The following is a 448183-nucleotide window of genomic DNA, read 5'->3' on the forward strand; positions in this document are numbered from 1 at the left end:
GAGTGCTCTCCCTCGTCATCCCCGCCCGCGACGCGCCCGGACGAACGGCGGCGTTTTGGCATTAGGGCCGCGGCTCGGGTAAGCTTGACTCTCGGTGCGAGACTCCGGTTTCGCCCTTGGGGTATGGTGTAATTGGCAACACGGCGGTTTCTGGTTCCGTTGTTCTTGGTTCGAGTCCAGGTACCCCAGCAAGACAAAAACCCCCGCTCAGGCGGGGGTTTTGTCGTTACTGGATGCGTGCCTACTCGCACTCTCCGATGAACCCGAGGTAGCACACCGCTTCGTGCGTGACGGCCGGCTCGTAGTCGTCGTTCGACACCTGACGTGTATCGATCTCAGGCGTCCGGTGAAGGCTGCCATAGCTGCCGAGCGTGGCCACGAAGTAGCCGTCGCCGTCCTGCGCCTTCATCTCGTCTATCGCCGCGCTGTACTCGGCGCACAGGCGGGTCGCGCTCTCGGTGAGCTCGACATCGACGCAGGCTGCCGTGTAGGTCGCGACCATGAGGTTCGTGCAGTCCGTCCAGTCCTGGTTCACGCTGCAGGGGTTCACGTCGTCCATCGTGACGTCGTAGCGCCCGGTCTCGTACTCCTCGCTGCGGAAGGTCTCCGGCTGCTCGGGTACATCGGTCTTGGTCCAGTGTCGCGCCGTGGCGAAGGCGAAGATCACGACGATCGCGGCGATGAGAAGGAGCGCGCCCACGATCGAGAGCGCCACCCAGAGACCGACACGCCTCTTCTGACCCGGAGGGCCGTCGGGCGCGGCCGTGTATCCCGGGTACACCGGCGGGCCTGCTGGCGCCGGGGCCTGCGTGGCGTACACGGGCGCCGTGTCGTATGCGGGAGGAGGTGCGTCGTACGCCGGAGGAGGTGCGTCGTATGCGGGGCCGGTGGGCGGCGGGGGAGCGGTCGGCTGGGTCGACACCCAGTAGGCGTACCAGCTCTGAGCGGACGCGGTATCGTCGGCCACCTGTCGGGCTTCGAGGTCGGTGAGCTGCAACCCGAGTGGGGCGCGCAGATCTGCACGGGTCAGGGACGCACGGAACTCCTCGAATGACATCGCCATAGTCACGAGGATGGCAGACCATCGGGTGCCCGGACAATCGATCGGCGCGATGCCGCTGCCGACGGAGCATGCCGTCCGGAGGGAGATATCGCCTAGCAGAGCGCGCCCGTGTCGCGCCATGCCCTTCACTGCCGGCGCCGGGGCGGGCATCGTGATCGCAGATGCCCGACGCGGCATGACAGGGAGGATGCCAATGGCACTCACGAGAGTCGTCCCCGGCGAGACGCCGGGAATTCGACGCGTGCGATCGGGCTCCGGCTTCCGATACGTCGATGCCGGCAACACGCCCGTGGCCGAGGCCGATCGAGAGCGCATCCGGGACCTCGCGATACCTCCCGCGTGGAAAGACGTGTGGATCGCCGCCGACCCCCTCGCTCACATTCAGGCGGTCGGCACAGACGATGCGGGCAGACGTCAGTATCTCTACCATCCCCTCTGGCGCACCGGCAGAGATCAGCGCAAGTTCGCCCGGGCGCTCAAACTGGCCGAGGCGCTGCCCGCCGCCAGGGCGAAGGTCACCCGTGCCATCGGTGAACCGGGACTGACACGTGACCGCGCCCTCGCCGTCTCCTTCCGGCTGCTGGACGACGCTGCACTGCGCATCGGCTCGGAGCGTTACCTGGTGAAACACGGCAGTCGCGGCCTGAGCACGCTTCGGCGACGGGACGTGCGGATCGACGGGAGTACGGTCGCGCTCAGCTTCCCTGCGAAGAGCAAGCAGCTCGCCTCGATCGAGATCACCGATGCGCCGCTCGCCGAGGCGCTGTCGGAGTTCGCCGTCGGTTCGCCGAAGGCTCCGCTGCTCGCCTATCGCAAGGGCCGTCGCCGGGTGCGACTCACCTCGAGCGAGGTCAACGACTATCTACGGCAGGTGGCGGGATCGTCGTTCACCGCGAAGGACTTCCGCACGCTGCACGGTACGATCCTCGCGGCGGACGCGCTGGCGCGGATCGGCCGACTCGAGACGAAGACCGATCGACGGCGCGCCGAGCGCCTCGCTGTGCAGGCCACGGCGTCGGCGCTCGGCAACACTCTCGCGGTCGCCCGAGGGAGCTACATCGACCCGCGGGTCTTCCGGCTCTACGCGCGCGGTCGCACTCTCGACCTGTCGGTGTCGCCGGAGACTGCCATCCGCAAGCTCCTCGGGCGGTGAGGGGCGTCAGCTCTCGCGAGGGTAGGTGTAGAAACCCTCGCCCGTCGCGACCCCCAGCTTGCCGTGGTCGATGTACTGCTCCTTGAGCAGGTCTGCGAAGCGCTGCTGCTTCTCGCCGCCCATGCGCGAGATGTTGTAGGCGGTCGTCAGACCGACGATGTCGTAGATCTCGAAGGGGCCTGCCGGCGCGCCCGTGCCGATCCGCCAGGTCGCGTCGATGTCCGCGGGCTCGGCGATGCCGTCGACGAGCAGCTCGGCCCCGGCCTGGAGGAAGGGCACGAGCAGCGAGTTCAGCAGGTAGCCCGCCTTCTCCTTCTTGATCTGGATGGGGACCATCCCGATCTGCGTCGCGAACTCGACGACCGTCTCGTAGACGGTGGGGTCGGTTGCGGGGGTTCCCATGACCTCGGCGGTGTTGTGCGACCAGATCTCGTTCGCGAAGTGGAGGGCGAGGAACCGGTCGGGGCGACCCGTCGATTCCGCGAGCGCGCTCGGCAGGAGGGTCGAGGAGTTGGTCGCGAAGATCGTGGTCGCCGGTGCGGCGTCGGCGAGGGTCCGGTAGATGCTCTGCTTGAGTTCGAGGCTCTCGGGCACCGCCTCGATGATGAGGTCAGCCGCAGCGGCTGCATCCGCGAGGTCGGAGGTGAGCCGGATGCGGTCGATCGCGGCATTCGCGCCGCCGTCAGCGGCATTCTCCACGCCGTCTGCGACGTAGCGCGAGGCGAGATCTTCGAGTCGTTCGGCCGCGCGATCGAGCGCGGACTGATCGATGTCGTATGCGACGACGTCGAAACCGTGGAAGGCGGTCTGGAACGCGATCTGCGATCCGAGCACGCCGGTGCCGAGAACAGTGATGTTCTTCATTTCTCTTCTTCCTCTGGTGGCCTTGTGGGCCGTGGTCAGGCTTGTTCGTCGCCGCTGTCGAAACGCCGGAGATCATGCGCGAAGCGCTGCACCTCGTCATCCGTCCACTGCGCGAGATGGGCGTCGATGACGTCCTGCAGCGATCGCAGTGTGCCGCGGAATGCCTCTTCGCCCTCGGCGGTCAGCTCGAGCGGTCGGCCGCGTCCGGAGTTCGAAGGGGCCTCCTGCACGAGGCCGAGAGACATGAGTGCGGACAGCTGACGTGAAACGGTCGAGCGGTTCAGTCGGAACATCCGGGCGATGTCCGTCGACCGGATCCCGGGCTGGTCGGCGATCGCCATGACGATGGACTGGTCGGTCATCGAGAGCGTCGGCTCTCCCGCGCGGGCGTCGACCAGGCCGCGCCGCGTGATGGCGACGAGCGACTTCAGGACGGCGGCGCTGTCGGTTCGGCGTTCGTCTGACCCAGTCTCATGTTGCATAGCGCAACTCTACGCTCTTCTGTTGCGTGAGGCAACGTACGTAGGTTCGGCAGGGCGGGAACGCGGATGAAAGGATGGAGGCATGGACACAGCCAATCTCTCCCGAGAGGAGACCGCGGCGCGATCCGCCGCCGTCTCCGTGCGCAGCATCCGCGTAGAACTCGACCTCACGGGTGCGCCGGAGCGGGCACGCAGCGGGTTCTCCACGACCACGACCCTGGATTTCACCGCGACGGCGGACTCGACCTGGGTGGACTTCATCGGAGAGAGCGTCGAGAGGGTCGTCGTCAACGGCGTCGACCGCGATGTCGTCTACGACGGGTCGCGCATCGAGCTGAGCGGCCTCGGGACCGAGAACGTCGTCCGTGTCGAAGCTGTCGCGAGCTACAGCCGATCCGGCGAAGGCCTGCACCGGTTCCACGACCCGGTCGACGACCGCACCTACCTCTACACGCAGTACGAGCCCGCCGACGCGCGACGGGTGATGGCCTGCTTCGAGCAGCCCGACATCAAGGCGCCCTACACGTTCGTGATCGATGCTCCGGCGGGTTGGCAGGTGCTGTCGAACCAGGCGGCGGTCAGCGTCGACGCCGGCGTCGGCGTGCAACGTGTCGAGTTCGCTCCTACTCTTCCGATCTCCAGCTACATCACGTCCATCGCGGCGGGACCCTACGCTCGAGTCGACGGCGAGTGGCAGCGCGACGATCAGCGCATCGCGCTGGGCCTGTTCGCGCGACAGTCCCTCGCGCAGTACCTGGAGTCGGACGAGATCCTCGAGATCACCCGCCAGGGTCTCGATTTCTTCACCGACGCGTTCGCCTACCCCTATCCGTGGGGCAAGTACGACCAGATCTTCGTGCCCGAATACAACCTCGGCGCGATGGAGAACCCCGGCCTCGTGACATTCACAGAGTCCTACCTGTCGCGAGGGGCCGCTACGGATGCCCAGCGTGCCGCTCGCGCGAACACGATCCTGCATGAGATGGCGCACATGTGGTTCGGCGACCTGGTCACGATGAAGTGGTGGGACGATCTGTGGCTCAAGGAGTCGTTCGCCGACTACATGGGTTCGCATGCCTCGGCGGTGGCGACGCGCTTCCACGACGCCTGGGTGAAATTCGCGGCGAACCGCAAAGCGTGGGCGTACCAGCAGGACCAGTTGCCCACGACGCACCCGATCGTCGCGGACATCCCCGATCTCGAGGCGGCGAAGCTGAACTTCGACGGCATCACCTACGCCAAGGGTGCCGCCGTGCTCAAGCAGCTCGTCGCGTTCGTCGGCGACGAGGCGTTCTTCGAGGGCGCGCGGCGGTACTTCGCGGCGAACGCCTTCGGCAACACGACCCTCGAGGACTTCCTCGTGCAGTTGAGCGCGGTCTCCGGGCGGGACATGACCGATTGGTCGCGTGCCTGGTTGCAGACCACCGGGGTCTCGACGCTGTGGGTGGAGCGGGATGCCGACGGCGGCGCCGCCGTCATGCAGAGCGACCCGCGGCCGCACCGCCTGCGTATCGGTCTCTACGATCGTGTCGACGGGAGGGTCGTCCGTCGCGATCAGATCGCGCTCGACATCCACGACGAGCGGACACCGGTCATCATCCCGGCTGCGGATCTCGTGCTCCTCAATGATGACGACCTCACCTATGCCAAGGTGCGTCTCGATGACGCCTCTCTGGCGACGGTGCGGGAATCACTGTCTTCGCTCGACGATCCTCTCGCCAGGGCTGTCATCTGGTCATCGCTCTGGAACGCCACCCGCGACGGCGAGCTCGCGGTCGCTCGGTACGCCGAGATCGTTCGTGCCCACGCTCCGCGGGAGTCGAACATCGGCCTTCTCGCCGGCATCCTCGCGAATACGCTCTTCGCGATCCGCAACTACGCGAGCGATGACGCGCGACAGCGTGAGTCGACAGCATGGGTCGAGACCGCGTGGACTGCGCTCCAGGCATCCGATGCCGGCAGCGATGCACAGCTCTCCTGGGCGCGTGCGCTCGCATCGGCATCAGCTTTCGACGATGTGCGTGCAGACGACATCCGCGCGATCCTGCATGGCGATGCCCCCGACGGGCTCACGATCGACCCGGATCTGCGGTGGCAGCTCCTCACCGCCCTCGTCACCACGGGACACGCGGATGCCGATGCGGTGGCCGCGGAGCTGGAGTCCGACGACACGGGCAGCGGACGCACCGCTGCCCGCAGGGCCCTGGCCTCGCGTCCCGAACCGGACGTCCGGGCTGCCGCCTGGGACGCGGCGTGGAACGACGGATCGCTCAGCAACGATCATCTCGACGCGGTGATCGGCGGGTTCCGAGCCGGAGGACGCCGCGATCTCATCGAGAGGTTCGATGCCGAGTACTTCGGGCGGATCGGCGATGCGTGGGCGACACGGAGCATCGAGCTGGCGCAACGCCTCGTGGTCGGACTCTTCCCCGCCTCGCCCACACTCGATGCCGTGGATGCCTGGCTCGCGGACAACGACACGGCGCCCGCCGCTCTGCGCCGGATCGTCATCGAACAGCGCGACCACCTGGCGCGAGCTCTGCGCGTTCGAGCCGCGCAGAGCTAGTCCTCTTCGAGCGCGTCGGCCGTGCTCACTCCGACGGCGAAGTACTCGGGCCTGTCATCGCTCTGAGTCATCAGGACGAGGGCGATGTACGCCGCCCAGCCTCGCGCGCGGGTCCAGGTGGCGTCGTCGTAACGCTCCCTCGTCGCTCGCCGGAATGCCTCTCGGCCGCAGGCGTCGAAGAGCATCCAGGACGAGGCGAGGTCGTAGGCGGGGTCGCCGACCGTGACATCGCCGAAGTCGATGAGCGCGGTGAGCGTGCCGTCGGCGACGAGCACGTTGCCCGGGTGCAGATCGCCATGGATCCAGACCTGCTCCGATGCGGGCGGCGCTGCGAGTGCCGCCGCCCAGGCGTCGCGCAGTGCCGTCCGGCGGTCGAACGCGTCCAGACGTGGCCGAATGGCGGCGTCTCGAGTGGACAGGGCGCGTCCGCGCACCGGGTTGCGGGGAGCATCGACCGGCGCGGCCACGTGCAGCGCGCGCAGGGCGTCCGCGAGTCGGGGCGCCCAGGTCGCGTTGTCCGGGCGGGAGGAGGCGAGCGCCGTCGTTCCGGGGATCCAGGGCAGAACGGACCAGGGTCGCGGAAAGTGCGCGCTCGGCTCGCCCACGATCACGGGGACGGGCGCACGGATGCCGACGGCGGCGAGAGCCGGCCCGATCGTGCGCAGGGCACGCTGCTCGTGGGTGATGAGCGGCACCGAGAGATCGCGTCGAGGCAGCCGCACGGCGAGTTCGGAGCCGAGGCGCCACATCGAGTTGTCCCAGCCGTCGGCGAACAGCCTCAGCGGAAGCTCGGCGAGGGCGGGGTCCGTGCTTCGGAGGAGATCTCGTACGCCGCCCTCGTTGAGCGAGTACTCGGCAGAGGGGGAGTCCGCCACGTCAGATGTCGAGCGAGTCGCCCGGTTCGAGTATCGAGAACTCGCCGCCGCCCTGCTCGGTCGCCCACTGCAGCCGCTGCCGGTGCATCGTCTTGCCCGCGACGGACAGCGTCATGTCGTGAGTGCCGAACGCCCGCCGTGGTTTCACGGCCAGGACGTAGTCCATGGCCTCGCCGATCTTCAGCCACGGCGCGCCGAGCGGTGCCGCGAGAGTGCCGACCTCGACGCCCTCGGGGATCGCGTACGAGTCGCCCGGATAGTAGAAGACATCGTTGATCAGCACGCCGACGTTCTCGACCACCGGCAGTGACGAGTGGATCACCTCATGCGTGCCGCCGAAGAAGCGGAGCGTGAACGCACCGACCTCCACCGTCTCGCCCGGAGCGACCACGGAGATGTCATAGCCGTCGGCCGCGCGCGCGACGCCCGCCGGGGCGTAGATCGGGGTGCCGGGGGCTGCGCGCAGGATCCGATCCAGGTGCTCGGGGGTCCAATGGTCGGGGTGCTCGTGAGTGATCACGACAGCGACGAGACCCGAGAGATCGTTCAGGGGAGAGGTGAACGAGCCCGGGTCGAGGAGAAGGACGTCATCGCCCTGCTGGATGCGAAGAGCGGCATGTTCGAATTTGGTGACGCGCATGAGATGAGTCAACTCCTTCAGGGGCGCCGTGGCAAACCCCTCGGCAGGTGCGCCACGCCCGGGATCTGAAGACCGTCCCGCTCGATTTGGCGACGTGAGAATCGTCGTGGCATACTTGAACAGTTGTCGCGGCACGGAAACGTTCCGCCAGACGGCCCCATCGTATAGCGGCCTAGTACGCTGCCCTCTCACGGCGGTAACGCGGGTTCGAATCCCGCTGGGGTCACACAACACAATCTGGCGCTGGTCAGAATCAAGAAAACCCCCGGTTTACCGGGGGTTTTCTTCGTTTCCGGGCGGTTTCAACTCCGAATGTTGTCGCTTCACGTGTAGCGACTCGTGTAGCGACTCGCTGCGTCCGCATCTTAGGTCCGGCCTAGACTGAGCCGCATGTCGCCTGTGAAGCGCCGTTCTGACGGTACCGGAGGGGAGTGGAGCGAGCAGAAACCCGTTCGCCGCCGCGACCCCGAGACGGGGAAATGGGTGAAGACGGAAGAAACGCGCACTATCTGGAATGTGTCGCGCCGTATCCCTTGGATGCACCGTGATGACTCGGGCGTCGAACGCGAAGGCGTCAAGGTGCTCGTCGCTGAGGGCAGCACGCCGCGCATCGCCCATGCGAACTTGGAAAAGCGCATCGCGCGGTTCAAAGAGGTGAGAAACCCTGCGGCAGCGTTGAGGGAACAGCGGGCCACGGAGACGCTTAGCGAGTACTTCTGGGACACCTGGACCAAGTCGAAGCGGCACTTCGAGTACCGTCCAAACACGGCTCGCGGACACCTCACGCGGATGCGTCTGCACGTTCTGCCTGTTCTCGGAGACAAGCGCCTAGTGGACCTCAGCCGAGATGACGTCCGACGACTGTTCGAGAAGGTCATGCCCGAGAAGACCATCGAGAAGGGGAAGTCCAAGGGGCAGAAGTACGGCCCAGAACAGACACGGGATATCTGGAAGACCCTTCACATCGTCCTTCAGGACGCCGTCTACGACGGCAAGATACCCCGGAACCCCATGGATGACATTCGGGATACTGACAAGCCGAAGCGCGGCGCTGCGACCACGCTTCTCATCCCGGACGGCATCGTCATTGACCTGACGAGAACGCTGCGTCGGCCGGAGTGGGAGGTTGAACAGGTTCGGTTCAACCTCGCCCTCCAGACAGGCATCCGAGGCGGTGAAGCGCTGGGCATCACCTGGGACCGCATCTCCGGAGTGACCGATGGCGATAGCCGCCAGCCGCGCCTAGTCATCTCACAACAACTTGCCCGAAGGGACATCAAGCACGGGCCAGGCTGCAAGTCAGGCAAGGACGGGCAGTGGGCGTGCGGCGTGCAGGCCCGTTACTGCCCGCGTCACGGCGCGCCGCCGACACCGCGCATCGAAATCGTCAAGTGGACGAAATCGAAGAGGGAACGCAGTCTGCCGCTCACCCGCCGCATGCGGGAGCTACTCCGCACTCAGTTCGAACGACAGCTTGAATGGAAGCGTAAGTACCCAGGGGAGTGGGCGCAGCAAGAGGCGCTGCGAGATGACCTCTCAAAGCTTGTCTTCACGACCGAGAAGGGTAAGCCGTTCCGTCCGCAGAGTGATGGGAAGCGGTGGCACGAGCTGCTGGCTGCGGCGGGTCATGCGGATTTCGATGGCTCGGCACACAAGACCCGCCACCTCGCCGTCAGCGCACTCGCTCTGCAAGGCGTGAGCCTCGAACTTATCGGTGAGATTGTCGGTCACTCGAACGTTGAAATCACGCGCATCTACCGACACATCCAGCAGTCCGACATCGAGCGCCATCTTGAAGCGCTCGATGACCACTACGAAGCCGTCGAGGCCGCGAGGGAAGCCGCACGGGAAGAATGGGTGAGCGAGCAGCTCTGGGGTCCACGAGCCGGATAACGGAGCGCGCTGTCCCCGTCTCGTTCCGATAGGTCGGGGCGGGACCCTATGTTGACCCGTATGGTGCGTTTGGGCGAGAACATGGGGCGAAGCATGGCGAGGATGAATCTGGCTGAAAGTGGTCGCTGGAGCGGCGAGTGGTGGGTCTCTGGCGAGGACAAGCGCCACCAAGGCACGTTGACGTTCAGCCCGACTGACGGGCCGGTCCTCGTGCTGGTGCAAGGCTGGGAGTACCGCACGTATGCCGAGATTCTTCCTGGTCTCAGCGCCCAGCAGACAACAACCCGAGACTGGCCAGTCGTATACGGCCTCGCCGGGGGAGTCCGCTTCACTCTCCGGAACGTTGCCCTAGTGTCTGGCGAGCCACACTCGGGCGACAAGCTCGGAGAGATGACATACCGAGCCGAAGTCGCTCTCGTCGGAGAGTATGTGTCCGAGGAAGCAGCGGGTTACGTTTCGCGCGCGCGCTTTGAGGTCGAGAACTTGACGCAGTTCGCCTCGTTCAGCGGTATCGCTTCCAACTGGCTCTTGGACGACAACGACCGTCCGACCGGCGGCGGTAGCGTGAGCCTCGACCTGGTTCCACTTGCTGAGTTCCAGACGCGCGAGGGTGTTACCAGAATCCACCGTTGGTATGACCTGCCGTCGGCGAAAGCAACTAGACGCAGCTTCACCGGCCAACTTGCGGAGACGGTGTACCTCGACATCACGCCAGACTCTCCCGTCGCCCTCGGGTACGTGTTCGCATTGGCAACGAAGCTTTGCCAGCTCGTATCCTTGGCATCGTTGGACGCCTGCGGCGTCATCTCGATTCAAGCCGAGGTTCCTCTCGTGGACACCGAGCTGCCCGAGGGACACCCACACGAGAGCAGTCCCGCAATCGTGGATGTACTCTTCCGCCCGGTCACGATTCCCAGGCCGGATGCCCTCGCCGTGCCAGTACACGACTATGTGTTTACCGCTGCACGAGTTGCGCCGGAAATCTTCCTACCCGCTTGGTTCGACTTGGTGGCGGAGCAGGAACCGGCCGTCGGACTGTTGACCGATGTGTTCGCAGGTTCGACGAGCCGCATCGCCGACCGCGTGCTTGCTGCTGTCTCCGCAGCGGAATCCTTCCATCGCGGGACCAACCCTGAGCCGCCCATCTCGGATGAGGAGCACGAGAGGCTGTTGGCTATCGTCGAAGCCGCTGTTCCGGATGAGCACAAAGACTCTGTGGGGGCCAAGCTCTCTGACAATCGGCACACGTTGCGCCAGCGTCTTCGGGCACTATTCCGTGGACTACCGGAAGAGCTTCAGAAGGCCTTGCGCATCAAGGAGTCGGTGTGGCTTGAAGAAGCAACGAGCGCGCGGAACAAGGTGGCGCATTCCGGAACGGCAGGAAGCGCCGAAATCGAAGCCCTTGATGCAGTCGCCGAAGTCACCGCGGTCATCGTTCTGCTGCACGTCCTGCGCGCCCTGGGCGTGTCCGACGCCGACTGCCTGACGCTGTTCCACGAGAACAAAAGGTTCCGTCGGGCGGCGCAGAGTGCGCGCAAACACCTCGTCTAAGCGGGCGCTGGTTAGAGTAGGAGCGATAGCCTGATGACGTAACGACGGACCCAATACTTGCAGCCGTAGTCCTCAGCGACATCGAGTCGGTAGACGAGCTGCGTGGGTTCGCAAGCCTCTCTCGTGATGAGCGCTAACGCGGGCTGACGCCTTCGAACATTCGGCGAAGTTCGTCGTGCGACAGGACGAGCGGCTCGTCTGGGCCGAGAACCGAGTCCTTCGCTCCGGGTAGCAGGGGTGCGTACAACCCTCTGGCGATACGCTTCAAAGCAGGACGATGCTCGACAAGCAACGCTTCTACGTGCTCGAAAGCGCGCTTCTGTATCGGCTCCGATTCATCTTCCGGTATTCCGCTTGGACGACCAATGCCGAACAGCCATTGGTCCAAGTCGCCCTTCAGTCCGCTCGCCAGGTTGTCTCCGAGCAGCATCGACTCCGAACGCGAGCCAGCCGCGAAGTAGGCAAGTGCATCTTCCTCCCGCCCGGGCACCCAGGTATCCGGAAGTCCGTGCATCTGGACGCCACCGGCAACCACGATTCCTGCATCTGCAAGCTTGGCGCGCGCAATGTGCTCACGGGGAATCTTCACTTCGATGAACTCAAACCCTAGGACCAAAGCCGCTGTGGCATGACCCGCCTCGTGTGCTGCGGCATGTGCGAGCCAAGCGTGCTTTCCACAGCTATCCGTCTTGAGGAACATGCGGCTCAACTTACCGTCTGAGGTCACGGCTACGCTGCCCCTCATGACCGCCCAGACCCTCGTCCTCCGGCCCGCCAGCGACGCTCTGGAGGCCGTGGAGCTATCGTCCGACGCCGGAGGGGACGGGACACATCTTCAGGCGCTCTACGCGGCGCTGGACGTTCGACTCGTCGATGTCATCCGGCTCTCCGACGACATCGACGCGTGGCTTGACGACGAGGGCCGCGTGAACGGTTCCGAGCCGAACAGTCTGGCGACGGCAGTATTTCGCGCGTTCGGGTGGCACCTCAACCACGGTGACGACACCCGAGGCGCGGTGCTGTTCGCCGGTCATGACGGTGAAGGCGGCATGTGCTCGCTCAGCGCCCGTCAGGATGCCATCCTGCGCGACGCTTTCGCCCAGGCGCTCCGTATGTGAGCGGACTGCTCGCCGAGGTCGTGCATGCGACCCTCTGAGCGCTGCGCCTCGACACCCGAGCGGGGCGACCTGGCGGTCGAGAAGTCTGACGGTATCTTCGGGTCATGGGAACACCTGGCCCCGCAGCGAAGCGCCACCACTACGTCCCGCAGTTTCACCTGCGTGGCTTCGCTGACGGCGAGACCATCACAACTGTCGAGCTGCCTGGGGACCGTTCCTACAATCAGCCGGTGCGGAAGGCAGCCGCCGAGAACCACCTGTACTCGCTGCCTGGTCACCCCGACGGTGCGGATGTGTTCGAGAAGGCGCTCTCGCAACTCGAAGGCGAAGTCGCGGGTATCTTCGCGGATATCGCCTCAGGCACGTGGCCGCTCGATGAGGAATCGCGCGGCAGCCTTGCGTACTACGTTGCTCTTCAGATGGCCCGTGGGCCGGAACAGCGGCGGAACTCGGAGAATCTCGCGAGGCAGGCCACCCGCATGGAAATCGGGTACGGGGGCCGCGCTGGGGTGAAGGGGTGGGCCAAGATAAATCTGGGCCTCGACGTGGACGACGAAACGGCCGCGAGGCTGTGGGACGAAGGGATGCGCCCTGAAGGCCCGCGCATCAAGATTTCAACAGCCGCGCACATCGAGCAGACGCTCGAAATCGCCGAGACGCTGTTCAAGTACATGAGTGGTCGCCCCTGGTCTCTGGTCCGCTTCGACCAGCGGTCGCTCATCCTCTCGGATGTGCCTGTCGGACTGGTGCGCCAGCCGGATGATGAGGACTCGTGGATGGGCGTCGGTGTGATGACAGCGTGGGGAATCACCTTTCCGCTGACGCGCAAACTTGGGCTTCTCATGAACGACCCCAACCTGATGATGGACAACGACATCCCGGTGGAGAAGGTGAGGGCCGGGGAGTTCGACATTGCGCAGGCCGGAACGACCGCGATGGAGCGCATTTTCAACGAGCACACGGCCGTTAGCGCCAGCCTGAGGCTGTTTCACCACCCAGAGGATGCGCGCTTCGTGCCGAGCGGTCTGCCGGACCCTTCGCCGGTTACGATGTCGCTCCAGGGCACGCCGAAGGAATACACAGGCGAGCCATACATCCTGCCGCACATCCCGAAGCGCAACGTGATTGACGCTAGCTCGGGTGAGGAAGACTGACTCACCGCGTCACGCGTTGGTGGGCTGGAGGCTCCGTTCGAACGCTTCAACGGCATCGTCGCACACACGATTCACGGTCTGCGAGAACTGGAGGAGGGTGACGTGCTCTAGGTGCGCATCCGATTCTGGAACCCTCGATGTCGCCAGATGCCGCAGCATCATGAACGAGAAGTGGGAAAGGTCGCTGAGGAACTTCCAGGTGATGAACTCAACACTCTCCGAGCCATACTCCGCCTGCACTGGTGTGCTCGTGAACGTCTTCTTTAGAGCTTGGGATGCGTCGAGACCCACCGCCTCCGCGAGCTGCCGAAAATGCTCCTCAGACTCGCGCTTCTGCTCTTCCATGTGCGCGGTGAGCTTCTCTGAGTCCCCGGCGGCTTCCGGCACTCCGGATACCGCGACACCCAGCAGCCGGTTGTTCTCCGTGTAGAAGACGTTCTCACTGACGAGAGTGCGGAAGATGCGCGTCAGCCGTTCCGGGCGGCCCTCTGGAGACTGCAACCACAGGAGCGCGGCGGTGTCTTCCAACGCCGCGCGCATCAGCGGATACATGACCGTGCTGTCGATGAAGAACTCGCCGGGCCTCGTCGTGAAGACGAGGCGACGTAGGGCGCGGAGCATGCGGGCAGCGTTCCGCGCACGTTCCTGCATGTACCGCGTGACCGCCAGCGACTTCTCGCCGACCGTGACTGCCGCATTGTCCGCCACGAGACGGGAATCGGAAGAGGGCGCACTGTCGGCAAGAGCCTGAAGCCGTTCGGCTTTCTCGCCCCACGCCCCGCAGACTGCCCACAACTCCTCAGCCGTCTCAGCTTGTGAGATGTGCGCGTTCATCGACAGCGCCGCTTCATCGCTCATGCCATCGATGCTACTGGGGGCAATAGTGTCGAGTAGTGGCAGAACCTGATGACCTCGTAGACCCGACTGGCGCGCTCAACCGACGCAACCTCGACTATCTGCGAAGCGCTTTCGACCGAGCGAGCGATGCGACGCGACTTCCTGCGTTCGATTGGGAATCCCAGTGGTTCGCTGGCCAATACGCCTGCGGCGGTGAACTCGCCCCCGGCTACCCGGCAGACGAGGCGACCCACCTCGACTGGAGGCCTACTTCCGGGAGGGCTGAGCTTCAACAGCTCCGACTGCGGAATCTCCAGCTCGGCTGCTTTCGCGGGGGACATGGAGAAGTACTTGTTGTTCCCGGTGACCATGCCCAAGGTCGTATCGCCCCAAGTTTCGAGGGGCCTGAAGTCGCCGCTGGCCAGCAGCCCGCTGTAGACGTTCAGTGCGTCAGCCGAGAGTAGCGAAGGTGTCCACTTCTCGGACGGGTCCGACGGCGTCCAGGTTGTCGCAGAGAGCGTCTCCGACAGGGCTGCCGCGTTCTGTGCCTGGTAGATGGATGCGTGCTTCGCGCTACCCGTTTCGTAGCCATCGGCCAGCAGAAGGACGACTTCTTCCTGCACCTCCGGGAACACGCGTTCTGTGAACATGACGAGGTCTACGTGAGCGAAGCGGTCGAACAGGAACCGTCGAACCTCGGCGGCGTAGTTCACACTGAGCAGCTCGGCCGGAACAACGAGGGCGAGTCGTCCGCCCTTGCGCAACATCAGCGCCGAATGAACCGTGAACGCGGCCCATGACGAAGCGAGGCCGCTCATGTTCACGCCCGCCTGGAGCGCTGCCGCGCGGCTACGAGTTCGAGCTTCGCCGGAGAAGTCCTGGAACCGGATGTAGGGAGGATTGCCAATGACCGCCGTATATTTCGGCTCGGGTTCCACCAGGAAGAAGTCGCTCGTGATGATGTTCGGGTCGCCGCCCGCAGCGCGCACGAGACGGTCGGCTTCGGCCGCGCTGGCATCGTGAATCTCGACGCCATCGACGCGAGGAGGCACCGCGAAACCGCTGGTTGCTGCCTGAAGCTCCGTGAGACGGCGAACGGCTTGCGTCAGGAAGGCCGCTTCACCGCAGGAGGGTTCGAGGACGAGGTCGTCCGCTGTTCGGACCGCCCAGTTCGTTGTGAACTCTGCGATTGCATCGGGCGTGAAGAACGCACCGCCGCCTTGCGGAGCGTCGCTGTGTCGGGGACGACGGCAAGGTTCGGACGCATGTTCCCATTCTGGAGGTAGCCACCGACTCTGATGACCAACGACGCGCACGCAGGAAGCGCTACGGCATCATGATGACATGCACTTCGACTCTGTCTCGCCGACCCAAGACGCGATGTGCCTGGTGCACATTGGGGACGTTCACTTGCTTCAGCGCGTGTCGCCGTTCGCAGAGGACGGCGAATGCACGATATGCACGACAGATGACCTAGACCCGAGTGGTCAAGTGGTGAACCTGGAGCGCCTGGCTCGCGTTGTGGAGGAAGTAGCTCAGGAGAGCTATGACCACGAGGGCTGGATTTCCGATGGCGCGCAGATTCTGGAGCCGCTCACCACGGAGGAAGTGGTCATGGCACTTCTCGAAGACGCTATCGAGCCGGAAGCGCTCGACCTTGCCGTCGCGCTCACCGCCTCCCTCATCAACGAAGAACTCGACTGGTTCGAGCCGTTCGGCATGGATAGGGAGGACGGAATCGAGATTGAGTGGGACTTTTTCGAGCAGCGAGTAAAGCACGAGACGCGCCTTCTGCTCCGACCTCGGGATGGCGGTCGCGCGGCGTCAGCAGCAGAGAAGAACTACGCATTCATTGAGTCCTTGCTGTTTCTCTCGGAGGAGCGCGCCGGACTGATTAGAGAGCTTCCACGAGGAACGAAGTTGTATCGGGCGCGGTCCGAGCGCGACGCAATCGAGTTCGAGCGCACTGCGCGGGAGCGTCCGGCGCGAGAGCTTGGCCCAGCGCCGAGCGAGCGTGCGAGCGCGGGGCGCATGAACGCGCAGGGCGTGCCGATGTTCTATGTGGCGCTCGATGCAGAGACAGCATGCGCGGAGGTCGCGTCGCACAGTCCGTACGACGAAGCCGTCGTCGGGCGCTTCATCGTGCAACAGAAGCTGCGGGTGCTGGACCTCACGACGGTTCCGGAGCCACGCAGCATGTTCGACGAAACGCCTCCGGATGACATCGATGAGCGTCTGAACTCGTTGAGCGTCTACCGCGACCGCATCACGAGGCCCGTTATTCTTGACGGTAGTCACCCGGTGGACTACGCGCCCACCCAGGTGATTACGGACGCTTTCCGCTACTGGCCGGAGCAGCCGCTTGACGGCATCATGTATCCCTCGCGTGTGCGAGACGGTGGCAAGAACCTTGTCTTGTTCTACGGCGACCGTATGTGGTTCGAGTCACCTGAGGAGAAGTCTTCACGATTCGAAGGCTTCATTCGGCTGACCGACCACAACCGGAAGACATCGCTGTTTCACATCGACCCGAAGACCGTTCGCAGATACCGGGTGAAGCGAGACATCAGCGTCCAGAGGGCTTGGCCCTACGACGGGTGAGGGGCCGCAGCAGACGCTCACACGCACTCGGTATAGCGACTCGTATAGCGACTAACTGAGGTCCGTAGCTCAGAACCGGGCACGATAGTTGTCGTCGCGGGGATAAAACCCCACGACGGTGACCTCCCGCTGGGGTCACAACAAGCGAAAGCCCTCGGTTCTCCGAGGGCTTTCGTCGTCTCCGCATCCATCATGTGGATCCGACGGCTGTGCGCAGCGACATGCTCCGGAACGCGGGGTTGGCCAACGGCGCCACCATCGATGCCGTCATCGCTCCACCGAAGAGGGCGAAGGGAACCCAGAGCGCGGTGGTCGACGCGAGCAGACCGAACGCGGCCATCGCGAGCGGCATCAGGCAGTCGTCGCCCAACCGGGTGATGGAGCTCATGCGGCCGAGGTACGCGGTGTCGACGGTTGCCGAGAACGTGGCGCTGAGCAGCACCGATGCGTAGCCGGCGGTCGCACCGATGACGAAGGCAGCGACTCCGACACTCCACGCGGGACCCCAGCCGAGTGCGACGATGGCCAATCCCTGCAGCATCAGAGCACGGAATCCCGCGCGTGCCTCGCGCCGAGGCCGCCACCTGGCGACGGACACGGCGCCGATCGCCGCGCCGAGTCCCAACAGAGCTTCGAACAGCCCTACAGCCGGCGCGCCCCAGCCTTCGTCGTGTGCTCGGAGCGCGAGGCCGATCCCGACGGCCGGACCGACCGCGAGGTTGAGCCCCGAGAGGGCGACGACGAGCGTGCGGGTGGTCGGATGTGCGCCGAGGTGGGCGAATCCACCCGCGATGTCGCGAAGAGCGGACTGTCGGTCTGCCCGTGCGAGCAGGAACCGCGGTCTGAGCCAGATGGCGATGAACGCGATGACGACGGTGAAAGTCACCGCGTTCACCGCCGCGCTTCCGACGAGGCCCGCGGACGCGACGATCACACCGCCGACGGCCGCGCCGGCCATCGTTCCGAGTCGCGATGCGGTCTGCGAGAGAGCGCCGTAGGACGGCAGGTCAGCGGCTCGCACGAGCTGGCGGGCGACGGTGCCCGCCGAGGGCTCGTAGAAGGCGTCGCAGACGCCGAATGCGATGGCGGCGAGGAGGAGCACACCCACGGTGGGCGGCGCGGAGAGCACCCAGAGCGCCACCGTCACGAGAACGCCCACCCGGACGGCGTTGAACAGCATCATCACTCGGCGCGCGTCCGCGCGGTCGGCGATCATGCCGCCGAACAGCAGGACGACCGCACGAGGCAGAGTGCCGGCGGCGACGATGAGTCCTGCGACCGCAGGCGAGGCCGTCTGCACGGCGGTCCACGCCAGCGCGATCGTCCACAGGGCGTCGCCCGCGTCCGAGAGCGCCTTGACGAGGATCCACGCATGCACTCGATGGTCTCGTCGCAACGCCGGCGGCTCGACGAGCTGCACAGGGTCTGCGGCGGTCATGGTGTCGTCGGGAAGGCGTGCGCGAAGAAGAAGATCGGTGTCCGCTGCTGCCCGTCTTCGAGATCGACCGAGTCGCGCCAGTCCTTCAGCGTCGCCGACAGCCTCGAGCTGAGGTCGCGCAGCTCGTCCGGCGTCGCCCAGGCCGTGGTCTCGGTGTTCGAGGCGTCATAGCCGGCGACGGCCGGATCATCGTGCCGGCGCTGCCAGCGTTGGAGGCGCTCGATCTGCATCCGGATGCTCTGCCGTTGCGCTTCGCGCGCCAGAAGCGCGTCGGCGGGGGAGTCCGCGAAGTCTTCCGCCGACCAGGTCAGGCCGCGACGGGCGATCTTCCACCAGCTCGTGCGCCGGTCGCCCGACGGGTCCTCGGCGCGCTCGACGAGGCCCGCCCGCTCCAGCATGCGCAGATGATGGCTGATGCTGCCGACCTGCGCATCGAGCGACCGGGCGAGTGCCGTCACCTGCGATGTGCCGTACAGCAGCAGGTAGTCGTAGATGCGTCGGCGCAGCGGGTGGTGCACGGCGGTGACGACCGAGATGTCTTCCATGAACGTCACGTTAGAACCGGTTCCCGATTCTCACAAGAGTTCTTGTATACCCCGGAAATCCGAGATCTAACGGGTGATCTCAGCTGTCGGTATCCGCCGCGTCGGAGCCTCGACGACCGCGGCGTGCTCGGCGGACGCCCCATATGATCAGCACGACCAGCCCGGCCACGGCGAGCCACGGAAGCAGGAATCCGACAGAGACCACCAGGGCGTTCAGCGAGACCACGAGCCCGTTCCATCCCGCGACGAGCCCATCGGAGAATCCTGCGGGATCGGCCGTCGTCGGCGCGGCGGTGCGGGTCAGCTGCACCGAGAGACTCGACATCGCGACCTGGTCCTCGAGCGAGGCGAGCTGCTGCTCGTACGACTCGAGCTGCGCCTGACGATCGGTCAGCGCCACCTCCGCCTCGATGAGCTCCGCGACGGTGCCGGTCTGGGACATGAGCTCGCTGAGTCGCTGGACGGATGCCCTGGTCGCATCGATGCGGGCTCGCAGATCGATCGCGGTCGAGGTCACATCCTGCTGCGCGATGGAGGAGGAGAGCACCTCGCCGGATTCGGTGAGCTCATCGATGACGGCGGGAAGATCCGCCGACGGCACGCGGATGCTGATCCAGCCGTACTCCGAGTCCGCGGCGACAGGATCGGAGGAGGCGTCCACGGCAGGGGTCCCGCCGATCTCGGTGCTCTCGACGTAGCCGCCATGCGACTCTGCGAGTGTCCCGATGGCGACCGCGGCGTCCGAGACGTCCTTCACCTCCACCGTGGCGTTGGCCGTGGCGATGATCTCACGATCACCCGCTGCGACATCTCCGGCGACCGCACCCGACTCGGCTGACTCGGTCAGAGCCGAGGGCGCGCTCTGGTCGACGGCGCCCGAGCGAGCGTCCTCGACGACAGTCACGCCCCCGCCGTCGGCCGAGCTCGTCGCCGAACCGCCGACCGCGGTGAGGATGGGCGGGGTGATGAGGACGCCGATGACGAACGCCGCGGCGATGCCGGTGCCGGTGAGCCACCGACGACGACGAACGCGACCGCGCTTCTCTGCAGGCGACTGCCGCGGCAGCTCGGCGGCGATGTCCTCGAACACGGCTCTCTCGATGCGCTCCACTGCGGCATCGGTGAGCTCGGGCAGTGGCTCGGTGGAGGTGTCGTTCATGCGTCGCTCGCTTCCTTCACGGCACCACGCAGTCGGGTGCGGACTCGGGAGAGACGGTTCCGGACGATGGCGTGGCTCACGCCGAGCTCCTCGGCCGCAGCCTGGTAGGCGTAGCCTTCCGCGGCGCAGAGGCGGAAGATCGCGCGATCGAGGTCGCTGAGGGTGCCGACCTCGGCCGCGATCCGCTCTGCGAGGTCCGCGGTGATCACCTGCTCCTCCACGCTGACCGTCGAGGGGAGGGTCTCATCGACCGCATCCGCGGTGTTGGCCTGGTCGCGTCTGCGCTGGCGCAGGCGGTTCGCGGCCTGGAAGCGGCAGATCGTCGCGAGCCACGGGAGGATGGAGTCTCCCTGCAGCTCGAACCCCGGCAGCTTCCGCCACGCCGTGACGAAGGTCTCCTGAGTCACGTCCTCGGCATCCGCGGCGGCGCCGACGATCCCGTGTGCGATCCAGTAGACCGGGCGGGCGTACGCGCGGTACAGCTCGCGGAAGGCGCTCTCGTCACCTGCCGCGGCCCGCGCCGCCACTCTCTGGTCACTCGTCTGCACTGGCATCCCGATTCCGTTCGGTGTCTCTCACCCAGGAAGTGTCGGTCGACGCCCCATCGTCTCAGATCGGTGCCGGCGGCATCCGCAAGCGTCTTCGACTCCGCTACCATTGCTGAGGCGAGAGGGAGTATCCCGCAAGCGCATCCACCGTCATCACGAGCACCGACATCGCTGCTCCGGTCGTGCGACGCACTCTGTGCGTGGGAGAGACTTTCGGCGTTTTTCCGACCCTCCCGAAAGGTGCTGTACGCCCTTGGAAATCCCTGTCTGGTTCGAGATCACCTCGATGATCGTCCTCACGATCATCCTGATCGGCGACCTGCTTCTGATCCGACTTCGTCCCCACATCCCCTCGACCAAGGAGTCGACCCTGTGGGTGGTGTTCTACGTCGGACTCGCGCTGCTCTTCGCGGTTCTTCTCGGAAACGTCGCAGGCTGGCGAAACGCCGGCGACTTCATCACCGGCTGGGCGCTCGAATACAGCCTCTCGATCGACAACCTCTTCGTCTTCGTGCTGATCATGGCGCAGTTCGCGGTGCCGCGACGCTTGCAGCAGCAGGTGCTGATGGTCGGCATCATCATCGCCCTCGTCCTCCGCGGAGCGTTCATCCTCGTCGGCGTCACGATCGTCGAGCACTTCTCGCCGATCTTCTACATCTTCGGTGCCTTCCTCATCTACACCGCGATCAAGCAGGCGATGCCCGAGGGCGAGCACGAAGACGATGTGAAGAAGGAGAACTTCATCGTGCGCCTGCTGCGGCGCCGCATCGACATCAGCGAGGAGTACGACGGCTCGAAGCTGCGCACGACCGTCGACGGCAAGCGCATGTGGACGCCGATGGTCATCGTGTTCATCACGATCGGCGTCACCGACCTGATCTTCGCGATCGACTCGATCCCGGCCATCTTCGAGATCACCACCAACGGGTTCCTCGTCTTCGCCGCGAACATCTTCGCGCTCATGGGCCTGCGCCAGCTCTACTTCCTGCTCGGCGATCTGCTCGATCGTCTGCGCTACCTCCACTACGGGATCGCGGTCATCCTCGGATTCATCGGCATCAAGCTGATCCTTCATGCGCTTCACGAGAACGAGCTGCCGTTCATCAACGGCGGTCAGCATGTCGAGTGGGTTCCCGACATCGACAACATGGTGTCGCTGGGCGTCATCGTCGTGGCGATGACCGTGGCCACCGTCGCCAGCCTCATCGCCTCGTCTCGGGAGAAGCGGGCGCAGCGGGTCAGCCCGACGGTCGAGTGAGACGGTCGCTCTCCGCGGCGCCCGCGATTCCCGCGACGAGCAGGAGACGTGTCACTCCGCCGTCCAGAGCGCCTCGGCGTCGAGCGTGAGATCGATCACCTGACGCAGCAGAGCGCCCACCGTGGTGGACTGCAGCAGCGTGTACTGGTCGTATTCGCCCAGCGGCGCGATGGCGGCGAGCTGCCAGGCGGCCGCGAGCGGTTCGTCGGACAGCTCGGTGTCGGCGTCCCAAGGCGAGTCGGTGCGTGCCAGCACCCGGCGCACGATCGCCTCGGCTTCGGTGCGCAGGGGTGTGAGGGCGTCGTTCCAGGTCAGCTCGGGCAGCGGGGTCACCTCTGCGCGCGGGTAAGGAGCTTCGTCCAGCCACTGGTCGACGGTGAAGCGTGCCGTGCCGACCGCCAGGGTGTGCAGCACCTGGGCATCCGCCGCCACGCTCACCAGGCGCGCCATCGTGCCGAATCCACTGCGGCGGTCGCCACCGCCGACCTCATGTCCGCGCTCGATGAGCACGACGCCGAACTGAGGGTCGTCCTCGTCGAGCAGCTGCCCGATCATGGTGAGGTACCGCGGCTCGAACACGCGGAGCGGGAGCGGGGTGTACGGGAAGAGCACCGACCCCAGCGGGAACATCGGTATTTCTGACATGGCCCCAGTCAACACCGTGCGACGTACAGTGAACAGATGCGCAGACCCCGCCCTCTCGTGCCCTCGCCCGGTCAGGAATCCGTCTGGGACTATCCTCGACCGCCGAAGGTCGAGCCCGTGGCTGCGCGCATCACCGTTCGCCTCGGCGGCCAGCTCATCGCCGACACGCGCGACGCGGTGCGAGTCCTCGAGACGAGCCATCCTCCCGTGTACTACCTGCCGATCGCCGACTTCACGGCGGGCTCGCTCTCTGACGCGCCGGGCTCCTCGTTCTGCGAGTTCAAGGGAGCCGCACGCTACCTCGACGTGCGAGGTGGAGCGCAGACGGCGGCCGGGGCCGCCTGGAACTACCCGAATCCCTCTCGAGGTTTCGAGATGCTGGCAGACCGGGTCGCCGTCTATGCGGGTCCGATGGACGAGTGCACGGTGGGGGACGAGGTCGTCACACCGCAGCCGGGCGGGTTCTACGGCGGGTGGGTCACGTCGACGGTCGTCGGCCCCTTCAAGGGTGCACCCGGCACCCTGGGCTGGTGACCCTGCTCGCCTACGCGTCAGAACGCGCGGAGGTTCGCCTGCAGCCCTCCGTCGACGTAGTCCCGGCGAAGGATGCCCCGGCGTCGAAGAACGGGCACGAGTTCATCCAGCGTCCGATGCAGCGTGACGGGGTGGAAGTCGCCCCACAGCAGGACGCCGTCGTTGCCCCACTCGCCGAGCTCTTCGATCAGATCTGCGAACTCCTCGGCAGTGCCGACGAAACCCGAGCGATCGGAGATGCGGCCCGTCCGAGCGAGCGCGGCGAGATGGGCTCGCAGAGGAGCATCGTCTCCGCGGTCGCCGATCAGGCGCTGGATGCTCCCGCGCGAGACGTGCTCGCCGAAGATCTCGAGGTCGAGTGGTCTGTCGAGATCGAGCGAGGTCAGATCCGTCTCCAGGTCGCTGGACTGCTTGCGTGCGATCTGCACGAGGGTCGCGTCGTCGGGATGCGCGGAGGAGGCGACGATTCGGTCGGCCTCCTCGGCGGATGATGTGATCACCGGCTGGATCGCGAACAGGATCTTGATGTCGTCCGGCGAGCGTCCGGCGGCGATCGCCGCATCGTGGATCTTCGCTCGATAGGCACGCACCGAGGCCTCGTCCAGCGGCGCGAGGGCGAGCTGCACATCGGAGTTGGCGCCGGCGAATCCGAGGCCGCGGCCGGAGCCGCCGGGGGAGACGATCGACGGCTCCCCGTCGGTGAACGGCACGGCGTTCAACGGGCCGTCGAAGTCGAAGTGCGTTCCGCGGTGCTGCACGGAGCGCAGCTTCGATCCGTCGGCGAACACGTCGGTCTCGCGATCGCGGACCAGCGCACCGTCGTCCCAGCTGCGCCAGAGCGAGCGGATGCCGGCGAGCCATTCTTCGGCGCGGTCGTATGCCGCATCGTGCCCGAGCTGTTCCGCGGCGGAGAAATGTCGCGCACTGCCGGTGTCGGTCACCACGTTGAGCCCGAGGCGGTGGCCACTGAGGTGCTGAAGCGTGGAGAACTGCCGAGCCGCGGTATACGGCAGGTACGCCGCCGGGTTCACGGTGGGCACGACCCCGAGATGCCGTGTCGCCTGGAAGAGGTAGGGAGCGAGCAGCAGCGGGTCGTGCTTGGGGCCGCCGAAGGCATGGCGCACGCGGAGGTCGATCGTGTCGGGAGAGCCGAGCGACGGCGCGTCCTCGATGATGAGGAGGTCGAAGCCTGCCTGCTCGAGCGTGCGAGCCGCCTCCTGGTAGATCTCCGGACGGGTCCAGTCGTAGTCCCAGTCCAGCGACGGATAGCCCCACCCCTGCGGGCCGAAGCCGCGTGCCAGGAACCACCCGAAGTGCTGGGGCCGGGTCATGCGATGGCCTCCCGCGCGGGTTCCAGGACTCGGGCCAGATCGCCGAGGAGGTCGGCGACGTCTTCGACGCCGACCGACAGTCGCAGGGTTCCCGGCTGCACTCCGAGGACATCTCGCTCCTCGGGCGTGCGATGCGAGTGGCTGGTGGTCGCGGGGTGCAGCACCAGCGAGCGCACGTCGCCGATGTGGGTCATGTGCGTGAACACGTCGACGCTCTCGACGAAGTCGCGTGCGGCGTCGAGGCCCCCGCGGAGCGTGAAGGTGAAGATCGAGCCGTACCCTCCCGAGAGGTACCTCTCGGCGAGACCGTGGTCGGGATGCGTGTCGAGGCCGACGTAGTCGACGCTCTCGACCGCTTCCTGCGCGGCGAGCCAGCGGGCGATCTCGAGGGCGTTCCGGGACTGCCGCTCGACCCGCAGACCGAGGGTCTCGGCGCCCTGTCCGATCAGGAACGCGTTGAGCGGCGACGGGGACGCGCCGAATCGCGGAGCGACGGACTCGCGCGCGTAGGCGATGCGCGCGTTGCCGCCATGACGCGAAGCCACGCTCGGGAACCCGCCGCGCCCCGGAAGAACGAGATGCGGAGCGTTGTGCCCCGCCTTCGCCGGGTCGAAGCGACCGTCGTCGAGGATCACGCCGCCGAGCACCGACCCGTGACCGGCGAGGAACTTCGAGGCGGAGTGCACCACCATGGCGGCGCCGTGCTCGAGCGGCCGGAGCAGGAACGGCGTCGCGAGGGTGTTGTCGACGATGAGCGGGATGGCGAACTCGTCGGCGACCGCGCTCACCGCGGAGATGTCGAGGATGTCGTTGCGCGCGTTCGCGATGGATTCGCCGAACAGCGCCCGGGTGGTCGGGCGGATCGCACCCCGCCAGGCGCCGGGGTCGGCGATGTCGTCGATGAACGTCGTCTCGATGCCGAGGCGAGCGAGGTTGTCGAGCAGAAGCCCTCGCGTGCCTTCGTAGATGTGCGTCGAGGAGACGATGTGATCGCCCGCTCCGGCGACGGTCAGCAGTGCGGTGACGACCGCGGCCTGACCGCTGGCGACGAGCACGGCCTCTGCGGCGGATTCGAGTGCGGCGAGCTGGCGCTCGACGGCGTGCACCGTCGGATTCCCCGTGCGCGTGTATCCGAACCCCGCGCCGGTGCCGAAGTGGTCGGCGGCGTGGTCGAAGTCGTCGAACTCGAATCCCGCCGTCAGGTAGATCGGCGTCGCCCTCGACGATGCGGGCCCCTGATTCCGGGCCGCGTGGACCGCTCTCGTGGCGAATCCGGTGCTGTCGTCGGTCATGCGGGTGCCTCTCGAAGGTGTGGGTGACAGTAGCGTGTCACGCGGAGACTCCGGGCGCTGAAGCGGTGGTAATCTGACGTCATGCGGATCGTGCTCCTTCTTAGCGGCCGCGACGAGACCTCGTTCTGAGCCCCTCCTCGTCGCGGAGTCCATCGTGGGCCGAACCGCCAGCTTCAGGAGACACGCAATGAACACCCCCGCAGCAGACACTGCTCCCGTCCGTCCCAGGACCCTCGCCGAGAAGGTCTGGGACGACCATCTCGTCGTCAAGGGCGAGAACGGCGAGCCGGACCTCATCTACATCGATCTGCACCTGGTGCATGAGGTGACGAGCCCGCAGGCGTTCGACGGACTGCGATCGGAGGGGCGACCGTTGCGGCGCCTCGACCTGACGATCGCCACCGAGGACCACAACACGCCGACCTGGGACATCGACAAGCCCATCGCCGACCTCACGAGCCGCACGCAGATCGAGACGCTGCGCCGCAACGCCGCGGAGTTCGGCGTGCGTCTGCACTCGCTCGGCGACGCCGAACAGGGCATCGTCCACGTCGTGGGGCCGCAGCTCGGTCTCACCATGCCCGGCATCACGGTGGTCTGCGGCGACTCGCACACATCGACGCACGGCGCGTTCGGCGCCATGGCCTTCGGCATCGGCACGAGCGAGGTCGAGCATGTCATGGCGACGCAGACGTTGCCGCTGAAGCCGTTCAAGACCATGGCGATCAACGTCGAGGGCACGCTGAGGCCCGGCGTCACCGCGAAGGACATCATCCTCGCGGTGATCGCGAAGATCACCACCGGCGGCGGTCAGGGCTACGTCCTGGAGTTCCGCGGCAGCGCGATCCGGGCGTTGTCGATGGAGGGCCGGATGACGATCTGCAACATGTCGATCGAGGCCGGCGCTCGTGCCGGCATGGTCGCGCCCGACGAGACGACCTTCGAGTACCTGAAGGGTCGCCCGCACGCACCGAAGGGGCAGGACTGGGACGACGCCGTCGCGTACTGGCGAACGCTGCCGACGGATGAGGGGGCGACGTTCGACGCCGAGGTCTTCATCGATGCCGATGAGCTCGAGCCGTTCGTGACGTGGGGCACCAACCCCGGTCAGGGCAGCTCGCTGTCGGCGGCGGTTCCCGACCCGGCAGAGATCGCCGATGCCAATGAGCGTGCCGCAGCCGAGCGGGCCCTCGAGTACATGGATCTGACGCCTGGCACGCCTCTCAAGGAGGTGCCGGTCGACGCCGTCTTCATGGGGTCGTGCACGAACAGCCGCATCGAGGATCTCCGCGCGTTCGCGTCGATCGTCGAAGGCAAGAAGAAGGCCGACGGCGTCCGCGTCATGGTCGTTCCCGGCTCTGCCCGGGTGCGGCTGGAGGCGGAGGCCGAAGGGCTCGACAAGATCATCAAGGACTTCGGAGCCGAGTGGCGATTCGCGGGGTGCTCGATGTGCCTCGGGATGAACCCCGATCAGCTCGCGCCGGGGGAGCGCTGCGCGTCGACCTCCAACCGCAACTTCGAGGGCCGGCAGGGCAAGGGTGGACGCACGCACCTGGTGTCGCCGCTCGTCGCCGCCGCGACCGCGATCCGCGGCACGCTGTCGAGTCCGAGCGACCTGAACGAGATGGCGGAGGTCTGACCATGGAGAAGTTCACCACCCACACCGGCATCGCCGCCCCGCTGAAGCGCTCGAACGTCGACACGGACCAGATCATCCCCGCCGTGTTCCTCAAGCGGGTCACGAAGACCGGCTTCGAGGACGCACTGTTCCACGGCTGGCGTCAGGATCCCGAGTTCGTGCTCAACCAGCCGGCTTTCCAGGGCGCATCGGTGCTCGTCGCCGGCCCCGACTTCGGCACCGGATCCAGCCGCGAGCACGCCGTCTGGGCGCTGCGCGACTTCGGCTTCGCGGTGGTCCTGAGCCCGCGCTTCGCCGACATCTTCCGGGGCAACTCGGGCAAGCAGGGGCTCCTCGCCGCCACCATCTCCGAAGAGGATCTCGAGCGGATCTGGGCTGAGATCGACCGGAATCCCGGGGCTTCGATCACGGTCGACCTCGAGGCGCGAGTCGCATCGATCGGTGAGATCCAGGCTGACCTCGGGATCGACGATTACACTAGATGGCGGCTCCTCGAAGGGCTCGATGACATCGGGCTCACCCTGCGCAACGAAGACAAGATCGCGCAGTTCGAGGCCCGTCGCGAGTCGTGGCGGCCCCGGACCCTTCCCGTTCAGCAGTGAACGGCGGGGCGGGGGAGCCGAGGGCGACCCCGCCCCGAATTCCGTTGAATGAAGTGAGGCTCCGAATGACGACACCCGTGCGCGACGCTCTTCCGGACGGAGTCCCCCCACTCACCGGAGACGTCCTCGCCATTCGCGGAGGGCGCCCGCTGCGCGGCCGCGTCGACGTCAAGGGCGCGAAGAACCTCGCGACCAAGGCGATGGTCGCGTCCCTGCTCGGAGAGACCGTCAGCGTGCTGCGCGACGTGCCGGCCATCAGCGACGTCGCGGTCGTCCGCTCGCTTCTCGAGGTCCATGGCGTGCGGGTCTCCGACGGCGATGAGCCCGGAGCTCTCGTCTTCGACCCCAGCGACGTCGAGTCGGCCCACTTCGAGGAGATCGACGCTCACGCGGGTGCCTCGCGCATCCCGATCCTTTTCTGCGGCCCGCTGCTGCACCGTCTCGGTCAGGCCTTCATCCCCGACCTGGGCGGCTGCCGCATCGGCGACCGCCCGATCGACTTCCATCTGGACGCGCTCCGCAAGTTCGGCGCCATCGTCGAGAAGCTGCCGAGCGGCATCCGCCTGTCGACGGGTGGAGCGCGCCTGCACGGTGCGAACATCCACCTCCCGTACCCGAGTGTCGGAGCGACCGAGCAGGTGCTGCTCACGGCCGTTCGCGCCGAGGGCACCACGGAGCTTCGCAACGCCGCCATCGAGCCCGAGATCATGGATCTGATCGCGGTGCTGCAGAAGATGGGCGCGATCATCTCCTACGAGCCGAACCGCGTCATCCTCATCGAGGGTGTCGAGACGCTTCGGGGGTACGACCACCGCTCGATCTTCGACCGCAACGAAGCCGCATCCTGGGCGTCCGCCGCACTCGCCACCGACGGCGAGATCTTCGTGGGCGGCGCGAAGCAGCAGGAGATGCTCACGTTCCTCAACGTGTTCCGCAAGGCCGGCGGATGGTTCGACATCAAGGAGGACGGGATCCTGTTCCGTCGCGACGGCGAGCTCAAGCCGGTCATCGTCGAGACCGACGTGCACCCCGGATTCATGACCGACTGGCAGCAGCCTCTCGTCGTGGCGCTCACTCAGGCCAAGGGCCGCTCGGTCGTGCACGAGACGGTCTACGAGAACCGTCTGGGCTTCACCGAGGCGCTCGTCAAGATGGGCGCCGACATCGTCGTGCACCCCCGCGGACTGCAGGACGGAGCCCGTCGTGTCCCGCGCCGGGACCTCGAGCAGGCCGCCGTCATCACCGGCCCGACGCCGCTGCACGCCGCAGACATCGTCGTTCCCGACCTTCGCGGCGGATACAGCCACGTCATCGCGGCGCTGACCGCCGAAGGCGAGTCGAGGGTGTCCGGAGTGGACATCCTCAGCCGCGGCTACGAGAAGTTCCTCGCCAAGCTCGATGCCGTGGGCGCCGACTTCGACGTCATCCGGTGACCCCGATGGGTTCCCGCTCGACGGAGACCACGCGACCGAGTGCGTTCTGGCCGGTCGCGGCGATCGCCGTGCCGCTGATCTCGCTCGTCGCGAAGCTCCGCATCACGGGAAGCGAGAAGCTCCCGCGTGAGGGAGCGTACGTTCTCGCCCCGAACCACTACTCCGAGTTCGATCCGCTCGTGGTCGCACTCGCGGTGTGGCGCATCGGTCGAGCTCCGCGCTTCATGGCGAAGGAGAGTCTCTTCAAGGTTCCTGTGCTCGGAGCCGTGCTCCGCGCGACAGGAATGGTCCCCGTGGCACGCGCCTCGTCGGCATCCGCGGCGAAGCAGACGCTCAAGCAGTCGGCCGAGCTCGTCGAGCACGGTCGCGGTGTGATCGTCTATCCGGAGGGAACGCTGACGCGCGACCCCGACATGTGGCCGATGCGCGGAAAGTCCGGGGCTGTCCGGCTCGCGCTGACCGACGGCATCCCGCTCATCCCGATGGCCCACTGGGGCACCCAGCGGATCATGGGGCGCTACCAGAAGGGGCTCAGCCTCTGGCCGCTGCGCAAGCCCGTGGACGTCGTCATCGGCGATCCCGTCGATCTGTCGGACCTCCGTGGTCGTGCGGGCGAGGCATCGGCGCTGAACGAAGCCACCGAACGACTGATGCAGGCCATCACGGCGTTGCTCGAGGACCTGCGTGACGAGAAGGCTCCGGCCGAGCGCTGGAACCCGTCCGCCCATGGACAGAAGGAGACGGGTCGCCTTGACTCCTAAGCGCAACGCTCCCGCAGGACCACGCGTCGCGGTGATCGGTGCCGGAAGCTGGGGCACCACGTTCGGAAAGATCCTCGCCGACGGCGGGGCGCAGGTCACGATGTGGGCGCGCCGAGCCGAACTCGCCCACGAGATCGACGAGGCCAAGCGCAACTCCCGCTATCTGCCCGGCATCAACCTGCCGCGCACGATGTCCGCGACGCACGAGCTGGCGATCGCGCTCCGCGATGTCGACCAGGTGTACCTCTCGGTGCCGAGTCAGTCGCTGCGGGAGAATCTCAAGGCGCTTCGGCCGCTGCTCGCCGACAACGACGCCAAGATCGTCAGCCTGATGAAGGGCGTCGAGCGCACGACGGGGCTCCGGATGAGCCAGGTCATCGAGCAGGAGCTGCGCTGCGATCCCGACCGTATCGCGGTCGCCTCCGGGCCGAACCTCGCGCTCGAGATCGCTCGCGAGCAGCCCACGGCCGCCGTGATCTCCTCACGCAGTCGGGAGACCGCCGAGGAGGTCGCGCGCGCGGCACGTAACAGCTACTTCCGGACGTTCGTGAACACCGACGTGATCGGCACGGAGTTCGGGGGAGTGCTGAAGAACCTCATCGCGGTGGCCATCGGCATCGTCGACGGCGTCGGGTACGGCGAGAACACCAAGGCGTCGATCATCACCCGCGGGCTCGTGGAGATGACCGATTTCGCCGTCGCCAACGGCGCTCACCCCGAGACCCTGCAGGGACTCGCGGGCCTGGGCGACCTCATCGCGACATGTCAGTCCCCGCTGAGCCGCAACAACACGGCCGGGCGCCTGCTCGGCCAGGGATACAGCTTCCAGGACGTCGTGAAGCAGATGCAGCAGACCGCTGAGGGCCTCGCGTCCGTGGCGCCCGTGCTGCAACTCGCCCGCGAGTCCGACGTGCACATGCCCATCGTCGAGCAGGTGAAGATGGTGCTCGACGGCAAGATGAACCCCCGTGACATCGCACCCCACCTGACGACGGACGACGACACCCCGCAGGGTGAGAGGACCAACCATGGACAAGCAGACGGTGGTGGTGCTCTTCGGAGGGCGCTCCAGCGAGCATTCGATCAGTTCCGCAACGGCGGGCGGAGTGCTGGGCGCGATTGATCGCGATCGGTACGCCGTGATCCCGGTCGGGATCACCCGCGACGGCGCCTTCGTCCTCGAGGACGACGACCCGGCGAAGTTCCCGCTGGATGCCGCTCACCTGCCCGAGGTCGCCGACAACGGCACACGGGTGCTGTGGCCGGAACCCGGCGGAGACCGCAGCCTGCGCGTCGTGCGCACCGACGGCACCACCGAATCCCTCGGCGAGATCGATATCGTGCTGCCGATCCTCCACGGCCCGCACGGCGAGGACGGCACCATCCAGGGGTACTTCGACACCCTCGAGGTCCCCTACGCCGGCGGCGGGGTGCTCGACTCCGCACTGTGCATGGACAAGCACTTCATGAAGATCGCGCTGCGGGCCGCCGGTATCGCGGTGGCGGCCGGACTGACGGTGCGCGCGCGCCAGTGGGAACAGGATGCCGTCGCGATCCGCGACTCGGCGGCGGCGCTCGGCCTGCCGCTCTTCGTGAAGCCGGCTCGCGCGGGATCCAGCGTGGGCGTCTCGAAGGTCGAGAGCGCCGACGAGCTCGATGCGGCGCTGGCGATCGCGTTCGCAGAAGACGACAAGGTCCTGATCGAGGCGGGCGTGGTCGGCCGCGAGATCGAGGTCGCCGTGCTCGAAGGTGCCGACGGCGTCCGAGCGTCGCTTCCTGGCGAGATCGTGCTGACGACTCGAGGGTTCTACGACTTCGAGGGAAAGTACCTCGGCGGCGACGGCGTCGACGTCGTGTGCCCGGCGGAGCTCGAGGATTCGGAGGTCGCGGCCATTCAGGATGCGGCAGTCCGTGCGTTCGAGGCGGTGGACGGGCGAGGTCTTGCGCGCGTCGACATGTTCCTCACTCCTACGGGAGAGCTGGTGGTCAACGAGCTGAACACGATGCCGGGATTCACTCCGATCTCGATGTTCCCGAAGTGCTGGGTGGCCTCCGGACTCAGTTACGGTGACCTGATCTCCGAGTTGATCGAGGCGGGCCTGCGCCGCTGACCCTCGACGGGTCAGCCTTCGGTCGATCCGTCGTCCGGGTTCTCGTCGGTGGGCACCCGGTTGGTGCAGCGTGCCGTGGCGGGCGCGAGGCCCGACTGGATGCTCGTGGAGAGGCTCTCGACGACCGTACGGAAGTCGATCTCCTCGCCACGGCGGATGATCACCTCGATGGCGGGCTCGCGACCGTACGTCACGAGACGCTGCCGGTCTTCCTCCTGATCGAGAACGAGCCAGTCGACGCTGCCGATGGTCGTGCACACCTCTGTCGACGGCGCCGGCGGTTCGACGCCGCAGCGCAGCACGACGGTCGGGTCGCCCCAGGCTCCGGTCGCCTGAGCATCGGTCCACACCCGATCGAGATCGCCGACGGCGTCGGGGAGGAGCACGGACACCTCGGCGCAGGCCGGATCGTTGGCGTCCTCAGCGGGTGCGAGGTGGATCGTCGTCGAGCAGCCGGACAGTGCGGCGAGGAGGACCAGCGAGCCCGCGACGACGGCGAGACGGCGAGAGCGGGGCATGCATCCAGGCTACCTTTGACTGCATGTCCTCCCGACCTCGCGACGATGATCCGACCCTCGGCGAACTGTCGGAGGGGGAGATCCTCAGAGCGATCCTGGCGAGGACGGCGCGGGCCTCTCACACGCTCGTCGGACCCGGCGACGATGCGGCGGTGATAGCGGCTCCCTCGGGTTCGGTGGTCGCCACGACGGACACTCTCGTGCACGGCCCGGACTTCCGGCTCGCGTGGTCGTCGGGGTACGACCTCGGTTGGAAGGCCGCCGCCGTCAACCTCGCCGACGTGGCGGCCATGGGCGCGCGGCCGACGGCGCTCCTGGTGGCGCTGGCCGTTCCCCGAGACCTTCGACTGTCGTTCATCGAGCGCCTCGCAGACGGCTTCCGAGAAGCCTGCGCCGCACTCGCACCGGGATGCGCGGTGGTCGGCGGCGATCTCACGGTCTCGGACGTCCTGACCGTGGCCGTCACCGCGCTCGGCGATCTCGAGGGCCGGCTGCCCGTGACCCGGTCGGGCGCACGGGTCGGTGACGCGGTCGCGGTCGCAGGCGAACTGGGGCACGCCGCTCACGGACTCTCGGTGCTCTTCGGAAGGTTCCGCGAGGGGGAGGCACCGGTCCCCGTCGATGCGTCCCTGCTCGCCCCGGGTGAGAGCGCTGCTCTGGCGGCACAGCTCCGTCCATCGCCGCCGATCGGTCTCGGCCCCTTCGCTGCCACCGCGGGCGCGACCGCGATGATGGACATCTCGGACGGGCTCGCGCTCGACGCGCGACGGATGGCAGCGGCCTCCGAGGTCACCATCGCACTCGACAGCGCAGCCCTCGGCGACAGCCCCCAGCGAGCTCTCGCCGGTGGCGAGGATCACGCCCTGCTCGCCTGCTTCCCGCCGGGGATCGTGCCGGCGGGCTTCCGCGTCATCGGCACTGTCATGCCCCAGGGCGAGCACGAGCTGCTGGTCGACGGCGCACCCGCGGACGTCAGCGGCTGGGATCCCTATCGCGACTGGGACTCGGCCTCGGGCTGAGACGACTCCGTCGCGGGAGCGGGCTCGGCCCACCAGAGCGCGGTGTCGCCGTAGGCCTTCTCGCGGATCAGCTCCAGTCCGGCCGCAGCGAGGTCGGGAGGGGTCGATCGCTGGGCGCGCTCGATGATCACGAGGGCGTCGGGAGCGAGAAGCGGCGCGAGCGTGACGAGGTCCGCCGTCATCGCCTCGTCGTCGAGGTCGTACGGGGGATCCGAGAACACGAGGTCGTACGGGCCGGAGGCGCGCAGCAGGAACGATCGGACGGTGCTCTGGTGCACCCTCGCGCTCGGCGCTCCGGCCTTCGCGACGGTGGCGGCGTTGCGGCGGACCACCGACGCCGCCTCTCGGCCGTGCTCGACGAGATCCGCGCTCGTCGCGCCGCGGCTGAGGGTCTCCAGTCCCAGCGCACCCGAGCCGGCATAGAGGTCGAGCACCCGCGCGCCGACGATGGCGTCCGCCGACTCCAGCGCTCCGAAGAGCGACTCCCGCACGCGGTCGCTGGTGGGTCTCGTTCCCGCGCGGGGCACGTCGAGCCGCGCGCCGCGCGCTGTTCCGGCGATGATCCTCGTCACCCGTTCACGATACGACAGCTGCGGCGCACGTCGTGTCCGTGCGGCCTCCTAGACTCGGATCATGTCGCTCACGCTGGATTCGTCGCTCGAGGAGGCGCTGGGCGCCACGCCGGCGAAGTCTCTCGACAGAGCCTTCAGCATGAAGACGGTCGGCGATCTCGTGTCGCACTATCCCCGACGGTACGCGGATCCGGGCGAGCTGACCCCGATCCGTGAACTCCCTCTGGGCGAGACGGTGACGATCGTCGCCGAGGTGCTGTCCTCCAGCGCCAGGGCGATGCGCAACCGTCGTGGTGCGATGGTCGACGTCGTGATCGGCGACGGCATCGGCAAGATGTCTCTGACGTTCTTCGCGAAGAACCTGGGCGCGGCCAAGTGGCGCTCCGAGGACCTCGCGGTCGGACGTCGAGGTGTCTTCTCGGGCAAGGTCGGCGAGTTCAACGGCATGACGCAGTTCGCGCATCCCGAGTACGAGCTGTTCGACGATGAGGATGCGGCCAGACGCCGGGCGGACGCGCGCGCTGCCGTACTGATTCCCATCTATCCCGCGACGTCGACGCTGCAGACGTGGCAGATCGCGAAGTTCATCGCGCGGGCGCTCGACGGCCTCGGCGAGGTGCCGGAGCCTCTCGCCCCCGATGTCCGCGCGCGGGAGGAACTTCTGACCGCTCGAGAGGCGCTCGAGCAGATTCACCGCCCGAAGACCCGCAATGACATCGATCCTGCGGTCCGCACCCTGCGGATGCACGAGGCGCTCACTCTCCAGACCGCCCTCCTGCAGCAGCGGGATGCCGTGCGATCGCTGTCGGCGACCGCGCGTCCGTCGAAGCCCGGTGGGCTGCTCGAGCGCTTCGACGCCTCGCTGCCGTACGACCTCACGCCCGACCAGAAGACGGTCGGCGAGCAGGTGGCGAGCGACCTCGTCGCCGCCTGGCCGATGAATCGTCTCGTGCAGGGTGAGGTCGGGTCCGGGAAGACCCTCGTCGCGCTGCGTGCGATGCTCCAGGTGGCCGAGTCCGGCGGTCAGGCGGCGCTGATCGCCCCGACCGAGGTGCTCGCAGGGCAGCACCTGCGATCGATCGCGAAGATGCTCGGGCCGCAGATGTCACCGCTCGTGATGCCCACCCTGCTCACCGGTCAGATGCCGGCCGCCGAGCGTCGCAAGGCTGCGCTCCGCGTCGCCTCCGGACAGGCGCTGATCGTCGTGGGCACGCACGCGCTGCTCGGCGAGAAGACGACCTTCGCTGATCTCGGCCTCGTCGTCGTCGACGAGCAGCACCGGTTCGGAGTCGAGCAACGAGAGGCGCTTCGCGCGAAGGGGTCCAGCCCGCACGCGCTGGTTCTCACCGCGACCCCGATCCCGCGCACGGTCGCGATGACGGTGTTCGGCGATCTCGACACTTCCGTGATCCGCACGATGCCCAAGGGACGAGCCGGAATCGAGTCCTTCGTCGCTCCGCTCGCAGAGCATCCCGGCTGGTTCAATCGAGTCTGGGAGCGCGCCGCCGAGGAGATCTCTCAGGGCCGACAGGTGTTCGCGGTATGCGCGGCGATCGACACGACCAAGAAGACGGCGGAAGCGGGGGAGCAGCCCGTGATCCCGCCCGAGGGTGCGTCAGGTCCTCGCTGGGGCGTGGTGCAGCTCGATGAGGCCCTGGCGACGCACCCCCGGCTCGTTAACGTCCGACGGGCCGTGCTGCACGGTCGCATGCCGTCCGACGAGAAGGACGCCGTCATGCAGTCCTTCGCGCGCGGCGAGATCGACCTGCTGGTGGCGACGACCGTGATCGAGGTCGGCGTCGACGTCCCGAACGCCTCGACCATGATCGTTCTCGACGCCGATCGGTTCGGGGTGTCGCAGCTGCACCAGCTGAGGGGCCGTGTCGGTCGAGGAGGCGTTCCAGGGCTCTGCCTGTTGGTCACCGAAGCCGAAGAGGGGTCAGTGGCGCGCGAACGCGTGGACGCGGTGGCAGCGACTCTCGACGGATTCGCTCTCGCGGAGGTCGATCTCGAGCTCCGCGGTGAAGGTGACGTGCTCGGTGCCGCACAGGCTGGAGCTCGGTCCTCCCTGAAGCTGCTGCGGGTCGTCAAAGACTCGGGCCTGATCGTCCGAGCCCGGGAGCTCGCGGAGGGCATCCTCTCCGACGACCCGGATCTGCGGGCGAATCCCGGACTCCGCTCGGCGATCGAGCGACGCGTGAGCGACGACGACCGGGCGGCACTCGCGAAGAACTGACCGCGGCATCGCGTGCTTTAGGCTGGGGGCATGAGCAGCCGGATCGCCGTCGTCCCTGGATCGTTCGATCCGCCGACCCTGGGTCATCTCGACGTGATCCGTCGCGCAGCCAAGCTGTACGACGAACTCCACGTGCTCGTGGTGCACAACCCCGGCAAAGAGGCGCTGCTCCCGATCGCTCAGCGGATGTCGCTGCTCGAGCAGTCGATCGCTGAGGACGGGATCGGCGACAACGTCGTCGTGGGCTCCTGGAGCATGGGGCTGCTCGTGGACTACGCCCGCGACGTCGGTGCGGGAGTTCTCGTGAAGGGCATCCGTTCGCAGATCGACGTCGCGTACGAATCCCCGATGGCGATCGTCAACCGTCACCTCGCCGACATCGAGACGGTCTTCCTCCTGCCCGACCCCGCGCATGCCCTGGTCTCCAGCTCCCTGGTCCGCCAGGTGGCCGGCCTCGGCGGTGACGTGTCGCCGTTCGTGCCTCCGGCGGTTGCCTCCTTCCTCGACACCGGATCACGCGGGATCTGATTTCCGGAGGCGCCGTCTTCACACAGCGCGGAACCAGCCTCCATCCCGCAGGAGCCGGTACCATTGCCGGGTGCGTTCCCGAATGAATGGTCCCTTCGTCCTGCCCGTCCGTGACATCGTCCGCAAGCCGGGCGAGATGCGCGAGCACGAGTTCTCGGTGACCCTCGGCGAAGGCTGGGGAGAGGGAATCGTCGCGTATGAAGCCGGTTCTGCGCTCGACCTGGACGTGCGTCTCGAGTCGGTTCACGAGGGCATCCTGGTGTCCGGAACCGCCGATGCTGAGTACTCCGGCGTATGCGGAAGATGCCTGATCGACATCACCCGGCCCGTCGAAGTCGAGTTCCAGGAGCTTTTCGCGTATCCTGGTGAGGAAGAAACTGACTTCGAGGTTCAAGACGACCACGTGGATCTTGAAACTCTAGTCAGGGATGCGGCCGTATTGGCGCTTCCATTTCAGCCGGTGTGTCAGCCGGATTGCCCCGGGCTCGACCCGGAGACGGGCGAGAGGCTGACCGCGAGCACCGGGACGGAGCAGGTGGCTCCCATCGATCCTCGGTGGAGCGCGCTCCAGCAGATCACAGACCAAGACGGTGAGGCACAGAGCCGAGCCGCCGAGAAAGAAGAGAGCTAGTCATGGCTGGTAACCCCCCGAAGCGCAAGGTATCCCGTTCGAACACCCGCTCGCGCCGCGCGCAGTGGAAGGCGGCGCCCGTCGCACTCGTCAAGACCATCGAGAACGGTCAGGTCGTCTACAGCCGTCCTCACCAGGCCAAGGTCGTCACCGACTCGCAGGGCACCGAGCTCTTCCTCGAGTACAAGGGTCGCAAGGTCGCCGACGTCTGAGTCGCGACTTCACGATTGTGACTGAGGTCCCTGGGGGGACGAGACCGCTCCCAGAGAAGCTCCGCGTCGATATCGACGCGGAGCTTCTGGAGTTGGCGCTCACCCATCGCTCCTATGCCTACGAGCACGGCGGCATCCCCCATAACGAACGTCTCGAGTTCCTCGGCGACTCCGTCCTCGGACAAGCCGTGACGGTGATGCTCTTCACGACCCATCCGGGGCTGGATGAGGGGGAGTTGGCCAAGCGGCGCGCGAGCGTCGTCTCGACGGTCGCTCTCGCCGAGGTCGCGAGAGCGATCGATCTCGGCAGCCATCTGCTGCTGGGACGCGGTGAGGAACAGACGGGCGGTCGCGACAAGGACTCGATCCTCGCCGACACGATGGAAGCCGTGATCGGCGCGACGTATCTGTCAGCGGGTCCTGAGGCGGCGACCGAGCTCGTGCTCCGGCTGACCGCGCCGCTCCTCGCCGACCCCGAGCGCTACGGCGCGGCGATGGATCCGAAGACGAGCCTGCAGGAGCTGGCTGCGCGAGTCGGTGCGACTCCGCCCCAGTACTCGGTGGAGGCGAGCGGCCCCGACCACGATCGTCGATTCCTCGCAACCGTGGTCGTCGGCGATCTGGCGATGACCGGCAAGGGCAGCAGCAAGAAGACGGCAGAGATGGCCGCCGCGCTCAGCGCGTGGCGACTGCTCAACGAGCGTGCCTGAGCTTCCCGAGGTCGAGGTCGTCCGGGCGGGTCTCGCTCCCGCGGTGATCGGCTCGCTCATCACGGCCGTGAGCGTGTTCGATGAACGAGCTCTCACACGGCATGCGGCCGGGCCGTCCGACTTCGTCGCGCGCCTGGAGGGACGCAGAGTCACTGCAGCCGACCGACGGGGCAAGTTCCTCTGGCTGCCGCTGGACACCGCTGATTCCGCGTTGATCGCGCACCTCGGAATGAGCGGACAGATGCTGCTGCGCGCGCCGGACGCCGAGGCGGAACGCCACGAGCGCATCCGGATCAGCATCGAGCATCCTCGGCATGGCGAGCTCGCGATCGTCTTCGCCGACCAGAGGACTTTCGGGTCGTTGGCGGTCGACGGTCTGGTGCCGGACGGACCGACGTGGATCCCGACTCAGGTCGTGCACATCGCCCGTGATCCGATAGACCCGCTGTTCGACGACGATCGCTTCCTGCGTGCACTCCGCACACGCGGCAGTGCGATCAAGCGAGTGCTGCTCGATCAGCAGACGATCAGCGGCGTGGGCAACATCTATGCGGATGAGGCGCTGTGGGCGGCGCGCATCCACCCGGCGACGCTCGCGAGTGCGCTGTCGACGCAAGCGAGCAGGCGACTCCTCGCCGAGATCAGAGTGGTGCTCGTGAAGGCCCTTGCCGAGGGCGGCACGAGCTTCGATTCCCAGTACGTCAATGTGAACGGTCAGGCAGGCTACTTCGCCCACTCGCTCAACGCGTACGGTCGAGGCGGACAGCCGTGCCCGCGCTGCGGCACTCTGATCCGCCGAGAGGCGTTCATGAACCGCTCGAGTCATTACTGTCCGCGCTGCCAGCGGCGTCGCTGAGACTCACACCATCTCGAACGACCGGGCGAGCAGGGGCCGCGTCGCTCGAGTGCTCATCCAGACGATTCCGATCCCCACGGCCAGGACGAGCGCGATCGTGAGGAGAGACTCGGGTGCCGCGACCAGGGCGATCCCCAGCAGCGGGAAGACCAGCACGCCGGCACAGGTGGCCGAGCCGATCGCGGTCACGAGGAGTGGAGACATGATCGCCCGGCGGCGTGCGCTGTCGACGATCGCGAGCGGCACGCCCAGCCGGTGCAGACTCCGGTGGAGTTCCTGCTGATCGAGAGCGGCCGCGGCTTGATTGACCCCCACGGATGCCGCGACCATCAAGAATGAAGCGACGAGGGTGATGACGAGGCCGGTGCGCATGTCCGCGGCGAGGGCCGCATCCGCGGACGTCGTGTCGCCGCTGCTCATCACATTCATCAGGGAGACTCCGGTTCCTGCGAACACGGCCATGAAGCTCGCCATCGCGATGCCGCTCACCTGACGCCACGCGGCTTTGGGGGAGTCCAGCACCAGACGGGCGGCGAGCAGCCGATCTGCGTGCTCGGCCTTGCGCATATCACGGCCGGCGGCGACCTTCAGGACCCATGGTCCGATCACGTTGAGCACCGCCAGGGAGACGGCGAACAACAGGGCGAGGACGGCGATGGTCGCCGCGAGTCCTGCGACGGAAGGGAAGACCGTGACAAGGACGAACACGAGCGCAAGAACGGAGACTGCGATGATCGCGCGGAACCAGTGCGCGGTGGAGACGGTCGTCCGCAGGCGCACGCCGAGGGGCGAGATGATCACGCGCCGGAGCCCCAGCACAGCACTCGCTGCCGCCACGAGAAGGACGCCTCCCACGACGGCGAGAACGCTGAAGGGCGAGAGCATGATCGCCTCGACGCCGAGAGCCGTGCCACGGAACGGGATGAGTCCGATGAGAGGGGTGAGGGCGAGATGGACGACGACTCCGGCGACGGCACCGGCGGCCGCGACGATCATGGATTCGATGACCGTAGCGACGCCGACGCCCAGAGGCGTCACGCCGAGAAGCCGCAGGGTCGAGAGACGCTCGTCACGACGGCGGGCTGAGAGACGGGCGGCCGCCCCGCCGAGATTCATCAGCGGGACGATGAGGAGCACGAGCGCGATCGCGGCCAACGCCTGGTACACCGGCGCGTACTCATCGGTCCAGGTCCAGAACGACTGAGCCCCGCCCACGACGGTCAGCACGAGGGCTGTGACGATGCCGAAAGCGATGAGCGGAAGCGCGAGCACCGCTTTCTCTCCCGTCCCGGCGCGAAGAAGCACAGCCAGGACGCGGGCGTTCATGCCGTCACCGCCGACGAGATGATCTGGCCGTCGCGCACGGAGACGATCCGCGAGCAGCGCGCCGCCACGTCTGCATCGTGTGTCACGACGAGCAGCGTGCGCCCTTGGCCCGTCGTCGACCACAGCAGCGCATTCATCACGTCTTGCGACGTGTGCGAGTCGAGGGCGCCGGTCGGCTCGTCGGCGAACACGAGTTCCGCACCCGTCGCCTGAGCCCGTGCGATCGCGACGCGCTGCGCCTGCCCGCCGGACAGCTCGCCGATTCGGCGGTCCTCCATCCCGGCCAGCCCGAGCGCGGCGAGCCAGGACGCCGCGTGAGCGGTGGCCTGCGCTCTCTTCACTCCGTTGATCATCGATGCGAGCGCCACGTTCTCGACCGCCGTGAGCTCCGGAATGAGCAGACCCTGCTGGAAGACGAACCCGAACCGCTCTCTCCGCAGCCGGGAACGAGCGGATTCTCCGAGTCCGGCGAGTTCCACCGCCTGACCGACCGAGGGCTGGAACGACACGGTGCCCGAGTCCGGACTGATGATGCCGGCGAGGACATGGAGGAGAGTGGTCTTGCCCGACCCGGAGGCACCCATGATGGCGACCGACTCGCCGCGGTGGATGGTGAGATCCACCCCGGCGAGTGCGCGGGTCGTTCCGTAGGACTTGGTCAGAGAGCGTGCGTCGAGGACCGTCGTGTTCATGCATCCAGCCTCGCGGCCATACGGAGACCGCTGCGTCGGCCGGGCGGATGATCCGTGGCCGGCCGTGTACACCGCTCGGATGATCTCGATCAGATCCGCTTCTGCCACGCTCCCGCATAGGAGACAGGCGCGAAACCGATCGCCTCGTTGATGCTCAACATGGGACGGTTCTCCTCTGCGTTGAACGTCGAGACCGTCGGGGTGAGCGGCATGAGCTCTCTCCAACGGAGGAGATTCGCGCACTTGACGATCGTGCCGAGACGGTGCCCGCGGTGCTCGCGAGACACCAGAGTGCCGAGCTGGTGGGTCACTCCTGCGCGGTCCGCCCCGACGAGCAGCTCGTTGTAGGCCACCATGTCTCCGCTGGGCACATGCTGCACCGCGACGATCGACAGAGCCTGACCGGCCCCCGTGAGCCGTCGCTCACGTCGCACGACACGTTCCGCATCCCACTCCTCGGCGACGAAGTCCATGTCGCCGCTCGGGGCGTCGGTAGACAGGCGAGCGAGGATCGCCGCGTACCCGTCGCGGAACTCAGGCGGTGTCGGCGCCATCCACTGGAGCACCCGGTAGTCGTCGCCGGCGGCGGTCTTCGCCGATTCCAGAGCGGCGAGCAGCGGGGCGGGGTCGGAGCGCAGATCGAGCTCGCTGTTGCGTTCGACCTGTTCGAACTCGTATCCGCGGGCGACGAGAGCGTCCGACAGCGGAATCGCCGGAATGCGACCCCACCCTGTTCGCGGTGTGATCATCCGGTCCGACTCCATGGGCCTGTGCAGCGTCCAGGTCTGCACCAGGGATCGGCCGTGTGCGCGCGCCTCCGACTCGGCGAGCGACAGGAGAGCGTCTTCGACACCGCGTCCCCAGTGCTTCTCCGGCACGAGGAGGTCCGCCTCTGCGGCGTTCGCGTCCGCCTCCTGAGCGTAGGAGAGAGTGATCATGCCGACGATCTCGGTTCCGAGCCTGGCGACGAACCCGGTCTGCAGGGTATCGCTGGGATCCTGCCACGATGCGAGCATCTGCGCGGCATCGGGGGCGATGTCGGGCAGACCGACCATCTCCTCGCAGATCTGCCTGTTGAGCTCTCCGTATGCGCGGAAGTCCGCGGCATCCTCGGCGTCCAGCGCGCGGGGGACGGCCAGAGGTGTGATCGTCAGTGTGCTTGTGTTCATGACAGCTCCTTCTTCCACGCGCCTTCGTAGGCGATGGCCGTGAATCCCATCGCCTCGTTGATGGCGAGCATCGGCCGGTTCTCCTCGGCGTTGTAAGTGATCACGTCGCGTGACGCGGGAGCGATGCCTGTCCACGACAGGAACGCTTCGCACTTCACGAGCTGCCCCAGACGATGGCCGCGGTGCTCGGTGAGTACCAGAGTGTCGTGCTGGTGTGTGGTGGCGGTGGGATCCGGACCGATTCCGAGTTCGGTGAATGCGGTGAGCTCGCCTGTCGGGATGTGCTGCGCGACAGTGACCTGCATGATCTGGCCCATCTCCGCGACCCTCTTCTCCGTGGCGACCAGACGCTCTGCGTCCCAGGCCTCCTCGTCGGTCTCGAGATCGGCCGAGGGGGCGTCGGTCGACATGCGCGACTTGAGCCATGCGTAGCCGTCGACGTGCTCCGGTGGCGTCGGAAGCATCCACTGGAGCACGCGATAGTCCTGTGAGAGCGCTCGCGCGTCCTCCCGCAGCTCCTCGGCACGCTGAACCGTCTCCTGGGTGACCGCGAGGCGGCTCACCCGATAGACCTGCTCGAGGGTGAATCCATGGCGGATGAGGAATCGTGCGACGTGATCGTCCGGAACGCTGCCGAAGCCCGTCTTCGCCTGCAGCCTGGGTCCGTCGCTGGCCGGCTGCTCCGACCAGTTCTGAATGACCTCGCGGCCGTGGAGACGGGCGAAGGCCTCGACGTGCGGCAGGATCGCGGTTCCGATCCCCTGACCCCAGACACGGGGGTGGATCTCGATCGCGGCGATCGCCACACGCGACCCCTCCTCATGAGGAATGTCGATGACTGTGCGCCCGACGATCTCGCCTCCGACGCGCACCGCCCACACGGCAGTCGTGCGCTCTTTGCGAGAGCGCAGGATCGGAAGCAGCGCCTCTGGCGTCAGATCCTGCTCGGTGCGTCCGGTGAGTTCTCGGTAGACGGCGTTGCGAACACGGGCGAGCTCACGGAATTCGGCGGCGTCAGCCGCATCCGCTCGTGCCGGCAGCACGAGCGGATGCAGCGATGCATCAGGGGTGAGCGGAATGCTCATGGTGATCTCCAGGTCAGCGCAGCTGACGCTGCAGGTCGTAGGTGAGCAGGGCGTAGGTCTCGCCCGGCGTGCGATCACGTCGATCGAGACGCAGCGCATCCGCTTCGGCGGCGGCGATACGACGTACCGGGCGAGGGCGCTGTGCCCTCTGGAGCAGCCAGAGGCCGATCCGGAGAGAGAGACGATCTGCCAGCGCGAGGCGCCGCAGCTCATCGGGTGCGGGGATGTGGAGGACCTGCTGGTCCTCGGTATCCGGAGGGTGGGGGATGCTGCGGTACAGCGTGGTGTTCACGATGATTCCTTCGAGATGAATGGTGGTGATGGGTGCGGCGAACGCGGCCGCCGGGCCTTCGGTGAAGGGCGGCGGTGCGCGGTGAGAGTCGAGAGCCCGGTGCGCCCGAAGGCGAGCGCCGGGATCGGCGGAGAGCCGTGATCCGGAGAGGATCAGAGGGCGGAGCGCGGAGTAGAGCGGGCGAGAAGCCCCGTCACAGGTCGGAGACCGGTGGATGGTTCGGGGCAGAGTTCTCGGGCTGCGGTTCTACGAGAGAGCGCTTCGACGGACGCCGGCGGTTACCGAGTGCGCAGAGCGCGGCGCGAATGGCGCGGCGAGGCCAGTGGCCTGAGCAGTGAGCTGAGTGATCATCGGTAACCTCCTTTCGTGTGGCGATCCGGAGGTTACGGTAGCGAAACCCGGGCGTGTCCGTCAAGCATGACCGGCGTGGATCGGCGTGTCGCGCGGAATTCCGGTTCACTGCGAACCCGCGCGGGATGCCCGTTCTGAGCCGTCATTCCGGTAGCGTATGGGCGTGATTCACCCCCGAGACGCGGTACGCGCATGCATCTGAAGAGCCTGACCCTCAAGGGGTTCAAGTCCTTCGCGCAGCCGACCAGCTTCGTCTTCGAGCCGGGTGTCACCTGCATCGTCGGACCCAACGGGTCAGGCAAGTCCAACGTGGTGGACGCCCTCGCCTGGGTCATGGGCGAACAAGGGGCCAAGACGCTGCGCGGCGGCAAGATGGAAGACGTCATCTTCGCAGGCACCTCGACCCGGGGGCCGCTGGGCCGCGCCGAGGTGCAGCTGACGATCGACAACAGCGACGGCGCACTGCCGATCGAGTTCGCCGAGGTCACGATCAGCCGGACTCTGTTCCGCAACGGATCGAGCGAATACGCGATCAACGGAGAGAACTGCCGTCTGCTCGATCTGCAGGAGCTCCTCAGCGACTCGGGGCTGGGACGCGAGATGCACGTCATCGTCGGACAGGGCCGGCTGGACACGGTGCTCCAGGCATCGCCGGAAGACCGTCGTGGCTTCATCGAAGAGGCCGCCGGCATCCTCAAGCATCGGCGGCGCAAGGAGAAGACCCTTCGCAAGCTCGATGCGATGGAGACCAACCTCACGCGATTGAGCGACCTCGCGGGTGAGATCCGCCGTCAACTGAAGCCGCTGGGACGCCAGGCCGAGATCGCGCGAGAGGCGCAGACGATCGCCGCGGTCGTCCGCGATGCCAAGGCCCGGATCTTCGCCGACGACGTCGTGGCGCTGCGCACCGCCCTGGCCGATCACACGCGCACGGAGAACGAGAGACATACCGAACGACTGGTGCTGTCCGATCAGGCGGAGGCGGTGCGGGCGAACATCGCACGGCTCGAGCAGGATCAGAACTCGGCCGCGGTGGATCAGGCGAGAAGCGTAGCCTTCGGTCTCGAGCAGGTGCAGGAGCGGATGCGCGGGCTTTACACTCTGGCCAATCAGCGGCTCGCGCTGCTCGGCTCGGACGACGATGACGCGGCCGTGACCGCCGTCACGGTCACGCAGAGCACGATCGACGAGGCGAAGGATGAGATCACCGTGATCTCCGCTGGCCTCGGTGATGCCCAGGAAGCGGCGACCGTGGCGAGCCGCGAGGTGATGCTCGCGCGCGCCGAACTCGACACTCTCGACGTCGACATCGCCGAACAGAGCGCGCTGGTGTCGGCGTACGACATGCGCATCAGTTCGCTGCGTGGCACAGCCGATGCGGCCGCGTCCGCTCTCGCTGCCGTGCGGGGCGCGGTTCTTCGACAGGAGAACGCTCTCGAGGCGGCGAACGCGCGCCGTCGTGACGCAGCGGAAGCCCTCGAGGCGATCGCCGATGCAGAGGCGCCTGAGGGCACGGCAGCCGAGCATTCCGCAACGTACGAGAGCGCGCAGCGGGCTGTGACCGCGGCCGAAGCCGAGCGGGAGACACTCCGAGAGCGGCTGCACGCGGCGGAACGCGAGGTCGACGCGCTCACCGCGAAGTCGGCGGCGCTCGGGAGCGCGCTCGCGATCTCCGGAGGAGCCGCGGAGATCGTGAAGACCGGCGGTCCGGGGATACGCGGACTCGTGGGCGACTCGGTGCAGGTCAGGAGCGGATTCGAAGCTGCCGTCGCGGCGGTGCTGGGTCCCCTCACTGAAGGCGTCCTCGTCGACGGCGCGGACGATGCGTTCGACCTCGCCGGCGACGCGTCGGAGCAGCGACGGGGAGTGGTCGATTTCGTGATCGCCGACTCCGCGCGTCCGTCGATCGAGCTGCCCGCCATCGATGGGGTGACCCGCGCGGTCGACACGGTCACGGCGCCGGACGGCGTCCTCGGGATCCTGTCGCACGTGGTCATCGCAGACAGCCTCGACGCAGCGCGTGCCGCGCGAGTGTCACTCGATCTCGCCGGCGACACCACCACCACGATCGTGACCACCGCCGGCGACGTCGTCACCGCTCAGACTCTGCGCACGGGTTCCGGCGGCGAACGCTCGCGCCTCGAGCTCGCCGCCGAACGAGACGCGGCGAACGACCGCCTGGCCGAAGTGCAGGTCATCGTCGACTCGCTGCGGGAGGCGCGTGAGGACGCGAACGAGTCCGTCGAGACATCCCGTCGTCTGGCGAAGGACGCGCTCCGGGCGCTCCGCGAGCACGATGCCGCGCTGGCGACGCACGCCGAGCAGGTCAACCGCATCACGGTCACCCACGAGTCGGCGGTCGCCGAGTGCGAGCGACTCGAGAACGGGCTCGCGCAGGCGCAGAGCGCGGTGCAGGAGGCCGAGGCAGCGTCGGAGGCAGCAAAGGCCGAGTGGGACGCCGCTGTCGCGGCGCCGCGGCCCGTGCTCGACGCCTCAGCGCGTGACGGACTGCTCGAAGCGCTCGAGATCGCACGCGAGGGCGAGGTCAGGGCTCGACTGGAGATCGAGACGCTGCGTGAGCGCGTGCGCGCTGCCCAGTCCCGGGTCGTCGGTCTCGAGCGGCAGCGCGAGCAGGAGCGGGACGCGGCTGCCGAGGCAGCGCGCCGGGCCGTCATCCGCCGTGCGCAGCGCGAGGCGGCATCCGGCGTCGCGCTAGAGCTCCCGCGCATCCTCGATTCGATCGATCGGTCCGTCACCGAGGCACGCGTCGCGCTGGCCGAGGCGGAGTCGGCGCGATCGGCGCAGAACCAGGAGTTGACGGCTCTGCGCGCGCAGGAGACCTCGCTCCGGGAGAGGTTGGCCGGCCTCACCGAGAGCGTCCACGGTCTCGAGCTGCAGATCCATGAGAAGAAGCTGCACCTCAACAGCCTCCTGGAGCGGGTGGCGTCGGAGCTCGCGCTCGACGAAGATATTCTCGTTGCGGAATATGGTCCCGACCAGCTCGTTCTGCGGGACCCCGCTGCGGAGCCCGCCGATGACGAGCAGCTCGACACGGCGATCCCGTTCGATCGACGGATTCAGCAGCGTCGACTGGCTGATGCGGAGCGCAAGCTCGCTCAACTCGGACGCGTGAACCCGCTCGCGCTGGAGGAGTTCGCGGCACTCGAGCAGCGCCATGCATTCCTCACCGAACAGCTCGCCGACCTGACCCAGACCCGTCAGGATCTGCTCACGATCATCGCCGATCTCGACGAGCGGATGCAGACGATCTTCGCGAGCGCGTTCGAAGACACGAGGGTCGCGTTCGGAGAGGTCTTCCCGCTGCTGTTCCCCGGCGGATCCGGAAGCATCTCGCTCACAGATCCCGAGAACATGCTCACCACGGGCATCGAGGTGTCGGTGCGTCCGGTCGGCAAGAAGATCGAGCGGCTCTCCCTGCTCTCGGGAGGTGAACGCTCCCTCGCCGCGGTCGCGCTGCTCGTCGCCATCTTCAAGGCGCGCCCGAGCCCCTTCTACATCCTCGACGAGGTCGAGGCGGCGCTCGACGACGCCAATCTCGGCCGCCTGCTCACCGTGTTCGAGCAGCTTCGCGAGAGCTCGCAGCTGCTCGTCATCACCCACCAGAAGCGAACCATGGAGATCGCGGACGCTCTCTACGGTGTGTCGATGCGTCAGGACGGCGTCTCTGCGGTCGTCGGGCAGCGCGTGGGCGACCGCGCGGCCGCCGTCTGACGGCGCTACCCGTAGGCTGGAGTCATGGCGGAGAAGTCGTGGTCCCTCACTCGCGCGCTGCGCGGGATGTTCGTCAAGCCCACTATCGACGAGACGACGTGGGAGGACCTTGAGACCGCCCTCATCACGGCTGACTTCGGTCCCGACATCAGCGAGAGGGTCGTCGAGGAGCTTCGAGAGAAGGTCGAGCGCTACCGCACGACCGATCCGCAGGATCTCCAGCGGATGCTGCGCGAGACGCTCGAGGAGCACTTCGCCAAGTTCGACACCACCCTGAAGCTCACCGAGCGACCGGCGGTCGTGCTCGTCGTGGGCGTCAACGGCGTCGGCAAGACCACGACGATCGGCAAGTTCACCAAGTTCCTCCGCGGGTTCCAGCGCAGCGTGGTGGTCGGCGCAGCCGACACGTTCCGTGCGGCGGCCGTCGATCAGCTCGCCACCTGGGCGCAGCGCGGGGGAGCGGCGATCGTCCGTCCCCAGCAGGAGGGCCAGGATCCGGCATCCGTCGCCTACCAGACGATCGAGTTCGCCCAGCGTGAGGGCATCGAGATCGCGATCATCGACACGGCCGGTCGTCTGCACACCAAGGGCGGGCTGATGGATGAGCTGGGAAAGATCCGTCGCGTGATCGAGAAGCAGGCGCCGATCAGCGAGGTCCTTCTCGTGCTCGACGCCACGACCGGGCAGAACGGAGTGATGCAGGCCGAGGCCTTCCTCCAGCATGCCGGCGTCACCGGTCTCGTCCTGACCAAGCTCGACGGATCGGCGAAGGGCGGTTTCGTCCTCGCCGTGCAGGAGCGCACCGGCATCCCCGTCAAGCTCCTCGGGCAGGGCGAGGGCATCGATGATCTGACCGGATTCACCCCCCATGTCTTCGTCAAGTCGCTCGTCGGCTGACGACGGGACTACCGCCGCGAGCACGAGGCTGGTTTCATAGCGTTATGGCGATCGAACACGACTACTTCGGACTCCTGTCCTCAGGGCCCGACGGCTCGATCTTCTGGTCCGAGACGGTGGAGCTCGGTGACCAGAGCGTCACCGTCGACCTCACGGCTCCCGACCAGGACGATGTCTCTGCCGACGCGCTCGACATCGCCGCTTCGCTCATCGCGGGGATCGAGAACGTCGACGCGGTCTCGCGGCGGGGCATGCTCGCGGAGGTCGACGATCGCACGAGCGAGGTCACCGAGTACATCCTTCAGCAGCAGGAGGCGTATGGTGACGAGCTCGAAGACGTCCTCGTCGACGTGAGCGGTGACGCCGCCGTCGACATCATCCGATCGCTCCGGCTCATGAGCATGACGATCCTCGCCGACGAGCACGGTGGGTCCGAGCCCTTCGCCGTGTTGGAGTACGCGCTCGACGCCACCACCACCGACGACGTCCTGCTCGTGAACCTCGGCTCCGACGGCAGCGTGCAATCCGTGATGAGCGCGGACTGACCGTTCCCGCCTCAGTTCAGACGGCTTGGGCGAAGCCGAGGTCTGCACTCTCGGCGATGTGCGCCAGGTGCGGCGGGATCTCGCGTCCTTTCGACACCATCGACTGCGCCCACAGCCGGCCGGCGCGGTAGGACGAGCGCACGAGGGGGCCTGCGAGCACGCCGAGGAAGCCGATCCGCTCGGCCTCCTCCTTGAACTCCACGAACTCCGTCGGCTTGACCCAGCGTGCGACAGGCAGGTGACGAGGAGACGGCCGCAGATACTGAGTGATGGTGATGATGTCGCAGCCGGCGTCGTGCAGGTCGTTCAGCGCCTGGACGACCTCCTCCGGTTCCTCGCCCATTCCGAGGATGAGGTTGGACTTGGTGATCAGTCCCGCGTTGCGTGCCTGGGTGATCACATCGAGCGAGCGCTCGTACCGGAATGCAGGGCGGATGCGCTTGAAGATGCGCGGCACGGTCTCGACGTTGTGGGCGAAGACCTCGGGGCGTGCGTCGAAGATCTGGCCGAGGAAGGCCGGATCGGCGTTGTGCTCGTTGGCGAGCAGCTCTACTCCGGTGTTCGGGTTGAGCTCGTGGATCTTCCGGACGGTCTCGGCATTCAGCCAGGCTCCGGTGTCCGGGAGGTCGTCGCGGGCGACGCTGGTGACCGTCGCATAGCGGAGGTTCATCCGCACGACGCTCTCGGCGACCCGGCGCGGCTCATCCGTGTCGTAGGCGTCGGGCTTGCCGGTGTCGATCTGGCAGAAGTCGCACCGACGGGTGCACTGCGACCCGCCGATGAGGAAGGTCGCCTCTCGATCCTCCCAGCATTCGAAGATGTTCGGACACCCCGCCTCCTGGCACACGGTGTGGAGGTCCTCGCTTTTCACCAGCGAGTGGAGCGCGGTGTACTCGGGCCCCATCTTCGCCTTCGTCTTGATCCATTCCGGCTTGCGCTCGATGGGCGTCTCGGCGTTGCGGATCTCGAGGCGGAGGAGCTTGCGTCCCTCGGGTGCGGCGGTCATCTGGAGGCTCCTACACGGTCGGCGGTCGAGTAATCGGCGAGGAAGGCGGCGGACACGGAGGCGCTGATGTCGGCGGGGGAGACGTCAGCACCGACGACCTCGCTCACCGTCGTCACGCCCGCGTCGATGATCCCGCACGGGATGATGCCGCCGAAGCCCGCGAGAGTGTTGTCGCAGTTGATCGCGAAGCCGTGCATCGTGACGCCCTGCTGCACACGCACCCCGATCGCCGCGACCTTGTCCTCCGAGAGCGGGCGGCGGACCCATACGCCGCTGCGTCCCTCGACCTGGTACCCGTCGACGCCGAGCGGACGGAGCACGTCGATCAGGATGCGCTCGAGGCGGCGGACGTGAGCGACGACGTCCATCGGCTCGGGCAGTCGGACGATCGGGTATCCCACGAGCTGGCCGGGGCCATGCCAGGTGATCTTCCCGCCGCGGTCGACGTCGATCACCGGAGTGCCGTCGTGGGGGCGCTCCTGCGGCTCGGTCCGCTTGCCGGCGGTGTACACGGCCTCATGCTCGAGGAGGATGAGCGTGTCCGGACGGGTGCCGGACACGACGTCGGCATGGATGCTGCGCTGCAGATCCCAGCCCACGGTGTAGGGGACGTACGTCGGGGCGAGACCCGCCGTCAGTATCTCGAGCATGGAGACCACTCTCGTCAATAAATGGATTGCGTCTAAGAATACTCCTCCACACTGACGGCGGCGCGCCGCAGCGACGCGCGGTAGCGTGTTGACATGAGCAGCACGAGCCGAGCAGGGCGGCCGAAGGCGTCTTCGCGGGAGACTCTCGCCGAGGCTGCCTGCGAGCTGTTCCTGGAGCAGGGGTACGACGCCACCTCGGTCGCCGACATCACCCAGCGAGCCGGAGTGAGCCGCTCGAGCTTCTTCAACTACTTCTCGTCGAAGAGCGACGTGCTCTGGTCCGGTCTCGACGACCGCATCGGTCGTGCGGTCGAAGATCTGGTCGCGGTGCACGAAGATCGCGACGGCGCGCACGTCAGACGCATCCTCTCGGCTCTCGTCGACGACTTCGCACCCGACAGCCTCGCACTCGCGATCAACAACTCGTCCGCGATGGGGCTCGACGACGAACTCGAGCAGGACGCCGCACGGCGACAGGCGCGCCTGGCTGCGACCCTCGCCGATCTCGCCCGGCGCTCCGGCGTCCCCGCGCTCACCGCCGACATCGCGGCAGCGACGTGGGCCGCCGCGGTTCTCGCTGCGGTGCGAGCCTGGGCCGAGAGCGGCGCAGGTCGCGGTTCGGTCAGCGATCGATTCGCCGACGCTGTGCGCGCGATCGCGCGGTTGCCGTGGACCGCGGCAGCGAGCGCGGAGAACGGGTCAGGATTCGCGTAAACTCGGTGTCACCATGGCTACCTTTGGCACGCTCTCCGATCGGCTCACCGAGACCTTCCGCAACCTTCGCACGAAGGGAAAGCTCACTGCGGCCGACGTCGACGGCACAGTGCGCGAGATCCGGCGTGCGCTGCTCGACGCCGACGTCGCGCTCACGGTCGTCAAGGACTTCACCGCGAAGGTGCGCGAACGTGCCCTCGGCGACGAGGTCAACAAGGCACTGAACCCGGCCCAGCAGGTCGTGCAGATCGTCAACGAGGAGCTCGTGCAGATCCTCGGAGGCGAGCAGCGTCGTCTCCAGTTCGCCAAGACCGCGCCGACGGTCATCATGCTCGCAGGACTCCAGGGTTCGGGTAAGACGACGTTCGCGGGCAAGCTCGCGAAGCAGCTCGAGGGGGAGGGACACACTCCTCTGCTCGTCGCGGCGGACCTCCAGCGCCCGAACGCCGTGAACCAGCTCCAGGTGGTCGCCGAGCAGGCCGGTGCCACCGTATACGCACCCGAGCCGGGCAACGGCGTGGGCGACCCGGTCAAGGTCTCGCGCGACGGTGTCGAGCATGCGCGACGTCACCAGCACGACGTGGTCATCATCGACACCGCCGGACGCCTGGGCGTGGATGCCGAGCTCATGAAGCAGGCATCCGACATCCGCAAGGCCACCGACCCCGACGAGGTTCTCTTCGTCATCGACGCCATGATCGGCCAGGATGCGGTGAACACCGCTCGTGCGTTCCAGGAGGGTGTCGACTTCACCGGCGTCGTGCTGTCGAAGCTCGACGGAGATGCCCGCGGTGGTGCGGCGCTGTCCGTCGCCTCCGTGACCGGACGACCGATCATCTTCGCATCGACCGGTGAGCGCCTCGAAGACCTCGAGCCGTTCCACCCCGATCGCATGGCCAGCCGGATCCTGGATCTCGGCGACATCCTCACCCTCATCGAGCAGGCCCAGCAGGCCTTCGATGAGGAAGAGGCGGTCAAGATGGCCGAGAAGCTCGCGACCGAGCAGTTCACACTCGAAGACTTCCTCGACCAGCTTCAGCAGATGAAGAAGATGGGATCGATGAAGAAGATGCTGGGAATGCTTCCCGGCATGGGGCAGATGAAGCAGCAGCTCGAGGACTTCGACGAGCGCGAGATCGATCGCACCGAGGCGATCATCCGCTCCATGACTCCTGGTGAGCGCCGCAATCCGAAGGTCCTCAACGGCTCGCGTCGCCTGCGTATCGCCCGCGGTTCGGGAATGACGGTCACGGATGTCAACCAGCTCGTCCAGCGCTTCGATCAGGCCGCGAAGATGATGAAGACCGTCGCGCGCGGCGGCACCCCGAACATCCCGGGCATGGGGTCGATGCCCGGCATGGGCAAGCCCGGCGCGTCGTCGAAGCGCGGCAAGAAGGGCAAGTCCTCCGGCGGTTCGCGTTCCGGCAACCCCGCCAAGCGCGCCGCCGAGAACGCCGGCCTCGCTCCGACGTCGACTCCGACGGGTTCGGGTTTCGGTCTCGGGGGCGCGAAGGCGCCGAGCGAAGCCGACCTCGCGGAGATCCAGAAGCTCTTCGGCAAGAGCTGAGGGGTCCCTTCAGAGTCGGCGCGCGGGCAGCGCCGGTTCCGGAACACGTGACGACCGGCGGGGTCGCCGGAGCGCGGTCAGCTGTCCTCCGACGAGGGCGACCAGGACGAGAACGACACCGACGACCTTAGCCGTCGTGAACCTCTCGCCGGCGACGAGTGCGCCCAGCAGAGTCGCCACGACGGGGGAGAGCAGAGCGAGCAGCCCGGGTGCGATCACCGGCAGCTGCTGGATGCCTCGAAACCACAGTATGTAGGCGAGCAGGCCTCCCACCGATCCGAGCCAGACGTACCCGAGCGCTGCTCCGCCGTCGACGGTCGGGGGAGTGCCTTCGAACAACAGGGCGAGGGGCAGCAGGACCAGCCCGCCCGCAGTCAGCTGCCACCCCGCGTAGGCGACGGCCCCCACGCCTGCCGGGCGCCCCCAGCGCTTGGTGAGGATCATGCCCACCGAGGTCGCAGTCACCCCGCCGAGTGCCGCCAGGATGCCGAGGGCATCGAGCTGGGCTGCTGGTCCGAGCACGACGAGAGCGACGCCTCCGGCACCCACGGCGGCAGCGATTGCCGTGACAGGGCGGATGCGGTCTCCGAGCAGCAGAGCACTCAGTCCGAGGATGGTCAGCGGTTGGACACCCGCGACGGCGGCGGCGACTCCGCCGGGCAGTCTTTCCGCGGCGATGAACAGGAGCGGGAAGAATGCGCCGATGTTGAGGGTTCCGAGTGCGAGAGATCTCAGCCACCAGGCTCCGCGCGGCAGAGCGCGACCGATCGCCATGGCGACGAGTCCCGCAGGAAGCGCGCGGAGGAGTCCTGCGAAGAGGGGATGACCGGTCGGGAGCAACTCCGTCGTCACGAGGTACGTGGTGCCCCACGACAGAGGGGCCAGCGCGGTGAGCAGCAGCAGGGCGAGGCGGTTCATTCCTTCAGCCTGAATGCCCATTAGCCATGAGTCCAACGCATGGTTCTCACCTGACACATGAACTGCGATCATGAATGCATGGATCTGCAGCAGCTGAGATACGTCGTCGAAGTCGCTTCGTCCGCCAGCTTTACGCGCGCCGCCGAGCGCTGCTTCGTGACGCAGTCGGCGCTGAGCCACCAGATAGCTGCTCTTGAGCGGGAACTCGGGCAGCGGCTGTTCGTCCGATCGAGCCGCAGCGTACGCACCACCGAGGCGGGTGAGGCGTTCCTCGTCCATGCGAATCGGGCGGTCAGAGCAGCGGACGATGCGCGCGAGGCTGCGGCTGCCACGGCCGGCCGCGTCGTGGGCACCCTTCATCTCGGCGTCATCCCCACGGTCAGCGCCGTCTCTGTCCCTGAAGCGATCGCACGGTTCCGCGCCGGTCATCCGGATGCCGCGGTCGAGCTCACGGTCGGCAACAGCGACACGCTGGTGGAGGCCGTTCGGCGCGGCGACATCGATGTCGCTCTGCTGGGACTGCGAGAGGGCGCCGAGCCTCGGAGCGTGGCCTTTCGCGCACTCGCCCGCGAACGCCTTGTCGTCGCGGCATCCCCTGCTCACCGCATCTCCGGGCATGTCGGCGTCAGCCTCGCCGACCTCGCGGATGAGGTCTTCGCGGACTTTCCCGCGGGCACATCTGGCCGCGCCCAGGCGGACGCTGCCTTCGCGGCAGCCGGCATCACACGTGACGTGCCCTTCCAAGCGGACTCGTCTGAGCTGATATTGGGTCTCGTCTCCCAGGGGCTCGCGATCTCACTGCTGGCACCGGGGGTGATCGCTACGTCGTCCTTCGACGTCGCGGCGGTCGATCTCGTCGATGGTCCCGTACGGGTTCAGTACGTCGCCTGGGACGATCGCGCCCCGCGCAACGTCACGTCCGCCTTCCTCCGCGTCGTCGAGTCGATGACGTCGCGCCGGAATGATGAAGCGGGCCCGGAGGAATCCTCCGGGCCCGCCCACTCAGGTATCTGAGGTCACTTCACGTCTTCGTCGACCCAGTCCATCGACTTGCTGACGGCCTTGCGCCACAGACGCAGCTGGCGATCGCGCTCTCCGTCTTCCATGGAGGGCTCCCAACGGCGGTCCTCCTGCCAGTTGGCGGAGAGATCGTCGAGTCCGTTCCAGAATCCGACGGCGAGACCGGCCGCGTAAGCGGCGCCGAGCGCCGTCGTCTCCGCCACGACGGGGCGAACGACCGGCACACCGAGCACATCGGCCTGGAACTGCATGAGCGCGTCGTTCGCGACCATCCCGCCGTCGACCTTGAGTTCCGTGAGGTCGACTCCGGCATCCGCGTTGACGGCGTCGAGCACGTCGCGGGTCTGGAATGCGACCGCCTCGAGCGCTGCGCGAGCGATGTGATTCTTGTTCGCGTAGCGGGTGAGGCCCACGATGGCGCCGCGGGCGTCCGGACGCCAGTAGGGCGCGAACAGACCGGAGAACGCCGGGACGATGTACACGCCGCCGTTGTCGTCGACCTGCTTCGCGAGTTCTTCGACCTCGGGAGCGGAGCCGATGATGCCGAGCTGGTCGCGCAGCCACTGGATCAGGGATCCGGTGACGGCGATCGAGCCCTCGAGCGCGTAGTGCGTCGGTCCGTCGCCGAGCTTGTAGCCGACAGTGGTGAGCAGGCCGTTCTTCGAGTGGACGATCTCCTCACCCGTGTTGAAGATCAGGAAGCACCCGGTGCCGTAGGTGTTCTTGCTCTCGCCCGTGTTGAATGCGGCCTGGCCGAAGGTCGCGGCCTGCTGGTCGCCGAGGATGCCGGCGATCGGCGTCTCGCGCAGCAGTGACGAGTCCTCGGCTGCGCCGTAGACCTCGGACGAGGAGCGGATCTCGGGCATCATCGAGCGGGGAACGCCGAACGCCTCGAGGATGTCGTCGCGCCACTCGAGCGTCTCGAGATCCATGAACATCGTGCGCGAGGCGTTGGTGACGTCCGTCACGTGAACGCCGCCGTCGACACCGCCGGTGAGGTTCCAGAGCACCCAGCTGTCCGTCGTGCCGAAGACGAGGTCGCCGGCATCCGCCTTCTCGCGAGCGCCCTCGACGTTCTCGAGGATCCAGGCGATCTTGGTGCCGGAGAAGTAGGTGGCGAGGGGGAGGCCCACGATGGGCTTGAACCGCTCGACCCCGCCGTCGGCCGCGAGGCGGTCGACGATCTCCTGCGTACGGGTGTCCTGCCAGACGATTGCGTTGTAGACGGCCTTGCCGGTGGTCTTGTCCCAGACGACAGCGGTCTCGCGCTGGTTCGTGATTCCGACCGCGGCGATGTCGTGGCGCGTCAGGTCGGCGCGACTCAGTGCGAGTCCGATGACCTCCTGCACGTTGCGCCAGATCTCAGCGGGGTCGTGCTCGACCCAGCCTGCCTTGGGCAGGATCTGCTCGTGCTCCTTCTGACCGGTCGCGACGATGCTGCCCTTCTTGTCGAAGATGATCGCGCGGCTGGAGGTGGTGCCCTGATCGATGGCGATGATGTAGTCGGCCATTGTGTTCTCCTTTGAAGTCAGGTTCGGGTTCAGGCGAGGTTGAGCAGTACCGGCGCAGCGACGGCGGCGAGGACACCACCGATGAGCGGACCGACGACCGGGACCCACGAGTAGGACCAGTCGCTGGAACCCTTGCCCTTGATCGGGAGGATGGCGTGGGCGATGCGGGGGCCGAGGTCACGTGCCGGGTTGATCGCGTATCCGGTCGGTCCACCGAGCGATGCACCGATGGCGACCACGACGAGTGCGACGGGAAGGGCGCTGAGCGGGCCGAGGCCTCCGGGGACGCCGATCTCGATGTCGCCGTAGTCAGCGAACGCGAAGACCGCGAACACGAGGACGAACGTGCCGATGACCTCGGTGACGAGGTTCCAGCCGTACGAGCGGATCGCGGGACCGGTCGAGAAGACGCCGAGCTTGTTGGCGGGGTCGGGCTCCTCGTCGAAGTGCTGCTTGTAGGCCAGCCAGGTGAGGATCGCACCGACGATCGCGCCGAGCAGCTCAGCACCGGTCGCGACCGCGAACTGAGAGAAGTCGATCTTGCCTGCGACGAGAAGGCCGATGCCGACAGCAGGGTTCAGGATGGCGCCGGAGTAGGCGGAGGCGAGGACACCCACGAAGACCGCGAGACCCCATCCCCAGTTGACCATCAGGAAACCGCCGCCGAAGCCCTTGTTCTTGGCTAGCGCGACGTTGGCGACCACACCACATCCGAGGAGGATCAGCAGCGCTGTGCCGACGAACTCCGAGAGGAAGTAGAGACCGAGATTCACTTCAGTCATGTCTTCATTGACCTTTCTTGAGTGCCAGGGCCCCTTAGCCCTGGCACTTGTTGGGAATTACACCGCGTGGAGGGCGGTGTTCGGATGTCTCGTCAGCCGCGTGCGCGTGACGAGATCTGGAGTCCATGGCGTTCGTTCAGCAGCGCCCGCGTCTGCTCGAGTTCGGCATCGTGCCGTGCGCGATCCCAGTCGAGCAGAGGAGACAGCGCGTCTGCAAGCTCTTCGAGCACATCCGCATCGGCATTGCCGGTGAAAGCGATGCTCGTGCGGCGCAGAACGACGTCCTGCAGTCGCGCGACCATCTCGTTCTCGACCATCCATGCCAGCTCGCGCGTCGAGAGGTCGCCGCCGACCAGAGGCGCGTCGTCTCCCTGCTCGATGAACTCCCAGACCTGCGCGGCGCGGGTTCCGTATCGGGCGAGAAGACGCTCGGCGCGATCGCCGGCTCCGGGCAGGTTCTCCTGGATCCAGATGCGACGTGCCTTCTCGGTGCGCGGGAAGTCACGGCCTCCGCCGATGGCGCGTCCGGCGGTGGACACGGTGCGGGTGCGACCGATCAGACCGAGCACCACGTCGGAGAGCGATTCGCCGAGGGCTCGGAAGGTGGTCCACTTGCCTCCGACGAGGCTCACGAGAGGGGCGGCACCCTTCTCGTCGACTTCGATGCGATAGTCGCGAGAGACGAATCCCGGTGCGGTGTCCTCGTGCCGGGGGAGCGGACGGATCCCCGAGAAGTTGAAGACGATCTGCTCTCGGGTCACGTCGATCGTCGGGAAGACGTGGTGGATGAGGTCGAAGAAGTAGTCGATCTCCTCCTCGGTGCACACCGGGACCTCGCGGGGGTCTGCATCGATGTCGGTCGTCCCCACGAGAACGCGACCCTTGAGCGGGTAGATCAGGACGATGCGACCGTCGGAGTGCTCGAAGAAGATCTCGCGTCCGCGCGTCGCCTCGAGGAGCTCGGGGTGGTCGAGGACGATGTGGGATCCCTTGGTGCCGCCCATGAAACGCGTGTCGTTGCCCAGCGCGTCGTTGGTGAGATCGGTCCACGGACCGGATGCGTTCACGACGACATCGGCGGTGACGGTGAACTCGGTCCCGCTCTCACGATCGCGGAGGACGACCTTCTCGCCGTCCCGCGCGATCGCCTCGACGTAGTTCAGTGCGACGGCGCCGGGGTGTGCGGCGCGTCCGTCCTGCAGGACGTCGAGCGCGAGGCGCTCCGGGTCGTGCATAGACGCGTCGTAGTAGGTGGCCGTGTACTTGATGTTCGGGTCGAGCGAGGGGAGCTCGGCGAGCGAGCGCTTGCGGCCCAGGAACCGGTGACGGGGCACCATGCCGCCGTCGCGGGAGAACGTGTCGTAGATCGTCAGTCCGACCTTGATCAGGAACGCTCCACGCTCCTGGGGCTTGCCGCTCTTGTGCGTGAGGAAGCGCAGGGGAGCGGACAGGATGCCGGAGAAGGTCGAGTAGATGGGGATCGTCGTCTCGAGCGGCTTGACGTAGTGCGGGGCGATCTTCAGCAGACCGTTGCGCTCTTCGACCGATTCGCGCACGAGTCGGAACTCGCCGTTCTCGAGATAGCGGATGCCGCCGTGGATCATGTGGCTCGACGCCGCCGACGCGCCGGAGGCGAAGTCGCCTCGCTCGACGAGCAGTACGTCGACGCCCTGCAGCGCCAGATCACGGAACGCGGAGATCCCGTTGATCCCGGCTCCGATGACAAGGACGCTCGTGCGTCCGGACTCACGGACGGCGCGGACTGCCGCGCGTTCCGGTGATGAGTGTGTCGACTCGATCATCTTCGACCCTTCTCTGTGCGTGCTCCCAGCTTCGACCTGATCGCCCACCACGCGCAAGCCCGTTGCACATATGTGCAAAGATCGACTCGAGGAGGTCGTCATGCGCCAGTCTGACGCGGGATCGCGCGATTCCAAGCTGATCGCCGCGCTCACCGCGGCACAGCTCTACTACATGCAGGACAAGACCATGGAGGTGATCGCGCAGGAGCTGAAGACCTCGCGATCATCGGTGTCGCGCCTGCTCAGCTTCGCCCGCGAGAGCGGACTCGTGGACATCCGCATCAATTCCCCTCTCGAGCGACTCGGCATGCTGGAGCAGCGCATCCGGGACAGACATCGCCTCGTGGCCCACGTCGTACCGATCCCCGAGATCGTCAGCGAGGTCGAGAGGCTCGAGCGGGTGGCTCTGACCGCAGGGCGGCTGCTGTCGCAGTTCGTCGACTCGAACATGATCGTGGGTGTCGCGTGGGGATCCACGATCAGCGCGGTCAGCCGTGGTCTCACCCAGAAGGAGACGCACAACACGACGTTCGTGCAGTTGAACGGTGCCGGGAACACGCAGACCAGCGGGGTCGAGTACTCGAGCGACATCCTCCAGCGCTTCGGCAGCGCGTTCGGTGCGCAGGTGCAGCAGTTCCCCGTGCCCGCGTTCTTCGACGATCCCTCGACGCGCGAGGCGATGTGGCGAGAGCGGAGCACTCTGCGGGTGCTCGACCTGCAGTCGAAGATGGACATCGCCGTGTTCAGTCTCGGCTCTCCGGCCGCGGAAGTCCCCAGTCGCGTGTACGTCGGCGGCTATCTCGGTCGCGACGACTACCGGAGCCTCCGGGAGGACCATGCGATCGGCGACGTGGCCACGGTCTTCTTCCGCGCGGACGGGTCCTGGAGGGACATCCGTGTCAACGCACGGGCGACGGGTCCGGGTCTCGACCGGCTGCGGCGGGTGCCCCGACGCGTGTGCGTGGTGTCCGGTGTTCCGAAGCTCGCCAGCCTCCGCGCCGCCATCGCCGCCGACCTCATCACGGACGTGGTGCTCGATGAAGGACTCGCGCGCAGGCTCGTCGAGGACTGACCCTACGGCTCGTCGGTCGAGGATTCCGGGCCGGAGCGGAACTCTCGGATCAGATGCTGGACGACTGCACCGAGGTCGCCGCCCGTCGCGTTCGCGATCGTCAGCTGACGCTCGTAGCTCGCGCCGTCCGTGAGGATCGTCTCGATGCTGCCGAACTCACGCACGCAGCCGAGTTCGACCGCGACCGGGGCGAGCTCCTCGAGCACCTCCGAAAGATGCTCCCGCACGGGACGCTGGGTTCCGGCGGCGTCGACGATCACCCGCGCGTCCAAGCCGTAGCGCGCGGCGCGCCACTTGTTCTCCCGGTGGTACCAGGCGGGCATCTGCGCGAGGGGGAGTCCCTCGTCCATCTGACGCGAGAGGTGCTCGACCAGGACCTGCACGAGCGCGGCCACCGCGGCGAGCTCCGGCAGCGTGGAGAGCCCGTCGCATGCCCGCACCTCGATCGTCCCCCACCGCGGTGCGGGCCGGATGTCCCAGCGCACTTCGGTGGCGTCCGCCATCACACCGGTGCGCACCATGTCGTCGAGGTAGGCCTCGTACTCCGACCAGTCCTGCAGCGGCCACGGGAGCCCCGCAGTGGGCAGCTGCTGGAACACCAGAGCACGGTTCGAGGCGTATCCGGTGCGCTCACCGGCCCAGAACGGACTCGAGGCGGAGAGAGCCTGCAGATGCGGGAGATAAGCGGCGAGGGCGTTGATGATCGGGATGACCTTGCGCTGATCCTCCACGCCGATGTGGACGTGGATCCCCCAGATCATCATGTTCCGACCCCACCACTGGGTGCGCTCGATCAGGGTGTGGTAGCGCGTCTTGTCGGTCACTTCCTGGTGGTACCACTGCGCGAACGGGTGACTGCCGGCCGAGAGCAGCTCGATGCCGGCCGGATCCGTCGCCGCACGAACAGCGGTGATCGCGTTGGCGATGTCGTCTACGGCATGGGCCACGGAATCGCCGATGCCGCTGGTGACCTCGATCGTGTTGGTGAGCAGTTCGCCCGTCACGGTGTGCCGTTCTTCTGCACTCTCATCCTCGAGTGCGGACAGCAGCTCGGGGGCGCGGCCGACGAGATCACCACTCACCGGATCGGCGAGCATGATCTCCCACTCGAGACCGACGGTGGACCGGGCCGATGGCGCGAAATCGAGCTTCACGAGCACAGTCTGACACGCGCTGTCGGCGACACGGCAACCGTCGTGTCGCCGCGTTTCGCTCCTGGGCCGCGGATCTGGCAGAATAGAAGGTCGGACGACGTGCTCGACCCTCTATCCAGCACTCGTCCTCCCTATTTGAGCTTCCGCCGGGTGTGCACCCCACTCTCCAGGCGATCGGTTCGTTACCTTCCACACAATTCAGGAGAATCGTGGCTGTCAAGATTCGTCTCAAGCGCCTGGGCAAGATCCGTGCGCCGTACTACCGCATCGTCGTCGCCGACTCGAAGACCAAGCGCGATGGTCGCGTGATCGAGGAGATCGGCAAGTACCACCCCACCGAGGAGCCCTCGTTCATCGAGATCGACTCCGACCGTGCGCAGTACTGGCTCTCCGTCGGCGCTCAGCCGACCGAGCAGGTCGCTGCTCTGCTCAAGATCACGGGCGACTGGGGCAAGTTCAAGGGCGACAAGGACGCGAAGTCCACGCTGAAGGTCAAGGAGCCCAAGGTTCCGTTCGAGATCGACGCGTCCAAGAAGTCCGTCGTCAAGCCCAAGGCCGAGAAGAAGGTGGAGGCCCCCGCTGAGGAGGCTCCCGCCAAGGCCGACGCGGAGGCCGCAGAGGCTCCCGCCGCCGACGCAGAGTAATTCGTCGTGCTCGCCGCCGCGCTCGAACACATCGTCAAGGGGATCGTCGATCACCCTGAAGATGTCCGCATCAACGCTTCCACGACGCCGAGAGGCGACCTGCTCGAGGTGCGTGTGCACCCCGACGACCGTGGTCGAGTGATCGGGCGCGGCGGCCGCACCGCAAAAGCACTGCGCACGCTCATCGCCGCTCTCGCGGATGGGCGGCGTGTCCGGGTCGACGTCGCGGATGACTGACGTGGTGTCCAAGGACCGCAACCAGGGCAAGAACCAGCTGCGGGTGGGGCGCCTCGTCAAGGCCCACGGCCTCAAGGGCGCTCTCAAGCTCGAGCTGTACACCGACAACCCGGAACGCCGATTCACTCCGGGAGCAGAGTTCACGTTGCAGGTGCCTGAGGCATCTCCGTGGCACGGCAAGACCGTCGTCGTTCGCGAATACCGCGTGATGAACGGCAACCCCGTCGTCTTCCTCAAGGATGTCGACGATCGCGAGGGCGCAGAGACTCTCGTCCGAGCCATCCTCTGGATCGATCAGGACAACGACGAGGTCGAGGACAACGCGTGGTTCGACCATCAGCTCGTGGGTCTCGACGTCGTCCGTGACGGCGTCGTCGTGGGCAAAGTGGCTCGCGTCGAGCATTTCCCTGCGCAGGATCTGCTCATCGTCAGGTCCGGCGAGCAGGACATCATGGTGCCGTTCGTCCAGGCGATCGTTCCCACGGTCGACATCAGCGCCGGGCGCGTCATCGTCACGCCGCCTGCGGGCCTCTTCGAAGAGCTCCCTGACGCGTCCGATGCGACGGAGGCGGGGGAGTCCTCCGACTCCGACGCCACTGACTGATCCCTCGTTCGGCCCGCCAGTGCGCATCGACGTCCTCTCGATCTTCCCGTCGTACTTCGACGGTCTGACGCTCTCCCTGCTCGGGAAGGCGCAGAGTACCGGCATCCTCGACCTGCGTGTCCGAGACCTCCGCGAGTGGACGTCTGATCGTCACCGCACCGTGGACGACACCCCCTACGGGGGCGGGGCGGGGATGGTGATGAAGCCGGAGCCCTGGGGGCTCGCGCTCGACGAGCTGGCATCATCTGCTCCGTCCGAAGAGGGCAGTCGGCCCACGATCATCTTCCCCTCGCCCGCAGGCGAGGTCTTCACGCAGGCCACCGCACGCGATCTCAGCACTCGCGACCACCTCATCTTCGGATGCGGTCGATACGAGGGGATCGACGAGCGGGTGTTCGAATACGCCTCATCGCTCGGCGAGGTGCGGCTCATCAGTCTCGGCGATTACGTCCTCAACGGCGGGGAAGTGGCGACGATGGCGATGATCGAGGCCATCGGTCGCCTGATCCCCGGTGTCGTGGGAAATCCGGCGAGCCTCGTCGAGGAGTCTCACGAGGACGGACTCCTCGAGTACCCGTCTTACACGAAGCCGTCGGTGTGGCGAGAGCGACCGGTGCCGGACGTGCTGCTGAGCGGCAATCACGGCGCGATCGCTTCCTGGCGGCGGGATCAGCAGATCGAACGGACGCGACGTCGGCGCCCGGATCTGCTGCCGGACGACGACCGCTAGACGATCCGTTCGATCCCCGAGTCGATCTCGAACACCACGCCCTGCGGGTGCCGCAGTGAGAGCGCGGATGCGGGGTCCAGGCCCCGGAGCTCCGCACGCAGCAGCCGACCGATCATCTCGTGACTCACCAGCAGCGGGATCCCGGACGAAGCCCACCCGCACACCGACAGCGCCCGGCGGGCACGTCCCTTCGCCTGGGCGTAGCTCTCACCTCCGGGAAATGCCCAACCATATCGGTTCTCAGCCCGGTCCTCGCGGGCGGTGGGGAATCGTTCATCGATCTCGGACCAGGTCAGCCCGGCCATCTCACCGTGATGGAGCTCGGCGAGCTCCGGTACCTCCACGAGATCTGCGCCGATCCGATCGGCGACGACGACCGCGGTCCGGAGCGCGCGGCCGAGCGGGCTGGAGCACACGGTGGTGATGCCTCGGTCGACGAGGCGCGCGGCGACGCTCTGCGCCTGAAGGATGCCGTCCTCGGTCAGAGGCGAGTCGAGTTGTCCGTGCAGCCGATGATCGAGGTTCCAGCGGGTCTGCCCGTGCCGCACCAGGAACAGGTGTTCTGGCACATGGCGATCCTCCGGAATCATGGACTCAGGATGGCATAGCCGCGTCGCCTCCGTACCCGGCGGAATCGGCGGCTGATAGCGTCGCACCATGGTCGATGAGGTGCTGGCGAAGTCGTTCGAGACGATCGGGGCGGATTACGACCGCTACCGTCCCGGATTCCCCGTGGAGGCGGTCGAGCTCATCGCACCACAGCGCATCGGGACTGCGCTGGACCTCGGCGCGGGCACCGGGAAATTCACGGAACTGCTGTCGGCCAGAGCGGAACGCGTGATCGCTGTCGAGCCTTCCGAGCAGATGCTGTCGGTTCTGCGAGCCAAGCTTCCGGATGTGGAAGGCCTCATCGGCAGTGCCGAGCGGATTCCGTTGCCGGACGGCACGGCGGATGTCGTCGCCGTCGCGCAGGCGTTCCATTGGTTCGATCGGGAGTCGGCCTGTGCGGAGATCTCGCGCATCCTCACGCCGGGCGGAACTCTCGGGCTGGTCTGGAACCACTCGGATCCGTCGAGTTCGTGGGATCGAGCAGCGCACCGTATCGCGCACCCCGCGGTCGCTGACACGGACGGAACGACCAGCACCGCCGCGGCGGAGCTCCCCGGATTCACGTTCGTGACGAGCGAATCGATCCACTGGACGGAGCAGATCAGCCGCGAGGCGTACCTCCGTCGCTGGTCGACGGTGAGCACCTTCCTCGTGGCCGACGACGATGCGCGTTCGGTGATGACGACCGCCATCGAAGCGGTGCTCGACGGGGACCCGGACACACGCGGGCGCGAACAGCTCGAGTTGCCGATCATCACTGACGTGTTCGTCTATCGGCGCGCATGAGGATCTGGTCACTGCACCCGCAGTACCTCGATCGCCAGGGTCTGGTGGCCTGCTGGCGGGAGGCGCTGCTCGCTCAAGCGGTGCTCGCCGGGCGAACCCGTGGCTACACCGGTCACCCCCAACTGGAGCGGTTCCGTGCCTATCCCGATCCGCTCGATGCGATCGGCGCGTACCTTCGGGGCGTCGCCGTCGAGGCGGACGTGCGCAGCTATACCTTCGACCGATCGCGAATCGATCGACCGGATGCGAGAGGTGAGTCGATCCTGTCCGTGACCACCGGCCAGCTCGCGCTGGAATGGTCGCATCTCAGCGCGAAGCTCGCGGAGCGCAATCCCGACGTGCTCGGACTCTGGTCCGCGGTCTCGGTGCCCGAACCGCATCCTGCGTTCCACGTCCTCGAGGGTCCGGTCGCCGCGTGGGAACGCGCGCTGCCGCCGGCTGAGCCCCGCGGGTCAGCGAACGCCGAGGAATGACCTGTCGGTGAGGACGATCGGGCCATCGGCCGTCACGGCCACGGTGTGCTCCGAATGCGCGCCCCTGGAACCGTCCACACTCCGCAGGGTCCATCCGTCGGGATCGGTCACGAGTTCGTCCGTGGTCTCGAGCAGCCACGGTTCCAGCGCGAACACGAGGCCCTCGCGCAACGGGAATCCACGTCCGGCGCGACCGTCGTTGGGGACGTGGGGGTCGCCGTGCATGATGCGTCCGACACCGTGACCGCCGAAGTCGGTGTTGATCGAATACCCCTCGCCGTGTGAGATCGCGGCGATGGCGGCTGAGATGTCACCGATCCGGTTGCCGACCACGGCAGCGTCGATGGCCGCAGCGAGAGCGCGCTCTGTCGTCTCGATGATGCGGAGGTCCTCGTCGCGGGGAGTGCCGACGACGAAGGACACCGCGGAGTCGGCCACCCATCCGTCGACGGAGACGGCGAAGTCGAGCGACACCAGGTCGCCGTCTCGCAGCGTGTAGTCGTGGGGGAGGCCGTGCAGTACAGCGTCGTTGATCGAGGTGCAGATCACCTTGCCGAAGGGACTGGCGCCGAAGGACGGGTGGTAGTCGATGTAGCAGGACTCCGCTCCGGCCTTACGGATCATGTCGTGCGCTCGGCGATCGATCGACAGCAGGTTCGTGCCGACCTTCGTCTCGTCGCGCAGGGTTGCCAGGGTCTCGGCCACGAAGCGACCGGCGGCGCGCATCTCGTCGATCTCGGCAGGGGTGCGCAGTTCGATCATCGGGTGTCCTCTCGTCCTCTCCATTCTCCCCGATCTCCGGGTGACGGGCGTCCGCCTCGAGGCCGCGTGCTCAGAGCGAACACCTGGATCATCGGCCGCACGCCGTCGTACGATTTGTGACATGTGGTTGCGTCAGGCGTTCTTCCGGTGGCTCATTCCGGCAGCGTTCCTCCTGCCGCTCTGGTTGCTCGTGGGGTGGGGCGTATTCCAAGGCGGTTGGGCCATCCTCTGGGTCCTCTTCATCGCGGTCCCCTCCGTGTTCGTCGGCCAGCTTCTTCTCACGCTCCTGACTCGGTCTCGCCCGTCGGTGCGGGTCGAGAGGGCCGTCTCGTGGTGGGATGTCGGCGGTTTCACGCTCTGGCACGGGCTGACCATCGCTGTCGGATGCTTCATCGACGGCGCGTTCGGCTGGCTTCTCGCCGCCGCCGTCGTCGTCGGCATCGGTCTGGTCTGGCTGCAGCTCTGGCAGCTGTGGAACGAGGCGAAGGGAAGCGGAGCACGGATCCGCGAGACCATCTCGTGGTCCACCGTTCCCGGCGTCGACGAGCCCGCGCCGGAGACCCGCGTGCGAGAGGTCTTCGTCATCCGGGAGAAGGACTCGCCGGAGTGACGGAAACGCACGCGACGTTTTGGCCGTGTGCGGCATCCATGGCAGAATGAGTGTTTGTGCCGTGACCGGTTCTGCCTCAGGGGAGCCCACGGACGCTTCGGCGCCGTTCAGCACACACTTCTTCTTATTCCTACTTACAGCATGCAACCGACCTGAGGCGAGTGCAGAGAGAGACGATCATGCAGATCCTCGACGCCGTCGACGCAGCATCCCTGCGTTCAGACGTTCCCGTCTTCCACCCCGGTGACACGGTCAACGTGCACGTGAACATCACCGAGGGCACCCGCTCGCGTATCCAGGTCTTCAAGGGCGTCGTCATCGGCCGCCAGGGCGACGGCGTGCGCGAGACCTTCACCGTTCGCAAGATCAGCTTCCAGGTGGGCGTCGAGCGTACGTTCCCGGTGCACTCCCCGGTGATCGACCACATCGAGGTCGTCACCCGCGGTGACGTGCGTCGCGCGAAGCTCTACTACCTCCGTCAGCTGCGGGGCAAGAAGGCCAAGATCAAGGAGAAGCGCGACAACTGACGCGCAGGCTCTCCACAGCACCCCGGGACACGATGTCCCGGGGTGCTGTGTTCTCCCGGGGTGTGCGACCCTTGATACTGCCGTCTCCGTGCGGTGCGAGACTGTGAAGGAAACCCCATGACGACTGACTCCGCCGCCGCGTCCGCTCGACCGACGAAGCGGCGTCGTGGGTTCCTCGTGTTCCTGCGCGACGTCCTCGTGATCGTCGTCATCGCGGCGCTCGTCTCCTTCGTCGTCAAGACCTTCATCGTCCGCTCCTTCTACATCCCGTCCGCGTCGATGGAACGAACTCTCCTGGTCAACGATCGGATCCTCGTGGACGAGCTGACGCCGCGGTGGACCGCCTACGAACGCGGCGACGTCGTGGTCTTCAAGGACCCGGGCGGGTGGCTCGACGGCCAGCCGCAGACTCCTGCGCAGCCGCCTCTCGTCGAGGCTTTCGACTGGATGCTCAACGTCGTCGGGATCTCGGCCACGGATTCGCAGGATCACCTCGTCAAGCGTGTGATCGGTCTCCCGGGTGACCACGTCGTCTGCTGCAACGCGCTCGGACAGATCACGGTCAACGGAGCGCCCATCGACGAGCTCAGCTACCTCAACCTGCCAGACGGAGACACTGCAGCGTCGAACGATCCGTTCGACGTGGTCGTGCCGGATGGGTCGCTGTGGCTCCTCGGAGACAACCGCGATCGCTCGCGCGACTCGCGGGCGCATCAGGATCTTCCGAGCGGCGGCTTCGTCCCGATCGAGAACGTCGTGGGCAAGGCGTTCTTCACCACGTGGCCCTTCGACCGTCTGGGCACGATCGACGGCCACCATGACAGCTTCAACGGCGTCCCGGATCCGGAATGACCGTCGTCGCTCCGAAGCTCACTCTGGAGCGCAGGCTGCTGAGCGAGTGCGATCTGATCATCTCCCTCGATGAGGTCGGACGCGGTGCGCTTGCCGGGCCGGTGGCGGTCGGAGCTGCCGTGATGGATGCGGCAGGGGCGCGCCGCCGCGTTCCCGAAGGGCTTCGGGATTCGAAGCTGGTCACCGAGAGGCGTCGGCCCGATGTCGCTGCGCGAGCCGCGGCATGGGTGCAGGCTTCTGGAGTCGGTTGGGCCAGCGCGGCCGAGGTCGACGAGGTGGGCATCATGCGAGCGCTCGGTCTTGCGGCGTCGCGCGCCGTGCAGAGCGTCGTCGATTCGGGAGTTCGCCTCGACGGGGCTCTGGTGCTCCTCGACGGCAACCACGACTATGTCTCGCGGGTGCATCCGGTGCCTCTACGGGTGCGACCGGTCGTCAAGGGCGACCGCGACTGCGCATCGGTCTCGGCGGCATCGGTGATCGCGAAAGTGGCGAGGGACACCTACATGGCGGAGCTCCACGAGGGTCACCCCGCGTACCAGTGGGACCGGAACAAGGGATACGCGAGCCTCGAGCATCGCGATGCGATCCGCAGCCTCGGGCTCTCTCCACACCACCGATCATCCTGGGCGATCGCGGATGTCCCGACTCTGTTCTGAGCCTGCGTGCGGCATCGACGCGTCGCCGACTCTAGGATGGAGTGATCATGGATGAGGAAGCCTTCGACGACTACGACCGCGAGCTCGAGCTGGCGCTGTTCCGCGAATACCGCGATGTCGTCGCGCAGTTCCAGTACGTTGTCGAGACGGAACGCCGGTTCTACCTCGCCAACGAGGTGAACGTCGTGCGTCGTGACACCGAGCACGACTTCTACTTCGAGATCTCGATGAGTGACGTCTGGGTGTGGGACATCTATCGTGCCGACCGCTTCGTGAAGGCTGTGCGCGTGCTGACGTTCAAGGACGTCAACGTCGAAGAGCTTCAGCGCCGCGAGTTCGAGCTGCCCCAGGAGCTGTCGCTCGACGGGGAGTGACCACTTCTGCACAGTCCGGCTTTCTGATGGGCTGTCCCCGCACTCCGCAACGTCCCCACTCCTGAAGCGCGGTCGTCGATCCCGATCGACAGGCTGTCTTCATGGCAGCGAAAGATGAGCTCGGTAGATCCGGCGAAGAACATGCGGTTCGGTATCTGACCGGCATCGGATATGTGGTCCTCGACCGCAACTGGCGATGTGCGCAGGGCGAGATCGACATCGTCGCCTGTCGCGGTCACCACCTCGCCATCGTCGAGGTCAAGACACGACGGACGATCTCCCACGGACACCCGTTCGAGGCCGTGGATTCCCGCAAGATCCGACGACTGTGGCAATTGGCTCATGCGTGGGCGGCCGACCATCCCGAAAAGGCGGTCGGCCTCGTGATCCGGATCGAGGCGATCGGGATCATCGGAGCCGACCCGCAGCACAGCACTCTCGAACATCTCGTGGACGTGTCGTGAAGACGGCCCGCACGTGGGCGGTCGCGCTCACCGGGGTCGACGGGCACATGGTCGAGGTCGAAGCCGACATCTCGAACCAGACCCCCGACTTCAAGATCATCGGCCTGCCGGACAAAGCACTCGGCGAGGCGGTTCAGCGGGTTCACAACGCCTGCAAGAACACGCAACTCGATCTTCCGCGCCGGCGCCTCACGGTCAACCTCTCGCCCGCCAGCCTCCCCAAGCAGGGAGCCGGTTTCGACCTGAGCATCGCGGTCGCCGCTCTCGCGGCAGGGGGAGCGCTGTCGACGCGGTCCATCGCGGGAACGGTGCATCTCGGCGAACTCGGACTCGATGGCCGGCTCCGTCCCGTGCCCGGGGTGCTCCCGTCCGTCTTCGCCGCTGCGCGTGCGGGGTTCGACACCGTGATCGTGCCGTGGGGCAACGAGGCGGAGGCGAGGCTGGTGCCCGGAATCGAGGTTCGCGCAGCAGCGAGTCTTTCGCAGGTCGCCGTCTGGCACGGCGCAGAGATCGACGTGCTCGATGCCGATCCGGTCGCCTCGGCGACACTCGCGCCGGAGCACCGCGAGAGGCTGGACCTCGCGGACGTCGTCGGCCAGGACGAGGCGGTCGAGGCTCTGATCGTCGCGGCAGCAGGAGGCCATCACATGCTGCTCAGCGGCCCGCCAGGCGCAGGTAAGACCATGCTCGCGCGTCGACTCCCCGGCATACTTCCGAGTCTCTCCGACGACGAGGCTCTCGAAGTGGCCTCGATCCGCTCACTCACCGGCGACGCTGTGCGAGCTCTCGACGCCACGCCGCCGATGGAGTCGCCTCACCACAGCGCCTCGGTTGCGGCGCTCGTCGGAGGCGGCACGAGGTCTGTTCGTCCTGGCGCCATCTCTCGCGCGCACAGAGGTGTGCTCTTCCTCGACGAAGCAGCGGAATTCTCGAGAGTCGCGCTCGACGCACTGCGGCAGCCGCTCGAGTCCGGCGTCATCGAGGTGAGTCGATCGGGCGTCACCGCACAGTTCCCCGCACGCTTCCAACTGGTCATGGCGCTCAATCCGTGCCCGTGCGGCAATTACGGGGTGCGCGGTGCGGAATGCACATGTCCGTCGTTGGCGATCCGGAGATACTCGACCCGACTCTCCGGTCCGCTTCGCGACCGGGTCGATATCGAGCTGCATGTCTCGCGCGTGTCTGCTGCTCGGGCCATGATCGGCGACCGTACGGAGGTGACGAGCGAGCGAGCTCGAGCGAGAGTCATGCAGGCGCGTGAACGGGCGGTCTCGCGGTGGCGGGGGACACCGTGGGGCCGCAACAGCGAAGTTCCGGGCGCCCGATTGAGGCAACTCGATCTGCGGATCGCCGCAGAGGCAAGGGCGCCACTGGATAGGGCTCTCGAGCGGGGAGCTCTCACTCTTCGCGGCTATGACAGGGTTCTGCGGCTGGCTTGGACCATGGCGGACCTCGCCGAGGTCGACAGTCCAGGTCGGGAAGAAATAGGACGGGCACTGTTCTTGAAGAGGGGATACCTATCGTGATCGAGTCTCTCAGAGGCGATGCGGCGGCGCGGCGATCGCTGCGACAGGTGCGACCGGTCGATGACCTGGACGAGGCGCTGGCACGAGTGTCGTGGTCAGTCCTCACCGAGCCGGGGGACGGAGTCGCCGGCGCGCTCATCGCGGAGCGGGGCGCAGTGACATCACTGGGGCTGGCGATCGGCGGAGGGGCCGCGGCGAGTTCGGATGTCAGCGAACGGGCTCTCGCCGAGGGACGAGCCAGGTGGATGGTCCGCGCGGATGCGCGCAGCGTTCTCGATGCGATCCGTGCAGCAGCCGAGGTCGGCGCTCGGCTGCTTCTGCCGGGGGACGACCTCTGGCCGAGATCTCTCGACGACCTCGGGGTGCATGCGCCGACAGTGCTCTGGGTTCGCGGAGACCCGGCGCTGCTCACGGCTCCGAGCCGAGTCGCGATCGTGGGCGCGAGGGCGGCCAGCGGTTATGGAGAGATGCTCGCCGGTGACTTCGCCGGCGAGCTCGCAGCCGCCGGCACGGTCGTCGTATCCGGCGGAGCGTACGGCATCGACGGGGCAGCCCATCGGGCCGCCCTCGGCGTGAGCGGCAAGACCGTAGCCTTCCTCGCCGGGGGAGTCGATCGCGCGTATCCCCAAGGCCATCAGCAGCTGCTGCGGAGAATCGTGGAGACCGGAGCCGTGGTGAGCGAAGTGCCCTGCGGCACCGCGCCGACGAAGTGGCGATTCCTCTCACGGAAGCTCAGACGTGTCAAAAAGGTGTGGCCTACCCCGCCTCGGAAAACGAAGCGGGGTAGGCTGGGTGCTAGTTGAAAAGAATCCAGAAGGTGACGATGTAGGTGATCGGCTGTTCCAGCAGCCGGTTCACCTCGTACAGAATCTGGCTCGTAGCGGTTTTCTCAGGCATGGTGCCTCCAGTGTTTAGTTGTCCGTAGCCGTTTGCTGCGGTACTTACACCATGCCTGGGAGAATCCGTGGATTGCGAACTCGACACGCCATGAGTTCGTTACCGGTTGGTTAACCGGTCGTGTTACGTCGCGGGCACCCAGGCCCCGTTGCGGTAGACCAGGACCTCGGCGGATACCCACTTGCCGGAGCGGTAGACCAGGACCTCCACCGGCTTCCAGGTGGAGCCACGACGCACGTACGCGCCGCTCAGCGTCTTGAAACCGGTGTCCGTGCTCTTCGGGGCGTACCCCTGCGAGTTGTGCGCGTAGACGGTTGCGTAGTACTGCGTGCCGGGGGTGAGGCCGGTGATGGTGTGCGAGAGCGTGGAGGGTCCCAGCGGGTAGTCCGTGTAGCCGGACCCATCGGCGGGCGTCTTCTTGTTGATGCGCAGGAGGTACTGGTCAATGGCCGCGCCGTTGTTGTTCGTGTTCGCGGGCCAGGTGAGCTTCACGCTGGTGGGCGTGAGGGCGGACGCCACGGGCGCGCCGTTGGCCACGGGCGGCTTCGGGATGCGGGGGAGGTTCACCGATGCGGAGACCGTCACGTTGTCCGCAATGTCGCTGGCTCCGTCTGCGCCCTTGAATCCGGACACGCTGATGGTCGCGTAGCCGTTGCCGTCGTGACCTACCCAGGTGGAGCCGGACGCGATGAGCACGGCGCTGGTGCCTCGGAAGTCGAACGCGAACGCGCCGGAGTACCCGTTGCCCGCGATGTTCACGGACCACGGGACATTGGCGGTCAGGTTCCGGGAGACGCCGTTGTAGCAGTACAGGTACAGCGACCAGTCAACGCGCGAGGAGTTGCCGGACACGGCTCCCAGGTCCACGTTGAGCTGGAGCGTGCCCGCTCCGGCTCCGGTGTTGAAGGCAACCACGGGTCACCCCTTCAGCCACACGTCGCCCTCCTGCGGGGACGTAGGGGCGGTGGGTGATGCGGTGGACTTGCGTGGGTGGTTCTTCATGAGACGCCCGATGAAGTCGCGGGTCTCATTGATGAGGGTTTCAAGCGTGTTGGCGGGCGCGGTACCGGGTACCAGGGGTAGTCCGGCTGCTGCTGCTTCGTCTCCTGTAGCCATGGTGTTTCCTTAGAGTGAGTCGATGGACCCGGTGAGTCCGTCGATGGTGGTGTTGAGTAGGTCGATTGCGCCCACGGGTGTCTCACGCAGACCGGCAGAGCCGATGGACATAAGCCCGTTGGTGAGTTCCCACTGGACGCGGTTGATGGTTCCGAGTTGCGGCGAGGTTCCGGGAAGGTCGATCTGGACCTCCTGCCCGGGACGTACGGCGTAGTCGGTCTCCACGGTCACGTCCTGGACGCGGCCTAGACCCTGGGTCTTCTTCAGGTGGGCGGCGGCAACGCCGGGACCGGGATACTCGCGGTCGAACTCCAGGAGCTTGACCTTGCCTGCGACTCCAGCGGCGTCCACCTTCTCCCGGCTCACGCCGTTCACGTCGGTCCAGGTGAAGCGAGCGACCACGCCGGTCACGCCGTTGTCCTCGTCGTCGGCGTCCATGGTGTCGGTGCCCTCCACGGCGTTGTCAGCGCGAGCGGAGAAGCGTCCGGGTACGGACCAGTCGATGGGGTTGATGAGCCACCAGCGGCGCTGCTCATCGCAGAAGAGGCGAAGGCCGGTACCACCAGCGGATGCCACCAGCGGCTTCAGGAAGTCCCAGGCGGTCTGTCCGGCCTTCCATGTGAAGAGTTCCGGGCGGCGCTCCTGGATTGCCGTGCGCTCGCTGGTCGAGACGTGCGCCTGGTCGTTCCAGGTGTAGGTGTACAGGTCCGGGCGGACGACGGTTCCGCCGTCGAAGTAGGAGTGATCCAGCGTGCCCTCTGTGACCATGACTCCGGTTACGTCCACGGTGTTGCCAGCCGCGTAGGACGTGGTGGGAAGGAACGGGAAGACACCCATACGCACTGCGCCGGGGTATGCCTGGAAGACGTAGGACACACGGGTCCAGGTGTTCGCGGTGGTGGTGAAGTTGGGTCCGTGGAGGTTGCGTCCAGCGGTCGCGTTCGCAGAGTTGCGCTGGGTGACGATGAGTCGCGCGGTCTTCGCGACCGATGTACGGATGTACATGGATACGCGATAGAGCTGCTTCTCACGGATCGCCACGTTGAGCGACCCACCCAGGACTGTGCCGTCATCGCCACCGTTGAAGTACGGGCCTCGGTCTGCGCCCGCGTTCATCGTGGCGCGGACGGCGGAGGCTAGGGACGTGTTAGCCGGGAAGGTTCCCGTGGTCAGGCGCGAGATTGTGCCCTGCGTGTTCGACCAGCCGGAGAGGTCCAGACCAGCGGTCGGGTTGGTCATGAGGTTGGTCGCGTCCCAGGACGCCGGGATAGCGGCGTTGGTGGTTCCGGGCTGGAGGGCAGCGCCAGGGATCGCCTTATTCAGGACGTAGTTGATGAGGTTGCGCAGGTTCTCTTCGTGCGTACGCGGCGTCGAGTCATCCGCGATAGGTGCCCAGCGCTCCAGCATCCACTCATCGGACGCCAGGCTCAGGGTGATCTTCTTGGAGTCGTGCGAGACCTTGCGCGAGCGAAGCGCGAGGTCCGCCGTGATGCCGGGTGCGGGCACCCAGTCCACGCGCTCCAGGGTGCGAGTCTCCAGGACACTCGTGGAGGCGTCGGCGGTACCCAGCCAGCGGGTCTGCGTGAACTCGTCGTTAGACGTAGCGCCGTCGTAGTAGTCGCGGGCAGCGTCAGCCGCTTCGAACATGGTTCCGGTGAGGTCGAAGAAGTCACCTACCTGTGCGGAGGCGCGTCCGTACTGGATGGTGGCATATGCCGCGTTGGCGGGTGCCACGTCCGTGAAGCTCATCCGCTCGAAGGCGCTACCCAGAGTGATGTTGGGTGATGCGGCCTCGTAGATGAGGCTTCCCCCGGAGGTACGCCACTGGATGAAGAGGCGGACGGCGACACCAGCGGGCGCGCCACGCATCCACCCGGAGAGGGTGTACGGCTGACCGGGCACTACGGCGGCAGTCGTGGCGGCAGCACGGAACCAGGTTCCGGTGGTCGTGTACGTGATGCGTGCGTACCCCGGGGTCACGGCCTCGAAGTCTGGGATAGCTCCAGCCGGGAGCGTGGCGGCGCGGGTGATGGTCGCTGCTGCGCCGCCTCCAGCCGCTGCGGTCCAGGTGTTCGTGTTCGTGCGGAACGTCGGGTTCGCGATGAGGTTGCGGCGCTGCTCGACCCAGGGCGTGTACACCTTGACGTGTTCGCCTTCGGAGGTCGCGGCGAGCGTGACGCGCTGTCCGGGCTTGATGGAATCCAGGAGACCTTCAGACGTAAAGGGGACCTCGACGGACGCCTCGGCGTACGGGTAGCGCGAGGAGTCCAGCGTCAGGTCACCCTCCGAGAGCTGTAGGTCTGCGGTGGTGCTGACGATTGCGGGAGACGTGAGAGTGAAGTCATCGAACTGGACGAACCAGTCCCAGGTCTGTCCGGGGTCGAACGTGGGAGCGTCCACCTTCATGACCACTTCAAAGCTGGAGCTGGTCGGCGTGAAGGTGTTCGTGAGCTGGACCCAGGAGGTTGTCCCCATGGTCCGCGAGGACGTGTTGAGCCAGACGGTTGTGTCGGCGTCATTGCTCCACAGCCACACAGACGCCGTGTAGGTGCGTCCGGGGGTGAGCTGGGTGAAGGTGCGCTTCAGCGTGCCCTCTGCGCGTCCGTCCGCGTAGAAGCCGTAGACGCCAGAGCGGTAGGCCCACTCGACCGCTCCGGAGTATCCATCCGTGGCGGCTGTCCAGGTTGGGTCCGGGGTTTCCCAGCCGTAGCTGTACGAGTACGCGGGCGCGATGACTACAGGCTCCGTCACGGTGACGGTAGCCGTTGCGTTGGGGTTGTTCTCGAAGGCCATGCTCAGACCTCCTGGTATCCGACGCGGACGTACCAGACGGTCTGCTCTTCATCGATCGCTTCCGCCTCGATGTCCAGGGAGCCGTCCAGGACAAAGGTCATACCCAGCTCGGTCACGTCGCCGGACGTGTAGGTGAAGCTGGTCTCCTCGGCGTACAGGGCGTACGCAGCGAAGGCCTCGGCGCGGTCGGTGTAGACGGTCACCAGGTCCCCAGAGCGCGGACGGGGCGCGATGAAGGACACGCCGATAGAGCCGTCCAGAAGGTCGTGGATGACGTTCCGGGACTGACGGCTGGCGTCATATCCGGCCACGGCGAGCGGGCTGGTGGAGCCTGCGCCGTTCGATGCGGTGATGCTGTGATTAGACAAGCTGATCGCCTCCGTTTCGCTTGTAGACGGTGATGTAGAGAGGGCGGGATTCCTGGTTGCGGCGCATGGTGTTGATTGCGGAGTCAGCGCGGGATACGTCGGCGCGGACGTTGATGGTGGCGTGGCGGTCCCGCGCGAGCGCGTCCAGGTCGTTCTTGGCGTCGGCCTTGCCGGAGGTCTTGACCTTGATCTCGGCGGTACGGTCGCGGCTCACGTCCTTCAGGTCCGCCTCAGCGGCTCCTGTCTCGGCCTGAATCTCGACCTCGGCGGACGGGTTGAAGTTCTCGTCAAAGCCGACGGTGGCGTCAGCTCCAGCGGTGGAGCCTCCGTCCGAGAGGGCAACGCGGATACGCTCCTTACCCTCTTCACCGGCTGACTGGTAGGACGCGGCGATGGAGTTGCGGGCCTCTTCGGGGAGCGCCAGGAAGTTCTCCCACTCAGCGGGGGTGAGCTTCATCCCCTCCAGGTTCGACTTGTACTGGTCTGCGAGCGCGCGGGTCTCCTCGACGTAGGTAAGCCAGGTGTCCACGTTGAACGCGGCATCGTCGGCGGTGGCCTTGTCGTAGGCGGCGCTGCGCATCGAGTCGTATGCGGAGAGTGCAGACGCCTCTACGGCCTCCTGCGCGCCCTCGATCCGGGCGGCGGCTTCCTCTTCGGCGTCGGCGCGCTCTAGGGCGGCGTCTACGCCCGCTGCGGACTGACGCTGCGCGGACTCGGTGGTGGCGTCACGAAGCTTCAGCTCCTCGTCCAGCGCCTCCAGGACATCCTTGGAACCGGCAAGCTGCTCCTGTAGCGCCTCGTAGCGTGCGCGGTCGGCGTCGGTAGCTTCACCGGACGCAGCGGTGCGCTCCGTGATCGCGTCCATCTCGTCCAGGATTGAGCGGCGCGAGTCCTCGATTGCGTCTCGGTAGTCCTCGACCGCGCCCGTGGAGGACTTCAGTACGTCGCCTACCTCCTCGGCAGAGCGGCCCATCTTGTCCAGACCGTCTGTCCAGTCTTCGAGCTTGGACGGGTCCTCATCCCAGAAGGCGCGGAAGTCACTGGACTTGGCCTCTTCGAGTTCGCGGATGCGTTCGACCAGAACGCCCGCGCTGGTGATCCAGCGGTCAGTGGAGACGCCCGCCTCAACGGCGTCAGCGGCGTACTCCACAGCCTTCATGCGCAGCTCTTCAGCAGCCTCAGCCGCCTTCTGGAACTCGCCTACCGCGATACCGATTCCGGCAGCGATAGCGAGACCCGCGAGCAGACCGGCAGGACCGAAGCCCGCAAACGCGTTAGCCGCGACCTCCTGGAAGGCGTCGATGATGGACTCGGCGGAGCCGTCGAAGGATGCGGCGGACTCCTTGGCGGTGCTCTTGGCCTCGTCCCCAAACTCCTCGATGCCGTCCTCAGCGCCCTTCATGCCGCGCTTAGCATCGTCTCCGGCGTCCTTCGCTGCGAAGCCCAGCTTCTTCAGGTCCTTCCGGGCCTCGTCCAGCTCGTCGCCCAGCTCCTCGGTAGCCTTGCTCGCCTTCTCCAGGTCGCGCTTCAGGTCCGTACCGGCGTCGGTATCACCCAGCTTCTTTAGCGCCTTCTCGGCGTCCTCGATGGGTTCAACCAGGCCGTTGTTGATTTCGCGCTGAATACCGCTGGTGTCAACACCAACGGGAATCTTGATTTCACCGCGTGCCATTAGCTGACCTCCTCGATTGCTTCATGGATGGATCGGCGGGCGGTGCTCACCCAGAGCGATGCCAGCCGGGGAATGGACTCCCGCGCTGCGGGGTAGACGACGTTTCCGCCTCGGCGGTTGGGACCGAACGTGTTACCCGCCGTGCGGGTGTACGCCTTGCCCTTCTTCGACTTGGAGGCGATGGGCTTGGACGCGTTCATGCCGAACTCGGCAGAGCGCGCCAGACGGTCCACAGGGGTGCCACTGGAGAGCCGCCCCTTGCCACCGGACTTCAGGGTGACGTTGCGGGCGGTCACAGAGACATCGGCAGAGTTGACCAGGACCCGCTGCTGGACGCGCGTAGCTGCGCGACCACGGGTCTCTTCAAACCAAATGGGCTTAGCTTCAGCCTTGGTCTGCTGACCGATCTGCTTCTTGATGTCTGCTGGTACCGCCCGCATCGCCAGCGCTAGGTCACGTAGCGGACTGTCGATGAGGAGCGAGATAGACCCGGCTCCTCGTGCCACGGTCAGACCGAAACGGTAGGAACGGGCTTGCCGGATGCAACGGGCAGCACAACCGTGCTGACACCTACGGCCTTGGTAGCTCCACCGATCTTCGGTGCAACCAGGGTGACGGTCTGCGTCCAGGTCGTGGGTCCGTCAACGATCTTCAGGACAACGTTGGTGCCCTCTTCGTTGAACATCTTTCGAGCAAGTCCGGTAGCGCCGAAGTCCTGGAAGACGTTGAGCGTGACGCTCCAACCGGACTGACCAGCCAGGCGCGTGACCTTGCCGGATACGTCGGTGACCTCAGCCGTTACGGGCGTGGGGTCAATCGAGTAGTCCTGAATGTGAGCGGTGTACTCATCGGTACCGATAGAGATGGATGCTGTGATTAGCCGAATGTTGGCGGTGATTGCGGGCATGGGTTACTCCTCCTCGGGAGCGTCCGGCTCGGGGTCCGGCTCAGGTGTGGGTGGTGTGTTAGTTGCCAGGAAGGCAATGGGGATGCTGTAGCCGGACTCGCCAGCTTCGAAGCGGAGGCGGGTAGCGTCGGGACCCCACTTCAGGTCCGGTGACGCATCGAGAATCAGAAGCAGCGTGGATAGCTCCTCAGTCGCGTGGCGCAGACCCTTCACGGCGTCCGTCTCCGGGGTGGAGAGGATGAGCATGAACGCGACCCAGACCCAGCCCTCAGGGAGTTCCTGGTCATCGGTCTTGGCTGACACGTCCATTTGCTCGTAGCTCAGGACCACGCCGGAGGTCTTGGACCCCAGCGTCTCGACGTTGGCCACGCGCCAGTTAGACGGACACTCCGCCTTCAGGAACGCCTCCACGTCGGCGGAAACGGTGGCTAGCTCAGAAGACATTCGCCACCCCCGACGTAGGACGGATGATGCTGCGAATGGTCTTGTCCAGCGGGCGTGGGGTGAAGGAATATCCCTCAGACCCCACGCTGCTGTCCTGCTGTGCGCGTCCGGCGTTCCAGAGGTTTGTGGCCTGCTGAAGCTGCGCGTAGACGAACCGTGGCGCGGGGTCTAGGTCCCATGCCGCCATGTGCTCCCAGCGCTCGCTGGAGTCCAGCCCGGGGTAGGGCGGTGCGAACTCCAGGACCTGCTCACGCGCGATGTCGAGAAGGAAGCCGCAAAGCTCCTGGTTCTCGGTGGGCGCGTCAGGCCACGCCGCGAGCAGACGGTCTGCCTGCTCGGGCGTGGTGGCTGAGTACCAGGTGGTCACGGGTGCGGTCCTTACGGCTTGGTACCGATGAGGGCCAGCGACTCGGGACGAACCACGAAGGTCTCCAGGAACGCGACCAGCGCACGGTCAACACCGAACTTCGCGACCTCTAGGGCGTTGATGTCGGCGTGTACCTCGCGGAACTCGACGGCGTTCTTCGCGCCAACGATCATCTGAGGAGCGGTGGCTACCGTTCCGGTGAAGTAGGACTGATCGGCCTTGACCACGCGGACCTTGCCGGTGGATGCCTCTCCCGTGCCGACGCCAACGGCGAACTCGACGAACTCGGGAACCTTGTCCTTCGGCGTGAAGAGGAGCTGGTTCCACGCAACGGGGTTCACGATTGCGAAGGACGCATCGTCTCCGTTGTCCGAAACCAGGTCGATGCCCTGGATGAGCTGGCCCATTGCAGCGGGGTACTCAGCGGGGTACGTGCCGGGTGCAACCAGGCGCGAGAGTGCAGCGCCGCTACCGCGCGATGCAACGGTGAAGAGGTCCTTCAGTGCGGCCTCGTCAAGCTGCTTCGCTCCGGAGTCAACTACGCCCTCCCAGAACGCAGCGAGGATATCCGCGCCACCCTCCAGGTACTGCCACTCCAGTGCAACGTCAGCGGCGAAACCGAACTTGCGGAGGGTAGAGGTGTAGGTGGAAGTCGAAGCGGAACCGGTGGGAAGCTCAACCTTCTGAGCCTGGTTCGTGACCTCGGCAACCAGAGCGGTGCCCTGGTCGATCTTCCAGCCCTTGCGGCCACCCAGAGCGATGCCGCCCTGAATGTGGTTAGCCAGGCTGATGTAGCGCTGCTGGTAGCGCTTGCCCTGCCAGAGCTTGCCCGCGAACGTGGGCGGGATAGCGCCGGACGTGACGTGGGCGGGCGTGGTGATGTCAGCCAGCGCAGCCAGGAAGGACTCCTGGTCAGCCGTCTGGGTAGACGTGCTGGACTTGATCTGGGACATTGCGGAGTAGACCGCGTTGAGGTCTACGTCCTTGGCTGCGGGCGAGCTAGCCAGCAGCGTTGCCGGGACTGCCCCGGCCTCATTGGTGTCAGACACTGTGAACTCCTTACGTTCGTCTGTGTTGTCCTCAGCCGGGGTGGCTGTAGGCGTGGGTTCCGGGGCGTCGGCCTCGGAAAGCTGGTTGTTGATGAGTTCCTGAGCGGCGGCTAGATGCGCCTGGACCTCATCCAGGAAGGCGTTGTATCCGTCCGGGTCCACGTCGGGGTCCGGCACGTCTTCGCCCTCAGCGAGCGAGAAGAGACCGGCAGACGCGAACGCGCCCTCCTTGACCACGGCGGCTCCAGTGAGGCGAGCGAATGCGGCCTTGGTCTTGTCGGCGGCGTTGCGGACGATGCCCGCAACCTCGGCGCTGAGCTTGCGAACGGGGTTCGCCAGGTAGGCGTCACCCTCGTCCGTGTCGGCAATCGCGAACTCGGCTTCCACGCCGCGCTCTGTGACCTGGAGCGAGACCGCGCGTCCGATGGGGTTGAAGCGGTCGTGCTCGACGTTGAGCGTGATGACGGAGTGATCGCGGGGGAGCTTGATGGACTCGGCGGAGAACTCGATTGCCTCATTGCCGGATGCGTTCTTGCGGCTCAGCTCACCGAACGGAAGGAGAAGGCCGCGAATGTTGCGGGTGTTCTCGACGCGCTCGAAGAGTCCGGCTTCCTGTGTATCTAGCTCGGAAGCCACAAGGCTAAATTCAGCCGACACGTCGGCCTGGGTCTGGTCAGTCATAGGGGTTATTCCTCGGTTGCGGGAGGCTCAGGCGCTTCGGCGGTTACGGGTGACTCAGCAGAGAGCTGGTCAGGGGTTGGGACCATGAAGTCCGAGAGGTCGGCGCGGACCTCGGCGTTGGGTCCCACAACGTCATCCAGCGAGAGGCGCGCAAGGATCGCGTACGCGAAGCGCGAGGACCCGAAGACCCACAGCTCGGACGCCTTGCCGTTCTCGTTGGTGTAGCTCATCTGCCCGGAGCTACCGCCCTCCTTGCCCGCCTCCAGGAAGGACGCAGGGAGTCCGGCGTGCTGCGCCAGCTCTAGACGCAGGGAGTTTTTCGCGTTCTCGAAGAGGTCCACGGTCTGCCCGTTGTGATCGATGACCTGCATATAGCTCGGGGTCACGGCAACGGCATGCTTGTTGCGGTTGGCGGCGTAGGACTTCGCGAGAGCTTCACGCTCTTCGCTAGTCATCTCGTCGTACTTCACATCGGTGATGTGTAGCTCGGTCGCGGCGGGCGGAGTGTCGATGCGCTTCTGGCGTGCCAGCTCCAGCTTGCGGGCCTGACGCACGGAGTCGATGCCGTCAACCAGGAGGCCGTTGGACCCCAGTGGAATGTAAATAGCGTGCTGGCGGTAGATAGCGGGGATGACATCGGAAATGACCACGCGGCCTGTCTCGCGGTCAATCTCCCAGTGCTCGGCGGGTACGTGGATGAAGTCGCGGACGGTGGAGCCGAAGCTGTCCAGCTCTGCGCCTAGGACGGCAGCGCCGTGCAGGAAGAGGTCCTTCACCGTGCCGGTCCAGCAGATGTAACGGGGGATACCGGAGTCAGTATTAGAGACCCAGTAGGGCTGCTCGGCTGCTTCTTCGCCGTCAACGTAGACGGACATCTTCAGCGGAGCTACCAGCGCCTGGTGTGCCTGGAGTGCGCGGTTGACCTCGGGAACGCGAAGGGCAATCTCAGGAGTGACCAGCTCAACGGGGAAGTCCCACAGCTCGCCCACGATTGCGGGCATGAGGTTATTGGGTTCAGCCCAAGGAGAGGCGAGCTGCGTCGGCAGCGCCTGCACCTTTAGCGGCGTGCCCCATAGGGCATGTCCGATGGTATTGAAGAAACCCAAGTTGATATTCCTTTTGTGCCCCGCCCCGGAGCTAGGAAGGAACGTGTAAAACTTGCTCCGGGGCGGGTAGTCTATTTAATGCTTTCCCAGTAACTATTATCCCAGATATGTCATAGGGGGTGTTTTTGGCGCTATGTACTATGCGGCGTCGAAGAAGTCAATGCGCACAGGTGCGGCTGCACGCTCGTCTTCCAGCGCATAAGCCGCGAGAGCTGCGGCCTCAATGGGCGTGATATCCGTGGAATCAGGCGCGCCCTTTGGACGCCCGAAGGCCCACGAATTCGTATTACCCATCTGGCGCTTTACGGCAATCTCGACCGCAGAGTCAAGCGGGGCTTGCGAATAGTGACGCAGCTTGTCTTCTCGCAGGAGCGTCATGAAGTGCACAGAGGCGCGCTTGACGTCTGCAAAAAGCATGGGACGCTCACTCACGCGGGGGGACGCCGTGCGCAGCTCCTTCATGACGTTCTCGGTGGCGGGGCTGTACGAGTCGTACGTCACCGCGCGGCCCAGCTTGCGGGCGGTCTGAATGACCTGCTTAGCGAAGCCCTTCACGCTGTCCTGGTGGTGGAGGACGGCGACGTGAGTACGCCCGTCCTTGTCCTTCCACGCCTGCACCATAGAGGCCCAGTCCGCGTCAGGGTGCACGAAGATGCAGAGGGCAGAGACCTTGGGAGCCTCGGTCCAGTCCGGCAGCGCAGAGGCCAGCCAGAGCGGCTGCGGGATGAGCGCAGTATTAGAGCCTTCTGCGCCGAAGAGGTTGAAGTACTCGCGGGTGTACTTCTTCACGCCCAGGCGTTCGTAGCTGTTCTCGATGCGGTCCAGGGTGGTGAGGGTCCCGATACCGGGGTGCATCGCCAGCGTCAGCTCACGGGCACGGGCGCGCGGGTGGTCGGCGTCGGGTACCCACGCCTCCAGCTCCTCAGGGTCGGTGTCGTCCGCGAGCATGTACGCCACGCGTCCGGCGCGCTCATCGTGCAGCGTCTTCCAGAACTCGGAGCCGTCACGGTAGTCACCGGCTGTACCGGCAAGGATGAGCTGGCCCTCAGGGCGCGTGTCGAAGGCGGGGATGACCGCCCCAATGATGTCCTCCCAGCGCTCAGGGCTGGACTCTCCCGCCTCGTCCAGGAGGAGGGTGTCATACGCGCCGGAGCGCACGGCGTCACCGTCCGGCGAGAGCACGGAGAGGACCGAACCGTTGGGGAACTCCACGCGCTCGGAGCCGTTGGAGCGGATGAGCTTGACGGGGCGCGCGTCATCCTCGGGCCAGCGGCGCGCAATGGGTCCATACACGTCCAGGCGGTAGCGCTCTGAGGACTTCTTCTGGGTAGTGAGGAGCGTGAACGCGGCGAAGTGGACGGGACGCAGGTAGCAGCGACCCAGCAGAATGCAGAATAGGGTGGTGGTCTTTGCGCTTCGACGCGGCATAATGACCGCATTCATGAGCGCGCCACCATTGAGCATGTCCGCAATTCGCAGCATCTGCGGGTGCACGGTCGCGAGAATCCCCAGCAGCCACGCGCCTACCAGGAACTCGTCCCGGCTCTGCTGCGTGGTCGTCAGCTCGGACTGGTACAGCGGTGCAATTCCTGAGTCGCGCTTGGCTAGCCACTCAGACTCCTCGCGGAGCGGGTGATTGGTTACCTCATCCGGTAGGGCTGTCATCGTCCATCCGTTCCAGAAGGTTTGCGGACTGAAGTTCAATCGCCCGCGCGATGCGGTCCTCTGCGATTCCGGAGGGCGCGTACAGACGTACCTGTGCGGTTGCGCAGAGAGTTGCGAGGTCGGACACGTTCATGTGATTTCCATTCATGTGAATACGGGGAGAGAGACGCCTGTTAGAGCCGAAGGCGGGGATTGCTCTGCCGTGTCTTAAAAAACTCGGTCAGCGTGCGAATATCTCGGTGAAGTGTGCGAGGATCGCGTCACGGTCTAGCTGCTTGGCATCTACGTATCGCTGCTGCTCAGCCAGCTTCATGAAGAGGTCGGTTGCTTCATCGGGTGTCATGCCTTGTCCTTCGGTGCGTAGTCCATGACCTGCGCCCACGCCTCTCGCATCGCACGGCTTAGCTGCTCACGGAAGGCCAGCTCACGGTCCATCCAGCGCTGCGCCCACGCCACAACCTCGGCGTCTGCTGCGCCTCGCAGCCGGTCAGGTCCGTGCTCGGCAGCGATGTGACGGGCAAGGTCTACCTGTTCGGTGAAGTAGTCGCGGCTCACTCCTCTACCTCCTCGGGCAGGGCAGCAGCCAGCTCCTCGCGCTCTGTCTCCAGTGCGTCAAGCTGTGCAGCCGATGCGTCTAGCTGGGTCTGTAGGTTGGTGAGCTGTGACTCATAGCTGGTGAGTACCTGCGTCTCCTGCTCGATGCGTACATCTAGCTCGGTGATGCGTGCCTCAATGGCTGCGCGTACGGCGGCGTTCATGCCTGTGCCTCCACGTCTCCGACGCGCTGATACAGCACGTCACCTACCTGCACGTCTTCCCATACGCCCAGGCCCACGCCAGCCTCTAGTCCCTGCTCTGCCTCGGTGAGGTCGTCGGCGTACCGGCGAAGGCTCGCAACCTCCAGGTCGGAAGCCAGGTAGTCGTCTCCTCGTGTGAGGACAACGGCGTCTGTGCGCGTGAAGGTGCCGTGAGTCACGATGACCCCGGCGATGTTGCCGAACTTCTTCGAGCGGAAGACCTCGCGGACTTCGGCGCGTGCTGCGGTTGATGCGGTCATGGTGTTCTCCTCATACCCAGGGCGGACCCTGGAACTTGGTGCGGGTCTTTCCCGCGTTGGTGATGCGTGCACCTGAGCGGCCACCCAGGTTGCGGTTGCCCGGGCATACCCCGGTCTTGGATCGATGCTCAGGTGCCAGGTTCTCCAGGCCCTCACCACCGAACGGGTCAAGGTGTCCCACGTCGAAGGGCGTGGTCTCGAAGATGAGACGCCCACAGCGCCAGCACGCCACGTCATCGCCGTTGTCCCACGCTGCGCGTACGCGCTTGCGCAGGTGCTTGGCGTTGCGCTGGTACTCGGTGGTCGTGTGCTTCTCGGACATTTAGCTCACCACAATGTGAGTAAAGCCCAGGTCACAGGTGATAACACTTTGGGTCTGGTCAACGCTCTGGACGGGTGCAACGCTGGTCTCATGAGACACAGCAGCAGCGGCCTTCAGACGGGCACGGGCAAGGCGCGAGTTAGCCGCCCAACGGGACCGGCAGCGGGTGCAGCGACATCCCCAGTTCGTGTATGTCCCCAGGCGTCCGTGCGCCTCGTCGGGCAGCTCAGCGATACGCTCACGGCGCTTGATGGTGCCCTCTAGCTGGTAGAGCGCGTGATCGGCCTTGCAGATATCACAACGGCATCGCCCGGTGGTGTACCGGGTGTTTGAGTGCGGGACTCCCTCCCGCTCGAATAGGTCTTCGGGCATATCACTATTGTACCAACCCGGCGTAATAGTGATGAAGCATTATATAACTCGCTACAGCCACACTACTGAAAGCAACTGAACACAACTAAACAGGGCATTTGGGGTAGTTTTTTCTCAGTCGCGCTGACACACTCCTAGAACGGCTTCAACCGATTTCCTGTAGAATAACTACCCTAGCTACCCTTTCCCTTTAGAGAGTAAGGGACTACCTACCCCAAACTTCACCCCAGAACTACCCCATGAATTACCCCAAGGTGTCGGTCACTTCTGAGCTGTCAAGGGCTGGGGTAGTTTTGGGGTAGTTTTTCGGGGTAGAACTGCCCCAGCCACATGTCCTCATCTGAGGACGCATTCCATTTCTGCTAATATGGTCTTACTGGGTCGCCCACGGATGAAAGCACTCCGAAAGTCCGCCCAGCCTTTCCGTCCAGGATCACGCCAATTCTGCTACAATGGTAGAGAGGCATTTCACCTTCTTTCTTATAGAGGCCCCGCATCGCCCTGGACGGTATGCGGGGCCTCAGCGCATATAAGGAAGATTCACAATGTCAAGCTTTGCTGACCTATTCGCGCAGGGAGAGCCTGCGAACGATGTCACCCCGGAATACCACCCCTTCGGACCCAACCACTCGCTGCGTATCAACGGCGTGGCCTACTTCTACGAACCGGCAGAAGACCGCTGGCTCCGTGGCACGGTCACCCCGGCGCAGATGGACTACGCCTACAGCCTGAGCGCGGAGGACATCATGTACGGCATGGCCGATGGGTCGATGCACGTTGCCGTCTGGGTGGTGACACGATGACCGCCTACGATGCTGCGAAGATCAAGCGCAAGGACGCCTTCTCCGAAGAGGGCAAGTTCACCCCCAACGCCCTAGCCGTAGCCGTCTCGGACGGCGTGGCGGTCGGACCAGACGGCACGCTCTGGAGCTACCAGAGCGGCGTCTGGCGCTCGGACCCCGATGTCATTGACCACCGCGTAGCGCGCGTGCTGCGAGACGACTACACGATTGCGCGCGGCTCGGTCGTGGAGCGTCTGGTCCGCTACCTGCCGACGACGGACAAGCTGGAGACACCTGAGCCGAAGCAGTGGGACCCCATCATTAACTTCCGCAACTGCATGGTGGACTGGCAGCGCCCGGACGGCATCCTGGCCTTCGACCACGAGCCAACCGAACACTCGATGATCCAGCTACCTGTGATGTACGACGCGGACGCTACCTGCCCGAACTTCCTGCGCTGGCTAGATGAAGTTCTCCCGGACGATATGCACCAGTTCTTCTGGGAGGTACTGGGGTACCTGCTCATGACCGGCAACCCTCTTCAGACAGCCGTACTGCTGCTCGGTGACCCGGGCACGGGCAAGTCCACCCTCCTCCACGTCCTGGAGGAGCTGCTGGGTCGTGAGAACCTGTCTGCGGAGTCGCTGAAGTCGCTGACCGAAAACCGGTTCTCGGCCTCCAGCCTCTACGGGAAGAGTGCCAACATCGTGGGCGATATTGATACCGCCTACATGAATGACACCAGCCTCTTCCTACAGATCACGGGCGGCGACACCATGACCCATGAGCGCAAGGGTAAGGACGCCTTCCCGTTCCGCCCGTTCGCGGTCCCGGTCTTCTCCACCAATAAGGTCTGGCAGTCTGCGAACACATCGGGCGCGTACTTCCGACGCTGGACGATTCTGCCGTTTGACCGCAAGGTGGACCGGTCGAAGCCGTTCGATGAGACCACCCTGTTTGATGAAACCTCGGGTATCGCCAACCATGCCCTGCATGCCCTGCGCGAGCTGTACTACCGCACGGCTCCGGGACCGAAGGGCGAGGACATCCCCGCCCGTCATTTCGAAATCCTCGGCTCGGCACGTGAGGCGCGCGAGCGGTTTGCTCGGGAGTCTGACCCGATCCGCGAATGGCTGGATGAGGATGAGCTGGTTAACGCGGACGCGGGCAATGACCGCATGCGCGTTGCCCGGACCACGCTCTACGCGCGGTACGCGAGCTGGTGCGAGACCAACAACGTGAAGCCGAAGACGGGACCGAAGTTCTATCAGTCGATCCGTAGCCTCGGGCACAAGGAAATCAAGTCCAACGGGACGCTCCACTTCCTAGGCATTGATACGTGGACCCGGGATACGGTGGCAGCATGAAGCGTCTAGCCGCCCTCGCGCTCGCGTCCGCGCTGCTCCTCACCGGCTGCGCAGCACCCACGCCCACGGACACGGCGATGTCTCGATGCATCGCCTTTGAGGTTGAGCAGATGGGTAGCTCGCCCGATGAGGCTCGGGACAATTGCGTCAGCATCCAGGACGCGACCACCCCGGAGGAGTTCCTGGAACTCTGGAGCGAAGAGTGAGCGCCGAACTCGCGGAGCTAAAGGCGCTCCAGCTCGACGCCCTCCGCAAGCAGCTCGAAGCCGCGCAGGACCTGGTGGCGTTCTACCGGCAGCAGTACCAGGACGCGCTGCGAGAGCAGACGCGTTAACGAAAGAGGCCCGGGCATTGCGCCCGGGCCTCTTGATGTCTACGGGCGCTGCTCGACCCTCAGGCCCTGGAGGCCCGGGTGTGCCTCCGTACGACTCTCCACTCTCACGCGGTCCAGACCTCGACCCTTCGTGACGGTGATGGTCAGGCGGTTATCGACCAGGGTTCGCTGCGCGTCCAGGTCCAGCGCGTCGAAGTACTCCAGCCATGCACCCAAGTCCATCGTCACGGACCCGTCCTCTTCCTCCACCAGGTCCTTCGTGGCGTCCGCCATGTGCCGAAGCAGACGCTGGACGTGGTTGGACACCCGGGACTCTGCAAGCTGCGCCGCGACCGCCTGAATCTCCAGACCCACGCGGTTTAGCTCCTTCTCGATGAGCGGGAAGGATGCACCCGGCAGACCGGCAGCGCGGGTCCAGCGGTCCCGCTCCTCTTCCAGCTCGCGGAGCTTCCCGGCGAGCGGACCCAGCGCCGCCTCACCCGGCTTGCCCGCCTCCTGGAAGAGGTCCAGAGCCAGGTACCCCTTGACGTGCGGCTCCAGGTCGCGGCGGTAGATGGTCGCGTGCGAGGAGTCAGCCGAACACTTGTAGTAGATCGAGAGGGCGCGCATGCTCGCTCCGCACTCGCAGCGTGCGATGCCAGACAGAAGGTGCTTGCGCTGAGGACCGGGGGACACCCGGCGCGCCTCATCTGCCAGGAGGTCCTGGACCGCGTGCCAGGTGTCACGGTCTACGATGCGTGCGACCTCGGGCGCGGCCTCGAAGCGCTCGCCTCCACGGACGACCCAGCCCGCATAGGAGGGGTTGGTCAGAATCTCGCGGACCCGCACGGGAGGCCTACCCCACTCGCCCGCGATGGACCGGAGCGAACGTCCTGTGAGGATGTCCTTGTACGCCTCCCGCACCTGGTCCGCCTCCTCGGGACGCTCCTCGATGTTGCGCAGCTCGAAGCCGAAGCGCCGCTTGCCCGGAACCGGCAGACCCCGGCGCGCCACCCGGTCCGCGTTTGCACGGACGGACCGCTCACCCTTGCGCCGAACCTCGAAGCGGGCGAGGGCGGCAATCATCGTGGCGCGGAACTCACCGTCTGCGGTGGAGAGGTCAATCTCACCGTCTACGGTCACTACCCGCTTGCCCGCCTCCAGGAGCGTGAGGAGGTCGCGCTGGCTGCGGACCATGCGGTCCAGGTCCACACTCACCACGACTTCATGCGGGGACGCGAGGAGCCGCGCCCACGCGCTCTGTGCGCCTCGCGCCTTGGTGGCGCTGGTGGCGTTGTCCTCGAAGGTTTCCGCGATGGTCCAGCCTCGCGACTCGACCAGTGCGCGGCAGCGGGCAAGCTGGCGCTTGATGCCCTCCGCATGCTCGACGGACTGACGCACATAGACCGCGACCGCGTTACTTGACATAGCTGAGATTCTATTCGCGCAACAGACTCATCGCCGCTCTCGGCGACGCGACGGTCGTGGTGGAGGCAGGGTGGCGGAGCGGTTCACTGAACACCGCAGGACACGCGGCTGCGCTCGGACGGCCGCTCGGTGCGGTGCCTGGGCCTGTGACCTCCGCATCGTCGGCCGGCTGTCATCGGCTTCTTCGTGAATACGACGCGAGATGCGTCACGACCACCGCCGAGATACGCGAGTTGTGGGGTGACGCCGCACCCGGGACGACCGTTGGCGGAGCCACGGACCCGGATCGGTCTCGGGTGCTCGACGCCCTGAGCAGTCGCTCCGCACGACCCGTTCTCGAGCTGTCCCGAAGATCGGGGCTCGCTCCCGAGAGGATCGGCGCCCTCCTCGGGCTCCTGGAGCTGGATGGGATTGTCACGCGCGTCGAGAGCGGATGGCGGAAACGGCCGGACGGAGAGCGGCGCGGCTGACACCGCGCGGATTCGCGCTCCTGCACACTTGATCCATGCAGTTCCAGGCAGCAGCACACGCCTTCACCGAGCATCTCTCCCGAGTGCGTCGGCTGTCTTCAGCGACTGTGCGGGCCTACCGATCTGATCTCCGTGATCTCGCGGAGACCGTCGGCGATCGCGAGCTCGAAGACGTCACACTCGAGACACTGCGCGACTGGCTGTGGCGCGCGACTCAACGGGGGGACGCGCGGTCAACACTCGCGCGGCGCGCCGCGGCGGCGCGGTCCTTCTTCAGCTGGGCGCAGGAGCAGCAGCTCGTCGCACACGATCCGAGTCTCCGGCTGGTAGCCCCGAAGCGGGGGCGGACGCTGCCCGTCATCGCCTCTCAGGACGCGATGACGACTCTTCTCGAGGCGCAACGGCACGCCGCCGCCGCCGGTGATCCGATCGCGCTCCGCGACCATGCGATTCTCGAGCTGCTGTACGGGGCAGGCATCCGAGTCTCCGAGCTGTGCGGACTCGATGTCGACGATCTGGACCTCGACCGGGGCACGGCGCGCGTGTTGGGAAAAGGCGCGAAAGAGAGGGTGGTGCCCTACGGTGCTCCTGCACGTGATGCCACCGGTGCCTACCTGTCTCGAGGGCGGCCCTCACTGGCAGCACGAGCTACTCGGCCGTCGCCCGCTCTGCTACTCGGCAGTCGAGGCGCGCGGATCGGACCGCGCGCGGTCTATTCGCTCGTCGCCGAGGTGCTCGCACCGTTCATCGGGGCGGACACGGTCGGCCCGCATGCGCTGAGACACACTGCCGCGACCCACCTCCTGGACGGCGGCGCGGACTTGCGAGCGGTGCAGGAGATCCTCGGCCATGCGAGTCTCGGTACGACCCAGATCTACACCCACGTGTCCGCCGAACGGCTGACCGCGACGTATCGCCTCGCACACCCGCGCGCCTGAACACCCGGTCACCGATTCATGGGGTCGTGCAGCAGGGGAGCAGCACCGCCCTGGGTACGGCGCCGAAGAGGAGCATCGGGTTGATGTACGCGCCATCCATTCGCACACCGAGGTGCAGAGTGCCGGGCGCCGCGTGGCCACCGGCAGCCACGGTGCCGATCACCTGCCCCGATGAGATCGCGTCTCCCGGCGAGAGCTCGGAGGACAACGGCTCGAACGTCGACACGTAGCCACCGGGGTGCTCGATCGTGATCAGAGGCCTGTCGACGACGGTTCCGCGGAATGCGATCGTCCCGTCGGCGGGAGCGCGGATCACAGCCCCCGGCGTCGTCGCGAGGTCCATCCCTCGATGGCCGGCACCGTACTCGTGCGCGGGAGCGCGATACGGCGACGCGATCGCGCGGCGCTCATCGGTCGGCCAGAGCCAGACGGGATACCTCTCACCTTCCGCGGATGACGCGCGCGCACGCGCCGGGATCGGAGCGACGAGAATCAGGACGACCAGCAGAAGGAACGCGATGGTCGCGCGTGCGCGGGAGTTCATGAGGCAATGGTCCGTCGCTCCCGCCGGCGGAGGGACGCGTCATCGCAACCCTCGCGATCCATGTGGGGAAGACATGGCTTCGGTGCATCGTGCAGGAGGAGTGAGGCCGCCGCATCCTGTATGCTGTTGGAGCACCTCGATCTCGGGGTGACTACGCGTGCCCAGAGCGACTTCGGTCGTGGCATCCACTCCCACTGGTCCTGATTCCACTCAGGCGGGTGTGCGCCCGGGCACCAGGGAGTTCGGTCGTCCGATCGACTCGACAACCTCAAGGGCGCAGAATCGCGCCGGAACAAGGAGACGACCATGGCTGTGGTCACCATCCGCCAGCTGCTCGACAGCGGCGTGCACTTCGGACACCAGACCCGTCGGTGGAACCCGAAGGTCAAGCGCTTCATCCTCACGGAGCGCAGCGGCATCCACATCATCGACCTCCAGCAGTCGCTCGGCTACATCGACAAGGCCTACGACTTCGTCAAGGAGACCGTCGCGCACGGCGGCACGATCCTCTTCGTCGGCACGAAGAAGCAGGCGCAGGAGATCCTCGCGGAGCAGGCCACGCGCGTCGGCCAGCCCTACGTCAACCAGCGCTGGCTCGGTGGACTCCTCACCAACTTCCAGACCATCGCGAAGCGTCTCGCTCGCATGAAGGAGCTCGAGGAGCTCGACTACGAGAACCCGGCTGCCTCGGGCTTCACCAAGAAGGAACTCCTTCTCAAGAAGCGTGAGCTCGACAAGCTCCACAAGTCGCTCGGTGGTATCCGCAACCTCACCAAGACGCCGTCCGCTCTCTGGGTCGTCGACGCCAAGCGCGAGCACCTCGCCATCGACGAGGCCAAGAAGCTCGGCATCCCGGTGATCGGCATTCTCGACACCAACGCCGACCCGGACGACTTCCAGTACCCGATCCCCGGCAACGACGACGCCATCCGCTCGGTCTCGCTGCTCACCCGCATCATCGCGGACGCAGCGGCAGAGGGCCTGCAGCAGAAGCACAACCCCGAGACGGGCGACGCTGAGCCGCTCGCCGACTGGGAGAAGGAGCTCCTCGAGGCTCCCGTCCAGGAGTCGGCTGACGCCGCAGAGGTCGATGACGCCGCAGCTGACGAGGCTGCCACCGTCGAGACCCCCGCTGCCGACGAGACCGCTGCTGACGAGGCCGGCGCCGAGGCGCACGACGAGGCCATCGCTGCCGCTTCCGGCGAGGAGACCGCTGAGGTCGCCGCCGCCGAGGCAGCAGACGCCAAGTAATTCCGCGACCACCACACACATCACGAAGCAAGGAGCCACCACACATGGCCAACTTCACCATCGCCGACCTCAAGGCGCTGCGTGAGCAGCTCGGAACGGGAATGGTCGACACCAAGAAGGCGCTCGAGGAGGCCGACGGAGACGTCGAGAAGGCCACCGAGATCCTGCGTCTCAAGGGTGCCAAGGGCAACGCGAAGCGTGCCGACCGTTCGACCAGCGAGGGCCTCATCGTCGCTCGCGAGCAGGACGGCGCAGTGACGCTGATCGAGCTCGCCTGCGAGACGGACTTCGTCGCGAAGAACGAGCGCTTCATCGCACTGGCCGACAAGGTCGCCGACGCTGTCGCGGCAGTCAAGGCCGACTCGGTCGAGGCCGGACTCGCCGCCCAGGCAGGCGACAAGAGCGTCGAGCAGGTCATCTCGGAAGAGGCTGCGATCATCGGCGAGAAGGTCGAACTTCGTCGCGTTCGCACGATCACCGGCGACAACGTCGAGGTCTACCTGCACCGCACGAGCAAGGACCTCCCGCCGCAGATCGGCGTCGTCGTCGCCTACACGGGTGACAACGCCGAGACCGCTCGCAGCATCGCGCAGCACATCTCGTTCGCGAACCCGTCGTACCTGTCCCGCGAGGACGTCCCGGCTGACGCCGTGGAGAAGGAGCGCGAGATCGTCACCGAGATCTCCCGCAACGAGGGCAAGCCGGAAGCGGCTCTGCCCAAGATCGTCGAGGGCCGTGTCTCCGCGTTCATCAAGCAGGTCGCACTGCTCGAGCAGGACTACGCGAAGGACAACAAGCTCTCCGTCGCCCAGGTGGCGAAGGACGCCGGTATCACCGTGACGGACTTCGCGCGCTTCAAGGTCGGCGCGTAACACCGTCGAAGGGGTTCGGATCACATGATCCGAACCCCTTCTTCATGCCCAGAAGGCACTATCTTGAATCGGGACGAGAGGAACACCCCCATGACCGAAGGCAACGGACGCCGTCGCGTTCTCCTGAAGCTCTCCGGTGAGGCGTTCGGCGCCGGACAGCTCGGCGTCAACCCCGACGTCGTCAGCCAGATCGCCCGTGACATCGCCGCGGCCGTCGACCGCGTAGAGATCGCGATCGTCGTCGGCGGCGGCAACTTCTTCCGCGGAGCGGAACTCAGCCAGCGCGGAATGGACCGGGGGCGAGCCGACTACATGGGCATGCTCGGCACGGTGATGAACGCCCTCGCGCTGCAGGACTTCCTCGAGCAGGCCGGAGCGCCGACCCGCGTGCAGTCCGCGATCTCGATGACGCAGGTCGCCGAGCCGTACATCCCGCTGCGGGCCGAGCGGCACATGGAGAAGGGCCGCGTCGTCATCTTCGGCGCCGGAGCGGGCCTCCCGTACTTCTCCACCGACACGGTCGCCGCGCAGCGCGCGCTGGAGATCGGGGCGCAGGAGGTGCTCGTGGCCAAGAACGGCGTCGACGCCATCTACACCGCGGACCCGAACAAGCACGCCGACGCCGAGCGCATCGAGCGCGTGACCTACCGCGATGCCCTTCAGCGCGGCCTCAAGGTGGTCGACTCGACCGCGTTCAGCCTCTGCATGGACAACAACATGGACATGAGGGTGTTCGGCATGGAGCCGGCGGGCAATGTCACGCGTGCGCTCCTCGGAGAGCCGATCGGCACTCTCGTCACCGCCTGAGTCCCTGACGGTGCTCACGCGCCGCGCCAGATAGAATTTCAGAACACCCCGACGATAGGAGTCACCGTGATCGCGGATGTCCTCGCTGAAACCACCTCCCGTATGGCACGAGCGGTCGAGGCCGCCAAGGAGGACTTCTCCACGGTGCGCACGGGTCGCGCCAACCCGCAGCTCTTCCAGAAGGTGCTCGTCGACTACTACGGAACGCCGACGCCGCTCGCCCAGCTCGCCTCTCTGGCGAACCAGGAGGCGCGCACCCTCATCATCACTCCCTACGACAAGAGTGCTCTGAAGGGGATCGAGCAGGCGATCCGGGACATGCCGAACCTCGGCGCGAACCCCACGAACGACGGCAACCTCGTCCGCGTGACGATGCCCGAGCTCACGGCTGAGCGCCGCAAGGAGTACGTCAAGCTCGTCAAGACCAAGGCCGAGGACGCCAAGGTGCACGTGCGCGGCATCCGTCGCAAGGCCAAGGACGAACTCGACGGTCTCAAGAGCGAGCTCGGAGAAGACGAGATCTCTCGCGGAGAGAAGGAACTCGACGCCCTCACGCGCCAGCACGTCGACCTCATCGACGACGCACTCAAGCGCAAAGAGGCTGAGCTCCTCGAGGTGTAGGCGGCATGTCCGACGAACGCACCGATGACGGCACCGACAAGCCGCAGACGCGCCGGGAGGCGCGCGACTCGTCGACCTCGACCGGCGCCATCCCGCTGGTCGACGGCGCCTTCCCGGCGTTCGACGCGACGAGCATCCCGCCACGTCCACCTCTCCCCGCCGAGGAGCGCGCGATGACGGAGTCTCCGTTGGACACAGCTGATCACAACGCGATCAGAGAGCAGTGGCGTGCCGCACGCGACGAGTTCGGGACCCACGTCACGAATGCTCGCGGGCAGCTCGACCAGGCGAACGAGCGCATCAAGGAGCGCACAGGGCGTGACCTGATCCTCGCGACGCTGATCGGGCTGGCGTTCGGCGCCGCCCTGCTCGCCTCGCTGCTGTTCATCAAGGTCCTCTTCGTGCCGTTCGCGTTGGCAGCGGCGCTGCTCGGGGTGTACGAGCTTTCCCTGGCACTGCGCGCGTCCGGGCGGCGGATCGACGTGATCGCTCAGTTCGTGGCGGCGACGCTGCTCGTGCTGTCCGCGTTCTTCCTCGACCTGTGGTTCGTCTGGGTGATGCTGTTCTTCGCCGTCGCATTCGTGATCGTGTGGCGGTTGGTCGCCCAGATGGTCGCCAAGGACGGCAGAACCTACGGCGATGTGCTGACGGATGCCGTCATCGGAGGCTTCGTTCAGATCTACGTGCCGTTCCTCGCGGCGGTCGCCCTGATCCTGCTCAAGCAGGAGGGTGGCCAGTGGTGGGTGCTGAGCTTCATCGCCATCGCCGTCGTGGCGGACACCGGCGCGTATGCCGCCGGGCTGGCCTTCGGCCGGCATCCGATGGCCCCGCGAATCAGTCCCAAGAAGACGTGGGAAGGGTTCGGTGGAGCCGTGGTGGGTTCCATCACGGCGGGTGTCCTCCTCGCGATCTTCCTGTTGCATCTGCCCTGGTGGATCGGCGTGATCTTCGGCGTCGCCATCCTGCTGTCCGCGACCCTCGGCGACCTCGGGGAGTCCATGCTCAAGCGTGATCTCGGAATCAAGGACATGAGCTCCTGGCTGCCCGGTCACGGCGGGCTCCTCGATCGACTCGACAGCATCCTTCCGTCGACGGTGCCCGCGCTGTGCCTGTATTTCCTCTTCTCCTCCTGGGTGGTGCTGTGATGGTCTCCGACGACGTGCGAACATCGGACGGTTCGGTTCAGCCTCCGGCCGCGTTCTCTGTGACGACCGGTCGCGTGCGCGGCTATCACCGCGCAGCGGTCGACACGTTCCTGGCAGCCGCTCGGGCTGCATTCGAAGGCGACGCGGACGATCTCGGCGCAGCCGACGTACGCGTGGCGTCCTTCCCGCTGGTGAAGAACGGCTATGTCGTGGCAGAGGTCGATGCCGCGCTCGGGAGAGTCGAGGACGCGCTGGCGGCTCGCGCGCGTGACCGGGCCGTCCGGTCGCAGGGCGCGGGGGCATGGGTCGAGCAGGCACGAGACGATGCCCAGATCATCCTCGACCACCTCGCGCGTCCGAAGCGTCAGCGTTTCGCGCGGACGGGCGTCCTCACCTTCGGGTATCGCATCGACGAGGTCGACCATGTGGGCACCCGCATCGCCCGCTATCTGCGAGACGGCGAACCGCTGACGGCCGAGCAGCTGCGTTCGGCGGCGTTCCGCATGCAGCGCGGCGGGTACCGGGAAGAGCAGGTGGATGCCCTTCTCGACGCTACCGTCGATGTGATCCTGGCGGTTCGCTGAGCGTTCTGATGGCCGACTCACGCCTCACCGGGTAGACTGCCACTCATCGTGAACTCCCGAAACGACATCACACCTCATCGCAAAGACGTCACGCCGGTGCCTGCATCGGCGGCGCTTTCGGCGCGCAGCGGTAGCCGCCGACGGGGCGTCGTCGGTTTCGTCAGCGCCCTCGCGGTCGTGGGTTTCGCGGCCGCGATGGTCGCCCCGACCGGCGTCGCGCTGGCTCAGCAGCCTGAGACGGAAGGCCCCGAGTCGGCGTACTCAGCGGCGCTCACGGAGACGCAGAATCTCACGGTGACCGCAGAGGGTGCCGCTATCGCACCGGTTCAGCGTGGATCGTTCTCGGTCTACGTGACGCCCAAGCCGACTCCCACCCCGACACCGACGACCGCGTCGTCCGGGTCATCCGGGTCATCGAAACCCGGTCCCAGCGCTCCTCTGTACTACACCGGCGGGGGAGCCCCTGCGGAGTGGATGGCCGCAGCGGGCATCGCGGAGTCCGACTGGGGCTTCGTCGACTACATCGTCTCCCGCGAGAGCGGCTGGAACCCGAACGCGACGAATAAGTCCTCTGGAGCGTGTGGGCTCGTCCAGGCTCTGCCATGCAGCAAGGTTCCCGGCAATGGCTACGACCCGGTGGACAACCTGCGCTGGGCAACGGGCTACGCCACGGGTCGATACGGAAGCTGGGCGGGCGCCCACGCCTTCTGGACGAACAACCACTGGTGGTGAGTCGGCCTCATGGCCCGCTCTCGCAGACGCCGTCCGGCGCGCCCTGACACCGACGATTCGCTCGATCGACTCCTCGCGTCCTGGAAGCGCACGGAAGTCCGTCGTGGTTCCGAGTGGACCGTCCAGCCGGTGTCGGCAGCTCAGGCGCTGAAGGAGTACATCTGTCCTGGGTGCGGGCGATCGGTTGTTCCCGGAACCGCTCATCTCGTGATCTGGCGCGCGGACGGGGTGCTCGGTGACGCCGCAGACCTCGCGGCACGCAGGCATTGGCACACACACTGTTGGAGGATTGCGTGAGCATGGAGATCCGTGGACCGATCGAGCTGCCTGCGCGGCGCGAAGACATCGCACTGGAGACCGCAGACGAGCTGACACTGGTCGGAGAGCTGGCGGTTCCCGAGTCGTCGGCGCCCGTGGCCACGCTCGTCACGCTGCATCCTCTCCCGACGGCCGGCGGGTTCATGGACTCGCACATCATCCGCAAGGCTGCCGCCCGTCTGCCTGCGCTGGCGGACCTCGCTGTGCTGCGCTTCAACACGAGAGGGACGACCTCTCCGCGTGGCACCAGCGATGGCGCGTTCGATGAGGGAGAGGCGGAGCAGTTCGACGTCGCGGCGGCGATGGGCTTCGTGCGCGAGCGCGGCCTTCCGCGCCCATGGCTGCTCGGCTGGTCGTTCGGCACCGAACTCGCGCTGAAGTACGGTCGGGAACACGATGTCGAGGGGATCATCCTCCTGTCCCCGCCACTTCATCGCGCCACAGACGCCGAGGTGGCGGCGTGGGCCGACTCCGATGTTGACGTCGTCGTGCTGGTACCCGAGCTCGACGACTACCTCCGTCCGGCCGAAGCACGCGAGCGCTTCTCCGCGATTCCGCATGCGAAGCTGATCACCGTCGAGGGTGGCAAGCACCTCTGGGTGGGGGAGAGCCAGACTCGGAGAGTCCTCACTGAGATCGTCGCTGCCGTGAACCCAGCAGCTCTTCCGCTGCCGACGGAGTGGCCCGCCGACTAGAGCTCGTTCATGCGAGGGATCAGCACCTGCCGGTAGAGGATCAGGATGCTGGCTGCCACCGGAATCGCGATCAGCGCGCCGAGCAGCCCCAGGAGGCTTCCGCCCGCCAGCGCCGCGACGACGACGACCGCTCCGGGTACGGACACGGCCCGGCTCATGATGCGCGGCGAGATCACGTACGCCTCGATCTGCATGTAGATGAGGTAGTAGATGGCGGCGGCGATCGCTGTCGCCGGTGATCCCAGGCCGGGGATCAGGCACACGAGCACGATGATGGTCGACCCCGTGAGGGTGCCGACGAGTGGAATCAGTGAGAAGAAGAAGGCGACGACGGCGAGCACGGCCGGGAACGGCGCATCGATGATCGTGAGGAAGATCATGCTCAGGATGCCGTTGATGACGCCCTGGGAGACCTGGCCCATGACGTAGTAGCCGACCGAATCGGTGATCTGCTCGGCCAGGTCGATGAAGCGCTCGCGCTTGGATGCAGGAGCGAGCTGGTAGACGGCGCGCTTGAGCGACGGTGTCGAGGCCGTCAGATAGATCGTCAGGATGAGGATGATGAACGCGCCGAACAGTCCGCTCAGCAGTGCCCCGCCGGCGGCGAGCACGCCCTGCCCGATGGACCCCCCGATCTGGGCGAGGTTCGTCTCCAGCCAGTCGGTCACATAGGCGAAGACGTCATCCACCTTGAGATTGGGGAACGTGTCGACCATCCACTGGCGCAGGTCGAGGAGAAATGTCCCGCGTTGGACGATGGCCGTGATCTCGGCGATGAGCTGCGAGATCTGGTCGACCAGCACGGGGATGACGATCAGGATGATCCCGGCGAAGATCCCGAGCACCGCGAGGATCGTGATGAGCACGGCGAGCCAGCGGGGGAGACGCCTGCGCTCGAGGAAGGAGACGAGCGGGTCCAGGCCGAGACTGAGGAAGAGAGCCGTACCGACGTAGAGCAGCACGGTCGACAGGCTCTCCACGCTTCCGATCAGCAGGATTCCCAGTCCCACGCCGAGCGTCGCCACGAGGGCGGTGCGGAACGGGTTGTGGATCTTCATCGTTGCTCCTCGGAATGGGGGACTCTGCAAGCGTATCCACCGCACCACGACCGGCCGGGACGACGTGCCGCACGTGGTGCCGCATGCCCCTCGTGGGCAACACACAGGTGATTTCGCTAGTCTGAAATGTCGAGTGTTGCGACTCGGGCGTGCGTCCGGGCCGTGTGAGGAGACTATTCGTGCGTTTCGTATGGGCCGTCGTGGCCTTCGTGCTGGCTGCGGGACTGATCGCTGCGGGCATCGCGCAGCGAACCATCTTCATGGGTCCGTCGACTCAGGAGGTCTCAGTCGCTGCAGAGGAACCCGCCCCGTTTGTGCTGATGGACGGCGACGTCCTTCGTGAGCACCCGGGATCTCAGACCTTGCTGGTGCGCGGAGAGGGCGAGATCTTCGCCGCCTATGGCCGCACCGCCGACATGGAAGCGTGGCTTGCCGACTCGTCGTACAACCGCGTGACGGTCGGCGACGACGGTGACCTGGAGGTCGAGCTGGTCCCCGCCGGATCAGCACCGGAAGGTGATGGGGCCTCCGAAACCCCCGCCCCTGCCGAGACCCCGGCCGCGGCCGAGACTCCGGCACCGGCGGAGACGCCCGCCGAGGGCGATGCAGCCGCAGAGCCGGGCCGCAACCCCGCCGGCTCCGACCTCTGGCTGGACTCCTTCACCGAGACCGACACACTCATCGCAGACAACATGCAGCTGCCCGAGGGCGTGAGTCTGATCATCGCGTACGACGGCACCGCCGACGCACCGGACGACATCGTGGTGTCCTGGCCGCTGGACACGTCCACCCCTCTCGCCGGACCGCTCATGGCGGCGGGCGCGGCGATGCTTCTCGTCGGACTCGTGCTCTACGTCCTCGCGATCCGGCACCAGCGTCGCGGGCGAGGACCGCGGCGCAAGGGCCCCGGCCCCCTTCCGGCCACCGAGCCGATCGACGTGGCTCAGCTGCCGCCATCGGAACGCGCGGCGATCGACGACACCTCGACCACCGCTGCCGGGGATGAGCCCGGTCGGACCGGCGCAGACTCCGACGCGGCAGCCGCCGGTGACCCGGGGGCAGTCGACGCCGCCGGTCCGAAGAACCCAGACCCCGATCGGAAGACGGAGATGCGTGCGCGACCCGTGAACCGTCGACGGCGCCTGCTCGCGGTCCCCGCCCTCGCCGTGACCGCGTTGCTCGCGAGCGGCTGCTCGCCTGACTCATGGCCGCAGCTCGGAGAGGGAACGCCCTCGCCGTCTCCCAGCGCGACGGTGATCGCCCCGGACAATCAGAAGCCCCCGGCAGTGACGGAGGCCCAGGCGAAGCGGATCCTGCAGGAAGTGTCGACGACCCTGTCCGACGCGGACGCGTCGATGGACATCGCTCTGGCCGGCACTCGTCTGGACGGCCCGGCGCTCACGGCTCGCACCACCGAGTACGCGCTTCGGACAGCTCTTCCGGAGACCGCACCGCCCGCCGCACTCCCGACCGATGACGTCGAGGTCGTGCTTCCCGAAGCCACCGACCGGTGGCCGCGCACGGTGCTCCTGCTCTCGAAGAGCGCTGACGACGACACCGTTCCCCCCGTCATCCTGACCATGACGCAGCAGGATCCGTGGTCGAACTACAAGGTCACGAACATGGCCGAGATGTCTGCGGATGCCGTCTTCCCCGACGTGGCTGCAGCGTGGCTCGGCACCTCGCTCGTTCCCGACGATTCCGCATTCCTCAGCATCCCGCCGGGAGAGCTAGCGGAGACTTTCGCCGACGTCGTCGACGCGGGCGAGGCCAGCCCTTCGTACGGCATGTTCGACGAGATCTCGCAGAACCTCGCCCAGTCGATTCGCGACAGCCGGCAGGCGGTCGTGCAGACCCTGGCGGACAACGGAGCGGCGGAGACTTCTCAGACCGCCTTCGACATCCTCCCGGCCGATTCCGAGCCGGTCTCGATGACCACGCTGGACAGCGGTGCGATCGTGGCCGTCTCGCTCATCGACACCGAATCGGTCACCCCGACGTCACCGGACGCCGTCATCCGACTGGAAGACGCGAATCCGCAGGCGAAGGCGCTGACGGGTGTCACGGAGTCCGCGAAGGGCTTCACGACCAAGTACGAATTCCAGCTGTTCTTCTCCGTTCCCGCGCAGGGCTCGACGGAGCAGATCCGACTCATGGCGGTCCGACAGGACCTACTCTCCGTCGAGGTGATCAAATGACCGATATCTCTCCCGCCGCGCTCCGTGGAGCCGTCGACCTCTCCTCTCTGCGAAACCGGCCCGCGGCTGCTGCCGCCGGAGCGCAGAGCCCTGCTCCCGGGGCCGTGGACATCGTCGTCGATGCGACCGACGAGTCGTTCGGTCAGATCCTCGAGCTCTCCCGGACAGTGCCGGTGGTCGTCGACCTCTGGGCCGAATGGTGCGGGCCCTGCAAGCAGCTGAGCCCCATCATCGAGAAGGTGACGCGCGAACTCGGCGGCAGGGTGCTTCTCGCGAAGGTCGATGTCGACGCCAACCCGCAGCTGGCCCAGGGATTCCGCGCGCAGTCGATCCCGATGGTCGTGGCACTCATCGCCGGTCAGCCGGTTCCGATGTTCACCGGTGCAGTGCCCGAGCAACAGGTCAGAGAGGTCTTCGCGCAGCTGCTTCAGCTCGCTGCTCAGAACGGGGTGACGGGCACGTTGAACGTCGGAGAGGCGCCCGAGGGCGAGCAGACGCCGGAGGAGCCGCCGATGCCGCCGCTGCACGCGGAGGCTTTCGCCGCGATCGAGAACGGCGACTACGCCGCGGCGGTCGTGGCATACGAGAAGGCTCTCGCGGAGAACCCGCGCGATGAGGATGCGATCGCAGGCCTGGGCCAGGTCCGTCTGCTCGACCGCGTCCAGAAACTCGATCTCCAAGATGCTCGGGCCGCGGCCGCAGCCGGACCCCTGGACATCCAGGCCCAGTTCGATGTCGCCGACCTCGACCTCGCGGGAGGCCATGTCGAAGATGCGTTCGGAAGGCTTCTCGACCTGTTCGCCCAGCTGCCCTCGGATGAGCGAACGCCCGTGCGCGAGCGTCTTCTCGAGCTGTTCGGCCTGATCGGCGTCGCAGATCCACGCGTCATCACCGCGCGCAACAGACTGTCTTCCCTGCTGTTCTGAGCTGAGAGTGCAGCGAGACGGCCCAGGCTCTGTCGGGCCGGGGCCGTCTCGCTGATCGGCAGAGGCCGTCAGCCGCGGCTGATCGTGGGTACGTGCGGGTCGCTCTCGTGGCGCAGCCAGATGGTCGCCAGTGCGGGAACCGTGATCGTCGCCACGGCCGGTCCGTCGTCCTCCGAGTGCGCGACGACCATGCCGAGATTGCCGGATCCGCGACCGCCGTATTCTGCGGCGTCCGTGTTGAGGATCTCCTGCCACACGCCGGGGATCGGCAGCGCGAGGCTGTAGCCGCTGCGCTCGACGCCGGCGAAGTTGCTGATCACCACGAGACGGCCGCCATGTGCGTCGCGGCGTTCGAAGGCGATGACATTGGGATCCCAGCTCGGGGCGCCGAGGCGTGAGAACGAGGATCCGTCGTTGTCCCGCTCCCAGAGCGGGGCCTGAGCGCGATAGGTGCGGTTGAGCTGTCCGACGAAACCCTGCAGCTGCGCGTGCGACGGCTGGTCGAGGAGCCACCAGTCGAGCTGGCGGGATTCCGACCATTCGGCGAGCTGCCCGAACTCCTGCCCCATGAAGAGGAGCTTCTTCCCGGGGTGACCCCACATGTATCCGAGGTATGCGCGGACATTGGCGAGCTTGTGCCAGTGGTCGCCGGGCATCTTCGAGACGAGGCTGCCTTTTCCATGCACGACCTCATCGTGGCTGATCGGCAGCAGATAATTCTCCCCGAACGCGTAGACGAACGAGAACGTCATCTCACCTTCGTGGTGCGCGCGATACATCGGGTCTCGTTCGATGTACTGGAGGGAGTCGTTCATCCAGCCCATGTTCCACTTGAACCCGAAGCCGAGACCCGCGTGGTCGGTGGGTGCGGTCACACCGGGGAAGCTCGTCGATTCCTCAGCGATCATCAGCACGCCGGGGTGCAGGCGGTAGGCGGTCGCGTTGACCTCCTGGAGGAAGCGGATCGCTTCGAGGTTCTCCCGACCCCCGTGGATGTTCGGCTCCCACTCGCCTTCGTTACGTGAGTAGTCGAGGTACAGCATCGAGGCCACGGCATCCACTCGCAGGCCGTCGACATGGAACTCGCGCAGCCAGAACAGTGCGTTCGCGACCAGGAATCCGCGCACCTCAGGGCGACCGTAGTCGAAGATGAGCGTTCCCCAGTCCTGATGCTCACCGCGACGAGGGTCGGGGTGCTCGTACAGCGGCTGTCCGTCGAACCTCGCGAGGGCGAACGCGTCTTTGGGGAAGTGCCCGGGCACCCAGTCCATGATCACGCCGATTCCGGCCTGATGCAGTTGGTCGATGAGGTATCGCAGGTCATCCGGGCTGCCGAAGCGACTGGTCGCCGCGTAGTACCCGCTTACCTGATAGCCCCAGGAGCCGCCGAACGGATGCTCGGCGAGCGGCATGAACTCGATGTGCGTGAAACCGGCCTCGATGACGTGTGCGATCAGCGGTTCTGCGGCATCGCGGTAGCTCAGGCCTCCGCGCCAGGAGCCGAGGTGCACCTCGTAGACCGACAGCGGCTGAGCGACCGCGTGAGTCGCCGCCCGGCGGGTCATCCACGCGCCGTCTGACCATGCGTAGTCCGACCGCGTGACCACCGACGCGGTCTCGGGCGGCACCTGCGCGGCCTGCGCCATCGGGTCGGCCTTGAAGATCCAGGAGCCGCCGCGGGTGCGGATCTGATACTTGTATGTCGTTCCGACGGCGAGATCGGGGATGAACAGCTCCCAGACGCCACTCACGCCCATCGAGCGCATCGCGTGCGCTTCGCCGTTCCACCCGTTGTGATCTCCGACGACTCGCACGGCTGTGGCGTTCGGGGCCCAGACGGCGAATGCGACGCCGTCTTCGCCGTCTGCGACCGTCGCGTGCGCACCCAGCACCTGCCACAGCCGCTCGTGCCGCCCTTCGGCGATCAGATGGAGATCGACGTCGCCCAGAGTCGGGAGGTGCCGGTACGGGTCGCCGGTGATCGTCTCGTCGTCGTCGCCGTACGCGGTGGCGATGCGATACGCCACCGGGGCACCGTCGTGCTGGGCCTCCCAGATGCCGTGTGCGACGTGATCGAGCTCCAATCGGCTCCCGTCCTCGAAGACGGCTGCGACCGAGGACGCGAGAGGTCGGCGAGCGCGGATCACCGTGACAGTCCGGTCACTCGCATCCGTGAACGGGTGGGAGCCGAGCACCGCGTGCGGGTCGTGATGGGCGCCGGCTGCGACAGCCGCCCAGTCCGGCGATGTAGTGGCATCTTCGACGTAGCTCATGCTCGTCTCCTCACCTTCAGAATGTGCACCGGCTCGGCGAAGGCGTCGAGGCGCACGTAGTTGTGATCGGCCCACGTCCACACCGCACCGGTCAGGAGGTCCTCCACCTCGAACGGCTCGCCAGGTGGTACGCCCCAGATCGTGGTGTCGAGGTGCACGGTGGTCTCACGCACGGAGTGCGGATCGACGTTGGCGACGACGAGGATCGTATCGGAGTGGCCCGTGCCGGTGAACGCGGCATCGAGGTGCTTGCTGTAGACGAGCACCGAGTCGTCGTCGCTCCAGTGCACGGAGAGATTGCGAAGCTGTCGAAGAGCCGGGTGCTCACGGCGGATCTCGTTCAGTCGACGCAGGAGAGGCGCAAGCGAGTCACCCGATGCCTCCGCGCCCTCCCAGTCCCGGAACTTGAACTCGTACTTCTCGTTGTCGATGTTCTCCTCGGAACCGGGCCTCGCCACGTTCTCGAAGAGCTCGTACCCGGCGTACACGCCGTACACAGGGGCGGCGGTGGCGGCGATGCAGGCGCGGATCCGATAGGCGGCGCGGCCACCGAACTGCAGGTACTCCGTGAGGATGTCATGCGTGTTCACGAAGAGATTCGGCCGCATGTAGTCGCTCGTCTCGTGCGAGACGCTGGTGAGGAACTCCTCGAGCTCCGCCTTGGTGTTGCGCCAGGTGAAATAGCTGTAGCTCTGTTGGAACCCCACGGCCGCGAGCGCACGCATCACGGCGGGTCGGGTGAACGCCTCGGCCAGGAAGATCACGTCCGGGTCCTGGGCGTTCACCGTCGCGATGAGCCATTCCCAGAACTGCAGCGGCTTCGTGTGCGGGTTGTCGACGCGGAAGATCTTCACGCCTTCGCGAACCCAGTGCTGCACGATGCGGAGCATCTCCTGGTAGATACCGGCGGGATCGTTGTCGAAGTTCAGCGGGTAGATGTCCTGGTACTTCTTGGGCGGGTTCTCTGCGTAGGCGATGGTGCCATCCGGGAGAGTGGTGAACCACTCGGGGTGCTCATCGACCCACGGGTGGTCCGGAGAGGCCTGCAGCGCGAGATCGAGAGCGACCTCCAGCCCTTCGTTCTTCGCCGCCCTGACGAATGCACGGAAGTCGGCCGGCTTGCCGAGCTCCGGGTGGATCGCGTCGTGGCCGCCGTCTGCGGAGCCGATGGCATACGGTGAGCCCGGATCGCCTGGCTCCGTCGTCAGAGTGTTGTTGCGTCCCTTGCGGTTGGTCGTTCCGATCGGATGGATCGGCACCAGGTAGATGACGTCGAAGCCCATGGCGGCGACAGCGGGAAGACGTTTGGCGGCTGTCCTGAACGTACCGCTCTTGACAGTGCCGTCCTTCAGGCGTTTCGCGCCCTCCGAGCGGGGAAAGAACTCGTACCAGGCACCGACGCCTGCGGCGGTCCGCTCCACGAGCAGAGTGTGCGTGGCAGATGCTGAACGCAGCGTCATGAGAGGCCGCTCATGGAAGAGACCGCCCAGCTCGGCGTCGGTCGAGACCGCGGTGGTGGTCTCTGCATCGCCCCCCGCCAGTGCGGTGGCGAGTTCGCTGATGCGTCTGCGCTGAGCCGCAGGGCGATCCTTCTCTTTCGCTGCGCGCGCGAGAAGTTCGGCGCCGAGGGCTGCCATGACCGGCACATCGACGCCCGCGGCGACCTTCACCTCGGCGGCGTGCGCCCAGGTCGCGAAGTCGTCGGAGAACGCCTCGAAGCGAAACGTCCACTGTCCCTGCATGTCCACAGCGACCTCTGCTGCCCAGCGATCGCTCCCATCGAGCAAGGGCGTCAATCGGTGCAGGGACTCCTCGCCGTTCGGGGCCCCCAACCGAAGCTGCACCCCGATCAGGTCGTGCCCTTCACGGAAGGCGACGACGCTGAACGGCACCACCTCGCCGACGAACGCCTTGGGCGCGAAGCCTCCGGGGACGGACGGTGCGCCGCCCACCAGAGGAATTCGCGTCGCGACGAGTCCGTCGCCGTCCGAGACGGCGCCCAGCGGGCGCGACGGGATCTGCGCGGGGCTTCGGAGAGCCTTCGGACTGATGCTGCTCATACGTGCGGCCACCCCCCGAATGTACCGCTCGCGGCGTGAAGCGGGTAGCTCGCGGAGGGCCCCGGCGCGCCGCCGTTCATTCCACGCGGAAGAGTCGCATGGAGGTGCCGGGGATGGGAAGGACGTCGCCGGGGGCGAACACCTCGCCGCCGTCTTGCGGGCGGTCGTCGGCGCTCGACCACAGCGAGACGAAACGCGTCGCCTCCTCGAGGTCGTCGGGCAGACGCACGTCGATGGGCGACTCCGTCCCGTGCACGATGAGGAGGATCCGATTGGCCGATTCGCGATCGGGGGTCGAGGCCGCCACATACTGCAGAGTGCGGTTACCAGGGTCCGTCCACTGCTGGCTCTCCATCGTCTCGCCGTTCTGATCGAACCAGTCCATGACAGAGGCGTTGGGGATGTGCTCACCGAGTCGGGCGTACCGGCTCGGACGCAGGGCGGGATTCTCGGAACGGAGCTGGATGAGTCGAGCGACGTGTGCGCGCAGGTCCTCCTGCCACGGTTCCGCGTCCCAGCCGAGCCACGTCATCGACGAATCCTGGGCGTAGGCATTGTTGTTTCCGCGTTGCGTCCGACCGACCTCATCGCCGGCCGTGAGCATGGGGATCCCGGCGGACAGCAGCAGGGTGCCGAGCAGGTTGCGCATCGCCTTTCGCCGGGCAGCGAGGATCGCAGGGTCGTCGGTCGGCCCCTCGATACCGTGATTGAAAGCCCGATTCATGTCGGCACCATCGCGATTCTGTTCGCCGTTCGCCTCATTGTGCTTGACGTCGTACGACACGAGGTCGTGCATGGTGAAGCCGTCGTGCGCGGTGACGAAGTTGATGCTGGCCAGCGGCCCCCGAACATCGGCGAAAGTGTTCGACGAGCCGGCGAGACGCGTCGCGAAGCCCCCGATGCCGACCGGCGCGGACGCACGACGCGCATAGTCGATGTCGCTCAGCCAGAAGTTCCTGACCCGGTCGCGGTAGCGGTCGTTCCACTCCATCCAGCCGTTCGGGAAGTTGCCGGTCTGCCAGCCGCCCATGCCGACGTCCCACGGCTCGGCGATGAGCTTGGTGTCGCGGAGGATCGGATCGTTCGCGATGGCGGTGAGAAGCGGGTGCTCGGGCGTATAGGTGTGCGAGCCGTCGCGCGCGATCGCGGCCGCGAGATCGAAGCGGAATCCGTCGATCTGCATCTCCTGCGCCCAGTAGCGCAGCGAGTCGAGCACGAGGCGCGCTCCGGCATCGGTCGAGGTGTCGAGCGTGTTGCCGCAGCCTGTCGTGTCGATGTACGCGCCTGATGCGTCCTGTCGGTAGTAGCTGGCGTTGTCGATGCCGCGCAGACTGGACCGAGGTCCACCGAGGCCCTCTTCCGACGTGTGGTTGTACACGACGTCCAGGATGACTTCGAGTCCGGCTTCGTGCAGCAGTCGCACCATGCCTTTGAACTCGGCGAGAACGGCCTCGGGGCCGCCCTTGCGTGCGTCCTCCGTGGCGTAGGCGTTGTGCGGTGTGAAGAAGTTGAGGGTGTTGTAGCCCCAGTAGTTCGTGAGGCCGCGCTCGAGCAGGCGAGGCTCCGGAACGAACGCCTGAACGGGCAGGAGCTCGATCGAGGTGATCCCGAGAGAGTGGAAGTACTCGATCATCGCGGGATGCGCGAGTCCGGCGTATGTGCCGTGCAGAGCCGGGGGCACATCGGGCTGACGCTTGGTCAGCCCCTTCAGGTGCCCTTCGTAGATCACGGTGCGGTCGAGCGGTATCCGTGGCTTGACGGACTCTCCCCAGTCGAACCCGTCGACGATCACCACGGAGCGCCACTCCTCGTAGCCGTCGCCCTGCGCGAGACCGCGAGCGTAGGGGTCGAGGAGCAGAGTCTCGGGGTTGAACGTGTTCCCCGGCCCGTGTGGCCCTCCGACGCGGATCGCATACCGGGTGCCGGGCTGGAGCAGTTCTGTCGTCACCTCCCAGATGCCGCCGGGAAGGCGTGCGAGATCGACCTGGTCGATGACCCAGTCGAGGTCGGTGGCATCGAAGACGACGAGTTCGATGGAGGACGCGTTCTGCGACCAGACGCGGAGGGTTCCGACGCCGTCGTGAAGGCGCACACCGAGGTTGTCGAGTGCAGTACCGCCGGGCACGGTGATGTCTCGGATCGCGGGCATGAGTACACCATAGAGGTCTGCGCTCGGGTCTCAGGACAGCATGCACTCAGTTCGATGTGCACGCCACTGCGCGGAAAATGGGGGAGAGTGGAGGGATGCAGCACTATCTCGACCACGCCGCGACGACGCCGCTGCGTCCCGAGGCGCGGGAGGCGTGGCTCGAAGCGAGCGAGATGGTCGGGAATGCGTCATCGACGCACGGTGCCGGCCAGGACGCGCGGCGCCTGCTCGAGGAGGCACGCGAGCGCTCGGCCGCAGTGCTCGACTGCGACCCCATCGAGGTCGTGTTCACCTCCGGGGGTACGGAGTCGATCAATCTCGCGCTTCAGGGGTTGTGGCAGGCGCGGCCGGCGGAGTCGGATGCCATCGTGATGCCGGATGCCGAGCACCACGCGACGATGGACACCGTCGAGGCCCTGGTGGCGGCAGGGGCGGTGCTACGCGCTGTTCCGGTATATCGCTCGGCGGCCATCGACGTGGACGAGTTCACTGCCCAGCTTCCGGGCGCGGCGCTGGCGACCGCGCTCGTCGCCAACAACGAGGCCGGGACGATCAACGACGCCGCGATGCTGGCGTCGTCGACCGCGCAGGCCCTCGTTCCCCTCCATCTCGATGCGGTCGCGGCCCTCGGCCACCTGCCTCTGTCGTTCCGCGCGCTGAGAGGCGATGCGCCCGACTCGGTCGGTCTTGTCGCGATGAGCGTGGCCGGACACAAGATCGGCGCGCCGGTCGGCGTCGGAGCCTTGGTGGTCGCTCGCACCGCGCGGCTCTCCGCACTCCTTCGCGGCGGCGCGCAGCAGCGCGGACTTCGCGCCGGAACGCAGGACGTGGCCGGTGCCGCGGCCTTCGCCACCGCGCTCGAGCTCGCCGAGTCGGAGCGAGAGACGGAGACCGCGCGGCTGGCGACGATGCGCGATCGGCTGATCGACGGCATCCTGGCGCGGGTGCCGCAGGCCGAGCTTCTGGGAGACGGCTCGCGACGGCTCCCCGGCAACGCCCACATACTGTTTCCCGGAGCGGTGGGGGAGAGCCTGCTCTTCCTTCTCGACATGGCAGGCGTCGCCGCGTCGACCGGGTCGGCCTGCCAGGCGGGTGTGGCGGAGCCATCGCATGTCGTGATGGCGATGGGGCGCAGTGAGCAGGACGCGCGCAGCGCCCTCCGATTCACGCTGGGACGCACATCGACGGACGCCGACGTCGATGCCGTCCTCGCATCCATCGGCGAGGCCTACCTGCGGGCTTCCGGCTCCGGCTCAGCCGCACGCTCGTAGACTGGTCCCATGAGGATTCTTGCGGCCATGAGTGGCGGAGTGGACTCCGCAGTCGCGGCCGCACGGGCCGTGGACGCGGGGCACGACGTCGTCGGCGTGCATCTCGCGCTGTCCCGGGCGGGCGGCACGCTGCGCACCGGAAGCCGGGGATGCTGCACGATCGAGGATGCGCTCGATGCGCGTCGCGCGGCCGATCTCCTGGGCATCCCGTTCTACGTCTGGGACTTCTCCGAGCGCTTCCGCGACGACGTGATCGCCGATTTCGTCTCGGAGTACCAGGCAGGGCGCACCCCCAATCCCTGCATGCGCTGCAATGAGAAGATCAAGTTCGCCGCCCTTCTCGAGCGCGCCATCGAGCTCGGTTTCGACGCGGTGTGCACCGGGCACTACGCGACGCTGATCCCCACGGACGCCGGTCTCGAGCTGCACAGAGCCGCGGACAACGCCAAGGATCAGTCCTATGTGCTCGGCGTACTCACCGCCGAGCAGCTCGCGCACACCTACTTCCCGCTCGGAACGACTCCGTCCAAAGCAGTCGTGCGTGCCGAGGCGGAGGAGCGTGGGCTGAGTGTCGCGCAGAAGCCCGACAGCCACGACATCTGCTTCATTCCCGACGGTGACACGCGAGGCTGGCTGGCCGAGAAGGTCGGTACCGCCACCGGTGAGATCGTCGACCGCACGGGCTCCGTCGTCGGCTCGCACGAGGGCGCGCACGCTTTCACGGTCGGTCAGCGCCGTGGTCTGAAGCTCGGCGTCCCGGCCCCCGACGGCAAGCCCCGCTTCGTACTCGAGGTGCGGCCGGTGTCCAACACGGTGGTCGTGGGGCCGAAGGAGGCTCTCGCGACACGTGAGATCTCGGGCGATCGATTCAGCTGGGCGGGCGCAGCGCCCGTCGACTCCGAGTTCGACTGCGAGGTGCAGATCCGCGCCCACGCCGAGCCGGAAGCAGCCCGGGCATTCGTCTCGCCCGAGGGCGTGCGCGTCGTTCCCGAGCAGCCGCTCAACGGCGTCGCGCCGGGCCAGACCGCCGTGCTGTACGTCGGAACGCGTGTGCTCGGCCAGTTCACGATCGACCGCACCGTGTCCGCAGTGCCGGTCGACGCATAGCGCCTGCCTCTCGATGTCGGCGCCCGCTCGTAGACTGGCGGGGTGCCGGAGAACATCTCGCTGGAAGACGCCCGTATCGAAGCGGACGAGCTGACCACTCGAATCCTCGAAGCGAAGGACGCGTACTACGGGCGCGACACTTCACTCGTCGACGACTTCACCTACGACGGGTGGATGCACAGGCTCGAAGAGCTGGAGCGGATGCATCCCGAGCTGCAGGGTCAGGACTCGCCCACTCAGATGGTGGGGGCGGCCGAGGCCACCGGGCTCGCCACCATCGAGCACGCGGAGCGGATGCTGAGTCTCGACAACGTGTTCTCGATCGACGAGCTCAGGGATTGGGCCGCCAAGACGCGCGCCTCTGCGGGGCGAGCTGTCGACTGGCTCACCGAACTCAAGATCGACGGCCTCGCGATCAATCTCCGCTACGAGAACGGGCGGCTGACGTCGGCGGCGACGCGGGGAGATGGGCGCGTCGGTGAGATCGTCACCGAGAACGCGCTGCGCCTTCCCGAGATCCCCCTCGAGCTCAGCGGCAAAGGTCACCCTCCCATCGTCGAGGTGCGCGGCGAGGTGTTCATTCCCGTGGCCGCCTTCGAGCGCCTGAATGCCGCACAGGCGGAGTTCCGCGACCGGGCCTACGCCGATGCTCTCGCCCGCTGGGAGGCTCGGAGCGGAGCAAAGAAGCCGTTCGACGAAGAGAAGGCGCGAACTGCTGCGGCTCGGCGGTTCCCCTCGTTCGCGAATCCGCGCAACGCGGCGAGTGGTGGCCTGCGTCAGCAGATCGACAAGAAGGAGGGGCTCGAACTCGAGGCGGGGATGCTGCGCATCGAGTCGCTCGCGCTGTACGTGCACGGCATCGGGGCCTGGGAGAATCCGCCGGTCGCCGCACAGAGTCAGGTCTACGACAAGCTGTCGGACTGGGGGCTGCCGACCAGCCCGCACACCAGGGTGTGCACGAGCATCGACGACGTGGTTGCGTTCGTCGAGTACTTCGGCGAGCACCGGCACGATATCGAGCACGAGCTGGACGGGATCGTCGTCAAGGTCGACGAGCTGTCCCTCCACGACGAGCTCGGCGCCACCAGTCGGGCGCCTCGCTGGGCGATCGCGTACAAGTACCCGCCCGAAGAGGTGCAGACGAAGCTGCTCGACATCGTCGTGTCTGTGGGTCGAACCGGCAGGGCGACGCCGTTCGCGGTGATGGCTCCCGCCCAGGTCGCGGGGAGCGTCGTCAGGCAGGCGACGCTGCACAACAAGGACGTTGTGAAAGCCAAGGGAGTACTGATCGGCGACACCGTCGTCCTGCGCAAGGCGGGCGACGTGATCCCCGAGGTCCTCGGGCCGGTCGTCGAGAAACGCGACGGTACCGAGCGGGAGTTCGTGATGCCGATCGAATGCCCCGAGTGCGGCACGCCGCTGCGTCCGATGAAGGAGGGCGACATCGATCTGCGCTGCCCCAACGCGCGCTCGTGTCCGGCCCAGGTTCGCGGTCGTGTCGAGCACATCGGTTCGCGGGGCGCCCTCGACATCGAGGCGCTCGGAGAAGTCACGGCGGCCGCGCTCACCCAGCCGACCTCGCCGGCGACACCGCCTCTCGAGACCGAAGCCGGACTGTTCGCGCTGACGCTCGATGAGATCGTGCCGATCGAGCTCGTCGTGCGCGACGCCGAGACGGGGCTGCCCAAGGAGGACGAAGACGGCCTCGTGAAGACGAGGGCACCATTCCGACGCAACCCGACCGCGACAGAGAAGAAGTCCGGGCTGGAGGGCCCCCAGCCCTCCTCTCAAGCTGTGACTCTGCTCGCGGAACTCGAGAAGGCGAAGACCAAAGACCTTTGGCGACTGCTCGTCTCACTGAACATCCGTCACGTCGGGCCGGTCGCGGCGAGGGCGCTGGCGCAGTGGTTCGGTTCACTCGACGCGATCCGCGCGGCCTCTCGCGACGAGCTCGCCGCTGTGGAAGGAGTCGGCGGCATCATCGCCGACTCCTTGCTCGCGTGGTTCGATGTCGACTGGCACCAGGACATCGTTCGTCGCTGGGCCGATGCAGGCGTCCAGTGGGCCACGCCCGGTCATCCCGGTCCGGGCGCGGCAGTCGTCCAGGGCGGTGTGTTGGACGGGATCACGGTCGTGGCGACCGGTTCGCTCGACGGGTACACCCGAGATGGAGCGCAGGAGGCCATCCTCAAGGCGGGCGGTAAGGCCGCGTCGAGCGTCTCCAAGAAGACGGACTTCGTCGCGGCCGGTCCCGGAGCGGGGTCGAAGCTGGGGAAGGCGGAGGAGCTCGGCATCCGCATCCTCGATGCCGCTCAGTTCCACATCCTCGTCACGGAGGGGCCGGACGCTCTGGGATGAGGCGATACGGACCGCTGATCGCCGTCTCCGGCGCGATGGCTGTGGGAGACCCGGGCCGCAACCACCTGCGTCTGACGCCTGATGCGCTCCTGATCCGCCACGGCACAGAGAACCGGGGGATCATTCCCTGGTCTCAGGTGCAGCGAGTGATCCTCGACGTGCCCACCACGCGGTTCCGTCTGCCCGGCCTCTTGAGCACGCTCGTCCTCGGCGCCCTGACGTTCCTCGCCGTGTCCGATCTCGGATTCGACCCTGAGGATGGCGCGGTCGAGCTCCTGGCAGACGGGGAAACGTCGATCGCACCGCTGAGCCGTCACCACGTCGGCGGGTACTGGACACCGACGGTGGACGGGGCACACCGGCTGCTGCAGCATCTCATCGACAACCCGGAGCAGAGAGCGTTGCTCGCGCGCCCTGAACAGCTCATCGACGTGGCCGCGCGTCTCGCTCGCCACAGGCCTTCAGGCGCCTGACGCGCAGGCTGGCCCTTCAGGATGGCTGCCCATCGGTGCACGCGAGCGCGCCGTGCCCGGACTTTCGTCCGGGCACGGCGCGCTCGATGCGTTCTACGGCTGATCAGCCCTTGTGTCGGGGCTTGCGGAACGGCTTCTCGCCTCGCTCATCGGTGCGAGCAGGACGGTCGTCACGGTCGTAGCGCGGACGGTCATCGCGGCGCTCGAACCCACCGCGGGCGCCGTCACGAGGGCCGTCGTTACGACGGGCTCCAGGCCCACGGTCGGGCTTGATCTCGATGAGCCGACCCGAGATGCGGGTGTCCTTCAGCTTCTCCAGGACGGACGAATCGAGGTTCGCCGGCAACTCGACGACAGTGAAGTCCGGCCGGATGTTGATCGCGCCGAAGTCATCACGACCCAGGCCGCCCTCATTCGCGAGTGCGCCGACGATCTGACGGGGCTCGACGCGGTGACGGCGTCCGACCTCGATGCGGTACGGCTTGTAGTCGCCGCGCCCACGGCGCTCGCGCGGTTCGCGGGTCTCGCGACGCTCGCGAGTGTTGCTCTCGCGCGGCGGACGGTTGTCGTACTCGACCGCTTTCGACAGGGCGTCGTCGGCCGGGTCGAGCAGCAGAGGAGTATCGCCCTGGGCGACGACAGCGAGCGCAGCTGCGACATCGGCCTCGGGCACATCGTGGTTGCGCACGTAGTGGTCGATGATGTCGCGGAACTTCTCGATGCGGGTGCTATCGCTGAGCGCGGTCGTGATCGCGTCGTCGAAGCGGGCGAGGCGCGTGGTGTTCACGTCGTCGAGGCTGGGCAGCTGCATCTGAGTGGGCTGCTGACGCGTGGCCTTCTCGATCGACTTGAGCAGGTAGCGCTCACGCGGGGTGATGAAGCTGATCGCGTCTCCGGTGCGTCCCGCGCGGCCGGTGCGGCCGATGCGGTGCACGTACGACTCGGTGTCGGTGGGGATGTCGAAGTTGATGACGTGGCTGATGCGCTCGACGTCGAGACCGCGAGCGGCCACGTCGGTCGCGACGAGGATGTCGAGCTTGCTCGCCTTGAGCTGGTTGACGCTGCGCTCACGCTGGACCTGCGGCACGTCGCCGTTGATGGCGGCGGCGGAGTATCCGCGGGCACGCAGCTTCTCGGCCAGCGTCTCGGTCTCGTTCTTCGTGCGGACGAACACGATCATGCCGTCGAAGTTCTCGACCTCGAGGATGCGAGTGAGCGCATCCACCTTCTGCGCGTACGACACCACGAGGTACCGCTGCGTGATGTTGGTGCCGGTGGCGGTCTTCGACTTGATGCTGATCTCTTCGGGCTCACGCAGGTACTTCTGCGCGAGTCGGCGGATCTGCGGGGGCATCGTCGCTGAGAAGAGGGCTACCTGCTTCTCCTCGGGCGTCTGCGCGAGGATCTGCTCGACGTCTTCGGCGAAGCCCATCTTGAGCATCTCGTCGGCTTCATCGAGCACCAGGTACTGCAGCTGGGACAGGTCGAGGGTGCCCTTGGCGAGGTGGTCCATGATGCGACCGGGGGTGCCGACGATCACGTGCACGCCGCGGCGCAGCGCCGACAGCTGCACGCCATAGCCCTGTCCGCCGTAGACGGGGAGGACGTGGACGCCCTTCATCTTCGAGGCGTACGACTCGAACGCCTCGCACACCTGCAGAGCGAGCTCGCGGGTCGGAGCCAGCACGAGAGCTTGCGGGGTCTTCTGGGACACGTCGAGGCGCTCGAGCACGGGGAGCGCGAATGCCGCGGTCTTTCCCGTTCCGGTCTGCGCCATACCGACGACATCGCGACCGGAGAGCAGGGTCGGGATCGTGGCGGCTTGGATGGGGGAGGGGGTCTCGTAGCCGAGGTCCTTGATGGCCTTGAGGACGGGGCCGGTGATGCCGAGCTCCTCGAATCCAGGGGTCTCGGGGGCGTCGGTGGGCACAGCGTCTTCAGGAGTCACTGACCAAGGGTAGCGCTTCGCGGGATTCCGCGCCTGTGAGGGCGCCCTCAGGAGCCGGAAGTCAGAGTGAGCAGTCTCTCCTTGACCTGGCGACGCAGCACCTTGCCGATCAGCGATTTGGGCAGCTCGTCGACGATGAACAGACGCCGCGGAACCTTGTACGGGGTGAGGATGCTGCGCGCATACTCGCGGATCGCTTCGACGTCGACGTCTGCCCCCGCGTCGACGACGATCGCGGCGACGACCTCCTCGCCGGAGTGGTCGCTCGGCAGACCGACCACGGCAGCGTCCACGACCTGAGGATGCTGACGCAGAGCGCTCTCGACCTCGGTGGGGGCCACATTGAAGCCGCCGGTGATGATCAGCTCCTTGATGCGGTCGACGATCCGGATGAAACCCGCCTCATCGACCGTCACGATGTCACCGGTGCGGAACCAGCCGTCGACGAAGACGGCCTCCGTCTCCTCCGGCTTGCCGTAGTAGCCGGAGAACACCTGGGGGCCGCGCACCAGGAGCTCGCCCGCGGATCCCTCAGGAACGTCGACGGTCGGGTTCTCGGGATCGACGACGCGGCATTCGGTTCCCGGAAGAGGAAGTCCCACGGTGCCGGGCACGCGGTTGTCAGCTACGGGGTTCGCCATCAACACGGGGGAGCACTCGCTGAGTCCGTATCCCTCGACGAGGAAGCCATGCGTCGCCGCCTCGAACGGCACCACGAGTTCGTGCGGCAAAGCCATGGCACCGGAGATCGCGACCTCGATGCCGTCGAGCGAGACATCCTTCGCCTTCGCCGCCGACAGCAGGCGGTCGGCGATCGGGGGCACGAGGGGAAGGAAGGTGGCGGGGTGCTTCTTCATCACGTCGAGCACGAGATCCGGATCGAACTTCGGGAAGAGCACCAGGCGCGCACCCATGGACATCGCGAACGTCAGGCAGAGCGTCAGACCGTATGCGTGGAACATCGGCAGCACCGCGTACACGACGCAGCCCTTGCCGCGCTGGATCGACGGAACCCATGCCTGCGACTGCGCGGCGTTCGCGAGCAGGTTGCCGTGGGTCAGGGCGGCGCCCTTGGGGGTTCCCGTCGTGCCGGACGTGTATTGGATGATCGCGAGGTCGTCGGTGGCGGGCTTCGGGTGCGCGGCAGGGATCGGGGCGGACTGCACCAGCGAGTCCCAGGTGACGGTTCCTCGCACCTTCTCGGTCAGAGCGGCGCGAGACTCACGGGCCTTCGCCACCGGCAGCCGTAGCGCCACACGAGTGAGAAGGGGCATCGCGCGCGTCACATCGACGGAGATGAGGTTCGTCACGGCGAGGTCGGCGGGGAACTCCTGCACCGTGGCGACGACCTTGTTCCACACGATCGCGTGCTTCGCGCCATGGTCCTCGAACTGCTTCCGCAGCTCGCGCGGGGTGTAGAGCGGGTTGTGCTCGACGACGACGGCGCCGAGACGGAGCACCGCGTAGAACGCCACGATGTGCTGCGGACAGTTCGGAAGCACGATCGCCACGGGATCGCCCGCCCGCACGCCGAGGTCGCGCAGTCCTGCGGCTGCTCGGTCGATCGCATTCTGCAGTTCTGAGTACGACGTCTCACGACCGAAGAACTGCAGGGCGGGGGCATCCGGGTAGTCGCGGGCGGACGCGGCGACGATGTCGACCAGCGATCCGGACACGGGGGAGAGGTCTTCCGGGACGCCTGCGGCATAGCTGGCGATCCATGGGCGAGGAGGCTGGTACGAGCTCACCCGCCCAGCATAGGGCGGCTTCGCCGGACTGCAGGGACCCGGTGAGCACGGCAACTAGACTGGGGCCGTGTCTGAAATCACCCCTGATCTCGTGCGTCATCTCGGCGTGCTCGCGCGCATCCAGCTCAACGACGACGAGGTGTCCCGACTCACGGGCCAGCTCGATGCCATCGTCGACAACATCGCGAAGGTGTCGGAGGTCGCAGGCCCCGACATCGCAGCGACGAGTCATCCGATTCCGCTGAGCAACGTCTACCGTCCCGATGTGGTGGGCGAGACCCTCACACACGAGCAGGTGCTCCAGAACGCGCCGGATCAGGCCGACGGCCGATTCCGCGTCACCGCGATCCTGGGAGAAGAGCAGTGAGCGACATCATCCGCATGACTGCGGCGGAGCTTGCCGACAAGCTCGCCAGCCGCGAGATCTCGAGCGTCGAGGCCACTCGCGCTCACCTCGACCGCATCGCAGCCGTCGACGGCGACGTTCATGCCTTCCTGCACATCAACGAGGGTGCGCTCGAGGCGGCCGCCGCTGTCGACGCCCAGCGTGCGGCGGGTGAGCAGCTCGGCCCGATCGCCGGCGTGCCGCTCGCGATCAAGGACGTCCTCGTGACGACCGACCAGCCGACGACGAGCGGCTCGCGGATCCTCGAGGGCTACCGCTCGCCGTACGACGCCACGGTCGTCGCCCGCTCGCGCGCGGCGGGGCTGATCCCGCTCGGCAAGACCAACATGGACGAGTTCGCCATGGGGTCCTCGACAGAGCACTCCGCCTACGGTCCCACCCGCAACCCGTGGGACCTCGACCGGATCCCGGGCGGTTCCGGCGGCGGATCGGCGGCAGCAGTCGCCGCTTTCGAGGCTCCGCTGGCACTCGGCTCCGACACCGGCGGCTCGATCCGTCAGCCTGCTCATGTCACCGGCACGGTGGGCGTCAAGCCGACCTACGGCGGCGTCAGCCGCTACGGGGCCATCGCACTCGCCTCCAGCCTCGACCAGGTCGGACCCGTCACGCGTACAGTGCTCGACGCGGGTCTCCTGCACGATGCGATCGGCGGGCACGACCCGAAGGACTCCACGTCTTTGCGTGACGTGTGGCCCTCATTCGCTGACGCGGCCCGTGAGGGCGCGCGCGGTGACGTGCTCAAGGGGCTCAAGGTCGGTGTCATCCGAGAGCTGCCGGACAGCGGGTTCCAGCCCGGTGTCGCGGAATCGTTCCGCAGCGCGCTCGCGGTGATGGAGGCGCAGGGCGCGGAGATCGTCGAGATCGGCGCTCCGCACTTCGAGTACGGCGTCGCGGCCTACTACCTGATCCTGCCTGCGGAGGCGTCGAGCAACCTCGCGAAGTTCGACTCGGTGCGTTTCGGCCTGCGCGTCACGCCCCACGGCACCCCCACCGTCGAGGACGTCATGTCCGCCACGCGTGACGCCGGGTTCGGCGACGAGGTGAAGCGACGCATCATCCTCGGCACCTACGCGCTGTCGGCCGGCTACTACGACGCGTACTACGGCAGTGCTCAGAAGGTGCGCACGCTCATTCAGCAGGACTTCGCGAACGCCTTCGCGGAGGTCGACGTCATCGCGACGCCCTCGGCTCCGACCACTGCGTTCAAGATCGGCGAGAAGATCGACGATCCGCTGCAGATGTATCTGAACGACATCACGACCATTCCCGTCAACCTCGCGGGCGTTCCCGGCATCTCGGTCCCCAGCGGACTCGCGTCGGAAGACGGATTGCCCGTCGGCATCCAGTTCATCGCACCGGCGCGGGAGGATGCGCGACTCTACAAGGTGGGCGCCGCCGTCGAGACGCTGCTCGTCGATTCGTGGGGAGCGCCGCTTCTCACGCGTGCACCCCAGCTCGTGGGAGGGACCCGCTGATGGCCACCGCCAAGCTCATGGACTTCGACAAGGCGCTCGAACTGTACGAGCCCGTGCTCGGGTTCGAGGTCCACGTCGAGCTCAACACGCACACCAAGATGTTCTCGGACGCGCCGAACCCGGCGAACGAGCTCTACCACGCCGCCGAGCCCAACACGCTGATCGCGCCGGTGGATCTGGGCCTGCCCGGATCGCTCCCGGTCGTGAACGAGACGGCGATCCGTTCGTCGATCAGTCTCGGTCTCGCTCTCGGATGCTCGATCGCACCGTCGAGCCGCTTCGCCCGGAAGAACTACTTCTACCCGGATCTCGGCAAGAACTACCAGATCTCCCAGTACGACGAGCCGATCGCGTTCGAGGGTTCCGTCGAGGTGGAGCTCGAGGACGGCACGATCGTGCAGATCCCCATCGAGCGCGCCCACATGGAGGAGGACGCCGGCAAGCTCACCCACATGGGTGGCGCGACCGGACGCATCCAGGGAGCCGAATACTCGCTCGTCGACTACAACCGCGCCGGTGTGCCGCTCGTCGAGATCGTGACGAAGACGATCTTCGGCACCGAGCACCGCGCCCCCGAGGTCGCCAAGGCATACGTCGCGACGATCCGTGACATCGTGCGCAGCCTCGGGATCTCCGAGGCGCGTCTGGAACGAGGCAACCTGCGCTGCGACGCGAACGTGTCGCTGCGTCCCCGCGGACAGGAGAAGCTGGGCACCCGCACCGAGACGAAGAACGTCAACTCGATGCGCTCGGTCGAGCGTGCCGTCCGGTACGAGATCCAGCGTCAGGCGCAGATCCTCGCCGATGGCGGGGCCATCACTCAGGAGACGCGACACTGGCACGAGGACACCGGGACGACCTCGCCCGGTCGTCCGAAGTCGGATGCGGACGACTATCGCTACTTCCCTGAGCCCGACCTCCTGCCGGTGGAGCCTGCAGCAGAGCTGATCGAAGCCCTGCGTGCCGAGCTCCCGGAACAGCCCGTCGCCCGTCGACGCCGTCTGATGGCCGAGTGGGGCTTCACGGACCTGGAGTTCCAGGACGTGCGCAATGGAGGGCTGCTGGAGGTCGTCGAAGCGACGATCGCCGCCGGCGCGACTCCGGCGACGGCCCGGAAGTGGTGGACGGGCGAGATCACGCGCCTCGCCAACTCACAGGAGAAGGACGTCACCGAGCTGGTCTCGCCGGAGAACGTCGCGGCCCTGCAGAAACTCGTCGACGCCGGAACGCTCACAGACAAGCTCGCGCGTCAGGTGCTCGAGGGCGTCATCGCGGGCGAGGGCACGCCTCAGGAGGTCGTCGACGGCCGCGGACTCGCGGTCGTCTCGGATGACGGTGCGCTGATCGCAGCGATCGACGACGCACTCGCAGCGCAGCCCGATGTGCTGGCCAAGATCAAGGACGGAAAGGTCCAGGCCGCCGGGGCCGTTATCGGCGCTGTGATGAAGGCGATGAAGGGCCAGGCGGACGCCGCCCGTGTCCGCGAACTCGTCCTCGAGCGCGCTGCGCAGTAACCGATTCCCCCGGGCCTCATGTCCGAGGCCCGGGGGAGAATGGTGTCATGGGTCACGGTGACGGCAGAGGGCGCATCGTGTCGTCCGCGGATGCCGACGACACCGGCACGAGCATCCTGCACGTCGATATGGATGCGTTCTACGCGGCCGTCGAGGTGCTCGATGATCCGAGCCTGCGAGGACTGCCGTTGATCATCGGAGCGCCTGACGGTCGCTCGGTGGTGTCGAGCGCCTCGTACGAGGCTCGTCGCTACGGCGTTCGCGCAGCTATGCCGGTCTCTCAGGCTCTGCGCCTGTGTCCTTCTGCGCGCATCGTCCCTCCGCATTTCCATCGATACCACGCCGTCTCGCGACAGGTCATGGCGATCTTCGAGTCGTTCACGCCTCTCGTCGAGCCGCTCTCTGTCGACGAGGCGTTTCTCGATGTGCGGGGCGTCCGACGTCTGTGGGGGAGCCCTGCGAGAATCGCGTACCTCGTTCGCGAGCGAGTCAGAGAAGAGGTCGGGATCACCTGCAGCGTCGGCGTCGCTGCGACCAAGCATGTGGCGAAGATGGCCTCGACGATCTCGAAACCTGACGGGATGCTGGTCATCGCCGCATCGGAAACCCAGGACTTCCTCGATCCGCGCCCAGTGCGTGCGATGTGGGGTGTGGGCCCGAAAGCCGCCGAAGCGCTGGAGGGACGAGGAATTCGCACAGTGCGGGACATCCGCACCTCGTCGCGGGCGATTCTCGACCGTGCCGTCGGACCGGCTCTGAGCGCTCGGCTCTCGGAACTCGCCCGCGGGGAGGACCCCCGTGCAGTCGAGACCGAGCGGGTGGAGAAGAGCATCGGGCACGAGGAGACCTTCGACACGGACATCATGGACCGATCGTTCCTCAGGGCTGAGCTGCTGCGCCTCGCGGACCGCGTCGCGGCGCGTCTGCGGAAAGCAGAGTGGGAGACCTCGACCGTCGCCATCAAGATCAGGTTCGACGACTTCCGCACCATCAGCCGTTCACAGACGCTCCCGGAACCCACCGCGGTGGGGCAGCGCATCGGCGAAGCGGCTCAGACGCTCTTCGATCAGATCGAGCGACGCGATCCTGTGCGGCTCGTCGGGGTGCGCGCAGAGAAGCTGCGTCCCGCCGGCGGTGGCGGGTTCGGCCTGTGGGACGACGATGAGGACTGGCGACGCGTCGAGGGCGCGGTCGACGACGCCGTGGCACGGTTCGGGAGCGCCACGATCAGTCGAGCGCGCCACATAGGGCGCGGTGACGGCCGCGGTGCTGCCCAGCATCCCAAGGCCCATGGACTGGATTGACGCTTGTCGCGGACGATTCCTGGACTAGCGTGGAGCCATGCCCAACATTGCACTGGAACTCGGAAAGCAGGCCGCCGCGTTCGGCGTGAAGAGCGCGTACGGCGAACAGCAGGATGTCGATGGAGTGAGCATCACTCCTGTCGCTTTCACCTACTCCGGCTTCGGCGGAGGCAGCGGTGACGGCGCCGAAGGCGGTGGTGGCGGCGGTGCCTCCGTTCCGGTCGGCGTCTACGTCCGCCGCGAGGAGGGACTCCGATTCGAGCCCAACATCGTGACGCTGCTCGTCGTCGCCGTGCCGTTCATCTGGGTCACCGGGCGCGCGCTCTCTCGCATCATCCGTGCACTCAAGAAGTGACGACCCGGTCGCTGTCGCGCTCGAGCGCGCAGCGACCCGGATCGTCGAGGACATCCGGATGCTGTCTGCGGCCAATCCGGTCGTCCTCATCGACGGTCGCAGCGGTGCCGGTAAGACGACTCTCGCCCGGATGCTCGTCCAGCGCTGGCCGATCGCCGGACGGGTGCAGCTCGTCGCTCTCGACTCCATCTACCCCGGTTGGGACGGCCTCAGCGACGGAGTGGAGCGAGCACTGAACGGTATTCTGCGTCCGCATGGTCGCGGGTACCTCGGGGAGTGGCGACGCTGGGACTGGGCGAAGGGCGCCGAGGCTGAGACTCACGCGGTAGACCCCTCGCTGGGCGTGCTCATCGAGGGGAGCGGGATACTGACGCCGGCCACCGCGGCGATCGCGGACGTGCGCGTCTGGATCGAGTCCGCCGAAACCGGCCGCAAGGCGCGGGCTCTGGCGCGGGATGGGGAGACGTACCGGCCTCATTGGGAGCAGTGGGCGCGGCAGGAAAGCGATCACATCGCGCGCGATGATCCCCGCTCCCTGGCGACCAGGGTCGTCGAAGTGCCGTAGCTCAGAGGAGGCGGTCCGCCGCTTCGACAGTCAGCTCGAGACGATATCCGAGCCAGTCGTAGACGCCGTACCTCGGGTCGTCGGGATCATGATCGTCATCGTTCTGGATCCCGAGACGCTCGGCGATGACGAGTCGGAGGGCGGTGAGCGTGCGCATCCACGCGTCGACATCAGACAGGGGGATGTCGAGATCGTGCTCTGCGAAGGCTTCGTCCCGGGGCATGTCGCCGAGGTCCCCGCGCATCCCGGCGAGTGCGGTACGGACGATGTCCGCGTCCAGAGCGCGTCGATCCAAGAGATCGTCTCGGGTCGCGTCACGGAACGCGCGCGACGAGTCTTCGTCTTCGGGATAGGGGTCTGGAATCAGGCGACCGATCGCGGGATCCTCGACGTCGCGGTTCGCTCCCACGAGTTCACGGAAGTCGTCGACCAGGTGCAACAGCTGCGCACCCTCGACGCGGGCCATCCGCACCCGTACGGTCAGGTCGGTCAACTCGAAGCCTTTCGGACGGTCGCCCAGAGGCCGCAGTCGTGCATCGCCTGCGCGTGCACCTCCATCGTCTCGCGCGGGCCGGTAGCGACGATGGCCTGACCGTCGTGGTGCACCTGTCGCATCAGCATCGTGGCTCGCTCGAGCGAATATCCGAAGTAGGTGCGGAAGACCCGCACGACGTAGCTCATCAGATTCACCGGGTCGTTCCACACGACGACCTCCCAGGGCTCGAGCGGGGCGGCCGAGAGATCGAGCTGTTCGTCGATGTCAGGTGTAGCGAGGGGACTCATGCCCATCCCAGCGTGTGGAGCTGCTCGTCGTCGATGCCGTAGAAGTGCGCGATCTCGTGCACGAGGGTCGTGTGGATCTCGTCGCGAAGCTCGTCATCGGTGTCGCAGGCGGCCAGATGAGACTCGCGATAGACGACGATCCGATCCGGGAGCTCCCCGGAGCCGTATTGCGTTCGCTCCGTGAGGGCCAAGCCGTCATATAGTCCGAGCAGGTCGAGGCTTCCATCCTCCGGACGATCCTCGACGACGAACACCACGTTCTCCAGCCCGTCGACCATCTCGTCGGGCAGGCGATCGAGCTCGTCGATCACGAGCTCTTCGAAGTCCGCTGCATCCATCTCCATCAGCTCCAGCCTATTGCCGGCTGGGGGAGCTGCGCGTCAGTGGAGGAAGACGAGGAGGCCTGCGACGGCGATGAAGAGGACGCCGAAGACACTGTTGAGCGTCCGCTGCCCCCGCGAGGATCTCGTGAGCCTGCGGAACGGCCCGGCCGCTGTGGCGAAGAAGCCCCACATCACCATGATGTCGACGATGATGACGGTGCCGATGAGAGTGAGGTACTGGGGGAGTTGGGGCTCGTCCAGTCGGATGAACTGCGGGATGAAGGCGAGGAAGAAGACGATCGCTTTGGGATTGAGCAGGTTGACCCAGAATCCGCGTCTGATCATCGACCAGTGGCCCTCGTGCAGGTCGACGGCCGTCCCGTCTTCATCGGCGGCACGTCGAGGCCTCGTGAGGATCAGTCGGATTCCGAGGAAGACCAGGTACGCCGCGCCGGCATACCTGATCACATTGAAGAGGACTTCGGACTGCGAGACGAGAAGCCCCAGGCCCGCGGCGACGATCACGACATGGAGGATGAGAGCCAGCTGCTGCCCGAGGATGCCCCAGATCGATCGGCGCCAGCCCTGACTCAGAGCGTTCGACATCGTGTTGATGGCACCGGCGCCCGGTGTGAAGCTGATCACCACGCAGGCGGTCAGAAGCGAGAACCACACGGCGAGCGACACCCCGCAATCCTAGGGGCAGCTCAGCGTGCTCTCGATCACGGCCGCCTGGGCTCCAGGACCGAGGCGTCATCCGACGAGGAGAACAGAAGAAGGTCCGAGTCTCTCGACTCGGACCTTCTTCTGAGTGGGGTGAGTAACGGGACTCGAACCCGCGACATCCGGCACCACAAGCCAGCGCTCTACCAGCTGAGCTATACCCACCATGTGCCAATCGCGATTGGCAACCAGACGAGTCTATTACATGTTCGGGGTGAACTCTGACACGGTGCGAGTGGCGATGTCGCGAGCGTCGTCACTCGACGGTCCGGGCTCGTCGACGAAGACCGCCTCACGGTAGTACCGCAGCTCGCGGATCGACTCGAGGATGTCCGCGAGGGCGCGGTGTCCGCCGTCCTTCGCCGGCGCCTGGAAGAACACTCGCGGGTACCACCGCCGCGACAACTCCTTGATGCTGGAGACGTCGACGTTGCGGTAGTGCAGCCACTGGTCCACCTGGCTCATGTACTTCGCCAGGAACATGCGGTCGGTGCCGATGGTGTTGCCTGCGAGCGGAGCCTTGCGTTCGAGGGGGACGAACCGCTTGATGTAGGCGAGGGTCTGCTCCTCGGCCTCGGCCAGCGAGACGCCATGCGGGATCTCTGTGATCAGCCCGGACGACTCGTGCATCTTCGTCACGAAGTCGTTCATGTTCTCGAGTGCTGCGTCGCTCGGGCGGATCACGATCTGGAAGCCGGGATCGACCGGACGCAGTTCGAAATCGGTGATGACGACGGCGATCTCGACGAGCTCGTCGACGGAGAGATCGAGACCGGTCATCTCACAGTCGATCCAGACGAGGCGGTCGTTCTCTGAGGCAGATACCATGTCGCCATCCTATCGACGGCTCCGACATCCGAGTCGGGCGCGGTACGGTAGTTCTGTGCGCCTCCGTAGCTCAGGGGATAGAGCAGGAGCCTTCTAATCTCTTGGTCGCAGGTTCGAATCCTGCCGGGGGCACCATCGCCTGGGCCCGTGTGCGGAGGCTCATCCGTTCCGCAGCGCGGCCACCGCATCGTCTGCGCTCCAGAAGTCTCCGACGAGTCGGAAAGACGACGTGGCGAGGTGGAGGCGTTCCGCCCGATACCTGACCCCGAGGGGATCCGGGACGAGGCGCAGATGCCCGAGGACCCGGTCCTTCGCGTCCTGCACCCGCCAGAGATGGGCTGAGGCGCGCACCAGGTGCTCCTTCTTCGCCGACAGCCGCGGCGTCGCGTGGGGAACCTCGGGGACGGACGTGATCAGGGTGGCGGACATCGAATCTCCTTTCCTGATTCGAACGTATGACCGACCACCGACATTGCGCGGGTGGCAAGATGCGGCGGCAAGCGCAGTTCTTCTGCACATGCGGACGTCGATTCTGGTTGTTCAGGATCTGGTGTTCCGCGTGCGCAGGAAGCACCGCCGGAGCGCACTCTGTAGCGAGCCGGACGCACGTTCCGGGCACAGAGGAGCGAACATGTACGACACAGTGACGATCGTGGGAAACGTTGCGACCGATCCCACCCAGGGGCGCACGACCAGCGGGATCCCTGTCACGAACTTCCGACTCGCCAGCACTCACAGGCGGTTCGACGAATCGACGCGGACCTGGATCGACGTGGTCACGAACTGGTATTCGGTCGCGGCGTTTCGCCAGTTGGGAGAGCATGCCAAGGCCTCGCTGCGGGCGGGCGACAGCGTGATCGTCACCGGGAGGATGAAGATCCGCGCCTGGGAGAACAACGGCAAGCAGGGGACCAGCGTCGACATCGACGCGGATGCGATCGGCCACGACCTCCGCTGGGGCACGACCGCGTACCGCCGTAGTTCCAGATCGACCGTCGACGCGCCTCCGCGAGGTGGCGCGGCGCCGTCGGATGCGGTCAGCGACGACGCGGGGAGCCTGCGCTCGAGCGATGAGATGAAGGACATCGACACGTCGTGGGCCGCGAACGACGCCGAGCCTGGGGGATCAGGCAGCGACCTCGTGGGTTCGTTCCCCTCAGGTTCCGGTGCGTTCTGAGGGCGGGTGAGGACTGCGTCCGACGCACTCGATCGTGGTGAGCCGGACGCGTGCGGAGGAGGACGCCCGTAGACTCGGTTCGTGCTTCGACGACCGGACTCCTCCGCACCGCGTTCAGCGATCGCAGTCGGCATCGGCACGACTCTGGTGCTGCTGCTGACGGCGTGCGGTCCGACAGCCTCGCCCGCACCGGCACCGGGTCCGACCGACGCCGCTGCGTCGCCGGGGCCGTCGGCATCTCCGGCAGGTCCCGTGTTCGTGGCGGACGGCAGTGCGGAGGACAACCTGCCGCTCTTCGCAGCCGTGACCGACGGCGTATGGGCATCCGAGCAGAGGGTTTCCGGCCGCGCGTATATCGATGCCCTGACAGCGGCCGGCTTCGACAAGGCCGCCATGCAGGTGACCGCAGACGTCACGACGGTCGGAAACCCGGTCGAGAGCCTGCAGTTCGCGGTGCGTTGGGGCGACGCGGAGTGCCTCGTCGGTCAGGTGGGACCGTCGACCGGCGAGCCCGTCGCCGTCGTGATGCCCCAGCTCGCAGAGGGGCGCTGTCTCGTCGGTGCGACGCGGGCAATCGACTGGTGATACGGCGGCTCCGGTAGCGAGCCCTGCGATCGCCGGTAGGCTGGAGTGTCGATCTTCGACGCCAACAGAAGGAGCGGTTTTCGGTGGCTGAGTACATCTACTCGATGGTTCGTGCGCGCAAGGCGGTGGGCGACAAGCTCATCCTCGATGACGTCACCATGGCATTCCTCCCCGGTGCCAAGATCGGCATGGTGGGTCCGAACGGCGCCGGCAAGTCGACGATCCTCAAGATCATGGCCGGCATGGACACGCCGTCCAACGGCGAGGCGAAGCTGTCTCCCGGCTTCTCCGTCGGGATCCTGATGCAGGAGCCCGAGCTCGACGAGAGCAAGACCGTCATCGAGAACATCCAGGACGGCATCGCCATCAAGGCGAAGGTCGACCGCTTCAACGAGATCTCGATGCTGATGGCCGACCCGGATGCGGACTTCGACTCGCTTTTGGCTGAGATGGGCACACTGCAGGAAGAGATCGATGCAGCCGATGGCTGGGACCTCGACTCGCAGCTCGAGCAGGCGATGGACGCCCTCCGCACGCCGCCGGCCGATGCCGCCATCGCGCCTCTCTCCGGTGGAGAGAAGCGCCGAGTCGCGCTGGCGAAGCTCCTGCTCCAGAAGCCCGATCTTCTGCTGCTCGACGAGCCCACCAACCACCTGGACGCCGAGAGCGTGCTCTGGCTCGAACAGCACCTGCAGGCGTACAAGGGCGCGGTGATCGCGATCACCCACGACCGGTACTTCCTCGACCACGTCGCCGAGTGGATCGCCGAGGTCGACCGTGGTCGGCTCATCGGGTACGAGGGCAACTACTCGACCTATCTGGAGAAGAAGGGCGAACGCCTCGAGATCCAGGGCAAGAAGGACGCCAAGCTCGCCAAGCGCCTCAAGGAGGAGCTCGAGTGGGTGCGTTCGAGCGCGAAGGGCCGTCAGACCAAGTCCAAGGCACGTCTCGCGCGGTACGAGGAGATGGCGACCGAGGCAGAGCGGACCAGGAAGCTGGACTTCGAGGAGATCACGATCCCGGCGGGTCCCCGACTCGGGAGTGTCGTCATCGACGCGAAGAACCTGAAGAAGGGGTTCGACGGGCGTTCGCTCATCGACGGCCTCAGCTTCAGCCTTCCGCCGAACGGCATCGTCGGCGTGATCGGCCCGAACGGTGTGGGTAAGACGACGCTGTTCAAGACGATCGTCGGCCTCGAGCCGCTCGACGCGGGCGATCTCAAGATCGGTGAGACGGTCAAGATCAGCTACGTCGACCAGTCCCGGTCGAACATCGACCCGGACAAGACGCTGTGGGAGGTCGTCTCCGACGGGCTCGACTTCATCACCGTGGGCAAGACGGAGATCCCCTCGCGCGCGTACGTCTCGAAGTTCGGCTTCAAGGGACCGGACCAGCAGAAGAAGGCCGGTGTGCTCTCCGGTGGTGAGCGCAACCGACTGAACCTGGCCCTCACCCTGAAAGAGGGCGGCAACCTGCTGCTGCTCGACGAGCCCACCAACGACCTGGACGTCGAGACGCTGAGCTCCCTCGAGAACGCGCTGCTCGAGTTCCCCGGCTGTGCAGTCGTGATCACCCACGACCGGTGGTTCCTCGACCGCATCGCGACGCACATCCTCGCGTACGAGGGTACCGACGAGAAGCCCGACCAGTGGTACTGGTTCGAGGGCAACTTCGAGGCGTACGAGGAGAACAAGATTCAGCGCCTCGGTGCAGACGCGGCGAAGCCGCACCGCTCGACGCACCGCAAGCTCACGCGCGACTGACCGCCCGATGTCCGACCTGACACCGGGATCCCGGCTGCACATCCCGATCCACCTCCGCTGGGGGGATCTGGACGCCTTCAATCACGTCAACAACACCTCGATGCTGAAGCTCCTCGAGGAGGCGCGCGTACGCGCGTTCTGGCGTGCGGGTCCCGGTGAGCAGGCGCCATCCACGGCTGTGCTCGACTCAGGCATCGACGAGGGAACGCTGACGCTCATCGCTCGTCAGGAGATCGAGTATCTCGCACCGGTGCCTTATCAACGGCGCCCGCTCGAAGTGCAGATGTGGTTCGGCAAGCTCGGCGGCTCCAGCGTCGAGGTCTGCTACGAGGTGCACAACGACCCGACGGCGGAACCTCGTACGATCTATGCGCGCTCCACCGCCATCATCGTGCTCGTCGATGCGAAGACCGGACGACCCACGCGGCTCACGCAGGAGATGCGCGAGGCCTGGGAACCGTACGTCGGGCCGTCCATCGAGTACGCCCACCGGTGAGGTGAGCTGACTCGTCGGCGCCGGCCGGATCACGCCGGTGCGGGCACCCTGACCATGATCTCCTGCGCGACCGAGGCGACGAGGTCGCCCGACTGCGTGTAGATGCGTCCCTGGGCGAGTCCACGGCCGCCGCGCGCGTTCGGGGACTCCTGCAGATAGAGCAACCACTCGTCGACACGTGCGGGACGGTGCCACCACATCGCGTGGTCCAGGCTCGCCACCTTGAGCCCGGGCAGGCCCCAATAGACGCCATGGGCCCGGAGGATCGATTCCTGGATCGTCATGTCGCTCAGGTATGCGAGAGCCGCCCTATGGATGCGCTGGTCATCGGGAAGCGGCGCCTTCATTCGCATCCACACACCCTGTTGAGGGACGCGGTCGTCTGCGCTCGGCAGAAACAGAGGCGAGTCGATATGGCGCACGTCGGCCGCGCGATCACTGAGCATCCGCACGACGCCGGACGGCAGACCGTCGACGCGCTGCTCATCGGGGAGCAAGGAGTCGGGACCGGGGACATCGGCGGGCATGGGGACGGCATGCTCGAGTCCCGGATCCTCGTCCTGGAAGGACGCGATCATCGAGAAGATCGGTACGCCGTTCTGATAGGCCTGTGATCGGCGAGTCGAGAAGGATCGCCCGTCGTGGATGCGATCCACGGCGATCGTGATTCCCTGACTCGCGTCGCCCGGCCGCAGGAAGTAGCCGTGCATGGAGTGGACAGCCCGATCCTCCGGAAGCGTGCGCTCCGCGGCGAGCAGGCTCTGCGCGAGCACCTGGCCACCGTAGATCCGTCCGGACGGCATCGGATGCGACGAACCGGTGAAGATGTCCTCGGTGGTGCGTGCCTGCGTCGAGTCGAGATCGAGCACGTCGAGGAGTTGTTCGACGGTGCGGATCGCGTGGGCGTCGGCGGTCATGACTTCCTTCCCGCGACTGCGGATGCTTCTGGCGTTGCTAGTTTAGAGGGTGTGCCCCACCAGCTTCTTCTCGCAGACGCCGAGACCGCGAAGGACGTTCTGACCTTCCTCGGACGAGCGACCCGCATCTCCGATGAAGGGGTTCGGCTGCAGGCAGCGCGGGGAGTTCTCGCGCTGACGGGCGCCGCGCTCTCCCCCCACGGCCTGTTCGATCAGACTCCGACGGTGCTGGCGATGCGAGTCGTCCAGGCGGACCCCGAGCTCGAGTGCGACGTCGTCGTCGCCGCGCTCACAGCGACGGACGACGAGCGCGCCCTGACGCTGCCGGAGACCGGGCTCTCACCCGCGTGGGCCGGGGTCGCCCCGCCGCGCGGTCACTGGCGGGCGACGTCGACCCTGCCGGCATCCGTGATCGCCCGACGCGCCCAGTGGGGGATCAGCGCCGTCGCTCGTGGAGCGACGCCGGGCGCGGGCGAGGAGGCCGTCAGAGCCCTCCGTGCGGCCATCTGGGGCGAGCCCGATGACGATCTCGGCGGTCTGCCCCGCGGAGTGGCATTCGCGGCGGACGCGTTCGGCTTCATCTCCGGCGAGGAGGACGTTCCTGTCATGCAGTCGGGGCGATGGACTCGGCTCGCCTTCCGTCGCGGACACGTCCTCTCCCGAGGTCCCGTCGCCTCAGGGCTGACCGCCGTCAGGGGTACGGGCTCCGCACAGTAGACGGGTACGAGCTCACCGCGCGGCAGCGCGCCCGGCCTGACGACCCGAGAAGAGACATCCGCCGAGGAACGTGCCCTCGAGTGCGCGGTAGCCGTGCATCCCGCCGCCGCCGAAGCCGCTCGCCTCGCCCGCGGCATACAGGCCGGGGATCGGTTCGCCGTCGGCTCCGAGAGCGCGGCCGTCGAGATCGGTATTGATTCCGCCGAGTGACTTCCGCGTGAGGACGTGCAGTTTCACAGCGACGAGCGGACCTGCTGCCGGATCCTGGAGCCGGTGCGGTGCGGCGGTGCGGATCAGCCTGTCGCCGCGGTATCCGCGCATGGAGCGAAGCATGCCGATCTGGGCGTCCTTCGAGAACTCGTTGTCCATCTCCAGGTCGCGCGCCACGACCTCCCGTCGGACGTGGTCGATGTCGAGCGATTCGCCGCCGGGATGCCGCTTCATCTGCTCGAGCAGGGACTCGAGATCGTTCTCGACGATGAAGTCCTCACCCTCGTCGAGGAATGCCTGCACCGGGCCGGTCGGTCCCTTCGCCAGTCGGGACTTCACCAGCAGACCGACGTCCTTGCCCGTCAGGTCGGGGTTCTGCTCACTTCCCGAGAGGGCGAACTCCTTCTCGACGATCTGACGAGAGGTGATGAACCACGAGTGGTCGTAGCCGGTGCGGCGGAGGTGGGCGAGCGTGCCCAGCGTGTCGAAGCCAGGAAACAAGGGGACAGGCAATCGCGTCCCCGTGGCATCGAGCCACAGCGACGAGGGTCCGGGGAGGATGCGGATGCCGTGGGACGGCCAGACCGGATCCCAGTTCGTGATGCCTTCGACGTAGTGCCACATCCGGTCACCGTTCACGAGGCGAGCCCCCGCCGCGTCCGAGACGGCGTGCATCGATCCGTCCACGTACGCGGGCACCCCCGTCAGCATGTGCTCGGGCGGCACGCCGAGGCTCGCAGGCCATGCCGCACGCACGAGATCGTGGTTGCCGCCGATGCCGCCCGAGGAGACGATCGTCGCTCCGGCGCTGATCTCGAAGTCGCCGATCGCGGACCGTGACGACTCGACGCCGCGAAGCGCGGGGCTCGACTCCAGGATCGTTCCCCGTACGCCGGTGACGGCTCCGTCGGTGGTGACGAGTTCGGTCACCCGGTGGCGGGGCAGGATCGTGATCCGGCCCTCGCGCTCACCCTGTTCGACTGCTGCGGCGAACGGAGCCACGACACCGGGTCCGGTGCCCCAGGTGATGTGGAATCGCGGAACCGAGTTGCCCGGACCGAGTGCACCGTATCCGCCTCGCTCGGCCCATCCGACCACGGGGAAGAACGTGACGCCGCGTTCGCGCAGCCACGCGCGCTTCTCACCGGCCGCGAACTGGAGGTAGGCCTCGGCCCACCGGCGCGGCCAGTGATCCTCCGGGCGGTCGAAGGAGGCCGTTCCGAACCAGTCCTGGGTCGCCAGCGCGAGCGAATCCCGGATCCCCATCCGTCGCTGCTCGGGCGAATCGATGAAGAAGAGTCCGCCGAACGACCACCACGCCTGCCCGCCGAGATTCGTGCGCGGCTCCTGGTCGACGAGGATCACGCGACGCCCGGCATCCAACGCCTCACTCGCCGCGACGAGCCCGGCAAGCCCCCATCCGATGACCAGTACGTCTGCAGACAGGGGCGTGGTCGTCATGTGCTCTCCGTTGATTCCTGACGTGATCGCGTCTCGAGCTTGGGACGCCCGGCGGAGGGTGCGCCGATGCCGGACGGCTCGAATGTGTTCACCATGGCATACGCGGCTCGTTCCAGGTAGTCCCAGAGCGTCGATTCGTGGAGTGGCGACAACTGCGCCTCGTCCACGGCCGTTCGCATGTGCCGGAGCCACCGGTCACGCGCGTCGGGGTCGACGTGGAACGGCATGTGGCGCATCCTGAGGCGGGGGTGGCCACGAGTCTCGCCGTACGTCGTGGGGCCACCCCAGTACTGCTCGAGGAACAGGAGCAGGCGTTCCTCGGCGGGGCCGAGATCCTCTTCGGGATACATCGGCTTCAGGACAGGATCGAGTGCGACCTCGCGGTAGAAGACCGACACGATCTTCGCGAAGGTGTCGCGACCGCCGACCTCGTCGTAGAAAGTCACTTCTGGGAGCTCCCGTCGTCGTTCGTCTTCTTGCGTCGCCAGATTCCCCTGTCCGGGATCACAGGCACGCCGGTGACCGCGTTCGGACGGGTCTTGGGCGGATTCGCACCTCGAACCCGGCGTGCACCGTCGAGACCGGTGGGCACGACCGTCGTCATGCTCGGGAGCGCGATCTCGTTCTCGAGCAGGGCCGACCGCAGACGCTTGCGCAGCTCCTGCGCGACGTCGTCCTTGGCGTTCGCACGAGCCTTGATGACAAGACGGATGACCAGGGCGTCGCCGTCGATCGACTCGAGACCCCACAGCTCCGGCTTCTCGACGATGCGAGTTCGCCACTTCGGATCCTTGGCCAGCGCCAGCGCGGTGTCCAACATGGTCTGCTCGGCCTTGTCGAAGTCCGAGTCGACGGGCACACCGACGTCGATGATCGCGCGCGCCCAACCCTGGGACATGTTGCCGATGCGGAGCACCTCGCCGTTGCGGACGTACCAGAGGGTGCCGTTCACATCACGGACCTGGGTGATGCGCACACTCACATACTCGACGACGCCTGACGCGAGACCGAGATCGACGACGTCGCCGATGCCGATCTGATCCTCCGCGACGATGAACATGCCGTTCAGCACGTCCTTGACGATGTTCTGAGCGCCGAAGCCGAGGCCCGCGCCGACCGCCGCAGTGAGCAGTGTGAGGGAACCGAGCAGGGTGGGGGACAGATGATTGACCACCAGCACGATCGCGATCACCACGAGCATCACGTTGACGATGTTCTGCAGGATCGTCCCGAGAGTGCGCGTCCGCTGCACGAGGCGCATGTCGGCGAGCGGAGATCGCTCGAGGGCCTGAGTGTCGTCGACGTCTGCCTTGCTCTTCGCACTGTCGACGATCCGGTGCACGACGCGTCGGATGACCACCCGGAGGACCAGACCGATCAGGATGCAGCCGCCGATGATCGCGACGACCCCGAGAGCTTGGAGGCCCACGTCGCGGAGCACGTTGACAGCATCCATCCACCAGTCGGGGAGTGGGGTCTCTGCAGGGTCAGGGTTCGTATCGAATGGCTGCATCATCCCCTCCAGAGTAGCGATCAGGCCTCTGCGCGGGCTGGATGCACCGCACAGAGGCCTGATCGGGAGAGACGGGTCAGTCCTCTGCGTCGCGAGACTGCGCGGCGAGCGACCGCTCGACGTCTGCGAGGTTCTCGAGCACGAGACGACGGAGTGCCGGTGCGGCGTCCTGATTCGCGGACAGCCAGGCCCGCGTCGCATCGCGCAGTTCGACATCCGCGATGGCGGTGGGGAACAGGCCGACGATGAGGTACTGCGCGATCTGGTAGCTGCGGGACTCCCAGATCGGCACGAGCATGTCGAAGTACGCCGGAACGAACTCGCGGAGCGATTCGGCGCCCGCCGGGTGGACGAAGCCGAGTGCGGCCGAACGCACGATCGTGTTCGGAGCGTCGTCACGATCGATCAGCGAGGCCCACGCGGCCTTCTTCGAGGCGGAGTCCGGCAGCGCGGCACGGGCCTGCGCGGCGAACTCGCCGCCCTTCGAGGTGTTGTCCGAGGACAGCGCGGCATCGATGGATGCTGCGTCCGTCGCTCCGATCGTGGCGAGGCCCACAAGGAGCTGCCAGCTGAGGTCCGCGTCGATCTCGAGACCGGGAAGCGTCTCCTCGCCGGAGCGCAGTCGACCCACGATGCCGGCGTGCTCGGGAGTGACGAGCGCGTTCGCGAAGGCCGTCACGAACTGGAGCTGGCTGTCGCTGCCCGATTCGGCGGATTCTGCGAGTGTCCAGAGACCGTCGGCGACCTTCTGGCGGGCCGCCAGGCGGTCCTCCGGCGTGACGTAGAGCGTCGCAGCCGTGCGCAGTTGCGCAAGGGTCGTACGGACCGTGGTCGACTCCGTCTCGCGGCCGATGTTCCCCAGCACCAGATCGATGTAATCGGATGCGGCGGTCTCGGCGTCGCGGGTCTGATCCCACGCCGCTCCCCACACGAGCGAGCGTGCGAGGGGATCACGGATGTCTGCGAGGTGCTCGATCGCCGTGGCGAGGGAACGGTCATCGAGGCGGATCTTCGCGTAGGCGAGATCGTCATCGTTGAGCAGCACCAGGTCGGGGCGCTTGAGGCCGTGCAGCTCGGGGACCTCGGTGCGGTCTCCGTCGACGTCGACCTCGGCATAGTGCGACCGCACGAGTGCGCCGTCCTGGAGGTTGTAGAAGCCGATGCCGAGGCGGTGAGGGCGGATGGTGGGGTAGTCCGCGGGAGCAGTCTGCGTCACGGCGAACCGCGTGATGGTGCCGTCGACGTCGTCGGCGATAACCGGTTCGAGCGTGTTCACGCCCGCGGTCTCGAGCCACTTCTTCGACCAGGTGCTCAGATCGCGACCGCTGGTGGCCTCGAGCTCAGTGAGCAGATCGCTCAGCTCGGTGTTGCCCCACGAGTGCTTCTGGAAGTACTGCGAGACACCCGCGAAGAACTCCTCGATGCCGACCCAGGCGGCGAGCTGCTTGAGAACCGAGCCGCCCTTCGCGTAGGTGATGCCGTCGAAGTTCACCTGCACGTCTTCGAGATCGTTGATCTCGGCCACGATCGGGTGGGTGGACGGAAGCTGATCCTGACGGTAGGCCCAGGTCTTCTCCATCGCGTTGAACGTGGTCCATGCCTCGGTCCACTCGGTGGCCTCGGCGGTCGCGATCGTCGACGCCCACTCGGCGAACGATTCGTTCAGCCAGAGGTCGTTCCACCACTTCATCGTGACGAGGTCGCCGAACCACATGTGTGCGAGCTCATGCAGGATCGTGACGACGCGACGCTCCTTGACGGCGTCGGTCACCTTGCTGCGGAAGACGTAGGTCTCGGTGAAGGTCACCGCGCCCGCGTTCTCCATGGCGCCGGCGTTGAACTCCGGGACGAAGAGCTGGTCGTACTTCGCGAACGGGTAGGGGACGCCGAACTTCGACTCGAAGTATGCGAATCCCTCGCGGGTCTTGTCGAAGATGTAGTCGGCGTCGAGGTGCTGCCAGAGGCTCTTGCGTCCGTAGACGCCGAGCGGGATCACCCGGCCCGAGGCGCTGGTGAGCTCGGAGAACGTCGCTTCGTAGGGCCCGGCGACGAGCGCGGTGATGTATGAGGAGATGCGCGGGGTGGGCTCGAAGCCCCAGGTGGCGACCGAGTGGTCGTCGTGCACGATGGGCTCGGGCGTGGGGGAGTTGGAGACGACCTTCCACGACGCCGGTGCGGTGACCGTGAACTGGAACGTCGCCTTGAGGTCGGGCTGCTCGAACACCGCGAACACGCGTCGGGAGTCGGGGACCTCGAACTGCGAGTAGAGGTAGACCTCGCCGTCCACGGGATCGACGAACCGGTGGAGTCCCTCTCCGGTGTTCGTGTAGAGGCAGTCCGCGTCGACCACGAGGACGTTCTCGGCCTGCAGACCGGCGAGTGCGATGCGCGAGTCGGCGAAGACCTCGTCGGGGTCCAGCTGCTCGCCGTTCAGCGAGATCTCGCGCACGTCGCGGGCGATCAGATCGATGAAGGTGGTGCTCTCCGGCGTCGCGGTGAACCGGACGACGCTGCGGGAGCCGAAGACCTCCGCACCCTTCGTCAGGTCGAGCGAGACTTCGTACGACTGAGTGTCGATGACGTCGCGGCGCTCCTGCGCTTCGATGCGGGTGAGGTTCTCTCCAGGCACAGCTGTACTCCCAGGGGTGAGGGGATGCTGCCGCAACCCAGCGCAGTTGGCGCCCACGGCAACCATGACAGCCTACGCCAGCACGGCGGCCTGTCTCACGTCTGGAAGGTGAAAGGATGGAGGGGTGACCGCGATCGAGCCGAACCACGTCCTCTTTGCCTCTGCTGCCGCTGCCGAAGGTGCGCCCTACGTATCGACGCCGACGGCGTACGACGGCATCCTGCTCGCCGGATTCGGAGGGCCGGAGGGACAGGACGACGTCATCCCGTTCCTCCGCAATGTCACGCGCGGTCGCGGTATCCCCGATGAACGACTGGAAGAGGTGGCGCATCACTACCGCCACTTCGGTGGCGTGAGCCCGATCAACGGTCAGAACCGCATTCTCAAGGAGGCCCTGGAGGGCGAGCTCGCACGCCGCGGCATCGATCTTCCGGTGTACTGGGGCAACCGCAACTGGAGTCCGTACCTCGAGGAGGTCGTGACCGAGGCGGCCGCCGACGGGAAGACGACCCTGCTCGCGTTCGCCACCAGTGCCTACAGCTCGTTCTCGAGCTGCCGACAGTATCGCGAGGACTTCGCACGCGTGCTCGAGGCGACGAAGCTCGGCGACACGGTGACGATCGACAAGATCCGTCCCTTCTACGACCACCCCGGATTCGTCGAGTCGTTCGAGACGGGCGTCCGCGAGGCCGTGGAGGCGTTCCTCGGACAGGGCATCGCCCCCGCGGACATCCAGATCCTGTTCTCGACCCACAGCATCCCGACGGCCGACGCGGAGCGCTCCGGTGCGCGGGACATCGACTGGGGCGAGGGCGGCGCCTACGCGGCGCAGCACCTCGCGGTAGCCGCGTGGGTCATGGATCGAGTCCGCGAGAGCATCCCCGAGGCGGCGGACGTGTCGTGGGAGCTCGTCTACCAGTCCCGTTCGGGTCCCGCCTCGCAGCCGTGGCTGGAGCCGGATGTGTGCGACGTCATCGGCGAACTCCCCGAGCGCGGTCGGAAAGCCGTGGCGGTCGTGCCGGTCGGTTTCATGAGCGACCACATGGAGGTCCTCTGGGACCTCGACACCGAGGCGGCCGAAGCGGCGGAAGAGGCCGGTCTGGCTTTCACACGCACTCCCACGCCCGGGGTGGCGCCGTCATTCGTCACCGGCATCGTCGACCTGATCGTCGAGCGGCTGGAAGGCCGCCCCAACGAGGAGCGCCCTCATGTGACGTCGCTGCCGGGTGCGTTCGACGTGTGCCGTCCGGGCTGCTGCGAGAACGTCCGCGCCGGATTCAAGCCGGCCGCCGCCGGCGTGGCCCCGTGAGCACCCGCTGACCCGCGGCGCTTCTAGGATGGATGCCATGCGCATCCATATCGCCACCGATCACGCCGGTCTCGACTTCTCCACGCAGCTACAGGATCACCTCCGCGGCGCGGGACACGAGGTCGTGGACCACGGGCCGATCGAGTACGACGCGCTCGACGATTACCCCGCATTCTGCATCCGTGCGGCGCAGGCCGTCGTCGCGGATCAGGCGGCCGGTGTCGAGACGCTCGGTGTGGTGTTCGGCGGCTCCGGCAACGGCGAGCAGATCGCCGCGAACAAGGTCGAGGGCGTCCGTGCCGCGCTGGTGTGGAACACGTCGACCGCCGAGCTGGCCCGCCAGCACAATGACGCGAACGTGATCTCGATCGGGGCGCGGCAGCATTCCTTCGACGAGGTCACCTCGTTCATCGACACCTTCATCGCGACGCCGTTCTCGGAGGACGAGCGCCACATCCGCCGAATCGGTCAGATCGCGGACTTCGAGCGCAACGGCTCGCTGCTCCCGGATCCGAGAGCCTGAGATGCCCGAGGGACATTCGGTCCACCGCATCGCGCGCCAGTTCGACCGTAACTTCGTCGGCAAGCAGATGCTCGCCTCGAGCCCCCAGGGACGATTCGCCGAGGGGGCGGCCGTCCTGAACGGTCGTGAGGCGATCAGCGTGCAGGCGGTGGGGAAGCAGATGTTCCTCGAGGCCGAAGGCGATGTGTGGCTTCGGGTGCACCTCGGCCTGTACGGCGCGTGGGACTTCGCCGGCGACATCCTGGTCGACCCGACGATCGCCTCTGCGAACGGCCGCATGGGCCAGACGAACCAGCGCGGAACTGTGGTCGACGAGGAGATCCTCGACGATGCCGGAGAGAACTCGCTCGCCTCGATCGGCGCACCTCGCCGGACTCGGGTGCACGTGCGCATGTCGGAGCAGACGAAGGGGCTCGCCGACGAGGGACTCGAATGGCCGCCGCCGGTCGTGGGTCAGGTTCGACTGCGTCTGATGACCGACATCACGGCTGCCGATCTGCGCGGCCCCACGGCCTGCGTGCTCCAGAGTCCGGAGGAGATGCTCGCAAGCGTCGCCAAGCTCGGCCCGGATCCTCTCGTGGGGGATCCCGCGCAGAACGAGGAGCGCTTCGTGCAGGCGGTCCGTAAGAAGCAGACGGTGATCGCACTTCTGCTGATGGATCAGGCCGTGGTCAGCGGCATCGGAAACGTGTATCGGGCGGAGATGCTGTTCCGACAGCGGCTGAACCCCCACACGCCCGGCCGCGAGGTGCCCGAGGAGGTCGTGCGAGCACTGTGGCGCGACTGGGTGCGTCTGCTGGCCGTCGGTGTGGAGACCGGCCAGATGATGACCATGGATGATCTGTCGCCCGACGCCTATCGGGCGGCGATGGCGAGCCGCGACGATCGCCACTGGGTCTACCATCGTGCCGGTCTGCCGTGTCGTATCTGCGGCACCGAGATCGCCCTCGAGGAGATCGGCGCCCGCAAGCTGTACTGGTGCCCGCGCTGCCAGGCCTGACCGGTCAGCCGTAGGCTGAGAGGATGCGTCAGAACCCCAGTTTCACGCTCGCTGATGTGGCCGAGGTCCGTCGGGTCATCGATGCCGATCCGTGGGCGACCACAGTGAGCGACGGACCGGAGGGCCTCGTCTCCTCTCACTACGTCGTGCTGCTCGACCAGGATCGCGATGATCTCACGGTCGTCGGTCACGTCGGCCGGCCCGACGACCTGATCCACGGCTTGGGCGAGAGGGAACTGCTCATCGTGTTCCAGGGGCCGCACGGCTACATCTCACCGGGCTGGTATGGCGATGTCCCGTCCGTTCCGACGTGGAACTACACGGCCGTTCATCTTGCCGGAGTTCCCGAGATACTCAGCGACGAAGAGAATCTCGCCGTTCTCGATCGACTCGTCGACCGTTTCGAGGGGCGGATGCCGGAGCCACGGCAGATGTGGGAACGGCCGAACGACCCCGCGTTCATCACACGGCTGGCCGCAGGGACGGTGGGATTCAGGCTCACCCCGACACGCGTCGTCGCCAAACGCAAACTGAGTCAGAACAAGCCGGCCGAGACAGTGGAGACCATCATCGCCGAACTCGAGGCCGATGGGCCGTACGCACAGCCCGCCCTCGCCGCCGAGATGCGTCGCGCCCAGCAGGCGCGCGTCGGAGCCCGCTCGTGACCGGAGCCGCAGACAGCGTGGCCACCCTGTCGGGCGTCCGGGTCTCAGGACCGGGCAAGGAGTTCCTGATCGACGACGAGCCCGTCGACATCTTCATCGAAGACGGCCGGATCAGCGACATCGCCCCCGCCGGAGCGCTGCCGCCACAGGGGCGCATCCTCGACGGCAACGGAGCGTGGGCCGTGCCGGGCCTCTGGGACAACCACGTGCACACGGTGCAGTGGGCTCTGGCCGCCGAACGCGTCGCTCTCGGCGGCGCGGGCTCCGCGTCGGAGGCGGCTGCGATCATGTCCTCCGCGGCGCCCCTCCCGGACGGGCGGAAGGTCGGCAGCGGGTTCCGTGATGCGATGTGGCCCGATCAGCCCTCGCTCGCACTTCTCGACAGCGCCACGGGAGAAGTGCCCACCTATCTCATCAACGCGGATGTGCACAGCACGTGGCTCAACTCGGCGGCGTTGCGGCTCGAGGGCTTCGACAGTCCGGACGGGATGCTCAGAGAGGAGCAAGCCTTCGAGATCTCCCGTCGCCTGAACGCCGTCGACCCGGAACGCGGCGACAGAGCGGTCCGCGACGCGGGGGAGAGGGCCGCCTCTCGAGGCATCACCGGCCTGGTGGACTTCGACATGGCCTGGAACGCCGATGCCTGGCCGCGGCGTATCGGCGCCGGGTTCGCTGCCCATCGTGTCGAGTTCGCCATCTACCCTTTCGACCTCGGACGTGCGATCCGCGCCGGGCTCCGGTCGGGCGAGCTGCACGAGGCGGCGGACGCGCCGGAAGCCGGGCGCGGCCTGATCCGGATCGGGCCGCTGAAGATCATCAGCGACGGCTCGCTGGGCACGCGCACCGCGGCCTGCTCGCATTCGTATCCTGGCGATCCCGAGAACTTCGGGGCGCTCAATGTGCCGACCGCCGAGCTCGCCGAGCTGCTCACGACAGCCACCGGCGCAGGGCTCTCGGTCGCGGTGCATGCGATCGGTGATCGCGCCGTCACCGGGGCGCTGGACGCCTTCACGGTGTCGGGTGCCGTCGGAACCATCGAGCACGCTCAGCTGGTGCGGCACTCCGACCTCGCGCGGTTCGGCAGGCTCGGCGTCATCGCGAGTGTGCAACCGCAGCACGCGCTCGATGACAGGGATCTGGTCGGCCGGCACTGGGCCGGGCAGACGTCGATCGGCTATCCGCTCAGTGCCCTCCGAGACGCCGGTGTGGAGATCCGCTTCGGATCCGACGCTCCCGTGGCTCCCCTCGATCCCTGGCAGGCGATCGCCGCGGCGGTCACCCGCACGGACGATGATCGCGACCCCTGGCACCCCGAAGAGCGACTGACGAGGGAACAGGCGATCCAGGCGAGCGTCCGCACGGCTCTGCGTCCGGGGGAGGCCGCAGACATCGCCCTGTGCGGCTACGACCCGCTCTCCGCATCAGGTGCGGATCTGCGAGGGATGCCGGTCATGGCGACGATGGTCGCCGGGCGGCTGACCTACGGCGGATGAGCGCGAGAACGAAGAAGGGCACCGGAAGCCCGGTGCCCTTCTTCGTCGCGTGGGTGCTCAGGCTGCGATGTGCGACACGAGGAACCAGCGGTCCTTCTCGAGCCCGCGCATGATCTCGATCGCGACGTCCTGGCTCGTGAGGTCGACCTCGTCGAGCCCGTCGATCGCTGCCTTCACGTCGACGAGGATCGCGTCGATGTCGGAGATGACGGCGCGCACGAGCTCATCGGACTGGGTGAAGCCAGCCGGAACCGACGTCGCACCGCCCTTGGCGGCGACGGCGCTGATGCGCGCGTCGATCGGGAGACCGAGGGCGACGATCCGCTCGGCGGCCGTGTCGGCGAAGTCGCCGGCGTGCGCGACGATGGTGTCGAGGAGCTCATGAACTCCGACGAAGTTGGCGCCGCGGACATGCCAGTGCGCCTGCTTGCCGTCGATCGTCAGCGCCTGGAGACCGAGCACGACGGGGGAGAGGAACTGAGACGCTGCAGCGGCCACGGTCGGATCGCTGGCGGTGGTGGAAACGGTCTGTACCTTGCTCATTGTGACTCCTCCGGAGTTGTCTCTTCGTGCCTGATGAGGACAACGCTACTCGTCTGAAATCATTCCGCAAGCAAGCGAAGGCTCGGCTTAGTGGCCCGGAATCACGCGGAAATCCGGGCTTGGGAGGATAGTCTCACCTTATGAGCATCGCTGCCGGAGCCTCCGTCCTCGCCCTGCCGGGGAAGTCCCCGTCGGTCGCGGCCGACGCGTTCATCGCCGAAGGCGCACGCATCGTGGGAGACGTGTCGCTGGCCGAGGGCGCGAGTGTCTGGTACAACGCGGTCCTTCGAGGCGACTCTGCCTCCATCGCGGTCGGACGCGACAGCAACGTCCAGGACAATGTCTCGGTCCATGTCGACGCGGCGCATCCGGTCGTCATCGGCGCGAAGGTGTCGATCGGTCACAACGCGGTCGTCCATGGGTGCACGATCGGAGACGGTTCGCTCATCGGCATGGGAGCCGTCGTGCTCAGCGGGGCCGTCATCGGCGCCGGCTGTCTCATCGCCGGTGGAGCCGTCGTGCTCGGAGGCACAGAGGTGCCGGACGGATCACTGGTGGCCGGGGTGCCCGCGAAGGTCCGCCGAGCGCTCAGCGACCAGGAGCGCGCCGACCTGATCGCGAACGCCGACGTCTACCTCGCGCACGTCCGGACCCACGCCGCGGCGACACCGATCTGATCGGAATCGACCGATAGGCTGGTCCTCACGGGGCGGTGGCCAAGCTGGTTAAGGCAGTGGGCTCATAACCCAACGATCGCGGGTTCAAGTCCCGCCCGCCCTACTCCTGCTCCGCTCCGCGGCGACGTCATCGGTCGACCGCTGTCGATCGAGGGACGACGTCGCGAGGACTGTTCCGGCGGCGATCCCGCCCAAGGCGCCGAAGACCATGTCGCCGATCGTGTCCTGGTAGGTGACGAAGATCTCGTCACTGAGGTAGGCCCAGCCGAGCCACTCGATCATCTCCCACACCGCGCTCAGCGCCAGCGCCAGGACGGGCGCGAGGATCAGCGAGGTGCGTCGGCTGGCGCCCGAGTCGCGAGTCAGGGGCACGACATCTGCCCGGGTGAGGATCAGTGCGGCGACGACCGTGAGAACCCCCGTGCAGATCAGGTGCAGGAGCAGGTCCCATCCGGGGATCGACCGGTACAGGTCGAGCACATTGCTCCACGCCGCCACGAGCACGGTGGCGCATACAGTGAGGTCGAACCACCCGCGCATGCCCAGAACTCGCGGCAGCATCAGAGCGGGAAGCGCAAGCGCCGCGATGCCGGCGTCGGTCGGGGCGAGCCATACCAGCGCGACGGCGACCCCGATGATGCCCACCGCCCGCACGACGTCGGCCGACCACTCCGTGACGGTGCGCGGCGGTCGCAGGAAGTCCTCTTTCACGGTGTCCTCCCCGTCAGGCGCAGGAGCGCCTGCACCGGGCGATGATCCGAGGGTGCGATCCCGCCGAAGACGTGTGCGTTCACTGCAGCGGCACGGACTCGCACATCCGGACTGACGAGCAGCCAATCGATGCGTCGACCGCCGACCTTCGGACGCCGATATCCGCTGAGGGTGCTCCACAGGGGCGTCAGCCGATCGTCTGCCGCGTCCCAGGAGTCGCTCAGATCGGCGCGCGAGACGAGTGTGCGCAGGGCCTGGGAGCCGGGGCCCGCATTCAGGTCTCCCATCACGACCGTCGGAAGGGCGCGCGCGCGAACCAGTGCGGCGATGATTTCGGCAGAACGTCGCCGAGACCGACGCGAGAGATGATCGAGATGGGTGTTGACGACCAGGAACCCGACCCCTGTCGACCTGTCCCTGAACTCCGCGGAGACGAGGATGCGAGGAAAGAGCGCTCCCCATGACAGGCTGCCCGGCTCGTCGATCCGTGTCGAGAGAGCGTGCTGGTCCCACCCGCGCAGCTCCAGCCGCGACGCGTCGTAGAGGATGGGTGTTCCCTCACCCGTGCCATCGCGGTTCCTCCCTCTGCCGATGAACCGATGGTCCCGCCCGAGGGCGTCGGTGACGGCCTTCAGCGATCGGGGGAGCACTTCCTGCAGCCCGAGGACGGTCGGCCGCTCCGAGCGGATCATCTCGGCGACCGCAGGCTCGCGATGGCTCCAGCGGTCACGCTTCCGACGCAGGGCGCCTTCCATCGCGCGACGGATGTTGAACGACATCACGTGCAGGTCCGGTGCAGCAACGGGACCGATCAGCGGCACGACCGTCACCGGGCGCTCCGTCCCGCGGTGCTGAACAGGCGGCGGCGGACGATGAGCCGTCCCCAACGCAGGGGTGGGAAGTCGCGGGGCCAGTGCACGAGCACGCTACGGACGCCTCGGTGCACGCGTCGACCGAACTGTCCTGCGGTGAGCGGCCTCATCGACATCCCCATCGTGGTGTGCGGGAGCCGGGCGATGCGGTGGTTCTCGCCGAGGTGGAAGGCGAGGTCGAGGTCGTCGTGGATGTCGGGGTCTCCTCGGTGCACGTCGGACCGCACGGCCTGCCAGGCCTCCCTGCGGAACGCGAGATTGGATCCGAAGAGGGGCAGATGTCCGAGAGTGACGCTCAAGAGGGTCATATAGGCGCCGAGATAGAGCCGCGAGAGTGGCGTGCGCAGGGCTGCCGGCCCGTCCGTGAAGCGCGCGGGCCCAGTGATCGCCCCGAGGTGCTCGTCGTCGTCGAAGGCCGAGACGATGGCCGTGATCCACTGAGCATCCGGTTCGCAGTCCGCGTCGAGGCGCAGGATCAGTTCGCCGAGAGCCGCGTCATACCCGGTCGACGCTGCAGCGGGAATGCCGGGATCGAGACACGTCAGCACGCGCGCACCCCAGGCGAGGGCGACGGAGGCCGACGAGTCGGATGAGCCGTTGTCGACGACGATGATCTCGTCGGCCGGCTGGTCCTGGGCGTGCAGAGCGCTCAGGCAGCGCGCCAGCAGCTCGGCATCGTCCTTCACCGGGATGACCACTGACGTGGTGAGCCGTGTGCCCTGATTCGCCGTCGACGGAATGCCATCGACCGTCTCCATCGTGTGCCCCTCGGTGCGTGCCGTCATCGGTTCGATCGTGGCATCACTCGACGTCGGGCGCGAGGGACTTGACACCGGCAGGTGCGTGCCGATGCCTGTGGACGTCAGTGAGTGCCCGCGGCGTCGAGGTCGGGCGAGGGGTCGATGACCTCGTCGACGAGCGTGATGCCCCCGCTCGAGTTGGCCGAATGAGCGAGATCCTCGATCCATCGGCGGCTGAGCTCGGGCGTCTCGCTCTCGTCGAAGACGAACCGCAGCGGGATCGACGGATGCAGCCAGACCGTCGAACGGCCTTCCGTGTCACCGTCGGGATGCTTCCACGTGAGTGTGAAGCTCTCGTTGCGACGCAACTTCGTCGCGACGACGACCTTGAGGTGCGCGAGCGCCCGATCTTCGATATGGATCGGCTCCGAGCCGCCGTAATAGAGAGAACCCATATCTCGGAATATATGTCTCAGTCGGCGCCGCTCTCGGCGTGCTGGTCGCGGCGCGCGACACGTGCGAACAATCTGTTCGCATAGTGTCATCGACGGTGCTTCGCCGCCGTCACAGAAGGAAGCACGCCGAAGCTCTCGCGATACGCCGCGGCGAAGCGAGACGGATGCGAGAAACCCCACCGTCGGGCCACCGCGGCGACCGTCGTCAGTGAGCCCGAACGCAGATCGCGGTGCGCTCCATCGAGGCGCGCCTGCCTCAGCGACTCCGCCGGCGTCGTGTCGAGCGCGCGCCGAAAGGCGTATTGAAGGCCTCGCGTCGAGATGTGGACAGCAGCGGCGACGTCGTCGACCGTGATCGGCCGGTGCGAATTCTCGGCGATGAAGGCGAGGGCGCGACGCACCGTCGCCGGCGCCGGCATGCTCTGCGCCGGCCGATGCCGTTGCAGGCGACTCGTCGTCGCGAAGGCCGCGAGCGTCGTCGCCGCGGCATGGCGAGCCAGTTCGCTGCGCACGAGATCGTCATCGTCCGTATCGTCGACGAGATCCGCGGCGCTCATCTCGAGATACGCGAACATGCGATCCCAGGCAGCCCCGGCGTGCGCGGAGCGCGGAGCGAGATCGCCCACGCGGACGGATACGCCGTCGTCGCCACTGATCCTCTTCGCGAGGCGGGTCAGGGTGTCCCGCTCGAAGACGAGTGCCGTGACCCTCGCTCCCGCATCCCAGCGGGCGCGCACTCTCGGACCATCGGAGATCCAGGGGAGACTCGCATCGAGATCTCCTCGATCGGAGTACACCCGGGCATCGGGCCCATCGACACGGCAGACCAGCACCTGGTCCTGTGGTTCGGCTGTCGAGCGCACCTCGGCGGCGAGGTCGTAGCGCACGAGACTCACGGCACCGAGATCGGCAGAGTGCCAGTCGAAGCGGAAGCGTTGCGGGTCGACGTCGTGCAGTACGGCGGACGGGACGAACTGCTTCCAGGTGCTCTCGACACGCGAGACGTCACTGGTACGGAATCGCATCGCGGGGCACCTCCTGAACGGTTCGACGTGCACGGACCGGCCAGGTTCCGTCGAGGCGCTCATCAGGTTCGATGCGGCCCATCCGGATGAAGTACTCCGTGAGGCTCGCCGCCTGAGAGCGGGCCCACCCGATCTGGCGTGTGTGCAGCTCTTCCAGAGTATCCGGAAGCACGAACTGGCGGGCCAGAGCCTGCGCGACCCGGCCTGCGGCCACGGCATCCGCCGCCGCTTCGTGGGCGTCCTCGAGGCGCACCGCATAGAGGGCTGCGACCACCTCGAGCGTGCGCTTGCCCGGACGATAGCGGTCATAGGCCTTGTCGATCACGAGCGGGTCGATGATCGGTGAAGGGTCTTCCAGTGGCGGGATGCCGTGGCGGTGCGCCTCGTGCGCCAGGAGGGAGAAATCGTATGCGGCGTTGTAGGCCACGATCGGCACACCTTGAGAGAGCAGGGATCGCAGGGCCGCCGTGACCTCTCGGACCACCTCGGCGCCCTGCCGTCCGTGGCGGCGCGCGTGCTCGGTCGAGATCCCGTGCACGGCGGTGGCGCCGTCCGGAATCGGCACGCCGGGATCCGCGAGCCAGTCCCGTGCGGCGATCTCGCGGCCGCCGGCGTCGAGGAGCCCGACGTGTGCGCTGACGATGCGGTCGTGCTCCACGTCCACACCGGTCGTCTCGAGGTTGAACACGCCTACGCGAGTGATCCAGTGCGGGAGCGAGGGTGCCGGGGGCATGATCTCACCGTAGAACCGGGCTCCGACATCGGGGCGGAGGCACACGGGGATCCCGCATGCGACGACCCTAGACTTGATCCATGCCCGCGCCCTCTCCGTATGCCGACCGTCTGAGCCGACTGCCGGTCGTGCGTCATGAGGTCGAGGTCAGAGGCGGGACGACCGTGTACTGGGAGTACGGTCCCTCCGATGCAGATGTGACAGTCGTCGCCGTGCATGGATTCCGAGGCGAGCACCACGGTCTCGAGCCGGTTCTCGCGTTCCTCCCCGAGGTCCGGGTCATCTCTCCCGACCTTCCCGGCTTCGGAGAGACGGCGCCCGTCGCCGGGCGCTCGTACGATCTCGATGAGTACGTCGCGTGGCTGACCGAGTTCGCCGCTGCGGTGGCCCCCGCGGCGGTGATCCTCGGGCACTCCTTCGGATCGATCGTCGCCTCCGCGGCCGTGGCGGCAGGGCTCGAGACTCCGCGGCTGATCCTCATCAATCCGATCGGCGCACCCGCCCTCGAGGGCCCCAAGGGCATCATGACGCGGCTGGCCGTGCTGTACTACTCGCTCGGGGCGCGGCTGCCCGAGCGGCTGGGCACTGCTCTGCTGCGGAATCGACTGATCGTCAGAGTCATGAGCATCACGATGGCGAAGACGTCGGACCCGCAGCTGCGACGTTTCATCCACGATCAGCACGACACCTACTTCTCGCGCTTCGCCGACCGCGATGTCCTGCGGGACGCGTTCGTGACGAGCGTGTCGCATGATGTGAGCGAATTCGCCCGCTCGATCCCGACGCCGACTCTGCTCATCGCCGCTCAGCGCGACGACATCACACCGATCGAGGTCGAGCGGGAGCTCGCCACCAGATTCGATGACGCGACCCTCGTGGAGATCGCCGAGGTCGGACACCTGATCCATTACGAGACGCCTGCCGAGGCTGCAGGCGCCGTACGACGATTCCTCAGGATTCCCGTCTCGCGAGCCCGATGAGGCCGGCAACCCGGAAGGGGATGACCTCGCCCATGGCCAGGGAGGTCTCAGTCCGCTCGACTCCGTCGATCGACAGGATGCGCGCATCGGTGTCGAACAGGTGGCGGGCGTCCCTGCACGCGACGCGTGCAAGCAGATCGATCGATCCGCTGAGTCCGTGCGCCTGCACGACCTCGGGAATGCGCGCCAGTTCGTTGATGATCCGCGGCAATTCGGTCTGACGCACGCCGATGCTCACGAACGCCTGAAGGGGGAACCCCAGCACGTCGGTCGAGAACGACCGCTCGTACGACTGGAAGATCCCTGTCTGCTCGAGTCGCGCCATGCGCGCCTGGATGGTGTTGCGGGAGAGTCCGAGATTCTCCGCCAGCGCCACGATCGTCACGCGAGGGTCATCGGCGAGTGCGGCGAGAAGTTCCAGATCAATGCGGTCAAGTCCGGCCATAGTGCCAAACGATAGCAGGCACGATGTACCCCAGATTTGGCAACATGCTCAAGCCGCTCTCGATTGCTTGAGCGAGGTGATGAGCGGACGTACTCTCAAGTGAACCGGCGCTGAGGCCGGGGCCGCGCGTAGAACCCGTGACGACGGCCACGAACGAGGAGGACGACGATGTCACCCCAGATCACTCCGATCGCCGACATGGCGCAGGATCTCGAACTCGCGGAGCGCATCCTCGCGCCGGACGGCGAGCGCGTCGCGAACACTCGTCTCGACGGGTTCGTCGCCGACGTCGACGGTGCCGGACTGCGCGCGCTCCACCGCGACATGGTCATCCTCCGGCGCATCGACGCGGAGGGGGTGGCGCTCCAGCGTCAGGGCCAGCTGGGTCTCTGGGCGCCATGCCAGGGGCAGGAGGCGACCCAGATCGGAACCGCGAGGGCGCTCGCACCGCAGGATTACGTCTTCCCGAGCTACCGCGAGACGGGGGTCATCTATGCACGGGGCGCGCAGCCGGGCGACTTCGTCCGTATGTGGCGTGGTGAAGAGGGCGCGGGTCACGACCCCGCAGCACTCCGCGTCGCTCCGTTGCAGATCATCATCGGAGCGCAGACGCTCCACGCGGTGGGGTATGCGCTCGGCATCCGTCACGAAGATGCGGACGAGGTCGCCGTCACCTACTTCGGCGACGGTGCCACGAGCCAGGGAGATGTGAACGAGGCGATGATCTTCGCGTCCTCGTATCAGGCTCCGGTGGTGTTCGTCTGCCAGAACAACCACTGGGCCATCTCGGAGCCGGTGTCGGTGCAATCGCAGTATCCGATCGCCGGACGCGCGCCCGGCTTCGGCATCCCGAGCCTGCGCGTGGACGGCAACGACGTGCTGGCCTGCATGGCCGCGATGCGCTGGGCTCTCGCGCACGCGCGGTCCGGACAGGGCCCCGCCTACATCGAGGCCGTCACATATCGCATGGGGCCGCACACGACAGCCGACGACCCGACCCGCTACCGCAGCGACGACGAACTCCAGGCATGGCGTGAGCGTGACCCGATCGCCCGGCTGGAGGCACACCTGCGCTCGATCGGGGAGCTCGACGACGACCAGCTCGCGGACACGCAGAGAGCGGCAGACGCCGCGGCTCGAGACATGCGCGCCGAGTGCCTGGGCATGGTGACGCGTCCTCCGCTCGCGGTGTTCGACGGCGTCTACGCAGAGCCGCACTCGGGCCTCGAGCGGCAGCGCGACGAGTACGCCGCGTACCTCGCGTCGTTCGACGGCGAGGCGTGAGCATGACTCAGATCACTCTCGGAAAGGCGCTCGGAGCAGGTCTACGACGGGCGATGCGCGACGACGACAAGGTCGTGCTGCTGGGCGAGGACATCGGCAAGCTCGGAGGCGTCTTCCGCATCACGGATGGACTCCTCGACGAGTTCGGGCCCCAGCGTGTCATCGACACGCCCCTCGCTGAATCCGGCATCGTCGGCATGGCGGTCGGGTTGGCGTTCCGCGGCTATCGCCCTGTGGTCGAGATCCAGTTCGACGGTTTCGTCTATCCGGCTTTCGACCAGATCGTCGCGCAGGTGGCGAAGCTGCACTACCGGACGCAGGGCCGGGTGAAGATGCCGATCACGATCCGCATCCCCTGGGCGGGAGGCATCGGTGCGGCCGAGCATCACTCGGAATCGCCTGAGGCGTACTTCGTGCACACCGCAGGGCTCCGTGTGATCGCGGTCTCCAATCCGGAAGACGCCTATCGGAGTCTTCGCCAGGCGATCGCGTCGGACGACCCGGTGATCTTCTTCGAGCCGAAGCGGCTCTACCACCACAAGGGCGATGTCGATCTCGACGCCCCGCTCGCGGATGCCGCCCCCATGGGACTCGCGCGAGTCGTCCGCACAGGCGATGATGCGACGCTCATCACCTACGGGGCGATGGTGACGACCGCGCTGCAGGCCGCCGAGGCCGCCGAAGACGATGGCATCTCGCTCGAGGTCATCGATCTGCGTTCGCTGTCGCCGGTCGACTACGACACCGTGGCGACGTCGGTCCGCAAGACCGGCCGTGTCGTCGTCGCGCACGAGGCGTCGCGAGAGGCCGGTATGGCGGCTGAGGTGATCGCGAGCGTCACGGAGCGCTGCTTCGAGTACCTCGAGTCGGCGCCGTTGCGCGTGACCGGACACGACGTCCCGTACCCGCCGGCGAAGCTCGAGAAATACCATCTGCCGGATCTCGACCGACTGCTGGACGCCGTCGACCGGGTGCTCGACCGTCCGAACAGCCTGACTGGAGCAGACGCGTGAACGCGGAGTTCAGACTGCCCGACCTCGGAGAAGGACTCACAGAGGCGGAGGTCGTCCAGTGGCTCGTCGCTCCCGGCGATGTCGTCGCGCTCAATCAGACTCTCGCCGAGGTCGAGACCGCCAAGGCGATCGTCGAGTTGCCTTCTCCGCACGCAGGCGTCGTCACAGCCCTGCATGCTGCGGCGGGGGAGACCGTCGCAGTGGGCGCGCCGCTGATCGAGTTCGATGTCGAGGGAGCCGACGACGCTTCGTCTGCCGCCTCGGATGGCGGCGGTGCTGAGGAGAAGGCGCAACCCAACCTCGTGGGCTACGGAGCTGCGCCATCAGCATCCGGGCGACCGGCCCGACGTGCCAGACGTGCGGTCGGCGGACGGGCGGCGACCGACACGGCCGTGCTCGAAGCGGCGCCGCACGACGCGTCGCCGACCGTGAGCGTCGAGGTCGTCGCCGAGCGGCCGCGCTCCACTCCGCCCGTGCGTGCGTATGCCAAGCGTCTCGGGATCGATCTCGTGCTGGTGGCGGCGACGGTGGGGGATCGCGTGATCACCCGCGGGGATGTCGACGACTACGCGTCTCGCACGGCGACGACCGCAGAACAGGTCGATCCCGCGCCTCCCCGACCGCGGGTTCCGGACGATGCCGCGAGCCTCCGTGATGGCTCTCGGGAGACGCGGATCCCCATCCGCGGAGTTCGCAAGCACACGGCTGCGGCGATGGTCGAGAGCGCGTTCACCGCACCGCACGTCACGGTCTTCCATACGGTGGATGTCACGGCGACGATGGACCTCATCGCCTCGCTGCGGGGCGACCGCTCACTCTCGGAGCATCGGATCGGTCCGCTTGCGGTGGTGGCGAAAGCGGCCTGTCTCGCCTTGAGTCGCACGCCCGGGCTCAATGCCCGATGGGACGAGTCCGCGGGCGAGATCGTGCAGTTCGGATACGTGGACCTCGGGATCGCCGCAGCGACCGAGCGGGGACTCATCGTGCCTCACATCCGCGACGCCGAGTCTCTGACACTCACGGAGCTCGCCGATGCGGTGGCATCTCTCGCCGTCACCGCGCGGGAAGGACGCACATCTCCTGTCGAGCTGGCGGGCGGCACCTTCTCCATCTCGAACATCGGTGTGTTCGGCATCGACTCGGGCACCCCCATCCTGCCTCCGGGGCAGTCGGGAATCCTCGCCGTCGGCGCCGTCCGGCGCCTTCCGTGGGAGTACCGCGGTGAGATCGCCCTTCGCCAAGTGATGACTCTCAGCCTGTCGTTCGACCACCGCATCGTCGACGGGGCGGAGGGAGCGAGGTTCCTCAAGGACGTCGCGGACGTGTTGGAGGAACCGGGGAGGGCGATGCTGCTCAGGTAGTCGCTCGGAGCGCTGATTCCGCCATCGCGGCGAGCACTGTCGCGGTGGCGGAGCGCTGCCGGGACGCCGCGCGCGTGCTGTGCGGTGTCGAGTTGATGAGCCCGAAGCACGCTTGCACCCGCAGACGAAGCTCGTCGGCGTCGGCATCGACCAGAGGGCTCAGGGTCTCGATCCAGAGCTCGATGTATGCGCGCTGCAGCCGGCGGACCTCGGCATGATCCTGAGCGGCGAGATGCGCGACGTCCCGGTCATGCACTCGGATCACATCCGCGTGACCCAGCGCGAACTCCACGTGGAAGGCGACGAGCGCGCGGATGCGCTCCTCGGGTGTGGACCCGCCAGCCGCGACACTCGTGCCGCCCGAGACCAGGTCATCGCTCACCTGGACGAGCACGGCGCCGAGCAGCGCCTGCTTGCCGGCGAAGTGGCGGTAGACGGCCGGTCCGGAAACGCCTACGGCAGCGCCGATGTCCTCGAGGCTCACACCGTTGTATCCGCTCTCGGCGAAGAGCCGTGCGGCTTCTCGGAGGATGGCGTCAGACCGCTCCGCCTTGGCGCGGTCTCGCGCAGTGGGAGGGCTTGTCATCTCAGTTAATCCTCGCTAACCTGATGCGATCGGTTAGTGAACACTAACCGAGAAAGCATCGAATGCGCCAGGGCGATGACGCCGGCGCGATGTGGTCGAGGAGGACGTCACGATGCCCGCAACCCAGCAGTCTCTCGCTGCCGAGCTGCACGAACGACTGGCCGTCGCCGCTCAAGGGGGGCCGCAGGCATCCCGGGAACGGCACATCGCGCGCGGCAAGCTCCTCCCGCGTGATCGTGTGACCAGACTCCTCGACGAGGGCAGCCCCTTCGTCGAGATCGCCCCGTTGGCGGCCGACGGACTGTACGGGGGAGAGGCGCCAGCCGCAGGAGTCATCGCGGGGATCGGCCTCGTCCACGGCAGGCACGTGATGGTCGTGTGCAACGACGCGACAGTCAAGGGCGGAACCTACTATCCGCTCACGGTCAAGAAGCACCTGCGCGCACAGGAGATAGCGCTCGAGAATCGACTTCCGTGTCTCTACCTCGTCGACTCCGGCGGCGCCTTCCTCCCCAAGCAGGACGAGGTGTTCCCGGACCGCGAGCACTTCGGACGCATCTTCTTCAACCAGGCCAGGATGTCCGCGGAGGGGATCCCGCAGCTCGCCGCCGTGCTCGGTTCGTGCACGGCGGGCGGAGCCTATGTCCCCGCGATGAGTGACGAGACCGTCATCGTGCGCGGCCAGGGGACGATCTTCCTCGGCGGCCCTCCGCTCGTGAAAGCGGCGATCGGTGAGATCGTGTCGGCGGAGGAGCTCGGCGGCGGCGAACTGCACGCCCGGCGCAGCGGGGTGGTCGACCATCTCGCCGAGGATGACGAGCACGCACTCGAGATCCTGCGCGACATCGTCGCCACCCTGCCGTCGCCCCTCGCTCCGGTCTGGGACGTGGTCGAGTCGCGTCGGCCGTCCGAACCCGGCTCGCTCTATGACGTCGTCCCGGTCGACGTCAACACCCCGTACGACGTGCACGAGGTGATCGATCGGCTGATCGACGGCGGCACGTTCCGCGAGTTCAAGAAGGAGTACGGCACGACTCTCGTCACCGGCTTCGGGCGCCTGCACGGGCACCCGGTCGGGATCGTCGCGAACAACGGAGTGCTCTTCAGCGAATCCGCCCTCAAGGGCGCGCACTTCATCGAGCTCTGCGACCAACGCGGCATCCCTCTGGTGTTCCTGCAGAACATCTCCGGCTTCATGGTCGGATCGGATGCCGAGGCGGCCGGCATCGCGAAGGACGGAGCGAAGATGGTCACCGCTGTCGCCAGCACCCGCGTGCCGAAGCTCACCGTCATCATCGGCGGATCCTTCGGGGCCGGCAACTACTCCATGTGCGGACGTGCGTACTCGCCTCGCTTCCTGTGGACGTGGCCGGCGAGCCGTATCTCGGTGATGGGCGGCGCCCAGGCGGCCTCCGTTCTCGGGACGGTGAAGGACGACCAGCTGACGGCTCGCGGACAGGCGTGGAGTACCGACGAGAGGCTCGCGTTCGAACAGCCCATCCGGGAGCAGTACGAGACCCAGGGTGAGCCGTACTACGCCACCGCGCGCCTGTGGGACGACGGCATCATCGACCCCGCCCAGACCCGTGACCTGCTGGGGCTCGCCCTCGATGTGGTCGCGCGAAGCCCTCTGCCCGAGCCGCGTTTCGGCCTCTTCCGGATGTGACCGCAATGACGAACAGTGTCCCCACCTCCCATCGTTTCGACAGCGTCCTCGTCGCCAATCGAGGCGAGATCGCACGCCGGGTCATCCGCACTCTCAGTGCGATGGGCATCCGCAGCGTCGCCGTCTACAGCGATGCGGATGCCGACGCCCCCCATGTGCGCGAGGCCGATCAAGCCGTGCGGATCGGCCCGGCGCCGGTCGCCGAGTCGTACCTCGACATCGATGCCGTCATCGCCGCAGCCCGCGCGACCGGAGCGCAGGCCATCCATCCGGGCTACGGATTCCTCTCGGAGAGCGTCGGGCTGGCCGAGGCATGCGCGGAGAGCGGCATCGTCTTCATCGGTCCGTCGGTCGACGCACTCCAGATCATGGGAGACAAGGCGAAGGCCCGCGACCATGTCGTGCGATCCGGGGTCCCGGTGGTGCCGGGTTTCGATGCGAGAGGACTGTCGGACGCGGAGATCGCTGACGAGGCCGACGCTGTCGGCTACCCGCTGCTCGTCAAGCCGAGTGCGGGCGGCGGCGGCAAGGGTATGGAGGTCGTCGAGGCGGCATCCGGGCTCAGCGCCGCACTGGCGTCCGCTCGACGGGTGGCGCGTTCGGCGTTCGGTGACGACTCCCTGATCCTGGAGCGGCTCATCCGACGCCCCCGGCACATCGAGGTGCAGGTGTTCGGCGACGCTCACGGAACGGTGATCACCCTCGGCGAGCGCGAGTGCACGCTGCAGCGACGTCACCAGAAGGTGATCGAGGAGGCTCCCTCTGCGGGGATCCCCGAGTCGACGAGGGACCGACTCCTCGAAGCCGCCACGCAGGCCGCACAGAGCGTCTCGTACGTCGGCGCCGGAACCGTGGAGTTCCTCATCGACGCCGATGCTCCGGACCAGGTCTTCTTCATCGAGATGAACACCCGTCTGCAGGTCGAGCACCCCGTCACCGAGGAGGTCACCGGCCTCGACCTCGTCGCCCTGCAGATCCACGTCGCGGCAGGCGGACTTCTCGACCCTGCGCCGGGTCTGCACGGTCACGCCGTCGAGGCGCGCGTGTACGCGGAATCGCCGGAGCGCGGGTTCCTGCCCTCGACCGGACGCGTGCTGCTGTTCGATCCGCCGCGCGGCGTGAGGGTCGATGCGGCCGTGGAGACGGGCAACGACGTGACCGGATTCTACGACCCGATGATCGCGAAGATCATCGCGTTCGCTGACGACCGGACCACCGCGCTCCGCCTGCTCGATGAGGCTCTGAGCAGGACCGTCGTGCTGGGTGTGGACACGAACATCGGGTTCTTGCGCACACTCTGCCGCGATGAGCGGGTCACGGCCGGGGACCTCGACACGGGACTCATCGAGACGCTTCTGCCGTTCGTCGAGGAGCCGCCATCGCCGACGATGCTGGCCGCCGCACGGCGAACCGTCTCAGGCACGGATGACGCGGTCGGCGCGACCAGGGCGAGTCAGCGAGCGGGCGCGGTGTGGCAGGACCTCACGCAGGACGATCGGCGCGAGATTTCCTTCCGGACCGAACGCGGCGAGGTCATCCCCGCGCCTGCATCCAGCGGCTCGCGGTCGCGCGCCATGGCTGCGGTGGACGACGACGGTGCGGTCTGGGTCAGCGAGGACGGACGCACCGTGCGCCTGGAGCCTCTCGATCGCCGAGCCCTGTTGCTGCACCGTCTGCAGCAGAGGGAGCAGAGCGAGTCCGCGAACGGTCCGGATGCGAGAGCTCCGATGCCGGGAAGCGTGGTGGCCGTGCATGTCCGCGATGGCGACGTCGTGACCGCCGGCACGCCGCTCGTCTCGATCGAGGCGATGAAGATGGAGCACCCGGTGCTGGCGCCCCAGGACGGGACGGTGCGCCTCATGGTCGCCGTCGGCGATCAGGTTCGACGCGACCAGCCGGTCGCGCACATGACGACGGAGGAGAAGTGACGATGCATGAGCTGACCGATGAAGAGCGCGAACTCGCGGCGATGGTGCGCGAGTTCGCCGAGACGGTCGTCGCGCCGCAGTCCTACGAGGCGGACCGCACGCACACGCTGTCGATGGACGTGGTCGCCCAGATGGGTGACCTCGGGCTGTTCGGCCTGCCGTTCCCCGAGGAGTACGGGGGTCAGGGCGGCGACTACATGGCGCTGGGCATCGCGATCGAGGCGCTCGGACGCGTCGACCAGTCCATCGCCATCACGCTCGAAGCCGGAGTCAGCCTCGGTGCGATGCCCGTCTTCCGCTTCGGCACCGAAGAGCAGAAGCAGGAGTACCTGCCGGACCTGCTCGCCGGCCGTGCGCTCGCGGGCTTCGGCCTCACCGAGCCGGAGGCCGGGAGCGACGCGGGAGCGACCCGGACCACCGCCCGGCTCGACGGCGACGAATGGGTCATCGACGGGTCGAAGCAGTTCATCACCAATTCAGGAACGCCCATCACGCGTTTCGTCACGGTCACCGCGGTCACCGGGAACGAGGGGGGCCGCAAGCAGATCTCGACCATCATCGTGCCCAACGGCACACCCGGTTTCACCGTCGAGGCGCCGTACGACAAGGTCGGGTGGAACGCGTCCGACACGCATCCGCTCAGCTTCACCGAGGCGCGGGTCCCCGCCGGCAACCTCCTGGGCGAGCAGGGGAGCGGCTTCCGCAACTTCCTGAGCATCCTCGACGAGGGCCGCATCGCGATCGCCGCACTGTCGACCGGCGCCGCGGAGGGCTGCCTCGAGGCAGCCGTCGACTACGCGAAGAGTCGCACCATCTTCGGCAGCGCCCTCAGCACGCGACAGAACGCGCAGTTCACCCTCGCGCGCATGCGTGCCCGAGTGCACACGGCACGGCTCGCCTGGCACCATGCGGCACGGCTCCGTGACGCCGGGCGGCCGTTCGCGGAGCAGGCGGCGATCGCGAAGCTCGTGGCGGGCGAGGCCGCGATGGACAACGCCAGGGACGCGACGCAGATCTTCGGCGGCAACGGCTTCATGAACGAGTTCCCGGTGGCCCGTCACTATCGCGACTCGAAGATCCTCGAGATCGGCGAGGGCACCACCGAGGTGCAGCTCCTCGTGATCGCGCGAGCGCTGGGGCTCGCCGGGTAGCGTGGCAGGATGCCATCCGCTCAGCGAACCGAGGAGGTGAGGTGATCATGCACGACATCGTCCAGCGCGGTCTCTTCTTCGAGGAGTTCGTCACCGATGCCCGATATCTTCATCGCCCTGGGCGCACCGCGACCGAGGCCGACAACGTCCTCTTCACGACGCTCACGATGAACACCCAGGCGCTGCACCTCGACGACGCCTTCGCCGATGGGCAGCAGCCGTTCGGTGCGCGTCTGATCAACTCGATGTGGACGCTCTCGACCATGGTCGGGGCATCCGTCGCGCAGCTCACGCAAGGCACCCTGGTGGCGCAGCTCGGGTTGGGCGAGATCGCCTTCCCGCATCCGCTGTTCGCCGGTGACACGCTGTACACCGAGAGCGTGGTCGTCGACAAGCGGCTCTCGACGTCACGAGCGGGGCAGGGGATCGTGACCATCGCGCATACCGGACGCAACCAGGACGGCACAGTCGTCGCCACCGCGACCCGAACGGTGCTCGTGCACTGCCTTCCCGAGGGGGAACGATGAGCTTCGATCTCGGACCGGCACTGCTCTTCTGCCCTGCCGATCGACCCGAACGGTTCCGCGGCGCCCTCGAGAAGGCGGACGCTGTCATCCTCGACCTCGAAGACGCGGTGCTGGCCGAGGCGAAGGCCGCAGCTCGCGACAATCTCGTCGATGCCGACCTGGACCCCGATCGAGTGATCGTCCGCGTGAACGCACCGGGTTCCGACGCCTTCGTCTCAGACCTCGCCATGCTCTCTCAGACCGCCTTCCGCACCGTGATGGTCGCGAAGACCGAGAGCGCTGAGAGCCTCACCGCTTTCGACGAGAGGTTCTCGTTGATCGCCCTGTGCGAGACGGCGAAGGGGATCCACGCGGCAGATCGCATCGCAGCACATCCGCAGGTCGTCGCGATGATGTGGGGCGCGGAGGATCTCGTCGCCTCCCTCGGCGGCACATCGAGCCGCACACCGGAGGGTGGCTATCGAGACATCGCGCGCTATGCCCGCTCCCGCGTTCTCCTCGAAGCGGGGGCACAGGGCAAGGGCGCCATCGACGCCGTGCACATCGAGATCGGCGATGTCGCAGGTCAGGAGGCCGAGGCTGTCGACGCTGCCGCGTCCGGGTTCGTCGCGACCGCGTGCATCCACCCGAGTCAAGTGGCGGTCATCCGCGCGGCGTACGCTCCAGACGACGCGACGCTCGAGTGGGCCCGCCGGGTTCTCGCCGCCTCAGCGAGCGAGCGAGGCGTGTTCCGCTTCGACGGACGCATGATAGACGAGCCCGTGCTGAGGCATGCTCGGTCGCTGCTCGGTCGCACCCGCTGATCGAATGACCTGTGGCGGTCGGTCGTTCAGACCAGGATCGCCTGGTCGATGAGACGCAGAGATCCGGGGGAGGCCTCGAAACGGTGGGCGGAACCGTTCGCGAGCACCTCGCCGACGCGCGGCAGCGTGCCGCCCGAGACGTGGTTGATCAGTGACCGGATCACGCCGCCGTGCGTCACGACGATGACGGACTCCGCCACCGGTGCGGAGCGACGGCGAGCATCGCGGGCGATCGCGTCGAGGGCGACCAGCGCCCGTTCGGCGACACCTTCCAGGGTCTCCGCGCCGGGAACCGGCGAGAGCCAATCGCCGTACTTCTCGATGTAGTCGGAGACCAGCATGCCCTCGCCCTCACCGAACTCGCGCTCGCGCATGTCCGGCACCAGCACGGGAGCCCCGAGGCCCAGGCTTTCGGAGATGATCTCTGCCGTCTCCCGCGCCCGCTTCAGCGGGCTGGCGTAGATCGAGTGATGTGTCACGCCCTCGAGACGATCCGCGGCGGTCCGTGCGTCCGCACGGCCCTTCTCGTTCAGGGGGATGTCGGTGGAGCCCTGGATCCGTCGGGCGAGGTTCCAATCCGTCTGGCCGTGGCGGATGAGCGTGAGCAGAGTCATTCAAGGAGCTCCTGGATCGCGGGGAGCACGTCGCTGGTGCCTGCGGCGATGGTGGCATCGGCCCAGACATCCGCGCGCGTCGGCTCGCGGTTGATGATGATGAGGGGGATGCTGCGGCGTCGTGCGCGCTCGACGAGGCGCACACCGGAGTTGACGACGAGGGATGAGCCGGCGACGATCAGCGCATCGCTCGCCCGGAGCAGCGACTCCGCGGCCTTGAAGCGCCCCTGCGGCACGTATTCGCCGAAGAACACGACGTCGGGCTTCAGCATCCCTTCGCACACCGTGCACACCGGCACGATGAACCCGTCGGTGCTCTCGGGGAGCACGTCGCCGTCGGGAGCGAGCGCCACGTTCTCGGGGACGGAGATCCAGGGATTGCGCTCTTCGATCTGCACTGCGATGTCGCGGCGATCGAAGACCTGGCCGCACTTCAGGCAGAGAACCCTGCGCATGGTGCCGTGCACTTCGATGACGTGCGAGCTGCCCGCGCGCAGATGCAGTCCGTCGACGTTCTGGGTGATGACGCCGGTGACGTGTCCGGAGGACTCCATGGCGGCGAGAGAGAGATGGCCGGGGTTCGGCTCGGCGCGGGCGAACGCCCGCCAGCCGAGATGCCCGCCGACCCAATAACGACGCCGCGCCGTCTCATCGGCCAGGTACCGCTGGATCGTCATGGGATCAGTCCGGTTGCGCGACCCTTCGCCGCGGTAAGCGGGGATTCCCGAGTCCGTGGAGATCCCGGCGCCCGTGAGCAAGGCGATCTTCCGACCGCGCAGGAGTTCGGCGGTGCGAGCGATGGTGGTCGACAGTTCGACCGGACTCGATGCGCTCACAGGACCTCCCTGTGCGAGTCTACGGCGTGCGCAGGCCCGCTCGACGCGTCGCGGCCGACCGCGACGGCGACTCGGAGAGCGATGGCAGACTGGGGCTCGTGGAACTGCTGCGCGTGACGAATCCCGATGATCGACGACTCGACGACTATCGCGCACTGACCGACACCGCGCTCCGAAGTGTGAGCGACCCGGCCGGCGGGCTGTACATCGCCGAATCGACGAAAGTCATCGCGCGAGCCGTCGCTGCGGGGCATCGTCCGCGATCGGTCCTCGTTCAGGAGCGGCGGGTGGAGGACATCCGAGCGATCGTCGGCGAACTCGATGTACCTGTGTACGTCGTCCCGGACGAGGTGGCGGAGGCGCTGACCGGTTTCGCCGTGCACCGGGGCACGATCGCCTCGATGCATCGTCCTGACCTGCCGACGGTGCGTGAGGTCATCGACTCCGCCACGCTCGTGCTGATTCTCGAGAACGTCGGCGATCACACGAATGTCGGCGCCGCATTCCGTGCGGCCGCCGCGCTCGGAGCGGATGCCGTGCTGGTGTCTCCCGGGGGAGCCGACCCCCTGTACCGGCGCAGCGTGCGCGTCAGCATGGGAACGGTGTTCCAGGTGCCGTGGACCCGTATCACGGACTGGGCGTCCGCCGTCACCGACCTTCATGCCGCGGGGTTCGACGTCGCGGCCCTCGCGCTGAGCGACGACGCGGTGACTCTCGACGCCTATGTCGCGTCGCGTCCCGAGCGCGTCGCTCTCGTCATGGGATCCGAAGGCGACGGACTCTCACGCACCGCCCTCGACGAGGCAGACACCGTGGTGACGATTCCCATGTCGGGAGGCGTCGACTCGCTGAACGTGGCGTCTGCCGCGGCCGTGGCGCTGTGGGCGCTCGGACGCCGCTGACGGGATGAGATGAGATGGTCAGTCGGACGACGGGAAGATGATCGGCGAGGGCTCGGGACGCTTCGCGACGATGTGATCACCGGATGACTCATGGCGAAGACGCCGCAGCACCCACGGAACCAGATGCTCCCGCGCCCAGCCGAGGTCTTCGGAGCGCGCCTCCCGCCAGGTGCGCAGCGGAAGCGGCTCGGGCTGCATGGACTCGAGGTCGTTGGGCACGTTGAGCGCGCGCAGCGCCATGCGGGCGACCTCATGATGGCCCAGCGAGTTGTAGTGCAGACGGTCGTCATCGAAGAACCGCATGTCCTGCACGACCTTGAGCGCCCACTGGTCGGCGACGATGCAGTCGTGGCGCTCGGCGATCGCGCGGACGTTCTCGTTGTAGATCGCGACCTTGCCGCGGAACGCTCGGAAGACAGGAGTGAAGGCGGTGTCGATCCCGGTGAACAGCAGCACGGCGGCACCCGTCGACGACAGGCGTGCGACGGCGTCCTCCAGCTGGACGGCGATGGCGTCGGGGTCGGTGCCCGGACGGATCACGTCGTTGCCGCCCGCGCAGATCGAGATCAGGTCGGGATGCAGCGCCACGGCGGGTTCGATCTGGTCGCGCACGATCTGGGCGATCAGCTTGCCGCGCACGGCGAGGTTGGCGTACGCGAAGTCGTCGACCTGACGCGAGAGCACCTCGGCGACGCGGTCGGCCCAGCCGCGGTGGCTGCCGGGCTGCGAGGGGTCGGGGTCGCCGATCCCCTCGGTGAACGAGTCGCCGATCGCGACGAACCTCCGCCAGGGGTGCGGATTCTCGTTGTCGAGTTCCGGGGTTCGGATCGAATCCTGGTCTGTCATCCAGCTCTCCTTCGCGAACGAACGCGGCCCATGTGGGGCGGCCACGCAGTGACCGAGCCTACTCGGGTGCGTGGGCTGTGGGGAGGACGCGCGCGGCGGATCGCGTGAGCGTGCCGAGTGTCGACGGCAGCGATTATCGTTGACTCGATGCTTTCTCCGTCCTTCCCCCAGCGCGCCCCCTGGGGTACTGCGAACAAGCTGCGCGCCTGGCAGCAGGAGGCGCTCGAACAGTACTTCCAGGCGGATCAGCGTGACTTCCTCGTCGCGGCGACACCCGGTGCAGGCAAGACGACCTTCGCGCTCACCCTCGCGGTCGAGCTCATGCGCATGGGGGAGGTCAACCGGATCATCGTGGTCGCGCCGACCGAGCATCTCAAGACGCAGTGGGCCGATGCAGCAGCGCGGGTGCACATCCGTCTGGATCCCCGGTTCCGCAACAGTCATTGGGCGCCGGCGCGGCATTACCACGGCGCCGTCGTGACCTACGCGCAGGTCGCGGCGAAGTCGTCGGTCCACCGCCATCTGACCGAGGATGCGAAGACCCTCGTCGTCCTCGACGAGGTGCATCACGGCGGCGACGCCCTCAGCTGGGGTGATGCGATCCGAGACGCGTACGGGCCCGCGAAGCGCCGACTGCTGCTGTCCGGGACGCCCTTCCGCAGCGACACCGCACCGATCCCGTTCGTGGAGTACCACCCTGACGAGTCCGGTGCACGGATCTCCCGCACCGACTACAACTACGGCTACGGTCGCGCCCTGGCCGACGGCGTCGTCCGCCCCGTGCTGTTCCACATGTACGCCGGCAAGATGCGATGGCGCACGAGCACCGGAGACGAACTCGAGACGCATCTCGGGCAGGACAACACCAAGGACGTGACCTCGCAGGCCTGGCGCACGGCGCTCGACCCCGAGGGCGAGTGGATGCCGGCTGTGCTGTCCGCAGCCGATCGTCGTCTGACCGAGATCAGGCATCACGTTCCGGATGCCGGCGGCCTGGTGCTCGCGACCGATCAGACCGTCGCGCGTGCCTACGCCAAGATCCTGCACAGCATCACCGGTCAGCAGCCGACGATCGTGCTGTCCGATGACGCGACGGCCTCCGAACGCATCGAGAAGTTCAGCAACAGCGAGGACCGCTGGATGGTCGCGGTGCGCATGGTGTCCGAGGGGGTGGACGTGCCGCGTCTCGCGGTCGGCGTCTACGCCACGTCGTCGTCGACGCCGCTGTTCTTCGCTCAGGCCATCGGCCGATTCGTGCGAGCACGCCGCCGTGGCGAGGCCGCGAGCGTATTCCTCCCTCAGGTGCCGGTCCTGATGGGTCTCGCGAACGAGATGGACAAGCAGCGCGATCACGCGCTCGACCGTCAATCGAAGGACGACGACGGGCTCGAGGACTCGCTGCTCGATTCCGCGAACCGCGAGGACGACGCGTCCGACGCGCTGACCCAGGAATTCAGCTATCAGGCGCTCTCGTCGGTGGCCCACTTCGACCGGGTCGTGTTCGAGGGCCAGGAGTTCGGTCAGCTGGCCGAGCCGGGCACCCCCGAAGAAGAGGAGTTCATCGGCTTTCCCGGTCTTCTCGAGCCCGAGCACGTGCACGAGCTCCTGATGCAGCGACAGGCGCGGCAGACGCGACTGCGAGAGACGAGAGAAGCCGAGGCGGGTCCCACCGAGACGACGACGCTCCCTGCGCCCCTGCACCGCACGCTGCGCGAGCAACGGCAGCTGCTGAACAGCCTCGTTGGGCTGTACGCCCGTCAGAAGGGCGAACCGCATGGTGCGGTCCATGCCGAGCTGCGCCGGATCTGCGGCGGACCAGCAGTCGCCCAGGCGACCGTGACGCAGCTGCAGTCCCGTATCGACGTACTCCGCAAGCGCGTCCGCTCCTGAATCCTGGCGTCGGTTCGGAGACCCGAAAAGCTGGCAATACCGTCGCCGGGTGCGATGGAGACGGGCTCCCGAAGCTAGCGTTGAACGGTTGCCCCCGAGAACGGGGACCGTCGATCAGGAGACTTCATGACAGCCCCCGCTGCCGCCGAGCCCACCGCCGCAGACCGCCGCCGCTGGGCGCGGTACCTCGTCGAGGAACGCGCCGAAGGACACGTGTACCAGAAGCTCGCGAGCCGACGCACGGGGGAGGAGCGTGAGATCCTTCTCAGCCTCGCCGACGCCGAGCGGCGCCATGAGCAGCACTGGCTCGATCTGCTCGGCGCGGAACCGGTCCGATTGCCACGCGCCGGCATCCGCTCCCGCCTCCTCGGCTGGATGGCGGGCCGCTTCGGATCCATCTTCGTGCTGGCCCTCGCGCAGAGCGCCGAGGCACGTTCACCGTACGACTCGGAGCAGTACGCGACGCCGGCGATGCGCGCTGACGAGAAAGTGCACTACGAGGTGGTTCGCGGTCTCGCTGCGCGGGGTCGGCGTCGCCTGTCGGGCTCGTTCCGCGCAGCGGTCTTCGGGGCCAACGACGGCCTCGTGAGCAACCTCGCGCTCGTGCTCGGCATCGGCGCCACGGGCGTCAGTTCGGGTTTCGTCCTGTTCAGCGGCATCGCAGGCCTGCTCGCCGGCGCGCTGTCGATGGGAGCGGGGGAGTTCGTGTCCGTGCGGTCTCAACGAGAGTTGCTCGCGTCGACGGAGGCCAACGAGGATGCCGCGGCATCCGCCGCCGACCTCGACATCGATGAGAACGAGCTCGCTCTGGTATACCGGGCGCGCGGGATCGGCCAGCAGGAGGCTCTGGAGCGCGCACGGCGCATCGTCGATGCCGCGCGCGCCGGCGTGGAACGCACCGCCACAGGGCCGGTCCACGTCCACGCCGGAGACGACCACGAGATCGTCGGCAGCGACTGGACCGCTGCGATCTCGAGCTTCCTGCTCTTCGCATCCGGCGCGATCATCCCCGTGCTCCCGTGGCTCTTCGGGCTCGAGGGGACCACAGCGGTGGTCGTCGCTCTCGTGCTCGTGGGCATCGCGCTCCTGTCGACGGGAGCGATGGTAGGCATCCTGTCCGGAGGGCCGCCCCTGCGTCGTGCGCTGCGTCAGCTGGCGATCGGTTTCGGAGCCGCAGCGGTCACGTACGTGCTCGGTCTGGTGTTCGGCGTCGGCGCGGTCTGACAGGCGCCGGCCCGACCGCGTCGGACAGGACTCGACGATCCGCGCGAGTCCTGTCCGACGACACGGTGGCACCGAAAACGAAGAAGGCCCCGGATATCATGTGGATATCCGGGGCCTGTCTGTGCGCGGAGGGGGACTTGAACCCCCACGCCCTTACGGGCACTACGACCTCAACGTAGCGCGTCTACCATTCCGCCACCCGCGCAGGTGTTGGATGTTCGTTGCCGAACGAAGATTTACATTAGCACGAGCTTTGGGGCACTCAGAAACCGACGGCGACGCCCGGGCGCGCCACGGCCTTTCGATAGCCTGGACTCCATGACTGACGTGTCTCTGCCCGAGGTGGTTCGCATCGCGCGCGACCTGATCCGATTCGACACCTCGAACTTCGGCGGGGGCAACGCGAAGGGCGAGCGGGAATCGGCCGAGTACGTCGGCGCCTATCTGCAGGATCTCGGCCTGGAAGTCGAGTACTACGAGCCCATCCTGCGGCGCACGAACGTCATGGCACGGGTGCCCGGACGCGACCGCAGCAAGCCGGCGCTCGTGGTGCACGGGCACCTCGACGTCGTCCCGGCCATGGCCGAGGACTGGACCGTCGATCCTTTCGCGGGCGTCGTCAAGGACGGCATGCTCTGGGGGCGGGGCGCCGTCGACATGAAGAACATGAACGCGATGATCCTGACGGCGGTCGGCGACCTGCTGCGAGCGGGCGAGCAGCCCGAACGCGACCTCGTGCTCGCCTTCTTCGCCGATGAGGAGAACGGCGGAGTCGAGGGATCGGCTCTCGTCGTGCAGAACCGCCCCGAGTGGTTCGAGGGCGCGACCGAGGCGATCAGCGAGGTGGGCGGCTATTCGATCACGGTCGACGATCGCCGCGCCTACCTGCTCCAGGTGGGGGAGAAGGCGCTCATCTGGATACGCCTCGTGGCGAAGGGCCGCGCCGGCCACGGAAGCCGTCTCCACGACGACAATGCGGTCACGAAGCTCGCGGAGGCCGTGGCGGCCCTGGGTCGCACGCGGTGGCCCCTGCGACTCACTCCCACCACCGAGGCGCTGCTGCAGGGCTTGAGCGATCTCACCGGGCGCTCCGTCGACGACCCGGACGCCCTCGCGGCGGCCGCCGGGCCCGCCGAGGCCTTCCTCCGTTCGTCGTTCCGCACGACGACGAACCCGACCGCACTGTCCGCCGGATACAAGCACAACGTGATCCCCGAGCGTGCCGAGGCGCTGATCGACGTGCGGGTGATCCCCGGAACTGAAGACGACGTGCTCGCCGAGTTGCAGCAGATCGTCGGCGACGAGATCGAGATCCAGACGGTGGTGCGGGACATCGGCATGGAGACGCCTTTCGACGGCGAGCTCGTCGAGGCGATGGTCGCGAGTCTCGGCCGGCATGACCCCGGTGTGCCGGTCATCCCGTACCTGCTGGGTGCAGGAACCGACAACAAGGCGCTCGCGTATCTCGGAATCACCGGGTACGGGTTCGCGCCTCTCCGGCTTCCCGCAGACCTCGACTTCACCGGGATGTTCCACGGGGTCGATGAGCGGGTGCCCGTAGAATCGCTTGTCTTCGGTCAGCGGGTGCTGGCCGATCTGCTGCGCACGTATTGAGCTCTCGGCTCCACGTCCGCGCACCACGACTCAGAAAGCTCCTCCATGCACTTGTTCGAAGCGCTCATCCTCGGCATCGTCCAGGGACTCACCGAGTTCCTCCCGATCTCCTCCAGCGCCCATCTGCGCATCCTCGGCACCTTCCTGCCGTCGGGCGAGGATCCCGGCGCCGCGTTCACCGCGATCACCCAGATCGGCACGGAGGCGGCGGTCGTGGTGTTCTTCTGGCGCGACATCGTGCGGATCATCGCGCAGTGGTTCCGGTCGCTGACCGGCAGGGTCCCGCGCAGCGATCCGGATGCGCGCATGGGATGGATGATCATCATCGGCAGCATCCCGATCGTGGTCCTGGGGCTGCTCTTCCAGGACCAGATCGAGACCGTCTTCCGCTCCCTCTGGATCGTCGCGATCATGCTGATCGTCTTCGGCATCCTGCTCGGGATCGCCGACCACGTCGGCGCGAAGCGGCGCAAGCTCGATCAGCTCACCTACCCGCACGGCATCGCGTACGGCTTCGCGCAGGCTCTGGCGCTGATCCCCGGAGTCTCGCGCTCCGGTGGAACGATCACGATGGGACTCTTCCTCGGCTACGAGCGTGCCGCAGCCGCTCGCTACGCGTTCCTGCTCGCGATCCCCGCCGTGTTCGGCAGTGGCTTCTACCAGGTGTTCAAGAGCTGGGACGAGCCGTCGTTCTTCTCCTTCGGAGACACGCTCGCGGCGACGGGCATCGCATTCGTCGTGGCGCTCGGCGTGATCGCCTTCTTCATGAACTACATCTCGAAGCGGAGCTTCCTGCCGTTCGTGATCTACCGCATCCTCCTGGGCACCGTTCTCCTGGTGCTGCTGGGGACCGGCGTCATCGCGGCGTGATGACGAGGGCCCCGGCGACTACCGCTTGTGGTCGCCGGGGCCGTCGCCACGGCGCTTGAGATAGCGCTCGAAGGCCTGAGCGATGGCATCGCCCGACGCATCGGGGGAGTCCCACGTGTCGCGCGTGCGCTCGAGCTGATGGATGTACTCGGTCATGTCCTCGTCGTCCGCGGCGGCGGCATCGATCGATGCCTCCCAGGCGGCGGCCTCGGTGCGCAGGTGGTCGCGAGGCACGTCCACGCCGGTCAGCTCCTCGAGCCGATCGAGAAGAGCGAGGGTCACCTTGGGCGACGGTGTGGCGGAGGCGACGTAGTGCGGCACGCTCGCCCACAGACTGGCGGTCGGAATGCCGGCGCTCTCGGCGAAGTGCTCGATGACGCTGAGAATTCCGACGGGGCCTTCGTAGAGCGAGCGCTCGAGGCCGTGCGCCTCGCGGACCTGCTCGTTCTGGCTCGACGCGAAGATCGAGATGGGGCGGGTGTGGGGCACGTCGGAGAGCATCGCGCCGAGCGTCACGAAGCCCGTGATGTCGTCGCGGAGAGCGACGTCGATGAATTCCGACGCGAAAGCCTGCCAGGTGCGCGCAGGCTCCACGCCCGTGAGGATCCAGAACTCGGGACCGGGACCCGGGTCGCGCGGGCGCCAGAGTCCGGCTTCGGGCCAGGTGAGCTGGCGACGCCCTTCGGCGTCCATCTTCGTCGCAGGGCGCGTGTACTGGTAGTCGAAGTACAGCTCCGGGTCGATCGAGTGCACGAGGTCGTAGTCCGTCGTCTCGCGCAGTGCGGCGACCGCGCCGCTCGCGGCTTCCCCTGCGTCGTTCCACCCGTCGAAGGCGACGATGACGATGCGTGAACCGAGGCCATCCATCGTGGGCTCCCTTCGTGGATTCCGGATCGGTATCCCTCCAGGCTAGTCCGACGGCGCGGGGACGGGGTGGAGCCACGGGTAACATGGTTCGGTGAGCAGACAGCCCCGCGCGATCCTCTGGGACATGGACGGAACACTCGTCGACACCGAGCCGTACTGGATGGCGGCCGAGACCGCGCTGGTCGAATCCTTCGGCGGCACGTGGACCCATGAGGATGCGCTTCAGCTCGTCGGCAACGGACTCATCGACAGCGCGATCATCCTTCAGAACGCGGGCGTCGACATGGATGCCGAGGCGATCATCTCGCTCCTCACCGACGGCGTGCAGGATGCACTGCGCACGCAGGGAGTGCCCTTCCGGCCCGGCGCCCGCGAGCTGCTGCAGGACCTGAGGTCAGCGGGGATCCCCACAGGACTCGTCACGATGTCGCTGCGTCGCATGGCGCTGAGCGTCGTCGACCTGATCGAGTTCCAGGCCTTCGACATCGTCGTCGCCGGCGATGATGTGACCAACCCGAAGCCCCACCCCGAGCCCTACCTCCACGCGGCATCCCTGCTCGAGATCGACATCGCCGATGCTGTGGTCATCGAGGACTCGCCGACCGGGCTCCGCGCGGGCATCGCATCCGGCGCCGTCGCCCTCGGCGTGCCGCATATCGTCTCGCTCGATCACGTGGGCGCGCATGAGCTGTGGCCGAGCCTCGAGGGGCGCACCGCCGCCGACCTGATCGAACTCTTCGACCGAAAGACCTCCATGACGGGAGCCACCCGATGACCGACACCACCTCACAGCGGCCGAGCGGGCCGTTCCGCGAGGGCGATCGGGTGCAGCTGACCGGCCCCAAGGGTCGCCTGCACACCGTGACCCTCCGAGAGGACGGCGAGCTGCACACGCACCAGGGCGTGCTCCGGCACCGCGACCTCATCGGTCTGCCCGACGGCTCAGTGGCCGCGAACAGCTCGGGACACGAGTACCTCGCGCTCCGGCCTCTGCTCCGCGACTTCGCGATGTCGATGCCGCGCGGCGCCGCGATCGTCTACCCCAAGGACGCCGCGCAGATCGTGATGCAGGCCGACATCTTCCCCGGTGCCGTCGTCGTGGAAGCGGGTGTAGGGTCCGGTGCCCTTTCGCTCTCGCTCCTGCGGGCCATCGGTCCGGTCGGCCGGCTGGTGTCGTTCGAGCGTCGTGAGGACTTCGCCCAGGTCGCACGGGGCAACGTCGAGACCTTCTTCGGCGAGACGCCGGACACCTGGGACGTCGTGGTGGGAGATCTCGCGGATGCGCTGCCGGCGGAGTTCCCGGCGGGCACGGTCGACCGTGTCGTACTCGACATGCTCGCGCCGTGGGAATGCATGGATGTCGTCGCCGACGCACTCACCCCCGGCGGCGTCGTGCTGTGCTACGTGGCCACCGCCACGCAGCTCTCGCGGGTGGCCGAGTACATCCGGAGCACGGGTCTGTTCACGGATCCCGAGGCGTCCGAGACGATGGTTCGCGGCTGGCACGTCGAGGGTCTCGCCGTGCGGCCCGATCACCGGATGGTGGCGCACACCGGCTTCCTCCTCACGGCTCGTCGGCTGGCGCCGGGCGCCGTGGCCCCTCAGGTGAAGCGCAGGGCATCGAAGAGCAGCTACGGCGATGCGGATGTCGAGGCGTGGACGCCGGGGGCTGTCGGCGATCGCGAGATCAACGACAAGAATCTGCGCAAGCGGGCGAGAGAGGCCGCGAAGGCCGCTGAGGGCGCCCGTCTCGCCGCCGGTTCGCGCGAATCCGAGCCACCGACGGAATAGACTGGAGCGCGTGCGTAAAACGTCCGCCGTTCTGGCAACCATCAGCCTCGCCGTCCTCACTCTGACCGGATGCGCCTCGGCGCCCTCGTTCGCCGGTGATGCGTGCGATCGGGCGGCGGCATCGACCGCATCCGTGAAGGATTCGGTCACCGTCGAGGGCGACCTCGGAGAGGCTCCGGACGTCACCGTGTACAGCCCGGTGAAGGCGGAAGAGACGTCCTTCGCCGACGTGGTGACCGGCGAGGGAAACACCCTCACCACCACCTCCCAGCCGATGGTGCTCGACATCGCCTTCTATGGCGGCGAGAGCGGCGAGAAGCTGTACGAGTCCGAGTTCAACGGCGACCCGAGCCGTGTGCACAGCATCTCCTACTGGGCAGAGCGGTCCGCCGGTCTCGAGACCGTTTTGGAGTGCGCGACCGGAGGCAGCCGGATCGTCGCGGTGCTGACCCCCGAGGACTTCGGCGAGGCGAATGTCGAGGCCTTCGGTCTCGAAGAGGATGAGAACGTGGTCGCCATCATCGACCTCCAGGATGTCTACCTCGCTCACGCCGAGGGCTCATCGCAGTTCAACGACGCCCGGGGCCTACCGACGGTCGTCCGCGCTCCCGATGGCACCCCCGGAGTGATCATCCCCGACAGCGACGCCCCCACCGAGACCGTCACTCAGACGCTCATCAAGGGCGACGGGGAGAAGGTCGAGAAGGAATCGACCATCGTGACCAACATCATGGCGCTCGGATGGGACGACAAGACGGTCACCTCGAGCACGTGGCGTGCCGAGCCCAACATCGGCCCCGCAGCGAAGGAGCTCGTCGGCGCGACGGTCGGCTCCCAGCTCCTGGTCGTCGTGCCCGAGGCAGACGGAAACCCGGCGACCGCGATCGTGGTCGACATCCTGGGCGTCGTTCCCGTCCCGGAGCAGTGATGGCGGCCCGTATTCCCGCGGAAGAGCGCCTGACGAATCTCGTCGTGGCGCTCATGGCCACGGAGATCGGGCTCACCAAGCAGCAGATCCTCGACAACGTGTCGGGTTATCGTCAGCGCGCCGATGCGGGCGTGCGCTCGGATGCACTCGAGAAGATGTTCGAGCGCGACAAGGATGAGCTGCGCACTCTCGGCGTCCCCGTCGAGACGATCGGGGATCAGGCCGATCCGAATGACCTCCGCGAAGCGCGATACCGTATTCCGCAGGCGGAATACGACCTGCCCAGCGATATCGAGTTCACGGCCGCCGAGCTCGCCGTGCTGCAGCTGGCGGGGAGCGTGTGGAGCGCCGAGTCCGCATCCGGCGACGCCAAGGCCGGCGTGCGCAAGATCCGGGCGCTCGGGATCGACGGCGACGAACCGATCATCGGGTTCGCGCCGCGGATCACCGCGCGCGATGCCGCTTTCCCTCCACTGCAGGATGCGATCGAGAAGAGCCGCGTGGTCGTCTTCGACTACCTCAAGCCGGGGGAGGGCGCACCGCGGCGCCGCAGCATCCGCCCGCTCGCACTCGTCGACTATGAAGCGAGATGGCACGTGTTCGGCGTCGATGTGGACATCGAGCAGGACCGCATGTTCCTGCTCAGCAGGATTGTCGGCGATGTGAAGATCACGGCGAAGGCATTCGACCCTGCGCTGCGCGAGGGCGCGGGGGAGCGTGCCCTGGCCGGTCTCGAGCGCGTCGCCGCTCAGAACTCTGCGCTGCTCGAGGTCACACCCGGCACCGAGGCGTCGCTGCGGCTCGGCCGCCGGGCGACTCCGGCGGCGACCCAGGGCATCCTCGTCCCGTTCGTGGACCTGCACATCTTCGCCGACGAGCTCGCGTCGTACGGTCCCGAGGTGCGGGTTGTCGAGCCTGCGGAGCTCCGCTCGGCCGTCGTCGATCGACTGACCGCGGTCGTGGCGACGAATTCGGATGCGGGGGAGGTCCGATGAGCGCCCAAGGCAAGCCGCTGCTCGCCGCCGACCGAGTCCGCGTCTATCTGACTCTGGTGCCCTATCTCCTCGAGCACGGACAGGTCTCGCTCGCCGAGGCGGCTGCCGAGTTCGGTGTGACCTCGACGGAGATGCGGCAGATGGTCGAGAAGCTCACGGTCATCGGCCTGCCCGGTGATTCCGGCTTCTGGCAGCAGCCGCAGGAGATGTTCGACATCAACTGGGACCTCCTCGACGAAGAGGACATCATCGAGATCACCAACGACGTCGCTCTGCGCCGGGTTCCTCGATTCACGGCCCGAGAAGCCGCCGCGCTCCTCGCGGGCCTGCAGATGGTCGCCGCCGTGCCGGCGGTCTCCGACTCGGGATTGGTCAGCGGCCTCATCTCGAAGCTCTCGCGCGGCGCGGCCGATGCGCCGGCCGAGGTCGTCGTCGCGCCGAGCGCCGTCGACGAGGTCCGCCAGGTGGTGTCGAGAGCCGTGCAGAACGGCGTCGCCGTGTCGTTCACGTATCAGGCCCCCGATGCCGCGCCCACGACGCGCACCGTGGATCCCGTGCAGGTGCTCATCACCAACGCGCAGTGGTACCTGCAGGGGTGGTGCCACATGCGACAGGCCATGCGCACCTTCCACCTGGATCGCGTGAGCGATGCCCGGCTGACCGACATCCCGATCACGCACGCGGGCGAGCACGTCCCTGAGGCCTTCTCGGCCGTCGAGGACGAGGGGGAGGTGCGAGTGCGGGTGCCCGAGCGGATGGCGCCCCTGCTCGGGGACTTCCTGACGGCCGACAACTCCGACGTCAGCGATGGGATCGTCACCGTTCGGCTGCATCTCGCAGACCCTCGGGGAGTGAAGCGACTGGCGGCGAAGTTCGGCGGCGCCCTCGAAGTGGTGGATCCCGGCGTCGCTCGAACTGCGGCGCGGGAATGGGCTGCGGCCGGACTCGCCCTGTATCGCCACCCCGAAGGCGACAACGCCCGTTAGACTTTCACCAAACGACGAAGGAGAATCATGGGCGCTTTCGGTTGGCCACATCTGCTGATCATCCTCGCCGTCATCCTGCTGCTCTTCGGTGCGGCGAAGCTGCCGGCACTGGCGAAGAGCCTCGGTCAGTCCGCCCGGGTGTTCAAGGGCGAGATGAAGGCGATGAAGAACGAAGACGCGACTGATGCCGCAGATCCGGCATCCCCGACCACCACGACCTCGGTCGCAGACACCACGGTGACGGCTCGCGACACGGATCCGGGTCAGCCTCCTCGATCCGCCTAGTTCGTGTCCGCTCTCGATTCCGCCGACCAGGAGACGCCGGGCCGTGACAGGCGGATGTCTCTCGGCGCGCACCTGATCGAGCTCCGTAAGCGTCTGTTCATCGCGGCTGGTGCCCTGGTGGTCGGCATGATCATCGCCTTCTTCGTGACAGGGCCGATCATCGACCTGCTCTCGGTGCCGATCGCCACGATCGCGGAGCAGCAGGGGCGCGAGTACACCGGCCTGAATTTCACCACCGTGACGAGCGGGTTCGATCTGCGCATGCGGATTGCCTTCGCAATCGGACTCCTGATCTCCGCGCCGGTGTGGCTGTGGCAGGTCTGGGCCTTCGTCATGCCGGGGCTCACGAAGAAGGAGACCCAGTACACCTGGGGATTCCTCGGGGCGGCCATCCCGCTGTTCTTCGGCGGTTGCACGGTCGCGTTCTTCGTGCTTCCGCATGTGATCGAAGTCATGGCATCGTTCGTCCCCACCGGCATGGCGCAGTTCTTCGACTACTCCACCTACTACGACTTCGTCTTCAAGTTCCTGCTCGTGCTCGGCATCGCCTTCGTGCTGCCTGTCTTCCTGGTGGCACTCAATCTCGCCGGCATCATGTCGGGCCGCGACATCCTGAAGGGCTGGCGAGTCGCCATCCTGGTGTGCACGATCTTCGCCGCCGTCACGACTCCGCCTGCTGATGTGTTCTCGATGCTGCTGCTGATGGGATCGATGATCGTGCTGTACTTCGCGGCGACCTTCATCTCGATGCTCTTCGACCGACGCAAGCGCAAGCGCGACGCCGCTGCAGGCATCGAACCCGTGGCCGTATGAGCTCGCCGGCCGAACGATACGCCGCGGCTCGACAGGCGGCAGGGCACCCGGCGACCGTCGCCTTCTCTGCGAACCAGAAGTTCGAGCTCGACCCCTTCCAGGTCGAAGGATGCCACGCACTCGAAGACGGCCAGAGCGTGCTCGTCGCCGCGCCGACCGGTGCAGGCAAGACGATCGTCGGCGAGTTCGCGATCCATCTCGCGATGCAGACTCCACGGGACAAGGCCTTCTACACGACGCCGATGAAGGCGCTCTCGAATCAGAAGTTCCGCGAGCTGGTCGATGTGTACGGCCCGGACGACGTCGGTCTGCTCACCGGCGACACGAACATCAACGGCAACGCCCGGATCGTCGTGATGACGACCGAGGTGCTGCGCAACATGATCTACGCCGACTCGGCCGCGCTCCGGGACCTCCGCTACGTCATCATGGACGAGGTCCACTACCTCGCGGATCGTTTCCGCGGGGCAGTGTGGGAAGAGGTGATCATCCACCTGCCGCAGCACGTGCGGCTGGTCTCCTTGAGCGCCACCGTCTCGAACGCCGAGGAGTTCGGGGACTGGCTCGACACCGTGCGCGGGGACACCGAGGTGATCGTCTCGGAGATCCGTCCGGTTCCGCTCGAGCAGCACGTGCTCGTCCGTGATGATCTGCTGCCACTCTTCGACGATCGGGCGGGGATCGCGACCGCACAGGTCAATCAGGAGCTGATGCGGATCCGCTCCTTCACCGGCTCCAACTACGACAACAATCGTTCGGCGCAGGAGTATCGCAGCAATCGTCATGCCGGCCGACAGGCGCAGCGCCCGCCACGAGGCGGACGTCGCCCCGTCCGTTCCGCGAATGTGCGTCGGATCGAGCGCATGGATCGCCCGGACGTGGTGCGGCTGCTCGAGCAGGCCAATCTCCTGCCTGCCATCTTCTTCATCTTCAGCAGAGTCGGGTGCGATGCGGCGGTGCAGCAGGTCCGGAGATCGGGCGTGCGGCTGACGTCGACCGAGGAGCGCGCGGAGATCCGAGCGATCGTCGAGGACCGGACCCGTTCGCTGCAGGATGAGGACCTCGGTGTGCTGGGCTACTGGGAGTGGCTCGAGAACCTCGAGCGCGGTGTGGCTGCGCACCATGCGGGTCTGCTGCCGGCCTTCAAGGAGGTCGTCGAGGACCTCTTCAAGCGCAAGCTCGTGAAGGTCGTCTTCGCCACCGAGACCCTGGCTCTGGGCATCAACATGCCCGCGAGAACCGTCGTTCTCGAGAAGATGGAGAAGTTCAACGGCGAGGCCCGAGTCGCGATCACATCGGGGGAGTACACGCAGCTCACCGGTCGCGCGGGACGACGCGGCATCGACGTCGAAGGTCACGCGGTGGTGCAGTGGACCGAGGGCATGGATCCGCAGGCGGTCGCGGCCCTCGCGTCTCGCCGCACCTATCCGCTGAACTCCAGCTTCCGGCCGACGTACAACATGGCCGTCAACCTGATCGATCTGTTCGGCAAGCCCCGGGCCCGCGAAGTGCTCGAGTCGTCTTTCGCGCAGTTCCAGGCCGACCGCGCAGTCGTCGGACTGGCGAGACAGGTCCGCGAAGCAGAGGAGTCGCTGGACGGGTACAAGGCGGCGATGGTCTGCGATCACGGCGACTTCCTCGATTACGCCTCCATCCGCCGCGAGCTGAGCGATCTCGAGAAGAAGAACCGCCAGGACTCGAACGCGCCGCGCACATCGCGCGACAAGCGCATGAAGCAGATCCACAGCCTCCGCACGCGCATGCAGCGTCACGGATGCCATCGATGCCCTGATCGCGAAGCCCATGCGCGCTGGGCCGAGCGGTACTGGAAGCTCAAGCGTCAGAACGATCGCATCCGCCGACAGATCGAGACGAGGACCGGCACGGTGGCTCGCGTCTTCGATCGCGTCGTCGAGGTGCTCGAGACCCTGGACTATCTCCACCGAGACGACGAGGGGGAGACAACGCTCACCGAGGCCGGGCGGACGATGCGCCGGATCTACGGCGAACGCGATCTGCTGGTGGCCGAATCTCTCAGGCAGGGGCTGTGGAACGGTCTCGACGCGCCGTCCCTCGCTGCGATGGCCTGCTGCCTCGTCTACGAGCCTCGTCGCGACGAGGCGAACGCGGGGGAGCGGGACCTGCCCCGCGGTGCCTTCCGCGCAGCGTACGAGAAGACGACGACCCTGTGGGCCGAGCTGGACGACCTCGAGAAGGACCACCATCTGCCGGGATCCGAGCCTCTGTCGGCGGGCCTCGCCGGTGCGATGCACTCGTGGGCGCGAGGAGGGATGCTGGACCGCGTCCTCGTGGACGCAGACATGGCGGCCGGCGACTTCGTGCGATGGGCCAAACAGACGATCGATCTGCTCGATCAGCTCTCGATCGTCGCGGAAGACGGTGCGCTGGCCCGCAACGCCCGCGTGGCTCTGGACGGCGTCCGTCGCGGCATCGTCGCCTATTCCTCGATGTGAGAATAGGAAGGATGCCCGAACCCCGCGTGCCGCAGCGCCCCCTCCTGCCGCTCTCGCTCGCCCTCCCCGCTGCGGCGATGGCCGCGCTCCTGATGAATCTGTCCTATCCGTCCACTGCGGTGTGGGTGCTGGCTTTCCCGGCCACAGCGCTGCTGCTCGTGGCGCTGATCGGTCGACGGGCCGGCGGAGCTCTGGCGGTCGGACTCGTCTACGGTGTGCTCTTCTTCGGACTGCTCGTGTCCTTCACATCTCGCTACCTGGGCCCGCTGCCCTGGGCGGCGCTGAGTGTCCTGGAAGGCGTGCTCACGGCGGTGGCCGTGATCCTGATCACCCTCGCCTATCGCTGGATGCCCCGAGCCTTCCCGAGCGTCTGGGCGCGGCTCCTGCTCCTTCCGGCCGTGGTGGCGGCGCTCTGGGTCGGGCGCGAGGTGTTCGTCGGCTCCTGGCCCTATGGGGGGTTCCCCTGGGCTCGTCTGGGCATGAGCCAGGCCGAGAGCCCGCTGGCTCACGTCGCGTCCTGGACCGGCGTGAGCGGTCTCAGCTTCCTGATGGTGTTCCTCGTCGCCCTCGTGATCCAGGTGGTGCGCGAACGACTCTGGCGCCGGCCGGCTGCGCTGATCGCACCGGTCGTCGTGACCGTGGCTCTGCTGCTCACACCGCTCTTCCCCACGACGGCCAGCGGGTCGCTGCGCGTCGCGGCAGTGCAGGGGAACGGGCCGAGCGGGTATTTCGACGAGCGCGAGCCTTACTCGCTCATCGACGCGCAGACCGACGCGACCGAACCGCTCTACGGCGAGGACGTCGACCTGCTGGTCTGGCCCGAGGGGTCGCTCGACTTCGATCCGTTCCAATCGGACTCTCTGGCGAGAAGAATGAGCGCGATCGCCTCGCGTGTCGGCGCACCGCTGCTGGCGAATGCCGCCACGGAACGAGACGGTCTCTTCTACAACACGTCGATGCTCTGGACGCAAGAGGGCGCTGACGGGCAGGTCCATGACAAGCGGCATCCGGTCCCCTTCGGGGAGTACGTCCCCGACCGCGCCTTCTTCAACGCACTCGCACCCGATCTGATCGGTCTGATCCAGCGCGAGTACACCCCGGGCTCGAATCCGCCGGTCATCGACGTCGACGGTGTGAAGGTCGGGCTGGCGATCTGCTTCGACGTGATCTACGACGACGTGATCAGCGAGGGCATGGCAGACGGTGCCGAAGTGCTCGTCTTCCAGACGAACAACGCGGACTTCCGTGGGACGAATGAGAATCTGCAGCAACTCGCCGTCGCGCGGATGCGTGCGATCGAGACCGGCCGCAGCGTCGTGAACATCTCGACGGTCGGCACCAGCCAGGTGATCCGCGCGGATGGCACGACGGTCTCGAGCCTGGATGCAGGAAAGGCCGGAGCGTTGCTCGAGGATGTCGAGCTGCGCTCCGGCCTGACTGCTGGAGTCGTCCTGGGACCCTGGATCCAAGGTCTTCTGGTCTGGGGCGGACTGGGCGCGCTGGCCTTCGGGTGGTTGCGCGCCCGCAGGCGCTAGGCGCCGATCTTCTCGCGAGTCGGGTCTTCACCTGCGCCGCGGCGGGCACGGATGAAGGCGAGTCGCTCCTCGAGGAGCTCCTCGAGCTCTGCGCGGGTACGACGCTCGAGAAGCATGTCCCAGTGTGTGCGGGCGGCCTTCTCGTCCGTGGCATCGAGCGTGACGGCCTGGCCGTCGACGTTCAGGCGCGCGTCCGCTCCGCAGGAACGGCATTCCCACGTCTGGGGCGGCTCTGCGTCCGCCGAGAACATCAGGTTCGTGACATGGCCGCAGGTGTCACAGATGTAGGTGGTTTCACGGCGCTCCATGAAAACGACGCCCTCTTCGCTCTGTAGGCTCTGGGCGCCGAGTCGGATGCCGCGTAGGCTGCGATCTGCCATTGTGTGGTCCTCTCGTCGCTGTCAGGTATAACGCTCCAGCCTGTGCGCTTCATCCATACGAGCGCGTTCTCGGCGCTATTCACAGCTGAATCCCAGCGCCACAGCGTAATGGCGGCGTGGCGGTCTCAGCGGCCGATCGTGACCAGCGCGAGATCGGCGCGGTCGGTGACGATGCCGTCGACACCGAGCCGGACGAGTCGTCGCATGGAGTCCGCGTCGTTCACCGTCCACACGTGAACCTCGACGCCGCGCCGGTGCGCCGCTCGGAGGAGTGCAGGCGTCAGCACCTTCACGCCGCGATGCCGCTCAGGAATCTGCAGCACGTCGATGTCGAGCAGAGCGCGGCCGGGGGAGAGGCGCAGAGCGGAGAGAGCGCGGACCGCGGCGATGGTGCGGCTGCCGCCCGACGTCGCCGGTCGGAGCGGAGCCCCCGCGCGCAGGACCGCTGCGATCGTCGCACGTCGGTTCGCATCGGAGAAGCTGGTCACGAGAACTCGATGCGTGTGTTCCGCCAGGAGGGGGCCGAGGGGTGCTGCCGCGTCGACGGTCTTGACGTCGATGTTGAAGCGCGTGGTCGGGAAGGCGGAGAGTGCGTCAGCGACCGTGAGCAGCCCGCCGTGGTCGGAGAAGATCGCGGCGAGTTCGCGGGTGCGCACCTCACCGACGGGACGGGGATCGTCGGCCAGTCTGTGCAGCGTCGCGTCGTGGAAGAGCACGACGTCACCGTCGGCCGTCACCCGGCAGTCGGTCTCGATGTACTCTGCTCCGGCGGCATGAGCGGCGGCGACGGCGGCGGCCGAGTTCTCCCAGACACCGGAGTCCCCGCCCGCCGCGGTGATCAGACCGCGGTGAGCGAGGACTCGGGGGTGACGCGCCTTGACGAAATACGGGTGCGTCACGCGCCCGGCAGGTTCGTCGGGGGCTGTCCCGGTCGCGGGGTGAACGCGGTGCCGATGCCCTTGAGTGCCTCGGTCAGCTCGCTCGGGATGATCCAGAGCTTGTTCGACTGGCCTTCGCTGATCTTCGGAAGCATTTGCAGGTACTGGTACGCGAGCAGCTTGTCGTCAGGCTCGCCCTGGTGGATGGCGGTGAACACGTTCTGGATCGCTTCGGCCTCACCCTGGGCGCGCAGCACGGCGGCCTGCTTGTCGCCCTCTGCGCGGAGGATCTCGGCCTGTCGCGCACCTTCGGCCTCGAGGATCGCCGACTGCTTGGTTCCCTCAGCCGTGAGGATCGCCGCTCGACGGTCCCGCTCGGCGCGCATCTGCTTCTCCATCGAGTCCTGGATGGAGATGGGCGGGTCGATGGCCTTCAGCTCGACGCGGCCGACGCGGATTCCCCACTTGCCCGTCGCCTCGTCGAGCACGACGCGAAGCTGTCCGTTGATGTTGTCGCGACTGGTCAGGGCCTCTTCGAGGTTGAGTCCACCGACCACATTTCGCAGTGTCGTCGTCGTCAGCTGCTCGACGGCGCCCAGGTAGTTGGCGATCTCGTATGTCGCAGCGCGAGCATCGGTCACCTGGAAGTAGACGACGGTGTCGATCGAGACCACCAGGTTGTCCTCGGTGATCACGGGCTGCGGTGGGAAGGACACGACCTGCTCGCGCATGTCGATGAGGGGACGCAGCCGGTCGATGAACGGCACCAGGATGTTCAGACCCGGCGTCAGTGTCTTGTGATATCGGCCCAGGCGCTCGACCACGCCGGCCGTGGCCTGGGGGATGATGCGGATGGAGCGAGCCAGCGTGACCACCACGAAGATGATGATCGCGATGACGAGGATCCACCCGATCGCTGCGGGGATGAACGATGCATCGTCCAAGAGACTCTCCTAGTCGTTGACGGGACGGACGGTCGCGGTCGCGCCGTTGATCGTCATGACGGCGATCGGTGATCCTTGCGGGATCGGCACGGCTCCGGCGGTGCGGGCGGTCCAGGTGTCGCCGTTGCTCAGCTTCACCTGGCCGGAGATCTGGGTGATGTCCTGCAGCGCGATGCCTCGGAGATCGAGAAGCGCGTCGACGTTGGACTTGGTCGGGTCCTCGCCTCGATGCAGGCGTTTGATCAGCGGCGGACGCAGGAACAGGATGAAGAGCGCGGCCGCCGCGGCGGCGATCAGCACCTGTACCCAGACCGGGATGCCGAGGAAGTCCGTGACGAGCCCGACGACGCTGCCGAAGCTCAGCATCAGGAAGGTGAAGTCGAGAGTCAGCATCTCGATCACGAGGAAGATGGCGATCAGGATCAGCCAACCGATCCATGCCCATTGGTCGATGAACTGAACGAATGTCGCGAAGTTGTCCATGCGGCCTCCTTTGCGGTCAACCTATCACGCAGGTCGAGCGCGGTCCCGGCTGGACGGGGCCGGCTTGATAGTCTGAAAGCGCCGTGTCATCACGGCGAATCACGCATCAGAGGAGTCACTGTGACCGACGTTCTTCCCGCAGGTTCTCTCGAGGGCAAGGTCGCCCTCGTCACCGGCTCGTCTCGAGGCATCGGGGCGGACACCGTGCGCTATCTCGCCGAGGCCGGCGCCGACGTGGTGATCAACTTCCGCAACAAGGCCCCACGTGCAGAGAAGCTCGCCGGGCAGCTGCGCGAGCTGGGCCGCCGCGTGCTGGTCGTCGGTGCCGACCTGACCGACCCCGCGTCCGTCGGCGAGATGTTCGATGCGGTGAAGGCCGAGTTCGGACGCCTCGACGTCCTCGTCCTCAATGCTTCCGGCGGCATGGAATCGGGAATGGCCGAGGACTACGCCCTGACCCTCAACCGCGACGCGCAGCTGAACGTCCTCGATGCGGCTGTTCCGCTGCTCGGCGACGGCGCGCGGGTCGTCTTCGTCACGAGCCACCAGGCGCACTTCATCCGCACCACCCCGACCATGCCGGAGTACGAGCCCGTCGCCCTGTCGAAGCGCGCCGGAGAAGACGCGCTCCGCGAGCGGATCCCCGGGCTCGCGGGTAAGGGCATCGGCTTCACCGTGGTGTCCGGAGACATGATCGAAGGCACGATCACCGCGACTCTGCTCGAGCGCGCCAACCCTGGAGCGATCGCGGAGCGGCGCGAATCCGCCGGCAAGCTCTACAACGTGTCGGAGTTCGCCGCGGAGGTCGCTCGCGCGGCAATCGACGCTGTCCCCGCCGACAACACGCGTCTCGTCGGCGATGTGAGCGCATTCGTCGCGGAGTGAGCGGCTGATAGCACCGAAAGAGCCCCGTCCGCGTGGACGGGGCTCTTCGCGTTGCGGGGAGGATCAGAGCGCGGAGTCGGCCTTCGCCGATGCCACGAACTCCTTCGCGTCCTTGCCCAGTGTGATCGCGCGCACGATCTGGACGATCCCGAGGACGACGAGCGAGATGCCGAGCACCAGCCAGAGCACGGCTGCCGCGTACAGGGGCGAGAAGAGGACGACGATACCGGCGATGATGCTGAGCAGAGCGTAGAGCAGCGTCCAGACTCGCGAGCCGTCCTTTCCGAGAAGCGACAACGCCACCACTCCGTCGACGATCCAGCTGATGCCGATGAAGATGACGACGACGAGCGCGAGAGTGGCAGCGGCGACGCCGAGGTTCGCGAACGCGATGACGCCGGCCACGATGTACACGAGGCCCAGCACGATGTGCCCGACTCGAGCCCACCCGCCCTTCACGCGGGAGAAGATGCCGAGCCCGATGTAGACGAGGCCCGCGATCACGAGGTAGGTGGCGAAGATGCCCGTCACGATGACGGCGGACTTGGCGGGCCAGACGAGCAGGACGATGCCCGCGATCAGTGCGATGACACCGGAGACGGCCAGGACGACTCGAATGGACTTGAACAGCGATTTCGCTTCGGAAGCGAGGGAATCAGTCATGGTGGGGACCCTTTCTGAGAAAATCCTGTGAGGGATGCTGACAGAGTAGCGCTGTCCGGTGACGGATGGGGGAACCCGATATCGATATGTCGCCGACGTTCACACTCCGTCACGCGCGGTCATGGCAAAATCAGGGGGTGACCTCGGACGATGACGCGCGGCTCCGCGAGCTCGTCGTGATGCGCAAGGTGCGGGATCGGATCGACCGCGAGTACGCCACGCCTCTCGATGTGGAGGCGCTCGCCCGCGGAGCACACATGTCGGCCGGCCATCTCAGCAGGCGCTTCAAGGAGACCTACGGCGAGTCGCCTTACTCCTATCTGATGACGCGGCGGATCGAGCGCGCGATGGCTCTGCTGCGCCGCGGCGACCTCAGCGTCACCGAGGTGTGCTTCGAAGTCGGATGCTCATCGCTGGGCACGTTCAGCACTCGATTCACGGAACTGGTCGGTGTCCCACCCCGCGTGTATCGTGAGCGCGCCGCTGACGTCGACGGCATTCCGACGTTCCAGGCGAAGCACGTCATCCGACCGATCAGGAATCAAGAAGCGCCGCGCACGGGCGCGCACCTAACGTGAGTCTCATGAACATCAGCATCCACTACGCATTCCTTCCGCACACCGATGCCGAGGCGGCTCTCGGCTTCTACCGTGACGCCCTCGGCTTCGAGGTGCGCAACGACGTCGGCTACGACGGCCTGCGGTGGCTCACGGTCGGTCCCGCGGGGCAGCCGGAGACGTCGATCGTGCTGCACCCGCCGGCAACCGATCCCGGGATCACGGACGCCGAGCGCCAGACGATCCTCGAACTCATCGCGAAGGGCAGCTACGGCGCGCTGACTCTCGCGAGCGACGATCTCGACGCGGTGTTCGAGCGACTTGTCGACAACGGCGCCGATGTGGTGCAGGAGCCCATGGATCAGCCCTACGGCGTGCGCGACTGCGCCTTCCGAGACCCCGCAGGCAACCTGCTCCGAATCAACCAGGCCGGCTGACCCCGGTCGCTACTCGAGGATCACCATGACGACGCACCCCGCTGACGGCCACGACATCATCCGCGTACAGGGTGCGCGCGAGAACAACCTCAAAGAGGTGAGCGTCGACATTCCCAAGCGTCGCCTCACCGTCTTCACCGGAGTCTCCGGATCCGGCAAGAGCTCGCTGGTCTTCGACACGATCGCCGCCGAGTCACGGCGCATGATCGACGAGACGTACAGCGCGTTCGTCCAGGGCTTCATGCCGTCGGTCCCGCGTCCGGACGTCGACGTGCTCGAGGGACTCACGACCTCGATCATCGTCGATCAGGAGCGTCTCGGCGCGAATCCGCGATCCACCGTCGGAACGGTCACCGACGCGAACGCCATGCTGCGCATCCTCTTCAGCAAGCTCGGTGACCCCTACATCGGAGGCCCGACGGCGTTCTCGTTCAACATCCCGACTCAGAAGGCCAGCGGAGTGATGACGGGGCCGGGCGGCGAGAAGAAGATCGTCAAGGACGCCATCTACCTCGGCGGCATGTGCCCTCGGTGCGAGGGCAGGGGAGCGGTGTCGGATCTCGACCTCGCGCAGATCGTCGACGAGTCGAAGTCTCTCGACGAGGGAGCGATCATGGTTCCCGGCTACACGGCGGACGGCTGGATGGTGAAGGGCTTCTCCGCATCGGGCTTCTATCCCGCCGACAAGCCGGTCTCGGAGTTCACCGAGAAGCAGCGACAGCTCTTCCTCTACGGCGAGGTCACCAAGGTCAAGATCTCGGGCATCAACATGACGTACGAGGGGTTGATCCCCAAGATCACGAAGTCGATGCTCTCGAAAGACCTCGACGCGCTGCAGCCGCACATCCGCGCCTTCGTCGAACGCGTGGCGACGTTCGCGACATGCCCGGAGTGCGATGGCACCCGCCTCACCGAAGGAGCGAGGTCCTCCAAGATCGACGGCATCAGCATCGCCGATGCCTGCCGCATGCAGGTGACCGATCTCGCCGAGTGGGTGAGAGGCTTGGAACTCCCCGGGGCGGCGCCCCTGCTCGAGGCGCTGAGCGCGAACCTCGACGCGTTCGTCACGCTCGGCCTGGGATACCTGAGCCTCGAGCGTCCATCGGGGACGCTGTCCGGGGGAGAGGCGCAGCGCATCAAGATGCTGCGTCACCTCGGCTCGTCTCTCACCGATGTCACGTACGTGTTCGACGAGCCGACCATCGGCCTCCACCCGCATGACATCCAGCGGATGAACACCCTCCTGCTGCGCCTGCGCGACAAGGGCAACACCGTGCTGGTGGTGGAGCACAAGCCGGAGACCATCGCCATCGGAGACCACGTGGTGGACCTCGGTCCCGGCGCAGGAAGCGCCGGTGGTGAGATCTGCTTCGAGGGGACCATCGAGGGATTGAAGGCCAGCGGAACCCGCACCGGCGCCCACCTGGACGATCGAGCCGCGCTGAAGGATTCGGTGCGCAGTGCCACCGGCGCGATCGAGATCCGAGGCGCCTCGGCCAACAACCTGCAGAACGTCGATGTCGACATCCCCACCGGGATCCTCACCGTCGTGACCGGGGTCGCGGGTTCCGGCAAGAGCTCCCTGATCCACGGGTCCGTGTCGAAGCGCGAGGGGGTCGTGGCGATCGACCAGGGCGCGATCAAGGGATCACGGCGCAGCAATCCCGCCACCTACACGGGCATGCTCGAACCGATCCGCAAGGCGTTCGCCAAAGCCAACGGCGTCAAGCCGGCCCTGTTCAGCGCGAACTCCGAGGGTGCCTGCCCGACCTGCAAGGGCGCCGGTGTCATCATCACCGAACTCGGGTTCATGGACACGATAGAGACACCCTGCGAGGACTGCGGCGGCAAGCGCTTCCAGGCTGCCGTCCTCGAGTACAAGCTGGCGGGCAAGGACATCACCGAGGTCTTGGATCTCCCGGTCGCCGAGGCACGGGTGTTCTTCTCCGAGGGGGAGGCGAAGCTGCCGGCGGCAGCGACGATCCTCGGACGCCTCGAAGATGTGGGCCTCGGTTACCTATCGCTGGGACAGCCGCTGTCCACCTTGTCCGGAGGCGAACGCCAGCGCATCAAGCTGGCCATCCAGATGGGGGAGAAGGGCGACACGTACGTGCTCGACGAGCCGACCACGGGGCTCCACCTCGCTGACGTCCAGAACATCCTCGGACTGCTCGATCGACTCGTCGAATCCGGAAAGACCGTGATCGTGATCGAGCATCACCAGGCTGTGATGGCGCACGCCGACTGGATCATCGACGTCGGTCCCGGCGCGGGCCACGATGGCGGCCGCATCGTCTTCGAGGGAAGCCCCGCAGAACTCGTGGCTGCGCGATCGACGGTCACGGGCGAGCATCTGGCAGAGTACGTCGGCGCGTAGAGCGGGCGGCTGGCGCCATGTCACGAGCCGTGTCGCCAGATGAGTACGAACCTTCGCGACGACCGATCAGTCCTTGCGTGCGACCACGGTGAACGTGCAGGGGAGAAGGTTCCGTTCCGATTCAGGCCAGGCATACCCGCCGGGGACCTCGACCATCCGAGGACTGAACCGCCAGGGGAGTGTTCGCCCCTCGTCGAAGTGCAGAAGACGAAGGCCCGCTTTCAACAGCGACCCCAGGATCTCCGAGAGCGGGTGCGGCCACTCGTACGTGCGCGGGTGCGCGACCTTGCCGTCCCCGGCGTAGGTCGATTCGTCGTCCCATCGCTGCGCCCGGCCGTCACCGAAATACGGGTAGCGGGTCACGAGCGTCGGCGCATCTTCGTCGAGCGCGTACAGAGCAGGATGTCCGTCGCGGATGAAGAACGTGCCTCCCGGACGCAGCAGGCCGACGATCTGAGCGGCCCAGCGGTCGAGGTCGTCCAACCAGGTGATCGTGCCGATGCTCGTGTAGACGACATCGAAGTCACCCGTCACGGCTGCGCGTGCGTCGAGGACGTCCGTCTCGATCCATGTCGCCGAAACCCCCGTGCGCTCGGCCAGCGCTTCGGCCGCGGCAAGGGCCGGCGCCGAGAAGTCGACGCCGGTTACGGTCGCTCCCGCACGGGCCAGCGAGACGGAGTCGGTACCGATATGGCATTGCAGATGGCACAGGTCGAGTCCCGTGATTCTGCCGTCGGGCAGGAATCGGCGAAGCACCGGGAGATCGGCACTGACGACGTCGCTGAGATGCGAAGGATCGTCGAACTCGTCGAGACCGTAGGCGACCTCATGCAGCGGGACGCGATCGTTCCAGTTGTCCTGATTGGCGTCGCGGGCGACCGTCCAATCGATGTCGATGTTGCTACCGTTCACGCCTAGAGCCTAGCGATGCGCTCGCATCGTTCTCGTAGCAAATAACGAGTCGCGGATCAAGGGAGATCTTGTCGACGGCGACATCCCCTAGAAAAGCAGCATGCAGAAGATCATCTACGCCGGAGATGAGTACCTCACTGGAGATGCGATCGCCGATGCGCTGCTGGCTTACAGCCGAGCACTGGGAGACGATGAGCGTGCCGAGATCGTCGAGATCCCGGTGCGGGAGAACGACGGCGGCACAGCCGTCGCGAAGTTCCTCATCGGTCCAGCGAGCCAGATCGTGTCCAAGGTGGCCGCTGGCGAGGGTCCGGAGATCGAGGATCCCGAACTCGTCAAGCGACTGCGACAGCGCACCCGTTCTATCGAGTCTCCGACGAGTCAGCCGCTGGAGATCGAGTATCCACCCGGATACGACCTCGAATGACACCGGCCGTCCCGCGGCGTTCTGGACGACGGCGCAGCGGGAGCCATCGGAACGGCTAATAGCCGATAATGCACATTATGTCAGTTCGAGGAAAAAGCGCCCTCGCCCGGAGGCCTGAGCGTCACCAGGGCGTACCCCTCAGATCGACGTCCCCCGGCGGCCATCGCGAGTCGGATGCGTCGTAGATGAGTATGGGAGCTCCGAAGGGCTCGGTCGCGTCGGAACCGTCGGCGATCGATATGTGACGTTCTAGCGCGCGGATCCGCCTCCAGCCGGTGCTCTCATAGAAAGGCACGACCGCCTCACGGCATCCGAGGTATCCGAAGTCGACCCGCGCGTCGTTCCGCATCGCCTGCTGGGCACGCGCCATCACCCGTCGCCCGACCCCACTGCCGCGCCAGTCGGAATGCACGAGGACTCCCCCGGTTCCGGCGACGACGATCTCGTGGCCGCCTGCACTGATCGTGCGTCGCTGAAAGCCGACATGCGCGATCACGATCCGGCCGATCGACAGCATCACATGAACATGCGCCGGCGAATACCCGTACGGGCGGTCAGGATTCCAGGCGCCGTGCGTCACGCGGTACTCGGAGTCGAAGAGTTTGCCGAGCGCTGACAACTGCGATGTGGAAAGATCCTGATGCTCGACGAGCTCGGTGCGTTCGACTGGGGTGTGCTCGGTCCCGAGGTCGCGGACCGTGATGAGGGTGCGACCGTGCTCGCTGACGCGGCCCGATCGGCCCGAATCCACGAACCCCAGCTTGTCGAGCACGCGACGCGAACTCACGTTCCACTCCCAGACTCCCGCCCACGCACGGCGATAGCCCGCTTCGGCAGCCCACCGCAGGACCGCCGTCGCGGCCTCCGTGGCATATCCGCGATTGTGCACGGCCTGGAGGAGCTCGAACGCTACCTCGGGCTCCTGATCGTTGCCGTTCGCGTCGAAGACGAGCCCGCAGTATCCGTAAACCTCCCCTGACACCGCGTCCTCCACTGTGAGCAGGCTCGATCGCTCCGAGGCCGGATCGGTGATGTGCGCGGCGATGTCGGACGCCGTCGGGTGTCCGGCTGCGTCCAGCTTCCGGTGCGCCGGCACGCGCTCATCCCGCTCGGTCCAGAGCGTGTGGAAGACGGTCGCGTCGGTGGCGGTCTGCGGCCGAAGGATCAGGCGCGCCGTCCGCAGGCGACCAGAAAGGGGTCTTGCGCCCGCTCGGCCGGATGTGTTCGTCACGGGGCCTCGGGGTTCTCGGCCGCTAGCGTGTCGATCATCGGGGCTCCTCCAGTCCTGCAGCGACCACTTCGAGTCGATCGGTACGGGAATCCCAGATTCGGCGCTGAGCGTCGAGCCAGTCCCCCACTGTGGCGAGTCGATCGCGGTCGAGGCTGCAGGTGCGCACGCGTCCGCGCTTGGTCGTGCGGATGAGACCATTCCCCTCCAGCGTGCGCACGTGCTTCATGAAAGAGGGCAGCGTGATCGCGAACGACTTCGCCAACTCCCCCACGCTCGCCGGACCCGATCCGAGAATCCGGATCACCTCCCGCCGCGTCGGGTCTGCGAGCGCGAGGAATACTCCGTTCACGCCGTCATGGTTAGCCATAGATGAAAGTATTCTGCACCTGGACGGTTAGCGCAAGGGCAAAGTGTCGCGGTGTCGCACCATGCACACGAGGGCCTCGCGATCCTCCCAGGATTCGACACGCAGGAAGTCCCGGGATTCATACAGACGGATCGCCGCATCACGCCAATGCCAGACGGACAGCCGGACAGGGGAACCCGCGACCTCCAGGGCGGCATCGAGCAGAGCACCGCCGACGCCTCGTCCCCGCACGCTCGGATCCGTCCAGAACCTCTTGACCTCTGCTTCTCCGGCGACCGGCCGGATGACGACCACTCCCACGGGCTGATCGTCCAGCTCCGCGATGAGCACAACGCACCCGGCGTACGCCAGAGCGGGGTCATCAGCCTCCTGCCTGTACCGCGGCGGCAGCGAGCCGGGCGGGGAGGGCACTGCGATCCCGTGCTCTCGCTTCTCGTCCTCGGTCTGCAGGAGATACGTCCGCACGAGATGGGTCACCGCAACCGCGTCGGAACCGTGCAGGTTCGTCGGCCGGATGCGGACAGAGGCGCGCTCGGGGCGTATGAGTGTGTCGAGATCAGGCTCTTCGGTCACAGGTTCATTCTGCCCTCAGCGCGAGGACCAGACGCCGAGCTCATTGCCGCTGGGGTCGAGGAAGTGCAGACGGCGGCCGCCCGGGAACTCATACGGACCTTGCACGACCGCACCGCCGGCCTCGGTGATCGCCACCTGGGTGGCATCCAGATCGTCGGAGTACAACAGCACGAGAGGGCCGCCGGGCGGGCGTCCCTGATCGGAGAGGAGCAGTCCGCCGACTTCGGATCCGTCGCCTGTGGGTGAGGCAATGCCTGCATAGGCGGGACCGTAGTCGACGAAGACCCAGCCGAAGGCGTCGCGGTAGAACCGCTTCGCCGTCTCGAGATCATTGACGACGAGTTCGACGTAGTTGATGGCGTGGTGCACGGGTGCGGGTGTCATGCGGCCACGCTAGCGACAGCATCCGACATGCGCCAGACAACCGAGCGGGCGGGCTGCGCGACAGTCGAGGTCGCGACCAGGAGTACCGTGGGAGGAGTGCATCAGGTTCCCCGCTCCCCCGTGACCGCCCCGGGATGGAGAGCCTGGCTCATCTGGGGTGTCGGCGTCGCGGCGTACGTCCTGGCGATCACGAACCGCACCTCCCTCGGCGCCGTCGGGGTGGAGGCCGCGGATCGATTCCAGGCCGACGCGTCGACCCTCGCGCTGTTCGCCGTCGTCCAACTCGCCGTCTACGGCGGGATGCAGATACCGATCGGCATCCTGCTCGACCGCTTCGGCTCGCGCCCGATCATGACGATCGGCATGCTGCTCATGGCCGCAGGCCAGCTCACCATGGCCCTCTCCCCCGGCATCGGCATCGCGATCTTCGCGCGCATCCTGCTCGGCGCCGGTGACGCGGCGATCTTCCCGGCCGTGCTGCGGCTCGTGGCCACGTGGTTCCCTGCCCAGCGCGGGCCGATCATGGTCCAGTTCACCGGCATCATCGGGCAGGCGGGACAGTTGATCGCACTCGTGCCCCTCGCCGCCCTCCTGCACGCGACGACGTGGACGATCACCTTCGGCAGCATCGCGGGCCTCGGCGTGCTGTTCACCATTCTCGTCGCGCTCGTCATCCGCAATCACCCGGCGGAGCGTGGGGCCGACGTGACGGTCAACACCGACACGGGTGTCATCCGCGTCGTCACGTCGGCGATCGGCACCGGTGTCGGCATCCGCGCCGCATGGGCGCACCCCGGCACCCGCCTCGCGTTCTGGTCGCACTTCACGACACCTTTCGCGGGCACGGCGTTCATCCTCCTCTGGGGAATGCCCTTCCTGACCGCAGCGCAGGGGCTGGACACGGCGCATGCTGCGGGCATCATCTCGGTGTACGTGATCGCCGGAATGGCACTGGGCCCCATCATCGGAGACCTCTCGCGTCGGCTGCCGAATCAGCGTTCGCTCGCACTCGTCCTTCCGGCCGTCGGGGTGCAGGTCGTCGCATGGGTCGCCGTCCTCGCCCTGCCCGAACCGGCTCCGCTCTGGCTGCTCTACGTCCTCGCCGTGGCGCTCGCGACGGGAGGCCCGGCGAGCATGATCGCCTTCGACCACGCGCGCACGCACAACCCCTCGCATCGTCTCAGCACGGCCACAGGAGTGACGAATGCCGGTGGCTTCATCGCCGCTCTCATCGCGATCTTCCTCATCGGTCTCGCACTCGACCTGCAGGGCGCGGGGACGCCGGAGACCTACTCGCTGGAGGCGTTCCGAGTGGCGTTCCTCATGCCCATCCCGCTGTGGATCCTCGGTGTCACCTTCATCGTGATCGAACGCAAGCGCACCCGCATCCGGATGGGGCTGGATCCTGAGCGGCGACGCTGAGGAATCCTAGGATGGTGCTCATGCCCCCGAGCTTCACCTTCTCGAACGAGGACTCGGAATCGGAATCGGAATCGGAAGGATGCTCGTGCAGGGCATCGTCGATGATCTGCAGGGGACCTCGACCGTGAAGCGCATCATGCTCGCCACCAGCGATGCGGACGGCCTCTACGCGAAGTTCGGCTTCTCCGAGCCGGAGGGACCGAGCCGGTACATGATCAGGCCCATGTCGCGATGAGACGGCCTCGAGCGATTCAGCGCCCTGGGCGCCGCAACGGCGTCCAGCCGAACGGCACCGGGCCGTCGAACGCTGCTCTCTCCTGGTCGGCGCGCGTCGACCACCCCTGAGCTTCTCCCGGAGTCTCATACGCGCCGCGCGCGACTCGAAGCCCGACGTCCTCATGGTGCATGCGGGGTCCTCCCCCGCGACGCACCGAGGCGCGGACGCTCCACGAATCGTCTGCGAAGCCGCCCCCGCGGAACACGCGATAGTCGTCGTATCGCGCGGGATCCAGCAGATCCCAGCACCACTCCCACACGTTGCCGAGCATGTCGAACAGCCCGTTGAGGTTGGGCAGCTTGCCGCCGACCTCCTGGGGAGCCGACACACCGTCGCCACTCGTCCACGCGGCCTCGGCGAGAGGTGCATGGTGCGGCCCCGTCGACCCTGCCCGGCACGCGTACTCCCATTCGGCTTCAGTCGGGAGACGATAGCCGTCTGCGGTCACGTCCCACGTGACGCCCTCGCCGTCGAATCGGTAGACCGGGTCGAATCCCTCCCACTCCGATGCGGCGTTGCAGAAGTGGATCGCGCGCAACCAGCTCAGGTCCGCGGCCGGTCGACGGGGATGGCGTGAGGAGATCGGAAGGATCTCCGCCAGCTGCTCCTCGGTGATCGGGAAGACGCCGATCTCGAAATCCTCGAGACTGACGGTGCGTTCCACCTTTCGGCGCGCATCATGCAGTGTGACCGACCCGCCCCGGATCGGTCGCATCTCGATATCGGTCACGCCTGCGGCACCCTCTCGACCCAGTCGGGGTACTTCGCGGCACGTCCGTCACCGGACGAGGTGCGCGTGACGCGTCGCCTGACCCACGGGCCGACGAACTCTCGATAGTAGGCGAGCCCCGCGGGGCCACCCGCGGTGAGGGCTGTCGGTGACCACCAGGTCGACGGAGGCTCGTAGCCCAGCCCCTGCAGCACCCGTGCGGCGACTCGGTGGTGACCGGCGGCGTTCATGTGCAGGCGGTCCTCGGACCAGTACTTCGCATCTGCCAACTCGCGGTCGGGCCAGTTCAATGCGCGCACGACATCGTCGCGCCCTTCGACGCGTCGAAGCACGGCATCCGAGAGCTGGTCGCCTCGCCGCTGCACGAGCGATCCCATCGGGAGCTGGCCGCTCGGATTCGCTCCGGAGAGGAGGATCAGGGTGACGCCTTCTTCGTCGCAGCGGCGCAGGACCCGGCTGAACGCGTCAGCGATGTGCTCGAGGTCGGTCCGCGGCCGCAGCATGTCGTTGCCTCCGCCGTTGAACGACAGGTGGGTCGGGCTCAGCGCGAGCGCCGGCTCCAGCTGCTGCTCGACGATCGGCCAAGCCAGCTTGCCGCGGATGGCGAGGTTGGCATAGCTGATCGAATGGCCGGCGGCATCGGCCCACCCCTGAGCCACGAGATCGGCCCAGCCTCGCTCGCGGCCGTCGGGCAGCACATCACCCACTCCCTCGGTGAAGGAATCTCCGATGGCCACATAGCGAACGTCTGTCACCTCGACAGCCTATTCCCGCTCGTCGACACCAGGCGCATCAGCGGTCGTCGAGCGCCATCCCGCCGCGATCGACCAGGCCCCACGCCGCCGCGGCCGCGACCACGAAGCACGCGCCGAACACCGCGAACAGCACCGGCGCGCCCCCGGCGACGAGCACGACCGGCACTGCGAGCGGAGCGATGATGGACGCGATACGCCCCACTCCGGCGGCCCAGCCCGCGCCGGTGCCGCGAAGCGAGGTCGGGTAGATCTCCGGTGTGACCGCGTACAGCGCACCCCATGCGCCCAGGTTGAAGAACGAGAGAGCCATGCCCGAGGCGATGATCGCGGCTTCGGTCGTCGACGTGCCGAAGAAGACGGCCGAGACCGCCGAGCCGATCAGGAAGACCGACAGCGTCGTGCGTCGACCCCACACCTCGATGAGCCACGCGGCGACGGCGTAACCCGGAAGCTGCGCGAGCGTGATGATGAGAGTGAAACCGAAAGAGCGGACGAGATCGAAGCCTGCATCGACCAGGATGCTGGGGATCCAGATGAAGGCGCCGTAGTACGCGAAATTCACGCACAGCCAGACGACCCATAGACACAGGGTGCGCACGCGGAACTCGCCGTTCCACAGTGTCGTCAGACGAGCTCGCGTCGTCACGGCGATCGCCCGCGACATCGGCTCGCGTCTGATCGCAGGCCCCGGCTCGACACCGGCGTCGGCCTCGAACGCCGAGACGATGCGATCGGCCTCGGCGATGCGCCCGCGCGACGCGAGCCACCGAGGCGATTCCGGCAGTCCCCAGCGCACGATCAGTGCGTAGACCGCGGGGATCGCGCCGAGGGCGAACGCCCAGCGCCAGCCGGCGTCGGACGCGGGGATCACGAAGAAGCCGATCAGTGCGGCCGCCGTCCATCCCACCGCCCAGAACGCCTCGAGTATGACGATCAGTCGGCCTCTGATGCGCGCCGGCGCGAACTCGCTCACGTACGTCGACGCCACGGGAAGCTCGGCGCCGAGCCCCAGCCCCACCAGGAAGCGCAGCACGAGAAGCGCGGCGAGGCCGCTCACGAGCGCACTCGCTCCGGTGGCGATGCCGTAGATGAGCAACGTCAGAGCGAAGACCTGGCGCCGTCCGAGCCGGTCGGCGAGAAGTCCGCCCAGCGTTGCGCCGATCGCCATTCCGATGAAGCCGACGGAGGCGATCCACCCGGCATCCGCCTTCGTCAGGCCCCACTGCTGGGTGAGTGCGGCGAGGATGAACGAGATGAGTCCCACGTCCATCGCATCCAGAGCCCACCCCACGCCTGATCCTGTGAGCAGACGAAGGTGGCGGCGCGTGAACGGAAGCTCATCGAGACGCCCGGCGATGGACGCCCGGCTCGGCAGCGCGGTGTTGGCCATCCCCTCATCGTAGAGGGGAGCGCCGCGCTGCCGAGTCCCGCGTCAGTCCTGGGCGGCCAGCAGCTTGCGCACCCGAGGGATGACCTCGGACCCGTAGAGCTCGATGCTGCGCATCATCGAGTCGTGCGACAGCGTGCCGGTGGCGTACTTCATGTCGAATCGCCCGAGTCCGAGCGTCGTGACGGTGTCGGCGATCTTGGCCGCGACCCGGTCGGGAGAACCGACGTAGAGGGCACCCGCGGGACCGACGTCGTTCTGGAACCGCGCCCGGCTGTAGGGAGGCCACCCGCGCTCGCGACCGATGGTGTTGTTCATCGCCTCGAAACCGGAGTACGCGGCCTCCCACGCTTCCTCGTCGGTGTCGGCGATGTGACCAGGCGAGTGCACCGCGATCGGATGCGACGTCGTGCCGAAGGATGCGATCGAGCGGTGGTAGAGGTCGACGAACTGACGGAATCGCCCCGCAGGACCTCCGATGATCGCGAGCATCAGGCCCAGTCCGTGGCGGGCGACCCGCACGACGGATTCGGGGCTGCCGCCGACACCCACCCAGGTGCGCAGACCGTTCTCCGTCTTCGGGAAGACATTCGCGTTCTCGAGCGATGCGCGCATCGAGCCGGACCAGGTCACCGGCTCCTCCTTGAGGAGCTCGACGAAGAGGTCGAGCTTCTGCTCGAAGAGCGCGTCGTAGTCGCGGAGGTCGTATCCGAAGAGCGGGAAGGACTCGATGAACGATCCGCGCCCGAGCACGACCTCGGCGCGTCCGTTGGAGAGCGCGTCGAGTGTCGAGAACCGTTCGAAGACGCGCACCGGGTCGTCGGAGGAGAGCACGGTGACGGCGGTGCCGAGGCGGATGTTCTCTGTGCGCCCTGCGATGGTGGCGAGCACCATCTCCGGGGACGACACCGCGAACTCCTCGCGGTGGTGCTCCCCCACACCGAAGAAGTCGACACCGACGCTGTCGGCTCGCTCCGCCTGCTCGACGATGTTGCGGATCGTCTGCGCGCCGGTCAGGAGCTCGCCGTCGTCGCCTCTCGTGATGTCTCCGAAGGTGTCCAGTCCGAACTCGATGCTCATGTCAGCCCTTTCTATTCAGCTGAATGAACAGCGCACACCGGCGCGGCATTCCCTCAGCGATTCAGAAGTGCCGTGCGGAGCGTGTCGAGTCCGACCCCGCCCATGTCGAGCGCGCGCTTATGGAACTCCTTCACATCGAAGTCCGCGCCACGCTCCGCCTGATACGCGTCGCGCACCTGCTCCCAGATGCGCTGCCCGACCTTGTACGACGGAGCCTGCCCCGGCCAGCCCAGATACCGATTGACCTCGAACTGCACGAACTGATCGGACATGTTGACGTTCTTGCGCATGAAGTCCAGGGCATAGTCGGCATCCCACGTGCCCTGACCGTCGAGACGAGGCTTGCCGAGGTGCACACCGATGTCCAGCACGACGCGGGCTGCGCGCATCCGCTGACCGTCGAGCATGCCGAGCCTGTCCGCCGGGTCGTCGAGGTAGCCGAGCTGCTGCATCAGACGTTCGGCGTACAGCGCCCATCCCTCTGCGTGTCCCGACGTCCCTGCGAGCAGACGGCGCCAGGAGTTGAGCTCCGCGCGGTTGTAGACCGCCTGGGCGATCTGCAGGTGGTGCCCCGGGACGCCCTCGTGGTAGACGGTCGTCAGTTCCCGCCAGGTGTCGAACTCGGTGACGCCTTCGGGCACCGACCACCACATCCGGCCGGGGCGCGAGAAGTCGTCGGTGGGGCCGGTGTAGTAGATGCCGCCCTCCTGCGTCGGAGCGATCATGCACTCGAGGGTACGGATCGCCTCCGGGATGTCGAAGTGCGTCGCGCCGAGCTCTGCGACGGCACGGTCGCTCGTCTCCTGCATCCAGCGCTGTAGAGCATCGGTGCCCACGAGCTTGCGGGACGGGTCGGCCTCGAGATGGGCGACAGCCTCTTCGACGGTGGCTCCGGGCAGGATCTCGTTCGCGATCGCGGTCTGCTCCGCGACCATGCGGGCGAGTTCTTCGCGGCCCCATTCATAGGTCTCGTCGAGGTCGATCGTCGCTCCGAGGAAACGTCGCGAGTTGAGCGCGTAGAGTTCTCGGCCGACGGCGTCCGTCTCAGTCGCTGCCGGTGCCAGCTCGTCAGCGAGGAAGCTGCGGAGCTCGTCGTAGGCGACCCGAGCGGCGGCCGAGTTGTCGGCCAGAGTACGGGCGAGCGATGCGGGGAGATTGCCGTCCTGAGGCGCTGCCTCGGCGACGAATGCAGCGAAGAATCCGTCGTCGGCGGTATAGCGATCGATCTGCGTCGCGACTTCCACGACCTGACGGCGTGCAGGGGTCACTCCGGCGGCGATGCCTGCACGGAGGGTCTCGGTGTAGCCCCGGAGCGCATCAGGGACCGCGGCGAGGCGGGTGGCGATGACGCTCCAGTCGTCCGCCGTCGCGGTGGGCATCAGGTCGAAGGCCGACCGTACGTCCTGCGCCGCCGACGCGATGACGTTCAGGTCGCGCAGGTGCCAGTCGGCATCGTGCAGTTCGAGGTCGAGACTCAGCTCGGCGGCCAGATCGGTTTTGGTGACCTCATCGATCGCGTCGACGGGTTCGAGCGCTTCGAGCGCGGCGAGGGTCGACCGAGTCGCTCGCACGATCTCCTCGTGCCCCTCGGGGCTCAGGTCGCCGAAACGGTCGTTGACGTCGTCCCGGCCGATGTAAGTGCCGAGCGTCGGAGCGAGCACCGCGATGGTGTCGACCCACTCATCGGCGACTCTGTCGATGGCAGACGGTGTGCGAGAGGAAGAGGTCATCCCTCCAGCGTAGCCCTGCGCCCCGGCGCAGGATATTGGTACCCGTCGCCGGGGCTGTCGGCCCTCGCGGTCGCATCCGTCGTCACGGACGCGCGGTCGGAATCAGTGCGCCGCCTCGTTCCAGTCCTGCCCGCGCCCGACCTGCACGTCGAGCGGCACGGTGAGATCCGCCGCATCGCCCATGCGAGTCCGAACGATCCGCTCGGCCGCGTCCCACTCCCCCGGTGCGACCTCGACGACGAGTTCGTCGTGGATCTGCAGCAGCGCACGCGAGGACAGTCCCTCCGACCTGAGGTCTTCGTGGATGTGCAGCAGCGCGATCTTCATGATGTCGGCCGCGCTGCCCTGGATCGGTGCGTTGAGCGCCGCGCGCTCGGCGTTCTCGCGCAGCACGCGGTTGGGGCTCGCGAGGTCGGGGAAGGGTCGCCGCCGCCCGAAGATGGTCTCGGTGTAGCCGACCTCTTTGGCCTCCATGACGGACGCCCGGAGGTAGTCGCGTACCGCTCCGAACCGCGCGAAGTACTCGACCATCAGCTGCTTCGCCTCGGACTGCTCGATGCGGAGCTGCTTCGACAGGCCGAACGCGGAGAGACCGTAGACGAGGCCGTAGGACATCGCCTTCACCTTCGTGCGCATCGCGGACGTCACCTCGCTCGGTTCGACTCCGAACACTCGCGCGCCGACGAAGCGGTGGAGGTCCTCACCGCTGTTGAACGCCTCGATGAGGCCTTCGTCGCCGGACAGATGGGCCATGATGCGCATCTCGATCTGCGAGTAGTCGGCGGTGAGCAGCGACTTGTACCCCTCTCCCACCTGGAACGCGCTGCGGATGCGACGCGACTCCTCGGTGCGCACCGGGATGTTCTGCAGGTTCGGGTCTGTGCTCGACAGGCGCCCGGTCTGGCTTCCGGTCTGCACATACGTCGTATGCACGCGGTGATCGGTTCCGATCGCGGTGTCGAGCGACTCGATGATCTGACGGAGCTTCGTGGCCTCACGGTGCTGCAGCAGCAGACCGAGGAACGGATGCGGATGCGACTCCTGGAGATCGGCGAGCACCGCAGCATCCGTGGAGTATCCGGTCTTCGTCTTGCGGGTCTTGGGCAGCTGCAGGTCGTCGAACAGCACCTCCTGGAGCTGCTTCGGAGATCCGAGATTGAATTCGCGACCGACGATCCCGAATGCCTCCTGTGCGAGGCGGTCGGCGCGCGTCGCCAGCTCGCCCGAGAACGTCGAGAGGACGTCGTGCGACACCGCGACTCCCGCGACCTCCATGTCGGCCAGGGTGAGCAGGGTCGGAAGCTCGATGTCGGTGAGCACAGCGGCGACCGACTCGGGGATGTCGTCACGCAGAGCCGTGGCGACGCGGAGCGCGAACCAGGCCTCCTGCGATGGGGTGGCGCCCTCGGTCTCCGGCACGAGCTGCGAGGGATCCGCCTCGGGGAGCTTCTCTCCGAGATAGCGTTCGACGAGGTCGGACAGGGTCTTGTCGGGGAAGCTCGGTCGCAGCAGCCAGCCGGCGAGACTGGTGTCGTAAGCGAGTCCCTGGAGCCGGATGCCGAGGCGCAGCAGTGCCTTCACCTGGGGCTTCGCATCATGCAGCACCTTGGGGCGCGTCGACTCGAGCCACGGTCTCAGCACCTCGATGTCGTCATCGTTCCAGTCGAGTTCGCGGAGCTCGCTCGCGGTCGCGGCGCCGAGACGCGTCGGTGCCCCGCCCTGCACGACGATACGCAGTGCGATGTCGTCCGTCTGCGCGTCGGCCCAGCTGACGAACTCGGCTGCGGTGACCTGAGTCGGTTCGGGCAGCACCACCGTCGCGGCCGGATCGTCGGCGACCTCGCCGGCGCCGACTGCTTCGAAGACACGGGGCAGCAGCGTGCGGAACTCGAGGCGGGCGAAGATGTCGCGCACGGCCTGAGCGTCGATCGGGGCGACCGCGAGGTCGTCGGGAGCGACGGGAAGCTCGACGTCGCGCAGCAGTCGGTTGAGCCGACGGTTACGGCGCACGTCCTCGATGTGATCGCGCAGGTTGCCGCCCACGACCCCCTTGATCTCATCGGCTCGCTCGAGCAGGTCGTCGAGCGAACCGAACTGCGTCAGCCACTTGACGGCGGTCTTCTCCCCCACCTTGGGCACGCCGGGGAGATTGTCGCTCGTCTCGCCCACGAGAGCCGCGATGTCGGGATACTGCTCGGGCCGCACTCCGTAGCGTTCCTGCACGGTCACCGGGTCGTAGCGCTTGAGCTGCGAGACGCCCTGCACGGACGGGTACAGCAGCGTGACGTCGTCGGTGACCAGCTGGATCGTGTCACGGTCTCCGGAGACCACCAGGACGTCGTATCCCTGCTCCGCGCCCTGCGTCGAGAGCGTCGCGAGGATGTCGTCGGCCTCGAAGCCCTCTTTGGTGAGCACGGGGATCGACATCGCCGCGAGGCAGTCCTGCAGCAGCGGGATCTGACCCCGGAACTCCTGCGGGGACTCCGACCGCGTCGCCTTGTATTCGGGATACTGATCGGTGCGGAACGAATGACGGGAGGTGTCGAACGCGATCGCCATGTGCGTCGGCTGCTCGGCCTTGATGAGGTTCACCAGCATCGACAGGAAGCCGTAGATGGCGTTCGTGTGCTGATTGTCCTTCGTCGTGAAGTTCTCGACCGGGAGGGCGAAGAAGGCACGATAGGCGAGCGAATGGCCGTCGACGACCATGAGGGTAGGCTTTGCGGAGTCCGTCACCCTGTCAGCCTAACGAGGACGACAGACACCCGCTGAGGAGGAACCATGAGCGACACTGCCACCAGTGCAGGACTCGACTGGGCGACAGCCCGCGGAATGGGTGCTCTCGCTCAGAAGATGGGCATGGAGTTCCTCGAGTTCACCACCGAGCGATGCGTCGCGACGCTCCCGGTCGAGGGGAACACACAGCCCGTCGGCCTCATGCACGGCGGTGCCTACGTGGTTCTCGGCGAGTCGCTCGGCTCGATGGCGGCGAACCTGCACGCGGGCCCGGGCCGACTCGCGGTCGGGGTGGACATCAACGCCACCCACACGCGCTCCGCCACGTCGGGTATCGTGACGGGCGTCTGCACACCCGTCCATCTCGGCCGCAGCATCACCGTGCACGAGATCGTCGTGACCGACGATCAGGGGCGTCGTTGCTCGACCATCCGGATCACCAACATGATCAAGGACGCTCCCGCGGCAGGCTGAGCGGCTCGACCAGCAGCAACTGGAACAGCAGGTGATCCTGCCACTCCCCCGCGATGCGCAGGTACTGCGGCGCGATGCCGATGCGCTCGAAGCCGTTGTCGGCGAGCACACGCTGTGAACCAGAGTTGTGCAGGAGGGTCGCTGCCTGCAGCCTGTGCAGCTGCACCTCGTCGCGGGCGTACTCGGCGACCCGGTGCACGCCGCGGGAAGCGAGTCCCCGCCGCAGACGCGTCCTGTCGACCCAGTAGCCCAGGTCCGCATTCCAGAAAGCCCCGCGGACGATGTTGTTGAGGTTGATCCTTCCGCGGATCTCACCATCGGACGACTCGATCACGAACCGGATGTTGCGACCGGCCGAGGCTTCGATGACGCACTGCTCCGCATGGAACTCCTGCCACTCCGGAGTGAAGAACTCCGGAGCCCTGAGCGGTTCCCACGGCGCGAGATGGTCGCGATTCGCGGAGTACGCTCTCGCGAGGGCCGCGCCGTCGCCGATCCGGACCGGACGCAGAACATGCTCTGCGTCGAGTGGAAGCAAAGGCTACTTCTTCGGAGCGAGCTGCTCGATGATCGCCTTCGCCACGTCCTGCATCGTCAGGCGGCGGTCCATCGATGCCTTCTGGATCCAGCGGAACGCCTCGGGCTCGGAAAGGCCCATCTTCTCGTTGAGCAGTCCCTTGGCGCGGTCGACGAGCTTGCGGGTCTCGAAGCGCTCGACCATGTCGGCGACCTCGGCCTCGAGCGTGATGATCTGCTCGTGGCGAGCGAGAGCGATCTCGATGGCGGGCAGCAGGTCGTTCGGCGTGAACGGCTTGACCACATAGGCCAGGGCGCCGGCCTCGCTGGCCCGTTCGACGAGCTCCTTCTGGCTGAATGCCGTGAGGAGGACGACGGGTGCGATGTTGCCCTTGTGCAGCTTCTCGGCGGCGCTGATGCCATCGAGCTGCGGCATCTTGACGTCCATGATGACGAGATCGGGGCGCAGCTCGGTCGCCAGCGCCACGGCGGTCTCTCCGTCGCCGGCCTCGCCGACGACATCGAAGCCGTTGTCGCGGAGGATCTCGACGATGTCGAGACGGATCAGCGACTCGTCCTCGGCGACGACGACGCGTCGGGGTGCGGATGACGTGGGCTGCTCGGCTGCCTGTTCTTGCTCGGTCACAGATCCATCCTAGTGGAGAGCGCCTCTGAGGTCCCCCGATGCCGCGGCGCGTGAGGATCGACACTGATGCGCTGCGCTAAAGTCGAAGACGCGACACACGAGCCGGCGTGGCGGAATGGCAGACGCGGAGCACTCAAAATGCTTTGTCCGAAAGGGCGTGTGGGTTCGAGTCCCACCGCCGGCACATCAGAGAACAGGCCTCAGACGAGTGACCAGATCTCATCGTCGATGAGCAGGTAGCGATCCAGTGCGGGCCGCATGGCCGCGTGCAGTTCGCGCTCCGCGACGGCAGGATGCTCTGCGAGCACGACCCGGGTCGGCACCGCCGCACGGATGATCGCGTCGAGGTTCTCGTCGGAGGCGTCAACCGGGGCTCCGTCACGCAGCACGGGCATGTAGGTGCCGCCACCGTAGATGCGGGCTCCGTCGTCCGCCGCAATCGTCTCGGCGATGCGCGTCTGCGCGAGCGGCACCGGCACGCACGCGATCGCGTCGCACGTTCGGAATCGACGCTTGAGGCGGTAGCGGACTCCGATGCTGCCGGGCTTCGCCGACGTCATCGGATCAGCCATCACCGCAGCAGGGTCGACCGGGGCCACCGAACGACCCGCACCGGGCACGCCGCACGGCGGCCGGGCGCTGTCGAGGCGCGCGTCCGTGGCGGGTTCGATGGTCGCTTCATCCATGGGCACGGCGCCCGCGTGGTCTGTCACGGCGTGCGCCAGCACCAGAGTATCCGTCATGCGCTGAGAATCCGTCATGTCGCGGCGCCGACCGGTCCCGAGACGGTGCCCGCGGGCGCCGAGGCCGAGCGGCTCAGGGTTCGGAGAGAGACGCGACCTCGCCGAGGACGCGAGGATCCGCGAGGATCCGGAAGTGCCCGCCTGTGTCGAGCCGGACGTTCCGGCGCGCACCCGGCAGTTCGCTGCCCTCGGGGATATGCGGATCGAAGGTGGCGTACACCGATACGATCCGTTCGTTCACGTCCTGATGCCGAGCGAGCTCCACGATCGAGGGGTGCGAGGGGGCGAAGGCCCACAGGGACGGGACAGGGAGTATCCGTGCGTACCGGGAACCGCCGAAGGGAGTCGCGACCGCCAACATGGCGCGCACTCGAGTCCCCGCCGGGCCGGCCATCGCGAGCTTCCCCGCGAGTCCGCCCTTGCTGTGCGCGACGAGCAGCACGTCGGACAGGTCCGCGCGCTCGAGGAAGGCCGTCACGACCCGCGCTGCATCCCGCACGGGACGCTGATTGCGTCTCAGGGCATCGACCACGTAGATCGGATGGCCGCGATCATGCAGGGCCGTGATCAGCGGTTGCATGAAGCGCCATGTCTCGTAGACCCCGGGAAGGATGACGATCGGAGCAGCATGGCCCCTGGCGAACGAAGACGGATCGCGGCGGTCGAAGGCCGAGCGCACCTGCCAGTAGGCGGCATAGGCGTAGTCCGCGATCCACCAGCGGGCCCGTCTCACGAGATCGATGATGTCCCCTCCCCTGGTGGCCGCGCCGCATCCGTCACGCCAGACGATACCAACCGCCAGGACTCCCCGGCGACGGATACGACGAAGGGGCGGAACCGTGGCTCCGCCCCTTCGCCTCTTGCCTGGATCAGACCGTGGCTTCCTTGTAGATCGGAGCAGCGCCGTTCACGGCGTCTCCGACCTTGTGCACGCGGATGTCGTTGGTCGAGCCGACGATTCCGGGAGGGGAACCGGAGATCACGACGACCTTGTCACCCTCGACGGCGAGTCCGCTGCTGAGCAGATAGTCGTCGACCTGCAGATACATCAGGTCCGTGTGCTGGACCATGTCGACGAGCTTCGAGCGGATGCCCCAGGTGAGCGCCATGCGACGGCGGATGCTCGGCTCGGGTGTGAACGCGATCATCGGGATGCGCGAGCGCAGACGCGAGAGACGACGCGCCGAGTCACCCGACTGGGTGAACACGCAAAGGAACTTCGCGTCGACGAACTCGGCCACCTCGAGAGCGGCGAGAGTGATCGCACCACCCTGCGTGCGCGGCTTGTTCGTCAGCGGGGCGATGCGCTCGAGTCCGTGCTCTTCGGTGGACTCGATGATGCGAGCCATCGTCTCGACGACAACGACCGGGTAGTCACCCACGCTGGTCTCGCCCGAGAGCATCACGGCATCCGCGCCGTCGAGCACGGCGTTGGCGACGTCGGAGGTCTCGGCGCGCGTCGGCACCGGGCTGTTGATCATCGACTCGAGCATCTGAGTGGCGACGATGACGGGCTTCGCGTTGCGGCGTGCCAGTTCGACAGCGCGCTTCTGGACGATCGGCACGGCCTCCAGAGGCAGCTCGACCCCGAGGTCGCCACGGGCGACCATGATCGCGTCGAACGCGTCGACGATCTCCTCGAGAGCGTCGACGGCCTGCGGCTTCTCGACCTTGGCGATGACGGGAACCTTGACGCCCTCTTCTGCCATGATCTCGTGCACGCGGCTGACGTCTTCGGCGTTGCGGACGAACGACAGGGCGATGAGGTCGGCGCCGATGCGCAGGCCCCAACGGAGGTCGTCCTCGTCCTTCTCGCTGAGCGCGGGGACGTTGACGGCGACGCCGGGCAGGTTGATGCCCTTGTTGTTCGAGACGGCGCCCGCGACGATCACGCGCGTCGTGACGGTGACTCCGTCGGTCTCGACGACCTCGACGCGGACCTTGCCGTCGTCGATAAGCAGGAAGTCGCCCGGCTTGACGTCGTTGGGCAGGCCCTTGAACGTCGTGCCCGAGATCTCCTTGTTGCCGATGATGTCTTCGGTCGTGATCTTGAAGATGTCGCCTTCGGCGAGCTCGTAGGGACCGTTCTCGAACTTGCCGAGACGGATCTTCGGTCCCTGAAGGTCGACGAGGATGGCGACGGCGCGGCCCGCATCGTCGGCAGCGCGACGGACGTTGGCGTAGTTGTTCTCGTGCACGGAGTAGTCACCGTGGCTGAGGTTCAGACGGGCGACGTCCACTCCGGCGTCGATGAGTGCACGCACGGTCTCGTACGTGGAGGTGGCGGGGCCCAGGGTGGCGACGATTTTCGCGCGTCTCAAAGATTGCTCCAGGGTAGTGGGGGATGGAAATCAGGCGACGGTGCCGCCGCTCAGCCTACGCGGGCTGGAGACCGATAGCGACTTCATGTGGTCGCACCGGCTCGGGCAGCACGGTGGTCCCCATGAGGAATCGGTCGACGTTCGCCGCAGCCGCGCGGCCCTCGGCGATCGCCCAGACGATCAGCGACTGTCCGCGACCGGCATCGCCGGCGACGAAGACGCCGGGAACCGTGGACTCGTAGCTGTCATCACGTCGGAAGGCACCGCGGTCGGTCACCTGCGGGAGGGTGTCCTCGGAGTAGCCGTCCTGCTCCGGGCCGGTGAAGCCCATCGCGATCAGTACGAGATCTGCGGGGATCTCGCGCTCCGTCCCGCTCTTGGGAACCCGGCGGCCGTCGATGAACTCGGTCTCGGCGACGCGGAGCGCGCGCACCTCGCCCACATCGTTCGAGAGGAATTCGACGGTCGAGGCGAGGAAGACCCGCTCGCCGCCCTCTTCATGTGCCGACGAGATCTCGAACAGCGTCGGCATCATCGGCCAGGGCTGGTGGCCCGGTCGCTCGGTGCCTGGCTGCTTGCCGATCGCGAGGTTCGTGACGCTGATCGCGCCCTGACGGTGTGCGGTGCCGATGCAGTCCGCACCGGTGTCACCGCCGCCGATCACGATGACGTGCTTGCCCTCGGCGGTGATCTGCTCCGGCACCTTGTCACCGGCGACCGCGTGGTTCGACTCGACCAGGTACTCCATCGCGAAGTGCACTCCGTCGAGGTCGCGACCAGGGATAGACAGGTCGCGCGGAACCGTGGATCCGGTGGCGATCACGATGGCGTCGTAGCGGGCGCGCAGGTCGGCCCACGAGATGTCCTTGCCGATCTCTACTCCGGCGCGGAAGCGTGTTCCCTCTTCCTGCATCTGGCGAAGGCGCGACTCGAGCTGCCCCTTCTCCATCTTGAAGTCGGGGATCCCGTAACGCAGCAGGCCGCCGATGCGGTCGTCGCGCTCGAACACCGCGACCGTGTGACCGGCGCGCGTGAGCTGCTGAGCAGCGGCGAGACCGGCAGGGCCGGACCCGACGACCGCGACGGTCTTGCCCGTCAGGCGGGCCGGTGGCTGCGGTTCGACCCAGCCCTTGGCGAACGCCTCGTCGATGATCGAGACCTCGATCTGCTTGATCGTGACAGGAGGCTGGTTGATGCCGAGCACGCAGGAGCTCTCGCACGGTGCCGGGCACAGGCGACCGGTGAACTCCGGGAAATTGTTGGTCGCGTGCAGGCGATCGATCGCCGCACGGCCCTCGCCGCGCCAGGTCAGGTCGTTCCACTCGGGGATCAGGTTGCCCAGCGGGCAGCCCTGATGGCAGAACGGCACGCCGCAGTCCATGCAGCGACCTGCCTGCCGCTTCAGGACGGCCTGGTCGCCGGGCTCGTAGACCTCTTTCCAGTCCATGATGCGCACCGGCACAGGGCGACGCGGGGGAAGCTCACGTTCTGTGACCTTCAGAAAACCTTTGGGATCAGCCACCGGTCACCTCCAGGATGCGGTTCCAGACGATGTCGCCGTCGGGGTCGATGCCCTCGGCGACTGCTTCTTCGCGCATGCTGCGGACTGCCGCGTAGTCGCGAGGAAGCACCTTCGTGAACTGGCCTGCGGTCTCATCGAACCGTGCCAGGATGTCGGAGCCGAGCGGCGAGGCCGTGCGCTCCACGTGTGCCACGATCAGGCTCCGCAGCACTTCGAGGTCGGCTCGGTCGAGCGGTTCGAGCCGGAGCTCGCCGCTGCCGAGCGACTGGGCGTTGATCTTGCCGCTGTCGAGCGAGTGGATGTAGGCCACTCCCCCGGACATGCCGGCGCCGAGGTTGCGACCCGTCGAGCCGAGGATCACCGCGACGCCGCCCGTCATGTACTCGAGCGCGTGGTCGCCCACTCCCTCGACGACGGCTGTCGCGCCGGAGTTGCGCACGAGGAATCGCTCGCCGACCACCCCGGAGAGATACATGGTCCCGGACGTCGCGCCGTAGCCGATCACGTTGCCGGCGATCACGTTCTCGTGCGGAGCGATGGCCGCCCCGCGAGCGGGACGGATCGAGATGTCGCCGCCCGAGAGCCCCTTGCCGACGTAGTCGTTCGCGTCGCCCTCGAGTCGAAGCACGATCCCAGAAGGCAGGAAAGCGCCGAGCGACTGACCGGCGGTGCCGTGCAGCGTGACGTCGATGGTGCCGCTGGGAAGCCCCGCGGCGCCGTGTCGGGAGGTGACCTGGTGACCCAGCATCGTCCCGACGGCGCGTTCGGTGTTCGCGATCGGCAGCTCGACCACCACCGGTTCGCCGTTGAGGAGCGCCGGCTTGGCGATGTCGATGAGCTGCACGTCGAAGTGCTTCTCGAGCTCGTGATCCTGCGTGCGGCGGCTGCGACGCGGCTCGCTCGCCGGGAATGCCGGCCCCTCGAGCACGGGGCTCAGGTCGAGGCCCTCCGCCTTCCAGTGCTGGAGTGCGGCGTTCGCCTCGATCAGCTCGGTGCGGCCGACGATCTCATCGATCGAGCGGTAGCCGAGCTCGGCCAGGATCTCGCGCACCTCTTCGGCGATGAACTCCATGAAGTTCACGACGAACTCCGGCTTGCCGGTGAAACGCTCGCGGAGCACAGGGTTCTGCGTCGCAACGCCCACCGGGCAGGTGTCGAGGTGGCAGACGCGCATCATGATGCAGCCGCTGACGACGAGCGGAGCCGTCGCGAACCCGAACTCCTCCGCGCCCAGCAGAGCGCCGATGATGACATCGCGTCCCGTCTTGAGCTGGCCGTCGACCTGCACGACCACGCGATCGCGCATGCCGTTGAGCATCAGCGTCTGCTGGGTCTCGGCGAGCCCGAGCTCCCACGGCGTTCCCGCGTGCTTGAGCGAGTTCATCGGGCTCGCACCCGTGCCGCCGTCGTGACCTGAGACCAGGATGACGTCGCTCAGAGCCTTCGCGACACCCGCCGAGACCGCGCCGATGCCCGACTGGCTGACGAGCTTCGTGTGGATCCGCGCCTCGGGGTTGGCCCGCTTCAGGTCGAAGATGAGCTGCTTCAGGTCTTCGATCGAGTAGATGTCGTGGTGCGGCGGGGGCGAGATGAGTCCCACACCGGGTGTTCCGCCGCGCGTGCGCGCGACCCACGGATACACCTTCTGCGGGGGTAGCTGACCGCCCTCGCCGGGCTTCGCACCCTGGGCGAGCTTGATCTGGATGTCGTCGGCCTCGGTGAGGTACAGGCTGGTGACACCGAAGCGTCCCGAGGCGACCTGCTTGATCGCGCTGCGGCGCTCGGGATCGAGCAGACGGTCGGCATCCTCCCCGCCCTCACCCGTGTTGGACTTGCCGCCGAGCCTGTTCATGGCGATCGCGAGAGTCTCGTGGGCCTCTTTCGAGATCGATCCGTAGCTCATCGCGCCGGTCGAGAACCGCTTGACGATCGCCGAGACCGGCTCGACCTCGTCGAGCGGCACCGGCTTGCGCGTACCGGTCCGCAGCGAGAACAGACCGCGCAGAGTCTTGAGCTCCGCCGCCTGATCGTCGACCATCCTGGTGTACTCGCGGAAGATGTCGTAGCGGCGCTCGCGTGTGGCGTGCTGCAGCTTGAACACCGTCTCCGGGTTGAAGAGGTGCGGGGAACCGTCGCGACGCCACTGGTACTCGCCACCGGTCCAGAGGCGCTCGTGAGCGCGAGCAGCCTCATCCTCCGGGTAGGCGTAATCGTGACGAGCCTGATTCTCGATGAAGATCTCTTGGATGCCGATGCCGCCGAGCTTCGACTCGGTGCGGGTGAAGTACTTGTCGATGAACTCCTCGCTCAGACCGACGGCCTCGAAGACCTGTGCGCCGGCGTACGACGAGACGGTCGAGATGCCCATCTTCGACATGATCTTCAGAACGCCCTTGCCGAGCGCGTAGATCAGGTTGCGGACGGCCTTCTCGGGGCTGATGCCGGTGATGTAGCCGGTGCGCACCAGGTGCTCCACGGTCTCCATCGCGAGGTACGGGTTCACCGCCGACGCGCCGTATCCGATCAGCGTCGCGACGTGATGCACCTCGCGGACGTCACCCGCCTCCACGATCAGACCGACCTTCATGCGGTTCTCACGACGGATCAGGTGGTGATGGATGGCCGAGACCATGAGAAGCGAAGGGATCGGGGTCAGATCCTTGTTCGAGTCGCGATCCGACAGGATGATGAACTCGGCACCGCTCTCGATGGCCTCATCGACCTCGTCGCACATCTCGGTCAGACGCTTCTCGAGCGTGTTCGAGCCGGCGTCGAAGTGGTACAGGCCCCTGATCGTCACGCTGGAGCGATCGGGAAGAGCCTTGTCGATGTGACGGATCTTCGCGAGCTCGTCGTTGTCGATGACCGGGAAGTCGAGCGACACCGTGCGGGTGTGGTCGGGACCCCAGGTGAGCAGATTGCTCTCGGGGCCGAGACCGAGCTTCAGACTCGTGACGACCTCTTCGCGGATCGAGTCGAGCGGCGGGTTGGTCACCTGCGCGAACTGCTGAGTGAAGTAGTCGAAGAGCAGGCGGGGACGCTTGCTGAGCACCGCGATCGGAGTGTCGGATCCCATCGCGCCGAGAGGCTCGACACCGTTCTGGCCCATCGGGGTCAGCAGGATGCGCACCTCCTCCTCCGTGTAGCCGAAGGTGCGCTGACGGCGGGTGATCGATGCGGGCGGGTGCACGATGTGCTCCCGCTCGGGGAGGTCCGCGAGCCGCACGGAACCGGCATCCAGCCATTCCTGCCACGGGTGCATGGTCGCGAGATCGTGCTTGATCTCCTCGTCTTCGATGATGCGTCGCTGCGACGTGTCGACGAGGAACATCTTGCCGGGCTGCAGGCGTCCGCGACGCTTGATCCGCTCGGGTTCGAAGGTGAGCACACCGGTCTCCGAGCCGATGACGATGAGGCCGTCGGTCGTCTCGGTCCAGCGCCCGGGGCGGAGCCCGTTGCGGTCGAGGGTCGCGCCGACGACGGTGCCGTCGGTGAAGATGAGCGCCGCCGGGCCGTCCCACGGCTCCATCTGGTTCGAGTGGTACTCGTAGAACGAACGAAGCTCCGGAGAGATGTCGGACTGCTTCTCGTACGCCTCGGGGACCATCATCATGATGGCGTGCGGCAGGCTGCGGCCGGTGAGGGTGAGCAGCTCGAGCACCTCGTCGAACGACGCGGAGTCGCTGGCACCGTCGGTGCAGATCGGCAGCAGCGGCGCGACATCGCCCAGCAGCTCGGATTCGAGCTGCGACTGGCGAGCCCGCATCCAGTTGCGGTTGCCGCCGACCGTGTTGATCTCGCCGTTGTGCGCGAGCATGCGCAACGGCTGAGCGAGCGGCCAGGAGGGGAACGTGTTCGTGGAGTAGCGGGAGTGCACGACCGCGAGCTCTGACATGAAGCGCTCGTCCTGCAGGTCGGGGTAGAACGGCTCGAGCTGCAGCGTCGTGACCATGCCCTTGTAGCCGAGAGTGCGGGCGGACAGCGTCACGAAGTAGGCGCCGAGCTCGTGACCGGCACGCTTGCGCAGTCGGTATGCGACGCGGTCGAGGGCGATGCCGGTGAGCGGGGCGTCCGAGTGCGTCGCTCCCCCGGCGCTCACGAAGAGCTGCTCGAAGGCGGGACGCGCCTCGTCGGCGAGCTTACCGAGGTTGTCGTTGACCGTCGGAACCTCGCGCCAGCCGAGGACGCGGAGTCCCTCCGAGCGGGCGATCTTCTCGATGCCGGCCTTCTGCTGGCGGCGCTCGCTGGAATCGCGCGGCAGGAATGCCAGGCCCGCGGCGTACTCGCCGACCGGGGGCAGTTCGAAGTCGGTGACGGCGCGCAGGAACGCGTCCGGCATCTGCGTCAGGATGCCCGCGCCGTCTCCGGTGCCGGCATCCGAGCCGATCGCCCCGCGGTGCTCCAGGTTGCGCAGCGCTTCGAGCGCGAGCGCGATGATGTCGTGGCCCGCCTCGCCGCGGAGGGTCGCGACCATGGCGAGGCCGCAGGCGTCCTTCTCGAACGCCGGGTTGTACATGCCCTGCTTCGGGGGGTAAGCGCCGGAAGCGCCGTAGGGAGGCTGAAAATACACCAGTACCGTCCTCAGATCTTCGGATGACCCGGGGGCGTCATTGGCCGGGTGGATGCGATGGGGTCCGCACGGACCGGTGGGCTATCGAGCGCCTTCCGAGTCCGTGGGAGCGGTGCTTGTGGCGCTGGCTCCTGCGGCGACTTCTTCGGACGGAGGCTCACTCACGTCCACGAAATCGGAGGGATTGTTCTGCGATTCTACATCAGCGTCGAGGTCCTTCCGGCCGCGGCCGGGCTGGTAGGGCGACGGCTCGAGACCGGGGTGACGGCGAGACTGGACGATGAGGATCGCGATGCCCACGATGATGCCGATGATGGCGGCCCACACGTTGCTGCGGAGACCCAGGATGATCTCGCTCGGATCGATGCGGATCGACTCCCAGACCACACGTCCGGCGCTGTACCAGATGAGGTAGATGGCGAAGAGCTTTCCCCACTGGAACGCGGTCGCCTTGCGACTCAGCCAGAGCAGCACGATCACGCCGAGACCGTTCCAGATCACCTCGTACAGGAACGTGGGGTGGAAGAGCGTGCCCTCGGGAAGGCCGGGAGGGAACGCGGAGTTGTCGGAGGGGATCTCGAGGCCCCACGGCAGGTCGGTGGGCAGACCGTAGAGCTCGTTGTTGAACCAGTTGCCGAAACGGCCCATGGCCTGTGCGAGCAGAAGCCCGGGTGCCAGTGCGTCGGCGAAGGTCCAGAAGCGGATGCCGGTCCAGCGGCATCCGAGGTACGCGCCCACTGCGCCGCCGATGAGGGCGCCGAAGATGGCGATACCGCCCTCCCAGATGGCCCAGACGGATCCGGGTTCGAAGGGATTCCAGGTGTTCCTGCCCTCGCCGAAGTAGAAGTTCGGGTGGGTCAGGACGTGGAAGATGCGCGCGCCGATGATGGCCAGCGGAACGGCGAGGATCGAGATGTCGATCACGACCCACGGCTCTGCACCGCGCTTGGTGAGGCGGTGGTTGGTGAGCAGTACCGCCGCGATGATGCCGGCGATGATGCAGAGCGCGTAGAAGTGGATCCGGAGCGGGCCGAGGTCGATGTAGGAGACCGTGGGGCTCGGGATGCTGGCGAGCACGCCGCTGAAGGTGCTGTGGAGCGCGAGGGACATGAGTGCGATTCTAGTTCTCGTGTACGGGGCGTGCCGACGACGTGCCGACCGCCAGGTTTCGGGTGACCTCTGCGAGGGCGGGGATGCCGCCGTCGCGGAGGGCGCGGACGAGTGCGGTGCCGACGATGGCGCCGTCCGCGTATTCGGAGACTCCGGCGATCTGCTCGGCGGTCGAGATGCCGATCCCGACGCAGGCGCGGATGTCGCCGTGCTCGCGAAGGCGTCCGACCAGGGTGCGCGCAGCGCGGTCGAGCTCGGTGCGCTCACCGGTGATGCCCATGGTCGAGACGGTGTAGACGAAGCCGGTGGACGACTTCACGACGAGGTCGAGGCGCTCGTCGGTCGAGGTGGGCGCGGCGAGGAAGACGCGGTCGAGGCCCGTGCGCTCGCTCGCTGCGATCCACTCCCCTGCCACGTCAGGGGTGATGTCGGGCGTGATCAGGCCCGCTCCCCCCGCGGCCAGCAGGTCGTCCGCATAGCGATCGACGCCGTACTGGAACACCGGATTCCAGTACGTCATGACCAGGACGGGCACATCGGTGGCGTCGGTGATCGCGCGCACGGCCGTGAAGAGGTCCTTCATCTTGAAGCCGTTCGCGAGAGCCGCGGTGGTCGCCTCCTGGATCACGGCGCCGTCCATCACCGGGTCGCTGTAGGGCGGTCCGAGCTCGATGATGTCGACGCCGTTCTCGGCGAGGGCGATGGCGGCGCGGATGCTCGTCTCGAGGTCGGGGTAGCCGACGGGGAGGTATCCGACGAAAGCGCTGCGGCCCGCGTCATGGGCGGCGGCGATCGCCTGTTCGACGCGGCTCACAGCTCCGGCTCCCCCTTCGACGCGGCTGCTTCGGCGTCGCTCTCGTCGGCGACATCGTGCGCGAGCGCCTCGGCGTCGTAGAGGTCGAAGTAGCGGGCTGCTGTGTCCATGTCCTTGTCGCCGCGACCCGACAGGCAGATCGCGAGCACGGCGTCCGGACCCATCTCACGTCCGAGGCGCAGGGCGCCCGCGAGGGCGTGGGCGGACTCGATGGCGGGGATGATGCCTTCGGTGCGGCTCAGCAGGCGCAGCGCCTGCATGGCCTCGTCGTCGGTCGCCGGGATGTACTCGGCGCGACCGATGTCGGCGAGCCAGGAGTGCTCCGGGCCCACGCCCGGGTAGTCGAGACCTGCGGAGATCGAGTGCGACTCGACCGTCTGGCCGTCTTCGTCCTGGAGGACGTAGGTCTTCGCGCCGTGCAGGATGCCGGGACGCCCACGCTCGATGGAGGCCGCGTGGCGAGGTGTGTCGACGCCGTCGCCGGCCGCCTCGACTCCGTAGAGCTTCACGCCGGCGTCGTCGAGGAACGCATCGAACATTCCGATCGCGTTCGAGCCGCCTCCGACGCACGCGATGACCGCGTCAGGCAGTCGGCCGACCTCGTCGAGCAGCTGCTGGCGAGCCTCTTCGCCGATGATCTTCTGGAAGTCCCGAACCATCGCGGGGAACGGGTGCGGCCCCGCCGCGGTGCCGAAGATGTAGTTGGTCGTCTCGACGCTCGCCACCCAGTCGCGGTACGCGTCGTTGATCGCGTCCTTCAGCGTGCGCGATCCGGAGGTGACCGCGATCACCTCGGCGCCGAGCAGTCGCATCCGCGCGACGTTGAGCGCCTGGCGCTCGGTGTCGACCTCGCCCATGTAGATGGTGCAGTCGAGGCCGAAGAGAGCGGCAGCGGTAGCCGTGGCGACGCCGTGCTGGCCTGCCCCCGTCTCGGCGATCACGCGGGTCTTGCCGAGGCGCTTCGTCAGCAGCGCCTGCCCCAGCACGTTGTTGATCTTGTGCGAGCCGGTGTGGTTGAGGTCCTCGCGCTTGAGGAACACTCGCGCTCCGCCGGCGTGCTCGGCGAACCGGGCGACCTCGGTGAGCGGCGACGGGCGCCCGGCGTAGGAGCTGAGCAGAGACGCCAGCTCGTCGCGGAAGACCGGATCGACGATCGCGTCGGCGTATGCCGCCGAGAGCTCGTCGATCGCGGCGATCAGCGACTCGGGCATGTAGCGTCCGCCGTAGTCGCCGAACAGTGGACCGTGCTGGTCTCGCAGGCTCATCACGCCTCCAGGAAGCTCTTGAGTGTGGCGACCGGGTCGCCCGTGACGAGCGCCTCCCCGATCAGGACGACGTCAGCGCCCGCTGAGCGGTAGTGCCTGACGTCTTCAGGTGTGAGGACCGCGGATTCCGCGATCTTGACCGCGGTCTCAGGGATCCGGTCGACGAGACGGCCGAAGAGATCGCGGTCGAGCTCGAGGGTCTTCAGGTCGCGCGCATTGACGCCGATCAGCGATGCCCCGAGATCGATCGCGACCTCGAGCTCGTCGGCCGAGTGCGTCTCGACGAGCGGCGTCATGCCGAGCTCGGTGATGAAGCCGAAGAGCTCACGGAGCACATGCGGCTCGAGCCCCGCGACGATCAGCAGCACGAGATCGGCACCGGCGGCTCGTGCTTCGAGGACCTGATATCGATTCGCGATGAAGTCCTTGCGCAGCACGGGAAGGGACACGCGCGCGGTGACAGCTTCGAGATCGGCGAGGCTGCCGCCGAACCGGCGTTCCTCGGTCAGGACGCTGATCGCCGACGCGCCGCCCGTCTCGTACAGCGACGCCTGGAGAGCGGGATCCGGGATCTCGGCCAGGGCGCCACGCGACGGGCTCGCGCGCTTCACCTCGGCGATGATCTTCACGCGCTCGGCGGGAGCGAGGAACGCCAGGGCGTCCTTGGCGGCGGGGCGTGCGAGAGCATCGCGTTCCACCTCGGCCAGTGGCCTGGTGAGAGCGCGACGCTCAGCGTCTGCGACTGCGCCGGCCGTGAGGTCGGCGAGCACCATTAGTGCGCCTTCGGCGAGTACTTGGGGCCCTTCACGCCGTAGCCGGCCCTCGCGAGCAGCCAGCCCACGAGAGCGCCGATCGGGATGATGGCCGCGCCGACCCAGATCAGGGCGACCCAGACGGGGCTGAACTCGGCGAGGCAGAACGCCAGCGTGCCGATCGTGAAGCCGGCGAGCATGATGATGACGCCCGTCCATGCGGCAGGCGAGTGTCCGTGGCCGGGGTCAGCGATCGGGTTGGTCATGGTCTCCTCCGGGGGACGACGTGCTGGTTCGGGTCAAGTCTATCGGGGTCATCGCGTCGGGTCGGTTCCGCGAGACAGGTCGTCCCACGAATCGATCGCGTCCACGGGGCCGGCGGTCGCGTCCACATGTGCGGCATCGGTGCGGTAGCGGCGGCCGCCGCGCTTCCAGCGGCGCCACGTGACGAGCACGACGAGGGATGCCGCGAGCAGGATGACCCAGCCGATGAGCGTCATGACGGGCCAGGCGGAGAGCTCGATGCCGGCGACCACGTCCGTGATCGCCGAGCTCCCGGCGAGACCGGTCGTCTCGGTGACGGTGGGGCCGACGGCGCTCAGCGGCTCGGTCAGCACCAACTGGAGCGTCGTCCACCCGAGGAAGAGCGCCGCAGCGGTGGCGAGCACGCCGAAGATCAGCCGGAGCACGGGACCGACGATCGAGAGCGCGATGCCGAGCGCCAGCACGGCGAGGCTGAGAGGCGCGAGCAAGGGCAGCGCGGACGCCCCTGGCACGAGGATCGCCTCTCCCGCATCGGTGCGCGCGACGGTCAGCCAGGTCTGCGTCGACGAGATGATGCCGATCGCACCGGAGAGGAGGAACCCCGAGACGGCGATCGACCGGCCTCTGCGTGCGAGCGTCATTCTGCGGAGCCCCCCTCGACGGCCTGCAGGTCGGTCGTGTCGAAGCAGGTACGCGTGCCCGTGTGACAGGCCGGTCCCGTCTGGTCGACACGGAGCAGGATCGCATCGCCGTCGCAGTCGAGCCGCGCCTCGTGCACCACCTGGATGTTGCCCGAGGTGTCGCCCTTGCGCCAGTACTCCCGGCGGGATCGAGACCAGTAGACCGCACGTCCGGTGGTGAGGGTACGTCGCAGCGCCTCGGCATCCACCCAGGCGAGCATCAGGACCTCTGCAGTGTCCCACTGCTGCACGATCACCGGTGCGAGACCGTCGTCATTGAAGGCGACCTGCGCGATGCGCTCTTCGACGTCGCTCATCGGACGAGCACTCCTTCCGCACGCAGTGCATCCTTCACGTCGCCGACCGTGAGCGCGCCGGTGTGGAACACGCTGGCTGCCAGAACCGCATCCGCCCCGGCCTTGATCGCCGGAGCGAAGTCTGCGGCCTTGCCTGCTCCGCCCGACGCGATCACGGGCACCGAGGCTGCCTCGCGCATCAGCTTCACCAGCTCGAGATCGAAGCCGTCTCGCGTGCCGTCGGCGTCGATCGAGTTGACGAGCAGCTCGCCCGCGCCGCGTTCGGCGGCCTCTCGCGCCCAGTCGAGTGCGTCGAGGGTGGTCTGCGTGCGTCCGCCGTGGGTGGTGACCACGAAGCCGGATGCGGTCGTGTCGGCCCGCTTGACATCGAGCGACAGCACGAGCACCTGCGCCCCGAAGCGGTCGGCGATCTCGCCGATCAGCTCGGGGCGCGCGATCGCAGCGGAGTTCACACCGACCTTGTCGGCTCCGACGGACAGCAGGCGGGACACGTCGTCGACGCTGCGGACTCCCCCGCCGACCGTCAGCGGCACGAACACCTGCTCGGCGGTGCGCTGGACGACGTCGTAGGTCGTCGCGCGTGCATCGACCGTCGCGGTCACGTCGAGGAAGGTGATCTCATCGGCGCCCTGCGCCGCGTAGTGGCGGGCAAGCTCGACCGGGTCGCCCATGTCGCGCAGGTTCTCGAAGTTGACTCCCTTGACGACGCGGCCGGCGGCGACGTCGAGGCAGGGGATGACGCGACTCGCGAGCGCCATCAGAGCCTCGCGTTGTGGATCGCCGTGACGAGGATCGCTCGGGCACCGAGAGCGTAGAGCGCATCCATCACGGGGTTGACCCGCGCGCGGGCCACCATGACCCGCACCGCGACCCACTCGGGGTCGCGCAGGGGCGAGACGGTGGGAGACTCGATGCCGCCGGCGATCTTCACGGCGTCGTCGAGCAGAGCGAGCGGCAGGTCGTAATCGATCATCACGAACCGCCGGGCCACCATGACGCCGCGGAGACGGCGGAGAAGCGTCTCGGATCCCTCGGCATCCTGCGGACCGGCGATCAGCACGGCCTCGGACTGCAGGATCACGGGACCGAAGACGTCGAGCCCCGCTTGACGCAGTGTCGTGCCCGTCTCGACGACGTCAGCCACGGCGTCGGCCACACCGAGGCGCACGGCGGACTCCACCGCACCGTCGAGCGGCACGAGGTCGACCGCGATTCCGCGCTCATCGAGGAACGCGTCGACGAGACCGGGATACGACGTCGCGATGCGCAGACCGTCGAGCTCGGACACCTCGGTGTAGCGCCCCGAGGGCGCGGCGAAGCGGAAGGTCGAGCCGGCGAAGCCGAGCGCCTCGATCTCGCGCGCGCCGGGCATGCGGGCGTCGAGAAGCAGGTCGCGACCCGTGATGCCGACATCGATGGCGCCGGAGCCGACGTACGTCGCGATGTCCTTGGGACGGAGGTAGAAGAACTCGACATCGTTGTCGCTGTCGACGACGTGGAGCGTCTTGGGGTCACGGCGACCGGCGTAGCCGGCCTCCGCGAGCATGTCGGCGGCCGTCTCGGAGAGAGAGCCCTTATTGGGAACAGCAATGCGCAGCATGGGATGCCTTCAGATCGAAGCGAGTGGGGCGGAGCGCTTCACAGATGTCGGTAGACGTCCTGCAGGCTCAGGCCCTTGGCGAGCATCATCACCTGCACGTGGTACAGCAGCTGCGAGATCTCCTCTGCAGCGGCCTCGTCGGACTCGTACTCGGACGCCATCCAGACCTCGGCAGCCTCCTCGACGATCTTCTTGCCGATCGTGTGCACGCCGCCGTCGAGCTCTGCAACCGTGCCTGATCCCTCGGGGCGGGTCTCGGCCTTGACGCTGAGCTCGGCGAACAGCTCGTCGAAAGTCTTCACGATTCCAGGCTAGCGGCTCTGGCGCGGTCTCTGAGCCGGGTGACGGCCGCCTCGACGTCGTCGGCGCCGTAGACCGCGGATCCTGCGACGAAGGTGTCTGCGCCGGCGGCGGCCGCCGCCTCGATCGTCGCATCGGAGATCCCGCCGTCGACCTGCAGCCAGACGTTCGACCCTCGCCGCTTCGCCTCGTCGGCGAGAGCGCGCAGCTTCGGCATCGTCTCGGGCATGAATCCCTGCCCGCCGAACCCTGGTTCGACGGTCATCACGAGGATCTGGTCGAACTCCTCGAGCACGCTGTAGAGACCGTCCGCGGGTGTGTCCGGCTTGATCGCCACTCCGGCCCTCGCCCCGATGCTGCGCAGAGTGCGGGCCAGCGAGATCGGATCGGCGGCGGCCTCGAGGTGGAACGTGACGCTCGCGGCACCGAGCTCCGCATACGCGGGAGCCCACCGCTCGGGGTCGGTGATCATCAGATGCACGTCGAGCGGGATCGGGCTGGTCGCCTGGATCCGCTCGACCATCTGCGGCCCGAACGTGAGGTTCGGGACGAAGTGGTTGTCCATGACGTCGACATGCGCGAAGTCGGCAGTGGCGATCTTGGCGAGATCACGCTGCATGTTCACGAAGTCGGCGGCCAGGATGCTGGGGTTGATGCGCGGTGCGCGGGGCAGGTCCACTCTCTAGTCTCCTTGCTCGGCGCTGGCGTCGCGCTGATCGGTGTCGGCTCGTCGGAGGAGCGCGAGGAACATCGCATCGGTCCCGTGCCGGTGTGGCCACAGCTGGACCCGCCCGGTGCCGTCGCTGCCGAGATCGATCGGTGAGGTCACGACACCCTCGAGGACCGCACGCGCATCGAGCTCGGTGATGTCGGTGCGGCCACGGAGCACCTCCTGGACGACGCCCGTCGTCTCGGCGAGATGCGGCGAGCAGGTCGCGTACGCGACGATGCCGCCGGGCGCCAGCGCGTCGAGGGCCGCCGAGAGCAGTTCGACCTGCAGCGGCACCAGCTCGGCGACATCACCGGGGGTCTTGCGCCATCTCGCCTCGGGCCGCCGCCGCAGAGCCCCGAGTCCGGTGCACGGCGCATCGACGAGGATGCGATCGAACTGGCCCGCGTGGGAGGTGCCGAACGTGCGGCCGTCCTCTTCATGAACCACGACATCGGCGGGCACGGCGCGCAGGGCGTTGCGGACGAGTCGCGCACGGGTGGGCACCACCTCGTTCGCCTCCAGCGACACATCGTGCTGTCGCGCGACCGCCGCGAGCAGCGCCGTCTTGCCGCCGGGGCCTGCGCACAGGTCGAGCCAGCGTTCGCCGGAACGGATCGGCGCAGCTTCGGCGAGAGCCAGTGCGACGAGCTGCGACCCTTCATCCTGCACACGCACCGTGCCGCCCGAGGAGGCGATCACGTGGTGCGGGTCGCCGCCCGGGGATCCGTAGGCCGTCGGCGCATACGGTCGACGTGGCTCCCCGGGCTCGGCGAGGCCGGGCAGAGCGACGAGAGTGACCTCCGGCGAGGCGTTGTCGGCGTCGAGGAGGTCGTCGAGCTCCTCGACGCGACCTTCAGCGGCCAACGCGCGACGCAGGGCACGGATGACCCAGACGGGGTGAGCGGAGCGCAGCGCCAGCCGCTCGTCGTCCGACCGCGCGGAGGACTCGATGCGCTGCTCCCACTCCCCCGGCGTCTCGCGGGAGATTCGCCTCAGCACGGCGTTCGCGAAGCTGGATGCACCGCGGCCCTGGGTGGCGGCGACGATGTTCACCGACTCGTTGACGGCCGCGTGCGACGCGACGCGGGTCGCGAGCAGCTGATGGGTCGCGAGTCTCAGTGCGTCGAGCACACCGGCGTCGATCTCCTCGACAGGCCTGTCGGCGGCCTCGGCGATGATCGCGTCATACGTTCCGCGGCGTCGCAGTGTGCCGTAGGCGAGTTCTGTGGCGAGAGCGGCGTCCTGTGGAGTGAGTCCTGCGTCCGCGATCGCGGCCGGAAGGATCAGGTTCGCGTAGGCATCCGATTCCGACACGGCCCGCAGCACGTCGTAGGCCACGCGCCGCGCAGGCTGCACCGTGCGCTGCGGCGCCGTGCGCTGCGGGCCGCGGGACTGTCCGTCGCGCTTCCCGCCCCGAGCCTGGCCGTCACGTGGACGCTGATCCCGCGGCGTGCTCGGTCCCGAACGGGATCCGCGGCCGGACTCGCCGCGACGCGGCTCGCGACGTGCGCCGTCGTCCTGCCGCCCGCTCATGCGCCGGCTCGCAGGTTCTCGGTGTCTCGCTGCCCGCGCCACCAGTCGACCGCGCTCATCGCGCCCTTGCCCGAGGGCTGCACCCGCGTGACCGCGAGCGGGGCCGAGGCCGTTCCGATGAGGAGAGCGGACTTGGTCGCGGTGAACGCGCCCGGCGCGAGGGCGACGTCGCTTTCCGAGGGAATGGCCTCCAGCACCTTGAGGCGGATCCCGTCGACGGTCGTGTGGGCGCCCGGTTCGGGGGTGACTCCACGGAACCGCGCGAACACCTCGCTGAGCGGGCGGGTCCAATCGAGCAGACCATCGTCGAGAGTCAGCTTCGGGGCCAGCGACGCCTCCCCCTCCTGGGGCACAGCGCGCGCAGTGCCGTCGGCGATGGCCGCGACCACTTCCGCCGTCAGTTCGGCGCCATCGAGAGCGAGTGCGTCGAGTGCGGCATCCGCCGTCGCCTCGGGAGCGACCGCGACGACCCGCGTCGCGAAGACATCACCGGCATCGAGCGCGGGAACGAGCTGGAACACACTGGCACCCATCTGCGCATCGCCGTTGATCAGTGCGCGCTGCACGGGTGCGGCACCGCGCCACTGCGGGAGGAGCGAGAAATGCAGATTGATCCAGCCCTTCGACGGTGCGGAGAGCAGCGGCTCGCGAACGAGTCCGCCGTACGCCACGATCACACCGAGCTCGACATCGAGCGCGGTGATGGCGGCCGTCGCGTCGTCGTCGAGGCGAGCCGCCTTGATGACCGGCAGTCCGAGCTCGTCGGCGGCGTGAGCGACAGGCGATGGCGTGAGCACCCGCTTGCGGCCCAGCGGCGCGTCCGGGCGGGTGACGACCGCAGCGATGTCGTGCTCGGCCGCGAGGCGGCGGAGTGTGGGGACGGCTGCCGACGGTGTGCCGGCGAAGACGAGACGCATGAAGGTGCTCCGGAGGGATGCGGGGGTGGATCGGGTGAAATCGGAGCGCGAGGTGGTTCTTCGCGTTCAGAGTTCCGGATCGAGGATATCGAGTCGAACCGTGAGGGCGCTCCGAGTCGACTTGCCCTTGCCCCGCCGGTTGCTGACCGCTTCGGCGACGACCGCGGCCCGCAACGTGGTGGCGACCCTGGCACCCGCGCTGTAGTCGAACCGGATCAGGGCCCTGACACGCGGCGGGTAGTCGTCAGACTCGATCGGCACCGGGCCGAGTACCGCGTCGGAGGGCAGAGCGAGCTCCTGCAGCGACGCCAGCGCTCTCGCCACGGATGCCGTCGACCCCTCGACCAGCGCGACCCTCGCAGCCGGCGGCATGTGCAACGGCGCACGTTCGGAGAGCTCGGTCCTCGCATAGGCGGACTGGCTCCAGGTGGCAAGCGCTCGCGCGATCGCTCCGTCGACGCCGACCAGATGGATGGGAGCACCGGGAGCCGCGAGTGCAGCCGCGTTCGACCACCAGCGCAGACAGGACTCGCCGATCCGCAGGTCGGGAGCCTGGAGCATCCTCGGTCCGTCGAGCAGGACCACGGCACGGTATCCGCCCTCCGCCAGCGGCTCGGCCCCCCGTGTCGCGACGACGAGGGCCGGCTTGTCGGCGACGCGCTCGACCGGATGAGCGCTGTCTGCCACGATGACCCGGATTCCGGGGAACGCCTTGCCCAGCTCATCCGCCGTCCGCTCGCTGCCCGAGGACGCGAGGCGCAGCTTGGTCGACGAGCACGTCGGGCACGCCCACGCTCGGGCTCCCCTGCCGCACCATGCGCACACCGGCATGGCACCACGGTGCTTGGCTCCGAGCGGTCCGCCGCAGTGGGCGCACCGTGCAGGCGCCCGGCATTCGGCGCAGACCAGCGACGGGGCGAACCCCGGTCGGGACACCTGCACCAGCACCGGTCCCTCGGCTGCAGCATTGCGTGCGGAGAGGAACGCGGACGACGGCATCCGCTGTGCAGTCGGAGCATCCATCTCCTGGGGTGTGCTGAGGATCACGCGCGGCAGCACCCGACGCGCGGCCCGGACATCCTGCAGCCATCCGTGGGCGACGAGGCGTTCGACGTCGGTGGTGCGGGTGTGGCCGACGAACAGCAGTGCGGATCCCTCCTGCTCCTGACGGAGGAGAGCAGCGTCCCGTGCGTTGATGTACGGCGCGAGCGGCTCGCCGAGGAGAGGATCGCCGTCGTCCCACACAGCGACGACGCCCGCACGAACCGGCGCGTACACCGCAGAACGATTGCCTACCACGATGCACGGCGCGTCCTCGAGCGAGCGGAGGAACGCGCGGTACCGATCGGGGTTCGTCTGGCGCGAGTCGAAGCGCACGACGGCCTGGTCAGGGACATACGAGCCGAGAGCGGCGAGCAGCTGATCGAGGTCGCGGTGGTCAGGCACGACGAGAACACTCGAACGGCCTGCTGCCAGCGTCCGCGCCGCTGTGGACGCGAGAAGAGCCGCCCACCCGGGATCGTCATGATGGCGCACGGGGATCGCCTCGACCGCGGCCCGGCCGCCCGCATCGAGCACATCGGCGAGCGAGTCGTAGGACGCGATCAGCTCGGATGCGGCCGAGAGCGCTTCGTCTGATGGGGCGAGCTTCGGGGAGTCGTCGCTCCAGGCCTTCTCCACCCGCACCTGGCGCTTCGGGATGACGAGCCGCAGGACGTCGGAGGCGGAGCCCGCAGCGCGATCGGCGGCGCGGCGCGCGAGGCGGTAGAGACGCTCCGGAAGCACCGCCACAGGGGATACGACGCTGTCGACCTCGGACAGTGGCCTGTCGCCATCGTGTTCGGTGTCGAGTTCGACGACGTAGCCGTCGATGACACGACCGGCGGTACGCAGGGGCACACGCACGCGCACGCCCAGAGGGACGTCTCCGAGCTCCGCAGGCACGGCGTAGTCGAAGAGACGATCCAACTGTGGAAGCGGCGAGTCCAAGAGCACGCGCGCGATCCTCCGACTCTGCGATGTCAGAGGAGAAGGGACGCCATCAGGCATGCGGCCCTCAGAGTCCTGCAGCGCGCCGCAGCTCTTCCGCGCGGTCGGTGCGCTCCCACGTGAACTCCGGCAACTCCCGTCCGAAGTGCCCGTAGGCGGCGGTCTGCGCGTAGATCGGGCGCAGGAGGTCGAGCTGCTCGATGATCGCCTGGGGACGCAGATCGAAGACCTCGTCGATGGCGCGCGTGATCACCTCGTCGGACACCTTGCCCGTGCCGAATGTCTCGACGTAGAGACCGACCGGACGAGCGACCCCGATCGCGTAGGCGACCTGGACCTCGAGACGGTCGGCGAGTCCTGCGGCGACCGCGTTCTTGGCCACCCAGCGCGTGGCATAGGCGCCGGAGCGGTCGACCTTCGAGGGATCCTTACCACTGAAGGCACCGCCACCATGTCGCGCCGCTCCGCCGTAGGTGTCGATGATGATCTTGCGTCCGGTGAGTCCGGCATCGCCCTTGGGGCCGCCCGTCACGAACGGACCGGCGGGGTTGATGTAGTACGTGAGGTCGCCGAGATCGAGCCCCGTGGAGGCCAGGATCGGATCGATCACGTGCTCGCGCACCTGAGCCTTGAGGTCGTCCTGCGAGATGTCGGGGTGGTGCTGGGTCGACAGCACGACGGCATCCACGGTCTTGGGGGTGAAGCCCTCATATCCGAGAGTGACCTGGGTCTTGCCGTCCGGGCGCAGGAACGGCAGCGCACCCGATCGTCGGACCTCGCTGAGCCGCTCCGCGATGCGATGCGCGGTCCACGCAGCCATGGGCATGAGCTGCGGGGTCTCGTTCGTCGCGAAGCCGAACATGATGCCCTGGTCGCCAGCGCCGAGGCCGTCGAGAGGATCGATGGAGCCGCCGTCGCGGTGCTCCTGGGCGTTGTCGACGCCGTGGGCGATGTCGGTCGACTGCTCTCCCACCGAGATGCTCACACCGCAGGAGTCTCCGTCGAAGCCGGTCTCGCTCGAGGTGTAGCCGATGCCGTTGACCACCTGGCGGACGATCGTCGGGATGTCGACGTACGCCTCGGTGCGGATCTCGCCGGCGACGTGGACGAGACCGGTGGTCACCAGCGTCTCGACGGCCACCCGGGAGCCGGGGTCTTTCGCGATGAGTCCGTCGAGGATGCTGTCCGAGATCTGGTCGCAGATCTTGTCGGGGTGCCCCTCGGTGACGGACTCGGACGTGAACAGACGCAGCGCGCTCATCAGGGCTCCAGAACGGAATCGGACAGCAGGAAGGGGGTGGCTCCCATGATGGACCGCACCGCCGACATCAGTCGGCGGTGCGGTCATCGGACGTCACTCGGCGTGACGGAGGCGGAGCTTGTCCTCGTTGATCTCGTGCAGAGCGATGGTCAGCGGCTTGTCCTCGACGGACGAGTCGACGAGCGGCCCGACGTTGTCGAACAGGTTGCCCTCGTGGAGGTCGGAGTAGTAGTCGTTGATCTGACGGGCGCGCTTGGCGGCGTAGATCACGAGCTCGTACTTCGAGTCGACCCGGTCGAGCAGGTTGTCGATGGGGGGATCGATGATTCCGTTGGTGTGGTGTCCGGCCATGGTGGGACCTCCTGATCAGGCGACGGGATCGTCGCGAAGACGGTGAAGCGGGCGCGCGAAGACGCTCAGCGCGCAGAGCTCGAAGACAATTCTACGACCTCCGCGGCCGCATCGGCGACGTCCTCGTTCACGATGAGGTGGTCGAACTCGTTCTGCGCCGCCAATTCGACCTTCGCGGTGCGCAGTCTGCGAGCGCGTTCCTCCGCGCCCTCCGTGCCTCGTCCGACCAGCCGCTGGACGAGTTCGTCCCAGGTCGGAGGCAGCAGGAAGATGAGCGTGGCTGCAGGCTCCGCCTTGCGCACCTGGCGCGCGCCCTGCAGGTCGATCTCGAGCAGCACGGTCTTGCCTGCAGCGAGAGCGGCGTCGATCGGAGCCCGCGGCGTGCCGTAGCGCGACTTGTTGTGGACGACGGCGTACTCCAGGAGTTCGTCGTCTGCGATCAGACGGTCGAACTCCGCATCGTCGACGAAGTAGTAGTGCACGCCATCGATCTCGCCAGGTCGCGGTGCGCGCGTCGTCGCCGAGACCGACAGATGGATCTCGGGGTTGTGCTCACGGATGTGGGCGGCGACGGTGCCCTTGCCGACTGCCGTGGGCCCGGCGAGCACGAGCAGACGGCTTCGTGCGCCACGCGGCTCGAGCAGCGGGAAGCGCGCGTCGAGCCACTGCGAGAGCGCCACCCGCTGGCGGACGCCGAGCCCTCCCAGTCGCTTGACCGGCGAGATGTGCAGCTCTGCCAGGATGCGGTCGCGCTTGCCCGCGCCGATCGCGGGGAGAGCGAGCAGGAAGTCCGTGATGCGCATGGACCCCTCGACCGAGTCCGGGTCTGCGGTCGCCCGCTCGAGCACGGCCTGCGGTGTGACGACACGCGTGGTCAGATCGCGCTTGAGCGATGCGCGGGCGCGGCGTCGTTCGACCGCCTTGCGTGCGGCGGCAGCGCGGTCGACCTCGGGGACGGGACGGGACTCAGCCACGGCCGGCCTCCCTGTACTCTGCGACGCGGGCGTCGATGGCGGCGGCGAGACCGGCGGGTCCGGCCGAGAGGATGCTGCGGCTCTCGCTCGCGATGACGGCGGCGCTCATCGAACCGAACCGGCGGTGCAGGTCTGACGGCGTCGCACCCTGCGTGCCGAATCCCGGAGCGAGGATGGGTGCCACCGGTGCGAAGGCGGCGATGCCGGCATCCGTCCAGTCCACGGTCGCGCCGATGACGAAGCCGAAGCTCCCCCACTCCCCTGCGGGCGTGTGCTCGGTGTTGCGCGCCGAGACGACCGAGACGATGTCCGCCGAGACGGCACGGCCGGTCTCGGAGATCGAGCGCTGCAGCACCTCGGCTTCGGGGTTGCTCGTGGCAGCCAGCACGAACAGACCCTTGTCGTGCTGATCGGCGAGGGCGAAGGCGCCGTCGAGCGCGCCGACACCCAGGAACGGGTTCACGGTGAGGGCGTCGGCCTCGAGCGGAGACCCCGGGGTGAGCCAGGCAGCCGCGTAGGCGTCCATGGTCGACCCGATGTCGCCGCGCTTGGCATCCGCGATCACGAGGAGGCCGGCGTCCCTCGCAGCCGCGATGACCTCTTCGAGCGCCGCGAATCCTGCGGATCCGAAGCGCTCGAAGAACGACACCTGAGGCTTCACGATCGCGGCACGGCCCGCCGCGGCCTCGACCGTGCGCAGCCCGAACTCCCGGACGCCCGACGCGTCGTCGCCGAGGCCCCAGGATCCGAGCAGGGCGGCGTGCGGGTCGATGCCCACGCACAGCGGGCCGTGCGCCGCGAGGGCGACACGGACCCGTTCGCCGAAGCGTGCGCTCACACTGCGGCCTTCCGGTCGAGGGCGTACTCCTGCAGGCTCTTCACCTGGAAGCCCTCGTGCGCTGCGTCCATACCGCTCACGGCGGCGCCGAGCACCGCCATCGTGGTGAACAGCGCCTTGTCGGCCGCGACAGCCGCCGCGCGGATCTCATAGCCGTCTGCACGCGCCGCGCCCCCGGACGGGGTGTTCACGACGATGTCGATCGAGCCGTCGTTGATGAGGTCGACGATGTTCGTCGCGCCGGACTCCTGGGTCTCGCTGTACTTCTCGACCACCGTCACCGCGATGCCGTTGCGCGAGAGGATCTCGGCAGTGCCCTCGGTGGCCACGATCGTGAACCCCAGCTGCTGCAGGCGATGCGCCGGCAGGATCACGGCGCGCTTGTCGGAGTCCGCGACCGAGATGAACACCGTGCCGGAGGTCGGCATTCCGCCGTACGCGGCCGCCTGGCTCTTGGCGAACGCGGTCGGGAAGTCGCGGTCGATGCCCATGACCTCGCCGGTCGAGCGCATCTCCGGGCCGAGGATCGAGTCGACGGTCTTGCCGTCGGCCGTACGGAACCGCTTGAACGGAAGCACGGCCTCCTTGACCGAGACGGGGGCGTCGAGGGGCACTCGCGAGCCGTCCTGCTCGGGCAGCATGCCCTCGGCGCGGAGCTCCGCGATCGTCGACCCCACCATCACACGGCTCGCGGCCTTGGCCATCGGGATGCCCAGCGCCTTCGAGACGAAGGGCACGGTGCGGCTCGCGCGCGGGTTCGCCTCGATCACGTAGAGGACGCCGGCGCTGATCGCGAACTGCACGTTGAGCAGGCCACGGACGCCCACGCCCTTCGCGATCGCGAGTGTCGCCTCGCGCACCCGGTCGATGTCGGTGCGGCCGAGCGAGACGGGCGGAAGGGTGCAGCTCGAGTCGCCCGAGTGGATGCCGGCCTCTTCGAGGTGCTCCATCACGCCGCCGATGAACAGTTCGGTGCCGTCGTAGAGGGCGTCGACATCGAGCTCGATCGCGTCATCGAGGAAGCGATCGACGAGCAGGGGCTTGCCCTCCTCGATGATGACCTCGCCCGCCGTGCGCACGAAGTACTCGCGCAGCGACTCGGAGCTGTAGACGATCTCCATGCCGCGTCCGCCGAGCACGAAGCTCGGACGCACGAGCACCGGGTATCCGATCTCCTCGGCGACGGCCACCGCGCCGTCCGCGTCCACAGCGGTGCCGTGGCGCGGGGCGATGAGGCCTGCCGTGTCGAGCAGCTGCGAGAACAGCTCGCGCTCCTCGGCGATGTCGATGGCCTCCGGGCTGGTGCCGAGCACCTGGTAGCCGGCTGCCTCGATGCCCTTTGCGAGCCCCAGCGGCGTCTGGCCGCCGAGCTGGCAGACGACTCCGAGGATGGTGCCGCTCGCGGCTTCCGCGTCGAGCACCTCCAGCACGTCCTCCAGCGTGAGCGGCTCGAAGTAGAGCCGGTCGGACGTGTCGTAGTCGGTGGACACCGTCTCGGGGTTGCAGTTGACCATGATGGTCTCGAAGCCGGCATCCGAGAGGGCGAACGACGCGTGCACGCACGAGTAGTCGAACTCGACGCCCTGGCCGATGCGGTTCGGACCCGATCCGATGATCACGACCTTGGTGCGATCGGACGGTGTGACCTCGGTCTCGAAGTCGTAGCTCGAGTAGTGGTACGGCGTGAGAGCCGGGAACTCGCCGGCGCAGGTGTCGACGGTCTTGAACACCGGACGGATGCCGAGTCCGTGGCGCACGCCGCGGATCTCCGCTTCCTTCTCGCCGCGGAGCTCCGCGATCTGCGCGTCGGAGAAGCCGTGCTCCTTGGCGTAGCGCAGCGTGGCCGCGTCGAGCTCCGGTGCCGTGCGCACGATCTCGGCGACCTCGTTGATCAGGACGATCTGGTCGATGAACCAGGGATCGATCGCCGTGGCCTCGAACGCCTGCTCGACCGTCGCGCCCTTGCGCAGCGCCTGCTGGAGGGTGACGATCCGACCGTCCGTCGGGACCTTCGAGATCTCGAGCAGCTCGTCGACGGAACGGCTCTCCGCGCCCCAGTGGAAGCTGGAACCGCGCTTCTCGAGCGAGCGCAGCGCCTTCTGCAGCGCGGTCGCGTAGTTGCGGCCGATCGCCATCGCCTCGCCGACCGACTTCATGGTGGTCGTCAGCGTCGCGTCAGCGGCCGGGAACTTCTCGAACGCGAACCGCGGAACCTTGACGACGACATAGTCGAGCGTGGGTTCGAAGCTCGCGGGGGTGACACCCGTGATGTCGTTCGGGATCTCATCGAGACGGTAGCCGAGCGCCAGCTTCGCGGCGAGCTTCGCGATCGGGAACCCCGTGGCCTTGGAGGCCAGGGCGCTCGAGCGCGAGACGCGAGGGTTCATCTCGATGACGATGATGCGCCCGTTGCTCGGGTCGATGGCGAACTGGATGTTGCAGCCGCCGGTGTCGACGCCCACCGCGCGGATGATGTCGATGCCGATGTCGCGGAGCTTCTGGTATTCGCGGTCCGTGAGCGTCAGAGCGGGAGCCACGGTGATCGAGTCGCCCGTGTGCACGCCGACGGGGTCTACGTTCTCGATCGAGCAGACGACCACCGTGTTGTCGGCGGTGTCGCGCATGAGCTCGAGCTCGTACTCCTTCCAGCCGAGGATCGACTCCTCCAGGAGGACCTCCGTGGTCGGAGAGTCGCGCAGACCGGCACCGCCGATGCGACGCAGATCCGCCTCGTCGTAGGCGAAGCCGGACCCGAGACCGCCCATCGTGAACGAGGGGCGCACGACGAGCGGGTAGCCCAGCTCGGCCGCTCCCTCGAGCAGGTCGTCCATGGTGTGCGCGATGATGCTGCGGGCGACGTCGGCGCCGGCATCGAGGACGAGCTGCTTGAAGATCTGGCGGTCCTCGCCCTTGTTGATGGCTTCGAAGCTCGCACCGATCAGCTCGACGTCGTACTTCTCGAGGATGCCGTGGTTGTGCAGCTCGATCGCGGCGTTCAGGGCCGTCTGCCCGCCGAGGGTCGGCAGGATCGCGTCGGGACGCTCCTTCGCGATGATCGTCTCGATGACCTGCCAGGTGATCGGCTCGATGTACGTCGCGTCGGCGAAGTCGGGGTCGGTCATGATCGTCGCCGGGTTGGAGTTGACCAGGATGACCCTCACGCCCTCCTCGCGCAGGACGCGGCAGGCCTGGGTGCCGGAGTAGTCGAACTCGCACGCCTGACCGATGACGATCGGGCCGGAGCCGATGACGAGAACGGAGTTGATGTCGTCGCGCTTGGGCATTACTTGGTGTCCTTCTTGCTGGCGATGACCATGTCACGGAACCGGTCGAAGAGATAGTTGGCGTCGTGCGGTCCGGCCGCAGCCTCCGGGTGGTACTGCACCGAGAACGCCGGGATGTCGAGAGCGCGGAGGCCCTCGACCACGTTGTCGTTCAGGCCGATGTGACTGACCTCGACCTTGCCGTAGCCGTGGGGGCTGTCGAACGAGCCCTCCAGCGGCGCCTCCACGGCGAACCCGTGGTTGTGCGCGGTGATCTCGACGCGTCCGGTGGACTTGTCGAGTACGGGCTGGTTGATGCCGCGGTGCCCGAACGGCAGCTTGTAGGTGCCGAGACCCAGCGCCCTGCCGAGCAGCTGGTTGCCGAAGCAGATGCCAAAGAAGGGCAGCCCGTCGTCGAGCACCGAGCGCAGCAGCTCGACGTGGTCGCCGGAGGCTGCGGGGTCGCCAGGGCCGTTCGAGTAGAAGACGGCGACGGGATCGATCGCACGGATGTCATCGATCGTGACGTTCTGAGGCAGGACGTGCACCTCGAAGCCACGGGCCGCCAGGTTGTCGATCGTGGCCTGCTTGACGCCGAGGTCGAGGACGGCGAGATTGCCGACCCGCTCCCCCATCGCCGTCGTGACCGTGGCGACGTCGACCGAGACCTGCGCCGAGAGGTTCTGGCCGGCCATCTGAGGCGCCTCGCGCACGAGGCGCAGCTGCTCGTCGGCGTCGATCTGCGCGGCCTCGCCCGAGAAGACGCCGCCGCGCATAGACCCGGCAGAGCGGATGTGCCGCGTGATCGATCGGGTGTCGATGCCGCTGATGCCGACGATGCCGTCCCGCTCGAGGATCTCGTCCAGCGAAGCGGTCGCACGCCAGTTCGAGACGACTCGTGAGGGGTCGCGCACGATGTAGCCGGCGACCCAGATGCGACGGGACTCAGGGTCCTCGTCGTTCATGCCGGTGTTGCCGATGTGCGGGGCCGTCTGCAGGACGATCTGGCCCGCGTACGACGGGTCGGTGAGCGTCTCCTGGTATCCGGACATGCCGGTCGAGAAGACGACCTCGCCGAAGGTGGTGCCCAGCGCGCCGTATGCACGGCCGACGTGGCGGGTCCCGTCTTCGAGGACGAGGACGGCGGGTTCGGGGAGGGCTGTCATGACGTTGCTCCTGTGTCGGGGGCGGCGCTGTCGTCCGTGGCGGGGACGAGGCGCTGCAGTTCTGAGATGAAGTTCTGGGGATCGCCGTCGGTGACCCGGAGATACGAGTCGACGATCGTGTCGTCGTCCGCATTCCAGGCGACGCGGACGAGTCCACCCGGTTCGACGACGCGGTCGATCGTCACCGTGGCGCGGTCGACGCTCGCGAGTCGTGCAGAGGCGAGGAAGACGGTCGGCGCACCGTCGAGGCAGAGTGCGAGTCCGCGATCGGTGACCGCAGCCTCTCCCCTGGCGCGATAGGCGAGCGGCCGGATGGCGAGGCGCTCCAGCGGCTGATCGTGCTTCGTCGTCGAGACGTAGAGCACCTCGTGACGGTCGAGGACCTCCGCATGCTCCGGCACGCCCAGGGGAGCCGCCAGACCCGAGTCGCGTCGGAGTCGTCGGCGCCACGCCGTGAACATGGCGACCAGGACGAGTGCCGCCACGGCGATCGTGATCGCGATGGCGATGTCGCGCGTGCTCATGCGTTCAGCTCCTCGACCACGGATCCGCCGTCGACCGTCAGCAGCCCGCGGTGGATCGTGAACTCGACGCGGCCGGGGAGGTCGCGACCGAGGTACGGCGAGTTCACACTCCGACCGTGCAGGTCGGATTCGGTGAAGACGCCGGCGGCGGACGGGTCGTAGAGGGTGATCTGCGCAGCGGCACCGGCCTGCAGGGGCAGCCCATGATCGGACAGACGTCCGATCCGTGCGGGGGCCGCACTCATCACCCGGGCGACGTCCTCCCAGCCGATCAGGCCGGTCTGCACCATCGACTGGTGCACGACGCGCAGGGCGCTCTCGAGTCCGACCATGCCGTTGGCTGCGGCCTGCCACTCGCACGACTTGTGCTCGCTCGGGTGCGGGGCGTGATCGGTCGCCACGATGTCGATGGTGCCGTCGGCGAGGCCCTCGCGCACCGCCATGACGTCTTCCTCACGGCGCAGCGGCGGGTTGACCTTGTAGCGGGCGTCGTAGCCGCGCACCAGTTCATCGGTGAGCAGGAGGTGGTGCGGGGTGACCTCGGCCGTGACGTTGATCCCCCGCTTCTTCGCCCAGCGGATGATGTCTACGGAGCCTGCGGTCGACAGGTGGCACACGTGCAGTCGGGATCCGACATGCTCCGCGAGGAGCACATCGCGAGCGATGATCGACTCCTCCGCGACCGCCGGCCATCCGGCGAGTCCGAGCTCGGCCGACACGGTGCCCTCGTTCATCTGGGCGCCCTCGGTGAGGCGTGGATCCTGAGCGTGCTGCGCGATGACTCCGTCGAACGACTTCACATACTCGAGTGCGCGCCGCATGATCAGCGGATCGAAGACGCAGAAGCCGTCGTCGCTGAAGACGCGCACCTGGGCGCGCGAGGTGGCCATCGCACCGAGTTCGGCGAGGCGCTCGCCCTTCTGACCCACGGTGACGGCGCCGATGGGCTGCACGGTCGCGTACCCGGCGGCCTCGCCCAGGGCGAGCTCCTGCTCGACCACACCGGCCGTGTCCGCGACCGGCGAGGTGTTCGGCATCGCGAACACCGCCGTGAACCCGCCTGCCGCCGCAGCACGGGTCCCGGTGAGGATCGTCTCGGAGGCTTCGTAGCCCGGCTCCCGGAGGTGGGTGTGCAGGTCGACGAGTCCGGGAAGGGCCACCAGGCCGTCGGCGTCGATGACTCGCGCACCGGAGCGGCTCAGTCCGGTGCCGATCTCGGAGATCTGCCCGTTCTCCACGATGATGTCGGCGCGCTCGGCACCGAGAAGCTGTGCTCCGGTGATGACGAGGGTCTCGCTCACTGGTCTCCCCCTCGTTCGTCGTCTCGTTCTCCTGCAAGGAGCAGGTACAGCACCGCCATGCGGATGGACACCCCGTTCGTCACCTGTTCCAGCACTGTCGAGCGCGGGGAATCTGCGGCTTCGGAGGATATCTCCAACCCTCGGTTCATGGGTCCGGGGTGCATCACAATGCTACCGTCCGGAAGGCCGGCCACACGCAGTGCGTCCAGACCCCATCGCCTGGAATACTCCCGCTCAGTGGGGAAATATGCAGCGCTCATCCGTTCGAGCTGGATGCGGAGCATCATCACGGCGTCCGGACCGTCCGCCAGAGCCTGATCGAGGTCGTAGACGACCTTCGCAGGCCAGAGCGAGACGTTCTGCGGCACCAGGGTGGGCGGCGCGACCAGGGTGACCTCGGCGCCGAGCGTGGCGAGCAGCCAGACGTTCGACCGTGCGACGCGGGAGTGGAGCACGTCGCCGACGATCACGACCCGGATGCCGGCGAGATCACGACCGCGGCTGTCGGCGCCGAAGCGCCGTTTGCGGATCGTGAACGCGTCGAGGAGAGCCTGGGTCGGATGCTCGTGCGTGCCGTCGCCGGCGTTCACGACTCCGGCGGAGATCCACCCGCTGGTCGCGAGGGTCTGCGGGGCGCCGGAGGCGGGATGGCGGATGACGACCGCATCCGCTCCCATCGCCTGCAGCGTCTGGGCGGTGTCCTTGAGGCTCTCGCCCTTCGACACGCTCGAGCCCTTGGCTGCGAAGTTGATCACATCGGCTGAAAGGCGCTTCGCAGCGGCTTCGAAGGAGATGCGGGTGCGGGTCGAGTCCTCGAAGAACAGATTCACGACCGTCTTGCCGCGAAGGGTCGGAAGCTTCTTGACCTCGCGCGACTGGGTGTCGGACATGTCTTCGGCGACATCGAGGATGCGCAGAGCCGACTCTCGGTCGAGGGTGCGGGTATCCAGCAGGTGTCTCATGCTTCGATCGTCACCTCTTCGGTGCCGTCGTGCTCGGTCAGCCGGACGTTGACGCGCTCCTGGCGAGACGACGGGATGTTCTTGCCGACGAAGTCGGGGCGGATCGGGAGTTCCCGGTGGCCGCGATCGACGAGGATCGCGAGGCGGACGATCGACGGGCGACCGATCGACTGCAGCGCGTCGAGTGCGGCGCGGATGCTGCGGCCGGAGAACAGCACGTCGTCGACGAGGACGACGGTCCTGCCGTCGATCCCGCCGGCAGGGATGTCCGTGGGCCGCGGAGAACGCGTCGGCTGCGAGGCGAGGTCGTCACGGAAGAGCGTGACGTCCAAAGCCCCCACCGGAACGGTGGTCTGCGCGATGGCGCCGATCGCTGCGGACAGGCGGTGGGCGAGAGTGACGCCGCGGGTCGGAATGCCCAGCAGGACGAGGTTCTCAGCCCCTCGATTGGATTCGAGGATCTCGTGCGCGATACGGGTGAGAGCCCGCGAGATATCGGCTTCGTGCAGCACGGTTCGTGCAGACATCGGCCGCTCCCTTCTCCGCCTCACAGGACGGTGTTAAAGGTTGCTTGATGGCACCAGTCTAGCGTGCGTCAGTGCCAGCCCAGGACCTCTCGGACGACCGCCTGCGAGACGGGGGAACCGTCATCCGGGACTCCGGCGAGCGATTCGTGCGAGAGCATCGCGCCTTCCAGGCCCGCTGCCGCGGTGATCTGCTCGAGGGCGTCGCGCACGCGAGGAGCCGCGGCTCTCGAGTAGGGCGGCGCACCGCGACGCGAGGTGTGGGGAAAGACGATCAGCTCCGACACGAGGGGTCCGACGGGACGGGAGGCGACGACGACCAGCGTCGGCGACAGCACACGCTGGAACGCCCGGGGGGCGGGGAACGGGAGTTCGTCGATCACGAGTCCGAGCAGTGCGCGCCTCTTCGACTTCTCCTCGTCCCCGATCTCCAGCGCGACGGCCGTCCACTCGGATCCGCGGCCTCTCAGCTTCTCGTCGAAGCCATCGTGCCGTTGCTCGAAACCGGCGTCCTCGAGGAATTCGACGGCCACCCGGATCAGCCGTTCCGGCGTGGAGCGGGTGATCCATCGAGCCCCGCGGAGAGGCCCCGTGAACATCGGCATCGGCGTTCGAGCGTCGCGCCCCGATCCGTGCGGGTGCGAGGAACGAACCACGTCAGCTGGCCTCGCGAAGCACTGCGTCGGTGACCTCGTCGATCTTCGTGGAGCGGATCGGGTGGCCGCTCGTCGACAGGCAGCGGCCTGTGTTGAGGTCCCACTTCCAGTCGTGCATGCTGCAGGTCAGGATGCCGTCGTCGTCGACCTTTCCGGTCTTGGTCAGGTCGGCGCGCAGGTGGGGGCAGCGACGCTGCACGACCCAGTCGCCGATCTCGGCATCCTCGGTCTGGTCCGTCTGCTCCTGATACCAGTTCTCGACGTACTCGATGCGATCGACCGAGAGGCACTTGAGGAACGTCGTGAGGAACTCGTTGAACTTTCCGCTGCGCCCCACCTCGAACTGCATCGAGAGGAAGATCGAGTTCGACCAGTCGATCTCGTGGTCGCGGATGTTCGTCGAGACGAGGTCGGCGGGGATCGTGTACCAGTAGATGCACTCCTCGCCCGCGTACTCGCGAACCTTCGCGCGGGGGAAGTCCACGACCATGTCGAGGTCGCCGATCCTGAAGCGCACGCATCCCCCGACTCCGAGCCGGATGGTGCGCGACTTCTTCAGCAGCGGCTCCCACCAGGTCTTCAGCTCCTCGAGCATCTCGGCGGCGGGCATGACCTGGGCGCGCGACGCCTCCTCGTCACGGATCTCCCGCTGTCGGGAGGCGCGCTGCTCCTCGAGGTAGTCCCACTTCTCGTCGAAGATGTGGGCGAGCTCGGCCTCGGTGTAGAGCGACTGCTCGGTGGACACGGAGCCGCCCTCGACGGTGACCACCGTGCCCGGCACGAACAGATGTCCGTCGTACTGGGGCGAGAGCTCCTTCATGTGGGCCAGGAACTGCTTCTGGTCGGTGAAGATCGATTCGCCGTTGCGGCCGACTCCGTTGAAATCGAAGAGCTCGTCGCGCAGGAACATCGGCGGACCGGCCATCGGGAAGACGTGAGGCGCGTCCACCTTGTCGATGTAGTACATCGCCCGCTTGTTCTGCGCGTCGCGCTTGAGCTTCGCGAAGTTCTGCTTCGCATCCAGCGGCAGGTCATAGACCATGGGCCACCAGATCGCACCCGAGACCTGAGTGAAGTACGCGTCGGGCTTGCCGAAGTGCAGCAGCGTGTCGAGATCGAGCGGGTGCGAGTCGTTCTGGTTGAGCACCGAGCCGGTGCCGTCGTCGACGCTCAGCGACGAGTCTCCGATGGGTCCGTCGCTCGGAGCGCGCAGCGGAGTGATCATGATCTTCAGCTCGCCGCGCTCGATGATCTCGCCGGCCGGGGCGTAGGTGATGTTCGTGTAGCCCAGCGCCCTGATGTCCTGCTCGAGGTCATCGATCGGGTACTCGGGCAGCAGCACCTCGATGTCCTTGCGGATGTAGCGCTCGAGGAGTCGAGGATCGAAGTGGTCGCGGTGCCGGTGCGATATGTACAGGAAGTCCGCTTCGCGTCCGAAACGCTCCCAGTCGAGCCCGCGGTTGTCGGGGAACGGGAACCACGAGCCGAAGAACGAGGGCCCGAGAACCGGGTCGCAGATGATGTTCCCGCCGACCGTCTCGATGAACATCCCGGCGTGGCCGAGTCCCGTGATCCGCATGCATTCCTCCTGAAGTGAATCGTTCGATTCTACCGACGGGGTCCTGGGCGGACGCGGTGACCCGGCCGGGAGAAATCACGCGCCGTCGAACAGACCCTTGATGTCGTCTGCGGTGAGGGACTGCGCGAACAGCTCATCGTCGTCCATCACCGCGGTGAAGAGCCTGGCCTTGCGGCGCTGCAGCTCGAGCACCTTCTCCTCGATCGTGCCGGTCGAGATCATCCGGTAGACGAACACCTGATTGGTCTGACCGATGCGGTGCGTGCGGTCGATCGCCTGCTCCTCGGCCGCGGGATTCCACCACGGATCGAGGAGGAACACGTAGTCGGCTTCCGTCAGCGTGAGTCCGAACCCACCCGCCTTCAAGCTGATGAGGAAGACCGGCTGCTCCCCCGACTTGAAGCCGTCGATCACCTGCTCTCTGCGGCGCGTCGAGCCGTCGAGATGCGCATACGGGATGCCGGCGGCCTCGAGCCGGGCAGCCGCGAGGTCGAGGAACGACGTGAACTGGCTGAAGACCAGAGCACGGTGCCCTTCGGCCTGCAGTTCAGCGACGCGCTCGAGCAGTGTGTCGAGCTTGCTCGACCCGATCTCGGCGTCGGCCTCGTCGACGAGCGCGGGAGCGAGGCTCAGCATGCGCAGCAGGGTGAGCGAGCGGAACACGATGAAGCGATTGCGATCGAGGTCGTCGATCAGCCCCAGGACCTTCTGCCGTTCGCGCTGCAGCACGACGTCGTAGAGGGCCCTGTGCGCCGGACTCAGCTCGACCTCGAGCAGTTGCTCCTGCTTCGCCGGCAGGTCGGGAGCGACGAGCTCCTTGGTACGTCGGAGCATCAGGGGTCTCACTCGACGACGCAGCTGAGCGAGGCGCCGCGCGCGGTACTCGCCGCCCTCCTCGTTCTCGGGCACCTTGCCCTTCTCGATCGGCTGGATGTAGCGGTCCTTGAACTTCCGAGCCGAGGGGAACAGGCCGGGGGCGGCGAGCTTGAGCAGCGACCACAGCTCGGAGAGGCTGTTCTCCATCGGGGTTCCCGTGACCGCGTACGTGACGTCGGCATGGAATGTCGAGATGGCGCGGTGGAGCCGCGTCTTGGGGTTCTTGACGAACTGGGCCTCATCGAGGATCAGTCCGGCCCACTCGATCTCGCGGAACTCCTCTTCGTCTAGTCGGGCGACCGTGTACGAGCTCACGACGAGATCGCTCGACCGGGCCGCCGCCCTCAGGACATCGGCCCGTTTGCCGCTCGTGCTGTCGACGATGGAGACACGAAGCCCGGGAGTGAATCGGGCCGCCTCCGACCGCCAGGTGCTCAGGACAGACGTGGGGGCCAGCACCAGGAACGGTCTCGTCTCGCCGGCATCCCGCGTGTGCTGGACGAACGTGAGGAGCTGCAGGGTCTTGCCCAGACCCATGTCGTCGGCGAGGATCCCGCCCAGTCGGTGACGCCACAGAAAGACAAGCCAGTCGAAGCCGGCCTTCTGATAAGGGCGGAGATCGGCCTGCACTCCCGCAGGAACGGGCGTCGGCGGAACCCCCGTGGCCTGACGGAGCCCGTCGGCCGTGGCGCGCCAGCTGACAGCCGGCTGGGCCTCGTCGGCGAGGTCTTCGAACTCCTCCCACAGATCGGTCTGGTAGCGGCTAATGCGCGGACCGGTCTCCCACTCGTCGAGCTCGCCCGCCTCCTCGATGAGATCACGCAGACGATCCAGCGACGGGTGGTTGAGCGAGAAGTAGCCGCCGTCGGAGAGGAGCAGCTTCTTGCGCCCCCTGCTCAGCGCCGTGAACAGCGGTCCGAACGGGATGAGTCGACCGTCGATCGTCACGAGGATGCCGAGATCGAACCAGTCCGAGTCGGTCGATTCGACGGTCGTGACTTTGACCTCAGGATCCCCCGTCAGCTCGCGATACGCCTTGCGTTCTCCGTGGGACTCGACGCGGACGCCCACAGCCTCGAGCGCGGGAACGCCTTCCGCGATGAACGCCGCCGCATCGATGTCGTGGAACGAACCGCTCGGGCGGAAGCTCGTCGTGCGGAACTCCTGCCATGCCGCCTCGATCGCCGCGCGTCTGGTCGTCTCGCTCTCGGCATCTCGCACCGCTGCGTCATTCCACGCGAACGGCACTCGGCCGAACGGACCGTACGACCACTCGAATGCGTAGCTGACGACGTCGCCGCGCTCGTAGCTGACCGTGAGCACCGCCTCCGGTTCGGGCACGTCGGGAAGCGCGACCTCCCCGACCGTGCGCACGGTGCTGCGCCGGGCCAGAAGCGGATAGGCGTCGGCGATGAACGCCTGCTCGTCGTCGGCCGGCACGAGGATAGGGTCGGAGGCCGCGAGCAGGGCACGTGTCTGCTCGCTCAACGACACTTCGGCGAGGACGACCTCGATCCGCGCACCCACGAGGCTCGCCGCGTAGACACCCGTACGACCGATCGGATGCACCTCGCGGGCGGGAATCACTCGATCGTCGATGCGCACCTCGGCGGCGACCTCCAGAGCACCCGCCTCGGTGCGACTGATCTTCGCGGAGACGTCGGCCGCGGATGCGATCCGCACCGAGGCGCTCTTCTGACTGGGAACGAGAGGGATTCCGACGTCGGTGGCCGATCGGAGGTGCCTCCACAGCAGCGGCGACTCGACCTGGTCGAGGACGAGCCACTCGCCGGCATTGCCGGAGAGCAGCGAGTCCCGCGAGATGCTGAGGAGATCCCCGAACCAGCGGTTCTGGTCGCGACCGAACTGCGAGGCGTCGCGACGGACCGCATCCCAGCCTGCGCCGCCCTGGATCCATGCACCGGTCTGCGCGCTGCGCATCATCGGGCGGATCGCCAGAAGCAGCTCACCGCTCGGGCGGGCGAGATCGCGCGCGGTCGCCGCCCGGACGGGGCGCGGCCCCCAGTGGTTCTCGCTCCGAGACTCACGGTGACGCAGTTCGATGCCGAGAGCGAGGCGCTGCGGGTGCTGCGACACCGCAGGGTCGAGCAGGGTCCGCCACGACGCCACTGCGGCGGTGCGCGGTGCGGCGGGCTTCTGCTCCGCGTCGGGCTGCCGCTGGAGAGCCGCGGCCTGCTGCGAGTACTCGTGCACATTGGACGCGAGCAGCGTGGCGACCACGTGCTTGCAGCCGCTCCGCACCGGGCAGGTGCAGCGGGTCGTCCGAACCCGTCTCGTCCCGTTGGACGAGAGGAAGACGATCTCGGTCACATACTGGGCGTCCGAGCTGCCGCGCACATGGCCCTCGAGCTCGAGCAGATCCTCGTGCCACACCACGTCGAGCACATTGCCCTCGCGGAAGTACGCGAGACCGCGCTGGTAGCCCCCGACATCGGTGATCTGCATGAGGTCGCGAAGATCGACGTGCGGCGCGGGCATGGCCCCATCCTTCCCGCGGCCTCCGACATCTCGGAGACCGCGTCCCGAGTCGTCGCTCAGGCCGCGCGAGAGACGCGTGCGAGCACGCCGTGCACGAACGCGCCCGAATCGTCGGTGGAGAACTCCTTGGCGAGTTCGACCGCCTCATCGATGGCGACAGCGGTCGGCACCGCGTCATTGAACAGGATCTCCCAGACGCCGATGCGCAGCAGCGCGCGATCGACCGCGGGCATGCGCTCGATTCTCCAATCGCGGCTGTGGGTCGTGATCTGCTCGTCGATCTCGTCGTGGTGGTCGATGATGCCGTCCACCACCTCACGGGCGTAGAGCCAGGAGGCCTCGCGAGCGGGTTCGCTCGCGGCGCGCTTGGCCTCTGCGGCCAGGGTCACCGCGATCTCGTCTCCACGGACGTCGGCGGAGAACAGGATGTCGAGTGCGCGCTTGCGCGCTTTCGTACGGGCGCTCACGCCTTACTTCTCGCGACCGAGGTAGTCGCCGGTGCGCGTGTCGACCTTGACCTTGGTGCCGGTCTCGACGAAGAGCGGCACCTGGATCTCGTAGCCCGTCTCGAGCGTGGCCGGCTTCGTTCCCGCCGACGAGCGGTCGCCCTGCACACCGGGCTCGCTGTAGGTGATCTCGAGGATCACGGACGCGGGGAGATCGATGTACAGCGGGTTGCCGTTGTTGAGCGCGATCGTGACCTGCTGGTTCTCGAGCAGGAAGTTCTTCGCGTCGCCGACGGTCGCGGCGGGGACCGTGATCTGGTCGTAGTCCGTCTGGTCCATGAACACGTACCCGTCACCATCGGTGTAGAGGTAGGTGAAGTCGCGACGGTCGACGTTCTCGATCTCGACCTTGGCGCCGGCGTTGAACGTCTTGTCGACGACCTTTCCGGTCATGACGTTCTTCAGCTTGGTGCGCACGAAGGCGCCACCCTTTCCGGGCTTGACGTGCTGGAACTCGACGACGCTCCAGAGCTGCCGCTCGATGCTCAGGACGACGCCGTTCTTGATGTCTGCGGTAGATGCCATGCGCTGGACTTTCCGTTTCTCGAGTCTGGGGGCCGCTCGCGTCCGGTCTGGACTGGGGTGGGCCGAGAGTCGATTCTACGGGATCAGCGCTGCGAGCTGCCGCACAGCGCTCGCGTAGCCGTCGACACCCTCGCCGATGACCCGCACCGCAGCGACATCGTGCAGGTACGAGTGGTGCCGGAACTCCTCACGTGCGTACACGTCGGAGATGTGCACCTCGGCGAACGGCAGCGCGACTCCCGTGAGCGCATCGCGCAGCGACACGCTCGTGTGCGTGAGCCCGCCCGGATTGATGATGATCGCCGCGCAGTCCGCGCGCGCGGCATGGATCGCGTCGATCAGCACACCCTCGTGATTGCTCTGCACAGCGCGGATCTCGAAGCCCTCGGCTGCGGCCGCCTCAGCGGTGAGTCGCTCCACATCGGCGAGCGTCGCCGTGCCGTAGACCTCGGGCTCGCGACTGCCGAGCAGGTTGAGGTTCGGCCCGTTCACGAGCAGGATGCGGCGGGTCATTCGCCGATCTCCTGGTAGGCGGCGAAGAGCAGCGACTCATCGGGTGCCTGCAGCACGGTGGGCTTCGCGATGTCGTCGAGAAGGATGAAGCGCAGCATGCCGCCGCGGCTCTTCTTGTCGCGCTGCATCGTCGCCAGCAGCTGCGGCCACGCACCGGCACGGTAGCCGGTCGGAAGGCCCAGCGACTCGAGGATCGTGCGGTGGCGCTCCGCTGCGGAGTCCGACAGTCGCCCCGCGAGTCGCGACAGCTCGGCGGCGTACAGCATGCCGATCGAGATCGCCGCGCCGTGCCGCCAGCGGTAGCGCTCGGCGTGCTCGATGGCGTGGCCGAGCGTATGGCCGTAGTTGAGGATCTCGCGCTGCCCCGCCTCGCGGAAGTCGTCCGAGACGACCTGGGCCTTCATGTCGATCGCGAGCTCGACCGCACGCCGGAACTCCGGTGTGGTCGAGTCGACGGCGCGCACCGGATCGGCTTCGATGATGTCGAGGATCTCCGGTGCCCAGATGAACCCCGCCTTCACCACCTCGGCGAATCCGGCGGTCGCCTCGTTCGGGCTGAGGCTCGCCAGCTCGTCGAGATCGCCGATCACCGCACGGGGAGCCCAGAACGCTCCGACGAGGTTCTTGCCCTCAGCGGTGTTGATCCCCGTCTTGCCGCCCACGGAGGCATCGACGAGGCCGAGCACGGTGGTGGGCACCTGCACGAGCTGCACGCCGCGAAGCCAGGTCGCCGCGACGAATCCGGCGAGGTCGGTCACGGCGCCTCCGCCGTATCCGACGACCGCGTCCGAGCGCGTGAAGTCAGCCTGCCCCATGACCTGCCAGCAGAAGGCGGCGACCTCGATGCGCTTGCCCTGCTCGGCATCGGGCACCTCGGCGAGCAGGACCTCCCGCGGACCGTTCTCGACATCGGCGAGCAGCCTGTCACGAAGCTCTGCCGCACGCGCGGCCAGGGTCGGCGGGTGGACGACCAGCACCTTGCGGACTCCGGGATCGAGTGCCGCGGACACCTGATCGAGGATCCCCCGCCCGATGGCGATGTCGTAGGGGTTCTCGCCCGTCACGCTGATGGTTGTCGTAGTCATCCCAGTTCTCTCCTCCACGCCGCGATGTCGTCGGCGATGCGCTGCATGGGGCGCCGCGACGTGTCGAACGTCACGGATGCCACCTCGTCATACCAGTCTCGACGTTCTTCGAAGATCTGCGTCCATCGCCCGACAGGGTCGTCGCCCGCGAGCAGCGGTCGGCCGCCGCTCTGTATGCGGTCAGCCACCGCTGCGGCGGTGACCGTCAGGAAGACGACCGGGTGGTCGAGCAGCAGCCTCCTGGTCTCAGGGTCGGTCACCGCTCCCCCGCCCAGCGAGATCACGCCGCCCGCACGCAGCGCCTCTGCGACCTCGGCCCGTTCGAGCGCGCGGAAATGCGACTCTCCGTGCTCCTCGAAGATCAGGGGGATGGGGCCGTGCACCGCGACCACCCGCTTGTCCGTGTCGACGAACGGGACGCCGAGCTTGCGCGCGACACGACGACCGACGCTGGTCTTGCCCGCCGCCATCGGGCCGACGAGCACCAGCGACAGCTGGTCAGCCGCGCTCGTCATGCGCGATGAGCGCCGCCTCGGACGCAGGCGTCGTCCGCAGCTCGGCCGGGATCGCAGCGAGGTAGGCGTCGAGGTTGCGGCGCGTCTCGCCGATGCTGTCGCCGCCGAACTTCTCGAGCACGGCGTTGGCGAGCTCGACGGCGACCATGGCCTCGGCCACGACGCCTGCCGCAGGCACGGCGCACACGTCGGAACGCTGATGGTGTGCCGTGGCATCCTCGCCGGACGCGATGTCGATCGTGCGCAGCGCGTGCGGCACGGTGGCGATCGGCTTCATGCCTGCACGGACGCGCAACACCGTGCCCGTCGACATCCCGCCCTCGGTGCCTCCGGCGCGGTCGGAGCCGCGCGAGATGCCGTCTGCCGTCGCGAACAGCTCGTCGTGAGCCGCGGATCCGCGTCGTCGTGTGGTCTCGAAGCCGTCGCCGACCTCCACGCCCTTGATGGCCTGGATGCTCATCAGGGCCTGCGCCAGGCGCGCGTCCAGACGGCGATCCCAGTGGACGTGCGAGCCGAGTCCGGGCGGAAGACCGTAGGCGAGCACCTCGACGATCCCGCCGAGCGTGTCGCCGTCCTTCTTCGCGTCATCGACCTCGGCCACCATCAGGGCGGAGGTCGACGCGTCGAAGCAGCGCAGCGGATCGGCGTCCAGCCGGTCCACGTCGTCCGGGGTCGGCAGCGCGGCGCCGTCGGGTACGCGCACCGGTCCGATCGAGAGGGTGTGGCTGACGAGACGGATGCCCAGCTCGCCGAGGAACGAGCGCGCGATGGCGCCGAGCGCCACCCTGGCCGCCGTCTCTCGGGCGCTGGCGCGTTCGAGGATGGGTCGAGCCTCGTCGAAGTCGTACTTCTGCATGCCGACGAGATCGGCGTGTCCCGGCCGCGGGCGGGTCAGCGGTGCGCTCCGGCCACGCGACCTGTCTGTCAGCTCGACCGGCTCCGGGTTCATGACCTCGATCCACTTCGGCCACTCCGTGTTGCCGATGCGAAGAGCGATCGGGCTTCCGAGCGTCTTGCCGTGGCGGACGCCGCCCGAGATCGTCAGCTCGTCCTGCTCGAACTTCATGCGGGAACCTCGACCGTAGCCGAGTTTGCGTCGTGCGAGATCGGCCTGGATCGCCTCGGAGGACACCGGGACGCCCGAAGGCAGACCCTCCATGACGGCAATGAGTTCTGGGCCGTGCGATTCGCCGGCCGTGAGCACGCGGAGCATTGGTCTAGTCTCCCACGCGTTTCGCCTCGGATCGTGCCGCGTGACGGCCGGTGACTACAGGGCGGCTTCCATCGCGGCGACCACGACCTCCTCCGAGGGGAGCGGAACGCTCTGGTCTCCGTGCAGGAAGATGCGGATCTGGCGCACGGCCTGACGCAGCAGCATCGCCTCCCCGGAGACGGCCCGCCCCCCGCGCCACACCGATGCGAGCGCCGACGGCCAGGGTGAGTACGCGACGTCGAACAGCGCGCCCCCGTTCTCGCTGAGGCGCGCTGACGTCGCCTCGTCCAGCACGGAGCCTCCGGGGAGCGTCGCGACGGTGAGCCCGACATCGTCGGCGTCGGCATCGAACGTCGAGGTCGTGATCGAGACGCCGAGTCTTCGTCCGAGAGCCACCAGTCCGGCTGCCCGTTCGGGACGGCGCGCCCTCACATCGACAGTGCGGGCCCCGGCCTCGACGCACGCGACCAGAGCCGAGGATGCCGTGGCGCCGGCGCCGAGGATGCGGACATCACCGATTCCCCGAAGGTCCTGCTCGCCCAGGGCGTCGAGGATCCCGCCGACATCGGTGTTGAAGCCGCGGATGCCGTCGGTGAGCAGCAGCGTGTTCACTGCTCCGGTGAGGTCGGCATAGCGGTCGTGCGTGACCGACGCGCTGTGCGCCTTCTCCTTCAGCGGCATCGTGAGCGAGAGCCCCCGCCACGAATCGTCCAGAGTGGCCAGAGCCGTGTCGAACGCCACGTCGTCGACCTGGCGACGCGTGTACTCCCAATCGAGGCCCAGCGCACGATAGGCGGCCGCGTGCAGCTGCGGAGACTTGGAGTGCGCGATCGGGTCGCCCCAGACTGCGAGCCGCGGGGAGCTCATCCGGCCGAGCAACCCCCGTCGGGGTTCTCCTGACACCACTGCTCCCACTTCTCGACTCCCTGCAGGTGCTCCTCGTAGGTGACCGAGAACTGGGTCTCTCCGGTGGCGAGGTTCGTCGTCACGAAGTAGAGCCAGGGGCCGTCTGCGGGGTGCATCGCCGCGTCGATCGCAGCGAAGCTCGGGCTCGCGATCGGCGTGACCGGCAGGCCGGTGTGCACGTAGGTGTTCCAGGGATTGTCGTCCTCGAGCGCCTCGGCCGAACTCGACACGACGCCCTCGTGCAGCGAACCGTAGCCGTACTGCGCCGTCGAGTCCATCTGCAGCTTCATGTCGATGTCGAGGCGGTTCTCGATCACACGAGACACCTTCGGGAAGTCTGCGGTGAGGCCCTCACGTTGGATGATCGAGGCGATCGTGAGCACGCGTTGAGCATCCTCCGCCGGCACCCCGGCCTCTGTCAGCGATTCCTTCGTGCGGTCGACCATCCGCTGGATGACCTGGGTGGCGGTGACTCCCGGATCGAACGTGTAGACGGCCGGGAACAGCCACCCCTCGAGGCTCTGGGCGGTCACGCCATAGGTCGCAGGGTCGGCGTCGACCGCCGCCTGGAGCTCCTCGATGGGCATGCCGAGCGATTCGGCCATGTCGGGCAGGGAGGATTCGATGGTCGCGCCCTCGCCCACGCTCGCAGAGTTCTCGCGCTTGTTGGCGGGGTCCTGCAGCGCCTCGAGCGCCGCCTCGGCTGTCATCTTCTCCTTCAGGCTGTAGATGCCCGGATAGAAGGTGACCGCGACGTTCTCGGTGACCAGGTAATCGTAGAAGACGTCCTCCGTGCGCGTGACGCCCGCTTCGTAGAGCGCGGTGGACACGGGAGCGCCGGTGTCGCCCTCATGGATGGTGACGAGCACCTCGCCGGATGCGAGCCCGGGCTCCCAGTCCTTGGGGTCGCCCCATCCGAGCGCCTCGCTGATCTTGTCGCCGTAGGTGCCCCACGCCCAGAATCCCGCGCCGACGATGCCGCCGATCACGGCGAGGACGATGACGAGCGCCACCAGGCAGCCCGTGCGGCGCTTCTTCTTCGCGGGCGCTGGGTGGCCGGCATCGTGTTCCGGATGCGCGTGGAAGAGGTCTTCGAGGCGTCCGCCTGCTGCCGCGCTCCCCGACGCGGCACCCACCGCGGCGCCGGCAGATGCTTCCGACCCCGAGCCGGATTCGGCTCGGTCCGCGGCAGCCTCGCCGACGGAGGACTCGCTTTCGGAAAGTCGGGCGGCAACGGGCTCGTCCGCGGACAGTGCGGGCATCGCCCTGGTCGACGCATCGTCCGACGACGAGCGGTCCGCGGGGGTGCCGGCTGGCCCGGCCGGAGCCCCCGGCTGCGCAGCCGCGGCTTCACGCGCCGCCCGGCGCGACCCTGGAGCGGGCGGGGTGTTGTCGACCGTCGGGATCTGCGGCGACGGGTCGGGAAGGTTCTCGAACAGATCGCCCAGACGGGCATCCGGATCGTGCTGAGGCGAAGCGCTCTCGCGTTCGGGCATTATCGGGGGGACTCCTCGTCGAGCGGAATCGTGGCACCGGGCGGGTTTCCGGTGCTCTTCTCCGTGTCGATCGCCTGCTGCAGCAGGATCACCGCGGCGATCTGATCCACAATGCTACGAGACTTCTTCTGTGTTCTGCCCGAAGAACGCAGAGCGGCGTGTGCGGTGACGGTGCTGAGGCGCTCGTCGACGAGCCGGACGGGAGTGCCCGTCTGCGCCTGCAGAGCCGCGGCGAACTCGCGAGCGTCGGTCGTCGACGCGGTGTCGGCGCCCTGCAGATTGACCGGCAGCCCGACCACGAACTCGAGCACGTCGAAGTCTTCGGCGATCGCGGCGATCCTGTCGATCGACGTGTCGTTGCGCTGCACGGTCTCGACCGGCACCGCGAGCATGCCGTCCGGATCGCAGCGGGCGACGCCGACCCGGGCACGCCCGACATCGACACCGAGCCGCACGCCGCGGCGGAAGCCGCTCACGCTGACTGCAGCTCCTGCGACACGGCCTCGAGGGCTGCCTGCAGAGCGGCGACATCCGTGCCACCACCCTGAGCGACGTCGTCACGACCTCCGCCGCCGCCGCCGAGTACGGAGGCGGCGCGCTTCGCGAGGGCACCGGCCTTCGCTCCGGCGGTGCGTGCGGCATCGTTCGTCGCGACGACCACCACCGGGCGTCCGTTCACGACAGCGCCGAGAGCGACGACGGCGGGGTCGGAACCGAGACGGTCGCGGACGCCGAGGACGAGCTCGCGCACATCGTCGGCCGACGCCACCTCACCGAGCGACTGCGCGGCCACACGGAACGCGCCGACGCGGTTCGCGGCATCGGCGATGGCCGGGACACGGCCCGCGCGCTCCTTGGACTCGAACTGGGCGATGCGCTTCTCGGCCGCCTTGAGGTTGGCGGAGAGATCCGCGATGCGCTCGGCGAGCTGGTCGCGAGGGGTCTTGAGCGAGGTGGTCAGCTGCGACACGAGCGCGCGTTCTGCAGCGAGCTCGCGGAACGCGTCCTGGCCGACCAGGGCCTCGATGCGGCGGTTCGACGCGCCGACCGACGACTCGCCGACGACGCTGACGAGGCCGATCTCGGCACTCGTGGTGACGTGCGTGCCCGCGCAGAGTTCGCGCGACCACGGACCGCCGATGTCGACCATCCGCACGACGTCGCCGTACTTCTCGCCGAAGAGCGCCATAGCACCGGCCTCCTTCGCCTCGTCGAGCGTCACGATGCGAGTCGTGACCTCGAGGGCGTCGTTGACCGCGCGGTTGGTGATCTCCTCGATCTCGGTGCGCGTGTCGGCCGAGAGAGCCTGAGACCACGAGAAGTCGAAACGCATGTACCCGGCACGGTTGAGCGAACCGGCCTGCGTGGCGGTCGGTCCGAGCGTGTCACGCAGCGCCGCATGCACGAGGTGCGTCGCCGAGTGCGCCTGCCTGGCGGCGCGTCGGTTGGCGGCGTCGACGACCGTGGTCGCGGGGTCGTCCACGGCTACAGCCCCGCGAGTGACCTCGACCGTGTGGCTGATCAGACCGGGCACCGGACGCTGCACATCGAGCACCTCGAGCTCGTAGCCCGGCCCGACGATGACGCCCTTGTCGGCGACCTGACCGCCGGACTCGGCGTAGAGAGTCGTCTCGGCGAGCACGACCTCGGCGATCTGCCCCTCTGAGGCGGTGCGGGCCGGCTGTCCGTCGACCAGGATGCCGAGGATGCGCGAGTCGACCTCCAGCTCGGAGTAGCCGTCGAAGCCCGTCTGGCCCAGCGCACGGAGATCGCGGTACACCGAGACGTCCGCGAGCTGACGCTTGCGATTGCGTGCGTCCGCCTTGGCGCGCGAGCGCTGCTCCTGCATCAGGGTGTCGAACGCCTCACGGTCGACCGCGAGACCTGCTTCCTCAGCGACCTCGAGCGTGAGATCGATCGGGAAGCCGTACGTGTCGTGCAGCAGGAACGCCTCGGAGCCGCTCAGCGCCGCCCCGCCGCCCTTCTTCGTCTCGTCCAGAGCGAGATCGAGGATCGTCGACCCCTGCGCCAGAGTGCGCCGGAAGGTCTCCTCCTCGGCGAAGGCGGAGGCCGAGAGAGTCGACCATTCCTTCTCGAGCACCGGGTATGCCGACTTCATGGCATCACGGGACGTGGCGAAGAGCTCGGGGAAGACCGGCTCGTCGACGCCGAGCAGACGCATCGAGCGCACCGTGCGCCGCATGAGGCGGCGGAGGATGTATCCGCGGCCCTCATTGGACGGGCGGACGCCGTCGGACAGCAGCATGAGGGACGAGCGCACGTGGTCGGCCACGACACGGAAGCGCACGTCGTCTTCGTGGACGGCACCGTAACGGCGGCCGGAGAGCTCGACCGCGCGATCGAGGACCGGGCGCACCTGATCCGTCTCGTACATGTTCTCGACGCCCTGCTTGAGGAACGCGACGCGCTCGAGTCCCATGCCGGTGTCGATGTTCTTCTGGGGCAGCTCGCCCACGATGTCGAACTCGGTCTTGCCGCGGATGTTGTCGATGAAGTCCTGCATGAACACGAGGTTCCAGATCTCGAGGAACCGCGAGTCGTCGGCCGCGGGGCCGCCGTCCTTGCCGTACGCGGGACCTCGGTCGAAGAAGATCTCGCTGTCGGGGCCACCGGGACCGGGCTGACCGGTGTTCCAGTAGTTGTCCGCACGCCCCAGACGCTGGATGCGCTCCGGCTTCAGGCCGATGATGTCGCGCCAGATGGCCTCAGCCTCGTCGTCGGTCTCGTAGACGGTGACCCAGAGGTCCTTCTCGTCGAAACCGAGGCCGCCGTCTGCCTCCGAGCTCGTCAGCAGCTCCCACGCGTAGCGGATCGCGCCCTCTTTGAAGTAGTCGCCGAAGGACCAGTTGCCCATCATCTGGAAGAAGGTGCCGTGACGCGCGGTCTTCCCGACTTCTTCGATGTCGTTGGTGCGGATGCACTTCTGCAGGTCCGCGATGCGCGGGTGCGGCGCGGGCACGACTCCGGTGAGGTACGGGATCATCGGCACCATTCCGGCGACCGTGAACAGCAGCGACGGATCGTCGCTGACCAGAGAGGCCGAGGGGACGATGACGTGGTCGTTCTTCTCGAAGAAGTCGAGATAGCGCTGCGCGATCTCCGCAGTTTTCATAGGGGTGCCAGGTGTCCTTGCGTACAGGGTGTGGAGGGGCGGGACGATGATGCGGCAGCGGCCGGGAGACCGCGCGCGATCAGTCGTCCGCGGGGTCTACGAGTCGCGCCTGCTGCTCGCGGTACGAGTCGCCGATGATGCCGGTGAACTCGTTGAAGCGAGCGTCGACCTCGGCGAGGATGTCGTGACCGCGCGGGTCCTTGTTCATGAAATGCGCAGCGACGAATCCGCCGATCACACCGATCAGGAACCACAGCACGTTCTTCATGTCGTCATCCTTGCCTCTGACCCGCGAAGGCGCGGTGTCACCATCGTATGCGCAAACGACAGAAGGCGTCGGGTGACCCCGACGCCTTCTGCGGAAAAGCTGGAACTCAGCGAGCTGCGTAGTACTCGACGACGAGCTGCACTTCACAGGTCACGGGGACCTCGGCGCGCTTCGGGCGACGAACCAGGCGAGCCTGGAGCTTGTCGAGCTCGACCTCGAGGTAGCCGGGAACGGGAGGCAGGACCTCGGCGTGACCGCCGGCCGCTGCGACCTGGAAGGGCTCGGTGCCCTCGCTCTTGGCCTTGACGTGGATGAGCTGACCCGGCTTCACGCGGAAGGACGGGCGGTCGACGAGCTGGCCGTCGACGAGGATGTGACGGTGCACGACGAGCTGACGAGCCTGCGCGGTGGTGCGGGCGAAGCCCGAACGCACGACGAGGGCGTCGAGACGCATCTCGAGCAGCTCGACCAGGTTCTCACCGGTCAGGCCGTCCTGACGGCGAGCCTCGTTGAACGTGTTGCGCATCTGCTTCTCGCGGATGCCGTACTGCTCGCGCAGACGCTGCTTCTCACGCAGACGGACGGCGTAGTCGCTGTCTGCCTTGCGCTTGGTGCGGCCGTGCTCACCCGGAGCGTAGGGACGCTTCTCGAGGTAGCGGGCGGCCTTCGGGGTGAGCGGGATGCCGAGGGCACGGCTCAGACGTACCTTGCGGCGGTCCTGGGACTTCGTGGTCACGAAGTGTTCCTTCCGATGACGTGGTCGCGTCTTTCACGACTCACGGACGTATCGTCCGCGTTCTGCCTTGGAGCGCACGCCGGGGCGCCAGCAAGGTGTGGTGTGAACGAGGAGATGCCCGAAAACACGGTTTCGAGCCGATCAAGTCTAACAGATTCGCGTCAGCGCCCGTCGAGGATGCGTCTGATGCGCTCGAGGCGAGCCGAGATGTCGCGCTCGGCACCCAGGTTCTTGGGTTCGTAGTACCGCTTTCCGCGCAGTTCGTCAGGGAGGTACTGCTGCGGCAGGATGCCGAACTCGCTGTCGTGCGGGTAGACGTATCCCCGGCCGTGACCGAGCCGCTTCGCGCCCGGATAGTGCGCGTCTCGCAGATGCAGCGGGACGCGTCCGAACCCCCCGGAGCGGATGTCGGCGATCGCCTGGTCGATTCCCACGTACGCCGCATTCGACTTGGCTGTCGTGGCCAGATAGACGGTCGCTTCGGCGAGCGGGATCCGCCCCTCCGGCATTCCGATGAACGCGACGGCGTCCGCGGCCGCGACCGCGATGGAGAGCGCCTGCGGGTCGGCGAGGCCCACGTCCTCGGAGGCCGAGATGACCAGGCGCCGAGCGATGAAGCGAGGGTCCTCCCCCGCCTCGATCATCCGCGCGAGATAGTGCAGGGCCGCATCCGGGTCGGATCCTCGGATCGACTTGATGAACGCGCTGATGACGTCGTAGTGCTCGTCTCCCTGACGGTCGTATCGCAGCAGCGCCTTGTCGACGGCCTGAGCGACGTCGTCCGCCGTCGCGGCGGGCACCGCGCCTTCTTCCCCCTTCGAGAGGGCTACGGCCGCTGCAGCCTCGAGTCCGGTGAGCGCACGCCGCGCATCGCCCGACGCCAGCCGGATCAGCGCCGCGCGCGCGTCGTCGGCCAGGGTGACCGCGCCATTGAGTCCGCGCGCATCGGTCACCGCCCGATCGACCAGGAGCCCGATGTCGTCATCCGTCAGCGGCTGGAGCGTGAGGAGCAGCGATCGCGACATCAACGGCGAGATCACCGAGAACGAGGGATTCTCGGTGGTCGCCGCGATCAGCAGCACCCAGCCGTTCTCGACGCCCGGGAGCAGGGCGTCCTGCTGCGCCTTGGTGAACCGATGGATCTCATCGAGGAAGAGGATCGTCGTCTGGCCATAGAGGTCGCGCTGGGTGATCGCCTCCTGCATGACCTCGCGCACGTCCTTCACGCCGGCGGTGATCGCGGAGAGCTCGACGAACCGGCGGCCCGATGAGCGTGCGATCGCCTGCGCCAGAGTGGTCTTGCCGGTGCCGGGCGGACCCCACAGGATGATCGAGACGGCACCCGGGGATGTCGCGGCAGGGTCGGCGAGTGCGACGATCGGGGAACCCGCGCGCAGCAGGTGCTTCTGACCGGCGACCTCATCGAGCGACACGGGGCGCATTCGCACGGCGAGAGGCGTCTGCCCGGAGAGCAGTGCGGAGGCGGAGGTCATCCGTCCAGGCTAACGCGGGGCACCGACACTTCGGGTGGGAACGGCGTGACGCGATCTCGACGGTAGGCTCTCAGGCGACGTTGCACATTCACGTCCAGTAAGGGAGGACGCAATGGCCGGACGCGGGAAGAGCACGCAGCAGTCGCGCACCGAGGTGGAGCGCGCACGTCTGCACACCGCCCGCAAGACGTGGCATGAGGGTCAGATCCGGCGTCGCACCCGCGACAACACGATCGCCGTCGTCGCCGGAGTGCTCATCGTCGCCGGAGCCGTGGTGAGCCAGGTCGTTCACGCGCAGGTGAATCCCCCGGCCCCCTCGCCTTCGCCTACCGTCGAGCCGACGGAGGCGCCCGTGCCGACAGACCCCGCGACGCCGGAGCCTGCACCCACTGAGGCCCCCGCCGGATAGACCACGGTCCCTGTGGGTGGCGGACACGGGCGTTCACTGCCCGCACTCCCCCGCGCGCACCTCGCTCAGTACTCGGTGACCGCCAGGCGGTAGCCGCGTTTCACCACCGTGTGCACGAGTTCGTTGCCGCCGAGAGCCTCCCGCAGCCGTGCGACGGCCACCTCGACCGCATGTCCGTTGCGCTCGGCGCCGGGGAGCACGCCCCCGAGCTCGGCGCGCGAGAGCACACGCCCGCCCGCAGAGGCGAGCGCCTCGATCAAGGCGGCAGCCGACCGCGAGAGCGGGATGAACACGCCGTCCACGAGGACTCCGCCGCTGCGTACCTCGACCAGACCCGCGTCGGTCGGCAGTGACGGTGCCCTCCCGCCGCCGAAATGCGCGATGACCGTTCGAGCGAGGGATCCGAGTCGTCCCCGGTCGGCGATCGTGGTGCGGAGGTTCGCGCCGTGCAGCGGCGCGGCCGTGATCGGGCCCACGCACGCCAGGAGGAGGCGGCCCGACTCCGCGCGTCTCCTGACGCGCTCGAGCGCGCCGGACTCCTCTGCCACCGCGATCCACGACGCCGCTCCCGGTGCCGAGGTGAACAGCACGGCGTCCGCCTCGCCGGCCGCCGCCTGCAATGCCGAACGCCGCACCACCTCAGGATCCGGCGGCGGCCCCCACCGGTAGACCGTGATGCTCAGCACCTGGGCTCCGGCATCCGCCAGCAACTCGTCGAGGCCGTCCGATCCGGCGCCATGATGCTGCACGAGGATCCGCTTGCCCGCGACCCCGGAGGCGAGGAGGTACTCGCCGACCTCGGCCGACGTCTCGGATTCGGCGACCCAGTCAGCCGTGAAACCTGCCTGCTGGATCGCGCCGTGCGCCTTGGGTCCCCGTGCGACGAAGTGCGCGCCCTGCAGTGCCGCGTCGAGCTGTCCGTCGAGGCCGTGCTCGTGCGCGGCATCCATCCATCCGCGAAACCCGACGCCCGTGGTGACGATCACGATGTCCGGAGGAGCGGCGATCACCTGCTCGGTGCGGGCGAGAAGCTGCGCGTCGTCGGAGTTGGTGACGATGCTCAGCGCCGGCGCGCGATGGACCACCGCACCGCGACGCTCGAGGGCTGTCGCCAGGTCGATCGAGCGGCGGTCTGCGGCGACGATGATCGTGCATCCGGCCAGCGCCGAGTCGAGCGTGCGCGCGGTCGTCATGTGGCGCTCTCCGCGATCATCGCCCTCGTCGGCAGCAGCAGTCCCGCGCGAGCCACCTCGCCGATCACGATGACGGACGGGTTCACGACCTGCGCAGCGGCCGCGTCCCGCGCCGCCGTCGCCAGGGTGCTGCGGATGGTCCGCTGTCGTTCGGTGTGACCGTTCTCGACGATCGCCACGGGGATGTCGCCGGACATCCCGTGCGACGCGGCCGAGGCTGCGAGGCGAGGCAGCGAGGCCACGCCCATCAGGACGACGGTGGTGACCGTCGGATCGGACAGAGATGCGAGCGCACTCGGGGTGAGGTCGCCGTGCCCGTTGATGATGTGCACCGCTGACGCGACGCCGCGATGGGTCACCGGGATCCCCGCGGCCTGAGGCACCGAGATCGCGCTGCTCACGCCCGGGGTCACACTGACCGGCACACCGGCGGCCTCACACGCGAGAACCTCTTCTCCCCCGCGACCGAGCACGAAGGGATCGCCGCCTTTCAGCCGCACCACGCGGTGGCCGGCGAGGGCGCGTTCGACGAGGAGGGCATCGATCTCGTGCTGAGGGACGGGGTGGTGACCCGGTCGTTTGCCGACATCGATGACCTCGACGTGCGACGGGAGCTCGTTCCGGAGCTCCGCGAACGGACCGAGGCGATCGGCGACCACCACGTCGGCCGCCATCAGCAGGCGATAGGCGCGCACCGTCATGAGGTCGGCGGGACCCGGCCCACCGCCGACGAGGTCGACCCTGCCCACACGCGTCCGCCTCATGATCCGACGCTCTCCGGCATCCGGACGTACACGACGCCGTCGTCGATCGCGACCGGCCACACCCGCAGTGCTGCGGGGGGCTTGCCGTGGGTCTCGATGCACTCACCGGTGCGGAGATCGAAGATCTGCTTGTGGAGTGGGGATGCGACCGTGGGGACACCCCCACGACTCCCCACGATCCCGCGGGAGATGACATTGGCTCCGCTGAACGGGTCGAGATTGTCGACTGCGAGCACGGTGCCGTCCGAGAGGAGGAACAGCGCCACCTGCTGTCCGTCCAAGAGAGCGGCTCGTCCTCGTTCGACCTCGAGGTCCTCGAGCGTGCATACCCGCACGGGCGTGGTGGAGTCCGTCGCAGTGGTCATCGGCGCACCTCCAGGGCGGTTCCGGCGATCAGGACGCCTCCGGCGCGACGCTCCTCCGGCGACGCCGGGCGGATCTGCCCGCGCTCAGAGACATAGGCGAGTGACGGATCCGCCGTATCGGCCGCGTTGACGAACGACCGGAACCGTTCGAGCTTCACGGGGTCGGCGAGCGTGGCCGCCCATTCGTCCTCGTAGCGATCGACGTGCTGCGCCATCGAGGCATCGAGGTCGGCGCAGATGCCCAGGCTGTCGTCGAAGATCACACTCCGCAGCCCGTCGAGTCCGCCCTCGAGCTCCTCGCACCAGGGAGCCGTGCGCTGCAGACGATCGGCGGTGCGGATGTAGTACATGAAGAAGCGGTCGATGGCCCTGATGAGACCCTCGTCGTCGAGGTCCGACGCGAGCAGCTGCGCGTGCCGCGGCGTGAAGCCGCCGTTGCCGCCGACATACATGTTCCACCCCGTCTCGGTGGCGATGACTCCCACGTCCTTGCCCCGCGCCTCCGCGCATTCACGAGCGCAGCCCGAGACGCCGAGCTTGAGCTTGTGGGGAGCACGGAGCCCCCGATAGCGCAGTTCGAGCTTGACGGCCATGCCGACCGCGTCGAGGACGCCATAGCGGCACCACGTCGACCCGACGCACGACTTCACCGTACGCAGCGACTTGCCGTACGCCTGCCCCGACTCGAAGCCCGCGTCGACCAGACGCTGCCAGATCACCGGAAGCTGTTCGAGCCGCGCTCCGAACATGTCGATTCGCTGCCCGCCGGTGATCTTCGTGTACAGCGCGAAGTCCTTCGCGATCTGCCCGATCGCGATAAGTCCCTCCGGGGTGACCTCGCCACCGGCCATCCTCGGGACGACGGAGTACGTGCCGTCCTTCTGCATGTTGGCCATCACGTGGTCGTTGGTGTCCTGCAGCGTGGCGTTCTCGCCGTCGAGCACGTGCGCGCCCACGAGCACCGAGAGGATGCTGGCGATCGCCGGCTTGCAGATGTCGCACCCTCGGCCGCGCCCGAAGCGCTCGACGATGCCACTGAACGTCGTGAGCTGAGCCACCCGTACCGCGTCGAAGAGCTGGCGGCGCGAGAGATCGAAGTGCTCACAGAGGGCATGCGACACGGTCTGGCCGAGCTTGGTGAGCTCCTGGCCCACGACCTTCTTCACCATCAGCACGCAGGATCCGCAGGTCGCCCCGGCCTTCGTGCAGCCCTTCACCGCGGCGGCGTCCGTGCACCCCTCGTCGTGCACTGCCCGGCGGATGCGCCCGGCGGTCACATTCGAGCACGAGCAGACCACGGCCTCATCCGGCAGCTCGCCACCAGGAGCCTCGTTCCCGCCTTCCGGCAGCAGGTAGGCGGCCGGGTCGGCGCCGAGCTTCGCGCCGACGAGGGGACGCAGCGCGCCGTAGGCCGCCGCATCGCCGACGAGGATCCCACCGAGCAGCGTCTGAGCGTCATCCGACAGCACGAGCTTCTTATAGACACCGGCGACAGGATCCGCATAGACGACGTCGAGCGCATGGGGAGTCGTGGCCATCGCATCGCCGAAGCTCGCGACATCGACGCCCGAGAGCTTCAGCTTGGAGGAGTCGTCGTAGCCGGGGAACGCCGCATCGCCTCCGAGCAGGCGCGTCGCCGCCACCTCTGCCATGGCGTATCCGGGAGCCACCAGTCCGACGCAGCGACCGTCGAAGTTGGCGACCTCGCCGATCGCCAGGATGTGGGGGTCGGACGTCGAGCACCGATCGTCGATGATCACACCGCCGCGGGGGTCCACCTGCATCTCCGCATTGCGCGCCAGCTCGTCCCGGGGACGCACGCCGACGGTGAAGACCACGACGTCCGCCCGTTCGATCGATCCGTCCTGGAACTCGAGCGCCGTGACCGCGCCGGAGTCATCCGGGTCCAGCCGAGTCGTCCTCGATCCGGTGCGCACCGAGATGCCACGCGCTTCGAGCAGACGCTTGAGCATCCCTCCACCCGCTGAGTCGAGCTGAGCCGACATCAGGCGATCGGAGTACTGCACGACGGTGGCGTCGACATCCATTCCCTGCAGAGCACCGGCGGCCTCGAGCCCGAGGAGCCCTCCGCCGATCACCGCGCCGCGCAGCGGACGACCGAGCATGCGTCCTCGCCGCTCGACGAAGTCCTTGAGGCCCTGGACGTCGTCGAGTGTGCGATAGACGAAGCAGCCGGGCAGGTCCGCACCGTCCACGGCGACCTTCGCGGCGTATGAGCCGGTCGCGAGAACAAGGGTGTCGTACGGGATGCTCGTGCGCGACCTCGTCGTGACGGTGCGGGCCGAGCGATCGATCCGCAGCACTCTGTCGTCGGCGAGGAATCGCACGCGGAAGTCGTCGAACACCGAGCGATCGAGTTCGAGCTCCTCGGGAGTCGCCCCCGAGAAGAACCCGGTGAGTCCGACCCGATCGTACGGTCGACGGGCCTCGTCTCCGATCACCGTCACATGCATCGGCGTCTCGGCCCGGCTGATCAGGCTCTCCACGAATCGATGCGCGACCATCCCTGCACCGACCACCACGATCTCCTGGGGTGTGAGGAGGACCTCGCTCATGTTGCTCCAATCGCCGGGGGACGTCGTGATGGCGACGATAGGAGCCTGGTGTTTCCCGCATGTGACGCGCGGTGTTTCGTGCGTCGAACGATTCGCTCACAGAACGGTAACGGCCATTGTGAGATTCGACGACCACACTGCAACCTCGCTCTCGTACTAGGCTGAAGCTCGTCCTTTCCGCCTCCCGCGGGCCCTACCGCGCAAGGAGAATCACCGTGTCTGAGCCGTCCAAGCCGACTCCCCCCATTCCCGCTCCCCCGGCAGCGCCGCTGCCGCGAAAGCTGACCAAGCCCACTGCAGCGACTCCCGCAGCCGCAGCATCGCCCGCGACCTCCGCATCGAGTGCCGAGGCAGCGAAGTGGGGCCGTGTCGCCGAAGACGGCACGGTCGAGGTTCGCGAGGGCGACGAGTGGCGCGTGGTCGGGCAGTATCCCGACGGCACCCCCGACGAGGCACTCGCTTACTTCGTGCGCAAGTACGAGGACATCGCGTTCAAGGTGCACACGCTCGAGCAGCGCCACCAGGCCGGCGGCGCGTCTGCGGGTGACCTGGTCAAGCAGGCCGGTCATCTTCTCACCGAGGCCACCGACGCTGCCGCTGTGGGCGACCTCGCCGGACTCCGTGATCGTCTGAACACGCTGACCTCCTCGCTCTCCGAGGCGACCGCTCAGGAGGCCCAGCAGGCCAAGGAGCTGGTCGACAAGGCCATCGCCGAGCGCACGGCTCTCGTCGAGCGCGCCGAGGCGATCGCAGCCCGCGACCTCTCGAAGGTGCAGTGGAAGCAGGTGACTGCCGAGCTCGGCGAGCTCTTCGACGCGTGGCAGGCGCAGCAGCAGAACGGTCCTCGTCTGTCGAAGGGGGTGTCGCAGCAGCTCTGGAAGCGGTTCCGTGATGCGCGCGGCACCGTCGACAAGGCACGCCGCGCGTTCTACTCCGAGCTCGACGACACCCACAAGACCGCTCGTGACGCCAAGACACGGCTGGTCGAGCGCGCGGAGGCTCTCGCTCCTCGCGGAGTCGACGGCATCCCCGCGTATCGCAGTCTGCTCGACGAGTGGAAGGCCGCCGGTCGCGCTGGTCGCAAGGCCGACGACGCGCTCTGGGCGCGATTCAAGGCAGCCGGCGACGCGCTGTACTCCGCTCGTGCCGAGCAGTCGGCGGCTGAAGAGGCGGACTCCGCCCCGAAGATCGAAGCGCGTCAGGCCCTTCTCGAAGAGGCCAAGGCAGTCGCAGACGAGCCGAACATCAAGCGCGCCCGCGCGCTGCTCACCGGCATCCAGCGCCAGTGGGATGAGATCGGCCGCATCTTCCCCCGCGAGAAGGAGCGCGCTCTCGACGATCGTCTCCGTGTGATCGAGCAGGCGCTCAAGGCACGCGAAGAGGTCGACTGGAAGAAGAACAACCCCGAGACCAAGGCACGCGCCAACGACATGAGCTCGCAGCTGCTCGAGGCGATCGAGAAGCTCGAGTCCGAGCTGGCCGCCGCAGAGAAGTCGGGAGACAAGAAGGCCGCCAAGGCCGCGGCGGATGCACTCGAAGCGCGCCGCACCTGGCTCAACGCCCTCGGCGGCTGACCTTCTCCACAGATCTCCGGATCGAATCAGTACGCGGGATGCACCGCGCCAGACTGGCGTGATGCATCCCGCGTTCCTGTATCTGCCCGGCCAACGCCTCACGATCCCCGAACTCAGCGCGGCGAGGCTCGACGGGCATCTCGTCGATCTGGGCGAGGGCTACATCCCCGCCGATCTCGTCGAGAGCGCAAGCGCGAGAGCAGCCGCGCTCGCGCCCCTCGTCCCTGCGGACACGGCCGCCTCCGGCCCGACGGCAGCTTGGATCCACGGTGCCGGCGACACTTCCCCTGCGCGCCATCACGTCCGGCGCGCAGTGAGCCATCGGATTCGCCCCGCTCTGCCTGCACGAGTGATCCTCCATGACACAGCGTTGCCGCCGTCGGATCTCGTCGTGATCGGCGGCGTACCGGTGATGACGCCGGAGCGCACCATGGTCGATCTCGCTCTCGGACTCCACCGCGACGGATCCCTGCATCGGTGGATGGTGCTCCTCGCCGACGCCGAACCGGATCTCGTGTCCGCTGCGCTTCGGGAGCTCGAGCGCATGACCCGCGTGCCGGGAAAGCGCGCCGGACGCGGCGCGCTCCAGAGGATTCTCGTCAGGACGAGGTGACGCGGTACACGTCATATACCGCGTCGATGCGACGCACCGCGTTCAGCACCCGGTCGAGGTGGACGGCATCGCCCATCTCGAAGACGAAGCGGCTGATGGCGAGGCGTTCGTCGGTGGTGCTGACGGTCGCCGACAGGATGTTGACGTGATGCTCGCTCAGCACCCGGGTGACATCCGAGAGCAGCCCCGAACGGTCGAGGGCCTCGACCTGGATCTGCACCCGGAAGACGCTCTTCGTCGTCGGGGCCCACGACACCTCGACGAAGCGGTCCTCCTCGCTCGCGAGCGCCTTGACGTTCGGGCAGTCCGTGCGGTGCACGGACACGCCGCTGCCACGCGTCACGAAACCGACGATCTCGTCTCCGGGAACCGGAGTGCAGCACTTCGCGACTTTCACGAGGATGTCCGATGCTCCGCGCACCAGGACACCCGAATCCCCTGCCCGTGGCTCCCGCGACGGCATGCTGCCGGGGAGGTCGATCGGACCTGTGGCGGGATCGGTCGCCGCGACCAGCGCGGTGACCTTCTCGAGCACGGACTGCGTGGAGACGTGACCTTCGCCCACGGCGGCATACAGCGCAGAGACGTCCTCATAGCGGAGCTGATGTGCGACCTCGGCGAACGAGTCCTGGCTCATCAGGCGCTGCAGCGGCATGTTCTGGCGGCGCATCGCGCGAGCGATGGCCTCCTTGCCCTGCTCGATCGCCTCTTCGCGACGCTCCTTCGTGAACCATCCGCGGATCTTGTTGCGTGCGCGGGTGCTCTTGACGAAGCCGAGCCAGTCCTGGCTCGGGCCGGCGTCGGGGTTCTTCGAGGTGAAGACCTCGACCACGTCACCGCTCTTGAGCTCCGATTCCAACGGCACGAGGCGCCCGTTGACCTTCGAGCCCATCGTGCGGTGGCCGATCTCGGTGTGCACCGCGTACGCGAAGTCGACCGGTGTCGCACCCGCCGGTAGCCCGACGACGCGCCCCTTCGGCGTGAAGACGTAGACCTCTTTCGCGCCGATCTCGAAGCGCAGAGAGTCGAGGAACTCGCCGGGATCCGCCGTCTCGGCCTGCCAGTCCGAGATGTGCGCGAGCCACGCCATGTCGTTGTCGGCGGCGCGGACCTCGGTCTTGCCGCCGTTCATCCGCTCTTTGTACATCCAGTGCGCGGCGACGCCGTACTCCGCCTGCTGGTGCATCTCGTGCGTGCGGATCTGGATCTCGACCGTCCGACCCGACGGTCCGATCACCGTGGTGTGCAGCGACTGGTAGAGGTTGAACTTCGGGGTGGCGATGTAGTCCTTGAAGCGACCGGGCAGCGGCGTCCAGCGCGCGTGGATGGCGCCGAGCACCGCGTAGCAGTCGCGCACCGACGCGACCAGCACGCGGATGCCGATCAGGTCGTAGATGTCGTCGAACTCACGGCCTCGTACGACCATCTTCTGGTACACCGAGTACAGCTGCTTCGGACGCCCGACGACCTTGCCTCGGATGCGCAGATCGCGCAGGTCCTCGTCGATCTCCTCGACGACCTGAGCGAGGTACTTCTCGCGCTGCGGGGTGCGCTGGGCGATCAGGTTGTGGATCTCGTTGTAGATCTTCGGATGCAGCACGGCGAACGAGAGGTCCTCGAGCTCGGACTTGATCGCCTGGATACCGAGGCGGTTGGCCAGAGGCGCGTAGATCTCGAGCGTCTCCTTGGCCTTCTTCGCAGCTTTCTCGGGCGGGACGAATCCCCACGTGCGGGCGTTGTGCAGGCGGTCGGCGAGCTTGATCAGCAGGACGCGGATGTCTTTCGACATCGCGACGATCATCTTGCGGACGGTCTCGGCCTGGGCGCTCTCGCCGTACTTGACCTTGTCGAGCTTGGTGACGCCGTCGACGAGCATCGCGACCTCGTCGCCGAACTCCGCCGTGAGGTCGGTGAGCGCATAGCCGGTGTCTTCGACGGTGTCGTGCAGCAGCGCCGCAGCGATGGCTCGAGGACCCAGGCCCATCTCCGCGAGAATCTGCGCGACGGCGAGCGGGTGCGTGATGTAGGGCTCGCCGCTCTGGCGCTGCTGGCCGGTGTGCTTCTCCTTGGCCACGGCGTAGGCGCGCTCGATGACGGCGAGATCGCCTCGCGGGTGATTCGCACGGACCGTGCGGATCAGATTGTCGAGGTCGTTGATCCTGGGCGCGCGGGAGAAGATGCGGGGAACCAGTCGTCTCAGGCTGGAGCCCTGCGACGCCGTCTGCGGTTCCGCCATCCGCTCACCTCCGAATCACAACAGCTTACGCGTGCTCCACGGGGTGCGGCCCCGCGGAGCGGGGACTATCGGGTCTCTGCGGTCGCGAGGCTTCGCGCCTCGCGGATCTTGGCATCTCGTGCCGCGATCTGCGGCTCGTTCTCGCGGAAGAGCGAGTAGAGCGGCGCGGCCACGAACAGGGTCGAGTAGGTCGCGACCAGGATGCCGACGAAGATCGAGAGCGAGATGTCCGTGAGGGACTCGGCGCCCAGCCAGAAGGCTCCGATGAAAAGGACCGCGCCGACCGGCAGTGCGGCGACGACCGAGGTGTTGATCGATCGGATGAGCGTCTGGTTCACCGCGAGGTTGACCGACTCGCCGAAGGTTCGCGTCGAGTTCTCGCCGTCCTCCGTGGTGTTCTCCCTGATCTTGTCGAACACCACCGTGGTGTCATACAGCGAGTAGGCAAGGATGGTCAGGAATCCGATGACCGCGGCCGGTGAGATCTCGAACCCGGCCAGGGCGTAGACGCCGACCGTGATGACGAGGACGTCGAGCAGGCCGAGGATCGCTGCCGCGGACATCTTCCAGGTCCGGAAGTAGATCGCGAGGATCAGGAACGTCAGTGCGAGGAAGATCGCGAGACCCCAGAGGGACTGCTTGGTGACGTTCTCACCCCACGCCGGTCCGATGAACGACGAGGTCACGCTCTCGGGCTCGACGCCATAGGCATCGGCGAGGGCGTTGGAGACCTGCTGCGTCTCGGCGGCGCTCATCTGATCGGTCTGGACGCGGATGTCGTTGCCGCCCACCACGACGACCTTGGTCGCCGCACCGGGTACGACCGACTGCACCGCGGTCTTCGCGGTCTCCTGCTCGAAGCTGTCGGGCGCCTGCACGGTGAACTGCGACCCGCCCGTGAACTCGATCGAGAACTGGATCGGGCGGATGAGCGGCACCAGCGCCGAGCCGACGACCAGCACGATCGCGATGATGAACCACAGGCGGCGCTTGCCGACGAACGGGAAGGACGTCTTTCCCGTGTAAAGGTTGTTACCGAACTCGTTCATGGAAGCCATCAGGCGTCCCCCTCGCTTCCGGTGCGGGTGGTTCTCTCACCGGCTAGTGCTTCGGCGCGCTTGCGCTCTGCGATGGTCTGACGGCGCTCGGCTTCGCCCTTGGCTCTGGCGTTCTTCGCCCCGCGGCCCGCGGTGGCGGTCGACACCTGACGGAACTGCGATCGGCTGCGGTACACCGCACCGAGCGATTCGGGATCGAGGCCGGAGAGCTTGTGGCCCCCGCCGAAGAACTTGGTGCGGGCGAGCAGCTGCATCACCGGGTGCGTGAATATCACGAAGATGAACACGTCGATGAGGGTCGTGAGCCCCAGAGTGAAGGCGAAGCCCTTCACCGTGGAGTCCGCGAGGATGTACAGCACCACTGCCGCGAGGATGTTGATCGACTTCGAGATGTAGATCGTGCGCTTCGCTCTGCCCCAGCCGTCTTCGACCGCCGAGGTGATCGACTTTCCGTCGCGGAGCTCGTCTCGGATCCTCTCGAAGTACACGATGAACGAGTCGGCGGTGAAGCCGATCGAGACGATGAGGCCCGCGACGCCGGCGAGCGACAGGCGGAAGCCCAATCGCCACGCGAGGATGCAGATGATGATGTACGTCAGAACCGCCATCACGGCGATGGACGCGATGATCACGGAGCCGAGCGCCCGATAGACGATCAGTGAGTAGATCGCCACGAGTGCGAGACCGATGAGGCCCGCGATGAGACCGATCTGAAGCTGCTGGGTGCCGAGGGTCGCGGAGATGGTGTCGGAGCTCTGAACCTCGAAGCTCAGGGGCAGGGCGCCAAATTTGAGCTGGTCGGCGAGGGCAGTCGCCGACTCCTGGTTGAAGTCTCCCGAGATGCTCGGGCGACCGTCGAGGATCTGTCCGTTCATGCGCGGTGCGCTGATCACCGATCCGTCGAGGACGAAGGCGAACTGATCACGCGGTGAGAGCTCCGCGAGGCGGTTCTGGTTGAGGCGGGTGCTCACCTCGCCGAAGGCCTCGGCGCCGTCGCCGTTCATCGTCAGCTGGACGAGCCACGCGCCCGTCTTCGGGTCGCGGCCCGCGGATGCGTCGGTGATGGCGTCACCCGTGAGCTCGGTCGGACCGAGGAGGTACTTCGCCTGGCCCGAGGGATCGCACGCGATGAGCGGCTGGTCCTTGGGCGCATTCGAGGGGTCGTTCTCGGGGTTGGCGCAGTCGTAGGCCTGGAACTCCGCGGCGAGCCTGTCGGTCACCCAGGCGAGGTCGCTCGCGTCCGTCGGCTCGGCCGTCGGCGTCGCGTTCAGCGAGTCGTCCGGGGTCGGATACGCCGTCTCGTTGCCGTCTTCACCCACGTACTGATTCGTGCCGGCCGTCGTGGCGAGCACCGGGCGGAACTCCAGCTGCGCGCTCGACTGGATGCGCGCACGCGTCTGCTCGTCTGCGACACCCGGGATCTGCACCACGATGTTGCGGCCGCCCTCGGTGGTGATGTCGGCCTCGGCCACACCGGACGCATCGACGCGCTGGCGGATGATCGCGGCCGCCTGATCGAGCTGCTCCGGGGAGGGCGCAGCGCCGTCCTCGGTCTCGGCACTGAGCACGATCTGCGTGCCGCCCTGCAGGTCGAGCGCGAGCTCAGGAGTCCAGGAGCTCTTCTCGAACACGTGGACGCCGAGCGCGTTGATGCCGAAGAGGACGCCCGTCACCAGGAGCAGGCCCATGAGGACCCGCCAGGCATGACGGACCGGAGAAGAAGTGGCCACGTGTGATCAGCTTTCTAAGATGCCGGAGTGCCGAGGTGGTGCAGCGCGAAGGCTACTTGTCGTCGGCGTCGCGCTCGAGACGGCGACGGGTCTCCTCGGGAGTCTCGAGGGCCGGAGCGTCGTCGACGACGGGAACGTCGTTCACGATCGGTGCATCCTCGGCGGCGAGCACTGCCGGGTCGGTCTCGATCGCGTCCTTGGGCTCGACGATGCGCAGGATCGCCTGGCTGTGCACCTCGATGACGGTGCCGGGAGCGATCTCGACGAGCGCGGGCGAGTCGAGGTCGTCGTGGTCGTAGGCCACGATCGTGCCGTAGATACCACCCTGGAGGAGCACCTTGACCCCGGGAACGGTCTTGGTCGCCTTCTCCTCCTGCTCAGCCTTCATCTGCTTCTGGCGCTTGCGTCCGTTGACGAACATGAAGACGACGAGAACGGCGAGAAGGCCGAAGAGGAGGATTTCCATGGGCATGGTGGCAAAGGGCCTTTCTCAGGTGCGCGCACCACAGGACGGTCGCGCAGTTCTATCAGGGGAAGTCTTCAGCGATTATAGGTCATCAAGTCGGAGCGCCCCGTCCGGGTGCGCGATGCCGAGGTGGCTGTAGGCCTCCGGCATGGCGACGCGACCTCGAGGTGTGCGACCCAGGAATCCGATGCGCACGAGATAGGGCTCGACGACGCTCTCGACCGTCTCGGCCTCCTCGCCCACTGCGACCGCGAGCGTGCTGAGCCCCACGGGACCCCCGCGGAAGCGCCGAACGAGCGCCTCGAGCACCGCTCTGTCGAGGCGGTCCAGTCCGATGGGGTCGACGTCGTAGAGCTCCAGCGCCGCCTTGACCCCGACCAGGGAGGCCGCGCCGCCGCCGTGAACGAGCGCATAGTCGCGCACTCGACGCAGCAGGCGGTTCGCGATACGAGGAGTGCCGCGCGAGCGACGAGCGATCTCCGACAGCGAATCCCGCGGCAGATCGACGCCCAGCATGAGGGCCGAGCGAGCGATGACGCGCTCGAGCTCCGCCTCCTCGTAGAACTCCAGGTGACCGGTGAAGCCGAAGCGATCCCGCAGCGGGTTCGGCAGCAGACCCGAGCGCGTCGTCGCACCCACGAGCGTGAACGGTGCGAGGTCCAGCGGGATGCTGGTCGCCCCCGCGCCCTTGCCCACCATGATGTCGATGCGGAAGTCCTCCATCGCGAGATAGAGCATCTCCTCCGCCGACCGCGCCATCCGGTGGATCTCGTCGATGAACAGCACCTCGCCGGGCACGAGGCTCGAGAGGAGCGCGGCGAGGTCGCCGGCGTGCTGGATCGCCGGTCCGCTCGAGAGGCGCAGCGGACGTTCGCTCTCGTGCGCGACGATCATCGCCAGCGTGGTCTTGCCGAGCCCGGGCGGGCCCGCGAGCAGGATGTGGTCGGGCGGGCGATTCTGGATCCGTGCGGCATCGAGGAGCAGCTGGAGCTGCCCCCGCACCTTCTGCTGACCGACGAACTCACCCAGGCTCGTGGGTCGCAGGGCTCCCTCGATCGCCAGCTCGGTGTCGTCTGAGGGCTCGGCGGCGTCGCGGATGTCAGACACGCGCCGGCCCCAGCAGTGCGAGCGTGCGGCGCAGCAACTGTGCGACGGCTGCCCGCTCGGCCTCAGAGGCCTCCGCGGCCGTCTGCGCGGCGGCCTCGGCGGCGACCTTCTCGGACCACCCCAGACCGACGAGCGCGGCAGCGACCTGATCGACGACGTCGACGGGTCCGTTCGCGGCGGGCTTCGACGCCGCGCCCACCGGATGCACCTTGCCCGCGAGCTGGAGGACGATGAGCTTGGCGGTCTTGGGGCCGATACCCGAGACACGGCGGAACGGGGCGTCATCCTCCGATGTCACGGCTTCCGCGATCTGGTCGACGGTGAGATGCGACAGCACCCCCAGCGCCGACTTCGGCCCGACGCCGGTCACGCTGATCAGCAGACCGAAGATCTCCAGCTCGCTGCGGTCGGCGAACCCGTAGAGCGACAGCGCATCCTCGCGCACGATGAGGCTCGTGTGCAGCATCAGCTTCTCGCCGACGGTCGCGGTGTGAGCCACGTCTGCGGGCACCGAGACGGAGAACCCGACTCCCCCGACGTCGATGATGACCTGATCGGCGGTCGAGTGGAGGACAGCGCCGTGCAGCGAGGAGATCATCCGCCCAGCCTACGCACCCGATCGTAGATATGTTCGAGCGACACGCTCCGCGTCGGCCCATGCCTTCTGGGCCGGGGTGAGCGCGTCCACGCCCGGGACCCCCGCTGCGCCCCGACGCCACGCGTGGCAGAGCGCGATCGCGAGGGCGTCAGCGGCATCCGGCGGCTGCGGCGGCGCATCCAGGCGCAGGATCCGGGCGATCATGGTCTGCACCTGACGCTTGTCCGCCGAGCCGTAGCCGGTGACCGCCGCCTTGACCTCGCTCGGAGTGTGCGTGGCCGCCGGGAGTCCTGCCTCAGCAGCGAGCAGCAGAGCCACGCCGCTCGCCTGGGCCGTGCCCATCACCGTGTGACTGTTCTGCTGCGCGAACACGCGCTCGACCGCGACAGCATCGGGCCGATGGAGCTCCAGCACCTCTCGGATGCCTGCGGCGACGATCGCGAGTCGTTCGCCGATCGGGAGATCGGGCGCCGAGCGGATGACTCCGACATGCACGAGCGTCCCTCGTCGAGCCCGGTCGACGTCGACGACCCCCACGCCGCACCGGGTGAGACCCGGGTCTATGCCGAGCACGCGAAGCGAGGAGGAGGTCACTCCCCCAGGCTAAGCGTCTCGTCCGACGGCACGCGGTCGGCGCGCCTACGCGTCGTCGTTCTCGAGCTCGGCCTGCACCTCGGCGGTGAGATCGAAGTTGGTGAAGACGTTCTGCACGTCCTCGCTGTCTTCGAGTGCATCGATGAGGCGGAAGATCTTGCGAGCGGTGTCGGCGTCGATCTCGACCTTGAGGTTCGGCACGAACTCGACGTCGGCGGATTCGTAGTCGATTCCCGCCTCCTGCAGCGCGCTGCGGACGGTCACGAGATCCGTCGCCTCGGTGATGATCTCGAAGCCCTCGGCGTGCGGCTCGATCTCTTCGGCCCCCGCTTCGAGCGCGGCCATCATCACGTCATCCTCGGTGGTCCCCTCGGAGCCGACCACGATCACGCCCTTGCGGCTGAAGTTGTAGGCGACGCTGCCCGGGTCGGCGAGGGTTCCGCCGTTGCGGCTGAGAGCAGTGCGGACCTCGGCCGCAGCACGGTTCTTGTTGTCGGTCAGACATTCGATCATCATCGCGACGCCGTTGGGTCCGTACCCCTCGTACATGATCGAGGTGTACTCGACCGCTTCGCCGCCGATGCCCGCGCCGCGCTTCACTGCGCGATCGATGTTGTCCTTCGGGACCGACGTCTTCTTCGCCTTCTGCACCGCGTCGAACAGCGTCGGGTTTCCCTGCAGGTCGGCTCCGCCGAGCTTGGCCGCGACCTCGATGTTCTTGATGAGCTTGGCCCAGGACTTGGCGCGCCTGGAGTCGATGATGGCCTTCTTGTGCTTCGTGGTGGCCCACTTGGAATGCCCGGACATAATTCTCCGCTCGTCGTATCCGCCCGTGGGCACGGCCCAGGGCATCGTCCATTCTATCGAACCATGCCCGCGGCCTGTGGCCGCACACGGAGCGGCGGCCTCCTGTTCCCGTGATCGCTCTGGTGTGAGGGCAGGCCTGGGTGTAGTCCTGACACATGGACCAGAGCGTCGACGATGACAGGATCCGCGGACTGGACGCCGCCCACCGAGCAGCACTCGAGTTCCTCGGGTCGCTCGACGACAGACCGGTGTGGCCGCGGGCGACCCTCGCCGAGATGCTCGACGCCTTCGGTGGCCCCCTGCCCGCCGAAGGCATGGACCCGGAAGAGGTGATCGGCGAGATCGTGTCGCGGGCGGACCCCGGTCTCGTCGCGATCCCCGGAGGACGATTCTTCGGGTTCGTCATCGGCGGCACGCATCCCGCTGCCCTCGCCGCCGACTGGCTCGTGTCCGCCTGGGACCAGAATTCGGGATCCGCCCTGCTCACGCCGACGACCGTGGCGTTGGAGCGCATAGCCGGCCGGTGGATGCTCGACATCCTGGGCCTGCCCGACGACGCGAGCGTCGGATTCGTCACCGGCGGCCAGATGGCGAACTTCACCTGCCTCGCGACGGCACGGAACGCCGTTCTCGCTCGAGTCGGCTGGAACCTCAGCGAGAAGGGACTGCACGGATCTCCGCAGATGCGCTTCGTCGTAGGTGCCGACCGCCATGGGTCGATCGACCGTGCAGCGCGGTTCCTCGGGATCGGACGCACCGGCATCACTGCCGTCGAATCCGACGCGCAGGGGCGCATGCGACCAGACGCCCTGGACAGCGTCCTCGCGGACGGCTCCGGACCGACCATCGTCTGTCTACAGGCCGGAGAGGTGCACACCGGCGCATTCGACGACTTCGCTGCCCTCATACCGTTAGCCCATCGGCACGGAGCCTGGGTGCACGTCGACGGCGCATTCGGCCTCTGGGCCGCGGCCTCCGAGTCGCTGCGGCCGCTGACGGCGGGCATGTCCGACGCCGATTCGTGGGCGACAGACGCGCATAAGACGCTCAACGTGCCCTACGACTGCGGCATGGCGATCGTCCGCGACCCTGCGGACTCGATCGCCGCGTTCCGCACGGGTGGCGATTACCTCATCTACACGAGTCTGGACCCGTGGGACGTGACGCCGGAACTGTCCCGTCGCGCACGCGGCGTGCCCGCGTGGGCGGCGATGCGCAGCCTCGGACGGGACGGCATCTCAAACCTGATCGACAGGCTGCACGAGAACGCGGTGGCGATGGCCGAGGGGCTCACGACGATCGACGGCATCCGCATCCTCAACGACGTCGACTACACGCAGGTCATGTTCTGTCTCGATTCCGATGAGGCGACGCGACGGCTGGGTGAGGCCGTGCTCGTGGAGGGCACCGCCGCCATGACCGGGGCCGAGTGGAGAGGTCGCGCTGCGCTGCGCTGCTCGATGTCGTCCTGGGCGACGACCCGGGACGACATCGACCGCACGGTCGGCGCGATCCGAACTCTCGTGTCGCGCTGACCATTATCGCCGGTGTCACTCGGCGGGCAGACCGACCTTCGGCCGTGCCCAGGAGCGGCCGCGCGTGTCCTTGAGGATGTCGTACTCCACGTCGACATGCGGTTCGATGGCGCTGTACTTGTCGTTCGGCGCACCGATCACGAGCTGGAAGCCGAGACCCCGCCATGCTCCGATCGCACGCTTCGTGAAGTGCGCGTCCGCCTTGATCAGGGCCTCGTCCATGAACACGGGTGCATACCTCGGACGCTCGGCACCCGCGTCGCCGAGCTGGTAGCGCAGTGCCGCGCCCACGATGAAGGCGACCAGCTCCTGCGACTCTCCACCCGATTTCTCGCCGATGTGGTCGTAGAGCGCGACATGCTCCCGGGTCGTCGCATGGACCCGCTCCGCGCTCACCCGCACATGGTTGCGCACGTCGATGAGCTCGGCGAAGTCGGGAGCCGTGCGTCGCATCCGACCGATGAGACGGCTCATCCTCCGGTAGACGCTCTCACGATCGACATCCGTCTCCGCTGCGTCGATGAGACTGCGCACCTCGCGAAGCTCCTTGCGGAATCGCCTGCGCGCCTCGGACTGGTTCTCGCGCGGTGTGATCTGAAGACGGTGATCATCGTCGTAGAACGGCAGCTCCTCCATGATCCTGTTGATCGGGTCGATGCGGTTCTTGATCTCGCGCAGTGCACGACCCAGCGTCGAATCCAGGCTCGTCAGATCGTTTCCGGAGAGCTTGAGGAGGCTGTCTCGCCATTCGGATTCCAGCTCGTGCAGGCCGTTGGTCTCGAGCGCCACGAGGATGCTCTCGAACTCCGCGACCGACTCGTCGGGGTCGGGGAGGATCGTGAGCGTATCCCAGCGCTCGAGGAAACCGGTCATCAGGCGTCGCATCTGCTCACGCTGCTCGGCGTGTGCCGCGGCTGCCGACGTGCGATCCTCGAGCAGTCTGGTCGCGGCCGTGCGCAATGCGGCGTCGAGGTGAGCGAGGCGCTCCGACGCCGTCACGCTGACGGCCGCGTCTGCTCCGAGGAAGCGCGCGTCGAGGAACGAACGATGCCGCTCCTCCAGCGCGATCTCGGCCGCCTCAGCCGCATCGACGATCCGCTGACAGTCGTCGACCTGGTCGGTGACCTCCACCCAACGGTCCTGAGCGAGTGTGAGGTCTCCCCCGAGTCGGGAGCTCTCGTCGCGCAGACGGCCGACCCGTTTTCTGAGCTCCTCGGCCTGCGACTTCAGCTCGGCGATCTTCGGGTTCTCGTCGGTGACCTCCGCCTCCACTGCGACCCATCGCGCGCGCTCCGCCGTGACGGCCTCGACGTCGATCTGATCCCAGGTGAGGTCCTCGATCTTCGCGTGCGCCTTGGACGTCGCCTCGATCCGGTCGAGGTCGGCCTCGGCGTCCGCAGCGGCCTGAGTCGCAGCATCGCGGCGGCTCTCGAGCTGGCTGATCTGCTCGTCGAGCTCGCGAAGACGGCGCGCGTTCGAGAATCCGAGCATGTTCGCCCGGCCATGCCCGCCATGGGACCCGCGGTCTCCGTGCGACACCTGCCCCGCGAGCGTCAGCGCGCGAGGGTGCTCGGCGAGCTCGGTCGACGAGTCCACGCACACGTACTCGAACCGCTCACGGAGTCGCTGCTGAAGCCATCCGGTGAACGGCGTCGATCGGTGATCGAGACGACCGGGGAGCGTGCGGGGGTCCGCCGTCCGAGACTCGGCGACGCCCGTCGGGACGCCTTCGTAGCTGATCCGCTCAGCGATGCGCACCGACTCGATGGCCGCACGGAACCGCCCGAGGTCCGCGACATCGACGAGCAATGTCCGCGCGAACCCGCCGAGGGCGAGGTTGAACGCGTCCCGCCAGGGCTCGAACTCGGTGCGCACCTCGATGAGCTCACCGACGAAGGGCAGATCCGTCGGGGTGAGCCCGGCCGCCTGGGCGAGGAGAGTTCTCGCCTCATGCAGATGCGCGGGAATGCTCCCGCGGAGCTCACGGGTGCGGTCCTGCTCGGCACGCGCCCGACTCAGCTCGCTCTCGACCGCTCGGCGCGACGACTCTGCATCGGCGAAGGCGGCGCGGGCTCCGCGCAGTCCGCTCTGCGGGAGCTCCCGGCCGACGCGGGCGAGCAGTTCCTCGAAATCGGATGCGGTGCGCACCTCGGCGCCGAGCTCCCTGGCGACGCTGTCGAAGCGCGCCCGCTCGCGCTGGACGTCCTCCAGTCGGCGCTCGACACCCCGCAGCTCGCGCTGAGCGGTCTCGAGGCGGTCGCCTCCGGACTGCCGCAGGACGTCGAGCAGCCCCTCCCGCTCGACCTCGGCGGCGGCGATCAGTGCGTTCTTCTCGCGGACGGCCAGCTGCAGCGCCTGGGTGCGGTCACGCAGATCCGCCTCCACCTCGCGCAGCAGATCGAGGCGGCGCTCGGCGCTCCACAGGGACGCGAGGGAGGTCGGCTCCGAGAAGACCCCGACCTCGTCCACGACGCTCATCCGCGCCGACGCCGCCTCGATGCGCTGCGAGATCTCGCGGATCGGCTCGAGAGCCGCCACCTGCTGCTTGGCGACGAGCATCCGCGTCCGGGTGCTCTCCAACTCATCGAAATGAGCGACCACCGCGTCCGCGGTCGCCATCGTCTCGGGCTCCTCGAGCACGAGCTTCTTGTAGAGGTCGTCGACCGTCGTGATCTGCTGACCGGCCTGGATGCGGGCCAGAAGACTGATCGCCTTCGCCCCCGAACCGGCCGCGCCGATGCCGAGCACGGCGTGAAGTCGAGCCGAGAACTCGCGGTCGGTCGCCACGGGCTCCAGCCCGACGGCGCGCACCGCCGCGTCACTGAGTCGCTGGACCGCAGCGCGTTCGAGCTGCGAGAGGTCGAAGGCGCCGTCGATCGTGGCCCGCAATCGCGTGGTGTCCTCGAGGGTGCGGGCGTCCGCGGGGATGTACCACCCGCGCACGGCCGTGAAGCGCGAGCCGTCGTGATCCAACCACGTCATCGAGACGGCGCTCCAGGTGTCCTCGCCGTCGCCGCGCAGCACGCGGAGCTTCGTCCCCTCCTCGGTGCGGGACTCGTCGATCTTGCCGCGCCCGTACGACAGGATGTTCCGCTGCTCGTCGCCGCGGGGACGGCCCGTGACGCCGCCGTTGGACGCGCCGTTGAAGGGCGTCGTGTGCGGCATCATCAGCGCGATGTAGCCGTCCATGAGCGTCGACTTGCCCGACCCCGATCCGCCGCACAGCAGGGTCGCATCGGGCGAGAACCGCACGCGGTGGGGACCGCCGTCGTAGCCGCCCCAGTTGATGAGCTGGAGCTCCTCCGCGACCCACTGCTGACCGCGTGAGCTCGCGGGGATCATCCCGAAGAGCGTGTCCATCATCGTCATCGCGCCACCACCGCCTGGGATCGCAGCCACTCCCGCAGCTCCTTGAGCGTCTCCGCACTGAGCACCACCTCGACGAGCGCGGTGATCCGGTAGCGTCCGCTGGTCTCCTCCTGCACGATGCCCTCTCGATCCAGCCGATCCAATGCGCTGCGGATGGCGCGCTGCTGCTTCGCGGTTCCGCCGTCGACGTCCGCGAAGTAGCTCAGCACGGTCTGCTCGACGTCCTCGATGTCGATCCGCACTGAACCCTCGCCGGACGCGGACTCGCGCTGGTAGACGGTCCGCAGGTGCACGAGAACGAGCGTCTCGGCGCGCGAGTACGGAGAGTCCTTCAGCAGCACGGGCATCTCGACCTCGTCAGAGCGCAGCTGCTGCTTGTACGCGAACCCTCTGGCGTGATCGATGATCAGACGCAGGTAGATGTCGTTGAGCCGCGACTCGATCACCTGCTGGTGCTCGAGCAGCAGCGTCCACTCACGTCGGTTGCGCTCCATCGAGATGAAACGCCGCTGGAGCAGGTGCACGAGCACGCGTCTGATCTCGGGATCGAGCGTGCCGCGATCGCCGGGGAAGTGCGCCTCGAGGTCGTCCTCCATCGCCGTCGGAGCGATGAACCCCTCGTCCGCGCCGGCTGTGGTGAGGTCGTCGTCACTCATCATCTGAATCCTCTTTCGTGCTGCGGGCGGTCACGGCGCCGAATGCGAATCGTCTGCTCGTGCCGTCCGGGCGCAATGCTTCGACCGTCGAGATGCCATCTCCCTCGGTGAGGCCGTTCCGGTGCGCGATCTCGAGCAGACCGAGCAGATCGACAGGGCGCCGAGCCGCGTCGGGCACCGACCGGAAGGCATCGGCGAGGTCGAAGTCCGTCCCCAGTCCGGCGACGTATTCCTCGAGCTCGGCATATCTCGGACCACCCCAGGCGCGCGTGTCGTGATCGAGGAAGTCGACGTCATCGGCGTCGGCGAGGGGCGCCGGTGCACGCGGCGGGCGGATATCGCTGGTGGTCTGACGCAGATGCCCGAGATCGATCAGCGGCATGCTGCGCACCGGGTCGACGACCGTCGCCGGGCCGGACCACCCATGGAGCCCGGCGATGACGTCGCGCAGGAGGTCGTCGATCTGACGATCGCGCAGCGGATCGTGGGTCTTCACCTGGCCGGTGATCACGTGCGAAGCGCGGCGCTGCGCGGCCAGCACCTCCTCCACCCCCTGCTCTACGCGTCGACCGATGGCGTCGAGCTCGGCGCGCTGCGCGCCGTCGAGCATACGGGCGAAGGGCCGGCCGAGCAGTCCGCGAAGCTGCTCTGTGAGGGCATCGATGCGATCGGGGTCGCCGATCAGACGCAGGGCTCCTGCGAACGCGCGCCCCTCCGGTGTCGACTGCATCACATCCTGGGCGCGCTGCAGATACTCGCGGAGCACTTCGCTCGTCGGTCTCTCGTCCCTGCGCAGGTGGGCGACGACGTCGCGTTGCATCGACCTGAGCGACTCGGCGACGCGCGTGAAATCGGCGGGCAGTTCGCGTGCCAGGTGCAGGACGTTCTCGGCCTCCTCGAGGAGCTCCTCATCGTCGGCAGGGTCGGCATGCCCGGTCTCCTGGATGCGAGCGATCTCTGCGTCGAGCAGATCGCGTTCGTCATACAGCCGCGCCAGCCGCCGGACCGGGTCGACTTCCGCGCTCACCGACAGGTGGTCGACCGCGTCGAGGAGGGTGCGCACGCGGGAGTTCGACACGCGCGTGCGCCCTCCGCCGGTGCGGCCGGATATCTCGAGTGCTGCGACGGCATGCGCAGACAGGCGGTAGACCTCGACGTCGTCGTCGATCTGCTGGATCAGCCAGCCGAGGCGCACCCAGTTCCGGCACACGTCCCGGCCGCTCCCGGACGGAAGCCGCCTGTCGTCGTCGTACCCCGCCGCTCGGAGTTCGTCGAGCACCTCGCCCAGCTCGGCGTGCGCATCCGCGACCGCGACAGACGCCCGGTCGGCGGTGAACAGAAGAGTGAGCGACGCGACCACGAACGGGGCGAACCGACCGTGCAGCAGATCGAGTGTCGGGGTGCTGAATGCGGTGACGGCACGCGCATATGCGGCCTCAGCCCTGGATCCAGTCACTCGAACGAGAATAGTCCGACCTCGGGCCCTCGCCTGTCACGCGCCGGTCCGTGGCGGGTCGCACGGCATGGCGTCAACGGCGCGAGGTGCGCTCCCGGACTCCCGCGAGGAACAGCTCGTGAAAGCGCATCTCGCCGTCGACCTCGGGGTGGAAGCTGGTGCCGACGAGTGGCCCCTGCCGCACGGCGACGATTCTGCCGTCCGGAAGCGAGGCGACCACCTCGACCCGCTCGCCTGCGCGTTCGACGATCGGAGCTCGGATGAACGTCGCGTGCACGGGCACCTCACCGAGCGCCGGAACGTCGAGGTCCATCTCGAAGGACTCCGTCTGGCGTCCGAAGGCATTTCGGCGTACGGCGATGTCCAGGCCGCCGAATGACTGCTGTCCCTCGATGCCGTCGAGTACCTCGTCGGCGAGAAGGATCAGCCCGGCGCATGTCCCGTACACGGGGAGCCCCGCAGCGATCGCGTCCCTGATCGGCTCCTGCATCCCGAATGTGCGCGACAGCTTGTCGATCACGCTGGACTCGCCGCCGGGGATGACGAGACCGTCGACAGACGCAAGCTCCTCCGGGCGGCGCACCAGCGCCACCTCGGCTCCGAGTCCAGCGAGCAGGGCGGCGTGCTCGCGCACGTCGCCCTGCAGCGCGAGGACGCCGACCCGTGGACTACCAGCCACGCTCGGCCAGGCGGTGCGGCGCGGGGAGGTCGGAGACGTTGATGCCGACCATGGCCTCGCCGAGTCCGCGTGAGACCTCGGCGATCACCTTGGCGTCATCGAAGAAGGTGGTCGCCTTGACGATCGCCTTGGCGCGCTCCGCCGGGTTGCCGGACTTGAAGATGCCCGAGCCCACGAAGACGCCGTCGGCGCCCAGCTGCATCATCATCGCTGCATCCGCGGGGGTCGCGACGCCACCCGCGACGAACAGCACGACGGGGAGCTTGCCGGTCTCGGCGATCTCGGCCACGAGCTCGTACGGCGCCTGCAGCTCTTTCGCCGCGACGAACAGCTCGTCCTTCGGAAGAGCCGTGAGAGCCGCGATCTCGCCACGGATCTTCCTGATGTGCTTCATCGCCTCGGAGACATCCCCCGTGCCGGCCTCACCCTTGGAGCGGATCATCGCCGCGCCCTCATTGATGCGGCGCAGCGCCTCACCGAGGTTGGTGGCACCGCAGACGAAGGGCACAGCGAAGCCGTGCTTGTCGATGTGGTTCACGTAGTCGGCGGGAGAGAGCACCTCGGACTCGTCGATGTAGTCGACGCCGAGCTCCTGCAGCACCTGCGCTTCGACGAAGTGGCCGATGCGTGCCTTCGCCATGACGGGGATCGACACCGACGCGATGATGCTGTCGATCATGTCGGGGTCGCTCATGCGCGAGACACCGCCCTGTGCGCGGATGTCGGCGGGAACCCGCTCGAGCGCCATGACGGCGACGGCGCCCGCGTCTTCGGCGATCTTGGCCTGATCGGCGGTGACCACGTCCATGATCACGCCGCCCTTGAGCATCTCGGCGAGACCGCGCTTGACGCGCGAGGATCCGGTGGTGGTCTGTTCGGTCATGAGAGCTCCTGTCGGGGAAGCACGATGTGCATGAGTGTGTCGAATGATGTCTCGTTTGATCTAGGCCAAACAGTAGCACTGTCCGGAACGACCTAGAATCGGTGGTGAGGACACATGAGCGACCAGATCACCGGAACGACCGCAGCGGACATCGCCGACAGCGTGCGCGGTCTGCGCGAGCGCGGTGTGCTGCGCGCCGGCAGTCCCCTCCCTCCCGTGCGGGAGCTCGCCACGACCCTCGGAGTCAATCGCAACACCGCGGTCGCCGCATACCGACAGCTCGCTCAGGCCGGGCTCGTGATCTCCCGAGGTCGCGCCGGCACGGTCATCGCCGGTCTCGAGTCGGTGGCCCAGGAGGGCTACGCCTCCGATACGGTGCTGCGCGACGTCGGGACCGGCAACCCGGACCCTCGACTGATCCCCGATCCATCGCCTGCGCTGGCCACGGTGGCCGGTCGTCCGGTGCTCTACGGCGAGCCCGTCATCGACCCGGGGCTGCAGGACTGGGCGCGCGAATGGATCGCGCATGATCTCGGTCACCTCGACTTCGGCATCACCGTCACGAGCGGCGCCGTCGACGCCGTCGAGCGACTGCTCGCGCAGGCACTGATGCGCGACGATGCCGTCGCACTCGAGGATCCCTGCTTCCTGGCGAGCATCCACACGGTCCGACTCGGCGGGTATCGGGCCGTTCCCGTGCCGGTGGACGAACAGGGGATGACGGTCGAGGGGCTGCGCGCCGCCTTGGATGCCGGCGTGCGAGCGGTGATCTGCACCCCGCGCGCTCAGAACCCGACGGGGGCGAGTCTCACGGCCGCTCGTGCGGCGGAGCTGCGCGCCGTGCTCGCCGCTCATCCGTACGTGCTGATCATCGAGGACGATCACTTCTCGATGCTGTCGCAGCGTCCATACGAATCGCTGATCGGCCCGGACCACCGGCGGTTCGCGCTGGTTCGCTCGGTCTCGAAGTTCCTCGGGCCGGACATGTGCCTCGCCATCGCGGCGACGGATGCCACCACGGCAGAGCGCCTCGCCATGCGTCTGAGTCCCGGAACCACCTGGGTCAGCCACCTGCTGCAGCGTCTCACCCTCACTCAGCTGACCGACGAGTCGGTGCTCGCACGCATCGCCGACGCCCGCGAGCACTACGCGGCACGCAATGCGGCCTTCGCGTCGCGGCTGCGCGAGCATGGCCTCGACTCCCCCGCCACCGACGGTCTGAGCCTGTGGATCGAGTTGCCGAAGCCGGCGCGCATCGTCGCCGAACGCCTCATGCGTCGAGGCTGGCTCGCTCGAACCGGCGACGACTTCGCCCTCGACGAACGCGCCGATCCGTCGCGCCATCTGCGCCTCACAGTGCATGATCTGTCCGAAGACGACACTGCGACACTCGTCGCCGACCTCGCATCGGCCGCACGATGACCCACCGCCGCGGGAGCATTCCCGCTCTGAAAGAAAGGATCGGGGAATGAAGGTCCTCTCCATCCAGTCCGCCGTCGCGTACGGGCATGTCGGGAACTCCGCCGCGGTCTTCCCGTTGCAGCGCATCGGCGTCGAGGTTCTGCCGGTCTACACCGTGAACTTCTCCAATCACACCGGCTACGGCGCCTGGCGCGGTCCGCTCATCTCTCCGGACGACGTGCGCGAGGTCATCACGGGCATCGAGGAGCGCGGCGTGTTCGGCGAGATCGACGCGGTGCTGAGCGGTTACCAGGGCGGCGAGGGCATCGGCGATGTGATCATCGACGCCGTGGCGCGCGTCAAGGCCGCCAATCCCGCCGCCGTGTACGCCTGCGATCCGGTGATGGGCAACGCGAAGTCAGGATGCTTCGTCGCCCCGGCCATCCCGATCCTGCTGCGCGAGAAGGTCGTGCCGGCTGCCGACATCATCACCCCGAACCAGTTCGAGCTCGGGTTCCTGACCGGCACAGAGCCCGACACGCTCGAGTCCACCCTGGCCTCGGTCGACCTGGCCATGGCGATGGGACCGAGCACGGTGCTTGTCACCAGCGTCGAGCGACCGGACCGAGAGGACGAGACGATCGAGATGCTCGTGGCCGACGCCGCAGGAGCCTGGATCGTGCAGACGCCTCGGCTTCCGATGAAGGCGAACGGCTCGGGCGATGTCACCGCGGCGCTCTTCACGGCCCACTATGTCGGATCCGGTGACGCGAAGACGGCGCTCGAGCGCACCGCGTCCAGCGTGTTCGACCTGCTCGCCGCGACCCTCGAGTCGGGTGCGCGCGAGCTGCAGCTCGTCGAAGCGCAGGAGTTCTATGCGAACCCTCGGATGCAGTTCACGGCGCGCCAGGTGCGCTGACCCGCGATTCCGAGGCGTGGCCTACGCCGTCGTCGGCCAGGCGTTCGCCACGGCTTCGCGCACCTCGCCGAGCAGCTGGGGCAGGGCCTTGGTCTTGGCGATGATCGGGAAGAAGTTGGCGTCCGACGTCCACCGCGGCACGATGTGCTGGTGCAGGTGGCCGTCGACTCCGGCACCGGCGACGGCACCCTGATTCATCCCGATGTTGAAGCCGTCGCAGCGCGAGACCTCCCGGAGCACGCGCATGCCGATCTGGGTCAGTGCCCCGATCTCGGCGACCTCCTCGGGTGTTGCCTGGTCGTAGGTGCCGATGTGGCGGTACGGGCACACCAGCAGGTGTCCGGAGTTGTATGGGAAAAGGTTGAGCAGCACATAGGCCGTCTCCCCCCGGGCGACGATCAGCCGCTCGGCATCCGGGAACTTCGGAGCCTCGCAGAACGGGCACTCCTCGCGCAGTGGCTCAGGACCAGCCTGGATGTAGGCCATCCGGTGCGGCGTCCAGAGCCGCTGGAACTCGTCGGGGACGCCCGCGAACTCGCCGGCGTCCTCCCACGACTCCGAGGACGTCACGCCAGGTCCCCTGCTGTCTGCACGAGAGTGTGTGCATCGATCGCTGCGCGGATGCGCGCTACTGCATCGGTGATCGGCACGCCGTTCTCCTGCGTGCCGTCGCGGTAGCGGAATGAGACGGTGCCCGCGTCGCGATCCTTCTCGCCCGCGATCAGCAGCAGCGGGACCTTGCCGGTCGTGTGCGTGCGGATCTTCTTCTGCATCCGGTCGTCGGAGGCGTCGAGCTCGGCGCGCACGCCCTGCGTGCGCAGCGTCTGGACGATCTCGCCCAGGTAGTCGGCGAACTCGTCGGCGACGGGGATTCCCACGACCTGCACGGGCGACAGCCACACCGGGAAGTCGCCGGCGTAGTGCTCGAGGAGGATCGCGAAGAACCGCTCGATCGAGCCGAACAGCGCACGGTGGATCATGATCGGACGCTTCTTCTGGCCGTCCTTGTCCATGTACTCGAGCTCGAAGCGCTCGGGCAGGTTCGGGTCGACCTGCACGGTCGACAGCTGCCAGGTGCGGCCGATCGCATCACGCGTCTTGAGGTCGATCTTCGGTCCGTAGAACGCGGCCTCGCCGGGGACTTCGGTGAGCTTCAGGCCGGATGCCACGGCGACCCGGCGGAGAGCATCGGTCGACGATTCCCAGAACTCGTCCGAGCCGATCCACTTGGACTTCTCGTCATCCTTCATCGACAGCTCGAGCTCGAAGTCGGTGAGACCGAAGTCGCGCAGCATCGACAGGATGAACTCCAGGACCTTCGCGACCTCGCCCTCGAGCTGATCGGGGGTGACGAACAGGTGCGAGTCATCCTGAGTGAAGCCGCGCACTCGGGTGAGGCCGTGCAGCGCACCGGAGAGCTCGTTGCGATAGACGGTGCCGTTCTCGGCGAACCGCAGGGGCAGATCACGGTAGCTGCGCGCGCGCTCCTTGTAGATCAGGATGTGCATCGGGCAGTTCATGGGCTTCAGGTAGTAGTCCTGGCCCTGCTTCGTGATGTTGCCCTCGTCGTCGCGCTCCTCGTCCATGACGATCGGCGGGTACATACCCTCCTTGTACGTCACGAGGTGGTTCGAGGTGAGGAAGAGGTCTTCCTTCGAGATGTGCGGGGTGTACACGTAGGTGTAGCCGCCCTCGATGTGGCGCCTGCGAGCGTGCTGCTCCATCTCGCCGCGGACGATGCCGCCACGGGGGTGCCAGACCGACAGACCCGAACCGATCTCCTCGGGGAACGAGAAGAGGTCGAGCTCCTTGCCGAGACGGCGGTGGTCGCGCTTGGCGGCCTCCTCGAGCCGGTGCTGGTACTCACGCAGCTCGTCCTTCGACGGCCAGGCGGTGCCGTAGATCCGCTGCAGCTGCGGGTTCTTCTCGCTGCCCCGCCAGTATGCGGCGGCGATGCGGGTCAGATCCCAGCCGTTGCCGATCATGCGGGTGTTGGGCAGGTGCGGCCCGCGGCAGAGGTCCTTCCAGACGACCTCGCCGTCGCGGGTCGTGTTGTCGTAGATCGTCAGCTCGCCCTCGCCGACCTCGACGGAGGCGCCCTCGGCGGCTTCCTTGCCGCCCTTGAGACCGATGAGCTCGAGCTTGAACGGCTCGTCGGCCAGCTCTGCCCGCGCCTCGTCGTCCGTGACGACACGACGCACGAAGCGCTGCCCCTCACGGACGATGCGCTGCATCTCCTTCGTGATGGCCTTGATGTCCTCGGGCGTGAACGGGGTGTCGACGCCGAAGTCGTAGTAGAAGCCGTCGGTGATGGGCGGCCCGATGCCCAGGTTCGCCTGCGGGTTGATCCGCTGCACCGCCTGCGCGAGCACGTGCGCGGCCGAGTGACGCAGGATGTTCAGCCCGTCGGGACTGTCGATCGTGACCGGCTCGACCTCGTCGGCATCCGTCACTGTCGCGGCGAGGTCCTTGAGGGTCCCGTTGACGCGCATGGCGACGACTGAACGGTCAGAGAACAGGGCGAAGCCGTCTTTCGGCTGAGCATTTTCAGGCACTGCACACTCCATCTGGGTCTGGATCTAGGCTACTCGCATGCCCGGGGGCCGCTGACCGCTACGACGCCACCTCAGACTCGGTGTTCGCCGCCGTGGGAGCGAGGATGATGATCGCCGCGCCGACGAGCGCGATCGCCGAGCCGACCCAGTCCCAGACGGTCGGCTTGAAGCCGTCGACGATGATGCCCCACGCGAGCGATCCGGCGATGAACACCCCGCCGTACGAGGCGAGCACACGTCCGAAGTTCGCGTCAGGCTGGAGCGCCGCGATGAACCCGTACGCACCGAGAGCCATCACGCCGAGCACAGCGAAGACCCAGCCACGGTTCTCCTTCACGGCCTGCCAGATCAGCCACGCGCCGCCGATCTCGGCGACGGCGGCGAGCACGAAGAGGATGCTGATGCGCAGGACGGTCATGCACTCAGTGTGGCAAAGGCCGCCACTTGGGCGGGCAGACCTGCCGCGACGCGCCCGGGCGACACCCGTGAGCTCCGATTCCGCCGGGGTAGCGTGAGCGGATGATCAGACCACTGGCGCGCTGGATCCTCGCACTCGCCCTGGGTGCGATCGGCATCGTCCACTTCACGAGCACCCGCGGTTTCCGCGTCGTCGTTCCTGACTGGGCGACTCGGGCCACTCGTCTCGACAAGGAGGCGATCATCATCGCGTCGGGCGCCGCGGAGGTCGCCCTCGCCGCCGGGCTGCTCCTGCTGCCGAACGAGAGACGGCGTGTCGGAATCGCCACCGCCGCGTTCTTCGTCGCCGTGTTCCCGGGAAACGTGCACCAGTGGCGCACTCACCGGTCCACCCCGGGGCTCGACACCGAGGCGCGGCGTCTGGGACGACTCTTCCTCCAGCCTCTTCTCGTCGTCTGGGCGCTGTGGGCGACGACTGAGCCGGCTAGACCGCGGATGCGCGCGGTGCCTCGTATCCGCTGAGCAGCCGGCAGCGCAAGCCCGCCCACTCGTTCCGTCCACCCCGTCAGAATGGAGCCATGGCCTCTCCCTCGCTCGTCTGGCTCCGCGACGACCTTCGACTCGCCGACAATCCGGCGCTCAGGGCGGCGATCGATCGCGGTGAACCACTGGTCGTGCTGTTCGTCCTCGACGAGGAGTCCCCCGGCATCCGACCGCTCGGCGGAGCCGCACGCTGGTGGCTCCACCACTCCCTCGCGTCTTTGGCCGACGCGCTGCGGGAACTCGGCGCCACTCTGACGCTGCGTCGAGGTCCTGCCGAACGCGTCGTCCGTGAGACCGTCGCAGACTCCGGCGCGACTGCCGTCTTCTGGAACCGGCGATACGGGGGCGCCGAACGCGAGGTCGACACCGCGCTCAAGGCGGCGCTGCGTGCGGACGGCCACGAGGTCACGTCGTTCCAGGCGTCGCTGCTGCACGAACCGTGGACGGTGAAGACCGGCGGCGGCACCCACTTCTCGGTGTTCACGCCGTTCTGGCGGGCATGCCTCTCCCTCCCCGCGCCGCGAGCGCCCCTCCCTGCGCCCCGGAGTCTCGCTGGCGTGCCCCGACCCCCGGCGTCCGACGATCTCGTCGACTGGAATCTGCTGCCGACCCGCCCCGACTGGGCGGGCGGACTCCGCGACGCCTGGGAGCCCGGTGAGCCGGCGGCCAGAGCTCGGCTGCGTACGTTCCTGCATGACGACATCGGCTCGTACGATCGCGCGCGGGACGAGCCGTCGGCGGGCGCGACGTCACTGCTGTCACCGCGTCTGCGCTGGGGCGAGCTGAGCCCGTTCACCGTGTGGCACTCGGCGGTGGAGGTCGATGGCGCGGCCGGGTTCCTCTCGGAGTTGGGCTGGCGCGAATTCGCCTGGCACACGACGTTCCACGCACCGGACATCGCCACGAAGAACCTCCGCCGTCAGTACGACGCCTTCCCCTGGCCGCGGCTCAAGCCGTCGGAACTCGAGGCGTGGCAGCGCGGCGATACCGGGATCCCGCTCGTCGATGCGGGGATGCGCGAACTGTGGCACACGGGTTTCATGCACAACCGGGTGCGCATGGTGACGGCCTCGTTCCTCGTGAAGAACCTGCTCATCGACTGGCGGCGCGGCGAGGAGTGGTTCTGGGACACCCTCGTCGACGCCGACGGCGCGAGCAACCCGTTCAACTGGCAGTGGGTGGCAGGATCCGGCGCCGACGCCGCCCCGTACTTCCGCGTCTTCAATCCCGAGCTGCAGGCGAAGAAGTTCGACCCGCACGGCCTGTACATCTCGGAGTGGGCGTCGGATGCCCCGACAGAGCCGATCGTCGATCTCGCAGCCACCCGCAAAGCGGCGCTCGCAGCGTACGAGGTCGTCAAGCGGTCGTCAGCCACGACCTAGAAACCTGCGACGACCCTGGCCTCTTGATGCTGATTCCGCGGGAAGAGCGCTGATCACGGGGCGCCGAGGAGCGCGGCTGCGCTATATGCCAGTACCTCGGTTTTCCGCTCAAATATGAGCCTATTCTGAGCGGCGGTGGAGGGTGTGCACGGGCGCATCCGGCCATCGACAATCGACAGGCCAGGCTCACCGCCCCACGCGCACTCGTGCGCTGTCTCGCGGCGGGATCGAACGGAGAGAACACATCATGACATCACAACGCTCGGCGCGGTCGCGCCGAATCATCGGCGCGACAGTCGCGGCTGCGCTGCTCGCAGCCTTCGGAGTCGCCACCGGCACCACGGCAGCATCTGCCGCCAACACCGACTGCTTCGCCACGGATCTTCACGTCACTCAGTGGTCGCACGCGAATATGAACACCCTGCTGACCACGACCGCGCAGGAAGCCGCGGCCGCAGCCGCAGCCGGTTACACGGAGACGGGTTACGTGTTCGGTGCCTCGTCGACTCAGCTGGCTGGCCTCGTTCCTGCGATCCATCTCTACAAGCCGTCGACCGGCGAACACACCTATGTGAACTGGCAGAACGAGGCGACCAGCGCTGTCGCGAACTACGGATACCAGAATCTGGGGGTCGCTTTCTACGTGAGCCCTGTGAAGCTTTCGACGTGCACCGATGCTGCGGAGATCGCGATCTACGGCAAAGGCGGCATCCACCAGATGGCGGCGACGCCTGAGCAACGTGCCGCCGCCGTCGCTGCAGGCTGGACATACGGGTACAGCTTCCATGCGCCCGGCCTCGCGCGCGTCCTGAACCCGACAGACGCCGACGGAGTCTTCTCCATCGCGATCATGCCCGACACTCAGAACGAGGTACTCAACGCGAATGACACGAGATTCGCGGAGCGGTCCAACTGGCTCGTCTCCAACCGGGACGAACTGGATCTTCGCTATGTCGGCCACAGCGGCGACGTGGTGAACTGGGTCGAACCCGGCTACGCCCAGTACCAGAGAGCCGAAGACGCGCTCGACCCGCTGGAACAGGCCGGCCTCATGTACGGCCTCGCTATTGGCAACCACGACACGATGGCCACTGGGGTCGGCGGTAGCGTCCGCAACGCCGCGACCGTCGTCGCGGACCAGCGGAACACCACCGTATTCAACCAGTTCTTCACAGCGGCGCAGATGACTGGTGTGCAGGGGCAGTACGAGGCAGGCAAGGTCGACAACCAGTTCCAGACATTCGAAGCCGCCGGCAAGAAGTGGATGGTCGTGACGCTCGAACTGTGGCCGCGTCTCGGTGCCGTCGCCTGGGCCAAGCAGGTCATCACCGACCACGCCGACCACAACGTGATCGTGCAGACGCACAACTACCTCAACGGCTCTCTTCAGATCGACGGCGCCGGGCAATCGAAAGAGGTTTGGCAGTACGGGAACGTGTCGCCGCAGTACCTCTACGACAACGTGTTCTCGAAACACTCGAACATCAAGGTCGTCGCATCGGGACACACGGGCTACGCCGGAACCACATCGGTGACGACCCCGTCCGGGAACAAGATCGTCACCTTCCTCGAGACGTATCACTCAGCCGACAAGAACCCGGTCCGTCTGGTCGAGTTCGACGTCAACGCCGGCACCGTCTCGACCAATGTGTACTCGCCCCGCGGCAACGTCGATATGGGCGACACCAAGACGGTGAGCGGCATCTCCTTCGTCGGTTGAGCCGCACGAACGCCCTCCACTCGTCGCGGGTCAGACCCGAGTCGCGCTCCGCCCGCAGAGGAGCGCGATTCGGGTGTCGAGTCCGACGGCGCGCTGCCCGGTGAGCACACAACAAAACCTCCGGAGAATCGGGGGTTTTGTCTGTGCGCGATACTGGTCGCTCGCATGAGCGAGACGCCAAAGGGCGAGCGCGCGGACAAGATGGCGGACGGCGCGACGGTCGACGCCCCGACGTGCGGCGACTGCCGGGCCATCGGCAACCTCACTGGCCGGATCATCGCCGCCCACCCCGAGCTGCGGCGCACCCTCGGATCGGTCGCGCACTGGCATCTCAGCACCGCGCTCTACGCCCTCGACGCACTCGACCGCCCCTCCCCGAGCCGGACATCACCCCGGCCCGGCTCGGCGCTCTCGTGCATTGACTCGCCGATCCTGGAGTCGCGATCATGTACTCTCGCCGGTTCTCCCCGGTGTGGGCATTGGGCGCCACGTCGAAACACTCCGCCCGTAGACGCAGAAGCGCGGTTGATCCCGCCAGGATCGCCGACTGCCGACGCGGTGCCGCCGACGCGATCGCCGACGCTCGCCCTCCGCGCCCCCTCCCGCACCCGACCGGCGCCCGGTGCGATTGGTGCGGCACGGCGACGGCGATGGGGCGCCGCACATCCGAAGCGTGGTTCGGCAAGCTCTGCGCGACCTGCGCGGCAGTCAAGGCCAGAGGCGACCTGTCGCATCAGGCCGTGGCCGGTCACGAAGATGTTGCGGTCGAACTCGCGCAACCGGCTCACTCGGTAAGTTGCGGCCATGCGCTCACCGTCTCACAGTTCGCGCCAACGACAGCAATACGCCGCGCGGGTTGCACGTAGGTCCCACGCGAAGAGACGAGCGGCCTTCCGGACATGCAAAAACCCCGGCGGAACCGGGGGTTTTGTCTGTGCGCGATACTGGGATCGAACCAGTGACCTCTTCCGTGTCAGGGAAGCGCGCTACCGCTGCGCCAATCGCGCCCGTTGGGGCTATTCAGTTACTGAGAGGTGGCGACGGGATTCGAACCCGTGTAAACGGCTTTGCAGGCCGGTGCCTAGCCGCTCGGCCACGCCACCGTGTGGATTGACCCCACGTGCCGAAGGCCTTCCGAAGAAGGTCCCTGCACTTGAGCGGATGACGAGACTCGAACTCGCGACCCCAACCTTGGCAAGGTTGTGCGCTACCAACTGCGCTACATCCGCGTTGTTCCCGGTTGTTGTCCCGGGCACTTATGAAACATTAGCCGATGATCGGCGACTGTCCAAACCGAAACCGAATCTCGCGCGTGTCTCGCAGGGTGGTCAACTTGGCCTCCGACGGTCGGGTAGTATCGGTTGACGTACCCCGCAGGTATGGGCGATTGGCGCAGTTGGTAGCGCGCTTCCTTCACACGGAAGAGGTCATCGGTTCGAGTCCGGTATCGCCCACCACAGAACCCCGCGCATCTGAGATGCCGCGGGGTTTTCTCATGGCGCGAGGGCGCGGGAGCCAGCGCCGATCTTTCGATTGCTAGCGTTGCGGCATGCCCACCTTGCTCGACGACTTCCTCTCCGGAGATCGCGGACGCGTGATGCACGCGGTGTGGGAGACGATCCGCTCGCGGGATGCCGCGACTCTCGACCCCCTCGTCGCCGCGCTTCCGCAGCTCCGGCGCGAGGCGACGAGGCTCGATCTGGGCGGGATGATCTATTCGAACAACGCCCATCTGGCGCACGCGCTCACCAAACTCGAACAGTATCGCGATAGGGAGTGCTGGTGCGCCGCTTACCCCGGGCTGCTCACGAATGACCCCGAGAAGGAACAGGCGCTCGGCCACGTCAGCATCCTCTCGACGAGCGATCCTGGCTGGTCGATGACCTATGTCACCGAATGCGCCGTGTGCGGGAGGCTGTTCGATGTCGAGCAGGGGGACCATCACTTCATGTGGTGGAGATGGGTGCCGCGCGGGGTGAAGAGAAGCCGCGGAGAGGTCTGACGTCGGTGGCCGGCGGTAGCGTTCCGACCATGCCGCGCACTCCGCTCCCGAGCCCTTGTCCGCTCTGCGGCCATGGAGACGCGGTGCGCGTGACCACCGCGCTGCTGTGCGACTGGTGCGGGTGGCGTTACGGCGACTCCCCCGACCCCGACCTCCCCCGCCCGGTGGTCGAGGTGGTCTATTACATCCGCTACGACCGTCGGGTGAAGATCGGCACCAGTCGCCGGCCGCGTCACCGACTCGCGAGCATCCGCCACGACGAGCTCCTCGCGTTCGAGCCGGGTGGCCGTGCGGTGGAGCAATCGAGACACCGCGAGTTCGCCGACATCCGGGAGGGCGGCGAATGGTTCACCCTCACCCCGTATCTCGCGGCCCACATCGACGGACTGCGCACGCTGGACGACCCCTGGCAGCTCTACGCGCGCTGGGTGGCGGCGGCATTGCAGAACTGAAGCCCCGCACAGGGCCGACGTTCCGTGCGGGGCTTCAGAGTTCGTACGCCATCAGACGCGAGCGGTGGCCTTGACCTTCGCGGGCTGCGGCTGCGAGAACAGCACGACCACGATCACGGCGACGCCGACGACCACGTGCGGCACCCAGACGTTCGGCGCCTCCGTCGAGAAGCCGAAGATCCACGGCGACAGCGCCAGGAACAGGCTCGCGACGATGTCGAACACGAGGTGGACGGGCATCGGGATGACGCCGAACGGCCCCCATTCGTACTTCGTGAAGAGGCTGTAGACGATGAGCCCGATTCCGAGCACGATCGGGATGATCACGGCGGGGCCGCCCATGCTCGCGAAGCCGAAGAGCCACGGAGCGGCGATCAGCGCCACTCCGACGATGTAGTCGAGAATTCCATGGACCTTGGTGGGGATGAAACGCATGATTCCTCCTGTGGTGTCGTCGCATCCTGCGACTCACAGACTGTTCGCAGCCGTTCGTCGAACGGATTGCGACCGGGTCACACGTGTCGGGGCTTCAGGCGGTCGCCCAGCCGTATCGTCGAGCCAGAGCCGAAGCGACCTCCCCGTAGCGCGATCGGTCGAGCACCGCGGCCTCACGGCGCAGTCCGCTCTCGTGCACGCTGTACAGCAGCTCGATGTCGACCCAGGACTCCCGTCCCTGCGCGTCCCAGCCGCCGGAGCCGATCGACAGGTAGTCGCGGTCGCCGTCGTGCGCCTTGCTCGTCATCCGCACCGCATAGACACGTTCTGCGGATTCGCGCCCGATCACGAGCACCGGCCGATCCTTGCCTCGACCGTCGTTCTCCTCATAGGGCACCCAGGTCCAGATGATCTCACCCGCGTCAGGGGCGCCGTCCCGGTCGGGCGCGTAGCCGATGCGGAGGTCATCGATCCGGTCGGGGTCGACCCGCCGTGTCTCGGTCCCGCGCGACGCCGCTCTCGACGCCCCTGAGGCGGAGCGGACCTCCTCGGAGGTGCGCAGACGCGAGACCGGGCGTCTCGGACGAGTTTTCGTCCGAGACGCCCGGTCAGATCCCAGTGCTGTGAAGAGGATCTCCGCGAGTCGTGCCAGGATGCCGTTGGTGTTGCTCACACGGTCACCCTAACGGCAGTTCAGGCGTCGGCCAGCGCGTAGCCCTCCTCGCCGTGGACGACCTGGTCGACACCGGCGATCTCGTCTTCGCTCGTGATGCGGAAGCCGATCGTCTTCTCGATCGCGAAGCCGATGATGAAGGCGACGACGAAGGAGTAGATCAGCACACCGAGCGCTGCGATCGCCTGGACGGCGAGCTGACGTGCGTCGCCTCCGACGAACAGACCGGTCTCGGTGGCGAAGAAGCCGAGGTACAGCGTTCCGATGAGGCCACCCACCAGGTGGATGCCGACCACGTCGAGCGAGTCGTCGAAGCCGAGACGGAACTTCATCTCGACCGCCAGCGCGCAGACGATACCGGCGACGGCACCGAGCAGCAGCGACCATCCGGGCGTCAGGTTCGCGCAGGCCGGGGTGATGGCGACGAGACCGGCGACCGCGCCGGACGCTGCACCGACCGAGGTTGCCTTGCCGTCCTTGATGCGCTCGATGAGGATCCAGCCGAGGATCGCCGCCGCCGTGGCGCCGAGGGTGTTCAGGCCGATGAGTCCGACGCCGCCCATGTCCTCTGCGAGCCACTCCGCGCCGGCGTTGAAGCCGAACCAGCCGAACCACAGCAGCGCTGCGCCGAGGAGCGTCAGCGGCACGTTGTGCGGCTTGAGGATGCCCTTCTGGAAGCCGATGCGCTTGCCGAGGACGATCGCGAGGGCGAGAGCCGCGGCGCCGGCGTTGATGTGCACCGCGGTACCACCGGCGTAGTCGATGACGCCGATGCCGCTGTCCTCACCGAACAGCGTGGTGCCGAGGTTCATGATCCAGCCGCCGCCCCAGACCCATGCGGCTACGGGGAAGTATCCGACGGTGGCGAAGACACCGGCGAAGATGAGCCAGCTGCCGAACTTCGCGCGGTCGGCGATGGCGCCCGAGATGAGCGCGACGGTGATGATCGCGAAGGTCGCGCCGTAGGCGACTCCGAGAAGTGCGACGTTCGAGCCCTCACCGGCCGCGAGGCTCGAGAGACCGAAGTCGGCGAAGGGGTTGCCGGCGAATGCCGTCGGGCTGTCGACCGCGCTCATCGAGAATCCGAAGAGGATCCAGAGGACGGCGACGAGACCGATCGAGCCGAAGCTCATCATCATCATGCTGACGACGCTCTTGGCCTTGACGAGACCGCCGTAGAAGAAGGCGACGCCGGGCGTCATGAGCAGTACGAGGGCGGTCGCGGTGATCGCCCAGGAGATGTTGCCTGGAGCATCCATAGTCAAACCTCACATTCGGGAAACTGAGAGCTTCAGTGTGACGAGGCCCGATTTCCGGAATGCGTGAGGTTTGTTGCGGTGGCGTTACAGAGACGCCGCGTGTGTGAACACTGCGTTACGCGACACTGCGATCCGCGTGTGTAAGTGCATTGAGTCTGGAGACAGCGCGCAGATATTTCTTGCGATATCCCCCGTTCAGCATCTCTTCTGCGAAGACCTGGTCGAGGCTCACACCGGTGGCGACGATCGGGATCTGCGCGTCGTACACGCGGTCGACGAACGCGACGAAGCGCAGAGCCTCGGACTGATCGGTCAGGACCCGCACATCCCGCAGGCCCACGAGATCCAGCTCGGCGATGATCCGCAGATACCGCGAGGGGTGCACCCGGGCCAGGTGACGGATGACGTCGGCGAAGGAATCGTCGGACGCGTTTCCGTGCCCCGCCCCCTCGTCGATCGCGCGGGCATAGGAATCGTCGTCGCTCACGACGGCGTGCCCGTCGAGCGCCCGCTGGCGGAAGTCGACACCGTCGATGCGGATCGTCTGGAAGCTGTCGGACATCGCGTGGATCTCTCGGAGGAAGTCCTGTGCGGCGAAGCGGCCCTCACCCAGTGCGTTCGGCGGAGTGTTCGAGGTCGCCGCGAGCTTGGTGCCGGTGGGAACCAGCTCGCCGATGAGCCGAGTCATGACCATGGTGTCGCCCGGGTCATCGAGTTCGAACTCGTCGATGCACAGCAGGTCTGCACCCTTGAGCAGGTCGACGGTGTTCTTGTAGCCGAGCGCACCGACCAGAGCCGTGTACTCGATGAACGAGCCGAAGTACTTCCTGCGCGCGGGCATCGCGTGATAGATCGACGCCAGCAGGTGGGTCTTGCCGACGCCGAATCCGCCGTCGAGATAGACGCCCGGCTTCGTCTCCGGCTCCTTCTTGGCTCGGCTGAAGAATCCGCCCCGCTTGAGCGGAGCACCGCGTCCGGCGAACCGGATGAGCGTCTCCTTGGCGTCCTCCTGCGAGGGGTAGGCCGCATCGGCACGATAGCTCTCGAACGTCGCACCGTCGAACTGCGGCGGCGGCACGAGGCTGGCCAGCATCTCGGGACCGGTGACGGTCGGCTGTCGATCTGTCAGGTGCACGATGCCCGTGCGGCTGGGCGTGTCGGTCATCACGGTCCTGTGTCGGGGGCGCACCTGTGTCGAAGTCTTACGAATCGGGTGCAGGGCGCACGGCGTGGATCTATCGTCGAAGTATCGGCTCCACATTACGCCGTCGTCCCCTGCATCATCGCCGCTCACCGTCTGAGGAGATCCCTGTGGCCATCGAGTTCGACACCACTTCGTCAAAGTTCGCCGAGTACGCCGAGCCCGGCCGTCTCGTGAGCACCGAGTGGCTGGCCGAGCGCCTCGGCACACCGGGCCTGGTCGTCGTCGAATCCGATGAGGACGTGCTGCTGTACGAGACGGGCCACATCCCCGGCGCCGTGAAGGTCGACTGGCACACCGAGCTCAATGATCCCGTCGTGCGCGACTATGTCGACGGCGAGGGCTTCGCGAAGCTGCTCAGCACCAAGGGCATCTCCCGCGACGACACCGTCGTGATCTACGGCGACAAGAACAACTGGTGGGCCGCCTACGCGCTCTGGGTCTTCTCGCTCTTCGGCCACGAGGACGTTCGGCTGCTCGACGGCGGACGCGATCGCTGGATCTCCGAGGGCCGCGAGATCACCCGGGACGCCCCGCAGATCACGCCGACGGAGTATCCCGTGGTCGAACGCGACGACTCGGAGATCCGCGCATACAAGGAGGATGTCCTCGCTCACATCGGCAGCCCGCTGATCGATGTGCGCTCTCCCGAGGAATACAGCGGTGAGCGCACCACCGCACCGGCCTACCCCGAAGAGGGAGCCCTGCGCGCGGGGCACATCCCCACCGCCCAGAGCGTGCCGTGGGCGAAGGCCGTGGCTGAGGACGGCGGCTTCCGGTCGCGGGCCGAACTCGACGCGATCTATCGTGACGGGGCCGGACTCGCCGATGGCGACGAGGTCGTCGCGTACTGCCGCATCGGAGAGCGCTCGAGCCACACGTGGTTCGTCCTCACGCACCTGCTCGGATTCGAGAACGTCCGCAACTACGACGGCTCGTGGACCGAGTGGGGCAGCGCGGTGCGGGTCCCGATCGTGACCGGCGCGGAGCCCGGATCCCTCTGATCGTGGGAGAATGACAGGGATGAGCACCACGCACGTTCCTGACACCCTCGCTGAGATCCGCGACGGATTCCTCGAGACCCCCGAGGCGGATCGACTGCTGCTCCTGCTGGAGTACTCGGACGAGCTGCCGGAGGTCTCCGAAGAGGTCGCGAATCACCCCGAGATGTGCGAGCGCGTCGCGGAATGCCAGTCACCGGTGTACATCTACGTCGAAGTCGCCGACGGGATCGTGACCATGCACGCCACCGCCCCGCCCGAGGCGCCGACCACGCGCGGATTCGCGAGCATCCTCGTGCAGGGCATCTCCGGCCTCACCCCTGACGAGGTTCTCGCGATCCCCGACGACTATCCGCAGTCGATCGGTCTCACCCGCGCGGTGTCGCCGCTGCGCATCGGCGGCATGACCGGCATGCTGATGCGCGCCAAGAAGCAGGTCATGCAGAAGCGCTGAACCCCTGCGCTGCGAGCCATCCGGTGATGGCATCGCTCCACCCTGCCTGGTCGTAGTTCCAGATCTTGGTGTGCCGGGCGACCGTGAAGCGGGGCATCGTGACCAGGTCGGGTCTGGCCTGCTCGAGTGCGTGCGATGCATCGGCGGGCACGAATCCGTCGTCGTCGCTGTGCAGGATGAGGATGGGCACCGACAGCTCGTCGGCGCGCGACACCATGTCCAGGCTGTCGAACGGGATCGCGTTCTCCGCGCCGCTGAGCCGCGCGGTGAACGGGACGGACAGTGCGCCCATCGCGAGGTCCGGCAGCGGTGCGTGCATGCCGGACTCGCGCGCTTGGAATCGCAGCACGCTGCGCCAGTCGATCACCGGCGACTCGAGGATGAGACCGACGATGCGGTCGCGGTTGCCCGAGTTCAGGGCGGTCTGCATCGCGACCGCTCCGCCCATCGACCATCCCATCAGGATCACTCGATCGGCGCCGTGTCGGAGCGCATACGACACCGCCGCATCGACGTCGCGCCACTCCGAAGCCCCCAGAGCGTACGCACCGCTTCGGCTGCGCGGCGCCTCACCGTCGTTGCGGTACGAGACGACGAGGTTCGGGAAGCCCGCGGCATGCAGCACGGGGACGGCACGAAGGCACTCGGCTCGGGTGACCCCTCGTCCGTGGACCTGGATCACCCACGTCGAGGAGTCGGCCGGGAACAGCCAGGCGGGGCATGGCCCGGCCGGGGAACCGATGAGCACGTTCTGCGAGGGCAGGTGGAGCTCGCCGGGAGTGGAGTAGTACCAACCGCTGAACGCCGCGCTCCTGTCGACGCGGGCGCCCGGTTCGATCTGCGTCAGCAGCTTGCGCCTCACGGTGGTGGCATCAGCGCTCAGCACCGCGCCGAGCTTGACGTAGCCATACGTTCCCGAGGTGAAGAGTCCGTATCGACCCGGGAGCTCGGTGTCCCGCGTCCGGGTGAGCTCGATCGTCTGCGCCCCGGTGTCGACGGCGAGGATCTCGACGTTCGCCGGTCGCTTCGCCGGCATGACGACCCGACGGGCGACGCTGAAGACGAGCAGAGCCAGCGCCGTCCCCAGAGCGAGCAGAGCAGGGACAAGGAGTGCAACGGCGTGCCTGAGACTCTTCATCGCTTCCTGACTCTAGCCTGTTGCCGTGACCGCACACCCCGATGCCGGGACGATCTTCGACGCCGCCGTGGCTGAACTGCGCGACATCGCCTTCCGCTCAGACATCACCATCCGCGAGATAGCGACGCCGCAGGGCCTCGCTCCGCACGCCCTCGCCCTCGCAGCCGACGTCCGCCCGGACGACGGCGGAGAGTCGGCATACGGGACGGGACGTTTCGTTCTGCTGCATGACCCCGACAACCCGGCCGCATGGGACGGCGACTGGCGGATCGTGATCTTCGCCCAGGCGCCGCTCGAGACCGAGATCGGCACCGACCCCCTGCTCGCCGACGTCACGTGGTCCTGGCTCGTCGATGCACTCGACTCGAGAGGCGCCGGCTACCACTCCGCGTCGGGCACGTCGACCAAGACCCTGTCGAAGGGGTTCGGCGGACTCGCCGTCGAAGGAGACGGCGCACAGATAGAGTTGAGGGCGTCCTGGACACCCGAGGGCCCCTTCACACCCCATGTCGAGGCCTGGGTCGAACTGGTCGGGATGCTGGCGGGTCTTCCGCCCGGTTCCGAGGGCATCGCCGTTATCGGCGCGCGAAAGGCAGCACGTGACTGAATACTCCGTGATCTCCGACGTCTCGGAGTTCCACGCGGCATGCGCCGCACTGGCCGCAGGAACTGGGCCTGTCGCCGTGGACGTCGAGAGGGCATCCGGATTCCGCTACTCCCAGCGCGCCTATCTCGTGCAGGTGTTCCGCCGCGACGCGGGGGTCTTCCTGTTCGACCCTCCCGCTCTCGGCGACTTCAGCCCTCTGCAGCAGGCCATCGGCGACGCCCTGTGGGTGTTCCACGCCGCCAGCCAGGATCTTCCGTCTCTGCGCGAACTCGATCTGCTCCCCCACACGATCTTCGACACGGAGCTCGCATCGCGACTGCTGGGTCATGACCGAGTCGGACTCGCCGCGGTCGTCGAGAACACGCTCGGCATCACGCTCAAGAAGGAGCACTCCGCGGCGGACTGGTCGACCAGACCCCTTCCCGCTGCATGGCTCGAGTACGCGGCACTCGATGTGCTGCACCTCATCGACGTCTACGAGGCTCTGGAGGCGGAGCTCGAGGAGCAGGGGAAGACCGAGTACGCGGCCGAGGAGTTCGCCGCCACGCTCGCCCGACTGCCGAAGCCTCCTCGCGAAGACCCCTGGCGACGACTCAGCGGACTGCACCAGGTGCGCGGCGCGCGGAACCTCGCGGTCGCTCGCTCGCTGTGGCAGGCTCGCGAGAGCTTCGCCCAGGATCAGGACGTCTCTCCCGGCCGTCTGGTGCCGGACCGGTCGCTCATCGCGGCCGTGCTGGCGAACCCGCAGAGCAAGCAGGCGCTCGCGGGGATCAAGGAGTTCCAGGGCCGAGCGAGCCGCACCCAGCTCGACCGCTGGTGGCAGGCGATGGTCGACGGACGTGCCACGGAGGAGCTTCCCAGGGAGCGGGTTCCCAGCGATACGCTGCCGCCGCCGCGAGCCTGGTCCGATCGCAATCCGGAGGCCGACGCGCGACTCAAAGCCGCCCGCCCGGTCGTCGAGGCCACGGCCGAGGAACTCGGGATGCCGACCGAGAACCTGCTCACCCCCGATCACCTGCGCCGTGTGGCGTGGGATGTACCGGGAACGACGCCCGAGGCCATCGGCGAGGCACTCGCCGCACTGGGTGCCCGCCCGTGGCAGATTGCACAGACTGCACAGAAGATCGCGGACGCCTTTGTAGAGGCGGCGCAAACGCCCGACGAGGCGTCCGCACCGGCTTCGTAGGTTCGATCCAACCGATTCCTCCCCGTTTCCGGCCCTCCATAGACTGAGGCCACCGCACAAACTTGGAGGCAGAGTGGCCGAGATCTCGGACGTCTTCTTCGTCGATGGAGTGCGCACCCCCTTCGGGCGCGCCGGCGAAAAAGGCATGTACTGGAACACCCGCGCTGATGACCTCGCCGTCAAGGCGACCATCGGCCTGATGGAGCGGAATGCAGCCGTTCCGGCCGACCGCATCGACGACGTCGCCATCGCCGCGACCAGCCAGACCGGAGACCAGGGCCTGACCCTCGGGCGCTCCGTGGCGATCCTCGCGGGACTTCCGCAGACGGTGCCCGGACTCGCCGTCGAGCGCATGTGCGCGGGAGCGATGACGAGCGTCACCACGATGGGAGCATCGATCGGGGTCGGCATGTACGACTTCGCGCTCGCCGGCGGGGTCGAGCACATGGGTCACCACCCGATCGGCGGCAACGCCGACCCCAACCCGCGATTCGTCGCGGAGCGCATGGTCGACCCCGGCGCTCTGAACATGGGTGTCACGGCCGAGCGCATCTTCGATCGCTTCCCGCACCTCACCAAGGAGCGCTCCGATCGATTCGGCATGCTCAGCCAGCACAAGGTGCAGGCGGCGTACGACGCGGGCAAGATCCAGCCGGATCTCGTGCCCGTCGCGACCAAGACCGCCGACGGCGCATGGGGCCTGGCGACGGAGGACGAAGGTCGTCGTCCGCAGACCACCATGGAGGACCTCGCGGCCCTCAAGACTCCTTTCCGCCCGCACGGCCGTGTGACCGCCGGAACCTCGTCGCCCCTCACAGACGGCGCCACGATGTCACTGCTCGCCGGAGGCGGCGCGGTCAAGGAGTTCGGTCTCGCACCGAAGATGCGCATGGTCTCGTTCGCCTTCGCAGGCGTGCAGCCGGAGATCATGGGAATCGGCCCGATTCCCTCGACCGAGAAGGCTCTGAAGAAGGCCGGACTCACGATCGCCGACATCGGCCTGTTCGAGCTCAACGAAGCCTTCGCCATCCAGGTGATCTCGCTGCTCGACCACTTCGGCATCGCCGACGACGACCCCCGCGTCAACCAGTGGGGCGGCGCGATCGCGCTGGGCCACCCGCTCGCGGCATCCGGCGTGCGTCTGATGATCCAGCTCGCGGCGCAGTTCGCCGAGCGACCCGATGTGCGCTACGGCCTGACGGCCATGTGCGTCGGTCTCGGACAGGGCGGCTCGGTCATCTGGGAGAACCCGCACTTCGACGGCAAGAAGAGGAAGTAAGCCTGATGGCCCACTCGATTTCCGAGCAGTACGCGAACGTTGACTTCTCCCCCATCCAGGCGCTCACCGACGGCGAGGTGATCACGCACTCCCCCGTGCGTGACATCCGTCTCGCGTCGGGCAAGGTGCTCGCACTGATCACCCTCGACAACGGACGCGACCACACGCGTCCGAACACTCTGGGGCCGGCGACGCTCACCGCCCTCGGTGAGACGCTGGACGGCCTGGCCGCTCGTGCGTCAGCCGGCGAGATCCAGGCGGTCGGCATCACCGGCAAGCAGTACATCCTGGCCGCCGGCGCCGATCTCTCCGACATCAGCAAGGTCGGGTCGCGGGACAACGCTCGCCTGATCGCGCAGCTCGGCCACAAGGTGCTCGGAAAGTTCGGGGAGCTCGGCGTTCCGTCGTTCGCCTTCGTGAACGGTCTCGCACTCGGAGGCGGACTCGAGATCGCACTCAACTCGACCTACCGCACGGTCGACGCCTCCGCCGCGGCGATCGCACTCCCCGAGGTCTTCCTCGGCATCATCCCCGGCTGGGGCGGCGCCTACCTGCTGCCCAACCTGATCGGGATCGAGAACGCCCTCGAGGTGGTCATCTCGAACCCGCTCAAGCAGAACCGGATGCTGAAGCCGCAGCAGGCGTTCGACCTCGGCATCGTCGACGCGATCTTCCCCGCCGCGAACTATCTCGAGAACTCGCTCGCGTGGGCGGACGCCGTGCTCGGCGGCAAGAAGGTCGAACGCAGGAACGAGCCGGGCAAGATCGAACGACTCACGAAGTGGCCGATCGCCATCAAGATGGCACGCGGCATGCTGGAATCGAAGATCGGCACCGTCCCGAAGTCGCCCTACGCCGCACTCGACCTGCTCGACAAGGCCAAGAGCGGCACCAAGGCGGAGGGCTTCGCCCGTGAGGACGAGGCGCTCGCCGAACTCGTCACGGGCGACCAGTTCGCAGCATCCATGTACGCCTTCGACCTCGTGCAGAAGCGTGCGAAGCGTCCGGTGGGAGCCCCCGACAAGGCACTTGCGAAGAAGGTCACGAAGGTCGGCATCATCGGCGCTGGTCTCATGGCGAGCCAGTTCGCCCTGCTCTTCGTGCGCAAGCTGCAGGTGCCGGTACTCATCACCGACCTCGATCAGGCGCGCGTCGACAAGGGCGTGGCCTACATCCACGAGGAGATCGGCAAGCTCGAGGCCAAGGGCCGCCTGGATGCGGACTCCGCGAACAAGCTGCGCGCGCTCGTGACCGGGACGACGGACAAGAACCTCTATGCGGACTGCGACTTCGTCATCGAGGCCGTGTTCGAGGAGGTCGGCGTCAAGCAGCAGGTGTTCGGCGAGATCGAGAAGATCATCGCCGAGGACGCGATCCTGGCGACCAACACCTCCTCGCTCTCGGTCGAGGAGATCGGCGCGAAGCTCGCTCACCCCGAGCGCCTCGTCGGCTTCCACTTCTTCAACCCGGTGGCAGTGATGCCGCTGATCGAGATCGTCAAGACACCGACGACCTCGGAGGCGGCGCTCTCGACCGCGTTCGTCGTCGCGAAGAATCTCGGCAAGAACGCGGTGCTCACCGCCGACGCGCCGGGCTTCGTCGTGAACCGTCTGCTGGCCAAGGTCATGGGCGAAGCGGCTCGCGCGGTGTACGAGGGCACCCCGATCACGGATGTCGAGAAGGCCTTCGCGCCCCTCGGACTCCCGATGGGTCCCTTCCAGCTGATCGATCTGGTCGGATGGAAGGTCGCCGCCCACGTGCAGGACACGATGGCGCACGCGTTCCCCGACCGCTTCTACGCGAACGAGAACTTCCACGCTCTCGCGGAGCTCGACGCGGTCATCGAGAAGGACAAGGGCGGTCGTGTGACCGGTTGGGCCAAGCAGGCCGAGAAGCTGCTGAAGCCCGCTGTCGGCAAGACGCCCGCGTCGGCCGAGACGATCCTGCAACGGGTGCAGGACGGCCTTGCGAGCGAGATCAAGATGATGCTCGACGAGGGTGTCGTACTCGAGGTCGAGGACATCGACCTGTGCCTGATCCTCGGCGCGGGCTGGCCCTTCATCGATGGCGGGGCGTCGCCCTACCTCGACCGCGAGGGCGCCTCGCAGCGCGCGTTCGGCGGAGAGTTCCACACCCCGCAGATCCGCGGCATCGAGCACGGCTGAGCTGAACCTCTGGGGGGCCGCCGTCCGGCGGCCCCCTTTTCCATGTCTACGGTGCAGGACGCTCGTCGAGCTCACCGGAACGCGGCCAGAACGACATCGCTCTCTCAGCGAGCGCGGTGATCGTGAGCGACGGATTCACCCCGGGATTCGCGGGAACCGCTGCGCCGTCCATGACGTGCAGCCCCGGGTGACCCCACACCCGGTGGAAGGGGTCGACGACACCGGTCTCGGGCGCCCCAGAGATCACCGCTCCGCCGAGGAAGTGGGCGGTGAGCGGAATCCCGAAGATCTCGGGCCAGGATCCGCGAGGCTCGGCGGCGACCCCGCCGTCCTTCTCGACACGCGCGGCGATCGCCGAAGCCGCGCGATGAGCCTGCGGAAGATGACTGGGGTTCGGTGCGCCGTGCCCCTGCGCGCTCGTCATGACCATCCGCCCGAATCTGCGCCGGAGCGACAGAGTGAGCGAATTGTCCAGGGTCTGCATCACGAGTGCGATGATGCCCCGTTCGCTCCAACGTCGGAGCGAGCCCAGGTGCAACTGACGGATCGGTGCGCGGGCGACCTGGCCCAGCACACTCACGAGACGGCCTCCGAGACCTCGGTCGCCCGGCACCATCAGCGACGCAAGGGCCCCCATCAGGTTCGATCCCGGCCCGTACCGCACATTCTCGACGTGAGTGCTCTCGTCGATGTGGAACGAGGTCGTGATCGCGACACCGTGCGCGAGTTCGAGGGACGCCGGAACGGCGACGGCGACGGCACCGTCGAGAGCCTCGGAGTTGGTCCGCGTCAGGCGACCCACCGCATCGGAGACCCGTGGAAGGGCCCCGGACAGCTTCATCCGATGCAGCAGCTGTTGCGTGCCCCAGGTTCCCGCGGCGAGCACCACCTGACGCGCGCTCACGGTGCGACGGTCGCGCCGGAACCACGCTCCGCTGCGCTCCGTCGTCACGGCGAAGCCGCCGTCTGCCAGGGCGCGCACCTCGGTGACGGTGCGCAGCGCTTCGATGACGGCGCCTCTCCTCTCGGCCAGCGCCAGGTAGTTCTTCATGAGCGTGTTCTTCGCGCCGACGCGGCATCCGACCATGCAGTTGCCGCAGAGAGTGCATCCGGTGCGGTCCGGCCCCTCGCCACCGAAGAAGGGATCGGGCGTTCGGACTCCCGGCGCGCCGAACCAGACCCCGACCGGCGCGTGTCGGAATGTGCTTCCTACGCCGAGATCTTCGGCCGCTCCTGCCATGATGCGCTCGACGGGTCCGGAGTGCGGGTAGCGCTCGACCACCCCGAGCATCCGCTTCGCCGTCGCATAGTGCGGCGCCAGCTCCTCCTCCCAGTCTGCGAGAGCGCCCCACTGCGGATCCGCGAAGAACGCTCCGCCGGGCTGGTACAGCGTATTGGCATAGTTGAGAGACCCGCCGCCCACGCCCGCCCCGGCGAGGATCATCACGTGCGGCAGGCGATGGATGCGCTGGATGCCGAAACAGCCGAGCCTCGGTGCCCACAGATAGCGGCGCACGTCCCAGCTGGTCTTCGCGAAGTCCTCGTCCTCGAAGCGTCGGCCCGCCTCGTACACGCGGACACGGTAGCCCTTCTCCACGAGCCGCAACGCAGCGACCGATCCGCCGAACCCCGAGCCGATGACGACGACGTCCTCGTCGAAGTCCTGGGCGTGGTGCGGAGAAGCCGACCTGTGGTTCACGGTGTCCCTCCGGCACCTGAGGGGACGAGGACGGCCAGCGCGGAGCGCCGGATTCCGATCATGCACTCATCTTCGGCGATGCGCTCTCCGTCGGCGTAGACGACGAGTCCAGGCGCGCTCACTGTCACGGTACGAGCCTGGCGCCGCGTCACCTCCGGTCGAGCGAGATGCACTCCGCGCAGCAGGAGCGGGAACAGCCGCAGCAGGCGGAGCCGGGTCAGCGGCGCGACGTGCACGATGTCCAGCATCCCGTCGTCCGCGGCGGCGCCCACGCAGAGAGGCATGCCACCTCCGTAGCTCGGCGTATTGCCCACGGCGACGAGCGTTCCCGGCAGGTGAACCGGCTCCGCGCCATCGAGGGAGACGGTGAAATCCATCGGCCGCAGTCGCACGAGCTCCACGACCAGCGCCAGGTAGTAGCGCAGCACGCCGCGCGGCCAGCGCAGCCGATTGGTCCGATCGCTCACCTTCGCATCGAACCCGAGGGCGGCGATCGTCAGGAACAGATCGACGCGGTCGGCGGCGCGGACTTCGCCGACATCGATCGTGCGCGGGATACCCGTCAGAGCGAGCTCGGCCGCAGCGACCGCGTCGCGACGCGGCAGGCCCAGGGCTCGAGCGAGGTCGTTGCCCGTGCCCGCAGGCACCAGGACCACCGGAACCCCCGCAGCGCAGACCACGTCGAGGATGCCGGACAGCGTGCCGTCTCCGCCCACCACGACGAGCACCCCCGGGCGCGCGTCGAGCGCCCGAGTCGCCAGGAGCCGACTCGATGCTGCCGACTCTCCCGTGTACGCCCGCACGTCCGCTCCTCGGGATCGCAGGTGCGCCACGGCGACCTCGGTCTCTCGGGCGCCACGACCTTTTCCTGCGAACGGGTTCGACAGCACCGCGATGTGCTCAGCCACGTCCGCGCGACCGATCCGACGAGATGACCGCTCCCGGGTTGAGGATCCACGTCGGATCGAGCTCCCGCTTGATGGCCGCGAGGATTCGCACCCCCGTGTCTCCGATCTCCTGCTCCAGCCAGGCGGCATGATCACGACCGACCGCATGGTGATGGCTGATGGTACCGCCCGCCGCGAGCAGCGCATCGTTCACCCGTCGCTTGATCTGCGTCCAGGTGTCGAGCGGTTCGGATCGGAGGTTCGCGATCACCGTGAAATACAGCGAGGCTCCGGTGGGATAGACGTGCGAGACGTGGCACATCACGTACGACCGGGCGCCGGCATCCTCGAATCCTGCGCGAAGAGCCGACGTGACCGCCGCTCTGAGGTGCAGCAGGTTCGACCAGGTGGTCGCCGTCTCGAGCGTCTCGCAGAACACTCCTGCATCCAGCAGCGAGTCGCGCAGATACGGACCGTCGAAGCGCCCGGAGAGCCACCCCTCTGCGGCGCCCTCACCCGACGAGATCCCACCGGCCGCCGCCAGGATCGCCGATGTGCGCCCCCGACGCTCGGCGATGTCGTCTCCCTCATAGACGGTGACGAGGCTCGCGCCCTTCGCGAGGGCCCGCCCGATCCGACCGACCTGGGCGAGGCTGACCGCCGTCTCGGCTTCATCCGACAGACGCAGCACTGTCGGGCCGCCACCGTGCTGCGTCACGCGGCGCAGTCCATCGACGCCCTGCGTGAAGTCCGCGAAGGTCCAGGCTTCGAAGAGGCGGTCACGCGGTACCGGATGAACGCGCACTCTCACTTCGGTGATGACGCCGAAGATGCCCTCCGACCCCAGGAAGACGCGGACGAGATCGGGCCCGGCTGAAGATCCCGGCGACCGTCCGAGCTCGATGTCGCCGGTCGGCGTCGCGACTCTCAGCCCGGTGACCATGGAGTCGAATCGCCCATGCCCTGCCGAGTTCTGACCTGACGAGCGTGCAGCGGCGAACCCTCCGATCGTGGCGTACCGGAAGCTCTGGGGGTAGTGACCGAGTTCGAACCCCCTGGCCGCGAGCAGAGCCTCAGCATCCGGCCCCGTCGTTCCGGCGGCGAGAATCGCTTCGCCGCTCGCCTCGTCGAAGTGGATGAGGCCCGAGAGCCGGCGCAGATCCAGGCTGACGACAGCGCGGTGCGTGCCGCGTTCGGGATCGAGAGCGCCCACCACGCTCGTCCCACCGCCGAACGGGATCACGGCTATCCTCCGGTCGACGCACGCCCGGAGCACCGCCGCGACCTCATCGTGGGTTCCCGGCAGCACCACCGCGTCAGGGGAAGTCTGCTGAGGTCTACGGCGCCGGAGAAGGTCCGGCGTCGAACGTCCCCCGGCATGGCGGATGCGCGTCTCGCTCGAGGTGTCGATGTGCTCTGCGCCGACGACGGCGGCCAGTCCCTCGAGATCGTCCTCCTGGAGCGACGACGGCGCGAGCGCCACCTCGGCGAGTTCCACGGGCGTCGCGGGCCTGTGCACGCGACCGAGCAGCAACGGCAGCATCATCCGGACGGCGCGCGGCAGATCCGACGCCCTGGCGGGATCGCCCCAGCCGTTCCATCGCATCTCCGTCGTCACGGCAACCCTGCCGTTCTCTGAGCCCATGCGTTACAGTGTGACAGATCATGGAAGAACGTCAACTGGTGCTCGACGCGATGTCCGACCGCGCTCCGGAGTGGGATGCCACGCAGTCGCGCATCCTCGACGCCGCCGATGCGCTGATCGGTCGACGAGGCGTGAATGGCGTCACGATCGCAGAGCTAGCTCGGCGCGCGGGGCACAGCCGGCCGACGATCTACCGCAGCTGGAACGACGCCGACGATGTCGTCCGCTCAGCGCTCCTGCGCAGAGTCGCGGTGATCCTCGCGCAGTTCCCCACGCACGCGACCAGCCGACACGGACTCGTCGACGATGTTCTCCGCTTCTCCACCCTCTTCCGTGCCGACGACGTGTACGGACGGCTTCTCGCCGATGAACCGGAGGCGTTCACCCGCTACACGCTGCAGCGTGTGGGTTCGAGCCAGAGACTCATCCTGAGGTGGCTGGCGACCGCGATCGGTGCGGCGCAGCAGGGAGGATCGGTGAGGCACGGCGATCCCGACGAGATTGCCGTCATGCTGCTGCTCATCGCGCAGTCGGCAGTGCTTTCGCACGGAACGGTGTCGGAGCTCCTCTCTGAGGAGTCTTGGGAACGCGAGCTGCGAGCAGCCCTCGACGGGCTCCTGCGGCCATGACCGCGCACTCCCCCGACCTCAACGTCGCGCGTCGGGCCGCAGAGCTCTCCCTGGCGGCGGAGCAGACCGTCGACCTTCTGGTGATCGGCGGAGGCATCACGGGGGTCGGTGTCGCACTCGACGCCGCCTCGCGGGGTCTGAGCGTCACTCTTCTCGAAGGCGAGGATCTCGCGTTCGGCACCAGCCGATTCAGCTCGAAACTGGTGCACGGTGGACTCCGTTATCTCGCCACCGGCGATGTGGCCACGGCGAAGGAGAGCGCATTCGAGCGTCACCTGCTGATGACCAGGATCGCGCCGCACCTCATTCGCTCTCTCCCGCAGCTGCTGCCCTTCACGACAGGGCTGACGGCCCGCCAGCGCGCAGCCGGCGCGGTCGGGATGGCCCTGGGTGATCTGCTGCGGATGCGAGCGGGCACGCCGCGCCGGTTCCTCCCCCCGCCGCGTCTCGTCTCGGCGCGAACGGCACAGCGGCTCTTCCCGGCGCTCGCCGGAGCTGGGCTGCGCGGAGGGATGCTCTCCTACGACGGGCAGCTGATCGACGACGCCCGCCTGGTCGTGACCGTCGCCAGGACAGCCGCCAGTCTGGGCGCCCGCGTCCTCACCCGCGTCCGAGCGCTCGAGCTGCGCGTCGACGGCGCGACCGCCGAAGACGTGCTGACGGGCGAGCGTCTGGACATGCGCGCCCGATCCGTCGTCAATGCCACCGGCGTCTGGGCCGGAAGCCTCGACGAGTCGATCACCGTGCGGCCCAGCCGCGGAACGCACATCGTGCTGGATGCCGCGGATCTCGGCGACCCGTCCTCGGCACTGACCATTCCGCATGAGGGGTCGATCAGCCGCTTCGTGTTCGCGCTGCCGCAGCAGCACGGCCGCGTGATCGTCGGACTCACGGACGAAGATGCGCCGGGCCCTGTTCCGCGGGTCCCCGAGCCGACCGAGGGCGAGATCGAGTTCCTGCTCGCGAACCTCAACCGAGTACTGACCGTCCCGATCACGCGCACGCAGGTCAGGGGATCGTTCGCGGGCCTGCGGCCGCTCGTCGACACCGGTGCGGCGTCGACGGCGGACATCTCCCGTCGGCATCTGGTCCGCGTCTCCGAGCGCGGCTTCGTCAACGTCCTCGGAGGCAAGCTGACCACCTACCGGCGGATGGCGGAGGATGCGGTCGACCTCGCCGTGGCATCGGCGGGGCTCGACGCCGGCGCGAGCCGCACGGTATCCCTCCGCCTCACCGACTCCGCGATGAGGGCCGAGGACAGCGGGGGCCGGGGGCACATCTCCCCAGCGACCATCGACTTCGCCGTCCGCGCGGAGGGCGCGATGACCGCCGACGACGTCCTCGATCGCCGCACCCGGCTCGGCCTCGTCGACGACGACCGGGAGCGGCAGAGGGCGTTCGTCGAATCCGAGGTCGCCGAGATCCTCGCCACGTTCTCCTGACGACGCCGCATCCGCGCGACCGCCGCCAACCGTATCCGCGTCACGGCACACCGGGTAACGAGCACGGAACAGCGAATGAACACCTTCGCCAGCGCCGCTCAGAGAGCGCTCCGAACGCGATCGAGGGGGCACAGTGGTGGCATGGACATGCTCCTCTCGATGTTGGGCGGCAAGGGAATGTCGGGGCTCTTCAAGACCGGCACGGCGATCCTCACGATCCTGCTGGTCGTGCCGGCGCTGCTGAAGATCTTCATCGTCACGGTCGATGAGGGGTGGGCTGCGATCCGCACCCGGAACGGCAAGCCGATCATCCGGAACCGCCCGCAACGGCGCCCCACCTCACGTGGCGGAGCGGTCGGCGAAGTCGTGGTCCTCGATCCGGGGTCGCATGGCGCGTTCCCCCTGTTCTACTGGTATCGACTGATCGATGTGCGCTGCAGGGCGACGGATCTGCCCGCGCGCGAGATGACCGGGGCGAGCGGCCATCAGCACCGGGTGCACGCGTCGTTCGAGTGGCGACCGATCCCGACCGGACGAGATCTCCGAGTGTTCGAACTCGACGTCGTGAACGTCAAAGAACGGGCCTCGAACATCGTGGGCGCCGCACTGCGCGACGTCATCCGCGGCCTCGAGGGCGCGGAGCTGCCCCACAACGACGAGATCAACACCCGCGTGATCGCGGCCAGCGCCGACGAGGTGCGTCGGGCGTGCGGCGTCGAGCTGGTACGCGTCATGGTCACCGGTGACGCGCTCACCGACGGCTATCTGCTCTCGGCCGCGCTCCGGGACACCGATCGCGGGGCGCAGGCGGTCGCCGCACTCCACGCTCTCAACTGATCGCAGCGGTCGAACGGTCTGTGACCGTCATCCGCCGTCACGCGGTGGCGACGCCGGTCAGCGGCGTTCGTGCAGCGGCAGATCGACCGTCCCGCTCGTGCCCGCATCCCGAGCGACGGGGATCCGAGTCCCGAGCACCTGCGACACGACGTCCTGCGCGATCTTCGATGCGGTGAGACCGGCGTCGGCGAGGATCTGGTCCCTCGACGCGTGATCGATGAACTCGTCAGGAAGCCCCAGCTCGTCGACGGCGGTGTCGATGCCCGCCTCGCGAAGCACCTGCCGGACACGCGTGCCGATGCCGCCGACGCGGATGCCGTCTTCGATGGTGATGACCAGACGATGACGAGCTGCCATGCTCACGATCGAGGGCTGCACCGGGATGGCCCAGCGCGGATCGATCACCGTGGCGCCGATGCCCTGAGCGCGCAGACGCTCTGCGACGTCCATCGCGAGCGCGGCGAACGGGCCGATGCCGATGAGCAGGACATCCTCGGACTCGCCGCGGGCGAGCACATCGACGCCGTCGTGCAGCCGCTCGATCGCCGGAAGATCCGCCGCGACGTCGCCCTTCGGGAAGCGGATGACGGTCGGCGCATCGTCGACGAGCACCGCCTCATCGAGGGCCTCCTGCAACCGGGCTCCGTCACGCGGCGCGGCGATGCGGATGTGCGGGACGATCTGCAGCATCGCGAGATCCCACATGCCGTGGTGGCTGGGACCGTCCGGGCCGGTGACGCCGGCGCGGTCGAGCACGAAGGTCACGCCCGCCCGATGCAGAGCGACGTCCATGAGCACCTGGTCGAAGGCGCGCCCCATGAAGGTGGCGTAGACCGCGACGACGGGGTGCAGACCTCCGAAGGCGAGACCTGCGGCCGACGCGACGGCGTGCTGCTCGGCGATGCCCACGTCGTACACGCGATCGGGGAAGCGCTCGGCGAACGGCGCGAGACCGGTCGGTCGCAGCATCGCTGCGGTCATCGCGATGACATCGCTTCGACGCTCTCCGATGGCGACGAGCGACTCGGAGAACACGTCGGACCAGCCCGTTCCGCTGGAAGAGAGTGTCTCGCCGGTCGCGGGGTCGATACGTCCGACCGCATGGAACTGGTCGGCCTCATCGTCGCGAGCAGGCTGGTAGCCGCGGCCCTTCTCGGTGATCGTGTGCACGATCACCGGCGCACCGTAGGATTTGGCCAGCTCGAGCGTCTCGAGCAGGGCGGGGAGATCGTGCCCGTCGACCGGGCCGAGGTACTTGATGTCGAGGTTCGAGTACAGCGCCTCGTTGTTCGTGAACCGCGAGAGGAAGCCGTGGGTGCCGCCGCGCACCCCGCGGAACACCGCGCGGCCGACCGGACCGAACGCACGGAAGAGTCGGTCCGACTTGTGGTGCAGCTCCTTGTACGCAGCCGCGGTGCGCACCCGATTGAGGAACCGGGACATGCCGCCGATGGTCGGCGCGTAGGAACGACCGTTGTCATTCACGACGATCACGAGGTTGCGATCGTTGTCGTCGGAGATGTTGTTGAGCGCCTCCCACGTCATGCCGCCCGTGAGTGCTCCGTCGCCGACGACGGCCACGACGTGACGGTCGGCTCGCCCCGTGGCGGTCAGCGCGCGCGACACACCGTCGGCCCAGCTGAGCGAGCTCGACGCGTGCGAGGACTCGACCACGTCGTGAGGGCTCTCGCCGCGCTGGGGATACCCGGCGAGTCCACCGCGCACTCGCAGAGACGAGAAGTCCTGGCGACCGGTGAGGAGCTTGTGCACGTAGGACTGGTGCCCCGTGTCGAAGATGAAGGGGTCGTCGGGCGACGAGAAGACGCGGTGCAGAGCGATCGTGAGCTCGACGACACCGAGGTTGGGGCCGAGATGCCCGCCGGTGCGCGACACGTTCTCGACGAGGAACTCGCGGATCTCACCGGCGAGTTCGATCAGCTGATCCTCTGACAGGGAGTCGAGGTCACGGGGTCCTGAGATGCTCGGAAGAATGGGCATCTGCACCTCCTCTTAGGCACCGTTCGCGGCGCCGATTCCGGTACGGACGCCTGCTCGATCCTACCCCGGGCACCCGGGAAAGCTCGGAGAGCGACTCCCCCTTGACACCGCCCCCGGCACGCGGAAAGGGCCCGGTTCCGAAGAACCGAGCCCTTTCCGATCGTGCGATCAGACCAGCGAACGCAGCACGTACTGCAGGATGCCGCCGTTGCGGTAGTAATCCGCCTCACCGGGGGTGTCGATGCGGACGACCGCGTCGAACTCGACGACCTGCTTGCCCTCGGGCGAGTTCTCGCTCGGCGTGGCCGTGACGCGAACCGTCTTCGGGGTCACGCCGTTGTTGAGCTCCTCGAGACCGGAGATCGAGACGATCTCGGTGCCGTCGAGACCCAGGGACTCCCAGCTCTCACCGGCCGGGAACTGCAGCGGGACGACGCCCATTCCGATCAGGTTCGAGCGGTGGATGCGCTCGAAGCTCTCGGTGATGACCGCCTTGACGCCGAGGAGGCTCGTGCCCTTCGCCGCCCAGTCGCGCGACGATCCCGAACCGTACTCCTTGCCACCGAAGATGACGAGGGGCGTGCCCTGCTCCTGGTAGTTCATGCTCGCGTCGTAGATGTACGACTGCGGTCCACCGGGCTGGGTGAAGTCGCGGGTGTAGCCGCCCTCGACGACCTGGCCGTCGTTGACAGCCGAGACCATCAGGTTCTTCAGGCGGATGTTCGCGAACGTGCCGCGGATCATGACCTCGTGGTTGCCGCGACGCGATCCGAAGGAGTTGAAGTCCTTGCGGTCGACCCCGTGCTCCATGAGGTACTGCGCCGCGGGGGTGCCGGGCTTGATGTTGCCGGCGGGCGAGATGTGGTCGGTCGTGACCGAGTCGCCCAGAGTCGCCATGACGCGGGCGCCCTCGATGTCGCGCACCGGGGTGAGCTCCATCGTCATGCCGTCGAAGTACGGAGCCTTGCGCACGTACGTCGAGTTCTCGTCCCACTGGAAGATGTCGTCGTCCGGGGTGGGCAGGCTGCGCCAGCGCTCGTCACCGTCGAAGACGGTCGCGTACTGCTTGATGAACTGCTCACGCGAGATCGAGGAATCGACGATCTCCTGCACCTCGTCGGGTGTCGGCCAGATGTCCTTGAGGAACACGTCGTTGCCGTCGGATCCCTTGCCGAGCGCATCGTTCTCGAAGTCGAAGTGCATCGACCCCGCGAGGGCGTAGGCGATCACGAGCGGCGGGCTCGCGAGGTAGTTCATCTTCACGTCGGGGCTGATGCGGCCCTCGAAGTTGCGGTTGCCCGAGAGCACGGCGGTCACGGCGAGGTCGTGATCGTTGATGGCCGCGGAGACCTCTTCGATCAGCGGACCCGAGTTTCCGATGCAGATGGTGCAGCCGTAGCCGACGGTGTAGAAGCCGAGGCCCTCGAGGTCCTTGTCGAGTCCGGACTTCTCGTAGTAGTCGGTGACGACCTTCGAGCCGGGGCCGAGGGTGGTCTTGACCCAGGGCTTCTGCTTCAGGCCCTTCTCGAGCGCCTTGCGGGCGACGAGACCTGCGGCGATCATCACCGAGGGGTTCGAGGTGTTGGTGCACGAGGTGATCGCCGCCAGGGTCACTGCACCGTTGTCGAGGATGTACTTCTCACCCGACGGAGTGGTGACCGGCACGGGCTTCGACGCGTTCGCCGGTGCGCCGCTGTTGATGTGCACGGGCCGGGTGGTGCGCGGCTCTTCTTCACCGGGCGCATTGCCCGGGTCGGAGGCGGGGAACGAGTGCTTCGACTCGAGGTCGACGACGTCGTCCGAGGTCGACGGTGCGGCGTATGCCAGGATGTCCTGCTCGAACTGCGACTTCGCCTCGGAGAGGAGGATGCGGTCCTGCGGGCGCTTCGGGCCGGCGATCGACGGCACCACAGTGCCGAGGTCGAGCTCGAGGTACTCGCTGAAGACGGGCTCCTGCGATGCGTCGTGCCAGAGCTTCTGGGTCTTCGCGTACGCCTCGACCAGCGCGACGGCCTCGTCGCTGCGGCCGGTCAGACGCAGGTAGTCGAGGGTCACGTCGTCGATCGGGAAGATCGCCGCCGTCGAACCGAACTCGGGCGACATGTTGCCGATCGTCGCGCGGTTGGCCAGCGGCACGGATGCCACGCCCTCACCGTAGAACTCGACGAACTTGCCGACGACTCCGTGCTTGCGCAGCAGGTCGGTGATCGTCAGCACGACGTCCGTGGCCGTGACGCCGGCCGGGATCTCGCCGGAGAGCTTGAAGCCGACGACGCGCGGGATGAGCATCGACACGGGCTGGCCGAGCATCGCGGCCTCGGCCTCGATGCCGCCGACGCCCCACCCGAGCACACCCAGGCCGTTGACCATCGTGGTGTGCGAGTCGGTGCCGACGCAGGTGTCGGGGTAGGCGCGCAGCACTCCGTCGACGTCACGGTCGTAGATGACCTTGGCCAGGTGCTCGATGTTCACCTGGTGCACGATGCCGGTTCCGGGGGGAACGACCTTGAAGTCGCTGAATGCCGTCTGGCCCCAGCGAAGGAACTGGTACCGCTCGCCGTTGCGCTCGTACTCGATCTCGACGTTGCGCTCGAGGGCGTTCTCGGAACCGAAGAGGTCGGCGATCACCGAGTGGTCGATGACCATCTCGGCGGGCGAGAGCGGGTTGATCTTGTTCGCGTCGCCACCCAGCGCCGTGACGGCCTCGCGCATGGTGGCGAGGTCGACGATGCAGGGAACACCGGTGAAGTCCTGCATGACCACACGGGCCGGCGTGAACTGGATCTCGGTGCTCGGCTCAGCCGCGGCATCCCACGAACCCAGTGCTTCGATCTGCGCCTTGGTCACATTCGCGCCGTCCTCGGTGCGAAGCAGGTTCTCGAGGAGGACCTTCAGACTGAAAGGGAGCTTGTCGAAACCGGGCACCGTGTCGATGCGGAAGATCTCGTAGTCGGTGCTGCCGACCGTCAGGGTGCTCTTGGCACCGAAGCTGTTCACCGTGGACACGAATCCGTCTCCTTCTATTCGGATGGGAGCGACAGGCGCCTCCATCTTGCTCGCCAGCGAGCCCCTGCGGCTAGCAAGGCAGACCTAACCAGTCTGCTCCGCTCAGCCCTCAGGCGAAAGCCTGCAATTTATCTTGATGTCAAGATAAATCTATCACGGCTGAGCGGCCTTGTCGGCATCGGCGCCGCGCGGATACAGCGCGCGCACGACAAGCCAGGTGACGGCGATCAGCGGCGCGAACAGCGGCAGGCCCATGATCAGCTTCAGCGTGCCGAGCGCGGTGACGTCTCCGGCGAGGTACAGCGGCAACTGCACTGCGAGACGTGCGAAGAACAGAGCGGCCCAGGCCACGCCGAGCCACAGGAAGGCACGACGCTTGCGACGGTCGCGCCGCCATGCGGTGCCCTCCCCCATCAGGAAACCGACCGCGAGACCGATCAGCGACCAGCCGATCAGCGCCGACACCAGCATGCCGGTGCCATAGAGGGCGTTGGTGATGAGACCGGGGACGAAGTTGTCTTCGCCGCGGCCCGTCCACAGCGCGAGCGCAGCCGCGGCTGCGGCGGCCACGAGACCGCCGATGGCCGCAGACGGGGGTGACTTCTGGATCAGCCGCACGACGGTGAACACCGCGGCGAGCCCGACCGACACGCCCAGAGGAACGATCAGCGGCTCGGGGCGGATGGTGAAGAGGATGACGAACGCGAGGCTCGGAAGGACGGACTCGAGGATGCCGCGCCATCCGCCGATCGCGGACCACACCACACGGTGCGTCGCGCCGCTCTCGTTCGGGTCGAGACCCGCTCGGCGAGCGGCGCCGCCGAGAGCCGCGCCGACGATGTCCGACGCGCTCTGCTCGCGCTCGGGCTCCGGGGCCGGGGTGGTCACGCGGAGCCGGGAGTCGCGGGCATCTTCAGCGGGATCAGGTCGCGCGGCGGCATCGGAGCGCCACCGCGCACGACGACGATCGACCGGAAGAGATCCTCGACCTTGGCGGCCGCTTCGAGATCGGATGCCGCGGCTCCGCCGATGACCCCACGAAGGAACCAGCGGGGCCCGTCGATGCCGATGAAGCGCGCGAGGCGCAGCTCGGATCCCTCGTTGGCCGCCGCGGGAACCTCGGCGAGGAGCTCCTTGCCGAGGGGACCGTCGCGCTCCTCGACCCGGCCGCCCTGGGTGCGCACCTGATCACGCAGCTGCACCCGGGTCTCGTCCCAGAGACCGCCCGAGCGCGGTGCCGCGAAAGGCTGCACCTGCAGGGACGAATCGGCGTAGTCGAGCCCGACGGCCACGATGCGCTTGGACTGCTCTTCGACCTCGAGCCGAAGGTTGAGGCCCTCGCGCGGAAGGATCTTGATGCCGCCGAGATCGATGTAGGGCCGGACGGGGTTCGCCTCGGAGTCGTCGAACGGGCCCTGTGTCGCCCGGTCGTCCGGTGCGGACTTCGAAGGAGTCGCGTTGTTGTCAGTCATTGGTCTGTCCTGCCGAAGGGGAATGGGATCCTGCCTGGTAGCCCGTCGAGCCGAAGCCACCCTCGCCGCGGACGCTCTCTGGCAGCTCCTCGACCGGGATGAACACGGCTCGGGTCACGGGCATCACGATCAGTTGCGCGATGCGATCGCCGACGGCGACATCGTACGCGCTGTGGATGTCGGTGTTGATCAGGCTCACCTTGATCTCACCGCGATAGCCGGCATCCACCGTGCCGGGCGAGTTGACGATCGAGATCCCGTGCTTGGCCGCGAGTCCGCTGCGCGGCACCACGAAGGCGGCGTATCCCTCGGGCAGGGCGATGCGCACTCCGGTGGCCACGAGCGCCCGCTCGCCGGGTGCCAGGTGGACGGCCTCGGCGGCGACGAGATCGGCGCCCGCATCACCGGGGTGGGCGTAGCCGGGCACCACAGAGGCGATAATGGGGACATCAACGGAATCAGTCACCCCACGAGGCTAATGCAGAACATCGCTCCTGACGCGCGGATCCACTACCGCGAGAGACTGTCCCCCAGCCTGTGGCTGCTGGTGACGGTCGCTCTGGCGGGCCCCATGGTGGCGCTCATCTTCGTGCCCGTCGGCTCGACCATCGCCCTGGTCGTCGGCGCAGCGGTCTCGGCTCTCCTCGTGATCGCCTTCCTCGCACTCGCCCCGCCCGTCTCGGTCGACGGCGATGTGCTGCGGGCCGGTCGAGCGCACATCGACGTCCGACACCTCGGCACACCACGGGCGCTGAACGGCGAAGAGGCGCGCCAGGCTCGAGGACCGGGGCTTCCGGCGCGAGGCTGGCATCTGATCCGGGGCGGGGTAGACGGCATCGTCGTCGTTCCGAACATCGACCCCGACGATCCCGTCGACACCTGGACCATCTCGTCGCGCACGCCCGATCGGCTGGCCGCCGCGATCGTCGCCGCCCAGCGCTGACCACGCCGCCCGCCTGAGCACGCTGCGGGATCGATCACGCCGCTCAAGGCCGGAAAGACGACGCGCCCCTGACCAAGCGGTCGGGGGCGCGTGAGATCTCGCTCTATGGTGCGCTCAGGCGGCGCACTCCTTGCAGATGGGGCCGGATGCGCCCTCGTGGTCGAGCTGAGAACGGTGCTTCACGAGGAAGCAGTTCATGCAGGTGAACTCGTCCTGCTGCGCGGGCAGCACGACGACATCGAGCTCGAGGTCGGAGAGATCCGCTCCCGGGAGGTCGAAGCTGGACGGGTTGTCCGCGTCTTCGTCTCCCGATGAGCCGGAGAGCTTGTCCGGCACACGCTCCTTGAGGGCTTCGATCGACTCGGAGTCGTCTTCACTCTTGCGGGGAGCGTCGTAGTCGGTTGCCATGTGGTAAATCTCCACTTTCATGCGAGTGGGTGGTGCGCCGTCGGGGTAATCGGCGGCCATAGTTTGCATGACCGCGGAGGAATAAGCAAATGCCCGCGGCTGCGACAGACCAAACTCACGGCACGCCCAGACTATTCCCGGTTCTGAGCGGCCCCGCGTGACACCATGAACGCACACCCATCAGAGGGGCATTCGCATGGAAAACGTCACCATCGTCGGCACAGAAGCAGGACTGCTCGTACTCGCGACCGAGTCGGGCGAGCGGTTCGCGCTGCCCATCGACGACGTCCTGCACCGAGAGATCCGTCGGGCGAGGCGACAGAGCGAGCCGGCTGCTCAGCGTCTCGCGGCGAGCCCGCGCGACATCCAGGCTCAGATCCGCGCCGGTCTCACGGCGCCCGAGGTCGCGGCCCTCCTCGGCATCGGCGTCGACGACGTCATCCGCTTCGAAGGACCCGTTCTCGCCGAGCGCGAGCACGTCATCGGCCAGGCGCTCGCCGTACCCGTCCTGATCGGCAGCGATGTCGAGCCCGACGCTCAGCCGACTTTCGGCACCGCGATCCGAGCCAAGCTGTCAGAGGTCGAGGCCTCTGCCGAGCGCTGGGCGAGCTGGAAGGACGAGAGCGGCTGGATCATCAAGCTCGAGTTCACCGCCAACGAGGTCGAGCACGACGCTCGCTGGAGCTTCGACCCCCGCCGCAGCGCCCTCGCACCGCTCAACGCCGACGCGACCCAGCTGTCTCGCCAGGGCTCGCTGCCGGACGGACTCATCCCGCGACTGCGCGCCGTCGAGGCCGAACGGCAGGCATCGCCCTACAAGGACGACAGCCGTTTCGACTCCGGCGCATTCGGACCACGTCTGCTCCCGGCGCCCGAAGCCGAGGTCGACGACAGCATCGCCCCAGAGCGCTCGATGGCAGCGGCGCAGGACGCCGCGATCAAGCGCGCGCCGGAGTCCGCGACGACGAGCCCCGAGACCGCCGACCTGCTCGAGGCGTTGCGACGCCGGCGGGGTCAGCGCGAGACCGCGCCGATCCTCGACGAGCCGGACGAGGAGAACACGGACCAGAGTCCGATCGCGCTGTTCGACGCCTTCGAGAGCGTTCCTGCGGAGAGTGACGAGCCGGAGCCCGCACCGGAGCCCGCGAACGAGGGCAACGGTCGCCGTCGACGCCGCAACGCGATGCCGTCGTGGGACGAGATCGTCTTCGGGGCCCGCACCGACGAGTAGACCAACATGTGGCACGAGTGCGAGAACTCAGCGCGCGAAGGCTCCGAACCTGAGCAGCGGAACCTGACGCTCTTCCGGAGTCAGCCCCCCGTGCTGCCCGATCATTCCACGGCCGCGCTGGTCTGCAGCCGTGCCGTCGTAGACGGCACCGTTGCCCCGGGCCACGACGAGGACATCGCCGATCCGCGATGAGGCCGCCTCGGTCACCTCCGGGCCGAACAACCCCGCCGCGATCACCTGATCCCGGGTTCCGACATCAGCGACGCCGTCGAGGTCACGAACCCACCGCTCGGCGACCGCAGATGCGTCGGCATCCGGTTCGACATAGACGTGCAGCATCCGCGGTTCCCCACCGAGATGGCGAACTCCCTCGAGGTGCTCTGCCTCGAGAACGATCTGCCGGTGCGCCGGCACGTCGAGCATGCCGTGGTCCGACGTTACGAGCACACCGACACCCGGCGGCACACGTCGTGAGAGCGCGGCGTCGATCTCCTCGAGCGCGGCGATCCAGTGCGCGGAGTCGAGGCCGTATCTGTGCCCCGCCTTGTCGGCCTCGGGCAGGTAGCAGTAGACGAGCGAGCCCGGGTGGCGCTCCGCGAGGTCGTATGCGGCCTCCACTCGCTCGGCGGGTGTCTGGGCGGCGACGAAGTCGGCACCGCGCAGCGTCGCACGGGTGAACCCGCTCCCCGCGTACGCCGCGACGCCGACGGCGAAGGTCGGACGACCCTCTGACCTGGCGCGCTCGAAGACCGTCGGAGCCGCCTGCCACGTCGCCGGATCGAGACCTTCCGATTCCCAGCCCGTGAGCTGGTTGACCAGCACGTCCCTGTCGGGATCGAGGACCCGGTAGCCGACCAGTCCATGCTGGCCGGGCCATGTGCCCGTGAGGATGCTGGTGAGAGCCGCCGCGGTGGTCGACGGGAAGACCGAATGGGCGACATCCTTCTTCGCCATGCCGGCGGTGAGCGCTCTGGCGTGGCCGGCATGGGCGCGCAGACTGATGGCGCCGAGGCCGTCGATGAGCACGAGGACGACGGACTCAGCCCGCGGCAGGGTCGCGGACTCACCGCGCAGAGCGGCGAACACGTCGTCCGCCACCCCGACGACGCTCCGGGCTGCCGGCGACTCGGACGGTAGAATGAGGGACATCCGAGCCAGTCTGACACAGGCTCCCGTACGCCCTCAGCCTCGCACCATTCAGGATGCCCATGCCGAAGACCCCGCCTGCCGAGCTCGCCCCTGAGCGTATCCAGGACATCGATCTCGAGACAGAGATGCAGGGTTCCTTCCTCGAGTACGCCTACTCGGTGATCTACTCGCGGGCTCTGCCCGACGCTCGCGACGGCCTGAAGCCCGTGCAGCGACGCATCCTGTATCAGATGGCCGAGATGGGTCTCCGTCCCGACCGCGGTCACGTCAAGAGCGCCCGCGTCGTGGGCGAGGTCATGGGAAAGCTGCACCCGCACGGCGACTCGGCGATCTACGACGCCCTCGTGCGCCTCGCCCAGGAGTGGGCGCTGCGCGTGCCGCTGGTCGACGGACACGGCAACTTCGGCTCGCTCGACGATGGTCCCGCGGCTGCGCGCTACACCGAGGCGCGTCTCGCCTCCCCCGCGATGGCGCTCACCGAGAACCTCGACGAGGACGTCGTCGATTTCATCCCGAACTACGACGGCCAGTTCCAGCAGCCGTCCGTGCTGCCCGCAGCTTTCCCGAACCTGCTCGTCAACGGAGCGAGCGGTATCGCCGTCGGCATGGCGACCAACATGGCACCGCACAACCTGATCGAGGTCGTCGCCGCCGCCACCCACCTGCTCGAGAATCCCGACGCGACGACCGAAGAGCTCATGGAGTTCGTCCCCGGACCGGACTTCCCCTCGGGCGGCATCCTGATGGGTCTCGACGGAGTCAAGGACGCATACGCGACCGGACGCGGCGCATTGAAGGTGCGCGGCAAGGTGTCGGTCGAGCCACTCGGCCCGCGGCGCACCGGCATCGTCGTATCCGAGCTGCCGTACATGGTCGGGCCGGAGCGACTGATCGAGAAGATCCGTGATGCCGTCCAGTCGAAGAAGCTGCAGGGCATCAGCGACGTGACCGACCTCACCGACCGCAACCACGGCCTGCGCGTCGCGATCGGCATCAAGACCGGGTTCGACCCCAACGCCGTCCTCGAGCAGCTCTACCGGCTCACGCCTCTCGAGGATTCCTTCAGCATCAACAATGTGGCTCTGGTCGACGGCCAGCCGCGCACCCTCGGGCTCAAGGAGATGCTGCGCGTCTATGTCGCGCACCGGCTCGAGGTCATCACGCGCCGCAGCCGCTATCGCCTCGCTCGCCGCGAAGAGCGTCTGCATCTCGTCGAGGGGCTCCTCATCGCGATCCTCGACATCGACGAGGTCATCCAGGTCATCCGCTCCTCCGACGACTCCGAGCAGGCGCGCGCACGACTGCGGTCCGTCTTCGACCTCAGCGAACTGCAGGCGGAGTACATCCTCGAGCTGCGCCTGCGGCGTCTGACGAAGTTCTCGCGCATCGAGCTCGAGACCGAGCGCGACGCGCTGCTCGCCGAGATCGCCAGACTCCGCGATCTCCTGTCGAGTGAGGCCCTGCTGCGCGCAGTGGTCGCACAGGAGTTGGATGCCGCAGCCGAGGCCTACGGCACTCCTCGCCGTACGCTCCTGATGAACGCCGCGCCCCCGAAGCCGCGCGCGACGAAGGGGGCCGTCGACCTGCAGATCGCCGATGCTCCCACCGTGCTCGTGCTGTCGACGACCGGACGCGCCGTGCGCGTGGACCTCGCCGAGGGGCAGGAGCTCACGCTGCCGGCCCGACGGAGCAAGCACGACGCGATCCTGACCACCGTCGACACGACGGTGCGCGCGGAGATCGGTGCACTGACGACGGAAGGGCGCGTGCTGCGCTTCTCCCCCGTCGATCTGCCGTCGGTACCGTCGTCTTCCGTGCAGCTCGCAGCAGGCGCGCCGCTGCGCGACTACCTCGGGATCACCACCCGCGGAGAGCGGATCCTCGCGTTCGTGCGCTTCGACAGCGACGTCCCGATCGCCCTGGGCACGGCCCAGGGCACAGTCAAGCGGATCGTTCCCTCCACGCTCCCCGTGCGTCCCGACCTCGAGGTCATCGGCATGAAGCCCGGCGACACGGTCGTGGGTGCTGTCGAGGCTCAGGATGACGCAGACCTCGTGTTCGTGACCACGGATGCCCAGCTGCTGCGCTTCTCGGCCTCAGCGGTGCGCCCGCAGGGAGCACCGGCCGGCGGCATGGCGGGCATGAAGCTGGGGGCCGGCGCGTCCGTGCTGTTCTTCGGCGCTGTCACTCCGGATGCCGATGCCGTCGTCGCCACGGTCTCCGGTTCCGACAGCAGCCTGCCCGGTACCGAACCGGGACGTGCCAAGGTGACCTCGTTCGCGGAGTATCCCTCGAAGGGCCGAGCGACCGGCGGAGTCCGTGCCCACGCCTTCCTGAAGGGCGAGGACCGCCTCATGGTCGCCTGGGTCGGGCCGAGCCCGGCGCAGGCCGTCGATCCGACGGGTGCGGTGCGCAAGCTCCCCGAACCCGGCGCACGACGCGACGCATCGGGTCAGCCGGTGGACGGCGTGATCGGGAGCATCGGCCGCACTCTGGTCTGAGCGCTGTTCCACGCCGCTTGCCGAACGCCCACCGCGACGCGCTGCTCGACGTCTACCGCGCGGCTCTGGCGCTGAGGCGCTGACCGATCAGGCGTCGATCGATTCCCGGGAGAGGCGATCGGACGAATCGATGATGAACTCACGTCGAGGCGCGACCTCGTTGCCCATCAGCAGCTCGAACACGCGACCCGCCGCCTCGGCATCCTCCATGCGCACCCGGCGCAGCAGGCGGCCGCCGCGTTCCATGGTGGTCGTGGCGAGCTGCTCCGCGTCCATCTCGCCGAGTCCCTTGTAACGCTGAATCGGCTCGTGCCACCGCTTGCCCGACTTGCGGAGCTTGGCGAGAAGGGCGTGCATCTCCTGCTCGCTGTAGGTGTAGATGGTCTCGTTGGGCTTGGAGCCCGGATTCATCACGATCACGCGGTGCAGCGGCGGCACCGCGGCGAACACGCGGCCATGCTCGATGAGCGGCCGCATGTAGCGATAGAACAGCGTGAGCAGGAGCGTGCGGATGTGCGCGCCGTCGACATCGGCGTCGCTCATCAGGATGACCTTGCCGTACCGCGCGGCGTCGATGTCGAAGCTGCGGCCGGAGCCCGCACCGATCACCTGGATGATCGATGCGCACTCGGCGTTCGACAGCATGTCGCCGACCGACGCCTTCTGGACGTTGAGGATCTTTCCGCGAATGGGCAGCAGCGCCTGGAACTCGCTGTTCCGCGCGTTCTTCGCTGTGCCGAGCGCGGAGTCTCCCTCGACGATGAACAGCTCGCTGCGCTCCACCTCGTTCGTGCGGCAGTCGACCAGCTTGGTCGGAAGGGTCGAGGACTCGAGCGCGTTCTTTCGGCGCTGGGTCTCCTTGTGGGCACGAGCGGAGACTCGTGCCTTCATCTCCGCGACCACCTTGTCGAGCAGCTGCGTCGACTGGCTCTTGTCGTCGCGCTTCGTTGAGCTGAATCGGGCGCCGAGATCCTTCCGGAGCACCTGGGCCACGATCTGACGTACGGCCGGGGTGCCGAGGATCTCCTTCGTCTGGCCCTCGAACTGCGGCTCGGGGACGTTCACCGTGAGCACCGCGGTGAGCCCGGCGAGGACGTCGTCCTTCTCGAGCTTGTCGTTGCTGCCGACCTTCAATCGACGTGCGTTCTGCTCGACCTGCGAGCGCAGCACCTTGAGCAGCTCCTGCTCGAAGCCCTGCTGGTGGGTGCCGCCCTTGGGGGTCGCGATGATGTTGACGAACGACCGCGTGGTCGTGTCGTAGCCGGTGCCCCACCGCATCGCGATGTCGACGGCGCAGACGCGCTCCACATCTGTGGCGATCATGTGGCCGTCGGCCTGCAGCACCGGCACTGTCTCTTTGAACGTGCCTTCGCCCTGGATGCGCCAGGTGTCGGTGACGGGAGCGTCGTTCGCGAGGTACTCGACGAACTCCGAGATGCCGCCGTCGTACCGGTAGGACGTCTCGATCGGCTGGCCCTCGACCTCGGCGCCGTTGGCCGCGCGCTCGTCGCGGATCACGAGTTCCAGCCCTGGGACGAGGAACGCCGTCTGACGTGCGCGAGTCACCAGGTCGTTGAGCTGGAACGCGGCATCCTTCGTGAAGATCTGGTGATCCGCCCAATAGCGGATACGTGTTCCGCTCGTGCCGCGCGGCGCCTTGCCGACGACCCGCAGCTCGCTCTTGTCCTGGAACGGGGTGAACGGAGCGTCCGGCCGCTTCTCACCCTTGTCGGCGAAGAGTCCGGGCTCGCCGCGATGGAACGACATGGCATAGGTCTTGCCACCTCGGTCTACCTCGACGTCGAGCCGCTCCGAGAGGGCGTTCACCACAGAGGCGCCCACACCGTGCAGGCCACCGGATGCCGCGTACGAGCCTCCACCGAACTTGCCGCCGGCATGCAGCTTCGTGAAGACGACCTCGACGCCGGTGAGACCGGTGCGCGGTTCGACGTCGACGGGGATGCCGCGACCGCGGTCGTGGACCTCGACACTGCCGTCCTCATGCAGGATGATGTCGATCTTCGAGCCGTTGCCCGCGACGGCCTCGTCGACGGCGTTGTCGATGATCTCCCAGAGGCAGTGCATCAGGCCCGGGGATCCGTTCGAGCCGATGTACATACCTGGGCGCTTGCGGACGGCCTCGAGCCCTTCGAGCACCTGGAGATGATGGGCGGAATACTCGGCGGTCACAATCTCCGAGTCTATTCGCGATGCCTCTCCACCAGCCGCAGACACTCCCCGGGAGCCCTCAGTACGGCACCCGCGCGTACGCGCTGAGCGAAACACGCCGCAAACCGGGCATGCACACAGCCCCAGCGTGGTTGTATTGAACACGCCCAGCCAGCGAACCCGACACTCAAGGAGGCCCCGAGATGAACGCAACGACCGAACGTGAGACCTCCGCCGTCGAGTTCCGCCTGACCGCCATGGATCGCTGTGATTCATGTGGCGCTCAGGCCTACATCGCCGCCGAGGTCAACGGATCCGAGCTCCTGTTCTGCGCCCACCACGGTCGCAAGTACGAAGAGAAGCTCCGCAGCATCGCAACGAGCTGGCACGACGAGACCGCACGACTGATTGACTGATCGATCGCGGTTCGATCCGCCTCGGAGCCCGTCATCAGACGGGCTCCGCCTTCGTTAAGGGGTGGTGACCCGGCGCACGCGGCTCGTGAGCCGGGTGAGGATCTCCTCGCCGACGGAGTCGACGCGCTCGGCGAGGGTCGTCGCACTCGCTTCTCCGTGCTCGCCCGCGCCGAACAGCCAGACCGAGTCGCCGATCTGCATCCCCGGCCACCCCTGGACCAGCGACGTCGTCTCGTCGATCCGCAGCAGCTCGCGAGATCCGCCCGGGGTGCCCACGTCTGCTCCCGCGAGAGTGGACGGGATGCCGTCGAACGACCCGACGCCGACCTGAGCGTTCCCGTCCACGATCTTCCGGACCGTCGCCGTGAGCTCGGCCACCGGCGTGACACCCGGCAGGTCGGGTCCCTCCGCCGAGCGGACGCCGTAGCAGAACGCCCCGATCCGAGACAGCGAGCCGCGGAGCTCCGGCCGCCACCAGGACGCAGCGGATGCCGTCAGGTGCAGCGCCTCGGGCGTCGGTCCGGACTGCTCCACGACACGGACGGCATCGAGGAACAGGGCCTGAGCATCGTCGTCCTCGTCGTCGCTCGCCTCGGCGAGATGGCTCCAGATCCCGGCGAGCTCGAGGTGTCCCGCCGCTTCACCCGCGCGCACATCGGCGACGGTGCGCTCCCACTCGGCCGGGAGCAGACCGTTGCGACGCAGCCCCGTGTCGATCTTGAGGTGGATCCGTGCCCGCGCGCCGGCATGCGCAGCCCTGGCGGTGATGCGCGCCAGGTACTCCGCCGATCCGACGCCGAGGTCGATGTCGGCGCGCAGCGCGTCGTCGATCTCCTCGTCCGTCGAGGTGACCCACGCGAAGATCCGACCGGTGTCGCCGAGCACGCGTCGTGCTTCGACCCCGCTTCGGACGTCGTATGACCCGTACCACTCGACGCCCGTGTCCTTCGCCGCCTCGACGGCCCACCGGAGTCCGTGACCGTACGCGTCGTCCTTGAGGACGACCATGAGCTCCGACGGGGCGATGCGATCGCGGACCGCGCGGATGTTCGCTCGGAACAGGTCGGTGTCGATCCGCAGCTCCGGCCGACTCATGCCTCCCACCCCCGCTCCGCGTGTGCCCCCGCGACGGTGACGAGCTCGGCGATCGTGAGTCCGGTGACGGCGCTCCATCGGGCGAGCCCGGGAGCGGCCGGCCCGCGACCTCCGAAGTAGGTGGCCTCGGCGCCCACGGTGACGGCGGCGGATCCCTGCAGATCTATCACGCACACATCCATCGCGACACGCCCGATGATCGGGCGCTGCACACCGTCGATCTCCACGTGGGCGGCATTGCCCAGCGCGCGCACGATCCCCTGGGCGTAGCCGCCGGTGATGAGTGCGGCCGTCGTGTCATGGGCCACTCGATGGGTGTAGCCGTAGGAGACCGCGTCTCCGGCCCTGAGCGGCTTCGTGGAGAGCACTCTGCCGACGAGCCGCATGACCGGCCTCGCGCTCAGTGCTCCCTCCGCATCGGGGAGCCCGTAGAGCAGGAAGGGGTCGATATCCGGTGCGCCGGTCGTCACGGCGTCGATGCCTTCGAGAGCCAGGGCCTCGACTTCCTCGGCATGGTCGACCAGCACGGCCTCCGCACCGGCGGCGACCACCGCGTGTGCGACGGAGAGCACCCCATGCCCCCAGGCATCGCGGCGGAGGTCGGCGACGCGTCCCCCTGCATCGACGGCGGCAGCGGATGCGACCGCGAGCGCCGACCGCGAGATCATCGCGCGCGGGCGGGAGCTGGATGTCTTCTCACACACGTTTCCAGCCTAGCTCCGCCTTCTCAGGATGCTCCACGCACCCACCGTAGACTGGAGGGGACCCCGAACTTGGAGATCCATGTCACGCTTTTCCCTCGCGCCCCGCGTCCGCTATCTGCTGGCGCGTGCTCGCCGCATCGACGTCGCCTCGGTCATCGAGAGGGCCAAAGAGGCGTCTTCTCAGCACGGCAAGGCCGTTCCCCTCGTGGTCGTCGACATGCTGTGGTCAGCGGGCCGCCACAACGTCGGGTTCCAGGACTACATCGACTACGACTTCGCGATCCTCACCAAGGCGGAGCGCGACACGTTCATGACCCACCCCGTGTCGAACGAGATCTCGCAGAAGTACGACCACCCCGACTATCGGCACCTGTTCCATGACAAGGCAGAGTTCAACGCCGTCTTCGATGCCTTCCTCAAGAGGGAGTGGATGCTCATCACGCAGGGCAACGCAGACGACCTGCGTTCATTCACCGAGCGCCAGGGCACGATCGTCGTGAAGGAGACGCACGGCCAGGCGGGCACGGGTGTCCACCGCTACCACGCCGCCGACGTGACCGACTGGGATGCGTTCCACGCCGAGCTGCTCTCGAAGAAGCAGGTCCTCGTCGAAGAGGTCATCCGCCAGCACGCCGACCTCGCGGCCGTGTGCCCCGGCACCGTGAACACCACCCGCATCACCGCATTCTTCGATGGCGAGAAGACGCACATCCTCGCGATGGCCCAGAAGTTCGGACGCGGAGCGGTGAGCGACCAGATGAGCTTCGGCGGCTTCTACACGATGCTCGACGAGAACGGTCACTCTGTGGGATCCGGATACGACTCTCACGGCCACGTGCACGTCACGCACCCGGACTCCGGCTTCCCGATCGCCGACTTCCAGCTGCCCATGATGGACGAGGTCCGCGAGTTCGTCGATCAGGTCGCGCGCGTCGTACCGCAGATCCAGTACGTCGGCTGGGATGTCGTGGTCACGCCTGACGGTCCGGTGCTCGTCGAGGGCAACTGGGGCGCCGGCGTGTACGAGAACAAGCCGAGCGTCACCGGGATCCGCACAGGGCACAAGCCGCGCTACCAGGCCGCGATCGGGTTCTGACCGCGGCAGGCATGAAGAAGGGCCCGGATGCTGAGCATCCGGGCCCTTCTTGCTGAGGCGTCGATCACGCGGAGGTCAGACCTCGCGGACGATCCCCATCGGGGTCGACTGCGTCGCCTGTCCGAGAGGATTGTCGCCCAGGATCTGGACGAGCCGACGCTCCCCCGCCTTGTCGAGCGTCGAGCCGAGGATGTTGCCGCCGATGTCGTTGATGTCGACGACGGCGACCTCGAGGTCTCCGCCGAGCATCTTCTTCAGACGGAGGGCCACCTCGCGCGGGTTCTTCGGTCCGAGGACGACCGCCTGGTTGTACGGCGGGATCGTGTTCTTCGTCGGGCCGTCGATGGCGCGTGCCTTGTCACCCGCGATGCGGTAGAAGTCACCGCGACGCCCGAAGGCCTTGGTGATCACCGAGACGCCGGCTGCGAAGAGGATCCGCAGGGTGCCGCATTCGCGCAGCGCCATCTCCATCGTCTCGGGCATGCCGAGACCGATGCCGTAGGAGGTGCGGACGACGTATCGCGACAGGAAGCGCGCAAGCGGACGGGGCGTGATCTCGTCGAGCCGGTACGACCGGCCCTGCGTGATCGCCACGATCTTCTCGGTCACGAACAGCAGGTCACCCGGCTGAACAGCTTCCTTCGCGTACTCCAGGACGACGGAGTCGAGGTCGTCGTTCGGCATGACGACTCGCGTCCGCAGCGGGATGCGCGCATAGTTCTTGCCGTCGACGCTCGCTTCGAGCGCCTTGCCTTCGTTCGCCTGCATCACTCGAGGTAGTCCCGCAGCGACTGCGAGCGGCTCGGGTGGCGGAGCTTCGCCATCGTCTTCGACTCGATCTGACGGATGCGCTCACGCGTCACGCCGAACGTGTCACCGATCTGGTCGAGGGTCTTGGGCTGTCCGTCGCCGAGTCCGAAGCGCATCCGGATGACACCGGCCTCACGCTCGGAGAGCGAGTCGAGCAGCTGCTCCAGCTGACGCTGCAGCATCGTGAAGCCCACGGCATCCGCGGGGACCACTGCCTCGGTGTCCTCGATGAGGTCACCGAACTCGCTGTCGCCGTCCTCACCGAGAGGCGTGTGCAGGGAGATCGGCTCGCGGCCGTACTTCTGCACCTCGACGACCTTCTCGGGCGTCATGTCCAGCTCGCGGCTGAGCTCTTCGGGCGTGGGCTCACGGCCCAGGTCCTGCAGCATCTGGCGCTGCACTCGGGCGAGCTTGTTGATGACCTCGACCATGTGCACGGGGATGCGGATGGTGCGGGCCTGGTCTGCCATCGCGCGGGTGATCGCCTGACGGATCCACCAGGTGGCGTACGTCGAGAACTTGAAGCCCTTGGTGTAGTCGAACTTCTCGACGGCGCGGATCAGACCGAGGTTGCCCTCCTGGATCAGGTCCAGGAACTGCATGCCGCGGCCGGTGTAGCGCTTGGCGAGCGAGACGACGAGACGGAGGTTCGCACCGAGCAGGTGGCTCTTCGCGCGCTGACCGTCGCGGGCGACCCACTGCAGGTCGAGCCCGAGCTGGCTGGCCTTCTCGGCGGCCGTCATCGTGGAGAGCTTCTCCTCGGCGAACAGGCCGGCCTCGATGCGCATCGCGAGCTCGACCTCTTCGGCCGCGTTCAGCAGGGCGACCTTTCCGATCTGCTTCAGGTAGTCCTTGACAGGGTCGGCGGTCGCACCGGTGATCTGGGTGGAGTAGACGGGCACGTCTTCGTCGTCGTTCGACGAGATGACGATCGCTCCCGTGGGCAGAGGCTCGGTGAACTTCGGCTTGGAGTCCTCGTCGTCCTCATCGGGCTCTGCGGCGGGAGGAGTCTCGTCGTCTTCGACGATGTCATCGGCCTTCTTCTTCTTCGCGGGCGCGCGCTTGGCAGCGGCACGCTGCGCGGCGGTCTTGGGCGCCGGCTTCTCAGCGGCCTCCTCGACCGGAGCATCGACCTCGGGAGCGTCGGCGGTCTTCTTCGTCCGGGTCTTCTTCGTCGTGGCAGGAGTCACGTTTCGCCTTTCACGGGGCCGCTCGCAGGCCCCGGAGCATTTCGGACACTAGTAAGACCCTTGTCAAGTCCGATCTCCGGAAAGATCGATTGACAACGGGTCAGAGTCCTAGTATCGCACACGTGTGGGCATGCAGGTGCAATCCGCCCAAGTTCGCTCGCTCGATGTCAGCCGCGACCCGGCTTGTCCTCGTCGCCGCTGGGGCGCGAGGCGAGGTAGCGCTCGAGTTCTGCGGCGAGCTCATCCGCGCTCGGCAGGTCGCGCTCGTTGAATCCGCCCTCGTCGTACGACCCGTCCTCAGGATCACGACCGGCCATATACGCGTCGTAGCGGCGCTCGAGCCCCTGCACCATCTGCTGCAGCTCATCGTTGCCCAGCACCTGGTCGTCGACGCGCGTGAGGTAGTCCTGGCGGCGCTCCTGCACCTCATCGAGCAGGATGACCAGGCCCGTGGCGGCCATCAGCTTCTCGGCTGCCGCGATCACGGCGTCGGGGTTCTCGGTCTCGGCGAGGTAGTGCGGTACGAGCAGCACGAACCCGACGACGCGCTCGCCGTGCTCCGCGAAGCGGAATTCGAGGAGATGCCCCGCAGTGGCCGGCACCTGGGTGCGCGGGCGCCATACCGAGTGAGCCACGGTGAGCTCACGGCGGTTGCCGCTCACCGTCGTGCCGATGGGGCGGGTGTGCGGGACCGGCATCGCGATCGAGTGCACCCAGTTGAGCCCGGAGACCTCGAATTCGTCGGCGAGCTCGAGCACGGTGCGCGCGAACTCGTTCCAGGCGAAGTCCGGCTCGTAACCGGCGAGGAGGAGGAACTTCTGGCCGAGGGCGTCGGTCGCGAGCGAGAGCTCCAGCCGGGCAGGACGGAACTCGGTCAGGTGATCCTGGTCGAAGGAGATCACCGGGCGGCGGGCGCGGTAGTCCAGCAGCACGTCGTTGTCGAAGACGGCGATCGGCTCGGGCGACGTCGTCTCGCGAAGGTGCTCGATGAGCCCGGAGACGGCGCTGCCTGCGTCGGTGAAACCCGTCAGGAGCAGGACAAGGGGCAGTCCGCGCGGCACGACCGGTGCGTTCGCTACACGTTCATGGATCTCTCCGGAGAAGGGCATGAGTCAATGCTACGAGCAGCTTCGGACGGCCGGGCGGTGACCTTCAAGCTGAGAGCGAACACCCGCCCGGCGCCCGGGCGCGCGACCCTCCTAGGATGGAGGTATGACGCTTCCCGCGCTCTCGCGCACCTCAGATCAGTTCCCAGGAAGCGCTGCAGACGCCGCAGTGCTCGTCATCCCCGAGATCTCGGACTCCGCAGAGTCGCTGACCGGCTACCCCGGACTCGCCGATTCCCTGCAGGCCGTCGGGCACACCGGCTCGGCCTCGTCGTTCACGCGGGCCTACGCCCCCGAGGTCACGACCCTGCCGTTCGCCGTCGTCGGCGTAGGCCCTGAGCCCGATGCCTCCGCCGTGCGCAACGCCGTAGGCACAGCCCTCCGGTCTCTGACCGGCTTCGAGACGGTCTCGGTGGCCCTGGCTCCCGGTCTCGAGCAGTTCGCGGCCGCCGCCGCAGAGGGCGCCGTGCTCGGCGGCTACCGGTTCGACGGCTACCGCAAGGAGTCGGGCAAGACCCGCGCGTCTTCCGTCCTGCTGCATGCCGACCTCGACGAGTCCGCACTCTCCAGGTCCATCGCCGTCGGCGAGGCGATGGCCCTCATCAAGGATCTCGTGTTCGTCCCGGCCGAGTGGCAGAGCCCGGCCCAGCTCGCACAGAGCGCAGCCGACAGCGTCGACGGGCTGGCGGATGTCTCGGTGGAGATCCTCGACGAGAAGTCGCTCGCCGAACAGGGCTTCGGCGGTATCCTCGGCGTCGCGCAGGGCTCCGACAGGCCGCCGCGCCTCGTCCGTCTCGACTACGCACCCGCGAACGCCACACGTCACATCGCACTCGTCGGCAAGGGGATCACGTTCGACACCGGTGGGCTGTCACTCAAGCCGGCGGCCTCGATGGTCGGCATGAAGTTCGACATGGCCGGTGCCGCGACGAGCGTCGCAGCACTGCGGGCGATCGCCGCTCTCGCCCTGCCCGTGCACGTCACCGCTTGGCTCTGCATCACCGACAACATGCCGTCAGGTCGCGCATTGCGTCCGGGAGACGTCATCCGCATCCTCGACGGCACGACCGTCGAGGTTCCGAACACGGATGCAGAGGGGCGCCTGGTCATGGCCGACGGCCTCGTCGCGGCCAGCCGCGAGAACCCCGACGTCATCATCGACGTCGCGACTCTCACCGGAGCGATCGTGATGGCTCTCGGGCACCGCCACACCGGCGTGTTCGGTGACGACGACGCCGTCGCGGAGTTCCTCGCCGCCGCCGACGCCGCCGATGAGCTCGCGTGGCACATGCCGCTCCCGGCCTACATGGAGGACTCGCTGGACTCCCCCATCGCCGACATGCAGAACGCCAACATGAGCGATCGGATGGGTGGCGCGTCGTACGCCGGCCTCTTCCTGCGCCGCTTCGTCGGCCGGGTCTCCGACGAGAAGGACGCCCCGCGCATCCCGTGGGTGCACCTCGACATCGCCGGCTCCGGCGAGCACAACGGCGCACCGTACGGCTTCACCGACAAGGGCCCCACCGGAGCGATGGTCCGGTCGATCATCGCGTTCGCCGAAGCATCCCACAAGGAGGCATGACCATGACCACGCACACCTTCGACATCGTCGTCCTGGGCGGAGGCAGCGGCGGGTACGCCGCTGCTCTGCGTGCGAGCGAGCTCGGCAAGTCCGTCGCGCTCATCGAGAAGGACAAGGTCGGCGGCACCTGCCTGCACCGCGGCTGCATCCCGACGAAGGCGCTGCTGCACGCGGCCGAGGTCGCCGAGCATGTGCGAGACGCCGCCCACGTCGGCATCTCCGCGACCCTCGACGGAATCGACCCCGCCGGGGTGCGCGCATACCGCGAGGGGATCGTCGCGAAGAAGTACAAGGGCCTCGAGGGCCTGGTGAAGGCCCGCGGCATCACGACCGTCGCCGGCTTCGGTCGCCTGAACGCCGACCGGTCGGTGAGCGTGGGCGACGACGTCTACGTCGGCGCCGATGTCATCCTCGCCACCGGCTCGTACAGCCGGACCCTCCCGGGGCTCGAGATCGGCGGGCGGATCCTCACCAGCGAACAGGCGCTGTCGCTCGACGTGATCCCCGAGCGCGTGCTCGTGCTCGGCGGCGGCGTGATCGGCGTGGAGTTCGCCAGCGTCTGGCGTTCGTTCGGCACCGAGGTCACCATCATCGAAGCGCTGCCGCACCTGGTGCCCAACGAGGACATCGCGATGAGCAAGGGCCTCGAACGGGCGTTCCGCCGCCGCGGCATCCAGTACTCCCTCGGAATCCGCTACCAGAGCGCCACGCAGGACGACAGCTCGGTGACCGTCACACTGGAGGACGGCAAGGAGTTCACCGCCGACTACCTTCTCGTGGCGGTCGGACGAGGTCCGGTCACGGCCGACCTCGGCTTCGAAGAGGCCGGCGTGGCTCTCGATCGTGGTTTCGTCACGGTCGATCAGGACCTGCGCACCGGTGTGCCCGGGCTCTGGGCCGTCGGAGACATCACGCCCGGTCTGCAGCTCGCTCACCGCGGTTTCCAGCAGGGCATCGCCGTCGCGGAACGCATCGCCGGTCTCTCCCCCGCGCACGTCCCCGACATCCAGATCCCGAAGGTCACGTACTCGAGCCCCGAGGTCGCCTCGGTCGGCGTCACGGAGGAGGCTGCCGTCACCGAGCACGGCGCCGACGCTGTCGTGGCGTACGAGTACAACCTCGCCGGCAACGGCAAGAGCGAGATCATCGGCACAGCCGGCCTCGTGAAGGTGGTCCGGCTCAAGGACGGGCCCGTCATCGGTGTCCATCTGCTCGGCGACCGAGTGGGCGAGCTCATCACCGAGGGCCAGCTGGCCGTCGCGTGGGAGGCCCACCCCGAGGACATCGCCCCCCTGATCCATGCGCATCCCACACAGAGCGAGGCGCTCGGTGAAGCCTTCCTCGCGCTCGCCGGAAAGCCGCTGCACGCCCTCTGAACACCAACCGGTGAACAGTTCACTAAGCTAGACACGCGTCATTTAACTTCCTGAAGGAGACTCAGTCATGAGCACATCCGTCGTCCTCCCCCCTCTCGGCGAGAGCGTCACAGAGGGTACCGTCACCCGCTGGCTCAAGCAGGTGGGAGACACCGTTCAGGCGGATGAGGGCCTGCTCGAGATCTCGACCGACAAGGTCGACACCGAGATCCCCTCGCCCGTCACCGGTGTGATCGAGGAAATCCTCGTCGCCGAGGACGAGACCGTCGAGGTCGGCGCGCTGCTCGCGCGTATCGGCGACGGCAGCGCCGCTGCTCCTGCCGAGGATGCTCCTGCAGCCGCAGCGCCGGCCGCGGAGGAGGCGCCTCAGGCTGCCGCGCCGCAGGCCGAGGCCCCCTCGGAGCCCGCTCCTGCTGCCGAAGCCGCGCCCGCTGCCGCGGCTGCTCCGGCCGCTGCCCCCGCAGGCGACGCCACGGACATCGTCCTCCCCGAACTCGGCGAGAGTGTGACCGAAGGCACCGTCACCCGCTGGCTCAAGCAGATCGGCGACACCGTCGAGGTCGACGAGGCACTGCTGGAGATCTCGACCGACAAGGTCGACACCGAGATCCCCTCGCCGGTCGCCGGCGTGCTGCAGGAGATCGTCGCCGCCGAAGACGAGACCGTCGAGGTCGGCGCTGTGCTTGCTCGTGTCGGTTCTGGAGCAGCTCCCGCCGCCGCACCGGCTGCGGAGGCTCCGGCCGCCGAGGCTCCTGCCGCTCCCACCGAGACTCCCGCATCTGCGGCAGAGGCACCTGCTGCTCCCGCGGCAGAAGCCCCCGTGCAGCAGGCTCCGGCAAGCGAGGGTGCGTCCGCACCTGTCGCCCCCGCCCCGGCGGCAGCGCCGTCCGAGCCCGCGCCCGCGGCGGCATCGGCTCCGGCTCCAGCTCCGGCCGAGCAGAAGCTGTCCCTCCCGACCGAGAGCGACAACCTGTACGTGACCCCGCTCGTGCGCCGTCTGGCTTCGCAGCAGGGCGTCGACCTGGCCAGTGTCACCGGCACCGGCGTCGGCGGACGCATCCGTAAGGAAGATGTGCTCAAGGCCGCAGAGAGCGCGTCGGCGGCACCCGCCGCTGCGGCCGCCCCTGCTGCGCCCGCTCCGCTCGAGGTCTCGCCGTTGCGTGGCACCACGCAGCCGATGTCGCGCCTGCGCAAGGTTCTGGCCAAGCGCGCCGTCGAGTCGATGCAGCAGACCGCACAGCTCACGACGGTCGTCGAGGTCGATGTGACCGCTCTGGCGGAGTACCGCGACAGCGTCAAGGCGTCTTTCCTCGAGAAGACGGGCGACAAGCTGTCGTTCCTGCCGTTCTTCGCCCTCGCTGCCGCAGAGGCTCTGCGTGCCTTCCCGATCGTGAACGCCACGGTCGACGGCGAGCAGATCATCTACCCCGAGTCCGAGAACGTCTCGATCGCCGTGGACACCGAGCGCGGTCTACTCACGCCGGTGCTGCGCGACGCCGCGTCGAAGAACATCGCCGAGATCGCGCATGAGATCGCCGACCTCGCGGCACGCACGCGCGACAACAAGCTGAAGCCCGACGAGCTCGCCGGCGGCACGTTCACGCTGACCAACACGGGTTCGCGTGGCGCGCTGTTCGACACTCCGGTCGTCTTCCTGCCGCAGTCGGCGATCCTCGGCACCGGAACGGTCGTCAAGCGCCCCGGTCTCGTCAAGGTCGGCGGCGCAGACGCGATCGCCGTCCGCTCGTACGTGTATCTCGCTCTCTCGTACGACCACCGCATCATCGACGGAGCAGACGCCGCTCGCTTCCTCGGTGCTGTGAAGGCCCGCCTCGAGTCGGCGCAGTTCGCCGCTCAGCTCGGAGCCTGACCACCGCATCATCCTGGCTGGTCCGCGACGTCGTACACGTCGCGGACCAGCCATTTCTCTGCCACCCGGACGAGTACGACCATGCGCTCCCCGGCGGCGGACTCCGCACCGTCCTCTTCCCCTCCCGACGCAGGAGCTCGGATCACGGCGACATCCCCGTACTCGTCCACGGGTTCGAGCTGTAGCACTCCCTCACCTCCCGCCAATGCGTCCGCGACCCCGATGGACCCCTGAGCGACCGCTTCGGCGCAGACCGCGTCGTCGTTCGCCGCGCAGGTCCTGATCGCGTCGATGAGGTGGTGCGCCGCCTCGACCGGATCCTCCGGATCGGCTCGCTCGGGCGGTGATCCCTTCGGGGACTCGTCCGGCTTCGGTTCGGGTGCCGTCGGCGTCGCCGCCGGTGACGGATCGGCAGACGCAGAGTCGATCTGCTCCGCGTCCCGACCGCTCGTCGGCACCGCCGTGGTACCCCCGTCGCCCGGTTCCCCTGTCGCTCCCCCAGGCCAGAGGAGTCCGCCGGCGAGCACCGCTACGGCCGCAGCCGCAGCGACGATCGCCCTCCGCCCACGTCGCACGGGGGTTCGGACGCCCCCTGTGGGGGCCTCCATCCTCCTGTCGACGCGGGCGGCGCGTGCTCGATCCGCGTCTCTCCGATGCCGGCGCGCGACCACGAGGAGCATCGCACCCCGCCAGAGGTCGAGGCGACGCAGCAAGGGCGCGACGACGCGAGACGTCACAGCGCGCACGCGGTTGTCCGCCATAGGTCGAGTGGCACGGGTTCTCATCCGACTTCGCTCGTCGGGTCGCACGACCGCTGCGCGGATCGCTGCGTCCGCACTTCTCGCCAGCTCAGGCGCATGCACATCGCGTCTCAGCGGTTTCGGCGCCGCGGTGTCGAACAGGTCCGCCTCCCACCCCTCGAGCTGTCGCATCGGCATCCCCGGCCGTCCTGTGGCAGCGCTCAGCCCTTCCTCGATCGTGACGAGCAGGCGACCGAGTGCGCGGTCGACGCAGTCCTCGCGAATCCGCGCGACGAGACCCGCCGCTGCCGTCCGTGCCGTCTCGCCTGCGCCGATCACGAAAGTCGGTCGCCCGTCATCCGTGAGCCACCAGCCACCCGTGTGTTCGTGCTCGTCGGTCCGTCCGAGCTCACCGAGACCTCGCAGGATGCTGGCGACCAGGGTCGTCATCTCCCCGGAGCCGAGCGCGACGCCGGCTGCCGCGCGACGACCGACGAACGTCGAGACCCTCTCGGTGCACCATGGGAGCAGCGCGTCGTGCCCGTCGGCGCGCCGCACGATGTCGAGCGGCCCCGCGACGTGGTCGTCACCGGCGTGGTCCCACCCAGCCCACCCGCTGATCGAGGCGGAGTCCACCAGAACGGCCATCGCCGCGCCTCGGGTGACCAGCGTTCCCGCGTACGGCCCCTCGTCCGCGTCGATCCTCCTGATCGTCCGATGCGCACCGGGCACCAGTACCGCACCGCTCGCCTTCGTTTCCGTCTCCGCCATTCCCCCATGTCATCGCATCGCACGGCGCTCCCGCACAGACATCGCTTGATGTGCACGCATGCGCAGGAATCGGCCGCGTGTGCAGGAGAAGACGAGGCGCCCGAATCCGCCCGACGCGAACGACGCCATCAGCGCACCCCGGAGTCGGTATTCTTATGCACATGGCAAACCGCACGTCCGCGCCCGAGAAGCGTCCGGGATTCTTCTCCCAGATCAAGTCCCTCTTCAAGTTCACGAGGGAGATCTACCCCTGGCTGCCCTGGGCCCAGATCGCGCTGCTGGTCATCGGTGTCCTCATCGGCCTCATCGTGGGCTACCTGATCCCGCCGTTCCAGGTCTGGACTCTCATCCTCTGGGGCATCTCCGGTCTGATGCTCGGTCTGCTCGGCGCGATGTTCCTGATGACGCGCCTGTCGACTTCTGCGATGTACCAGAAGATCGACGGTATGCCCGGCGCCACGGGCCACGTGCTGAGCACGAGCCTCGGACGCAACTGGCAGGGATCCGAGACGCCGGTCGGCATCAACCCGAAGACGCAGGATGCCGTCTACCGCACCGTGGGTCGCGGCGGCGTCGTGGTCGTCGGAGAGGGCTCCCGCGGCCGCCTCACCCGACTGGTCAACGATGAGCGCAGCAAGGCAGCCCGTGTGGCCCACGGCGTGCCGGTCACGGTGCTCTACGTCGGCCACGGCGACGACGACGTCGCGATCGCCGATCTCGCAAAGACCATCAAGAAGCTTCCGAAGGTCATCGACAAGGCCACCATGGGTGCCGTCATCCGACGCATCGAATCCGTGTCGCAATCGATCTCGTCGCTGCCGATCCCGAAGGGCATCGACCCCACCAAGGTCAGGGCGCAGCGTCCGCGTTGAGCTGACCCCCGCACACGCAGAAGCGCGGCCGCACCTCATCGCGAGGACGGCCGCGCTTCGTCGTTCACTCCGACAGCGGCTGACGCGGAAGGCGACGGACCTTTGCGCGGCGACGGCGACGTTCCGGAACCATCGACCGCATCTCGTCGAGCTTGCCGAAGCAGAAGAGCCGATCCTCGGCCTCGAGGACGACGTGCTTGCGCGGGTTCGGGATGACGGAGACGCCGCGGTGCAGCGTGAGCACGGTGATGTCGCGCTCCCACAGTCCGGCTTCGCCGAGTGTCTTGCCGACGAGGTCGACAGCTCCGTGCACCATGAGCTCGGCGACCCCGTATCCCGTGGAGACGGTCAGGCGCTGACGCACATCGATCTCGGGGAATGCGACCTGGCCGGCGATGTAGTCGATGATGGCGCCTGCGACGTCGAGCTTCGTGGCCGTCTCGATGCCCTGCAGGCCAGGCGACGAGTTGACCTCCATGACGAGCGGGCCGTCGTCGCCTTCGAGCATGTCGACTCCGGCGACGCGGAGCCCCATGATCTGGGCTGAGCGCACGGCTGCGCGCTCGTAGATCGGATCGAGCTCGACGGCTTCCACCGAGCCTCCACGGTGGACGTTCGAGCGGAACTCGTCACCCGCCGCCGATCGCCGCATCGCGGCGACCACGCGGTCGCCCACGACGAGAGCGCGGATGTCGCGCCCGCGGCTCTCGGAGATGAACTTCTGGATCAGCACGTTCTGCTTGGTCGAGTGCAGCGTCTCGATGATGGCCTCGGCCACCTTCACCTGCGGCGCGAGGATCACACCGATCCCCTGCGTGCCCTCGAGGAGCTTGATGACGACAGGAGCACCCCCGACGCGTTCGATCGCCGGACGGACGTCCGCACGGTTGCGGACGAAGGCCGTGGGAGGCATCGCGATGTTGTGGCGCGAGAGGATCTGATTCGCGCGGAGCTTGTCCCGCGCGCTCGAGATCCCGTTCGCCGTGTTCGGCGTGTAGACGTCCATCTGCTCGAACTGGCGCACGACGGCGGTGCCGAAGTAGGTGATCGAGTTGCCGATGCGAGGCAGGATCGCGTCGTAGTCGCTGAGCTGACGGCCCCGGTAGTGCAGGTCCGGCTCGTCTGCGGTGAGGTCGATCGCGAATCGCAGCGTGTTGAGCACCTTGACGTTGTGACCTCGCTGGAGCGCAGCGGCGCGCAGCCTTTGGGTGGAGTACGCCTGCGGCGCGCGGGAGAGCACTGCGATCTTCACGGGGGATTTCCTGCCAGGATGGTCGGGTGAGTAAGTCATCCCATTCAAACACCCTTATCGGGTGGCGAGAATGGGTGAGCCTGCCTGATCTCGGAGTCGACTGGCTCAAAGCCAAGATCGACACGGGCGCGCGCACCTCTTCGCTGCACGCATTCCAGATCCAGGAGTTCGAGCGCGACGGCGTGTCGTGGGTTCGGTTCCGTGTGAAGCCCTGGCAGGACAGCCAGGAGGATGCCGTCATCGTCGAGTCCCCTGTGCATGATCGCCGCGCCGTGCGCAGCTCATCGGGCCATGCCCAGGAGCGACTCGTCGTCGAGATGCTGATCCGTCTGCATGATCGGGAGGTGCTCGCGGAGGTCACGCTGAGCAACCGGGACGAGATGGGTTTCCGCATGCTCATCGGTCGCGAGGCGCTGCGACAGGGTTATATCGTCGACCCTGCCCGTTCGTTCCTCGGCGGTCGCGCTCCGCGCGAGGCCAGACGCCGCAATCGCGGCAAGGAGTGAGCCCGATCAGGCGCGGATGAGCACGAGTCCCGTCACCTTGTCGTGGATTCCTCGCTGATCGGCGTCCCAGATGACCGCCGGGATCACGACGATGATCAGCAGGGTGCGGACGATCGGACGCCAGATCCCCACCCAGCCGCCGCCCAGACGTACCACGCGCATGCCGAGGATACGGTGCCCGGGGCTTCCGCCGGCCGTCGGGATGAAGAGGATCTGCAGCAGGGCGAAGACCGCCATCGGCGCGAACATGGTGAGGCCGGCCTCGGCGGGCAGTGCGAACTGGTCGTAGCCGAGGAACCCGGTGGCGATGATCGTCGCAGCCACATAGTCGATGAGAAGGGCCCCGATTCGCCGTCCAGGGCGGGCGATGCTGCCCGTCCCCGTCTGCGGCATTCCGAGTCGTTCTCCGGGGTACGTGTTCACAGCGTCCGTCACGTATCCAGCCTACCGGCGCGTAACATGCTCGAAACAAAGCGGATACCGTGGGGTAACGCCCCGCACGTACTGTGCACAATGGCCGTGAAGCCATCGATCCGCAATCCAGGAGTCGTACATGTTCAAAGATTCGTCCGAGGTGCTGACCTACATCAAGGAGAACGACGTCAAGTTCCTTGACATCCGATTCACTGATCTCCCTGGTGTTCAGCAGCACTTCAACATCCCTGCGGCCACTGTCGACGAGGACTTCTTCGTGGACGGACAGCTGTTCGACGGCTCTTCGATCCGTGGCTTCGCCAGCATCCACGAGTCCGACATGCAGCTCATCCCTGACGTCACGACGGCATACATGGACCCCTTCCGCGAGGCGAGCACCCTCGTGATGATCTTCGACATCTACAACCCGCGCACGGGAGAGATCTACTCGAAGGACCCGCGCCAGGTCGCGAAGAAGGCCGAGAAGTACCTCGCCTCCACCGGCATCGCCGACACGGCGTTCTTCGCCCCCGAGGCCGAGTTCTACATCTTCGACGACGTGCGCTACTCGGTCACCGCCGGCGAGAGCTTCTACAAGGTCGATTCCGAAGAGGCCGCGTGGAACACCGGTCGTGAGGAAGAGGGCGGAAACCTCGCCAACAAGACCCCGTACAAGGGTGGCTACTTCCCCGTCAGCCCGGTCGACAAGACCGCTGACCTGCGCGACGACATCACCCTGAAGCTGATCGACGCCGGGTTCATCCTCGAGCGCTCGCACCACGAGGTCGGCACCGCCGGCCAGCAGGAGATCAACTACCGCTTCGACACCATGGTGCACTCGGCGGACGACATCCTGAAGTTCAAGTACATCGTCAAGAACACCGCCGAAGAGTGGGGCAAGGTCGCCACCTTCATGCCGAAGCCGCTGTACGGCGACAACGGATCGGGAATGCACACGCACCAGTCGCTGTGGAACGACGGCAAGCCGCTCTTCTACGACGAGGCCGGCTACGGTCAGCTCAGCGACATCGCTCGCTGGTACATCGGCGGCATCCTGGCGCACGCTCCGGCGCTGCTCGCCTTCACGAACCCGACCCTGAACAGCTACCACCGTCTGGTCAAGGGCTTCGAGGCTCCGGTCAACCTGGTCTACTCGGCCGGAAACCGCTCGGCTGCCATCCGCATCCCGATCACGGGCTCCAACCCGAAGGCCAAGCGCATCGAGTTCCGCGCGCCTGACGCATCGGGCAACCCGTACCTCGCCTTCGCCGCGCAGCTCATGGCCGGCCTCGACGGCATCAAGAACCGCATCGAGCCGCACGAGCCCGTCGACAAGGACCTCTACGAGCTTCCCCCCGAGGAGGCGAAGAACATCCCGCAGGTCCCGAACTCGCTGCTCGACTCGCTCGACGCACTGAAGGAGGACCACCAGTTCCTCCTCGAGGGTGGCGTCTTCACCGAGGAGCTCATCGAGACCTGGATCTCGTACAAGTACGAGAACGAGATCCTGCCGATGGCTCAGCGCCCGCACCCGTTCGAGTACGAGCTGTACTTCGGGGTGTAACCAGATCCCGCGGGATTTCGGGGGCTGGTCCGCCGAATCGCACAGAGAGCCCGTCAGGCCATGCCTGGCGGGCTCTCTGCGCGTCTCGCGTAGAGTCTTTCTCGGTCCCGCCCTAGCCGCGTGAGCTCACCCCGGCTCCGCGTCCAGTTTTTCGGAGAGGGAGGCTGCCCGTTCGAGCCGGGCCGGGATGGGCCTACGCGCCCGCTACGGTGTAGCCCTGGGCGACGGACGGCGGCGCCGAGCTCACCGGTCGCGGCTGCGTCGAAGCCCGCGGACCTTGCGCACCTGCCATGCGAGCAGCACGGCCGACCCGGTCACCATGACTCCGATGAGGATCCACTGCGGGAGGGAATAGGCGACGCTCCAGGTCAGCGTGACCAGCACGAGCCCGACCATGTAGGCGAAGAGCAGCGCCGACACCGCAGTCAGCAGCCACTCGCGGCGGTACCGCCACCGTGCACCCCGTCCACCCCGCTTCGCCATGTTCTGAAGACTACGCGAGCCCAGGGCATCCCCGCGGTCGCGGAAGTTCTCACTCGCCGGCGCGCGAATCCACCGCGACGCCGATCGCGACGCCGATCGAGAGACCGAGGCCCATTCCGAGAGCGAGGTTGTCGAACACGGTGAGTCCGAGCCCCGCCCCGACGGCGATGCCCAGGCCGAGGCCGACTGCAAGACCGTTCTGCGGCTTCTTCTGCGAATCCTTCTCTGCATCCGTCATGTCATCCACCGTACGAACGCCTCGCGGTCACCGCATCCCCCGCATGGGGGATCCGGCACCCGCACGACCGTGTCGCGCTTGCTTTCACCCGCCCCTACTGGTCAACTGAGGGGTCCGAATGAACACAAGTGGGGGGCCATCATGCGCCGCAAGTACGACAGGCTGCAGCCGAAGAGGGTCCACACCACCGAGACTCCTCCCGCGCAGCCGAAGACAGCGGCGGCGGCGATCGCCCGGATCAACCCGTTCATGTTCGGCCTCCTCGGTGCTCTGGGTGTGCTCGTCGCGCTGATGCTCGGCGGAATCGTCAACCAGCTCGCCACGGTGCTGGTCTACATCGGGGTGGCGATCTTCCTCGCACTCGGGCTCGACCCGATCGTCTCGTTCATCGAACGCAAGCTCCCTCGCCCGGCCGCCGTCGCCATCGTCGTGTCCGTCGTGATCCTGGTCTTCGCCGGCATCATCCTGGCCATCGTGCCTCTTCTCATCGAGCAGGTGACCAACCTGATCCAGGACGGCCCGAAGATGGTCGAGGACTTCATGGCCAGCGCCTGGTTCAAGGACGTGAGCGAGCAGTTCGGCTCCACCTTCGACGACGCGGCGCAGGGCGTGCTGAGCTTCGTCCAGGATCCGGGCAACATCCTCAACATCAGCGGCGGAGTCTTCGCGGTCGGCGCCGGCATCGCCGGCGGCTTCACCGGCGTCACCATCGTGCTCATCCTGACCCTGTACTTCATGGCCTCGCTTCGAAGCATGAAGCGCGTCGCGGTGCGCTTCGTCCCGTCCTACCAGCGCGACACCTTCGGAGGGCTCCTCGAAGACGTCTCCGGCGCCGTCGGGCGTTACGTGATGGGGCAGGCCAGCCTGGCGCTCATCAACGGCATCCTGAGCCTGATCGTGCTGAGCATCATCGGAGCCCCCGTGCCGGCGCTTCTCGCGCTGATCGCCTTCATCGGCTCGATGATCCCGCTCGTCGGAACGTTGAGCGCCTCGATCATCAATGCGCTGATCTGCCTCATCGTGAGCCCGGTGACCGCTCTCATCGCGTTCGGCTACTACCTCGTCTACATGCAGATCGAGGCATACGTCCTGTCCCCGCGAATCATGAACAAGGCGGTCGCCGTTCCCGGAGCGCTCGTGGTGATCGCGGCCGTCGCCGGTGGCGCACTCGGCGGGATCCTCGGCGCACTCGTCGCCATCCCCGTCGCCGCGAGCATCATCATCATCGTGCAGAAGGTCGTCTTCCCGACGCAGGACAGCAAGGTCGTCCCACCGGGAACCCTCAGCGAACGGTGAGGGCGGCGGGCTGGACCCGCACGGTGAAGTCGGAGATGTGTCCGACCTCTTCGCCATCGATCTCGAACATCTGCGGTGACGCGAGCTGCACGCGCACCCGCTCCGCGGAGATGTGCGTCGTCGAGTCGGTGCTCACAGCGGTGTCGACATTGCCCATCATGCGACGGATGCCGTTCTCCCACACGAAGGCACGGACGGTGTCGAGCCACTGGAGGGGCCCTTCGGCGCTCACGAGCAGCATGTCGAGCAGTCCGTCGTCGAGCACCGCATCCGGCAGGAGACGGATGCCGCCCTGCAGCATGCCGCAGTTGCCGATCAGCATGGTGTGACCGCGAAGCCCCTGCGGCTCCTGATCGTCGAGCGTCAGGGTGATGTCGGTCATCTCGGTGCCGGCGAGAGCACGTCCCATCGCCTCGACGTAGGCGATCCATCCGGCTCGGTTCTTCAGGTCCTCGTCGGTCTCGACCAGCATCTGCGCGTCGATGCCGAAACCGACCATCACCACGAACGCGTGCTCGGTGCCGTCGTGGTCGACCCAGCCCATGTCGATCCGCTGCGGCTCGCCGTCGCGCACCCGAACCAACGCGGCGGGGATGTCGTTCAGGGGGATCTCGAGGTTCCGCGCGAGCAGGTTGCCCGTGCCCTGCGGCACGATGCCCAGCGCGGCGTCCGTGCCCGCCAACGATTCAGCGACCGCCCGGACGGTGCCGTCGCCGCCGACGGCGATCACCACGTCGCAGCCTGCGGCCACAGCTTCGGCGGCCATTCCCCGCCCCGGGTCCTCGATGCTGGTCTCCCACCACTCGACAGGAGTGCCGCCACCGTCGGAGACGAAGGTCTCGGCGACGGCTGCGCGCAGCGAGTCCCCATCGACCTTCGAGGGGTTCCAGATCACACCGAGCTTCGAGATCGTCATGGAGCCAGGCTAGCCGTAGAAGAGCTGCTCGAATGCCCGGCGCGCACGCCGGGTCACGCCGAGGTAGTCGTCGTCGAGAATGCTCGCCGAACGGTCGGGGTACCCGAGCAGCCGACCGATGGCGTCGAGGTCGCGCGGATCCGTCGGGAGCACGTCGCTCGTCTTGCCCGTGTAGAGGGTGATCGCGGATCGCAGACGGCTCGACAGCAGCCACGCGGCCCGGAGGAGATCGGCGGATTCGGCGGGAACGTAGCCTGCGTCGACGGCCGCCTGGAGCGCCGTGAGCGTCGACGTGGTGCGCAGGGCCGGTGCGTCATGGGCGTGCTGCAGCTGGAGCAGCTGCACCAGCCACTCGACGTCGCTCAGCGTGCCCGGACCGAGCTTCAGGTGTCGACGAGGATCGACTCCCTGAGGCAGCCGCTCCCCCTCGACTCGCGCCTTGATGCGCTTGATCTCGCGGGTTCCCTGCAGGTCGATCTCGGCGGGGTAGCGGATGCTGTCGGCGAGGGCCGTGAACTTCTCGATGAGAGTCGCGCTGCCCGCCACGCCTCTCGCCCGCAGGAGTGCCTGAGCCTCCCAGGAGAGCGACCAGCGCCGGTAGTACTCCGCATACGCGTCGATCGATCGGACGACGGGTCCGTTGCGTCCCTCCGGACGGAGATCGGCATCGAGGTCCAACGGCACACGGTGGTCGGTGAGGTGCTCTCGGAGGCCGGCGACGATGCGCGTGGCGAGCGTCTGCGCGCGTTGCGGATCGACGCCGTTCGCGTCGTACACGTAGAGGATGTCGGCATCGGAGCCGAAGCCCAGCTCCGCTCCCCCGAACCGCCCCATGCCGATCACCGCGAAGTCGAGCGCCTCATCGTCGAGCGGGACGATCTCGCGGCGGACCGCGCGCAGCGCCGCCTGGATCGTCGCGTCGGTGATCTCGGTCAGGGACGTCGCGATCTGCTCGATCGAGAGCACGTCGAGGACGCCGCCCATCGCCGTTCGCAGCAGCTCGCGCCGCCGCAGCGCTCGCACCGCCTGCAGCGCGTCGCCGACGTTCCTGTGCCGCGTCTGGATGGCCCTGGCCTCCTCGTCGAGAGCGGCCCCGCTGCGGGGCCGCAGCAGCTCGCTGCTGTCGAGCCAGGCGACGGACTCGGGTATCCACTCCATGAGCTCGCCGACGTAGCGCGACGACGAGAGGAGGCGCGTCAGGCTCTCGGCAGCGCCCGAGGAATCACGCAGCATCCGGAGGAACCAGGGAGTGTCGCCGAGGCGTTCGCTGATGCGACGGAACGCGATCAACGCATAGTCGGGGTCGCTGCCGTCGGCGAACCAGCGCACCATCACGGGCATGAGATGCCGCTGGATGGTCGCCTTGCGGCTCAATCCGGTGGTGAGTGCACCGATGTGGCGCAGGGCGCCGGCCGGATCCCGGAAGCCGATCGCCATGAGCCGGTCGTGCGCCTGTGCCGTGGACAGCGTGCGCTCCTCTTCCGGCAGCGCCGCCACAGCGCTCAGGAGAGGCCGGTAGAACAGGCGGGTGTGGATGTCGCGCACCTCCCGCCGCACGCTCTCCCAGCGCGCCCAGATCGCTTCACCGGACTCGCCCAGGCCGGTGCTGCGCGCGAGCACCCGAAGGCCCGCCGGTGTGCGGGGCATCAGGTGGGTGCGGCTGAGCTCGCGGAGCTGCAACCTGTGCTCCATCAACCGCAGCACGCAGTAGTCATCGGCGAAAGACGCAGCCTCGGCCCGGCCGATGTAGCCGCCCTCCACCAGGGCGTCGAGGCTCTCGAGTGTGCCCCGCGTGCGCAGACGGGGGTCTGTGAGGCCGTGCACGAGCTGCAGCAGCTGCACGGTGAACTCGATGTCCCGCAGGCCGCCCGAGCCGAGTTTGAGCTGGTACGGGGCATCCTCGGGGTCGATGTGCTCCATGACCCGCTCGCGCATGCGCTGCACGCTGTCGACGAAGTTCTCACGCGCGGCACTGGAGAAGACCTTCGGCTGCACGGCGGCGATGTACTCGGCGCCGAGCTCCGCATCGCCCGCGAGGGGTCGCGCCTTCAGTAGCGCCTGGAACTCCCAGCTCTTCGCCCAGCGGTCGTAGTAGGCCAGGTGCGAGCCGAGCGACCGGACGAGCGCGCCCTGCTTGCCTTCGGGACGGAGCGCGGCGTCGACCTCCCACAGCGGGGGCTCGACCTCGATGCCGCTCAGTCCTCGCATCGTCTCCCTCGCGAGACGGGTCGCGATGTCGATCGCGCGCGACTCCGGGACGGCGTCCTCGTCTGCGGTTCCGCCGACGAAGATCACATCGACATCGCTGACGTAGTTCAGCTCGCGTGCACCCGCCTTGCCCATGCCGATGATCGCCAGCTGCGTGGCCGCGACCTGCTCGCGACTCATCGTGTCGACCAGCCGCCGGCGCGCGATCGCCAGAGATGCCTCCAGCGCCGCGCCCGCGATATCGGCCAGCGCGGCGGCGACATCCGCGACGATGCGCACAGGATTGTGCGCCGTCAGGTCGATCGCGGCGATCAGAGCGAGGTTGCGGCGATACGCCACACGCAGCGTGACCACCGCGCTGTCATCGCCCGACTCGGCGAATCCGTCGCGCGCTCCGACGGCCTCGAGCATCCGATCGCGCAGCTCGTGCGCAGACGGCAGTTCGGTGGACGTGTCGCCGAGCACCGAGATCTCGGTCGGATGCCGCAGGAAGAAGTCGGCGAAGCCCTGCGACGCCCCGAACACCCGCCACGCACGTCGGCGCGCCCGCTGGTCGGTGAACAGGGCGGCGATGGGTGCCGCATCGCGCCGTGCCACGCGCAGCATCCCCTCGACCGCCGCATCGGGGTCGGCCGCGTCCGCCTCGCTGAGCAGAAGTGAGCGCTCGACTCCGATCAGGGTCGCGAGCTCGGTGAGATTCGCCGCCGCCTCACTGAGCTCGGCGAACCCCAGCCTGGCCAGCGCGGAGAGAGAGACGGAGTCGTCCGAACGGGCCATCGGCGACGCTCAGAGCAGCTCGAGGTTGTTCTTCAGCTCCAGCGGAGTGACCTGGCCGCGGTAGGCCTCCCACTCCTTGCGCTTGTTGAGCAGCACGTAGTTGAAGACCGATTCGCCGAGGGTCTCGGCGACGAGCTCGGAGCTCTCCATGTACTCGAGCGCGTGGTCGAGGCTCGCCGGAAGCGCAGAATAGCCGAGCGCGCGGCGCTCTGCGTCGCTGAGCGACCACACGTTGTCCTCGGCCTCGGGAGGCAGCTCGTACTCCTCCTCGATGCCCTTGAGGCCGGCCGCGAGCATGAGGGCGTACGCGAGATACGGGTTGGCTGCCGAGTCGAGCGCGCGGTACTCGACACGCGACGAACCGCCCTTGTTGGGCTTGTACATCGGCACGCGCACCAGAGCGGAGCGGTTGTTGTGGCCCCAGGTGACGAAGCTCGGAGCCTCGTCGCCGCCCCAGAGCCGCTTGTAGGAGTTCACGAACTGGTTGGTCACCGCCGCCATCTCGTTTGCGTGACGCAGCAGGCCGGCGATGAAGTGTCGTCCGGTCTTGGAGAGCTGGTACTTGGCGCCCTCTTCATAGAACGCGTTGCGCTCGCCCTCGAAGAGCGACATGTGGGTGTGCATGCCGCTTCCGGGGTGACCGCTCAGCGGCTTCGGCATGAAGGTGGCGTAGACGCCCTGCTCGATCGCGACCTCTTTGATGACGGTGCGGAAGGTCATGACGTTGTCGGCCATCGTCAGCGCGTCCGCGTAGCGCAGGTCGATCTCGTTCTGACCCGGGCCGCCCTCGTGGTGGCTGAACTCGACGGAGATGCCGAGATCCTCGAGCATCCGCACGGAACGGCGGCGGAAGTCGTGCGCCGTGCCGCCGGGAACGTTGTCGAAGTAGCCGGCGGAGTCGACCGGAACCGGACCCTCAGGGCCGAACGACGACGACTTGAGGAGGTAGAACTCGATCTCGGGGTGCGTGTAGAACGTGAATCCGGCATCCGCCGCCTTGGCGAGCGTGCGCTTGAGCACATGGCGGGGGTCGGAGACGGCAGGACGGCCGTCCGGCGTCGTGATGTCGCAGAACATGCGCGCGGTCGGGTCGATCTCGCCGCGCCACGGCAGGGTCTGGAAGGTGGTGGGGTCGGGCTGGGCGAGCAGGTCGGACTCGTAGCTGCGGGTCAGGCCCTCGATGGCCGAGCCGTCGAATCCGATGCCCTCGGCGAACGCGCCCTCTACCTCGGCCGGCGCGATGGCGACGGACTTGAGCGTGCCGATGACATCGGTGAACCACAGGCGGACGAACTTGACGCCGCGCTCTTCGATCGTCCGGAGGACGAAATCCCTCTGCTTGTCCACGGTCACTCGGCCTTGCCGATACCGGCGTCCCAGCCGCTCTCGGCTGCTTCCTCCTCAGCCCAGGCGCGCGAACGCTCCTTGAGCTTCTCCGGAGCCCGAGACGCCTCAGCCTCGGTGTCGAAGGGGCCGACGCGGTCGGCCGATGCGGAGATCATGCCGAATTCCACCTGGCCGGTCTCCAGGTTGTACCAGTACTTCTCATCGCCGTTCGACATGGCCGATCCCCTTCTTCACGTGGTGTCATCGATCCTACTGGCGCTGAGCGTGGTCGCTAAGCTAACCAGCATGGCAAAAGCGATCGGCGTCGACATCGGCGGCACGGGTATCAAGGCAGGTCTGGTCGACCTCGAGCACGGCACCATGGCCTCGGACAGGGTACGCGTACCCACTCCTGAGGGCGCATCACCGCAGGACGTCCTGCAGGCCGTGCAGACGGTTCTGAAGACGCTCGACGTCAAGGACACGACTCTTCCCCTCGGCGTGGCGTTCCCGGCGATCGTCAAGCGCGGCAAGACGCTCTCGGCCGCCAACGTCTCGAAGGAATGGATCGACTTCGACGCCGAGCGGTTCTTCCGCGACGGGCTCGGGCGCAACATCGTCTTCGTCAACGATGCGGATGCCGCCGGCGTCGCGGAGGCCCGCCACGGCGCGGCGCGGGATGTGCGCGGCTTCACGCTGCTCACGACCCTCGGCACGGGCATCGGCTCGGCATTCCTGTACGACGGAGTCCTGCTGCCGAACACCGAGCTCGGCCACCTGAACTTCGGCGAGTACGAGTCGGTCGAGACGTATGCAGCCACCTCGGCGCGCGAGCGCGAGGGACTCAGCTGGGCGGAGTGGGCGGAGCGTCTGCAGAAGTTCTACTCGCACATCGAGTTCCTCTTCAGCCCCGACCTGTTCGTGGTCGGCGGCGGAGTGTCGAAGAACGCCGGTGACTTCCTCCCGCTTCTCGACCTCAAGACACCGATCGTCCCGGCGATCCACCGCAACAACTCCGGCATCATCGGCGCGGCTTCGCTCGCCGGCGACTGATTCCCCGACCACAGAGACGACGAAGGCCCCGCCGATTCGGCGGGGCCTTCGTCGCGTCCGGGATTTCGGCGCGTCTCACCGGATCACCCGCACGGCGGCCCGGCGACGTGACACCATGGCACCCCGCCCGTCTGCGCCTCGACGGTGAGACCGGACGGCAACGAAAGGCAGCGTCGAGATGAACGAACCATCCGAATCATCATGGGACCGGCCGGTATCGCCGGAGACGACAGCCGGGATGGTGCCCGTCGACAGACCACAGGCGAAGAAGCTGCGGTCGCGTCACGTCACCATGATCACCCTCGGCGGCATCATCGGAGCGAGCCTGTTCGTCGGATCCGGGAATGTCATCCGCGCCGTGGGTCCGGCCGCCGTGCTGTCGTACCTCATCGGCGGCCTGCTCGTCTTCCTCGCCATGCGCATGCTGGGCGAGATGGCGGCGTCGCGCCCGGCGATCGGCTCGTTCATGGAATATGCGCGAGTGGGCCTCGGCAACTGGGCCGCCTACCTCGTGGGATGGCTGTACTGGTACTTCTGGGTCGGAGTCCTCGCGTATGAGGCGGTGTTGGGCGGCGAGACGATGGCGAGCTGGTTCCCCGCCGTCCCGTCATGGGCCTGGTCGCTGATCCTCATCGGCATCTTCGTCGGCACGAACATCATCTCGGTGCGCGCGTTCGGCGAGGTGGAGTTCTGGCTCGCCAGCGTCAAGGTGCTCGCGATCGTCGTCTTCCTCGGCGCGGGTCTGCTGTTCGCCTTCGGCCTGTGGCCGAACTCGGAGGTGTCGATCTCCAACCTCTGGGAACACGGCGGATTCGCCCCGAACGGCTTCGGAGTCGCGTTCACGGGTGTGGCCCTGGTGATCTTCTCGTACTTCGGCACCGAGATCGCCGTCATGGCCTCCGCCGAATCGGAGGATCCCGCCAAGGGCATCCGTCAGGCGACGAGCACGATCATCTGGCGCATCCTGCTGTTCTTCGTCGGCTCGGTGCTCATCATCGTCACCGTGGTGCCCTGGAACGAACTGCCTGTGCCGACCGACGTCGCCAACGCGCCCTTCACCTACGCCCTCGAGCAGTTCGGCATCCCGGGCGCAAGCATCATCATGCAGCTCGTGATCTTCACGGCGGTGATCTCGGTGCTCAACTCTGGCCTGTACTCGGCGTCGCGCATGTTCGCGGCCCTCGCCGAGCAGGGCTTCGCGCCGAAGATCGTGGCGAAGCGGTCGAAGAGCGGCGTCCCGGTGATGGCGCTGCTCGCCTCGACCAGCGGCGGCCTGATCGCGACGCTCGTGAACTTCTTCACCCCGGGATCGGGCATCTTCGACTTCATCATGAACTCCGCGGGCCTGGTCGCACTGTTCGTGTACGTCTTCATCGCCGTCACACAGTGGCGACTCCGCCAGAAGATGACGCCGGAAGAGGTGGCGAACCTGAAACTCAAGATGTGGCTGCACCCCTGGCTGAACGTGCTCCTGATCGCATGCATCGCCGCGGTGATCGTCGTGATGATGTTCAGCGAAGGGGGTCGCACCCAGGTCTGGACGAGCCTCGTCGCCACCGGCGTGCTCGTGCTGTTCTGGCCGCTGGTGCGACGTAACCTCGCGCGCAGGAAGCTCGAAGATTCCACGCCTCGAGAGGATCAGCCGGGACGGGACCGTCTGGCGTGACGACCGCTGGCGATGCTGTGAGCGAGAGAAAAGAGCGCCCCGGGGAACCTGGGGAATTCGCGGGGCGCTCGCCAGCATGCTGGGGACCTGCTGGCAGGTGACCCAGAAGTCGCGGTCACGCGCACAACATATCAAGATAACTAGCTAAGCAAAAGACTTGCTCGGCAATGCAACTGCGATCGCCACGCTCCCCCGCTCTCACTGACGCTGCGGCTCGCTCACGAACGGCTCCGTCACGAGCGGCTCCATGGCTCCCGGTCCCAGCGTGAGCACATCGCCGGGGTACAGCATCGAACCCAGACGGCTGTAGGTCATCGCCGCATAGACGTCCGTGCACAGCCGCTCCCTCACGGCGGATGGCGCATCCCCCGCCGCGACCGTGTAAGTCGAGATGAGCCCGTCTGCCGTATGCGTGACCGTGCCGCGAGCGAAGTCGGTCTCGCCGTTGTCCACCGGTGCGACACCGTTCCATGTCGCGTAGAAGGTGGGTTCCTCGTCTCCCTCGCTGTATCCCGGGATCGAGATCATCGACAGCACCGTGCAGCGACTCGCCTCTGCGGGTGGGGTCGGTGTCGGCGCGGGCGTGTCGCTCGGCGTCGGCACGGCCGCGGGCTGAACGGCTGCCGTGGTCGCTGCGACCTCAGGCATCGGGGCGGTGCACCCGCTGAGCGCTGCGAGCGACAGAGCCGCGAGGAGCGCCGTGGCGGTAGGACGGTTCGACATGCCCGAACGCTATCGAGCATCCGGCCAGGAAGCCAGCGCGGCCCTGCTCAGGAGGTGGGTGCGAATGGGCCGACCTGTACGCCGGGTTCTGTTCCGGGGTTCTTCGCCCCTTCGACGGCCATCTCTCTCGGCGACACGTTGCCGTGGCACTCTAGCGGTCTACCCGAGGACTCGGCGAGCCGCGTCAACATCCTCTGTCTGACCTTGCTCCGGACGAGGTTTACCTGGCGGGCCATGTCACCATGGCCCCCGGTGGTCTCTTACACCACCCTTTCACCCTTACCCCTTGCGGGGCGGTCTGCTCTCTGTGGCACTTTCTCGCGGATTGCTCCGGGTGGGCGTTACCCACCGTCCTGCCCTGAGGAGCCCGGACGTTCCTCGGTGCGGTTGCCCGCCACGCGGCCGTCCAGTCGACCCATTCACAGCTCCAGTCTACGACCAGGCTGCGCTACTTCTCCGCCGACTCCGCGATGCGGAGATCGAGCGGCACGTCGATCGGGAAGTTGCCGAAGAGGCGGCGGGTGGCCACGGCCGCGGCCTCGCGCACCGCGTCGGCCGCAGCATCCGCCTGCTCCTGCGGGACATGCAGGATCACCTCGTCGTGCAGGAAGAAGGCCAGGTGCGCGCGGGAGCCGAAGATCCCGGATGCCGGCGCTTCGCGCTCCGCGACGGGCAGCAGTTGCAGGCGATGCCTGATCTCCGCCAGCCAGATCAACGACCACTCGGCCGCGGTCCCCTGCACCACGAAGTTGCGGGTGAAGCGGCCCCAGTCCCGGGCCCGACGCCGGGCGAGGGCGACCTCCGCAGGGTCGGCATCCGCGCCGGTAGCCGCAGCCTGCATCGCCTCCCACTCCGTCGACGGGCGAGGAGACGATCGTCCCAACCACGTCGAGACGACTCCCCCGTCCTCTCCGAAGCGCGCGGCGCGGTCGACGAGGGCCATCGCGCGCGGATACACCTTGCGCAGTCGAGGGACCAACCTGCCGCTGTCACCGGTGGTCGCGCCGTACATCGCCCCGAGGACGGCGTACTTGGCCTCCTCTCGCGTGGCGACCGCGCCGGACTCGACGACTCCCTCATAGAGGTCCTTGCCCTGGGCCGCCCGGGCCATCGCGCGGTCACCGGCCATGCCGGCCAGCATCCGCGGCTCGAGCTGCGCGACATCCGCGACGACGAGCGTCCATCCGTCGTCAGCGCGCACGGCGGCGCGCAGATTGCGCGGCAGCTGGAGGGCGCCGCCACCCGCCGATGCCCATCGTCCCGTCACGACGCCGCCCGTGATGTAGATCGGTCGGAACCGGCCGTCGTGCACCCACTCGGCGAGCCAGGCCCACCCGTTCGCGCTCAGCAGCCGAGACAGCTTCTTGTAGGCCAGGAGCGGTTCGACCACGGCGTGGCTGTGCTGGGCGAGCTCCCACCGGCTCGTCGACTCGACCTGCACGCCGACGCGGTGCAGAGCGCGCAGCAGCTTCGGCTGGCTCTCGAGGTTGAGCGTGGGGTCGCTGAGGATCGAGCGCACCCTCTCGCCCTGAGCCACCATGCGGCTGGGAAGGCCACCCGCGATCGGTCGGGTGCCCAGGATCTCGGTGAGGATGCCGTCGTGCACGGACTCGTTCCACGGCAGACCGGCAGCGCGCATCTCCTCGGCGATGAGGCCACCCGCCGACTCGGCCGACGTGAGCAGGGTCAGCCGCCCGTCCTTGCTGTCGCGCAGGACTCGGCGCTGCTCGCGGTACTGATCGAGCGCATCCGCCACGGGGTCGTGCGAATCGCTGTGCTCGGCGACCTCGAACAATGCCGGTGCGTCGTCGACGGGTTCGCGTCGCACCCACGATGCGGACGGTGCGAGCGGACGAGCGACGGTGTCGGTGTCGCGGAGGATCGCGTGGCAGAGCACCAGATCGTGCGATCGGCCGAGAAGAACACCCGAGGCGAGCAGCACGGGGTAGATCTCCCGGGCGCTGCGGATCACCCACCGGGGCGGATCGACGCGTTCCTGCTCGGCCACCCACACCGGCATCTCGGTCGGAGAGAGCTCTGTGCGCGCGACCTCGACATCGTCCGAGTCGAGCTCCACGGCGATGTATGCACCGGTCACGCCCTTGACCAGGGCGATCCGACGTTCGGTCTGGAGCCGCGAGCTCACCGCCGTCGCGCTCGCGGCGCGCGGATCACAGCCCGGATTCCTCGGTGCGCACCAGGATGCACCCGCACTCGGGGCAGGACACCACGAGGTCGTCTGCCGCATTGCGGATGTCGTTCAGGTCGGTGCCGGGGAGCAGGATCCGACATCCCTCGCACGTTCCGCGGGTGAGCAGCGCCGCACCGGCACTGTTCGCAGCGCGACGCGTGTACTCGGCGAGGAGCGGCGCCGGAAGGGTCGCCGTGACCGCCTCACGGTCGCGAGTCAACTGCGCGATCAGATCGGTCGCAGTCGCGACGTCGGCCTTGGCCTGAGCGGTGAGCGCGGTGCCTTCCGCGGTGGTCGTCCCGAGCAGTGCCTGCTGTGCGGCGACTGCCGCGTCTGCGTCCTCCACGCGCCCCATGACGTCGAGCTCGATATCCTCGAGATCGCTCTGGCGCTTGGCGAGACTGGCGATCTCGTGCTCGAGAGCCTGCGCCTCCTTCGAGTTCGTCGCCGTGGCCAGTCGATCGGCGTCACGGGCGCGACGCTGTTCGACGAGCTTCACATCGGCTTCGAGACGCGTGAGCTCGGTGCGAACGTCATCGCGCACACCCGTCAGAGTCGTCAGCTCTCGGAGCTGCTCCTGACGGATGGCGACGAGCTCGGCGATGCGAGCGGCCTGCGGCGGCTTGGTGCGCGCGCGCTCAGCCTGCGCGATGCGCCGGTCCAGGTCGGCGACGTCGAGCAGGATGCGCTGGTGTTCTGGGCTGGCGTTCACGCTCTCAAATCTAGTCGCTGCCCAGCCCCGTCCATCACCCGACCTGTCCGTCGAGGTACAGCCAGCTGCGCTCCTCCCGCACGAAGCGGCTCCGTTCACGCAGCGAACCGCGCTCGGCATCCTGCCGCCAGAACGCCTCGAACTCGACCACGCCCTCTCGGTCGAAGGGTCCGCCGTCGACCCGATCGATGATCACGAGCCGCCGCCACACCACGTCGAGGTCGAGGTCGAGGTCGGTCGGACGGGTCGACGGATGCCAGGACGCCAGGAGGTACGCGGCATCCCCGATCGCGAACGCCGTGAACCGGGAGCGCATCAGGCGTTCGGCCGTCGGCGCAGCGGCGCCGCCGAGCAGCGGGCCGCAGCATCCGCCGAAGAGATCTCCGGAGCCACAGGGACACCGCTCGGCATTATCGGGGACACCGTCATCCGACGCCATCCTCTGCACCACGCTCATCGCTCCAGCGTACGCTGGCGCCATGACGGCTCTTCCTCACTTCACGGCACACAACGGCTTCGCTCTTCCGGCTCTCGGACTCGGAACATACGCGCTCGACGGCGACGCGGGTGCGGATGCGGTCACCACGGCGATCGGGGCCGGATACCGCCTGATCGACTCGGCCTTCAACTACGAGAACGAGGGGTCAGTCGGTCGCGGCGTGCGCGCATCCGACGTGGACGCCGCAGAGCTCATCGTCACGACCAAGCTGCCCGGACGCCATCACCCGCGCGCGAAGGCGCGGACGAGCATCGAGGAGAGCCGGTCGCGGCTCGGGGTCGACGCGATCGATCTGCATCTGATCCACTGGCCGAACCCGCAGCAGGACGAGTACGTGCAGGCCTGGGAGGCGCTGGTCGACGCTCAGCGGCGCGGCGTCGTGAGGCAGATCGGCGTCTCGAACTTTCTGCCGGAGCACCTCGAGCGCATCGAGCGGGAGACCGGGGTCAGGCCCGTCGTGAACCAGATCGAGGTGCACCCGTACTTCCCGCAGACCGATCAGCTCGCCTACCACCGGGAGCACGGCATCCTCACCGAAGCATGGAGTCCTCTCGGTCGGGCGAAGCAACTCATCGAGGAGAGGGTGATCGGCGAGGTGGCTGCCGCCCATGGGATCTCCCCCGCGCAGACCGTGCTCGCCTGGCATGTGGCACGCGAGACCGTCGCGATCCCGAAGGCGTCGTCGCTCGAGCATCAGGTGTCGAACCTCGCGGCCGGAGCGATCGTGCTGTCGGATGCGGAGGTCGAGGCGATCACGGCGCTCGGACGCCCCGATGGGCGACTGTTCGACGCGGATCCCGCATCGCACGAGGAGTCCTGAGGGGTCCTGAGGCGTCCTGAGGCGTCTCGGTCGTAGAGCCTCGGACGACGGCGCGTCACGGCTCTCAGACGCGCTGCGTCCCGAGCACTCTGAGCAGCTCGAGCTTGCTCTCGGCGTCGCTGCCCGGCGCCGCTGTCAGGACGATGAGCGCCTGGGATTCGTCTTCGGTGAACAGCGCCTGGCAGTCGACTTCGATCGGACCGATCTCGGGATGGATCAGGACCTTGTGGTCTTCGAAGCGCCGCCTGACCTCGTGCACCTCCCACAGCTGTGCGAACTCCGGGCTGAGCGACGCGAGCTCGCGGACGATCTCGCCGGCGCGAGACCGCTCGCCCAGGGCGCCATAGGCGGATCGGAGGGAGGCCACGAGCACACGACTGTGACGCGGATGATCCTCCTCCGGGTACCGCCGGCGCTCGTCGTCCGGGTGCGCGAACCAGCGGTAGATCCCACTGCGCTCGATCCCCTCCAGACCGCTCGCGTCGCCGAGCAGAGCGCGTGCTGCGTCATTCTGGATCAGCACCTCGTCGAGCGCGGAGACGACGAATGCGGGCGTGTCGTGAAGCCGGTCGAGCACGCGGAGCATCCCCGGATGCACGTAGTCGGTGAAGATCGTGCGGTCCGGTGCGCTGTGTCCGCAGACCCGATGCAGGTAGTCACGCTCGTCGGGGGTCAGACGCAGCGCCCGTGCGAGCGAGCCGAGGATCTGTACGCTGGGCTGCGGCCCGCGCTGCTGCTCGAGCCGCGCGTAGTAGTCGGTCGACATGGCGGCGAGCTGCGCGACCTCCTCGCGTCGAAGCCCGGGGGTGCGTCGACGCGCCCCCGCACCGAGGCCGACGTCGGACGGCTTCAGCTGCTCCCTGCGACGCACGAGGAACTCGGCCAGTGCTTCTCTGTCCACCTCTGCAGTATCTCGTGCTCTGCCTCGCGCATCCAGGGACGCCCGATCCCTGGATGCGCCATCTCTGGAGGGCCTGGGCGAGAGCACGAAGAGTGGACGTATGAACATCAGCGGAAACACCATCTTCATCCCCGGTGCCACGAGCGGTATCGGCCTCGCCCTCGCTCTGCGGCTCAGCGATCGGGGCAACACCGTGATCGTGGGCGGGCGTCGCGCCGAGCTGCTCGACGAGATCGCCGCGGCGAACCCGGGCATCCACACCGTCCGGATCGACACGACGGACGCCGACAGCATCCGGGCGGCCGCGCAGGCGGTCATGGCCGCCCACCCCTCGCTCAACGTGGTCATCCCGATGGCCGGGATCATGCGGGTCGAGGACTGGACGTCGCCCGAGGGGTTCCTCGACGACGCCGAGGCCACCGTCACCACCAACCTCCTGGGTCCGATCCGGCTGATCGCGGCCTTCATCGAGCACCTGCGCACCATGCCGGACGCGACGATCATGACTGTGTCGTCCGGTCTGGCCTTCGCGCCGCTCCGCGTGACGCCCACCTACAACGCGACGAAAGCGGCCATCCACATGCTCAGCGAATCTCTGCGTCTGCAGCTCGCCGACACGAGTGTGAGCGTGCTCGAGCTCGAACCGCCCTCCGTCCGCACCTCGCTCATGCCGGGGCAGGAGACCAGCGAGTTCGCGATGCCGCTCGACGAGTTCGTCAGCGAGGTCGTCGACCTGATCGAGACCCAGCCGGATGCGACCGAGATCCAGGTCGAGAACGTGAAGTTCCTGCGCTACGGCGAAGCACGGGGAGACTATGCGCAGGTGGTCGAGACACTCAATCGGCGCGACCCGCACGGGCACTGAGCCTGCACGGCAGTCGTCGTCGCCCGATCACAGCGCGGCGTCGACGGCCTGCTGGGCTGTCGTGTGCCGAAACTCGAAGCCCGAGCCTTCGAGCGCCCCGGGTCTGACGTCCGCATCGGAGAGCAGCAGCGAATCGGCGGCCGACCGACTCAGCGCGAGCCGGAGGGCCCAGGCGGGAGCCGGGATCCAGAACGGTCGGCGCATCCTCGTCGCGAGGGCGCGACCGATGTCGTTCGCCGAGGCACGCGTCGGCCCGGTGAAGTTGACGGGCCCCTCGAGGCGCTGGTCGATCACGTGTCGGATGCCGCGCACCTCATCGTCGAGAGAGATCCATGGCCAGATCTGGGTGCCGGGCCCGATCGGACCGGCGACCCCGAAGCGAGTGAGCTGGATGAGCGGCTTCAGCACACCCTTGCGATGGATGATCGGAGCGGTGCGCAGCAGCGCGACCGTCGTCTGCTCCCCCGCGCGCAGCGCCTCCTGCTCCCATCGGACGCACAGCTGCGCCAGGAACGTGTCGCCCGCGAGCGACGCCTCGGTCAGCACCTCGCCCGGCGCCGAGCCGTAATAGCCGACAGCGGATGCCGACACGAACGCCGGAGCATCGTCTCGCAGGGTGCGCACCGCCGTCGCGAGCGTGCGGGTGCCCGTCAGTCGGGACTCGACGAGTTCGCGGCGATACCGTCGCGTCCAAGGCAGACGCCCGACGCTCGCACCACCCAGCGCGACCACGGCGACAGCGCCCGCCAGCACATCGGGGTCGAGCTCGCGCTCCCCCGGCATCCACTGCACCTCAGACGGATCACGCGGAGGGCGACGCACGAGGGTCGTCACCTCCACACCGTCCGACCGCAGCGACGAGGCGAGCGCCGTGCCGATCAGGCCCGATGCGCCACTGATCACGATCCGCTGCGGCATGACGACTCCCTCTGTCCGTTCATCGGACTCATTGCTCTCCGCGAGTCTGTCACGTCCAGCCCCTCCTGGCGATGTCCGGAGTGCCCGGTAGGTTGCCCGACGTGACCGAACCCGTGCAGTCGTGGTGGGCGAGACGCCAGTTCTCGCGAGGACGGGAGGTGCCCTACGAGATCGGCACCTATCGTTCGCAGTGGGCCGCCTACCCCGAACTGATCCGCCAGTACCACCCCGAACTCAATCACGGCATCGCACTCTCGCAGGTGCCGTTGGCGGCCGATGTGCTGTTGTGCTGGGAATGCCGAGTGGGCCATCGTTTCGCCGCCACCCCCGCTGAGCAGCGCGAACGCCCCGGTCGGGTGCGCCGCCAGTCGGCGTGGTGCCCGGAATGCTCGACGCTCGCCAGGCCCCAGCCGGTCGTGCTGGGCGAAGCCCGCGCGATACCCCGGCGGCCGAAACGCCCGCTCACCCTCTGCAGCAAGACGCCCGATCTTGCCTCCGGCGAAGCCTTCTCCAGCGTCTGCGCCCCGGCACCGGCATCCGCCGCCGAGGCCAGACTCCGCGCGATGCTCGCCGCCCGCATCTCCGTCACGACCGGTGTCAACGCGGTCAAAGTCTCTCGCCCGTTCTTCCGCCATACCGAGGTGTGGCCGGACATCCTGCTGCCGGAGCTCCGTGTCGCGATCGAGTACGACACGGTCGGGCGCCACGGACTCGAGCATGTCGGCACCCGCGAGCAGACCGATCTCCGCAAGGATCGCGCGCTGCGCTCCGCCGGCTGGGAGGTCATCCGGGTTCGCACCGGACGGCTCGAACCACTGGGACCCCACGATCTGCAGATGCCTTCGGTGACCGCGCGGGGAATCGATCGCATCATCGACGAGCTTCGCGGGATCCGCGGGGCGCTGATCGTCGACGCGTTCCTGACGCCGGACTGACGGTGCCGCCGGGAGCGGCACGCTCGCGCTCAGACCTCGGGGAGATCGCCCGCCTGCTCCACGACCGCATCCCACTCGGACTGCAGGAAGATGGCCTCGCCGGCGGCGACGATCTGGGCGTTGTCGTTCGGCCCGAGCTCCGGCCGCATGGTGAGTCCGCCGACCTCGAGGCTCGGGATGCTCTGCCTGATGCACTCGACGCTGCCGCGCACCAGCAGCTCCGCCGTCTGCTCCGGTGTCGTCGCGGCGCCCATCACGGCATCGTCATGGGCGATGAGGATCACCTGCCATTCGGGCTGACGATCGTCAGGATCCAGCGTGTACTGCAGCAGCCCCTGCGGCGCGGCCTCGACCACGATGACGATCGATCCCGCGATCGGCTGCTCGCCTGCGTTCGTCCCCATAGCGGTTCCCCTGACCCGGGCGTCCCCACGCCCGCTGTCCGCTCAGGGTACTGCGAAAATATCTCGCCGAACGCCTTACGGCAGTCCGATCTCAACCGATATATCAACACGGGAGCGAAGGAGAAGGATCTTGACCAGCACCTACATCGAGACGGGCGGACACGTCCGCGTCTACGACGACGCCGTCCGCACGCATCATGAGTTCCCTCTCGGCACCTATCGGGTGCACTTCACCTCGAAAGAGGGCTTCAGCCTGATCAAGATCGACGACCTCACCGTCGGCGCCGAGCGCGTCTACGGCGGCCGAGACAGGAAGGTCGACAAGATCTTCCGGTCCTACGCCCTCTCGGACCGCAGCCTGGGCGTGATGCTCTCCGGCGACAAGGGGATCGGCAAGACGCTGTTCCTTCGCATGGTTGCCGAGGAGGCCCTCGAGCAGTGCCTGCCCGTCGTGATCGTCTCAGAGGACAACGACGGCATCGTGGAGTTCCTGGACACCCTCGACGAGTGTCTGATCATCTTCGACGAGTTCGAGAAGATCTTCCCCGCTGGCCGCCGCGGGGGCGCAGAGGGAGGCAATCGACAGAACCAGTTCCTGTCCCTGTTCGACGGCCTCTCGTCCGTGAAGCGCATCTACTGCCTCACGGTGAACGACATCAGCGACGTCAGCACGTACATCGTCAACCGCCCCGGCCGGTTCCACTACCACATGCGATTCGAGTACCCCGGTCCCGACGAGGTGCGCCAGTACCTCATCGATCAGGCCCCCCACGCGGACCCGGACGAGATCGAGAACGTCGCACTGTTCTCGCGTCGCGCTCGCCTCAACTACGACCACCTCCGCGCCATCGCCTTCGAACTCGAGCAGCCGGACGCACTGTTCGCGGACGTCGTGGAGGATCTCAACATCAAGGCGGTCGAACCGAGCACCTATCGCATCGAGGCTCGCTTCCCCGACGGCAAGGTGTGGTCGGATGAGGTCGAGATGAACCTCTTCGAGCGCGGCGACGTCGGTCGCACGTTCGAGCTGCGCCACGCGACACGGTCGATCTTCGCCTCGTTCGTGCCGAAGGATCTCATCTTCGAGCCGGACGGCGGCATCTTCGTGCCGATCCACAAGCTCGAGCTGCTCGACGATGAGGATGAAGAGCCCGAGGTCTACCCGACGACGGTCAGTCTCATCCTGGTGGGTCAGCCCAGCTACGGCTTCGGTCTCTGACGGCCCTGCGGCCACGCGCGTGCGCGCGACGGATCAGACGCCGACCGCGTGCGACAGTATCGCGCGCGTGAACCGCTGACCGCCGGCCGCGAGGCGCTCGAAGTACGCGTCCAGCGCCGACGCGGAGGACCGCGCTGCCGTTGCTGCCTCACGCTGAGGGGTGTCGGCGTAGTGCCGATCCAGCGCATCTCGAAGCATGCGCACCGCTTCCGCACGCTGCTGCGAGACGGCGGCGTGGGAGACGCCGAGCTGCTCCGCGAGATCCTTGACCGTGCGGTCCTCGAAATAGATCGCCGTGATGATCGCCCGCTTGCGCTCGGGCAGCGCGTCGACGGCGCGCCGCAGGAACTCGTCGCGCTCGGAGGCGATCGCGAGCTCCTCGGGCAGGTAGCCGGTCCACACGATCTCCGGCGCGTCCGGCGCATCGAGACTCGTCAGCAGACGCTCGGCGTCGGCGAGCCCTTCGCGCGCGACGGCGGTGTCGACGCCCATGGCTGCTGCGATCTCCGCCACAGTGGGCGTGCGACCGAGGGCGGCCGTGAGTGTCTGTCGGACCTTCGTCGTCTGCTTGGCTCGCACCCGAACATCTCGAGGCGCCCAGTCCATCGACCGCAGCTCGTCTTTCAGCGCCCAGTTGACGCGTCCTCGAGCGAACGCGCCGAAGGGCACGCCGAGGGTCGCGTCGAACTTCTCGGCGGCGCGGACCAGCGCGAACGCACCGGCAGAGGCGAGGTCGTCACGGGAGACATGCGTGAGTCGAGACGCCACATATGCCGTCGCCGCGCCGACGATGTGCAGGTGATCGACCACGAGCTGGTTGCGGGCACGCATAGGCATCGGATTCGCCTCTTTCACTGTAAGTGCAAGCCCTCCCCAGCGACTCACAGCGCGGCCTCTCCCCAGTGGCCAGAACTACATCTGACTACAGACTAGGGGTGCGACGGGCAAGAAATATCCCCGGAGGCCAAAACCTCCGGGGATTCTCGTTTACGTTCAGATAACGATGACTAATCGTTCACCTTGACGCGGCGGTTCACCTCGCGCGTCGCGGAGAACTTCAGCACGGTGTAGTCGTTGACCTCGGCGTCTCCGTCGTCCTTCGCGAACTGCACCCGGTGCCCCTTGTGCGTCTGCGGATAGAACTTGCCGAAGTTGGTGAGTGTGACCGTGTTCCCGCGGCCCACGAGGTCGAGGAGCTCGTCGATCATCGCGTTGTACGCCGTCTGTGCGGCCTGAACCGAGATGCCACCGCGTCGTGCGAATCTCTGCACGAACTCCCGCTTGCTCACCCGATTCGTCTCGAGCGTCCTTGATGTGCTCATGTCGTCTTCCGTCCCATGGAATGTCGCTCGTCACCGAGCGTCGTGCGCTGTACCCCTACCAACCGCATCCATGACGTGCCCCAGGTCCCGATCTCCTGCGACGACGCCGGGATCCCGCCAGTACCCCAGCCTGTGCTCTTAGAGGATAGATGCTCTTCCTTGGTATATGCGGTGAATCTCGGAATTCTCCCCGTGCCGGGAGTCCACCCTGTCGAAAGAGCCGTCGAACGTCACGCCCTGCTCAGGCACCCAGCAGGGCGCGGATCGGGTAGCGCTGATCCTCGAGGATCGCCTGTGCGGCACGGCCGGATCCGGTGTGGATCAGGATCGGCGCACGCAGGTTGATGTACACGCCGTCGGCAGAGGGGTTCGCCACGACGAACACCCGGATCTCCGACTCGTCGGCGGCGCCGATCTCGGACCGCACGTCCGCGGGGATGCTCGGCTCGTAGCCGTAGTCCCCGGATCGCGGGTCGAGGAGGAACAGGCGGACGTCGGCATCCGTCGCGCGCAGCGCGTGCAGGCCCTCCGCTCCGTCGATCTGCTCGAGGGTGAAAGACGTGTGCGGAGCGAGTCCGGGCATCGGCGAAGCGAACTCGACGTCGACCGTCGCCGTCGTCCGGTCAGTGGGTGCGCTCATCGCAGGAACTCCATCAGATTGGTCTGCAGCGAGCGGGCCGTCACCTGCAGGGCGGATTGGAACACGAGCTCGGCCGACTGCAGGTGCACGAGCACCTCGAGACTGTCGACGTTCTCGACCTCGGCACGGCGCGCTTCGAGGTCGATCGACGAGGAGAGATTCTGCGCCGACGCCCGCTCGATCTGCACCTGACGAGCGCCCGTGGATCCGCGAGCCGCGGTGACGTCCTTCAGCCGCGCATCGATGTCGCCGAGACGCGAGCCGACCTCGGCACCGCTGCGCAGTTCGGCCGCGATGTCGTTCAGCAGGGCGAAGGCGCTGTCTGCCCCTTCGCCGAACGCCTGAGCGCCGTCGAAGTCCACGCGCACGGTCTCGTTCTCGCTGATGCGGCGATGCACACCGTCGCCCGCGCCGCCGTTGAAGCTGAAGGTGGTGGGATCGAACGCGGCTCCCGCATCGCTCGTTCCCGCGAAGACGCTGCGGCCGAGCACCCTCGTGTTCGCCTTGGCGAGCAGCTCTGCGCTGATCGACTCGAGCTCCTGGGCGATCGACTCGCGAGCGGTCGGGCTCAGCGCGCCCGAGTTCGCTCCCTGTGCGGTGAGATCACGCGCGCGGTTGAGCAGATCGGCGCTCGCGCCGAGAGCGGTGTCGACCGTGGTCACCCACGCCATCCCGTCGCTGAGGTTGCGGGCGAACTGAGCGACGCGCGCCTGATCACCGTGCACACCGAGCGCCGTGGCCGCGGCGGCCGGATCGTCGCTCGGCGAGCGGAAGGCGCGCTGCGACGCGGCCTGATCCTGCAGCCGTGCGCGATCCGCGAGGTTGGTCTGCAGTGTGCGCAGCGACTGCTGCGTCATGGTGCTGGTCGTGATTCGACCGATCATTTCACTCTCCCCAGAGTCAGCGGCCGACGAGGCCGGTGCGGTTGATCAACAGATCCAGTGCCTCGTCGACGGCCGTCAGAACGCGAGCCGCCGCCTGGTATGCGGTCTGGTAGGTCAGGAGGTTGATCGTCTCCTCATCGCCGTCCACCGAGGCGTTCGACTGCTGCGCGGTGACCGCCGCGACCGCGCCCATATCGGCGATGTCCGCGCGCTGCAGATCCCCGGCGACGGCGACTGCGAAGCCGGTGACGAACGTCGACCACGTCTTGCTGGGCCCCGCCGCAGATGTCCCCAGCGCACTGATGCGGTCGGCGATGGTGGTGTCCTTCGCGCCCGCACCCGGCGCTGCCAGTGCCAGCTGATCGAGCCCCGTCGGGACGACACGGAGTCCCAGCGCCGCCGGACCCGAACCGTCGAGCGCGAAGAAGTCGCCTCCGGCCGCCCCCGACGAGGTGACGCCAGTGCGGTGCACGTCGTTCACGGCGGTCGCGAGCGCGGTCGCCGTCTCGTTGTAGGCGGCCGCGACACCGGCGAGCGTCCCCCCGTCGGACGCGGGGGCCAGAGCGCTGATCGTGCCGCCGACGACGCCACCCGTGATCGGCACCGCGAGGTTCGGTCGATCCGCCCATGAGACGGTGATCCGACCTGCGTCCGCGATGTCACGCGGTCCGCTCGCGACGAGCGCTCGGCTGCTGTCGCCCGACACGAGCGCATTGCCGTCGACGCGAAGAGTCAGTGTGCCGTCCGGCTCGACGATGCCCTTCGCGCCGACGGCCGACGAGAGCTGCTGGGCGAGGACGCTGCGCTGATCCATGAGCTCGTTGGCGTTGCGCCCCGATTGCAGCGCCTCCCTGATCTGCCCGTTGAGAGTGGCCACCTGGCTCGCAGCGGCGTTGACGTCGGCGAGCTGACCGTCGACCTGACTGCGCAGGTCGTTCCACTGCCCCGCAATGGTCTGGTAGCCCTCCGCGATCTGTCCGATGAGCACGTCGGCATTCGAGAGCACGACCTGCGCCGCTGCCGGATCCGGCGTGTTGGCGAGGTCGGACCAGCCCGACCAGAACCTGTTGAGGTTCGCGGCGAGACCGTCCTTCGTGGGTTCGGCCAGCACGTCCTCTGCGCGGCTCGCTGCCGTCGCGCGAGCCGACCAGAAGCCGGAGGTCGACAGCGCGTCGCGCACACGGGCATCGAGAATGTCGTCGCCGAGCCTCGCGATCCCGGTCACGCCCACTCCCCCGCCGATGGCGATGCCGGATGGCCAGAGCCCCGTCTGCCCCGGCGCCGAGAGCGAGGTCTGCTCCACCCGCTGGCGCGTGTAGCCCGGAGTCGTCTGGTTGGCGATGTTCTGACCCGTGACGGTCATCCCCGCGCGTGCGGCCGAGAGCGCGGATTCTGCGAGGCGGAGCCCTGCGAAGGAAGACATGGTTACCTCAGACCCTGGTGTCGAGAAGTCGGGCGTCCGCGCCGCGGACGACGTCGCCGTGCGTGTCGTACTCGCCGGTCGGCACCCCGAGGCCGGCTATCGTCTCCTGCGTCACCCGGATCGCCGTGCGCAGACGCTGCTCGTTGACCTTCTTCATGTCGCCGATCTCGTCGGCCAGAGTGGTCATGGCCTCGAGATGACCCGACAGGATCTCGCGCCACGCGTCGGTCGGCGCAGCCTCGATCAGATCGCGGAGCGTCGTCGCCTCGGGCACGCCCCACTCGTCAGCCACCGCGATGACCAGCGTGTCGCGCGACAGTGCGACGGTCGGCATGGCCGCGAGGACCCGCTCGATCTCGTTCGCCGCATGGTGGATCCACCGGTTGCGTCCGGTCGCGAGCAGCATCTGCTGCTCGTCGAGCTTGAACAGCAGCACCTCCAGCAGATCGCGCTCTCGCATCAGTTGCATGCTCAGGTCGTGAGCGGCCACGATTCGTCACCTCGTCATGTCGCGGTTTCCATGACGGGATCGCCCGTCACATGAACGACTATCGCGACAACGCTCGACGCAGTAACTCGGAGTCCCGGAGATGACACTCCGAGCGTCCGATCATGGAGCAGGGGTGGTTCTGCCCAGGGCGCCGAGAATGAGCGATTCGGCGGAGTCGTCAGAGGAGGTCTGCACGGCCTCCTGATTCGCATCGCTCACGGCGATGACGATCTCGGCGCGGTTGATGCGCTTGTCGCGAGGGGCGTCGATGCCGACACGGACACCGCTCGGCGTCACGGCGAGGATCGTGACGGTGATGTCGTCGCCGATCACGATGCTCTCGTTGGCGCGTCTCGTCAGTACCAGCATGCGTCGTCTGCCTTCCATGGCGTGAGCGCCGGTGCGCCCTCTGCTCACAAACGTATCGCACTCAACTCATAAATGAGCAGAATCGAACGCTACAACGCGCCGCTGGGAAGAGCCGACTGCGTCATGCGGACGACGCCGACCACGTCGGTCGCGAGACCGCCCGCCGCAGCCTCGTCGTAGGAGAGCACCGGAAGGCCGCTGACCTGCGACGACACCATCCGACGCACCGCCTGTCGCAGTGACGGCGCGCACACGAGAACGGGCTCCGGACCGACCTGGTCGAGTTCGGCGACAGTGCGACGCACGTTCTCGAGCACCTGCATCGTCGCCTCCGGCGTCAGCACGATCTGCGGGTGACCGTCGACGACACGCATGCCCTCGAGCATCTGCTGCTCGAGGATCGGCTCGAACATGACGACCCGGATGCGTCCGTCCTCGGCGAAGCGCGAGGCGATCGCCGGCCCGAGCGCCGCCCTGGCCGCGTCGATGAGACCCGCCGTCTCCGTCGACGTCTTGCCTCGGAGCGCGAGCGCCTCGTAGATGCGCGCCAGGTCGTTGATCGGCACCCGCTCGGAGAGGAGCCCCGCCAGCACGCGCTGGATCGCGGCGAGCGACAGCACGGCCGGGGTGAGTTCCTCGACCGTCGCAGGGCTGGACTGCTTCAAGTGCTCGGTCAGCTGGCGGACGTCTTCGAGGGAGAGCAGGCGGTCGGCCTGGCTCTGCACGATGTCGGAGAGGTGGGTGATGATGACGCTCGCCCGATCGATCACCGTCGCGCCGGCCATGTCGGCGGCGTGCGACATCTCGGCGGGGACCCACTTGCCCTCGAGACCGAACACCGGGTCGACCACGGCCGTGCCCGGAAGCTGCTCGAGTCCCGTGCCGATCGCGAGAACGTGGCCCCGAGGAACCGACCCGCGTCCGGCCTCGACCCCGGCGATGAGGATCGAGTACGTCTGCGCGGGCAGCTCGATGTTGTCCCGCGTGCGCACCGGCGGCATGAGGATGCCGATGTCGAGGGCGAGCTTGCGGCGGAGGGACTTCACCCGGGTGAGCAGATCTCCCGCTCCCCCTGAGGCGAGATCGACGATGTCGGGAGACAGCGAGATCTCGAGGGCGTGCACGCGCATCCGGTCCATGAGGTCCTCCGGGCCCTCGGTGCCGGCCTCGACGGCCTCCTGCTGCAGGGCATCCGCCTCACGTGCGGCATCGCGGTCCTCGTTCGCCTTCACGCGGGATGCCGCGAACAGCAGTACTGCACCGATCGCCAGGAAGATCACGAGCGGCATCCCGGGGATGAACCCCATGGCGATGGCGGCGAGTCCGGTGATCACCAGGGCGTTGCGGGACTGCATGAGCTGACGGCCGGCGGCCTGACCCATCTCGGCCTCCGCGTTCTCACGCGTGACGATCATGCCGGTCGACACCGCCATGAGCAGGGCGGGGATCTGGGTCACCAGCCCATCGCCGATGGTGAGGATGCTGTAGGTCTCGAGCGCCTCGCCGACCTCCATCCCGTGCTGCACCATGCCGATGATGATGCCGCCGACGAAGTTGATGACCACGATCACGATGCCCGCGATCGCATCTCCCTTGACGAACTTCGACGCACCGTCCATCGCACCGTAGAAGTCCGCCTCCGCGGCGACCTCTGCGCGTCGCCTGCGCGCCTCGTCATCCGTGATCAGACCGGCGTTCAGGTCGGCGTCGATCGCCATCTGCTTGCCCGGCATGGCGTCGAGCGTGAAGCGCGCGCCCACCTCGGCGACGCGCTCGGCACCCTTGGTGACCACGACGAACTGGATGACGGTGAGGATGAGGAAGATCACGGCACCGATCACGAGTGAGCCGCTGATGGTGATCTGACCGAACGCCTGGATCACCTGACCCGCGTGGGCCTCGCTGAGCACGAGGCGGGTCGACGCGACGTTGAGGCCGAGCCGGAAGAGGGTCGCGACGAGCAGCAGACTCGGGAACACCGAGAAGTCCAAAGGCTTCTTCACGAACATCGCGGTCAGGAGGATCAGCAGCGCGAACGAGATGTTCAGGACGATGAGCACGTCGAGCAGACCGGTCGGGATGGGCACGATGAGCAGGAGGATGATCCCCACCACACCGACGGGAACAGCCCCCTTGGACAACAGCTGACCGATCATGCGTCTCGCCTTCTGATTCTCTCTGCTCGTTCTGATGTGCTCGCGGCCGGACTCACAGGCCGCGGTCCCTGGTGCTGGCGAAGGGCATCGTGTGCGTTCCCCTGGCCGAGCCTCGACGTTTGAGGTGCTCGATGAAGGCGAGCACCTGGGCGACCGCGGTGTAGAGCTCTTCGGGGATCTCCCGCCCGATCTCGCAGGCCGAGTGCAGCGCGCGTGCGAGAGGGATGTCCCTGATCATCGGCACGCCGTTCTCCTCCGCCTTCTCGCGGATCTTCTGCGCGACGATCCCCGCGCCCTTCGCCACGACCCGTGGCGCCGACTTGCCCGGCTCGTAGCGCAGCGCCACCGCCACGTGCGTGGGGTTCACGAGCACGACGTCGCTGTCGCCCACCGCGGCGATCATCCTGTTGCGGCTCATGGCGAGCTGCCGCGAGCGGCGCTGGGAGCGCACGAGCGGGTCGCCCTCGGTCTTCTTGTGCTCGTCCTTGGCTTCGTTCTTCGTCATGTGCGTGTGCTTGCGGTTGCGCCGCATGACCACCGCCACATCGATCGCTGCGAGCAGGATGCCCACCGCCACGGCGACCTGCAGCAGCGCGACCGCTCCCCCGGCCGCCTGCTCGAGCAGCCAGGTGATGTTGTGGCTGCCGCTGGCCATCAGTACCGGGACGAGACCCGAGACGACGATCCACAGTGCGAGCCCGATGGCCACGGTCTTCAGCAGCGCCTTGGCGCCCTCCCAGAGCGCCTGCCGGCCGAAGACGCGCTTGACGCCCGACACGATGTTGAACTGCTCGGTGCGCATGGTCACCCCGCGCAGGTGGATGCCGCCCTGCGCGACCGCGGTGGCCGTGGTGGCGAGCAGCACCACCACCAGCATCGGGAGCAGGATGCCACCGAGCGAGGTGATGGCCGAGCTCAGCACATCCATGGCGGCGCCGTCGGTGGGGTTCATCGCGACGGGCGTCACGGCGAGGAACAGCTCGGTGACCACCTGCGTGCCCGAGGCGATCGTCGGCACCATCATGACGGCCGCGGCGGCGATGCAGACCCAGGCCGTGAAGTCCTGGCTGCGGCCGATCTGGCCCTTCTTCCGCGCTTCCTTCAGGCGACGCTCGGTCGCCTTCTCGGTGCGTTCGCCGGTGTCGGTCTCGCTCATCGGGTCACCCCCAGGAGCAGTCGCGCAGCCTCCTCGGCGATCACGGCGACCACGCTCGGGAGCGCCGCGTAGACGAATCCGACGAGCAGGAGGGTGAGACCGATCTTGATCGGGAAGCCCATCGCGAAGGCGTTCAGGGCGGGCGCGACGCGGCTGACCAGACCGAGTCCGACGTCGGCGAGGAAGAGCACGATGAGCAGCGGTCCCGCGATCTGCACCGCGCTGAGCATCATCTGTCCCGCAGCGCCGACGAGCGCCTCGGCGGGCTTGGCGAGATCGATCATGCCGGTGACCGGCACCGCGTCGAACGATCGGAACAGACCGCCGAGCACGAGCTGGTATCCGTCGGAGGCGAACAGCAGCATGATCGCGGTCATCTGGAACAGTCGGGTGAACTGTGCGCCGTTGATCGCCATGCCGGGATCGAAGGCCTGAGCCAGCTGGAACCCGCCGAAGGTGTCGACGAGGTGGCCGGCGCCCTGGATCGCGCTGAAGAGCACCATCACGAGGAAGCCGAGGAGCGCCCCCGTGAGGGCCTGCCCTGCCAGTGCGAGCATGAAGGCCCCGGTGTCGAGGCGCTCATATCCTGCGGTCACGACCGGCGACACGGCGAGAGCGAGACCGACGCCGAGCATCGCGCGGATCCGCATCGGGATCGTGCCGTGACTGAACGGCGGGGCGAGGACCAGGAATGCCGTGATCCGCACGCAGGCGAGCGAGGTCGCCTCCAGCCAGGTGAAATCGATCGGGATGTTCATCAGCCGCCGTTCAGCAGCGACGGTATCCGCGCGAACATCTCGTTCGTGAACGCGATCATCTCGGCGATCATCCAGTGCCCCGTGACGAGGAGCGCGATGCCGACGGCGACGAGCTTCGGCACGAACGAGATCGTCATCTCCTGCACCTGGGTGATGGACTGCAGCAGCGAGATCGCGAAGCCCACCACCAGGGCGGTGATGAGCAGGGGCGCGCAGAGCTTCGCACCGACGATGAGCGCCGCCTGACCGATGTCGATGACCGCTTCGGGGTTCACCCGCCACCCCCGTTGTAGGACTGGACGAGCGCGGTGATGACCATGCCCCATCCGTCGATGAGCAGGAACAGGAGGATCTTGAACGGCAACGAGATCATGACGGGCGGCAGCATCATCATGCCCATCGACATGAGTGCGCTCGCGACCACCAGGTCGATGACGAGGAACGGCACGAAGATGATGAACCCGATCAGGAACGCCGCGCGCAGTTCGCTGATCATGAAGGCCGGGACGAGCGTCTGCAGCGGGATGCTCGCGGCGTCGGTGGGGTTCTCCATCTGCGCTGCGCGATGCATCAGCGCGATGTCCTCTTCGCGCGTGTACGAGAGCATCCACTGCCGCAGGGGCTCCTGGGCGAGCTCGAACGCCCTGCCGAAGTCGATCTGGCCGTCGGTGAACGGCGCGACGGCGACGGTGTTGATGTCGGTGAGCACCGGCCACATGATGAACAGCGTCAGGAACAGGCTGAGACCGGCCAGCACCTGGTTCGGCGGGATCGACGGCAGCGAGAGCGCGTTCCGGGTGAGGGCCAGCACGACGAAGATCTTGGTGAAGCTCGACATCATCAGCAGCAGCGCCGGAGCGACGCTGAGCACGGTGATGCCCAGCAACGTCATGATGCTGTCGGACGGCGCCCCGTTGATGCCGTTGATCGTCACACCGTCGCCCTCGCCGTCACCGACCTGAGTCGGGACGTGCATCGCCGCTGCGTGCGCCCCTGTGGCCTGCAGCAGCACGAGTGCGGTCACGACGACGAGCACCGCGGCGAGCAGCACCCACACGCGGCGAGGCAGTCGCGGTGCGCGCGCAGACGGCGGCGCGGCGACTGCGGCGGATGCGGGCACGGCGGCACTCCGAAGATGGGTGGCGTGGCCGATCCGTAGCCAGGGGGTCGAGCGATCCGTGCTCGCAGTCGACTATCGCGACATCACGAGGTGCACGTAACCGCGTCGACCGATGCGCTGACCGCGGGTCAGGCGACCGAGCGCAGCGCGCGGTCGACGATGTCGTCGGGCATCTCGACGGAGGCGGATCGTACGTCCGAGGAGACGACCTCCTCCTGCTCGAGAGGAGGAGCCTCCTGGGTGTCGACGACGTTGATCCCGTGCTCCGTCACGCCGAGCACGTAGCGGATGCCGCCGAACTCCGCCACGACGAGCTGTGCCTTGCCGCCGATGCCCGACCTCGCCACCACGGTGATCTTCTCCGGGCGCGCACGCGGCGCCGCGGCGGGCCGCGTCGGCACGAGCTCGGTCAGCTTGGCGAGCTTCTTCGGCATCAGCCCAGCCAGCGGACTCACGCCCTTCGCCTGCGACTTCTGCAGGCGGCGGCTCAGGAAGAGCAGCAGCCCGAGCACCGCTCCCAGCGCGACGATCGCACGGAGCGCGACGAGGATGTCGTCCACGCTCAGACCGTCTCGGCGCTGTCGAGGATGCGCTCGACGCGGATCGCGAAGTCGCCCTCGGCGACGACGACCGTGCCGTGCCCGATCAGTCGGCCGTTGAGCTTGATGTCGGCGGGAGACCCGGCGGCGCGGTCGAGCTCGACCACACGGCCCGGCTCGAGCGAGAGCACGTCGCGCACCGGCATCCGCGTGCGCCCGATCTCGACCACGAGCTCCATCTCGACGCCCGCGATGCGGTTGAGCCGCTGCGGACCCGACGCGGATGCCGCCCTGGCTCCGTCGATGCGCACGGATGCGCGCGCCACGACGCTGCCGTCGGCGTCGACCATGTCGAACACCTGGGTCCCCGAGTCGGTGAAGACCTCGGCGGCGTCGACCACGGCTCCGTCGCCGAGCGAGCCGCTGCCGAGCACGGCGGCGGCCGCCTCGAAGATCGGGTGCAGGCGATCGGCCAGCTGAGCGTTCTTGGAGCCGTCCTCGAGCTGCGACGGGTCGACGACCTGGATCGCGATGCGGGCCCCGGGGCTGCCCGTGAAGGTGACGACCACCGCGTCGCCCGACGCGCCGGGGTCGGTCGACGGTGCGGGGATCACGGGGTAGCCGAACGGCAGCTTGCCGGCGATCGCCGCGGCGATGGCGGTCTCGTGGAAGGTGCTCATCAGTGGGTCTCCTCATGGGTGGTCGTGATCTTGCAGGTGAGGCGCGAGCCTCTGCTGCCCGGTGTCGCGAGAGCTATCCGGGTCTGCCCGGCCATGAGCTCGTACGGCCGGGTCTCGGGGTGAGGCAGGCGCAGCAGGTCGCCCGGTGCGAGATCGAGGATCTCTCCGGTGCCGATCGTGATCGGCGCGAGGCGCAGCGTCAGCTCCAACGGCGTGCTGCGCACCTGCTCCAGGGTCTGATCCGTCGAATGCGCCGATGCCGCGTCCGATCCCGTGCTCGCGAGGCGGTCGACGACCGCGGTCGCCGGCAGCATCACCGTCGCGGTCGACTCGGAATCGCCGAGACGCATGGTGTATCGGGCGACGATCACGGCCGCCGTCGCGGAGATGACCTGCATGTACTGGGGGTTGTAGTGCACCGCGGTGAAGCGCGGTGCACCAGGGAGCAGGGCGCCGAGGCTGGCGTGGAGGTGCTCGAAGGTGCCCTCCATCAGGTTGCGGACGAGGGCGAGCTCGATCGGCGTGAATGTGCGGGCTTCGGGAAGCGATGTGCTCCTGCCGCCCATCATCTGCACCACCCACAGCAGGGCGCTGTCGAGGCCGAACTGCACGACGCACGGCTCGTCGCGGTCGGCGAACGAGCCGGCGACCATGGCCGTCGTGCCGGGCAGGGTGTCGGCGTACTCCTCGTAGGACACGAGCTCGACGGTCTCGAGTGCGAGGTGGGCGCGCACGCGGATCTTCGCCGTGAGCTGGGACGACCACAGCCGGGCGAACGACTCGAAGGCCGCTTCGAGATGGCGGGTGCTCTCGCGTCCGAGCTGGGCGGGGCGTCCGAAATCGTATGCCGGATGGCGCAGGGCGGGGTCATCGAGCACGGCGGATGCGGTCATGACGGTCTCCTCGACGGTGGTGTTCACGTGAGCTCAGTTGTTCGCAGCAGCCGCAAGAGCGGGTATCAGCGCTCTCACCTGCTCTTCTTCGTTCGATTCGACGATGATGTCGACGCGTCTGTTGCTGGCCAGCGCCTGAGGGGTGTCGCCCGGCACGATGGGTCGGGTGTCCGAGAACGCCGTCGCCTTCACACGGGGTCCTCCGACGCCTTCGTGCTCGACGAGGAACCGCGCCACCTGGGTCGCGCGCCCGCCGGAGAGCTCCCAGTTGGTGGCGAAGGGTGCGGCGGAGACGCGGTGGTCGGCGTGCCCCTCGACACTCACCTGGTTGTCGACCGTGACGAGCACGTCTCCGATCGTGTCGAGCACGGCGTCCGCCTTCGCCGAGAGGTCGGTGCTGTTGTCGGCGAAGAACGTCTCTGCGCCGACCAGCCCCACCTGGAGCCCTCGGTCGTCGATGACGAACTGCACCGTGTCCTGCAGGCCCTGTGCCGCCAGCGAGGTGCTCATGCGATCGCGCAGTCCCTCGAGCGACTCGAACTCGATCTCGGCCCGCGCCGCGAGGTCGACCACCCCGTCATCGTCCTGCAGTTCAGGCGGCACGATCACGCCCTCGGCCGTGTCGGCACCGCCCTCGGTGCTCTCCTGCCCGAAACCCGTGGCGAGGCTGTTCGCGAGCAGTTCGAACTTCGTCTTGTCGACGTTCGACACCGCGAAGAGCACGATGAACAGGCACATCAGAACCGTGACCATGTCCGCGTACGAGACGGCCCAGCGCTCGTCCGGCTCATCGTGCGAGTCATCCTCATGCCCGCGACCGCGAGCTCGACGGGCTGTGCTCATTGCACGCCCTCTGCCCGTTCGGGCTCGCGCTTCTTCTTGGCGGCCTTGGGCTTCACGGTCGACAGCGCCTCGAGGCGCTCCTGGAGCAGGTGCGGAGCGCTTCCGGCCTGGATGGCGAGCATGCCCTCCGAGACCAGGGTCATCCGCTCGAGCTCGACGGCTCCGATCCGTCCGAGGCGACCGGCGATCGGGTTCCAGATGAAGTTGGCCGAGAGCAGACCCCAGAGCGTGGCGACGAAGGCCGCAGCGATCATCGGCCCGAGGTGGTCGGGTTCGTCGAGCTTCTCGAGCACGTGCGTCAGCGAGACGACGGTGCCGACGATCCCGATCGTGGGCGCATATCCGCCCAGCGAGCCGAAGAACTTCGACGCCACGCGGTTGCGCGACGATGTCGCGGCGATCTCGTCGTCCATGACCGTGCGCAGATCCTCGGCATCCGTTCCGTCGGCGAGAGCCTGCAGCGCCTGTCGGGTGAATGCATCGGGTGCCGAGTCGAGCTCCTGCTCCAGTGCCAGCAGACCTTCGCCCCTGGCCTTCTCGGCATACCCCACGAGGAAGGGGATGACCGCCTCCGGCGTCATCTTCGGGCCCCTGACCATGCGCCCGAGGCTCTTCACAGCGAGGATCGTGTCGCGGAGGGTGTGGCTGGCGATGCCGACGCCGATCGTCGAGCCGAGCACGAGGATCATCGGCGCCGGAATGAGCAGAGCCTCGAAGCTCGCCCCCTCCATCGTGATCATCGCCACCAGCGCACCGAACGCCAGGATCACCCCGATGATGAATGCGGGATCCACCGTCATGCCCCCGTCTGCGAGGTCAGTGCCTGGGCTGCGCCGAGCACGCGCGCCCGGTACGCGACGATCAGATCGATCAGGGCGTCGAGATCCTCCTCGACCACGTACACATGACCGTCGACCATGTGCAGAGTGGTGTCCGGCGAGGCGTGGATGCGTTCGATCAGGTCGGGGTTCACCGCGAACCGGGTGCGGTCGAGGCGGGTGACGATGATCATCGGGGATTCTCCGGGCTTCGGATGAGAGGGGGAAGTCTGCTCCGACTATCGCGACGAGGCCCGCCCCCGGTAACCAGGGGCGGGCCTCGTCGCGCGTGTCCGACCGAGTCGGCGCAGGCGATCAGCGCTTGAGCTGCGTGAGCTCCTGCAGGACCTCGTCGCTCGTGGTGATGATGCGCGCGTTGGCCTGGAACCCGCGCTGGGCGACGATGAGGTTGGTGAACTCCTGCGAGAGGTCGACGTTGCTCATCTCCAGCGCACCCGAGACGAGGTTGCCGAAGCCGGCCTGGCCCGGCTCCCCGATGCGCACAGCTCCGGAGTTCACGGATGCGCGGTAGGCCGTGCCGCCCGCCTTCTCCAGCCCCTCGGGGTTCGCGAACGTCGCCATGGCGATCTTGCCGAGCGTCTGCGTCGCACCGTTGCTGAACGTGCCGACGATGGATCCGTCGCCGGTGATGCTGTAGGACTTCAACGTGCCGGCCGCCGATCCGTCCTGCTCCGTCACGGCCACCGTCGACATGTTCGCGTAGCCCGTGACCGCACCCAGGTCGACGCTCACGGCGCCGGCCGCGAGCGTGAGACCTGCACCGGCCTGCTTGCCGTCGGTGAAGGTCAGCGCCCCCGTCGCGCCGCTGGTCGGCTCGGTCACGTCCCATCCGGCCGCCGTCTTCGTGAAGGTCAGGCTGAGGGTCGACGGCGTGCCCTGGGCGTCGTAGACGGTCACGTCGCGCACCAGCTCGTCACCGACCGCGGCGGTCGAGGGCAGGTTGCCGGTGACCGTCGCCGAGGTCGTCGCCTTCGCAGGTGACACCGCCTCGAGCGGCAGCACGATGTTGCCCGTCGCCTGCCCCGTGTTCACCACGCCGTCCTGCGCCGACCAGCCCTGCACGATCGAGCCGTCGGCGGTCACCATCTTGCCGGTGGGGTCGAACGAGAAGCCGCCCGCCCGCGTGTAGAGGGTCTCTCCGCCGGCTCGGACGGCGAAGAAGCCGTCGCCCGAGATCATCAGGTCGCCACCGCGGCCCGTCGCCTGGGCCGAGCCCTGAGCGAAGTTGGTGCGCACGCCGGCGACCTGCACGCCCAGACCGACCTGGGCGGGGTTGCGACCTCCGACCTCGTCGTCGGGGATGCCCGGGTTGCCGATGAGCTGGGACAGCGAGTCCTGGAACAGCACGGACGAGCCCTTGAACCCTGCCGTGTTGACGTTGGCGATGTTGTTGCCCGTGACGTCGAGCATGGTCTGGTGCGAGCGGAGACCGGAGATTCCGGAGTAGAGCGAGCGAAGCATGGGGTTTCTCTCTTCCTGGGTGAGACGGGGTCAGACTGCGGCGGGGGTGGGCGCAGCGGGGGTGGTCGGTGCGGGGGTGGTCTGTGCGGTCGCGACTCCGGTGATGACGTCGAGCGCGACCGTCTTGTCGCCGATGGTCACCTGCGGGATCGGTCCGTCGAACGAGACCTTGGTCACGATGCCCGAGACGGTCTTGCCGTCGGCGTCCTTGTAGCTCGCTTCCTGTCCGATCAGGGCGCTCGCCGCCTGACGCATGTTCAGGGCGAAGGCCTCGGCGCCGTTGTCGGCGAGCGTGGTGAGCTGCTCCATCATCGCGAGCTGGGTCGTCTGCGAGATCATCTCGTTCGTGTCCATCGGGCTCGAGGGGTCCTGATGGGTCAGTTGCGTCACCAGCAGCTTGAGGAACACCTCGCCGTCGAGCACCTGCTTGCGGGCTGCGGGATCGGTCGTCCCTCCCGTGTGGATGGAGCTCGGTGCGGTCACTGCGTCGACAGTCATTCGGTCGTCCTCTCAGGCGAAGATGTCGAGCCCTGCACCGGATGCGGCAGAGGACGTCGTCGGGATGATGCGGGAAAGATCGGGGCTCTGCTCGGCCCCGCGGCGCTGGTCGGAGCGTCCGCGCTGCGCGTCGCGATCACTGGAGCCCTGCTCCGGTGACGCATCGCCCGCGCCCTGCTGGCCGCGGTCTCCGGCGGTGTCCGCCGATGCCCCGTGGGAGACGTTGAGAGTCGCGTGCGGCATCACCGCGGCGAGATCACGGCGAAGGTCGACGAGCATGGTCCGCAGCGCGTCGCGCCCTGCATCGGTGGCGCCGCTGAGCTCGACCTGCACCTCGCCCGCCGCGCTGATGTGCGCGCGCACGGTGACGGGGCCGAGGCTGTCCGGGTTCACCGTCATCGTGAGCTGATGGGTGCCCATCGGGCGCTGCGCGATGCTCACCACCACGGGTGCGACCTGCGCGGCGACGGCCCGGTTGGTCGACGCGGCCGCTTCGGGCGAGGACACGGGCATGGCCGTCGCCGCGGCCGGAGATGCGACCGGAGCGAGAGTCATAGAAGGCGACCCGGGCTGCGGACCCGGCAGTGGGTCGACGGAGTCGCTCGCCGGCAGCGGCTCTGCGTGGCCGCCCATCACGGACGCAGCGGAGACGCCGACGGTGGTCGGGATCGGAGTCGGCGGTGCCGCGTTCCGCGGGGACTCGGACCGCGGAGCCGCAGCGGCAGCGGAGGATGTCGCCGGGTCGGCAACGCCCTCCGCCGGGTCCTGCTGACCCGTCACCGGAGCGTCAAGGGGAGCGTCGCTCGACAGGGTCTCCGGGCGCACTCGGGCGCCGGCCACAGGAGGCGCCCCGTCAGCGCCCCTCGCCGACGCCGACGCCGATGCCGATGCCGATGCCGATGAGATCTCGGGCGCAGGAGTCCGTTCCGGCGCCGACACGCCGAGAGGCGGGGAGGTCACCGTCGCGCCCGTCTCGACGGCTGCCGCGGCCGGGCCTGTGGGGAGCTCGGCAGGGCGCGCCTCACCCGACGCTGCGGCGGGAGCGGGGAGAGCGCTGCGGGCGCTCCCCGCTGCCTCCGACGCCTCCGGCGCCGTCTGCACGAGCGTCGTCCCATCGAGCGTCGTCGCATCCGGCGTCCTCTGCGCAGGCGTCGACGTGGATGCAGGGGCCGCCGCAGCCACGGCCGGAGCGAACTGCGCGGTGAGGTGCATCATGGTCGCGATCGGCGCCTCTGCCCCGCTCGCGTCGTCGGATGCCGCAGTCTCCTCGGCAGTCGGCGCGTCCTGTCCGTCCGGCGCGAGCGTCGCTGCGTCCTGATCCGTCGCACCGTCGAGCACCCGTCCAGCGGCGATCAGCGCCTCGCCGAACAGAGAGCCCGAAACGGCCGAAGATCGTCCACCTGTCTCCGTTTCGCCGGTTCCTGAACCCGCCACCGTCGCGAGCAGCCCCACGGCGGTCATCGGAGCATCTCGATGATCTTCTGCATCGACGCCGTCGAGCCGTCTGCGCCGGTGGCATTGGCCGAGAACAGCGTCTGCAGCGCCGAGATGACCTCAGCGCTCGCGTCGCCGCCCGCTCCCGTGCCGGCTGCCGCCGCCGCAGTCTGCGGGGTCTGGCCGGCAGCGGGTGCTTCCGGGGTCGAGGCCGCCTTCGCCGCTTCGAGGACTCCAGCGAACGTCGTCGCGCTCGCCGCCGACGTCTCGGCGGTCGCCGCGGTCGCGGTCGCTGCAGCCGACGCCGCCGCCGCGCGGCCTGCCGGATCCAGCGACACGATCTGCGTCTCGATCGCGTCGACGCGGGCGATCACCGCCGCGAGCCCGGTCATGCGGCGCTCCCCTCACGTCGCGCGGTGCGGACCACAGCGATCTCATCGAGCGCCGACTGCTCCGCGGCGAGCTCGGCCTTGGTCGCCTCCACGCGGTGGGTGCTCTCGAGCCGCTCGAGTCCCTTCAGGTCGCGCCGCGCTTCGACGTGGGCCGACTTCGCCTCCGACTCCGTGCCGCGCCTCATCTCGACGAGCGCCTGCAGATCGCTGAGCGTGCTGCGTCCCGCGGCGCGAGCGGCGGCCATGGCCATCAGCGCTCGTGGATCGTCGATCTGCGCGCTGATGTCGGCGAGGCTCGAGATCGCGGTCTGCTCGTCGAGCTCGGCCTGCGCCCGTTCCGCGCTCGCACGCGACAGCTGCTCGGCGGCGACACGCTCCTGGGCGCCGCGCACGCGCAGCAGGCCAGCCAGTGGGAAGGTCATGGGGTGAGTCCTCCGAAGTCGGTGGTGAGGGCGGCGAGCCGCTGCCAGGAGTCGTCGGACGCCGCAAGATCGTCCATCCGCTGGGTGAGGAAGCGCGAGATCGCGCCTTCGTGCGCGAGGGCGGCGTCGACCATCGGGTTCGCTCCCTGGCGGTAGGCGCCTATCTCGATGAGGTCGTTCGCGCTGCGACGAGCCGCCAGGACGCTGCGCAGCATCACCGCGTCCTGACGCTGCTCAGGAGTGGTGATCTTCGACACGACGCGAGACACCGAGCCGAGCACGTCGATCGCGGGGAAGTGTCCGCGGATCGCCAGCGCGCGGTCGAGCACCACATGGCCGTCGAGGATTCCTCTCGCGGCGTCCGCGATCGGCTCGTTGTGGTCGTCGCCGTCGACGAGCACCGTGTACAGGCCGGTGATCGATCCGACGGGTCCGGTTCCTGCGCGCTCGAGCAGGCGGGCCAGCACCGAGAACGTCGACGGCGGATACCCGCGGGTGGCGGGCGGTTCGCCGGCGCTGAGCCCGATCTCGCGCTGCGCCATGGCGACGCGCGTGAGGGAGTCCATCATCAGCACCACGTCGAGGCCGTCGTCGCGGAACGCCTCGGCGATCCTGGTCGCGACGAATGCCGAGCGCAGGCGCGCCATCGCGGGCTGATCCGAGGTCGCGACGACCACCACCGACCGCGCCAGACCCTCGGGGCCCAGGTCGTCCTCGAGGAACTCGCGCACCTCGCGACCGCGCTCCCCGACGAGGGCGATGACGTTCACATCGGCAGTGGAGCCACGGGCGATCATCGACATCAGCGACGACTTGCCGACGCCGGAGCCGGCGAAGAGCCCGAGACGCTGCCCCGAGCCCACCGGCGTCATCGTGTCGAGCACGCGCACGCCGAGGCCGAGCTGACGATCGATGCGCTGGCGATCCATGACGCTCGGCGCATCGTGGTCGAGCGAGACGGGAGCGACACCCCGGTCGAGCGGCCCCTTGCCGTCGATCGGTCGCCCGAGTCCGTCGAGCACGCGTCCGAGCAGCGCTCGTCCGGTCGGCACCTGCAGCGGCGCTCCCCCGTGCCGCACCCGGGCACGGGCGGTGATCCCGTCGAGCCTGCCCAGCGGCATGCAGCGGGCGGCGGCTCCGTCGACGGCGACGATCTCGGCATCCACCACTCGGCCGTCAGTCGCGTCGATGCGGATGCGGTCGCCGACCGCGCCGTCGATGCCCAGCACCTCGACGCCGAGCCCTCGCACGGCTTTCACGGTTCCTGAGCGCTCCGGGCGCGCTGCCAGGAGCGCACGGTTCCACGACCGCGTCGCGGTGATCACACGATCACCTCGGCATCCTGTTCGTCGCCGTCGAGTGCTGCGGCCGCGCGGGCGAGCGCCGACGTGATGCGCGTGTCGACGGCCCCGTTCTCGATCTCGACGATGGCGCCGCCGTTGTCCACGGCCGGAGAGGCGGAGATCCGGATGCCGCGCAACGCGTCGATCGACGACGTCTCGTCCTGCAGGACTGCGACGTCCTGCTCGCTGAAGGCGACCCCTGTCCAGCGCTCCGCCGGCATCTCCGTGAGCGCCCGGCGCAGCGCATGCGCCGCCGAACGTGCCGGATCCGACAGCTCTGCTCCGAGGATCGTGGTGGCGAGGGCGACGGCGAGCTCTTCGATGCGATCGGCGGCGAGCATGCTCAACTCGTCGATGCGGCGGTCGAGGGCCGCGTGCGCGCTCTCCAATGCGCGCAGACCCGAGCCGCGCTCATGCAGGTACAGCTCCTGGAGTTCGTGCATCCGCTGCTGCTGCGCGGCGTGCTGCACCTCCCCCTCGTCGAGGGCGAGCCTGCGGCCCTCGGCGAAGCCGTCGGCATAGCCACGGGTGCGGGCCCTGTCGGCCTCGCCGCGGAGGTCCATGGGCGTCTCGCCGACGCGCGGCACGACCAGTGGCGTGAAGGCGGAATCGAGCACGGCGGACACCTCGGAATCGAAGGGCGAGGCCTGTCCGTGGCCCGTAGGTCGAGCGATCCGTGCTCCAGACCCACTATCGCGACACCCGGCTGCGTCCGTAACCGGATCGGCCGACTCACCTGCCGTCAGAGGGATCACTCGATGAGCTCATCCTCGTCTTCGCGCGAGATCGTGATCTCCTCCGCGGCTTCCAGGTCGCGGATGATGCGCACGATCTCGGCTCTGGCCTCATCGACCTGACGCATGCGCACGGGACCGAGGACTCGGGTCTCCTCAGCGAGGTTCTCCTGGTTGCGCTCCGTCATGTTGCTCTTCACCTTGTCGGTGATCTGGTCGTCCGCGCCCTTCAGCGCGAGGGCGAGCATGCGCAGGTCGATACCGCGCATCACCCGCTGGACGTCGCGATCCTCGAGGCGCGCGATGTCGGCGAACGTGACCATGCGGCTGCGGATGTCCTCGGCCAGGGCGAGATCACGGCCTTCGAGGCTTGCGAGGAGCGACTTCTCGAGCGCGGTGTCCGAGCGGTTGATGATCTCGACGAGAGGCTGCACGCCTCCGATGGACTCATGGTTGTCGCGCATCGCGAAGACGCCGGTGCGCGAGCGCAGCGAGTCGGCCACGATCGAGATCGCCTCCTGCGTGGCGGTGCCCATCGTCGCGATCGCCTGAGCGACGTCCGTGCGCAGGGGATCCTGCAGGGCGGCGAGAACCGCCGCCGCACGATCGGCTCTGAGGTTGGCCAGCACGACGGCGACGGTGGTCGGAAGCTCACCCTCGATGATCGTGGCGAGCTGGGCCGGGTCCGCCGCATTGAGGAAGTCGAACGAGACCGACCCCTGCGACATGACTCGACCGACCATCCCGACCGCCTTCTCGCGGCCGAATGCCGTCTCGAGCAGTCCGGTGGCGAGCTCCTGCCCGCCGCGCGACGGCACCGAGCCGCCGGTGGCGATGCGCCGGAACTCGCCGAGAGCACGGGCCGTCGAGGCCACGTCCACTCCCCCGAGCTGTGTCAGCTCGGCCGCGAGCATCTCGGACCGCTCCTCGCCGAGGTGGCGGAGCACTTCGGCGCTGGCGGCGCGATCCATGTTCATCAGCACGATCGCGGCCTTGCGCAGTCCGCTCATCTCCGGCGCAGCCACGGGCGCCGGCGCCTCGACGGCCGACACCTCGACCGTGTCGGCCTGCGCGTCCAGCAGCTCGGTCAGCGCGCTCATACGGTCGCCTCATCCATCAGGTCGGCCAGTGCGCTGGCGATCGTGTCGGGTTCGCGTTTGGCGAGGTCGTCGATCTCCCGGCGACGGCGCTCGACCAGCACCTTGTCGGGCTCGGGCTCATCGTCGAGATCAGCCGACGCGGACGGCAGCAGCTTGGTCGGCGCCGGGGCGATGATCGCCTCGGCCTCCTTCAGCCCTCTGAGCGAGCGGAGCTTCTGCTCCTCGCTCTCGGTGACCGTCGCGAAGTACTCGATCGGTCCGTCTTCGGTGTACATCACCCGACGCTTCATCTTGCGGCGCACGACGAGGAAGACGATCAGGATGATCGCCGCGAGCAGGATCGCTCCGCCGATGATCGCAGAGCGCAGCAGCTCCTGCTGGAACTGCGCGTCGCGCTCGGCCTCCGCCGCCTGCAGCGCTGTCTGCGCCGCCGTCGCACCCGCCTGGTTGAACTCGACGAACTCGACGGCGATCTCGTCGCCGCGCTCGACATCGATCCCGGCCGCAGATGCCACGAGCGATTCGATCTGGTTCGCCGTCACTCCGGTGACCGTCCCTCGGTTGAGCGCGATGCTGACGGTCTGCCGCGTCACCTCTCCGGCGGGGGTGATGGTCTTCTCCGTCGACTTGTTGACGGCGTTGTTGCGAGAGGTCTCCTCGAACTCATAGGCGCCGGTCCCCTCGGCGTTGTTGGGAACCGCGATGTTGTCGGGGCCGAGCACGCCGGCACCTCCGCCCTCGCCGCCGTTGTAGGTCTCGGTCTTGGTCTGCTCCGATGCGCTCAGCTCGCCCTCGGGGGCCGAGTACGTCTCGTCCATGCGCTCGGATGTGGAGTTCGCGACATCGGCCGATACCGTCACCGTCGCGTTGCCGGGCCCGACGATCGTCTCGAGCATCTTGCTGACGGATGCCGCGACCTTGGCCTCATGCTCCGTCGCCTGCTTCGAGGAGTTCCCGGTGAGCCCGGTGCCGACCGCCGAGAGCACGCGGCCGTCCTGATCGGTCACCGCGACGTCCTCCGGCGTCATCCCCGGCACGGCGGCGCTCGTGAGGTGCACGATCGCCTCGATCTTCTCGTCGCTGAGCCCTGAGCCGTTGCGGGTCTTCACGAACACGGATGCGGTCGGGCTCTGCTGCTCCGAGACGAAGACGCTCTCCTCCGGGATCGCCAGCTGCACCGACGCCGTCGAGATCCCCTCCATCGCGCCGATCGTGCTGGCCAGCTCGCCCTCGATGGCACGCTTGTAGGTCACCGACTGCTGGAATTCACTCGCCGTCACACCCATCTCGTCGAGCAGGGTGTAGCCCTCGCTGGTGTCGCCGGGCAGCCCGGCGGATGCCGCCGCGAGACGCTGCGGATAGACCTGGTCGTCGGGAACGAGGATCGTCGCGCCTCCCTCGGCGAGCTCGTAGGTCACGCCTGCCGACTTCAGCTGCTCGACGACGGCCGACGCGTCGCCGGCGCTCAGGCCGGTGAAGAGCGGGCTCATCTGCGGCTTGGTGAGCCACGCGCCGAGGGCGATGGCGCCCATCACGAGCAGCGCGACACCGATGATGGCGATCGTGCGCTGTGCGAGGGAGAATCCTGAGACGACCTGCTTGGCGCGGTCGTAGTAGGTCGTGAGCATCTTGGGCATCGTCAGGCCTGCATCCTCATGATCTCGTTGAACGCCGAGACGCTGCGGTCACGCACTGCCACCACCAGGTCGAGCGTCACCGAGGCGCGCGTCGACGCGATCATCGCCTGATGGATGTCCTGCAGGTCTCCCGTGACCGCCTGCACCGCGAGCTCGTTCGACGTCGACTGCAGCTGCTGCAGGTTCTCCATCGCCCCCGAGAGCGTCGTGGCGAAGGCGTTTCCGGAGGCAGGAGCACTGGTCGCGTCCGGGCCCGTCTCGAAGCTGAGCGTCGAGAGCGGCGCGACACCGGAGGCGCCGATGGCCTCGATGCCCGACATCAGTTGCGGCCGATCTGCAGCGCTGCCTCGTAGGTCGTCTTCGCCCGGTCGACGACAGCGGCGTTCGCCTCGTATCCGCGCTGAGCGAGGATCAGCATGCTCATCTGGTCGCCGAGCTCGACGTTCGGGTACTGCACGTAGCCGTCCTCGTTCGCATAGGGGTGCTCGGGGTCGTACACGAGCTTCGCGTCGGCCTCGGATTCGACCACGCCGGCGACGTACACGCCCGGGCTGTCGGTGCCGGCCTGCACGGTCACGAACTTCTCCCGAAACGCCTCCTGGCCTGCGGGTGTCGCGGTGTTCACGTTGGCGATGTTGTCGCTGAGCGCGTCGAGCCACTTGCGGTGCGCGGTCAGGCCGGTGCCGGCGATGCCGATCGCGTCGAAGGTCATGCGGAGGCCTGCCCGATCGCCTTGGTGATCGAGGCCGCCTGACCGCCGATCGCCTGACTCGCGAACTGGAAACGCAGCACGGTGTCGATGTTCGAGAGCGTCTCGGTGTCGAGGTTGACGTTGTTGCCGTTCAGCCTGGTCGGCTCGAGCGACCGCTCGACCGTCGCGGCGACGCTTCCGGAGCCGCCCTGGACGGCAGAACGGAGTTCATCCTCGAACCGCACGCGCTGGGCCTGGTAGCCCGGCGTGTTGACGTTGGCGATGTTCTCAGCGATCGAGCGTTGGCGCAGGGCCAGCCCGTCGAGCGCGCTGATGAGCGCAGAGGACGTGACGGATTCGAGCACGGGGGCACTCCGGGATGTTGGTGGAGAGGCCGATCCCTGGCCAATCGTCGAGCGATCCGTGCTCTGTGCCGACTATCGCGACACCCGGGCATCCATGTAACCGCTGTGCTCAACCCTCGACGTCGAGATATGCCGGCACATTCTGGGTGGAGGTCGGCACGCGCCGCAGTGCGGCGATCTCGCGAGCCACATTGGCGCGCGATGTGACGAGTCCGCCGATCATGAGCTGCTGCCGCGCGAGCACGGCTTCGGCACGCTCGCGCAGCTCCTCGGGGACGGGGCCGTCCGGCGCCTCGAAAGACTGCTCGTCGAGGTGCTCGTCGGCGGCGTCGAGGGCGCGCTCGAACTGGTCGAGCACCGTCAGCCAGGCCGAGAGAGTGTCGGGCACGGTCGCTCAGGCCAGGGCCGTGATGGGGGTCTGCGCGGTCGACGAGACCGCGGCAGCCGCCGCATGCCACGCTTCGCGGAGCGGCACGACGAGAGCTCGGCATTCCGCGGTGGCCGCGCGGTCTCGAGCGATGTTGGCGGTGATCAGGCGTCCCGTGAGGTAGGTGTACACGCCGTGCAGCTCTGCGGAGCCGTCCCACTCATCGGTGAGCGAGCCGTTGAGCTCGGCGACGATCTGCTGCGCGTGCACGAGGTGGTTCCCCGCAGCCGCCCAATCCCCCGCTTCCTGGCAGGCGTCCGCGCGCTCGATGTCGACCAGGAGGCGGTCGTAGAGCAACACGAGAAGGCGCTCAGGCGTGGCGGAGGCCACCTGCTGCTCCAGATACTGCTGCTTGGCCCGGTCGAGTGAGGTGAGTGCCATGAGTACGTGCTCCGATGCGATGCGATGTCACGAGGACGAGGTCAGGAATCCGACGGGGTGAGTCCGGCGAGCTGGCTGGTCAGCCACGACGATTGCGACTGCAGCTTCGAGAGCTGCACCTCGAGCTGCGCGTACGTGCGTTCGAGGGTGGCGCGGCGCTGTTCGAGCCGGATGTCCCAGCGCTCGACCTGGGTCTTGAGCGTCTTGACCTCGTCCTCCTGGCCGGTGATGCGCTTGGTCAGGAGGCCGTCGTACTTGTCGGAGTACTGGGTCGTCACGTCCTGCACCCGCGCCGAGACCGCCGAGAACAGCTCCTGCGTGCCCTCCGGGTCTTCTGCGAGAGCGGCGGCGAACTTCTCGGCGTCGAACGAGAGCACGCCCTTGTCGCTGACGGTGATGCCGATCGTCGAGGGCGAGATGCCGTCGATCGGATGCTGCACGGCGGTCGCCAGCGCGCCGCGAAGGTTTCGCACCGTGCTGTCGCCGGTGAAGACGCCGAGGGTCGTGGTCTCGCCGACCTCGCCGATGGTCGCCTTCGAGCCGTTGTCGATGCGCACCAGCAGCGCGGCGATCTCCTTGACGAACGCCTCCGCCGTCGAGCTCTGCTTCTTCGCATCGCGTGCGACGGTCACGGTGACGGGGTCGGCACTGGCCTTCGTGACGGTGACCTCGATGCCCTCTCCGACGGTGATGGTGTTGCTCGCGCTGTTCAGGGTCTGCTCGGCGTCGGTGCCGGCGAAGAGGCGGATGCGGGCATCCGCGCCCTGGGTGAGCAGTGCGGCGCCGGGGGCGGCACCGAGGTCGACCGCGGTTCCGGCGGTGACCTCCGCCGCGGTGCCCCGGTTCAGGGTGAAGGCACCAGCCGCGCCCGTCTCGGCGGAGGTGAGCTGAATGCGCGAGAGCGGCTTGCCGTCGGCATCCGTTCCCGCGGGCACGACGGTCGCGCTCACACCGGCCTTCGACGCGTTGATCGCCTTCGCGAGGTCCTGCGGACCGGTGCCCAGCGGAGTGACCTCGACGGCTTCGCCGTCGGATCCCACGAGGGTGAAGGTGCCGCCCCACGCTGTTCCTCCTGCGGCAGCGGTGACGACGGAGTGCGCTGTGGCGACGGCATCCACCACGATGGCGGTCGAGAATGCGGTCGCCTTGCTGCCGGCGGTGATCGTGACCGTCTCGGACGACGAGGACGCGGTGAAGGATGCCAGAGAGCTGGGACCCGCGGCGGTCTTGGCCTTGTCGACGAGCTCCTGCAGCGTCTTGTTCAGCGACTGCAGGTTGGTGATGACCGAGTTGCGGTCGGTGATCTTGTTCGTGATGAGCGTCTTCGGGATCGCCGAGACGTCCATGAGCGCCTTGATGAGCTCTTCGGTCTTGAGCCCTGATACCAGTCCGTCGAGTTTCATCCCGGTCGTCTTCCGTGCGTTGCGGTCAAGGGTGTCCTACAGGAAGGCGCCCGGGCGGAGGTGACTCCGCCCGGGCGCCCTGTGCGCCTCAGGCGCAGCGACTCAACGGAGAAGCTGCAGGACGCCCTGGCCCGACTGGTTCGCCTGAGCGAGCATGGCGGTGCCGGCCTGCTGCAGGATGTTCGAGGCGGTGTACTTGACCATCTCGGCGGCCATGTCGGTGTCCGCGATGCGGCTCTTCGCTGCGGCGAGGTTCTCGGCCGAGACCTGCAGCGAGTTGATCGTCGACTCGAAGCGGTTCTGCACCGCACCGAGACCCGCACGAGCGGTCGAGACGGCGGTGATCTCGTCATCGATCGCGCCGATCGAGGTGAGTGCGTTGGCCGCGGTGTCGACCGTCAGAGCGCCGATCGTGGCGCCCAGGCCCGAGAAGTCGGTCAGCGTGACGCCGATCTGGTCCTCGGCGGCCTCGGAGCCTGCGCCGACCTGGAACGTCAGGGTGTTCGCGCTGTCGAGCAGCTTGATCCCGTTGAAGTTCGTGCTGGCGGCGACGCGGGTGAGCTCCTCGCCCAGCGAGTCGATCTCGGTCTTGATGGCGTCGCGCGACTCGGTGTTGTTCGAGTCGTTGCCGGCCTGGACCGCGAGGTCGCGGACACGCTGCAGGATCGAGTGGACCTCGGTGAGCGCGCCTTCTGCGGTCTGGATGACCGAGATGCCGTCCTGAGCGTTGCGGGCTGCGACGTTCAGACCGTTGACCTGCGAACGCAGGCCCTCGGAGATGGCGAGGCCGGCGGCGTCATCGGCTGCACGGTTGATGCGCAGACCGCTCGAGAGCTTCTCGAGCGACTTCGAGACGTCGTTCTGGTTGACAGAGAGGTTGCGGTACGCGTTGAGTGCACCGACGTTGGTTGCGATCTGAAGACCCATGAGAATTCCTCCGTGGTTATGGGGCTGGACGCGGGCCCATCCGTGGGCCTGCACAACCGATATTCGCGACATCGGCCGCCGGCGTAACCACGGATCCGGAAGATTCCACGGGTCGCGTCACACGGCGGCGAGGAGCTCGCTCGACCGGTCGCGGATCTCGGCGCGGACGGGCCCGAAGAGCGCCTCGAAGAACTCGGCCCTGGCCTTGGTCGATCGGTCTCCCGTCGTGCCGTTCTCCCAGGCCTCCATGGCCTCGCGCATCAGTTCGAGACCACGCGAGCGCAGCTTCGACACATAGGCATGACTGACGGCGAGCTCTTCGGCGATGTCCTTCACCATGCGGTCTTCGAGATAGATGCCGCGCACGACCTGCTGCATCGCCGTGGGCAGAGCGTCGATCACTCGGTTCATCATCGCTCGCGTCTCGGACTGCTCGACGGCGTGCTCGGGGAGGATGACGCTGTCGGTGAGATCGACCGCCTGTCGGCCGGTCTCGGCATCGAAGTGCTCCTCGAAGCTGATCGCGGTGCGCACCATCTCGTCGAGCTTCATCATCTCCGAGACGACCTCGGCGGTGAGCCCCGACTCCCGCGCGAGCTCCGCCGTGCTCGCGGCTCGGCCGGTGCGGGCGAGCACCGTCTCGGCGGCGACTCTCACGCGCTCGATCTTGTCGCGTCCTCTCTCGCCGGCGGGGTCGGCGCGACGCATCTCCGACAGCATCGCCCAGTTGATCTGGCTGCTCGCGAACGCACCGAAAGGAATGCCCCGCGCGGCGTCATACGACATGGCCGCGCGGGCGAGGCCCAGGCGGGCGGCGGAGAGAAGGTCGTCCAGATCGACGTGCGTCGCCGACCGCGCCTTCTCCACAGCCAGGAAGGTGGCGAGCGGCATGTTGTCGCGTGCGAGTTTCTCGGGCGAAGCGGGGGCTTCCGGGTGCTGAGTGGAATCAGCGGAAACAGCAGAACTACTCAGCAATGTGACTCCGTGGCTAGAACAACTGTTTTACGAGTGAAGCTAGCACGAACAACACGTTTATGAGCAGAAAACGCGGAACTCGATCCTCGAGTCGTTCAGTTCTCCGGACCCGGTTCGCGGATTATCCCCGTCGCCCGGCGGTCTGTGAAGCCCTTATCCCGTCGCAGCGAGAACCGGTCTCATGGGCACCGTTCCCGAACCCCGGCGCTGAGGACGGCACGGACGTCTCGGTCAAGGTCGAGGCTTTCCCGCAGGTCTTCGCTGCCGGCATCGACCCCGCCATCTCCGAGGTCCTCGCCGTGGCACAGCGCCCCCTCGCAGCCCTTGCGTTCAGCGAGGCCACACCGGTCGCTGCATGGAAGACCAAGCCTGCCTTCGGCATCGTGTCCGCTGCCGACCACACCATCAACCCGGACGTCGAGCGCTTCGGCTACACCCGCGGCAACTTCCGTCGCGTCATCGAACTCGACGCACCGTACCTCGTGATGCGCGCCCTCCCCCAGGACGTCATCCAGTTCATCGTCGAGGCGGCTGCCGAGGTCGTCTGACCTCTCGAGGGCGGAGACGCCGTCCGGCGCTCTCCGCCCTCGAATGGTGCGACACCGCGCCCCACGGTCCTAGAATCGGGGCGACCCGCGCGTGCCGCGTTCGACACCTGCAGGAGGCGTCCGCCCGTTCAATCGGGTGGAATGAGTGGGACCAACGAAAGAAGGCGATCATGGCTGTGATCTCCCGCGGCTTCGGCGCCCGGCGACGCGAGTCGGATGACCGGCTCCCCCCGGGTCAGTACCTCACCGAGGACTTCCCGGTGCTCTCGGCCGGACCGACACCCCGAGTCGCGACCGACACCTGGGAGTTCGCGGTCGTCGGGCTCGACGGCATTCGCCGCACCTGGTCGTGGGATGAGCTGCAGGCACTGCCGATCGATACGATCACCACCGACATCCACTGCGTGACGCGGTGGTCGAAGCTGGGCACGCAGTGGCGCGGAGTCTCGCTCGATCATCTGCTGCAGGATGCCGGAGACGGCGACTTCACGCGGGTCTTCTCCTACGGCGGGTACACGACGAATGTTCCCCGCGCCGACCTGACCGGCGGCAAGGCGTGGATCGCATTCGAGTTCGAGGGCGAGCCGCTCGCGGCAGAGCACGGCGGCCCCGCCCGGCTTCTCGTCCCCCACCTCTACTTCTGGAAATCCGCGAAGTGGGTCCACGGCCTGGATCTTCTCGAGAACGACGAACCGGGGTTCTGGGAGCAGAACGGATACAGCATGTACGGCGATCCGTGGAAAGAGGAGCGTTACTGGTGACCTCGTCGTCGCTGTGGCTTGTCGCCAGTGTCATCGAGGTCCGACGAGCCACACCCCATGGCCGCGTGCTCTCCCTCCGGGTCGACGGGTGGCCGGGGAATCTCGCCGGACAGCACGTCGATGTGCGTTTGACCGCTGAGGACGGCTATCAGGCCGTGCGGTCGTACTCGCTCGCATCGTCCGGAGAGGGTGACGTGCTCGAGCTGGCCGTCGACGAGGTGCCGGAGGGCGAGGTCTCTCCGTATCTCGTCGAGGATGTCCGGCCCGGCGACGAGCTGGAGGTCCGCGGTCCGATCGGCGCCTACTTCGTGTGGACCCCTGCCCAGCCCGAGCCCGTTCAGCTCATCGCGGGCGGGTCAGGGATAGTGCCGCTCCTCGCGATGGCCCGGGAGCATGCGCGCTCGGCCAGCTCCGCACCGATGCGGCTCCTGTACGCGGTGCGTTCCGCGGACGACGCTTTCTACGCGGCCGAACTGGGCGATCTCGCCGACGACGCCTTCAGCGTCGACTGGGCGTACAGCCGCTCGGCACCGGTCGGCTTCGCTCGCCCCGCGGGCAGGGTGGATGCCGCGACGCTCGAGGCCTCGACCATCCCCGCCGCCCAGCGCCCCTCGGTATACGTCTGCGGGCCGACCGGCTTCGTCGAGGCGGTCGCCGATCTGCTCGTCGCGGCGGGGCATCCGCCCGACCGCATCCGTACCGAGCGTTTCGGAGGTGCCTGATGAACGCTGCCCACCCCGGCCATCGCACGAGAGTCGACGGCAACGCCGCTGGCGGGATCCTGATCGAAGTGTTCGGCAGGGACATGACCGGTGCTCGGGCCACCTGCACGCGCTGCGATCGCAAGGCCGTACTCGGCGACGCCGTCGCAGAACTGGATCCGGCCGGCGTGATCCTCTTGTGTCGCGGATGCGGACACACCCTGTTGACCTGTATTCAGATCGACGGGCGGTACTCGCTCGATGTCGGGGCTCTGTCCCGCCTGGAGTGGGCCTCCGACGGCGACTAGCTCGCTCGTCGGCGACCGGCGCTCAGACGGGGCCCGAATCGCATTCGGCGTCGAACACCTCACGGACGTCGTCAGGCTCGAATGCCGTGGTCGCCGTCGGCACAAGCGCCAGAGCACGGGCCCGGATCCCCTCAGCTGCGCCATCATCGTCCTCGATCTGCGGCGACAACTCCGCGTGCGCCACCGCGATCGGCAGCATGGCACCGAGCGTCACCCGCACACTCGACCGACCGCCCGCGGGGCCGACGACGGGGATCTCCACGACATCCGAGCGCCGCTCCTCCGCCAAGGCCTTCCAGTACTCCAGCACCGCGTCTGCGGTCGCGTCACCCGTCAGGTAGGTGCCGACCTGGGTGATGAGGGACTTCATGATCACTCCCGGAACTCTCGACGGTTGCATTTCCGCTACCGGGGCCGGGGCAGCGATTTGACGCTAGGCCCGATCGTGTGCGAGGTCGACCCCCCTTGCGCTTTCAGGATTCAGGTGATTCAAGCCTGATGTCCCGCCGCACGATGCGTTCAGCCACCTCGCTCAGACGCAGGCCGCGATCACGGGCGAAGGCGCGCATGAGCGTGAAGGCATCGGGGATCGGCACCCCCGCCGTGAACGAGACAACACCCTTGGCCTGCTCGATCATCACCCGGCTGTTCAGTGCGGTCTGCAGTTGCGACGACAGCGATTCCTGCTCTCGGAGGCTGCGCTCGTGCAGGATCCCGATCGTTGCCACATCGGCGAACGCTCGCGCCGCGGAGAGGTCTTCAGGGGGCGGCGACCCGGTATCGGATCGGAGCAGGTTGAGGGTGCCGATCGTCGTGTTCCGCAGCCGCATCGGTATCGCCTCGATCGACGCGAAGCCGTTCTCCAACGCCGCCTGGCGGAAGACCGGCCACTTCTCTGAACCGGCGGCGATGTCGGGAACCGACACCGCTGTCCCCGTCAGGAAGCACTCGATGCAGGGTCCCGCCTCTGCGGCGAGCTGGATCACCTCGACGAGCTCGGTCGCCTCGCTCGTGGATGCGACGAGTTCGAGTTCACCGGAGGGGTCGGCGAGAAGGATTCCGGCGTCGCTCGCATCCAGCAGCTCCTGGCACGCATCCACGAGTGTCTGCAGCAGATCCACGACGTCGTAGTCGTCGACCATCGTGTCGGCGAGGGTGGCGAAGAGCTCCAGCAACCGAGCTTCGCGCGTGGGCGCGGTCATGACCCCGCCTCGATGCCGCCTGACGTGCGCGAGAAGCGGAGAGTACCGTCGACTACCGCCTGCGCGACCTCCATGACGCGCTGCCCGGTCGAGAACGCCCGCGCCTGAAGCATGAGCAGCGCGTCGTCCGGACCGATGTCGAGTTGCGCGAGAACGATGCCGGTCGCCTGGTGCACGGTTCGTCGAGAGTAGATGCCCGTCTGCGCGTCGTTGTCCGCGAAGTCCGACAGCGCGTCCCTCAGCACATGCCGGCTCACCACATCCGCCATGGCGCGCGCCTGCGTGCACTCGCTCGGAGTGAGCGCCACGGGTGCTGTCGAGTAGAGGTCGACCGCCCCCATCTTGATCTCGCCGACCGACAGCGGGAAGGCGAACATCGACGCGACCTCCGCGCCGTCCTCCACAGCCGAGGCGAAGGCGGGCCACCGAGAGACGCCGCGGTGCCGGAAGTCGGGCTCGAGGACAGCGGCAGAGGTGCGCATGGCCTCCCAGCACGGTCCTTCACCGAGGTCGAACTGGAGCTCATCCAGGCGTGCCGCCACGTCGTCGGACGCGGAGATCGTCTCGCTCCCGAGCACGTCCCCCACCGTCGAGACCGCGGCACCGGTGACCGGGAACCGATCGACGAAGAAGACACTGAGGGCGTCCAGCTGACGACCGGAGCGCTCCAGATCACTCAGCGCATCGTCGAATGACTCACTCATAGTGGTCTTCACGATACCGCCACCGGACTGGCCGCGCGATGGAGGCACCTACGAAGTCCGAGAGTTCAGGCTGAGCGCGAAGATCGCGAGGAAGACGAGGCTGAGTCCCCCGTCTCTGACGAAGCGACGCATCTGGTTCACCTCCCCATCACAGGCAGGGCGATCATGGTCGCCAGCCCGACCACGATGATGAGCGTCCATGACCAGAACGCGATTCGCATCGATGCGCGACCGATGGTTCGATCCGACAGGACTGTCTCCTCTCTCTGCCACCTCAGGCGCTGAACGCCTCGAGCGCCGGTCGGGGCGCTCGTCCTCGAGGCTGCCGGGGCTGCGGCCCCCGCGACTGCAGTGGTGGAATCCCTCTGGTGACGGGATGTCCGGCGTCGAGCGTCACCTGCTCGTCGTAGTGGGTGATGGTGACCGGGTCGCCTGAGGCGAGCCGATAGGTGGCCTCCGCCTGGCGGACATCGACACGCAGGATGCAGCCGTGGATGCGCACCCCGAACTCGAGCCCGTCGATCTCGGACGGAAGACGCGGGCAGAACCGCAGGCCGCTGTCGCTGTCGCGCATCCCGCCGAAGCCCGCGGTGATGGCCGTCCAGACCCCCGCGAGAGCGGCGACATGAAGCCCCTGACCGGTGTTGCCATGAAGGTCGTCGAGATCGAGAGTCGCGACCTCGGCGAGGTAGTCGAGCGCGAGATCCAGGTGACCGACCTCTGCGGCGACCACGGCCTGCGCCGCCGCCGACAGCGATGAGTCCCGCACGGTGATCGCCTCGTAATACTCGAACGCACGCTCCTTCTGCTCCGCGGTGAACGACTCATGCGAGAAGAACAGGGCGAGCACCAGATCGGCCTGCTTCACGACCTGCTTGCGGTAGAGGTCGAAGTACGGGAAGTGGTCGTGCAGCAGGTATTCGTCCGGCGCCGTCGACTCGAAGTTCCACCGTTCGAGGTCGGTGTAGCCGGCGGACTGCGGGTGCACGCCCCGTTCGTCATCGAAGGGCACCGTCATCGCCGCGGCAGCGAGTTCCCACCTCGCGATCTCGTCGTCTACGACCTCGAGCTCCGACGCGACCTCCGGATGCCGTCGGGCAGCGGCCGCCGCCCCTCGAAGGTTCTTCTGAGCCGCCAGGTTCGTGAAGACGTTGTCGTTCGCGATGGCCGAGTACTCGTCCGGCCCCGTGACGCCGTCGATGTGGAAGCCGCCGTGCGGGTCCCACCGACCGAGCGAGGCCCAGAGGCGAGCGGTCTCGACCAGGATCTCGAGGCCGGCCTCCCGTTCGAAGTCGGCATCGCCCGTCGCCCGCACGTAGTGCAGAACCGCTCCTGCCACATCGGCGTTGATGTGGAACGCGGCCGTGCTGGCAGGCCAGTACCCCGACGACTCTCTGCCGTCGATGGTTCGCCACGGCAATGCGGCACCCTGCAGATGCAGTTGCGCCGCCCTGTCACGAGCGCGGTCGAGCACCGAATGTCGCCATCGCAGCGCCTGTTCGGCGGCGTGCGGGAGGGTCGAGGTGAGGACGGGGAGCACGAACGCCTCGAAGTCCCAGAAGGTGTGCCCCTCGTATCCGGAGCCGGTCAGCCCCTTGCCCGGAACGGATCGCAATTCCATGCGGGTGGAGGCCTGGAACACCTGGAAGAGCGCGAAGCGCACGGCCTGCTGCAGCCGTGCCGGTCCGTCGACCCGCACGTCGGCGCACTCCCAGAAGTCGTCGAGCCGTGCCCGTTGATCGGCGACCAGTGCGTCCCATCCGGCCCGCAGCGCGTCGCCGACCGCCGTCTCGGCCCGGTCCCGCAGGGCGGCGGTCGAGAGGTCGGACGAGAACTCATGACCGACGAGCTTGACGATCTCGAGCGTCTCTCCGGCAGCCAGGGATGCGCGCACCGTGGTACGCGCACGGTCGCCCGTCGCATCGACATCCGTCTCGACGCTCGGCTCGTTCCGGGGAGAACCGCTCACGCGATGGTCCATCGCGACAGCGGTCGTGAACCCGCTCTTCCTCGTGCGGTGCACGAGGGTGGCGGCACCCGCGTCGGCGGCCGAGGCCACCCCCTCGAGCGGCTCGCTCAGCAGCTCCTGCACCCGGGGGTCGTCGTGCGTGATCGGCAGCGGCTCGTTCGCCAGCAGTTCGGAGATGACGGTGACGTCCGCCGGACCGCCGAGCGCCTGCACACGGTAGTGCACCGCTGCGACGGAGCGGTGCGCGAAGGAGACGATCCTCGTCGACCGGATCCGCACCCGCTGGCCGGTCGGACTGGTCCACTCGACCTCGCGTTCGAGAGTTCCCGCGCGGAAGTCGAGACGACGGGTGTGCGACGTGAGCGATCCACGACGGACATCGAACGGCTCGTCCCCGACGATCAGCCGGATGAGCTGGCCGTTGGCCGCGTTGATCACGCTCTGCCCGCACTCGGGGTAGCCGTATCCCTCTTCGGCATACGGCATCGGGTGCTCTTCGAAGAGGCCGTTCAGATAGCTTCCCGCGACGCCGCGCGGGTCGCCTTCGTCGAGGTTCCCCCGCCAGCCCACATGACCGTTCGAGAGGCCGAAGACGGACTCCTCATGGGCGAGGTTCTCGACGTCGATGCCGTCGGCACCGATGCTCCACTCGTCGATATCGAATCGCGGCCGCGTCCTGCTCATGGGCTCCTCTTCCGTCGACAGTGCTTCTGGAAGAGAAAGTAGTCAGGATCGAGGAACGTGGGGAGCGGGTTGATTCCCGCTCCCCGTGCGGGTAAGACGGTCAGAGCTCGACGGGCGGCGCCGGCTCCGAATCCGCGGCCTCGGGGTGACGAGCGAGGTTCACGACGGCGGCGATGAGGCCGCCCCAGATCGTGACCATCGCGATGATCATCATGACGACCGCTGTCGTGGTCATGCGCCCGCTCCCTTCTCCGTCGCGTGCGGTTCCGAGGTCGCGATCAGCGGGATCGACGAGGTCTCGGCATCCGGTTCGTAGTCTTCCTCGGTGAGGAACTCGTCGTACTCGGGATCATCCTTGGCGTGGGAGCGGCCGCTCCATGGCAGCGCCGAGAGCAGCAGTGCGATCACGACGAGCGCGATGACCATGCCCCATCCGAAGACGGCGAGGAACCATCCCGGATAGCCGCCGTACGGCTCGGAGATCTTCGAGATCAGCTCGGTGACGAGCAGGTACCCGAGCACGAGGGGCGCGAGCGCGCCGACGAGCAGCATCCACACTCGCCCGACCCGGAAGCTCGACCGACGATCGAGGTGGTCGACGAGTGCCGGCAGCTTGTGCAGCAGCCATGCGACCACGATCACCGCGACCAGGGCGACGGCCATGATGCCGAAGGCATTGACGAAGGCATCAGCGGTATCAAGCACCGACAGCGCGGTGGTCGTCGAGAACAGTGCCATCGAGACGATCGCGAGCGGGATGGACACCGTGAGCGTCGTGCGGATGCGCGCCCAGCCCAGCTTGTCCTGCAGCGCCGCGACGATCACCTCGAGGATCGAGATGAGCGAGGTCACCCCCGCGAAGACCAGCGCTCCGAAGAAGAGGACGCCGATGATCGAGCCGCCTGCCGCCTGAGAGACGATCGTGGGGAAGGCGATGAAGGCCAGGCCGATTCCCGACGACGCGACACCGGCCACTTCGGTCCCCTGCGCCTGCGCCATGAAGCCGAGGGCCGCGAATACGCCGATTCCAGCGAGGATCTCGAAGCCGGAGTTCGCGAACGCCACGACCAGACCGGAACCGGTGAGGTCGGTCTTGCGCTTCAGGTACGACGAGTAGGTCACCATGATGCCGAAGGCCACCGACAGCGAGAAGAAGATGTGGCCGTAGGCCGATGCCCAGACGGCCGGGTCGCCCAGCGCTTCCCAGTTGGGGGTGAAGAAGGCGTTCAGCCCGTCCATGGCGCCCGGCAGGAACAGCGACTGCACCACGAGGATCGCGAACATCACCGTGAGCAGAGGCATCAGGATCATGTTCGCCCGGCCGATCCCGCGCTTCACACCCAGCGCCATGATGACGATGACGATCAGCCAGACCGCCACGAGCGGGAGGCCGACCTGCGGCACGAAGTCCGTCGAGATGCCCACCTCGGCGACATCGGCCGAGCGGAGGAAGTCGATGAAGAAGAAGTCGTTCTCGTTGCCCGGCCCCCAGGTCAGCTGCGCCGAGAACCAGGTGTACATCGCAGCCCACGCGATGATCACCGCGTAGTAGACCGCGATCACCACGCAGATGAGCACCTGCCACCAGCCGAGCGGCTCGGCCCTGCGGTGCATCCGTCGGAAGGCCAACGGCGCGGAGCCGCGGAACCGGTGGCCGATCGCGTAGTCGAAGAAGAGGAGCGGGATTCCGGCAGTGAGAAGCGCACACAGGTACGGGATGAGGAACGCCCCGCCTCCGCCTTCGTACGCCACGTAGGGGAATCTCCAGATGTTCCCCAGCCCGACGGCAGAGCCGATCGCAGAGAGGATGAAGACGTTGCGCGAGCCGAAGGCCTCGCGTTTCGGGGTCTGCGTCGTTGCGGTGGCCATGCGCATGAGGTTACCGGAGTCAGCGTGACGAGACGTGGCGATTCTCGTGCCGATCTCTCCGCTCTCGGATCGTCATCAGGATGCGGCGATGCCCGTAAGCACGCCCCGTTTTCACACCGAAGATCGCGGCAGCTGGCGGCTACAGGTCGGCGGGCACTCCGAGCTTCTCCCCCGATGACAGCTCATCCGGCTCTGCGACCAGGTACAGCCCGGTCGGGGCATTCGCGGTGAATGCGAGCGCATCGACCCACCGCCGGTTGATCGATGGCTGCCTGCTGCCGAGGAACCGATAGACCAGCGCACTCCCCGGGTGCAGCCAGACGGTGGTGCGGCCTCCCCCGATGCTCTGATCCTCGCGCCAGCTGAAGTTGAAGGGCTCGGCTCGTCGGAGCTTCGCGGTGATCACGAGCTGCAGGTGACTGAGCGCGCGATCCTCGATCTCGATCCTGATCGAGCCCTCATAGATGAATCTGCCCATCATGCACCTCCCTGCGGCGCGTGCATGGTGAGTCGCGACGGCGACGATGTATCGGATTCGTGCGGCCACGTGAGCGTCAGTGGCGCGCCGGTGAGGTCGGACATGGTGCCAGGTTAGGAAGACAGCGGGCGCTATCGCAGGGTATTGACAAGTTCGTCCTCACCCTGCGCGGTGCCCGCGGGTCAGTCAGGCGCCATCGAGCGTCTTCAGCACCTCGGCGACTCCGTGATAGTCGCGGGCGGGCAGCTCGTGGATGGCGTCGATGGTCGCGACCTCGAGATGATCGACGACGGCGATCCTCAGCAGATCGTCCTTGGTCGCGGGGTAGTCGATGCTCCGGAGGGTCCGTGCGAGTCTCATGTCGGAGGAGGGGTGGGCGGCAAGCGCATGGGGCAATGGGTTCATGCGGTTCATTCTTCGGACCGCGCGGCCCGAACTTCGCCTCTCTTGACAGCCGACGGGATCCCGATGTAAGTGGTGTGAGCGGCCTACATATCCTCGATCAGCAGTTCTCCGTGAGCGTTGAGGCTGTTCATCATCCGCGACACGCGCTCGGCATCCACGTGAATCGGCTCGACGCTGTCGAACGCCAGGACGAGCGGAATGCTCGGATGAATCCATGCGGTCAGTCGGCCGTCGCGGGAATCGTCTCCCGGGATCCAGGACATCATGAAGCTCTCCTGCCGCCTGAGCTTCGTGCCGACGACGATCTTCATGTGCGCGAGCGTCACATCGTCGATGACGATCGGGTCGAGTGTGCTGTCATACCTGAGGCGTCCCATCCGGCGATGCTAGGTGAGCGCCCGCCCGGGTGAAGGGGCGTTGACAACCGGAGGATCGTCGGGTGCTGTCTCAGGCCCGCGGAAGCGCACAGGCGGCCGTGCCGCCGGGAAGACGGTGTCGGAAGCGCGCGATCAGCGAATAGCCCAGCGCAGCGACCCAGGAGAACGGGGGCGTGACGAGGAGCACGCCGGCGAAGCGCAGCTGCCGGGATCGCTGCATGCGGAGCAATCCTGCGAAGGCAGCATGTCCGCGCATCCGACGCGCGCCGACCAGCAGCCACGCGTAGCGGGTGACATCCGCGGAGCTCAGTCCGATTTCATCGAGGTCGAGCCATTGCCACGGCTGAGCCTCGGGAAACCTGCCGAGCCAGCGTTCGAGTCGCTGCACCCACGTGGTGCAGAACGCGCAATCGCCGTCATAGACGAGAAGTGGCCGGGCGTGCATGGAATCGACCCTACGCCTCACCGGAGAGCAGTCGCCCACCACATCATCCTTTCGATGACAAGCCCCTGTTCGCCCACGTCACCGGTGGCGGAGCCTGTCTGCATGAGCCACCCAGACGACATCAAGCAACCGCTCGACCATCTGCCTCCTCTCGACGAGCGAGACAAGGCCGTCGAGATCGACGAGCCGCACTATCCGACGTCCGAAGCGGGGCCGACCGGACCCGCGCACGTGTCTCCCGATACCGCCGCGGAGCCCGACAAGCCGAACCGGCACGGCGTGGACAAGCTTCCGCCGACCGCACGCTGATCGGTCATCGACGGTCGGACCCGTCGGATTCGCGGTGCCCCGATTCTGCATCGGCATGCTCGCGGATGCGGCGGGCCTCGTCGATGTCCTGCCGCTCCTTCTCTGCGGCCTTGTCGCTCTTGCGTGTGTCCCTCGGAGGAAGGCGGATCTCCCGCTCTGCGGCGATGCCCGCCTGCAGTTGGCGACCTCGCTCGAGTTCGGCGTCGAACTCCGCTCCGACGAGAAGCGCCAGGTTGGCGATCCACAGCCACAGCAGGAACACCACGATGCCCGCGAGGGAGCCGTAAGTGCGGTCGTAGTTCGAGAAGTTCGCCACATAGAAGGCGAAGCCCGCCGTGGCGACAGCCAGCACGATGATCGCGAGAAGCGCCCCGAGGCTGATCCACCGGAAGCGCGGCTGCTTCGCGTTGGGAGTGGCGTAGTAGAGGATCGCGACGGCGAGGACGACGATGAACCCCAACAGAGGCCACTTCGCGATCGACCAGATGGCCTGAGGCACGGTGCCGAGTCCGAGTGAGTCGCCGATGGCTCGTGTGACCGGCCCCGACACCACCAGGATGATCGCCGCGATGACGAACAGCACGACGGTGATCACCGTCACGAGCAGCTGTGCAGGCTTGAGCTTCCAGAACGGTCGCCCCTCGTCGATCTCGTAGATGCGGTTCATCGCTCGACTGAAGGCACCGACGTACCCGGACGCCGACCAGACGGCGAGCAGGATGCCGCTGATCAGCGCGAACCCGGCGGCCGGCGAGTCCGCGACCTGTTCGATCGGGCCCCGAAGAGCGTCCGCAGTGTCGCCCGGGGCGACCTGCTCGACGATGCCGATCACCGCTTCCCCGGCGGCCTGTCCCTGACCGACGACGCCGAGGAGGGAGAAGATCGCTATCAGACCGGGAAAGATCGACAGCACCGCGTAGTACGTCAGCGCGGCAGCTATATCGGTGCACTGATCGGACGAGAACTCACGGAAGGCCTTCTTCGCCACGTACTTCCATGATCGTCCGTGGAGATCGTCCGGGGAGTCCGGCTTGCTCGAGGCCTCGGGATCGACATTCCCGTCTCGGGCCTCCGTGTGCGGCTGCGACATCTTCATTCCTCTCATGACGGACGGACCCGTCGCCTACTCGCGTGCGACGGGCCGTCCGGTCGATGGCGGTCAGCTGCCCGCGATGTTCTCGCGCGACTGCTGCGCCTGATCGGTCACTTCACCGGCCGCGGTCTGCGCTTCGTCCTTCACGACAGCCACGGATTCCTGCGCCGTTTCCCTCACGGACTCGACCGACGCCTGTGCCGGTTCCTTCAGATGCTCGCCGACCTCCTTGGCCACGTCCGTGACCTCATCGAGGAGCGGCTGGGCCTGGTCCTTGACCGTCTTCGCGAGCTGCTGCTCCTTCGACGACGCCGGAACGAGCGATGCGATCAGCAGCCCCGCCCCGAAGGCCATCAGGCCGACCGCGAGCGGACTGCCCTCGGCTTTCGCGATGGCGCGGTCCTTGACCTCGGTCACGCGGTCACCGGCGTCCGAGAGCGTGGATCCCGCATCGTCCGCCGACCCCATGACGCGCTCGCGCACCGAGGTGAAAGCACCGCGCACTTTCCCCATCTGCCGGTCCACGATCTTCGACGGCGTCACCTTGTCGGCGAGCGCGTCGACATCCGACCCCAGCTCCTGTCGCGTCCGCTCGATGTTCGCGCGGATCTCGTCGGGTGAATCACTCATCGGTTCTCCTCATTTCTCTTCAGTGCTTCCGGAATCTCCTTGACCGTGTCGACGGTCTGCGGCATGCCCTCGACCTGCTTCAGCTGGCTTCGGCCGACCACGAACAGGATCAGCGCGACGATCGCCCAGATCACGGCCACGACGACGCCCGACCAGCCGCGCCCCATGAGCGAGCCCACCGCCCACCACAGTGCGACGGACAGGAAGAACACCGCCATCAGCGCCGCATAGCCGGCGGCACCCATGATGCCCGCGCCCTTCGCGGACTTCGTCGCGGTCTCCCGCAGCTCCGCGCGAGCGAGTGCGAGCTCCTGACGCATCAGCGTCGACAGGTCTCGCGAGACCTCACCCAGCAGATCGCCGAGCGAGTTCGACGCGGCCTTCGTCTCAGAGGGTGTGGGGTCGCTCATCGCCACCCTCCCCGAGTGCGCCCGATCCGGTCCAGGCGGTCTGTGCGCCGCCGCGACGGGTCGGAGGTGTGAGACCTTCTGTCTCCGTGCGTGTCGGAGCGCCGGTGAGGTCTGCAGCCGTCGCCCCGCCGCTGTCGGCGGCACCGCCCGCGGGAGAGCCGACCGGCACCGGTACGGCCGGGTCCGGGTGGACCTCACGGGGCGGCGTCACCGGCCGTGGAGATGTATGCGTGTCATCTGCCGAGGCGTTCGATGCCAGCGCTCGGCTGAGCCTGCCGACGGCGACGCCGACGATCGCCGCCCCGAGGATGAAGGTTCCGGGCTTGCGTCTCGCATACCGCTTCACCTCCGTGAGCACGGAGGCCGGATCCCGGTCCCCGAGCCAGCTCGCCGCGCCCGACAGCCGCCCGGCGACCTGCTGCACCAGATCGCTCGCGACACCGCTGCCCTCCGAGTTCGCAGCCATCGAACCGAGTTCGTCGCTGACCGACCGAAGCCCACCGGCGAGGCGCTGCTGCTGCGTGTGCGCCTGCTCCTTCAGCTCACGGGTGGTCTGCGCGTACAGGTCCTTCGCCTGCGTCTTGGCCTCGCCGACGACGCTCGCCGCCTCTTCCTTGGCGGTGCCCATCACGTCCTTCGCCTGAGCGCCGGCCGTGTCGGCAAGACCGGCCGCCTCGTTCTTGGCAGCCTCCGCCTTCCCTGAATCCTGCTCGTGATGCGCGTCCGAGCCGCCCAGGCTCGTCGTGCCATAAGTGTCCGACATCAGTGCTCCTTCGTGCGGGGTCGTCTCGGATCGAACGACTTCGTCGACCGATCCGCTGGATTGGTGAGCACTGGTCTAACGGGGTGAGAAAGCCGTTCCAGCACCCTTGCCGAAATCGAGGTCTCGGGTGTAAAAGGCGTCCGACCGAAACTCCTGCGAACGGCGCAGGAACACTCTCGATCGGTCTGCAAGGGCCTTGCGGGGGGCACCCCACCCCTGTAGGTCTGGGCACAGAAGGAGATCTACGAAGGGACGTCCCATCATGGGCAAGTTCGTGTACGAGGGAAATCAGAAGGTGGAGATCGACGACCGCGCGCTCCATCATCTGCAGGTCGTGATGACGACGAAGCTGCGCCGCGGCGAGCCGTTCCTCTTCACCTGGAGGGAGGACGCCAGCATCGGCGGCGGTCGGAGCTCGGTCTGGATGCACCCCGGCTGCAACCTCGTCTTCAAGTACAGCGGGGGCAAAGTCCCCGAGCTCAATCGGCACTGGATCGACGCACTCGCGTTCACCGCGAATGCGCCGTCCGGACTGTATCTGGTTCACGAACCCGAGAACGTGGGCGCAGAGCAGGGCCATGCCGTGGGCGTGAGTTGAGGATCGCATCCGAATGCCGTTCGATGTGATCCGCGACCCGCACTCGCCGAACGACCTGACCGCTGTCTTCCGCCGCCTGGCTGACGCTCTGGATCCGGACTATGACGTCATCGACACCGTGGACCTCCTCGTCGACGCCGCGACGCACTTCACCCCTGCGGTCGACGCCGGCATCGTCCTGGCCGATGCCGGAGGACAACTCCACGTGCTGGGCTCGACGAGTGAGCGCGCGAGCGATGTGGAGGAGGCAGAGCTCGGCATCGAGCAGGGCCCCTGCCTCGACAGCTTCCGGTCCGGGCGCGTGGTCGAGACACCTGATCTGCAGGCGAGCGCCGATCGCTGGCCCGAGTTCGCTCCTCTCGCGGTGCGACGCGGCCTTCGCGCCGGCTACGCGGTGCCGCTCTCGCTTCGCGATCAGCACCTCGGTGCGCTGAACCTCTTCTTCGACAGGGTCGGCGTGCTCACCGACCAGGATGCGGCCGTCGCTCAGGCACTCGGCGAGTTCGCCACGATCGGTCTGGTGCAGCATCGCACGCTCCGCGCGCACGCCGACCGCACCGCGCAGCTTCAGCACGCGCTCGACAGCAGGATCGTGATCGAGCAGGCGAAGGGCGCGCTGTCGTTTCAGCGCAGCGTCACCACCGACGATGCCTTCACCATCCTTCGACGACACGCGCGCTCTGTCGGTGGGCGACTGCACGATGTCGCGCAGCAGATCGTCGACCGCCGCCTCACCCTGTGAGCGAGTCGGTCACCGCCCTCCGCCTGCGCGTTCCGATTCCCCGCCTTCGGTGGGATCGATGATCTCCGCAGTCAGGCAGACGCCGCCCGTGCTGCTGAGCGTCTGAGAGAGCTCCTCGATCCACCGACGGTTCAGCGTCGGCGCCTCCGTCTCGTCGAACACGAAGCGCAGCGGGATCGATGGATGCAGCCAGATGGTCGATCGACCGGGGGCCTCGCCGTCCTTGTGGATCCACGACAGGGTGAAGCTCTCGTTGCGGCGCAGCTTCGTCGTGACGACGATCTTGAGGTGAGCCAACGCTCGGTCCTCGATGAGGATCGGCGGCTGAGCGGCTCCGTAGAAGAGTCTTCCCATATATCAACGCTACGCGCGTGCGGCGCGCGATGGGAGGTGACTCTTGTCCGCTCGTCTGCCGTCAGATGCGCTGCACGGGCATCGGCTCGTCGGCGAGCCCGCTGAGGAAGTCCGCGGACGGCGCGAAGAAGGTGCTGCCGGTCGTGGCGCGGGAGAAGTCAAGGAGTCGGTCGTAGGCGCCGGGCGGGTCACCGATGAACATGTTCTCGAGCATCTTCTCGATGACCCACAGGTAGCGCGAGTATCCGATGAAGTAGGTGCCGAAGGACGACGAGCCCGGGCTGCCGAAAGGCATGTTGTCACGAAGGATGTCGTGCTCGACACCGTCGACCACGATCGTGGCGAGGGTCTTGTGGGACTTCTGCCCGACGGCCGCATCGTCGAGCTCGACATTGTCGGCCTTCTTGCGGCCGATCACGGCCTCCTGCTGCTCGGTCGTCAGCGCCTGCCACTGACCGAGGTCGTGCAGATATCGCTGGACGACGACGTAGCTGCCCCCGACGTGATCACCGTCCTCTGCGCCCACCAGCGTCGACTCGGCGACGGCGTTCCCCACCGGGTTCGCGGTCCCGTCGACGAAGCCGAGCAGGTCGCGCACGTCGAAATACCGGAATCCCGAGGTCTCGTCGACCACGGTCACGGCGTCGCCCAGCACGTCGAGCAACTGGCGCTCGAACTCGAACACGAGATCCTGGCGGTTCGCACGGATATGGAAGAGGAGATCCCCGGGCGTGCCCGGCGCGGTGTGCACCGGGCCGACGACCGGTGCGAAGGGGTGCAGCTCCGCCGGAACCCGGCGCGCGGTGAGGCGCGGCCATGCCGCGGCTCCGATGCCGACCGTGCACGACAGCATCGCGTCGAGATCACGGAATCCGACGTTCTTCACGAGGTCGTCGATACCGGCGATCGCGTCGCGCGCGGTCGACGCGGCATCCGCTCCGTCAGCGATCTGCAACACGAGGAACGTCGCGCTGGACGTCAGCGGCGCATCGACCTTCTGCGATTCGATCGGGACCCGGCGGGAGGAAGAGGTGCTCACCTCCCCGAACCTAGAGGATGTCGACGAGCACGGCTTCGACGGGTGTCGAAGGAACATGAGGACTCCCGCGGGCACCCTTGAGTACGACACGGAATCCCGACATCATGACCCCGACGGCATACCGACGACAGGAGATGCACCCATGAGCGACGTCAGCGACTTCATCCGGGCGGACGTTCCCCCCTCCGGCCCGGGGTGTCTGGACTGCGAGGCGATCGGCTCGTGGTGGCTGCATCTGCGCCGGTGCGCCTACTGCGGGCACATCGGATGCTGCGACGACTCCTTGCACAAGCATGCGACGAAGCACGCGCACACGAGCGGCCATCGAGTGATCCAGAGCTTCGAGCCCGGTGAGGACTGGTTCTGGGACTTCGGCACCGAGACAGCCTTCGACGGTCCCGTCCTCGCTCCCCCGCACAGCCATCCGCGGTCGCAGACCACCCCCGGCCCGGCTGAGCGCGTGCCTGCGGACTGGCAGGAGCAGCTCGCAGGCGACGCGTGACCGAGGCACCCGACCAGCGGTCGCCCCTGCGTCTCATCGCCGACGCCGACGGGCCGCAGGCTTTCGCGTTGCGCGACTATCTGACCCGCAGCGAGGTTCCGTTCCTGCCGATCATGGTTCCCCGAGGTGCCGCCGCGGCGGCAGGAATCGACCTGACCGGCAGGCGGCTACCGCTGGTCGTCCTTCCCGAAGGCGCCGTGTTGGAGGACCCGAATCCCGAGCAGGTCGCTGCGGCTCTCGGCTGGGTGAAGCCTCCGGCGCAGTCGACGTACGACCTCATCATCTACGGAGCAGGACCCGCCGGACTCTCGGCCGCCGTCTACGCGGCATCCGAGGGTCTCAGCGTCGCCGTCGTAGAGCGCGACGCCGTCGGCGGGCAGGCCGGTTTCAGCAGCCTCATCGAGAACTACCTCGGTTTCCCCGGGGGGATCTCCGGGGCGGAGCTCGCCGAGCGCGCCCGCCGGCAGGCGCTCTCCTTCGGCGCCGAACTCATCGTCATGAGGTACGGCATCGCCCGCACGTTCAGGGACCACGACGTGCGGGCTCGGCTCGCCGACGGGTCGGAGATCCATGCACGCGCGGCGCTCTGCGCCACCGGCGTGCAGTGGCGCAGACTCGGCCTCGACGGCGAGCAGGGCTTCCGCGGTGCCGGCATCTACTACGGCGCGGGCACCAGCGAAGCCTCCGCCTGCATCGGTCAGCACGTGTACGTCGTCGGCGGCGCCAACTCCGCAGGACAGGCGGCCATGAACCTCGCGGCCCACGCGGCGCACGTCACTGTCGTCGTCCGCGGCCCCTCGCTCTCGTCGACCATGTCGGCCTATCTGCTCGACCGGCTCGCCGCGCAGAGCAACGTCACCATCCTCGTCCACTCCCGCGTCGTCGCGGTCGACGGAGACGAGCATCTGCGGGAGATCACCCTCGACCAGGCGGGCAGGACCACACGCGTGCCCGCGACCCACCTGTTCGTCTGCATCGGCGGGGCTCCCAACACCGAGTGGGCGGCGACGACGGATGTGCAGCTCGACAGTCGCGGGTTCCTGCTCACCGGCGTGGACCTCTCCTCCGACGACCTGCAGAAGTGGCCGCTGGATCGCTCGCCCTACTACCTCGAGACATCCGTGCCCGGGATCTTCGCGGCCGGCGACGTCCGTGCGAACTCCGTCAAGCGCGTCGCATCCGCCGTCGGCGAGGGCGCGATGGCCGTCACCCTCATCCACCGATACCTCGCCGAAGGCGCTCAACGCTGATCGCGCTCGGAGGGCGCTGATCAGCGCAGTGGTGTGATGCCCTGTGCGCCGCGGGGGAACGTCGCCAGCACCGCGGGGTCGATGTTCAGGTGTGCGGAGACGAGCTGCGGGGGCACGTGGGAGAGCCAGTTCGCGAGCGAGATCTCCTCGTACTTGTCGGTGCGGAACACCTCGAGGAACTGCAGCACGTCGTCACCGGTGTTCTCGATGTAATGGCCGAGATTCTTCCTGACCACGCCCACGTCACCGGCGCGGAAGTCGGTCGTGTTCGCATGGGGGCCGGTGTTGAACACGGTCATGCGGGCGGAGCCGCGCAGGTAGTACTGCCATTCGTCGGCGTTCGGGTGCCAGTGCAGCTCGCGCATCGACCCCGGCTCGACCGTCACGAGGGCTGCAGCGACGGTGCTGGAGTAGGCGTAGTTGGTGGAGTCGGCGATCTGGATGGATCCGCCGGAGTTCTCATACAGCGGCTTCGAGCGCGACAGCCGGAAGATGACGGGCTCCATGCCCCATTCCACGCCCGCGGCGGCCTGGTCGATGTCGAGCGCGGGTGGTTCTTCGCCGGGGAAGATCCAGAGGTTGTGCAGCGGGATGTCGGAGAAGACCTCCTGGGCGACGCCGAAGTTCTTCGCGAGCACCTCGGGAGGGGTGTGCGCGAACCAGTCGGTCAGCAGCAGCGTGTTCGACTCGGACTGGTCGCCGTCATCGAAGGCGAGCACGAACTCCGCCCCGTCCGGCCCGAGACCCTGCAGGGAGTGCGGGGTGCCCGCCGGGAAGAACCACAGGTCGCCCTCCTCGACATCCTCCACCGCGGGCAGACCCGACCGGCTGAGAGTCGTCACCCGCGCCTTGCCGCGCGTCATCACGGCCCATTCGGCTGTCTGGTGCCAGTGCAGCTCGCGGATGCCGCCGGGCTCGAGGTACATGTTGACCCCGGCGATCTCGTCGGAGATGTGGAAGTCCTGCTTCGTGAGCTCCCGCGCCCAGCCGCCGCGCTGCACCCGGCGGGGTGAGATGTTGAACGAGGACCAGAAGAACGGCTGCGTGCTGATGTCTGTCGCGGGCGCGTGCATCTGGTTCGGGAACTGCGACTCGATGACCTCGTTCTGCGGACCGGTCATCGTGTTGCTCTGCGGGCGGTCGGCGATGTTCACCTCCCCCTCCTGCGGCAGATCGGGGTCGCCCAGCGACGGGATCTCGGGGTGAGTGGTGGGGTTGTCGTCACGTTCCATGCGGGATGCTCCGTCTCTTGTCGCGGGTGCGGCGCTTCTCGACGCCGCGGTGGTGAGGCAGGGGGATGGCGAGCAGGTGCGTCACCTCGAGCTCCTGGGTGCTCATCGCGCGCGCACGGGCGATCTGCTGGGCGTCGAACTCGGTGGTGCGACCTTCGTGTTGACTCACGTGCTCGCGCCACGAGCCGACGGAGTACGCCTCGATGACCGACCCCGGGTCGTCGGCGTCGACGTACACCTGCCACGCCCGCGCCCCCGTCCGCAGACGGGTCTGCTGCACGCCGGTCATCGTGTCGAGGAGCTCCTGTCTCCGCTCGACCGGAATGCGATACCGGATGACCACCAGAACGGGCGCGTCGTCAGCACCGTCCGGGCGGGGCCGGTCCTCGACCCCCGGCACCTCCACGATGCCGCGGCCGATGCCGCTCGTCGCCGGCATGGGCCACACGAGCAGGGAGAGTCCGCCCAGGCCGCAGAGGATCCCGGCCCCGATGACCACGAGCCCGGGATCCCACACGGACGCGAGCACGCCCGCGCCCGCAGACCCGGCGGCCGTGCAGCCGAAGAGGACGAGCTGGTAGAACGACAGGCCGCGCGTACGCACCCAGACGGGCAGGAACGCCTGCACCGTGCCGTTGATGGTCGCGATCACCCCGATCCAGGCGAGACCGGTCGCCACGAGCGCCGGAAAGGTGATCCACAGGGTCGGCGAGGTCACGAGGACCACGAGTCCCGCCCCGAAGACCACGGACGAGGTCAGCACCACACCGTTGACCGCTGCGACGCGCCGCGCCCACGGAAGCACGAACGCACCGACGATCGATCCTGCTCCCAGCGCTGCCAGCAGAAGGCCGTAGCCACTCGCAGAGAACCCGAGCGAGTTCTTGGCGATGGTCGGCAGCAGCGCCCAGAGCGCGTTCGCCGGTATCAGGAAGACGGCGAGCCGCAGCAGGATGCGGCGGACGATCCGCGAGTGGCGGATGTAGCGGATGCCGGCCCGCGTCGCATCGACGAAGGGCTCGGGCCGAGCCACCGGCGGACTGTAGGTCTTCCAGAAGAGCAGCACGCCCAGGAACACCAGGAAGGAGAGCGCATTGAGCAGGAAGACCGCCGCGACGCCGAACTGGGCGACCACGAGGCCGGCGATCGCCGGTCCCACCGCGCGGGCGATGTTCACGCCGATCGAGGAGAGGCTCGCCGCATCGATCAGGAGCTTCGGTGGCACGATGTCCGGCACGAGTGCCTGGAATGCCGGCAGCTGGATGGCCGAGACCGTCCCCAGCACGAACGTCGACGCCAGCAGGATGGTCGTGGTCGTCTGGCCGACCGCGGTCAGATACGTGAGACCCAGCACGACGGCGAGTTGGACCGTCTGCGACCAGAGAAGGACGCGCCGACGGTTGAGGAACTCGCCGATGACGCCGGCCGGGATCGCGAACAGGAGCACGGGCGCTGCCGATGCCGTCTGCACGAGCGCGACGAGCAGCGGCGAGCTGTCGTCCTGCACCAGGAGCCATTGAGCGCCGACGGTCTGCATCCAGCTGCCGATGTTGCTGACGATCGATGCCAGCCACACCAGGCGGAAGATCGGGACGGCGAGCGGCGCGAACCCCGCCGTCCAACCGGGGCGGGTGTCGACAGCACTCCCCTGCTGCTCAGCCACGGGTCTCGATCTCGTCGAGGATGCTGTCGATGAACCGCACGATCTCCGCGGCGTGCGTCTGCGTGACCAGGTGCGGTGCGTCCAGCTCCCTCACCGCTCGACATCCCGCTCGCCGATATCCGAAGCGCTGGAGGTGCGGGCTGATGAGACGGTCGTGAGTCGCCACGACGCCCCAGCTCGGCGTCACGCTCCAGCCCGCGCCGGACGCCCGCTCGGCGAACACGGAGTCGGAGATCGGGCGCTGTGAGACCGCGAGGACTCCCGATTCGTCGGCGGGAAGGCCCTGCGCGAGAAGGCGCGCGAACTGGTCGGGTGCGACGGTCAGCTCCGTTCGCCGTGCGCCGTCTTCACCCGGGAACACGGTGGCCACGAGATGCGCGGATGCCTCTGCCGGCGCGAAGAGGTCTCGCATCTCGGCGATGCTCTCGCCCCGTTCCAGCGCATAGCCCGCGATGAAGAGCAGCCCTGAGACGTTCGCCGCCTCGCCGACGACCGTGATGACGGCCGCGCCATACCCGTGTCCGACGAGCAGCACCTCTCCGTCGACGTGCTCGACGATCGTGCGGATGTAGTCGCAGTCGCCGCGGAAGCTGCGGCCGGTCACCGGAGAAGCGAGCACCCGGTGTCCGCCGTCTAGCAGGCGGAGCACGACCGGCCACCAACCGGATGCGTCGAGGAAGGCTCCGTGCACGAGGACGACCGTGCTGCTGCTCATCATCGCGTCACCTCGTGTCCCTTCGTCCGCTGAATACGAATCTATGAACCGTCAGACTCACGACCATGCGACAGGAGTCGAAGACGGTCGTTCCTCACTTCTGCCTGCTTTCCGCCTGGTGCGGCTGCTCGGAAGACGCTTCTATGGGGCGTACTCGAGTTCGGTGGATGTGACGTCCGCATCCATCGACGCAGAGCGACACGGTGAGCCCATCCCCCGCACAGGAGCGACCCATGACGATCAGCGATACGACGACCCCCGCAGCCTCGACGGCGCTGTCGGAGATCGCCCTCCAACTCGCAGCATCCCTGCACCGCCGAGTGGTCGTGCACGAGTTCGGTCCGGCGGCGTCCGACGGCGGGCTGTCCGCATCACCTCAGGCATCCGCCTCGCTCCTCTCCGTTCCGGTGCATGACGACGGTGTCCCGGTCGCCGTCATCGAGATCGACCTCGGAGATGGGCCGCAGCTCACGGCGAGCGAGTTCGAGGCGATCGATGCGGCCGTCGCCCTCACCCGTATCGCCCTGCGCAGGGCCCCTGGCTCGTCGCGTGTCGATCGAGAGTCGATCCTGGTCGATCTGCTGCACGCCGACGAGTCCGTGCGTCGCGGCGCCTTCGCGCACGCCGTCCAGCAGCGGTGGCTCCGGCCGGGCCCCGGCACGGTCGCTCGAGCCGTCCTCATCGATGCGACGGTGAGCGATGTCGACCGCATCGCCTTCGGACGCCACCTGACGCGCCTCCGGCCCGTGCCGGCTCATTTCATCGGGCTGGAGCGCGGTGTCGTCCTGCTCGTGGGACAGCCGTCCGACAACGGCCTCACCGACCTCCTCCTCGACGAGGCGGCGAGACGCGGCATCCGCATTCTCGGAATCGGCACCGCGTCCCCTGCGCAGGGCGCGTCGGACCTGCGCAGCGCCGCCGATGAGGCCGTCATCGCCGCCTCTCTCGCGGCCGCCCTCCCGCAGTTCCACCCCTCGGTCGACTCGAGCGCTCTCGGCGGATGGCGGCTGCTCGCCTCGGCGTCAGCCGATCCGGCAGCACTCCGGATCATCTCGCCCGCCGCGCATGCGCTCTACTCCCAACGAGACGATAGCCAGCGGGTGACCGTCGAGACGTATCTCGACGTGGGTGCGAACGTCGTCGCGGCATGCCGCATCCTGTTCGTCCATCGGACTACGCTCTACTACCGGCTCGAGCGTCTGCCCGAGGTGGTCAGAGAGGCGCTCGACGACGGCGTCGCGCGCAGCACTCTCCATCTTGCGTTGAAGCTCATCAGGCTCTGGGAGTCGACCGGCCGCCTGTGACCGCGGGACCCCGCCGGACGATCACGCTGCATCGCCCTCTGAACCGGGTGCGCGAGACGTGCCGATGAGCGACACCTCCCGGCGCACTCTGTCGAAGATGAACGCCTCGCTGCTCCCCGGCCCCAGCATGGCCAGAGCCTCATCCGCCTCGGCGATCGCAGCGTCGCCGTCGCCCGCGTGGATCAGCGCACGGATGTGCCGGCGCATCATCAGCAGCACACGGGTGTCGTCCTTGAGCGATCGTGCGATCTCGATGCCCAGCGCGCCGACTCGGACCGCGTCCTCGTGTCGTCCGACGGCGACGTAGGCGTCGACGAGGTCGAGGCACGCCGCGAACTGCGTGACGATGCTGGTCAGACTGTCCGTGGTCTCGGCGGATCGGACGCGCGCGAGCGTCGCCTCCGTCTCGGGGATCGACTCGAGGTACTTGCCGCGTCGGGCCTTGACCATCGACGAGAGCACCTGCGCGTTCTCCGCCCCTGTCGTCTCCTGAGCCGCGCGAAAGGCGACCATGGCGGCCGCGGCCGCCTCGTCGGCCTCGACGAGACGATCCAGCGTCCAGCTCGCCCACCCGATGTAGTAGTGCGCCCAGCCCTGCTGCGCGGCATCACCCGCGCGGGTGGCCGCCTCCAGCGCGGCATGCCCGGTGAGTACCGCGTGCGCCCGGTCACCGACCTCGACGATCTCCGCCCACGCGACGTACCCCAGCTGCGCGGCTTCTGCTCTCGGGTCGCCCAGCCTCTTCGCCGCCGCAGCCGCGAGAGAGAAGAATCGATGCCAGTGTCCCCACGTGATCCAGATGTCGGAGTACCAGTGCAGCGCATCCGCGACGTCGCAGACCATCGCGTCCTCGCCGAGCTCCGCTGCCTCCGCATACGCCGGCCACCAGTGCTCGACCTCCTCGCGGATCCACACCGCGGCGGCCTCGGCATCGATGAAGCTGCGGCCGTTGCGTGAGACTGCGCTCGCATCCCTTCCCGGTTCGTACCACGCGCCGGCGCGCTCCAGACTCCCCAGCAGCCACGCGCGGATATGGGCGTGCCGCCGTGCGATCTCATCGGATCCGACAGCATCGCGCAGCTTGCCCAGCCCGAAGAGACGCATCAGGTCGTGCAGACGGTAGCGGTCGCCACCACGCGCCTCGAGCATTCCCAGGTCCGTGAGGTCGTCCAGCCGTCGCTCCACCTCGGCCACATCTGACGATCGCACGGCAGCCGCGGCGAGATGGGCCCCGAAGGTGCGACCGTCGATGAGCGAGATCCACCGGAACAGCGCGGCAGTGCGCGGGTCCAGCTCCTCGTAGGAGAGAGAGATGGCCGCTTCCACGGCCAGGTCACCGGCGACGAGCATGCGCAGCCTGTCCTCCGACGTGCGCAGTCGGCTCAGGAGATCGGCGGCCGTCCATGAGGGGCGACTGGCGATGCGGTTGCCGACCACTCGAAGCGCGAGGGGCACGTCGTCGCACAGGGCCGCGATCTCACTCAGCGCATCCAGATCGGAGGCATCGTCATGCGGGATGAGACGACCGAGGAACGCGATGCTCTCGTCCCGCTGCAGGGGCCCGAGCCGCAGGCGCCGCACCCCTTCGAGGCCTGCGAGACTGCGGCGCGACGTCACGACCACGACATCCCCCGCGCAGATCGACAGGATCGGACGGATCTGCGCCTCGTTCGCGACGTTGTCGAGCAGCACCTGGACGGGAGCCTCTGCGACCGCTGCCCGCCATTCCGTTCGCGCCGTCGCCAGATCAGCAGGCGGCTTCTGCTCCGCTCCGGGGAGCTGCCGCAGCATGGCGGTGACCACCTGGAGCGGTGTCAGCGGAGACGAGCTGAAGCCGTCCAGCCCCACGAAGACCAGCGGACGGCGGTCGGCCTCTCCTCCACGCGACAGGATCTCGACGGCGCCGGTCGTCTTGCCGATTCCCGGCGCGCCGCTGATGACCAGCGCCGGTCGCTGCCGATCTGCGGGCGGAGGGCCGTGCAGGATGCGAAGTGCTTCATCGATCTCGGCCTGCCGGCCCGAGAAGTCGAACACCCGGTGCGGGGCTATGGCCCCCGCGGGCTCTGTCGCGACGGCGGCACGGGGCCGGGCACGCGCAGCGCGGAGGAACGCATGCTGATCGGCCACATCGAGTCCGAGTCCGTCGGCGAGCGCATCGACGGTGCGCCGTTGCGGCGAGGCGCTCGCTCCGCGTTCGAGGTCGCCGATCGTGCGCACGCTCACCCCGGATCGAGACGCCAGCGCTTCGAGAGTCAGGTTCTGGCCCACGCGCAACGAGCGCAGCATCAGCCCGAAGGGTGAGGGTTGTGTCACGACGTCCGCCTTTCGCTGATCTCAGCTTGGCAGGTCTCGTCGGCGGGATGATGGCGCGCCGGTTACGGGGCGGTTTCGTCGGGACCGGACACTGCACGTCCGGCCCTCGCGCCGGGCTCCTGACCGACGAGCGCGCGACGCATGACGACCGCCGCCGAGACGGTCGCGACCGACACGATCGAGATGAAGACGAGGAGCACCGTGGTCTGCGATGCGAACGTGAGGATCACTCCGATCGCGAGCACCGGAAGCGCGAGGCCGCAGTAGGCGATGAGGAAGACCAGCGCGAGCGTCTCCCCCCGTCGTCCCGGCTCGGCGAGACCCGCGGCCGTCGCGACCGACGACTTGAACAGCAGCCCGACGCCGACGCCTGCGACGACGCCTCCGAAGAGGAACACCGCGAGCGACGGCACCAGCGTTCCTGCGGCGACGGCGACGAGCCCGCATGCGCAGCAGACGGCCGCGACCGTCAGCTGGATGCGCAGCGGCACCCGAGCGAGAGCCACCTGGCCGGTTGCCGCGGCAGCGAACACCGAGCACGCGGTGATACCGGCGAGAAGGTGGTCATGCTCGCCGAACGTGCTGATGAGGATGGTGGGCGCGAGAGAGGTGAACAGGCCGAACAGGGCGAATCCGGCGAATGCTCCGAAGCCCGCGGCGATGAATGCCGCCCTCGATCGCGGCGGTGCGGCGATGCGTTGCGGCCTGTACCGTCTCGGCTCGCCGGGTGGTGTCACCGTCTCCGGGACACCGGACACCGCGATGGCGGCCGCGATGAGCACCACGAGGAAGACCGCGTGCGGCAGCACCAGCGGCGCGGGCAGGAACTCGGCGAACAGACCGCCGATCAGCGGTCCGAGCGCCAGTCCGCCGAGATTGGCGGCACCCGCCACGGATGCGGCCACGATCGCGTTCTCGCTGGGGCGCGCCTGGGCCCGCAGCTCACCCAGATGCGCGGTGGCGGTGGCGGTGAGGATGCCGACGCTCGCGCCGTTCACCAGCCTCGCGGCGAGCAGTCCCGGCACCTCGTGCCATGCGAGGAACAGGACGGCGCTGAGAGCCGCGATGAGGATCGCGATCACCAGCATCCGCCGTCGCCCCATCCAGTCGCTGACATGCCCGAGCAGGAAGAGGCTGAGCACGACGCCGACGGCGAAGGCCGCGAAGATCAGGGTGATCACCGAGACCGGGAACCCGTCGACCTCCTGGTACAGCGGGTACAGAGGGGTCGGCACGGTCGCGTACGCCATCACGAGCAGGAAGGCGGAGGCGACCACCCAGAATCCCGCCCCGTGCGAGATCCGGGAGTTCGACATGGTCGAGACGCTATCGATGCGGCCTCGACGCCGCACCGGACAGATGTCGAAAACGGCGGGGACGGATTCTGGACAGATGTCGAGCGCGCCGTGAGGACGGACGGGTTAGCGTGGTCGCGCTCCCACGAAGCTGACGTGGGGCGTTCGACAGTCGTCCTGATCTCTCTCGGGACGGCGGAAACCTGGAGGCTGATCATGGCGTTCGTGACCACGGATGATGGCGCAGAGATCTACTACAAGGACTGGGGCAGCCCCGACGCGCAGCCCATCATGTTCCACCACGGCTGGCCGCTCTCGTCCGACGACTGGGACGCGCAGATGCTGTTCTTCCTCGACAAGGGCTACCGCGTCATCGCGAGCGACCGCCGGGGCCACGGAAGGTCGTCGCAGATCGGCACCGGCCATGACATGGACCACTACGCCAGCGATGCCTCGGCCGTCGTCGAGCACCTCGACCTCCGCAACGCCATCCACATCGGGCACTCGACGGGCGGCGGCCAGGTCGCGCGCTACGTCGCGCAGTACGGACAGCCGCAGGGCCGCGTCGCCAAGGCGGTGCTCGTCTCGTCGGTGCCGCCGCTGATGGTGCAGACCGACAGCAACCCCGAGGGCACCCCGATCTCGGTCTTCGACGGCTTCCGCGAGGCACTCGCCGCGAATCGCGCCGAGTTCTTCCAGGCTGTCGCCTCCGGGCCCTTCTACGGCTTCAACCGTGATGGTGTCACGCTGTCGCAGCCCGTGGTCGACAACTGGTGGCGACAGGGCATGACGGGCAGCGCCCTCGCTCACTACGAGGGGATCAAGGCCTTCTCCGAGACGGACCAGACCGAAGACCTCACGGCGATCACCGTTCCGGTCCTCGTGATCCAGGGCGACGACGACCAGGTCGTGCCGTACAAGGATGCCGCTCTGAAGCAGGCGGAGCTCCTGAGCGACTCGACCCTGAAGATCTACCCCGGGTTCCCCCACGGCATGCTGACGACGCACGCCGATGTGATCAACCCCGACATCCTCGCCTTCATCCAGCAGTAGCCGCCCACGCGGCACACGATGGCGCATCCGGACCGAGAGTCCGGGTGCGCCATCGCTATGTCCCGGCGAGACCGGCCCCGGCCACGTCGAAGGCCGCGGCGAGCAGTCCGACGGCCATCGCTTCACGAAGCGCCTCGAGCGGCCGGCACGCCCTCGGGTCCTCGTCGGGGCCGTGGTCAGGACGAGGGTCGCGGTCTCGGCGGCGCGGGACCAGGTGCGCATGCACATGCGGCCCTGCAGCTCCGGAGAGCACGACATCGACCCGATCGGCTCCGGTCGCTCGGCGGATGATGCGAGAGGCGAACTGGATGTCGACCAGGAAGAGCTCGGCGATCTCCGCCGGCGCGTCGGCGATGTCGTCGTAGTGATCGCGGAGGCTCAGGATGCTCCGGCCGGGGAACCGGGCGTCGGAGAGCAGTCCCACACGCGAGACGGTGAGTCGGCCCACCGGATTGACCACGATGAACCGACACTCTCGACAGATGTCCACGTGGCCTCCTTCCCGGCATCGCCTCGACGTCCGCAAGCCGCTCAGAGTCCACGGAGAACTCTACGAGCGGCGCGACGCCGCAGGAAGAAATCAGCCGACCCTGGCCATTCTCGACCCTGCGGAGTAGAGTTCTGCGCCCCGTCGGAGACACGGGGTGGAGGATCGGCCGCCTTCAGCAGGTGATCGATGCGGTGGGCCCTGCCGGGATCGAACCGACGACATCCACGGTGTAAACGTGGCGCTCTACCAGCTGAGCTAAAGGCCCTGGTGCGTCCCAGTCTACAGATGACCCGATGCGCGCTGATGTCGTGGAAGAGGGATAGGCTGAGGGCGGCACGCGTTGTGCACAGCCGACAAGGCTGCCCGCGTCGCTTCCCGTTTCATTGGCATGACCTGCCAGCTTGACGAAAGGCTCCCCGTGACTGTGCACGACCAGGATCCGTATTCCCAGGGCCCCCTCGACAGCGATCCGGAAGAGACGGGCGAGTGGCAGCAGTCTCTCGACGAGCTCGTCGACGCGAAGGGCCACGGTCGTGGCCGCGAGATCATGCTCAGCCTGCTCAAGCGCTCGAAGGAGCTGCACCTGGGCGTGCCGATGGTCCCGACCACCGACTACATCAACACGATCGCGCCGGAGAACGAGCCCGAGTTCCCGGGTGACGAAGAGATCGAGCGCCGCTACCGTGCGTGGATCCGCTGGAACGCCGCGATCACCGTGCACCGCGCGCAGCGCCCCGGCATCGGCGTCGGCGGCCACATCTCGACGTACGCATCGTCGGCCGCTCTGTACGAGGTCGGCTTCAACCACTTCTTCAAGGGCGCAGACCACCCCGGTGGCGCCGACCAGATCTTCATCCAGGGCCACGCCTCCCCCGGCACCTACGCGCGCTCGTACCTCGAGGGCCGCCTGAGCGAAGACCAGCTCGACGGCTTCCGCCAGGAGAAGTCGCACGCACCGCACGGCATCCCGTCGTACCCGCACCCGCGTCTGATGCCGGAGTACTGGCAGTTCCCCACCGTCTCCATGGGACTCGGTCCGATCAACGCCATCTACCAGGCGATGTCGAACAAGTACCTCGAGAACCGCGGCATCAAGGACACCTCGCAGTCCCACGTCTGGGCCTTCCTCGGCGACGGTGAGATGGACGAGGTCGAGAGCCGCGGACAGCTGCAGGTCGCAGCCAACGAGGGGCTCGACAACCTGACGTTCATCGTCAACTGCAACCTCCAGCGTCTCGACGGTCCGGTGCGCGGCAACGGGAAGATCGTCCAGGAGCTCGAGTCGTTCTTCCGCGGCGCGGGCTGGAACGTCATCAAGGTCGTCTGGGGTCGCGAATGGGACGACCTGCTCGCCCGCGACACCGAGGGTGCGCTGCTCAACCTGATGAACGTCACCCCCGACGGCGACTACCAGACCTACAAGGCCGAGTCCGGCGCGTACGTCCGCGAGCACTTCTTCGGCCGCGACGAGCGTGCTGCGGCCCTCGTCAAGGACTACTCCGACGACGACATCTGGAACCTGAAGCGCGGTGGCCACGACTACCGCAAGGTCTACGCCGCGTTCAAGGCCGCGACCGAGCACAAGGGCAAGCCCACCGTCATCCTCGCGAAGACCGTCAAGGGCTACGGCCTCGGTCCGCACTTCGAGGGCCGCAACGCGACCCACCAGATGAAGAAGATGACGCTGGACAACCTGAAGACGTTCCGCGACGCGATGCATATCCCGATCACGGATGCGCAGCTCGAGGAGAACCCCTACCTGCCCCCGTACTACAACCCGGGCCCGCAGGACGAGACGATCCAGTACATGCTCGAGCGTCGCCAGGCTCTCGGCGGCTACCTGCCCGAGCGCCGTTCCACTCACGTGGGACTCTCGCTTCCCGACGACACGGCCTATGCGCTTCCGAAGAAGGGCTCCGGCACGCAGGAGATCGCCACGACCATGGCGTTCGTCCGTCTGCTGAAGGACCTGCTGCGCTCGAAGGACTTCGGGCACCGCATCGTCCCGATCATCCCGGACGAGGCCCGCACGTTCGGCATGGACGCGTACTTCCCCTCGGCGAAGATCTACAACCCGAACGGCCAGCACTACACCTCGGTCGACCGCGAGCTCCTCCTCGCCTACAAGGAGAGCCCTCAGGGACAGATCGTGCACGTCGGCATCAACGAGGCGGGCGCCCTCGCGGCGTTCACTGCGGCCGGCACGTCGTACGCCACGCACGGCGAGCCGCTGATCCCGATCTACCTCTTCTACTCGATGTTCGGCTTCCAGCGCACCGGTGACGCCCAGTGGGCCGCCGGTGATCAGATGGCGCGCGGCTTCATCATGGGGGCGACGGCCGGCCGCACCACCCTCACGGGTGAAGGCCTGCAGCACGCCGACGGCCACTCGCACCTGCTCGCCGCCACCAACCCGGCGACGGTCTCGTACGACCCGGCCTACGGCTATGAGATCGCGCACATCATGCGCTCCGGTCTCGAGCGCATGTACGGCGGCAACCACGAAGACCCGAACGTCATGTACTACATCACGCTCTACAACGAGCCGATGGTGATGCCGGCCGAGCCGGAGAACGTGGACGTCGACGGCATCGTGCGCGGCATCCACCGCATCTCCGTCGGCGAGGGCGAGGGCCCGCGTGCCCAGCTCTTCGCCTCGGGCGTCGGACTCCCCTGGGCTCTCGAAGCACAGGAGCTGCTGAAGAACGACTGGGGCGTGATCGCCGATGTCTGGTCGGTCACCTCGTGGACCGAGCTGCGCCGCGACGGCCTCGCCGCCGACGAGCACAACTTCCTGCACCCCGAAGAAGAGCCCCGCACCGCGTACCTCACGCAGAAGCTGCAGGGTGCCGAGGGTCCCGTCGTCGCAGTGAGCGACTACATGCACGCCGTGCAGGACCAGATCCGTCCCTGGGTCCCGCAGCGTTTCGCGACGCTCGGTGCCGACGGATTCGGCTTCTCCGACACGCGTGCGGCCGCTCGTCGCTTCTTCAAGATCGACGGTCCGTCGATCGTCGTCCGCACGCTGCAGTCGCTCGCCGAAGACGGGGTCGTCGACCGCTCTCTCGCCGCGCAGGCCATCCAGAAGTACAGCCTGCTCGATGTGAACGCCGGCACGAGCGGCAACGCGGGCGGCGAAAGCTGAGTCATCGGTGACGGGTTCCTCTTCGCGCGGCATGGACAAGTCCGCCACGCTCACCTGGCTGCGCCGGATCTCCGGTGACATCGCCTCGGTGACGATCAAGCGCCTCGAGGACACCCTCCCGTGGTACGCCGACATGCCACCAGCCCGCCGCTCTGCGGTCGGGCTGGTGGCCCAGGCGGGCATCACCTCGTTCATCCAGTGGTACGAGGACCCGACGTCGACGCCGTGGATCGCCGCCGACATCTTCGCGGCGGCACCGCGCGAGTTGCTCCGCAGCGTCAGCCTGCAGCAGACCCTCCAGTTGATCCGCGTCACCGTCGAGGTGACGGAAGAGAGGGTCGCGGGTCGGGGTGCAGATCTCCGCGAGGCGATCCTCCTCTACTCTCGCGACGTGGCCTTCGCCGCGGCCGACGTCTACGCCCGCGCTGCTGAGGCCCGCGGCCTCTGGGATGCCAGGCTCGAGGCGCTCGTCGTCGACTCGATCCTGACCGGCGAAGCCGACGAAGAGCTGCCGAGTCGCATCGCCGCGCTGGGCTGGCACGGACACGGCGAGGTCGCGGTGCTGGTGGGCACGACTCCCCCGCAGTTCGATGTCGATCTGGTGCGTCGCACGGCACGCAAGCTCGCGGTCGATGTGCTGATCGGCGTGCAGGGCTCGCGCCTCGTTCTCGTCATCGGGCGGGCACGCGTCGCAGGCCAGGAGCTCGCGGAGGGCGAAGAGGAGGAACTCGGCTTCGAAGAGATCGCGACGCGCCTCGAGCCCTCCTTCGGTCCTGGTTATGTCGTGCTCGGCCCCGCGGTCGCCGCGCTCGTCGACGCGAGCCAGAGCGCACGAGCCGCCCTCGCCGGGTTCGCCGTGGCGCGGGCGTGGCGGAGCGCTCCGCGGCCCGTCGACGCCGACGACCTGCTTCCCGAGCGCGCCCTCGCCGGTGATCCGCTCGCCAAGCAGACGCTGATCGAGCGCATCTACCGACCGCTGCAGGCCCATTCGACCGACCTCGTGACGACGCTGTGGAGCTACCTCGACAACGGTCGCTCCCTCGAGGCGACCGCCCGCGAGCTGTTCGTGCACCCGAACACCGTGCGCTATCGCCTGAAGCGCGTCAGCGAGGTCATCGGTTGGGACGCCACGGGCCCACGCGAGGCTCTGATCCTGCAGACGGCGCTCATCCTCGGTTCGATCGGCGCCGCCGAGCAGGTGCGACGTCGCCCTCCGCTGCGGCGTCCCTCACGCTGATCGCCGCACCAGACGCCCTTCAGCTGTACGCCACACACAAGGGTTCTTCGGAATCTTGTGATGGATCATCCACCACTTCTGTCAGATCGTTGGCAGACTGGGGTGGTGATTGTCGTCGTATGCCCTGGACAGGGCTCGCAGACCCCCGGTTTCCTCTCCCCCTGGCTCGAGCTGGACGGCGTGACGGAGACTCTCGCCTCGTACTCCGAGGCCTCCGAGGTCGACCTCCGGCAGCACGGAACGGTGTCGGATGCTGACACGATCCGCGACACGCGCATCGCCCAGCCGCTGATCGTCGCCGCGTCCCTCATCGCCGCCGCCGCACTCACCGCTCGCGCGGGACGCCGAGCAGACGGCGTCGCCGGACACTCCGTCGGCGAGATCGCCGCACTCGTCGGCAGCGGAGTGATCGATGCCGAGACCGGCATGCGCCTCGTCGGCATCCGCGGCCGCGCGATGGCCGATGCCGCCGCCCAGACTCCGACCGGCATGAGCGCCGTGCTCGGCGGAGACGAGGAGGCCATCCTCACCCGTCTGAGCGAGCTCGGCCTCTCCCCCGCCAACTACAACGGCGGCGGCCAGCTCGTCGTGGCCGGTGAGCTCGCCGGGCTCGACGCTCTCGCCACCGAGCCCGTCAAGGGCACCCGCGTCATCCCTCTGCAGGTGGCGGGCGCGTTCCACACCTCGTTCATGGGGTCGGCCGTCGCCGCGCTGCGTGACGCCGTGTCGACCGTGACTCCCGCAGATCCCGACATCACACTGTGGACCAACCGCGACGGCTCGGTCGTCAGTGACGGTTCGCAGGCGTTGACCTATCTCGTCGACCAGGTCTCCTCGCCAGTGCGCTGGGACCTGTGCATGGCCTCGTTCGCCGACCAGGGCATCACCGGCCTGATCGAGCTCGCCCCGGCGGGCGCGCTGACCGGTCTCGCCAAGCGCGGCCTGCGCGGCGTGCCGACCGTCGCCGTGAAGACCCCCGATGATCTCGATGCGGCCGTCGCGCTGCTGAACGGAGAAGCCGCATGAGCCCCACCCTGAACCAGATCACCGGTCCCGCCTACACCCGCATCTACTCCTTCGGCGCTGCCCGGGGCGAGAACGCCGTGCCGAACGAGGACCTCATCGGACCGATCGACTCGAGCGACGAGTGGATCCGCCAGCGGACCGGCATCGTCACGCGTGTCCGCGCGGACAAGGGCACGGACGCGATCGATCTCGCCGCGATCGCCGGCGCTGAGGCTATCGAGAAGTCGGGCATCCCCGCTGACCAGGTCGACCTCGTGATCGTCGCCACCATCAGCAACCCCAAGCAGTCGCCGTCGGTGTCCGCGATCGTCGCCGACCGGGTCGGTGCGAACCCCGCCGCGGCCTACGACGTGAACGCCGCCTGTGCCGGCTATGCCTACGCGATCACCCAGGCGGACGCGCTGATCAGGTCCGGCGCCGCCCGCTACGCGCTCGTGATCGGAACCGAGAAGCTGTCCGACGTCGTCGATCCGACCGACCGCAGCATCTCGTTCCTGCTGGGCGACGGTGCCGGAGCCGCGCTCATCGGCCCGAGCGACACGCCGGGCATCGCGCCCGCAGTGTGGGGATCCGACGGGTCGAAGGCCGACGCTGTCGGCATGAATGCGACGCTCACCGAGTTCCGCGACGGCGAGGTGCCGTGGCCCACCCTTCGTCAGGAGGGCCAGACGGTCTTCCGCTGGGCGGTCTGGGAGATGGCGAAGGTCGCGCGCGAAGCGCTCGACCGGGCCGGCGTCGAGCCGACGGACATCGCCGCGTTCATCCCGCACCAGGCGAACATGCGCATCATCGACGAGTTCGCGAAGCAGCTCAAGCTTCCGGAGAGCACCGTGATCGCCCGCGACATCGAGACCACCGGCAACACGTCGGCGGCCTCCATCCCGCTCGCGAGTCACCGTCTGATGGCCGAGCATCCCGAGCTCTCGGGCGGCCTCGCACTGCAGATCGGCTTCGGCGCAGGTCTCGTGTTCGCCGCTCAGGTCGTCGTCCTTCCCTGACAACGTGCCGACTTTCCCTAGACTGTTCCACGGTTCCGAATACAACCCGTAAGAAAGAGGAAGACCACATGGCTTTCACCAACGATGAGGTCCTCGCTGGCCTCGCAGAGCTGATCACCGACGAGACCGGCATCAACGCCTCCGAGGTCGCCCTCGAGAAGTCGTTCACCGACGACCTCGACATCGACTCGATCTCGATGATGACGATCGTCGTCAACGCCGAGGAGAAGTTCGGCGTCACCATCCCCGACGACGAGGTCAAGAACCTCAAGACCGTCGGCGACGCCGTCAACTTCATCGTCGCAGGCCAGGAGTAATCCACGCAGGATGCCACCCCCGCATCTGCGGGGCGTGGCATCCTCCGCCTTGCCCGCCCTCTGCTCGACCCGCCTGACAAGGAACCACACATGACCAAGCGCATCGTCGTCACCGGCATCGGCGCCACGTCCGCCATCGGCGGGACAGCTCCCGAGAACTGGACGAACCTGCTCGCAGGCCAGTCCGGCACCCGCACTCTCGAGCACGACTGGGTGCAGCAGTACGAACTCCCCGTGACCTTCGCCGCTGAGGCGATCGTCCGCCCCGAAGAGGTCCTTCCCCGCCACGAGGCGAAGCGTCTCGACCCGTCGTCGCAGTTCGCGCTCATCGCGGCGCGCGAGGCATGGGCGGATGCCGGCTCGCCCGAGGTCGCACCCGAGCGCCTCGGTGTCGACTTCGCCACCGGCATCGGCGGCCTCTGGACCCTCCTCGACGCCTGGGACACCCTGCGCGAGAAGGGACCGCGCCGGGTGATGCCCCTGACCGTTCCGATGCTGATGCCGAACGCCGCTGCCGGCAACCTGTCGCTGCAGTTCCAGGCTCGCGCCTACGCGCAGACCGTCGTGAGTGCCTGCGCATCGAGCACCGAGTCGATCATCCACGCCTTCCACCACCTGCAGGACGGTCTCGCCGACGTCGTGATCGCGGGTGGCACCGAATCCGCCATCCACCCGATCACGATGGCGTCCTTCGCCTCGGCTCAGGCCCTGTCGCGGCGCAATGACGACCCGGCGACCGCCTCGCGCCCCGGCGCGATCGACCGTGACGGCTTCGTGATGGGAGAGGGCGCTGCGGCGCTGATCCTCGAGACCGAGGAGCACGCCCGGGCGCGCGGCGCCAAGATCTACGGCTACGTGCTCGGCGGTGGCGTCACGGCAGACGCCTATCACATCACGGGCAATGACCCCGAGGGCACCGGTGCCGCCCGCGCCGTCACCCAGGCTCTCGACGAGGCCGGCATCAGCGCCGACCAGGTGGCCCACATCAACGCCCACGCGACGTCGACCCCGGTCGGCGACCCCAACGAGTACGTCGCACTCAAGAAGGTCTTCGGCGACCGGATCGATGAGATCCCCGTGTCGGCCACGAAGGCGTCGACGGGGCACCTGCTCGGCGGCACCGGAGCCCTCGAGGCGATCTTCTCGCTGCTCGCCCTGCGGGACCGCGTCGCTCCGCCGACCATCAACATGACCGAGCCCGACCCGGCTGTGCCGTTCAAGCTCTCAGGTGAACCGCAGCCCCTCGGCGACGGTCAGCTCTACGCGATCAGCAACTCGTTCGGCTTCGGCGGGCACAACGCCGTCGCCGTGTTCGCAAGCGCCGACTGACTGAGGTGGAAGAGAGAACGGCCCCCGGGTGATCCCGGGGGCCGTTGTCGTCGACAGCGGTGGGACTACGCGCGGGCGAGCTGTCGTGAGCGAGCCGCCCGCACCCTCGTCGTCCAGGGCAGGAACCACCCGATCAGCGGCCCCACTCCGAACGCGAAGAGCACGGTTCCCACGCCCACAGGTCCGCCGAGCAGGAACCCGATCAGCAGCACGCTGCCCTCGATCAGAGTGCGGACGAGCCAGACCGGCCAGCCCGTTCGCCCGACGAGACCCGTCATGAGGCCGTCGCGTGGGCCGGGACCGAAGTCCGCGGCGATGTAGAGCCCGGTGGCGAACGCGAGGAGCAGCAGCCCCGCCACGAACATCGGGGCACCCACCCACACCGACGGGGGCACGGGGAGGAGGAAGAGTGCGAGATCTGCACTCGGTCCGACGAGCAGTGCATTGAGCAGCGTGCCGAGACCGACGCGCTGCCGCAGGGGGATCCACAGGAGCAGCACCAGCACGGAGACGAGCACCGTCACCACCCCGTAGCCGATGCCTGCGTTGCCGGCGATGCCGAGAGCGAGGACATCCCAGGGCGCGACGCCGATGCCTCCGCGCACCATCAGACCGAGTGCCACACCGTAGAGGAACAGCCCGACGAGCAGCTGGACGATGCGCTCGACGACGTCACGACGACTGGTGGCTGCGATGGGGAGGAAGACGGAGCGGAGCTGCATCCCTCCATCGTGCACCCGCCGGGGATGCGCGCCAGACGTCCACTCGACGAGAAGTGGCCTGCTTTCCTCAGGCCACTTTGCGGCATGCTGGACGGATGACCTCACGACTCGTCCAGCAGCTCGGCGCACAGAACGTCGCCGGCGGTACAGCGAAGGCCCTGGCCGAACAGATCCGTGCGCTGATCCTCGACGGTCGACTGACGGTTGGCGAGCGTCTGCCGTCCGAGCGAGCGCTCGCCCTCGAGCTGCGACGGTCCCGCTCCACCACGACCCGCGTGTACGGGCTCCTCGAGGTCGACGGCTACGTCTCGCGTCGGCACGGAGGCAGCACCCGTGTCACACTTCCGCACACCGCAGCACGTGTCGGTCCTGTGGCTGACGCCTCGGCGATCGATCTGTCGATCGCCTCGATGGATTCGACGCCGGGGCTGTACGACGCGACGGTACGATCGCTCCCCCGCCTGGCCGCGCTGCGCGGCGCGAGCGGATACTCGCTGCAGGGCCTCCCCGAGCTGCGTGACGCAGTCGCCGAGCGCTTCACGCAGCGGGGGCTCCCGACGGATGCCGACGAGATCATGATCACGTCCGGCGCTCTCCACGCGTTCAACCTGGTGCTCGCGACGATCGGCCGACGCGGAGAGCGTGCACTCGTCGAGCAGCCGACCTTCCCGCACGCTCTCGAGGCGCTCCACCGCCATGGCTACCGACTGGTGCCGACTCCGGTGGATGTCACCGGGTGGGATGAGCGCCACATCGCCGACACGCTTCTTCGCAGTCGCCCCCACCTGGCGTATCTGATCCCCGACTTCCACAATCCCACCGGCGCGACGCTGCCCGACACGGCCCGGTCACGCATAGCGGCGACGGCGCAGAGCGTCGGGACGCATCTCGTCGTCGACGAGACGACCGCGGAGCTCGACATCGATCGAGGATGGACTCCACGTCCTCTCGCGGCGTTCGGCCCGCGCGTCATCACCGTCGGCTCGATGTCGAAGATCGCCTGGGGCGGCATGCGCATCGGCTGGATCCGTGCCGACCGCGCGATGATCACCCGCCTGCTCGCCGTCCGCCCCTCGTTCGAGCTCGGCACGGCGCTGCTCGAGCAGTGCATCGCCGTCGAGCTGCTGCGCGAGATGCCCGCTCTCACCGCGCACGTCGCGTCACGCCTGCACGCAGGACGGGATGCCGTGGCGGCGGGACTCGAATCGATCGAGAGCCTCTCGATGCCTCAGACGAACGGCGGACTGTCCGCCTGGCTCGATCTCGGCGCTCCCGTCTCGACGGAGTTGTCGCTGGCCGCACGTGATCACGGGCTGATCCTCCCGCCCGGACCTCGCTTCTCCACGGGTGGCGTGCTCGAGCGGCGCCTGCGCATCCCGATCACGCTGCCCCCGGAGCGCACCGCCGAGGCGATGCAGCGACTGCGGCTCGCGTGGGACGACGTGATGTCCGGCGGAACCACCGCCCGCACCGACATGGCCCGGTCAGCCGTCATCTGACGGACGAGGACCCCGTCCCTGTTGTCCAGGGGCGGGGTCCTCGTCATGTATGGAAAGGGAATTCGCCTTCTCAGCGTCCGGGATCGCTCACCGGCATCCGATACTCGCGCCTTCCCCTTCCAGGTCTGTGGGCGGCTGCCTAGCCGACCTTGTGCAGCCACACGACACGCGCGTCATCGCTCGCGTGGCGGAACGGCTCCAGCTCCTCGTCCCAGGCCGAGCCGAGTGCGATGTCGAGTTCACGCTGCAGCTCGGTCGCGCTCCCGGCCGCGATCTCCAACGCGTAGCGGATGCGGTCCTCGCCGATGACGATGTTTCCGGCCGCGTCCGTCTGGGCGTAGTGGATCCCGAGGTCGGGAGTGTGCAGCCAGCGCCCTCCGTCACTGCGAGGAGTCGGATCCTCGGTCACCTCGAAGCGGAGATGCTCCCAGCCGCGGATCGCGGTCGCGAGAGCAGCGCCCGTGCCGACCGGACCATCCCAGTAGAACTCGGCGCGGCGTGCGCCGTCGAGCACGGGCTGGTCGCTCCAGTCGAAGTTCACCGCACGACCGATGGCGCGTCCTACCGCCCATTCCAGGTGCGGGCAGAGCGCGCGAGGTGCAGAGTGGATGAACACCACTCCGCGTGCGTAAGCCGTCGCCATGATCTCTCCGTTTCATCAGGTGCGTCTTCCCCAACGACCTGAAACACCGAGAACTGGCGTGAATATGCGGTTATGGGGCTATTCTCGCCCAGACCAGGTGAAATCACAAGCATGTGATTCCACGAAGAAGGCCCCGGTCAGGAGGACCGGGGCCTTCGGACCGTCGCCGGTCCTGATTCGGATGAGGCTCAGGCCTCGCTCATGGCCTGCTTGACCTGCTGCCCCTTGGCGGCGTAGTACGCGGCACGGGCGGCGTCACGGCGAGCCTGCTCGGCGTACCCGGCCTCGAGGACCTCCTGCGGGACCTCGACGTTCGGCACGTCCTGGGTGCCGTGGTACTTCTCGATGTAGGCGTCGAGCTCAGGGCCGGACGTCCACGACGTGATGAGGCAGTAGCGGGGCTCCGTGCCCACGTGCGTCGCGGCGTGCCACAGACGCTGCGTGTCGACGATGAGCTGTGCACCGGCGGGCAGGGCGATGCGATACTCGATGCTCGGGTCCGTGCGGTTCTCGCGCAGGACGAAGAAGCTGTCCTTGTCGTCGCTGAGGTTGAAGAATCCGCGCACGACCCATCCGGTGCCGTCGGGGTTCAGGCGGTTGTTGTCGTCCTGGTGGAGGTTGTACAGGCACTCGCCGTACGGGGTCGGCTGCAGCTCGATGACGCGGCAGCGACCGACGTTGGCGCCGGGCTCCTGTGCGCGACGCGTGAGGTTCGGAGCCTTCGCCGTCTGCGAGTCGATCCAGACGCCGTCCTTGTCGGTGCGCGGCGGCTTGTGGTTCCAGAAGCCGTTGCACTCGATCTCGCCCTTGGCGCTGGCGAGCGGCGCGAAGCGGGTGTCGCCCGACGACTTCCAGTCGTTGTACTCGATGTCGAGCCACTCCTTGGGGTCGAGCTCCTGGTCGTAGCTGTCGAGCACGACGAAGCCCTTGTCTTCGAGCGCCTTCGATTTGATGTATCCCATGATCTAGGTCATGTCCCTTCATCGGGGGCCAGCACGTTTTAACAGGCCCTGATAAGGCAAGCCTAACAGGGCACCTCTGGAGCGCCGCCGAGGGCCGCCGTGAATAAGCGAATAGACTGAATCGGGCGCCTGGCGACTCCTCGGCGCCGGGCGTTACGGGAGGACGAGACACCAGCATGAGCACTGCGACCAACGTCGAGGCGACAGCTGTCAACACGATCGAGTGGCTCGCAGAGGACTCCACGACCATCGTCGTGCCGGTGTACCAGCGCCAGTACCGGTGGGACATCGGCGGGTGCGAGCAGCTTCTCTCGGACGTCCGTGCGGTCGCCCGCGAGGACTCATCCCACCGCCACTTCATCGGGTCGATCCTGTCGGCGGCCGACGACAGCGATGCCGACACCGACCTCGTCCTGATCGACGGGCAGCAGCGCATCACCACGCTGATGCTGCTGGTCGCGGCCCTTCGGCATGCGGTCCAGGACTCCGACCCCCGGCTCGCCGCCGATCTCGACCGCGTGCTCGTGCGCCCCGACGACCCCACCCGCACGAAGCTGCGTCCGCACGACGCGTGGGCCGAGCTCTACGAATCCGTGGTGCTCGAACGCGACGGTCACGCCGACCGCGAGTCGCGGTTCGATGACAACTACGCGTTCTTCCGCAGCCAGGTGCACGCCGATGAAGCCCCGCTCATCTGGGCGGGCCTGCAGAAGCTCGAGCACGTGTCGATCACGCTCGGTGCCGACGCGAACGCCCAGCAGATCTTCGCGAGCCTGAACTCGACGGGCGAGCCGCTGCGCGACCACGAGCTCATCCACAACTACATGCTCATGGGCCTGACCCACACGGAGCAGCTCGAGGTCGAGGAGCGGTTCTGGCTTCCGATCGAACGGCACACCGGAGAGGCGATCGGAGCCTTCTGGCGGCACTATCTGGTGATGACGACGGGACGGGAGGTCGCCGCCAACGGCGAGCACGGCGTCTACAGCGCGTTCCGGCAGTCGTTCCCTCGCGTCGACCTGGACCATCTGCAGGCGGATGCCGAGGTCTGGCGCCACTACGCCGAGATCTACGGCATCCTGCTCGATCCTTCGCGCGAGCAGGACCCGGAGATCGCCCGGCAATTGCGCTACGTCAACACCTTCGGTCGGGCGTCCTACCCTCTCGTCCTCAGCGTCTACAGCGAGCACGCTCGAGGTCTGATCGAGCGGGATGAGCTCGTCGAGACTCTCGAGTGGATCCAGGCGATGTACCTGCGGCGGACGCTCGTCAATCTTCCGAACGAGCGCCTGGTCGCCCGTCTCTGCCGCGCACGTGCGCATGGGCGCGACGCCCTGGCTCGCGCCTTCGCCCGCATCACCCCGTCTGACGAACGGGTGAGTGCGGTGGTGAAGTACAGCGAGCTCGCGCACCCGGCATACGTGCTGGGCCGCATCGAGGGGGTCGATGACCCGATCGACTTCGATGTCGAGCACATCGTGCCCACGGTGCCCAGCGACAGCTGGTCCGGCGACGGCGTGCGCCAGTGGATCGAGTACTCGGACGACGAACGCAACGCGCATCGCACTCTCGCACCCACGCTCGGCAACCTCACGCTTCTCGAGCAGCGACTGGCGGAGCGGGTCTTCGGAGAGTCCTATTCCGTCAAGCGCGACTCCGCGTACGCCCGCAGCACGATCGCCGAGACGAAGGCGCTCGCGGCCACCGACACCTGGGGCACCGCGGCCATCTCGCAGCGCACGATCCGCCTGACCGCCGACCTGCTGCGGATCTGGGCCCGCCCCGCACTGCCGGAGATCGATGACGACGGCCTCACTCCCATCCTCGATGCCGTCCGCCGCCGTGGGTGGCCCGCCGGGTGGGAACGCGAGTTCGAGTACGTCGAATACCGCGGAGAGCGCTGGGAGGTCTTCGACGTCAAGCACCTCTTCAACCGCGTCTTCCGCCGCGCCTGGACCGACACCCGCGCGGCCGCCGTGTCGTACTGCGCCGCTCACGGCGGTCCGATCTACGACACCATGGCCTGGAAGGGTCAGTGGGACCAGCTGGACGAGACGCACCACCTCTACATGGGGTGGGATTCGAACTACATGATGAACGCAGTGCAGGGCGTGCTCCACGAGGCCGACATCGCCTCGGAGGTCTTCGTCAAGTACTCCTACATCGGGAATGTGATGTGACATGACCACCACCATCCACCGCCTCTTCGACCTCACGATCGAGGAGCACACGCTGACCGTGCCGCTCGTCTGGGGCGACGCCGCAGACACCCGCACGATCGACATCTTCGCCCGCGTCGTCACCCGCGAGGGAGGCGAGCGACTCCCCTTCCTCGTCTACCTGCAGGGCGGCCCCGGTCACGAAGCGCCGCGACCCTTCCACGCCTCATCCTCCCCCGCCTGGCTCGACGAGGCCCTCGCGCACTACCGCGTCGTGATGCTCGACCAGCGCGGCACCGGCCTGTCCACGCCCGTGGGCGACGGCGACCTCGCACGAGGCTCCGAGGCAGTGGCCGAGTACCTGACCCATCTCCGCGCGGACTCGATCGTCCGGGACTGCGAGGCGATGCGCGAGCACCTCAGCGCTGAGACGTGGAGCGTGCTCGGCCAGTCGTTCGGCGGGTTCACGACCTTGGCCTATCTGTCCACTGATGCGGACTCGCTGGCGGACGTCTTCATCACGGGCGGCCTGAGCACCGTCGATCGTCATCCTGACGAGGTGTACGCGCTCTGCTATGACAAGATGCGCGCGGCCTCCGAACAGTACTACCGGCGATTCCCGCAGCATCGCGACGTCATGCGGGGTCTGGTCGACCGGGCAGCAGCCGGCGACATTGTGCTCCCCGACGGCGAGGTGGTGTCGCCGTCTCGACTGCGCTCTGTGGGTTCGGCGCTCGGCACCAACGAGGGCTGGCAGACCCTGTGGTCGCTTCTGGAGCGAGATGCCGCATCGAACGCGTTCCGCCACGACCTCATGCACGCGCTGCCCTACAGCGGGCGCAACCCGCTCTACTTCGTCTTCCACGAGTCGAGCTACGCCAGCGGACACGCGACCCGCTGGTCCGCCGAGCGCACGGAGCCCCAGGACTTCCGGGACGACGTCACGCTGTTCACCGGAGAGCACATCCGCCGCGATTGGACCGAGACCGTGCCGGCCTTCCGGCCGTGGCGCGATGTGACGCTCGCGCTCGCCGAGTTCGAGTGGCCGCGCATCTACGACGAGGTCGCCATCGCCACCTCGGGTGCGACGGGCGCGGCCGCCGTGTACGTGAACGACGTCTACGTGCCGCTGGAGTACTCCCTCGAGACCGCGCGCCTGCTTCCGGGCGTGAAGCTCTGGGTGACGAGCGAACACGAGCACAACGGCCTGCGGTCGGGTCCCGTGCTGACGCATCTCATCGATCTCGCCCAGGGCCGACGCATCCGCTGAGGATCCTCCTGCAGACGGATGCCGATCGGCGCCGTCCCGCCTAGCCTGGAGTCATGGCCGACATTCTCGGGACCCTGCTGACGATCGCGATCCTCCTCGTCGCCGCGACCGCGGCCGTGGTGGTGATCGTGGCGGTCTACTCCCGTACTCCGCTCGAGAAGAAGTACGAGAGCGCGGGCGGCGGCCTGGGCGGATCGTTCGACGCGGTGTGGATGCCATCGGCGCACGAAGCCGGTGCCGAGCGAGACCGTCAGACTCAGCGCACCGCCCCCGCACCGGCCCCTGGCGACCCGCTGGGCCGCATCGACGGAGAGCGCATCGTCATCGACGTCTGACGACTCGCGCGCGATCCGACCGCAGAAGACGAACCCACTGCAGACGACGAAGGCCCCGTGTTCCGAGGAACACGGGGCCTTCGATCGCGGGGGTCGTTACTTGGACGATCCGCCGAAACCCTTGAAGCGCTGGTTGAACTTCTCGACGCGACCGGCCGAGTCCATGATGCGCTGCTTGCCCGTGTAGAACGGGTGCGATGCCGAGGAGATCTCGACGTCGATCACCGGGTACTCGACACCGTCGAGCTCGATGGTCTTGTCGCTCGAGACAGTCGAACGGGTGAGGAACGTCTCGCCCGAGCCGAGGTCGCGGAACACGACAGCCTTGTACACGGGGTGAATGTCAGTCTTCATGGGATTCCTTAGTTGCTGCCCTGGATTGTGCCAGGGACGAGGGAAGTCTGCGGTGCAGAGAGCACCAAGGATCGATTCTATCAGATGCGCATCAGGATGCCGCGCGGGCCGCATATCGACCCTCTTCGCTGCTGAGGACGATCGGCATGCCGAACGTCTCGGTCAGAGCCTCGGCCGTCAGAGTCTCGGCGACGGGCCCGGCGGCGACGATGCGCCCCTCGCGCATCAGCAGCACATGAGTGAATCCGACCGGGATCTCCTCGACGTGGTGCGTGACCATCAGCATCGCCGGCGTCGTCGGCGACGACGCATAGCCGCTCAGGAGTGCAAGGAGCTCCTCACGAGAGCCGAGGTCGAGAGACGCAGTCGGCTCGTCGAGCAGCAGCAGCTCGGGATCGGTCATCACGGCGCGGGCGATCTGCACGCGCTTCTGCTCGCCGTCGCTCAGAGTGCCGAAGGTCCGGTCGGCGAGGTGGTCGAGTCGCCAGTCGCCGAGGACGCGCAGCGCACGACGTTCGTCGATGTCCTCATAGCTCTCGTTCCATCGCCCGAGCACGGAGTATGCCGCAGTGAGCACCGTGTTCAGAACCGTCTCTTCGCGCGGCACGCGCTTCGCCATCGCGGAGGACGCGAAGCCGATGCGCGGGCGCAGCTCGAACACATCCGTGCGTCCGAGGGTCTCTCCCAGCACCGTGACGGTTCCGGACGTCGGGTGCATCAGCGTGTCAGCCAGCTGGAGCAGCGTCGTCTTGCCTGCGCCGTTGGGTCCGAGGATCACCCACCGCTGATCATCGTCGACCTGCCAGGTCACGTGATCGATGATGTTGCGCCCCTCGCGGCGCACGACGACGTCGGTGAATTCCAGAGCGCTCGACATGCCTCCAGCCTATCGGCTCAGGCGGTCAGCTCCGCGTACAGCGCACGCGTGGTGTCGGCGATCGCGCCCCAGCTGAACTCGTCGCGAGCCCGCTCCCGGCCAGCCGCGCCATAGGCACGGGCTCGCTCGGGATCGGACGTCACCTCGGTGAGCACGTCAGCGAGGTCGGCGACGTAGCGCTCCGGATCGACCGGCGTCCCCGTGCCGTCCTGGAGCTGCTCGATCGGCACCAGGCGGCCGGTGACCCCGTCGTCGACGACTTCGGGGATGCCGCCGGTCGCCGTGCCGACGACGGCAGCGCCGCAGGCCATGGCCTCGAGGTTCACGATTCCCAGCGGCTCGTAGACGGACGGGCACACGAATGTCGTCGCCGCGGTGAGGATGGCCGACAGCTCGTCGCGCGGCAGCATCCGATCGATCCAGACGACGCCCTCGCGGGTCTGCTGGAGAAGCCGCACGCCCTCCTGCACCTCCGCCATGATCTCGGGGGTGTCCGGCGCGCCGGCGCAGAGGATGAGCTGGACCTCCGGGGGCAGCAGACGAGCGGCCTGAAGGAGGTACGGCAGGCCCTTCTGCCGGGTGATCCGGCCGACGAACACGACGGACGGCCTGGTCGGATCCATACCGACCGAATCGAGGAACGCCGGGTTCTGCACCGGCCGCCAGCGATCCACGTCGATGCCGTTGTGGATCACGCGCACACGGGTCGGGTCGACCGACGGGTAGCTCCGCAGGATGTCCTCGCGCATGCCGGCGCTGACCGCGATCACCGCCGCCGCGTTCTCGTACGCGAGCTTCTCGATTCCGCTCGACACCGCGTATCCCCCGCCGAGCTGTTCGGCCTTCCACGGGCGGAGCGGTTCCAGGCTGTGCGCGGTCAGGACGTGCGGGATGCCGTGAAGCTGAGAGGCGAGGTGCCCGGCGAAGTTCGCGTACCAGGTGTGACTGTGCACGAGATCGGCGTCCGAGATCGCCGCGACGATCTCGAGGTCCGTCCCGAGCGTCTGCAGCGCGGGGTTCGCGGAGGCCAGTCCCGAGGGTGTCCGATAGGCGAAAGTTCCCGCCTCGTCACGAGGAGCTCCGAAGGCCCTGACCTGTACATCGATATTCTGCCGCAAGGCCGTGACGAGCTCGGCGACGTGCACACCGGCGCCTCCGTAGATCTCCGGCGGGTATTCCTTCGTGATCATCTCGACGCGCATGTCTAGACGGTAGTGACTCAGTTGTCCAGATGCTAGTTAGCCGAGCCGAATCGCATCTATGGTTGGTGCATGTCCGCACCAAAGAAGATCTTCGGCATCATCCTCGCCGGCGGCGAGGGAAAGCGTCTCATGCCCCTCACGGCCGATCGGGCCAAACCTGCAGTGCCTTTCGGCGGACAGTACCGATTGATCGATTTCGCGATCTCGAACCTCATCAACTCGGGTCTGCGCCAGATCGTCGTGCTCACGCAGTACAAGTCGCACAGCCTCGATCGCCACATCTCGCAGACGTGGCGCATGTCAGCTCTCCTCGACTCGTACGTGACCTCGGTGCCCGCGCAGCAGCGTCTCGGAAAGCGCTGGTTCTCGGGCTCGGCCGATGCGATCCTGCAGAGCCTGAACCTCATCAACGACGAGAAGCCCGACATCGTCGTCGTGATCGGCGCCGACCACGTCTACCGCATGGACTTCCGACAGATGCTCGACGCCCACATCGAGTCCGGCGCGAAGGCCACCGTCGCGGGCATCCGCCAACCGCTCGCCATGGCGTCCCAGTTCGGGGTCATCGACGCCGACACCGAGTCCGGCCGCATCAAGCAGTTCCTCGAGAAGCCGACCGACATCGCCGGCCTCGAGGACTCGCCCCACGAAGTGCTCGCTTCGATGGGCAACTACATCTTCGACGCGGATGCGCTGATCGCCGCGGTCGAGGCAGACGGCGAATCGCCGACCTCCGGGCATGACATGGGCGGCGACATCGTGCCGTATTTCGTCGATCGAGGCGAGGCCGGCTACTACGACATGAAGCGGAACGATGTCCCGGGCTCATCGCCGCGCGACCGCTCGTACTGGCGCGACGTGGGTACGATCGACTCCTTCTTCGACGCGCACATGGACCTGATCTCCACGCTTCCGATCTTCAACCTCTACAACATGGAGTGGCCGATCCACTCGCAGGCCGTGAACTCGCCGCCCGCGAAGTTCGTGCGCGACTCCGTCGGGCGCATCGGCAATGCGATCGACTCGATCGTGTCGCTCGGATCCGTGCTCTCGGGCACTCATCTGGAGCGCAGCGTCGTGGGTCCGTGGACACTCGCCGGAGGAGGATCCACCATCACCGACTCCGTCGTCTTCGACGGTGTGCGGGTGGGAGCGGGATCGAGAGTCCATCGAGCCATCCTCGACAAGAACGTGGTCCTGGCGGACGGTGCGACCGTCGGCGTCGACCGCGAGCGGGATCTGGCTCGCGGGTTCACCGTGACCGAGTCGGGCATCACCGTGGTGGGCAAGGGCCTGTTCATCGAGAGGTGACGGTGTCGCCGCGATACGCGGCTGCACAGCGGGCCGTTCTGCTGTCGATAGGCTCGAAGGCGTGACTGCCGCGCGTTTCCTCGTCGTCCTCGATGCCGATTCCACCCTCATCCGCAACGAGGTGATCGAACTGATCGCCGATGAGGTCGGGCGGGGCCCCGAGGTGCAGGCGGCCACCGAAGCCGCGATGCGCGGCGAGATCGACTTCGCCACCAGCCTGCGCTCCCGCGTCGCTGCGCTCGAAGGCGTACCGGTGTCGGGGTTCGCGCGCGTGCTGGCGCGCATAGAGCCGACCCCTGGGGTGCGCGAGCTCACTGCGGCCGTCCATGAGCGCGGCGGTGTCGTGGGAGTCGTGTCCGGAGGGTTCCACGAGATCCTCGACGACGTCGCCCCCGGGCTCGGCGTCGACCGGTGGCGCGCCAACCGCCTCGAGATCGTGGACGGCGCCCTGGCCGGCCGCGTCGATGGCGAGATCGTGGATGCCGCCGTGAAAGCCGCCTCACTGCAGCACTGGGCCGACGAGCTCGGGGTCCCCCGTCACGCCACCATCGCGATCGGAGACGGAGCCAACGACCTGCAGATGATGGCCGTCGCCGGTCTCGGACTGGCGTTCAATGCGAAGCCTGCCGTACGCGCGGCGGCGAGTCTCGTGATCGGCCCGCAGGACCTCTCCGAGGTCATCGCGCTGCTGCCCTAGCGGATGTCCGAGGCCCCGTCTAGCGTCGGGGCATGGACATCATCCTCATCCCCGGTCTCTGGCTCGACGCGTCCAGTTGGAGCGAGGTGACCGCCGACCTCGAACGCGCGGGGCACTCGGTGCATCCCCTGACGATGCCCGGCGTCGGTCTCCCCGCCGCCGCTTCCTCCGACATCGGAATCGCCGAGTGGGTCGATGCCGCCGTGGCCGCGGTCGACGACATCGGGGCACCCGTGGCCGTCGTCGGTCACAGCGGCGGCGGCAACGTCGCCTGGGGCGTCGCCGACGCACGGCCCGACCTCGTCTCGCGGGTCGTCTTCGTCGACACGGTGCCGCCGCCCTCCGGGTTCGGCATCAGCGAATTCGAGGTCGCGGACGGCGTCGTCCCCTTCCCGGGGTGGGACTACTTCCCCGCCGAAGACGTCGACGACCTCGACGACTCGACCCGCGCCCGCACCGCTCCGCTGGCTCGGAGCGTTCCCGCGCGGGTGCCCACCGATCCGATCGAGCTGCGCTCGGAGCAGCGCCACGGGGTCCCCGTGACACTGCTGATGGGCGCGATGGATCAGGAGACTCTCGAGTCGGAGCTCGAGCAATGGGGCCCGTACGCGGATGAATTCCGAGCGATCGGCGATGCCGAGGTCATCCGCATCGGCTCAGGTCACTGGCCGCAGTTCTCGGTTCCGGGCCGCTTGGCCGAGCTCATCGACGCGGCGGTCTCCCGTCGGTGACGACAGGGCGTCGTTCTCGGCTCAGTGCCCCATCCCGAGGCCGCCGTCGACGGGGATGACCGCGCCCGAGATGTAGCCGGCGTCGTCGCCCGCGAGCCAGGTGACCACGCCCGCGACCTCGTCAGGTGTGGCGAAGCGTCCGGCGGGAATGTTCGCCTCGTACTGCTTCTGAGTCTCCTCGGGCAGCTCTGCGGTCATGTCGGTCTCGATGAAGCCCGGCGCGACGACGTTCGCGGTGATGCCGCGTCCGCCGAGTTCGCGGGTCAGCGATCGCGCAAAGCCCACGAGTGCACTTTTCGATGCGGAGTAGTTCACCTGCCCCGCCGAGCCGTACAGGCCCACGACGCTCGAGATGAGGATGACGCGTCCGAAACGAGCCCGCAGCATGCCCTTGGACGCGCGCTTGACGACACGGAACGTTCCGCCGAGGTTAGTGGCGACGACGCTGTCGAAATCGTCCTCGCTCATGCGAAGGAGGAGAGTGTCCTTGGTGATGCCCGCGTTGGCGACCACGATCTCCACCGGCCCGAGCTGCTGCTCGACCTCGGTGAATGCCGCGTCGAGAGCCGCGGCGTCCGTGACGTCCGCGCGGACCGTCAACGTGCCGTCGGGGCCTTCCCCGCTCCGCGCCGTCACTGCGACGCGGTATCCGTCACGGACGAACCGCTCTGCGATGGCGCGGCCGATGCCGCGGTTGCCGCCGGTGACGAGGACGACGCGAGAACTCATTTCCACTCCTGATCTGGCCGCTGGGGTCGGGGCCTGGTCGTCCTCGATCCTACCGAGGATGCCGCCGTCCGACCGGCGTCGTTTGACAGACGGACGCCGCGACTGGAACGCTGAACCCGACGAAAGGCGCCACCGTGAGCGACAACAGCATCCCCACCCCTTCGGGCGGACCGCAGCCGACTCCCCCGCCGCCCGCAGCGCCGGCACCGCCCGCACAGCCTTACCAGGCAGCTTCTCCGGCGGCGCAGCCGCCGTCGTACCCGACTGCCCCTCCGGCGTCGCCCACCCAGGCGTACCCGGGCGCCGCGCCTTCCTTCGCGCCGAGCCCGCCTGTCCACGGCGGCGGATCGATGCACCCCTACGGCTCAGCGTCTGCAGCGTCGCCCTACCCGACGTCCGCTCCCGGCCAACCCGCCACCGGATACCCGAACTACGCGGCACCGAACTACGCAGCACCGAACTATCCCGCACCTCGCCCGGCGAGCGGACTCGCGGTCACGTCGCTGATCTGCGGAATCGCCGGAGTCGTGCTCTTCTGGGCTGTGGTGCCTCTGCTCGCCTCGATCGTCGCCGTGATCACCGGCCACATGGCGCTCCGACAGACGAAGGCGAACCCCTCGATCGGCGGACGCGGCATGGCCTTCGCCGGCCTCATCATGGGGTACATCATGGTCGCGGTGCTCGTCATCGGCATCATCATGACGGTCATCGGGTTCCTGTTCTTCGGCGCCTTCACTCTGCCCTTCCTCTTCTCGACCTGAGCGGCAGACGGGCGCGCCGTGGTGCCCGCACCGGCGTAGGCTGGACTCATCGTGAAGAGCAAGCCACTGGTCCCTGCTGTCACCTCGCTTCCGCAGTCGCCGAAAGACGAGGCGGACCACCGCGTGCGCCGATACGCGCTCACCATGACGATCCGCATCGTCTGCTTCGCGCTCATGATGTTCGTGCAGCCCTACGGCTGGTACACATGGGTCTTCGCGCTCGCGGCCGCGCTCCTTCCCTACATCGCGGTGGTGTTCGCGAACGCAGGAAGCGACAGCACCGAGACGACGGCGGAATCTCCCGTGCAGCAGCTGGAGGCACCTGCCCCGGCCCCGACGCTTCCGGTCGAACAGGATCCGCCGCCTCACGTCATCACCATCCACGAAAGCCGCCAGGATCGCGAGTGAGTGGACTGGAGTGCTCGCGTGCCGGATGCCGGAGCGCGGCGACCACGCAGGTGGTGTGGCGCAATCCGCGTATCCATGCCGCCGACCGTGAGAAGATCTGGCTCGCGTGCGACGAGCATGTCTCGTTCCTCCACGACTACCTGGCTGCCAGAGACTTCCCCGTGACAGTGAGAGATGGTATGCCCTCGTGAGTGCCCGGATGGGTCGATGGACCGTGTACGTGCTGATCGCGATCGGCTTCGCGGTCGGGTGCGCCTTCCTGTCGAATTGGCAGTTCGAGCGCAACGAGACGAGATCCGAGCAGATCGCTCTCGTCGAGAAGAACTATGACGCGGATCCCGTCCCGCTCTCCGACCTCATCGGCGCCGACGGAGCCCTCGAGCCCGGCGACGTCTGGCATCCTGTCGTCCTGAACGGCGAGTACATCGCCGATGACCAGCTCCTCGTGCGCAATCGGCCCCACGGCGGCACGAGTGCGTTCGAGGTTCTGGTGCCGTTCCGCGATGTCGACGGACGTGTGTTCATCGTCGACCGCGGATGGGTGCCGCCCGGTGACGGTGACTCCCCGGATGCCGTTCCTGCGCCTCCGAGCGGAGAGGTCGAGGTCATCGTGCGTCTGCGTCCCGGAGAGCAGCTGCCGGCCTCGGGACGCGGCGCTCCCGAGGGCCAGGTGCCGACGATCAACCTCCCCTCGATCGCCGAGCTGGTCGACGGAGACGTGATCACGAGCGCGTACGGGCAGATCGTGAGCGAGGAACCGGCGGGCGAAGGCACCCTGGGCCGCTTCGACTCCCCCACCGACGACCCCGGCCCGCATCTGTCGTATGCGATCCAGTGGATCCTGTTCGCGCTGATGGGCTTCGTGTTCATCGGCTACATCATCCGCACCGAGATCGTGAAGCACCGCGAAGAGGTGGAGGGGATGCCCGCACCCGTCAAGAAGTCCCGGCGCCGTGACAGCGATGCCGACGTCGAAGACGAGCTCCTCGATGCTCGCTGAGACGCGTCAGCCCCAGGCCCGCACGTCCACGACGAGGGCGGACTTGGGGTAGCTGCCCGAGGGCGTCCCGATCTCGAAGAGATCGATCAGGAGCATCAGCGGATAGTCGGGCGACTGCGGGATCCGCCGCAGCACCCTCCCCTCGCAGCCGATCACCGTCTCGCCGTCACCCCAGACGACTGTCCAGGTGTGCTGCTCACTCGCGTCGAACGGGAGCACCACCTCGGCCATCTCGGTCTGCAGACGCGGATCACCGTGCGCCTTGATGCCGGTCCGCGCTCGAGTCGTATTCGAGACCGCATCCGCGTCGATCTCGAAGATGCAGATCTCGCCGGCATCCCTCTCCGAGAGGTGTTCGATCCCGACGAGCCAGGCGGCGAGCATGCATCCTTCGTCGGTGCTCGCGGCGACGGTCACATCGATGCGTCCGCGGGCGGGAGCGAACAGCAAGTGCAGAGGCGTCTCCGTTCGCACCTCCAGACCGTCCGGACGATGTCGGTGCGTGCCGCGCGCCGACCCGACGGATCCGGAGAACACCGCGGTCTGCACATTCGACACACGGAGCGGGGCATCCTCCTTCCGCCAATCGAGCTGATCGCTGTCGATACGCAGGCGCAGCACCGAGTCGACGATCTCATATCGCGCCGCCGACCTCTCGGGAACCGTCCAATGCGGGAGGTAGTGGGCGACCCATTTCTCGTCGTCGAGCCCCGTCGAGAAGTCGTCGGCGAAGCTCGGGGCCTCTGACGGCGGAGGCGGGAGAACCTCGCTCATCGTTCAGTCGGTCCAGGGCAGCGGCCGGTCGGGCAGGCGCGCACTGTCATCGGGAAGATGCGGCAGCTCCTGGCCTCCGGCCCGGATGCACAGCCAGCGGAGCTCCCCCGCACTGCCAGGGTGAGACCGCCAGGTGCGGGCGACCCCCTGACCGACTCTGATCACGGTGCCGGGGCCGACCTCGACGACCTCGTCGTCGAGACCCATCTGCCCGCGCCCCTCGAGGAAGACGTAGAGCTCCTCGATGCGTGAATGAACGTGCCAGTACCCCGCCTCCTCACCCGGAGCGAGCGCGTTCGCGGTGAGTCCGATGAACTGCATCGTCAGCTCGTGGTCGACGACGCGGCGACCATCGCGGGAGCGCGCGGCATCGAAGCCGCCGTGGTGCTCACGCCACTCGTCCAGCGCACCGATCTCGATGACCTGGAAGTCGCTCATGCGCGAGCCTCCTCCTCGATGCGGTCAGCGGCGCGACCGGAGAGCGCCCGGCTCCAGCCGTCCGCGGATGCCTCGTACACGAGGCGGGTGTGGTTCCGATCGGTCTCCCCCTGCCAGAACTCGATGCGGCTCGGGACGATGCGCCAGAGCACCCAGTCCCCGTCGGCGATGCCTGCCTGTGCGGCCGCCGAGCGAGCAGCGAGGTCGGCGGCGCTCTCCTCGGGCGTCGCCTCCTCCACGCGGCCGCGCACGCGGACTGCACGGACCTGCGGCTGCCACCAGAAGTTCAGGGCCGCTGCCGGCACTGCGCCGAGCTGCGCCCCCTTACGGGACGACCGCGTGCTCGCGAAGGCCCACCCTCGTTCGTCGATCCTCTTCAGGATGAGCGTGCGCGCATCGGGGATCCCGTCGGCGTCGACCGTCGCCAGCGTCACCGTGTGCGGTTCCGCCACCCCGGCTGCGGCGGCGGCGCGCAACCACTCGGCGAACAGGACCGCCGGGTCATCCGGCAGGTCGCGGATGTCCCAGTCCGGAGCGACGCCGATGAGAGCGTGGCGTCCTCTGAGCCAGTCGTTGAGCGGATCGAGGGCGAGGTCGGAGTCGTCATGGGTCACCCTGTCGACTATGCCACTCCCGTCGGACGTGGCCCACCCCGGACGCGTTACGCGAGCTCGATGAGGTCCTGGTACTCCTGGCTCCAGAGGTCCTCGACACCGTCGGGAAGGATCAGCACGCGCTCCGGGTTGAGCGACTGCACCGCACCGGGGTCGTGCGAGACGAGGACGACTGCACCCTCGTAGTGCGCGAGAGCGCCGAGGATCTCCTCGCGAGACGCGGGATCGAGGTTGTTGGTGGGCTCATCGAGCAGCAGCAGGTTGGCCGAGGAGACCACGAGGGTCGCCAGCGAGAGACGCGTCTTCTCGCCGCCCGAGAGAACCCCGGCGGGCTTGAGCACATCGTCGCCGGTGAAGAGGAAGGATCCGAGCACCTTGCGCGCTTCCATCTCGGTGATGTGCGGAGCGGCCGAGACCATGTTCTCGAGCACCGAGCGGTTCACGTCGAGGTTCTCGTGCTCCTGCGCGTAATAACCGACCTTGAGCCCGTGGCCCGGCTCGAGCTGGCCCGTGTCGGGCTCGTCGACTCCGGCGAGCATCCTCAGCAGCGTGGTCTTGCCCGCACCGTTGAGTCCGAGCACGACGACCTTCGATCCGCGGTCGATCGCGAGGTCGACATCCGTGAAGATCTCGAGCGATCCGTACGACTTCGACAGCCCCGTCGCCATCATCGGGGTCTTGCCGCAGGCGGCGGGTTTGGGGAAGCGGAGCTTCGCCACCCGGTCTTCCTGGCGGACCTCGTCGAGACCCGCGAGGAGCTTCTCGGCGCGCGCGATCATCTGGTGAGCGGCAGCGGCCTTCGACGCCTTCGCACCGAAACGGGCCGCCTGCTGCTGCAGCGTGGTGGCCTTCTTCTCGGCGTTGGCTCGCTCCTTCTTGCGGCGCTCCTCGTCGGCCACCCGCTGGCGCAGGTAGTTCTTCCAGTTCATGTTGTAGGTGTCGATGATCTGGCGGTTCGCGTCGAGGTAGAAGACGCGGTTGACGGTCTCGCCGACGAGCTCGACGTCGTGGCTGATCACGATCAGCCCGCCCTTGTAGTTCTTGAGGAACTCGCGCAGCCACACGACGCTGTCGGCGTCGAGGTGGTTGGTCGGCTCGTCGAGGATCATCGTCTCCGCATCCGAGAACAGGATGCGCGCGAGCTCGATGCGACGACGCTGTCCGCCCGAGAGCGTCGAGAGCGGCTGATCGAGGATGCGGTCGGGCAGCGAGAGGTTGTTGGCGATGGATGCCGCCTCGGCTTCTGCGGCGTATCCGCCCTGTGCCTCGAACTGCTCGGTGAGGCGCGCATAGCGCTTCATCGCCTTCTCGGCCACGGCGGGGTCTTCCGAGCCCATGGCCAGCGAGGCCTCGGTCATGCCGAGATTCAGCTGTCCGAGTCCGCGGGCATCGAGGATCCTCGTGCGCGCCAGATCCTCCGGGTTGCCCGAACGGGGATCCTGGGGCAGGTAGCCGAGCTCTCCGGAGCGCGTCACCGTGCCCCCAGAGGGAAGGACGTCGCCGGCGAGCACCTTGGTGAGCGTGGTCTTGCCTGCACCGTTGCGGCCGACGAGACCGATCTTGTCTCCGTCGCTCACACGGAACGACACGTTCTCCATCAGGAGGCGTGCGCCCACGCGGATCTCGAGTTCGTGCACGGCAAGCACAGGCGGGATGTCCGTTCTTTCAAGGGGGTTCAGGCCGAGGGGCCAAACTCCCAGTATAGATCGCTCGGCTGGGTGTTCAGTCGACGTACGGATCGTGGTGCAGTCGTCGGCCTGTGCACAGATCTACCTCTGCGGGTGGATGCGATCGATACCTCAGGGTGATGCTCTGCGTGCCCTCCGCTTTCTAGCCTGCTGAGGTGGACGTCATCAACGAGCTCATCCTGCAGACCGTCGCCTCCCCCTGGCTGTATGCCGTGCTGCTCGCGGTGACGATCATCGACGGCTTCTTCCCGCCTGTTCCGAGTGAGACCGTGCTCGTGGCGGCAGCCGCCGTGCTGGCATCCTCAGGAGAGCCATGGGCGCTGATCCCGCTCGGGCTCGTCGCCGCCGTCGGCGCGACCATCGGCGACAACATCGCATTCGTGCTCGGTCGTCGACTCGGCACGACCCGCTGGGCGTGGATGCGTCGACCGGGGATCGCCTCGGCCTTCGCCCACGCGGAACGCGCCCTCGACCAGCGCAGTGCGGCTCTGATCCTCGGCGCTCGATACATCCCTGTCGGCCGTGTCGCTGTGAACATGTCGGCGGGCGCGCTGCGATTCCCCTGGAGGCGTTTCCTTCCCCTGAGCGTCGTGGCCGGCCTCAGCTGGAGCGCGCTGAGCCTGGCGATCGGGCTGCTCGCCGGATCATGGATCGAAGATCAGCCCCTCGCCAGCGCCGGGATCGGCATCGGGGTCGCTCTCATCATCGGACTGGTCATCGACCGCGTCACCGCTGCCCGGCGTCGACGCGCCCCCGTCCCGCAACTGGCAGGATGACACTCATGGCACGTCGCCTGCCCCGCACACCCCGCACACCGCGGACTCCCCGCATCAGCCGTCGAACGGCCGCGCTCGCCGCGCTCGCCCTGGCGAGCCTGGCGCTCTTCGCGGTGCTCGTGTCGCTGCAGACCGTGCTGTACGGCACCGCGTTGCCGCTGACGTTCATCCTCGGCGCCGCACTCTGCTCGGCGCCGCTGCTCTCCCTGCGGTATCCGCGGTGGGCGATCGCGATGTTCTGCTCTGCGGCGTTCGCGCTCCCGCTGCTGGTCGTGCCCGATCAGGCGACCGAGGCGCCGTGGCCGTGGTCGGTGCCCGCGCTCGTCACCTTCGTCCTCTTCGTGGGCGTCGTGACCTTCGTCCACGGCGCGCGCCTGGGCGTCGTCCCGCTCGGCGTCGGCGCGCTGCTCTCCCTCACGGCCCCGCTGCTGCGCCCCGAGATCGTCGCCACTCCGGCGACGGCAGGCAGCACCACGGCAGATCTCATCGTGACCACGTCTGTGGCCGCAGCCGTGTTCCTGGTCGCCATACTGGTCGCAGGACGCGTGAGGGTATCTGCCGAGCTCACGAAGGAACGGGAGCATTCAGCCCTCGAAGAATCCCGCCGCGCGCTCGTCGAGGAGCGCACCCGTATCGCCCGCGAACTGCACGACGTCATCGCCCACAGCATGTCGGTCATCCAGGTGCAGGCGTCCACTGCTCGATACCGACTGCCCGAGATCGGCGACGCGGCGACGTCGGAGTTCGAGAGCATCGCGGCCACAGCGCGGGGATCGCTCACCGAGATGCGGCGGATGCTGGGCGTGCTGCGCACCGAGGATCAGGCGGCCGAGCTGGCGCCGCAGCAGAGCATCGACGACATCCCGGCCCTCGTCGACACGATCCGGCGCGCCGGCGTGACGGTGGGGCTCGAGATGACGGGCGCGTTCACCGACGCCCCGCAGGCCGTGCAGATCGCCGCCTTCCGCATCGCGCAGGAGGCGCTCAGCAACGCGGTACGGCACGCGTCCGGCGCCGCCGTCACGGTGCGCCTGCAGGCGGATCTCCACGCCATCGGCATCCGCGTCCGCAACGGCCGCGCCACCACCCCACCGGCTCACCCCAGCGGAGGCTATGGACTTCGCGGCATGCGTGAGCGCGTCGAACTGCTCGGCGGGTCCTTCGCCGCCGGCCCCACCGCCGAGGGCGGGTGGGAGGTCATCGCCTCCCTCCCGCTGCACGAGCGTCCATCGAGCGAGACCACCGCTCCGATCACCCAGGAGAACCCGTGACGATCAGCGTCCTCATCGCCGACGACCAGGCGATGGTGCGCGCCGGATTCGCCGCTCTGCTCGATGCGCACGAGGGAATCCGTGTCGCGGGTCAGGCGGCCGACGGAGCCGAAGCCATCACCCTCGCTGCCCGCCTCGATCCGGACGTCATCCTGATGGACGTGCGGATGCCGCAGGTCGACGGCATCGAGGCCACTCGGCGCATCCTCGGACCCGCCTACCCTGCGGCTCATGTGCCGAGGATCCTCATGCTCACGACCTTCGACATCGACGACTACGTCTACGACGCGCTCGAGGCCGGCGCGAGCGGATTCCTGTTGAAGGACGCTCTTCCCGAGGAGCTCGTGCACGCCGTGCGCGTCGTCGCCGGCGGCGATGCCCTGCTCGCCCCCAGTGTGACGCGGCGCATGATCGAGCAGTTCGCCGGACGTCGGCCCCGCACCGCGAAGGCGGCGACCTCGCTCGCGGACCTGACCGATCGGGAGCGGGAGGTGCTGGTGCTCATCGGTCGCGGACGGTCGAACAGCGAGATCGCGTCCGACCTCTTCATCGCCGAGCAGACCGTGAAGACGCATGTCGGCAAGGTGCTCGCCAAGCTCCGACTCCGCGACCGCGTGCACGCCGTGATCCTCGCCTACGACACGGGTCTCGTCGAGCCCTCCTGAGCCGCTGCTCCGGGTCACACCGCAGTAGGGGTGCGAACCAGCCCGGAGGGTGATCCCCCGACCGGCACCGCGTCCATACGCTCCTCGGACACCCATCCGAGGAGGACTCCATGGCCATCGTCGAAGCGCCGCCCCGCATCGCTCCCCGACCCCCGCTGCCGGCCGGTCGTGATGCCGCGATCGACCTGCTGCGAGCGATCTGCGTCGCAGGAGTCGTGCTGCTTCACGCCATCATGGTGGGCGTCACGATCGCCGACGGCAGCCCGGTCTTCGCGAACGCGAGCGAGGGCACCTCGTGGATCATCCCCGTGAGCTGGGTCCTCCAGGTCATGCCGCTGTTCTTCATCATCGGAGGCTTCGCCGGTCACATCGCCTTCCGGCGGTCGCAGGCGCGCGGCGGCTCCGCATCCGACTTCATCGCAGCCCGCGTGCATCGCCTGCTCCGGCCCGCACTGTT

General features: G+C 67.5%; 449 protein-coding genes, 12 tRNA genes, 1 other RNA gene and 1 pseudogene (1 of these 463 running past the window's edge). 188 read left to right on the top strand and 275 right to left on the bottom strand.

Annotated elements, in window-relative coordinates:
* Positions 1-117 precede the first annotated feature (117 nt).
* Positions 118-189 (top strand) — tRNA-Gln (locus BMW26_RS07430).
* Between the two features lie 52 nt (positions 190-241).
* Here the strand turns inward: BMW26_RS07430 and BMW26_RS07435 are convergent.
* Complete coding sequence (locus BMW26_RS07435; protein ID WP_072591174.1) at positions 242-1063, bottom strand: hypothetical protein; 822 nt, start codon at positions 1061-1063, stop codon at positions 242-244.
* A gap of 193 nt (positions 1064-1256) precedes the next feature.
* On the opposite strand from BMW26_RS07435, the gene BMW26_RS07440 reads away from it, so the two are divergent.
* Positions 1257-2216 (top strand): DNA topoisomerase IB, encoded by a 960-nt coding sequence (locus BMW26_RS07440; protein WP_431739069.1) that lies wholly within the window; start codon positions 1257-1259, stop codon positions 2214-2216.
* 6 nt (positions 2217-2222) lie between these two features.
* Here the strand turns inward: BMW26_RS07440 and BMW26_RS07445 are convergent, their stop codons facing one another.
* Positions 2223-3080 carry a 3-hydroxyacyl-CoA dehydrogenase gene (locus tag BMW26_RS07445; RefSeq protein WP_072591175.1) on the bottom strand — a complete coding sequence of 286 codons (858 nt, stop codon included), beginning with the start codon at positions 3078-3080 and terminating at the stop codon, positions 2223-2225.
* Positions 3081-3115: 35 nt separating this feature from the next.
* The gene (locus BMW26_RS07450; RefSeq protein WP_056278642.1) at positions 3116-3562 is read right to left on the bottom strand and encodes a MarR family winged helix-turn-helix transcriptional regulator; all 447 of its coding nucleotides are present in this window, start codon (positions 3560-3562) and stop codon (positions 3116-3118) included.
* 82 nt (positions 3563-3644) lie between these two features.
* Between BMW26_RS07450 and pepN (BMW26_RS07455) the strand changes: the two genes are divergently transcribed.
* Entirely contained in the window at positions 3645-6128 is a 2484-nt protein-coding gene (gene pepN, locus BMW26_RS07455; protein ID WP_072591176.1) for an aminopeptidase N, read from the top strand.
* Here pepN (BMW26_RS07455) and BMW26_RS07460 read toward each other — a convergent pair.
* Positions 6125-7003 carry an aminoglycoside phosphotransferase family protein gene (locus tag BMW26_RS07460; protein WP_072591177.1) on the bottom strand — a complete coding sequence of 293 codons (879 nt, stop codon included), beginning with the start codon at positions 7001-7003 and terminating at the stop codon, positions 6125-6127. The genes pepN (BMW26_RS07455) and BMW26_RS07460 overlap by 4 nt on opposite strands.
* Position 7004: 1 nt before the next feature.
* The gene (locus BMW26_RS07465) at positions 7005-7643 is read right to left on the bottom strand and encodes an MBL fold metallo-hydrolase (RefSeq protein ID WP_053095878.1); all 639 of its coding nucleotides are present in this window, start codon (positions 7641-7643) and stop codon (positions 7005-7007) included.
* Positions 7644-7796: 153 nt separating this feature from the next.
* On the opposite strand from BMW26_RS07465, the gene BMW26_RS07470 reads away from it, so the two are divergent.
* From BMW26_RS07470 to BMW26_RS07480, 3 genes are all read left to right on the top strand, one after another.
* Positions 7797-7869, top strand: a tRNA-Glu gene (locus tag BMW26_RS07470).
* Between the two features lie 164 nt (positions 7870-8033).
* The gene (locus BMW26_RS07475; RefSeq protein WP_083569324.1) at positions 8034-9536 is read left to right on the top strand and encodes a tyrosine-type recombinase/integrase; all 1503 of its coding nucleotides are present in this window, start codon (positions 8034-8036) and stop codon (positions 9534-9536) included.
* 102 nt (positions 9537-9638) lie between these two features.
* Positions 9639-11087 carry a HEPN domain-containing protein gene (locus tag BMW26_RS07480; protein ID WP_157557411.1) on the top strand — a complete coding sequence of 483 codons (1449 nt, stop codon included), beginning with the start codon at positions 9639-9641 and terminating at the stop codon, positions 11085-11087.
* 133 nt (positions 11088-11220) lie between these two features.
* Here BMW26_RS07480 and BMW26_RS07485 read toward each other — a convergent pair whose 3' ends face one another.
* Positions 11221-11787, bottom strand: a complete 567-nt coding sequence (locus BMW26_RS07485; RefSeq protein WP_072591180.1) for a hypothetical protein — start codon at positions 11785-11787, stop codon at positions 11221-11223.
* Between the two features lie 43 nt (positions 11788-11830).
* Here BMW26_RS07485 and BMW26_RS07490 point away from each other — a divergent pair, with 43 nt between their 5' ends.
* A complete protein-coding gene (locus tag BMW26_RS07490; RefSeq protein ID WP_198032395.1) occupies positions 11831-12205 on the top strand; it encodes a DUF3846 domain-containing protein in 375 nt (124 codons plus the stop codon).
* A 104-nt stretch (positions 12206-12309) separates the two neighbouring features.
* On the top strand, positions 12310-13359 hold the full coding sequence (locus BMW26_RS07495; RefSeq protein ID WP_072591182.1) for a DUF4238 domain-containing protein: 1050 nt from the start codon (positions 12310-12312) through the stop codon (positions 13357-13359).
* A gap of 9 nt (positions 13360-13368) precedes the next feature.
* Here BMW26_RS07495 and BMW26_RS07500 read toward each other — a convergent pair whose 3' ends face one another.
* Positions 13369-14217 (bottom strand): hypothetical protein, encoded by an 849-nt coding sequence (locus BMW26_RS07500; protein WP_072591183.1) that lies wholly within the window; start codon positions 14215-14217, stop codon positions 13369-13371.
* Complete coding sequence (locus BMW26_RS07505) at positions 14214-15512, bottom strand: N-6 DNA methylase (protein WP_072591184.1); 1299 nt, start codon at positions 15510-15512, stop codon at positions 14214-14216. Before BMW26_RS07505 ends, BMW26_RS07500 begins: the two co-directional genes overlap by 4 nt.
* Before the next feature lie 28 nt (positions 15513-15540).
* On the opposite strand from BMW26_RS07505, the gene BMW26_RS07510 reads away from it, so the two are divergent.
* Positions 15541-16797, top strand: coding sequence for an RES domain-containing protein (locus BMW26_RS07510; protein ID WP_072591185.1), 1257 nt, complete (start codon positions 15541-15543; stop codon positions 16795-16797).
* A 190-nt stretch (positions 16798-16987) separates the two neighbouring features.
* Here the strand turns inward: BMW26_RS07510 and BMW26_RS07515 are convergent, their stop codons facing one another.
* The 4 genes from BMW26_RS07515 to BMW26_RS07530 form a co-directional block, all read right to left on the bottom strand.
* Entirely contained in the window at positions 16988-18235 is a 1248-nt protein-coding gene (locus tag BMW26_RS07515) for an MFS transporter (RefSeq protein WP_072591186.1), read from the bottom strand.
* Positions 18232-18780 carry an ArsR/SmtB family transcription factor gene (locus BMW26_RS07520; protein WP_072591187.1) on the bottom strand — a complete coding sequence of 183 codons (549 nt, stop codon included), beginning with the start codon at positions 18778-18780 and terminating at the stop codon, positions 18232-18234. The genes BMW26_RS07515 and BMW26_RS07520 overlap by 4 nt, the downstream gene beginning before the upstream one ends.
* Before the next feature lie 79 nt (positions 18781-18859).
* Positions 18860-19939, bottom strand: a complete 1080-nt coding sequence (locus BMW26_RS07525) for a DUF4349 domain-containing protein (protein WP_072591188.1) — start codon at positions 19937-19939, stop codon at positions 18860-18862.
* On the bottom strand, positions 19936-20493 hold the full coding sequence (locus BMW26_RS07530; protein WP_056278648.1) for an RNA polymerase sigma factor: 558 nt from the start codon (positions 20491-20493) through the stop codon (positions 19936-19938). Before BMW26_RS07530 ends, BMW26_RS07525 begins: the two co-directional genes overlap by 4 nt.
* Positions 20494-20740: 247 nt before the next feature.
* Here BMW26_RS07530 and BMW26_RS07535 point away from each other — a divergent pair, with 247 nt between their 5' ends.
* Entirely contained in the window at positions 20741-21745 is a 1005-nt protein-coding gene (locus BMW26_RS07535) for a TerC/Alx family metal homeostasis membrane protein (protein ID WP_053095882.1), read from the top strand.
* A 51-nt stretch (positions 21746-21796) separates the two neighbouring features.
* Here the strand turns inward: BMW26_RS07535 and BMW26_RS07540 are convergent, their stop codons facing one another.
* Positions 21797-22390: an LON peptidase substrate-binding domain-containing protein gene (locus BMW26_RS07540; RefSeq protein ID WP_072591189.1), complete on the bottom strand. Its 594-nt coding sequence runs from the start codon at positions 22388-22390 to the stop codon at positions 21797-21799.
* Between the two features lie 36 nt (positions 22391-22426).
* Between BMW26_RS07540 and BMW26_RS07545 the strand changes: the two genes are divergently transcribed.
* Positions 22427-22924: a DUF427 domain-containing protein gene (locus tag BMW26_RS07545; RefSeq protein WP_072591190.1), complete on the top strand. Its 498-nt coding sequence runs from the start codon at positions 22427-22429 to the stop codon at positions 22922-22924.
* 17 nt (positions 22925-22941) lie between these two features.
* Here BMW26_RS07545 and BMW26_RS07550 read toward each other — a convergent pair whose 3' ends face one another.
* Positions 22942-24255: an LLM class flavin-dependent oxidoreductase gene (locus tag BMW26_RS07550; RefSeq protein ID WP_072591191.1), complete on the bottom strand. Its 1314-nt coding sequence runs from the start codon at positions 24253-24255 to the stop codon at positions 22942-22944.
* A complete protein-coding gene (locus BMW26_RS07555; RefSeq protein WP_072591192.1) occupies positions 24252-25547 on the bottom strand; it encodes an O-acetylhomoserine aminocarboxypropyltransferase/cysteine synthase family protein in 1296 nt (431 codons plus the stop codon). Before BMW26_RS07555 ends, BMW26_RS07550 begins: the two co-directional genes overlap by 4 nt.
* Before the next feature lie 187 nt (positions 25548-25734).
* Here BMW26_RS07555 and leuC point away from each other — a divergent pair, with 187 nt between their 5' ends.
* The 6 genes from leuC (at position 25735) to BMW26_RS07585 (ending at position 32093) form a co-directional block, all read left to right on the top strand.
* On the top strand, positions 25735-27186 hold the full coding sequence (gene leuC, locus BMW26_RS07560; RefSeq protein ID WP_056278653.1) for a 3-isopropylmalate dehydratase large subunit: 1452 nt from the start codon (positions 25735-25737) through the stop codon (positions 27184-27186).
* Between the two features lie 2 nt (positions 27187-27188).
* Positions 27189-27788: a 3-isopropylmalate dehydratase small subunit gene (gene leuD, locus BMW26_RS07565; protein WP_072591193.1), complete on the top strand. Its 600-nt coding sequence runs from the start codon at positions 27189-27191 to the stop codon at positions 27786-27788.
* A 65-nt stretch (positions 27789-27853) separates the two neighbouring features.
* Positions 27854-29221: a UDP-N-acetylglucosamine 1-carboxyvinyltransferase gene (gene murA / locus BMW26_RS07570; protein WP_053095889.1), complete on the top strand. Its 1368-nt coding sequence runs from the start codon at positions 27854-27856 to the stop codon at positions 29219-29221.
* Between the two features lie 5 nt (positions 29222-29226).
* Positions 29227-29982: a lysophospholipid acyltransferase family protein gene (locus tag BMW26_RS07575; RefSeq protein WP_053095891.1), complete on the top strand. Its 756-nt coding sequence runs from the start codon at positions 29227-29229 to the stop codon at positions 29980-29982.
* Positions 29948-31105: an NAD(P)H-dependent glycerol-3-phosphate dehydrogenase gene (locus BMW26_RS07580; RefSeq protein ID WP_150115057.1), complete on the top strand. Its 1158-nt coding sequence runs from the start codon at positions 29948-29950 to the stop codon at positions 31103-31105. The genes BMW26_RS07575 and BMW26_RS07580 overlap by 35 nt, the downstream gene beginning before the upstream one ends.
* Positions 31011-32093 (top strand): D-alanine--D-alanine ligase family protein, encoded by a 1083-nt coding sequence (locus BMW26_RS07585; protein ID WP_053095895.1) that lies wholly within the window; start codon positions 31011-31013, stop codon positions 32091-32093. The genes BMW26_RS07580 and BMW26_RS07585 overlap by 95 nt, the downstream gene beginning before the upstream one ends.
* 11 nt (positions 32094-32104) lie before the next feature.
* Here BMW26_RS07585 and BMW26_RS07590 read toward each other — a convergent pair whose 3' ends face one another.
* Positions 32105-32611 (bottom strand): DUF3515 family protein, encoded by a 507-nt coding sequence (locus BMW26_RS07590; RefSeq protein WP_072591194.1) that lies wholly within the window; start codon positions 32609-32611, stop codon positions 32105-32107.
* Positions 32612-32634: 23 nt separating this feature from the next.
* Here BMW26_RS07590 and thiL point away from each other — a divergent pair, with 23 nt between their 5' ends.
* Complete coding sequence (gene thiL, locus BMW26_RS07595; RefSeq protein WP_072591195.1) at positions 32635-33630, top strand: thiamine-phosphate kinase; 996 nt, start codon at positions 32635-32637, stop codon at positions 33628-33630.
* On the opposite strand, the gene rsmD is transcribed toward thiL, so the two are convergent.
* Entirely contained in the window at positions 33600-34202 is a 603-nt protein-coding gene (gene rsmD, locus BMW26_RS07600; RefSeq protein ID WP_072591196.1) for a 16S rRNA (guanine(966)-N(2))-methyltransferase RsmD, read from the bottom strand. The two genes, thiL and rsmD, sit on opposite strands and share 31 nt — an antisense overlap.
* A 61-nt stretch (positions 34203-34263) precedes the next feature.
* Here rsmD and BMW26_RS07605 point away from each other — a divergent pair, with 61 nt between their 5' ends.
* The 6 genes from BMW26_RS07605 to mutM all read left to right on the top strand — a co-directional run bounded on the left by BMW26_RS07605 (position 34264) and on the right by mutM (position 39375).
* Positions 34264-36438: an ATP-dependent DNA helicase RecG gene (locus tag BMW26_RS07605; protein ID WP_072591197.1), complete on the top strand. Its 2175-nt coding sequence runs from the start codon at positions 34264-34266 to the stop codon at positions 36436-36438.
* 30 nt (positions 36439-36468) lie between these two features.
* The gene (gene coaD / locus BMW26_RS07610) at positions 36469-36966 is read left to right on the top strand and encodes a pantetheine-phosphate adenylyltransferase (RefSeq protein WP_053095905.1); all 498 of its coding nucleotides are present in this window, start codon (positions 36469-36471) and stop codon (positions 36964-36966) included.
* A gap of 82 nt (positions 36967-37048) precedes the next feature.
* Positions 37049-37597, top strand: a complete 549-nt coding sequence (locus BMW26_RS07615) for a YceD family protein (protein WP_053095906.1) — start codon at positions 37049-37051, stop codon at positions 37595-37597.
* Between the two features lie 2 nt (positions 37598-37599).
* Positions 37600-37809 carry a 50S ribosomal protein L32 gene (gene rpmF / locus BMW26_RS07620; RefSeq protein ID WP_017830754.1) on the top strand — a complete coding sequence of 70 codons (210 nt, stop codon included), beginning with the start codon at positions 37600-37602 and terminating at the stop codon, positions 37807-37809.
* A gap of 17 nt (positions 37810-37826) precedes the next feature.
* Positions 37827-38519, top strand: coding sequence for a ribonuclease III (gene rnc / locus BMW26_RS07625; RefSeq protein WP_053095908.1), 693 nt, complete (start codon positions 37827-37829; stop codon positions 38517-38519).
* Entirely contained in the window at positions 38512-39375 is an 864-nt protein-coding gene (mutM, locus tag BMW26_RS07630; protein ID WP_072591198.1) for a bifunctional DNA-formamidopyrimidine glycosylase/DNA-(apurinic or apyrimidinic site) lyase, read from the top strand. Before rnc ends, mutM begins: the two co-directional genes overlap by 8 nt.
* A 3-nt stretch (positions 39376-39378) precedes the next feature.
* Here the strand turns inward: mutM and BMW26_RS07635 are convergent, their stop codons facing one another.
* The 5 genes from BMW26_RS07635 to BMW26_RS07655 form a co-directional block, all read right to left on the bottom strand.
* Entirely contained in the window at positions 39379-40701 is a 1323-nt protein-coding gene (locus BMW26_RS07635; protein ID WP_072591199.1) for an FtsX-like permease family protein, read from the bottom strand.
* Complete coding sequence (locus BMW26_RS07640) at positions 40698-41393, bottom strand: ABC transporter ATP-binding protein (protein WP_053099093.1); 696 nt, start codon at positions 41391-41393, stop codon at positions 40698-40700. Before BMW26_RS07640 ends, BMW26_RS07635 begins: the two co-directional genes overlap by 4 nt.
* An 89-nt stretch (positions 41394-41482) precedes the next feature.
* The gene (locus BMW26_RS07645) at positions 41483-42562 is read right to left on the bottom strand and encodes a GNAT family N-acetyltransferase (RefSeq protein WP_072591200.1); all 1080 of its coding nucleotides are present in this window, start codon (positions 42560-42562) and stop codon (positions 41483-41485) included.
* Complete coding sequence (locus tag BMW26_RS07650; RefSeq protein WP_072591201.1) at positions 42559-43647, bottom strand: GNAT family N-acetyltransferase; 1089 nt, start codon at positions 43645-43647, stop codon at positions 42559-42561. Before BMW26_RS07650 ends, BMW26_RS07645 begins: the two co-directional genes overlap by 4 nt.
* Before the next feature lie 13 nt (positions 43648-43660).
* Positions 43661-43939: a hypothetical protein gene (locus BMW26_RS07655; RefSeq protein WP_053095916.1), complete on the bottom strand. Its 279-nt coding sequence runs from the start codon at positions 43937-43939 to the stop codon at positions 43661-43663.
* A gap of 543 nt (positions 43940-44482) precedes the next feature.
* Here BMW26_RS07655 and smc point away from each other — a divergent pair.
* Genes smc through BMW26_RS07670 form a run of 3 tightly spaced genes read left to right on the top strand, consistent with a single transcriptional unit; the run spans position 44483 to position 49464 of the window.
* Positions 44483-48022, top strand: coding sequence for a chromosome segregation protein SMC (gene smc / locus BMW26_RS07660; protein ID WP_072591202.1), 3540 nt, complete (start codon positions 44483-44485; stop codon positions 48020-48022).
* Positions 48023-48046: 24 nt separating this feature from the next.
* On the top strand, positions 48047-48919 hold the full coding sequence (gene ftsY / locus BMW26_RS07665; protein WP_053095919.1) for a signal recognition particle-docking protein FtsY: 873 nt from the start codon (positions 48047-48049) through the stop codon (positions 48917-48919).
* A gap of 44 nt (positions 48920-48963) precedes the next feature.
* On the top strand, positions 48964-49464 hold the full coding sequence (locus BMW26_RS07670; protein ID WP_053095921.1) for a DUF2004 domain-containing protein: 501 nt from the start codon (positions 48964-48966) through the stop codon (positions 49462-49464).
* Between the two features lie 16 nt (positions 49465-49480).
* Here the strand turns inward: BMW26_RS07670 and lipA are convergent, their stop codons facing one another.
* Positions 49481-50470, bottom strand: coding sequence for a lipoyl synthase (lipA, locus tag BMW26_RS07675; RefSeq protein ID WP_053095923.1), 990 nt, complete (start codon positions 50468-50470; stop codon positions 49481-49483).
* Complete coding sequence (lipB, locus tag BMW26_RS07680; RefSeq protein ID WP_072591203.1) at positions 50467-51120, bottom strand: lipoyl(octanoyl) transferase LipB; 654 nt, start codon at positions 51118-51120, stop codon at positions 50467-50469. The genes lipA and lipB overlap by 4 nt, the downstream gene beginning before the upstream one ends.
* Before the next feature lie 93 nt (positions 51121-51213).
* Between lipB and BMW26_RS07685 the strand changes: the two genes are divergently transcribed.
* Positions 51214-51834, top strand: coding sequence for a TetR/AcrR family transcriptional regulator (locus BMW26_RS07685; RefSeq protein WP_053095926.1), 621 nt, complete (start codon positions 51214-51216; stop codon positions 51832-51834).
* A gap of 13 nt (positions 51835-51847) precedes the next feature.
* A complete protein-coding gene (ffh, locus tag BMW26_RS07690; RefSeq protein WP_053095928.1) occupies positions 51848-53401 on the top strand; it encodes a signal recognition particle protein in 1554 nt (517 codons plus the stop codon).
* 9 nt (positions 53402-53410) lie between these two features.
* Here ffh and BMW26_RS07695 read toward each other — a convergent pair whose 3' ends face one another.
* Positions 53411-54319: an EamA family transporter gene (locus tag BMW26_RS07695; RefSeq protein WP_072591204.1), complete on the bottom strand. Its 909-nt coding sequence runs from the start codon at positions 54317-54319 to the stop codon at positions 53411-53413.
* Between the two features lie 78 nt (positions 54320-54397).
* On the opposite strand from BMW26_RS07695, the gene BMW26_RS07700 reads away from it, so the two are divergent.
* Complete coding sequence (locus tag BMW26_RS07700) at positions 54398-55333, top strand: LysR family transcriptional regulator (protein ID WP_072591205.1); 936 nt, start codon at positions 54398-54400, stop codon at positions 55331-55333.
* 2 nt (positions 55334-55335) lie between these two features.
* Here the strand turns inward: BMW26_RS07700 and glpK are convergent, their stop codons facing one another.
* The 3 genes from glpK to BMW26_RS07715 all read right to left on the bottom strand — a co-directional run bounded on the left by glpK (position 55336) and on the right by BMW26_RS07715 (position 59434).
* Positions 55336-56850 (bottom strand): glycerol kinase GlpK, encoded by a 1515-nt coding sequence (glpK, locus tag BMW26_RS07705; protein ID WP_053095934.1) that lies wholly within the window; start codon positions 56848-56850, stop codon positions 55336-55338.
* A 29-nt stretch (positions 56851-56879) separates the two neighbouring features.
* Positions 56880-57632, bottom strand: coding sequence for an MIP/aquaporin family protein (locus BMW26_RS07710; RefSeq protein ID WP_053095936.1), 753 nt, complete (start codon positions 57630-57632; stop codon positions 56880-56882).
* Between the two features lie 92 nt (positions 57633-57724).
* Positions 57725-59434 (bottom strand): glycerol-3-phosphate dehydrogenase/oxidase, encoded by a 1710-nt coding sequence (locus BMW26_RS07715; protein ID WP_053095938.1) that lies wholly within the window; start codon positions 59432-59434, stop codon positions 57725-57727.
* A gap of 100 nt (positions 59435-59534) precedes the next feature.
* On the opposite strand from BMW26_RS07715, the gene BMW26_RS07720 reads away from it, so the two are divergent.
* Positions 59535-60506 carry a sugar-binding transcriptional regulator gene (locus BMW26_RS07720; RefSeq protein ID WP_053099094.1) on the top strand — a complete coding sequence of 324 codons (972 nt, stop codon included), beginning with the start codon at positions 59535-59537 and terminating at the stop codon, positions 60504-60506.
* A 2-nt stretch (positions 60507-60508) separates the two neighbouring features.
* Here BMW26_RS07720 and BMW26_RS07725 read toward each other — a convergent pair whose 3' ends face one another.
* A complete protein-coding gene (locus tag BMW26_RS07725; protein ID WP_072592271.1) occupies positions 60509-61660 on the bottom strand; it encodes a glutamate--cysteine ligase in 1152 nt (383 codons plus the stop codon).
* Positions 61661-61869: 209 nt separating this feature from the next.
* Between BMW26_RS07725 and rpsP the strand changes: the two genes are divergently transcribed.
* Genes rpsP through trmD form a run of 4 tightly spaced genes read left to right on the top strand, consistent with a single transcriptional unit; the run spans position 61870 to position 63875 of the window.
* Complete coding sequence (gene rpsP / locus BMW26_RS07730; RefSeq protein WP_053095939.1) at positions 61870-62304, top strand: 30S ribosomal protein S16; 435 nt, start codon at positions 61870-61872, stop codon at positions 62302-62304.
* A 6-nt stretch (positions 62305-62310) separates the two neighbouring features.
* The gene (locus tag BMW26_RS07735) at positions 62311-62541 is read left to right on the top strand and encodes an RNA-binding protein (RefSeq protein ID WP_053095941.1); all 231 of its coding nucleotides are present in this window, start codon (positions 62311-62313) and stop codon (positions 62539-62541) included.
* Positions 62534-63145, top strand: coding sequence for a ribosome maturation factor RimM (rimM, locus tag BMW26_RS07740; protein ID WP_053095943.1), 612 nt, complete (start codon positions 62534-62536; stop codon positions 63143-63145). The genes BMW26_RS07735 and rimM overlap by 8 nt, the downstream gene beginning before the upstream one ends.
* A 19-nt stretch (positions 63146-63164) precedes the next feature.
* On the top strand, positions 63165-63875 hold the full coding sequence (gene trmD / locus BMW26_RS07745; protein WP_072591206.1) for a tRNA (guanosine(37)-N1)-methyltransferase TrmD: 711 nt from the start codon (positions 63165-63167) through the stop codon (positions 63873-63875).
* On the opposite strand, the gene BMW26_RS07750 is transcribed toward trmD, so the two are convergent.
* Positions 63872-64534, bottom strand: coding sequence for a histidine phosphatase family protein (locus BMW26_RS07750; protein ID WP_232224548.1), 663 nt, complete (start codon positions 64532-64534; stop codon positions 63872-63874). The two genes, trmD and BMW26_RS07750, sit on opposite strands and share 4 nt — an antisense overlap.
* On the opposite strand from BMW26_RS07750, the gene BMW26_RS07755 reads away from it, so the two are divergent.
* Together BMW26_RS07755 and BMW26_RS07760 are read left to right on the top strand one after the other, a co-directional pair.
* On the top strand, positions 64533-65270 hold the full coding sequence (locus BMW26_RS07755) for a class I SAM-dependent methyltransferase (protein ID WP_072591207.1): 738 nt from the start codon (positions 64533-64535) through the stop codon (positions 65268-65270). The two genes, BMW26_RS07750 and BMW26_RS07755, sit on opposite strands and share 2 nt — an antisense overlap.
* On the top strand, positions 65267-65743 hold the full coding sequence (locus BMW26_RS07760) for a pyrimidine dimer DNA glycosylase/endonuclease V (RefSeq protein ID WP_053095948.1): 477 nt from the start codon (positions 65267-65269) through the stop codon (positions 65741-65743). The genes BMW26_RS07755 and BMW26_RS07760 overlap by 4 nt, the downstream gene beginning before the upstream one ends.
* Here BMW26_RS07760 and map read toward each other — a convergent pair.
* A complete protein-coding gene (gene map, locus BMW26_RS07765; RefSeq protein WP_053095949.1) occupies positions 65723-66505 on the bottom strand; it encodes a type I methionyl aminopeptidase in 783 nt (260 codons plus the stop codon). The genes BMW26_RS07760 and map overlap by 21 nt on opposite strands.
* 121 nt (positions 66506-66626) lie before the next feature.
* On the opposite strand from map, the gene BMW26_RS07770 reads away from it, so the two are divergent.
* The 8 genes from BMW26_RS07770 to BMW26_RS07805 all read left to right on the top strand — a co-directional run bounded on the left by BMW26_RS07770 (position 66627) and on the right by BMW26_RS07805 (position 72317).
* Complete coding sequence (locus tag BMW26_RS07770; RefSeq protein ID WP_072591208.1) at positions 66627-67115, top strand: MFS transporter permease; 489 nt, start codon at positions 66627-66629, stop codon at positions 67113-67115.
* 179 nt (positions 67116-67294) lie between these two features.
* Entirely contained in the window at positions 67295-67642 is a 348-nt protein-coding gene (rplS, locus tag BMW26_RS07775; RefSeq protein ID WP_053099097.1) for a 50S ribosomal protein L19, read from the top strand.
* 117 nt (positions 67643-67759) lie between these two features.
* Complete coding sequence (gene lepB / locus BMW26_RS07780; RefSeq protein WP_053095952.1) at positions 67760-68494, top strand: signal peptidase I; 735 nt, start codon at positions 67760-67762, stop codon at positions 68492-68494.
* The gene (locus BMW26_RS07785) at positions 68491-69150 is read left to right on the top strand and encodes a ribonuclease HII (RefSeq protein WP_053095954.1); all 660 of its coding nucleotides are present in this window, start codon (positions 68491-68493) and stop codon (positions 69148-69150) included. The genes lepB and BMW26_RS07785 overlap by 4 nt, the downstream gene beginning before the upstream one ends.
* A gap of 47 nt (positions 69151-69197) precedes the next feature.
* Positions 69198-69524 carry a DUF2469 family protein gene (locus BMW26_RS07790; RefSeq protein WP_042541663.1) on the top strand — a complete coding sequence of 109 codons (327 nt, stop codon included), beginning with the start codon at positions 69198-69200 and terminating at the stop codon, positions 69522-69524.
* 101 nt (positions 69525-69625) lie between these two features.
* Positions 69626-69988, top strand: a complete 363-nt coding sequence (locus tag BMW26_RS07795) for a YraN family protein (protein ID WP_053095956.1) — start codon at positions 69626-69628, stop codon at positions 69986-69988.
* Entirely contained in the window at positions 69985-71514 is a 1530-nt protein-coding gene (locus tag BMW26_RS07800) for a YifB family Mg chelatase-like AAA ATPase (protein WP_072591209.1), read from the top strand. Before BMW26_RS07795 ends, BMW26_RS07800 begins: the two co-directional genes overlap by 4 nt.
* The gene (locus BMW26_RS07805; protein WP_072591210.1) at positions 71511-72317 is read left to right on the top strand and encodes a DNA-processing protein DprA; all 807 of its coding nucleotides are present in this window, start codon (positions 71511-71513) and stop codon (positions 72315-72317) included. The genes BMW26_RS07800 and BMW26_RS07805 overlap by 4 nt, the downstream gene beginning before the upstream one ends.
* A gap of 217 nt (positions 72318-72534) precedes the next feature.
* On the opposite strand, the gene BMW26_RS07810 is transcribed toward BMW26_RS07805, so the two are convergent.
* From BMW26_RS07810 to BMW26_RS07880, 16 genes are all read right to left on the bottom strand, one after another.
* On the bottom strand, positions 72535-73326 hold the full coding sequence (locus BMW26_RS07810) for a fibronectin type III domain-containing protein (protein WP_072591211.1): 792 nt from the start codon (positions 73324-73326) through the stop codon (positions 72535-72537).
* A 210-nt stretch (positions 73327-73536) separates the two neighbouring features.
* A complete protein-coding gene (locus tag BMW26_RS07815; protein ID WP_157557412.1) occupies positions 73537-76278 on the bottom strand; it encodes a hypothetical protein in 2742 nt (913 codons plus the stop codon).
* Positions 76279-76322: 44 nt separating this feature from the next.
* Positions 76323-76688 (bottom strand): hypothetical protein, encoded by a 366-nt coding sequence (locus BMW26_RS07820; protein ID WP_157557413.1) that lies wholly within the window; start codon positions 76686-76688, stop codon positions 76323-76325.
* Entirely contained in the window at positions 76681-78360 is a 1680-nt protein-coding gene (locus BMW26_RS07825) for a hypothetical protein (protein WP_072591214.1), read from the bottom strand. Before BMW26_RS07825 ends, BMW26_RS07820 begins: the two co-directional genes overlap by 8 nt.
* Complete coding sequence (locus BMW26_RS07830) at positions 78360-78656, bottom strand: hypothetical protein (protein WP_072591215.1); 297 nt, start codon at positions 78654-78656, stop codon at positions 78360-78362. The genes BMW26_RS07825 and BMW26_RS07830 overlap by 1 nt, the downstream gene beginning before the upstream one ends.
* A gap of 212 nt (positions 78657-78868) precedes the next feature.
* Positions 78869-79267 (bottom strand): hypothetical protein, encoded by a 399-nt coding sequence (locus tag BMW26_RS07835; protein ID WP_072591216.1) that lies wholly within the window; start codon positions 79265-79267, stop codon positions 78869-78871.
* A 3-nt stretch (positions 79268-79270) separates the two neighbouring features.
* Positions 79271-79711 (bottom strand): hypothetical protein, encoded by a 441-nt coding sequence (locus BMW26_RS07840; protein WP_157557414.1) that lies wholly within the window; start codon positions 79709-79711, stop codon positions 79271-79273.
* A complete protein-coding gene (locus tag BMW26_RS07845) occupies positions 79701-80078 on the bottom strand; it encodes a hypothetical protein (RefSeq protein WP_072591218.1) in 378 nt (125 codons plus the stop codon). The genes BMW26_RS07840 and BMW26_RS07845 overlap by 11 nt, the downstream gene beginning before the upstream one ends.
* Before the next feature lie 11 nt (positions 80079-80089).
* Positions 80090-81808, bottom strand: coding sequence for a hypothetical protein (locus BMW26_RS07850; RefSeq protein ID WP_072591219.1), 1719 nt, complete (start codon positions 81806-81808; stop codon positions 80090-80092).
* A gap of 5 nt (positions 81809-81813) precedes the next feature.
* Positions 81814-82914, bottom strand: coding sequence for a hypothetical protein (locus BMW26_RS07855; protein WP_072591220.1), 1101 nt, complete (start codon positions 82912-82914; stop codon positions 81814-81816).
* Positions 82915-83052: 138 nt separating this feature from the next.
* Positions 83053-84579 carry a hypothetical protein gene (locus tag BMW26_RS07860; protein WP_072591221.1) on the bottom strand — a complete coding sequence of 509 codons (1527 nt, stop codon included), beginning with the start codon at positions 84577-84579 and terminating at the stop codon, positions 83053-83055.
* Positions 84580-84799: 220 nt separating this feature from the next.
* On the bottom strand, positions 84800-84922 hold the full coding sequence (locus tag BMW26_RS18035; protein ID WP_269635025.1) for a hypothetical protein: 123 nt from the start codon (positions 84920-84922) through the stop codon (positions 84800-84802).
* The gene (locus BMW26_RS07865) at positions 84919-85134 is read right to left on the bottom strand and encodes a hypothetical protein (protein ID WP_072591222.1); all 216 of its coding nucleotides are present in this window, start codon (positions 85132-85134) and stop codon (positions 84919-84921) included. Before BMW26_RS07865 ends, BMW26_RS18035 begins: the two co-directional genes overlap by 4 nt.
* Positions 85131-85337, bottom strand: a complete 207-nt coding sequence (locus tag BMW26_RS07870) for a hypothetical protein (protein ID WP_072591223.1) — start codon at positions 85335-85337, stop codon at positions 85131-85133. Before BMW26_RS07870 ends, BMW26_RS07865 begins: the two co-directional genes overlap by 4 nt.
* Positions 85334-85636: a hypothetical protein gene (locus BMW26_RS07875; RefSeq protein WP_072591224.1), complete on the bottom strand. Its 303-nt coding sequence runs from the start codon at positions 85634-85636 to the stop codon at positions 85334-85336. Before BMW26_RS07875 ends, BMW26_RS07870 begins: the two co-directional genes overlap by 4 nt.
* Before the next feature lie 10 nt (positions 85637-85646).
* The gene (locus BMW26_RS07880; RefSeq protein ID WP_072591225.1) at positions 85647-85958 is read right to left on the bottom strand and encodes a hypothetical protein; all 312 of its coding nucleotides are present in this window, start codon (positions 85956-85958) and stop codon (positions 85647-85649) included.
* Between the two features lie 917 nt (positions 85959-86875).
* On the opposite strand from BMW26_RS07880, the gene BMW26_RS07885 reads away from it, so the two are divergent.
* The 4 genes from BMW26_RS07885 to BMW26_RS18040 are packed head-to-tail and all read left to right on the top strand — an operon-like array spanning position 86876 to position 88813.
* The gene (locus BMW26_RS07885; RefSeq protein WP_072591226.1) at positions 86876-87133 is read left to right on the top strand and encodes a hypothetical protein; all 258 of its coding nucleotides are present in this window, start codon (positions 86876-86878) and stop codon (positions 87131-87133) included.
* Positions 87130-88479, top strand: coding sequence for a DNA primase family protein (locus BMW26_RS07890; RefSeq protein ID WP_072591227.1), 1350 nt, complete (start codon positions 87130-87132; stop codon positions 88477-88479). Before BMW26_RS07885 ends, BMW26_RS07890 begins: the two co-directional genes overlap by 4 nt.
* On the top strand, positions 88476-88685 hold the full coding sequence (locus BMW26_RS07895; protein ID WP_072591228.1) for a hypothetical protein: 210 nt from the start codon (positions 88476-88478) through the stop codon (positions 88683-88685). The genes BMW26_RS07890 and BMW26_RS07895 overlap by 4 nt, the downstream gene beginning before the upstream one ends.
* The gene (locus BMW26_RS18040; RefSeq protein ID WP_269635026.1) at positions 88682-88813 is read left to right on the top strand and encodes a hypothetical protein; all 132 of its coding nucleotides are present in this window, start codon (positions 88682-88684) and stop codon (positions 88811-88813) included. The genes BMW26_RS07895 and BMW26_RS18040 overlap by 4 nt, the downstream gene beginning before the upstream one ends.
* A gap of 39 nt (positions 88814-88852) precedes the next feature.
* Here the strand turns inward: BMW26_RS18040 and BMW26_RS18080 are convergent, their stop codons facing one another.
* Together BMW26_RS18080 and BMW26_RS18085 are read right to left on the bottom strand one after the other, a co-directional pair.
* The gene (locus tag BMW26_RS18080; RefSeq protein ID WP_442922999.1) at positions 88853-89695 is read right to left on the bottom strand and encodes a recombinase family protein; all 843 of its coding nucleotides are present in this window, start codon (positions 89693-89695) and stop codon (positions 88853-88855) included.
* Positions 89696-89818: 123 nt separating this feature from the next.
* Positions 89819-90220 (bottom strand): annotated as a pseudogene (locus BMW26_RS18085) (recombinase family protein); the annotation flags it as partial.
* A gap of 2 nt (positions 90221-90222) precedes the next feature.
* Here BMW26_RS18085 and BMW26_RS07905 point away from each other — a divergent pair.
* Both BMW26_RS07905 and BMW26_RS07910 read left to right on the top strand, forming a co-directional pair.
* Positions 90223-90690, top strand: a complete 468-nt coding sequence (locus BMW26_RS07905) for a DNA-processing protein DprA (RefSeq protein WP_083569326.1) — start codon at positions 90223-90225, stop codon at positions 90688-90690.
* Positions 90691-90725: 35 nt separating this feature from the next.
* Positions 90726-91628, top strand: coding sequence for a tyrosine-type recombinase/integrase (locus BMW26_RS07910; protein ID WP_072591231.1), 903 nt, complete (start codon positions 90726-90728; stop codon positions 91626-91628).
* Between the two features lie 16 nt (positions 91629-91644).
* Here BMW26_RS07910 and BMW26_RS07915 read toward each other — a convergent pair whose 3' ends face one another.
* Positions 91645-92172 carry a murein hydrolase activator EnvC family protein gene (locus BMW26_RS07915; RefSeq protein ID WP_072591232.1) on the bottom strand — a complete coding sequence of 176 codons (528 nt, stop codon included), beginning with the start codon at positions 92170-92172 and terminating at the stop codon, positions 91645-91647.
* Positions 92173-92478: 306 nt separating this feature from the next.
* On the opposite strand from BMW26_RS07915, the gene rpsB reads away from it, so the two are divergent.
* The 9 genes from rpsB to BMW26_RS07960 all read left to right on the top strand — a co-directional run bounded on the left by rpsB (position 92479) and on the right by BMW26_RS07960 (position 99197).
* Entirely contained in the window at positions 92479-93423 is a 945-nt protein-coding gene (rpsB, locus tag BMW26_RS07920) for a 30S ribosomal protein S2 (RefSeq protein ID WP_053095994.1), read from the top strand.
* A gap of 44 nt (positions 93424-93467) precedes the next feature.
* Positions 93468-94295: a translation elongation factor Ts gene (tsf, locus tag BMW26_RS07925; protein ID WP_053095995.1), complete on the top strand. Its 828-nt coding sequence runs from the start codon at positions 93468-93470 to the stop codon at positions 94293-94295.
* Positions 94296-94385: 90 nt separating this feature from the next.
* Positions 94386-95102: a UMP kinase gene (gene pyrH / locus BMW26_RS07930; RefSeq protein WP_056278675.1), complete on the top strand. Its 717-nt coding sequence runs from the start codon at positions 94386-94388 to the stop codon at positions 95100-95102.
* 66 nt (positions 95103-95168) lie between these two features.
* Positions 95169-95723: a ribosome recycling factor gene (gene frr, locus BMW26_RS07935; RefSeq protein ID WP_053095997.1), complete on the top strand. Its 555-nt coding sequence runs from the start codon at positions 95169-95171 to the stop codon at positions 95721-95723.
* Positions 95724-95728: 5 nt separating this feature from the next.
* Entirely contained in the window at positions 95729-96868 is a 1140-nt protein-coding gene (locus BMW26_RS07940) for a phosphatidate cytidylyltransferase (RefSeq protein WP_056278676.1), read from the top strand.
* Positions 96868-97452 (top strand): DivIVA domain-containing protein, encoded by a 585-nt coding sequence (locus BMW26_RS07945; RefSeq protein ID WP_072591233.1) that lies wholly within the window; start codon positions 96868-96870, stop codon positions 97450-97452. The genes BMW26_RS07940 and BMW26_RS07945 overlap by 1 nt, the downstream gene beginning before the upstream one ends.
* A gap of 48 nt (positions 97453-97500) precedes the next feature.
* Positions 97501-98184 (top strand): transglycosylase SLT domain-containing protein, encoded by a 684-nt coding sequence (locus BMW26_RS07950; protein ID WP_232224549.1) that lies wholly within the window; start codon positions 97501-97503, stop codon positions 98182-98184.
* 9 nt (positions 98185-98193) lie between these two features.
* The gene (locus BMW26_RS17905) at positions 98194-98481 is read left to right on the top strand and encodes a hypothetical protein (RefSeq protein ID WP_072591234.1); all 288 of its coding nucleotides are present in this window, start codon (positions 98194-98196) and stop codon (positions 98479-98481) included.
* 2 nt (positions 98482-98483) lie between these two features.
* Positions 98484-99197 (top strand): alpha/beta hydrolase, encoded by a 714-nt coding sequence (locus BMW26_RS07960; protein WP_072591235.1) that lies wholly within the window; start codon positions 98484-98486, stop codon positions 99195-99197.
* On the opposite strand, the gene BMW26_RS07965 is transcribed toward BMW26_RS07960, so the two are convergent.
* Positions 99194-100255, bottom strand: a complete 1062-nt coding sequence (locus tag BMW26_RS07965) for an AI-2E family transporter (protein WP_053096001.1) — start codon at positions 100253-100255, stop codon at positions 99194-99196. The genes BMW26_RS07960 and BMW26_RS07965 overlap by 4 nt on opposite strands.
* Positions 100256-100434: 179 nt before the next feature.
* Here BMW26_RS07965 and BMW26_RS07970 point away from each other — a divergent pair, with 179 nt between their 5' ends.
* Both BMW26_RS07970 and BMW26_RS07975 read left to right on the top strand, forming a co-directional pair.
* A complete protein-coding gene (locus tag BMW26_RS07970; protein WP_072591236.1) occupies positions 100435-102453 on the top strand; it encodes a hypothetical protein in 2019 nt (672 codons plus the stop codon).
* Positions 102450-103379: a tetratricopeptide repeat protein gene (locus BMW26_RS07975; protein ID WP_072591237.1), complete on the top strand. Its 930-nt coding sequence runs from the start codon at positions 102450-102452 to the stop codon at positions 103377-103379. The genes BMW26_RS07970 and BMW26_RS07975 overlap by 4 nt, the downstream gene beginning before the upstream one ends.
* A 68-nt stretch (positions 103380-103447) precedes the next feature.
* Here BMW26_RS07975 and glgB read toward each other — a convergent pair whose 3' ends face one another.
* The 3 genes from glgB to glgX form a co-directional block, all read right to left on the bottom strand.
* A complete protein-coding gene (glgB, locus tag BMW26_RS07980; RefSeq protein ID WP_072591238.1) occupies positions 103448-105652 on the bottom strand; it encodes a 1,4-alpha-glucan branching protein GlgB in 2205 nt (734 codons plus the stop codon).
* Positions 105649-107712 (bottom strand): alpha-1,4-glucan--maltose-1-phosphate maltosyltransferase, encoded by a 2064-nt coding sequence (locus BMW26_RS07985; protein ID WP_083569327.1) that lies wholly within the window; start codon positions 107710-107712, stop codon positions 105649-105651. Before BMW26_RS07985 ends, glgB begins: the two co-directional genes overlap by 4 nt.
* Positions 107713-107788: 76 nt before the next feature.
* The gene (gene glgX, locus BMW26_RS07990) at positions 107789-109861 is read right to left on the bottom strand and encodes a glycogen debranching protein GlgX (RefSeq protein WP_053096005.1); all 2073 of its coding nucleotides are present in this window, start codon (positions 109859-109861) and stop codon (positions 107789-107791) included.
* 95 nt (positions 109862-109956) lie between these two features.
* Between glgX and BMW26_RS07995 the strand changes: the two genes are divergently transcribed.
* From BMW26_RS07995 to BMW26_RS08010, 4 genes are read left to right on the top strand one after another with little or no spacing between them, the layout of a single operon-like run.
* Entirely contained in the window at positions 109957-111132 is a 1176-nt protein-coding gene (locus tag BMW26_RS07995) for a cysteine desulfurase family protein (protein WP_072591239.1), read from the top strand.
* 9 nt (positions 111133-111141) lie between these two features.
* On the top strand, positions 111142-112239 hold the full coding sequence (gene mnmA / locus BMW26_RS08000; protein WP_072591240.1) for a tRNA 2-thiouridine(34) synthase MnmA: 1098 nt from the start codon (positions 111142-111144) through the stop codon (positions 112237-112239).
* A gap of 42 nt (positions 112240-112281) precedes the next feature.
* On the top strand, positions 112282-114597 hold the full coding sequence (gene ligA / locus BMW26_RS08005; RefSeq protein ID WP_072591241.1) for an NAD-dependent DNA ligase LigA: 2316 nt from the start codon (positions 112282-112284) through the stop codon (positions 114595-114597).
* The gene (locus BMW26_RS08010; RefSeq protein ID WP_056278684.1) at positions 114594-115070 is read left to right on the top strand and encodes a hypothetical protein; all 477 of its coding nucleotides are present in this window, start codon (positions 114594-114596) and stop codon (positions 115068-115070) included. Before ligA ends, BMW26_RS08010 begins: the two co-directional genes overlap by 4 nt.
* Before the next feature lie 103 nt (positions 115071-115173).
* Here the strand turns inward: BMW26_RS08010 and BMW26_RS08015 are convergent, their stop codons facing one another.
* Together BMW26_RS08015 and BMW26_RS08020 are read right to left on the bottom strand one after the other, a co-directional pair.
* The gene (locus BMW26_RS08015; protein ID WP_053096010.1) at positions 115174-117018 is read right to left on the bottom strand and encodes a DEAD/DEAH box helicase; all 1845 of its coding nucleotides are present in this window, start codon (positions 117016-117018) and stop codon (positions 115174-115176) included.
* A 47-nt stretch (positions 117019-117065) separates the two neighbouring features.
* Entirely contained in the window at positions 117066-118766 is a 1701-nt protein-coding gene (locus tag BMW26_RS08020; RefSeq protein ID WP_053096011.1) for a long-chain-fatty-acid--CoA ligase, read from the bottom strand.
* Positions 118767-118833: 67 nt separating this feature from the next.
* Here BMW26_RS08020 and gatC point away from each other — a divergent pair, with 67 nt between their 5' ends.
* The 6 genes from gatC to BMW26_RS08050 are packed head-to-tail and all read left to right on the top strand — an operon-like array spanning position 118834 to position 124385.
* Positions 118834-119133: an Asp-tRNA(Asn)/Glu-tRNA(Gln) amidotransferase subunit GatC gene (gatC, locus tag BMW26_RS08025; protein WP_053096012.1), complete on the top strand. Its 300-nt coding sequence runs from the start codon at positions 118834-118836 to the stop codon at positions 119131-119133.
* On the top strand, positions 119130-120647 hold the full coding sequence (gatA, locus tag BMW26_RS08030; RefSeq protein ID WP_072591242.1) for an Asp-tRNA(Asn)/Glu-tRNA(Gln) amidotransferase subunit GatA: 1518 nt from the start codon (positions 119130-119132) through the stop codon (positions 120645-120647). Before gatC ends, gatA begins: the two co-directional genes overlap by 4 nt.
* Positions 120647-122161, top strand: a complete 1515-nt coding sequence (gene gatB, locus BMW26_RS08035; RefSeq protein ID WP_072591243.1) for an Asp-tRNA(Asn)/Glu-tRNA(Gln) amidotransferase subunit GatB — start codon at positions 120647-120649, stop codon at positions 122159-122161. Before gatA ends, gatB begins: the two co-directional genes overlap by 1 nt.
* Positions 122162-122208: 47 nt before the next feature.
* On the top strand, positions 122209-123465 hold the full coding sequence (dinB, locus tag BMW26_RS08040) for a DNA polymerase IV (RefSeq protein ID WP_072591244.1): 1257 nt from the start codon (positions 122209-122211) through the stop codon (positions 123463-123465).
* 37 nt (positions 123466-123502) lie between these two features.
* Positions 123503-123820, top strand: a complete 318-nt coding sequence (locus BMW26_RS08045) for a hypothetical protein (RefSeq protein ID WP_072591245.1) — start codon at positions 123503-123505, stop codon at positions 123818-123820.
* Positions 123804-124385 carry a hypothetical protein gene (locus BMW26_RS08050; RefSeq protein WP_072591246.1) on the top strand — a complete coding sequence of 194 codons (582 nt, stop codon included), beginning with the start codon at positions 123804-123806 and terminating at the stop codon, positions 124383-124385. Before BMW26_RS08045 ends, BMW26_RS08050 begins: the two co-directional genes overlap by 17 nt.
* 1 nt (position 124386) lies before the next feature.
* On the opposite strand, the gene BMW26_RS08055 is transcribed toward BMW26_RS08050, so the two are convergent.
* The 6 genes from BMW26_RS08055 to orn all read right to left on the bottom strand — a co-directional run bounded on the left by BMW26_RS08055 (position 124387) and on the right by orn (position 127042).
* Positions 124387-124878 (bottom strand): DUF2017 family protein, encoded by a 492-nt coding sequence (locus BMW26_RS08055; RefSeq protein WP_083569328.1) that lies wholly within the window; start codon positions 124876-124878, stop codon positions 124387-124389.
* Positions 124875-125174, bottom strand: a complete 300-nt coding sequence (gene clpS, locus BMW26_RS08060; protein ID WP_072591248.1) for an ATP-dependent Clp protease adapter ClpS — start codon at positions 125172-125174, stop codon at positions 124875-124877. Before clpS ends, BMW26_RS08055 begins: the two co-directional genes overlap by 4 nt.
* A complete protein-coding gene (locus BMW26_RS08065) occupies positions 125165-125512 on the bottom strand; it encodes a metallopeptidase family protein (RefSeq protein ID WP_056278692.1) in 348 nt (115 codons plus the stop codon). The genes clpS and BMW26_RS08065 overlap by 10 nt, the downstream gene beginning before the upstream one ends.
* A 36-nt stretch (positions 125513-125548) precedes the next feature.
* Complete coding sequence (locus BMW26_RS08070) at positions 125549-126178, bottom strand: LysE family transporter (RefSeq protein ID WP_072591249.1); 630 nt, start codon at positions 126176-126178, stop codon at positions 125549-125551.
* 125 nt (positions 126179-126303) lie between these two features.
* Positions 126304-126379 (bottom strand) — tRNA-His (locus tag BMW26_RS08075).
* Between the two features lie 36 nt (positions 126380-126415).
* Entirely contained in the window at positions 126416-127042 is a 627-nt protein-coding gene (gene orn / locus BMW26_RS08080; RefSeq protein ID WP_053096022.1) for an oligoribonuclease, read from the bottom strand.
* A gap of 59 nt (positions 127043-127101) precedes the next feature.
* Between orn and BMW26_RS08085 the strand changes: the two genes are divergently transcribed.
* Positions 127102-127177: transfer RNA gene (locus tag BMW26_RS08085), tRNA-Arg, on the top strand.
* A gap of 24 nt (positions 127178-127201) precedes the next feature.
* On the opposite strand, the gene BMW26_RS08090 is transcribed toward BMW26_RS08085, so the two are convergent.
* Complete coding sequence (locus tag BMW26_RS08090) at positions 127202-127471, bottom strand: hypothetical protein (protein ID WP_053096023.1); 270 nt, start codon at positions 127469-127471, stop codon at positions 127202-127204.
* A gap of 202 nt (positions 127472-127673) precedes the next feature.
* Here BMW26_RS08090 and BMW26_RS08095 point away from each other — a divergent pair, with 202 nt between their 5' ends.
* The 4 genes from BMW26_RS08095 to BMW26_RS08110 all read left to right on the top strand — a co-directional run bounded on the left by BMW26_RS08095 (position 127674) and on the right by BMW26_RS08110 (position 131063).
* Positions 127674-128219, top strand: coding sequence for a single-stranded DNA-binding protein (locus BMW26_RS08095; RefSeq protein WP_072591250.1), 546 nt, complete (start codon positions 127674-127676; stop codon positions 128217-128219).
* 81 nt (positions 128220-128300) lie between these two features.
* Positions 128301-128804 (top strand): DUF6993 domain-containing protein, encoded by a 504-nt coding sequence (locus BMW26_RS17755; RefSeq protein ID WP_072591251.1) that lies wholly within the window; start codon positions 128301-128303, stop codon positions 128802-128804.
* Between the two features lie 83 nt (positions 128805-128887).
* Positions 128888-130567 (top strand): energy-dependent translational throttle protein EttA, encoded by a 1680-nt coding sequence (gene ettA, locus BMW26_RS08105; protein ID WP_053096025.1) that lies wholly within the window; start codon positions 128888-128890, stop codon positions 130565-130567.
* A gap of 7 nt (positions 130568-130574) precedes the next feature.
* Positions 130575-131063: an acyl-CoA thioesterase gene (locus tag BMW26_RS08110; RefSeq protein ID WP_056278694.1), complete on the top strand. Its 489-nt coding sequence runs from the start codon at positions 130575-130577 to the stop codon at positions 131061-131063.
* Positions 131064-131092: 29 nt separating this feature from the next.
* Here the strand turns inward: BMW26_RS08110 and BMW26_RS08115 are convergent, their stop codons facing one another.
* Positions 131093-131980 (bottom strand): acyl-CoA thioesterase, encoded by an 888-nt coding sequence (locus tag BMW26_RS08115; RefSeq protein WP_056278695.1) that lies wholly within the window; start codon positions 131978-131980, stop codon positions 131093-131095.
* Positions 131981-132031: 51 nt separating this feature from the next.
* Here BMW26_RS08115 and BMW26_RS08120 point away from each other — a divergent pair, with 51 nt between their 5' ends.
* Positions 132032-132697, top strand: a complete 666-nt coding sequence (locus BMW26_RS08120) for a hypothetical protein (RefSeq protein ID WP_072591252.1) — start codon at positions 132032-132034, stop codon at positions 132695-132697.
* A 12-nt stretch (positions 132698-132709) separates the two neighbouring features.
* On the opposite strand, the gene BMW26_RS08125 is transcribed toward BMW26_RS08120, so the two are convergent.
* The 4 genes from BMW26_RS08125 to pepN (BMW26_RS08140) all read right to left on the bottom strand — a co-directional run bounded on the left by BMW26_RS08125 (position 132710) and on the right by pepN (BMW26_RS08140) (position 138510).
* Entirely contained in the window at positions 132710-134368 is a 1659-nt protein-coding gene (locus BMW26_RS08125) for an FAD-binding dehydrogenase (RefSeq protein ID WP_072591253.1), read from the bottom strand.
* Positions 134365-134856, bottom strand: coding sequence for a globin (locus tag BMW26_RS08130; protein ID WP_232224558.1), 492 nt, complete (start codon positions 134854-134856; stop codon positions 134365-134367). Before BMW26_RS08130 ends, BMW26_RS08125 begins: the two co-directional genes overlap by 4 nt.
* The gene (locus BMW26_RS08135) at positions 134811-135884 is read right to left on the bottom strand and encodes a mechanosensitive ion channel family protein (protein WP_072591255.1); all 1074 of its coding nucleotides are present in this window, start codon (positions 135882-135884) and stop codon (positions 134811-134813) included. Before BMW26_RS08135 ends, BMW26_RS08130 begins: the two co-directional genes overlap by 46 nt.
* 73 nt (positions 135885-135957) lie before the next feature.
* Positions 135958-138510, bottom strand: a complete 2553-nt coding sequence (gene pepN, locus BMW26_RS08140) for an aminopeptidase N (RefSeq protein ID WP_072591256.1) — start codon at positions 138508-138510, stop codon at positions 135958-135960.
* Between the two features lie 124 nt (positions 138511-138634).
* On the opposite strand from pepN (BMW26_RS08140), the gene BMW26_RS08145 reads away from it, so the two are divergent.
* Genes BMW26_RS08145 through BMW26_RS08165 form a run of 5 tightly spaced genes read left to right on the top strand, consistent with a single transcriptional unit; the run spans position 138635 to position 143500 of the window.
* A complete protein-coding gene (locus BMW26_RS08145) occupies positions 138635-139819 on the top strand; it encodes a ferrochelatase (RefSeq protein WP_072591257.1) in 1185 nt (394 codons plus the stop codon).
* A 37-nt stretch (positions 139820-139856) separates the two neighbouring features.
* A complete protein-coding gene (locus BMW26_RS08150; RefSeq protein WP_053096034.1) occupies positions 139857-140342 on the top strand; it encodes a ribose-5-phosphate isomerase in 486 nt (161 codons plus the stop codon).
* 1 nt (position 140343) lies between these two features.
* Positions 140344-141342, top strand: coding sequence for an Fpg/Nei family DNA glycosylase (locus BMW26_RS08155; RefSeq protein ID WP_056278701.1), 999 nt, complete (start codon positions 140344-140346; stop codon positions 141340-141342).
* 23 nt (positions 141343-141365) lie between these two features.
* Positions 141366-142007, top strand: coding sequence for an FMN-binding negative transcriptional regulator (locus tag BMW26_RS08160; RefSeq protein ID WP_072591258.1), 642 nt, complete (start codon positions 141366-141368; stop codon positions 142005-142007).
* Positions 142004-143500, top strand: a complete 1497-nt coding sequence (locus BMW26_RS08165; protein WP_072591259.1) for an amidohydrolase — start codon at positions 142004-142006, stop codon at positions 143498-143500. Before BMW26_RS08160 ends, BMW26_RS08165 begins: the two co-directional genes overlap by 4 nt.
* A gap of 57 nt (positions 143501-143557) precedes the next feature.
* Here BMW26_RS08165 and BMW26_RS08170 read toward each other — a convergent pair whose 3' ends face one another.
* Positions 143558-144043 (bottom strand): Dps family protein, encoded by a 486-nt coding sequence (locus BMW26_RS08170; RefSeq protein ID WP_053096038.1) that lies wholly within the window; start codon positions 144041-144043, stop codon positions 143558-143560.
* Positions 144044-144183: 140 nt separating this feature from the next.
* Here BMW26_RS08170 and BMW26_RS08175 point away from each other — a divergent pair, with 140 nt between their 5' ends.
* The gene (locus BMW26_RS08175; protein WP_072591260.1) at positions 144184-144720 is read left to right on the top strand and encodes a gamma carbonic anhydrase family protein; all 537 of its coding nucleotides are present in this window, start codon (positions 144184-144186) and stop codon (positions 144718-144720) included.
* Between the two features lie 29 nt (positions 144721-144749).
* Positions 144750-144823: transfer RNA gene (locus BMW26_RS08180), tRNA-Ile, on the top strand.
* Here BMW26_RS08180 and BMW26_RS08185 read toward each other — a convergent pair.
* From BMW26_RS08185 to BMW26_RS08210, 6 genes are all read right to left on the bottom strand, one after another.
* Positions 144805-145431 carry a hypothetical protein gene (locus BMW26_RS08185; RefSeq protein ID WP_072591261.1) on the bottom strand — a complete coding sequence of 209 codons (627 nt, stop codon included), beginning with the start codon at positions 145429-145431 and terminating at the stop codon, positions 144805-144807. The genes BMW26_RS08180 and BMW26_RS08185 overlap by 19 nt on opposite strands.
* Positions 145428-146261 carry an endonuclease/exonuclease/phosphatase family protein gene (locus tag BMW26_RS08190; RefSeq protein WP_232224550.1) on the bottom strand — a complete coding sequence of 278 codons (834 nt, stop codon included), beginning with the start codon at positions 146259-146261 and terminating at the stop codon, positions 145428-145430. The genes BMW26_RS08185 and BMW26_RS08190 overlap by 4 nt, the downstream gene beginning before the upstream one ends.
* Entirely contained in the window at positions 146258-147088 is an 831-nt protein-coding gene (locus tag BMW26_RS08195; RefSeq protein ID WP_232224551.1) for a glycosyltransferase family 2 protein, read from the bottom strand. Before BMW26_RS08195 ends, BMW26_RS08190 begins: the two co-directional genes overlap by 4 nt.
* A gap of 77 nt (positions 147089-147165) precedes the next feature.
* Positions 147166-147498, bottom strand: coding sequence for a DUF7882 family protein (locus BMW26_RS08200; RefSeq protein WP_053096040.1), 333 nt, complete (start codon positions 147496-147498; stop codon positions 147166-147168).
* Between the two features lie 86 nt (positions 147499-147584).
* Complete coding sequence (locus BMW26_RS08205; protein WP_072591263.1) at positions 147585-148523, bottom strand: helix-turn-helix transcriptional regulator; 939 nt, start codon at positions 148521-148523, stop codon at positions 147585-147587.
* The gene (locus BMW26_RS08210; protein WP_072592275.1) at positions 148504-149256 is read right to left on the bottom strand and encodes an exonuclease domain-containing protein; all 753 of its coding nucleotides are present in this window, start codon (positions 149254-149256) and stop codon (positions 148504-148506) included. Before BMW26_RS08210 ends, BMW26_RS08205 begins: the two co-directional genes overlap by 20 nt.
* 80 nt (positions 149257-149336) lie before the next feature.
* Here BMW26_RS08210 and BMW26_RS08215 point away from each other — a divergent pair, with 80 nt between their 5' ends.
* Positions 149337-150236, top strand: a complete 900-nt coding sequence (locus BMW26_RS08215) for an alpha/beta fold hydrolase (RefSeq protein WP_072591264.1) — start codon at positions 149337-149339, stop codon at positions 150234-150236.
* On the opposite strand, the gene BMW26_RS08220 is transcribed toward BMW26_RS08215, so the two are convergent.
* A complete protein-coding gene (locus BMW26_RS08220) occupies positions 150208-150681 on the bottom strand; it encodes an Lrp/AsnC family transcriptional regulator (protein ID WP_053096043.1) in 474 nt (157 codons plus the stop codon). The genes BMW26_RS08215 and BMW26_RS08220 overlap by 29 nt on opposite strands.
* 168 nt (positions 150682-150849) lie before the next feature.
* Here BMW26_RS08220 and pdhA point away from each other — a divergent pair, with 168 nt between their 5' ends.
* Genes pdhA through BMW26_RS08235 form a run of 3 tightly spaced genes read left to right on the top strand, consistent with a single transcriptional unit; the run spans position 150850 to position 154339 of the window.
* On the top strand, positions 150850-151965 hold the full coding sequence (gene pdhA / locus BMW26_RS08225; RefSeq protein ID WP_072591265.1) for a pyruvate dehydrogenase (acetyl-transferring) E1 component subunit alpha: 1116 nt from the start codon (positions 150850-150852) through the stop codon (positions 151963-151965).
* A gap of 2 nt (positions 151966-151967) precedes the next feature.
* Complete coding sequence (locus BMW26_RS08230) at positions 151968-152978, top strand: alpha-ketoacid dehydrogenase subunit beta (protein WP_056278708.1); 1011 nt, start codon at positions 151968-151970, stop codon at positions 152976-152978.
* Positions 152975-154339, top strand: coding sequence for a dihydrolipoamide acetyltransferase family protein (locus BMW26_RS08235; RefSeq protein WP_056278709.1), 1365 nt, complete (start codon positions 152975-152977; stop codon positions 154337-154339). Before BMW26_RS08230 ends, BMW26_RS08235 begins: the two co-directional genes overlap by 4 nt.
* On the opposite strand, the gene BMW26_RS08240 is transcribed toward BMW26_RS08235, so the two are convergent.
* A complete protein-coding gene (locus BMW26_RS08240; RefSeq protein WP_053096047.1) occupies positions 154332-154925 on the bottom strand; it encodes a TetR/AcrR family transcriptional regulator in 594 nt (197 codons plus the stop codon). The two genes, BMW26_RS08235 and BMW26_RS08240, sit on opposite strands and share 8 nt — an antisense overlap.
* Before the next feature lie 112 nt (positions 154926-155037).
* On the opposite strand from BMW26_RS08240, the gene BMW26_RS08245 reads away from it, so the two are divergent.
* The 5 genes from BMW26_RS08245 to BMW26_RS08265 are packed head-to-tail and all read left to right on the top strand — an operon-like array spanning position 155038 to position 161000.
* Entirely contained in the window at positions 155038-156591 is a 1554-nt protein-coding gene (locus BMW26_RS08245; protein ID WP_072592276.1) for a carboxyl transferase domain-containing protein, read from the top strand.
* Between the two features lie 5 nt (positions 156592-156596).
* Positions 156597-158519, top strand: a complete 1923-nt coding sequence (locus tag BMW26_RS08250; RefSeq protein ID WP_072591266.1) for an acetyl/propionyl/methylcrotonyl-CoA carboxylase subunit alpha — start codon at positions 156597-156599, stop codon at positions 158517-158519.
* A gap of 2 nt (positions 158520-158521) precedes the next feature.
* Positions 158522-159670: an acyl-CoA dehydrogenase family protein gene (locus BMW26_RS08255; RefSeq protein ID WP_072591267.1), complete on the top strand. Its 1149-nt coding sequence runs from the start codon at positions 158522-158524 to the stop codon at positions 159668-159670.
* A 47-nt stretch (positions 159671-159717) separates the two neighbouring features.
* Positions 159718-160197 (top strand): MaoC family dehydratase, encoded by a 480-nt coding sequence (locus BMW26_RS08260; RefSeq protein WP_072592277.1) that lies wholly within the window; start codon positions 159718-159720, stop codon positions 160195-160197.
* Positions 160194-161000 carry an HpcH/HpaI aldolase/citrate lyase family protein gene (locus tag BMW26_RS08265; RefSeq protein WP_072591268.1) on the top strand — a complete coding sequence of 269 codons (807 nt, stop codon included), beginning with the start codon at positions 160194-160196 and terminating at the stop codon, positions 160998-161000. Before BMW26_RS08260 ends, BMW26_RS08265 begins: the two co-directional genes overlap by 4 nt.
* Positions 161001-161026: 26 nt before the next feature.
* Here BMW26_RS08265 and BMW26_RS08270 read toward each other — a convergent pair whose 3' ends face one another.
* Together BMW26_RS08270 and BMW26_RS08275 are read right to left on the bottom strand one after the other, a co-directional pair.
* The gene (locus tag BMW26_RS08270; protein WP_053096051.1) at positions 161027-161614 is read right to left on the bottom strand and encodes a histidine phosphatase family protein; all 588 of its coding nucleotides are present in this window, start codon (positions 161612-161614) and stop codon (positions 161027-161029) included.
* On the bottom strand, positions 161611-162450 hold the full coding sequence (locus BMW26_RS08275; protein ID WP_053096052.1) for a Sir2 family NAD-dependent protein deacetylase: 840 nt from the start codon (positions 162448-162450) through the stop codon (positions 161611-161613). The genes BMW26_RS08270 and BMW26_RS08275 overlap by 4 nt, the downstream gene beginning before the upstream one ends.
* Positions 162451-162548: 98 nt before the next feature.
* Here BMW26_RS08275 and BMW26_RS08280 point away from each other — a divergent pair, with 98 nt between their 5' ends.
* Positions 162549-163352: a TrmH family RNA methyltransferase gene (locus BMW26_RS08280; protein WP_072592278.1), complete on the top strand. Its 804-nt coding sequence runs from the start codon at positions 162549-162551 to the stop codon at positions 163350-163352.
* Between the two features lie 18 nt (positions 163353-163370).
* On the opposite strand, the gene BMW26_RS08285 is transcribed toward BMW26_RS08280, so the two are convergent.
* Positions 163371-164198: an SGNH/GDSL hydrolase family protein gene (locus BMW26_RS08285; RefSeq protein WP_053096053.1), complete on the bottom strand. Its 828-nt coding sequence runs from the start codon at positions 164196-164198 to the stop codon at positions 163371-163373.
* A 147-nt stretch (positions 164199-164345) separates the two neighbouring features.
* Here BMW26_RS08285 and BMW26_RS08290 point away from each other — a divergent pair, with 147 nt between their 5' ends.
* Together BMW26_RS08290 and BMW26_RS08295 are read left to right on the top strand one after the other, a co-directional pair.
* A complete protein-coding gene (locus tag BMW26_RS08290; RefSeq protein WP_072591269.1) occupies positions 164346-166088 on the top strand; it encodes a DEAD/DEAH box helicase in 1743 nt (580 codons plus the stop codon).
* A gap of 126 nt (positions 166089-166214) precedes the next feature.
* Positions 166215-167312 carry a VIT1/CCC1 transporter family protein gene (locus BMW26_RS08295; RefSeq protein ID WP_072591270.1) on the top strand — a complete coding sequence of 366 codons (1098 nt, stop codon included), beginning with the start codon at positions 166215-166217 and terminating at the stop codon, positions 167310-167312.
* Between the two features lie 122 nt (positions 167313-167434).
* Here the strand turns inward: BMW26_RS08295 and BMW26_RS08300 are convergent.
* Positions 167435-167517 (bottom strand) — tRNA-Leu (locus BMW26_RS08300).
* 113 nt (positions 167518-167630) lie between these two features.
* On the opposite strand from BMW26_RS08300, the gene BMW26_RS08305 reads away from it, so the two are divergent.
* Both BMW26_RS08305 and BMW26_RS08310 read left to right on the top strand, forming a co-directional pair.
* The gene (locus BMW26_RS08305) at positions 167631-168926 is read left to right on the top strand and encodes a M20/M25/M40 family metallo-hydrolase (protein ID WP_072591271.1); all 1296 of its coding nucleotides are present in this window, start codon (positions 167631-167633) and stop codon (positions 168924-168926) included.
* 45 nt (positions 168927-168971) lie between these two features.
* Positions 168972-169796: an undecaprenyl-diphosphate phosphatase gene (locus BMW26_RS08310; RefSeq protein WP_053096057.1), complete on the top strand. Its 825-nt coding sequence runs from the start codon at positions 168972-168974 to the stop codon at positions 169794-169796.
* 18 nt (positions 169797-169814) lie between these two features.
* Here the strand turns inward: BMW26_RS08310 and BMW26_RS08315 are convergent, their stop codons facing one another.
* The gene (locus BMW26_RS08315; protein WP_053096058.1) at positions 169815-170663 is read right to left on the bottom strand and encodes a PAC2 family protein; all 849 of its coding nucleotides are present in this window, start codon (positions 170661-170663) and stop codon (positions 169815-169817) included.
* A 91-nt stretch (positions 170664-170754) separates the two neighbouring features.
* Between BMW26_RS08315 and BMW26_RS08320 the strand changes: the two genes are divergently transcribed.
* The 9 genes from BMW26_RS08320 to lnt are packed head-to-tail and all read left to right on the top strand — an operon-like array spanning position 170755 to position 180470.
* Positions 170755-171438, top strand: coding sequence for an HAD family hydrolase (locus tag BMW26_RS08320; RefSeq protein WP_072591272.1), 684 nt, complete (start codon positions 170755-170757; stop codon positions 171436-171438).
* Positions 171435-172454 (top strand): tRNA (adenine-N1)-methyltransferase, encoded by a 1020-nt coding sequence (locus BMW26_RS08325; RefSeq protein ID WP_053096060.1) that lies wholly within the window; start codon positions 171435-171437, stop codon positions 172452-172454. Before BMW26_RS08320 ends, BMW26_RS08325 begins: the two co-directional genes overlap by 4 nt.
* 10 nt (positions 172455-172464) lie before the next feature.
* Positions 172465-173382: a hypothetical protein gene (locus tag BMW26_RS08330; RefSeq protein ID WP_072591273.1), complete on the top strand. Its 918-nt coding sequence runs from the start codon at positions 172465-172467 to the stop codon at positions 173380-173382.
* Positions 173382-174377 carry a helix-turn-helix transcriptional regulator gene (locus BMW26_RS08335; protein ID WP_056278718.1) on the top strand — a complete coding sequence of 332 codons (996 nt, stop codon included), beginning with the start codon at positions 173382-173384 and terminating at the stop codon, positions 174375-174377. The genes BMW26_RS08330 and BMW26_RS08335 overlap by 1 nt, the downstream gene beginning before the upstream one ends.
* Positions 174374-175363 carry a helix-turn-helix transcriptional regulator gene (locus BMW26_RS08340; RefSeq protein WP_053096063.1) on the top strand — a complete coding sequence of 330 codons (990 nt, stop codon included), beginning with the start codon at positions 174374-174376 and terminating at the stop codon, positions 175361-175363. Before BMW26_RS08335 ends, BMW26_RS08340 begins: the two co-directional genes overlap by 4 nt.
* A gap of 27 nt (positions 175364-175390) precedes the next feature.
* Entirely contained in the window at positions 175391-175648 is a 258-nt protein-coding gene (gene tatA / locus BMW26_RS08345) for a Sec-independent protein translocase subunit TatA (RefSeq protein WP_053096064.1), read from the top strand.
* 54 nt (positions 175649-175702) lie between these two features.
* A complete protein-coding gene (tatC, locus tag BMW26_RS08350; RefSeq protein WP_056278720.1) occupies positions 175703-176461 on the top strand; it encodes a twin-arginine translocase subunit TatC in 759 nt (252 codons plus the stop codon).
* The gene (locus BMW26_RS08355; RefSeq protein WP_083569329.1) at positions 176458-178935 is read left to right on the top strand and encodes a DEAD/DEAH box helicase; all 2478 of its coding nucleotides are present in this window, start codon (positions 176458-176460) and stop codon (positions 178933-178935) included. Before tatC ends, BMW26_RS08355 begins: the two co-directional genes overlap by 4 nt.
* Positions 178936-178946: 11 nt before the next feature.
* The gene (gene lnt / locus BMW26_RS08360; RefSeq protein WP_072591274.1) at positions 178947-180470 is read left to right on the top strand and encodes an apolipoprotein N-acyltransferase; all 1524 of its coding nucleotides are present in this window, start codon (positions 178947-178949) and stop codon (positions 180468-180470) included.
* On the opposite strand, the gene BMW26_RS08365 is transcribed toward lnt, so the two are convergent.
* The 4 genes from BMW26_RS08365 to BMW26_RS08380 form a co-directional block, all read right to left on the bottom strand.
* A complete protein-coding gene (locus tag BMW26_RS08365) occupies positions 180467-180850 on the bottom strand; it encodes an RNA polymerase-binding protein RbpA (protein ID WP_053096068.1) in 384 nt (127 codons plus the stop codon). The two genes, lnt and BMW26_RS08365, sit on opposite strands and share 4 nt — an antisense overlap.
* A 125-nt stretch (positions 180851-180975) precedes the next feature.
* Positions 180976-181749, bottom strand: a complete 774-nt coding sequence (locus BMW26_RS08370; RefSeq protein ID WP_053096069.1) for a glycerophosphodiester phosphodiesterase family protein — start codon at positions 181747-181749, stop codon at positions 180976-180978.
* Complete coding sequence (locus tag BMW26_RS08375) at positions 181746-182672, bottom strand: SPFH domain-containing protein (RefSeq protein WP_053096070.1); 927 nt, start codon at positions 182670-182672, stop codon at positions 181746-181748. Before BMW26_RS08375 ends, BMW26_RS08370 begins: the two co-directional genes overlap by 4 nt.
* A gap of 9 nt (positions 182673-182681) precedes the next feature.
* Positions 182682-183155, bottom strand: coding sequence for an NfeD family protein (locus BMW26_RS08380; protein WP_053096071.1), 474 nt, complete (start codon positions 183153-183155; stop codon positions 182682-182684).
* Between the two features lie 120 nt (positions 183156-183275).
* On the opposite strand from BMW26_RS08380, the gene BMW26_RS08385 reads away from it, so the two are divergent.
* Positions 183276-184040 carry an SDR family oxidoreductase gene (locus tag BMW26_RS08385; protein WP_072591275.1) on the top strand — a complete coding sequence of 255 codons (765 nt, stop codon included), beginning with the start codon at positions 183276-183278 and terminating at the stop codon, positions 184038-184040.
* A 63-nt stretch (positions 184041-184103) separates the two neighbouring features.
* On the opposite strand, the gene BMW26_RS08390 is transcribed toward BMW26_RS08385, so the two are convergent.
* Positions 184104-184703, bottom strand: coding sequence for an HdeD family acid-resistance protein (locus tag BMW26_RS08390; protein ID WP_053096073.1), 600 nt, complete (start codon positions 184701-184703; stop codon positions 184104-184106).
* A 179-nt stretch (positions 184704-184882) separates the two neighbouring features.
* Here BMW26_RS08390 and BMW26_RS08395 point away from each other — a divergent pair, with 179 nt between their 5' ends.
* The 3 genes from BMW26_RS08395 to BMW26_RS08405 are packed head-to-tail and all read left to right on the top strand — an operon-like array spanning position 184883 to position 188074.
* The gene (locus BMW26_RS08395) at positions 184883-185281 is read left to right on the top strand and encodes a helix-turn-helix transcriptional regulator (RefSeq protein ID WP_232224559.1); all 399 of its coding nucleotides are present in this window, start codon (positions 184883-184885) and stop codon (positions 185279-185281) included.
* A gap of 5 nt (positions 185282-185286) precedes the next feature.
* Positions 185287-185697 carry a VOC family protein gene (locus tag BMW26_RS08400; protein WP_056279056.1) on the top strand — a complete coding sequence of 137 codons (411 nt, stop codon included), beginning with the start codon at positions 185287-185289 and terminating at the stop codon, positions 185695-185697.
* A gap of 25 nt (positions 185698-185722) precedes the next feature.
* Complete coding sequence (locus tag BMW26_RS08405; protein WP_056278728.1) at positions 185723-188074, top strand: ATP-binding cassette domain-containing protein; 2352 nt, start codon at positions 185723-185725, stop codon at positions 188072-188074.
* A 66-nt stretch (positions 188075-188140) separates the two neighbouring features.
* Here the strand turns inward: BMW26_RS08405 and BMW26_RS08410 are convergent, their stop codons facing one another.
* The gene (locus BMW26_RS08410; protein WP_072591276.1) at positions 188141-188986 is read right to left on the bottom strand and encodes a class I SAM-dependent methyltransferase; all 846 of its coding nucleotides are present in this window, start codon (positions 188984-188986) and stop codon (positions 188141-188143) included.
* A gap of 100 nt (positions 188987-189086) precedes the next feature.
* On the opposite strand from BMW26_RS08410, the gene BMW26_RS08415 reads away from it, so the two are divergent.
* Positions 189087-189413, top strand: coding sequence for a hypothetical protein (locus BMW26_RS08415; RefSeq protein ID WP_072591277.1), 327 nt, complete (start codon positions 189087-189089; stop codon positions 189411-189413).
* 121 nt (positions 189414-189534) lie between these two features.
* Here BMW26_RS08415 and BMW26_RS17460 read toward each other — a convergent pair whose 3' ends face one another.
* The 4 genes from BMW26_RS17460 to BMW26_RS08440 are packed head-to-tail and all read right to left on the bottom strand — an operon-like array spanning position 189535 to position 191968.
* Positions 189535-190644, bottom strand: a complete 1110-nt coding sequence (locus tag BMW26_RS17460) for a GNAT family N-acetyltransferase (RefSeq protein WP_083569330.1) — start codon at positions 190642-190644, stop codon at positions 189535-189537.
* A gap of 34 nt (positions 190645-190678) precedes the next feature.
* Positions 190679-191011 carry an ArsR/SmtB family transcription factor gene (locus tag BMW26_RS08430; protein WP_072591278.1) on the bottom strand — a complete coding sequence of 111 codons (333 nt, stop codon included), beginning with the start codon at positions 191009-191011 and terminating at the stop codon, positions 190679-190681.
* Between the two features lie 27 nt (positions 191012-191038).
* Entirely contained in the window at positions 191039-191584 is a 546-nt protein-coding gene (locus BMW26_RS08435; protein WP_232224552.1) for a GNAT family N-acetyltransferase, read from the bottom strand.
* A gap of 15 nt (positions 191585-191599) precedes the next feature.
* A complete protein-coding gene (locus tag BMW26_RS08440; RefSeq protein ID WP_053096079.1) occupies positions 191600-191968 on the bottom strand; it encodes a VOC family protein in 369 nt (122 codons plus the stop codon).
* 96 nt (positions 191969-192064) lie between these two features.
* On the opposite strand from BMW26_RS08440, the gene BMW26_RS08445 reads away from it, so the two are divergent.
* A complete protein-coding gene (locus BMW26_RS08445; RefSeq protein ID WP_072591279.1) occupies positions 192065-193390 on the top strand; it encodes an MFS transporter in 1326 nt (441 codons plus the stop codon).
* Between the two features lie 85 nt (positions 193391-193475).
* Positions 193476-193625 (top strand): hypothetical protein, encoded by a 150-nt coding sequence (locus BMW26_RS17605; RefSeq protein ID WP_157557415.1) that lies wholly within the window; start codon positions 193476-193478, stop codon positions 193623-193625.
* Between the two features lie 16 nt (positions 193626-193641).
* Here the strand turns inward: BMW26_RS17605 and BMW26_RS08450 are convergent, their stop codons facing one another.
* From BMW26_RS08450 to polA, 6 genes are all read right to left on the bottom strand, one after another.
* On the bottom strand, positions 193642-194397 hold the full coding sequence (locus tag BMW26_RS08450) for a formylglycine-generating enzyme family protein (protein WP_232224553.1): 756 nt from the start codon (positions 194395-194397) through the stop codon (positions 193642-193644).
* Positions 194394-195152 carry an SGNH/GDSL hydrolase family protein gene (locus BMW26_RS08455; RefSeq protein WP_072591280.1) on the bottom strand — a complete coding sequence of 253 codons (759 nt, stop codon included), beginning with the start codon at positions 195150-195152 and terminating at the stop codon, positions 194394-194396. The genes BMW26_RS08450 and BMW26_RS08455 overlap by 4 nt, the downstream gene beginning before the upstream one ends.
* 37 nt (positions 195153-195189) lie before the next feature.
* Complete coding sequence (locus tag BMW26_RS08460) at positions 195190-196542, bottom strand: MFS transporter (protein ID WP_072591281.1); 1353 nt, start codon at positions 196540-196542, stop codon at positions 195190-195192.
* A gap of 42 nt (positions 196543-196584) precedes the next feature.
* Entirely contained in the window at positions 196585-197619 is a 1035-nt protein-coding gene (locus BMW26_RS08465) for an LLM class flavin-dependent oxidoreductase (RefSeq protein ID WP_056278758.1), read from the bottom strand.
* Between the two features lie 53 nt (positions 197620-197672).
* Positions 197673-199349, bottom strand: coding sequence for a DUF885 domain-containing protein (locus BMW26_RS08470; protein WP_072591282.1), 1677 nt, complete (start codon positions 199347-199349; stop codon positions 197673-197675).
* A 102-nt stretch (positions 199350-199451) separates the two neighbouring features.
* Positions 199452-202085 (bottom strand): DNA polymerase I, encoded by a 2634-nt coding sequence (polA, locus tag BMW26_RS08475; RefSeq protein WP_072591283.1) that lies wholly within the window; start codon positions 202083-202085, stop codon positions 199452-199454.
* Positions 202086-202130: 45 nt separating this feature from the next.
* Between polA and BMW26_RS08480 the strand changes: the two genes are divergently transcribed.
* The gene (locus tag BMW26_RS08480) at positions 202131-202559 is read left to right on the top strand and encodes a hotdog fold thioesterase (protein ID WP_072591284.1); all 429 of its coding nucleotides are present in this window, start codon (positions 202131-202133) and stop codon (positions 202557-202559) included.
* Here the strand turns inward: BMW26_RS08480 and BMW26_RS08485 are convergent.
* Entirely contained in the window at positions 202534-203097 is a 564-nt protein-coding gene (locus BMW26_RS08485) for a GNAT family N-acetyltransferase (RefSeq protein WP_072591285.1), read from the bottom strand. The two genes, BMW26_RS08480 and BMW26_RS08485, sit on opposite strands and share 26 nt — an antisense overlap.
* Positions 203098-203100: 3 nt before the next feature.
* Positions 203101-203721, bottom strand: a complete 621-nt coding sequence (locus BMW26_RS08490) for an ANTAR domain-containing response regulator (RefSeq protein ID WP_042536652.1) — start codon at positions 203719-203721, stop codon at positions 203101-203103.
* Between the two features lie 101 nt (positions 203722-203822).
* Here BMW26_RS08490 and BMW26_RS08495 point away from each other — a divergent pair.
* Positions 203823-203905 (top strand) — tRNA-Leu (locus BMW26_RS08495).
* A gap of 16 nt (positions 203906-203921) precedes the next feature.
* Here the strand turns inward: BMW26_RS08495 and BMW26_RS08500 are convergent.
* From BMW26_RS08500 to BMW26_RS08720, 45 genes are all read right to left on the bottom strand, one after another.
* On the bottom strand, positions 203922-204464 hold the full coding sequence (locus BMW26_RS08500; RefSeq protein WP_072591286.1) for a hypothetical protein: 543 nt from the start codon (positions 204462-204464) through the stop codon (positions 203922-203924).
* A gap of 73 nt (positions 204465-204537) precedes the next feature.
* Complete coding sequence (locus BMW26_RS08505; protein ID WP_232224554.1) at positions 204538-205197, bottom strand: esterase/lipase family protein; 660 nt, start codon at positions 205195-205197, stop codon at positions 204538-204540.
* A gap of 136 nt (positions 205198-205333) precedes the next feature.
* Complete coding sequence (pyk, locus tag BMW26_RS08510) at positions 205334-206785, bottom strand: pyruvate kinase (protein WP_053096089.1); 1452 nt, start codon at positions 206783-206785, stop codon at positions 205334-205336.
* A 55-nt stretch (positions 206786-206840) separates the two neighbouring features.
* Positions 206841-208307: a glutamate synthase subunit beta gene (locus tag BMW26_RS08515; protein ID WP_053096090.1), complete on the bottom strand. Its 1467-nt coding sequence runs from the start codon at positions 208305-208307 to the stop codon at positions 206841-206843.
* On the bottom strand, positions 208300-212823 hold the full coding sequence (gltB, locus tag BMW26_RS08520; protein WP_157538235.1) for a glutamate synthase large subunit: 4524 nt from the start codon (positions 212821-212823) through the stop codon (positions 208300-208302). Before gltB ends, BMW26_RS08515 begins: the two co-directional genes overlap by 8 nt.
* A gap of 135 nt (positions 212824-212958) precedes the next feature.
* Positions 212959-213987 (bottom strand): prolipoprotein diacylglyceryl transferase, encoded by a 1029-nt coding sequence (gene lgt, locus BMW26_RS08525; RefSeq protein WP_053096092.1) that lies wholly within the window; start codon positions 213985-213987, stop codon positions 212959-212961.
* Positions 213988-213997: 10 nt separating this feature from the next.
* Positions 213998-214801, bottom strand: a complete 804-nt coding sequence (gene trpA / locus BMW26_RS08530; protein WP_053096094.1) for a tryptophan synthase subunit alpha — start codon at positions 214799-214801, stop codon at positions 213998-214000.
* On the bottom strand, positions 214798-216066 hold the full coding sequence (gene trpB / locus BMW26_RS08535; RefSeq protein ID WP_053096096.1) for a tryptophan synthase subunit beta: 1269 nt from the start codon (positions 216064-216066) through the stop codon (positions 214798-214800). The genes trpA and trpB overlap by 4 nt, the downstream gene beginning before the upstream one ends.
* On the bottom strand, positions 216066-216836 hold the full coding sequence (gene trpC / locus BMW26_RS08540) for an indole-3-glycerol phosphate synthase TrpC (protein ID WP_072592282.1): 771 nt from the start codon (positions 216834-216836) through the stop codon (positions 216066-216068). Before trpC ends, trpB begins: the two co-directional genes overlap by 1 nt.
* Positions 216837-216838: 2 nt before the next feature.
* Positions 216839-217084: an HGxxPAAW family protein gene (locus BMW26_RS08545; RefSeq protein ID WP_053096098.1), complete on the bottom strand. Its 246-nt coding sequence runs from the start codon at positions 217082-217084 to the stop codon at positions 216839-216841.
* 48 nt (positions 217085-217132) lie between these two features.
* The gene (locus BMW26_RS08550; RefSeq protein WP_053096100.1) at positions 217133-217723 is read right to left on the bottom strand and encodes a Trp biosynthesis-associated membrane protein; all 591 of its coding nucleotides are present in this window, start codon (positions 217721-217723) and stop codon (positions 217133-217135) included.
* A complete protein-coding gene (gene hisI, locus BMW26_RS08555) occupies positions 217720-218079 on the bottom strand; it encodes a phosphoribosyl-AMP cyclohydrolase (RefSeq protein ID WP_056278765.1) in 360 nt (119 codons plus the stop codon). The genes BMW26_RS08550 and hisI overlap by 4 nt, the downstream gene beginning before the upstream one ends.
* Complete coding sequence (hisF, locus tag BMW26_RS08560; RefSeq protein ID WP_053096104.1) at positions 218076-218837, bottom strand: imidazole glycerol phosphate synthase subunit HisF; 762 nt, start codon at positions 218835-218837, stop codon at positions 218076-218078. Before hisF ends, hisI begins: the two co-directional genes overlap by 4 nt.
* Positions 218837-219679 (bottom strand): ATP phosphoribosyltransferase, encoded by an 843-nt coding sequence (gene hisG / locus BMW26_RS08565; protein WP_053096106.1) that lies wholly within the window; start codon positions 219677-219679, stop codon positions 218837-218839. The genes hisF and hisG overlap by 1 nt, the downstream gene beginning before the upstream one ends.
* A gap of 38 nt (positions 219680-219717) precedes the next feature.
* Positions 219718-219981, bottom strand: coding sequence for a phosphoribosyl-ATP diphosphatase (locus BMW26_RS08570; protein WP_017202142.1), 264 nt, complete (start codon positions 219979-219981; stop codon positions 219718-219720).
* Entirely contained in the window at positions 219978-220658 is a 681-nt protein-coding gene (rpe, locus tag BMW26_RS08575; protein WP_053096108.1) for a ribulose-phosphate 3-epimerase, read from the bottom strand. Before rpe ends, BMW26_RS08570 begins: the two co-directional genes overlap by 4 nt.
* Positions 220659-220661: 3 nt before the next feature.
* Positions 220662-222224 carry an RsmB/NOP family class I SAM-dependent RNA methyltransferase gene (locus BMW26_RS08580; protein ID WP_232224438.1) on the bottom strand — a complete coding sequence of 521 codons (1563 nt, stop codon included), beginning with the start codon at positions 222222-222224 and terminating at the stop codon, positions 220662-220664.
* Entirely contained in the window at positions 222221-223141 is a 921-nt protein-coding gene (fmt, locus tag BMW26_RS08585; RefSeq protein ID WP_072591288.1) for a methionyl-tRNA formyltransferase, read from the bottom strand. The genes BMW26_RS08580 and fmt overlap by 4 nt, the downstream gene beginning before the upstream one ends.
* Positions 223142-223207: 66 nt before the next feature.
* Positions 223208-225190, bottom strand: coding sequence for a hypothetical protein (locus BMW26_RS08590; RefSeq protein WP_072591289.1), 1983 nt, complete (start codon positions 225188-225190; stop codon positions 223208-223210).
* Positions 225191-225197: 7 nt separating this feature from the next.
* On the bottom strand, positions 225198-226391 hold the full coding sequence (gene metK / locus BMW26_RS08595; RefSeq protein WP_053096114.1) for a methionine adenosyltransferase: 1194 nt from the start codon (positions 226389-226391) through the stop codon (positions 225198-225200).
* 93 nt (positions 226392-226484) lie between these two features.
* Positions 226485-226742, bottom strand: a complete 258-nt coding sequence (gene rpoZ, locus BMW26_RS08600; RefSeq protein WP_042536631.1) for a DNA-directed RNA polymerase subunit omega — start codon at positions 226740-226742, stop codon at positions 226485-226487.
* A gap of 65 nt (positions 226743-226807) precedes the next feature.
* Complete coding sequence (gene gmk, locus BMW26_RS08605) at positions 226808-227716, bottom strand: guanylate kinase (RefSeq protein ID WP_072591290.1); 909 nt, start codon at positions 227714-227716, stop codon at positions 226808-226810.
* Positions 227709-228554, bottom strand: coding sequence for an orotidine-5'-phosphate decarboxylase (gene pyrF, locus BMW26_RS08610; protein WP_053096118.1), 846 nt, complete (start codon positions 228552-228554; stop codon positions 227709-227711). Before pyrF ends, gmk begins: the two co-directional genes overlap by 8 nt.
* Entirely contained in the window at positions 228551-231838 is a 3288-nt protein-coding gene (carB, locus tag BMW26_RS08615) for a carbamoyl-phosphate synthase large subunit (protein WP_053096119.1), read from the bottom strand. The genes pyrF and carB overlap by 4 nt, the downstream gene beginning before the upstream one ends.
* A complete protein-coding gene (carA, locus tag BMW26_RS08620) occupies positions 231838-232983 on the bottom strand; it encodes a glutamine-hydrolyzing carbamoyl-phosphate synthase small subunit (RefSeq protein WP_053096121.1) in 1146 nt (381 codons plus the stop codon). Before carA ends, carB begins: the two co-directional genes overlap by 1 nt.
* Positions 232980-233507 (bottom strand): PH-like domain-containing protein, encoded by a 528-nt coding sequence (locus BMW26_RS08625; protein WP_056278770.1) that lies wholly within the window; start codon positions 233505-233507, stop codon positions 232980-232982. Before BMW26_RS08625 ends, carA begins: the two co-directional genes overlap by 4 nt.
* The gene (locus tag BMW26_RS08630) at positions 233504-234808 is read right to left on the bottom strand and encodes a dihydroorotase (protein WP_056278771.1); all 1305 of its coding nucleotides are present in this window, start codon (positions 234806-234808) and stop codon (positions 233504-233506) included. Before BMW26_RS08630 ends, BMW26_RS08625 begins: the two co-directional genes overlap by 4 nt.
* Positions 234805-235770 carry an aspartate carbamoyltransferase catalytic subunit gene (locus BMW26_RS08635; RefSeq protein ID WP_053096128.1) on the bottom strand — a complete coding sequence of 322 codons (966 nt, stop codon included), beginning with the start codon at positions 235768-235770 and terminating at the stop codon, positions 234805-234807. Before BMW26_RS08635 ends, BMW26_RS08630 begins: the two co-directional genes overlap by 4 nt.
* Positions 235767-236297, bottom strand: a complete 531-nt coding sequence (pyrR, locus tag BMW26_RS08640) for a bifunctional pyr operon transcriptional regulator/uracil phosphoribosyltransferase PyrR (RefSeq protein ID WP_056278772.1) — start codon at positions 236295-236297, stop codon at positions 235767-235769. The genes BMW26_RS08635 and pyrR overlap by 4 nt, the downstream gene beginning before the upstream one ends.
* A gap of 68 nt (positions 236298-236365) precedes the next feature.
* Positions 236366-236899 carry a hypothetical protein gene (locus BMW26_RS08645; RefSeq protein WP_072591291.1) on the bottom strand — a complete coding sequence of 178 codons (534 nt, stop codon included), beginning with the start codon at positions 236897-236899 and terminating at the stop codon, positions 236366-236368.
* A gap of 52 nt (positions 236900-236951) precedes the next feature.
* Positions 236952-238529, bottom strand: coding sequence for a Rieske 2Fe-2S domain-containing protein (locus tag BMW26_RS08650; RefSeq protein ID WP_072591292.1), 1578 nt, complete (start codon positions 238527-238529; stop codon positions 236952-236954).
* Between the two features lie 75 nt (positions 238530-238604).
* A complete protein-coding gene (locus tag BMW26_RS08655; RefSeq protein ID WP_232224439.1) occupies positions 238605-241904 on the bottom strand; it encodes a DEAD/DEAH box helicase in 3300 nt (1099 codons plus the stop codon).
* Positions 241905-241960: 56 nt separating this feature from the next.
* Entirely contained in the window at positions 241961-242371 is a 411-nt protein-coding gene (gene nusB, locus BMW26_RS08660; protein WP_053096135.1) for a transcription antitermination factor NusB, read from the bottom strand.
* Positions 242372-242374: 3 nt separating this feature from the next.
* Positions 242375-242935, bottom strand: a complete 561-nt coding sequence (efp, locus tag BMW26_RS08665; protein ID WP_053096137.1) for an elongation factor P — start codon at positions 242933-242935, stop codon at positions 242375-242377.
* Positions 242936-243010: 75 nt separating this feature from the next.
* The gene (aroQ, locus tag BMW26_RS08670) at positions 243011-243448 is read right to left on the bottom strand and encodes a type II 3-dehydroquinate dehydratase (RefSeq protein ID WP_056278775.1); all 438 of its coding nucleotides are present in this window, start codon (positions 243446-243448) and stop codon (positions 243011-243013) included.
* Positions 243445-244533, bottom strand: a complete 1089-nt coding sequence (aroB, locus tag BMW26_RS08675) for a 3-dehydroquinate synthase (RefSeq protein WP_072591293.1) — start codon at positions 244531-244533, stop codon at positions 243445-243447. The genes aroQ and aroB overlap by 4 nt, the downstream gene beginning before the upstream one ends.
* Positions 244530-245048, bottom strand: a complete 519-nt coding sequence (locus BMW26_RS08680; protein WP_072591294.1) for a shikimate kinase — start codon at positions 245046-245048, stop codon at positions 244530-244532. The genes aroB and BMW26_RS08680 overlap by 4 nt, the downstream gene beginning before the upstream one ends.
* A complete protein-coding gene (gene aroC, locus BMW26_RS08685; protein ID WP_056278778.1) occupies positions 245032-246261 on the bottom strand; it encodes a chorismate synthase in 1230 nt (409 codons plus the stop codon). Before aroC ends, BMW26_RS08680 begins: the two co-directional genes overlap by 17 nt.
* A gap of 54 nt (positions 246262-246315) precedes the next feature.
* Positions 246316-247128 carry a hypothetical protein gene (locus BMW26_RS08690; RefSeq protein ID WP_072591295.1) on the bottom strand — a complete coding sequence of 271 codons (813 nt, stop codon included), beginning with the start codon at positions 247126-247128 and terminating at the stop codon, positions 246316-246318.
* The gene (gene mltG, locus BMW26_RS08695; protein ID WP_072591296.1) at positions 247125-248663 is read right to left on the bottom strand and encodes an endolytic transglycosylase MltG; all 1539 of its coding nucleotides are present in this window, start codon (positions 248661-248663) and stop codon (positions 247125-247127) included. The genes BMW26_RS08690 and mltG overlap by 4 nt, the downstream gene beginning before the upstream one ends.
* Complete coding sequence (gene ruvX / locus BMW26_RS08700; RefSeq protein ID WP_053096151.1) at positions 248663-249139, bottom strand: Holliday junction resolvase RuvX; 477 nt, start codon at positions 249137-249139, stop codon at positions 248663-248665. The genes mltG and ruvX overlap by 1 nt, the downstream gene beginning before the upstream one ends.
* Entirely contained in the window at positions 249136-251796 is a 2661-nt protein-coding gene (gene alaS, locus BMW26_RS08705) for an alanine--tRNA ligase (protein WP_072591297.1), read from the bottom strand. Before alaS ends, ruvX begins: the two co-directional genes overlap by 4 nt.
* 79 nt (positions 251797-251875) lie before the next feature.
* Positions 251876-252064: a hypothetical protein gene (locus BMW26_RS08710; protein ID WP_053096155.1), complete on the bottom strand. Its 189-nt coding sequence runs from the start codon at positions 252062-252064 to the stop codon at positions 251876-251878.
* A 106-nt stretch (positions 252065-252170) separates the two neighbouring features.
* Entirely contained in the window at positions 252171-252800 is a 630-nt protein-coding gene (gene rpsD, locus BMW26_RS08715; protein WP_052677824.1) for a 30S ribosomal protein S4, read from the bottom strand.
* A 161-nt stretch (positions 252801-252961) separates the two neighbouring features.
* Positions 252962-254293, bottom strand: a complete 1332-nt coding sequence (locus tag BMW26_RS08720) for a replication-associated recombination protein A (protein ID WP_082297813.1) — start codon at positions 254291-254293, stop codon at positions 252962-252964.
* 112 nt (positions 254294-254405) lie between these two features.
* On the opposite strand from BMW26_RS08720, the gene BMW26_RS08725 reads away from it, so the two are divergent.
* Positions 254406-254702: a hypothetical protein gene (locus BMW26_RS08725; RefSeq protein ID WP_053096157.1), complete on the top strand. Its 297-nt coding sequence runs from the start codon at positions 254406-254408 to the stop codon at positions 254700-254702.
* 65 nt (positions 254703-254767) lie between these two features.
* Here BMW26_RS08725 and BMW26_RS08730 read toward each other — a convergent pair whose 3' ends face one another.
* The 4 genes from BMW26_RS08730 to nirB are packed head-to-tail and all read right to left on the bottom strand — an operon-like array spanning position 254768 to position 259600.
* Positions 254768-255895: a uroporphyrinogen-III synthase gene (locus BMW26_RS08730; RefSeq protein WP_072591298.1), complete on the bottom strand. Its 1128-nt coding sequence runs from the start codon at positions 255893-255895 to the stop codon at positions 254768-254770.
* The gene (gene cobA, locus BMW26_RS08735; protein WP_072591299.1) at positions 255892-256659 is read right to left on the bottom strand and encodes a uroporphyrinogen-III C-methyltransferase; all 768 of its coding nucleotides are present in this window, start codon (positions 256657-256659) and stop codon (positions 255892-255894) included. Before cobA ends, BMW26_RS08730 begins: the two co-directional genes overlap by 4 nt.
* The gene (nirD, locus tag BMW26_RS08740) at positions 256656-257024 is read right to left on the bottom strand and encodes a nitrite reductase small subunit NirD (protein WP_072591300.1); all 369 of its coding nucleotides are present in this window, start codon (positions 257022-257024) and stop codon (positions 256656-256658) included. Before nirD ends, cobA begins: the two co-directional genes overlap by 4 nt.
* Entirely contained in the window at positions 257021-259600 is a 2580-nt protein-coding gene (gene nirB, locus BMW26_RS08745; protein WP_187249667.1) for a nitrite reductase large subunit NirB, read from the bottom strand. The genes nirD and nirB overlap by 4 nt, the downstream gene beginning before the upstream one ends.
* 209 nt (positions 259601-259809) lie before the next feature.
* On the opposite strand from nirB, the gene BMW26_RS08750 reads away from it, so the two are divergent.
* On the top strand, positions 259810-261174 hold the full coding sequence (locus tag BMW26_RS08750; protein ID WP_083569333.1) for a DUF349 domain-containing protein: 1365 nt from the start codon (positions 259810-259812) through the stop codon (positions 261172-261174).
* 61 nt (positions 261175-261235) lie between these two features.
* Positions 261236-261787, top strand: a complete 552-nt coding sequence (locus BMW26_RS08755; RefSeq protein ID WP_072591301.1) for a type IV toxin-antitoxin system AbiEi family antitoxin — start codon at positions 261236-261238, stop codon at positions 261785-261787.
* Here BMW26_RS08755 and BMW26_RS08760 read toward each other — a convergent pair.
* The 8 genes from BMW26_RS08760 to BMW26_RS08795 all read right to left on the bottom strand — a co-directional run bounded on the left by BMW26_RS08760 (position 261774) and on the right by BMW26_RS08795 (position 270383).
* The gene (locus tag BMW26_RS08760; protein WP_053096167.1) at positions 261774-264023 is read right to left on the bottom strand and encodes a RelA/SpoT family protein; all 2250 of its coding nucleotides are present in this window, start codon (positions 264021-264023) and stop codon (positions 261774-261776) included. The genes BMW26_RS08755 and BMW26_RS08760 overlap by 14 nt on opposite strands.
* Positions 264024-264088: 65 nt before the next feature.
* Complete coding sequence (gene secF, locus BMW26_RS08765; RefSeq protein ID WP_056278783.1) at positions 264089-265081, bottom strand: protein translocase subunit SecF; 993 nt, start codon at positions 265079-265081, stop codon at positions 264089-264091.
* Positions 265081-266811 (bottom strand): protein translocase subunit SecD, encoded by a 1731-nt coding sequence (gene secD, locus BMW26_RS08770; protein ID WP_053096171.1) that lies wholly within the window; start codon positions 266809-266811, stop codon positions 265081-265083. The genes secF and secD overlap by 1 nt, the downstream gene beginning before the upstream one ends.
* 52 nt (positions 266812-266863) lie before the next feature.
* Positions 266864-267283: a preprotein translocase subunit YajC gene (locus tag BMW26_RS08775; protein WP_308418036.1), complete on the bottom strand. Its 420-nt coding sequence runs from the start codon at positions 267281-267283 to the stop codon at positions 266864-266866.
* 75 nt (positions 267284-267358) lie between these two features.
* Positions 267359-268384, bottom strand: a complete 1026-nt coding sequence (gene ruvB / locus BMW26_RS08780) for a Holliday junction branch migration DNA helicase RuvB (RefSeq protein ID WP_053096175.1) — start codon at positions 268382-268384, stop codon at positions 267359-267361.
* Complete coding sequence (gene ruvA, locus BMW26_RS08785) at positions 268377-268982, bottom strand: Holliday junction branch migration protein RuvA (RefSeq protein ID WP_072591302.1); 606 nt, start codon at positions 268980-268982, stop codon at positions 268377-268379. Before ruvA ends, ruvB begins: the two co-directional genes overlap by 8 nt.
* A 9-nt stretch (positions 268983-268991) precedes the next feature.
* The gene (gene ruvC / locus BMW26_RS08790; RefSeq protein WP_053096180.1) at positions 268992-269576 is read right to left on the bottom strand and encodes a crossover junction endodeoxyribonuclease RuvC; all 585 of its coding nucleotides are present in this window, start codon (positions 269574-269576) and stop codon (positions 268992-268994) included.
* Between the two features lie 45 nt (positions 269577-269621).
* Positions 269622-270383, bottom strand: a complete 762-nt coding sequence (locus BMW26_RS08795) for a YebC/PmpR family DNA-binding transcriptional regulator (protein WP_053096182.1) — start codon at positions 270381-270383, stop codon at positions 269622-269624.
* 155 nt (positions 270384-270538) lie between these two features.
* On the opposite strand from BMW26_RS08795, the gene BMW26_RS08800 reads away from it, so the two are divergent.
* Positions 270539-271918, top strand: coding sequence for a pyridoxal phosphate-dependent decarboxylase family protein (locus tag BMW26_RS08800; protein WP_072591303.1), 1380 nt, complete (start codon positions 270539-270541; stop codon positions 271916-271918).
* Positions 271919-271933: 15 nt separating this feature from the next.
* Here BMW26_RS08800 and BMW26_RS08805 read toward each other — a convergent pair whose 3' ends face one another.
* The 5 genes from BMW26_RS08805 to pdxS form a co-directional block, all read right to left on the bottom strand.
* On the bottom strand, positions 271934-275287 hold the full coding sequence (locus tag BMW26_RS08805) for an ATP-binding protein (protein WP_072592287.1): 3354 nt from the start codon (positions 275285-275287) through the stop codon (positions 271934-271936).
* Positions 275284-275943 carry a DUF4194 domain-containing protein gene (locus BMW26_RS08810; RefSeq protein ID WP_053099121.1) on the bottom strand — a complete coding sequence of 220 codons (660 nt, stop codon included), beginning with the start codon at positions 275941-275943 and terminating at the stop codon, positions 275284-275286. The genes BMW26_RS08805 and BMW26_RS08810 overlap by 4 nt, the downstream gene beginning before the upstream one ends.
* Positions 275936-277399 carry a DUF3375 domain-containing protein gene (locus BMW26_RS08815; protein WP_053096186.1) on the bottom strand — a complete coding sequence of 488 codons (1464 nt, stop codon included), beginning with the start codon at positions 277397-277399 and terminating at the stop codon, positions 275936-275938. Before BMW26_RS08815 ends, BMW26_RS08810 begins: the two co-directional genes overlap by 8 nt.
* Before the next feature lie 73 nt (positions 277400-277472).
* Complete coding sequence (pdxT, locus tag BMW26_RS08820; RefSeq protein WP_072591305.1) at positions 277473-278078, bottom strand: pyridoxal 5'-phosphate synthase glutaminase subunit PdxT; 606 nt, start codon at positions 278076-278078, stop codon at positions 277473-277475.
* Positions 278068-278961 (bottom strand): pyridoxal 5'-phosphate synthase lyase subunit PdxS, encoded by an 894-nt coding sequence (gene pdxS, locus BMW26_RS08825; protein ID WP_056278787.1) that lies wholly within the window; start codon positions 278959-278961, stop codon positions 278068-278070. The genes pdxT and pdxS overlap by 11 nt, the downstream gene beginning before the upstream one ends.
* Positions 278962-279075: 114 nt before the next feature.
* On the opposite strand from pdxS, the gene BMW26_RS08830 reads away from it, so the two are divergent.
* Both BMW26_RS08830 and pdxY read left to right on the top strand, forming a co-directional pair.
* The gene (locus BMW26_RS08830; RefSeq protein WP_072591306.1) at positions 279076-280383 is read left to right on the top strand and encodes an aminotransferase class I/II-fold pyridoxal phosphate-dependent enzyme; all 1308 of its coding nucleotides are present in this window, start codon (positions 279076-279078) and stop codon (positions 280381-280383) included.
* A gap of 46 nt (positions 280384-280429) precedes the next feature.
* Positions 280430-281281 (top strand): pyridoxal kinase PdxY, encoded by an 852-nt coding sequence (gene pdxY / locus BMW26_RS08835; protein WP_072591307.1) that lies wholly within the window; start codon positions 280430-280432, stop codon positions 281279-281281.
* A 21-nt stretch (positions 281282-281302) separates the two neighbouring features.
* Here the strand turns inward: pdxY and BMW26_RS08840 are convergent, their stop codons facing one another.
* The 3 genes from BMW26_RS08840 to BMW26_RS08850 form a co-directional block, all read right to left on the bottom strand.
* Positions 281303-281851, bottom strand: a complete 549-nt coding sequence (locus tag BMW26_RS08840) for an HIT family protein (protein ID WP_053096196.1) — start codon at positions 281849-281851, stop codon at positions 281303-281305.
* Positions 281848-283773 carry a threonine--tRNA ligase gene (gene thrS, locus BMW26_RS08845; protein ID WP_232224560.1) on the bottom strand — a complete coding sequence of 642 codons (1926 nt, stop codon included), beginning with the start codon at positions 283771-283773 and terminating at the stop codon, positions 281848-281850. The genes BMW26_RS08840 and thrS overlap by 4 nt, the downstream gene beginning before the upstream one ends.
* 121 nt (positions 283774-283894) lie before the next feature.
* Positions 283895-284254: a YnfA family protein gene (locus BMW26_RS08850; protein WP_053096200.1), complete on the bottom strand. Its 360-nt coding sequence runs from the start codon at positions 284252-284254 to the stop codon at positions 283895-283897.
* A 101-nt stretch (positions 284255-284355) separates the two neighbouring features.
* Here BMW26_RS08850 and BMW26_RS08855 point away from each other — a divergent pair, with 101 nt between their 5' ends.
* The 3 genes from BMW26_RS08855 (at position 284356) to BMW26_RS08865 (ending at position 287898) form a co-directional block, all read left to right on the top strand.
* The gene (locus BMW26_RS08855; protein WP_053096202.1) at positions 284356-284775 is read left to right on the top strand and encodes a DoxX family protein; all 420 of its coding nucleotides are present in this window, start codon (positions 284356-284358) and stop codon (positions 284773-284775) included.
* Between the two features lie 56 nt (positions 284776-284831).
* Positions 284832-286178, top strand: coding sequence for a cryptochrome/photolyase family protein (locus BMW26_RS08860; protein ID WP_072591308.1), 1347 nt, complete (start codon positions 284832-284834; stop codon positions 286176-286178).
* 247 nt (positions 286179-286425) lie between these two features.
* Entirely contained in the window at positions 286426-287898 is a 1473-nt protein-coding gene (locus BMW26_RS08865) for a hypothetical protein (RefSeq protein ID WP_083569335.1), read from the top strand.
* Positions 287899-288833: 935 nt separating this feature from the next.
* Here BMW26_RS08865 and BMW26_RS08870 read toward each other — a convergent pair.
* The 3 genes from BMW26_RS08870 to BMW26_RS08880 all read right to left on the bottom strand — a co-directional run bounded on the left by BMW26_RS08870 (position 288834) and on the right by BMW26_RS08880 (position 289127).
* Positions 288834-288905, bottom strand: a tRNA-Val gene (locus BMW26_RS08870).
* A 25-nt stretch (positions 288906-288930) separates the two neighbouring features.
* Positions 288931-289001 (bottom strand) — tRNA-Cys (locus BMW26_RS08875).
* Positions 289002-289054: 53 nt separating this feature from the next.
* A tRNA-Gly gene (locus BMW26_RS08880) sits at positions 289055-289127 on the bottom strand.
* A gap of 152 nt (positions 289128-289279) precedes the next feature.
* Between BMW26_RS08880 and BMW26_RS08885 the strand changes: the two genes are divergently transcribed.
* The 3 genes from BMW26_RS08885 (at position 289280) to BMW26_RS08895 (ending at position 290352) form a co-directional block, all read left to right on the top strand.
* Positions 289280-289355: transfer RNA gene (locus BMW26_RS08885), tRNA-Val, on the top strand.
* Between the two features lie 92 nt (positions 289356-289447).
* Complete coding sequence (locus BMW26_RS08890) at positions 289448-289900, top strand: hypothetical protein (protein WP_056278792.1); 453 nt, start codon at positions 289448-289450, stop codon at positions 289898-289900.
* A gap of 89 nt (positions 289901-289989) precedes the next feature.
* On the top strand, positions 289990-290352 hold the full coding sequence (locus BMW26_RS08895) for a GIY-YIG nuclease family protein (RefSeq protein ID WP_232224440.1): 363 nt from the start codon (positions 289990-289992) through the stop codon (positions 290350-290352).
* Positions 290353-290403: 51 nt separating this feature from the next.
* Here BMW26_RS08895 and BMW26_RS08900 read toward each other — a convergent pair whose 3' ends face one another.
* The 4 genes from BMW26_RS08900 to zapE form a co-directional block, all read right to left on the bottom strand.
* Positions 290404-290787 carry an SPW repeat domain-containing protein gene (locus BMW26_RS08900; RefSeq protein WP_053096209.1) on the bottom strand — a complete coding sequence of 128 codons (384 nt, stop codon included), beginning with the start codon at positions 290785-290787 and terminating at the stop codon, positions 290404-290406.
* A 94-nt stretch (positions 290788-290881) separates the two neighbouring features.
* Entirely contained in the window at positions 290882-291460 is a 579-nt protein-coding gene (locus tag BMW26_RS08905) for a type II toxin-antitoxin system PemK/MazF family toxin (RefSeq protein WP_083569336.1), read from the bottom strand.
* Between the two features lie 20 nt (positions 291461-291480).
* A complete protein-coding gene (locus tag BMW26_RS08910) occupies positions 291481-292719 on the bottom strand; it encodes an ammonium transporter (RefSeq protein ID WP_053096211.1) in 1239 nt (412 codons plus the stop codon).
* 115 nt (positions 292720-292834) lie between these two features.
* On the bottom strand, positions 292835-293884 hold the full coding sequence (gene zapE / locus BMW26_RS08915; RefSeq protein ID WP_056278794.1) for a cell division protein ZapE: 1050 nt from the start codon (positions 293882-293884) through the stop codon (positions 292835-292837).
* A gap of 146 nt (positions 293885-294030) precedes the next feature.
* On the opposite strand from zapE, the gene BMW26_RS08920 reads away from it, so the two are divergent.
* Positions 294031-294924, top strand: a complete 894-nt coding sequence (locus tag BMW26_RS08920) for a sulfurtransferase (RefSeq protein ID WP_072591310.1) — start codon at positions 294031-294033, stop codon at positions 294922-294924.
* Positions 294925-294943: 19 nt separating this feature from the next.
* Entirely contained in the window at positions 294944-295375 is a 432-nt protein-coding gene (locus BMW26_RS08925) for a SufE family protein (protein WP_072591311.1), read from the top strand.
* On the opposite strand, the gene BMW26_RS08930 is transcribed toward BMW26_RS08925, so the two are convergent.
* Positions 295359-296513, bottom strand: a complete 1155-nt coding sequence (locus BMW26_RS08930; RefSeq protein ID WP_056278797.1) for an alpha/beta hydrolase family protein — start codon at positions 296511-296513, stop codon at positions 295359-295361. The two genes, BMW26_RS08925 and BMW26_RS08930, sit on opposite strands and share 17 nt — an antisense overlap.
* A gap of 25 nt (positions 296514-296538) precedes the next feature.
* On the opposite strand from BMW26_RS08930, the gene BMW26_RS08935 reads away from it, so the two are divergent.
* From BMW26_RS08935 to BMW26_RS08950, 4 genes are all read left to right on the top strand, one after another.
* On the top strand, positions 296539-297120 hold the full coding sequence (locus tag BMW26_RS08935; protein WP_072591312.1) for a DUF3000 domain-containing protein: 582 nt from the start codon (positions 296539-296541) through the stop codon (positions 297118-297120).
* Positions 297113-298306: a ribonuclease D gene (locus BMW26_RS08940; protein ID WP_053096223.1), complete on the top strand. Its 1194-nt coding sequence runs from the start codon at positions 297113-297115 to the stop codon at positions 298304-298306. The genes BMW26_RS08935 and BMW26_RS08940 overlap by 8 nt, the downstream gene beginning before the upstream one ends.
* A gap of 73 nt (positions 298307-298379) precedes the next feature.
* Positions 298380-299585: a thiolase family protein gene (locus tag BMW26_RS08945; RefSeq protein WP_053096225.1), complete on the top strand. Its 1206-nt coding sequence runs from the start codon at positions 298380-298382 to the stop codon at positions 299583-299585.
* Positions 299586-299590: 5 nt separating this feature from the next.
* Positions 299591-301750: a 3-hydroxyacyl-CoA dehydrogenase NAD-binding domain-containing protein gene (locus tag BMW26_RS08950; protein ID WP_072591313.1), complete on the top strand. Its 2160-nt coding sequence runs from the start codon at positions 299591-299593 to the stop codon at positions 301748-301750.
* A gap of 46 nt (positions 301751-301796) precedes the next feature.
* Here BMW26_RS08950 and BMW26_RS08955 read toward each other — a convergent pair whose 3' ends face one another.
* From BMW26_RS08955 to BMW26_RS08965, 3 genes are read right to left on the bottom strand one after another with little or no spacing between them, the layout of a single operon-like run.
* On the bottom strand, positions 301797-303449 hold the full coding sequence (locus BMW26_RS08955; RefSeq protein ID WP_072591314.1) for a GMC oxidoreductase: 1653 nt from the start codon (positions 303447-303449) through the stop codon (positions 301797-301799).
* Complete coding sequence (locus BMW26_RS08960) at positions 303446-304357, bottom strand: YegS/Rv2252/BmrU family lipid kinase (protein ID WP_072591315.1); 912 nt, start codon at positions 304355-304357, stop codon at positions 303446-303448. The genes BMW26_RS08955 and BMW26_RS08960 overlap by 4 nt, the downstream gene beginning before the upstream one ends.
* Positions 304350-305981, bottom strand: coding sequence for an FAD-binding oxidoreductase (locus BMW26_RS08965; protein WP_232224441.1), 1632 nt, complete (start codon positions 305979-305981; stop codon positions 304350-304352). Before BMW26_RS08965 ends, BMW26_RS08960 begins: the two co-directional genes overlap by 8 nt.
* A gap of 20 nt (positions 305982-306001) precedes the next feature.
* Here BMW26_RS08965 and BMW26_RS08970 point away from each other — a divergent pair, with 20 nt between their 5' ends.
* The 3 genes from BMW26_RS08970 to BMW26_RS08980 all read left to right on the top strand — a co-directional run bounded on the left by BMW26_RS08970 (position 306002) and on the right by BMW26_RS08980 (position 308889).
* Positions 306002-306610: a TetR/AcrR family transcriptional regulator gene (locus tag BMW26_RS08970; protein ID WP_230101212.1), complete on the top strand. Its 609-nt coding sequence runs from the start codon at positions 306002-306004 to the stop codon at positions 306608-306610.
* Complete coding sequence (locus tag BMW26_RS08975; RefSeq protein WP_072591316.1) at positions 306607-308052, top strand: glycerol-3-phosphate dehydrogenase/oxidase; 1446 nt, start codon at positions 306607-306609, stop codon at positions 308050-308052. Before BMW26_RS08970 ends, BMW26_RS08975 begins: the two co-directional genes overlap by 4 nt.
* A gap of 141 nt (positions 308053-308193) precedes the next feature.
* On the top strand, positions 308194-308889 hold the full coding sequence (locus BMW26_RS08980; protein WP_053096235.1) for an SPFH domain-containing protein: 696 nt from the start codon (positions 308194-308196) through the stop codon (positions 308887-308889).
* 57 nt (positions 308890-308946) lie between these two features.
* Here the strand turns inward: BMW26_RS08980 and dxs are convergent, their stop codons facing one another.
* The 5 genes from dxs to dut all read right to left on the bottom strand — a co-directional run bounded on the left by dxs (position 308947) and on the right by dut (position 315831).
* Entirely contained in the window at positions 308947-310887 is a 1941-nt protein-coding gene (gene dxs, locus BMW26_RS08985; protein ID WP_056278804.1) for a 1-deoxy-D-xylulose-5-phosphate synthase, read from the bottom strand.
* Between the two features lie 168 nt (positions 310888-311055).
* Complete coding sequence (locus BMW26_RS08990; RefSeq protein ID WP_171821918.1) at positions 311056-313938, bottom strand: aconitate hydratase; 2883 nt, start codon at positions 313936-313938, stop codon at positions 311056-311058.
* 108 nt (positions 313939-314046) lie between these two features.
* Positions 314047-314781: a DUF3159 domain-containing protein gene (locus tag BMW26_RS08995; RefSeq protein WP_056278805.1), complete on the bottom strand. Its 735-nt coding sequence runs from the start codon at positions 314779-314781 to the stop codon at positions 314047-314049.
* Complete coding sequence (locus BMW26_RS09000) at positions 314778-315365, bottom strand: DUF3710 domain-containing protein (protein WP_056278806.1); 588 nt, start codon at positions 315363-315365, stop codon at positions 314778-314780. Before BMW26_RS09000 ends, BMW26_RS08995 begins: the two co-directional genes overlap by 4 nt.
* Complete coding sequence (dut, locus tag BMW26_RS09005; protein ID WP_056278807.1) at positions 315358-315831, bottom strand: dUTP diphosphatase; 474 nt, start codon at positions 315829-315831, stop codon at positions 315358-315360. Before dut ends, BMW26_RS09000 begins: the two co-directional genes overlap by 8 nt.
* A 12-nt stretch (positions 315832-315843) precedes the next feature.
* Between dut and BMW26_RS09010 the strand changes: the two genes are divergently transcribed.
* Positions 315844-316308: a DUF3093 domain-containing protein gene (locus BMW26_RS09010; protein WP_056278808.1), complete on the top strand. Its 465-nt coding sequence runs from the start codon at positions 315844-315846 to the stop codon at positions 316306-316308.
* 114 nt (positions 316309-316422) lie between these two features.
* On the opposite strand, the gene BMW26_RS09015 is transcribed toward BMW26_RS09010, so the two are convergent.
* Positions 316423-316716 (bottom strand): DUF4193 domain-containing protein, encoded by a 294-nt coding sequence (locus tag BMW26_RS09015; RefSeq protein WP_042540214.1) that lies wholly within the window; start codon positions 316714-316716, stop codon positions 316423-316425.
* A gap of 196 nt (positions 316717-316912) precedes the next feature.
* Between BMW26_RS09015 and sepH the strand changes: the two genes are divergently transcribed.
* Positions 316913-317947, top strand: a complete 1035-nt coding sequence (gene sepH / locus BMW26_RS09020; RefSeq protein ID WP_072591317.1) for a septation protein SepH — start codon at positions 316913-316915, stop codon at positions 317945-317947.
* A gap of 27 nt (positions 317948-317974) precedes the next feature.
* Here the strand turns inward: sepH and BMW26_RS09025 are convergent, their stop codons facing one another.
* The gene (locus BMW26_RS09025; RefSeq protein WP_072591318.1) at positions 317975-319096 is read right to left on the bottom strand and encodes an alkaline phosphatase family protein; all 1122 of its coding nucleotides are present in this window, start codon (positions 319094-319096) and stop codon (positions 317975-317977) included.
* Between the two features lie 59 nt (positions 319097-319155).
* Between BMW26_RS09025 and BMW26_RS09030 the strand changes: the two genes are divergently transcribed.
* Entirely contained in the window at positions 319156-321597 is a 2442-nt protein-coding gene (locus BMW26_RS09030) for a DNA gyrase/topoisomerase IV subunit A (RefSeq protein WP_082297818.1), read from the top strand.
* An 87-nt stretch (positions 321598-321684) separates the two neighbouring features.
* On the opposite strand, the gene BMW26_RS09035 is transcribed toward BMW26_RS09030, so the two are convergent.
* A complete protein-coding gene (locus BMW26_RS09035; RefSeq protein WP_083569337.1) occupies positions 321685-323787 on the bottom strand; it encodes a DNA topoisomerase IV subunit B in 2103 nt (700 codons plus the stop codon).
* 182 nt (positions 323788-323969) lie between these two features.
* Here BMW26_RS09035 and BMW26_RS09040 point away from each other — a divergent pair, with 182 nt between their 5' ends.
* Positions 323970-324182, top strand: a complete 213-nt coding sequence (locus BMW26_RS09040) for a DUF7455 domain-containing protein (protein ID WP_042540282.1) — start codon at positions 323970-323972, stop codon at positions 324180-324182.
* A gap of 54 nt (positions 324183-324236) precedes the next feature.
* Here the strand turns inward: BMW26_RS09040 and BMW26_RS09045 are convergent, their stop codons facing one another.
* On the bottom strand, positions 324237-325277 hold the full coding sequence (locus BMW26_RS09045; protein WP_072592293.1) for an alanine racemase: 1041 nt from the start codon (positions 325275-325277) through the stop codon (positions 324237-324239).
* Positions 325274-325981 (bottom strand): alanine racemase, encoded by a 708-nt coding sequence (locus BMW26_RS09050; protein ID WP_230101208.1) that lies wholly within the window; start codon positions 325979-325981, stop codon positions 325274-325276. Before BMW26_RS09050 ends, BMW26_RS09045 begins: the two co-directional genes overlap by 4 nt.
* 79 nt (positions 325982-326060) lie before the next feature.
* Here BMW26_RS09050 and BMW26_RS09055 point away from each other — a divergent pair, with 79 nt between their 5' ends.
* Positions 326061-327077, top strand: coding sequence for a sugar-transfer associated ATP-grasp domain-containing protein (locus BMW26_RS09055; protein WP_072591319.1), 1017 nt, complete (start codon positions 326061-326063; stop codon positions 327075-327077).
* A 75-nt stretch (positions 327078-327152) separates the two neighbouring features.
* Here BMW26_RS09055 and BMW26_RS09060 read toward each other — a convergent pair whose 3' ends face one another.
* The 3 genes from BMW26_RS09060 to BMW26_RS09070 form a co-directional block, all read right to left on the bottom strand.
* Positions 327153-327845 (bottom strand): coenzyme F420-0:L-glutamate ligase, encoded by a 693-nt coding sequence (locus BMW26_RS09060; RefSeq protein WP_053096259.1) that lies wholly within the window; start codon positions 327843-327845, stop codon positions 327153-327155.
* On the bottom strand, positions 327845-329077 hold the full coding sequence (locus BMW26_RS09065; protein WP_053096261.1) for an RNA polymerase sigma factor: 1233 nt from the start codon (positions 329075-329077) through the stop codon (positions 327845-327847). The genes BMW26_RS09060 and BMW26_RS09065 overlap by 1 nt, the downstream gene beginning before the upstream one ends.
* A 167-nt stretch (positions 329078-329244) precedes the next feature.
* Entirely contained in the window at positions 329245-330186 is a 942-nt protein-coding gene (locus BMW26_RS09070) for a proteasome assembly chaperone family protein (protein ID WP_053096264.1), read from the bottom strand.
* A 103-nt stretch (positions 330187-330289) separates the two neighbouring features.
* On the opposite strand from BMW26_RS09070, the gene BMW26_RS09075 reads away from it, so the two are divergent.
* The 3 genes from BMW26_RS09075 (at position 330290) to sucB (ending at position 335011) form a co-directional block, all read left to right on the top strand.
* The gene (locus BMW26_RS09075) at positions 330290-331765 is read left to right on the top strand and encodes a leucyl aminopeptidase (protein WP_072591320.1); all 1476 of its coding nucleotides are present in this window, start codon (positions 330290-330292) and stop codon (positions 331763-331765) included.
* A gap of 2 nt (positions 331766-331767) precedes the next feature.
* Complete coding sequence (lpdA, locus tag BMW26_RS09080; protein ID WP_072591321.1) at positions 331768-333141, top strand: dihydrolipoyl dehydrogenase; 1374 nt, start codon at positions 331768-331770, stop codon at positions 333139-333141.
* Positions 333142-333208: 67 nt separating this feature from the next.
* Positions 333209-335011, top strand: a complete 1803-nt coding sequence (gene sucB, locus BMW26_RS09085) for a 2-oxoglutarate dehydrogenase, E2 component, dihydrolipoamide succinyltransferase (RefSeq protein ID WP_072591322.1) — start codon at positions 333209-333211, stop codon at positions 335009-335011.
* 8 nt (positions 335012-335019) lie between these two features.
* On the opposite strand, the gene BMW26_RS17910 is transcribed toward sucB, so the two are convergent.
* Positions 335020-336522, bottom strand: a complete 1503-nt coding sequence (locus tag BMW26_RS17910; protein ID WP_072591323.1) for a hypothetical protein — start codon at positions 336520-336522, stop codon at positions 335020-335022.
* A 161-nt stretch (positions 336523-336683) separates the two neighbouring features.
* Here BMW26_RS17910 and BMW26_RS09095 point away from each other — a divergent pair, with 161 nt between their 5' ends.
* A complete protein-coding gene (locus BMW26_RS09095) occupies positions 336684-337394 on the top strand; it encodes a DUF4191 family protein (RefSeq protein WP_053099128.1) in 711 nt (236 codons plus the stop codon).
* Positions 337395-337458: 64 nt separating this feature from the next.
* Here BMW26_RS09095 and BMW26_RS09100 read toward each other — a convergent pair whose 3' ends face one another.
* The gene (locus BMW26_RS09100; protein ID WP_053096274.1) at positions 337459-338646 is read right to left on the bottom strand and encodes a RimK family alpha-L-glutamate ligase; all 1188 of its coding nucleotides are present in this window, start codon (positions 338644-338646) and stop codon (positions 337459-337461) included.
* Between the two features lie 26 nt (positions 338647-338672).
* On the opposite strand from BMW26_RS09100, the gene BMW26_RS09105 reads away from it, so the two are divergent.
* Positions 338673-339152 carry an ATP-dependent zinc protease family protein gene (locus BMW26_RS09105; protein ID WP_053096276.1) on the top strand — a complete coding sequence of 160 codons (480 nt, stop codon included), beginning with the start codon at positions 338673-338675 and terminating at the stop codon, positions 339150-339152.
* Positions 339153-339158: 6 nt separating this feature from the next.
* On the opposite strand, the gene BMW26_RS09110 is transcribed toward BMW26_RS09105, so the two are convergent.
* Positions 339159-339545 carry an RDD family protein gene (locus tag BMW26_RS09110; RefSeq protein WP_157557472.1) on the bottom strand — a complete coding sequence of 129 codons (387 nt, stop codon included), beginning with the start codon at positions 339543-339545 and terminating at the stop codon, positions 339159-339161.
* Positions 339546-339705: 160 nt separating this feature from the next.
* Here BMW26_RS09110 and glnA (BMW26_RS09115) point away from each other — a divergent pair, with 160 nt between their 5' ends.
* On the top strand, positions 339706-341130 hold the full coding sequence (glnA, locus tag BMW26_RS09115) for a type I glutamate--ammonia ligase (protein ID WP_053096279.1): 1425 nt from the start codon (positions 339706-339708) through the stop codon (positions 341128-341130).
* Between the two features lie 243 nt (positions 341131-341373).
* On the opposite strand, the gene BMW26_RS09120 is transcribed toward glnA (BMW26_RS09115), so the two are convergent.
* Positions 341374-341613 carry a hypothetical protein gene (locus BMW26_RS09120; protein WP_053096281.1) on the bottom strand — a complete coding sequence of 80 codons (240 nt, stop codon included), beginning with the start codon at positions 341611-341613 and terminating at the stop codon, positions 341374-341376.
* 49 nt (positions 341614-341662) lie between these two features.
* Complete coding sequence (locus BMW26_RS09125) at positions 341663-341851, bottom strand: hypothetical protein (protein WP_053096284.1); 189 nt, start codon at positions 341849-341851, stop codon at positions 341663-341665.
* 141 nt (positions 341852-341992) lie between these two features.
* Between BMW26_RS09125 and BMW26_RS09130 the strand changes: the two genes are divergently transcribed.
* Positions 341993-343147, top strand: a complete 1155-nt coding sequence (locus BMW26_RS09130; protein ID WP_082586596.1) for an AI-2E family transporter — start codon at positions 341993-341995, stop codon at positions 343145-343147.
* On the opposite strand, the gene BMW26_RS09135 is transcribed toward BMW26_RS09130, so the two are convergent.
* From BMW26_RS09135 to BMW26_RS09150, 4 genes are read right to left on the bottom strand one after another with little or no spacing between them, the layout of a single operon-like run.
* A complete protein-coding gene (locus BMW26_RS09135; protein WP_072591325.1) occupies positions 343134-344063 on the bottom strand; it encodes a diacylglycerol/lipid kinase family protein in 930 nt (309 codons plus the stop codon). The genes BMW26_RS09130 and BMW26_RS09135 overlap by 14 nt on opposite strands.
* Before the next feature lie 9 nt (positions 344064-344072).
* On the bottom strand, positions 344073-347048 hold the full coding sequence (locus tag BMW26_RS09140) for a bifunctional [glutamine synthetase] adenylyltransferase/[glutamine synthetase]-adenylyl-L-tyrosine phosphorylase (RefSeq protein ID WP_056278817.1): 2976 nt from the start codon (positions 347046-347048) through the stop codon (positions 344073-344075).
* Positions 347049-347057: 9 nt separating this feature from the next.
* Positions 347058-348395, bottom strand: coding sequence for a type I glutamate--ammonia ligase (gene glnA, locus BMW26_RS09145; protein WP_042541155.1), 1338 nt, complete (start codon positions 348393-348395; stop codon positions 347058-347060).
* A 2-nt stretch (positions 348396-348397) separates the two neighbouring features.
* A complete protein-coding gene (locus BMW26_RS09150) occupies positions 348398-348610 on the bottom strand; it encodes a hypothetical protein (protein ID WP_053096290.1) in 213 nt (70 codons plus the stop codon).
* Between the two features lie 70 nt (positions 348611-348680).
* On the opposite strand from BMW26_RS09150, the gene ppgK reads away from it, so the two are divergent.
* Positions 348681-349427: a polyphosphate--glucose phosphotransferase gene (ppgK, locus tag BMW26_RS09155; RefSeq protein ID WP_053096292.1), complete on the top strand. Its 747-nt coding sequence runs from the start codon at positions 348681-348683 to the stop codon at positions 349425-349427.
* A 178-nt stretch (positions 349428-349605) separates the two neighbouring features.
* Positions 349606-351093: an amino acid permease gene (locus BMW26_RS09160; RefSeq protein ID WP_072591326.1), complete on the top strand. Its 1488-nt coding sequence runs from the start codon at positions 349606-349608 to the stop codon at positions 351091-351093.
* A 198-nt stretch (positions 351094-351291) separates the two neighbouring features.
* Here the strand turns inward: BMW26_RS09160 and BMW26_RS09165 are convergent, their stop codons facing one another.
* The 5 genes from BMW26_RS09165 to BMW26_RS09185 form a co-directional block, all read right to left on the bottom strand.
* Positions 351292-351816, bottom strand: coding sequence for a hypothetical protein (locus BMW26_RS09165; protein ID WP_072591327.1), 525 nt, complete (start codon positions 351814-351816; stop codon positions 351292-351294).
* A 61-nt stretch (positions 351817-351877) separates the two neighbouring features.
* An RNA gene (gene rnpB, locus BMW26_RS09170) (RNase P RNA component class A) lies at positions 351878-352234 on the bottom strand.
* Between the two features lie 30 nt (positions 352235-352264).
* On the bottom strand, positions 352265-353962 hold the full coding sequence (locus tag BMW26_RS09175; RefSeq protein ID WP_232224442.1) for a bifunctional 3'-5' exonuclease/DNA polymerase: 1698 nt from the start codon (positions 353960-353962) through the stop codon (positions 352265-352267).
* A gap of 25 nt (positions 353963-353987) precedes the next feature.
* Positions 353988-354719, bottom strand: a complete 732-nt coding sequence (locus tag BMW26_RS09180; protein WP_053096298.1) for a zinc ribbon domain-containing protein — start codon at positions 354717-354719, stop codon at positions 353988-353990.
* Positions 354720-354753: 34 nt separating this feature from the next.
* Complete coding sequence (locus tag BMW26_RS09185) at positions 354754-355176, bottom strand: YchJ family protein (protein WP_053096300.1); 423 nt, start codon at positions 355174-355176, stop codon at positions 354754-354756.
* Positions 355177-355198: 22 nt separating this feature from the next.
* Between BMW26_RS09185 and BMW26_RS09190 the strand changes: the two genes are divergently transcribed.
* Positions 355199-356038, top strand: a complete 840-nt coding sequence (locus tag BMW26_RS09190) for an aldo/keto reductase (protein WP_072591328.1) — start codon at positions 355199-355201, stop codon at positions 356036-356038.
* Between the two features lie 64 nt (positions 356039-356102).
* Here BMW26_RS09190 and BMW26_RS09195 read toward each other — a convergent pair whose 3' ends face one another.
* On the bottom strand, positions 356103-356939 hold the full coding sequence (locus BMW26_RS09195) for a helix-turn-helix transcriptional regulator (RefSeq protein ID WP_053096305.1): 837 nt from the start codon (positions 356937-356939) through the stop codon (positions 356103-356105).
* Positions 356940-357039: 100 nt separating this feature from the next.
* Here BMW26_RS09195 and BMW26_RS09200 point away from each other — a divergent pair, with 100 nt between their 5' ends.
* Complete coding sequence (locus BMW26_RS09200; protein WP_072591329.1) at positions 357040-357804, top strand: SDR family oxidoreductase; 765 nt, start codon at positions 357040-357042, stop codon at positions 357802-357804.
* Between the two features lie 27 nt (positions 357805-357831).
* Here BMW26_RS09200 and BMW26_RS09205 read toward each other — a convergent pair whose 3' ends face one another.
* Entirely contained in the window at positions 357832-358722 is an 891-nt protein-coding gene (locus tag BMW26_RS09205; RefSeq protein ID WP_072591330.1) for a TIGR01777 family oxidoreductase, read from the bottom strand.
* 101 nt (positions 358723-358823) lie between these two features.
* On the opposite strand from BMW26_RS09205, the gene BMW26_RS09210 reads away from it, so the two are divergent.
* Positions 358824-359657 (top strand): zinc-ribbon domain-containing protein, encoded by an 834-nt coding sequence (locus tag BMW26_RS09210; RefSeq protein ID WP_083569339.1) that lies wholly within the window; start codon positions 358824-358826, stop codon positions 359655-359657.
* Positions 359658-359686: 29 nt separating this feature from the next.
* On the opposite strand, the gene BMW26_RS09215 is transcribed toward BMW26_RS09210, so the two are convergent.
* Positions 359687-360061 (bottom strand): hypothetical protein, encoded by a 375-nt coding sequence (locus tag BMW26_RS09215; protein ID WP_053096313.1) that lies wholly within the window; start codon positions 360059-360061, stop codon positions 359687-359689.
* 130 nt (positions 360062-360191) lie between these two features.
* Between BMW26_RS09215 and BMW26_RS09220 the strand changes: the two genes are divergently transcribed.
* Complete coding sequence (locus tag BMW26_RS09220; protein WP_198032312.1) at positions 360192-361280, top strand: AAA family ATPase; 1089 nt, start codon at positions 360192-360194, stop codon at positions 361278-361280.
* A 33-nt stretch (positions 361281-361313) separates the two neighbouring features.
* Here the strand turns inward: BMW26_RS09220 and BMW26_RS09225 are convergent, their stop codons facing one another.
* The 35 genes from BMW26_RS09225 to BMW26_RS09395 all read right to left on the bottom strand — a co-directional run bounded on the left by BMW26_RS09225 (position 361314) and on the right by BMW26_RS09395 (position 389582).
* The gene (locus tag BMW26_RS09225) at positions 361314-362117 is read right to left on the bottom strand and encodes a sigma-70 family RNA polymerase sigma factor (RefSeq protein ID WP_072591332.1); all 804 of its coding nucleotides are present in this window, start codon (positions 362115-362117) and stop codon (positions 361314-361316) included.
* Between the two features lie 170 nt (positions 362118-362287).
* Positions 362288-362602 (bottom strand): HU family DNA-binding protein, encoded by a 315-nt coding sequence (locus tag BMW26_RS09230; protein WP_053096320.1) that lies wholly within the window; start codon positions 362600-362602, stop codon positions 362288-362290.
* A gap of 241 nt (positions 362603-362843) precedes the next feature.
* Positions 362844-363242: a flagellar assembly protein FliW gene (locus BMW26_RS09235; protein ID WP_072591333.1), complete on the bottom strand. Its 399-nt coding sequence runs from the start codon at positions 363240-363242 to the stop codon at positions 362844-362846.
* A complete protein-coding gene (flgL, locus tag BMW26_RS09240) occupies positions 363239-364126 on the bottom strand; it encodes a flagellar hook-associated protein FlgL (RefSeq protein ID WP_072591334.1) in 888 nt (295 codons plus the stop codon). The genes BMW26_RS09235 and flgL overlap by 4 nt, the downstream gene beginning before the upstream one ends.
* A 16-nt stretch (positions 364127-364142) precedes the next feature.
* Entirely contained in the window at positions 364143-365549 is a 1407-nt protein-coding gene (gene flgK / locus BMW26_RS09245; protein ID WP_056278825.1) for a flagellar hook-associated protein FlgK, read from the bottom strand.
* Positions 365550-365556: 7 nt separating this feature from the next.
* Positions 365557-366039 (bottom strand): flagellar export chaperone FlgN, encoded by a 483-nt coding sequence (flgN, locus tag BMW26_RS09250; RefSeq protein ID WP_053096323.1) that lies wholly within the window; start codon positions 366037-366039, stop codon positions 365557-365559.
* Positions 366040-366159: 120 nt separating this feature from the next.
* The gene (gene csrA, locus BMW26_RS09255) at positions 366160-366408 is read right to left on the bottom strand and encodes a carbon storage regulator CsrA (protein WP_053096324.1); all 249 of its coding nucleotides are present in this window, start codon (positions 366406-366408) and stop codon (positions 366160-366162) included.
* A gap of 89 nt (positions 366409-366497) precedes the next feature.
* A complete protein-coding gene (locus BMW26_RS09260; protein WP_072591335.1) occupies positions 366498-368564 on the bottom strand; it encodes a flagellar biosynthesis protein FlhA in 2067 nt (688 codons plus the stop codon).
* Between the two features lie 52 nt (positions 368565-368616).
* Complete coding sequence (locus BMW26_RS09265; protein WP_056278827.1) at positions 368617-369720, bottom strand: EscU/YscU/HrcU family type III secretion system export apparatus switch protein; 1104 nt, start codon at positions 369718-369720, stop codon at positions 368617-368619.
* Entirely contained in the window at positions 369717-370478 is a 762-nt protein-coding gene (locus tag BMW26_RS09270) for a flagellar biosynthetic protein FliR (protein WP_042541108.1), read from the bottom strand. Before BMW26_RS09270 ends, BMW26_RS09265 begins: the two co-directional genes overlap by 4 nt.
* The gene (gene fliQ / locus BMW26_RS09275) at positions 370478-370753 is read right to left on the bottom strand and encodes a flagellar biosynthesis protein FliQ (protein WP_042541106.1); all 276 of its coding nucleotides are present in this window, start codon (positions 370751-370753) and stop codon (positions 370478-370480) included. Before fliQ ends, BMW26_RS09270 begins: the two co-directional genes overlap by 1 nt.
* Complete coding sequence (fliP, locus tag BMW26_RS09280) at positions 370750-371598, bottom strand: flagellar type III secretion system pore protein FliP (protein ID WP_232224443.1); 849 nt, start codon at positions 371596-371598, stop codon at positions 370750-370752. The genes fliQ and fliP overlap by 4 nt, the downstream gene beginning before the upstream one ends.
* Before the next feature lie 128 nt (positions 371599-371726).
* Positions 371727-372158: a flagellar biosynthetic protein FliO gene (locus BMW26_RS09285; RefSeq protein WP_072591336.1), complete on the bottom strand. Its 432-nt coding sequence runs from the start codon at positions 372156-372158 to the stop codon at positions 371727-371729.
* A 2-nt stretch (positions 372159-372160) separates the two neighbouring features.
* The gene (locus BMW26_RS09290) at positions 372161-372817 is read right to left on the bottom strand and encodes a FliM/FliN family flagellar motor switch protein (protein ID WP_056278829.1); all 657 of its coding nucleotides are present in this window, start codon (positions 372815-372817) and stop codon (positions 372161-372163) included.
* The gene (locus tag BMW26_RS09295; RefSeq protein WP_072592297.1) at positions 372817-373710 is read right to left on the bottom strand and encodes a flagellar motor switch protein FliM; all 894 of its coding nucleotides are present in this window, start codon (positions 373708-373710) and stop codon (positions 372817-372819) included. Before BMW26_RS09295 ends, BMW26_RS09290 begins: the two co-directional genes overlap by 1 nt.
* A gap of 33 nt (positions 373711-373743) precedes the next feature.
* Positions 373744-374553, bottom strand: a complete 810-nt coding sequence (locus tag BMW26_RS09300; protein WP_053096330.1) for an OmpA/MotB family protein — start codon at positions 374551-374553, stop codon at positions 373744-373746.
* Positions 374550-375353, bottom strand: coding sequence for a motility protein A (locus tag BMW26_RS09305; protein WP_372983484.1), 804 nt, complete (start codon positions 375351-375353; stop codon positions 374550-374552). Before BMW26_RS09305 ends, BMW26_RS09300 begins: the two co-directional genes overlap by 4 nt.
* Positions 375350-375565, bottom strand: coding sequence for a flagellar FlbD family protein (locus BMW26_RS09310; protein WP_042541095.1), 216 nt, complete (start codon positions 375563-375565; stop codon positions 375350-375352). Before BMW26_RS09310 ends, BMW26_RS09305 begins: the two co-directional genes overlap by 4 nt.
* A 121-nt stretch (positions 375566-375686) precedes the next feature.
* A complete protein-coding gene (locus tag BMW26_RS09315; protein ID WP_053096332.1) occupies positions 375687-376853 on the bottom strand; it encodes a flagellar hook protein FlgE in 1167 nt (388 codons plus the stop codon).
* Between the two features lie 30 nt (positions 376854-376883).
* A complete protein-coding gene (locus tag BMW26_RS09320; protein ID WP_072591337.1) occupies positions 376884-377351 on the bottom strand; it encodes a flagellar hook capping FlgD N-terminal domain-containing protein in 468 nt (155 codons plus the stop codon).
* 12 nt (positions 377352-377363) lie between these two features.
* Complete coding sequence (locus BMW26_RS09325) at positions 377364-378812, bottom strand: flagellar hook-length control protein FliK (protein ID WP_072591338.1); 1449 nt, start codon at positions 378810-378812, stop codon at positions 377364-377366.
* Positions 378809-379177, bottom strand: coding sequence for a hypothetical protein (locus BMW26_RS09330; RefSeq protein WP_072591339.1), 369 nt, complete (start codon positions 379175-379177; stop codon positions 378809-378811). Before BMW26_RS09330 ends, BMW26_RS09325 begins: the two co-directional genes overlap by 4 nt.
* On the bottom strand, positions 379174-379599 hold the full coding sequence (locus tag BMW26_RS09335; RefSeq protein ID WP_072591340.1) for a hypothetical protein: 426 nt from the start codon (positions 379597-379599) through the stop codon (positions 379174-379176). Before BMW26_RS09335 ends, BMW26_RS09330 begins: the two co-directional genes overlap by 4 nt.
* A complete protein-coding gene (locus BMW26_RS09340; RefSeq protein ID WP_056279097.1) occupies positions 379596-380921 on the bottom strand; it encodes a FliI/YscN family ATPase in 1326 nt (441 codons plus the stop codon). The genes BMW26_RS09335 and BMW26_RS09340 overlap by 4 nt, the downstream gene beginning before the upstream one ends.
* Positions 380921-381559, bottom strand: coding sequence for a FliH/SctL family protein (locus tag BMW26_RS09345; RefSeq protein ID WP_157557416.1), 639 nt, complete (start codon positions 381557-381559; stop codon positions 380921-380923). Before BMW26_RS09345 ends, BMW26_RS09340 begins: the two co-directional genes overlap by 1 nt.
* Positions 381560-381693: 134 nt before the next feature.
* On the bottom strand, positions 381694-382776 hold the full coding sequence (gene fliG, locus BMW26_RS09350) for a flagellar motor switch protein FliG (protein WP_230100771.1): 1083 nt from the start codon (positions 382774-382776) through the stop codon (positions 381694-381696).
* Positions 382773-384413, bottom strand: coding sequence for a flagellar basal-body MS-ring/collar protein FliF (gene fliF, locus BMW26_RS09355; protein WP_072591342.1), 1641 nt, complete (start codon positions 384411-384413; stop codon positions 382773-382775). Before fliF ends, fliG begins: the two co-directional genes overlap by 4 nt.
* Before the next feature lie 2 nt (positions 384414-384415).
* Positions 384416-384733, bottom strand: a complete 318-nt coding sequence (fliE, locus tag BMW26_RS09360; protein WP_053096339.1) for a flagellar hook-basal body complex protein FliE — start codon at positions 384731-384733, stop codon at positions 384416-384418.
* Positions 384733-385125 carry a flagellar basal body rod protein FlgC gene (flgC, locus tag BMW26_RS09365; protein WP_053096340.1) on the bottom strand — a complete coding sequence of 131 codons (393 nt, stop codon included), beginning with the start codon at positions 385123-385125 and terminating at the stop codon, positions 384733-384735. The genes fliE and flgC overlap by 1 nt, the downstream gene beginning before the upstream one ends.
* Positions 385122-385469, bottom strand: a complete 348-nt coding sequence (gene flgB / locus BMW26_RS09370; RefSeq protein ID WP_053096341.1) for a flagellar basal body rod protein FlgB — start codon at positions 385467-385469, stop codon at positions 385122-385124. The genes flgC and flgB overlap by 4 nt, the downstream gene beginning before the upstream one ends.
* A gap of 109 nt (positions 385470-385578) precedes the next feature.
* Complete coding sequence (locus tag BMW26_RS09375) at positions 385579-385857, bottom strand: hypothetical protein (protein ID WP_056278839.1); 279 nt, start codon at positions 385855-385857, stop codon at positions 385579-385581.
* Between the two features lie 6 nt (positions 385858-385863).
* Entirely contained in the window at positions 385864-386277 is a 414-nt protein-coding gene (fliS, locus tag BMW26_RS09380; protein ID WP_053096343.1) for a flagellar export chaperone FliS, read from the bottom strand.
* A gap of 41 nt (positions 386278-386318) precedes the next feature.
* A complete protein-coding gene (fliD, locus tag BMW26_RS09385) occupies positions 386319-387680 on the bottom strand; it encodes a flagellar filament capping protein FliD (RefSeq protein ID WP_056278841.1) in 1362 nt (453 codons plus the stop codon).
* A gap of 102 nt (positions 387681-387782) precedes the next feature.
* On the bottom strand, positions 387783-388607 hold the full coding sequence (locus BMW26_RS09390; RefSeq protein ID WP_053096345.1) for a flagellin N-terminal helical domain-containing protein: 825 nt from the start codon (positions 388605-388607) through the stop codon (positions 387783-387785).
* Between the two features lie 117 nt (positions 388608-388724).
* On the bottom strand, positions 388725-389582 hold the full coding sequence (locus tag BMW26_RS09395) for a sigma-70 family RNA polymerase sigma factor (RefSeq protein WP_269634995.1): 858 nt from the start codon (positions 389580-389582) through the stop codon (positions 388725-388727).
* A 299-nt stretch (positions 389583-389881) separates the two neighbouring features.
* Here BMW26_RS09395 and BMW26_RS17615 point away from each other — a divergent pair, with 299 nt between their 5' ends.
* The 4 genes from BMW26_RS17615 (at position 389882) to BMW26_RS09415 (ending at position 391900) form a co-directional block, all read left to right on the top strand.
* Positions 389882-390130, top strand: a complete 249-nt coding sequence (locus tag BMW26_RS17615; RefSeq protein WP_157557417.1) for a hypothetical protein — start codon at positions 389882-389884, stop codon at positions 390128-390130.
* 170 nt (positions 390131-390300) lie between these two features.
* On the top strand, positions 390301-390891 hold the full coding sequence (locus tag BMW26_RS09405) for a sulfite oxidase-like oxidoreductase (RefSeq protein ID WP_072591345.1): 591 nt from the start codon (positions 390301-390303) through the stop codon (positions 390889-390891).
* Complete coding sequence (locus BMW26_RS09410) at positions 390888-391613, top strand: ferredoxin reductase (RefSeq protein ID WP_056278843.1); 726 nt, start codon at positions 390888-390890, stop codon at positions 391611-391613. The genes BMW26_RS09405 and BMW26_RS09410 overlap by 4 nt, the downstream gene beginning before the upstream one ends.
* Positions 391613-391900: a DUF6510 family protein gene (locus tag BMW26_RS09415; protein ID WP_056278844.1), complete on the top strand. Its 288-nt coding sequence runs from the start codon at positions 391613-391615 to the stop codon at positions 391898-391900. The genes BMW26_RS09410 and BMW26_RS09415 overlap by 1 nt, the downstream gene beginning before the upstream one ends.
* A gap of 22 nt (positions 391901-391922) precedes the next feature.
* Here BMW26_RS09415 and BMW26_RS09420 read toward each other — a convergent pair whose 3' ends face one another.
* From BMW26_RS09420 to BMW26_RS09465, 10 genes are all read right to left on the bottom strand, one after another.
* A complete protein-coding gene (locus BMW26_RS09420; protein WP_072591346.1) occupies positions 391923-392270 on the bottom strand; it encodes a hypothetical protein in 348 nt (115 codons plus the stop codon).
* Between the two features lie 103 nt (positions 392271-392373).
* A complete protein-coding gene (locus tag BMW26_RS09425; protein WP_056278846.1) occupies positions 392374-393102 on the bottom strand; it encodes a GAF and ANTAR domain-containing protein in 729 nt (242 codons plus the stop codon).
* Complete coding sequence (locus BMW26_RS09430; RefSeq protein ID WP_056278847.1) at positions 393099-393806, bottom strand: GAF and ANTAR domain-containing protein; 708 nt, start codon at positions 393804-393806, stop codon at positions 393099-393101. The genes BMW26_RS09425 and BMW26_RS09430 overlap by 4 nt, the downstream gene beginning before the upstream one ends.
* Positions 393807-394080: 274 nt before the next feature.
* Positions 394081-396459 (bottom strand): glycoside hydrolase family 65 protein, encoded by a 2379-nt coding sequence (locus tag BMW26_RS09435; protein WP_072591347.1) that lies wholly within the window; start codon positions 396457-396459, stop codon positions 394081-394083.
* A 100-nt stretch (positions 396460-396559) separates the two neighbouring features.
* Positions 396560-396694, bottom strand: a complete 135-nt coding sequence (locus tag BMW26_RS09440) for a methionine/alanine import family NSS transporter small subunit (protein WP_072591348.1) — start codon at positions 396692-396694, stop codon at positions 396560-396562.
* Positions 396691-398328, bottom strand: coding sequence for a sodium-dependent transporter (locus BMW26_RS09445; RefSeq protein ID WP_072592298.1), 1638 nt, complete (start codon positions 398326-398328; stop codon positions 396691-396693). Before BMW26_RS09445 ends, BMW26_RS09440 begins: the two co-directional genes overlap by 4 nt.
* Before the next feature lie 139 nt (positions 398329-398467).
* Positions 398468-398806, bottom strand: a complete 339-nt coding sequence (locus BMW26_RS09450; RefSeq protein ID WP_072591349.1) for a DUF7882 family protein — start codon at positions 398804-398806, stop codon at positions 398468-398470.
* Positions 398807-398992: 186 nt separating this feature from the next.
* Positions 398993-399211: a DUF2795 domain-containing protein gene (locus BMW26_RS17465; RefSeq protein WP_198032313.1), complete on the bottom strand. Its 219-nt coding sequence runs from the start codon at positions 399209-399211 to the stop codon at positions 398993-398995.
* Between the two features lie 83 nt (positions 399212-399294).
* Positions 399295-399588 (bottom strand): DUF7882 family protein, encoded by a 294-nt coding sequence (locus tag BMW26_RS09460; RefSeq protein ID WP_056278853.1) that lies wholly within the window; start codon positions 399586-399588, stop codon positions 399295-399297.
* Between the two features lie 70 nt (positions 399589-399658).
* Positions 399659-400033, bottom strand: coding sequence for a thiol-disulfide oxidoreductase DCC family protein (locus BMW26_RS09465; RefSeq protein ID WP_072591350.1), 375 nt, complete (start codon positions 400031-400033; stop codon positions 399659-399661).
* 102 nt (positions 400034-400135) lie between these two features.
* Between BMW26_RS09465 and BMW26_RS09470 the strand changes: the two genes are divergently transcribed.
* The gene (locus tag BMW26_RS09470) at positions 400136-400342 is read left to right on the top strand and encodes a hypothetical protein (protein WP_072591351.1); all 207 of its coding nucleotides are present in this window, start codon (positions 400136-400138) and stop codon (positions 400340-400342) included.
* A gap of 4 nt (positions 400343-400346) precedes the next feature.
* Here the strand turns inward: BMW26_RS09470 and BMW26_RS09475 are convergent, their stop codons facing one another.
* The 4 genes from BMW26_RS09475 to BMW26_RS09490 form a co-directional block, all read right to left on the bottom strand.
* Complete coding sequence (locus tag BMW26_RS09475; RefSeq protein WP_442922966.1) at positions 400347-401438, bottom strand: YihY/virulence factor BrkB family protein; 1092 nt, start codon at positions 401436-401438, stop codon at positions 400347-400349.
* Positions 401439-401501: 63 nt separating this feature from the next.
* Positions 401502-402065: a DUF3618 domain-containing protein gene (locus BMW26_RS09480; RefSeq protein WP_072591352.1), complete on the bottom strand. Its 564-nt coding sequence runs from the start codon at positions 402063-402065 to the stop codon at positions 401502-401504.
* Positions 402062-402475: a phage holin family protein gene (locus BMW26_RS09485; RefSeq protein WP_072591353.1), complete on the bottom strand. Its 414-nt coding sequence runs from the start codon at positions 402473-402475 to the stop codon at positions 402062-402064. The genes BMW26_RS09480 and BMW26_RS09485 overlap by 4 nt, the downstream gene beginning before the upstream one ends.
* On the bottom strand, positions 402453-403238 hold the full coding sequence (locus tag BMW26_RS09490) for a hypothetical protein (RefSeq protein WP_072591354.1): 786 nt from the start codon (positions 403236-403238) through the stop codon (positions 402453-402455). Before BMW26_RS09490 ends, BMW26_RS09485 begins: the two co-directional genes overlap by 23 nt.
* A gap of 262 nt (positions 403239-403500) precedes the next feature.
* On the opposite strand from BMW26_RS09490, the gene BMW26_RS09495 reads away from it, so the two are divergent.
* Both BMW26_RS09495 and BMW26_RS09500 read left to right on the top strand, forming a co-directional pair.
* Positions 403501-403836 carry a DUF7882 family protein gene (locus BMW26_RS09495; protein WP_072591355.1) on the top strand — a complete coding sequence of 112 codons (336 nt, stop codon included), beginning with the start codon at positions 403501-403503 and terminating at the stop codon, positions 403834-403836.
* A gap of 13 nt (positions 403837-403849) precedes the next feature.
* A complete protein-coding gene (locus BMW26_RS09500) occupies positions 403850-404578 on the top strand; it encodes a GAF and ANTAR domain-containing protein (RefSeq protein WP_072591356.1) in 729 nt (242 codons plus the stop codon).
* Positions 404579-404587: 9 nt separating this feature from the next.
* Here the strand turns inward: BMW26_RS09500 and BMW26_RS09505 are convergent, their stop codons facing one another.
* Positions 404588-404932 (bottom strand): DUF7882 family protein, encoded by a 345-nt coding sequence (locus BMW26_RS09505; protein ID WP_072591357.1) that lies wholly within the window; start codon positions 404930-404932, stop codon positions 404588-404590.
* Between the two features lie 61 nt (positions 404933-404993).
* Positions 404994-405971 (bottom strand): Dyp-type peroxidase, encoded by a 978-nt coding sequence (locus tag BMW26_RS09510; protein WP_053096378.1) that lies wholly within the window; start codon positions 405969-405971, stop codon positions 404994-404996.
* 142 nt (positions 405972-406113) lie between these two features.
* Between BMW26_RS09510 and BMW26_RS09515 the strand changes: the two genes are divergently transcribed.
* Together BMW26_RS09515 and BMW26_RS09520 are read left to right on the top strand one after the other, a co-directional pair.
* Positions 406114-406473, top strand: coding sequence for a UBP-type zinc finger domain-containing protein (locus BMW26_RS09515; protein ID WP_053096379.1), 360 nt, complete (start codon positions 406114-406116; stop codon positions 406471-406473).
* On the top strand, positions 406470-407723 hold the full coding sequence (locus tag BMW26_RS09520) for an NAD(P)/FAD-dependent oxidoreductase (protein ID WP_198032314.1): 1254 nt from the start codon (positions 406470-406472) through the stop codon (positions 407721-407723). The genes BMW26_RS09515 and BMW26_RS09520 overlap by 4 nt, the downstream gene beginning before the upstream one ends.
* 20 nt (positions 407724-407743) lie before the next feature.
* Here the strand turns inward: BMW26_RS09520 and BMW26_RS09525 are convergent, their stop codons facing one another.
* Genes BMW26_RS09525 through BMW26_RS09535 form a run of 3 tightly spaced genes read right to left on the bottom strand, consistent with a single transcriptional unit; the run spans position 407744 to position 411333 of the window.
* Entirely contained in the window at positions 407744-408955 is a 1212-nt protein-coding gene (locus BMW26_RS09525; RefSeq protein WP_072591358.1) for a cupin domain-containing protein, read from the bottom strand.
* Positions 408945-410618: an MFS transporter gene (locus BMW26_RS09530; RefSeq protein ID WP_072591359.1), complete on the bottom strand. Its 1674-nt coding sequence runs from the start codon at positions 410616-410618 to the stop codon at positions 408945-408947. Before BMW26_RS09530 ends, BMW26_RS09525 begins: the two co-directional genes overlap by 11 nt.
* The gene (locus tag BMW26_RS09535) at positions 410611-411333 is read right to left on the bottom strand and encodes an alpha/beta hydrolase (RefSeq protein ID WP_072592301.1); all 723 of its coding nucleotides are present in this window, start codon (positions 411331-411333) and stop codon (positions 410611-410613) included. The genes BMW26_RS09530 and BMW26_RS09535 overlap by 8 nt, the downstream gene beginning before the upstream one ends.
* Positions 411334-411566: 233 nt before the next feature.
* On the opposite strand from BMW26_RS09535, the gene BMW26_RS09540 reads away from it, so the two are divergent.
* Positions 411567-412637, top strand: a complete 1071-nt coding sequence (locus tag BMW26_RS09540; RefSeq protein WP_072591360.1) for a PucR family transcriptional regulator — start codon at positions 411567-411569, stop codon at positions 412635-412637.
* A gap of 21 nt (positions 412638-412658) precedes the next feature.
* On the opposite strand, the gene BMW26_RS09545 is transcribed toward BMW26_RS09540, so the two are convergent.
* Both BMW26_RS09545 and BMW26_RS09550 read right to left on the bottom strand, forming a co-directional pair.
* Positions 412659-414950 carry a helix-turn-helix domain-containing protein gene (locus BMW26_RS09545; protein WP_157557419.1) on the bottom strand — a complete coding sequence of 764 codons (2292 nt, stop codon included), beginning with the start codon at positions 414948-414950 and terminating at the stop codon, positions 412659-412661.
* A 62-nt stretch (positions 414951-415012) separates the two neighbouring features.
* Positions 415013-416266, bottom strand: coding sequence for an MFS transporter (locus tag BMW26_RS09550; protein ID WP_083569344.1), 1254 nt, complete (start codon positions 416264-416266; stop codon positions 415013-415015).
* Between the two features lie 195 nt (positions 416267-416461).
* Between BMW26_RS09550 and BMW26_RS09555 the strand changes: the two genes are divergently transcribed.
* Positions 416462-417298: an alpha/beta fold hydrolase gene (locus BMW26_RS09555; protein ID WP_072591362.1), complete on the top strand. Its 837-nt coding sequence runs from the start codon at positions 416462-416464 to the stop codon at positions 417296-417298.
* A gap of 55 nt (positions 417299-417353) precedes the next feature.
* On the opposite strand, the gene BMW26_RS09560 is transcribed toward BMW26_RS09555, so the two are convergent.
* Positions 417354-417788: a hypothetical protein gene (locus BMW26_RS09560; protein WP_072591363.1), complete on the bottom strand. Its 435-nt coding sequence runs from the start codon at positions 417786-417788 to the stop codon at positions 417354-417356.
* 192 nt (positions 417789-417980) lie between these two features.
* Positions 417981-418053: transfer RNA gene (locus BMW26_RS09565), tRNA-Val, on the bottom strand.
* 153 nt (positions 418054-418206) lie between these two features.
* On the opposite strand from BMW26_RS09565, the gene aceE reads away from it, so the two are divergent.
* From aceE to BMW26_RS09595, 6 genes are all read left to right on the top strand, one after another.
* Positions 418207-420933 (top strand): pyruvate dehydrogenase (acetyl-transferring), homodimeric type, encoded by a 2727-nt coding sequence (aceE, locus tag BMW26_RS09570; RefSeq protein WP_053096386.1) that lies wholly within the window; start codon positions 418207-418209, stop codon positions 420931-420933.
* 31 nt (positions 420934-420964) lie between these two features.
* Entirely contained in the window at positions 420965-422170 is a 1206-nt protein-coding gene (locus BMW26_RS09575) for a PucR family transcriptional regulator (RefSeq protein WP_056278864.1), read from the top strand.
* Between the two features lie 105 nt (positions 422171-422275).
* Positions 422276-423196, top strand: a complete 921-nt coding sequence (locus BMW26_RS09580; RefSeq protein ID WP_072592302.1) for an ACP S-malonyltransferase — start codon at positions 422276-422278, stop codon at positions 423194-423196.
* Positions 423193-424194, top strand: a complete 1002-nt coding sequence (locus tag BMW26_RS09585; protein ID WP_072591364.1) for a beta-ketoacyl-ACP synthase III — start codon at positions 423193-423195, stop codon at positions 424192-424194. The genes BMW26_RS09580 and BMW26_RS09585 overlap by 4 nt, the downstream gene beginning before the upstream one ends.
* Positions 424195-424262: 68 nt before the next feature.
* Positions 424263-424511, top strand: coding sequence for an acyl carrier protein (locus tag BMW26_RS09590; protein WP_017202249.1), 249 nt, complete (start codon positions 424263-424265; stop codon positions 424509-424511).
* A gap of 90 nt (positions 424512-424601) precedes the next feature.
* On the top strand, positions 424602-425840 hold the full coding sequence (locus BMW26_RS09595; RefSeq protein ID WP_056278865.1) for a beta-ketoacyl-[acyl-carrier-protein] synthase family protein: 1239 nt from the start codon (positions 424602-424604) through the stop codon (positions 425838-425840).
* A 65-nt stretch (positions 425841-425905) separates the two neighbouring features.
* Here the strand turns inward: BMW26_RS09595 and yczE are convergent, their stop codons facing one another.
* Complete coding sequence (gene yczE, locus BMW26_RS09600) at positions 425906-426562, bottom strand: membrane protein YczE (RefSeq protein ID WP_072591365.1); 657 nt, start codon at positions 426560-426562, stop codon at positions 425906-425908.
* Positions 426563-426657: 95 nt separating this feature from the next.
* Here yczE and yczR point away from each other — a divergent pair, with 95 nt between their 5' ends.
* Positions 426658-428061, top strand: a complete 1404-nt coding sequence (gene yczR / locus BMW26_RS09605) for a MocR-like transcription factor YczR (protein ID WP_072591366.1) — start codon at positions 426658-426660, stop codon at positions 428059-428061.
* Between the two features lie 139 nt (positions 428062-428200).
* Here yczR and BMW26_RS09610 read toward each other — a convergent pair whose 3' ends face one another.
* Both BMW26_RS09610 and BMW26_RS09615 read right to left on the bottom strand, forming a co-directional pair.
* On the bottom strand, positions 428201-428704 hold the full coding sequence (locus BMW26_RS09610) for a DUF3145 domain-containing protein (protein WP_072591367.1): 504 nt from the start codon (positions 428702-428704) through the stop codon (positions 428201-428203).
* Positions 428705-428892: 188 nt separating this feature from the next.
* On the bottom strand, positions 428893-429666 hold the full coding sequence (locus tag BMW26_RS09615) for a hypothetical protein (protein ID WP_053096395.1): 774 nt from the start codon (positions 429664-429666) through the stop codon (positions 428893-428895).
* A gap of 176 nt (positions 429667-429842) precedes the next feature.
* Between BMW26_RS09615 and BMW26_RS09620 the strand changes: the two genes are divergently transcribed.
* From BMW26_RS09620 to BMW26_RS09630, 3 genes are read left to right on the top strand one after another with little or no spacing between them, the layout of a single operon-like run.
* Positions 429843-431846, top strand: a complete 2004-nt coding sequence (locus BMW26_RS09620) for a DUF262 domain-containing protein (protein ID WP_072591368.1) — start codon at positions 429843-429845, stop codon at positions 431844-431846.
* A 1-nt stretch (position 431847) separates the two neighbouring features.
* Entirely contained in the window at positions 431848-433095 is a 1248-nt protein-coding gene (locus BMW26_RS09625) for an alpha/beta fold hydrolase (RefSeq protein WP_072591369.1), read from the top strand.
* Positions 433096-433148: 53 nt separating this feature from the next.
* Positions 433149-433430 (top strand): hypothetical protein, encoded by a 282-nt coding sequence (locus tag BMW26_RS09630; RefSeq protein ID WP_053096401.1) that lies wholly within the window; start codon positions 433149-433151, stop codon positions 433428-433430.
* A gap of 96 nt (positions 433431-433526) precedes the next feature.
* Here the strand turns inward: BMW26_RS09630 and BMW26_RS09635 are convergent, their stop codons facing one another.
* The 3 genes from BMW26_RS09635 to glgA all read right to left on the bottom strand — a co-directional run bounded on the left by BMW26_RS09635 (position 433527) and on the right by glgA (position 435863).
* A complete protein-coding gene (locus tag BMW26_RS09635) occupies positions 433527-433784 on the bottom strand; it encodes a type B 50S ribosomal protein L31 (RefSeq protein ID WP_042537536.1) in 258 nt (85 codons plus the stop codon).
* A gap of 91 nt (positions 433785-433875) precedes the next feature.
* Positions 433876-434661, bottom strand: a complete 786-nt coding sequence (locus BMW26_RS09640; RefSeq protein ID WP_053096402.1) for an ABC transporter ATP-binding protein — start codon at positions 434659-434661, stop codon at positions 433876-433878.
* A 17-nt stretch (positions 434662-434678) separates the two neighbouring features.
* Positions 434679-435863 carry a glycogen synthase gene (gene glgA, locus BMW26_RS09645; protein WP_072591370.1) on the bottom strand — a complete coding sequence of 395 codons (1185 nt, stop codon included), beginning with the start codon at positions 435861-435863 and terminating at the stop codon, positions 434679-434681.
* Positions 435864-435932: 69 nt separating this feature from the next.
* On the opposite strand from glgA, the gene glgC reads away from it, so the two are divergent.
* The 3 genes from glgC to BMW26_RS09660 all read left to right on the top strand — a co-directional run bounded on the left by glgC (position 435933) and on the right by BMW26_RS09660 (position 438602).
* The gene (gene glgC, locus BMW26_RS09650; RefSeq protein ID WP_053096406.1) at positions 435933-437174 is read left to right on the top strand and encodes a glucose-1-phosphate adenylyltransferase; all 1242 of its coding nucleotides are present in this window, start codon (positions 435933-435935) and stop codon (positions 437172-437174) included.
* A gap of 61 nt (positions 437175-437235) precedes the next feature.
* Complete coding sequence (gene serB / locus BMW26_RS09655) at positions 437236-437871, top strand: phosphoserine phosphatase SerB (protein WP_053096408.1); 636 nt, start codon at positions 437236-437238, stop codon at positions 437869-437871.
* 32 nt (positions 437872-437903) lie between these two features.
* Positions 437904-438602: an alpha/beta fold hydrolase gene (locus BMW26_RS09660; RefSeq protein WP_072591371.1), complete on the top strand. Its 699-nt coding sequence runs from the start codon at positions 437904-437906 to the stop codon at positions 438600-438602.
* Positions 438603-438623: 21 nt separating this feature from the next.
* Here the strand turns inward: BMW26_RS09660 and BMW26_RS09665 are convergent, their stop codons facing one another.
* Entirely contained in the window at positions 438624-439331 is a 708-nt protein-coding gene (locus tag BMW26_RS09665) for a beta-ketoacyl-ACP reductase (protein WP_072591372.1), read from the bottom strand.
* Positions 439332-439465: 134 nt separating this feature from the next.
* On the opposite strand from BMW26_RS09665, the gene BMW26_RS09670 reads away from it, so the two are divergent.
* The 4 genes from BMW26_RS09670 to BMW26_RS09685 are packed head-to-tail and all read left to right on the top strand — an operon-like array spanning position 439466 to position 441500.
* A complete protein-coding gene (locus BMW26_RS09670; RefSeq protein ID WP_072591373.1) occupies positions 439466-440092 on the top strand; it encodes a DUF4190 domain-containing protein in 627 nt (208 codons plus the stop codon).
* 51 nt (positions 440093-440143) lie between these two features.
* Complete coding sequence (locus BMW26_RS09675) at positions 440144-440500, top strand: DUF3099 domain-containing protein (RefSeq protein WP_072591374.1); 357 nt, start codon at positions 440144-440146, stop codon at positions 440498-440500.
* Positions 440497-440691 carry a hypothetical protein gene (locus BMW26_RS09680; RefSeq protein ID WP_053096420.1) on the top strand — a complete coding sequence of 65 codons (195 nt, stop codon included), beginning with the start codon at positions 440497-440499 and terminating at the stop codon, positions 440689-440691. The genes BMW26_RS09675 and BMW26_RS09680 overlap by 4 nt, the downstream gene beginning before the upstream one ends.
* Positions 440692-440699: 8 nt before the next feature.
* The gene (locus BMW26_RS09685) at positions 440700-441500 is read left to right on the top strand and encodes an SURF1 family cytochrome oxidase biogenesis protein (RefSeq protein WP_053096422.1); all 801 of its coding nucleotides are present in this window, start codon (positions 440700-440702) and stop codon (positions 441498-441500) included.
* 6 nt (positions 441501-441506) lie between these two features.
* Here the strand turns inward: BMW26_RS09685 and BMW26_RS09690 are convergent, their stop codons facing one another.
* The 4 genes from BMW26_RS09690 to BMW26_RS09705 are packed head-to-tail and all read right to left on the bottom strand — an operon-like array spanning position 441507 to position 444972.
* On the bottom strand, positions 441507-442274 hold the full coding sequence (locus BMW26_RS09690) for a hypothetical protein (RefSeq protein WP_072591375.1): 768 nt from the start codon (positions 442272-442274) through the stop codon (positions 441507-441509).
* A gap of 3 nt (positions 442275-442277) precedes the next feature.
* A complete protein-coding gene (locus BMW26_RS09695; RefSeq protein ID WP_072591376.1) occupies positions 442278-442712 on the bottom strand; it encodes a cupin domain-containing protein in 435 nt (144 codons plus the stop codon).
* Positions 442709-443326 carry a pyridoxamine 5'-phosphate oxidase family protein gene (locus BMW26_RS09700; protein WP_072591377.1) on the bottom strand — a complete coding sequence of 206 codons (618 nt, stop codon included), beginning with the start codon at positions 443324-443326 and terminating at the stop codon, positions 442709-442711. Before BMW26_RS09700 ends, BMW26_RS09695 begins: the two co-directional genes overlap by 4 nt.
* Positions 443327-443373: 47 nt before the next feature.
* Positions 443374-444972, bottom strand: coding sequence for an ABC-F family ATP-binding cassette domain-containing protein (locus BMW26_RS09705; protein WP_053096429.1), 1599 nt, complete (start codon positions 444970-444972; stop codon positions 443374-443376).
* A gap of 197 nt (positions 444973-445169) precedes the next feature.
* On the opposite strand from BMW26_RS09705, the gene BMW26_RS09710 reads away from it, so the two are divergent.
* From BMW26_RS09710 to BMW26_RS09725, 4 genes are all read left to right on the top strand, one after another.
* Entirely contained in the window at positions 445170-445790 is a 621-nt protein-coding gene (locus BMW26_RS09710) for a DedA family protein (RefSeq protein ID WP_072591378.1), read from the top strand.
* A gap of 5 nt (positions 445791-445795) precedes the next feature.
* Positions 445796-447061 carry a sensor histidine kinase gene (locus BMW26_RS09715; protein WP_072591379.1) on the top strand — a complete coding sequence of 422 codons (1266 nt, stop codon included), beginning with the start codon at positions 445796-445798 and terminating at the stop codon, positions 447059-447061.
* Positions 447058-447726 (top strand): response regulator, encoded by a 669-nt coding sequence (locus tag BMW26_RS09720; RefSeq protein WP_053096436.1) that lies wholly within the window; start codon positions 447058-447060, stop codon positions 447724-447726. The genes BMW26_RS09715 and BMW26_RS09720 overlap by 4 nt, the downstream gene beginning before the upstream one ends.
* 110 nt (positions 447727-447836) lie before the next feature.
* Positions 447837-448183: the 5' portion of an acyltransferase family protein gene (locus tag BMW26_RS09725; RefSeq protein ID WP_072591380.1), read on the top strand. Its footprint extends 970 nt past the window's final position; only the first 347 of its 1317 coding nucleotides appear in the window; its start codon is at positions 447837-447839; its stop codon lies off the right edge, out of view.

Origin of the sequence: Microbacterium sp. 1.5R (assembly GCF_001889265.1) — a bacterium.
Taxonomy (GTDB): Bacteria; Actinomycetota; Actinomycetes; order Actinomycetales; family Microbacteriaceae; genus Microbacterium.

Excerpts from the sequence above, each read along its gene's own strand:
- orn (WP_053096022.1), bottom strand. The coding sequence starts at position 127,042 with ATGGTATCTGCCTCAGAGAACGACCGCCTCGTCTGGATCGACTGTGAG.
- BMW26_RS08625 (WP_056278770.1), bottom strand. The coding sequence starts at position 233,507 with ATGAGCACGCGCGACATCGCCATCGCGATCACGATCGCCGTGGCGGCA.
- BMW26_RS09215 (WP_053096313.1), bottom strand. The coding sequence starts at position 360,061 with ATGGGGACGAACGCAGGCGAGCAGCCGATCGCGGGATCGATCGTCATC.
- alaS (WP_072591297.1), bottom strand. The coding sequence starts at position 251,796 with ATGAAAACTGCGGAGATCGCGCAGCGCTATCTCGACTTCTTCGAGAAG.
- hisG (WP_053096106.1), bottom strand. The coding sequence starts at position 219,679 with ATGCTGCGCATTGCTGTTCCCAATAAGGGCTCTCTCTCCGAGACGGCC.
- BMW26_RS09615 (WP_053096395.1), bottom strand. The coding sequence starts at position 429,666 with ATGGGATACATCAAATCGAAGGCGCTCGAAGACAAGGGCTTCGTCGTG.
- BMW26_RS08260 (WP_072592277.1), top strand. The coding sequence starts at position 159,718 with ATGCACGACATCGTCCAGCGCGGTCTCTTCTTCGAGGAGTTCGTCACC.
- BMW26_RS08430 (WP_072591278.1), bottom strand. The coding sequence starts at position 191,011 with ATGGCTAACCATGACGGCGTGAACGGAGTATTCCTCGCGCTCGCAGAC.
- BMW26_RS09435 (WP_072591347.1), bottom strand. The coding sequence starts at position 396,459 with ATGAGCAGGACGCGGCCGCGATTCGATATCGACGAGTGGAGCATCGGT.
- BMW26_RS09445 (WP_072592298.1), bottom strand. The coding sequence starts at position 398,328 with ATGGCCACCGCAACGACGCAGACCCCGAAACGCGAGGCCTTCGGCTCG.
- nirB (WP_187249667.1), bottom strand. The coding sequence starts at position 259,600 with ATGAGCGAGGTCCTCCTCACACCCCAGGAGATCGTGGTGGTCGGTGCA.
- BMW26_RS08980 (WP_053096235.1), top strand. The coding sequence starts at position 308,194 with ATGGACATGCTCCTCTCGATGTTGGGCGGCAAGGGAATGTCGGGGCTC.
- flgL (WP_072591334.1), bottom strand. The coding sequence starts at position 364,126 with ATGATCGGTCGAATCACGACCAGCACCATGACGCAGCAGTCGCTGCGC.
- pyrR (WP_056278772.1), bottom strand. The coding sequence starts at position 236,297 with ATGTCTGCACGAACCGTGCTGCACGAAGCCGATATCTCGCGGGCTCTC.
- BMW26_RS08900 (WP_053096209.1), bottom strand. The coding sequence starts at position 290,787 with ATGCGTTTCATCCCCACCAAGGTCCATGGAATTCTCGACTACATCGTC.
- BMW26_RS08390 (WP_053096073.1), bottom strand. The coding sequence starts at position 184,703 with ATGACTGATTCCCTCGCTTCCGAAGCGAAATCGCTGTTCAAGTCCATT.
- BMW26_RS08800 (WP_072591303.1), top strand. The coding sequence starts at position 270,539 with ATGGACCAGAGCGTCGACGATGACAGGATCCGCGGACTGGACGCCGCC.
- BMW26_RS09025 (WP_072591318.1), bottom strand. The coding sequence starts at position 319,096 with ATGTCCCTCATTCTACCGTCCGAGTCGCCGGCAGCCCGGAGCGTCGTC.
- BMW26_RS09460 (WP_056278853.1), bottom strand. The coding sequence starts at position 399,588 with ATGGGACGCCTCAGGTATGACAGCACACTCGACCCGATCGTCATCGAC.
- BMW26_RS09015 (WP_042540214.1), bottom strand. The coding sequence starts at position 316,716 with ATGGCAACCGACTACGACGCTCCCCGCAAGAGTGAAGACGACTCCGAG.
- BMW26_RS09010 (WP_056278808.1), top strand. The coding sequence starts at position 315,844 with ATGCAGAACATCGCTCCTGACGCGCGGATCCACTACCGCGAGAGACTG.
- BMW26_RS09070 (WP_053096264.1), bottom strand. The coding sequence starts at position 330,186 with ATGCCCTTCTCCGGAGAGATCCATGAACGTGTAGCGAACGCACCGGTC.
- BMW26_RS08580 (WP_232224438.1), bottom strand. The coding sequence starts at position 222,224 with ATGAGCGGGCGGCAGGACGACGGCGCACGTCGCGAGCCGCGTCGCGGC.
- BMW26_RS09095 (WP_053099128.1), top strand. The coding sequence starts at position 336,684 with ATGGCAAACCGCACGTCCGCGCCCGAGAAGCGTCCGGGATTCTTCTCC.
- BMW26_RS07835 (WP_072591216.1), bottom strand. The coding sequence starts at position 79,267 with ATGCCCGCAATCACCGCCAACATTCGGCTAATCACAGCATCCATCTCT.
- aroB (WP_072591293.1), bottom strand. The coding sequence starts at position 244,533 with ATGACTACGACAACCATCAGCGTGACGGGCGAGAACCCCTACGACATC.
- glgB (WP_072591238.1), bottom strand. The coding sequence starts at position 105,652 with ATGAGCTACGTCGAAGATGCCACTACATCGCCGGACTGGGCGGCTGTC.
- BMW26_RS08830 (WP_072591306.1), top strand. The coding sequence starts at position 279,076 with ATGAGCGACCAGATCACCGGAACGACCGCAGCGGACATCGCCGACAGC.
- BMW26_RS08400 (WP_056279056.1), top strand. The coding sequence starts at position 185,287 with ATGAACATCAGCATCCACTACGCATTCCTTCCGCACACCGATGCCGAG.
- BMW26_RS09295 (WP_072592297.1), bottom strand. The coding sequence starts at position 373,710 with ATGACCGCATCCGCCGTGCTCGATGACCCCGCCCTGCGCCATCCGGCA.
- BMW26_RS08860 (WP_072591308.1), top strand. The coding sequence starts at position 284,832 with ATGGCCTCTCCCTCGCTCGTCTGGCTCCGCGACGACCTTCGACTCGCC.
- BMW26_RS09550 (WP_083569344.1), bottom strand. The coding sequence starts at position 416,266 with ATGTCGAACTCCCGGATCTCGCACGGGGCGGGATTCTGGGTGGTCGCC.
- BMW26_RS09230 (WP_053096320.1), bottom strand. The coding sequence starts at position 362,602 with ATGAGCACATCAAGGACGCTCGAGACGAATCGGGTGAGCAAGCGGGAG.
- BMW26_RS09575 (WP_056278864.1), top strand. The coding sequence starts at position 420,965 with ATGGACAAGTCCGCCACGCTCACCTGGCTGCGCCGGATCTCCGGTGAC.
- BMW26_RS08095 (WP_072591250.1), top strand. The coding sequence starts at position 127,674 with ATGTACGACACAGTGACGATCGTGGGAAACGTTGCGACCGATCCCACC.
- BMW26_RS09205 (WP_072591330.1), bottom strand. The coding sequence starts at position 358,722 with ATGCCGCAGCGGATCGTGATCAGTGGCGCATCGGGCCTGATCGGCACG.
- BMW26_RS09120 (WP_053096281.1), bottom strand. The coding sequence starts at position 341,613 with ATGGCGAAGCGGGGTGGACGGGGTGCACGGTGGCGGTACCGCCGCGAG.
- BMW26_RS09500 (WP_072591356.1), top strand. The coding sequence starts at position 403,850 with ATGCCGTTCGATGTGATCCGCGACCCGCACTCGCCGAACGACCTGACC.
- BMW26_RS08465 (WP_056278758.1), bottom strand. The coding sequence starts at position 197,619 with ATGAGCATCGAGTTCGGACTGGACACCTTCGGAGACATCACGAGAGGC.
- BMW26_RS09305 (WP_372983484.1), bottom strand. The coding sequence starts at position 375,353 with ATGACGGTGGATCCCGCATTCATCATCGGGGTGATCCTGGCGTTCGGT.
- BMW26_RS08910 (WP_053096211.1), bottom strand. The coding sequence starts at position 292,719 with ATGGATGCTCCAGGCAACATCTCCTGGGCGATCACCGCGACCGCCCTC.
- BMW26_RS07700 (WP_072591205.1), top strand. The coding sequence starts at position 54,398 with ATGGATCTGCAGCAGCTGAGATACGTCGTCGAAGTCGCTTCGTCCGCC.
- aroC (WP_056278778.1), bottom strand. The coding sequence starts at position 246,261 with ATGCTCCGCGTGCTCACGGCCGGCGAATCGCACGGCCCAGAACTCATT.
- BMW26_RS09610 (WP_072591367.1), bottom strand. The coding sequence starts at position 428,704 with ATGGCGACGGCTTACGCACGCGGAGTGGTGTTCATCCACTCTGCACCT.
- BMW26_RS08975 (WP_072591316.1), top strand. The coding sequence starts at position 306,607 with ATGACCGCGCACTCCCCCGACCTCAACGTCGCGCGTCGGGCCGCAGAG.
- BMW26_RS08265 (WP_072591268.1), top strand. The coding sequence starts at position 160,194 with ATGAGCTTCGATCTCGGACCGGCACTGCTCTTCTGCCCTGCCGATCGA.
- BMW26_RS08245 (WP_072592276.1), top strand. The coding sequence starts at position 155,038 with ATGCCCGCAACCCAGCAGTCTCTCGCTGCCGAGCTGCACGAACGACTG.
- BMW26_RS08175 (WP_072591260.1), top strand. The coding sequence starts at position 144,184 with ATGAGCATCGCTGCCGGAGCCTCCGTCCTCGCCCTGCCGGGGAAGTCC.
- BMW26_RS08460 (WP_072591281.1), bottom strand. The coding sequence starts at position 196,542 with ATGGCCAACACCGCGCTGCCGAGCCGGGCGTCCATCGCCGGGCGTCTC.
- BMW26_RS08195 (WP_232224551.1), bottom strand. The coding sequence starts at position 147,088 with ATGACGGCACGCACCGAGGGGCACACGATGGAGACGGTCGATGGCATT.
- ruvA (WP_072591302.1), bottom strand. The coding sequence starts at position 268,982 with ATGATCTCCTCGCTGCACGGCGCTGTCCTCCACTCGACCGCCGATCAG.
- dxs (WP_056278804.1), bottom strand. The coding sequence starts at position 310,887 with ATGCCCATTCTTCCGAGCATCTCAGGACCCCGTGACCTCGACTCCCTG.
- BMW26_RS07965 (WP_053096001.1), bottom strand. The coding sequence starts at position 100,255 with ATGAAGATCCACAACCCGTTCCGCACCGCCCTCGTGGCGACGCTCGGC.
- BMW26_RS08270 (WP_053096051.1), bottom strand. The coding sequence starts at position 161,614 with ATGACTCTGCTCACGCTCATCCGCCACGGCCAGACGGATTGGAACCTC.
- BMW26_RS09630 (WP_053096401.1), top strand. The coding sequence starts at position 433,149 with ATGGCCGACATTCTCGGGACCCTGCTGACGATCGCGATCCTCCTCGTC.
- thrS (WP_232224560.1), bottom strand. The coding sequence starts at position 283,773 with ATGCGCGTCAACGGGACCCTCAAGGACCTCGCCGCGACAGTGACGGAT.
- BMW26_RS08340 (WP_053096063.1), top strand. The coding sequence starts at position 174,374 with ATGAGCGCCCAAGGCAAGCCGCTGCTCGCCGCCGACCGAGTCCGCGTC.
- BMW26_RS09535 (WP_072592301.1), bottom strand. The coding sequence starts at position 411,333 with ATGAGCAGCAGCACGGTCGTCCTCGTGCACGGAGCCTTCCTCGACGCA.
- BMW26_RS07435 (WP_072591174.1), bottom strand. The coding sequence starts at position 1,063 with ATGGCGATGTCATTCGAGGAGTTCCGTGCGTCCCTGACCCGTGCAGAT.
- gatB (WP_072591243.1), top strand. The coding sequence starts at position 120,647 with ATGGCCACCGCCAAGCTCATGGACTTCGACAAGGCGCTCGAACTGTAC.
- BMW26_RS07870 (WP_072591223.1), bottom strand. The coding sequence starts at position 85,337 with ATGAACGCCGCCGTACGCGCAGCCATTGAGGCACGCATCACCGAGCTA.
- BMW26_RS08865 (WP_083569335.1), top strand. The coding sequence starts at position 286,426 with ATGACATCACAACGCTCGGCGCGGTCGCGCCGAATCATCGGCGCGACA.
- BMW26_RS08125 (WP_072591253.1), bottom strand. The coding sequence starts at position 134,368 with ATGACGACCACGCCCCTGTCTGCAGACGTACTGGTCATCGGATGGGGG.
- clpS (WP_072591248.1), bottom strand. The coding sequence starts at position 125,174 with ATGGGCATGAGTCCCCTCGCTACACCTGACATCGACGAACAGCTCGAT.
- BMW26_RS08295 (WP_072591270.1), top strand. The coding sequence starts at position 166,215 with ATGACAGCCCCCGCTGCCGCCGAGCCCACCGCCGCAGACCGCCGCCGC.
- glgC (WP_053096406.1), top strand. The coding sequence starts at position 435,933 with ATGTCCGCACCAAAGAAGATCTTCGGCATCATCCTCGCCGGCGGCGAG.
- coaD (WP_053095905.1), top strand. The coding sequence starts at position 36,469 with ATGAGCAGCCGGATCGCCGTCGTCCCTGGATCGTTCGATCCGCCGACC.
- leuC (WP_056278653.1), top strand. The coding sequence starts at position 25,735 with ATGAACACCCCCGCAGCAGACACTGCTCCCGTCCGTCCCAGGACCCTC.
- BMW26_RS08470 (WP_072591282.1), bottom strand. The coding sequence starts at position 199,349 with ATGACCTCTTCCTCTCGCACACCGTCTGCCATCGACAGAGTCGCCGAT.
- BMW26_RS09030 (WP_082297818.1), top strand. The coding sequence starts at position 319,156 with ATGCCGAAGACCCCGCCTGCCGAGCTCGCCCCTGAGCGTATCCAGGAC.
- BMW26_RS07825 (WP_072591214.1), bottom strand. The coding sequence starts at position 78,360 with ATGGCACGCGGTGAAATCAAGATTCCCGTTGGTGTTGACACCAGCGGT.
- BMW26_RS09450 (WP_072591349.1), bottom strand. The coding sequence starts at position 398,806 with ATGGGCAGATTCATCTATGAGGGCTCGATCAGGATCGAGATCGAGGAT.
- BMW26_RS07960 (WP_072591235.1), top strand. The coding sequence starts at position 98,484 with ATGGAGATCCGTGGACCGATCGAGCTGCCTGCGCGGCGCGAAGACATC.
- BMW26_RS09335 (WP_072591340.1), bottom strand. The coding sequence starts at position 379,599 with ATGACCTTCCCACTGGCTGGCCTGCTGCGCGTGCGCGGCGCCCAGGAG.
- fliE (WP_053096339.1), bottom strand. The coding sequence starts at position 384,733 with ATGTCGGGCATCGAGGCCATCGGCGCCTCCGGTGTCGCGCCGCTCTCG.
- BMW26_RS07520 (WP_072591187.1), bottom strand. The coding sequence starts at position 18,780 with ATGGAAGACATCTCGGTCGTCACCGCCGTGCACCACCCGCTGCGCCGA.
- BMW26_RS08200 (WP_053096040.1), bottom strand. The coding sequence starts at position 147,498 with ATGGGTTCTCTCTATTACGGCGGCTCGGAGCCGATCCATATCGAAGAT.
- BMW26_RS09135 (WP_072591325.1), bottom strand. The coding sequence starts at position 344,063 with ATGACGATCTCGAAGCTCGGTGTGATCTGGAACCCCTCGAAGGTCGAT.
- pdxS (WP_056278787.1), bottom strand. The coding sequence starts at position 278,961 with ATGACCGAACAGACCACCACCGGATCCTCGCGCGTCAAGCGCGGTCTC.
- sucB (WP_072591322.1), top strand. The coding sequence starts at position 333,209 with ATGAGCACATCCGTCGTCCTCCCCCCTCTCGGCGAGAGCGTCACAGAG.
- BMW26_RS07550 (WP_072591191.1), bottom strand. The coding sequence starts at position 24,255 with ATGACCCGGCCCCAGCACTTCGGGTGGTTCCTGGCACGCGGCTTCGGC.
- BMW26_RS08990 (WP_171821918.1), bottom strand. The coding sequence starts at position 313,938 with ATGGAGGCGCCTGTCGCTCCCATCCGAATAGAAGGAGACGGATTCGTG.
- BMW26_RS09330 (WP_072591339.1), bottom strand. The coding sequence starts at position 379,177 with ATGACCGGGCTCGCGGCGGTGATCGCCCGCGTCGACGCGATCGAGACG.
- metK (WP_053096114.1), bottom strand. The coding sequence starts at position 226,391 with ATGAGCGCGCTGCGTCTGTTCACGTCCGAGTCCGTCACCGAGGGGCAC.
- BMW26_RS09060 (WP_053096259.1), bottom strand. The coding sequence starts at position 327,845 with ATGCAGGCGAACGAAGGCAAGGCGCTCGAAGCGAGCGTCGACGGCAAG.
- BMW26_RS07945 (WP_072591233.1), top strand. The coding sequence starts at position 96,868 with ATGGTCTCCGACGACGTGCGAACATCGGACGGTTCGGTTCAGCCTCCG.
- BMW26_RS09165 (WP_072591327.1), bottom strand. The coding sequence starts at position 351,816 with ATGTCGAACCGTCCTACCGCCACGGCGCTCCTCGCGGCTCTGTCGCTC.
- BMW26_RS08415 (WP_072591277.1), top strand. The coding sequence starts at position 189,087 with ATGCAGAAGATCATCTACGCCGGAGATGAGTACCTCACTGGAGATGCG.
- BMW26_RS07975 (WP_072591237.1), top strand. The coding sequence starts at position 102,450 with ATGACCGATATCTCTCCCGCCGCGCTCCGTGGAGCCGTCGACCTCTCC.
- pyrH (WP_056278675.1), top strand. The coding sequence starts at position 94,386 with ATGACCGAAGGCAACGGACGCCGTCGCGTTCTCCTGAAGCTCTCCGGT.
- BMW26_RS07650 (WP_072591201.1), bottom strand. The coding sequence starts at position 43,647 with ATGAGCATTCCGCTCACCCCTGATGCATCGCTGCATCCGCTCGTGCTG.
- BMW26_RS09685 (WP_053096422.1), top strand. The coding sequence starts at position 440,700 with ATGGGTCGATGGACCGTGTACGTGCTGATCGCGATCGGCTTCGCGGTC.
- efp (WP_053096137.1), bottom strand. The coding sequence starts at position 242,935 with ATGGCATCTACCGCAGACATCAAGAACGGCGTCGTCCTGAGCATCGAG.
- BMW26_RS08725 (WP_053096157.1), top strand. The coding sequence starts at position 254,406 with ATGGCCGGACGCGGGAAGAGCACGCAGCAGTCGCGCACCGAGGTGGAG.
- fliG (WP_230100771.1), bottom strand. The coding sequence starts at position 382,776 with ATGAGCGCGCTGACCGAGCTGCTGGACGCGCAGGCCGACACGGTCGAG.
- BMW26_RS07710 (WP_053095936.1), bottom strand. The coding sequence starts at position 57,632 with ATGACTGAAGTGAATCTCGGTCTCTACTTCCTCTCGGAGTTCGTCGGC.
- BMW26_RS08590 (WP_072591289.1), bottom strand. The coding sequence starts at position 225,190 with ATGCCTGATGGCGTCCCTTCTCCTCTGACATCGCAGAGTCGGAGGATC.
- fliF (WP_072591342.1), bottom strand. The coding sequence starts at position 384,413 with ATGCCCAAGATGCTCACGACCTACTACGACCGCGCCAAGCAGGTCGTC.
- BMW26_RS07785 (WP_053095954.1), top strand. The coding sequence starts at position 68,491 with ATGACCGTCGTCGCTCCGAAGCTCACTCTGGAGCGCAGGCTGCTGAGC.
- BMW26_RS09620 (WP_072591368.1), top strand. The coding sequence starts at position 429,843 with ATGAGCACTGCGACCAACGTCGAGGCGACAGCTGTCAACACGATCGAG.
- BMW26_RS08355 (WP_083569329.1), top strand. The coding sequence starts at position 176,458 with ATGAGCTCGCCGGCCGAACGATACGCCGCGGCTCGACAGGCGGCAGGG.
- BMW26_RS08210 (WP_072592275.1), bottom strand. The coding sequence starts at position 149,256 with ATGCCCCCGGCACCCTCGCTCCCGCACTGGATCACTCGCGTAGGCGTG.
- BMW26_RS09315 (WP_053096332.1), bottom strand. The coding sequence starts at position 376,853 with ATGCTTCGCTCGCTCTACTCCGGAATCTCCGGTCTCCGCTCGCACCAG.
- BMW26_RS07530 (WP_056278648.1), bottom strand. The coding sequence starts at position 20,493 with ATGCCAGTGCAGACGAGTGACCAGAGAGTGGCGGCGCGGGCCGCGGCA.
- BMW26_RS07840 (WP_157557414.1), bottom strand. The coding sequence starts at position 79,711 with ATGTCTTCTGAGCTAGCCACCGTTTCCGCCGACGTGGAGGCGTTCCTG.
- fliS (WP_053096343.1), bottom strand. The coding sequence starts at position 386,277 with ATGGCACTCACCTCACTCGACCGGGCCAAGCAGCAGTATCTGGAGCAG.
- BMW26_RS07545 (WP_072591190.1), top strand. The coding sequence starts at position 22,427 with ATGCGCAGACCCCGCCCTCTCGTGCCCTCGCCCGGTCAGGAATCCGTC.
- BMW26_RS08970 (WP_230101212.1), top strand. The coding sequence starts at position 306,002 with ATGGAAGAACGTCAACTGGTGCTCGACGCGATGTCCGACCGCGCTCCG.
- lgt (WP_053096092.1), bottom strand. The coding sequence starts at position 213,987 with ATGTCCCTCGCGCTCCACAGCACCTTCAGCGGCGTGCTCGCCAGCATC.
- BMW26_RS09430 (WP_056278847.1), bottom strand. The coding sequence starts at position 393,806 with ATGAGTGAGTCATTCGACGATGCGCTGAGTGATCTGGAGCGCTCCGGT.
- BMW26_RS08135 (WP_072591255.1), bottom strand. The coding sequence starts at position 135,884 with ATGATGCAGCCATTCGATACGAACCCTGACCCTGCAGAGACCCCACTC.
- BMW26_RS07760 (WP_053095948.1), top strand. The coding sequence starts at position 65,267 with ATGAGGATCTGGTCACTGCACCCGCAGTACCTCGATCGCCAGGGTCTG.
- BMW26_RS08680 (WP_072591294.1), bottom strand. The coding sequence starts at position 245,048 with ATGACGAGCGCGGCTGACCAGCTGTCGCTGGTGCTCGTCGGCCCGATG.
- BMW26_RS07910 (WP_072591231.1), top strand. The coding sequence starts at position 90,726 with ATGCAGTTCCAGGCAGCAGCACACGCCTTCACCGAGCATCTCTCCCGA.
- BMW26_RS09225 (WP_072591332.1), bottom strand. The coding sequence starts at position 362,117 with ATGCCTATGCGTGCCCGCAACCAGCTCGTGGTCGATCACCTGCACATC.
- BMW26_RS09485 (WP_072591353.1), bottom strand. The coding sequence starts at position 402,475 with ATGAGCGACCCCACACCCTCTGAGACGAAGGCCGCGTCGAACTCGCTC.
- dinB (WP_072591244.1), top strand. The coding sequence starts at position 122,209 with ATGGGTCACGGTGACGGCAGAGGGCGCATCGTGTCGTCCGCGGATGCC.
- BMW26_RS08240 (WP_053096047.1), bottom strand. The coding sequence starts at position 154,925 with ATGACAAGCCCTCCCACTGCGCGAGACCGCGCCAAGGCGGAGCGGTCT.
- BMW26_RS07475 (WP_083569324.1), top strand. The coding sequence starts at position 8,034 with ATGTCGCCTGTGAAGCGCCGTTCTGACGGTACCGGAGGGGAGTGGAGC.
- BMW26_RS07440 (WP_431739069.1), top strand. The coding sequence starts at position 1,257 with ATGGCACTCACGAGAGTCGTCCCCGGCGAGACGCCGGGAATTCGACGC.
- BMW26_RS17910 (WP_072591323.1), bottom strand. The coding sequence starts at position 336,522 with ATGGCGGAGACGGAAACGAAGGCGAGCGGTGCGGTACTGGTGCCCGGT.
- BMW26_RS09585 (WP_072591364.1), top strand. The coding sequence starts at position 423,193 with ATGAGCCCCACCCTGAACCAGATCACCGGTCCCGCCTACACCCGCATC.
- murA (WP_053095889.1), top strand. The coding sequence starts at position 27,854 with ATGACGACACCCGTGCGCGACGCTCTTCCGGACGGAGTCCCCCCACTC.
- BMW26_RS09140 (WP_056278817.1), bottom strand. The coding sequence starts at position 347,048 with ATGGCCCGTTCGGACGACTCCGTCTCTCTCTCCGCGCTGGCCAGGCTG.
- BMW26_RS07695 (WP_072591204.1), bottom strand. The coding sequence starts at position 54,319 with ATGAACCGCCTCGCCCTGCTGCTGCTCACCGCGCTGGCCCCTCTGTCG.
- BMW26_RS07635 (WP_072591199.1), bottom strand. The coding sequence starts at position 40,701 with ATGAACGCCCGCGTCCTGGCTGTGCTTCTTCGCGCCGGGACGGGAGAG.
- smc (WP_072591202.1), top strand. The coding sequence starts at position 44,483 with ATGCATCTGAAGAGCCTGACCCTCAAGGGGTTCAAGTCCTTCGCGCAG.
- ppgK (WP_053096292.1), top strand. The coding sequence starts at position 348,681 with ATGGCAAAAGCGATCGGCGTCGACATCGGCGGCACGGGTATCAAGGCA.
- carA (WP_053096121.1), bottom strand. The coding sequence starts at position 232,983 with ATGACAGCCCTCCCCGAACCCGCCGTCCTCGTCCTCGAAGACGGGACC.
- BMW26_RS17905 (WP_072591234.1), top strand. The coding sequence starts at position 98,194 with ATGGCCCGCTCTCGCAGACGCCGTCCGGCGCGCCCTGACACCGACGAT.
- glgX (WP_053096005.1), bottom strand. The coding sequence starts at position 109,861 with ATGCCCGCGATCCGAGACATCACCGTGCCCGGCGGTACTGCACTCGAC.
- fmt (WP_072591288.1), bottom strand. The coding sequence starts at position 223,141 with ATGCGTCTCGTCTTCGCCGGCACACCGTCGGCAGCCGTCCCCACACTC.
- BMW26_RS07445 (WP_072591175.1), bottom strand. The coding sequence starts at position 3,080 with ATGAAGAACATCACTGTTCTCGGCACCGGCGTGCTCGGATCGCAGATC.
- BMW26_RS09055 (WP_072591319.1), top strand. The coding sequence starts at position 326,061 with ATGTCACGCTTTTCCCTCGCGCCCCGCGTCCGCTATCTGCTGGCGCGT.
- BMW26_RS08325 (WP_053096060.1), top strand. The coding sequence starts at position 171,435 with ATGACCGACACCACCTCACAGCGGCCGAGCGGGCCGTTCCGCGAGGGC.
- BMW26_RS09690 (WP_072591375.1), bottom strand. The coding sequence starts at position 442,274 with ATGAGCGAGGTTCTCCCGCCTCCGCCGTCAGAGGCCCCGAGCTTCGCC.
- pdxY (WP_072591307.1), top strand. The coding sequence starts at position 280,430 with ATGAAGGTCCTCTCCATCCAGTCCGCCGTCGCGTACGGGCATGTCGGG.
- BMW26_RS08795 (WP_053096182.1), bottom strand. The coding sequence starts at position 270,383 with ATGTCCGGGCATTCCAAGTGGGCCACCACGAAGCACAAGAAGGCCATC.
- rpmF (WP_017830754.1), top strand. The coding sequence starts at position 37,600 with ATGGCTGGTAACCCCCCGAAGCGCAAGGTATCCCGTTCGAACACCCGC.
- tatC (WP_056278720.1), top strand. The coding sequence starts at position 175,703 with ATGTCTCTCGGCGCGCACCTGATCGAGCTCCGTAAGCGTCTGTTCATC.
- BMW26_RS08310 (WP_053096057.1), top strand. The coding sequence starts at position 168,972 with ATGCACTTGTTCGAAGCGCTCATCCTCGGCATCGTCCAGGGACTCACC.
- BMW26_RS07720 (WP_053099094.1), top strand. The coding sequence starts at position 59,535 with ATGCGCCAGTCTGACGCGGGATCGCGCGATTCCAAGCTGATCGCCGCG.
- BMW26_RS09420 (WP_072591346.1), bottom strand. The coding sequence starts at position 392,270 with ATGAAGTCCCTCATCACCCAGGTCGGCACCTACCTGACGGGTGACGCG.
- BMW26_RS07880 (WP_072591225.1), bottom strand. The coding sequence starts at position 85,958 with ATGTCCGAGAAGCACACGACCACCGAGTACCAGCGCAACGCCAAGCAC.
- BMW26_RS08305 (WP_072591271.1), top strand. The coding sequence starts at position 167,631 with ATGACTGACGTGTCTCTGCCCGAGGTGGTTCGCATCGCGCGCGACCTG.
- BMW26_RS08315 (WP_053096058.1), bottom strand. The coding sequence starts at position 170,663 with ATGGATGGCCTCGGTTCACGCATCGTCATCGTCGCCTTCGACGGGTGG.
- BMW26_RS07940 (WP_056278676.1), top strand. The coding sequence starts at position 95,729 with ATGTCCGACGAACGCACCGATGACGGCACCGACAAGCCGCAGACGCGC.
- BMW26_RS08480 (WP_072591284.1), top strand. The coding sequence starts at position 202,131 with ATGAGCGACACTGCCACCAGTGCAGGACTCGACTGGGCGACAGCCCGC.
- BMW26_RS07465 (WP_053095878.1), bottom strand. The coding sequence starts at position 7,643 with ATGCGCGTCACCAAATTCGAACATGCCGCTCTTCGCATCCAGCAGGGC.
- leuD (WP_072591193.1), top strand. The coding sequence starts at position 27,189 with ATGGAGAAGTTCACCACCCACACCGGCATCGCCGCCCCGCTGAAGCGC.
- BMW26_RS09490 (WP_072591354.1), bottom strand. The coding sequence starts at position 403,238 with ATGTCGGACACTTATGGCACGACGAGCCTGGGCGGCTCGGACGCGCAT.
- BMW26_RS08010 (WP_056278684.1), top strand. The coding sequence starts at position 114,594 with ATGAGGCGATACGGACCGCTGATCGCCGTCTCCGGCGCGATGGCTGTG.
- BMW26_RS09505 (WP_072591357.1), bottom strand. The coding sequence starts at position 404,932 with ATGGGAAGACTCTTCTACGGAGCCGCTCAGCCGCCGATCCTCATCGAG.
- sepH (WP_072591317.1), top strand. The coding sequence starts at position 316,913 with ATGGAAAACGTCACCATCGTCGGCACAGAAGCAGGACTGCTCGTACTC.
- BMW26_RS08290 (WP_072591269.1), top strand. The coding sequence starts at position 164,346 with ATGCTTTCTCCGTCCTTCCCCCAGCGCGCCCCCTGGGGTACTGCGAAC.
- aroQ (WP_056278775.1), bottom strand. The coding sequence starts at position 243,448 with ATGACCCGCCGCATCCTGCTCGTGAACGGGCCGAACCTCAACCTGCTC.
- BMW26_RS08045 (WP_072591245.1), top strand. The coding sequence starts at position 123,503 with ATGCCCAACATTGCACTGGAACTCGGAAAGCAGGCCGCCGCGTTCGGC.
- BMW26_RS18035 (WP_269635025.1), bottom strand. The coding sequence starts at position 84,922 with ATGACACCCGATGAAGCAACCGACCTCTTCATGAAGCTGGCTGAGCAG.
- mltG (WP_072591296.1), bottom strand. The coding sequence starts at position 248,663 with ATGCCCGAACGCGAGAGCGCTTCGCCTCAGCACGATCCGGATGCCCGT.
- BMW26_RS07795 (WP_053095956.1), top strand. The coding sequence starts at position 69,626 with ATGGCAGCGAAAGATGAGCTCGGTAGATCCGGCGAAGAACATGCGGTT.
- BMW26_RS07510 (WP_072591185.1), top strand. The coding sequence starts at position 15,541 with ATGCACTTCGACTCTGTCTCGCCGACCCAAGACGCGATGTGCCTGGTG.
- BMW26_RS08755 (WP_072591301.1), top strand. The coding sequence starts at position 261,236 with ATGCATCCCGCGTTCCTGTATCTGCCCGGCCAACGCCTCACGATCCCC.
- BMW26_RS09390 (WP_053096345.1), bottom strand. The coding sequence starts at position 388,607 with ATGGGTCTTCAGATCGCAACCAACGTCGGTGCACTCAACGCGTACCGC.
- BMW26_RS07850 (WP_072591219.1), bottom strand. The coding sequence starts at position 81,808 with ATGACTGACCAGACCCAGGCCGACGTGTCGGCTGAATTTAGCCTTGTG.
- BMW26_RS09310 (WP_042541095.1), bottom strand. The coding sequence starts at position 375,565 with ATGATCATCGTCACCCGCCTCGACCGCACCCGGTTCGCGGTGAACCCC.
- BMW26_RS09320 (WP_072591337.1), bottom strand. The coding sequence starts at position 377,351 with ATGACTGTCGACGCAGTGACCGCACCGAGCTCCATCCACACGGGAGGG.
- BMW26_RS08255 (WP_072591267.1), top strand. The coding sequence starts at position 158,522 with ATGCATGAGCTGACCGATGAAGAGCGCGAACTCGCGGCGATGGTGCGC.
- BMW26_RS07555 (WP_072591192.1), bottom strand. The coding sequence starts at position 25,547 with ATGACCGACGACAGCACCGGATTCGCCACGAGAGCGGTCCACGCGGCC.
- BMW26_RS07875 (WP_072591224.1), bottom strand. The coding sequence starts at position 85,636 with ATGACCGCATCAACCGCAGCACGCGCCGAAGTCCGCGAGGTCTTCCGC.
- BMW26_RS08550 (WP_053096100.1), bottom strand. The coding sequence starts at position 217,723 with ATGACGCTCGCACGCAGAGGCCGGTCGATCGCCGTCTCGGGGTTCCTC.
- BMW26_RS07985 (WP_083569327.1), bottom strand. The coding sequence starts at position 107,712 with ATGAGCAGCATCAGTCCGAAGGCTCTCCGAAGCCCCGCGCAGATCCCG.
- ftsY (WP_053095919.1), top strand. The coding sequence starts at position 48,047 with ATGGCGGAGAAGTCGTGGTCCCTCACTCGCGCGCTGCGCGGGATGTTC.
- BMW26_RS07645 (WP_072591200.1), bottom strand. The coding sequence starts at position 42,562 with ATGAACACAAGCACACTGACGATCACACCTCTGGCCGTCCCCCGCGCG.
- BMW26_RS08335 (WP_056278718.1), top strand. The coding sequence starts at position 173,382 with ATGGCGGCCCGTATTCCCGCGGAAGAGCGCCTGACGAATCTCGTCGTG.
- BMW26_RS08930 (WP_056278797.1), bottom strand. The coding sequence starts at position 296,513 with ATGAAGAGTCTCAGGCACGCCGTTGCACTCCTTGTCCCTGCTCTGCTC.
- BMW26_RS09075 (WP_072591320.1), top strand. The coding sequence starts at position 330,290 with ATGACGCTTCCCGCGCTCTCGCGCACCTCAGATCAGTTCCCAGGAAGC.
- BMW26_RS07895 (WP_072591228.1), top strand. The coding sequence starts at position 88,476 with ATGAAGCGTCTAGCCGCCCTCGCGCTCGCGTCCGCGCTGCTCCTCACC.
- BMW26_RS08205 (WP_072591263.1), bottom strand. The coding sequence starts at position 148,523 with ATGCGATTCCGTACCAGTGACGTCTCGCGTGTCGAGAGCACCTGGAAG.
- yczE (WP_072591365.1), bottom strand. The coding sequence starts at position 426,562 with ATGCAGCTCCGCTCCGTCTTCCTCCCCATCGCAGCCACCAGTCGTCGT.
- BMW26_RS07685 (WP_053095926.1), top strand. The coding sequence starts at position 51,214 with ATGAGCAGCACGAGCCGAGCAGGGCGGCCGAAGGCGTCTTCGCGGGAG.
- BMW26_RS07500 (WP_072591183.1), bottom strand. The coding sequence starts at position 14,217 with ATGAGCGATGAAGCGGCGCTGTCGATGAACGCGCACATCTCACAAGCT.
- BMW26_RS07540 (WP_072591189.1), bottom strand. The coding sequence starts at position 22,390 with ATGTCAGAAATACCGATGTTCCCGCTGGGGTCGGTGCTCTTCCCGTAC.
- cobA (WP_072591299.1), bottom strand. The coding sequence starts at position 256,659 with ATGAGGCGGACGCGTGTGGGCAGGGTCGACCTCGTCGGCGGTGGGCCG.
- hisF (WP_053096104.1), bottom strand. The coding sequence starts at position 218,837 with ATGGCGCTCGCGAGTCGCGTCATCCCCTGCCTCGACGTCGCCGCCGGC.
- BMW26_RS08215 (WP_072591264.1), top strand. The coding sequence starts at position 149,337 with ATGCCCGCGCCCTCTCCGTATGCCGACCGTCTGAGCCGACTGCCGGTC.
- BMW26_RS09555 (WP_072591362.1), top strand. The coding sequence starts at position 416,462 with ATGGCGTTCGTGACCACGGATGATGGCGCAGAGATCTACTACAAGGAC.
- tsf (WP_053095995.1), top strand. The coding sequence starts at position 93,468 with ATGGCCAACTTCACCATCGCCGACCTCAAGGCGCTGCGTGAGCAGCTC.
- BMW26_RS09265 (WP_056278827.1), bottom strand. The coding sequence starts at position 369,720 with ATGAGCGAGACCGACACCGGCGAACGCACCGAGAAGGCGACCGAGCGT.
- lepB (WP_053095952.1), top strand. The coding sequence starts at position 67,760 with ATGACGACTGACTCCGCCGCCGCGTCCGCTCGACCGACGAAGCGGCGT.
- BMW26_RS17465 (WP_198032313.1), bottom strand. The coding sequence starts at position 399,211 with ATGAACCCATTGCCCCATGCGCTTGCCGCCCACCCCTCCTCCGACATG.
- BMW26_RS08710 (WP_053096155.1), bottom strand. The coding sequence starts at position 252,064 with ATGAAGAACGTGCTGTGGTTCCTGATCGGTGTGATCGGCGGATTCGTC.
- secF (WP_056278783.1), bottom strand. The coding sequence starts at position 265,081 with ATGGCTTCCATGAACGAGTTCGGTAACAACCTTTACACGGGAAAGACG.
- BMW26_RS09590 (WP_017202249.1), top strand. The coding sequence starts at position 424,263 with ATGGCTTTCACCAACGATGAGGTCCTCGCTGGCCTCGCAGAGCTGATC.
- BMW26_RS08855 (WP_053096202.1), top strand. The coding sequence starts at position 284,356 with ATGATCAGACCACTGGCGCGCTGGATCCTCGCACTCGCCCTGGGTGCG.
- BMW26_RS08380 (WP_053096071.1), bottom strand. The coding sequence starts at position 183,155 with ATGGACAACTTCGCGACATTCGTTCAGTTCATCGACCAATGGGCATGG.
- yczR (WP_072591366.1), top strand. The coding sequence starts at position 426,658 with ATGACCTCACGACTCGTCCAGCAGCTCGGCGCACAGAACGTCGCCGGC.
- flgC (WP_053096340.1), bottom strand. The coding sequence starts at position 385,125 with ATGACCTTCGACGCGATCGGCATCGCCGGCACCGGCCTGACCGCGCAC.
- BMW26_RS09040 (WP_042540282.1), top strand. The coding sequence starts at position 323,970 with ATGAACGCAACGACCGAACGTGAGACCTCCGCCGTCGAGTTCCGCCTG.
- BMW26_RS08720 (WP_082297813.1), bottom strand. The coding sequence starts at position 254,293 with ATGACCTCCGCCTCCGCACTGCTCTCCGGGCAGACGCCTCTCGCCGTG.
- BMW26_RS08775 (WP_308418036.1), bottom strand. The coding sequence starts at position 267,283 with ATGCCCATGGAAATCCTCCTCTTCGGCCTTCTCGCCGTTCTCGTCGTC.
- BMW26_RS09715 (WP_072591379.1), top strand. The coding sequence starts at position 445,796 with ATGGCACGTCGCCTGCCCCGCACACCCCGCACACCGCGGACTCCCCGC.
- BMW26_RS09540 (WP_072591360.1), top strand. The coding sequence starts at position 411,567 with ATGACGATCAGCGATACGACGACCCCCGCAGCCTCGACGGCGCTGTCG.
- BMW26_RS09270 (WP_042541108.1), bottom strand. The coding sequence starts at position 370,478 with ATGAACATCCCGATCGATTTCACCTGGCTGGAGGCGACCTCGCTCGCC.
- BMW26_RS09110 (WP_157557472.1), bottom strand. The coding sequence starts at position 339,545 with ATGCCGCAGACGGGGACGGGCAGCATCGCCCGCCCTGGACGGCGAATC.
- BMW26_RS08090 (WP_053096023.1), bottom strand. The coding sequence starts at position 127,471 with ATGTCCGCCACCCTGATCACGTCCGTCCCCGAGGTTCCCCACGCGACG.
- BMW26_RS09045 (WP_072592293.1), bottom strand. The coding sequence starts at position 325,277 with ATGAGTCGGCCGGAGCTGCGGATCGACACCGACCTGTTCCGAGCGAAC.
- BMW26_RS09235 (WP_072591333.1), bottom strand. The coding sequence starts at position 363,242 with ATGAGCGCACCCACTGACCGGACGACGGCGACGGTCGACGTCGAGTTC.
- BMW26_RS07995 (WP_072591239.1), top strand. The coding sequence starts at position 109,957 with ATGCAGCACTATCTCGACCACGCCGCGACGACGCCGCTGCGTCCCGAG.
- BMW26_RS07915 (WP_072591232.1), bottom strand. The coding sequence starts at position 92,172 with ATGAACTCCCGCGCACGCGCGACCATCGCGTTCCTTCTGCTGGTCGTC.
- BMW26_RS07755 (WP_072591207.1), top strand. The coding sequence starts at position 64,533 with ATGGTCGATGAGGTGCTGGCGAAGTCGTTCGAGACGATCGGGGCGGAT.
- BMW26_RS09640 (WP_053096402.1), bottom strand. The coding sequence starts at position 434,661 with ATGTCGAGCGCTCTGGAATTCACCGACGTCGTCGTGCGCCGCGAGGGG.
- BMW26_RS07860 (WP_072591221.1), bottom strand. The coding sequence starts at position 84,579 with ATGACAGCCCTACCGGATGAGGTAACCAATCACCCGCTCCGCGAGGAG.
- BMW26_RS09000 (WP_056278806.1), bottom strand. The coding sequence starts at position 315,365 with ATGACTGACAACAACGCGACTCCTTCGAAGTCCGCACCGGACGACCGG.
- BMW26_RS07790 (WP_042541663.1), top strand. The coding sequence starts at position 69,198 with ATGGATGAGGAAGCCTTCGACGACTACGACCGCGAGCTCGAGCTGGCG.
- ffh (WP_053095928.1), top strand. The coding sequence starts at position 51,848 with ATGGCTACCTTTGGCACGCTCTCCGATCGGCTCACCGAGACCTTCCGC.
- BMW26_RS08285 (WP_053096053.1), bottom strand. The coding sequence starts at position 164,198 with ATGACAGACCAGGATTCGATCCGAACCCCGGAACTCGACAACGAGAAT.
- BMW26_RS08405 (WP_056278728.1), top strand. The coding sequence starts at position 185,723 with ATGACGACGCACCCCGCTGACGGCCACGACATCATCCGCGTACAGGGT.
- lpdA (WP_072591321.1), top strand. The coding sequence starts at position 331,768 with ATGACCACGCACACCTTCGACATCGTCGTCCTGGGCGGAGGCAGCGGC.
- BMW26_RS09695 (WP_072591376.1), bottom strand. The coding sequence starts at position 442,712 with ATGAGCGACTTCCAGGTCATCGAGATCGGTGCGCTGGACGAGTGGCGT.
- BMW26_RS09475 (WP_442922966.1), bottom strand. The coding sequence starts at position 401,438 with ATGAAGATGTCGCAGCCGCACACGGAGGCCCGAGACGGGAATGTCGAT.
- gltB (WP_157538235.1), bottom strand. The coding sequence starts at position 212,823 with ATGTACAACCCGGCGTTCGAGAAGGACGCCTGCGGCCTCGCCATGGTC.
- BMW26_RS09495 (WP_072591355.1), top strand. The coding sequence starts at position 403,501 with ATGGGCAAGTTCGTGTACGAGGGAAATCAGAAGGTGGAGATCGACGAC.
- BMW26_RS08220 (WP_053096043.1), bottom strand. The coding sequence starts at position 150,681 with ATGGCCGGACTTGACCGCATTGATCTGGAACTTCTCGCCGCACTCGCC.
- BMW26_RS08850 (WP_053096200.1), bottom strand. The coding sequence starts at position 284,254 with ATGACCGTCCTGCGCATCAGCATCCTCTTCGTGCTCGCCGCCGTCGCC.
- BMW26_RS07580 (WP_150115057.1), top strand. The coding sequence starts at position 29,948 with ATGGACAGAAGGAGACGGGTCGCCTTGACTCCTAAGCGCAACGCTCCC.
- BMW26_RS08250 (WP_072591266.1), top strand. The coding sequence starts at position 156,597 with ATGACGAACAGTGTCCCCACCTCCCATCGTTTCGACAGCGTCCTCGTC.
- BMW26_RS08365 (WP_053096068.1), bottom strand. The coding sequence starts at position 180,850 with ATGGCAGATCGCAGCCTACGCGGCATCCGACTCGGCGCCCAGAGCCTA.
- BMW26_RS07525 (WP_072591188.1), bottom strand. The coding sequence starts at position 19,939 with ATGAACGACACCTCCACCGAGCCACTGCCCGAGCTCACCGATGCCGCA.
- nirD (WP_072591300.1), bottom strand. The coding sequence starts at position 257,024 with ATGACCACTGCGACGGACTCCACCACGCCCGTGCGGGTATGCACGCTC.
- BMW26_RS08635 (WP_053096128.1), bottom strand. The coding sequence starts at position 235,770 with ATGAGACACCTGCTGGATACCCGCACCCTCGACCGAGAGTCGGCTCTG.
- BMW26_RS08650 (WP_072591292.1), bottom strand. The coding sequence starts at position 238,529 with ATGCGGATCACGGGACTCGGCCACGCCGGGATGTTCATCGAGACGGTC.
- mnmA (WP_072591240.1), top strand. The coding sequence starts at position 111,142 with ATGAGGATTCTTGCGGCCATGAGTGGCGGAGTGGACTCCGCAGTCGCG.
- BMW26_RS08925 (WP_072591311.1), top strand. The coding sequence starts at position 294,944 with ATGAGCACCACGCACGTTCCTGACACCCTCGCTGAGATCCGCGACGGA.
- BMW26_RS09635 (WP_042537536.1), bottom strand. The coding sequence starts at position 433,784 with ATGAAGACTGACATTCACCCCGTGTACAAGGCTGTCGTGTTCCGCGAC.
- BMW26_RS07515 (WP_072591186.1), bottom strand. The coding sequence starts at position 18,235 with ATGACCGCCGCAGACCCTGTGCAGCTCGTCGAGCCGCCGGCGTTGCGA.
- glnA (WP_053096279.1), top strand. The coding sequence starts at position 339,706 with ATGTTCAAAGATTCGTCCGAGGTGCTGACCTACATCAAGGAGAACGAC.
- BMW26_RS09300 (WP_053096330.1), bottom strand. The coding sequence starts at position 374,553 with ATGAGCACAGCCCGTCGAGCTCGCGGTCGCGGGCATGAGGATGACTCG.
- BMW26_RS09425 (WP_056278846.1), bottom strand. The coding sequence starts at position 393,102 with ATGACCGCGCCCACGCGCGAAGCTCGGTTGCTGGAGCTCTTCGCCACC.
- BMW26_RS09130 (WP_082586596.1), top strand. The coding sequence starts at position 341,993 with ATGCGCCGCAAGTACGACAGGCTGCAGCCGAAGAGGGTCCACACCACC.
- glgA (WP_072591370.1), bottom strand. The coding sequence starts at position 435,863 with ATGCGCGTCGAGATGATCACGAAGGAATACCCGCCGGAGATCTACGGA.
- lipA (WP_053095923.1), bottom strand. The coding sequence starts at position 50,470 with ATGACCGCCGCACCCGAGGGACGCAAGCTCCTCCGCCTCGAGATCCGC.
- BMW26_RS08230 (WP_056278708.1), top strand. The coding sequence starts at position 151,968 with ATGACTCAGATCACTCTCGGAAAGGCGCTCGGAGCAGGTCTACGACGG.
- BMW26_RS07585 (WP_053095895.1), top strand. The coding sequence starts at position 31,011 with ATGGACAAGCAGACGGTGGTGGTGCTCTTCGGAGGGCGCTCCAGCGAG.
- BMW26_RS08160 (WP_072591258.1), top strand. The coding sequence starts at position 141,366 with ATGCGTCAGAACCCCAGTTTCACGCTCGCTGATGTGGCCGAGGTCCGT.
- hisI (WP_056278765.1), bottom strand. The coding sequence starts at position 218,079 with ATGAGCGACGTCGAAGAGCGCATCGCGCAGGTCGCCTTCAATGACGAC.
- BMW26_RS09415 (WP_056278844.1), top strand. The coding sequence starts at position 391,613 with ATGAACGCTGCCCACCCCGGCCATCGCACGAGAGTCGACGGCAACGCC.
- BMW26_RS08655 (WP_232224439.1), bottom strand. The coding sequence starts at position 241,904 with ATGCCCGCGCCGCACGTCGATCTTCGCGACCTCATGCAGATCACCGAT.
- BMW26_RS08110 (WP_056278694.1), top strand. The coding sequence starts at position 130,575 with ATGTCCGACCTGACACCGGGATCCCGGCTGCACATCCCGATCCACCTC.
- lnt (WP_072591274.1), top strand. The coding sequence starts at position 178,947 with ATGCCCGAACCCCGCGTGCCGCAGCGCCCCCTCCTGCCGCTCTCGCTC.
- BMW26_RS08810 (WP_053099121.1), bottom strand. The coding sequence starts at position 275,943 with ATGAGTGACGACGACCTCACCACAGCCGGCGCGGACGAGGGGTTCATC.
- fliD (WP_056278841.1), bottom strand. The coding sequence starts at position 387,680 with ATGAAACTCGACGGACTGGTATCAGGGCTCAAGACCGAAGAGCTCATC.
- BMW26_RS08170 (WP_053096038.1), bottom strand. The coding sequence starts at position 144,043 with ATGAGCAAGGTACAGACCGTTTCCACCACCGCCAGCGATCCGACCGTG.
- BMW26_RS08730 (WP_072591298.1), bottom strand. The coding sequence starts at position 255,895 with ATGACGACCGCGCGCACGCTCGACTCGGCGCTGGCCGGATGCACGATC.
- BMW26_RS08500 (WP_072591286.1), bottom strand. The coding sequence starts at position 204,464 with ATGACGGATACTCTGGTGCTGGCGCACGCCGTGACAGACCACGCGGGC.
- BMW26_RS07670 (WP_053095921.1), top strand. The coding sequence starts at position 48,964 with ATGGCGATCGAACACGACTACTTCGGACTCCTGTCCTCAGGGCCCGAC.
- BMW26_RS08440 (WP_053096079.1), bottom strand. The coding sequence starts at position 191,968 with ATGACACCCGCACCCGTGCACCACGCCATCAACTACGTCGAACTCGTC.
- glpK (WP_053095934.1), bottom strand. The coding sequence starts at position 56,850 with ATGGCCGACTACATCATCGCCATCGATCAGGGCACCACCTCCAGCCGC.
- BMW26_RS08760 (WP_053096167.1), bottom strand. The coding sequence starts at position 264,023 with ATGGCGGAACCGCAGACGGCGTCGCAGGGCTCCAGCCTGAGACGACTG.
- BMW26_RS07715 (WP_053095938.1), bottom strand. The coding sequence starts at position 59,434 with ATGATCGAGTCGACACACTCATCACCGGAACGCGCGGCAGTCCGCGCC.
- BMW26_RS08545 (WP_053096098.1), bottom strand. The coding sequence starts at position 217,084 with ATGACCAACCCGATCGCTGACCCCGGCCACGGACACTCGCCTGCCGCA.
- carB (WP_053096119.1), bottom strand. The coding sequence starts at position 231,838 with ATGCCCAAGCGCGACGACATCAACTCCGTTCTCGTCATCGGCTCCGGC.
- BMW26_RS07770 (WP_072591208.1), top strand. The coding sequence starts at position 66,627 with ATGTGGTTGCGTCAGGCGTTCTTCCGGTGGCTCATTCCGGCAGCGTTC.
- BMW26_RS07750 (WP_232224548.1), bottom strand. The coding sequence starts at position 64,534 with ATGGTGCGACGCTATCAGCCGCCGATTCCGCCGGGTACGGAGGCGACG.
- BMW26_RS09185 (WP_053096300.1), bottom strand. The coding sequence starts at position 355,176 with ATGAGCGTGGTGCAGAGGATGGCGTCGGATGACGGTGTCCCCGATAAT.
- BMW26_RS09660 (WP_072591371.1), top strand. The coding sequence starts at position 437,904 with ATGGACATCATCCTCATCCCCGGTCTCTGGCTCGACGCGTCCAGTTGG.
- BMW26_RS07640 (WP_053099093.1), bottom strand. The coding sequence starts at position 41,393 with ATGAACACGACGGTCCTCGACGCACGCTCTCTGACCAAGTCCTACGGA.
- BMW26_RS09595 (WP_056278865.1), top strand. The coding sequence starts at position 424,602 with ATGACCAAGCGCATCGTCGTCACCGGCATCGGCGCCACGTCCGCCATC.
- map (WP_053095949.1), bottom strand. The coding sequence starts at position 66,505 with ATGATCGAACTGCGCACCCCTGCCGAGATCGACGAGATGCGCGCCGCC.
- BMW26_RS07575 (WP_053095891.1), top strand. The coding sequence starts at position 29,227 with ATGGGTTCCCGCTCGACGGAGACCACGCGACCGAGTGCGTTCTGGCCG.
- BMW26_RS09190 (WP_072591328.1), top strand. The coding sequence starts at position 355,199 with ATGACGGCTCTTCCTCACTTCACGGCACACAACGGCTTCGCTCTTCCG.
- BMW26_RS08150 (WP_053096034.1), top strand. The coding sequence starts at position 139,857 with ATGCGCATCCATATCGCCACCGATCACGCCGGTCTCGACTTCTCCACG.
- BMW26_RS09160 (WP_072591326.1), top strand. The coding sequence starts at position 349,606 with ATGAACGAACCATCCGAATCATCATGGGACCGGCCGGTATCGCCGGAG.
- BMW26_RS08965 (WP_232224441.1), bottom strand. The coding sequence starts at position 305,981 with ATGGGCTCAGAGAACGGCAGGGTTGCCGTGACGACGGAGATGCGATGG.
- BMW26_RS07480 (WP_157557411.1), top strand. The coding sequence starts at position 9,639 with ATGAATCTGGCTGAAAGTGGTCGCTGGAGCGGCGAGTGGTGGGTCTCT.
- BMW26_RS09150 (WP_053096290.1), bottom strand. The coding sequence starts at position 348,610 with ATGTCGAACGGCGATGAGAAGTACTGGTACAACCTGGAGACCGGCCAG.
- BMW26_RS08950 (WP_072591313.1), top strand. The coding sequence starts at position 299,591 with ATGGCCCACTCGATTTCCGAGCAGTACGCGAACGTTGACTTCTCCCCC.
- thiL (WP_072591195.1), top strand. The coding sequence starts at position 32,635 with ATGTCCTCCCGACCTCGCGACGATGATCCGACCCTCGGCGAACTGTCG.
- BMW26_RS08690 (WP_072591295.1), bottom strand. The coding sequence starts at position 247,128 with ATGAGCTCCCCGCGGCTCGCAGTCTGGGGCGACCCGATCGCGCACTCC.
- csrA (WP_053096324.1), bottom strand. The coding sequence starts at position 366,408 with ATGCTGGTACTGACGAGACGCGCCAACGAGAGCATCGTGATCGGCGAC.
- flgK (WP_056278825.1), bottom strand. The coding sequence starts at position 365,549 with ATGTCTTCCTTCGCAGGGCTCCGCCTCGCAGAATCCGCGCTCTCGGCC.
- BMW26_RS08115 (WP_056278695.1), bottom strand. The coding sequence starts at position 131,980 with ATGACCGCCGACGCCCACGCGATCCGCACCGTCGAACAACTCCTCGAC.
- BMW26_RS09440 (WP_072591348.1), bottom strand. The coding sequence starts at position 396,694 with ATGACCACGACAGCGGTCGTCATGATGATCATCGCGATGGTCACGATC.
- BMW26_RS08805 (WP_072592287.1), bottom strand. The coding sequence starts at position 275,287 with ATGACGATGATGGACACGCTCTTCGGGATGATCCCCGCGAGCTCACGC.
- BMW26_RS09525 (WP_072591358.1), bottom strand. The coding sequence starts at position 408,955 with ATGGAACGTGACGACAACCCCACCACTCACCCCGAGATCCCGTCGCTG.
- tatA (WP_053096064.1), top strand. The coding sequence starts at position 175,391 with ATGGGCGCTTTCGGTTGGCCACATCTGCTGATCATCCTCGCCGTCATC.
- rimM (WP_053095943.1), top strand. The coding sequence starts at position 62,534 with ATGACTGACGTGGTGTCCAAGGACCGCAACCAGGGCAAGAACCAGCTG.
- BMW26_RS09290 (WP_056278829.1), bottom strand. The coding sequence starts at position 372,817 with ATGAGCACCTTCCACGAGACCGCCATCGCCGCGGCGATCGCCGGCAAG.
- BMW26_RS07485 (WP_072591180.1), bottom strand. The coding sequence starts at position 11,787 with ATGTTCCTCAAGACGGATAGCTGTGGAAAGCACGCTTGGCTCGCACAT.
- BMW26_RS09200 (WP_072591329.1), top strand. The coding sequence starts at position 357,040 with ATGAACATCAGCGGAAACACCATCTTCATCCCCGGTGCCACGAGCGGT.
- BMW26_RS09465 (WP_072591350.1), bottom strand. The coding sequence starts at position 400,033 with ATGCACGCCCGGCCACTTCTCGTCTATGACGGCGATTGCGCGTTCTGC.
- BMW26_RS07615 (WP_053095906.1), top strand. The coding sequence starts at position 37,049 with ATGAATGGTCCCTTCGTCCTGCCCGTCCGTGACATCGTCCGCAAGCCG.
- BMW26_RS09665 (WP_072591372.1), bottom strand. The coding sequence starts at position 439,331 with ATGAGTTCTCGCGTCGTCCTCGTCACCGGCGGCAACCGCGGCATCGGC.
- BMW26_RS08645 (WP_072591291.1), bottom strand. The coding sequence starts at position 236,899 with ATGCCGATGTTCACGGGGCCTCTCCGCGGGGCTCGATGGATCACCCGC.
- BMW26_RS09625 (WP_072591369.1), top strand. The coding sequence starts at position 431,848 with ATGACCACCACCATCCACCGCCTCTTCGACCTCACGATCGAGGAGCAC.
- BMW26_RS08065 (WP_056278692.1), bottom strand. The coding sequence starts at position 125,512 with ATGGAGATGGATGCAGCGGACTTCGAAGAGCTCGTGATCGACGAGCTC.
- rplS (WP_053099097.1), top strand. The coding sequence starts at position 67,295 with ATGCAGATCCTCGACGCCGTCGACGCAGCATCCCTGCGTTCAGACGTT.
- BMW26_RS09470 (WP_072591351.1), top strand. The coding sequence starts at position 400,136 with ATGAGCCACCCAGACGACATCAAGCAACCGCTCGACCATCTGCCTCCT.
- BMW26_RS09125 (WP_053096284.1), bottom strand. The coding sequence starts at position 341,851 with ATGACGGATGCAGAGAAGGATTCGCAGAAGAAGCCGCAGAACGGTCTT.
- BMW26_RS07885 (WP_072591226.1), top strand. The coding sequence starts at position 86,876 with ATGTCAAGCTTTGCTGACCTATTCGCGCAGGGAGAGCCTGCGAACGAT.
- rpoZ (WP_042536631.1), bottom strand. The coding sequence starts at position 226,742 with ATGGCCGGACACCACACCAACGGAATCATCGATCCCCCCATCGACAAC.
- BMW26_RS07605 (WP_072591197.1), top strand. The coding sequence starts at position 34,264 with ATGTCGCTCACGCTGGATTCGTCGCTCGAGGAGGCGCTGGGCGCCACG.
- BMW26_RS08890 (WP_056278792.1), top strand. The coding sequence starts at position 289,448 with ATGCCCACCTTGCTCGACGACTTCCTCTCCGGAGATCGCGGACGCGTG.
- BMW26_RS07495 (WP_072591182.1), top strand. The coding sequence starts at position 12,310 with ATGGGAACACCTGGCCCCGCAGCGAAGCGCCACCACTACGTCCCGCAG.
- BMW26_RS09480 (WP_072591352.1), bottom strand. The coding sequence starts at position 402,065 with ATGAGTGATTCACCCGACGAGATCCGCGCGAACATCGAGCGGACGCGA.
- pepN (WP_072591176.1), top strand. The coding sequence starts at position 3,645 with ATGGACACAGCCAATCTCTCCCGAGAGGAGACCGCGGCGCGATCCGCC.
- BMW26_RS09515 (WP_053096379.1), top strand. The coding sequence starts at position 406,114 with ATGAGCGACGTCAGCGACTTCATCCGGGCGGACGTTCCCCCCTCCGGC.
- zapE (WP_056278794.1), bottom strand. The coding sequence starts at position 293,884 with ATGACCGACACGCCCAGCCGCACGGGCATCGTGCACCTGACAGATCGA.
- BMW26_RS07490 (WP_198032395.1), top strand. The coding sequence starts at position 11,831 with ATGACCGCCCAGACCCTCGTCCTCCGGCCCGCCAGCGACGCTCTGGAG.
- BMW26_RS08395 (WP_232224559.1), top strand. The coding sequence starts at position 184,883 with ATGCGCAAGGTGCGGGATCGGATCGACCGCGAGTACGCCACGCCTCTC.
- BMW26_RS07890 (WP_072591227.1), top strand. The coding sequence starts at position 87,130 with ATGACCGCCTACGATGCTGCGAAGATCAAGCGCAAGGACGCCTTCTCC.
- BMW26_RS07590 (WP_072591194.1), bottom strand. The coding sequence starts at position 32,611 with ATGCCCCGCTCTCGCCGTCTCGCCGTCGTCGCGGGCTCGCTGGTCCTC.
- trpB (WP_053096096.1), bottom strand. The coding sequence starts at position 216,066 with ATGAGCCTGCGAGACCAGCACGGTCCACTGTTCGGCGACTACGGCGGA.
- BMW26_RS08155 (WP_056278701.1), top strand. The coding sequence starts at position 140,344 with ATGCCCGAGGGACATTCGGTCCACCGCATCGCGCGCCAGTTCGACCGT.
- BMW26_RS09260 (WP_072591335.1), bottom strand. The coding sequence starts at position 368,564 with ATGATCGGTCAGCTGTTGTCCAAGGGGGCTGTTCCCGTCGGTGTGGTG.
- rpsB (WP_053095994.1), top strand. The coding sequence starts at position 92,479 with ATGGCTGTGGTCACCATCCGCCAGCTGCTCGACAGCGGCGTGCACTTC.
- BMW26_RS07450 (WP_056278642.1), bottom strand. The coding sequence starts at position 3,562 with ATGCAACATGAGACTGGGTCAGACGAACGCCGAACCGACAGCGCCGCC.
- pdhA (WP_072591265.1), top strand. The coding sequence starts at position 150,850 with ATGTCACCCCAGATCACTCCGATCGCCGACATGGCGCAGGATCTCGAA.
- BMW26_RS09405 (WP_072591345.1), top strand. The coding sequence starts at position 390,301 with ATGGCTGTGATCTCCCGCGGCTTCGGCGCCCGGCGACGCGAGTCGGAT.
- BMW26_RS09325 (WP_072591338.1), bottom strand. The coding sequence starts at position 378,812 with ATGACCGCCGTGGGGCTGCTCGCGACGGTGGCGGGTTCAGGAACCGGC.
- lipB (WP_072591203.1), bottom strand. The coding sequence starts at position 51,120 with ATGCTCGAGATACTGACGGCGGGTCTCGCCCCGACGTACGTCCCCTAC.